Source organism: Rhodovulum adriaticum (genome assembly GCF_004345735.1).
GTDB lineage: Bacteria > Pseudomonadota > Alphaproteobacteria > Rhodobacterales > Rhodobacteraceae > Rhodovulum > Rhodovulum adriaticum.
This window is the reverse complement of the sequence record NZ_SLXL01000001.1, coordinates 311,219-721,196: the sequence shown is the minus strand read 5'-3', so window position 1 is coordinate 721,196 and position 409,978 is coordinate 311,219. Positions and strand designations below refer to the sequence as shown.

Annotated in this window: 402 protein-coding genes, 4 tRNA genes, 1 other RNA gene, 4 pseudogenes and 1 riboswitch (1 of these 412 only partly in view); of the genes and pseudogenes, 192 read left to right on the top strand and 219 right to left on the bottom strand. The window is 66.4% G+C overall.

Annotated features, from left to right (window positions below; all coding sequences use genetic code 11):
• Positions 1–48 precede the first annotated feature (48 nt).
• Both EV656_RS03400 and EV656_RS03395 read right to left on the bottom strand, forming a co-directional pair.
• On the bottom strand, positions 49–1,278 hold the full coding sequence (locus tag EV656_RS03400) for a DUF6538 domain-containing protein (RefSeq protein ID WP_132599431.1): 1,230 nt from the start codon (positions 1,276–1,278) through the stop codon (positions 49–51).
• A 61-nt stretch (positions 1,279–1,339) separates the two neighbouring features.
• Positions 1,340–1,426 (bottom strand) — tRNA-Leu (locus EV656_RS03395).
• A gap of 149 nt (positions 1,427–1,575) precedes the next feature.
• Here EV656_RS03395 and EV656_RS03390 point away from each other — a divergent pair.
• A complete protein-coding gene (locus EV656_RS03390; protein ID WP_132599429.1) occupies positions 1,576–2,562 on the top strand; it encodes a complex I NDUFA9 subunit family protein in 987 nt (328 codons plus the stop codon).
• Here the strand turns inward: EV656_RS03390 and EV656_RS03385 are convergent.
• The gene (locus tag EV656_RS03385) at positions 2,559–3,362 is read right to left on the bottom strand and encodes an undecaprenyl-diphosphate phosphatase (RefSeq protein WP_132599427.1); all 804 of its coding nucleotides are present in this window, start codon (positions 3,360–3,362) and stop codon (positions 2,559–2,561) included. The two genes, EV656_RS03390 and EV656_RS03385, sit on opposite strands and share 4 nt — an antisense overlap.
• Positions 3,363–3,586: 224 nt before the next feature.
• Here EV656_RS03385 and EV656_RS03380 point away from each other — a divergent pair, with 224 nt between their 5' ends.
• The 6 genes from EV656_RS03380 to EV656_RS03355 all read left to right on the top strand — a co-directional run bounded on the left by EV656_RS03380 (position 3,587) and on the right by EV656_RS03355 (position 13,249).
• Positions 3,587–5,020, top strand: coding sequence for an NAD(P)-dependent oxidoreductase (locus EV656_RS03380; RefSeq protein WP_132599425.1), 1,434 nt, complete (start codon positions 3,587–3,589; stop codon positions 5,018–5,020).
• Positions 5,021–5,095: 75 nt separating this feature from the next.
• Complete coding sequence (gltB, locus tag EV656_RS03375; RefSeq protein WP_132599423.1) at positions 5,096–9,634, top strand: glutamate synthase large subunit; 4,539 nt, start codon at positions 5,096–5,098, stop codon at positions 9,632–9,634.
• A 105-nt stretch (positions 9,635–9,739) separates the two neighbouring features.
• A complete protein-coding gene (gene mtgA / locus EV656_RS03370; RefSeq protein ID WP_132599421.1) occupies positions 9,740–10,513 on the top strand; it encodes a monofunctional biosynthetic peptidoglycan transglycosylase in 774 nt (257 codons plus the stop codon).
• A 55-nt stretch (positions 10,514–10,568) separates the two neighbouring features.
• Positions 10,569–11,234, top strand: a complete 666-nt coding sequence (gene fzlA / locus EV656_RS03365; protein ID WP_132599419.1) for an FtsZ-binding protein FzlA — start codon at positions 10,569–10,571, stop codon at positions 11,232–11,234.
• A gap of 29 nt (positions 11,235–11,263) precedes the next feature.
• The gene (queG, locus tag EV656_RS03360) at positions 11,264–12,271 is read left to right on the top strand and encodes a tRNA epoxyqueuosine(34) reductase QueG (RefSeq protein ID WP_132599417.1); all 1,008 of its coding nucleotides are present in this window, start codon (positions 11,264–11,266) and stop codon (positions 12,269–12,271) included.
• Positions 12,272–12,325: 54 nt separating this feature from the next.
• Complete coding sequence (locus EV656_RS03355; RefSeq protein ID WP_132599416.1) at positions 12,326–13,249, top strand: DMT family transporter; 924 nt, start codon at positions 12,326–12,328, stop codon at positions 13,247–13,249.
• A 3-nt stretch (positions 13,250–13,252) separates the two neighbouring features.
• On the opposite strand, the gene EV656_RS03350 is transcribed toward EV656_RS03355, so the two are convergent.
• Positions 13,253–14,119 (bottom strand): branched-chain amino acid aminotransferase, encoded by an 867-nt coding sequence (locus EV656_RS03350; RefSeq protein WP_132599414.1) that lies wholly within the window; start codon positions 14,117–14,119, stop codon positions 13,253–13,255.
• Positions 14,120–14,302: 183 nt separating this feature from the next.
• On the opposite strand from EV656_RS03350, the gene EV656_RS03345 reads away from it, so the two are divergent.
• From EV656_RS03345 to dxs (EV656_RS03320), 6 genes are read left to right on the top strand one after another with little or no spacing between them, the layout of a single operon-like run.
• Complete coding sequence (locus EV656_RS03345) at positions 14,303–14,815, top strand: MarR family winged helix-turn-helix transcriptional regulator (protein ID WP_132599412.1); 513 nt, start codon at positions 14,303–14,305, stop codon at positions 14,813–14,815.
• Entirely contained in the window at positions 14,812–15,516 is a 705-nt protein-coding gene (locus EV656_RS03340; RefSeq protein WP_132599410.1) for a response regulator, read from the top strand. The genes EV656_RS03345 and EV656_RS03340 overlap by 4 nt, the downstream gene beginning before the upstream one ends.
• 37 nt (positions 15,517–15,553) lie before the next feature.
• Positions 15,554–16,489 carry a histone deacetylase family protein gene (locus EV656_RS03335; RefSeq protein WP_132599408.1) on the top strand — a complete coding sequence of 312 codons (936 nt, stop codon included), beginning with the start codon at positions 15,554–15,556 and terminating at the stop codon, positions 16,487–16,489.
• On the top strand, positions 16,486–16,728 hold the full coding sequence (locus EV656_RS03330; protein WP_132599406.1) for an exodeoxyribonuclease VII small subunit: 243 nt from the start codon (positions 16,486–16,488) through the stop codon (positions 16,726–16,728). The genes EV656_RS03335 and EV656_RS03330 overlap by 4 nt, the downstream gene beginning before the upstream one ends.
• A gap of 3 nt (positions 16,729–16,731) precedes the next feature.
• A complete protein-coding gene (locus tag EV656_RS03325) occupies positions 16,732–17,601 on the top strand; it encodes a polyprenyl synthetase family protein (RefSeq protein ID WP_132599404.1) in 870 nt (289 codons plus the stop codon).
• Positions 17,602–17,632: 31 nt separating this feature from the next.
• On the top strand, positions 17,633–19,561 hold the full coding sequence (gene dxs, locus EV656_RS03320; RefSeq protein WP_132599402.1) for a 1-deoxy-D-xylulose-5-phosphate synthase: 1,929 nt from the start codon (positions 17,633–17,635) through the stop codon (positions 19,559–19,561).
• On the opposite strand, the gene EV656_RS03315 is transcribed toward dxs (EV656_RS03320), so the two are convergent.
• Both EV656_RS03315 and EV656_RS03310 read right to left on the bottom strand, forming a co-directional pair.
• The gene (locus EV656_RS03315) at positions 19,558–20,151 is read right to left on the bottom strand and encodes an exopolysaccharide biosynthesis protein (protein WP_132599400.1); all 594 of its coding nucleotides are present in this window, start codon (positions 20,149–20,151) and stop codon (positions 19,558–19,560) included. The two genes, dxs (EV656_RS03320) and EV656_RS03315, sit on opposite strands and share 4 nt — an antisense overlap.
• Positions 20,144–21,001: an SDR family oxidoreductase gene (locus EV656_RS03310; protein ID WP_132599398.1), complete on the bottom strand. Its 858-nt coding sequence runs from the start codon at positions 20,999–21,001 to the stop codon at positions 20,144–20,146. The genes EV656_RS03315 and EV656_RS03310 overlap by 8 nt, the downstream gene beginning before the upstream one ends.
• Positions 21,002–21,116: 115 nt before the next feature.
• Here EV656_RS03310 and EV656_RS03305 point away from each other — a divergent pair, with 115 nt between their 5' ends.
• The 5 genes from EV656_RS03305 (at position 21,117) to EV656_RS03285 (ending at position 24,793) form a co-directional block, all read left to right on the top strand.
• Positions 21,117–22,595, top strand: coding sequence for an AMP nucleosidase (locus tag EV656_RS03305; RefSeq protein WP_132599504.1), 1,479 nt, complete (start codon positions 21,117–21,119; stop codon positions 22,593–22,595).
• A gap of 151 nt (positions 22,596–22,746) precedes the next feature.
• A complete protein-coding gene (locus tag EV656_RS03300) occupies positions 22,747–23,034 on the top strand; it encodes an HU family DNA-binding protein (RefSeq protein WP_132599396.1) in 288 nt (95 codons plus the stop codon).
• A 66-nt stretch (positions 23,035–23,100) separates the two neighbouring features.
• The gene (locus EV656_RS03295) at positions 23,101–23,985 is read left to right on the top strand and encodes a DMT family transporter (protein ID WP_132599394.1); all 885 of its coding nucleotides are present in this window, start codon (positions 23,101–23,103) and stop codon (positions 23,983–23,985) included.
• Between the two features lie 59 nt (positions 23,986–24,044).
• Positions 24,045–24,335, top strand: a complete 291-nt coding sequence (locus EV656_RS03290; protein ID WP_132599392.1) for a hypothetical protein — start codon at positions 24,045–24,047, stop codon at positions 24,333–24,335.
• A gap of 32 nt (positions 24,336–24,367) precedes the next feature.
• Entirely contained in the window at positions 24,368–24,793 is a 426-nt protein-coding gene (locus tag EV656_RS03285; protein WP_200276572.1) for a hypothetical protein, read from the top strand.
• Here EV656_RS03285 and aroC read toward each other — a convergent pair.
• Positions 24,790–25,890, bottom strand: a complete 1,101-nt coding sequence (gene aroC, locus EV656_RS03280) for a chorismate synthase (RefSeq protein ID WP_132599388.1) — start codon at positions 25,888–25,890, stop codon at positions 24,790–24,792. The two genes, EV656_RS03285 and aroC, sit on opposite strands and share 4 nt — an antisense overlap.
• A 90-nt stretch (positions 25,891–25,980) precedes the next feature.
• A riboswitch (TPP riboswitch) is annotated at positions 25,981–26,088 on the top strand.
• Between the two features lie 39 nt (positions 26,089–26,127).
• Here aroC and thiB point away from each other — a divergent pair.
• Genes thiB through EV656_RS03265 form a run of 3 tightly spaced genes read left to right on the top strand, consistent with a single transcriptional unit; the run spans position 26,128 to position 29,343 of the window.
• Positions 26,128–27,117 (top strand): thiamine ABC transporter substrate binding subunit, encoded by a 990-nt coding sequence (gene thiB / locus EV656_RS03275; protein WP_132599386.1) that lies wholly within the window; start codon positions 26,128–26,130, stop codon positions 27,115–27,117.
• The gene (locus tag EV656_RS03270; protein WP_132599384.1) at positions 27,093–28,664 is read left to right on the top strand and encodes a thiamine/thiamine pyrophosphate ABC transporter permease ThiP; all 1,572 of its coding nucleotides are present in this window, start codon (positions 27,093–27,095) and stop codon (positions 28,662–28,664) included. Before thiB ends, EV656_RS03270 begins: the two co-directional genes overlap by 25 nt.
• Positions 28,651–29,343, top strand: a complete 693-nt coding sequence (locus EV656_RS03265) for a thiamine ABC transporter ATP-binding protein (protein ID WP_132599382.1) — start codon at positions 28,651–28,653, stop codon at positions 29,341–29,343. The genes EV656_RS03270 and EV656_RS03265 overlap by 14 nt, the downstream gene beginning before the upstream one ends.
• Positions 29,344–29,461: 118 nt before the next feature.
• On the opposite strand, the gene EV656_RS03260 is transcribed toward EV656_RS03265, so the two are convergent.
• From EV656_RS03260 to dapF, 6 genes are all read right to left on the bottom strand, one after another.
• The gene (locus tag EV656_RS03260; protein WP_132599380.1) at positions 29,462–30,250 is read right to left on the bottom strand and encodes a cytochrome c1; all 789 of its coding nucleotides are present in this window, start codon (positions 30,248–30,250) and stop codon (positions 29,462–29,464) included.
• Between the two features lie 17 nt (positions 30,251–30,267).
• Positions 30,268–31,605, bottom strand: a complete 1,338-nt coding sequence (locus EV656_RS03255; RefSeq protein ID WP_132599378.1) for a cytochrome b — start codon at positions 31,603–31,605, stop codon at positions 30,268–30,270.
• Between the two features lie 11 nt (positions 31,606–31,616).
• Positions 31,617–32,174, bottom strand: a complete 558-nt coding sequence (petA, locus tag EV656_RS03250; protein ID WP_132599376.1) for a ubiquinol-cytochrome c reductase iron-sulfur subunit — start codon at positions 32,172–32,174, stop codon at positions 31,617–31,619.
• 314 nt (positions 32,175–32,488) lie between these two features.
• Entirely contained in the window at positions 32,489–32,779 is a 291-nt protein-coding gene (locus EV656_RS03245; RefSeq protein WP_132599375.1) for a hypothetical protein, read from the bottom strand.
• Between the two features lie 77 nt (positions 32,780–32,856).
• Positions 32,857–34,125 (bottom strand): tRNA (N(6)-L-threonylcarbamoyladenosine(37)-C(2))-methylthiotransferase MtaB, encoded by a 1,269-nt coding sequence (gene mtaB, locus EV656_RS03240; RefSeq protein WP_132599373.1) that lies wholly within the window; start codon positions 34,123–34,125, stop codon positions 32,857–32,859.
• Positions 34,125–34,961: a diaminopimelate epimerase gene (gene dapF / locus EV656_RS03235; RefSeq protein WP_132599371.1), complete on the bottom strand. Its 837-nt coding sequence runs from the start codon at positions 34,959–34,961 to the stop codon at positions 34,125–34,127. The genes mtaB and dapF overlap by 1 nt, the downstream gene beginning before the upstream one ends.
• 110 nt (positions 34,962–35,071) lie before the next feature.
• Between dapF and EV656_RS03230 the strand changes: the two genes are divergently transcribed.
• A tRNA-Lys gene (locus EV656_RS03230) sits at positions 35,072–35,147 on the top strand.
• Positions 35,148–35,440: 293 nt separating this feature from the next.
• Here the strand turns inward: EV656_RS03230 and leuB are convergent.
• The 5 genes from leuB to leuC form a co-directional block, all read right to left on the bottom strand.
• On the bottom strand, positions 35,441–36,544 hold the full coding sequence (gene leuB, locus EV656_RS03225) for a 3-isopropylmalate dehydrogenase (RefSeq protein WP_132599369.1): 1,104 nt from the start codon (positions 36,542–36,544) through the stop codon (positions 35,441–35,443).
• A 57-nt stretch (positions 36,545–36,601) separates the two neighbouring features.
• Entirely contained in the window at positions 36,602–37,669 is a 1,068-nt protein-coding gene (locus tag EV656_RS03220) for an endonuclease/exonuclease/phosphatase family protein (RefSeq protein WP_207899542.1), read from the bottom strand.
• 17 nt (positions 37,670–37,686) lie between these two features.
• A complete protein-coding gene (locus EV656_RS03215; protein ID WP_132599365.1) occupies positions 37,687–38,523 on the bottom strand; it encodes a hypothetical protein in 837 nt (278 codons plus the stop codon).
• A gap of 275 nt (positions 38,524–38,798) precedes the next feature.
• Positions 38,799–39,404: a 3-isopropylmalate dehydratase small subunit gene (leuD, locus tag EV656_RS03210; RefSeq protein ID WP_132599363.1), complete on the bottom strand. Its 606-nt coding sequence runs from the start codon at positions 39,402–39,404 to the stop codon at positions 38,799–38,801.
• A gap of 12 nt (positions 39,405–39,416) precedes the next feature.
• Positions 39,417–40,835, bottom strand: a complete 1,419-nt coding sequence (leuC, locus tag EV656_RS03205; RefSeq protein ID WP_132599361.1) for a 3-isopropylmalate dehydratase large subunit — start codon at positions 40,833–40,835, stop codon at positions 39,417–39,419.
• 234 nt (positions 40,836–41,069) lie between these two features.
• Between leuC and EV656_RS03195 the strand changes: the two genes are divergently transcribed.
• The 7 genes from EV656_RS03195 (at position 41,070) to EV656_RS03165 (ending at position 48,090) form a co-directional block, all read left to right on the top strand.
• On the top strand, positions 41,070–42,386 hold the full coding sequence (locus tag EV656_RS03195) for a mechanosensitive ion channel family protein (RefSeq protein ID WP_132599359.1): 1,317 nt from the start codon (positions 41,070–41,072) through the stop codon (positions 42,384–42,386).
• A 174-nt stretch (positions 42,387–42,560) separates the two neighbouring features.
• A complete protein-coding gene (gene rsfS / locus EV656_RS03190) occupies positions 42,561–42,926 on the top strand; it encodes a ribosome silencing factor (RefSeq protein ID WP_132599357.1) in 366 nt (121 codons plus the stop codon).
• Positions 42,926–43,396 carry a 23S rRNA (pseudouridine(1915)-N(3))-methyltransferase RlmH gene (rlmH, locus tag EV656_RS03185; RefSeq protein WP_132599355.1) on the top strand — a complete coding sequence of 157 codons (471 nt, stop codon included), beginning with the start codon at positions 42,926–42,928 and terminating at the stop codon, positions 43,394–43,396. The genes rsfS and rlmH overlap by 1 nt, the downstream gene beginning before the upstream one ends.
• Before the next feature lie 148 nt (positions 43,397–43,544).
• Positions 43,545–45,065 (top strand): 2,3-bisphosphoglycerate-independent phosphoglycerate mutase, encoded by a 1,521-nt coding sequence (gene gpmI / locus EV656_RS03180; protein ID WP_132599353.1) that lies wholly within the window; start codon positions 43,545–43,547, stop codon positions 45,063–45,065.
• Positions 45,062–46,216, top strand: a complete 1,155-nt coding sequence (locus EV656_RS03175; protein WP_242469029.1) for a murein hydrolase activator EnvC family protein — start codon at positions 45,062–45,064, stop codon at positions 46,214–46,216. Before gpmI ends, EV656_RS03175 begins: the two co-directional genes overlap by 4 nt.
• A 7-nt stretch (positions 46,217–46,223) precedes the next feature.
• Positions 46,224–47,567, top strand: coding sequence for a S41 family peptidase (locus tag EV656_RS03170; RefSeq protein ID WP_132599351.1), 1,344 nt, complete (start codon positions 46,224–46,226; stop codon positions 47,565–47,567).
• 37 nt (positions 47,568–47,604) lie between these two features.
• Positions 47,605–48,090 carry an RNA pyrophosphohydrolase gene (locus EV656_RS03165; RefSeq protein ID WP_132599349.1) on the top strand — a complete coding sequence of 162 codons (486 nt, stop codon included), beginning with the start codon at positions 47,605–47,607 and terminating at the stop codon, positions 48,088–48,090.
• A 110-nt stretch (positions 48,091–48,200) separates the two neighbouring features.
• Here the strand turns inward: EV656_RS03165 and EV656_RS03160 are convergent.
• Positions 48,201–48,277 (bottom strand) — tRNA-Met (locus tag EV656_RS03160).
• A 166-nt stretch (positions 48,278–48,443) separates the two neighbouring features.
• Here EV656_RS03160 and EV656_RS03155 point away from each other — a divergent pair.
• Complete coding sequence (locus tag EV656_RS03155; protein ID WP_132599347.1) at positions 48,444–48,647, top strand: YgaP family membrane protein; 204 nt, start codon at positions 48,444–48,446, stop codon at positions 48,645–48,647.
• Between the two features lie 77 nt (positions 48,648–48,724).
• On the opposite strand, the gene EV656_RS03150 is transcribed toward EV656_RS03155, so the two are convergent.
• From EV656_RS03150 to bchF, 14 genes are all read right to left on the bottom strand, one after another.
• Positions 48,725–49,165, bottom strand: a complete 441-nt coding sequence (locus EV656_RS03150) for a c-type cytochrome (RefSeq protein WP_132599345.1) — start codon at positions 49,163–49,165, stop codon at positions 48,725–48,727.
• Positions 49,166–49,265: 100 nt separating this feature from the next.
• Complete coding sequence (puhE, locus tag EV656_RS03145) at positions 49,266–50,096, bottom strand: putative photosynthetic complex assembly protein PuhE (protein ID WP_242469030.1); 831 nt, start codon at positions 50,094–50,096, stop codon at positions 49,266–49,268.
• Entirely contained in the window at positions 50,093–51,214 is a 1,122-nt protein-coding gene (acsF, locus tag EV656_RS03140; RefSeq protein ID WP_200276574.1) for a magnesium-protoporphyrin IX monomethyl ester (oxidative) cyclase, read from the bottom strand. The genes puhE and acsF overlap by 4 nt, the downstream gene beginning before the upstream one ends.
• Positions 51,211–51,507, bottom strand: a complete 297-nt coding sequence (locus EV656_RS03135; protein WP_132599341.1) for a hypothetical protein — start codon at positions 51,505–51,507, stop codon at positions 51,211–51,213. The genes acsF and EV656_RS03135 overlap by 4 nt, the downstream gene beginning before the upstream one ends.
• A 33-nt stretch (positions 51,508–51,540) precedes the next feature.
• Positions 51,541–52,020, bottom strand: a complete 480-nt coding sequence (puhC, locus tag EV656_RS03130; protein WP_132599339.1) for a photosynthetic complex assembly protein PuhC — start codon at positions 52,018–52,020, stop codon at positions 51,541–51,543.
• Positions 52,021–52,023: 3 nt separating this feature from the next.
• Positions 52,024–52,656 (bottom strand): photosynthetic complex putative assembly protein PuhB, encoded by a 633-nt coding sequence (gene puhB, locus EV656_RS03125; protein WP_132599337.1) that lies wholly within the window; start codon positions 52,654–52,656, stop codon positions 52,024–52,026.
• Between the two features lie 21 nt (positions 52,657–52,677).
• Complete coding sequence (puhA, locus tag EV656_RS03120; protein ID WP_132599335.1) at positions 52,678–53,460, bottom strand: photosynthetic reaction center subunit H; 783 nt, start codon at positions 53,458–53,460, stop codon at positions 52,678–52,680.
• An 18-nt stretch (positions 53,461–53,478) separates the two neighbouring features.
• Positions 53,479–54,918, bottom strand: coding sequence for a PucC family protein (locus EV656_RS03115; protein ID WP_132599333.1), 1,440 nt, complete (start codon positions 54,916–54,918; stop codon positions 53,479–53,481).
• Positions 54,915–55,601, bottom strand: a complete 687-nt coding sequence (bchM, locus tag EV656_RS03110; protein ID WP_132599331.1) for a magnesium protoporphyrin IX methyltransferase — start codon at positions 55,599–55,601, stop codon at positions 54,915–54,917. The genes EV656_RS03115 and bchM overlap by 4 nt, the downstream gene beginning before the upstream one ends.
• Entirely contained in the window at positions 55,601–56,497 is an 897-nt protein-coding gene (bchL, locus tag EV656_RS03105; protein ID WP_132599329.1) for a ferredoxin:protochlorophyllide reductase (ATP-dependent) iron-sulfur ATP-binding protein, read from the bottom strand. Before bchL ends, bchM begins: the two co-directional genes overlap by 1 nt.
• Positions 56,498–56,517: 20 nt before the next feature.
• Positions 56,518–60,096 carry a magnesium chelatase subunit H gene (locus EV656_RS03100; RefSeq protein WP_132599327.1) on the bottom strand — a complete coding sequence of 1,193 codons (3,579 nt, stop codon included), beginning with the start codon at positions 60,094–60,096 and terminating at the stop codon, positions 56,518–56,520.
• On the bottom strand, positions 60,086–61,636 hold the full coding sequence (gene bchB, locus EV656_RS03095) for a ferredoxin:protochlorophyllide reductase (ATP-dependent) subunit B (RefSeq protein ID WP_132599325.1): 1,551 nt from the start codon (positions 61,634–61,636) through the stop codon (positions 60,086–60,088). Before bchB ends, EV656_RS03100 begins: the two co-directional genes overlap by 11 nt.
• Positions 61,633–62,922: a ferredoxin:protochlorophyllide reductase (ATP-dependent) subunit N gene (locus EV656_RS03090; protein WP_132599323.1), complete on the bottom strand. Its 1,290-nt coding sequence runs from the start codon at positions 62,920–62,922 to the stop codon at positions 61,633–61,635. Before EV656_RS03090 ends, bchB begins: the two co-directional genes overlap by 4 nt.
• Positions 62,919–63,413, bottom strand: a complete 495-nt coding sequence (gene bchF / locus EV656_RS03085; protein ID WP_132599321.1) for a 2-vinyl bacteriochlorophyllide hydratase — start codon at positions 63,411–63,413, stop codon at positions 62,919–62,921. The genes EV656_RS03090 and bchF overlap by 4 nt, the downstream gene beginning before the upstream one ends.
• A 290-nt stretch (positions 63,414–63,703) precedes the next feature.
• Here bchF and EV656_RS03080 point away from each other — a divergent pair, with 290 nt between their 5' ends.
• The 6 genes from EV656_RS03080 to idi are packed head-to-tail and all read left to right on the top strand — an operon-like array spanning position 63,704 to position 69,952.
• Positions 63,704–64,525 carry a cobalamin B12-binding domain-containing protein gene (locus EV656_RS03080; RefSeq protein ID WP_165918926.1) on the top strand — a complete coding sequence of 274 codons (822 nt, stop codon included), beginning with the start codon at positions 63,704–63,706 and terminating at the stop codon, positions 64,523–64,525.
• A gap of 30 nt (positions 64,526–64,555) precedes the next feature.
• Positions 64,556–65,980 carry a transcriptional regulator PpsR gene (ppsR, locus tag EV656_RS03075; protein WP_132599317.1) on the top strand — a complete coding sequence of 475 codons (1,425 nt, stop codon included), beginning with the start codon at positions 64,556–64,558 and terminating at the stop codon, positions 65,978–65,980.
• A gap of 54 nt (positions 65,981–66,034) precedes the next feature.
• The gene (gene chlG / locus EV656_RS03070; protein ID WP_132599315.1) at positions 66,035–66,940 is read left to right on the top strand and encodes a chlorophyll synthase ChlG; all 906 of its coding nucleotides are present in this window, start codon (positions 66,035–66,037) and stop codon (positions 66,938–66,940) included.
• A gap of 1 nt (position 66,941) precedes the next feature.
• Positions 66,942–68,231 carry a BCD family MFS transporter gene (locus EV656_RS03065; protein ID WP_132599314.1) on the top strand — a complete coding sequence of 430 codons (1,290 nt, stop codon included), beginning with the start codon at positions 66,942–66,944 and terminating at the stop codon, positions 68,229–68,231.
• Positions 68,232–68,236: 5 nt separating this feature from the next.
• Entirely contained in the window at positions 68,237–69,418 is a 1,182-nt protein-coding gene (locus EV656_RS03060) for a geranylgeranyl diphosphate reductase (RefSeq protein ID WP_132599496.1), read from the top strand.
• A 3-nt stretch (positions 69,419–69,421) separates the two neighbouring features.
• Positions 69,422–69,952, top strand: a complete 531-nt coding sequence (gene idi / locus EV656_RS03055; protein WP_132599312.1) for an isopentenyl-diphosphate Delta-isomerase — start codon at positions 69,422–69,424, stop codon at positions 69,950–69,952.
• 70 nt (positions 69,953–70,022) lie between these two features.
• On the opposite strand, the gene dxs (EV656_RS03050) is transcribed toward idi, so the two are convergent.
• The 14 genes from dxs (EV656_RS03050) to EV656_RS02990 form a co-directional block, all read right to left on the bottom strand.
• Positions 70,023–71,939 carry a 1-deoxy-D-xylulose-5-phosphate synthase gene (gene dxs, locus EV656_RS03050; RefSeq protein ID WP_132599310.1) on the bottom strand — a complete coding sequence of 639 codons (1,917 nt, stop codon included), beginning with the start codon at positions 71,937–71,939 and terminating at the stop codon, positions 70,023–70,025.
• A gap of 182 nt (positions 71,940–72,121) precedes the next feature.
• Positions 72,122–73,216, bottom strand: a complete 1,095-nt coding sequence (gene pufC / locus EV656_RS03045) for a photosynthetic reaction center cytochrome PufC (protein WP_132599308.1) — start codon at positions 73,214–73,216, stop codon at positions 72,122–72,124.
• A gap of 5 nt (positions 73,217–73,221) precedes the next feature.
• Positions 73,222–74,190 (bottom strand): photosynthetic reaction center subunit M, encoded by a 969-nt coding sequence (gene pufM / locus EV656_RS03040; RefSeq protein WP_132599305.1) that lies wholly within the window; start codon positions 74,188–74,190, stop codon positions 73,222–73,224.
• Positions 74,191–74,192: 2 nt separating this feature from the next.
• On the bottom strand, positions 74,193–75,053 hold the full coding sequence (pufL, locus tag EV656_RS03035; protein ID WP_132599303.1) for a photosynthetic reaction center subunit L: 861 nt from the start codon (positions 75,051–75,053) through the stop codon (positions 74,193–74,195).
• A gap of 143 nt (positions 75,054–75,196) precedes the next feature.
• Positions 75,197–75,358 carry a light-harvesting antenna LH1, alpha subunit gene (gene pufA / locus EV656_RS03030; protein ID WP_132599301.1) on the bottom strand — a complete coding sequence of 54 codons (162 nt, stop codon included), beginning with the start codon at positions 75,356–75,358 and terminating at the stop codon, positions 75,197–75,199.
• Between the two features lie 14 nt (positions 75,359–75,372).
• Entirely contained in the window at positions 75,373–75,519 is a 147-nt protein-coding gene (gene pufB / locus EV656_RS03025; RefSeq protein WP_081532750.1) for a light-harvesting antenna LH1, beta subunit, read from the bottom strand.
• A 126-nt stretch (positions 75,520–75,645) separates the two neighbouring features.
• A complete protein-coding gene (pufQ, locus tag EV656_RS03020) occupies positions 75,646–75,867 on the bottom strand; it encodes a cytochrome PufQ (protein ID WP_132599299.1) in 222 nt (73 codons plus the stop codon).
• Positions 75,864–77,345 (bottom strand): chlorophyllide a reductase subunit Z, encoded by a 1,482-nt coding sequence (bchZ, locus tag EV656_RS03015; protein WP_132599297.1) that lies wholly within the window; start codon positions 77,343–77,345, stop codon positions 75,864–75,866. Before bchZ ends, pufQ begins: the two co-directional genes overlap by 4 nt.
• Entirely contained in the window at positions 77,345–78,928 is a 1,584-nt protein-coding gene (gene bchY, locus EV656_RS03010) for a chlorophyllide a reductase subunit Y (protein WP_132599295.1), read from the bottom strand. Before bchY ends, bchZ begins: the two co-directional genes overlap by 1 nt.
• Positions 78,925–79,053 (bottom strand): hypothetical protein, encoded by a 129-nt coding sequence (locus tag EV656_RS16870; RefSeq protein ID WP_274610543.1) that lies wholly within the window; start codon positions 79,051–79,053, stop codon positions 78,925–78,927. Before EV656_RS16870 ends, bchY begins: the two co-directional genes overlap by 4 nt.
• Entirely contained in the window at positions 79,046–80,047 is a 1,002-nt protein-coding gene (locus EV656_RS03005) for a chlorophyllide a reductase iron protein subunit X (RefSeq protein ID WP_132599293.1), read from the bottom strand. The genes EV656_RS16870 and EV656_RS03005 overlap by 8 nt, the downstream gene beginning before the upstream one ends.
• Complete coding sequence (bchC, locus tag EV656_RS03000; RefSeq protein WP_132599291.1) at positions 80,037–80,984, bottom strand: chlorophyll synthesis pathway protein BchC; 948 nt, start codon at positions 80,982–80,984, stop codon at positions 80,037–80,039. The genes EV656_RS03005 and bchC overlap by 11 nt, the downstream gene beginning before the upstream one ends.
• 119 nt (positions 80,985–81,103) lie before the next feature.
• On the bottom strand, positions 81,104–82,246 hold the full coding sequence (locus EV656_RS02995) for a methyltransferase (RefSeq protein WP_132599289.1): 1,143 nt from the start codon (positions 82,244–82,246) through the stop codon (positions 81,104–81,106).
• On the bottom strand, positions 82,243–83,112 hold the full coding sequence (locus EV656_RS02990) for a polyprenyl synthetase family protein (protein WP_132599287.1): 870 nt from the start codon (positions 83,110–83,112) through the stop codon (positions 82,243–82,245). Before EV656_RS02990 ends, EV656_RS02995 begins: the two co-directional genes overlap by 4 nt.
• Positions 83,113–83,230: 118 nt before the next feature.
• Here EV656_RS02990 and crtD point away from each other — a divergent pair, with 118 nt between their 5' ends.
• The 7 genes from crtD (at position 83,231) to EV656_RS02955 (ending at position 91,267) form a co-directional block, all read left to right on the top strand.
• Positions 83,231–84,721, top strand: coding sequence for a 1-hydroxycarotenoid 3,4-desaturase CrtD (crtD, locus tag EV656_RS02985; RefSeq protein ID WP_132599285.1), 1,491 nt, complete (start codon positions 83,231–83,233; stop codon positions 84,719–84,721).
• 41 nt (positions 84,722–84,762) lie between these two features.
• A complete protein-coding gene (crtC, locus tag EV656_RS02980) occupies positions 84,763–85,638 on the top strand; it encodes a carotenoid 1,2-hydratase (RefSeq protein WP_279432456.1) in 876 nt (291 codons plus the stop codon).
• Between the two features lie 204 nt (positions 85,639–85,842).
• Positions 85,843–87,381, top strand: a complete 1,539-nt coding sequence (locus EV656_RS02975; RefSeq protein ID WP_132599283.1) for an ABC transporter substrate-binding protein — start codon at positions 85,843–85,845, stop codon at positions 87,379–87,381.
• Between the two features lie 56 nt (positions 87,382–87,437).
• Positions 87,438–88,424: an ABC transporter permease gene (locus EV656_RS02970; RefSeq protein ID WP_207287132.1), complete on the top strand. Its 987-nt coding sequence runs from the start codon at positions 87,438–87,440 to the stop codon at positions 88,422–88,424.
• A 1-nt stretch (position 88,425) separates the two neighbouring features.
• Entirely contained in the window at positions 88,426–89,334 is a 909-nt protein-coding gene (locus tag EV656_RS02965) for an ABC transporter permease (RefSeq protein WP_132599281.1), read from the top strand.
• Entirely contained in the window at positions 89,334–90,302 is a 969-nt protein-coding gene (locus EV656_RS02960) for an ABC transporter ATP-binding protein (protein WP_132599279.1), read from the top strand. The genes EV656_RS02965 and EV656_RS02960 overlap by 1 nt, the downstream gene beginning before the upstream one ends.
• Positions 90,299–91,267, top strand: a complete 969-nt coding sequence (locus EV656_RS02955; protein WP_132599277.1) for an ABC transporter ATP-binding protein — start codon at positions 90,299–90,301, stop codon at positions 91,265–91,267. The genes EV656_RS02960 and EV656_RS02955 overlap by 4 nt, the downstream gene beginning before the upstream one ends.
• 9 nt (positions 91,268–91,276) lie before the next feature.
• On the opposite strand, the gene bchO is transcribed toward EV656_RS02955, so the two are convergent.
• From bchO to EV656_RS02935, 4 genes are read right to left on the bottom strand one after another with little or no spacing between them, the layout of a single operon-like run.
• Positions 91,277–92,140: an alpha/beta fold hydrolase BchO gene (bchO, locus tag EV656_RS02950; protein ID WP_132599275.1), complete on the bottom strand. Its 864-nt coding sequence runs from the start codon at positions 92,138–92,140 to the stop codon at positions 91,277–91,279.
• Positions 92,141–92,151: 11 nt separating this feature from the next.
• Positions 92,152–93,852, bottom strand: a complete 1,701-nt coding sequence (locus EV656_RS02945; protein ID WP_132599273.1) for a magnesium chelatase subunit D — start codon at positions 93,850–93,852, stop codon at positions 92,152–92,154.
• Positions 93,849–94,853, bottom strand: a complete 1,005-nt coding sequence (gene bchI, locus EV656_RS02940; protein ID WP_132599271.1) for a magnesium chelatase ATPase subunit I — start codon at positions 94,851–94,853, stop codon at positions 93,849–93,851. The genes EV656_RS02945 and bchI overlap by 4 nt, the downstream gene beginning before the upstream one ends.
• Positions 94,850–95,626 (bottom strand): spheroidene monooxygenase, encoded by a 777-nt coding sequence (locus EV656_RS02935; RefSeq protein WP_132599269.1) that lies wholly within the window; start codon positions 95,624–95,626, stop codon positions 94,850–94,852. The genes bchI and EV656_RS02935 overlap by 4 nt, the downstream gene beginning before the upstream one ends.
• Positions 95,627–95,759: 133 nt before the next feature.
• On the opposite strand from EV656_RS02935, the gene EV656_RS02930 reads away from it, so the two are divergent.
• From EV656_RS02930 to tspO, 3 genes are read left to right on the top strand one after another with little or no spacing between them, the layout of a single operon-like run.
• Entirely contained in the window at positions 95,760–97,325 is a 1,566-nt protein-coding gene (locus EV656_RS02930; RefSeq protein ID WP_425057162.1) for a phytoene desaturase, read from the top strand.
• Between the two features lies 1 nt (position 97,326).
• Positions 97,327–98,385, top strand: a complete 1,059-nt coding sequence (gene crtB, locus EV656_RS02925; protein ID WP_132599265.1) for a 15-cis-phytoene synthase — start codon at positions 97,327–97,329, stop codon at positions 98,383–98,385.
• Positions 98,386–98,390: 5 nt separating this feature from the next.
• Positions 98,391–98,876, top strand: coding sequence for a tryptophan-rich sensory protein TspO (gene tspO, locus EV656_RS02920; protein ID WP_132599263.1), 486 nt, complete (start codon positions 98,391–98,393; stop codon positions 98,874–98,876).
• 20 nt (positions 98,877–98,896) lie between these two features.
• Here the strand turns inward: tspO and gyrB are convergent, their stop codons facing one another.
• From gyrB to mutM, 7 genes are all read right to left on the bottom strand, one after another.
• Positions 98,897–101,314, bottom strand: coding sequence for a DNA topoisomerase (ATP-hydrolyzing) subunit B (gene gyrB, locus EV656_RS02915; RefSeq protein WP_132599261.1), 2,418 nt, complete (start codon positions 101,312–101,314; stop codon positions 98,897–98,899).
• Between the two features lie 81 nt (positions 101,315–101,395).
• On the bottom strand, positions 101,396–102,514 hold the full coding sequence (recF, locus tag EV656_RS02910) for a DNA replication/repair protein RecF (RefSeq protein ID WP_132599259.1): 1,119 nt from the start codon (positions 102,512–102,514) through the stop codon (positions 101,396–101,398).
• A 76-nt stretch (positions 102,515–102,590) separates the two neighbouring features.
• Positions 102,591–103,709, bottom strand: a complete 1,119-nt coding sequence (dnaN, locus tag EV656_RS02905) for a DNA polymerase III subunit beta (RefSeq protein WP_132599257.1) — start codon at positions 103,707–103,709, stop codon at positions 102,591–102,593.
• Between the two features lie 116 nt (positions 103,710–103,825).
• Positions 103,826–105,193, bottom strand: coding sequence for a chromosomal replication initiator protein DnaA (dnaA, locus tag EV656_RS02900; RefSeq protein WP_242469103.1), 1,368 nt, complete (start codon positions 105,191–105,193; stop codon positions 103,826–103,828).
• Between the two features lie 552 nt (positions 105,194–105,745).
• A complete protein-coding gene (gene rpsT, locus EV656_RS02895; RefSeq protein ID WP_132599253.1) occupies positions 105,746–106,012 on the bottom strand; it encodes a 30S ribosomal protein S20 in 267 nt (88 codons plus the stop codon).
• A gap of 161 nt (positions 106,013–106,173) precedes the next feature.
• Positions 106,174–106,950, bottom strand: coding sequence for an enoyl-CoA hydratase (locus tag EV656_RS02890; protein ID WP_132599251.1), 777 nt, complete (start codon positions 106,948–106,950; stop codon positions 106,174–106,176).
• 62 nt (positions 106,951–107,012) lie between these two features.
• Entirely contained in the window at positions 107,013–107,864 is an 852-nt protein-coding gene (mutM, locus tag EV656_RS02885; protein WP_132599250.1) for a bifunctional DNA-formamidopyrimidine glycosylase/DNA-(apurinic or apyrimidinic site) lyase, read from the bottom strand.
• An 86-nt stretch (positions 107,865–107,950) separates the two neighbouring features.
• On the opposite strand from mutM, the gene ubiE reads away from it, so the two are divergent.
• Together ubiE and ubiB are read left to right on the top strand one after the other, a co-directional pair.
• On the top strand, positions 107,951–108,703 hold the full coding sequence (ubiE, locus tag EV656_RS02880) for a bifunctional demethylmenaquinone methyltransferase/2-methoxy-6-polyprenyl-1,4-benzoquinol methylase UbiE (protein WP_132599248.1): 753 nt from the start codon (positions 107,951–107,953) through the stop codon (positions 108,701–108,703).
• Positions 108,704–110,227 (top strand): 2-polyprenylphenol 6-hydroxylase, encoded by a 1,524-nt coding sequence (gene ubiB, locus EV656_RS02875; RefSeq protein ID WP_132599246.1) that lies wholly within the window; start codon positions 108,704–108,706, stop codon positions 110,225–110,227. It abuts the gene before it with no gap.
• 78 nt (positions 110,228–110,305) lie between these two features.
• Here the strand turns inward: ubiB and EV656_RS02870 are convergent, their stop codons facing one another.
• Positions 110,306–110,980, bottom strand: a complete 675-nt coding sequence (locus EV656_RS02870; protein ID WP_132599244.1) for a flagellar hook capping FlgD N-terminal domain-containing protein — start codon at positions 110,978–110,980, stop codon at positions 110,306–110,308.
• A gap of 13 nt (positions 110,981–110,993) precedes the next feature.
• Positions 110,994–111,419: a flagellar hook-length control protein FliK gene (gene fliK, locus EV656_RS16465; RefSeq protein WP_165918925.1), complete on the bottom strand. Its 426-nt coding sequence runs from the start codon at positions 111,417–111,419 to the stop codon at positions 110,994–110,996.
• Positions 111,420–112,421: 1,002 nt separating this feature from the next.
• Between fliK and EV656_RS02860 the strand changes: the two genes are divergently transcribed.
• The 5 genes from EV656_RS02860 (at position 112,422) to flbT (ending at position 115,339) form a co-directional block, all read left to right on the top strand.
• The gene (locus EV656_RS02860; protein WP_132599240.1) at positions 112,422–112,694 is read left to right on the top strand and encodes a rod-binding protein; all 273 of its coding nucleotides are present in this window, start codon (positions 112,422–112,424) and stop codon (positions 112,692–112,694) included.
• Entirely contained in the window at positions 112,681–113,016 is a 336-nt protein-coding gene (locus EV656_RS02855) for a hypothetical protein (protein WP_132599238.1), read from the top strand. Before EV656_RS02860 ends, EV656_RS02855 begins: the two co-directional genes overlap by 14 nt.
• Before the next feature lie 207 nt (positions 113,017–113,223).
• On the top strand, positions 113,224–114,489 hold the full coding sequence (locus tag EV656_RS02850) for a flagellin N-terminal helical domain-containing protein (RefSeq protein WP_132599236.1): 1,266 nt from the start codon (positions 113,224–113,226) through the stop codon (positions 114,487–114,489).
• A gap of 65 nt (positions 114,490–114,554) precedes the next feature.
• Positions 114,555–114,935, top strand: a complete 381-nt coding sequence (flaF, locus tag EV656_RS02845) for a flagellar biosynthesis regulator FlaF (RefSeq protein ID WP_132599234.1) — start codon at positions 114,555–114,557, stop codon at positions 114,933–114,935.
• On the top strand, positions 114,932–115,339 hold the full coding sequence (gene flbT / locus EV656_RS02840) for a flagellar biosynthesis repressor FlbT (protein WP_132599232.1): 408 nt from the start codon (positions 114,932–114,934) through the stop codon (positions 115,337–115,339). The genes flaF and flbT overlap by 4 nt, the downstream gene beginning before the upstream one ends.
• Positions 115,340–115,886: 547 nt before the next feature.
• On the opposite strand, the pseudogene EV656_RS02835 reads toward flbT, so the two are convergent.
• Positions 115,887–117,194 (bottom strand): annotated as a pseudogene (locus tag EV656_RS02835) (FliI/YscN family ATPase); the annotation flags it as partial.
• An 83-nt stretch (positions 117,195–117,277) separates the two neighbouring features.
• On the opposite strand from EV656_RS02835, the gene EV656_RS02830 reads away from it, so the two are divergent.
• The 9 genes from EV656_RS02830 to EV656_RS02790 are packed head-to-tail and all read left to right on the top strand — an operon-like array spanning position 117,278 to position 121,842.
• The gene (locus EV656_RS02830; protein WP_132599228.1) at positions 117,278–117,655 is read left to right on the top strand and encodes a FlgB family protein; all 378 of its coding nucleotides are present in this window, start codon (positions 117,278–117,280) and stop codon (positions 117,653–117,655) included.
• A 9-nt stretch (positions 117,656–117,664) separates the two neighbouring features.
• Positions 117,665–118,057 (top strand): flagellar basal body rod protein FlgC, encoded by a 393-nt coding sequence (gene flgC / locus EV656_RS02825; RefSeq protein WP_132599226.1) that lies wholly within the window; start codon positions 117,665–117,667, stop codon positions 118,055–118,057.
• 12 nt (positions 118,058–118,069) lie between these two features.
• Entirely contained in the window at positions 118,070–118,360 is a 291-nt protein-coding gene (gene fliE, locus EV656_RS02820; protein ID WP_132599224.1) for a flagellar hook-basal body complex protein FliE, read from the top strand.
• Between the two features lie 3 nt (positions 118,361–118,363).
• Positions 118,364–118,630 carry a flagellar biosynthetic protein FliQ gene (locus EV656_RS02815; protein ID WP_132599222.1) on the top strand — a complete coding sequence of 89 codons (267 nt, stop codon included), beginning with the start codon at positions 118,364–118,366 and terminating at the stop codon, positions 118,628–118,630.
• Between the two features lies 1 nt (position 118,631).
• Positions 118,632–119,351, top strand: a complete 720-nt coding sequence (locus EV656_RS02810) for a flagellar hook-basal body complex protein (RefSeq protein ID WP_132599220.1) — start codon at positions 118,632–118,634, stop codon at positions 119,349–119,351.
• Between the two features lie 19 nt (positions 119,352–119,370).
• Positions 119,371–120,156 carry a flagellar basal-body rod protein FlgG gene (gene flgG, locus EV656_RS02805; protein WP_132599218.1) on the top strand — a complete coding sequence of 262 codons (786 nt, stop codon included), beginning with the start codon at positions 119,371–119,373 and terminating at the stop codon, positions 120,154–120,156.
• The gene (gene flgA, locus EV656_RS02800) at positions 120,156–120,584 is read left to right on the top strand and encodes a flagellar basal body P-ring formation chaperone FlgA (RefSeq protein WP_132599216.1); all 429 of its coding nucleotides are present in this window, start codon (positions 120,156–120,158) and stop codon (positions 120,582–120,584) included. The genes flgG and flgA overlap by 1 nt, the downstream gene beginning before the upstream one ends.
• 11 nt (positions 120,585–120,595) lie before the next feature.
• Positions 120,596–121,333, top strand: a complete 738-nt coding sequence (flgH, locus tag EV656_RS02795; protein WP_132599214.1) for a flagellar basal body L-ring protein FlgH — start codon at positions 120,596–120,598, stop codon at positions 121,331–121,333.
• Between the two features lie 8 nt (positions 121,334–121,341).
• Positions 121,342–121,842 (top strand): flagellar basal body-associated FliL family protein, encoded by a 501-nt coding sequence (locus tag EV656_RS02790; RefSeq protein ID WP_132599212.1) that lies wholly within the window; start codon positions 121,342–121,344, stop codon positions 121,840–121,842.
• Here EV656_RS02790 and EV656_RS02785 read toward each other — a convergent pair.
• From EV656_RS02785 to EV656_RS02745, 9 genes are all read right to left on the bottom strand, one after another.
• Positions 121,814–122,182 (bottom strand): hypothetical protein, encoded by a 369-nt coding sequence (locus EV656_RS02785; protein ID WP_132599210.1) that lies wholly within the window; start codon positions 122,180–122,182, stop codon positions 121,814–121,816. The genes EV656_RS02790 and EV656_RS02785 overlap by 29 nt on opposite strands.
• The gene (locus EV656_RS02780) at positions 122,179–123,264 is read right to left on the bottom strand and encodes an EscU/YscU/HrcU family type III secretion system export apparatus switch protein (RefSeq protein ID WP_132599208.1); all 1,086 of its coding nucleotides are present in this window, start codon (positions 123,262–123,264) and stop codon (positions 122,179–122,181) included. Before EV656_RS02780 ends, EV656_RS02785 begins: the two co-directional genes overlap by 4 nt.
• Positions 123,261–124,031, bottom strand: coding sequence for a flagellar biosynthetic protein FliR (locus EV656_RS02775; protein WP_132599206.1), 771 nt, complete (start codon positions 124,029–124,031; stop codon positions 123,261–123,263). The genes EV656_RS02780 and EV656_RS02775 overlap by 4 nt, the downstream gene beginning before the upstream one ends.
• Positions 124,028–126,109 carry a flagellar biosynthesis protein FlhA gene (gene flhA, locus EV656_RS02770; protein WP_132599204.1) on the bottom strand — a complete coding sequence of 694 codons (2,082 nt, stop codon included), beginning with the start codon at positions 126,107–126,109 and terminating at the stop codon, positions 124,028–124,030. The genes EV656_RS02775 and flhA overlap by 4 nt, the downstream gene beginning before the upstream one ends.
• Before the next feature lie 105 nt (positions 126,110–126,214).
• Positions 126,215–128,395, bottom strand: a complete 2,181-nt coding sequence (locus EV656_RS02765; protein ID WP_132599202.1) for a hypothetical protein — start codon at positions 128,393–128,395, stop codon at positions 126,215–126,217.
• Positions 128,395–129,264: a flagellar motor stator protein MotA gene (motA, locus tag EV656_RS02760; protein ID WP_132599200.1), complete on the bottom strand. Its 870-nt coding sequence runs from the start codon at positions 129,262–129,264 to the stop codon at positions 128,395–128,397. The genes EV656_RS02765 and motA overlap by 1 nt, the downstream gene beginning before the upstream one ends.
• Before the next feature lie 64 nt (positions 129,265–129,328).
• Positions 129,329–129,898 carry a MotE family protein gene (locus tag EV656_RS02755; protein WP_132599198.1) on the bottom strand — a complete coding sequence of 190 codons (570 nt, stop codon included), beginning with the start codon at positions 129,896–129,898 and terminating at the stop codon, positions 129,329–129,331.
• Complete coding sequence (locus tag EV656_RS02750) at positions 129,895–130,254, bottom strand: hypothetical protein (RefSeq protein ID WP_132599196.1); 360 nt, start codon at positions 130,252–130,254, stop codon at positions 129,895–129,897. The genes EV656_RS02755 and EV656_RS02750 overlap by 4 nt, the downstream gene beginning before the upstream one ends.
• A gap of 10 nt (positions 130,255–130,264) precedes the next feature.
• The gene (locus EV656_RS02745; RefSeq protein ID WP_132599194.1) at positions 130,265–130,741 is read right to left on the bottom strand and encodes a flagellar basal body-associated FliL family protein; all 477 of its coding nucleotides are present in this window, start codon (positions 130,739–130,741) and stop codon (positions 130,265–130,267) included.
• Positions 130,742–130,862: 121 nt separating this feature from the next.
• Between EV656_RS02745 and fliF the strand changes: the two genes are divergently transcribed.
• The 4 genes from fliF to fliP are packed head-to-tail and all read left to right on the top strand — an operon-like array spanning position 130,863 to position 134,047.
• Entirely contained in the window at positions 130,863–132,437 is a 1,575-nt protein-coding gene (fliF, locus tag EV656_RS02740) for a flagellar basal-body MS-ring/collar protein FliF (RefSeq protein ID WP_132599192.1), read from the top strand.
• Positions 132,437–133,027 carry a FliH/SctL family protein gene (locus EV656_RS02735; RefSeq protein ID WP_132599190.1) on the top strand — a complete coding sequence of 197 codons (591 nt, stop codon included), beginning with the start codon at positions 132,437–132,439 and terminating at the stop codon, positions 133,025–133,027. The genes fliF and EV656_RS02735 overlap by 1 nt, the downstream gene beginning before the upstream one ends.
• Positions 133,020–133,310: a FliM/FliN family flagellar motor switch protein gene (locus EV656_RS02730; protein WP_132599188.1), complete on the top strand. Its 291-nt coding sequence runs from the start codon at positions 133,020–133,022 to the stop codon at positions 133,308–133,310. Before EV656_RS02735 ends, EV656_RS02730 begins: the two co-directional genes overlap by 8 nt.
• Positions 133,311–133,312: 2 nt before the next feature.
• Positions 133,313–134,047, top strand: a complete 735-nt coding sequence (fliP, locus tag EV656_RS02725) for a flagellar type III secretion system pore protein FliP (protein ID WP_132599186.1) — start codon at positions 133,313–133,315, stop codon at positions 134,045–134,047.
• Here fliP and EV656_RS02720 read toward each other — a convergent pair.
• The 8 genes from EV656_RS02720 to EV656_RS02685 all read right to left on the bottom strand — a co-directional run bounded on the left by EV656_RS02720 (position 134,044) and on the right by EV656_RS02685 (position 142,769).
• Complete coding sequence (locus EV656_RS02720; protein WP_132599184.1) at positions 134,044–135,558, bottom strand: malonate--CoA ligase; 1,515 nt, start codon at positions 135,556–135,558, stop codon at positions 134,044–134,046. The two genes, fliP and EV656_RS02720, sit on opposite strands and share 4 nt — an antisense overlap.
• Positions 135,559–135,610: 52 nt before the next feature.
• A complete protein-coding gene (locus tag EV656_RS02715) occupies positions 135,611–136,714 on the bottom strand; it encodes a flagellar basal body P-ring protein FlgI (protein WP_132599182.1) in 1,104 nt (367 codons plus the stop codon).
• Positions 136,711–137,709, bottom strand: coding sequence for a flagellin (locus EV656_RS02710; RefSeq protein WP_132599180.1), 999 nt, complete (start codon positions 137,707–137,709; stop codon positions 136,711–136,713). The genes EV656_RS02715 and EV656_RS02710 overlap by 4 nt, the downstream gene beginning before the upstream one ends.
• A gap of 3 nt (positions 137,710–137,712) precedes the next feature.
• The gene (gene flgK / locus EV656_RS02705; RefSeq protein WP_132599178.1) at positions 137,713–139,170 is read right to left on the bottom strand and encodes a flagellar hook-associated protein FlgK; all 1,458 of its coding nucleotides are present in this window, start codon (positions 139,168–139,170) and stop codon (positions 137,713–137,715) included.
• A gap of 20 nt (positions 139,171–139,190) precedes the next feature.
• On the bottom strand, positions 139,191–140,486 hold the full coding sequence (locus EV656_RS02700) for a flagellar hook protein FlgE (RefSeq protein WP_132599176.1): 1,296 nt from the start codon (positions 140,484–140,486) through the stop codon (positions 139,191–139,193).
• 85 nt (positions 140,487–140,571) lie between these two features.
• Positions 140,572–141,423 carry a flagellar motor protein MotB gene (locus tag EV656_RS02695; RefSeq protein WP_132599174.1) on the bottom strand — a complete coding sequence of 284 codons (852 nt, stop codon included), beginning with the start codon at positions 141,421–141,423 and terminating at the stop codon, positions 140,572–140,574.
• A gap of 291 nt (positions 141,424–141,714) precedes the next feature.
• On the bottom strand, positions 141,715–142,587 hold the full coding sequence (locus EV656_RS02690) for a hypothetical protein (protein WP_132599172.1): 873 nt from the start codon (positions 142,585–142,587) through the stop codon (positions 141,715–141,717).
• Positions 142,545–142,769 carry a DUF6471 domain-containing protein gene (locus EV656_RS02685; RefSeq protein ID WP_132599170.1) on the bottom strand — a complete coding sequence of 75 codons (225 nt, stop codon included), beginning with the start codon at positions 142,767–142,769 and terminating at the stop codon, positions 142,545–142,547. Before EV656_RS02685 ends, EV656_RS02690 begins: the two co-directional genes overlap by 43 nt.
• A gap of 102 nt (positions 142,770–142,871) precedes the next feature.
• Here EV656_RS02685 and EV656_RS02680 point away from each other — a divergent pair, with 102 nt between their 5' ends.
• Positions 142,872–143,834 carry an IS1595 family transposase gene (locus EV656_RS02680; RefSeq protein ID WP_132599168.1) on the top strand — a complete coding sequence of 321 codons (963 nt, stop codon included), beginning with the start codon at positions 142,872–142,874 and terminating at the stop codon, positions 143,832–143,834.
• A gap of 270 nt (positions 143,835–144,104) precedes the next feature.
• Here the strand turns inward: EV656_RS02680 and EV656_RS02675 are convergent, their stop codons facing one another.
• The 6 genes from EV656_RS02675 to EV656_RS02650 form a co-directional block, all read right to left on the bottom strand.
• Positions 144,105–144,443: a hypothetical protein gene (locus EV656_RS02675; protein ID WP_132599166.1), complete on the bottom strand. Its 339-nt coding sequence runs from the start codon at positions 144,441–144,443 to the stop codon at positions 144,105–144,107.
• A gap of 450 nt (positions 144,444–144,893) precedes the next feature.
• Positions 144,894–145,469 carry a GNAT family N-acetyltransferase gene (locus EV656_RS02670; protein ID WP_242468994.1) on the bottom strand — a complete coding sequence of 192 codons (576 nt, stop codon included), beginning with the start codon at positions 145,467–145,469 and terminating at the stop codon, positions 144,894–144,896.
• A 15-nt stretch (positions 145,470–145,484) separates the two neighbouring features.
• Positions 145,485–145,913, bottom strand: coding sequence for a DUF4345 domain-containing protein (locus EV656_RS02665; protein ID WP_132599164.1), 429 nt, complete (start codon positions 145,911–145,913; stop codon positions 145,485–145,487).
• 23 nt (positions 145,914–145,936) lie between these two features.
• Positions 145,937–146,764: an NAD(P)H-binding protein gene (locus EV656_RS02660; protein ID WP_132599162.1), complete on the bottom strand. Its 828-nt coding sequence runs from the start codon at positions 146,762–146,764 to the stop codon at positions 145,937–145,939.
• A 107-nt stretch (positions 146,765–146,871) separates the two neighbouring features.
• A complete protein-coding gene (locus tag EV656_RS02655) occupies positions 146,872–147,876 on the bottom strand; it encodes an AraC family transcriptional regulator (protein ID WP_132599160.1) in 1,005 nt (334 codons plus the stop codon).
• Positions 147,877–147,949: 73 nt separating this feature from the next.
• Positions 147,950–149,170 carry a polysaccharide biosynthesis/export family protein gene (locus tag EV656_RS02650; RefSeq protein WP_132599158.1) on the bottom strand — a complete coding sequence of 407 codons (1,221 nt, stop codon included), beginning with the start codon at positions 149,168–149,170 and terminating at the stop codon, positions 147,950–147,952.
• A gap of 177 nt (positions 149,171–149,347) precedes the next feature.
• Between EV656_RS02650 and EV656_RS02645 the strand changes: the two genes are divergently transcribed.
• From EV656_RS02645 to EV656_RS02630, 4 genes are all read left to right on the top strand, one after another.
• Positions 149,348–150,586 (top strand): oligosaccharide flippase family protein, encoded by a 1,239-nt coding sequence (locus tag EV656_RS02645; protein ID WP_132599156.1) that lies wholly within the window; start codon positions 149,348–149,350, stop codon positions 150,584–150,586.
• A 3-nt stretch (positions 150,587–150,589) separates the two neighbouring features.
• Positions 150,590–151,513 (top strand): glycosyltransferase family 2 protein, encoded by a 924-nt coding sequence (locus tag EV656_RS02640; RefSeq protein WP_132599154.1) that lies wholly within the window; start codon positions 150,590–150,592, stop codon positions 151,511–151,513.
• Between the two features lie 20 nt (positions 151,514–151,533).
• On the top strand, positions 151,534–152,520 hold the full coding sequence (locus EV656_RS02635) for a glycosyltransferase family 2 protein (protein WP_132599152.1): 987 nt from the start codon (positions 151,534–151,536) through the stop codon (positions 152,518–152,520).
• A 144-nt stretch (positions 152,521–152,664) separates the two neighbouring features.
• On the top strand, positions 152,665–153,702 hold the full coding sequence (locus EV656_RS02630; RefSeq protein ID WP_132599150.1) for a glycosyltransferase: 1,038 nt from the start codon (positions 152,665–152,667) through the stop codon (positions 153,700–153,702).
• Positions 153,703–153,897: 195 nt separating this feature from the next.
• Here EV656_RS02630 and EV656_RS02625 read toward each other — a convergent pair whose 3' ends face one another.
• From EV656_RS02625 to EV656_RS02615, 3 genes are all read right to left on the bottom strand, one after another.
• Positions 153,898–155,205: an O-antigen ligase domain-containing protein gene (locus EV656_RS02625; protein WP_425057159.1), complete on the bottom strand. Its 1,308-nt coding sequence runs from the start codon at positions 155,203–155,205 to the stop codon at positions 153,898–153,900.
• Positions 155,202–156,671 carry a GumC domain-containing protein gene (locus EV656_RS02620; RefSeq protein WP_132599148.1) on the bottom strand — a complete coding sequence of 490 codons (1,470 nt, stop codon included), beginning with the start codon at positions 156,669–156,671 and terminating at the stop codon, positions 155,202–155,204. Before EV656_RS02620 ends, EV656_RS02625 begins: the two co-directional genes overlap by 4 nt.
• A 115-nt stretch (positions 156,672–156,786) precedes the next feature.
• Positions 156,787–157,401, bottom strand: coding sequence for a response regulator transcription factor (locus EV656_RS02615; protein ID WP_132599146.1), 615 nt, complete (start codon positions 157,399–157,401; stop codon positions 156,787–156,789).
• Positions 157,402–157,692: 291 nt separating this feature from the next.
• Between EV656_RS02615 and EV656_RS02610 the strand changes: the two genes are divergently transcribed.
• Positions 157,693–159,081, top strand: a complete 1,389-nt coding sequence (locus EV656_RS02610) for a WecB/TagA/CpsF family glycosyltransferase (RefSeq protein ID WP_242468995.1) — start codon at positions 157,693–157,695, stop codon at positions 159,079–159,081.
• 32 nt (positions 159,082–159,113) lie between these two features.
• Positions 159,114–160,001 (top strand): UTP--glucose-1-phosphate uridylyltransferase, encoded by an 888-nt coding sequence (locus EV656_RS02605; protein WP_132599144.1) that lies wholly within the window; start codon positions 159,114–159,116, stop codon positions 159,999–160,001.
• A 37-nt stretch (positions 160,002–160,038) separates the two neighbouring features.
• Here EV656_RS02605 and EV656_RS02600 read toward each other — a convergent pair whose 3' ends face one another.
• The 3 genes from EV656_RS02600 to EV656_RS02590 form a co-directional block, all read right to left on the bottom strand.
• A complete protein-coding gene (locus tag EV656_RS02600) occupies positions 160,039–162,804 on the bottom strand; it encodes a PAS domain-containing hybrid sensor histidine kinase/response regulator (protein WP_132599142.1) in 2,766 nt (921 codons plus the stop codon).
• A 19-nt stretch (positions 162,805–162,823) separates the two neighbouring features.
• The gene (locus EV656_RS02595; protein WP_132599140.1) at positions 162,824–163,984 is read right to left on the bottom strand and encodes an FIST signal transduction protein; all 1,161 of its coding nucleotides are present in this window, start codon (positions 163,982–163,984) and stop codon (positions 162,824–162,826) included.
• Positions 163,985–164,080: 96 nt separating this feature from the next.
• On the bottom strand, positions 164,081–164,497 hold the full coding sequence (locus EV656_RS02590; protein WP_132599138.1) for a globin domain-containing protein: 417 nt from the start codon (positions 164,495–164,497) through the stop codon (positions 164,081–164,083).
• A 401-nt stretch (positions 164,498–164,898) separates the two neighbouring features.
• Between EV656_RS02590 and EV656_RS02585 the strand changes: the two genes are divergently transcribed.
• The 4 genes from EV656_RS02585 to EV656_RS02570 all read left to right on the top strand — a co-directional run bounded on the left by EV656_RS02585 (position 164,899) and on the right by EV656_RS02570 (position 167,662).
• Entirely contained in the window at positions 164,899–166,362 is a 1,464-nt protein-coding gene (locus EV656_RS02585) for a DUF6538 domain-containing protein (RefSeq protein ID WP_132599136.1), read from the top strand.
• Between the two features lie 52 nt (positions 166,363–166,414).
• Entirely contained in the window at positions 166,415–166,648 is a 234-nt protein-coding gene (locus EV656_RS02580; RefSeq protein WP_132599134.1) for a hypothetical protein, read from the top strand.
• A gap of 119 nt (positions 166,649–166,767) precedes the next feature.
• Positions 166,768–167,286, top strand: a complete 519-nt coding sequence (locus EV656_RS02575; RefSeq protein WP_132599132.1) for a hypothetical protein — start codon at positions 166,768–166,770, stop codon at positions 167,284–167,286.
• 184 nt (positions 167,287–167,470) lie between these two features.
• Positions 167,471–167,662: a hypothetical protein gene (locus EV656_RS02570; protein WP_132599130.1), complete on the top strand. Its 192-nt coding sequence runs from the start codon at positions 167,471–167,473 to the stop codon at positions 167,660–167,662.
• Between the two features lie 150 nt (positions 167,663–167,812).
• Here the strand turns inward: EV656_RS02570 and EV656_RS02565 are convergent, their stop codons facing one another.
• The 5 genes from EV656_RS02565 to EV656_RS02545 form a co-directional block, all read right to left on the bottom strand.
• The gene (locus EV656_RS02565; protein WP_132599128.1) at positions 167,813–169,318 is read right to left on the bottom strand and encodes a hypothetical protein; all 1,506 of its coding nucleotides are present in this window, start codon (positions 169,316–169,318) and stop codon (positions 167,813–167,815) included.
• Positions 169,318–171,237: a hypothetical protein gene (locus EV656_RS02560; protein ID WP_132599126.1), complete on the bottom strand. Its 1,920-nt coding sequence runs from the start codon at positions 171,235–171,237 to the stop codon at positions 169,318–169,320. Before EV656_RS02560 ends, EV656_RS02565 begins: the two co-directional genes overlap by 1 nt.
• Before the next feature lie 105 nt (positions 171,238–171,342).
• Positions 171,343–171,942, bottom strand: coding sequence for a hypothetical protein (locus tag EV656_RS02555; RefSeq protein WP_132599124.1), 600 nt, complete (start codon positions 171,940–171,942; stop codon positions 171,343–171,345).
• Positions 171,943–172,061: 119 nt separating this feature from the next.
• On the bottom strand, positions 172,062–174,140 hold the full coding sequence (locus tag EV656_RS02550) for a hypothetical protein (RefSeq protein ID WP_132599122.1): 2,079 nt from the start codon (positions 174,138–174,140) through the stop codon (positions 172,062–172,064).
• 209 nt (positions 174,141–174,349) lie between these two features.
• The gene (locus EV656_RS02545; protein ID WP_132599120.1) at positions 174,350–174,862 is read right to left on the bottom strand and encodes a hypothetical protein; all 513 of its coding nucleotides are present in this window, start codon (positions 174,860–174,862) and stop codon (positions 174,350–174,352) included.
• Between the two features lie 245 nt (positions 174,863–175,107).
• Here EV656_RS02545 and EV656_RS02540 point away from each other — a divergent pair.
• Positions 175,108–175,359: pseudogene (locus EV656_RS02540) on the top strand (integrase core domain-containing protein); the annotation flags it as partial.
• A 477-nt stretch (positions 175,360–175,836) separates the two neighbouring features.
• The gene (locus EV656_RS02535) at positions 175,837–176,235 is read left to right on the top strand and encodes a hypothetical protein (protein ID WP_132599116.1); all 399 of its coding nucleotides are present in this window, start codon (positions 175,837–175,839) and stop codon (positions 176,233–176,235) included.
• 144 nt (positions 176,236–176,379) lie between these two features.
• On the opposite strand, the gene EV656_RS16460 is transcribed toward EV656_RS02535, so the two are convergent.
• From EV656_RS16460 to EV656_RS02520, 4 genes are read right to left on the bottom strand one after another with little or no spacing between them, the layout of a single operon-like run.
• Complete coding sequence (locus EV656_RS16460) at positions 176,380–176,523, bottom strand: hypothetical protein (RefSeq protein WP_165918924.1); 144 nt, start codon at positions 176,521–176,523, stop codon at positions 176,380–176,382.
• 12 nt (positions 176,524–176,535) lie between these two features.
• Positions 176,536–179,676 (bottom strand): efflux RND transporter permease subunit, encoded by a 3,141-nt coding sequence (locus EV656_RS02530; RefSeq protein ID WP_132599114.1) that lies wholly within the window; start codon positions 179,674–179,676, stop codon positions 176,536–176,538.
• The gene (locus EV656_RS02525; protein WP_132599112.1) at positions 179,673–180,983 is read right to left on the bottom strand and encodes an efflux RND transporter periplasmic adaptor subunit; all 1,311 of its coding nucleotides are present in this window, start codon (positions 180,981–180,983) and stop codon (positions 179,673–179,675) included. Before EV656_RS02525 ends, EV656_RS02530 begins: the two co-directional genes overlap by 4 nt.
• Entirely contained in the window at positions 180,974–181,594 is a 621-nt protein-coding gene (locus tag EV656_RS02520; protein WP_132599110.1) for a TetR/AcrR family transcriptional regulator, read from the bottom strand. Before EV656_RS02520 ends, EV656_RS02525 begins: the two co-directional genes overlap by 10 nt.
• A gap of 180 nt (positions 181,595–181,774) precedes the next feature.
• Here EV656_RS02520 and EV656_RS02515 point away from each other — a divergent pair, with 180 nt between their 5' ends.
• On the top strand, positions 181,775–182,290 hold the full coding sequence (locus tag EV656_RS02515; protein WP_132599108.1) for a DUF2478 domain-containing protein: 516 nt from the start codon (positions 181,775–181,777) through the stop codon (positions 182,288–182,290).
• Between the two features lie 10 nt (positions 182,291–182,300).
• Here EV656_RS02515 and EV656_RS02510 read toward each other — a convergent pair whose 3' ends face one another.
• The 10 genes from EV656_RS02510 to EV656_RS02465 all read right to left on the bottom strand — a co-directional run bounded on the left by EV656_RS02510 (position 182,301) and on the right by EV656_RS02465 (position 195,194).
• Positions 182,301–183,575: a molybdopterin molybdotransferase MoeA gene (locus tag EV656_RS02510; protein WP_165918923.1), complete on the bottom strand. Its 1,275-nt coding sequence runs from the start codon at positions 183,573–183,575 to the stop codon at positions 182,301–182,303.
• A complete protein-coding gene (locus tag EV656_RS02505) occupies positions 183,572–184,189 on the bottom strand; it encodes a carbonic anhydrase (protein ID WP_132599104.1) in 618 nt (205 codons plus the stop codon). The genes EV656_RS02510 and EV656_RS02505 overlap by 4 nt, the downstream gene beginning before the upstream one ends.
• Entirely contained in the window at positions 184,179–184,760 is a 582-nt protein-coding gene (locus tag EV656_RS02500) for a hemerythrin domain-containing protein (RefSeq protein WP_132599102.1), read from the bottom strand. The genes EV656_RS02505 and EV656_RS02500 overlap by 11 nt, the downstream gene beginning before the upstream one ends.
• A gap of 12 nt (positions 184,761–184,772) precedes the next feature.
• On the bottom strand, positions 184,773–185,573 hold the full coding sequence (locus tag EV656_RS02495) for a peptidylprolyl isomerase (RefSeq protein ID WP_132599100.1): 801 nt from the start codon (positions 185,571–185,573) through the stop codon (positions 184,773–184,775).
• 5 nt (positions 185,574–185,578) lie between these two features.
• A complete protein-coding gene (gene narI / locus EV656_RS02490; protein ID WP_132599098.1) occupies positions 185,579–186,349 on the bottom strand; it encodes a respiratory nitrate reductase subunit gamma in 771 nt (256 codons plus the stop codon).
• Positions 186,350–186,361: 12 nt separating this feature from the next.
• On the bottom strand, positions 186,362–187,072 hold the full coding sequence (gene narJ, locus EV656_RS02485; RefSeq protein WP_132599096.1) for a nitrate reductase molybdenum cofactor assembly chaperone: 711 nt from the start codon (positions 187,070–187,072) through the stop codon (positions 186,362–186,364).
• Positions 187,072–188,595 (bottom strand): nitrate reductase subunit beta, encoded by a 1,524-nt coding sequence (gene narH / locus EV656_RS02480; protein WP_132599094.1) that lies wholly within the window; start codon positions 188,593–188,595, stop codon positions 187,072–187,074. The genes narJ and narH overlap by 1 nt, the downstream gene beginning before the upstream one ends.
• Complete coding sequence (locus EV656_RS02475; protein ID WP_132599092.1) at positions 188,592–192,320, bottom strand: nitrate reductase subunit alpha; 3,729 nt, start codon at positions 192,318–192,320, stop codon at positions 188,592–188,594. The genes narH and EV656_RS02475 overlap by 4 nt, the downstream gene beginning before the upstream one ends.
• Positions 192,321–192,336: 16 nt before the next feature.
• Positions 192,337–193,758: a NarK family nitrate/nitrite MFS transporter gene (locus EV656_RS02470; RefSeq protein ID WP_132599090.1), complete on the bottom strand. Its 1,422-nt coding sequence runs from the start codon at positions 193,756–193,758 to the stop codon at positions 192,337–192,339.
• 62 nt (positions 193,759–193,820) lie between these two features.
• The gene (locus EV656_RS02465) at positions 193,821–195,194 is read right to left on the bottom strand and encodes an MFS transporter (protein WP_132599088.1); all 1,374 of its coding nucleotides are present in this window, start codon (positions 195,192–195,194) and stop codon (positions 193,821–193,823) included.
• Positions 195,195–195,445: 251 nt separating this feature from the next.
• On the opposite strand from EV656_RS02465, the gene EV656_RS02460 reads away from it, so the two are divergent.
• Complete coding sequence (locus EV656_RS02460) at positions 195,446–196,144, top strand: cyclic nucleotide-binding domain-containing protein (protein WP_132599086.1); 699 nt, start codon at positions 195,446–195,448, stop codon at positions 196,142–196,144.
• Between the two features lie 17 nt (positions 196,145–196,161).
• Positions 196,162–196,473 carry a carboxymuconolactone decarboxylase family protein gene (locus tag EV656_RS02455; RefSeq protein WP_132599084.1) on the top strand — a complete coding sequence of 104 codons (312 nt, stop codon included), beginning with the start codon at positions 196,162–196,164 and terminating at the stop codon, positions 196,471–196,473.
• Between the two features lie 63 nt (positions 196,474–196,536).
• On the opposite strand, the gene mobA is transcribed toward EV656_RS02455, so the two are convergent.
• The 3 genes from mobA to EV656_RS02440 are packed head-to-tail and all read right to left on the bottom strand — an operon-like array spanning position 196,537 to position 198,359.
• Positions 196,537–197,202: a molybdenum cofactor guanylyltransferase MobA gene (gene mobA / locus EV656_RS02450; RefSeq protein ID WP_243695668.1), complete on the bottom strand. Its 666-nt coding sequence runs from the start codon at positions 197,200–197,202 to the stop codon at positions 196,537–196,539.
• Positions 197,203–197,247: 45 nt separating this feature from the next.
• Positions 197,248–197,949 carry an NnrU family protein gene (locus tag EV656_RS02445; protein WP_242468997.1) on the bottom strand — a complete coding sequence of 234 codons (702 nt, stop codon included), beginning with the start codon at positions 197,947–197,949 and terminating at the stop codon, positions 197,248–197,250.
• Positions 197,946–198,359, bottom strand: coding sequence for an Rrf2 family transcriptional regulator (locus tag EV656_RS02440; RefSeq protein WP_132599082.1), 414 nt, complete (start codon positions 198,357–198,359; stop codon positions 197,946–197,948). The genes EV656_RS02445 and EV656_RS02440 overlap by 4 nt, the downstream gene beginning before the upstream one ends.
• 78 nt (positions 198,360–198,437) lie before the next feature.
• Between EV656_RS02440 and EV656_RS02435 the strand changes: the two genes are divergently transcribed.
• From EV656_RS02435 to EV656_RS02425, 3 genes and pseudogenes are all read left to right on the top strand, one after another.
• Entirely contained in the window at positions 198,438–199,649 is a 1,212-nt protein-coding gene (locus EV656_RS02435) for an NnrS family protein (protein WP_132599079.1), read from the top strand.
• Between the two features lie 204 nt (positions 199,650–199,853).
• Positions 199,854–199,943 (top strand): annotated as a pseudogene (locus EV656_RS02430) (ATP-binding protein); the annotation flags it as partial.
• Positions 199,944–200,142: 199 nt separating this feature from the next.
• Entirely contained in the window at positions 200,143–200,445 is a 303-nt protein-coding gene (locus EV656_RS02425) for a YnfA family protein (protein ID WP_132599077.1), read from the top strand.
• Between the two features lie 139 nt (positions 200,446–200,584).
• Here EV656_RS02425 and EV656_RS02415 read toward each other — a convergent pair whose 3' ends face one another.
• The 5 genes and pseudogenes from EV656_RS02415 to EV656_RS02395 all read right to left on the bottom strand — a co-directional run bounded on the left by EV656_RS02415 (position 200,585) and on the right by EV656_RS02395 (position 204,078).
• Positions 200,585–201,346 carry a class I SAM-dependent methyltransferase gene (locus EV656_RS02415; RefSeq protein ID WP_132599075.1) on the bottom strand — a complete coding sequence of 254 codons (762 nt, stop codon included), beginning with the start codon at positions 201,344–201,346 and terminating at the stop codon, positions 200,585–200,587.
• Positions 201,343–202,367: pseudogene (locus tag EV656_RS16750) on the bottom strand (cysteine desulfurase family protein). The gene EV656_RS02415 and the pseudogene EV656_RS16750 overlap by 4 nt, the downstream one beginning before the upstream one ends.
• A gap of 36 nt (positions 202,368–202,403) precedes the next feature.
• Positions 202,404–202,829, bottom strand: coding sequence for a rhodanese-like domain-containing protein (locus tag EV656_RS02405; RefSeq protein WP_132599073.1), 426 nt, complete (start codon positions 202,827–202,829; stop codon positions 202,404–202,406).
• Between the two features lie 44 nt (positions 202,830–202,873).
• Positions 202,874–203,227, bottom strand: a complete 354-nt coding sequence (locus EV656_RS02400) for a DsrE/DsrF/TusD sulfur relay family protein (protein ID WP_132599071.1) — start codon at positions 203,225–203,227, stop codon at positions 202,874–202,876.
• The gene (locus EV656_RS02395) at positions 203,224–204,078 is read right to left on the bottom strand and encodes a sterol desaturase family protein (RefSeq protein WP_132599069.1); all 855 of its coding nucleotides are present in this window, start codon (positions 204,076–204,078) and stop codon (positions 203,224–203,226) included. The genes EV656_RS02400 and EV656_RS02395 overlap by 4 nt, the downstream gene beginning before the upstream one ends.
• Positions 204,079–204,166: 88 nt before the next feature.
• Here EV656_RS02395 and EV656_RS02390 point away from each other — a divergent pair, with 88 nt between their 5' ends.
• The 7 genes from EV656_RS02390 to EV656_RS02375 all read left to right on the top strand — a co-directional run bounded on the left by EV656_RS02390 (position 204,167) and on the right by EV656_RS02375 (position 208,068).
• The gene (locus EV656_RS02390) at positions 204,167–204,832 is read left to right on the top strand and encodes an ArsR/SmtB family transcription factor (protein WP_132599067.1); all 666 of its coding nucleotides are present in this window, start codon (positions 204,167–204,169) and stop codon (positions 204,830–204,832) included.
• A 409-nt stretch (positions 204,833–205,241) separates the two neighbouring features.
• Positions 205,242–205,415, top strand: a complete 174-nt coding sequence (locus tag EV656_RS16455) for a hypothetical protein (RefSeq protein ID WP_200276531.1) — start codon at positions 205,242–205,244, stop codon at positions 205,413–205,415.
• Positions 205,416–205,723: 308 nt separating this feature from the next.
• Complete coding sequence (locus EV656_RS16865) at positions 205,724–205,849, top strand: hypothetical protein (RefSeq protein ID WP_274610535.1); 126 nt, start codon at positions 205,724–205,726, stop codon at positions 205,847–205,849.
• Between the two features lie 362 nt (positions 205,850–206,211).
• Entirely contained in the window at positions 206,212–206,568 is a 357-nt protein-coding gene (locus EV656_RS02385) for a helix-turn-helix domain-containing protein (RefSeq protein WP_132599065.1), read from the top strand.
• Complete coding sequence (locus tag EV656_RS02380; protein ID WP_132599063.1) at positions 206,565–207,104, top strand: ImmA/IrrE family metallo-endopeptidase; 540 nt, start codon at positions 206,565–206,567, stop codon at positions 207,102–207,104. The genes EV656_RS02385 and EV656_RS02380 overlap by 4 nt, the downstream gene beginning before the upstream one ends.
• Before the next feature lie 367 nt (positions 207,105–207,471).
• Positions 207,472–207,603, top strand: a complete 132-nt coding sequence (locus EV656_RS16860) for a hypothetical protein (RefSeq protein WP_279432452.1) — start codon at positions 207,472–207,474, stop codon at positions 207,601–207,603.
• Between the two features lie 60 nt (positions 207,604–207,663).
• Positions 207,664–208,068 carry a hypothetical protein gene (locus EV656_RS02375; RefSeq protein ID WP_132599061.1) on the top strand — a complete coding sequence of 135 codons (405 nt, stop codon included), beginning with the start codon at positions 207,664–207,666 and terminating at the stop codon, positions 208,066–208,068.
• Between the two features lie 586 nt (positions 208,069–208,654).
• Here the strand turns inward: EV656_RS02375 and EV656_RS16450 are convergent.
• The 5 genes from EV656_RS16450 to EV656_RS02355 all read right to left on the bottom strand — a co-directional run bounded on the left by EV656_RS16450 (position 208,655) and on the right by EV656_RS02355 (position 212,685).
• Positions 208,655–208,795 (bottom strand): hypothetical protein, encoded by a 141-nt coding sequence (locus tag EV656_RS16450; protein WP_165918921.1) that lies wholly within the window; start codon positions 208,793–208,795, stop codon positions 208,655–208,657.
• Positions 208,796–209,155: 360 nt separating this feature from the next.
• Positions 209,156–209,231 (bottom strand) — tRNA-Thr (locus EV656_RS02370).
• 56 nt (positions 209,232–209,287) lie between these two features.
• Positions 209,288–210,685 (bottom strand): heme biosynthesis protein HemY, encoded by a 1,398-nt coding sequence (locus EV656_RS02365; protein ID WP_132599059.1) that lies wholly within the window; start codon positions 210,683–210,685, stop codon positions 209,288–209,290.
• A 13-nt stretch (positions 210,686–210,698) separates the two neighbouring features.
• On the bottom strand, positions 210,699–211,880 hold the full coding sequence (locus EV656_RS02360; RefSeq protein ID WP_132599057.1) for a COG4223 family protein: 1,182 nt from the start codon (positions 211,878–211,880) through the stop codon (positions 210,699–210,701).
• An 82-nt stretch (positions 211,881–211,962) separates the two neighbouring features.
• Positions 211,963–212,685 (bottom strand): uroporphyrinogen-III synthase, encoded by a 723-nt coding sequence (locus EV656_RS02355; RefSeq protein WP_132599055.1) that lies wholly within the window; start codon positions 212,683–212,685, stop codon positions 211,963–211,965.
• Positions 212,686–212,760: 75 nt separating this feature from the next.
• On the opposite strand from EV656_RS02355, the gene tsaD reads away from it, so the two are divergent.
• Genes tsaD through EV656_RS02335 form a run of 4 tightly spaced genes read left to right on the top strand, consistent with a single transcriptional unit; the run spans position 212,761 to position 215,498 of the window.
• Positions 212,761–213,846, top strand: a complete 1,086-nt coding sequence (tsaD, locus tag EV656_RS02350; protein WP_132599053.1) for a tRNA (adenosine(37)-N6)-threonylcarbamoyltransferase complex transferase subunit TsaD — start codon at positions 212,761–212,763, stop codon at positions 213,844–213,846.
• A complete protein-coding gene (locus EV656_RS02345) occupies positions 213,843–214,808 on the top strand; it encodes an NAD(P)H-dependent glycerol-3-phosphate dehydrogenase (RefSeq protein ID WP_132599051.1) in 966 nt (321 codons plus the stop codon). The genes tsaD and EV656_RS02345 overlap by 4 nt, the downstream gene beginning before the upstream one ends.
• A gap of 1 nt (position 214,809) precedes the next feature.
• The gene (locus EV656_RS02340; RefSeq protein WP_132599049.1) at positions 214,810–215,085 is read left to right on the top strand and encodes a YciI family protein; all 276 of its coding nucleotides are present in this window, start codon (positions 214,810–214,812) and stop codon (positions 215,083–215,085) included.
• Positions 215,085–215,498, top strand: coding sequence for an EVE domain-containing protein (locus EV656_RS02335; RefSeq protein ID WP_132599047.1), 414 nt, complete (start codon positions 215,085–215,087; stop codon positions 215,496–215,498). Before EV656_RS02340 ends, EV656_RS02335 begins: the two co-directional genes overlap by 1 nt.
• Positions 215,499–215,504: 6 nt before the next feature.
• Here EV656_RS02335 and EV656_RS02330 read toward each other — a convergent pair whose 3' ends face one another.
• On the bottom strand, positions 215,505–217,763 hold the full coding sequence (locus EV656_RS02330; RefSeq protein WP_132599045.1) for an NADP-dependent malic enzyme: 2,259 nt from the start codon (positions 217,761–217,763) through the stop codon (positions 215,505–215,507).
• A 166-nt stretch (positions 217,764–217,929) separates the two neighbouring features.
• Here EV656_RS02330 and mutS point away from each other — a divergent pair, with 166 nt between their 5' ends.
• Positions 217,930–220,566: a DNA mismatch repair protein MutS gene (mutS, locus tag EV656_RS02325; RefSeq protein ID WP_132599481.1), complete on the top strand. Its 2,637-nt coding sequence runs from the start codon at positions 217,930–217,932 to the stop codon at positions 220,564–220,566.
• Here mutS and EV656_RS02320 read toward each other — a convergent pair.
• Positions 220,563–221,123 carry a nucleotide exchange factor GrpE gene (locus EV656_RS02320; RefSeq protein ID WP_132599043.1) on the bottom strand — a complete coding sequence of 187 codons (561 nt, stop codon included), beginning with the start codon at positions 221,121–221,123 and terminating at the stop codon, positions 220,563–220,565. The two genes, mutS and EV656_RS02320, sit on opposite strands and share 4 nt — an antisense overlap.
• Before the next feature lie 3 nt (positions 221,124–221,126).
• Positions 221,127–222,167 (bottom strand): heat-inducible transcriptional repressor HrcA, encoded by a 1,041-nt coding sequence (gene hrcA, locus EV656_RS02315; RefSeq protein ID WP_207287052.1) that lies wholly within the window; start codon positions 222,165–222,167, stop codon positions 221,127–221,129.
• Between the two features lie 152 nt (positions 222,168–222,319).
• On the opposite strand from hrcA, the gene rph reads away from it, so the two are divergent.
• The 3 genes from rph to hemW are packed head-to-tail and all read left to right on the top strand — an operon-like array spanning position 222,320 to position 224,802.
• A complete protein-coding gene (rph, locus tag EV656_RS02310) occupies positions 222,320–223,036 on the top strand; it encodes a ribonuclease PH (RefSeq protein WP_132599039.1) in 717 nt (238 codons plus the stop codon).
• A gap of 4 nt (positions 223,037–223,040) precedes the next feature.
• Entirely contained in the window at positions 223,041–223,649 is a 609-nt protein-coding gene (gene rdgB, locus EV656_RS02305; protein ID WP_132599037.1) for an RdgB/HAM1 family non-canonical purine NTP pyrophosphatase, read from the top strand.
• Entirely contained in the window at positions 223,639–224,802 is a 1,164-nt protein-coding gene (hemW, locus tag EV656_RS02300) for a radical SAM family heme chaperone HemW (protein ID WP_132599035.1), read from the top strand. The genes rdgB and hemW overlap by 11 nt, the downstream gene beginning before the upstream one ends.
• 6 nt (positions 224,803–224,808) lie before the next feature.
• Here the strand turns inward: hemW and EV656_RS02295 are convergent, their stop codons facing one another.
• The 7 genes from EV656_RS02295 to EV656_RS02265 form a co-directional block, all read right to left on the bottom strand.
• Positions 224,809–225,723: a ParB/RepB/Spo0J family partition protein gene (locus tag EV656_RS02295; protein WP_132599033.1), complete on the bottom strand. Its 915-nt coding sequence runs from the start codon at positions 225,721–225,723 to the stop codon at positions 224,809–224,811.
• A gap of 12 nt (positions 225,724–225,735) precedes the next feature.
• On the bottom strand, positions 225,736–226,545 hold the full coding sequence (locus EV656_RS02290; RefSeq protein WP_132599031.1) for a ParA family protein: 810 nt from the start codon (positions 226,543–226,545) through the stop codon (positions 225,736–225,738).
• Entirely contained in the window at positions 226,538–227,146 is a 609-nt protein-coding gene (gene rsmG, locus EV656_RS02285) for a 16S rRNA (guanine(527)-N(7))-methyltransferase RsmG (RefSeq protein ID WP_132599029.1), read from the bottom strand. Before rsmG ends, EV656_RS02290 begins: the two co-directional genes overlap by 8 nt.
• Entirely contained in the window at positions 227,143–229,008 is a 1,866-nt protein-coding gene (gene mnmG, locus EV656_RS02280) for a tRNA uridine-5-carboxymethylaminomethyl(34) synthesis enzyme MnmG (RefSeq protein WP_132599027.1), read from the bottom strand. Before mnmG ends, rsmG begins: the two co-directional genes overlap by 4 nt.
• A gap of 12 nt (positions 229,009–229,020) precedes the next feature.
• Positions 229,021–230,310: a tRNA uridine-5-carboxymethylaminomethyl(34) synthesis GTPase MnmE gene (mnmE, locus tag EV656_RS02275; protein ID WP_132599025.1), complete on the bottom strand. Its 1,290-nt coding sequence runs from the start codon at positions 230,308–230,310 to the stop codon at positions 229,021–229,023.
• 24 nt (positions 230,311–230,334) lie between these two features.
• A complete protein-coding gene (gene rho, locus EV656_RS02270) occupies positions 230,335–231,606 on the bottom strand; it encodes a transcription termination factor Rho (RefSeq protein ID WP_132599023.1) in 1,272 nt (423 codons plus the stop codon).
• 120 nt (positions 231,607–231,726) lie between these two features.
• Positions 231,727–232,188: a CopD family protein gene (locus tag EV656_RS02265; protein ID WP_132599021.1), complete on the bottom strand. Its 462-nt coding sequence runs from the start codon at positions 232,186–232,188 to the stop codon at positions 231,727–231,729.
• Between the two features lie 425 nt (positions 232,189–232,613).
• Here EV656_RS02265 and EV656_RS02260 point away from each other — a divergent pair, with 425 nt between their 5' ends.
• Genes EV656_RS02260 through dnaQ form a run of 4 tightly spaced genes read left to right on the top strand, consistent with a single transcriptional unit; the run spans position 232,614 to position 235,369 of the window.
• Positions 232,614–233,213 (top strand): Maf family protein, encoded by a 600-nt coding sequence (locus tag EV656_RS02260; protein WP_132599019.1) that lies wholly within the window; start codon positions 232,614–232,616, stop codon positions 233,211–233,213.
• The gene (locus EV656_RS02255) at positions 233,210–234,043 is read left to right on the top strand and encodes a shikimate dehydrogenase (RefSeq protein WP_132599017.1); all 834 of its coding nucleotides are present in this window, start codon (positions 233,210–233,212) and stop codon (positions 234,041–234,043) included. The genes EV656_RS02260 and EV656_RS02255 overlap by 4 nt, the downstream gene beginning before the upstream one ends.
• Positions 234,040–234,639 (top strand): dephospho-CoA kinase, encoded by a 600-nt coding sequence (coaE, locus tag EV656_RS02250; protein ID WP_132599015.1) that lies wholly within the window; start codon positions 234,040–234,042, stop codon positions 234,637–234,639. The genes EV656_RS02255 and coaE overlap by 4 nt, the downstream gene beginning before the upstream one ends.
• Positions 234,632–235,369, top strand: a complete 738-nt coding sequence (gene dnaQ, locus EV656_RS02245; protein ID WP_132599013.1) for a DNA polymerase III subunit epsilon — start codon at positions 234,632–234,634, stop codon at positions 235,367–235,369. Before coaE ends, dnaQ begins: the two co-directional genes overlap by 8 nt.
• A 3-nt stretch (positions 235,370–235,372) precedes the next feature.
• Here dnaQ and secB read toward each other — a convergent pair whose 3' ends face one another.
• Both secB and EV656_RS02235 read right to left on the bottom strand, forming a co-directional pair.
• A complete protein-coding gene (gene secB, locus EV656_RS02240; protein ID WP_132599011.1) occupies positions 235,373–235,879 on the bottom strand; it encodes a protein-export chaperone SecB in 507 nt (168 codons plus the stop codon).
• A 57-nt stretch (positions 235,880–235,936) separates the two neighbouring features.
• Positions 235,937–236,425 (bottom strand): FxsA family protein, encoded by a 489-nt coding sequence (locus tag EV656_RS02235; RefSeq protein WP_132599009.1) that lies wholly within the window; start codon positions 236,423–236,425, stop codon positions 235,937–235,939.
• Between the two features lie 107 nt (positions 236,426–236,532).
• Here EV656_RS02235 and EV656_RS02230 point away from each other — a divergent pair, with 107 nt between their 5' ends.
• The 3 genes from EV656_RS02230 to EV656_RS02220 all read left to right on the top strand — a co-directional run bounded on the left by EV656_RS02230 (position 236,533) and on the right by EV656_RS02220 (position 238,823).
• Entirely contained in the window at positions 236,533–237,201 is a 669-nt protein-coding gene (locus tag EV656_RS02230; RefSeq protein WP_132599007.1) for a Tim44/TimA family putative adaptor protein, read from the top strand.
• On the top strand, positions 237,198–238,235 hold the full coding sequence (gene mltA, locus EV656_RS02225) for a murein transglycosylase A (protein WP_132599005.1): 1,038 nt from the start codon (positions 237,198–237,200) through the stop codon (positions 238,233–238,235). Before EV656_RS02230 ends, mltA begins: the two co-directional genes overlap by 4 nt.
• Before the next feature lie 123 nt (positions 238,236–238,358).
• Positions 238,359–238,823, top strand: coding sequence for a Smr/MutS family protein (locus EV656_RS02220; RefSeq protein WP_341799017.1), 465 nt, complete (start codon positions 238,359–238,361; stop codon positions 238,821–238,823).
• Here the strand turns inward: EV656_RS02220 and EV656_RS02215 are convergent.
• The 12 genes from EV656_RS02215 to regB all read right to left on the bottom strand — a co-directional run bounded on the left by EV656_RS02215 (position 238,820) and on the right by regB (position 254,463).
• Positions 238,820–239,923, bottom strand: coding sequence for an alpha/beta hydrolase (locus EV656_RS02215; protein ID WP_132599001.1), 1,104 nt, complete (start codon positions 239,921–239,923; stop codon positions 238,820–238,822). The two genes, EV656_RS02220 and EV656_RS02215, sit on opposite strands and share 4 nt — an antisense overlap.
• Before the next feature lie 27 nt (positions 239,924–239,950).
• A complete protein-coding gene (gene hslU, locus EV656_RS02210; RefSeq protein WP_132598999.1) occupies positions 239,951–241,261 on the bottom strand; it encodes an ATP-dependent protease ATPase subunit HslU in 1,311 nt (436 codons plus the stop codon).
• A complete protein-coding gene (locus EV656_RS02205; RefSeq protein ID WP_132598997.1) occupies positions 241,258–241,848 on the bottom strand; it encodes an NYN domain-containing protein in 591 nt (196 codons plus the stop codon). Before EV656_RS02205 ends, hslU begins: the two co-directional genes overlap by 4 nt.
• Complete coding sequence (gene hslV, locus EV656_RS02200) at positions 241,845–242,405, bottom strand: ATP-dependent protease subunit HslV (RefSeq protein WP_132598995.1); 561 nt, start codon at positions 242,403–242,405, stop codon at positions 241,845–241,847. The genes EV656_RS02205 and hslV overlap by 4 nt, the downstream gene beginning before the upstream one ends.
• A gap of 116 nt (positions 242,406–242,521) precedes the next feature.
• Positions 242,522–242,842, bottom strand: a complete 321-nt coding sequence (trxA, locus tag EV656_RS02195; RefSeq protein WP_132598993.1) for a thioredoxin — start codon at positions 242,840–242,842, stop codon at positions 242,522–242,524.
• A 60-nt stretch (positions 242,843–242,902) separates the two neighbouring features.
• The gene (gene addA, locus EV656_RS02190; RefSeq protein ID WP_132598991.1) at positions 242,903–246,280 is read right to left on the bottom strand and encodes a double-strand break repair helicase AddA; all 3,378 of its coding nucleotides are present in this window, start codon (positions 246,278–246,280) and stop codon (positions 242,903–242,905) included.
• Positions 246,277–249,216, bottom strand: coding sequence for a double-strand break repair protein AddB (gene addB / locus EV656_RS02185; RefSeq protein WP_132598989.1), 2,940 nt, complete (start codon positions 249,214–249,216; stop codon positions 246,277–246,279). Before addB ends, addA begins: the two co-directional genes overlap by 4 nt.
• Positions 249,209–249,901, bottom strand: coding sequence for a nucleotidyltransferase family protein (locus tag EV656_RS02180; RefSeq protein WP_132598987.1), 693 nt, complete (start codon positions 249,899–249,901; stop codon positions 249,209–249,211). The genes addB and EV656_RS02180 overlap by 8 nt, the downstream gene beginning before the upstream one ends.
• A complete protein-coding gene (locus tag EV656_RS02175; protein WP_132598985.1) occupies positions 249,883–250,896 on the bottom strand; it encodes an aminoglycoside phosphotransferase family protein in 1,014 nt (337 codons plus the stop codon). Before EV656_RS02175 ends, EV656_RS02180 begins: the two co-directional genes overlap by 19 nt.
• Positions 250,889–251,389: a tRNA (adenosine(37)-N6)-threonylcarbamoyltransferase complex ATPase subunit type 1 TsaE gene (gene tsaE / locus EV656_RS02170; RefSeq protein ID WP_132598983.1), complete on the bottom strand. Its 501-nt coding sequence runs from the start codon at positions 251,387–251,389 to the stop codon at positions 250,889–250,891. Before tsaE ends, EV656_RS02175 begins: the two co-directional genes overlap by 8 nt.
• 42 nt (positions 251,390–251,431) lie before the next feature.
• On the bottom strand, positions 251,432–252,952 hold the full coding sequence (locus EV656_RS02165) for a PAS-domain containing protein (protein WP_165918920.1): 1,521 nt from the start codon (positions 252,950–252,952) through the stop codon (positions 251,432–251,434).
• 116 nt (positions 252,953–253,068) lie between these two features.
• Positions 253,069–254,463, bottom strand: a complete 1,395-nt coding sequence (regB, locus tag EV656_RS02160; RefSeq protein WP_132598979.1) for a sensor histidine kinase RegB — start codon at positions 254,461–254,463, stop codon at positions 253,069–253,071.
• 83 nt (positions 254,464–254,546) lie between these two features.
• Here regB and EV656_RS02155 point away from each other — a divergent pair, with 83 nt between their 5' ends.
• The 3 genes from EV656_RS02155 (at position 254,547) to EV656_RS02145 (ending at position 256,119) form a co-directional block, all read left to right on the top strand.
• Positions 254,547–255,170, top strand: a complete 624-nt coding sequence (locus tag EV656_RS02155; protein ID WP_132598977.1) for an SCO family protein — start codon at positions 254,547–254,549, stop codon at positions 255,168–255,170.
• A gap of 68 nt (positions 255,171–255,238) precedes the next feature.
• Complete coding sequence (locus EV656_RS02150) at positions 255,239–255,793, top strand: ActR/PrrA/RegA family redox response regulator transcription factor (RefSeq protein WP_132598975.1); 555 nt, start codon at positions 255,239–255,241, stop codon at positions 255,791–255,793.
• The gene (locus EV656_RS02145; RefSeq protein ID WP_132598973.1) at positions 255,790–256,119 is read left to right on the top strand and encodes a hypothetical protein; all 330 of its coding nucleotides are present in this window, start codon (positions 255,790–255,792) and stop codon (positions 256,117–256,119) included. Before EV656_RS02150 ends, EV656_RS02145 begins: the two co-directional genes overlap by 4 nt.
• A gap of 6 nt (positions 256,120–256,125) precedes the next feature.
• Here the strand turns inward: EV656_RS02145 and EV656_RS02140 are convergent, their stop codons facing one another.
• Positions 256,126–256,611 carry a GNAT family N-acetyltransferase gene (locus EV656_RS02140; RefSeq protein ID WP_132598971.1) on the bottom strand — a complete coding sequence of 162 codons (486 nt, stop codon included), beginning with the start codon at positions 256,609–256,611 and terminating at the stop codon, positions 256,126–256,128.
• Positions 256,608–257,198 (bottom strand): HD domain-containing protein, encoded by a 591-nt coding sequence (locus EV656_RS02135; protein WP_132598969.1) that lies wholly within the window; start codon positions 257,196–257,198, stop codon positions 256,608–256,610. Before EV656_RS02135 ends, EV656_RS02140 begins: the two co-directional genes overlap by 4 nt.
• 108 nt (positions 257,199–257,306) lie before the next feature.
• Between EV656_RS02135 and ahcY the strand changes: the two genes are divergently transcribed.
• Positions 257,307–258,701, top strand: a complete 1,395-nt coding sequence (gene ahcY / locus EV656_RS02130) for an adenosylhomocysteinase (protein WP_132598967.1) — start codon at positions 257,307–257,309, stop codon at positions 258,699–258,701.
• 142 nt (positions 258,702–258,843) lie between these two features.
• On the opposite strand, the gene trpB is transcribed toward ahcY, so the two are convergent.
• Entirely contained in the window at positions 258,844–260,049 is a 1,206-nt protein-coding gene (trpB, locus tag EV656_RS02125; RefSeq protein WP_132598965.1) for a tryptophan synthase subunit beta, read from the bottom strand.
• 168 nt (positions 260,050–260,217) lie between these two features.
• Here trpB and EV656_RS02120 point away from each other — a divergent pair, with 168 nt between their 5' ends.
• Entirely contained in the window at positions 260,218–260,559 is a 342-nt protein-coding gene (locus tag EV656_RS02120) for a DUF2853 family protein (RefSeq protein WP_132598963.1), read from the top strand.
• A 196-nt stretch (positions 260,560–260,755) separates the two neighbouring features.
• On the opposite strand, the gene EV656_RS02115 is transcribed toward EV656_RS02120, so the two are convergent.
• Positions 260,756–261,976: an argininosuccinate synthase gene (locus EV656_RS02115; protein WP_132598961.1), complete on the bottom strand. Its 1,221-nt coding sequence runs from the start codon at positions 261,974–261,976 to the stop codon at positions 260,756–260,758.
• Positions 261,977–262,085: 109 nt separating this feature from the next.
• Here EV656_RS02115 and ilvA point away from each other — a divergent pair, with 109 nt between their 5' ends.
• Complete coding sequence (ilvA, locus tag EV656_RS02110; protein ID WP_132598959.1) at positions 262,086–263,333, top strand: threonine ammonia-lyase IlvA; 1,248 nt, start codon at positions 262,086–262,088, stop codon at positions 263,331–263,333.
• Here ilvA and EV656_RS02105 read toward each other — a convergent pair.
• Entirely contained in the window at positions 263,330–263,659 is a 330-nt protein-coding gene (locus EV656_RS02105) for an Hpt domain-containing protein (RefSeq protein ID WP_165918919.1), read from the bottom strand. The two genes, ilvA and EV656_RS02105, sit on opposite strands and share 4 nt — an antisense overlap.
• Before the next feature lie 160 nt (positions 263,660–263,819).
• Between EV656_RS02105 and EV656_RS02100 the strand changes: the two genes are divergently transcribed.
• On the top strand, positions 263,820–265,076 hold the full coding sequence (locus EV656_RS02100) for a PP2C family protein-serine/threonine phosphatase (protein WP_243695667.1): 1,257 nt from the start codon (positions 263,820–263,822) through the stop codon (positions 265,074–265,076).
• On the opposite strand, the gene EV656_RS02095 is transcribed toward EV656_RS02100, so the two are convergent.
• Positions 265,073–265,516, bottom strand: a complete 444-nt coding sequence (locus tag EV656_RS02095) for an NUDIX hydrolase (RefSeq protein ID WP_132598955.1) — start codon at positions 265,514–265,516, stop codon at positions 265,073–265,075. The two genes, EV656_RS02100 and EV656_RS02095, sit on opposite strands and share 4 nt — an antisense overlap.
• A gap of 75 nt (positions 265,517–265,591) precedes the next feature.
• Here EV656_RS02095 and hslO point away from each other — a divergent pair, with 75 nt between their 5' ends.
• The 8 genes from hslO to EV656_RS02055 are packed head-to-tail and all read left to right on the top strand — an operon-like array spanning position 265,592 to position 273,413.
• Positions 265,592–266,590 (top strand): Hsp33 family molecular chaperone HslO, encoded by a 999-nt coding sequence (gene hslO, locus EV656_RS02090; protein ID WP_132598953.1) that lies wholly within the window; start codon positions 265,592–265,594, stop codon positions 266,588–266,590.
• Entirely contained in the window at positions 266,580–267,176 is a 597-nt protein-coding gene (locus EV656_RS02085) for a CoA pyrophosphatase (protein WP_132598951.1), read from the top strand. The genes hslO and EV656_RS02085 overlap by 11 nt, the downstream gene beginning before the upstream one ends.
• Positions 267,176–268,339 carry a CCA tRNA nucleotidyltransferase gene (locus EV656_RS02080; protein ID WP_132598949.1) on the top strand — a complete coding sequence of 388 codons (1,164 nt, stop codon included), beginning with the start codon at positions 267,176–267,178 and terminating at the stop codon, positions 268,337–268,339. The genes EV656_RS02085 and EV656_RS02080 overlap by 1 nt, the downstream gene beginning before the upstream one ends.
• Positions 268,336–268,923, top strand: coding sequence for a LysE family translocator (locus EV656_RS02075; RefSeq protein WP_132598947.1), 588 nt, complete (start codon positions 268,336–268,338; stop codon positions 268,921–268,923). Before EV656_RS02080 ends, EV656_RS02075 begins: the two co-directional genes overlap by 4 nt.
• A gap of 48 nt (positions 268,924–268,971) precedes the next feature.
• The gene (locus tag EV656_RS02070; protein ID WP_132598945.1) at positions 268,972–270,822 is read left to right on the top strand and encodes an ABC transporter ATP-binding protein; all 1,851 of its coding nucleotides are present in this window, start codon (positions 268,972–268,974) and stop codon (positions 270,820–270,822) included.
• Positions 270,819–272,042: a class I SAM-dependent RNA methyltransferase gene (locus tag EV656_RS02065; protein ID WP_132598943.1), complete on the top strand. Its 1,224-nt coding sequence runs from the start codon at positions 270,819–270,821 to the stop codon at positions 272,040–272,042. Before EV656_RS02070 ends, EV656_RS02065 begins: the two co-directional genes overlap by 4 nt.
• A 30-nt stretch (positions 272,043–272,072) precedes the next feature.
• Positions 272,073–272,912, top strand: a complete 840-nt coding sequence (locus EV656_RS02060) for an ion transporter (protein ID WP_132598941.1) — start codon at positions 272,073–272,075, stop codon at positions 272,910–272,912.
• Positions 272,913–272,918: 6 nt separating this feature from the next.
• The gene (locus EV656_RS02055; RefSeq protein ID WP_132598939.1) at positions 272,919–273,413 is read left to right on the top strand and encodes a L,D-transpeptidase family protein; all 495 of its coding nucleotides are present in this window, start codon (positions 272,919–272,921) and stop codon (positions 273,411–273,413) included.
• Positions 273,414–273,416: 3 nt separating this feature from the next.
• On the opposite strand, the gene dalA is transcribed toward EV656_RS02055, so the two are convergent.
• Positions 273,417–273,962, bottom strand: a complete 546-nt coding sequence (gene dalA / locus EV656_RS02050) for a divisome-associated lipoprotein DalA (RefSeq protein WP_481883007.1) — start codon at positions 273,960–273,962, stop codon at positions 273,417–273,419.
• Between the two features lie 167 nt (positions 273,963–274,129).
• Between dalA and EV656_RS02045 the strand changes: the two genes are divergently transcribed.
• Positions 274,130–274,726 (top strand): L,D-transpeptidase, encoded by a 597-nt coding sequence (locus tag EV656_RS02045; protein WP_132598937.1) that lies wholly within the window; start codon positions 274,130–274,132, stop codon positions 274,724–274,726.
• A gap of 133 nt (positions 274,727–274,859) precedes the next feature.
• Positions 274,860–275,039 carry a hypothetical protein gene (locus EV656_RS02040; RefSeq protein ID WP_132598935.1) on the top strand — a complete coding sequence of 60 codons (180 nt, stop codon included), beginning with the start codon at positions 274,860–274,862 and terminating at the stop codon, positions 275,037–275,039.
• 89 nt (positions 275,040–275,128) lie between these two features.
• Here the strand turns inward: EV656_RS02040 and hemH are convergent, their stop codons facing one another.
• Together hemH and EV656_RS02030 are read right to left on the bottom strand one after the other, a co-directional pair.
• Positions 275,129–276,220, bottom strand: a complete 1,092-nt coding sequence (gene hemH / locus EV656_RS02035) for a ferrochelatase (protein ID WP_132598933.1) — start codon at positions 276,218–276,220, stop codon at positions 275,129–275,131.
• 73 nt (positions 276,221–276,293) lie between these two features.
• The gene (locus EV656_RS02030; RefSeq protein ID WP_132598931.1) at positions 276,294–277,136 is read right to left on the bottom strand and encodes a methyltransferase domain-containing protein; all 843 of its coding nucleotides are present in this window, start codon (positions 277,134–277,136) and stop codon (positions 276,294–276,296) included.
• A 50-nt stretch (positions 277,137–277,186) separates the two neighbouring features.
• On the opposite strand from EV656_RS02030, the gene EV656_RS02025 reads away from it, so the two are divergent.
• The 5 genes from EV656_RS02025 (at position 277,187) to EV656_RS02005 (ending at position 280,006) form a co-directional block, all read left to right on the top strand.
• Positions 277,187–277,903: a double zinc ribbon domain-containing protein gene (locus EV656_RS02025; RefSeq protein WP_132598929.1), complete on the top strand. Its 717-nt coding sequence runs from the start codon at positions 277,187–277,189 to the stop codon at positions 277,901–277,903.
• Between the two features lie 37 nt (positions 277,904–277,940).
• A complete protein-coding gene (grxC, locus tag EV656_RS02020; protein ID WP_132598927.1) occupies positions 277,941–278,198 on the top strand; it encodes a glutaredoxin 3 in 258 nt (85 codons plus the stop codon).
• 5 nt (positions 278,199–278,203) lie between these two features.
• A complete protein-coding gene (locus EV656_RS02015; RefSeq protein WP_132598925.1) occupies positions 278,204–279,037 on the top strand; it encodes a carbon-nitrogen hydrolase family protein in 834 nt (277 codons plus the stop codon).
• Positions 279,034–279,477 carry a MarR family winged helix-turn-helix transcriptional regulator gene (locus EV656_RS02010; RefSeq protein ID WP_132598923.1) on the top strand — a complete coding sequence of 148 codons (444 nt, stop codon included), beginning with the start codon at positions 279,034–279,036 and terminating at the stop codon, positions 279,475–279,477. Before EV656_RS02015 ends, EV656_RS02010 begins: the two co-directional genes overlap by 4 nt.
• Before the next feature lie 64 nt (positions 279,478–279,541).
• A complete protein-coding gene (locus EV656_RS02005; RefSeq protein WP_132598922.1) occupies positions 279,542–280,006 on the top strand; it encodes an SRPBCC family protein in 465 nt (154 codons plus the stop codon).
• Between the two features lie 3 nt (positions 280,007–280,009).
• Here the strand turns inward: EV656_RS02005 and EV656_RS02000 are convergent, their stop codons facing one another.
• A complete protein-coding gene (locus EV656_RS02000; RefSeq protein WP_132598920.1) occupies positions 280,010–280,843 on the bottom strand; it encodes a prephenate dehydratase in 834 nt (277 codons plus the stop codon).
• Positions 280,844–280,958: 115 nt separating this feature from the next.
• Between EV656_RS02000 and EV656_RS01995 the strand changes: the two genes are divergently transcribed.
• From EV656_RS01995 to EV656_RS01975, 5 genes are all read left to right on the top strand, one after another.
• Positions 280,959–281,474, top strand: coding sequence for a c-type cytochrome (locus EV656_RS01995; protein WP_132598918.1), 516 nt, complete (start codon positions 280,959–280,961; stop codon positions 281,472–281,474).
• Between the two features lie 104 nt (positions 281,475–281,578).
• On the top strand, positions 281,579–283,492 hold the full coding sequence (locus EV656_RS01990; RefSeq protein WP_132598916.1) for an extracellular solute-binding protein: 1,914 nt from the start codon (positions 281,579–281,581) through the stop codon (positions 283,490–283,492).
• A 15-nt stretch (positions 283,493–283,507) separates the two neighbouring features.
• A complete protein-coding gene (locus EV656_RS01985; protein WP_132598914.1) occupies positions 283,508–284,593 on the top strand; it encodes a microcin C ABC transporter permease YejB in 1,086 nt (361 codons plus the stop codon).
• Between the two features lie 3 nt (positions 284,594–284,596).
• Complete coding sequence (locus EV656_RS01980; protein WP_132598912.1) at positions 284,597–285,706, top strand: ABC transporter permease; 1,110 nt, start codon at positions 284,597–284,599, stop codon at positions 285,704–285,706.
• Positions 285,703–287,331: an ABC transporter ATP-binding protein gene (locus EV656_RS01975; protein ID WP_132598910.1), complete on the top strand. Its 1,629-nt coding sequence runs from the start codon at positions 285,703–285,705 to the stop codon at positions 287,329–287,331. The genes EV656_RS01980 and EV656_RS01975 overlap by 4 nt, the downstream gene beginning before the upstream one ends.
• Before the next feature lie 99 nt (positions 287,332–287,430).
• On the opposite strand, the gene hemN is transcribed toward EV656_RS01975, so the two are convergent.
• Positions 287,431–288,786: an oxygen-independent coproporphyrinogen III oxidase gene (gene hemN, locus EV656_RS01970; RefSeq protein WP_132598908.1), complete on the bottom strand. Its 1,356-nt coding sequence runs from the start codon at positions 288,784–288,786 to the stop codon at positions 287,431–287,433.
• Between the two features lie 62 nt (positions 288,787–288,848).
• Between hemN and fnrL the strand changes: the two genes are divergently transcribed.
• Positions 288,849–289,595 (top strand): transcriptional regulator FnrL, encoded by a 747-nt coding sequence (fnrL, locus tag EV656_RS01965; RefSeq protein ID WP_132598906.1) that lies wholly within the window; start codon positions 288,849–288,851, stop codon positions 289,593–289,595.
• A gap of 24 nt (positions 289,596–289,619) precedes the next feature.
• Here fnrL and EV656_RS01960 read toward each other — a convergent pair whose 3' ends face one another.
• On the bottom strand, positions 289,620–290,459 hold the full coding sequence (locus tag EV656_RS01960; RefSeq protein WP_132598904.1) for a universal stress protein: 840 nt from the start codon (positions 290,457–290,459) through the stop codon (positions 289,620–289,622).
• A 213-nt stretch (positions 290,460–290,672) separates the two neighbouring features.
• Between EV656_RS01960 and ccoN the strand changes: the two genes are divergently transcribed.
• From ccoN to ccoS, 8 genes are all read left to right on the top strand, one after another.
• Positions 290,673–292,271 carry a cytochrome-c oxidase, cbb3-type subunit I gene (gene ccoN, locus EV656_RS01955; RefSeq protein ID WP_132598902.1) on the top strand — a complete coding sequence of 533 codons (1,599 nt, stop codon included), beginning with the start codon at positions 290,673–290,675 and terminating at the stop codon, positions 292,269–292,271.
• A gap of 12 nt (positions 292,272–292,283) precedes the next feature.
• On the top strand, positions 292,284–293,012 hold the full coding sequence (gene ccoO / locus EV656_RS01950; RefSeq protein ID WP_132598900.1) for a cytochrome-c oxidase, cbb3-type subunit II: 729 nt from the start codon (positions 292,284–292,286) through the stop codon (positions 293,010–293,012).
• Positions 293,013–293,018: 6 nt separating this feature from the next.
• The gene (locus EV656_RS01945) at positions 293,019–293,240 is read left to right on the top strand and encodes a cbb3-type cytochrome c oxidase subunit 3 (protein ID WP_425057158.1); all 222 of its coding nucleotides are present in this window, start codon (positions 293,019–293,021) and stop codon (positions 293,238–293,240) included.
• Complete coding sequence (ccoP, locus tag EV656_RS01940) at positions 293,237–294,121, top strand: cytochrome-c oxidase, cbb3-type subunit III (RefSeq protein WP_132598896.1); 885 nt, start codon at positions 293,237–293,239, stop codon at positions 294,119–294,121. The genes EV656_RS01945 and ccoP overlap by 4 nt, the downstream gene beginning before the upstream one ends.
• Before the next feature lie 344 nt (positions 294,122–294,465).
• Positions 294,466–295,899 (top strand): cytochrome c oxidase accessory protein CcoG, encoded by a 1,434-nt coding sequence (ccoG, locus tag EV656_RS01935; RefSeq protein WP_132598894.1) that lies wholly within the window; start codon positions 294,466–294,468, stop codon positions 295,897–295,899.
• Positions 295,896–296,360, top strand: a complete 465-nt coding sequence (locus EV656_RS01930; protein ID WP_132598892.1) for a FixH family protein — start codon at positions 295,896–295,898, stop codon at positions 296,358–296,360. The genes ccoG and EV656_RS01930 overlap by 4 nt, the downstream gene beginning before the upstream one ends.
• Positions 296,361–296,364: 4 nt before the next feature.
• Positions 296,365–298,557: a heavy metal translocating P-type ATPase gene (locus EV656_RS01925; RefSeq protein WP_132598890.1), complete on the top strand. Its 2,193-nt coding sequence runs from the start codon at positions 296,365–296,367 to the stop codon at positions 298,555–298,557.
• Between the two features lie 4 nt (positions 298,558–298,561).
• Positions 298,562–298,720, top strand: a complete 159-nt coding sequence (ccoS, locus tag EV656_RS01920; RefSeq protein ID WP_132598888.1) for a cbb3-type cytochrome oxidase assembly protein CcoS — start codon at positions 298,562–298,564, stop codon at positions 298,718–298,720.
• Positions 298,721–298,789: 69 nt separating this feature from the next.
• Here ccoS and secA read toward each other — a convergent pair whose 3' ends face one another.
• Complete coding sequence (gene secA, locus EV656_RS01915) at positions 298,790–301,510, bottom strand: preprotein translocase subunit SecA (RefSeq protein WP_132598886.1); 2,721 nt, start codon at positions 301,508–301,510, stop codon at positions 298,790–298,792.
• Between the two features lie 187 nt (positions 301,511–301,697).
• On the opposite strand from secA, the gene EV656_RS01910 reads away from it, so the two are divergent.
• Genes EV656_RS01910 through EV656_RS01900 form a run of 3 tightly spaced genes read left to right on the top strand, consistent with a single transcriptional unit; the run spans position 301,698 to position 304,366 of the window.
• A complete protein-coding gene (locus EV656_RS01910) occupies positions 301,698–302,540 on the top strand; it encodes a peptidylprolyl isomerase (protein WP_132598884.1) in 843 nt (280 codons plus the stop codon).
• Between the two features lie 42 nt (positions 302,541–302,582).
• On the top strand, positions 302,583–303,971 hold the full coding sequence (gene argJ, locus EV656_RS01905; protein ID WP_132598882.1) for a bifunctional glutamate N-acetyltransferase/amino-acid acetyltransferase ArgJ: 1,389 nt from the start codon (positions 302,583–302,585) through the stop codon (positions 303,969–303,971).
• Entirely contained in the window at positions 303,968–304,366 is a 399-nt protein-coding gene (locus EV656_RS01900; protein ID WP_132598880.1) for a (deoxy)nucleoside triphosphate pyrophosphohydrolase, read from the top strand. Before argJ ends, EV656_RS01900 begins: the two co-directional genes overlap by 4 nt.
• A gap of 78 nt (positions 304,367–304,444) precedes the next feature.
• Here EV656_RS01900 and infB read toward each other — a convergent pair whose 3' ends face one another.
• The 6 genes from infB to pip form a co-directional block, all read right to left on the bottom strand.
• The gene (infB, locus tag EV656_RS01895) at positions 304,445–306,952 is read right to left on the bottom strand and encodes a translation initiation factor IF-2 (RefSeq protein WP_132598878.1); all 2,508 of its coding nucleotides are present in this window, start codon (positions 306,950–306,952) and stop codon (positions 304,445–304,447) included.
• A gap of 8 nt (positions 306,953–306,960) precedes the next feature.
• Positions 306,961–307,581, bottom strand: coding sequence for an RNA-binding protein (locus tag EV656_RS01890; RefSeq protein WP_132598876.1), 621 nt, complete (start codon positions 307,579–307,581; stop codon positions 306,961–306,963).
• Positions 307,582–307,603: 22 nt separating this feature from the next.
• The gene (gene nusA, locus EV656_RS01885) at positions 307,604–309,232 is read right to left on the bottom strand and encodes a transcription termination factor NusA (RefSeq protein WP_132598874.1); all 1,629 of its coding nucleotides are present in this window, start codon (positions 309,230–309,232) and stop codon (positions 307,604–307,606) included.
• A 3-nt stretch (positions 309,233–309,235) separates the two neighbouring features.
• The gene (gene rimP / locus EV656_RS01880) at positions 309,236–309,829 is read right to left on the bottom strand and encodes a ribosome maturation factor RimP (RefSeq protein WP_132598872.1); all 594 of its coding nucleotides are present in this window, start codon (positions 309,827–309,829) and stop codon (positions 309,236–309,238) included.
• A gap of 158 nt (positions 309,830–309,987) precedes the next feature.
• Entirely contained in the window at positions 309,988–310,614 is a 627-nt protein-coding gene (locus EV656_RS01875; protein WP_165918918.1) for a class I SAM-dependent methyltransferase, read from the bottom strand.
• 1 nt (position 310,615) lies between these two features.
• Positions 310,616–311,605 carry a prolyl aminopeptidase gene (pip, locus tag EV656_RS01870; RefSeq protein WP_132598868.1) on the bottom strand — a complete coding sequence of 330 codons (990 nt, stop codon included), beginning with the start codon at positions 311,603–311,605 and terminating at the stop codon, positions 310,616–310,618.
• A 71-nt stretch (positions 311,606–311,676) separates the two neighbouring features.
• Here pip and ubiG point away from each other — a divergent pair, with 71 nt between their 5' ends.
• From ubiG to recR, 8 genes are all read left to right on the top strand, one after another.
• A complete protein-coding gene (ubiG, locus tag EV656_RS01865; protein ID WP_132598866.1) occupies positions 311,677–312,423 on the top strand; it encodes a bifunctional 2-polyprenyl-6-hydroxyphenol methylase/3-demethylubiquinol 3-O-methyltransferase UbiG in 747 nt (248 codons plus the stop codon).
• A gap of 115 nt (positions 312,424–312,538) precedes the next feature.
• Positions 312,539–314,047 (top strand): bifunctional 2',3'-cyclic-nucleotide 2'-phosphodiesterase/3'-nucleotidase, encoded by a 1,509-nt coding sequence (locus EV656_RS01860; RefSeq protein WP_165918917.1) that lies wholly within the window; start codon positions 312,539–312,541, stop codon positions 314,045–314,047.
• Positions 314,048–314,064: 17 nt separating this feature from the next.
• Positions 314,065–314,388, top strand: coding sequence for a hypothetical protein (locus EV656_RS01855; RefSeq protein ID WP_369075513.1), 324 nt, complete (start codon positions 314,065–314,067; stop codon positions 314,386–314,388).
• 43 nt (positions 314,389–314,431) lie between these two features.
• An RNA gene (gene ffs, locus EV656_RS01850) (signal recognition particle sRNA small type) lies at positions 314,432–314,528 on the top strand.
• A gap of 64 nt (positions 314,529–314,592) precedes the next feature.
• A complete protein-coding gene (locus EV656_RS01845; RefSeq protein WP_165918916.1) occupies positions 314,593–315,507 on the top strand; it encodes an MBL fold metallo-hydrolase in 915 nt (304 codons plus the stop codon).
• A 67-nt stretch (positions 315,508–315,574) separates the two neighbouring features.
• Positions 315,575–317,323 (top strand): DNA polymerase III subunit gamma/tau, encoded by a 1,749-nt coding sequence (locus EV656_RS01840; protein ID WP_132598858.1) that lies wholly within the window; start codon positions 315,575–315,577, stop codon positions 317,321–317,323.
• A gap of 16 nt (positions 317,324–317,339) precedes the next feature.
• Positions 317,340–317,684, top strand: a complete 345-nt coding sequence (locus EV656_RS01835) for a YbaB/EbfC family nucleoid-associated protein (RefSeq protein WP_132598856.1) — start codon at positions 317,340–317,342, stop codon at positions 317,682–317,684.
• Between the two features lie 110 nt (positions 317,685–317,794).
• Positions 317,795–318,397 (top strand): recombination mediator RecR, encoded by a 603-nt coding sequence (gene recR, locus EV656_RS01830; RefSeq protein ID WP_132598854.1) that lies wholly within the window; start codon positions 317,795–317,797, stop codon positions 318,395–318,397.
• 122 nt (positions 318,398–318,519) lie between these two features.
• Here the strand turns inward: recR and EV656_RS01825 are convergent, their stop codons facing one another.
• Positions 318,520–319,272 (bottom strand): DUF1013 domain-containing protein, encoded by a 753-nt coding sequence (locus tag EV656_RS01825; RefSeq protein WP_132598852.1) that lies wholly within the window; start codon positions 319,270–319,272, stop codon positions 318,520–318,522.
• Between the two features lie 130 nt (positions 319,273–319,402).
• On the opposite strand from EV656_RS01825, the gene EV656_RS01820 reads away from it, so the two are divergent.
• Together EV656_RS01820 and EV656_RS01815 are read left to right on the top strand one after the other, a co-directional pair.
• Positions 319,403–320,032 carry a ribonuclease T2 family protein gene (locus tag EV656_RS01820; protein ID WP_132598850.1) on the top strand — a complete coding sequence of 210 codons (630 nt, stop codon included), beginning with the start codon at positions 319,403–319,405 and terminating at the stop codon, positions 320,030–320,032.
• Between the two features lie 116 nt (positions 320,033–320,148).
• Positions 320,149–320,598: a Dps family protein gene (locus EV656_RS01815; protein ID WP_132598848.1), complete on the top strand. Its 450-nt coding sequence runs from the start codon at positions 320,149–320,151 to the stop codon at positions 320,596–320,598.
• Between the two features lie 21 nt (positions 320,599–320,619).
• On the opposite strand, the gene EV656_RS01810 is transcribed toward EV656_RS01815, so the two are convergent.
• From EV656_RS01810 to EV656_RS01800, 3 genes are all read right to left on the bottom strand, one after another.
• Entirely contained in the window at positions 320,620–321,360 is a 741-nt protein-coding gene (locus EV656_RS01810) for a metallophosphoesterase (protein ID WP_132598846.1), read from the bottom strand.
• Between the two features lie 78 nt (positions 321,361–321,438).
• Entirely contained in the window at positions 321,439–323,034 is a 1,596-nt protein-coding gene (gene serA / locus EV656_RS01805) for a phosphoglycerate dehydrogenase (protein WP_132598844.1), read from the bottom strand.
• A gap of 95 nt (positions 323,035–323,129) precedes the next feature.
• Positions 323,130–324,275, bottom strand: coding sequence for a phosphoserine transaminase (locus tag EV656_RS01800; RefSeq protein ID WP_132598842.1), 1,146 nt, complete (start codon positions 324,273–324,275; stop codon positions 323,130–323,132).
• A 158-nt stretch (positions 324,276–324,433) separates the two neighbouring features.
• On the opposite strand from EV656_RS01800, the gene serB reads away from it, so the two are divergent.
• Positions 324,434–325,309: a phosphoserine phosphatase SerB gene (gene serB, locus EV656_RS01795; RefSeq protein ID WP_132598840.1), complete on the top strand. Its 876-nt coding sequence runs from the start codon at positions 324,434–324,436 to the stop codon at positions 325,307–325,309.
• A 4-nt stretch (positions 325,310–325,313) separates the two neighbouring features.
• On the opposite strand, the gene EV656_RS01790 is transcribed toward serB, so the two are convergent.
• On the bottom strand, positions 325,314–326,312 hold the full coding sequence (locus tag EV656_RS01790) for an asparaginase (RefSeq protein WP_132598838.1): 999 nt from the start codon (positions 326,310–326,312) through the stop codon (positions 325,314–325,316).
• 179 nt (positions 326,313–326,491) lie between these two features.
• Between EV656_RS01790 and EV656_RS01785 the strand changes: the two genes are divergently transcribed.
• The gene (locus tag EV656_RS01785) at positions 326,492–327,022 is read left to right on the top strand and encodes an invasion associated locus B family protein (RefSeq protein ID WP_132598836.1); all 531 of its coding nucleotides are present in this window, start codon (positions 326,492–326,494) and stop codon (positions 327,020–327,022) included.
• Between the two features lie 97 nt (positions 327,023–327,119).
• Positions 327,120–328,349 carry a dual-specificity RNA methyltransferase RlmN gene (rlmN, locus tag EV656_RS01780; RefSeq protein ID WP_132598834.1) on the top strand — a complete coding sequence of 410 codons (1,230 nt, stop codon included), beginning with the start codon at positions 327,120–327,122 and terminating at the stop codon, positions 328,347–328,349.
• 110 nt (positions 328,350–328,459) lie between these two features.
• Here the strand turns inward: rlmN and EV656_RS01775 are convergent, their stop codons facing one another.
• The 4 genes from EV656_RS01775 to sfsA all read right to left on the bottom strand — a co-directional run bounded on the left by EV656_RS01775 (position 328,460) and on the right by sfsA (position 332,798).
• On the bottom strand, positions 328,460–329,497 hold the full coding sequence (locus EV656_RS01775; protein WP_132598832.1) for a TRAP transporter substrate-binding protein: 1,038 nt from the start codon (positions 329,495–329,497) through the stop codon (positions 328,460–328,462).
• Positions 329,498–329,574: 77 nt separating this feature from the next.
• Entirely contained in the window at positions 329,575–331,131 is a 1,557-nt protein-coding gene (locus tag EV656_RS01770) for an alpha/beta hydrolase family protein (RefSeq protein ID WP_132598830.1), read from the bottom strand.
• A gap of 75 nt (positions 331,132–331,206) precedes the next feature.
• Positions 331,207–332,019: a type I methionyl aminopeptidase gene (gene map, locus EV656_RS01765; protein WP_132598828.1), complete on the bottom strand. Its 813-nt coding sequence runs from the start codon at positions 332,017–332,019 to the stop codon at positions 331,207–331,209.
• Between the two features lie 62 nt (positions 332,020–332,081).
• Complete coding sequence (gene sfsA, locus EV656_RS01760) at positions 332,082–332,798, bottom strand: DNA/RNA nuclease SfsA (protein ID WP_132598826.1); 717 nt, start codon at positions 332,796–332,798, stop codon at positions 332,082–332,084.
• Positions 332,799–332,843: 45 nt separating this feature from the next.
• Here sfsA and EV656_RS01755 point away from each other — a divergent pair, with 45 nt between their 5' ends.
• Genes EV656_RS01755 through EV656_RS01740 form a run of 4 tightly spaced genes read left to right on the top strand, consistent with a single transcriptional unit; the run spans position 332,844 to position 335,812 of the window.
• Positions 332,844–333,575, top strand: coding sequence for a competence/damage-inducible protein A (locus tag EV656_RS01755; protein ID WP_132598824.1), 732 nt, complete (start codon positions 332,844–332,846; stop codon positions 333,573–333,575).
• A complete protein-coding gene (locus EV656_RS01750) occupies positions 333,572–334,297 on the top strand; it encodes a GNAT family N-acetyltransferase (RefSeq protein ID WP_132598822.1) in 726 nt (241 codons plus the stop codon). Before EV656_RS01755 ends, EV656_RS01750 begins: the two co-directional genes overlap by 4 nt.
• 4 nt (positions 334,298–334,301) lie before the next feature.
• A complete protein-coding gene (locus EV656_RS01745; RefSeq protein ID WP_243695666.1) occupies positions 334,302–334,877 on the top strand; it encodes a peroxidase-related enzyme in 576 nt (191 codons plus the stop codon).
• On the top strand, positions 334,874–335,812 hold the full coding sequence (locus tag EV656_RS01740) for an OmpA family protein (RefSeq protein WP_242469008.1): 939 nt from the start codon (positions 334,874–334,876) through the stop codon (positions 335,810–335,812). The genes EV656_RS01745 and EV656_RS01740 overlap by 4 nt, the downstream gene beginning before the upstream one ends.
• A 7-nt stretch (positions 335,813–335,819) precedes the next feature.
• Here the strand turns inward: EV656_RS01740 and EV656_RS01735 are convergent, their stop codons facing one another.
• The 8 genes from EV656_RS01735 to def (EV656_RS01700) form a co-directional block, all read right to left on the bottom strand.
• Positions 335,820–336,722, bottom strand: coding sequence for a LysR family transcriptional regulator (locus EV656_RS01735; protein WP_132598819.1), 903 nt, complete (start codon positions 336,720–336,722; stop codon positions 335,820–335,822).
• A gap of 135 nt (positions 336,723–336,857) precedes the next feature.
• Positions 336,858–338,873: an NADPH-dependent 2,4-dienoyl-CoA reductase gene (locus EV656_RS01730; protein ID WP_132598817.1), complete on the bottom strand. Its 2,016-nt coding sequence runs from the start codon at positions 338,871–338,873 to the stop codon at positions 336,858–336,860.
• Between the two features lie 63 nt (positions 338,874–338,936).
• Complete coding sequence (locus tag EV656_RS01725; RefSeq protein ID WP_207287057.1) at positions 338,937–339,347, bottom strand: hypothetical protein; 411 nt, start codon at positions 339,345–339,347, stop codon at positions 338,937–338,939.
• Positions 339,344–340,117, bottom strand: a complete 774-nt coding sequence (locus tag EV656_RS01720; RefSeq protein ID WP_132598815.1) for a DUF6478 family protein — start codon at positions 340,115–340,117, stop codon at positions 339,344–339,346. Before EV656_RS01720 ends, EV656_RS01725 begins: the two co-directional genes overlap by 4 nt.
• A 68-nt stretch (positions 340,118–340,185) precedes the next feature.
• The gene (locus tag EV656_RS01715; protein WP_132598813.1) at positions 340,186–340,899 is read right to left on the bottom strand and encodes a hypothetical protein; all 714 of its coding nucleotides are present in this window, start codon (positions 340,897–340,899) and stop codon (positions 340,186–340,188) included.
• Entirely contained in the window at positions 340,896–341,795 is a 900-nt protein-coding gene (gene fmt / locus EV656_RS01710) for a methionyl-tRNA formyltransferase (RefSeq protein ID WP_132598811.1), read from the bottom strand. The genes EV656_RS01715 and fmt overlap by 4 nt, the downstream gene beginning before the upstream one ends.
• Position 341,796: 1 nt before the next feature.
• Positions 341,797–342,300, bottom strand: a complete 504-nt coding sequence (gene def / locus EV656_RS01705; RefSeq protein WP_132598809.1) for a peptide deformylase — start codon at positions 342,298–342,300, stop codon at positions 341,797–341,799.
• Positions 342,297–342,824 carry a peptide deformylase gene (gene def, locus EV656_RS01700; RefSeq protein WP_132598807.1) on the bottom strand — a complete coding sequence of 176 codons (528 nt, stop codon included), beginning with the start codon at positions 342,822–342,824 and terminating at the stop codon, positions 342,297–342,299. Before def (EV656_RS01700) ends, def (EV656_RS01705) begins: the two co-directional genes overlap by 4 nt.
• A 102-nt stretch (positions 342,825–342,926) precedes the next feature.
• Between def (EV656_RS01700) and EV656_RS01695 the strand changes: the two genes are divergently transcribed.
• The 3 genes from EV656_RS01695 (at position 342,927) to EV656_RS01685 (ending at position 346,398) form a co-directional block, all read left to right on the top strand.
• A complete protein-coding gene (locus tag EV656_RS01695; RefSeq protein WP_132598805.1) occupies positions 342,927–344,099 on the top strand; it encodes a MalY/PatB family protein in 1,173 nt (390 codons plus the stop codon).
• Between the two features lie 83 nt (positions 344,100–344,182).
• Positions 344,183–345,154, top strand: coding sequence for a glutathione S-transferase family protein (locus EV656_RS01690; RefSeq protein ID WP_132598803.1), 972 nt, complete (start codon positions 344,183–344,185; stop codon positions 345,152–345,154).
• A 65-nt stretch (positions 345,155–345,219) separates the two neighbouring features.
• On the top strand, positions 345,220–346,398 hold the full coding sequence (locus tag EV656_RS01685; protein ID WP_132598801.1) for a lytic murein transglycosylase: 1,179 nt from the start codon (positions 345,220–345,222) through the stop codon (positions 346,396–346,398).
• Positions 346,399–346,459: 61 nt separating this feature from the next.
• Here the strand turns inward: EV656_RS01685 and EV656_RS01680 are convergent, their stop codons facing one another.
• The 3 genes from EV656_RS01680 to EV656_RS01670 all read right to left on the bottom strand — a co-directional run bounded on the left by EV656_RS01680 (position 346,460) and on the right by EV656_RS01670 (position 350,876).
• A complete protein-coding gene (locus tag EV656_RS01680; RefSeq protein WP_165918915.1) occupies positions 346,460–346,930 on the bottom strand; it encodes a YbjN domain-containing protein in 471 nt (156 codons plus the stop codon).
• A 70-nt stretch (positions 346,931–347,000) separates the two neighbouring features.
• A complete protein-coding gene (gene smc / locus EV656_RS01675) occupies positions 347,001–350,459 on the bottom strand; it encodes a chromosome segregation protein SMC (protein ID WP_132598797.1) in 3,459 nt (1,152 codons plus the stop codon).
• Between the two features lie 114 nt (positions 350,460–350,573).
• The gene (locus EV656_RS01670) at positions 350,574–350,876 is read right to left on the bottom strand and encodes a hypothetical protein (protein WP_200276548.1); all 303 of its coding nucleotides are present in this window, start codon (positions 350,874–350,876) and stop codon (positions 350,574–350,576) included.
• A gap of 134 nt (positions 350,877–351,010) precedes the next feature.
• Here EV656_RS01670 and EV656_RS01665 point away from each other — a divergent pair, with 134 nt between their 5' ends.
• Both EV656_RS01665 and EV656_RS01660 read left to right on the top strand, forming a co-directional pair.
• Positions 351,011–352,228, top strand: coding sequence for a TsoY family (seleno)protein (locus tag EV656_RS01665; protein WP_132598795.1), 1,218 nt, complete (start codon positions 351,011–351,013; stop codon positions 352,226–352,228).
• A 420-nt stretch (positions 352,229–352,648) separates the two neighbouring features.
• The gene (locus EV656_RS01660) at positions 352,649–353,200 is read left to right on the top strand and encodes a lysozyme inhibitor LprI family protein (protein ID WP_132598793.1); all 552 of its coding nucleotides are present in this window, start codon (positions 352,649–352,651) and stop codon (positions 353,198–353,200) included.
• 163 nt (positions 353,201–353,363) lie between these two features.
• On the opposite strand, the gene EV656_RS01655 is transcribed toward EV656_RS01660, so the two are convergent.
• Entirely contained in the window at positions 353,364–355,019 is a 1,656-nt protein-coding gene (locus EV656_RS01655; protein WP_132598791.1) for a thiamine pyrophosphate-binding protein, read from the bottom strand.
• 118 nt (positions 355,020–355,137) lie between these two features.
• Between EV656_RS01655 and EV656_RS01650 the strand changes: the two genes are divergently transcribed.
• A complete protein-coding gene (locus tag EV656_RS01650; RefSeq protein WP_132598789.1) occupies positions 355,138–355,683 on the top strand; it encodes an NADPH-dependent FMN reductase in 546 nt (181 codons plus the stop codon).
• Positions 355,684–355,719: 36 nt separating this feature from the next.
• Entirely contained in the window at positions 355,720–356,523 is an 804-nt protein-coding gene (locus EV656_RS01645; protein ID WP_132598787.1) for an HTD2 family dehydratase, read from the top strand.
• A gap of 52 nt (positions 356,524–356,575) precedes the next feature.
• Here EV656_RS01645 and rnhA read toward each other — a convergent pair whose 3' ends face one another.
• From rnhA to EV656_RS01615, 6 genes are all read right to left on the bottom strand, one after another.
• Positions 356,576–357,028, bottom strand: coding sequence for a ribonuclease HI (gene rnhA, locus EV656_RS01640; RefSeq protein ID WP_132598785.1), 453 nt, complete (start codon positions 357,026–357,028; stop codon positions 356,576–356,578).
• 52 nt (positions 357,029–357,080) lie between these two features.
• The gene (locus EV656_RS01635; protein WP_243695665.1) at positions 357,081–357,680 is read right to left on the bottom strand and encodes a class I SAM-dependent methyltransferase; all 600 of its coding nucleotides are present in this window, start codon (positions 357,678–357,680) and stop codon (positions 357,081–357,083) included.
• A complete protein-coding gene (locus EV656_RS01630) occupies positions 357,677–358,126 on the bottom strand; it encodes a DUF3429 domain-containing protein (protein ID WP_132598783.1) in 450 nt (149 codons plus the stop codon). Before EV656_RS01630 ends, EV656_RS01635 begins: the two co-directional genes overlap by 4 nt.
• Positions 358,123–358,737, bottom strand: coding sequence for a LysE family translocator (locus EV656_RS01625; protein ID WP_132598781.1), 615 nt, complete (start codon positions 358,735–358,737; stop codon positions 358,123–358,125). Before EV656_RS01625 ends, EV656_RS01630 begins: the two co-directional genes overlap by 4 nt.
• Positions 358,737–359,687, bottom strand: a complete 951-nt coding sequence (gene ispH, locus EV656_RS01620; RefSeq protein ID WP_132598779.1) for a 4-hydroxy-3-methylbut-2-enyl diphosphate reductase — start codon at positions 359,685–359,687, stop codon at positions 358,737–358,739. Before ispH ends, EV656_RS01625 begins: the two co-directional genes overlap by 1 nt.
• A gap of 232 nt (positions 359,688–359,919) precedes the next feature.
• Positions 359,920–360,246, bottom strand: a complete 327-nt coding sequence (locus tag EV656_RS01615) for a DUF1491 family protein (RefSeq protein ID WP_132598777.1) — start codon at positions 360,244–360,246, stop codon at positions 359,920–359,922.
• Between the two features lie 72 nt (positions 360,247–360,318).
• Here EV656_RS01615 and EV656_RS01610 point away from each other — a divergent pair, with 72 nt between their 5' ends.
• Positions 360,319–360,585 (top strand): hypothetical protein, encoded by a 267-nt coding sequence (locus EV656_RS01610; protein ID WP_132598775.1) that lies wholly within the window; start codon positions 360,319–360,321, stop codon positions 360,583–360,585.
• Here the strand turns inward: EV656_RS01610 and era are convergent.
• The 4 genes from era to acpS all read right to left on the bottom strand — a co-directional run bounded on the left by era (position 360,546) and on the right by acpS (position 363,588).
• Entirely contained in the window at positions 360,546–361,454 is a 909-nt protein-coding gene (era, locus tag EV656_RS01605; protein ID WP_132598773.1) for a GTPase Era, read from the bottom strand. The two genes, EV656_RS01610 and era, sit on opposite strands and share 40 nt — an antisense overlap.
• 187 nt (positions 361,455–361,641) lie before the next feature.
• Positions 361,642–362,331 carry a ribonuclease III gene (gene rnc / locus EV656_RS01600; RefSeq protein ID WP_132598771.1) on the bottom strand — a complete coding sequence of 230 codons (690 nt, stop codon included), beginning with the start codon at positions 362,329–362,331 and terminating at the stop codon, positions 361,642–361,644.
• A 4-nt stretch (positions 362,332–362,335) separates the two neighbouring features.
• The gene (lepB, locus tag EV656_RS01595; protein ID WP_132598769.1) at positions 362,336–363,127 is read right to left on the bottom strand and encodes a signal peptidase I; all 792 of its coding nucleotides are present in this window, start codon (positions 363,125–363,127) and stop codon (positions 362,336–362,338) included.
• A gap of 59 nt (positions 363,128–363,186) precedes the next feature.
• A complete protein-coding gene (gene acpS, locus EV656_RS01590; RefSeq protein ID WP_132598767.1) occupies positions 363,187–363,588 on the bottom strand; it encodes a holo-ACP synthase in 402 nt (133 codons plus the stop codon).
• Between the two features lie 184 nt (positions 363,589–363,772).
• Here acpS and EV656_RS01585 point away from each other — a divergent pair, with 184 nt between their 5' ends.
• Positions 363,773–364,243 carry a tetratricopeptide repeat protein gene (locus EV656_RS01585; RefSeq protein ID WP_132598765.1) on the top strand — a complete coding sequence of 157 codons (471 nt, stop codon included), beginning with the start codon at positions 363,773–363,775 and terminating at the stop codon, positions 364,241–364,243.
• On the opposite strand, the gene EV656_RS01580 is transcribed toward EV656_RS01585, so the two are convergent.
• Genes EV656_RS01580 through folK form a run of 5 tightly spaced genes read right to left on the bottom strand, consistent with a single transcriptional unit; the run spans position 364,240 to position 368,859 of the window.
• Positions 364,240–364,980, bottom strand: a complete 741-nt coding sequence (locus tag EV656_RS01580; protein ID WP_132598763.1) for a pyridoxine 5'-phosphate synthase — start codon at positions 364,978–364,980, stop codon at positions 364,240–364,242. The genes EV656_RS01585 and EV656_RS01580 overlap by 4 nt on opposite strands.
• A gap of 22 nt (positions 364,981–365,002) precedes the next feature.
• Entirely contained in the window at positions 365,003–365,647 is a 645-nt protein-coding gene (locus EV656_RS01575; RefSeq protein WP_132598761.1) for a DUF2062 domain-containing protein, read from the bottom strand.
• Between the two features lie 28 nt (positions 365,648–365,675).
• On the bottom strand, positions 365,676–367,796 hold the full coding sequence (locus EV656_RS01570; protein ID WP_132598759.1) for a RelA/SpoT family protein: 2,121 nt from the start codon (positions 367,794–367,796) through the stop codon (positions 365,676–365,678).
• A 25-nt stretch (positions 367,797–367,821) separates the two neighbouring features.
• Positions 367,822–368,181, bottom strand: a complete 360-nt coding sequence (gene rpoZ / locus EV656_RS01565) for a DNA-directed RNA polymerase subunit omega (protein ID WP_132598757.1) — start codon at positions 368,179–368,181, stop codon at positions 367,822–367,824.
• A 39-nt stretch (positions 368,182–368,220) separates the two neighbouring features.
• Entirely contained in the window at positions 368,221–368,859 is a 639-nt protein-coding gene (gene folK, locus EV656_RS01560) for a 2-amino-4-hydroxy-6-hydroxymethyldihydropteridine diphosphokinase (RefSeq protein WP_322790429.1), read from the bottom strand.
• Between the two features lie 131 nt (positions 368,860–368,990).
• Here folK and EV656_RS01555 point away from each other — a divergent pair, with 131 nt between their 5' ends.
• Together EV656_RS01555 and EV656_RS01550 are read left to right on the top strand one after the other, a co-directional pair.
• Positions 368,991–369,563, top strand: a complete 573-nt coding sequence (locus EV656_RS01555; RefSeq protein WP_132598755.1) for a LabA-like NYN domain-containing protein — start codon at positions 368,991–368,993, stop codon at positions 369,561–369,563.
• 48 nt (positions 369,564–369,611) lie between these two features.
• Entirely contained in the window at positions 369,612–370,055 is a 444-nt protein-coding gene (locus EV656_RS01550; RefSeq protein ID WP_132598753.1) for a YqaA family protein, read from the top strand.
• A gap of 7 nt (positions 370,056–370,062) precedes the next feature.
• On the opposite strand, the gene EV656_RS01545 is transcribed toward EV656_RS01550, so the two are convergent.
• Genes EV656_RS01545 through EV656_RS01525 form a run of 5 tightly spaced genes read right to left on the bottom strand, consistent with a single transcriptional unit; the run spans position 370,063 to position 374,237 of the window.
• Positions 370,063–370,407 carry a hypothetical protein gene (locus EV656_RS01545; protein WP_132598751.1) on the bottom strand — a complete coding sequence of 115 codons (345 nt, stop codon included), beginning with the start codon at positions 370,405–370,407 and terminating at the stop codon, positions 370,063–370,065.
• Between the two features lie 21 nt (positions 370,408–370,428).
• The gene (locus tag EV656_RS01540; RefSeq protein WP_132598749.1) at positions 370,429–371,349 is read right to left on the bottom strand and encodes a hypothetical protein; all 921 of its coding nucleotides are present in this window, start codon (positions 371,347–371,349) and stop codon (positions 370,429–370,431) included.
• Positions 371,346–372,650 carry a TRAP transporter large permease gene (locus tag EV656_RS01535; protein WP_132598747.1) on the bottom strand — a complete coding sequence of 435 codons (1,305 nt, stop codon included), beginning with the start codon at positions 372,648–372,650 and terminating at the stop codon, positions 371,346–371,348. Before EV656_RS01535 ends, EV656_RS01540 begins: the two co-directional genes overlap by 4 nt.
• Positions 372,650–373,201: a TRAP transporter small permease gene (locus EV656_RS01530; protein WP_132598745.1), complete on the bottom strand. Its 552-nt coding sequence runs from the start codon at positions 373,199–373,201 to the stop codon at positions 372,650–372,652. Before EV656_RS01530 ends, EV656_RS01535 begins: the two co-directional genes overlap by 1 nt.
• Positions 373,202–373,253: 52 nt before the next feature.
• Positions 373,254–374,237, bottom strand: a complete 984-nt coding sequence (locus EV656_RS01525; RefSeq protein WP_242469007.1) for a TRAP transporter substrate-binding protein — start codon at positions 374,235–374,237, stop codon at positions 373,254–373,256.
• A 148-nt stretch (positions 374,238–374,385) separates the two neighbouring features.
• Between EV656_RS01525 and EV656_RS01520 the strand changes: the two genes are divergently transcribed.
• Positions 374,386–378,030 (top strand): hydantoinase B/oxoprolinase family protein, encoded by a 3,645-nt coding sequence (locus tag EV656_RS01520; protein WP_132598743.1) that lies wholly within the window; start codon positions 374,386–374,388, stop codon positions 378,028–378,030.
• On the opposite strand, the gene EV656_RS01515 is transcribed toward EV656_RS01520, so the two are convergent.
• Positions 378,027–379,091: an AbrB family transcriptional regulator gene (locus EV656_RS01515; RefSeq protein ID WP_132598741.1), complete on the bottom strand. Its 1,065-nt coding sequence runs from the start codon at positions 379,089–379,091 to the stop codon at positions 378,027–378,029. The two genes, EV656_RS01520 and EV656_RS01515, sit on opposite strands and share 4 nt — an antisense overlap.
• A gap of 172 nt (positions 379,092–379,263) precedes the next feature.
• Between EV656_RS01515 and EV656_RS01510 the strand changes: the two genes are divergently transcribed.
• The 3 genes from EV656_RS01510 to recO all read left to right on the top strand — a co-directional run bounded on the left by EV656_RS01510 (position 379,264) and on the right by recO (position 382,354).
• A complete protein-coding gene (locus EV656_RS01510) occupies positions 379,264–380,391 on the top strand; it encodes a capsular polysaccharide export protein, LipB/KpsS family (RefSeq protein ID WP_132598739.1) in 1,128 nt (375 codons plus the stop codon).
• Positions 380,392–380,466: 75 nt separating this feature from the next.
• Entirely contained in the window at positions 380,467–381,489 is a 1,023-nt protein-coding gene (locus EV656_RS01505) for an aspartate-semialdehyde dehydrogenase (RefSeq protein ID WP_132598737.1), read from the top strand.
• Between the two features lie 139 nt (positions 381,490–381,628).
• A complete protein-coding gene (recO, locus tag EV656_RS01500; protein WP_132599466.1) occupies positions 381,629–382,354 on the top strand; it encodes a DNA repair protein RecO in 726 nt (241 codons plus the stop codon).
• A 50-nt stretch (positions 382,355–382,404) separates the two neighbouring features.
• Here recO and EV656_RS01495 read toward each other — a convergent pair whose 3' ends face one another.
• Entirely contained in the window at positions 382,405–384,090 is a 1,686-nt protein-coding gene (locus tag EV656_RS01495) for an acyl-CoA dehydrogenase family protein (RefSeq protein ID WP_132598735.1), read from the bottom strand.
• A gap of 170 nt (positions 384,091–384,260) precedes the next feature.
• On the opposite strand from EV656_RS01495, the gene EV656_RS01490 reads away from it, so the two are divergent.
• Positions 384,261–385,022 (top strand): sulfite exporter TauE/SafE family protein, encoded by a 762-nt coding sequence (locus tag EV656_RS01490; protein WP_132598733.1) that lies wholly within the window; start codon positions 384,261–384,263, stop codon positions 385,020–385,022.
• An 18-nt stretch (positions 385,023–385,040) separates the two neighbouring features.
• On the opposite strand, the gene EV656_RS01485 is transcribed toward EV656_RS01490, so the two are convergent.
• The 4 genes from EV656_RS01485 to EV656_RS01470 all read right to left on the bottom strand — a co-directional run bounded on the left by EV656_RS01485 (position 385,041) and on the right by EV656_RS01470 (position 388,273).
• Positions 385,041–386,090, bottom strand: a complete 1,050-nt coding sequence (locus EV656_RS01485) for a permease (protein WP_200276545.1) — start codon at positions 386,088–386,090, stop codon at positions 385,041–385,043.
• Between the two features lie 41 nt (positions 386,091–386,131).
• The gene (locus tag EV656_RS01480) at positions 386,132–386,449 is read right to left on the bottom strand and encodes an ArsR/SmtB family transcription factor (RefSeq protein ID WP_132598729.1); all 318 of its coding nucleotides are present in this window, start codon (positions 386,447–386,449) and stop codon (positions 386,132–386,134) included.
• Between the two features lie 122 nt (positions 386,450–386,571).
• Complete coding sequence (locus EV656_RS01475; RefSeq protein ID WP_132598727.1) at positions 386,572–387,897, bottom strand: ammonium transporter; 1,326 nt, start codon at positions 387,895–387,897, stop codon at positions 386,572–386,574.
• 37 nt (positions 387,898–387,934) lie between these two features.
• Positions 387,935–388,273, bottom strand: coding sequence for a P-II family nitrogen regulator (locus tag EV656_RS01470; protein ID WP_132598725.1), 339 nt, complete (start codon positions 388,271–388,273; stop codon positions 387,935–387,937).
• A 266-nt stretch (positions 388,274–388,539) separates the two neighbouring features.
• On the opposite strand from EV656_RS01470, the gene EV656_RS01465 reads away from it, so the two are divergent.
• Entirely contained in the window at positions 388,540–390,726 is a 2,187-nt protein-coding gene (locus EV656_RS01465; protein ID WP_132598723.1) for a transglycosylase domain-containing protein, read from the top strand.
• Positions 390,727–390,741: 15 nt separating this feature from the next.
• Here EV656_RS01465 and EV656_RS01460 read toward each other — a convergent pair whose 3' ends face one another.
• Together EV656_RS01460 and EV656_RS01455 are read right to left on the bottom strand one after the other, a co-directional pair.
• Positions 390,742–391,350 (bottom strand): MlaC/ttg2D family ABC transporter substrate-binding protein, encoded by a 609-nt coding sequence (locus tag EV656_RS01460; protein WP_132598721.1) that lies wholly within the window; start codon positions 391,348–391,350, stop codon positions 390,742–390,744.
• On the bottom strand, positions 391,340–392,122 hold the full coding sequence (locus EV656_RS01455; protein WP_242469006.1) for an MlaA family lipoprotein: 783 nt from the start codon (positions 392,120–392,122) through the stop codon (positions 391,340–391,342). The genes EV656_RS01460 and EV656_RS01455 overlap by 11 nt, the downstream gene beginning before the upstream one ends.
• Before the next feature lie 220 nt (positions 392,123–392,342).
• Between EV656_RS01455 and EV656_RS01450 the strand changes: the two genes are divergently transcribed.
• From EV656_RS01450 to EV656_RS01435, 4 genes are read left to right on the top strand one after another with little or no spacing between them, the layout of a single operon-like run.
• Positions 392,343–392,807 carry a RidA family protein gene (locus EV656_RS01450; protein WP_132598717.1) on the top strand — a complete coding sequence of 155 codons (465 nt, stop codon included), beginning with the start codon at positions 392,343–392,345 and terminating at the stop codon, positions 392,805–392,807.
• Positions 392,804–393,571 (top strand): glycerophosphodiester phosphodiesterase family protein, encoded by a 768-nt coding sequence (locus EV656_RS01445; RefSeq protein WP_132598715.1) that lies wholly within the window; start codon positions 392,804–392,806, stop codon positions 393,569–393,571. Before EV656_RS01450 ends, EV656_RS01445 begins: the two co-directional genes overlap by 4 nt.
• A 31-nt stretch (positions 393,572–393,602) precedes the next feature.
• Entirely contained in the window at positions 393,603–394,805 is a 1,203-nt protein-coding gene (locus EV656_RS01440) for a GNAT family N-acetyltransferase (RefSeq protein ID WP_132598713.1), read from the top strand.
• Positions 394,802–395,095 carry a 4a-hydroxytetrahydrobiopterin dehydratase gene (locus EV656_RS01435; RefSeq protein WP_132598711.1) on the top strand — a complete coding sequence of 98 codons (294 nt, stop codon included), beginning with the start codon at positions 394,802–394,804 and terminating at the stop codon, positions 395,093–395,095. The genes EV656_RS01440 and EV656_RS01435 overlap by 4 nt, the downstream gene beginning before the upstream one ends.
• A gap of 3 nt (positions 395,096–395,098) precedes the next feature.
• Here the strand turns inward: EV656_RS01435 and EV656_RS01430 are convergent, their stop codons facing one another.
• A complete protein-coding gene (locus EV656_RS01430) occupies positions 395,099–395,587 on the bottom strand; it encodes a peroxiredoxin (RefSeq protein WP_132598709.1) in 489 nt (162 codons plus the stop codon).
• An 82-nt stretch (positions 395,588–395,669) separates the two neighbouring features.
• Here EV656_RS01430 and EV656_RS01425 point away from each other — a divergent pair, with 82 nt between their 5' ends.
• The 3 genes from EV656_RS01425 to EV656_RS01415 are packed head-to-tail and all read left to right on the top strand — an operon-like array spanning position 395,670 to position 398,401.
• On the top strand, positions 395,670–396,881 hold the full coding sequence (locus EV656_RS01425) for an NAD(P)/FAD-dependent oxidoreductase (protein ID WP_132598707.1): 1,212 nt from the start codon (positions 395,670–395,672) through the stop codon (positions 396,879–396,881).
• Positions 396,878–397,438: a 16S rRNA (guanine(966)-N(2))-methyltransferase RsmD gene (gene rsmD / locus EV656_RS01420; protein WP_132598705.1), complete on the top strand. Its 561-nt coding sequence runs from the start codon at positions 396,878–396,880 to the stop codon at positions 397,436–397,438. The genes EV656_RS01425 and rsmD overlap by 4 nt, the downstream gene beginning before the upstream one ends.
• Before the next feature lie 21 nt (positions 397,439–397,459).
• Positions 397,460–398,401 (top strand): DUF6635 family protein, encoded by a 942-nt coding sequence (locus EV656_RS01415; protein WP_207287053.1) that lies wholly within the window; start codon positions 397,460–397,462, stop codon positions 398,399–398,401.
• Between the two features lie 4 nt (positions 398,402–398,405).
• Here the strand turns inward: EV656_RS01415 and EV656_RS01410 are convergent, their stop codons facing one another.
• The gene (locus EV656_RS01410) at positions 398,406–399,224 is read right to left on the bottom strand and encodes an LOG family protein (protein ID WP_132598703.1); all 819 of its coding nucleotides are present in this window, start codon (positions 399,222–399,224) and stop codon (positions 398,406–398,408) included.
• A gap of 90 nt (positions 399,225–399,314) precedes the next feature.
• On the opposite strand from EV656_RS01410, the gene dapD reads away from it, so the two are divergent.
• Positions 399,315–400,142, top strand: coding sequence for a 2,3,4,5-tetrahydropyridine-2,6-dicarboxylate N-succinyltransferase (gene dapD / locus EV656_RS01405; protein WP_132598701.1), 828 nt, complete (start codon positions 399,315–399,317; stop codon positions 400,140–400,142).
• Between the two features lie 10 nt (positions 400,143–400,152).
• Here dapD and EV656_RS01400 read toward each other — a convergent pair whose 3' ends face one another.
• Positions 400,153–401,730: a choice-of-anchor L domain-containing protein gene (locus EV656_RS01400; RefSeq protein ID WP_132598699.1), complete on the bottom strand. Its 1,578-nt coding sequence runs from the start codon at positions 401,728–401,730 to the stop codon at positions 400,153–400,155.
• A 220-nt stretch (positions 401,731–401,950) separates the two neighbouring features.
• Between EV656_RS01400 and EV656_RS01395 the strand changes: the two genes are divergently transcribed.
• Positions 401,951–402,283 carry a hypothetical protein gene (locus EV656_RS01395; protein WP_132598697.1) on the top strand — a complete coding sequence of 111 codons (333 nt, stop codon included), beginning with the start codon at positions 401,951–401,953 and terminating at the stop codon, positions 402,281–402,283.
• Here the strand turns inward: EV656_RS01395 and EV656_RS01390 are convergent.
• Complete coding sequence (locus EV656_RS01390) at positions 402,280–403,362, bottom strand: Hint domain-containing protein (protein ID WP_132598695.1); 1,083 nt, start codon at positions 403,360–403,362, stop codon at positions 402,280–402,282. The two genes, EV656_RS01395 and EV656_RS01390, sit on opposite strands and share 4 nt — an antisense overlap.
• Positions 403,363–403,710: 348 nt before the next feature.
• Between EV656_RS01390 and dapE the strand changes: the two genes are divergently transcribed.
• From dapE to EV656_RS01375, 3 genes are all read left to right on the top strand, one after another.
• Positions 403,711–404,859 carry a succinyl-diaminopimelate desuccinylase gene (gene dapE / locus EV656_RS01385; RefSeq protein ID WP_132598693.1) on the top strand — a complete coding sequence of 383 codons (1,149 nt, stop codon included), beginning with the start codon at positions 403,711–403,713 and terminating at the stop codon, positions 404,857–404,859.
• Between the two features lie 117 nt (positions 404,860–404,976).
• Positions 404,977–407,238, top strand: a complete 2,262-nt coding sequence (rnr, locus tag EV656_RS01380) for a ribonuclease R (RefSeq protein ID WP_132598691.1) — start codon at positions 404,977–404,979, stop codon at positions 407,236–407,238.
• 96 nt (positions 407,239–407,334) lie between these two features.
• Positions 407,335–408,648 carry a lytic murein transglycosylase gene (locus EV656_RS01375; RefSeq protein WP_132598689.1) on the top strand — a complete coding sequence of 438 codons (1,314 nt, stop codon included), beginning with the start codon at positions 407,335–407,337 and terminating at the stop codon, positions 408,646–408,648.
• A 160-nt stretch (positions 408,649–408,808) separates the two neighbouring features.
• Here the strand turns inward: EV656_RS01375 and pncB are convergent, their stop codons facing one another.
• Positions 408,809–409,978: the 3' portion of a nicotinate phosphoribosyltransferase gene (gene pncB / locus EV656_RS01370; protein ID WP_132598687.1), read on the bottom strand. The gene runs 123 nt beyond the window's last position; the window shows 1,170 of its 1,293 coding nt (coding positions 124–1,293); the start codon falls outside the window, past its right edge — the gene reads right to left on this strand; it ends in the stop codon at positions 408,809–408,811.

Below are 409,978 nucleotides of genomic sequence, written 5' to 3'. Positions count from 1 at the left end.
CATCAGCTGGTCCAGAAGGTCTTTGTCGATGCTCATACGTGGGTCTCCTCATCTCAGAGCTACCACGCCAGGGCACAGAATTCTGCACAGTCTCGGTTCGGACGCCACCTTCCCCATCCACTTCGACAATACGCTCAACGGATAACCCCGTCCGTATCCGTGTCCAACGCCCTCAGTCTGCCAGCCACCGATCTGGTCCACGATATCTGCAGGACATTCAACTGCCCTGAGCCTGTCGCGCATCGAATGGCGGAAACCGTGCATGGTGGCTTTGCCACTGACGTATGGCTTCACCCATTTGTTCAGTGCCGCACTCGCTGAGTTAGCGTTGGTCTGGCCGTTCTTGTTGTATCGCGGGAAAGCGAACTCGCTATCCTTGGCGCTGTCGTGGATGCGCTGAGCTGCCCAGAGCGCTTCACCCACAAGAGGAACCACGCGGCTGCTGCCTGCGGTCTTCAAGCGACGCCAAGGACGCTCCCGAACGACTACATGAGGTATTGGATCGTCAAGCTTGAGGTCCTCCACAGACAGACCAGCGGCCTCAGCGAGACGCATCCCTGTGTCGGAAACCAAGGCAACCAGCCAGCGCAGATCATCGTCAAGTTTGCGACACTCACTCTGCAGGGTGCGAATGGCTTTGAGCGTCAGCGGCTCCCGATCTTCAACGCCTGCGTTGCGGTCGTAGTAGACCTTGCCGAATGGATTGGTGATGTCGAGGCCTACTTCGGCGGCGACAAAGTTGAAAACCGAACGCACTGTTCCGATAACCCGCGTCATACTACTACCTGCCAGACCGCGTTCAATAAGGCTGTCGCGGAAGGCGTTCGCGTCAGCCTTGCTGTAGGCAGTGATGTCCTTGTCTCCGCAAACGTCGATCACGTAGCCGCAGGAGCGTTCAGCTGCTCGATGAAAGGTAACGGGACGACCTTGGCCCTTGAGCCTCAGGTAGATACCCACGGCCTCCGAGAGCTTCACTGTATCGGCTGCTGCAGCAGAGGAGATCGCCATGTTGTGAGCGGCGTTGGTATTCTGCGCCAAACGCAGCATGTGCTTTCCCGGTAGATCGCAATCGTTGATCCTGAGGAAATACCAGTGTTCATCGAGTTGTTGCGCCGCTCTGAGTGCGCGAGAGGTAGCGACAGATGCTGCCCTCGTGCGAAGCGAGAATGAGATTTTTGGTGATGTGTAGTGATGCTGCAGGTCCTTGGGGACACGTCTCACGAAGTAGTAGATGCCGTCTTTGACAAATGAATGAGGTGCAGTTTTGTTCTCCGCCATGTTCTACGCTCGCTCTATCCTGAGATAAAGCTGAGGCAAAACAACGGTTTGGAGCTGATAATGGTGCCCAGGAGAGGACTCGAACCTCCACGTCCATACGGACACTAGCACCTGAAGCTAGCGCGTCTACCAATTCCGCCACCTGGGCCGGTGTGCGTGAGGCGGTGACTTAAAGGGGGCCGCAGGGAGTGTCAACGGCCATTTTACACGAAAATGACATGACCTGCGGCGCGGCTTGCTCACCGGGGCCGCAACCCTATATCCATGGCAAGATTTCAGGTTGGAGGAGACCCTGTCATGTCGCGGCTTGTCACCATTTTCGGGGGGTCCGGTTTCGTGGGCCGCTACATCGCGCGCCGCATGGCCCAAGAGGGCTGGCGCGTCCGTGTCGCCGTGCGCCGCCCGAACGAGGCGCTGTTCGTGCGCACCTACGGTGCGGTGGGCCAGGTGGAGCCGGTCCTGTGCAACATCCGCGACCGCGACTCGGTCGCGGCGGCGATGAAGGGCGCCGATGCGGTGGTCAACTGCGTGGGCATCCTGAACGAGGTCGGGCGCAACACCTTTGGCCTGGTCCAGCATCACGGCGCCGAGCATATCGCCCAAGAGGCCGCCAGCGCCGGGGTGGCGCGGATGGTGCATGTGTCGGCCATCGGGGCCGATGCGCACGGCCCCAGCCTTTATTCACAATCCAAGGGGCTGGGCGAAAAGGCGGTGCTGGAACACTTCCCCGACGCGGTGATCCTGCGCCCGTCCATCGTGTTCGGCCCCGAGGACCAGTTCTTCAACCGCTTTGCCAGCATGGCGCGCTTTCTGCCGGTTCTGCCGATCACCGGCGCGGGCAGCCGCTTTCAGCCGGTTTATGTCGATGACGTCGCGCAGGCCGCGGTTATGGGCGTGACCGGCAAGGCCGCGCCGGGCATCTACGAACTGGGCGGCCCCGAGGCCAAGAGCTTTGCTGACCTGATGGAGGACATGCTGGAAATCGTCCGCCGTCCCGGCACCTGGGTCATCGGCTTGCCGCTGCCTCTGTCGGCGGCGATGGGCACGGCCTTTGATCTGTTGCAATCGCTGTCGCTGGGGCTGTTCACCAACAGCATCCTGACCCGCGACCAGGTGCGCAGCCTCAGCCAGGATAACGTGGTCGGCGCGGGCATGCCCGGCCTGCCCGAACTGGGAATCGCGCCCACGGCGATGGATGCGGTGCTGCCGGAATACCTGTGGCGCTATCGCCCGGCCGGGCAGTTTTACGAGGTGCGCGAATCCGCCAAGCGGCTGCGCCCCTAGACGTAGGCGACATACAGCAGCACCAGCCCCAGGATGACGCGGTAGAGCACGTAGGGGGTAAAGCTGATGCTGCGCGCCAGCCGCATCATCACCGCCAGCGCCGCAAGCGCCGAGGCAAAGGCAAACGCGGCGGCGATCGCGCCGTCGCGGAGCATGGCCATATCGGCGTCCAGCACCACCTCTCCGCCGACAACCAGTCCGGCGATCAGGATCGTGGGGATGGACATCAGCATCGACAGCCGCGCCGCGCCCACCCGGTCATAGCCCAACGCCCGCGCCCCGGTGATCGTGATCCCCGACCGCGAGGTGCCGGGGATCAGCGCCACCGCCTGCCACAGCCCCATGATGATCGCATGCTTCAGCGTCCATTGCGGCGCCTTGCGGACCCGCGGCGCGCGCATGTCCACGACCCACAGCAGCAGGCCGAACAGCAGCATCGTCCAACCGATCACCGCGATGCTGCGCAAGGCCTCGTCCAGGCCGGTCAGCTTGATGACCAGACCCAGGATCATCACCGGGATCGTGGCCACGATCAGGCACAGCGCCAGAAAGGCGCCGGTCGTGTCGATCTGGCCCCGCGCCAGCCGCCCCAACCCGCCCAGCGCCAGGGCTACGTCCTTGCGGAAATACAGCACAACTGCGCCCAGCGTGCCCACATGCACGGCAACGTCGATCACCAGCCCCTGGTCGGCCATCCCGGTCAGGCCGGGCAACAGGATCAGGTGGCCAGAGGACGAGATGGGCAGAAACTCGGTCACGCCCTGAATGACGGCAAGCAGCAGCAGGTGATAAAGTGGCATGTAGGCCTCATGTATGGGTCAGCGCCAGCATAGTGGCCTGATTCGGAATGAGAAGCGCGCACATGGGTAAGTTAAGCTTACCCTTTTCCGCATAAAATCCGCCAAACTTTCGTCGGGATTGGGAAAATAATCGCATTATGGTCAGCATTGCTTACTTTTCTTTTCCGCCACCCACCCGTATAGAAAGCGTTCGATAGCCGAAGTCTGTGCCGGAGGAGAGCACGATGTCGAAGCAAAAAATGCTCCAGTTCGTCTCCGTGGCGAAGGAAATGCCTGAAAAGCGCGAGGCCGAAGCGCGCGCGCATGATTTCAACGAAATCTATGCCGAGTACGCCGACACGAAGGCCGCCGAGCAGGCCGCCCGGTGCAGCCAGTGCGGCGTGCCCTATTGCCAGGCGCATTGCCCGCTGCACAACAACATTCCCGACTGGCTGCGCCTGACCGCCGAGGGGCGGCTGCAAGAAGCCTACGAGATGAGCCAATACACCAATACCTTCCCGGAAATCTGCGGCCGCATCTGCCCGCAGGACCGCCTGTGCGAAGGCAATTGCGTGATCGAACAATCGGGCCACGGCACCGTCACCATCGGCTCGGTCGAAAAGTACATCACCGACACCGCATGGGACGAAGGTTGGGTTCAGCCGATCAAACCTGCCGAAGAGCGCCCCGAAAGCGTGGGCATCATTGGTGCAGGCCCCGGCGGGCTGGCTGCGGCCGACCGGCTGCGCCGTGCCGGCATCCAGGTGACCGTCTACGACCGCCACGACCGCGCGGGTGGGCTGCTGACCTACGGCATTCCCGGCTTCAAGCTGGAAAAGGACGTGGTCATGCGCCGCGTCGCCCAGCTGGAGGAAGGCGGCGTCGAATTCGTGCTGAACTGCAACGTGGGCAGCGACATCAGCTTTGACGCGATCCGCGGCAAGCATGACGCGGTGCTGATCGCTACCGGCGTCTACAAGGCGCGCGACCTGACCGGCCCCGGCGCTGGGGCGGCGGGCATCGTGGCCGCGCTGGATTACCTGACCGCGTCGAACCGCGTCAGCTTTGGCGACGATGTGCCGGAATACGATTCGGGCGAGTTGAACGCGAACGGCAAGCGCGTGGTGGTCATCGGCGGCGGCGACACCGCCATGGACTGCGTGCGCACCGCGATCCGCCAGGGCGCGGAGTCGGTCAAGCTGCTGTACCGCCGCGACCGGGCCAACATGCCGGGGTCCCAGCGCGAGGTGCAGAACGCCGAGGAAGAGGGCGTGGAATTCGTCTGGCTGTCCGCGCCGCAGGGCTTTGCCGGCGACCCGGTCGAGGCGGTGATGGTGCAGAAGATGCGCCTTGGCCCGCCGGACGCCACCGGCCGCCAGACCCCCGAGGTGATCGAGGGCGCCGATTACGCCGAACCCGCCGACCTGGTCATCAAGGCCCTGGGCTTCGAACCCGAGGATCTGCCGACGCTGTGGGGCGAAGAGGCACTGGAAGTGACCCGCTGGGGCACCATCAAGGCCGAGTTCGGCACCCACGCCACCGCCCTGCCCGGCGTCTATGCCGTGGGCGACATCGTGCGCGGCGCCTCGCTGGTGGTCTGGGCGATCCGCGACGGGCGCGAGGCCGCCGACAGCATTCTCACCTACCTTGCCCAGCCCGCGAGCGTCGCGGCCGAGTAACCGGAACCTGCCGACAGGACCATGATCCGGGCGCGCCCGCCGCGCGCCCCGACCCGCTAGCGAAAGGGTATGACCATGACGAAATTCGATACCGCCTGGGTGGCCCAGGAAGAAGCCAAGCGCGCCTACATGGCCGAAAACGGGATGTACCACCCCGAGGATGAACATTCGTCCTGCGGGGTCGGCCTGGTCGTTGCCATCGACGGCAAACCCTCGCGTCAGGTCGTGGAAAGCGGCATCAACGCGCTGAAGGCCATCTGGCACCGCGGCGCGGTCGATGCCGACGGCAAGACCGGCGACGGCGCGGGCATCCATGTCCAGATCCCGGTGCCCTTCTTCTATGACCAGATCCGCCAGACCGGGCACGAACCGGACACGGACAAGCTGATCGCCGTGGGCCAGGTGTTCCTGCCGCGCACCGATTTCGGCGCGCAAGAGGTCTGCCGCACCATCGTGGAAACCGAGGTGCTGCGGATGGGCTATTACATCTATGGCTGGCGCCACGTTCCGGTGGATACCTCGTGCCTGGGCGAAAAGGCCAACGCGACGCGCCCCGAGATCGAACAGATCCTGATTTCCAACGCCAAGGGCGTGGACGAGGAAACCTTTGAACGCGAGCTTTACGTCATCCGCCGCCGCATCGAAAAGGCCGCCGCCGCCGCCCAGGTGCCCACGCTGTACCTGTGTTCGCTGTCCTGCCGGTCCGTCATCTACAAGGGCATGATGCTGGCCGAGCAGGTGGCAGAATTCTATCCCGACCTGCAGGACGAACGGTTCAAGTCGTCCTTTGCCATCTATCACCAGCGCTATTCCACCAACACCTTCCCGCAATGGTGGCTGGCGCAGCCCTTCCGCATGCTGGCCCATAACGGCGAGATCAACACGCTGAAGGGCAACCTGAACTGGCTGAAAAGCCATGAAATCCGCATGGCAAGCTCTGCCTTTGGCGAGCTGGCCGAGGATATCAAGCCGATCGTGGCGCAGGGGTCGTCGGACTCGGCCGCGCTGGATTCGGTGTTCGAGGTTCTGGTACGCGCGGGCCGCAGCGCGCCCATGGCGAAAACCATGCTGGTCCCCGAGGCCTGGTCGAAACAGGCGCTGGAAATGCCTCAGGGCTGGCGCGACATGTACGCCTATGTGAACTCGGTTATGGAACCCTGGGACGGCCCCGCCGCCCTGGCGATGACCGATGGCCGCTGGGTCTGCGGCGGGCTGGACCGCAACGGCCTGCGCCCGATGCGCTATGTCGTGACCGGCGACGGGCTGCTGATCGCGGGGTCCGAAATCGGCATGGTCCCCACGGACGAGGCCACCGCGCGCGAAAAGGGCGCGCTTGGGCCGGGCCAGATGATCGCCGTCGATACCAAAGAGGGCAAGCTTTACCACGATGCCGAGTTGAAGGACATGCTGGCCGCCAGCCAGCCCTTCGATCAATGGCTGGCAAAGGTGGACGAACTGGACGACGCCCTGGCCGGGGTCGACGAAAAGCCGCTGTTCAAGGGTGGCGAACTGCGCAAGCGGCAGATCGCGGCCGGCTACTCGGTCGAAGAGGTCGAACAGATCCTGATGCCCATGGCCGATGACGGCAAAGAGGCCATCGCGTCTATGGGCGACGACACGCCTTCGGCGGTGCTGTCGAACAAGTACCGCCCGCTCAGCCACTTCTTCCGGCAGAACTTCAGCCAGGTCACCAACCCGCCCATCGACAGCTTGCGCGAATACCGGGTGATGAGCCTGAAAACCCGCTTTGGCAACCTGCGTAACGTGCTGGACGAGGACGGCAGCCAGACCCGCATCATCGCGCTGGAAAGCCCGTTCCTGGGCAACGCCCAGTTCGACAAGCTGGTCAGCGAATTCGTCGTGCCGATGGCGGAAATCGACTGCACCTTCCCGGCGAATGCCGGACCCGACGCCCTGCGCGCGGGCCTGGAACGTATCCGCGCCGAGGCAGAGGATGCCGTGCGTTCCGGCGCCGGGCACCTGGTTCTGACCGATCAGCACCAGTCCGAAAAATGCGTGCCGATGCCGATGATCCTGGCGACGTCCGCCGTGCACAGCTGGCTGACGCGCAAGGGGCTGCGGACCTTTACCTCGCTGAACGTGCGGTCGGCCGAATGCGTGGACCCGCATTACTTTGCCGTGCTGGTCGGCTGCGGCGCGACGACCGTCAACGCCTACCTGGCCGAGGATACCCTGGCCGACCGCATCGAACGCGGGCTGCTGGACTGCTCCCTGACCGAGGCGGTGGCCCGTTTCCGCAAGGCGATCGACCTGGGCCTGCTGAAGATCATGTCCAAGATGGGTATCTCGGTGATCTCGTCCTATCGCGGCGGCCTGAACTTTGAGGCGGTGGGCCTGTCCCGCGCGATGTGCGCCGAATACTTCCCCGGCATGCATTCCCGCATTTCCGGCATCGGGATCAACGGCATCCAGCACAAGCTGGAAGAGGTCCACAAGATGGGCTGGCGCGGCGGTCAGGATGTCCTGCCCATCGGCGGCTTTTACAAGGCGCGGCGCACGGGTGAATCCCACGCCTGGGAGGCCAAGACCATGGCCCTGCTGCAACGCGCCTGCGACACTGCCAGTTTCGAGGTGTGGAAACAGTTTTCCGCCGCGATGCAGTCCAACCCGCCGATCCACCTGCGCGACCTGCTGGCGATGCAGCCCATCGGCAAGCCGGTCCCGATTGAAGAGGTCGAAAGCGTTACCTCGATCCGCAAGCGGTTCGTGACGCCGGGCATGTCGCTGGGTGCGCTCAGCCCCGAATCGCACAAGGCGCTGACGGTGGCGATGAACCGCATCGGCGCGAAATCCGACAGCGGCGAGGGCGGCGAGGATCCGGCGCATTTCCACCCTGAACCCAATGGCGACAACCCGTCCGCCAAGATCAAGCAGGTGGCCTCGGGCCGGTTCGGCGTGACCGCCGAATACCTGACCCATTGTGAGGAACTGGAAATCAAGGTCGCCCAGGGCGCCAAGCCCGGCGAGGGCGGCCAGTTGCCGGGGATGAAGGTCACCGACCTGATCGCGCGGCTGCGCCATTCCACCAAGGGCGTGACGCTGATCAGCCCGCCGCCGCACCACGACATCTACTCGATCGAGGATCTGGCGCAGCTGATCTACGACCTGAAACAGATCAACCCGCGCGCCAAGGTGACGGTGAAACTGGTGGCCTCTTCGGGGGTCGGCACCATCGCCGCGGGCGTGGCCAAGGCCAAGGCCGACGTGATCCTGATTTCCGGCCATAACGGCGGCACCGGCGCCAGCCCGGCCACATCGATCAAATATGCGGGCCTGCCCTGGGAAATGGGCCTGACCGAGGCGCATCAGGTTCTGTCGATGAACAACCTGCGCGAACGCGTGACCCTGCGCACCGATGGCGGCCTGCGCACCGGGCGCGACATCGTCATGGCCGCGATGATGGGGGCCGAGGAATACGGCATCGGCACCGCCGCCCTGATCGCCATGGGTTGCATCATGGTGCGTCAGTGCCAGTCCAACACCTGCCCGGTGGGCGTGTGTACCCAAGACGAAAAGCTGCGGGCCAAGTTCACGGGCAACGCCGACAAGGTGGTGAACCTGATCACCTTCTACGCGCAGGAGGTCCGCGAAATCCTGGCCCGGATCGGCGCGCGCTCGCTGGATGAAATCATCGGCCGCACCGACCTGCTGACGCAGATCAGCCGCGGGTCCGCCCACCTGGACGACCTGGACCTGAACCCGCTGCTGGTGCGGGTGGATGCCAGCGAAATCCCGCAGGTGGACCGCACCCGCCCCCGGACCGAGGTGCCCGATACGCTGGACGCGGAAATCCTGCGCGATGCGGGCCCGTTCTTCGAGGATGGCGAAAAGATGCAGCTGTCCTATGCGGTGCGTAACACCCACCGCACCATCGGCACGCGGGTTTCCAGCCACATCGTGGACCGCTTCGGCATGCGCAACAAGCTGCAGCCCGACCACCTGACGGTAAAGCTGACCGGCAGCGCGGGCCAGTCGCTGGGCGCCTTTGCGGCCCCGGGGCTGAAGATCGTGGTCGCGGGCGACGCCAACGACTATGTCGGCAAGGGCCTGTCGGGGGGCACCATCGTGGTGCGCCCGCCGCTGTCCTCGACGCTGGTGGCCGCCGACAACACGATCATCGGCAACACGGTCCTTTACGGCGCGACCGACGGGTACCTGTTTGCCATGGGCCGGGCGGGTGAACGCTTCGCCGTGCGCAACTCGGGCGCCAAGGTGGTGGTCGAGGGCTGCGGCTCCAACGGTTGCGAATACATGACAGGCGGCGTTGCGGTGATCCTGGGCACCATCGGGGCGAATTTCGGCGCCGGCATGACCGGTGGCATGGCCTACCTTTATGACCCCGAGGGGCAGGCCGCAGACCGGATGAACATGGAAACCCTGGTCACCTGCAAGGTCACCGTCCAGCACTGGGAGGCCGAACTGAAAGGCCTGATCGAGGCCCATGTCGCGGAAACCGGCAGCCGCAAGGCCCGCGATATCCTGACCCACTGGGATCTGGAAAAGGGCAACTTCGTCCAGGTCTGCCCCAAGGAGATGCTGGACAAACTGTCCCATCCCCTGGGGATCGAGGAACGCGCGGTTCCGGCGGAATAATCCCGCCGACCGCCACAACACCGAACCGGGGGCCGCGTCATTGCGCGGCCCCTGCCGTTTCCGCCCCCGATAGCCAAGCGGCCCACGCCGCGCTAAACCGCGCCCATGGCGAAACGCAAGACCCCCACCCCGCGCAAGACGCGCAAACCGGCCGTGAAAAAGCCCGCCGCCCAATCCCGGCGCGGCCGCCCGCCGTCGCTGCGCGAATGGCTGGGGCGCAAGTGGCGCCGGTTCCGCCGGCGGGTGCTGCTGGGGCTGGGGGCGCTGGTGCTGTTCGCGTTGCTGGCCCCCACGGTGCTGAACCCGCCGATCACCTATACGATCTGGTCCGAACGGCACCGCCTGGGCAGCGTAGATCGCGAGTGGGTCCCGATCGAGAACGTGGCCCCCGTGATGCGCCGTGCCGTCGTGGCCGCCGAGGATGCCAATTTCTGTTTGCACTGGGGCTTTGACATGGCGGCCATCCGCGCCGCCATCGCCGCCGAGGGGCGCTTTGGCGCGTCAACCATCACCCAGCAGACGGTCAAGAACGTCTACCTGTGGCAGGGGCGCAGCTGGCCCCGCAAGGCGCTGGAGGCAGTGCTGACCCCGCTGGTGGAAATCGCCTGGACCAAGCGGCGCATCCTGGAAATCTACCTGAATGTGGCCGAGTTCGATGAGGGCGTGTTCGGCATCGATGCGGCGGCCTATCACTACTTCCGCACCACCCCGGCCAAGCTGACCGCCGCGCAGGCCGCCGCGCTGGCCGTTGTCCTGCCCGACCCCAAGGATCGCGATGCCGCCCGCCTGACCCCGGCGCTGGAACGCCGCGCGCGGCTGGTGCGCGACGGGGCGGCCACGATCCGGGCCGATGGCCGCGCCGCCTGTTTCGACGGTTGAAAAACGCCCCCTTGCACGGCAAGACGGGGGCCTGACCAATCCCCGGGAAATGTCGATGAACCGTCTCTACCATGTTCCGCTGTCGCCCTTTTGCCGCAAGGTCCGGCTGGTGCTGGCCGAAAAGAAGATCGAGGTCGAGCTGGTCGAGGAACGCTATTGGGAACGCGACAGCGATTTCCTGCGCCGCAACCCCGCGGGCAAGGTGCCGGTCCTGCGCATGGACGGGCGCACCATGGCCGAAAGCCACGCCATCTGCGAATATATCGAGGAAACCAATCCCGAACCCCGCCTGATGCCCGCCACCCCTGCCGAACGCTACGAGGTGCGCCGGCTGATCGGCTGGTTCGACGACAAGTTCCATACCGAGGTGACCGCGAACCTGCTGTATGAGCGGGTCAACAAGAAGATCACCGGCCAGGGCTATCCCGACAGCCGCAACGTCAAGGCCGGGCTGCGCGCCAGCAAGTATCACCTGGACTACATGGGCTGGCTGCTGGATCAGCGGCGCTGGCTGGCGGGCGACGCGATGACCCTGGCCGATTTCGCCGCCGCGGCGCACCTGTCCAGCCTGGACTACATCGCCGATGTGGACTGGACGCGGAATGCCAACGTCAAGGACTGGTACGCCAAGATAAAATCGCGCCCGGCCTTTCGGAACATCCTGGCCGACCAGGTGCCCGGCTTTCCGCCGCCGCCCCATTACGCGAATCTGGATTTTTGACCGCCGCGCTGAAAGATCGCCTTGGCCAGATGGCCCGCGCCGAGGGGTTGGCCCGAATGGGTGTCTGCCGCCCCGATGCGATCCCACAGGCCCCTGCCCGGCTGGCCAGTTTCGTGGGCCAGGGGCGGCACGGGCAGATGGACTGGATGGAACGGCGGATGGAATGGCGCGGCAACCCCGCGGCCCTGTGGCCCGCGGCGCGCAGCATCCTCACCTTTGCCGAACCCTATACCCAGGACCACGACCCGCTGGCAGTGCTGGACCGGCCCGATTGCGGGGCGGTTTCCGTCTATGCGCAGCACCGCGATTACCACGATGTGCTGAAGAAACGGCTGAAGCGTGTGGGCCGCTGGTTCCTGGACCAGGCGCCGGGGCATGAGATCAAGGTTTTCGTGGACACCGCCCCGGTGATGGAAAAGCCCCTGGCGCAGGCTGGCGGGCTGGGCTGGCAGGGCAAGCATACCAACCTGCTGGGCCGCGATCTGGGCAACTGGTTCTTTCTGGGGCTGATCTTTACCACCGTTGATCTGCCCCCCGACCCGCCCGAGGGTGAACATTGCGGCAGTTGCACCGCCTGCCTGGATGCCTGCCCGACCGGGGCCTTTCCCGCGCCCTTTCAACTGGATGCGCGGCGCTGCATTTCCTACCTGACGATCGAGCATAAGGGCCCCGTGGACCCGGACCTGCGCGCCGCCCTGGGCAACCGCATCTATGGCTGCGACGATTGCCTGGGCGCCTGCCCGTGGAACAAATACGCCGTCGCCGCGACCGAGGCCAAATATGCCGCCCGCCCCGACCTGATCGCGCCCCCACTGGCCGAACTGGCCGCGCTGGACGATGCAGGATTCCGCGCGCGGTTCTCTGGCTCGCCGATCAAGCGGATCGGGCGCGACCGTTTCGTGCGCAATGTCTGCTATGCCATCGGCAATTCCGGCGACGCCGCGTTGCTGCCCGCCGTGCAGGCGCTGGTGGACGATCCCGATGCAACGGTGGCCGATGCCGCCCGCTGGGCGGTAGACCGATTGCGCCGCGCCTGACGCCCCTTTCCGTGCCGCCCCGCCCGGCGTATCAGGGGTGGGAAAGGCCATCCCATGAATCCCGCCCGCGCCATCGCCTTCAAGCTTGCCGCCGTCACGCTGTTCGTGGCGATGTCGGCACTGATCAAGACCACCGCCGATACCGTGCCGCCCGGGCAGGCGGTGTTCTTTCGGTCGTTTTTCGCCATGCCGGTGATCCTGGTCTGGCTGGTCTGGCAGGGCGACGTGACCGCCGGGCTGCGCACCGCCGACCCGATGGGCCATGTGTGGCGCGGCGTGGTGGGCACAACGGCGATGGGGCTGATGTTTGCCGCCCTGGGCCTGCTGCCCCTGCCCGAGGTGACGGCGATCAGCTATGCAACGCCCCTGCTGGTGGTGGTGTTCGCCGCGATGTTCCTGGGCGAACAGGTGCGCCTGTTCCGCCTGGCGGCGGTGGCACTGGGGCTGGCGGGGGTTCTGATCGTGCTCAGCCCCCGCTTGGGTGCCCTGGGCGGCGGCGAGGTTGAGGCGCGCGAGGCATTGGGCCCCGTGGTCATGCTGGCGGGCGCCAGTTGCGCGGCGCTGGCGCAGGTTTTCGTGCGCAAGCTGGTGCAGCGCGAACGGACAGAGGCAATCGTGTTCTGGTTTTCCGTCACCGCGTCGTTGCTGTCGCTGGCGACCCTGCCCTTTGGCTGGACCTGGCCCGATGGCCCCACGGCGATCCTGCTGGTTCTGACCGGGATCGTGGGCGGGCTGGCGCAGATCTGCCTGACCTCGGCCTATCGCCATGCCGAGGCGGCGGTCGTCGCGCCCTTCGACTATGCCTCTATGCTGCTGGCGCTGGCGGTGGGCTATCTCTTCTTCGACGAAGTGCCGACGCCGGTGATGCTGTCCGGCGCCGGGCTGGTGATCGCGGCCGGTGCGTTGATAATCTGGCGCGAACGGCAGTTGGGCCTGGAACGGGGCCGCGCCCGGCAGGGCACGACACCGCAGGGCTGAGGGTTATTCCCGCACCAGCTTTTCGTAGGCTTCGGCCATCTCGCGGGTCAGGGCGCCCACCTCGAAACTATAGGTCCCGATCTGGCCAACGGGCGTCACTTCGGCTGCGGTGCCGGTCAGCCAGCACTGTTCGAACCCTTCCAGTTCGCCCGGCTCGATATGGCGTTCATGCACGGTCACGCCGCGGTCCTGCAACATGCCGATAACCGTCTGCCGCGTGATCCCGTTGAGGAAGCAATCCGGCAGCGGCGTGTGCACCTCGCCATCCTTGACGAAGAAGATGTTGGCCCCCGTCGCCTCGGCCACGTAGCCGCGATAGTCGAACATCATCGCATCCGAACATCCCTTGGCCTCGGCCGCGTGTTTCGACATCGTGCAGATCATGTACAGACCCGCCGCCTTGGCGTGGCTGGGGACGGTTTCGGGGCTGGGGCGTTTCCACTTGGAAATGTCCAGCTTGGCGCCCTTCATCTTGGCGTCGCCGTAATAGGCGCCCCATTCCCACACCGCGATGGCCAGGCGCACCGGGTTGCGGGCCGAGGCCACGCCCATATCCTGGCCCGCGCCGCGCCAGGCCACGGGGCGCACATAGGCATCCGACAGGTTGTTGGCCTTCATCACTTCGTATTTCGCGGCTTCGATCTGCTCGACCGTATAGGGGATCTCAAAGTCGATCATGTTGGCCGATCGCTTCAGCCGCTCGGAATGCTCGACCGACTTGAAGATCTTGCCGTTATAGGCCCGCTCGCCCTCGAACACGGACGAGGCATAGTGCATCGCGTGGGTCAGGATATGCACGTTGGCCTCGCGCCAGGGCACCAATTCCCCGTCCATCCAGATGAAGCCGTCGCGGTCGTCGTAGCCTGCCATGCCGGTGGTCCTTTCTTCTGCGCCCAAATGGGTCAAATTTCTGAATGTTGCGCATTTTAGGTCCGATGTGGACATAATGTTGCGCCAAATTCATGGATCGCTAACAGTTGAGTCTTGGAAAGTCAACAACGCTGACATAAGATTCCCGGAATTGAGCAAGACAGTGATTTGGGGGGAAATTTGATGGCCGAGGGGACGCGACCGACACCGAAGACAGGGCGCAGCCTTCTGTACCTCACCGACGAACAATTGCGTCGCGGGATCGAGGCGATGTTCTTTGCCTATCGCGGCTTCACCGCCGACCCGGACCGCATCCTGGAGGAGCACGGCTATGGCCGCGCCCATCACCGCACGTTGCATTTCATTCATCGCGCGCCGGGCACCACCGTAAACAACCTGCTGTCGATCCTCGGCGTCACGAAACAATCGCTGAACAGGGTATTGCGCACCCTCATCACCGACGGCCTGGTCGAAAGCCGGGTCGGCACCCAGGACAAGCGCGAACGCCACCTTTATCTGACCGAAACCGGGTCAGAGCTGGAACGGCAACTGTCCGACGCACAGCGCGAGCGCATGCGCGCCGCCTACCGCGCCGCCGGGCCAGAGGCGGTGGCCGGCTTCCGCCAGGTGCTGGAGGCGATGATGGACCCCGACATTCGTCGGCACTTCAACCGCCTGTCGGACGGCGGCGCATGACCGCCAGCGCCGAAATTCACCTGCTGATCGTGGATGACGACGCCCGCATCCGCGAGCTGTTGCGCAAATTCCTGGTGCGCCACGGTTTTCTGGTCAGCGCGGCGCGGGATGCCGCCCACGCGCGGCGCCTGCTGGCCGGGCTGGACTTTGACATGATCGTTCTGGACGTGATGATGCCGGGTGAGGACGGGATTTCCCTGACACGCGCCCTGCGCCCCACGATTGCCACGCCGATCCTGCTGCTGACCGCGCGCGGCGAAACCTCTGACCGCATCGCGGGGCTGGAGGCCGGGGCCGACGACTACCTGCCGAAACCCTTCGAGCCGAAGGAATTGCTGCTGCGGATCAACGCGATCCTGCGGCGGATGCCACCCGAACAACAGGCCGCCGACCTGCCCAAGGTGCTGCACCTGGGCCCCCTGCGCTATGACGTGGGCCGGGGCGAGTTGTGGGCCGGCGAGGACCGCGTGCGCCTGACCGCAACCGAGGCGCAATTGATGCGCATCTTTGCCGCCCACCCCGGCGAGGTCATCACCCGCACCCGCCTGGTCGAGGAGTTGGGCCGCGATGACGGGCAGGCCCAGGAACGCGCGGTGGACGTGCAGATCACCCGCCTGCGCCGCAAGCTGGAGGCCGACCCAAAACAGCCACGCTATCTGCAAACCGTGCGTGGGGCGGGCTACATGCTGGCCCCGGATTAACCTTGCCGCACGGGCATATGGCCCCTAGCGTTTGCCCATGACCACCGCGCTGCTGACCCACCCAGACTGCCTGGCCCATCGCACGCCGCCCGGCCATCCCGAACGCCCCGAACGGCTGCAAGCCGTCACCGAGGCGCTGACCGCCGAACGCTTTGCCCTGTTGCTGCGCGAAGAGGCGCCGTTGGCCGATGCGGCGGCTGTGCTGCGCGCCCATCCGCAGATCTACATGGACATCCTGCGCGCCGAGATCCCCGCCGAGGGCACCGTTGCGCTGGACGCCGATACGCATGTTTCACCCGGGTCGCTGGACGCAGCGTTTCGCGCGCTTGGGGGCGCCTTGCGCGCCGTCGATATGGTGCTGGGGGGCCAGGCACAGAACGCCTTTGCCGCCGTGCGTCCGCCGGGCCATCACGCGGAACACAACCGGGCGATGGGGTTCTGCCTGTTCTCCACGGTCGCCATCGCCGCGAAATACGCGTTGGACCATCACGGCCTGTCCCGCGTCGCGGTGATGGATTTCGACGTGCACCACGGCAACGGCACGCAGGATGTGCTGTGGGAGGAGCCGCGCGCGCTGTTCGTGTCCAGCCACCAGATGCCGCTATGGCCCTTTACCGGCGCGCCGGAGGAAAAAGGCGCCCATGACAACGTTCTGAACGTGCCCCTGCCGCCCCATTCCGATGGCGCGCGCGTCCGGGCAGAGTTCGAATCCAAGGTGCTGCCCCGACTGGATGCCTTTGCGCCGGACCTGCTGCTGGTGTCCGCCGGGTTCGATGCGCATACCGCAGATCCGCTGGCGCAACTGCACCTGAGAGAGGCCGATTTCGTATGGATCACAGAGCGGCTGTGCGACATCGCCGACGCCCATTGCGGCGGGCGCATGGTCTCGACACTGGAGGGTGGATATGATCTGGATGCGCTGGCCGCGAGTGCCGCGGCGCATGTGGGTGTTCTGATGGAGCGTGGCGCATGACCGACAAGCCGGTTGCCGAGATGAGTTTCGAAGAGGCCATGGCCGCGCTGGAGGCCGCCGTAAACGCGCTGGAACGGGGCGACGTGCCGCTGGAAGAGTCGATCAGCCTGTCCCAACACGCAGCCGATCTGAAAAAGCACTGCGAGAAAAAGCTGAAGGACGCCGAGGAAAAGGTCGCCGCGATCACGCTGGACGGCGACGGCACCCCCACGGGCACCAAGCCGGTCGAGGGGCTCTGACCCATGTTTCAGGACCAGCTGAAGGACGCCGCCGCGCGGATCGAAACCCGCCTTGCCGACGCCCTGGCCGATGCCGCCGACCAACCCGTGACCCACGCGATGCGCTACGCAGTGTCCGGGGGCAAGCGGCTGCGCGGGTTCCTGGTGATCGAAAGCGCGGCGCTGTACGGCATTGCGCCCGAGCAATCCGTTCATGCCGCCGCCGCGATCGAGGCGCTGCACGCCTACAGCCTGGTGCATGACGACATGCCCTGCATGGACGATGACGACCTGCGCCGGGGCCAGCCCACCGTGCACATCAAATGGGACGACGCAACCGCCGTGCTGGCGGGCGACGCCTTGCAGACGCTGGCCTTTGACCTGCTGGCCGATCCGTCCTGCCACCCCGACCCGGCGGTGCGGGTGGATCTGGTGGCCTCGCTGGCGCGGGCGTCGGGTATCGACGGCATGGTGCTGGGCCAGGCGCAGGATATCGCCGCCGAAACCGCAGGCCGCCCCCTGACCCTGGACGAGATCACCGAGTTGCAGGCGAACAAGACCGGCGCGCTGATCCGCTGGTCGGCAGAGGCCGGCGCGCGCCTGGCACAAGAGGATATCGCGCCCCTGTCCGCCTATGCCACCGCGTTGGGCCTGGCCTTTCAGATCGCCGACGACATCCTGGATGTCGAGGGCGACGCCGCCAAGACCGGCAAGCGGGTGCAAAAGGATGCCGATGCGGGCAAGGCGACCTTTGTTTCACTGCTGGGGCTGGATGGCGCCAAGGCCCGCGCCAAGGCGCTGGTCACAGAGGCCGAGGACGCGCTGGCCCCCTATGGCGCGCGGGCCGATGCCTTGCGGGAAGCGGCCCGTTTCGTTATTGCCCGAGAGGTCTGAGACGCGCGAAACGCCCAAGGAGGGCAATACCTTGACCGAACGTCCCGCCACCCCTCTGCTCGACCGCGTGTCGAGTCCGGCCGACCTGAAGGGCCTGTCCGATGCCGAGTTGACGCAACTGGCCGAAGAGGTCCGGCAGGATATGGTGACCTCGGTCTCGCAGACCGGCGGGCATCTGGGCGCGGGTCTGGGCGTGGTGGAACTGACCGTCGCGCTGCATGCGGTGTTCGACACCCCGCGCGACCGGCTGATCTGGGACGTCAGCCACCAGTGCTATCCGCACAAGATCCTGACCGGGCGACGCGAGCAGATGCTGACCATCCGTCAAAAGGACGGGCTGTCGGGCTTTTGCAAGCGCAAGGAAAGCGAATACGACGCCTTCGGGGCGGGGCACAGCTCAACCTCGATCTCGGCGGCCCTGGGCTATGCGGTCTCGCGCGAATTGGGCAGCGCACCCGAGGCGGGCGTCGGCGACGCCATCGCGGTGATCGGCGACGGGGCGCTGACCGGCGGCATGGCGTTCGAGGCGCTAAACCACGCCGGGCACCTGGGCACGCGGATGATCGTCATCCTGAACGACAACGAAATGTCCATCGCGCCGCCGGTCGGCGCCATGTCGCGCTATCTGAACCGCCTGTATGCGGGCGCGCCGTTCCAGGAATTCAAATCGCTGGCCAAGGGCGCAGTGCGCCACCTGCCCTCCCCCTTTCAGGAGGGGGCGCGGCGCGCCAAGGATCTGATCAAGCACGTCACCGTCGGCGGCACCCTGTTCGAGGAACTGGGCTTTTCCTATGTCGGCCCGATCGACGGGCACGACATGGACCAGTTGCTGGCGGTGCTGCGCACGGTGAAAACCCGCGCCACCGGGCCCATGCTGATCCACACGATCACGCAAAAGGGCAAGGGCTATGCCCCCGCAGAGGCGGCCGCCGACCGTTGCCACGGCGTGTCGAAATTCGACATCGTGACCGGCGAGCAGAAGAAAAGCCCGGCCAACGCGCCGTCCTATACCAAGGTCTTCGCAAACGCCCTGACCGCCGAGGCCAAGGCCGACCGCAAGGTGGTGGCCATCACCGCCGCGATGCCGGACGGCACCGGACTGAACCTGTTTGCCGAACGCTTCCCCGAACGCACCTTTGACGTGGGTATCGCCGAACAGCACGGCGTGACCTTTTCCGCCGGGCTGGCGGCGGGCGGGCAGAAACCGTTCTGCGCGATTTATTCCACCTTCCTGCAACGCGGCTACGACCAGATCGTGCATGACGTGGCGATCCAGCGCCTGCCGGTGCGGTTCGCCATCGACCGGGCCGGGCTGGTGGGGGCGGACGGCGCGACCCATGCGGGCGCCTTCGACGTGGCCTTCCTGGCGAACCTGCCCGGTTTCGTGGTCATGGCCGCCGCCGATGAGGCGGAACTGGTCCACATGGTCGCCACCGCCGTCGCCCATGACGAGGGGCCGATTTCCTTCCGCTTCCCGCGGGGCGAGGGCGTGGGCGTCGAGCTGCCCGAAAAGGGCGTGCCGCTGGAAATCGGCAAGGGCCGCATGATCCAGGAGGGCAGCCGCGTCGCGCTGCTGAACTTCGGCGCGCGCCTGAAAGAGGTGAAAGAGGCCGCCCAGATGCTGGCCGCCAAGGGCATCACCCCCACCATCGCCGATGCCCGCTTTGCCAAGCCGCTGGACGAAGAGTTGATCCTGCGCCTGGCCCGCGAGCATGAGGCCCTGATCACCGTAGAGGAGGGCGCGATCGGCGGCTTTGCCAGCCATGTGTCGCACCTGCTGGCCGAAAAGGGCGCGTTCGACAACGGGCTGAAATTCCGTTCGATGGTGCTGCCCGATACCTTTATCGACCAGGCCAGCCCGGCGGACATGTATACGGTCGCCGGCCTGAACGCGCCGGACATCGAGGCCAAAGTTCTGAGCGTGCTGGGCGAGGCAGGCGCGGCGGCGCAGCGGGCCTAGAAAAACACCCCCGCCAGCGCCACGCCGACCCCGACAAAGGCGTAGCCCGCAATGATATAGGCCCCGTCCAGGGTCATCAGCCCGATGGCGAACAGCGTGATCGCGGTGGCCGCCACCGTGGCCAGCATTGGCACGAATTCCATCAGCGGCATGACCAGGGTCACACCCAGGCAGGTCAACAGCGCAACATGGCTGAGCGGGCGGCGCGCCAGGTGAACCAGGCGCGGGCGCACATGCCGGTCGATCCAGCCCGCGGGGCGGCGCAGCCACTTGACCGCGCGGCACATCCGGTCGGCCGCGATGCTGCGGCGCGCCAACCGCCGGGGCAGCCACAGGCTGGAACGGCCCACCAGCATCTGCGCGGAAACCAGCGCCATGATCAGCGCCCCCATCGTCGGCATGCCCGGGATCGACGAAACCGGCGACACCAGGATCAGCGCGGGCAGCAGCAACAGCGGCGCAAAGGACCGTTCGCCAAGCCCGGCGACGATTTCGGCCACGCTGACGCGCTCGCCCTGAATGCTGGCGACCAGCCGGTCCAGCACCGCGTTGACCGTCAGCGATTCGGGCGCTGCCGGCCGGTCATCCATCGCCCCGGCCCTCGGCCGCCAGTGTCGCGGCCAGGCCCGCGCGGTAATCGGGATGGCGCAGACGCACGCCCAACTCTCGCTTGATGCGGTCGTTGGCCACGCGCTTGGACTCGGAATAAAAGCTGCGGGCCATCGGGCCCAGATCTGCCGTATCGAAATCGACCTCGGGCGGCAGGGGCAGGCCCAGCAATTCGGCGGCAAAGGCCGTCACGTCCTGCGGCGGCGCGGGGTAGTCATCGCCCAGGTTGTAGACCGCGCCGGGATTGGGTGCCGCGATCGAGGCCGCCAGAACCTGCGCGATGTCATCCACATGGATGCGGGAAAACACCTGCCCCGGTTTGATCACACGCTGCGCGCTGCCATCGCGGATACGGTCAAACGGCGCCCGGCCCGGCCCGTAGATCCCCGCCAGGCGAAAGATGTGCAGCGGCAGACCCAGATCGGCCCAGGCTCGTTCGGCCGCCACACGGGCATGGCCGCGCGCGGTGCCCGGGGTGCAGGGGGTATCCTCTGACACCCAGCCACCGGCATGATCGCCGTAAACCCCGGTCGTGGACAGGTAGCCGACCCAACGCAGGTTGGGCGCGGCGCGCAGCGCCGGGCCAAGCGCGGCCACCACCGGATCGCCCTCCGGGCCGGGGGGAACGGAACTCAGGACATGGGTGGCCTGCTCCAGCGCGGGCGACAGGTCGCCGCCGGGCCAGATCATGGGTTCCACACCCTCGGCTTGCAGGGGGGCGGCGTTCTCGGCGCTGCGGGTGGTGCCGATCACGCGCCAGTCCGACCCCAACAGCCGAACCAGTGCGCGCGCGGAATACCCATGGCCGATCGAAAGAAGAACATGTGTCATGCCCCCTAGATCGCCCTCACGGTCCAGTTGTGCAAGATGCGCCGTGCGGTCTTGAACCGATTGGCCGATAGCGCACATTAGAAAGGCGCGTCAGCGAAGGGAGCCTTGCATGCAGATCGCGGACCAGCACCGCCCCATCCAGACACCGGACCTGCCCGAGCCGTTGGCCTTTACCGACCCGGCCGCGGCGGTGGAGCACCTGGAAGAGCTTTACCGCACCTCCGTCCAGTTCCTGCGCACCCGCTTTTCCGACATCCTGCGCGGTGGCCCGGTCGGCGCCCGGTTCCGCGCCTTTTACCCAGAGGTCCGCTTTGCCACCGCGACCCACGCGCAGGTGGACAGCCGACTCAGCTTTGGCCATGTCGCCGAACCGGGTATCTATGCTGCCACGGTGACGCGGCCCGACCTGTTTGCAAATTACCTGCGCCAACAGATCGGCCTGCTGGTGGAAAACCACGGACAGCCGGTGCAGATCGGCCCGTCCCAGACGCCGATCCCGCTGCATTTCGCGGTGGCCGGGGCCGGCGGGCTGAACGTGCCGCAAGAGGGCGCGCTGGACATCCCCCTGCGCGACCTGTTCGACGTGCCCGACCTGGGCGCCACAAACGATGACATCATGAACGGCACGCTCAGCTTGCCAGAGGGCGCGCCGCGGCCGCTGGCCCCCTTTACCGCGCAGCGGGTGGATTATTCCCTGGCCCGGCTGGCGCACTACACCGCGACCGACCCCGCGCATTTCCAGAACCATGTGCTGTTCACCAACTACCAGTTCTACGTCGAAGAATTCGAGGGCTATGCCCGCGCCGCCCTGGCCGACCCGAACAGCGGCTATACCATGCTGGTCGGCCCCGGCGATGTCGAGATCACAGATCCCAAGGCCCCCCTGACCGCACCGGCCAAGCTGCCGCAGATGCCCAGCTATCACCTGAAACGCGCGGACGGGCAGGGCATCAGCCTGGTCAATATCGGCGTCGGCCCGTCGAACGCGAAAACCGCAACGGACCATATCGCGGTGCTGCGCCCCCATGCCTGGCTGATGGTCGGCCACTGCGCGGGGCTGCGCAATTCCCAGCGGCTGGGCGATTTCGTGCTGGCCCACGCCTATCTGCGCGAGGATCACGTGCTGGACGACGACCTGCCCGTCTGGGTGCCGATCCCGGCCCTGGCGGAAATCCAGGTCGCCCTGGCCGAGGCCGTGGCCGAAACCACCCAACTGGAGGGGTTCGAACTGAAGCGCATCATGCGCACGGGCACGGTGGCCACCATCGACAACCGCAACTGGGAACTGCGCGACCAATCCGGCCCGGTGCAACGCCTGAGCCAGTCACGCGCCATCGCGCTGGACATGGAAAGCGCGACCATCGCGGCCAACGGCTTTCGCTTTCGCGTGCCCTATGGCACCCTGTTGTGCGTGTCTGACAAGCCCCTGCATGGCGAGTTGAAGTTGCCGGGCATGGCCAGCGACTTCTACAAGACGCAGGTCGCACGCCATCTGGCCATCGGCATCCGCGCGATGGAGCGGCTGCGCGACATGCCGCTGGAACGGATTCACAGCCGGAAACTGCGCAGTTTCGAGGAAACCGCGTTCCTGTGACGGCCCGCCATCGGCGGAAATTGCGGGAATCTGGCCACAAAAACTTAGGAAAACGCGCGTTTTTGCCCACAAATCGTTGTGTGTGCCCCCAAGATAACGTTTACTCCGTCCGATAAAGCCCCAGAACTGGGCGCGAACGAGGAGAGGACATATGGCAAAACCGATGACCAAGACGCAACTGGTCGCCGCCCTGGCCGAGGAAATGGGCGCCGACAAGAAGGCCGCAGGCGCGGCGCTGGATGCGATCACCGCCATCATCACCCGCGAAGTGTCGGCCGGCGGCGCTGTCACCCTGCCGGGCGTGGGCAAGATTTACTGCCGCGAACGCCCCGAGCGTATGGTGCGCAACCCCGCCACCGGCGAGCAGTTCAAGAAAGAGGCCGACAAGGTGGTCAAGATGACCATCGCCAAGGCGCTGAAGGACAGCGTCAACGGCTAAGCCTTCCGTCAGGATCGGCATTCTTTTAGGGTCGCCGTGGGGCGGCCCTTTTCTTTGAGAGGTCACATGGATTTTCGCGCGCTGGCGATGGGGCTGGCCTTTGCCTTCATCTGGGCCTCGGCCTTTACCTCGGCGCGGATCATCGTGGCCGATGCCCCGCCGCTGACCGCGCTGGCCCTGCGGTTCCTGATTTCCGGCCTGCTGGGCGTGGGCATCGCATTGGCTCTGGGGCAAAGCTGGCGGCTGACCCGCGCACAATGGCGCGCGACGGCGATCTTCGGGATCAGCCAGAACGGGCTGTATCTGGGCCTGAACTTCGTCGCCATGCAGACGCTGGAGGCCTCTATGGCCTCGATCATCGCGTCCACCATGCCGCTGTTGGTGGCCCTGTTCGGCTGGATCGTGCTGGGCGAACGGGTGCGCCCGCTGGGCGTGCTGGGGCTGGTGGTGGGTTTTGCCGGGGTCGCGCTGATCATGGGCACCCGCATCACCGGCGGCGTGGACCTGTACGGGCTGGTGCTGTGCATCGTCGCGGTCTTTGCGCTGACGGCGGCAACGCTGTCGGTGCGCGGGGCATCCTCTGGCGGGAATGTGCTGATGATCGTGGGGTTGCAGATGCTGCTGGGGGCCGCGGCCCTGGGGCTGGCCGCGCTGGTCGCGGGCGAGGCGTGGGAGGTGACGTGGAGCGCCAAGCTGATCGCCGCCTTTGCCTATACCACCCTTTTCCCCGGCCTGATCGCCACGCTGATCTGGTTCCTGCTGGTGCGCCGGATCGGCGCGGTGCGCGCGGCAACCTTCCACTTCCTCAGCCCGTTCTTCGGGGTCGGCATCGCCGCGCTGCTGCTGGGCGAACGGCTGGGACCATGGGACGTGGCGGGCGTCGCCATCATCATGGCCGGCATCCTGGCGGTGCAGTTGTCGAAACAGGCGCGGGATGTCACAGCGCGGTGATGCGCCGTTGAGGGATTCACAACTGCCGCCACATAAAGTAACGTCTAGACAACCACGTAATGGCGGTGAACCTGATGGCGGACATCGAAAACGCAATTGAGGACGTTGTGCGTAAGCGTTTCGCGGGCGTGAACATCGTGCGCGTCGATGTCGAAGAGGGCGAAGATCACGACGGTGATCGTGTCTTCTTTGTGAACGTTGTCTTTGATGCGGATATCAAGGACTTGGACGCCTCGCGCCTGTCCAGTATTACTCGGCACCTTCGCACAAGGCTGTTCGATATGGGAGAGGATCGCTTTCCCTATACGCGCTTCGTTTCCAAGGCTGACTTCGAAGGGGCCGCAGCCTGAACCCGGTCGACCTGATTTCCACCGCGCGCAGATTGGCACGTGGGACCGGCAAGCCGAGACAGGCCGATCTGAAACGCGCGGTCAGTACCGCATATTATGCCATCTTCCATGCCATGTGCCGAAATGCGGCCGACATGCTGATCGGCACGACCAAGGCGGCACGCTCGCAACCGGCATGGCTGCAGACCTACCGTGCGATCGAACACAGGCAGGCCAAGAACCAGTGCACGAACGGGAAGATAAAGCGTTTTCCAAAGGATGTAGAAGATTTCGCAGCGCTTTTCATCGAGGCACAGGATGCGCGGCATCGAGCTGACTACGATCCTTGTTCGAAATTCACACGTAGCGAGGTGTTAATTCTGATCGCGCGTGTGGAAGAGGCAATTGCCGCTTTCAAAAGGGTGCCGAAGTCCGACCGCCGCGCCTTTGCGGCCTTCGTGGTGTTGAAGCTTCGTTAGCCGATCTGCCCCCTGTTTTCCCCCACCTGCCCGCGATGCAGCAGCCAATGGTCCAGGATCACGCAGGCGGCCATCGCCTCGGCCACGGGCACGGCGCGGATGCCGACGCAGGGATCGTGGCGGCCCTTGGTGACGATTTCCGTATCCTCGCCCGATTTGGTGATCGTGCGGCGTGGCGTCAGAATGGACGAGGTCGGCTTTACCGCGAAGCGGACCACAACGTCCTGCCCGGTAGAAATGCCGCCCAGGATACCGCCCGCGTGGTTGGAGGAATAGACCGGCCCATCCGGGCCCATGGTGATTTCGTCAGCATTTTCGCTGCCGGTCAGGGTGGCTGCGGCCATCCCCTCGCCGATCTCCACCCCCTTTACGGCATTGATGCTCATCATCGCGGCGGCCAGGTCGGTGTCCAGCTTGCCGTAGATCGGGGCGCCCAGCCCGGCGGGCACGCCGCGCGCGGCCACCTCGACCACGGCGCCGACGGAATCGCCCGATTTGCGCAGACCGTCCAGATACGTAGCCCAATCCGACGCCGCCTGCGCATCGGGCACCCAGAACGGGTTACGCGCAATCTCATCCCAATCGAAACGCGCCCGGTCGATGCGATGCGGGCCGATCTGCACCATGTAGCCGGTGATCTGAATTCCCGGCGCCAGCAGTCCCAGGGCCGCGCGCGCCACGCCCCCTGCGGCCACCCGGGCCGCCGTTTCACGGGCCGAGGATCGCCCGCCCCCGCGATAGTCGCGGATGCCGTATTTCTGCCAGTAGGTGATGTCGGCATGGCCGGGGCGGAACTTTTCCGCGATCTCGCTGTAATCCTTGGACCGCTGGTCGGTGTTGCGGATCATCAACTGAATCGGCGTGCCGGTGGTCTGCCCCTGGAACACGCCAGACAGGATTTCCACCGCATCGGGTTCCTGCCGCTGGGTGGTGAACCGGCTCTGCCCCGGTTTGCGGCGGTCCAGCCATTCCTGCAACTGCCCCGCGTCCACGGGCACCCCCGGCGGGCAACCGTCCACCGTGGCGCCCAGGGCGGGCCCGTGGCTTTCGCCCCATGTGGTGACGCGGAACAGGTGACCGAAGGTGTTCAGGCTCATGGGGTGCACTCCTTTGGCCTTGGCATAGCGGGCGGGCGGATGCCCCTCAAGCGCTTTCCCTTGCCCGTGCCGGGGCGCGGGGCTAGGGTGTCTGTCACCTCGGGGTGCCCTGAACAGGGCTGAGATGCGGGCCAGGCCCGCGAACCCGTCGAACCTGACCCGGTTAGAACCGGCGGAGGGAAGGTCGCAGGACATCCCCGCACCCTTGCCCGTCCGCCCCTGCAAAGGAGGAGGACCATGAAACTTCCCATCATCGCCGCAGCCGCCCTGTGTGCCGCGCCCGCGCTGGCCGACACGCCCGTCCTGACGGTCTATACCTATGACAGCTTTGTCGCCGACTGGGGCCCCGGCCCGCAGATCGAGGCCGCGTTCGAGGAAACCTGCAACTGCGATCTGAAATTCGTGGGCGCTGGCGATGGCGCCGCGCTGCTGTCGCGCCTGCAGCTGGAGGGTTCGCGCAGCGAGGCCGACATCGTCCTGGGCCTGGACACGAACCTGACGGCGGCGGCCCGTGAAACCGGGCTGTTCGCCGATCACGGGATCAGCGCCGATTTCGACCTGCCCGTCGCCTGGGACGACCCCACCTTTCTGCCCTATGACTGGGGCTATTTCGCCTTTGTCTATGACAAGACGCGGCTGGAAACCCCGCCCGCCAGCTTCACCGACCTGATCGCCGCGCCCGACGACCTGAAGGTGGTGATCCAGGATCCGCGATCCTCCACCCCCGGCCTGGGCCTGATGCTGTGGGTCAAGGCCGCCTATGGCGCAGACGCGGCCGACATCTGGGCGGGGCTGGCCCCCCATGTGCTGACCGTCACCAAGGGCTGGTCGGAATCCTATGGCCTGTTCCTGGATGGCGAGGCCGACATGGTCCTGTCCTATACCACCTCGCCCGCCTATCACCTGATCGCGGAAGAGGACGACACCAAGGCCGCCGCCGCGTTCGCCGAGGGGCATTACATGCAGATCGAGGTGGCCGGGCGGCTGGCCGCCAGCGATCAGCCAGAACTGGCGGACGCCTTCCTGCGCTTCATGCTGAGCGACGCGTTTCAGGCGGTGATCCCCACCACCAACTGGATGTATCCGGCGGTGACGCCTGCGGGCGGGTTGCCCGGCGGGTTCGACACGCTGATTACCCCCGACCGCGCGCTGATCTACAGCGCGCAGGAGGCCGCGCAAATCCGCGACGCGGCACTGGCCGAATGGCGCGACGGGCTCAGCCGCTAGGGGCGGCCCTACCGCTGGGGCTGGCCGCCGGGGCGCTGGTGCTGGCGCTCAGCCTGGGCACGCTGGGCGCGGTTGCTTGGCGGGCCGAGGGCGGCACCGGCCTGTCCCCGGCCGACTGGGCGGCGATCCGGTTTTCGCTGCTCCAGGCGGTGCTGTCCGCGGGGCTGAGCTGCCTGCTGGCCATCCCCGTGGCCCGCGCGCTGGCCCGGCGCCGGTTTCCGGGGCGGGGCCTGTTGATTACGCTGCTGGGCGCCCCTTTGATCCTGCCGGTGATCGTGGGCGTGCTGGGCCTGCTGGCGGTGTTCGGACGCAACGGGATGCTGTCGGCCGTGCTGGACCCGTTCGGGCTGGGGCCGGTGAACATCTACGGGCTGCACGGCGTCGTGCTGGCGCACGTCTTCTTCAACCTGCCCATGGCGACCCGGCTGATCCTGCAAGGCTGGCTGGCAATCCCCTCGGAACGGTTCCGGCTGGCCGCTGCCCTGGGCTTTGGCCCCGGCGATGTGGCCCGGCGGCTGGAACGCCCGATGCTGCGCGAGGTGCTGCCGGGCGCCTTTCTGGTAACCTTCCTGATCTGCATCACCAGCTTTGCCGTTGTTCTGACGCTGGGCGGCGGGCCGCGCGCGACGACCGTGGAACTGGCGATCTACCACGCCTTTCGGTTCGAATTCGACCTGGGCCGCGCGGCGCTGCTGTCGCTGGTCCAGTTCGGGCTGTGCGCGGCGGCGGCGCTGCTGGCCCTGGGCGCGGCGCTGCCGACGGGGTTTTCCGGCGGGCTGGACAGGCCCCTGGCCCGCTGGGATGCCGATAGCAGCGTCTTGCGGCTGCAGGACGCCGCCGTCCTGTCGCTGGCCGCCGGGTTCCTGATGGTGCCACTGATGCTTGTCGTGGTTCGCGGCCTGCCCGGCCTGGCCGATCTGCCGCCCGCGGTCTGGCAGGCGGCCGGGCGCTCGGTGGCGGTTGCGCTGGCCTCTGCCGTGCTGTGCGTGGGGCTGGCGCTGCCGATCGCGCTGGCCGCAACACGGCTGGGCGGGGCGCGCGGCGCGGCGCTGCAGGGGACGGGCATGCTGGCGATCGCCGCCTCACCGCTGGTGATGGGCACGGGGCTGTTCATCCTGCTGTTTCCCGTCGCCAATCCGGTGGCCCTGGCCCTGCCCGTCACCGCGCTGGTCAACGCCGCGATGAGCCTGCCATTTGCCCTGCGCGCCCTGACCCCCGCCGTGGCAGAGGCCGCCCGCAGCCATGGCCGCCTGGCCGACAGCCTGGGCCTGCGCGGGCTGGCCCGGCTGCGGCTGGTCACCCTGCCCCGGCTGCGCCGTCCCCTGGGGTTCGTGCTGGGGCTGGCGGCGGCGCTGTCGATGGGCGACCTGGGGGTGATCGCGCTGTTCGCCGACCCCGATCAGGCCACGCTGCCCTTGCAGCTCTATGCCCTGATGGGCGCCTACCGGATGGAGCAGGCCGCCGGCGCCGCGCTGCTGCTGCTGGTGCTCAGCCTCGGGCTGTTCTGGATCTTCGATCGCGGGGGGCGGGTGAATGCTGCGCTTTGACAAGGTGACCATCCGGCAGGGCGACTTTTCCCTGAGCGCCGATTTCACCGTCCCCGCCGGGCGGATCGTGGCCCTGCTGGGGCCATCGGGTGCGGGGAAATCCACGCTGATCGACACGGTGGCCGGGTTCCTGGCGCCCGACAGCGGCCGCATCCTGTGGCAGGGCACCGATATCACCCCCCTGCCCCCGGCCGCGCGCCCGGTTTCGGTGCTGTTCCAGGACAACAACCTGTTCCCGCACCTCAGCGTTGCCCAGAATGTCGGGCTGGGCCTGCGGCCCGACCTGCGCCTGTCTGCCGACCAGCACGCGGCCGTTTCCGCCGCGCTGCACCGCGTCGGCCTGCAAGACCTGGAGCGCCGCAAACCCGCCGCCCTGTCGGGTGGACAACGCAGCCGCGTCGCGCTGGCGCGGATGCTGTTGCGCGCCCGCCCGGTGATGCTGCTGGATGAACCCTTTGCCGCGCTCGGCCCCGCGCTGAAGGCCGATATGCTGCGCCTGGTGGCGGAACTGGCCGACGAAACCGGGGCAACCGTACTGATGGTCACCCACGACCCCGGCGATGCGCGCGCCATCGCGCAGGACACCGCGTTGGTGGATGGGGGCCGGGTGGCGCCCCCGCGCGACACCGGCACGCTGTTGGCCGACCCGCCCCCGGCGCTGCGGGCCTATCTGGGCTGACCGGCCCCTTCTTCTTGGCAAAAATACCCCCGCCGGAGGCACGATCTTTCATCGAAAGATCGTCAAATGAAAAACGCGCCCCGAGGGGCGCGTTTCACTGTCCGATCAGGCGAACCTGTCAGATCTCTTTCTTGGGCTTGTAGGGGGCCCAAAGACGCTTGTTGGTGAAGTACAGCAGCACCGTCAGGGCCAGCAGGATACCGATCGAGATGAACCCGGCCTGCTTGCGCTGCATCAGCTTGGGCTCTGCCGACCACATCAGGAAGGCGGCCACGTCCTGCGCGACCTGCTCGGCCGTGGCTTCGGTGCCGTCCGCGTAATCCACGTCGTCGCCGTAGATCGCCGGGGCCATGGCGCTCCAGTTATCCGGGAAGACCTCGTTGTAGTAGTAGAAGGTCCCCGCCTCTTCCTTGGTCTCGTCGCTGAAGCTCAGCAGGTAGGTGGCGATGTACTCGGGGCCACCGATACCCTTGAACAGCTGGTTCAGGCCCAGGCCGTTCGGCCCATGGAAGCCCGAACGCGCCTTGGCCATCACGGTCAGGTCGGGCGCGCCCGGATAGGTCCCGGCCGGGAAATAATCCACTGGCTTGGCGGGACGCCAGTCGTCGATCTCTTCGTCGAACACTTCCCAGCTGGCGGCGTACTCGCGCATCGCCTGTTCCGACAGGGCAGGCCCGCCGGGTTCAGACAGCGCGCGGAACGGCAGCAGTTCCAGGCCGTGGCAGGCCGAGCAGATCTCGGTAAAGACCTGCAGACCGCGTTGCAGCTGCGCCTGGTCGTAGGTGCCGAACGGCCCTTCGAACGGGAAGTCGAAATCGGTGACATGCCCGCCACCGCCGGCGGCCTGGGCACTGCCCGCCCCCAGGGTAAGGGCGGTCAGCGCGGTGATCGTGAGTTTCTTGAACATTCTTCCGATCCCTTTTCTCACTCGGCCGGGGTGGCGTTGCCCGAGGCAGCACCTTCGCCGTAGTGCGCGTTGAAGTCTTCCTCGATGGTTTCCGGTTGCGGCAGCGGCTTCTCGATCACGCCCAGAACCGGCAGCACGACCAGGAAGTAGGCGAACCAGACCGCAGACCCGATCAGCGCGATGGTCGGGTAGATGCCTTCGGCCGGCATGGCCCCCGCCCACATCAGGACGAAGAAGTCGATGAAGAAGACCCAGAACGCGATCTTGAACATCGGGCGATAGCGTCCCGAACGCACGTTCGAGGTGTCCAGCCAGGGCAGCAGCGCCATCACGATGATCGAGCCGAACATCGCGATCACGCCGAAGAACTTGGCATCGATCACGCCGAAGGACATCCAGTCGAGGATCTGCACCAGCCACACATCGCCGTCAAAGGCCCGCAGGATCGCGTAGAACGGCAGGAAGTACCATTCGGGCACGATATGCGTCGGCGTCACCATCGGGTCGGCCGGGATGTAGTTGTCCGGGTGGCCCAGGTAGTTCGGCATGAAGCCCACGACCGCGAAGAAGACGATCATGATAATGCCCAGGGCGAACAGGTCCTTGATGACGAAGTAGGGCCAGAACGGCAGGGTGTCTTTCTCGGCCTCTTCCTTGGACGTGCGGCGCACCTCGACCCCGGTGGGGTTGTTGTTGCCGGTCGTGTGGAAGGCCCAGACATGGACGATGGACAGGCCCAGGATCACGAAGGGCAGCAGGTAGTGCAGCGAGAAGAAGCGCGTCAGCGTCGGGTTGCCGACGGCCGGGCCGCCCTGCAGCCAGGTCAGCAGCGCGTCACCCACAAACGGGATCGCACCAAACAGGCCGGTGATCACGGTGGCGCCCCAGAACGACATCTGGCCCCACGGCAGCACGTACCCCATGAAGGCTGTTGCCATCATCGCCAGGTAGATCAGGATACCGATGATCCAGGTCACCTCGCGCGGGGACTTGTACGAGCCGTAGTAGATGCCACGGAAGATGTGCAGATACACCGCGATGAAGAACAGCGAGGCGCCGTTCGAGTGCAGGTAGCGCAGGAAGTGGCCGCCGTTCACGTCGCGCATGATGTGCTCGACCGACTCGAAGGCCAGGCTGACATGCGGCACGTAGTGCATCGCCAGCACGATGCCGGTGACGATCTGCAGCACCAGCGCAAAGAACAGGACAATGCCCCAGATCCACATCCAGTTCAGGTTCTTGGGCGTGGGGATCATCAGCGTGTCGTAGATCAGGCCGACGATCGGCAGGCGCCGATCCAGCCATTTTTCCGGGCCGGATTTCGGCTCGTAGTGATCATGAGGAATACCGGACATCGGGCTCTCCCTTAACCGAGTTTGATCGTCGTCTCGTCAACGAAGGACGCGACCGGGATGTAGAGGTTCTCGGGCGCCGGGCCCTTGTGAATGCGGCCCGCCGAGTCGTAGTGCGAGCCGTGGCAGGGGCAGAACCAGCCGCCGAAATCGCCCGACTGGTTGCCGATCGGAACACAGCCCAGGTGGGTGCAGACGCCGATCATGACCAGCCACTTGCCCTCGTCGTCGAGGGTGCGGTTTTCATCGGTGGCCGGCCCCGGCTTGTTCGGGTTGCGCGAGTCGGTGTCACGCAGCTTGTCAACGTCGAAGCTGCGGGCCAGGTCGATATCTTCCTGGGTGCGCAGACGGATGAACACCGGCTTGCCCAGGTATTTGACGGTGATCTGCTGACCTTCGACGACAGACCCAACGTCCACCTGGATCGAGCTGAGCGCCCGAACATCGGCAGAGGGGTTCATCTGATCCACCAGCGGCCAGACCGCCGCCCCGGTGGCGACAACACCGGCGCCCGCCGTGGCGTAGTAAAGGAAGTCGCGGCGGGAGCCGTCGGTATCTTCTGCGTGCGACACGAGAATTCTCCTTTCCGTGGCCGGGTCGCCGGCCGATTCTTCAAAAACGGGTCGGAATCGCACGCGCGTGCGACCCGACCGTTTGCGACACTTACCTAGCCCCCACGGTGACTTGCGTCCAGCGGACATAGCCGCGCAGCGCGGTCCGCAAAGGCCGATCGGCACATCGTCTACGGTCGTATACTCCGGGGTATCCGGGCCAGCCAGACTAAATAAGTTCTAAGCTGAGCTTCTGAGACGTTCTGGCGCAGAAGTCGCCCCAACGACCGCCGAAGTTTCACGCGCTTTTGAAAATATTGCTTCCCTGTGCGGCGTCATACCCGGCGCAGGCGCAGGCGACCCAGGGCGGTGGCGTCGATTTCAACCCCCGGCCCATGCGTCCCGATGCGAATCGTGCGCCGCATCCGGGCTGTTCCGTTCATCTGATCGGGTTCCCGGCGCAGGCGAATGCCCTCGTCGGCTTCATCCATCGCGTCCTCTGCCCTTTGATCCCGGCGGGCCGGTTCGCGGACCTGCGTGGCGACATAGGCAACCAGCGCCACAGCGCCATAGCGCAGGGCGACACGGGCCACGACAGGGGCCAGCGGGGCAAGGGGCAGGGGCATGTGAAACCTCCGTCACTATCGCGGTCAGATTAGCCCGGCACGGGCAGAGCTGTCCATTCACTTGTCCGGCAGGTACCTCAGACGGCGCAGAGCCGCCCGTCGGCCTGCCCGGTGATGGTCGCGGTCACGATCTGCCCCTCGGGCCGATCGCTGGCAAAGGTGACCTCGGTGAATTGCGCGGTGCGGCCCATGCGCGGGCTTTCCATCAGAATGTCGTGGGTCTTGCCCTGCTGTTCACCCAGATGCTGCGCCACGCGGTCATCGCCGACGGCACGCAGGCGGGCCGCCCGGTCGCGGATCGCGGCGCCATCCACCTGGGGCATCCGGGCGGCCGGCGTACCCGGCCGGGGCGAATAGGGAAAGACGTGCAGCCAGGTCAGCCCGCAGTCCTGAACCAGGCGCAGGGTGTTTTCGAACATCGCCTCGGTCTCGGTCGGAAAGCCCACGATGATATCGGCCCCAAAGGTCATGTCCGGGCGCAGGCGCCGGGCCTCTTGGCAGAACCGGATCGCGTCGGCGCGGGCATGGCGCCGCTTCATCCGTTTCAGGATCAGGTCGTCGCCCGATTGCAGCGACAGGTGCAGATGGGGCATCAGGCGGGGTTCCTCGGCGATGGCCGCCATCAGGGCCGGGTCCGCCTCGATGGAGTCGATCGAGGAAATCCGCAGGCGCGGCAGTTCTGGCACCAGCTTCAGGATACGGCGGACCAGATCGCCCAGCCGTGGTTCGCCGGGCAGGTCGGCGCCCCAACTGGTCAGGTCGACGCCGGTCAGCACCACCTCATTATACCCGCGCGCGACCAGGCGACCGATCTGGTCGGCCACCACCCCCGCAGGCACCGACCGCGAATTGCCCCGACCAAAGGGGATGATGCAAAAGGTGCAGCGGTGATCGCAGCCATTCTGCACCTGAACAAAGGCTCGTGACCGCGTGCCGAACCCGTCGATCAGGTGCCCGGCGGTATCGCGCACCGACATGATGTCGTCCACGCGCACCTTTTCGGTGTCGCCGATGAAATCGGGGCCTGTGGCGATGCCTTGCCATGTCTCGGGGCGCATCTTTTCGGCGTTGCCGATCACCAGATCGACCTCTGCCATCTCGGCAAACCGCTGGGGTTCGGTCTGCGCCGCGCAGCCCGTGACCACGATCCGCGCATCCGGGTTTTCGCGCCGCAGACGGCGGATGTCCTGGCGGGCCTTGCGCACGGCCTCTGCCGTGACGGCGCAGGTGTTGACGATCACGGCGTTTTCCAGCCCCGCCTCTTGGGCCAGTTCCTGCATCGCCGCGGTTTCATAGGCGTTCAGGCGGCATCCAAAGGTGGCAAAGCGCGGCGCCAGCCCGGCCATCACGCGCCCCCCAGGAAATCGGGCGTGAACACCCCGTCGAACACATGCGCCGTGGGTCCGGTCATCCAGACCCCATCCGCGCGCCAGTCGATATGGATCGTGCCGCCGTCCAGATCGATCCGCACCGCCCGCCCGGTCAGCCCGCGCCGCGCCGCGGCCACCGCCGTCGCGCAAGAGGACGAGCCGGAGGCCAGCGTGATGCCCGTACCCCGTTCCCACACCCGCATGCGCAGATGGTCGGGGCCGACCAGATGGGCAACCTGAACGTTCGTGCGCTCGGGGAACAGGGGGTGGTGTTCGTGTTCCGGGCCAAAGGTGGACAGGTCCACCGCCCCGGCATCGCGCACGAAAAAGGTGCAGTGCGGGTTGCCCATGCCGGTGGCCACCGGATCGCCCGGGATCGGCAGGTACAGCGTGTCCACATCGCGCGCCAGCGGCACCGACGCCCAGTCCAGCAGCGGCGCCCCCATGTTGACCGAGGTCAGCCCGCCGCCCGCATCGACCGCCGCCAGCCGCCCCCGTTCGGTCAGCAGGGTCACGGCATCGGCACCTGTTTCGTCCATCACCAGGCGCGCGACACAGCGGGTCGCGTTCCCGCAGGTGGCGGACAGCGACCCATCGGCATTGTAAAAGGTCAGCCGCGCGTCGGCCCCTTCGGCGGCCTCGATCAGCGCCAACTGGTCGAATCCCGCGCCCCGGTGCCGGTCGGCGATGGCCACAACCTGCCCCGCCGTCAGGGTTACGCCCCCCTGCCGGTTGTCGATCACGACGAAATCGTTGCCCAGCCCGTGCATCTTGAGGAAGGGCAGCCCGTTCTTATGTGCCATCTGCGCCATGGAGGGGGCATATAAAGGGGCCGCGAGGACGAATCCAGCGCGGCAGCGAAAAAACCCCGTTTTTGCCCTTGACCCCCCCGGCCGGTTTTTCTACCTAGCAGGCCTCAAGTGGGCCGTTAGCTCAGTTGGTAGAGCAACTGACTTTTAATCAGTGGGTCGCAGGTTCGAATCCTGCACGGCTCACCACTGGAATCCAGACGATGACGCAAATCGCGAACCGACGCGCAGAGCGCGACGGGCGGTTTGCGCGGGGTTGTCTTTTCCCATGATTGCGGGCCGGTTGCGACGGCAAGCGCCTTTTCGAAACTCCAGATGCCCGTCGTGTCGTGGTCACCGCCCTCCCGCGGACGGGGCGCTACACCTGATGTTCAGACCGGGGCCGCATTTGCCCCGGCCCCGATCAGGTTATCGCATGCCCACGGCCAACGCCTTGCCATGCGGGCAAGGGTGGGCAGCTGGTCGCGATCCGGCGCCTCGGATCAGAGGCTGGCGTCCAGCGCCGCCAGGATCGCGTCGCCCATCTGCGCGGTGGTGGCCGGGGTGCCGCCCTCGGCCTGCATCAGGTCGGCGGTGCGCACACCATCGGCCAGCACCTTTTCCACGGCCTGTTCCAGGCGCGTGGCCTCTTCCCCCTGATCGAAGGAATAGCGCAGCGCCATCGCAAAGCTCAGGACACAGGCGCAGGGGTTGGCCTTGCCCTGCCCGGCGATATCGGGGGCCGAGCCGTGCACCGGCTCATACAGCGCCTTGGGTCGGCCGTTTTCCATCGGTGCGCCCAGGCTGGCAGAGGGCAGCATACCCAGGCTGCCGGTCAGCATCGCGGCCACGTCGGACAAGAGGTCGCCGAACAGGTTGTCGGTCACGATCACGTCGAACTGCTTGGGCCAGCGGCACAGCTGCATGCCGCCCGCATCCGCGTACATGTGGCTCAGCTCGACATCCGGGTAATCGGCGTCGTGAACGCGCTGCACGACCTCGCGCCACAGGATGCCCGATTCCATAACGTTGGCCTTCTCCATCGAGCAGACCTTGTTGCCGCGCTTGCGCGCCAGCTCAAAGGCCGAGCGCGCGACGCGGTCGATTTCAGCCTCGGTATAGCGTTGGGTGTTGATGCCGACGCGCTGGCCGCCCTCTTCGATGATGCCGCGCGGTTCGCCGAAATAGATGCCGCTGGTCAGTTCGCGCACGATCATGATGTCCAGCCCAGACACCACGTCGCGTTTCAGCGAACTGAAATCGGCCAGCGCATCGAAACACTGGGCCGGGCGCAGGTTGGCGTACAGGTCCATTTCCTTGCGCAGGCGCAGCAGGCCGCGTTCCGGTTTGACGCTGAAATCCAGGTCGTCGTATTTCGGCCCGCCCACGGCGCCCAGCAGAACCGCGTCCACCTCTTGCGCCTTGGCCATGGTGGCGTCGGACAGCGGCACGCCATGCACGTCATAGGCGGCCCCTCCCACCAGATCCTCGGTCACGTCAAAGGCCAGCCCGCGCTTGTCGCCGAACCAGTCGATGATGCGGGTCACCTCGGCCATCACTTCGGGGCCGATGCCGTCGCCGGGCAGGATCAGAAGGGTGTTGGTCATGGGGGCGGTCCTTGTTCACATAGGTCGGATGGGGCGTAGCCCCTCGCCCCGCAGGGGTCAAGGCAGGGCGATGTCCACCCAGACCAGCCGGTGCCGGGACGCCACCGCGACGGTTTCGGCCAGCGGGCCGCCGTCGGGCCACAGCACGCCCGCCCCCACCACCGCCAGATCGGCAGAGGGCAGAACGTAATCCACCCGCAAATTGCCGGGGCCATCGTCATCCCAATCGGCGATGTCCAGCGCGGGATCGCCCCGGTGGGCGGCGTTGGCGCCCCCCTGCCACGCCGCCGCCCGCCCACCTGCGGATCGCGGGGCCGGATCGGTCAGCCGCGGATCGGCCAGCAGCGCGCGCATCGCCGCGCCGTGGCCGTCGCCGTCCACCGGGTCCAGATTGGCATCGCCCAGCAGGACGAAGCGGTCACGGGGTGGCGGCGGGCCGGGCAACGCGCCCTCCAGATAGCGCAGCCACAGGCGCAGCTCGTCCCGGTTGCGCAGCCCGTTACGATCCTCTGGCCCATCAAACACTGGCGGCGTCGCGTGGTAGGCCAGCAGGTGCAGCACCGTGGCGCCCACCTGCACCGGCACATCCCAATGCCCGGTGGTGGACAGCCGTTGCACCGCCTGCGCCGCGGCAGTGGGAAAGGGGCGCCCCGCCCGCATCGGCAGCACAGCCCCCGGCATATCCGCCCAGATCAGGCCGGACAGGTCGCGCACCGCATCTGCCCGGATCGGAAAGCGGGACAGGATCGCCATACCCTCTTGCCCGGTGAAATAGCCAAAGCCCTGCGCATCCCCCGGCCCGCCCAGACGCCCGTCGCCATCCAGATCCAGCCCGGTCCGCACCCCCCGGTTCGGCGCCAGTGCAAACCGGTGGGGATAGGCCAGGCCGGCACGGCCCAGCCGGTCCGCCAGGGCGGCCAGCGCGCGCCCCTCGGCGTCGTAATCGACGCCTTGCAGAACCAGGATGTCGGGGCGCGCGGCGGCGATCACCTGCACCACGGCGGCGACCTGTTCGTCCTTTCCACCCAGGATGGCGCCCAGCAACAGGCCCGGCCCGCGGCGCGACAATTCGGTGTTATAGCTGGCAACGCGCAGCGTGTCGGCCCCCGCCACCGCCCCGGCCAACGCCAGGACGGCCGCGATCAGACCGGCACGAAAGAGGCCGCGTCGGCGGGCCGCGTGCGGCCCCGTTGCCGCCGGATCATCTCGGAAATGCGGCCCAGCGCGATGCCGCGCATGAAAAGACTGGCAGGAAGCAGCGCCCATGCGGAAACCGTCCAGATCAGGGTGTGCGGATTGTCCAGCAGAACCGGGTCGAACAGGCTGCTGCCCGCGCGCATCACCAGCGGGATCACAAAGGGCAGGATGAACCCCATCGCGATATTGATCCGCCCGTCGCGGTGCAGACGTTCCACCACGTCGCCGGCGGCGGTCGGGTCAAAGGTCGGCAGGTTCACCCAGACATTGAACGCACCGTTGCGCGACGGCCAGGTCTTCAGCCGCGAGGCCAGCACGAACACGCCCAGCGAGATCAGCGAGATCAGGTAGGCAATGCCCGCCGCGTTGCGCACAAGGATGACGTGCGCCGGGTTGGTTTCGGCCGGCAACAACTGGATGAACAGGCGCACCGGGCTGTATTCGAAATCGGTGGCCTGGGCGATCACCGCGCCCACGGCCTCGACGAACAGGGTCAGCGCGTTGGGGGCGAACTGGCCCTTGCAGATCAGGGTCAGCGCCAGAACCGTGAAAAACAGCGCCGCAAAGCGGATGCGGTTGAACGGCGGCGCGTCGCGAAACTCGACCAGGCCGGGATAGGTAGAGACATATTCAAAGAAGGTCAGGGCACCGGCGAACAGGCACAGCAGGGCGACGATCTGGGTCACATCCCCCGTCGCCCCCGGCAGCAACAGCGAGGGCATCGCGATCACCAGGACGACAAATGCCGTGCGCGCCGCAGCGCCGATTACGCGCGAGATCACTGCCTGTGCTCCTCGACTGCTCGTGCGCGATACGTTGCCGCGCCGCCTGCTTTCGGCATTCCGTAGATTTTGACGGATCGCCATAACTTTGCCCCATTTTTGCCAACATTCGCCATGCCTGGCAAGGCACTGTTATGGTTAACGATTTCTTTCGGGCATTTTCATGGAAGAACTGTCGCCACTTTGCATCAATTCCCCAATTAAAAAGGGCCGCCCTCTCGGGCGACCCAACATCTTGGCATTCAGGGCAATCACGCCACAACGGCGCCGCCGGATCAGACCCAGGGGCGTTCCTGCGCCATCTGGGATTCGAACCCGTCGATCGAGGGCGCCTTGGCCAGCGTCAGGCCAATATCGTCCAGCCCCTCCAGCAGACAGTGCTTGCGGAACGGATCGACGTCAAAGGCGATTTCTTCGCCATCCGACGTGGTGATGACCTGATTTTCCAGATCCACCGTCATCCGCGCGTTCGCGCCCTTTTCGGCATCCTTCATCAGGATATCCACCTGCTCTTGCGGCAGCGGGATCGGCAGGATGCCGTTCTTGAAGCAGTTGTTGAAGAAGATGTCGGCAAAGCTGGGCGCAATCACGCAGCGGATGCCGAAATCCTTGATCGCCCAAGGGGCATGTTCCCGCGACGAGCCGCAGCCGAAATTGTCGCCCGCAATCAGGATTTCAGCCTGGCGATATGCGGGCTTGTTCAGCACGAAATCGGGGTTTTCATTGCCCTGATCGTCATAGCGCATCTCATCGAACAGGTTCACGCCCAGCCCCTCGCGCTTGATCGTCTTGAGGAACTGCTTGGGGATGATCATGTCGGTGTCGATATTGACCAGCGGCAGCGGTGCGGCGATGCCGGTGAGTTTTTCGAACTTTTCCATCGGTTCCGCTCCTTACACCGTTTCCGCCATCATCTCGCGCACATCCGTCAGGTGCCCTGTGACCCCCGCCGCCGCGGCCATGACCGGGCTCATCAGGTGGGTGCGCCCGCCGCGGCCCATGCGGCCCTCAAAGTTGCGGTTGGATGTGGCCGCGCACCGCTCGCCCGGGGCCAGCTGGTCAGGGTTCATGCCCAGGCACATCGAACAACCCGCAAGGCGCCATTCGAAACCGGCCTCGATAAAGATCTTGTCCAGCCCCTCTTCCTCGGCCTGGGCGCGGACAAGGCCCGAGCCCGGCACGACCATGCCCCGCACGCCATCGGCCAGCTTGCGGCCCTTCAGGATTTCGGCGGCGGCGCGCAGATCCTCGATCCGGCCATTGGTGCAGGATCCGATGAACACCGCGTCGATCTTGATGTCGGTCAACGGCGTGCCCGGTTCCAGCCCCATGTAATCCAGCGAGCGCGCTGCGGCCTCGACCTTGCCGCCCTGGAAATCCTGCGGCGCGGGCACGGTGCCGGTGATCGGCAGCACGTCCTCGGGCGAGGTGCCCCAGGTGACCACGGGGGCGATATCCTCGGCCCGGATGGTCACGACCTTGTCCCAATGGGCGTCGTCGTCGGAATACAGCGTCTTCCACCAGGCCAGGGCGGCCTCCCACTGGGCGCCCTTGGGCGCATGGGGCCGGCCCTTGACGTAGTCAAAGGTGGTTTCGTCCGGCGCGATGATGCCGGCGCGCGCGCCGCCCTCGATCGCCATGTTGCAGACGGTCATCCGCCCTTCCATCGACAGCGAGCGGATCGCCTCGCCGCAATATTCGATCACATAGCCGGTGCCGCCCGCGGTGCCGGTCTTGCCGATGATCGACAGCGTGATGTCCTTGGCGGTGACGCCCGGCGGCAGTTGGCCGGTGATCTCCACCTTCATGTTCTTCGATTTCTTCTGGATCAGGGTCTGGGTGGCCAGCACATGTTCCACCTCGGACGTGCCGATGCCGTGGGCCAGCGCACCAAAGGCGCCGTGGGTGGCCGTATGGCTGTCACCGCAAACCACGGTCATGCCCGGCAGGGTCCAGCCCTGTTCGGGGCCGACGATATGCACGATCCCCTGGCGGATGTCGGAAACCGGGTAATAGTTGATCCCGAAATCGCGGGCGTTCTGGTCCAGCGCCTGAACCTGGATGCGCGATTCCTCGGTCATGTTGGCGATGTTTTCGCGCCCGGCGGTGGTGGGCACGTTGTGATCGGGCACGGCGATCGTCTTGCCGGGCGCACGCACGCTGCGCCCTGTCATCCGCAACCCCTCAAAGGCTTGCGGGCTGGTCACCTCGTGCACGAGGTGACGGTCGATATACAGCAGGCTGGTGCCATCCTCGGATTCATCAACGAGGTGGGCATCCCAGATCTTGTCGTAAAGCGTCTTGCCGGTCATGGAACTCTCCGCGGCTTTTTCGAATGGAAATGGCTGAACGGGATTGGTCCCGCCTCATAGGCGGGCCAGCACCGTGCGCCTTGCACCGTGAAAGCGCCAGGGCAGGCGCGCGCGGTCGTCCATGTCGAAGATGCGAGTCATGCGCTGCGAGATACGCGCTTGCGGCCCTGCGATCAAGGGCGGCGCGCTTGTCTGAACGGGGGGTGCGTGCCACTCTGCCCAGAGAGAGAGCCGATGGAAACCGACCCGACCCCCGTTCTGGAACAACTGATCGCACTGGCAGAGCCGTTGCGCGACCTGCTTGCGCGGCTGACGCGGCCGGGCTGGGGGCAGTATCAGTTGGGGTTCATCCTGGGGCTGGCCCTGCTGGTGCAAGTGCTGGCGCGGATCCTGCACACGCCCCTGCACGACTGGCTGCGCGCGCGGCAGGGCTGGCCGATGTGGCGCCTGCGCACCGGGCTGGTGCTGCTGAAACGGCTGCGGCTGATCTTGTTCGTTGCGCTGTCCTGGGTGCTGGTCTGGGCCATCCGTGAACTGACCTGGGATTCGCGCGCCTATTTCCTTTCCATCGCCGCAACGCTGGCCACCGCCTGGCTGGGCGTGGGGCTGGCCGCGCGGCTGGTGGTGACACCGGCGCTGCGCCGGCTGGTGACATGGGCGCTGTGGGCCTTTGTCACGCTGTATATCCTGGGCCTCTCGGACGAGGCCGCCGCCGTGCTGGACAATATCGGCCTGACCCTGGGCCAGGGGCGTATCTCGGCCCTGCTGCTGCTGAAGGCGGCGGTCGTGACCGGCATCCTGTTCACGCTGGCCCGGCTGGTCGCGCGCAACTCGGCCCGACGCATCCGCGCGGACGAGACCATCTCGCCCTCCATGCGGGTGCTGATCGTCAAGGTCATGCAGATCGCACTCTATGCCGCGGCGATCTTTATCGGGCTGAAAACGGTCGGCGTGGACCTGACCGGCCTTGCCGTACTGTCCGGCGCCATCGGCGTGGGCCTGGGCTTCGGCCTGCAAAAGGTGGTGTCGAACCTAGTTTCCGGCGTCATCATCCTGCTGGACAAGTCGATCAAGCCCGGCGACGTGATTTCCCTGGGCGACACCTTCGGCTGGATCAATTCGTTGGGCGCGCGCTACGTGTCCGTGGTCACCCGCGACGGCAAGGAATTCCTGATCCCGAACGAGGATCTGATTACCAGCCAGGTGGTCAACTGGTCCCACTCCAACGAATTCGTCCGCCTGGACATCCATTTCGGCACCTCTTACGGCGACGATCCGCACAAGGTCCGCAAGATCGCCGTCGCGGCCGCCCAAAGCGTCGGGCGCGTGCTGGCCGACCGCCCGCCGGTCTGCCATATCGTGGGCTTCGGCGACAGTTCCGTGGACTATATCCTGCGCTTCTGGATCACCGACCCGACCGAGGGGCTGACCAATGTGCGCGGCGCGGTCTTTCTGGCGCTGTGGGATGCGTTCAGGGAAAACGGCATCTCCATCCCCTTCCCCCAACGCGAGGTGCGGCTGCTGGACCATGCCCCCGGCGGCGCAGAATGATCCACCGGCGGAACGACGCCGCAGGCCCGCGCCCCACATTGAGATTTCATCCCCCCGATGTTACATTACCGTCCGTGCCCGGCGCCGGGGCCCTGACGGCGTGCAAAGTAGGAGGACTATGTCCTGTCTCACCATGTTGAGGCGGCCCATGAGGCGGCCGCATCGAACGCAGCCATGACCGGGCTGTTTCCCGATATGTCCAGCGAGGATCTGCTCGCCCATATCCGCGCCTCTCTCGAAGACGACAAGGCCGAAGACATCACCACGATCGACCTGCGCGGCAAATCCAGCATGGCCGATTACATGGTGATCTGCTCGGGGCGCTCGACCCGGCAGGTGGCCTCGATCTCGGACAAGCTGAAGGATCGCCTAAAACAGGAACTGGGCCGCACGACCAAGGTCGAGGGCAAGGACCAGGGCGACTGGGTGCTGATCGACGCGGGCGACATCATCGTTCACGTCTTCCGCCCCGAGGTGCGCGAGTTCTACCAGCTCGAAAAGATGTGGATGGCCCCGGGCAGCGTTACCGCCCAGGCCTGATGCGCGTCCATGTCTGCGCCGTGGGCCGGCTGCGCGCCGGGCCAGAGGCCGAGTTGATCGCCGATTACACCCGCCGGTTCGACCGCACTGGGCGCCCCCTCGGGCTGGGCCCGTTGACCCTCAACGAGGTCGAGGATCGCAAGGGCGGCGGCAAACCCGCCGAGGCCCAGCTGCTGACCCGCGCCCTGCCCCAGGGCGCAACGCTCTGCGCGCTGGACGAACGGGGCAAGACGCTCTCCTCACCCGAATTCGCGGCCCTGCTGGCCCGCTGGCGCGACGACGGGCGGTCCGACGCGGCCTTCGTGATCGGCGGCGCCGACGGGCTGGACCCCGCGCTGACCGCCCGGGCGGATGTCAAGCTTTCGCTGGGGCGCATGGTCTGGCCGCACATGCTGGCCCGCGTGATGCTGACCGAACAGCTTTACCGCGCCGCCGCGATCCTGGCCGGCACCCCCTATCACCGCGCCTGATCTTCTTCTTGGTCCAAATACCCCCACGCGCCCCCGGCACGGGCGCGCCACAAAAGGCGTGGCCCGGAACGGGCCGCAATCGGGTTGCCGCGGTTGCCCTGCCGCGCCCGCGGACCTAGAAGGGGACAACCGTGGAAAGGGCCCCCTGATGAGCACACCCAAACCCGTCATCCTGTGCATCCTAGATGGCTGGGGCATCGGCCCCACCCCCGAGGGCAACGCGCCGTTTCAGGCCGACACCCCGAATTTCGACCGGCTGATGGCCACCTGCCCCCATGCGCAACTGACCACGCACGGCCCCGATGCGGGCCTGCCCTCGGGGCAGATGGGCAATTCCGAGGTCGGGCACACCAATATCGGCGCGGGCCGCGTGGTAGCGATGGACCTGGGCCAGATCGACCTGGCGATCGAGGATGGCAGCTTCTTCGAAAACGCCGCGCTGAACGACTTCATCGCCCGGCTGAAGGAAACCGGCGGCACCGCGCACCTGATGGGGCTGGTGTCCGATGGCGGGGTGCACGGGCACATCACCCATATCCTGGCCGCCACCCGCCATATCGCGGGTGCGGGCGTGCCGGTGGCGATCCACGCCATCACCGACGGGCGCGACGTGGCGCCGAAATCGGCTGGCCGGTTCATCGCGGACCTGGATGCCGCCCTGCCCGAGGGCGCCCATGTCGCCAGCGTGATCGGCCGCTATTACGCGATGGACCGCGACAACCGTTGGGAACGGGTGCAGCTGGCCTATCACGCAATGGCCAACGGCCTGGGCGAAGAGGTGAACACCCCCCTGGACGCCGTGACCGCCGCCTATGAGCGGGGCGAAACGGACGAATTCATCGAACCCAGCGTGATCGGCGACGCGCCCGGCATGCGCGATGGCGATGGCCTGTTCTGCCTGAATTTCCGCGCCGACCGCGCCCGCGAAATCCTGCGCGCCTTTGCCCAGCCGGATTTCAACGATTTCGAAACCGGCAAGCGCCCGCAATTCGCGGCCATCCTGGGCATGGTGGAATATTCCGACGCCCATAACGCCTGGCTGACCACCGTTTTCCCCAAGCGGGAAATCGTGAACACGTTGGGCGAATGGATCGCCAAACAGGGTCTGCGCCAGTTCCGCCTGGCCGAAACCGAGAAATACCCCCATGTGACCTTCTTCCTCAACGGCGGCAAGGAAGTGCCGGAAGAGGGCGAGGACCGGTTCATGCCGCCCTCGCCCAAGGTCGCGACCTATGACCTGCAACCGGAAATGAGCGCAGCCCAGGTCACCGACAAGCTGATCGAGGCGATCGAGGCCGCCTATGACCTGATCGTGGTCAATTACGCCAACCCCGACATGGTGGGCCACAGTGGCATCCTGCCCGCCGCGATCAAGGCGTGCGAGGCCGTGGATGCGGGTCTGGGCCGTGCGCTGGACGCGCTGGAAAAGGCGGGCGGTGCGATGATCGTGACCGCCGATCACGGCAACTGCGAAACCATGATCGACCCGGAAACCGGCGGGCCGCATACCGCGCATACCCTGAACCCGGTGCCGGTGATCCTGGTCGGCGGACCAGAGGGCGCGCACCTGCGCGACGGGCGGTTGTCGGATCTGGCGCCCACCGTGCTGGCACTGATGAACCTGCCCCAGCCGCCCGAGATGACGGGCCAAAGCCTGATCGGGGCATGAGGTCGGCGCGCGCCGCGATCCTGGCGCTGGCGCTGGCGGGGCTGCCCCCCGCCGCGCCCGCCCAGACCGATCCCGCCAAAATCGCGCGCGCCGCCGCCCAGGCCCTGCGCGACGCGGGCCGCGCGCTGGATGCCGCCCAGGGCGCCAATGACCGCGTCGCAGCCCTGACCGATACTATCCGCGCCTATGAACAGGGGTTGGCCGCCCTGCGCGCCGGGCTGCGCCGCGCCGCGATCCGCGAACGCGCCATCACGCTGGAACTGGACGCGCAGCGCGCCGAACTGGGCCGCCTGCTGGGCGTGATGATGGGCATGGAACGCGCGCCCGAGGCGCTGTTGCTGCACCCGGCCGGGCCGCTGGGCACCGCGCGGGCCGGGATGCTGCTGGGCGAGGTGACCCCCGCCCTGCAGGCCGAGGCCGAGGCCCTGCGCGCCCGGTTGCAAGAGGTGGCCCTGATGCGCAGCCTGCAGGAAAGCGCCGCCGATACCCTGGCCGAGGGGCTGGCCGGCGCCCAGCAGGCGCGCACCGCGCTGTCCAAGGCCATGTCGGAACGGCGCACCCTGCCCCGCCGCTTTGCCGAGGATCCCGACCGCCTGCGCGCCCTGCTACAGGGCAGCGACACGCTGGACAGCTTTGCCACGGGGCTGGCGTCTGCGGGCGGTACCACCGCACCCGACGGCAGCGCACCCCCGGATTTCGCCGCGCGCAAGGGCCGCCTGCCCCTGCCCGTACAGGCCACCGTTCTGCGCCGCGCGGGCGAGGCCGACGCCGCAGGCGTGACGCGCCCCGGGCTGGTGCTGGCGACCCGCCCGCTGGCGCTTGTCACCACGCCTGTTCCGGCGACCATCCGGTACCGTGGGCCGTTGCTGGACTACGGAAATGTGATGATCCTGGAGCCCGCAGAGGGCTATCTGCTGGTGCTGGCCGGGCTTGCGCAGGTTTACGGTGATGTGGGCGAGGTTCTGCCCCCCGGCCACCCGGTCGGGTTGATGGGCGGGGCCGATCCCAACCGGCAGGCGGTTCTGGACCCGGTGGCGGCGACAGGTGGCGACAGGCGGACGGAAACGCTTTATATGGAACTCAGACAGGGCGGTCGCCCGGTGAACCCGTCCGATTGGTTCACCGTGACACGCGCCGCGACAAGGGATTGAGGTTGAGATGAAAAGATTCGTGATGGCCGCTCTGGGCGGCACGCTGGCCGGGGCCGTGGCGGCGACCCAGGTGGCCGCGCCGCTGATGGCACAAGAGGCCGAAAGCTCTCAGTCGGTCTATCAGCAGCTGGACCTGTTCGGCGACATCTTCGAACGCATCCGCGGCCAGTATGTCGAGGAGGTCGACTCGGCCGAACTGATCGAGGCCGCGATCAACGGCATGCTGACCTCGCTGGACCCGCATTCCAGCTATCTGCCGCCGCGCGATTTCGACGACATGCAGGTGCAGACGCGCGGCGAATTCGGCGGGCTTGGCATCGAGGTCACGCAGGAAGAGGGCTTCGTCAAGGTGGTCTCTCCCATCGACGGCACCCCGGCGGACGAGGCCGGAATCGCCGCGGGCGATTTCATCACCCATGTCGACGGCGAAAGCGTGCTTGGCCTGACCCTGGACGAGGCCGTGGACCTGATGCGCGGCCCCGTGGGCAGCGAGATCGTCATCACCGTTGTGCGCGAGGGCGAGGACGAGCCCTTTGACGTGACCATCATCCGCGACACGATCAAGTTGACCGCCGTGCGTTCGCGGATCGAGGGCAACACGGTTGTCCTGCGCATCACCACGTTCAACGATCAGACCTACCCCAACCTGCAGGAGGAATGGGAAAAGGCGGTCGAGGAACTGGGCGGCCTGGACATGGTCGAGGGCGTGGTGCTGGACCTGCGCAACAACCCTGGCGGGCTGCTGACCCAGGCGATCAAGGTGTCCGATGCGTTCCTGGACGCGGGCGAGATCGTGTCCACCCGCGGGCGCAACCCCGCCGACAGCGACCGCTACAACGCCCAACCGGGCGAGCTGATCGACGGCAAGCCGATGGTCGTCATCATCAATGGCGGCTCGGCCTCGGCCTCGGAAATCGTGGCCGGCGCGCTGAAGGATCACCGCCGCGCGGTGGTGATCGGCACCAAGAGCTTTGGCAAGGGGTCGGTGCAGTCGGTCGTGCCGCTGCGTGGCGACGGCGCGATGCGCCTGACCACCGCGCGCTATTACACCCCCTCGGGCCGCTCGATCCAGGCGCTTGGCGTGGCGCCCGACATCGTGGTGCCCCAGCCGCCCCGCCGCCCCGCCGCCGCGGAAGAAGAGGAAAACAGCGCGGCCGCCCGCTTCCGCCGGTCCGAGGCCGACCTGCGCGGCGCGCTTGGCAATGACAGCATGACCGACGACGAACGCCGCCAACTGGAAGAAGAGCTGGAACGCGCCGAGGCCGCCGCCAAGCTGCGCGAAGAGGATTACCAGCTGGCCTATGCCGTCGACATCCTCAAGGGCCTGTCGGCCCTGCGGACCGAGCAATAGGAAAGGGGGGCCGGCCCCGCGCCGGCCCCGCACGCGCATGACCCCCGAAGACATCGCCAAGCTGCCCTACCGCCCCTGCGTGGGCGTGATGCTGATGAACGAGGCCGGACGCGTATTCGTCGGCCGACGCAACGACACCCCCCAGCCCGCCTGGCAGATGCCCCAGGGCGGCATCGACAAGGGCGAAGAGCCCCGCACCGCCGCCCTGCGCGAGTTGTGGGAGGAAACCGGCGTCACCGCCGATCTGGTCGAGGTGATCGGACAGACCGACGACTGGGTCCACTACGACCTGCCGCCGGAATTGCTGGGCAAGGTCTGGAAGGGCAAGTATCGCGGGCAGAAACAGCTGTGGTTCCTGATGCGCTATCTGGGCCGGGACGACCAGATCGACATCGCCACCGAACACCCCGAGTTTTCCGAATGGACCTGGCTAAACCCCGGCCACCTGGTCGAAAGCATCGTGCCGTTCAAGCGCGATGTTTACGAACGGGTCGTCGCGCAGTTCAGCGATCACCTGGGCTGATCCCCTACACCGCAACTTACCGGCAATCCCCTGCGCCCTGCGCAGGGGCGGCGCGGGGATTTGGGCAACCGTGGCCGGGCCAAGGCGTGCAGGATGTAAGGTGGGGGAAATGGTAGCGGAGGAGGGACTTGAACCCCCGACACGCGGATTATGATTCCGCTGCTCTAACCTACTGAGCTACTCCGCCTGAAGCGAGTGGCGGGATATGCCAAGCGCCGGGGGGCGTCAAGGGGAAAAGCGGCACGGCGGGCAATCGCGGCACTTTACATTCATGTCCTTGAATGTAACATCGGCCCCAGAGGTTTCGCCCGTGGTCCACGGGGGAAACATGCCATTCATCAATGGAGTATCCGATGACCCTTGACCGCGCCGTCCTGATGTTTGCCGGGTTCATGATCCTACTGACGCTGGCGCTTGGCACCTGGGTGTCAGGCTGGTGGTATCTCTTCACCGCCTTCATCGGGGTGAACATGATGCAGAGCGCCGTGACCGGCTTTTGCCCCGCTGCGATCATCTTCAAAAGGCTGGGGATCAAGTCGGGCACTGCCTTCGACTGAGCCCGCATCCGACCGAGCAAAGAAAAAGGGCCGGTGGCGCGCTGCCACCGGCCCTTTTGGCATGGAATGCCGCAGTCTTATTCTTCGTGCACGCCCAGGCTGGCAAGGTAGGCGTAAATATCGACCGCCTCGTCTTCCTTACGAACCTTGTGGGTCATCGCGCCGCGGGCCTTGGAGTCGCCCAGGTACTCCCGCAGGTAGCCGGTCGGGTCCTGAACGTATTTCACGAACTCTTCCTCGACCCAGACCAGACCATTCTCACCGGCCTGCGACATGGAGTCCGAATAGCGGAAACCCTCGATCTGCCCGGCGTGGCGGCCCGGCACCTTGTACAGGTTCGGCCCCACCTTGGCGTTGCGGCCCGCCAGCGTTTCGCCGCTGTCATCGACGACGACGTGGCAGGTGATGCACTGGCGGAACGCCTTTTCACCGGCGGCTGCGTCGCCGGACACGTCAACGGCAAGCGCGGGGCCAGCGGACATGGCAGCGGCGGCAGCCAGAGCCAATTTCACTTTCATCAGTCTCTCCCTGACTAGATTGAACCGGGCATACCATGGCGTGCAGTGCCCGGAACGTCAAATGATTAAAAGGTGCAACAAGCTTGGGGGGAAAGGCTGCTCAGAACTCGCCCAAACGCTTGCGCGGGGTGGCGGTGCCGGGCTTGGCCGCGCGATCCTCTTTCGGGGCGGGCAGCATCCAGCGCCACAAACGCTCGTCCGGCAGGGGCAGCACCATCAGCCAGTGTTCCAGCAGGGCCAGCGCCGTCAGCGCGGCCAGCAGGGCAAAGCCCACCGTTTGGTGGGCCGCCTCTGCCGCGAACAGCCGTTCCATCCAGCAGGCCGCGGCAAAGGTCAGCGCCGAGATCGAAAAGGGGAACAGCCAGTTCATCTTGGCGATGCGGAAATGGCTGGGCAGGTGCACCAGCGGCGTCGGCAGAAACTCGACATTGATCTTGGGCACGCCCAAAAACAGGTTCAGCTTGGCCGAGATGCGCGCAAAGAACAGCACGATAAAGGTCCACAGCCCAACGGGATTAGGCGCGTGCTGGCTGGTCATCAGCATCACCAGCAGAATGCCGACCAGCAGGATTTCGTGATAGGCGATCGTGCCATAGGCCCGCATGAAGCGTTCCCAGCCCTTCGCCTGGCCATGGCAATGGCTGGTGTTGGGGCCGGTGATGACCCCGGTCAGAAAGGCCAGCTCGACCCAGCCCCAGATCAGGATCGCCGCGAAAAAGGACAAATAGGTCGCGCCCACGGTTTCAAAATGGCGCCCGATCTCGAACAGCCAGATCCCGCCCCCCATCAGGGGCAGGGCCATGATCGTCGCCTGCAGATGGCCGATGCGGCCCCGACGTTCGGCCCGGCGCACGACATACAGGATGGCGCCGGTGGAAAACCACCAGATGAACAGCGCCGCCAGCGCCGCGAACCAGGCCGACGCGATCAATACGCAGGCTCCAGCCGGGTAGAGGCCGGCACCTGGTGGCGCTTGGCCGGGATCGTATAGAGCGCGGCAAAGGCCAGGGCGGCCTTGGCGGCGCCCGTCCATTCGGTCAGCTTGCCGCCGATCCCGCCCTTGCGTTTGCCCGCATCGACCTGGGCGCTTGCCCGTTGCAGCATGTTCAGCCCCTTGCTCCAGCGTGGGTGGTCGATGTCCAGCGTGATCGGAAAGATCTGTTTCGACAGATCCGACGTCTTGCGGAACACCTCTTGCCCATACCAATCGGTATCAACTCCCAACGCGTCGTGGAAGGCCGGGCGTTGGTGGTCGCGCACGTGCATCGTGGCAAACACCGCCGTGAGGAAGAACTTGATCCACCACACATTGACGCCAGCGGTCAGCCTGGGGTCGGTCTTCATCAGCAGGGCAAAGGCCTCTCCGTGGCGGAACTCGTCGTTGCACCACTCCTCGAACCACTTGAAAATCGGGTGAAACCGCTTGTCGGGGTTGGCCTCCAGGTGGCGATAGATCGTGATGTAGCGGGCATAGCCGATCTTTTCGCTCAGATAGGTGGCGTAGTAGATGAACTTGGGCCGGAAATAGGTGTATTTCTTGGCCTGCGTCAGAAAGCCCAGGTTGACCGCAATGCCCGCCTCGCGCAGCGCATCGTTGATGAAGCCCGCATGCCGGGCCTCGTCCCGCGCCATCAGCTGGAACAGTTCGGTCACATCCTTGTTGTGGCCGCGCCGTTTCATTTCCTTGTACAGGACACAGCCCGAAAACTCTGCCGTGCAAGAGCTGATGAGGAAGTCGATGAATTCCTTTTTCAGCTCAGGCTCCATCGCGTCCCAATCGACGTGATCCCAGGTGTCATCCTTCTTGAAATGACCCTTGTTGGGATCGGTGCGCATCTCGGCGATCAGGTGGTCCCAGTCGGCGCGGACCGGGGTCACGTCGATCGCGTCCAGTTCCTCGAAATCGGTGGTGTAGAAGCGCGGGGTCAGCAGCGTGTCCTGCATCGCCACAGCGGTTGCGGATTCGCTGTCCAGAACGGCCTGTTGTTCCTGGATGGCCAGCCCCTCTTCGACGGTGGTGGCATCGGCGGTGTGGGCATTCATGTTCATAGCGTCGCCTCCCCCGAGAAGGAGAATTCGCACAGTTCCATGAATTCCAGATCGCCGGTCAGCCGGGTCCACAACCGCCCCAGGCCGCTGGCCCGCGTGATCGTTGCAACCCGGTCCTCGGTCACGACCTCGCCATAGGGGGCCATGATCTCGGGGCCGTGGACCAGCACTTCGTCGCCCGGATGGACGACGGCCCCGTTGTTGAACCGCACATGCGCGTGCAGGCTTTCGAACTTGTGAGAGACTTCAACCGTGCAGGGTGCCGTCTCCTTTTCCCTGGTGAAAATTCCCATCTTTCGGTTCCCGTTTTTTTATGAGGAGAGAGGTCATTGCGCCTCCTCCTTGTCCAGCAGCAGCGCGAATGCTGCGGTGTTGTCGGCCCCAAAACCGACAAGCTCTGCCCGCCAACCGGTCAGGTCGTCGAACAGAGAAAGCCGCCCGCTTTCGTAGCGGACCAGTCGCACGGGCGCGTCCATCGGCGCATCGATCTTGCCGCGCTCGCGTTGCAGCACCCGCCAGATGCCGGCGACGAATCCTCCTTCGTCGGCGGCGTATTCGTGGATCACGTTGCCCTCGGTGTCATAGACCGTGGCCGCGCCCGTCATGCTGCCCACCAGCACGATTTCCCGTTCCTGGGCGATCGGCGCGTCCAGATCCGGCATCGCGGCCTTGGGTTTGTCGGTGACAACGGCATAGGTCACGATCAAAAGGCTGAACAGGGCGACGCCGAACATGCCTTTCAGCAGGATCGACGGAACCTTTTCGTCCTCGGTCTGAGGGCGTTTCTTCGAGTTCTTGTCAGACATGGCTTACTCCGCCGCCAACGGGTCGTCGTCGGTGACGCGGGTCAGTTTCGGTTCGGCAACCCGCGTTTCGGCCGCCTCGGTGATGATCTTGGCGACTTTCGCCGCGTCAGGGATGCAGCGCAGCGCGGGTTCCGTGCGGCTGATCCGCCAGGGGCGGACATGTGGCCAGCACAGGATGTACGAAATCTTGTGGTTTCCGATCATCTCGAACGCGATGCTGCCGATCCCCGACTTGCGCAGATGCAGGTTCGCATTGCCGATCCGCGTATAGGGCAGGCTGAGATTGATCGTGACCGCCGCGCCGATCCGCATGGCGACGCGCCGGGTTGTAACGGTGTAGACGGACGCCTTTGCGTTGGCGAGGGCCATGGCGATCAGCAACAGACACACCACGGCCCCCATGACCAGGAAAAACGTCGCCCCGGCCGCCGCCTGTGCCAAGGGCATATCCCCGGCGGCAGCCAAAGTGCGCCACACGAACAGCGCGACGAAATACAATGCGACCCAGTCCAGCCACAGGCTTTCACGGGCCAGGGCCCACCAGTTCGGCGACCCCTGCCAGAGGATTTCCTCACCCTCTGGCAGTTGTGCGGGCAGCCCCTTGATCGGCTCGATCTCGAAATCGTCGTGCGACATGTGCGCGCGTCCTTGGGCAGATCAGAGTTGCGGTTCCAGCCGCTCCTCGACATCGGCGTACAGCTTGCCGCCGGCGTAGTAGGCGCAGACCTTCTCTTCTTCGAGCTTGGTGATCTGCTTGGTCGACTTGATCGTCGGCACGTTGGCGAAGTGCTTGCCGTAGATCGAGTGGACATGGACCACCGGCTTCAGCCAGCCCAGGCGGGCGACCTGCATCGGCAGCAGGCGACGGCCGCTGCCGTATTCGCCGTTCAGCTCGATCTCAAGGTAGCGAACGACCTGCTCTGGCTCGTCCACCCACATGTCGACGACCTTGCCGACCACCGCGCCGTCGCCGGCAACGACATCCATGCCGCGCGGGTCACGGCCGGCCGACACCTTGAAGGTGCTCAGCGCCGCCATCGGCTGGATCTTGGGATGGCCCTTGCCGTCCAGTTCCGGTTCGTCCTTGCGGGCGCACCAGGCCGCCGGGCCAACGCCATCCAGCATCGGGTCGCCGGTGGGTTCCAGCGGGTAGCCGTTGTTCGGCGTGGTCTTTTTCAGCGCCAGATCGGCATTGCGCGGGTCGGTCTGCATGTCGGGGACGGTCTTGTCGCCCTGGCCATGCGGCAGCTTGTAGGTCTTGGGTTCCGGCAGCCAGAACATGCCCTGGTTGGGGGCAGGATTGCCCGCTTCGTCTTCGAGGGGGAAGCCCTCGTGCATGTTCGCGCGCTGGAGATAGAAGATCAGGCCAGCGAAGAACAGCCAGAACGACCAGATCGCCAGAGCGGCCAGATCGAAGTTTCCAAAGAATGCATTGACCATGGGTTTCGGTCCTCCGGGTCAGGTTGGGAAGTCGGCCAGCCCGATCTTGGCCGAGGAATCCCTGTTGGGATGGTTGATGTCCGACGACCGCACAAGCGGCCCCAAGACAATGAGTGTCACGAACAGAAGCACGATCTCAATGTGGTAGACCGCCGCGTATCCGGTGGTGGCCGTTTCCAGCCCCTTGCCGAACGTGCCCGACAGCGCGAGGTGATTCACCACGTCCCGGACCGTGCCGCCGATGGCGACGGACAGGCCCGCCGCCGTTGCCTGTGCCGCGCCCCAGGCGCCCAGCGCCAGGCCACGGCCCGCCTTGCCCTGCACCGGCAGGGACATCGCCGCGGTCAGCGTCGCCACGGCAAACAACCCGCCGCCGAACCCGATCAGCCCGGCGCCAAGGTAAAAGATCGGCGCGAACTGGAACGGCCCGGCCAGGATCACCAGCGCAAAGGCGCCGATCCCCGACATGATGCCGATCGCGCCCATGCGATACAGGTTCATGCCATGGCCCAGCCAGCGCGCCGCCATGGCGAAACCGCCCAGCGAACCCGCCGCCCAGGTCGCGGTCAACAGGGTGGTCGCCGCCACCGACAGGCCCAGCACCTCGCCGCCATAGGGTTCCAGCAGCACGTCCTGCATGTTGAAGGCCAGCGTGCCCAGCGCCACCACGGCCAGCAGCCGCCCCGCGCGTCCCCCGCTGGCAAAGTCGTGCCACGCATCGCCAAAGCTGGGCGGGCGCGTGGACCGCTCTTCCTTGCTCATGGGGTTCATCGGTTCCTGCTTCCACAGCGCGACGAGGTTCAGCACCAGCGTCATCGCCGCGGCGCCCTGCACCACGCGGATCAGGGTCATCTGGCTGAAATCGCGCAGCAAAAACCCGATCACGACGGCCGAAACGCCCATCCCCAGCAGGAACATGACATACAACAGCGCCACGACTCGCGGTCGGTTGTCGTCCGACGCCCGGTCCGAGGCCAGCGCCAGCCCCACCGTCTGGGTCATGTGGATGCCCAGCCCCGTCATCAGGAAGGCCGCGGCGGCCAGCGCCTCGCCCGCCCATGTCGGGCCCAGGGTCTGGTCGCCCGACAGCACGATCAGCGCAAACGGCATCACCGCCAGCCCGCCCATCTGCCAGAGCGACCCGAACCACATGTAGGGGATACGCTTCCACCCGATGGCGGATCGGTAATTGTCGGACTTGAACCCCATCAGCGCCCGGAACGGCGCGGTCAGAACCGGCAGCGCGATCATCACCGCGACCATCGTGGCGGGAATGCCCATTTCCACGATCATCACGCGGTTCAGCGTGCCCAGCAGCATGACCGTCGCCATGCCCACCGAAACCTGGAACAGCGAAAGACGCAGCAACTGGTGCAACGGAAACTCTTCCGTCGCGGCGTCTGCGAACGGCATGTAGCGCATGCCGAGCTGGGCCAGTTTGCGGGGGCCTAGGATCATGGCTCCAGCTCCATCGCCTGGCTGATGTAGAACCCCTTGGCCACACGGCCAAGCGGCCGAAACGCCCCGTTCACACCCGCCTTTTTCAGCGCCTTGGCAATCTTCTTTTCCGAATGCGGAATGATCCGCGGTGAGCGGTCAGAGCGCGGGAACAGCTTGCCGGTCACATGCATGACCGTCAACAAGGTGGTCTTGGGTGCGACGGTAAAGACAACCTTGCCACGGGTTCGCGCCGACAGCTTTGCCAGCGCGGCGGCGATGTCGGTGGACTTGTAGTGGATCAGGCTGTCCATCGCCATGATGTAGTCGAACTTGCCCAGATCGTCGGCCAGCATGTCCCCGGCAACGAATGTGATCTGGCGGTGATAACGGTCCGGGATCCGGGCCTTGGCCACGTCCAGCAGGCTGGCGGAAATGTCCACCGCGACCACCTCGGCGCCCTTTTGCACCAGTTCCAGGGTCATCGGCCCGGCCCCGCAGCCCGCATCCAGCACGCGCTTGCCGGTCAGATCCTCGGGCAGGCGCGACAGCATCTGCGCGCGCATCTGATCGCGCCCTTCGCGCACGGTCTGGCGGATCCGCGACACCGGCGCATCCGAGGTCAGATGCTCCCACGTCTTGGCGGCGGTGCGACCGAAATAGTGTTCCAGCCGTTCACGGGTCTTGGCGTAGCTGCTGCTCATCAATCGAATCCAAGCAGTTCAAAGATTTCACGGTCGGGCAGCGGTTCGGGCGCCAGCGGCTCGGTCCCGTTCCACAGGGTTTCCGCGACGCGGATATACTCGGCGCGGCACTGAACGATATCCTCGTCGTCGGGCATCTCGAACAGCGTCTTTTTCATCAGGCGCGACCGGCGGATTGCATCGACCAGCGGCATATGCGCGATCCGCTTGAACCCCACCCGATCGCAGAACTTGTCCACCTGGTCGGTGCCATCGGAACGGTTGCAGATGCAGCCGGCCAGCCGGACGTTGTAGTTTTTCGATTTCGCCTGCACCGCGGCGATGATCCGGTTCATCGCATAGATGCTGTCGAAATCGTTGGCGGTCACGATCACCGCGCGGTCGGCATGTTGCAGGGGCGCGGCAAAGCCGCCGCAGACCACGTCGCCCAGCACGTCGAAGATTACCACATCGGTATCTTCCAACATGTGGTGCTGTTTCAACAGCTTGACCGTCTGGCCCACGACATAGCCGCCGCAGCCGGTGCCCGCGGGGGGGCCGCCGGCCTCGACGCATTGCACACCGTTGAAACCCTCGGTCACGAAATCCTCGGGGCGCAGTTCCTCGGGGTGGAAATCCACCTCTTTCAGAACGTCGATCACCGTGGGTTGCAGGTGGCCCGTTAGGGTAAAGGTCGAGTCATGCTTGGGGTCGCAGCCGATCTGCAGCACCCGTTTACCCAGCATCGAAAAGGCCGCGGACAGGTTCGACGAGGTCGTCGATTTGCCGATGCCGCCCTTGCCGTAGACCGAAAAGACCTTGGCCCCCTCGATCTTCATGTCGGGGTCCTGATGGACCTGGACAGAGCCTTCGCCGTCCTCGCCCTTCAGCACCGGAATTTCATCTCTGGGGCTCATGGTTCCCTCCGTTTGCGGCTCTATTCGGCCGCGATTCCTTCCAGCCGGTCTTCCAGCTCGTCGGCCGCGGCCTGCAGCGCAGCCAGGGTTTCGGCGTCGGGTTGCCAGTAGTTGCGGTCATGCGCCTCTAGCAGGCGGTTGGCCATCTTCGCACTTGCGGCGGGGTTCAGGTTGGCCAGCCGTTTGCGCATCTCTTCGTCCAGGACGAAGGTCTCCGACAGCCGTTGGTACACCCAGGGCTCCACTTGGCCCGTCGTTGCGGACCATCCCAGGGTGTTGGTGACCTGCGCCTCGATCTGGCGCACGCCTTCGTGCCCGTGTTTCAGCATGCCCTCGAACCATTTCGGGTTTAGGCTGCGCGACCGGGTTTCAAGATCGACCTGTTCCTTCAGCGTCCGCACCTTGCCCTCGCCACGGGTCTGGTCGCCGATGAAGACGGCGGCCTCGCTCCCCTTGGCGCGCTTCACGGCGCGGGAAATACCGCCGAGCGTGTCGAAATAGTGGTCAACCGTGGTGACGCCCAGTTCCACGCTTTCGAGGTTCTGATAGGCGACATCCACATCCTTCAGCGTTTGCTGCAGCAGCGCGGCGTTGGCCTTGGACTTGCCGTCGCGGCCATAGGCGAAACTCTTGCGGGCCTCGTAGGCGTCGGCCAACTCGTCCTCGTCGCCCCAGGCACCGCTGTCCACCAGCGCGTTGACGTTGGACCCATAGGCGCCTTCGGCGTTGGAGAAGACGCGCAGCGCGGCGGTTTCAATGTCCACCCCCATCTTCTCGGCATGGGCCAGGGAATGGGCGCGGATATAGTTCATCTCCAGCGGCTCGTCGGCGGTCGCGGCCTTCCACGCGGCCTCGGCCAGCATGCGGGTCTGCAGGGGCAGCAGGTCGCGGAAGATGCCCGACAGCGTCATCACCACGTCGATGCGCGGGCGGCCCAGTTCCGCTAGCGGGACCAGATCGGCGCCGGACAGGCGGCCATAGCTGTCGAACCGCGGGCGCGCACCCATCAGCGCCATTGCCTGCGCGATCGGGCCGCCGTCGGATTTGATGTTGTCCGACCCCCACAGAACCATCGCGACAGAACGCGGCAGGTCAGCAGCGGCCTCCAGCAGTTTCTGCGCCTGTTTCGCGCCCTCTTGCATGGCGAATTGCGTGGGCATGCGGAACGGGTCAAAGGCGTGGATGTTGCGCCCGGTGGGCAGCACCTCGGCCGAGCGGATCAGGTCACCGCCGGGCACGGGCTGGATGTAGCGCCCGCCCAATGCGCGCATGATCGCGGGCAGTTCGGTATCCTGCTGCAACCAGTGATCGACCCGTTCGCGGGTCTCGTCATCCACATCGCACATCACCCGCAGGTGTTCGGCGCGCTCTTCCTCGGTCACCGGGCGGCCGACAACGTGCAGCCCGTCGGGGATCAGCGCGTCCTCGGTTTCCAGCAGCTTCAGCCACAGCTCTTCGGGCGGGGTGCCGCCCATGTCCACGGCCTCGGCCTGCATCTTGATCAGTTCTTCCAGATCGGCCTGTTCGGGGCTGCCCGGCAGGGTCTGGCGCCAGCGAGTCAGGCTGTCCTTCAGCTCCTGCAAGCCCTTGTACAGGCCAGAGGCCGCCAGCGGCGGCGTCAGGTGCGTGATCGTCACGGCGTTGGACCGCCGCTTGGCCAGCGTCGCCTCGGACGGGTTGTTCGAGGCGTAGAGATAGACGTTGGGCATGTCGCCGATCAGCCGATCCGGCCAGTCGCGGAAACCCATGCCCGCCTGCTTGCCCGGCATGAATTCCAGCGCGCCGTGCATCCCGAAATGCAACAGGACATCGGCACGGAAGTTGTTCTTGAGCCACAGGTAGAAGGCACTGAAGGCATGGGTCGGCGCGAACCCCTTTTCGAACAGCAACCGCATCGGGTCGCCCTCATAGCCAAAGGTCGGCTGCACACCCACGAAGACGTTGCCAAACTCGTGGCCCAGAACGAAAACGCCGCGGCCGTCGGACCGGATCTTGCCCGGGGCGGGGCCCCAGACCTCTTCGATCTCTTGCAGCCAGGGGGTGCCGCGCACGATGTCATCGGCGGACACATGGGCGCAGACATTGGCCTCTTGGCCGTATTGCTTGGCGTTGCCCTCAAGGATCGCGGTGCGCAACTCGTCCACCGACCCGGGCAGTTCGCCCACGTCGTAGCCCTCGTCCTTCATCCGGCGCAGGGTGTTCAGCAGGCTTTCGAATACCGACAGATAGGCGGCGGTGCCCACCGCGCCCGCGTTCGGCGGGAAACCGAACAGGATCACGCCCACCTTGCGTTCCGCCACCTTCGACCGGCGCAGTTTCGCCAGCCGTTCGACCCGCGCGGCCAGCGTGGCCACGCGTTCGGAACAGGGGGCCATCTCCTTGGATTCGCCGCCCTTCTGGCTGCAATCATGGGGGCAGCCCTTGCAGCCCTCGGCGCCATGGCGGCCCCCGAAAACGGTGGGCGAAATCGCGCCGTCCAGTTCCGGCAGGGCGATCAGCATGGTGGTTTCCACCGGCCCCAGCCCGCCCGAGGATTCGCTCCATTGGCCCAGGGTCTGGAATTCCAGCGGGTGCGCGGCAACGTAGGGAATATCCAGGTCGCTCAGCACCTCGACGGCGGCCTCGCTGTCGTTATAGGCCGGCCCGCCGATCAGGCTGAAGCCGGTCAGCGACAGCATCGTGTCGATATGAACACCGTCCTCGCCCTTGAAATAGGTGTCGATCGCCGGGCGCGCGTCCAGCCCCCCGGCAAAGGCCGGGATCACGCGGATATTGCGTTCCTCCAGGGCACGGATGACCGCGTCGTAATGCGCGGTGTCAGAGGCCAGGATATAGGAGCGCATCATCACGATACCCACGGTCGCCACCGGCTGGGCGGGGCGCGGCAGGGCGTCCACCTCGGTGGTGATGCCGTGGGGGATGTCGGGGTGATACAGGCCCACCTCGGGGTATTCGACAGGCGCCTCGGACGCGCCGCCGCGCCAGGATTCCTCGTGCGCGTAGCGCGAGATCAGAAAGCGCACCATCTGCTCGACATTGTCGTCCGAGCCACCCAGCCAGTATTGCATGGTCATGAACCACGCACGCAGATCCTGCGCCTTGCCGGGCACGTATTTCAGCATCTTGGGCAGGCGGCGCAGCATCGCCATCTGCTTTTCGCCGCCGTTGCGCGGCTGGGCGTTTTCGCCCTCTTTCGCCCCACCGCGCAGCTTTTTCAGCAGCTTCATCGGGCCCGAGGCGGGCTTGGTCATGTCCAGGTCGCCCATCTTGGTCAGCTGGACGATCTGCTTGTCTGCAATGATGCCGATCATCGCGTCGCAGTCATCGCGGCGCGCCTGCAACTCGGGTAGGATAGCGGTGATGTGTTCCTCGATGAACAGCAGGTTGACCAGGATGATGTCACCGTGGCGCACATCGTCCTTGGCCATGGCCAAGGCCTCGGGGTTTTCCGCCCAGGTGGCCGCGGCATGGACCGAGACCTGCAATCCGGGGAAATCGTCGGCCAGCCGTTCGGTCACGCGCTCTGCCGGGCCGGCAGAGTGGGAATCCAGCGTGACGATGACGACACGGTAGCCGGGGACATCACGGTTATCGCGCATAGTGGGCCTTTGCCTCGTACAGAGTTTCGACGCTGATCTCGTGCACGCCCTTTTCGAGCGCGAATTTCTCGGTGTTGCGCTTGGCCTTGCCGCGGACAAAGAAGGGGATCTTCTTCAGCTCTTTTTCGGCACAGGACAGCCACACGATATCGCCCTCGGCCGGGGCCTGTGCAGCGGCCGGCTGATCGGTTTGCGGTTCCGGCGCGGGGGCATCCACGGCGCGCAGCTTGGCCGCGCCGCCATGGTGCGAGGCGCCGGCCTCGTCGTGGAACTCGAAATCCTCGCGGAACATGTGCAGCAGGTGTTCCTCCAGCCCCATGACCAGCGGGTGCACCAGCGTATCAAAGATGACGTTCGCGCCCTCCCAGCCCATGACGGGCGAGTAGCGGGCGGGAAAGTCCTGCACATGGACGGGCGCCGAAATCACCGCGCAGGGGATGCCCAGACGCTTGCCGATATGGCGCTCCATCTGGGTGCCCAGGATCATTTCCGGCGCCAGATCCTCGATGGTCTTTTCAACCTCGAGGTAGTCGTCGGTAATCAGCGCCTCGACGCCGTATTCCTTGGCCAGGGCGCGGATATCGCGGGCGAATTCGCGGTTGTAGCAGCCCAGGCCGACAACCTCGAAGCCCATCTCGTCGCGGGCCATGCGGGCCATGCATTTCACATGGGTCGCATCCCCGAACAGGAACACGCGCTTGCCGGTCAGGTAGGTGGAATCGACCGATTGCGAATACCACGGCATCCGCAGGCGCGAATCATCGGCCTTGGGTTCCACCCCTGCGATCTGCGCCACCTCATTGATGAAATCGCGGGTCGCGCCGACGCCGATGGGCACCGTTTTCGTATAGGGCTGGCCCAGGTTGCGTTCCATCCAGCGGGCCGCGGCCTCGGCATGTTCGGGATACATCAGCACGTTGAAATGGGCCTGCCCCATCTGTGTGATGTCTGCGGGCGTGGCGCCCATGGGGGCGACCACGTTCACGCTGATCCCCATCTCTTCCAGCAGGGCGGTCACCTCGACGATGTCGTCGCGGTGGCGGAAACCCAGGCCGGTAGGGCCGATCAGGTTGGCCGATACATGCGCGGTGCGGTCCATCGGCCTGGCCAGACGCTTGACGATCTGAAAGAACGTCTCGTCCGTGCCGAAGTTTTCCTTGCGCTGATAGCTGGGCAGTTCCAGCGGGATGATCGGAATGCCCAGGTCCACCGTCGCGGCCATCCCCTCGGGGTCGTCCTGGATCAGTTCGGCCGTGCAAGAGGATCCGACGATCATCGCCTGCGGCTGGAACCGTTCATGCGCGTCGTGCAGCGCGGTCTTGAACAGGTTGGCCGTGTCGGCCCCCAGATCGCGCGCCTGAAAGGTGGTGTAACTGACCGGCGGGCGGTGGTTGCGCCGTTCGATCATGGTGAACAGCAGGTCCGCATAGGTATCGCCCTGCGGCGCATGCAGGACGTAATGCAGCCCCTTCATGCCCGTGGCAACGCGCATCGCGCCCACATGCGGCGGGCCCTCGTAGGTCCAGACGGTCAGCTTCATGCCGCGCCCTCCAGATCGGACAGGATTTCACGGCGGCGCAGGGGCCGGGCGAACAGCCCCGCCAGATCGCCCGCCTGTTCGTACAGGTGCACCGGGGTAAAGACCAACTCGATCGCCCATTTGGTGGACAGGCCGTCGGCCTCCAGCGGGTTGGCCAGACCCAGCCCGCAGACGGTCAGGTCGGGCCGCGCGGCATGACAGCGGTCCAGTTGCAGATCCACGTCCTGCCCTTCTGCGATCACCGGCCCCTCTTCCAGCAGGTCTAGGTCGGGACCGACGATCTGCTTGTTGATGAAGGGCGCGCCGACCTCGACCGCTTTCATCCCGCATTCGCGGGTCAGAAAGCGCGCCAGCGGAATTTCCAGCTGGCTGTCGGGGAAGAAGAAGATCGACTTGCCATCAAGCGTTTCCCTGGCCGCGGCAATGGCCTTGCGCGCGCGGGCGCGGGGCGCATCGGTGACCTTGGCAAAGGTTTCGGGCGAAACGCCGAATTCCTGCGCGATGGTCCACAGCCAGGCGGTCGTGCCCTCCTCGCCAAAGGGGAAGGGGGCGGACAGGATTTTCGCCCCGCGCCGTTCCAGCAGCGCGGCGGTTTCGTTCAGGAAGGGTTGCGTCAGGGCAACCACGGTGTTCGCCCCCACGCCCGGCGTTTCCGCGGCGCGGTGCGCGGGCAGGCAGCGGATCGGTTCGATCCCCATGGCAGACAGCAGGGAAACGGCCTGATCCTCGACCACGTCGGGCAGGGCCCCGGCCAGCAGCAGTTGCCGTTCGTCCGTGTCAGGCAGGGTCGGAACCATCGTTGCCAGGCAGGCATCCTCACCCTCGGTAAAGGTGGTTTCGATCCCGCTGCCGGAATAGTTCATCACCCGCACATGGGGCGCGTGCCGTTCGGTCAGCCGTTCGGCGGCGCGGTGCAGGTCCAGCTTGATCACCTCGGACGGACAAGAGCCGACCAGGAACAGCTGCTTGATATCGGGGCGCCGCGCCAGCAGGCGGTCAACCTCGCGGTCCAGCTCGGCATTCGCGTCGGCCAGGCCGGCCAGATCCTTTTCCTCAAGGATCGCGGTGCCAAAGCGCGGCTCGGCAAAGATCATAACGCCGGCGGCCGATTGCAGCAGATGCGCACAGGTGCGCGACCCTACGACAAGGAAGAAGGCATCCTGCATCTTGCGATGCAGCCAGATGATGCCGGTCAGCCCGCAAAAGACCTCGCGCTGGCCGCGCTCTTTCACGATGGGGGCATTTCGGCAACCAGCGGCAGGTGGCTGGGGAGTGTAGTCGGTCATGCAACGGCCTCGGCTTGGCCCTGCAGGCGGGCCATGCGCAATTTCCACAGGAATTGCGCGGCATTGATCACGTAGGCGCAATAGGCGGCCAGGGCGATCACCATCTGCCCGGTCGGCCCGATATTGCCCGTCAGCAGCGCCCACAGGTATAGCGTGTGCAGGAAGATCACCAGCATCGAGAACACGTCTTCCCAGAAGAAGGCGGGCGCGAACAGGTACTTGCCGAACACGACCTTTTCCCAGATCGCGCCGGTGATCATGATGGTATAAAGGACCAGCGTCTTAATAACGATGGAGATCGTCGCCGCCGTGTATCCAACATCTGTCAGCAGGTAACGAACGACCAGCCCCAGCGAGACAAGGAACACCAGGAACTGCAGCGGCGCCAATACGCCCTGAACGATGGTCCAGACGGTTTCGTCGCGGCGCCGGCGCTCTTCCGGCGTGTACAGTTGAAACGCCTTTTTGGCGCCTCCCGACTCAGCTGGCATCCTCCGACTCCCTGGCAAGCGGTGGCTGCGTCACGTTAGCCCTCTGCCGCCGAAAGTGTCAATTGTAATTTACACTCTTTAAGTTTACACTCGATACGGAAAGAGGGGTCCGCCTATGCGCGGGTCGTCCATAAAAGTCACGGAATACAACGTGCTTAGGGCGACCTGACTCGATTCCTCTGGGCAAGAGGGCAACGAAGTGTCAATCGGCTTTGACAATGCAGCGCGGGCAAAATGGGGGGGCGGGCGAATCCGCCGCGCCGGTCCGTTCGCGCGGGCGGAGGGCGGCCATGGCTGACACCCAGCGACGTGTCTCTCCGGCGGCGGACGATGCCGTCCATCACGGCGAGGTGGAATCGCTGGCCACTCAGGTGCTTTCTGCGCTTGCTCATCGCGCCGCTCCCGGCCTTCAGGGCGTCGATGGGGCGGTGCTGACCGATTTTTGCGCCGACCTGCTGCGCGGGGGCACCGCGATCCGCACCGACTCGCTGTCGGCGCTGCGCGGCAACGGGGTCGGGCCAGAGGTGATCCTGGACTGTTATATACCCGCCGCCGCGCGCGAACTGGGCGATCGCTGGACCCGCGACGAACTGGGATTTGCCGATGTCACCATCGCCACGGCGCGGTTGCAGGCAATGCTGCGCGAGATGGGCGAACCCTCGGACGTCGAAATCACCGCCGGACCGGATGCGCCCAACGTGATGCTGATCGTCCCGGTCGAGGAATATCATACCCTTGGCGGCATGATGGCCGCGAACCAGATGCGGCGGCTGGGGCTGTCGGTCTGCCTGTGTCTGGGCCAGGGGGACGACGAGCTTCAGCAAAAGGCTGCGTCGCGGCAGTTCGACATGATCGCCTTTTCCGTTTCCTGCATGCACAAGCTGGACGCCGTGCGCCGCCTGGTGGCCCTGCTGCGCCGGGCGACACAAGGCCGGGTGCCGCTGGTCGTTGGCGGCCACGTGGTTGAGGGGCCGGGCGCCGCGCGCCAGATCTGCGCGCAGACCGGCGCCGATCACGCGACCGCTGACCCGAAAGAGGCGCTGCGGATGTGCGGATTGCAGGCCCCCGCGCTGGCAGGCGCGGGCAAGACGGCGCGACATGATGAACGATAGGGGGCGGCCCGCAGGGCCGGGGCACAGGCGGTGACGTCACGGGGCACGAAATACTGGAACAGCGGCGCGATCCCCCTTGTCGCGCCCGAAATGCTGGGCGAAATCATCGCCACCGCCGCCGACCTGTCGCTGGTCATCTCGCTGGAGGGCAAGGTTTTGTCGGTGCTGGTCAACCCCACGCACCGCGCCTTTGGCCAGCTGGACCACTGGGAAGGTCTGAACATCCGCGACATCCTGACCGAGGACAGCCGCCCCAAGCTGGAGGCCCGGCTGCGCCAGATGTCCGAGGGCGAGGCCCCCGCCAAGGCGGTAGAACTGAACCACGCCGAGGGCGAAGGCTGGGATTTCCCGGTGCGCTACTCCTTCCACCGGATCGGGCCGGACGAAAACGTGCTGCTGATGCTGGGCCGCGACCTGCGCCCCATCGCGGAAATGCAGATGCAACTGATCGAGGCGCAGCTTGCCCTTGAACGCGACTACGAAAGCCAGCGCGAATACGACACCCGCTACCGCGTCCTGACAGAGGCGACCCGCGATGCCTTCCTCTTCGTCGGTGCTAAATCGGGCCGGGTGGTGGATGCCAACCCGGTGGCCTGCGAATTGCTGGGCGTGGCGCGCAACGACCTGATCGGCGCCTCTGTCGCGCATGAGTTCGAGGGCCGCCGCCGAGTCGAGTTCATGGAAATGCTGACCCAGGCCGCCACCGCGGACGAAACCCGCCCGACGGAACTGGAAACCCGCCGCACCCGGCAGGCCGTGCGCCTTTACGCCACCGCCTTTCGGGCTGCGGGCGAACGGCTGGTCCTGTGCCGCCTGGACCCGGTCGCCGATGGCGCGCAGGCCGGCGACGAAATGAACGAAAGCCTGCAGGCGATGTATCACCATGGCGTGGATGCCATCGTGTTCACCGACCGCGACGGCGTGATCCTGTCGGCGAATGACAGTTTCCTGGGCCTGACCGACGCGCCGCAACTGGCCGCGGTCAAGGGCCGCTCGCTGGGCGATTACCTGGTGCGTGGCAGCGTCGATCTGCGGGTGCTGGTGGAAAACGCCACCCGCACCGGCCAGATGCGCATGTTCGCCACGAAACTGTCGGGCGAATACGGCGCGCAGGTCTCGGTCGAGATTTCGGCCACCTACCTGGCCGACCAGTCCACGCCTGCCATCGTCTTCGTCATCCGCGACGCCAGCCGGATGGAGGTGGTGCGCAAGCCCGGCGTTGCCGTGTCCGACGACGCGATGCGGTCGGTCATGGAACTGGTCGGGTCCGCCACGCTGAAGGATATCGTCGCCGAGACCACCGATGTCGTGGAAAAGATGTGCATCGAAACCGCGGTGGAACTGACCCGCAACAACCGCGTCGCCGCCGCCGAGATGCTGGGCCTGTCCCGACAAAGCCTTTACGTCAAACTGCGCAAATACGGCCTGCTGGCCCGCGACGGGGCCGATACGTGACCCCGCCCCCCGTAAGAACGGCCCCGACCGGGGCCCGGAGATCGTGCGAAAGACATGACTGACATCCCCCAAGCCCAGACCCGACGCTTTCCCGAACCGGCCGCAATGCTGTCGGTGCTGCATCCCGTGACATGGTTCCCGCCCATGTGGGCCTATCTGTGCGGCACGGTTTCGTCCGGCGTGTCGCCGCTGGAAAAGCCGGGGCTGGTGATCCTTGGCATCGTGCTGGCCGGCCCCGTCGTCTGCGGGATGAGCCAGGCCGCGAACGACTGGTGCGACCGCCACGTGGACGCGATCAACGAACCCGATCGCCCGATCCCCTCGGGGCGCATCCCCGGACGCTGGGGCCTGTATCAGGCGCTGTTCATGTCCGTTCTGGCGCTGGTGATCGGCTGGCAGCTTGGCCCCTGGGGCTTTGTCGCCACGATCCTGGGCGTGGCTGCCGCCTGGGCCTATTCCGCCGAACCCGTCCGGCTGAAGAAATCCGGCTGGTGGGGGCCGGGGCTGGTGGGCCTGTCGTATGAATCCCTGCCCTGGTTCACCGGCGCGGCCGTTTTGTCGGCGGGCGCACCCTCGATCTATGTCGTCGTTATCGCGCTGCTGTATGGCATCGGCGCGCACGGGATCATGACGCTGAACGACTTCAAGGCGCTGGAGGGCGACAAGGCCACCGGCGTCAATTCCCTGCCCGTGACCATGGGCCCCGAAAAGGCCGCCTGGGTCGCCTCTATCGTCATGGCGGTGCCGCAGGTGGTGGTGATCGCGCTGCTGTGGCTGTGGGATCGCCCCTTCCACGCGGCGGGCGTGACTGCTGTCCTGCTGGTGCAGTTCTGGGCCATGTCGGTGATGATGAAGGATCCCAAGGGCAAGGCGCCCTGGTACAACGGCGTCGGCGTCGTCCTTTACGTGTCGGGCATGATGATCTCGGCCTTTGCGATCCGTTCGCTGGGGGCCGCGTGACATGACGCTAAGCTGGGTTCAGATCGTCCGCCTTGGCCTGGTGCAGATGTGCCTGGGCGCCATCGTGGTGCTGACGACCTCGACGCTGAACCGGCTGATGGTGGTGGAATATGCCCTGCCCGCCGTGCTGCCCGGCCTGTTGGTGGCGTTTCACTACGGCATCCAGATCACCCGCCCGTCCTGGGGGTTCATGTCGGACACCAAGGGCCAGCGCACCCGGTTCATCATCGGCGGCATGGTGATTCTGGCCCTGGGCGGCTTTGGCGCGGCCTCGGGCGTGCTGCTGTTTTCCACCAGCTTCTGGGCGGGGCTTTCGCTGTCGATCCTGGCCTACGGGTTCATCGGGCTGGGGGTTGCGGCATCCGGCACATCGCTGCTGGCGCTGCTGGCCACGGCCACGGCACCGGAACGGCGCGGGGCAGCGGCCACGATCACCTGGCTGATGATGATCGCGGGCATCGCCATTACCGCGGGCACGGTGGGCGCCTTCCTGGATCCCTATAGCCCGGCCCTGTTGATGAAGATCGTGGCCATCGTCACCGGCGGCGCCGTCATCCTGACCACGCTGACCGTCTGGGGGATCGAGCGCCGCGTGATCGCCGAACGCGAACCCGACGAGATGCCCTTTATGGAGGGGCTGCGCGAGGTCTGGGCCGAACGCCGCGCGCGCATCTTTACCCTGTTCGTGTTTCTGTCCATGTCCGCCTATTTCATGCAGGAACTGATCCTTGAGCCCTATTCCGGCCTCGTCTTCGGCTACACGCCGGGGCAGTCCACATCCCTGTCGGGGGCGCAGAACGGCGGCGTGTTCCTGGGCATGGTGCTGGTGGGTATCAGCACCTCGATCCTGCGCTTCGGCTCGTTGCGGAACTGGGTGATCGCCGGGTGCCTGGGTTCTGCCGCGGCCCTGGGGCTGGTGGCCACGCTGGGCAATCTGGAGGCCGGGCTGCCGCTGATGCCTGCCGTTGTCCTGATGGGCTTTTTCAACGGGATGTTCGCCGTGGCCGCCATCGGCACCATGATGGCCCTGGCCGGCGAAGGGCGCGACGCGCGCGAGGGCACGCGCATGGGCCTGTGGGGCGCGGCGCAGGCGATTGCCGCCGGGTTCGGCGGCCTGCTGGGCGCGGCTGCCGTCGACAGTTTGCGCCAGATCATGGAAGACGCCCCCGCATTCGGGTTGGTGTTCACGACTGAAGCGGTCCTTTTCGTGCTGTCTGCCGTGATGGCGCTGAGGATCATCGACTCTAACAAACCCTCAACGGAAAACGCGGGCCTTGTGCCAGGGGAGTGATGCAAATGATCTATGATGTCGTTGTTGTCGGAGGCGGCCCCGCCGGGGCCACGGCGGCCGAGGACCTGGCCCGCTCGGGTAAGAAAGTCGCGCTGCTGGACCGCGAGGGCCGGATCAAACCCTGTGGCGGCGCCATCCCGCCCCGCCTGATGCGCGATTTCGACATCGGTGATGACCAACTGGTCGCCAAGATCGACACCGCGCGCATGATCTCGCCCTCTGGCCGCTACGTGGACATTCCGATCGAAAACGGCTTTGTCGGCATGGTCGACCGCAAGGATTTCGACCCCTTCCTGCGCGACCGCGCCGAAAAGGCCGGGGCAGAGCGGCACACCGGCACCTTCGTCCGGGTGGAGCGGGAGGACGAAAAGACCTTCCTCGTTTACCGCGACAAGCAGTCCAAGGAAGAGGTGCGGCTGCAAACCAGGTTCATCATCGGGGCTGACGGCGCCCGGTCCGACGTGGCCCGCGCCGAGGTGCCCGGCGGCGACAAGATCCCCTATGTCATCGCCTATCACGAGATCATCGACGCGCCGATGGCCGTGGGCAACTATCAGCCCAACCGCTGCGACGTGATCTATGACGGGCGCATCAGCCCCGATTTCTACGGCTGGGTCTTCCCGCACGGCAAGACCTGTTCCGTGGGCATGGGCACCGGCGTGGACGGGTTCGACCTGAAACAGGCGACCGCCGACCTGCGGACCATGGCCGGGCTGGACCAGGCCGAAACCATCCGCAAAGAGGGCGCGCCGATCCCGCTGAAGCCGATGAAGAAATGGGACAACGACCGCGACGTGGTCGTGGTGGGCGATGCCGCGGGCACCGTCGCGCCGTCCTCGGGTGAGGGGATCTATTACGCCATGTATGGCGGGCGCGTGGGCGCGATGGCGGTGTCGGCCGCGCTGGCCTCTGGCCGGGCGTCGGACCTGAAACTGGCGCGTCAGCAGTTCATGAAGGATCACAAGATGACCTTCAACGCGCTGCAAAGCATGCAGGACGCCTATTACCACTCCGACGAACGGCGCGAGCGGTTCGTGTCGCTCTGCCATGACGTGGACGTGCAGACGCTGACCTTCGAGAGCTACATGAACAAGAAGCTCACGAAGAAGCGCCCGCTGGCCCATATCAAGATCGGCATCAAGAACGTCGCCCACCTGACCGGCCTTGTCCGCCCGGAGTTCACCTGATCCATGGGTGACATGATCCCGGCCTGGGTGAACGGCGAACTGACCCCCGTTGAGAAGCTGGAGGCCCATCAAAAGGGCCTGCGGCACAAGGCGATTTCTGTCTTTGTGATGGATGGCGACAAGGTGCTGATCCAGCGCCGCGCGCTTGGCAAGTATCACACGCCCGGGTTCTGGGCGAATACCTGCTGCACCCATCCCGCATTTGACGAATCGTCCAAGGATTGTGCCGCCCGGCGCCTGAAAGAGGAGCTGGGGATTACCGGCCTGCCGCTGGAGTATCGCGAAACCGTGGAATACCGCGCCGATGTGGGCAATGGCCTGATCGAGCACGAGGTGGTGGACATCTTCGTCGCCCCCGCCACGGCCGACCTGAAATGGGACCTGAACCCGGACGAGGTGATGGACGTGCGGTGGGTGTCCCTGCCCGATCTGGCGCGAGAGGTGCAGGCCAAGCCCGATTCCTACACTCCGTGGTTGCAGATCTATCTGGACCAGCACGCCGCCAGCATCTTTGGCGACCTGTCCCCGGCCTGAGCGGATCGGCGCACACATGAAAAAGGGCCCGGTGCGGCGGCACCGGGCCCTTTCCTTTTGTCCTTTGCCCTCAGGCCGGTTTGGCGAAATGCCCCGGCGCCACGCCCAGGGCCGTCAGGGCCGTGTCTGCGATATCGCGGGCGGTCAGCTTGGCCTCTGCGTACATCTCGGCGGGGCTGGCCTGTTCTATGAACGTGTCGGGCAGGGTCATCGTGCGGATCGCGCAACCCCGATCCAGCCGCCCGGTCCGGGCCAGCCAGTGCAGCACCAGCGCGCCGAACCCGCCCTCGGCGCCATGTTCCACCGTGACCACGGCGGCATGGTTGTCCACCAACTGCCCGATCAGGTCGGTATCCATCGGCTTGGCAAAGCGTGCGTCGGCAACGGTGACAGAAATGCCCCGTGCCTCCAGCTCTTCGGCGGCCTTCAGCGCATCGCCCAGAGCGGGCCCCAGGGTCAGCAGCGCCAGTTGGCTGCCCTCACGGATCACGCGGCCCTTGCCGATTTCCAGCAGGCGCCCGCGTTCGGGCAGTTCGGCGCCCACGCCCTCGCCCCGCGGATAGCGAAAGGCGATGGGCCCCTCGTCAAAGGCGGCGGCGGTGGCGACCATGTCCTTCAGTTCCGCCTCGTCGCCGGCGGCCATCACCACCATGCCCGGCAGGTTCGACAGAAACGCCACGTCAAAGGCGCCCGCATGGGTGGACCCGTCCGCACCCACCAGCCCGGCCCGGTCGATGGCAAAGCGCACGGGCAGCCCCTGCAACGCAACATCATGCACGATCTGGTCGTACCCGCGCTGCAGGAAGGTGGAATAAATCGCGCAGAACGGCCGCAGCCCGGCCGCCGCCATGCCACCGGCAAAGGTCACCGCGTGCTGTTCGGCGATGCCCACGTCGAACACACGGCGCGGGAAACGGTCCTGCATCATGTCCAGCCCGGTGCCCGAGGGCATGGCCGCGGTGATCGCAACGATGCGTGAATCGCGCGCCGCCTCTTCGACCAGCGTCTTGCCAAAGACCGAGGTGTAAGAGGGCGCGTTGCCCTTGCTCTTTTTTTGGGCCCCGGAACTGACATCGAATTTCGACACGCCGTGATACTTGTCCGCGGCGGTTTCGGCGGGTTTGTAGCCCTTGCCCTTGACCGTGCAGACATGGATCAGCACCGGGCCAGAGGCCCGCGCGCGTGCCGCGCGCAGCACGGTCAGCAACTGCCCCATGTCGTGGCCGTCGATCGGACCGATATAGTCGAAGCCCAACTCCTCGAACAGCGTGCCGCCGCCGGGGAAGCCGGTGACCAGTTGCCGGGCGCGGCGCGCGCCCTCGCGGATGGGGCCGGGCAGCGCGGATTCAAAATCCTCGGCCATGTCCTTCAGCTTGCCAAGGGGGGTGCCGGCGTACAGGCCGGACAGGTATTTCGACATCGCGCCCACAGGCGGGGCGATGGACATTTCGTTGTCGTTCAGGATCACGAACATCCGCTTGCCCAAGTGGCCCGCGTGGTTCAGCGCCTCATAGGCCATGCCCGCACTGATCGACCCGTCGCCGATCACCGCGATGGCGTCGCCCGTCGGCTGGCCCATGTCGCGGCCCATCGCGAACCCAAGTGCCGCCGAGATCGAGGTAGAGCTGTGCCCGGCGCCGAACGCGTCATGTTCGCTTTCGGTTCGCTTGCAGAATCCGGCCAACCCGCCCCCCTGACGCAGGGTGTGCATCCGGTCGCGGCGCCCGGTCAGGATCTTGTGCGGATAGCATTGGTGGCTGACATCCCACACCAGCTTGTCAAATGGGGTGTTAAAGACAGCATGCAACGCGACGGTCAGTTCGACCACGCCCAGGGACGACCCCAGGTGCCCGCCGGTCTGCGAAACGCTGGAAATCACCTCGTGCCGAACATCCTTGGCCAGTTGCGTCAACTCGCCCTGGCTCAAACCCTTCAGGTCGGCCGGACCGGCGACCCGATCCAGTGTCGGGGTCAGCGGCTTGTCCATCTTGTTGTCTCCCGCGCGCGTTTCACAAAAAAGCGCCGTGTGGAAACGTCTCCACACGGCGCCAGTGTCCTGTGTCTGACAGGAAGGGAACCGGGGTGTGGAGGCCCCGAACACCGGGCCCCCGAAGGAACCCGATTCGTGCGACCGGGCGGCCTGTTCGCACCGCCCGGCCCATGTTCAAATCACTCGGCCATGGTGGCCAGTTCGGGCCACTCGGCAACCATGTTGCGGCCGTTCAGCGGGCTGATGACCTCCATGTGGCAGGTCATGCAGTTCATCTTGGCCGACTCTTCGCCCAGGATCTCCGAGCGGGGCTCGAAGAAGGTCTGGTTGACGTCGATCGCCATCTGCTGGGCCAGCGTCGTGATGGACCACTGCGGCGTCACCTGGGTGGCGTCGTAGAAGGCGCGGGTGTTGTGGCAGTAGACACAGCCCACATCCAGCGCGTTCGACTGGTGGTTCATCAGGCTGAAGGTCCGCTCGGCGTCCTGCCAGGTGGGATCACCCGGCTGCTGGTCGACGCGGCTCTCCAGGTCGTGGACCTTGATCGACTCGCCATCCAGCAGGAACTTCTCGACCGCATCCACGGGCAGAGAGGTGTATTCGCTCTGCGTATATTTGTGGATGAAGTCGGTCGCCGTATGCGCGCCTTCGTAGGTCAGCAGACGGTTCTGGATCGCGGCCCAGCCCTCGGCGGCAGAGTTCACCGCACCCGCTTTCAGCCACGAGCCCGGAGGCGTCGGCTGGCCGCGGTGGCAGGTGTAGCAGTTCACGCCGACACCTTCGGAGGCCAGGTTGTGCGTATCCCACGAGTCGTTGAGATACTGGGTCGTCTCGATGCAGTTCTCGGTGATGGCCAGCTGGGTCGGGTCGGCATCCTCGCTGACAACCAGCGTGATGTCGGTCCCGGTCCAGGCGCTCATCGCCTTGGTGAGCTGATCGAAGTTCGCCTGGTCCATGTCGCCGAAGGCGATGACCTCCCCGTAAGCCTCGGCTGCGGTGGGCGTACCCTCCGGAACCTCGACGCGATCGAAGGCGACATAGGTCTCTTCGTACTCGTCGTACTGCGGGTTTTCTTCCACGAACTTGGAGACGGCCATGCCGATACCACGCGGGCCGGTCTGGATGTCTTCGGTCCGGTAGGGATTGTCGAAGGCCACGATCATCGCCGCAACCGCCGCCCCGGTCACCACCGTGCCGGTCAGAACCGCCGGCCCGATGATGTCAGTGGGGTTCTCCTCACTCCATTGGAAGAACCATTTGGGAAGTTTCAGCATGGTTCTCAGCCTCCTTGCACGGTGTAGGCTTCAAAGCCGTAGGGTTGGTCATAGGAGGGCGCGAAGTGGTGTTCCTGTGCCCAGATGAACCAGTTGTCGACAACCGTGCCGGTCAGGAGGATGCCGATCCCGCCCGTGATCGGGGTGAGGACAGCGAACCACCAGGCCCAGCGGTGAATCCCTTCGATCGTCGCGTTGAAACCCATGGTCCAGCGCCAGAACAGGGCCGAGCGTTCGGCCGCGGTGCCGCGGTCGTAGATCTGCTCCAGTTCACGGTCGCCGCCGAAGCGGGTCACGGCCAGGATCGTACCGCCATGCATGGCGAACAGCAGGGCCGAGCCATACAGGAAGGCGATCGAGAGCGCGTGGAAGGGGTTGTAGTAGAGGTTGCCGTAGCGGATCGAGAAGGCCGTGGTCCAGTCGAGGTGCGGGAAGATGCCGTAGGGCACCATTTCCGACCAGCTGCCCATCAGGATCGGGCGGAAGAAGCCCAGCACCATGAACAGCCAGATCGCGGCCAGGAACGCCCAGGCAATGTGCTTGCCCATCTTGTGTTCCACGGCCAGTTGGTAGGTCCGCACCCACCAGGCCCACACCGACACCAGCAGGAAGAAGCTGGCGATCATGTACCAGCCACCGTCATGCAGCGGCGGGATCTGCAGGCCGTATTCCGGGCTCGGCGGTTCCAGCGCCAGCCAGAAGCCCTGGCGCAGGAACTGGACGATCGACCAGTCCACCTGGCTCAGCATGTTGAGCCCGATGATGACGAAGGCGGTCAGACCGGCGAAGATGGAGATCACACCGCTGTAGCCCAGGTAGATCGGGCCGAGCTGCGCGTTGCCGAACCAGCCGAGGATCGAGAAGTGGCCGACACCGCCGACGCGCTCCTCCATCATGTTGTTCTCGTTGTCCATCCCCCAATCGCCGGGGCCCTGGACCTGAACCTGAGTGAAGATGTTCTGATACTCAGCCATGATTACATTCCCCCTTGGCCGGCGCCAGCCGGGGCGATATCCGGCCAGATCGGCATGTTGCTCCACCAGGTCCACCACTCGGGCCAACCTTCAGTCCAGAGCGGACCGGAGATGATGATACAAACGGCCGAGAAGAACACCGCGTTCATGGCAAGCAGCCAACCGATACGGTGAATGCCGAGCGTACCGATCGAGTAGCCGATCAGGTCGCGGAAGTAGGCGTCTTCGTGATCCGGCGTCTTGGCCTCTTCGCCCTCTTCGGGATTACAGGCCGACAGGATCAGGCCACCGTGCAGCGCAAGCGCCAGACAGGTGGTGAAGAACAGCGTCACACCCAGCATGTGGAACGGGTTGTAGTGGAAGTGCAGGTACGCGTAGCCCGTGTTCGACACCCAATCAAGGTGGCTAAAGATGCCGTACGGGAAGGCGTGACCCCAAGCGCCCATCAGCAGCGGGCGGAACACTTCAAGGCACAGGTAGGCAAAGATCGCGACGCTGAAGGCGATCGGCACGTGGTAGCCAATGCCCAGCTTGCGGCTGATCTCGACCTCCCGAAGGGCCCAACTGACGAATGCGCCGATGGCGCAGACGGTGATGAATTGCCAAAGCCCGCCCTCTTCGAGCGGCGCAATGCCGAGACCGTAGCTGAGATCGGGGGGGGCGATGTGAATCACCCAGGGGTTGAACGTCCCCTGCATGGAGGCCCCGTAAAGGATCAGAATGGTCCCGAGGGTGGCGAAGAAGATCGTCGTAACTCCGAAGAAGCCTACATAGAAAGGCCCCACCCAAAAGTCGAACAGATCGCCACCGATGAGCGTCCCTCCACGGACGCGATACTTTCTCTCAAAACTGAGCAGTGCCATCGTCTGTCTCCGCAAATGGCGGCCGTGTCCGTGTGGGCCTCAGCCGTCCTTGTTCTTCGCGATAGCTGCGGGCGAAAGATCGGGGCTTCCGCCCGCAGCGATGGTGTCACTTCCAGGTGCTATACCCCAGAAGGCCGAGCGCCTTAGGCGCCAGCGGCCTCGGCGGCCACGGTCAGCCAGTTGAAGTAGGGGTTGCTGAGCACGAACAGGTGAATCATCACCGCCAGCAGGAAGAGGAACACGCCTTGCGCAACCAGCACGCGGCGCGGATCGAAGATCATCCAGATCTTGTAGAATTTTGCCATTGTTCAGACCCTCCTCAGAGCCACGGACGCCAGATGTAAACTGCCAGGTGAGCCAGGACGGCGACGGCCGAGAACAGCCAAAGCCCGCTCATGTAGACAGCATGCACTTCCTGCGCCTGCTCATCGGTAAGACCCGAGAACGACAGATCAGATTCAGCCATTAACTTTCCTCCGGATCGTCAGACTGATGCCGCGCACCCCGGCGGCCGGGTTCCAGCAAAGCACCATGCCTTGCCAGGATTCGCCCAACCGGGGGGATGGGCGAATATGGTGACCTGCCTGATTGCTCAGGCAGCGAAGATCATCGGGGTGATGATTCGCGCTTGGCTCCATGCGCGCGAAATCGGCCCCTTGGTATTCAGGTTCCCCTGCCGGACCAGCGTCAGCAGCCACGTGATCGTGGCCACCGGCAGGGCGGCAAGGAAGATGATCGCGAAATAGACCGTGAACTCCGCCTTCGGCGGACGATGCGCACGCGCGATATTCAGATCGGACGTTTGGTCGGTCATTTGCTCTCTCCTTTCGAAAGACTAACGAAACTTTCCGGCGAAAGCGCCGCGACAGTTTCGACCACCACCCGTTCTGCGCCCTGTTCGAGTGCGGCTTTTTCGGCAGCATCGCGCAGGGACTTGGCGGCGGAAATGCGAGTCAGCACCGGATGCTCGGCCACGATGCGGTCGAGGAGCGCCTGGGCGTCTTCATCCCACGGGAAATCGCGGCGCAGCCGGGTGGGCGTTGCCGAGGCCGAATCCATTTCGGACCCCAGCGGAAGGATATGGAAGAGCGCGTCGAACAGCGCGTTGCACACTTCCTGAACGACGTAAGTCGCGCCAGCATAGCCCATAAAGGGCGTTCCGGTGGCCCGGCGAATCGCGGCACCCGGGAACCCGGCCGGGATGAAGGCCGGTTTCGGGCCGTGCCCGGCGGACAGTTCGGCGAGGTACATCTTTTCGTTGATGGAGCCAAAAACGACCAGCGGCCGCTTCTGTCCCATCATCCGGCGTACCTCGGCATTGTCGGTCTTAGCGCCGGCCTTGCGGGCCACCGCAAAGGCGCAGGGCAGCCCCATATCCGTTTCCAGGAAATGCCGCAGACCGCGCGCATATGTCTCGTTCGCAACGACCGCAAACGACGCCGTGGCAAAGAAATCTTGCGTCACCGACCGCCACAGATCCCAGACCGGCTTGATCGTCGAGTGCTTTTCACGCGCGATGAAGGGTTCGGGGTCCAGATCCAGCAGCTCGCCCAGTTTGCGCAGGAACTTGGTCGTCGAATCGATGCCGATCGGCGCCTGCAGGTAGGGCTTGCCCAAAACCTCGGCCAGGCCGCGGCCAAACTCGCGATACATCACGACGTTGACGTCGGCGTTCACCAGGTTGCGCATCTCGGCCAGGTGGGCGCCCAAGGGCATCACCATGTTGACCTCGGCGCCGATTCCCTCGACCAGGCGGCGAATCTCGGCCAGGTCGGACGGCATGTTGAACACGCCGTACATCGGGCCCAGGATGTTCACCCGCGGCTTGGCGCCCTCTTCACGCTTTTTCTCGGGGGGCATCCGGCCCTTGGTCATGCCGAATTCCGAGAACAGCCACGTCATCGCGCGGTCGGCGGCTTCCCACTGATCCTCGTCGATGGTGCGCGGTAGAAAGCGCTGGATGTTGGTGCCCTGCGGCGTGACGCCGCCGCCGATCATCTCGGCGATAGAGCCGGTGACCACCACCGCGGGCAGGGCCGGATCGAGGGTCTGCCAGGCGCGGTTCATCGCACCCTCGGTCCCCTCGCGGCCCAGCTCTTCCTCGCCCAGGCCGGTGACGACGATGGGCAATTCGTGCGGCGGCAGCGCGTCGGTATAGTGAAGGACGGAGGTGACCGGCAGGTTTTCGCAGCCGACCGGGCCGTCAATCACCACCTGCAGGCCCTTGGTGGCACAGAACGCATAGACTGCGCCCCAGTAGCCCCCTGCCCTGTCGTGATCCAGCACCAGCATCAGATCATCTCCTGCGCCTTCTCGGCGCGACGCTTCTTCTCAAGTTTTTTCGCTTGGAGAGCCCGGAATTCCGGGTGGAGATTCGGATCCCCCTCCCAAACCCCGGCGGTGTCTCCTTCGCCCACACCTTCGAAGAATTCTTTCATCGATTCCATGCGGCCCTTGTTCGCAATCGCCGCATTCACGACCTGTGCCAGGCTGCCCGCACCGGCCGGTCCCATCAGCGGACGGGCCGAAATCAGGTTGGTGAAGTAGAGGCCGGGCACGCCCAATTGCTTAGCTGCCTGAACGACCGGCGTGGTGCCGATGGCCAGGTCGGGGCGGATTGCCTCCATCGCGGCCTTATCATCCTCCAGCGAGGCGCGGAACTGCACCTTGACGCCCTTGGATTCCAGCCAGTCGCGGTCGGCCTCGGACTGTTTTGTCCGGGCGCAGGCCGTTCCGACATAGGGCACATTCGCACCCGATTCGATCAGCAGGCGCGCGACCAGCAATTCGGACCCTTCATAGCCCGACAGGGTCACCGTCCCCTCGATCGGGGCACCGGCCAGCGCGCCCTTGATGGCGGGCAGGAAGGTGTTCTGCGCCTGCGCGACCTTGTCCGCCGGCAGGCCGAAGGCATCGCCGATATTCGCCAGCCAGGCGGCCGTGCCATCGTGCCCCACCGGGGCAGAGCCCACGATCGGGCGCCCGGCCGCGTCGAATTCACGCATCGCCGAGGTATAGAACGGATGGATCGCCGCCACCGCGCCACAGTCCAGCGCGGCGTAAAGCTCGCGCCACTCGCGCGCGGGGACCACCGGGCCGCAGGCCAGGCCCAGCGGGTCCAGCATCTGCCCGATCACGATGGGATCGGCCGGGAACATCTCGCCCAGCAGGGTCACGGTCGGGCGATCCGAAACGCCGCCCTCGGGGGCGGCGACGGGTCCGGCCTCGGCCTCGCGGCGGGCATAGTTCAGCATGGCACCGGCCAGCACGTCCTTGGCCTCGGCATGGGTGGGCACGCCGAAACCGGGCACGTCGATGCCCACGATCCGCACGCCGTTGATTTCCTCGGGCAGCAGCCGCAGCGGCACGCCCGACGCGGTGGGCACGCACAGGTTCGTCACAACGATGGCGTCGTAACGGTCCGGATCGGCCAGTTCGTGCACCGCGTCGCGGATATCCTCGAACAGCTTGCCAGTGACCAGCGTTTCGGAACTGAAGGGCACATAGCCCACCGACCGCCGCGCACCATAGAAATGCGACACGAAAGTCAGCCCGTATACGCAGCAGGCCGACCCCGACAAAACGGTGGCCACGCGGCGCATCCGCAGGCCCACGCGCAACGACCCAAAGGCCGGGCACATGCTTTGCGGTTTGTCGTGCGGGCCTTGCGGGTAATCCTTGCGGTACTGGTCCAGAACGTCAGAGGCGCCCGCCATGCGCGCGGCGGCCTCCATCTCTTCTGCACCGGCATGGCAGCCCATGCCGTCGCCCAACGCCGGATCGGCGCCGCCGCAAGAGGTGGTCTCGGGCGCCGGTGCGGCGTCCGCGATCACCTCTGCGGTGTGGGCATCGTCATACTTGACCTCTTCGGTCATTTTTCCTCCACCTCGCGCGGGGCGTCCGCCTCCTGACCGCGAGTGTTCTGGTCCTCGTCGAAATCGGCATGCGCGAGACGCTCCAACGCCTCGTCCCAGCGGGAGAGTTCGTCGAGGTCAAACATCGTCGTACACCACTTCGAGGGATTTCTTCGGCTTGGCGTTCTTGCCGCGCATGTCGGCATCGGTCGCCGGGGTCAGCTCGAAATCGGCGCCCACATCCTCGGGCGCGAACAGGCCCAACAGGCCGTCGTTGGTCAGCGGCTTGGGCCGGATCGGCGGCGCCTCTGCCACGGCATCGGCCAGCCCGGCGAACAGCTCGCCCCAGGGGCCCTCTTTCGTGCCGACGATCTGGTAATTGGCCGATTTGCGGCGCAATTCCTCGTCCTGCGGGATCGCGGCCAGGATCGGGATATCCACCGCCTTGGCAAAATTCTGCGCCTCGCCGGTGCCGTCGTCCTTGTTGATGACCAGGCCCGCGACGCCGACATTGCCGCCCAGCTTGCGGAAGTATTCCACCGCAGAGCAGACATTGTTGGCCACATACAGCGATTGCAGGTCGTTCGATCCGACCAGGATCACCTTTTGCGCCATGTCGCGCGCGATCGGCAGACCGAAGCCGCCGCAAACCACGTCACCCAGGAAGTCGAGCAGCACATAGTCGAAATCCCAGTCGTGGAAGCCCAGCTTTTCCAGAAGTTCGAAACCGTGGATGATGCCGCGCCCGCCGCAGCCGCGCCCGACCTCGGGGCCGCCCAGCTCCATCGCGAAGACGCCGTTGCGCTTGAAGCAGACGTCGCCGATCTGCACCTCTTCGCCCGCCAGCTTCTTGGCGGTCGAGGTTTCGATGATCGTCGGGCAGGCCTTGCCGCCGAACAACAGGCTGGTGGTGTCCGATTTCGGGTCGCAGCCGATCAGCAGCACGCGCTTGCCCTGTTCGGCCATCATGTTGGACAGGTTGGCCAGGGTAAAGGATTTGCCGATGCCGCCCTTGCCGTAGATCGCGATGATCTGCGTTTTCTTGGTGGGTTCGGTCACGGGCACCTCGTCCAGGGGCTCGTTCGCCTCGTCGCGCAGGCGCTGGTCGATGTCTTTGATGTTCGGGGCATCAAGCGTCATTTACGGTTCCCCAATTCAGGATCATTTTCAGACAAGCAGGATCGTTGAAGGCGGTTTCATAGGCTTCTGCGGCCTCTTCCGCCGGAACGCTGTGGGTAATCAGACCCCCCAGCGAGAGCGCGCCGGATTCCACCAGCGTTCGCGTCGCGATCAGATCCTCACGCTCCCATTCCGCGGCAATGCGCAGCCGGGCCTCTTTCATGAAGGCCGGGGGGAAGGCAAAGGACAGCGGGTCGGTATAGAACCCCGCCAGCACCACCTCGCCGCCCTTGGCGATACGGGTGATGAGATCGTTCAATAGGCCGCCGTTGCCGGAGGCGTCATAGACGGTGCGGTAATCGTGCCGCGGGTCGTTGTCGGGGTGGATCACCTCGTACCCCTCGGCGCCGGTGGCGCGGTCGGGGTTGATTTCCCAGACGGTCGGGGCGGGCGCACCGGCGGCGATGGTCAGTCGCGCCAACAGGCGGCCCAGCACGCCGTGGCCCACGATCAGTTCGGGCATCTTCTTGTCCACACCCGCCAGCGCGTGACGCGCGGTCGCGGCCAGGGCCAGCAGCGCGCCCTCGGCCCCCAGGCCGGGGTCGATGGGCGTGACGCGGTCGGCATCGGTCACCAGCCGCCGGGTCGATCCGCCGAACAGACCGAACGCCCCCTCATAGCAGTTCGCACCGGGAACAAAGACGCGCTGCCCCACCTTGTAGGCGGTTTCCGACCCGGCCTCGACGATTTCGCCGGCGGCCTCATAGCCCGGAACCAGCGGATAACCCATCCCCGGAAAGGGGGGCATGTTGCCGGTGTAAAACAGTTTTTCCGTGCCGGTGGAGATGCCGGAATGGGAAATCTCGACCACCAGGTCGCGCGGACCCGGCTCCGTCAGACCCAAACGGCCAAGCCCGATTTCCCTGGGCCCCCGAAGGATGACGGCGGTGGTCTCCATTCTGCGTCTCCCGATTGCCTTCGTCCCGATCAGAGTCGGGACTCACGTGTCTTCACGTTGATGTCAGTTTATTCTGACAGGCCAAAGTGTCAACTTTTTTAGACAGCTTGACAGGTCAATTATGTCGCCCCGGGCTTACACCCCGTGACAACAGAGGTGACATAGGGGCGCCGGGTCGGCGGGGTCTGGATGTTCTCGAACCCGGCCTCGGCCATCAACTCGGCGATCCGGGCCTGGCTGCGCGCCGTGCCGGTCTGCATCGCCATGCAATAGAACGCGAAATACGCATCGCCCGAGCGTTCGGGCCGCGCCCCGCCGCCCATCGGTTCGGACACGATGAACCGCCCGCCCGGCGGCAGGGTGGCGTAGATCTTGGCCATCAGCGCACGCACGGTGTCGTCTGCGTGATCGTAACACACCCGGATCAGCGAAATCGCATCGGCGCCCTGCGGCAGCGGATCGTCGCGGAAGCTGCCGCCGGTGACGGTGGTGCGCCCGGCCATGCCCGCGTCGCGGAACCGCGCCTGGGCCGCGGGCACCACGGCGGGCAGGTCGAACAGGGTCATTTGCAGGTCCGGATAGGCCGCGCCGACAGCGGCCAGGAACGCACCCGTGCCCCCGCCCACATCCAGCAGATGGGTAATCCCGTCAAACGATACGGTGCGCAGCGTTTCCTCGGCCACCAGCGTCTGGCTGTCGGCCATCAGCTTGGAATAGCGCTCGGCCACCTGCGGGTTTTCCGCCGCACCCGCGCCGAACACATAGGGCCAGAAATGCGCCAGTTCGGTATCCTTTTCCCCGCGCAGCAGGGCCACCGGGTCCGCAAGGTCGCGATAGAACACGTCGTGATGCTGGATCATGCCGATCACGCCGGGCGCCCCGATCAACGCCGCCCCCAGGGCCGAGAGCTGATAGCCATCGCCCACACGCTCAAACAAGTCCAGGGCCGCGGCGGCCTGGCACAGGGCCTCCATCCGGTCGGGGGCGATGCCACGGGCCTTGCCCAAGTCCTGAGCGGTCTGGGGCGCGTCGCGCAGCGCCTCCAGCAGATCCAGTTCGACGACGGCCGCCAGCACCTGGCTGTAGACAAAGCCCGACACAAGGTCGAACAGGCGCTGTCCCTCGCGCCGGGAATGGCCGCGGGTCAGCGGGAAACGGCTGGCCCAGCTTTGAAACCCGCGCGAGGCGATCTTGCGGTTGCGCCAGCGCCGCCAGGAAAACCCGCGCGGCGCGACGGCGGTATCGGACACGGCGTCGGTCATTCCGCGGCTTCGATCGCTTTGGCGGGCACCAGCCGTTCGGCGGTCTTGCGCACCATCTGCACCAGCCCGTCCCGCCCCGGACAGGCCGGGATGGAATCGATGGCCCCCGACATGATTTCATTCAGACGGTCGATAGCCCCCTGAACGCCCAGTTCGGCCACGGCACTGGGGCGCGCGTTGGCCTCGTCCTGGCCGGCGGGCTTGCCCATGTCCTCTTCACTCAGCAGCGCGTCCTTCAGGTCGTCGGCCACCTGAAACGCCTCGCCGATGCGGTCGCCCAGCTCTTCCCATGGGGCGGCCGCTTGCCCCGCCGCCACAGCGCCCATCTGGGTCGCCGCGATGAACAGCGCGCCGGTCTTGGCCTTGTGATAGGCGGACAGGTCGATCTGCTCTTCGCTTTCCCAGCCCTGCCCGGCACAGATGCCGTAGGGCATGCCGGTGCGAATGCCCAGGATGCGGATCAGTTCCAGCGCGCGTTTCGGGTCCGCGTCGCCGACCCGTGCCAGCACCTCAAACCCGGCGGTGATCAGGCTGTCGCCGGTCAGCAGGGCCAGCGGCTCGCCATAGGCCTTGTGCAGGGCGGGCTTGCCCCGGCGGATATCGGCATCGTCGAAACAGGGCATGTCGTCATGCACCAGGCTGGCGCAATGGATAAGCTCGATGGAAATCGCGGCCGCGTCCGACAGCGCCGGCTTGTCATCGCCACAGGCCAACGCAACATGCAGGCACAGCGTCGGGCGGATGCGTGCGCCGCCGGGCGTGACGGCGTAGTCCAGCGCCGAGGCCAGCTTGGGCGGGGCGACGCCCCCCTGCCCCTCTGCGATCGCGTTGCCGATGGCCGCTTCGATACGCGCCGAGATGTCCATGGAGGGCCCTCATGTGCTGTTTCGTCCCGTCCGAAGTGTCAGGTTTGCGAGACAATTTGAGTTGTAAACCAGAATGGACACACTATCCTGCGGAGTCAATATTTCTTGAGGAGTCGTGATGGCCGCATCCCCTGCAAAAGTTGTGGTTATCGGGGCCGGGATGGGGGGGCTTTCCAGCGCCATCCGGCTGGCCCATGCCGGGATGGATGTGCAGGTCATCGACCGCGCCCCCGTGCCCGGCGGCAAGATGCGCACCATGGCCACCGAGGCCGGGCCGGTCGATGCAGGCCCCACGGTGATGACCCTGCGCCCGGTGTTCGAGGAACTGTTCGACAGCGTCGGCGCGTCCCTGTCGGACTATGTGACGCTGCACCGCGAAACCGTGCTGGCGCGGCACTGGTGGCACGATGGCGGCACGCTGGACCTGTTTGCCAGCCGCGAGGAAAGCGCCGCCGCCGTGGGCGAATTTGCAGGCGCCAAGGCGGAACGCGAATTCCGCGCCTTCTGCCGCCGGGCGGAACGGTTGTTCACCGCCTTTGACGGACCGATGATGCGGGCCGCCGCGCCCAGCCAGGCCGAACTGACGAAACATGTCGCCACCCATCCCTGGCTGATTCTGGACATGGCGCCGCACCGGAAACTGTGGGGCAGCCTGACCCGGCAATTCAGCGACCGCCGCCTGGCGCAACTGTTCGGGCGCTATGCAACCTATGTTGGCGGCTCTCCCTTCCGCTCGCCCGCGCTGCTGGGGCTGATCTGGCATGCCGAGGAACAGGGCGTCTGGCGGGTTGAGGGCGGCATGCACCAACTGGCGCAGGGCCTGATGCGGCTGGCCACCGATCAGGGCGTCAGCTTTACCTTCAATGCGCGGGCCACGCGGATCGAGGTGCAGAACGGCGCCGCGGCCGCTGTGCACCTGGCGGATGGCACCCGCCTGCCCGCCGATATCGTGGTGTTCAACGGCGATCCGGCGGCCCTGGGCGCGGGCCTGTTGGGCGAGGCGGCGCAAGACACCGTGCCGCGCGCGAAAACCCATCCGCGCAGCCTGTCGGCCTATGTCTGGTCCTATGCCGCCGTGCCGCATGGCCCCGAGATGGTGCATCACAACGTCTTTTTCTGCGACAACCCGCACACGGAATTCGATCCGATCGCCCAGGGGCGTATGCCAGACGACGGCACGCTCTATATCTGCGCCCAGGACCGCGGCACCGGCCGTACGCCGCAGGGCAAGGAACGGTTCGAGATCATCATGAACGGCCCGCCCGTTGCAGACGGCGCCGAGGCGACAGACGAGGAGAAAGAGACGTGTCGGACACGCACCTTCGAGACGCTGGCCAGCTTCGGCCTGACCTTCGATCCCCGGCCGGGGACGGACTGGCTGACAACGCCGCGCCACTTCGCCAAGCTGTTTCCGGCGTCCGAAGGCTCCCTCTACGGGCGGAGCCCGCACGGCCTGACAGCCTCTCTGAAGAGGCCCACGGCGCGGACCTCGCTGCCGGGGCTGTACCTGGCGGGGGGCGGGGCGCATCCGGGGGCGGGCATCCCCATGGCGACCCTCTCCGGCAGGCACGCGGCCGCGGCGATCTTGATGGACCGAACTTCAACCTAGAGGTTCCGCCGGACGGCTATGCTTGGTGGTATGTCGACGGCATCAGCGATGACGGCGAAAAGTCGATCTCGATCATCTCTTTCATCGGGTCGGTGTTTTCGCCCTGGTACCGCTGGTCCGGCCGCAAGAACCCCGAGGCGCATTGCTGCATCAACGTCGCCACCTACGGCAAGGGCGGGCGCTGGACGATGACCGACCGCGGGCAGGCGGCCCTGCGCCAGACCCCCAACACGTTTGAGGTGGGGCCGTCGAAACTGACCTGGGACGGCGGCAAGCTGTATATCGACGTGGACGAACTGGCCTGGCCGCACATGCACCGCCTGAAGGGGCGCATCACCGTCACGCCCTCTGCGATCACCGATGTCGAACTGCCGCTGAAGGCCGATGGTAGCCATGTCTGGCGGCCCTTCGCGCCGTCCTCTGACATCGAGGTGGACCTGAACCAGCCCGGCTGGCAATGGACCGGGCACGCCTATTTCGACTCGAATTTCGGCATCCACGCGCTGGAGGACGATTTCAGCTATTGGACCTGGGGCCGCTTCCCGACCCGCGACAACGGGGCCTACTGTTTCTACGACGCCGCCGTGCGGGATGGCAGCGAACTGGCCGTGGGCCTGCATTTCGGCGCCGATGGCACGGCACAGGTGATCGACGCCCCCCCGCGCACCCGCTTTGCCCGGTCGAAATGGCTGGTCCGGCGCGAAACCCGCGCCGATCCCGGTTATCGGCCGAAACAGGTGGCCGACATGCTGGACGCGCCGTTCTACTGCCGATCCACCGTGCGGACCCAGGTGTTCGGCGAGGAAACCGTCGGCGTGCACGAGGCGCTGGACCTGGACCGCTTTGCCAGCCCGCTGATCAAGCCGATGCTGGCCGTCAAGGTGCCCCGCCGCAAGGGGTGGCGGTTCGACGACTGATCCGCGCCCGCAGAACGCGAAAGACCGCCGCCGGGGCATCCTTGCGGCAGCTTCCGTTGCGTCATCATTGTTACAAACCGCCTATGCGGGGGTTTGCATTCCCCGCGGAATTGGAACAGCATGTCGCACATGAGCGCGTATCCCGCAGGGACGGCCGCCGCTGCCTCGGCGGCCCTAAAGCGCGCCCAATTCCAGGAGAATCACATGAAAACAATCAGGACTCTGGCAACCGCAGCCGCGCTGGTGCTGGGTGCAGCCGGTCTGGGCGGTGCCCAGACGCTGAACTTTGCCTATGACGCCGACCCGGTGTCGCTGGACCCGCATGAACAGCTGTCGGGCGGCACGCTGCAAATGGCGCACATGGTCTTTGACCCGCTGATCCGCTGGAACAAGGATCTGGGCTTCGATCCCCGCCTGGCGTCCAGCTGGGAACGTGTGGACGACACCACCATGCGCTTCAACCTGCGCGAGGGCGTGACCTTCCACAGCGGCGACACGATGACCGCCGAGGATGTCGTCTGGACCATCGAGCGCCTGAAAGGATCGCCCGACTTCAAGGGCATCTTTGCAAGCTGGGTCTCGGCCACCGCCATCGACGACACCACCGTCGAGATCAAGACCGACGGTCCCAGCCCGCTGGTGCTGCACACCGCGACCTATGTCTTCCCGATGGACAAGGACTTCTACGAGGAAGGCGGCGTCGAGATCGTCAAGCATGGCGACAGCTTTGCCAGCCAGAACGCATCCGGCACCGGGCCGTTCACGGTGGAATCGCGCGAACAGGGCGTGAAGACCGTGTTCCAGCGCAACCCGAACTATTGGGACACCGCCAGCCCGGGCAATGTGCAGACCGCCATCCTGACCCCGATCAAAGAGGCCCCGACCCGCGTGGCCGCCCTGCTGGCCGGCGATGTCGACTTTATCGCGCCGGTGCCGCCGACCGATCTGGACCGCATCCGCGACAATGACGGCACCAAGCTGGTGACGATGACCGGCACCCGGATCATCACCCTGCAACTGAATCAGAAGCGCAACGAAGCCTTTGCCGATCCCAAGGTGCGCCAGGCCATCGCCTATGCCATCAACAACGAAGGCATCGTCGCCAAGATCATGAAGGGCTTTGGCACCGTCGCGGCGCAGCAGTCGCCCGAGGGCTATGTCGGCTACAACCCCGACCTGACCCCGCGCTTCGATGTCGCCAAGGCGCAGGCCCTGATGGCAGAGGCGGGCTATGCCGACGGCTTCTCGGCCACGATGATGTGCCCCAACAACCGCTACGTGAACGACTACAAGATCTGCGAAGCGGCGGCGGCGATGTTGGCCAAGATCAAGATCGACATCGATCTGACCACGATGCCCAAGGCGCAGTACTGGCCCAAGTTCGACGAGCGCGCTGCCGACATCATGATGATCGGCTGGCATTCGGACACCGAGGATTCGGCCAACTTCAACGAGTTCCTGACCATGACCCCGGATGCCGATACCGGCCGCGGTCAGTACAACTCGGGCAACTACTCGAACCCGAAGGTGGACGAGCTGACGCTGGCCTCGCTGACGGAAACCGACCCCGAGACGCGGGCCGCGATGCTGCAGGAGGTGGAACAGATCCTGTATGACGACGCCGCCTTCATCCCGCTGCACTGGCAGGATCTGGCCTGGGGTGCGCGCGAGGGTGTCATGATCGAGGATGTCCTCAACGTCATGAACTTCCCCTACCTCGGCGACCTTGTCATCGAGGAATGATGTGATAACAGGCGGACCGCGAAATTCGTGGTCCGCCTGACACAAGGGCACGCCCCATGCATATTCTAGCCTTTCTGATCCGCCGCGCCGTACAGGCACTGGTCGTGATGTTCGTCATCTCGATCATCGGCTTTTCCATCCAGGACAACCTGGGCGACCCCCTGCGCGAGCTGGTCGGCCAATCCGTGTCCGAGGCCGAGCGCGAGGCGCTGCGCGACGAGTTGGGGCTGAACGACCCCTTCCTGGTCCAGTACGCCCGCTTCCTGGGCAACGCCGTACAGGGCGACCTGGGCACCTCCTACTTCTTCAAACGCCCGGCGATCGACGTGATCCTGGACAAGTTCCCGGCCACCTTCGAACTGGTACTGGGGGCGGTGTTCATCTTTGTCTCTGTCTCGATCCCGGCGGGCATCTACTGCGCGATCCACCGCGATTCATGGCTGACACGGATCATCATGACCGGGTCCATCGTGGGCATTTCGATCCCGGTCTTCCTGACCGCCATCTTCATGGTGTGGCTGTTCGGGGTGGAACTGGGCTGGCTGCCCGCCTTTGGGCGCGGCGACACGGTCACGTTACCCTGGGGCTGGGATACCGGGTTTCTGACCTGGGACGGGATCAGCCACCTGATCCTGCCCTCGATCACGCTGTCGTCGATCATGCTGCCGCTGTTCATCCGCCTGATCCGCGCCGAGATGCTAGAGGCGATGGGAACCGATTACGTCCGTTTCGCCCGCGCCAAGGGGCTGAGCACCTGGCGCGTGCGCTATGTCCATGCCTTCCGCAACACGCTGTTGCCGGTGGTTACCGTGGGCGGGCTGATGATCGGCACGCTGATCGCCTACACGATCCTGACCGAAACCGTGTTCCAGTGGCCCGGCATGGGCTTTCTGTTTCTTGAGGCGGTGAACCGCGTCGATACCCCCCTGATCATCGCCTACATCATCGTGGTCGGCCTGATCTTCGTGGTGGTGAACACGCTGGTCGATTTCATCTACACGCTCATCAATCCGATGGTGAAACTGCCGGGGGCCAAGGGCTGACATGATCTCCTTTTCCGCCTTCTTGAAACGGTTCCTGTCCGACCCCGTGGCCATCGGGGCAGGGATCGTCCTGCTGGTGCTGGTGCTGATGGCGGTTCTTGCGCCGCTGATCGCCCCGCAAAACCCCTATGACCCGCTGCAACTGGACATCATGGACAGCGAAATGCCGCCCGCGTGGAAACCCGGCGGCGACGAACGGTTCCTGCTGGGCACCGACGCGCAGGGGCGCGGCGTGCTGTCCACCATCATGTACGGCACCGGGATTTCCCTGCTGATCGGCGTGGGCGCGGTGATCGTGCAGGCCGTGCTGGGCATCACCCTGGGCCTGATCGCCGGGTACAAGGGCGGCTGGATCGACAGCTTTCTGATGCGGCTGGCCGATATCCAGCTGTCGCTGTCCACGCTGATGATGGCGATCATCGCGCTGGCGCTGTTCAGCGCAGCCTTTGACGCCAACACCTATGCGGATTACGCGATCATCATGCTGATCCTGGTGATCGGCATTGCCGAATGGCCAAAATTCGCGCGCACGGTGCGATCGTCCGTCCTGGGTGAAAAGAAGAAGGAATATGTCGATGCCGCCCGCGTCATCGGCCTGCCCGCCCGGCGCATCATGTGGGGCCATATCCTGCCCAACACGCTGACGCCGGTGCTGGTGATTTCCACCATCCAGGTGGCCGAGGCGATCATGATCGAGGCCTCGCTGTCCTTCCTCGGCCTCGGCATGCCGACCGACCGGCCCTCGCTGGGGTCGCTGATCCGCTCGGGGTTCGAGTTCATCTTTTCGGGCTCGTGGTGGATCACGCTGTTCCCCGCGCTGGTGCTGATCGCGCTGGTGCTGTCGCTGAACCTGCTGGGCGACTGGCTGCGTGATGTGCTGAACCCGAAACTGCGCCGGGGAGAGGACTGATGGCGATGCTGGAAGTGCAAGACCTGCATGTCGCCTTTCCGCGCGGCAAGCGGGACGAGGTCGAGGCCCTGCGCGGCGTGAACCTGCATCTGGAAAAGGGCGAACGCCTGGGCGTCGTGGGCGAATCCGGGGCGGGCAAATCGATGCTGGCCTTTGCGATCCTGAACCTGATCGCCGATCCCGGCCGCGTCAGCGGGGGCCGCGTGATGTTCCACGGCGAAAACCTGCTGGACCTGTCCGAACGCGGCATTCGCGGCATCCGGGGCAACCGGATTTCGATGATCTTCCAGGATCCGATGGTCACGCTGAACCCGGTGCTGACCATCGGCACGCAGATGATCGAAACGCTGAAGGCGCATCGCAAGATTTCGGATGCCGAGGCGCGCAAGCTGTGCATCGAACGGCTGAAGCAGGTCGCCATTCCGTCCGCTGAATCGCGGATGGATGCCTACCCGCATGAACTGTCCGGCGGGCTGCGTCAGCGGGTGGTGATCGCCATCGCCCTGCTGACCGATCCCGAACTGATCATCGCGGACGAACCCACCACCGCGCTGGACGTGACGATCCAGGCGGAAATCATGGCGCTGATCCTGAAACTGTGCCGCGAAAACGACGTGGCGCTGATCCTGATCACCCATGATCTGGGCGTAGTGGCCGAGGTGACCGAGCGGATCATGATCATGTATGCGGGCCTCTGCGTCGAAGAGGGCCGCACACAGGACATCATCAACGCGCCCCGCCACCCCTATACCGCCGGCCTGCTGAAGGCCCTGCCGCAAAAGGCCGGGCGCGGTCAGCGGCTGTACCAGATCCCCGGCTCCATGCCGCCGATCACGGCCCTGCCGCCCGGCTGCGCCTACAACCCGCGCTGCGAATTCGCGGCGGACCGCTGCCGCGCCACGATCCCGCCGCTTGCCGGCGGCGTTGCCTGTTTCCACCCGCTGCAAGAGGAAGAGGCCGCCTCATGACCCAGCCGATTGTCGAGACGCGCGGGCTGGAAATGCGGTTCGCGCTGCCCACCCATTTCCTGAGCCGCGAAAAGCCGGTGCTGCATGCGCTGAACGGCGTGGATGTGTCGATCCAGCCCGGCGAAAGCTTTTGCGTGGTCGGCGAATCCGGCTGCGGCAAGACCACGCTGGGCCGCGCCATCATGGGGCTGCTGGCCCCCAGTGCCGGGGAGATCCTGTTCCGTGACCAGCGCATCGACACCATGGACGAACGCATGCGCAAGCCGATCCGGGCAGAGATGCAGATGGTGTTCCAGAACCCCTATGCCTCGCTCAACCCGCGGCGCAACGTGTTCGACACCCTGGCCGAACCGATCCGCCACCTGCTGCCCGACACCCCCGCCGCCGAGGTCCGCGAACAGGTGGAATCGGTGCTGGCCGCCACGGGGTGCGATCCCAGCTGGCAACGCCGTCTGCCGCATGAATTTTCCGGCGGGCAACGCCAGCGGATCGCCATTGCACGGGCGCTGGTCACCAACCCGGCCTTCATCGTGGCGGACGAACCGATTTCCGCGCTGGACGTGTCGATCCAGGCGCAGATCCTGAACCTGCTGACCGACCTGCAGGCGGATCGCGGCCTGACCTACCTGTTCATCACCCACGACCTGAGCGTGGTGGAGCATTTCGGCAGCCGCGTGGCGGTGATGTATCTGGGGCAGGTGATGGAATTGGCGGAAACCCAGGCCATTTTCGCCCAGCCCAAGCATCCTTATACCCGCCTGCTGCTGGAGGCGATCCCCAAGCTGGAAGGCGGTTCCTTCGACAAGCCGCGCACGCCGGGCGAATTGCCGGACCCGGTCAACCTGCCGGTCGGCTGCCCCTTTGCGCCGCGGTGCCCGCTGGCCGATGCCCGCTGCCGGGCCGAACGCCCCAAGCTGCGCACGCTGGCCAATGGCACGCAGGCCGCCTGTCACCATACGGAATAGGGGGCGGCGCTACAGCCGCGCGTCCAGGAACGCCAGGATGCGCGCGCTGACGGCCTCGGGCGCCTCTTCATGGGCCAGGTGGCCCAGATCGGGGAAATGTTCCACATGGGCGTCGGGCATGCGTTCGGCGGCGCGCACGGATGTCGCGGGCGGCACCGCCCGGTCCATATCTCCCACCAGCAGCAGCGTTGGCGTGTCGATCCGGGGCAGGTCCGCCTGCAGCCCGTCCAGATCCCATTGCGAGATCATCGCCAGCGTCGCGTCCGTATGATGGCGATCGGCAACCAGCGTGCGATACAGCGCCAGCCCCTCGGGCGACAGGCGGCTGCCAGTGCCGCCGATGATCGATTCAACGCCCGTTGCATTGCCCAGCCAGCGCGAGATTTCAGAGGCCGAGAACGGATTGATCGCCATCATCCGCGCCATCATCGGGAACAGCAACCCGGCCATCCCCTTGAAGTTTTCCAGCGCCGCGTTGATCCCCACCAGCGCGTGCGGCGGCTGTGTCAGATCGCGCAGCAGGCGCATCCCCAGGGCCGCCCCGGCCGAATGCCCGACAACGGCCGCCGGTTGCAGCCCCTCGCCCGCCATCAAGGCGGCGATGTCCTGGCTCATCCGGTCCAGGCCACAGCGTTGGCGCGCGCCCAGTTGGGTGAACCCCTGCCCCGGCAGGTCCAGCGCCACCACGCGATAGCGCCGGGCCAGGATCGGGAAGACGTCGCGCCAGCTATGGGTGGCTGCGCCGGTGCCGTGCAGCAGCAGGACAACCAGCCCCGATCCCGCGTCCTGGATGTGCCAGCGATGCGGGCGGTGGCGCACGAAACGGGAATGCGCGCGGTTGGGCCAGTCCTGTCCGTCCCGTGCCCAATCCATGCGCCACCCCTTTACACGTCCAGCGCCGCCGACACCGCCGAGGACAGGCGATCCGCGTCCGCCCGTGGCAGCGGGATATACGGCCCGCCCAGCGTATCTGCCAGGGCGCGCAGGGACCGTTCAGGCCGCTGCCCCATGTCGATCACCATCGAGGGGAAATCGTTCAGGCGGATCGCGGTCGCCATCTTGGTGGCATCTTCGGCTGCAAGCGCACGGTTGGGCGTGCCGTCCAGCGCGATATTCGCCCGCCCGTCGGTCAGCAGCGCCACGGTCGGGGTCATGCCCCGGCCCTTGGCCTGAATGGCGACCTCCAGCGCGGTTTTCAGCCCCGCGGCCAGCGGCGTGCCGCCCCCGCCGGGCAGGGCGGCCAGCCGCCGCTTGGTCTGCACCAGCGACCGGGTCGGCGGCAGCAGCAGTTCGGCCTCTTCCCCACGGAAGGCCACCAGGGCCACATGGTCGCGCCGGGCGTAAGCCTCTGCCAGCAGCAGTTCGACCGCGCCCTTGGCCTCGGCCAAGCGCGTCATCGCGGCGGACCCCGACGCATCGACGACAAAGATCAGCAGGCGGTCGGATTTCTCCTCGAACCGGCGGATGCGGAAATCGTCGGTGCGGATATGCAGGCGGCGCTCGATCCGGGCCTCTTGCCGGCGGATGGTCTGCCAAGGCGCGGCGGCACGAAGGGTGGCGATCACGTCCAGCCTGTTGCCCGTATCCAGCCGCCCCCGACGCGAGGGGATCGGCCGCCCGCGGCGGTTGCCCTTCAGCTTGGCCCCGGCCCCGGCCCCGCCCATCGCGCCCCGGCCGCTTTTCCTGGCGGCCAGTTGCGCCAGCAGATCGGCGGGCAGGGCGGCCTGCGCGGCCTCTAGCAGGATGTCCTGCAGGGGCAGGTCGTCCAGCGACTGCCCCTCGCCCGGATCGTCCTGGTCCTGTTCGGGCTCTTCGGGTTCGGGCTGCGGGGGTTCCGGCGGCTGGTCCTGTTCCTGCTCTTCCTGGGGGAATTGCGTGGCGCGGGGGCCAAGGACCAGTTCCACCGCAGTGGTCAGATCATCGACATCGACCTCTGTTCCGCCGCCGATGGCGGCCAGCGCCCGGGCGGTGCGCAGTGCCAGCATCGGTGCGCGCAAGCTGTCGATGCCCAGCCGAACGGCCAGCAGGGTCAGATCCTCCAGCACCTTGGGCGCGGCGGTGATCTGCGGCAGGCGGGCGCGGGCCTGGGCCAGCGCCTCCTCGTCCAGTTCGATCAGGTCGGTTTCGCCATAGGGCAGCGCGTCCAGATCGACATGCAGCGCCAGCCGGTCGGTCAGCGCGGGCGGCAGGGTTTCGTCCGGTTCGGCGCCCTCGTCCATGGCGATCAGGCAGTGCCCGGTGCCCTGGTCCAGCGCCCCGGCCAGCCGCGCGGCCAGGCCGGGCTGACTGCGTTCGGCCATGGGCAGCACAAGGACCGCAGGGTCGGCCAGGATGCCCTTGCGTTCGACCACACGGCCAGAGGCCAGCGTCGCGGTCAGGTCGATGCCCCCGAACAGCTGTTCGTCGCCGATGGACGGGTGCAACCGTTTCTGCGGCAGCGGCAGGCCGGGCAGCGCGGCAACCACGCGGTCGCGAACCGGGCCGGACCGGGCGCGCAGCCACAGGCCACCCAGCCCGGCGGGATCGACGGCCAGCGCGTTCAGCCCGACCTCGACCCGTGTCCAGACGGACCCAGTGGTGCTCACCCCAGCACCTCCTCCACGACGCGGCCGACGCGGGTGGTCGAACCGGCCTCGTCCAGCGGATCGCGGCGCAGGCGGTGGCGCAGCGCCGAGGGCGCGATCTTGCGCACATGCTCGCGCGTGACCTTTTCGGCCCCTTCAAAGGCCGCAACGGCGCGCGAGGTCTTGAGCAGCGTCAGTTCCCCCCGCAGACCGTCGGACCCAAGCGCCAGACACAGTTCGGCGCAATCGCGCAGCACGTCGTCGTCGGTTTCGATCTGGGTCAGGTGTTCCCGCGCGGCCAGGATCCCGTCGCGCAGTTCCGCGTCCGCCTGGCGCCACTTTTCCATGAACCCGTCATAGTCCATTTCATAGGCATCGCGGCGGCGGATCACCTCGATCCGCGTGTCGATATCCTTGGGCGAGGCCACCTCGACCGACAGGCCAAAGCGGTCCAGCAGCTGCGGCCGCAGCTCGCCCTCTTCGGGGTTGCCGGACCCGACCAGCACGAAGCGCGCCGGGTGCCGGATGGAAAGCCCTTCCCGCTCCACCACGTTTTCACCCGACTGGGCAACGTCCAGCAGAAGGTCGACGATGTGGTCCTCCAGCAGGTTGACCTCGTCGATATACAGGTAACCGCGGTTGGCGCGCGCCAGCAGGCCCGGCTCGAACGCCTTTTCGCCACTGGTCAGCGCCTTTTCGATGTCCAGCGCGCCCACGACCCGATCCTCGGTCACGCCCAGCGGCAGGTCCACCACCGGGGTGGGCCGCTCGACGATGTCGTGCTGGCCGACATGCGCCCAGTCGGGGCAGCGGTCCAGCGAGGGCGAATTCACCGGGCACCCCGCCACCACCTGAATCGGTGGCAGCAGGGCAGCCAGGGCACGTACCGCGGTCGATTTGCCCGTCCCGCGATCCCCGAACACCAGCACGCCGCCGATGCCCGGGTCGATCGCGGTCAGGATCATCGCCTGTTTCATCTCCTCCTGGCCGACAATGGCGGAGAAGGGAAAGGGTTGTGTCATGCAGGCTCTTCCGTTTTCTTCCGCGCCTTTTTCTTCTTCGGCGCTGCCTTGGGTTCGTCGAAGGTCCGACCCGTCGCGAGCAGACTCATCGGGCTTCCACCTTCCCAACTACCCTCTTCTTTCAGGATGTTGAAGCGGGCATACATCTCTTCCTTGAACCAGTCGCCTTCGCGGACATGCTTGACCGCATGGCCGTGCGGGCAATCGCCATAGGCAAAGCCGCCCATTTCCTTCTTGTTGTTCCACAGCGAGAAGGTCACCTGCTGCACCCACGGCACCTCGGCCATGCCGATATGGAAGGCGCAGTTGGGATGCTTGGCAACGCGCTCTTGCACCTCGGGCACCTCGGCCCAGAATTTCAGCGCGACAGGCAGCTTGACGGTCGCGCGGGTCAGAACGGCGATGTTACCGGTATCGTCGGCCTTTTCGGTGACCTTCAGCGGCTCGACCCCCGACCACATGCCCCGCGACGAGGTCGGCGTCAGGAAGATGGTGTAGGTTTCGCAGGAATGGTCGCGCAGGGTCTTGTGCGTGATGCTGGACTTCAGCCCGTTTTCCGCGGCTTCCATGTCTTTCCAGACGCAGAGGATCGCATTCACGTTCACGTTCGGGCGCGGGTTGAAACCAGCATCGGACCCAGTCCCGAGCATCTTGAAGAACTCCAGCCCCGCGATCTGTTTCAGCGCGAATCTGCCGCGCGCCATCTGGCTGAAGGCTTCCAATCGAGAGGCCCAGTTGTCATAACGAAAAAAGCTGATGGTGGTGACTTGCATTGCCGACTCTCCATTCGCAACTGTCAATCATGTGTGACACTTTGGGGTGCGACCGCAAGTATCCTGCCGCCCCCGGCACGCATCCGGTAGAAGCATTGTAAACTAAACTAGACAGGTTTAACCTAGCGACATGATGACACGAGTCGATCCCGCCCTGGCGGATGAAGCAGTTCGAGCCGAGGGCCCGCAAGCTGTTGTGATCGGGGCGGGACTTGGCGGTCTTGCCGCCGCCATGCGCCTTGGCGCCAAGGGGTACCGCGTGACTGTCGTGGACAAGCTGGACGTGCCCGGCGGGCGCGGCTCGGCGATCTGGCAGGACGGCCACCGATTCGACCTTGGCCCGACCATCGTGACGGTGCCGCAGATCTTTCGCGAGTTGTGGAAAACCTGCGGGCGCGACTTCGACCAGGACGTGAATCTGGTCCCGATGGACCCGTTCTATGAAATCGTCTTCCCCGACGGCGAGCGGTTCAAGGCCCAGCAGAACACTGACGGCATGCGCGCCGAGGTGGCCCGCCTGTCCCCCGGCGATCTGGCCGGGTACGACAAGTTCCTTGAGGACAGCGAAAAACGCTATTGGTTCGGGTTCGAGCAATTGGGCCGCAAGCCCATGCACAAGTGGGAAGACCTGATCAAGGTGCTGCACATCTTTGGCATGCTGCGCGCCGACAAGTCGGTCTATGCCCATGCCGCGTCCCGCGTGCAGGACGAACGCCTGCGCATGGCGCTGTCCTTCCACCCACTGTTCATCGGGGGCGATCCGTTCAACGTCACCTCGATGTATATCCTCGTGTCCTACCTCGAAAAGGAATTCGGGGTGCATTACGCGATGGGCGGCGTCGCCGCGATCGCCAAGGCCATGGCCGAGGTCATCGAATGGCAGGGCGGCACCTTGCTGATGAACACCGAGGTTGACGAGATCACCGTCGAAAAGGGCAAGCGCAGCTACAAGACGACCGGCGTGCGCCTGGCCTCTGGCGAGGAGATCAAGGCCGACGTGGTGGTTTCCAACGCCGATGCAGGGTTCACCTATAACACCTTGCTGCGCAACGTCCGCCGCTGGCGCTGGAGCGACAAGAAGCTGGAAAAGTCGCGCTGGTCGATGGGCCTGTTCGTCTGGTATTTCGGCACCAAGGGCACCCGCGACATGTGGAAGGATGTGGGCCACCACACCGTGCTGAACGGGCCGCGTTATCAGGGGCTGGTCAAGGACATCTTCTTCCACCAGGACAAGCTGGCCGACGACATGAGCCTGTATATCCACCGGCCCACCGTCACCGACCCGTCCGCCGCACCCGAGGGCGACGATACCTTCTATGCGCTGTCGCCGGTGCCCAACCTGCATACCGACGATCCGGTGGACTGGGCCGCCAATGGCGAACGCTACCGCCAGATGGTGCAGGACTTCATGGAAGAAAAGCTGCTGCCGGGGCTGGGCGACAAGGTCTCGACCAGCATGTTCTACACGCCCGAGGATTTCCGCGACCGCTACCTGTCTCCCTATGGCGCGGGTTTCTCGCTGGAGCCGCGGATCTTCCAAAGTGCGAACTTCCGCCCGCACAACATCAGCGAAGAGGTCGACGGCCTGTACATGGTCGGCGCGGGCACCCATCCGGGCGCCGGTCTGCCCAGCGTCATCACCTCTGCCGAGGTGATCGGCAAGGTCGTGCCCGACGCCACCCCTGCCAAGGCGGGGTAACATGATCGACCCGGCGGATTTGGAGCATTGCAAAGCCTCGATCCGCACCGGGTCGTATTCGTTCCACGCGGCCTCGCGCCTGTTGCCGGGCCGCGTGCGCGATCCGGCGCTTGCGCTTTATGCGTTCTGTCGGCTGACCGATGATGCGGTCGACCTGACCCATGAAAAAACCGAAGCCGTCCTGATGCTGGGCGAACGGCTGGACGCGATCTATCGCGGCCAGCCGCGCAACACGCCCACCGACCGCGCCTTTGCCGCCGTGGTCGAGGATTTCGAGATGCCGCGCACCCTGCCCGAGGCCCTGCTGGAGGGGATGGCCTGGGACGCGATGGAAAAACGCTATCACACGCTGTCGGATGTCTATGCCTATTCGGCGCGGGTGGCCGCGGCGGTCGGTGTGATGATGACGGTGCTGATGCGGGTGCGCTGCCCGCACGCGCTGGCGCGCGCCTGCGACTTGGGCGTCGCGATGCAACTGACCAACATCGCCCGCGACGTGGGCGAGGACGCGCGCGCCCGCCGCATCTATCTGCCGCTGGACTGGCTGGCCCAGGCCGGGATCGACATCGAGGCGTTTTTCGACAATCCGCGCCCGACCCGCGAAATCCGCAAGTTGACCCGGCGGCTGATCGCCGATGCCAACCGGCTGTATTTCCGGTCCGAACCGGGGGTGGCCGCGCTGCCCTTTGCCTGTCGGCCGGGTATCTTTGCCGCGCGGAACATCTACGGCGGCATCGGGCGCGAGGTGGCGCGGCGCCATTACGACAGCATCAACACCCGCGCCTACACCACCAAGGGGCAAAAGATCGGCTGGCTGATCCAGTCCACGCTGGAAACGCTGGTGGTCAGCGTTATGCCGCGCTCTGCCGTGCTGTATGGCAAGCCGCTGCCCGAATGCGCCTACCTGGTCGAGGCCGCGGCCGAACGCCTGCCCTCGGACAATCCGTGGGGCGAGGGCCGCGCGGGCGAGCTGATCGCCGTGCTGGCCCAGCTGGAGGCCAAGCGCCGGCAGGCGCAACCAGTTGCCGCATTGGTCGAGGAACGTAAACGCGCTATCTGAGGGCCATGATGATTGATTGGCCCCTTTTTGCGCTTTTCACCGCGACCGCGTTTGCGGCCGGTTCCACAGGCGCGTTCTTTTCGCCCGGCACGTGGTACGACAACCTGTCGAAACCGGTCTGGACACCGCCTAACTGGCTGTTTCCGCTGGCCTGGTTCGTCCTGTACCTGTCGATGGCCTATGCGGCGACGCGGGTGGCCATCTCGGGCCATCCCGAAGTGATCTATGCGCTGGCCATCTGGGGCCTGCAAATCGTGTTCAACACATTATGGTCGCCGGTGTTTTTCGGCCTGCACCGGCTGGGCCCGGCGCTGGTCGTGCTGTTCGGCATGTGGGCCTCGGTGCTGGCAATGACCGTGTCGTTCTGGCGAATCGACCTGACCGCCGGCCTGCTGGTGGCGCCCTATGTGGTCTGGACCAGCTACGCCTTTGCGCTGAACTTCTCGATCTGGCGGCGCAACCCGTATGCGGCGGAAATGGCCGGGGCGTAACGTAACGCCCCGCCCGATCCTCAGAAATCCAGGTTTTCCACGCTCAGCGCGTTCTGCTGGATGAACTCGCGCCGCGGTTCCACGACATCGCCCATCAGCTTGGTAAAGATGTCGTCGGCCTCGGCCAAATCCTCGATCCGCACTTGCAACAGGGTCCGCGCGGCCGGGTCCAGCGTGGTTTCCCACAGCTGATCGGGGTTCATCTCGCCCAGCCCCTTGTAGCGTTGCAGGGTCAGGCCCTTTTCGCCCTCTGTCAGGATCGCCTCCAGCAGGTCAGAGGGCGCATAGATCGCCTGTTCCCGCTCCTTGCGGATCAGTTGCGCCGGTTGCGCATAGGTTTCTTGCAGGCCCTCTGTCAGCGCGCCCAGGCGCCGCGCCTCGGGCGAGCGCAGAACCAGGCCATCCAGCGTACGCAACTCTTCGACACCGCGCACAACGCGGGAAAAGCGCATGCCGCGATCCTGGGTCGGGCGGCCACGCCAGCCGCGTTCGTATTCCAGCGACACCAGGTCCAGCCGTGCCGCCACCGCATCGGCCGTGCCCTGCAGATCGGCATCCACCTGCCCGGGCCGGAACGCACCTGCAATCGCGGCCTGTTCCAGAACATGGGCCGGGTAATGCGTCGGGAACGCGCCCAGAATACGGCGCACCTGCCGGGCCTCTTCGACCACGCGGGCCAGATCCTGGCCGACGATCTCCTCGCCCGTGCCCAGCCGCAGCACCGCGCCGTCGATCCCCATCTGGATCAGGTAATCCTCTAGCGCGGGTTGGTCCTTCAGATAGACTTCGGACTTGCCGCGCGCGACCTTATAGAGCGGCGGCTGCGCGATATAGAGGTACCCCCCTTCGATCAATTCGGGCATCTGCCGGAAGAAGAAGGTCAACAGCAGCGTGCGGATATGGGCACCGTCCACATCCGCGTCGGTCATGATGATGATCTTGTGATACCGCAGCTTGGAGATGTCGAATTCATCCCGCCCGATGCCGGTGCCCAGGGCGGTAATCAGGGTGCCGATCTCTTGGGATGACAACATCCGGTCGAACCGCGCCCGTTCCACGTTCAGGATCTTGCCGCGCAGGGGCAGCACCGCCTGATTACCCCGCTCGCGCCCCTGCTTGGCGCTGCCACCGGCGCTGTCACCCTCCACCAGGAACAGTTCCGACAGGGCCGGATCCTTTTGCTGGCAGTCGGCCAGCTTGCCGGGCAGGCTGGCCACGTCCATCGCCGTCTTGCGCCGGGTCAGCTCGCGGGCCTTGCGCGCCGCCTCGCGCGCCAGGGCCGCCTCGATGATCTTTCCGACGATCTGCCGGGCCTCTTGCGGGTGTTCCTCGAACCACTCGGCCAGCTTTTCGTTCACCAGGCTTTCGACCGCGGGCCGCACCTCTGAACTGACCAGCTTGTCCTTGGTCTGGCTGGAAAATTTCGGGTCCGGCACCTTGACCGACAGCACGCAGGTCAGCCCCTCGCGCGCGTCGTCGCCGGTAAAGTTCACCTTTTCCCGCTTGGCGATCCCGCTGGACTGGGCATAGCCGTTGATCGTGCGGGTCAGCGCGCCGCGAAAGCCCGCCATATGCGTGCCGCCATCCCGCTGGGGAATGTTGTTGGTAAAGGGCAGCACGGTTTCGTGGTAGCTGTCGTTCCACCACATCGCGACCTCGACCCCGATGCCGTCGCGTTCCCCGGTCATGAAAATCGGTTCTTCCATGACAGAGGTCTTGTGCCGGTCCAGGTAGCGCACGAATTCGCGCACGCCGCCCTCATAGACCATGTCGGCCTCCAGCGGCTCGGCGGGGCGCTCATCGCGCAGCCTGATCCGCACGCCGGAATTCAGAAAGGCCAGTTCGCGCAGCCGGTTTTCCAGAACCTTGAAGGAATACTCCAGGTTCGAAAACGTCTCCAGCGAGGCCAGGAACCGCGCCTCGGTCCCGGTGCGGTCGCCCGCATCGCCCACGACCTTTAGGTGTTCGACGGTTTCGCCACGCTCGAACCGCGCATAGTGTTCCTTGCCGTCGCGCCAGATGCGCAACTCTAGCCAGTCGGACAGGGCGTTGACCACCGACACACCCACGCCGTGCAGACCGCCCGACACCTTGTAGGAATTTTGGTCGAATTTACCCCCGGCATGCAGCTGGGTCATGATGACCTCGGCCGCGGAAACGCCCTCTTCCTCGTGGATACCCACCGGGATGCCGCGGCCGTTATCGCTGACCGACACGCTGGAATCGCCGTGGATCGTGACGGTCACGGCATCGGCATGACCTGCCAGCGCCTCGTCGATGCCGTTATCGACGACCTCATAGACCATGTGATGCAGGCCCGAGCCATCGTCGGTGTCGCCGATATACATGCCGGGGCGCTTGCGCACCGCCTCCAGGCCCTTGAGAACCTTGATGGAATCGGCGCCGTATTCTTCAGCTTGCCGCGGGGTGTCCGCCATGCGTGGGATCCTTCGTATTTTTGTGATTTTATACGATTTTGTGGGGGGGATGTCACGTCCGACCCACAAGATTTGGTGGCCTCAGGGGCCGATCGGCGCCACCGGGCGCAGGGCCGATCCGCCCGCCTCTTCGACAACCTCGACATGCTGCGCGCGACCGCCCAGATCGGCGAACAGTTCCGGCCCGGTCCCTGTCATCCAGGCCTGCGCGCCCAGGGCGCAAATCTCGTCATACAGCGCCGCACGGCGGCCCGCATCCAGATGGGCGGCGACCTCATCCAGCAGCAGCAGGGGCGGCGCGCCGAAATCCTGTGCCAGCGCCCGGCCATTGGCCAGGATCAGCGAAATCAACAGCGCCTTCTGCTCGCCGGTGGAACACAGCCGCGCCGCCACGCCCTTGGCCGCGAACTCTGCCTCCAGGTCCACCCGATGCGGCCCGGCCAGGGTGCGGCCCGCCGCCATGTCGCGCCCGCGCCCCTCGGCAAAGGCCGCCGCCAGATCATCCGCCCCGCCGGGATCGGCCCCCTCGGGCCCGCTCAGCGTCAGCGCCGCATGGGGAAAGGCGGTCTCGGCCCCCGCCTGTGCCGCGGCCAGCCGGTCCAGCGCCGCGCGCCGGTTCGCCCCGATCGCGGCGCCGGCCTTTGCCATCTGCCCCTCCAGCGCGGCAAACCAGTGAACATCGCGCACCTGATCCTTCAGCAGGCGGTTCCGCTCGCGCATGGCTTTGTCATAGGCCAGAACCGCATCGCCATGGCCCGGCTCGAAACTCAGGGTGATCCGGTCCAGAAAACGCCGCCGCCCCTCGGCCCCCTCGATCCACAGCCGGTCCATCGCGGGCACCAGCCACAGAACCCGCGCGATCCGCCCCAACGCGACCTGCGCGGCCGGTTTGCCGTCGATGCGCACCTGCCGGGTGCCGCCGGGCTCGGCCCAGGTCTCCACCTCGTGCACCTGATGCAGGGACCGCAGCACGCCGGTCACCTTCCAGCCCAGCCCGCCAGGGGCGCGCGCCATTTCATCCGCCGCCGCGCGCCGCAGCCCGCGGCCTGGCGAAAACAGCGATGCTGCCTCCAACAGGTTGGTCTTGCCCGCACCGTTCGGCCCGAAAATCGCGACCGGCCGGGCGTCCAGCACCAGCCGCGCCCGCGGGTGCGACCGGAATTGCGACAAGGACAGCTCTGTCAGGGCCAGTTCTGCCACGCCCTGCCCTTCTTCTTGGAAAAAATACCCGCGCCGCAGGCACCCGGCGCAGCCGGGTTCCGGGGCGGTACGTGCCTCACACGCGCATCGGCATCACGACATAGACCGCCGAGGCGTCGTCGCCCTCGCGCATCAGGGTCGGATCGCCGGCCGAGTTGAACAGGAACACCGCGTTTTCCCGATCCACCTGGCCCGCGATTTCCAGCAGGTATTTCGCGTTGAACCCGATCTCCAGCCGGTCGTCGCCATAGGCCACGGCCAGTTCTTCCTCGGCCGCGCCGCTGTCGGGGGCGTTGACGGACAGGACCAGCCGGTCCTCGTCCAGCGCCAGTTTCACCGCGCGCGAGCGTTCGGAACTGACGGTGGCGACCCGGTCCACGGCCTTGGCGAATTCGGCGGCGTCCACCTCCAGGCGGCGGGTGTTGCCCATCGGGATGACGCGCGTGTAATCGGGAAAGGTGCCGTCAATCACCTTGGAAGTCAGGGTGATTTCCGGCGTGGCGAACCGCACCTTGGTTTCCGACACCGACACCGCGATCTGCGCCTCGTCATCGTCCAGCAGCTTGCGCAACTCGCCCACGGTCTTGCGCGGGACGATCACGCCGGGCATCGTTTCGGCGCCTTGCGGCAGGGCCGCGTCGATCCGGGCCAGCCTATGACCGTCGGTCGCCACGCAGCGCAGAACCTGACCCTCTTCGCCGGTGGCCACATGCATGTAGACGCCGTTCAGGTAATAGCGCGTCTCTTCGGTCGAGATGGCGAATTTCGACTTGTCGAACAGTCGCCGCAGCACCGGCGCAGAGGCCGAGAAATTCGCCGTGTATTCCGACGACGCCATGACCGGAAAGTCCTCTTTCGGCAGGGTCGCCAGCGTGAAATGCGACCGCCCGGCCTGCACCGTCAGCCGCCCCGCCGCGCTGTCGTCGGTCAGTTGCACCAGCGCCCCGTCGGGCAGCTTGCGCACGATTTCATGCAGGGTGACAGCGGGAACGGTGGTGGCACCGGCGCGTTCCACCTGCGCGGGCACCTTGTCGACCACCTCGATATCCAGGTCGGTGGCACGGAAACTGACCGTGTCGCCCTCGGCCTCGATCAGGACGTTGGCAAGGATCGGGATGGTGTTACGCCGTTCCACGACCGATTGCGCCTGCGCGACCGCCCGCAAAAGGGTGCCGCGTTCGATGCTGATCTTCATGCCCTCGCTCCTTTGGCAGACGGGAGGCGAACCGTAACGGCTTGGCCCCCCGGCTCAAGCGTTTTCTGGACTGTCCGGGAGTTTGAATCTGGCGTCAAGGCCATAGCCGCGGGCGTTCAGGACTCCAGCATGCGGCGCAACAGGTCCAGATCCTCGGCGATCTGGGGGTCGCTGCCGCGCAGCGCCTCGATCCGCTTGACCGCGTGGATCACCGTAGTGTGGTCGCGGCCGCCGAATTGGCGCCCGATTTCGGGCAGCGAGCGCGAGGTCAGCTGCTTGGACAAATACATCGCAATCTGGCGGGGCCGTGCGATGGTCCGGTGGCGCTTTGGGCCGATCATGTCGGACAGGCGCATGTTGTAATGGGCGCTGACCTTGCGCTGGATTTCCTCGATCGTCACGTTGCGTTCGCTGGCGCGCAGGATGTCGGCCAGGCAGTCCTGGGCCAGGTCCAGCGTGATTTCCCGCCCCACCAGCGAGGCAAAGGCGAAGAGCCGCGTCAGCGCCCCCTCCAGCACGCGCACGTTGGTCGCGATGCGATGGGCCAGGAATTCCAGCACGCCGTCGGCCATCACCAGGCCGGGGTATTGCAGGCGGTAAATGTCCACCTTTTGTTGCAGGATGCCCAGGCGCAGCTCGTAATCGGTGGGGTGCAGATCGACGATCAGACCGCATTGCAGGCGGCTCTTGATGCGCTCTTCCATGTTCTCGATCTCGCCCGGGGCGCGATCGGCGGAAATGACGATCTGCTTGTTCTGGTCCACCAACGCGTTGAAGGTGTGAAAGAACTCTTCCTGCGTGCTGTCCTTGCCGGCGATGAACTGCACGTCATCGACCATCAGAACATCGACGGAACGGAACAGCGCCTTGAACCCCATCATGTCGCGTTCGCGCAGCGCCTGCACGAAGCGGTACATGAACTGTTCCGCCGACAGGTAGACCACCTTCTTCTCGGGGGCGCGGTTGCGCAATTCCCAGGCGATGGCGTGCATCAGGTGCGTCTTGCCCAGGCCCACGCCACCGTACAGGAACAGCGGGTTAAAGGTGACCGTCCCGGCCTCGCCCACCCGGCGGGCGGCGGCATGGGCCAGTTCGTTCGGCTTGCCGGTCACAAAAGTCTCGAAGGTAAAGCGCGCATCCAGCGGCGCACCGGGCAGGTCGTCCGCCGGGGTTGCGGCAGGCGCGGCGGGGCCGCGGGGCGCGTCGGTGGCGGCAGCCTGCGGCGCGGGCCGCTCTGGCGTGGCAGAGGCGACGGTGAATTCCAGCCGGTCCACGCCGATGCCGTTGCGCGTCATGTGATCCAGGATCTGGTCGCTGAAGTTGCGGCTGACCCAGTCCCCGACAAAGCCGGTGGGCACCTGGAATCGCGCCACACCGTTTTCAAGCGCGGTAAAGCGCATCGGCGCGATCCATGTCACGAAGTTATTCTTGCCGATGCTCTTTTGTAGTTCTTCGCAAATCCGCCCCCAGCCTTCTTCGGTCATCCTGTTCGCCCGCATATTTTCTGTTCTTGATGTCGCGAAGACCTGCCACGCCGGCCCCTGCCGTCGTGTTAAGCCTCCGCGCGACAGCCCGAAACGGGACCGGATCCGCCAGGCGGCAATAGCCAAACCCAAGGCGCACGCGCAATGGCACGCCTTGGCCGTGGCAAACTACCGAACTATCCGCACAGCAGCGTGCGGGCCTGGACTGGAAGACGTAGAAACGCCCTTTCGGCACGACATCGGTCTGCTGCACAAGGCGGTCAACCCCCGGCATCCCAACCTGAAATGCAGCATTTGATCCGGCTGCATTCGGCTGATCTACCTGACCGTCACGCGCACATGCCGCGCCTCGTCCCCCCAAGTCGAACTGAATCGCCCACCGAAGTTAGACGCGGGTCAGGGACCGCGCAACAGAACTTCAGCCTTGACCGAAGCATTTCAAAATCGAATCCGGCGGGGTTGTTGCGCCGCTGCAAAAACCGCATATCGCAGGCATGAAAAAGGGCGCGGCCAAGCTGCCGCGCCCCTTTGGAAAGCCGTCTATGACTGGGCTCAGGCGCCCATCGCCTTTACCCGCGCGGACAGGCGGGACAACTTGCGGGCGACGGTGTTCTTGTGCAGCACGCCCTTGGTGACGCCGCGCATCATCTCGGGCTGGGCGGCGCGCAGGGCGGTCTGGGCAGCGGCCTGATCGCCAGAGGCGATCGCCTCTTCGACCTTGCGCAGGTAGGTGCGGATGCGCGAGCGGCGCGCCTTGTTCACGGCAAAACGGCGCTCGTTCTGGCGGGCGCGCTTCTTGGCTTGGGGCGAATTTGCCATTCTTGTGGTTCCCTTCTCCGGGTCTGGTCGTCAAAATCTCTCGCGCGAACCGAGGCCCCGGCCGGGTTTCCACTACCGGCTGATTCCGGCCAAAGCGGGCCTCACGCGCATGTAAGCCCCGGCCTATAGGCCAGTTCGGCCCGAAAGGAAAGGGCTAACCGTCACTTGTCGCGGAACTGCGGCTCGCGCTTTTCGACAAAGGCCTGCATGCCCTCGGACTGGTCCTCGGTGGCGAACATCATGTGGAACATGCGCCGTTCGTACAGCAGGCCCTCACGCAGGGTGGTTTCATAGCTGCGGTTGACGCATTCCTTGACGGCCATCGCGGTCAGCGCCGATTTCTCGGCGATCTTCTCGGCCACGGCCATCGTCTCTTCCATCAGCTTCTTGGCGGGCACGACGCGGGACACCAGCCCCGAGCGTTCGGCCTCTTCGGCGCCCATGAAACGGCCGGTCAGGTGCATGTCCATCGCCTTGGACTTGCCGACGATTCGGGTCAGCCGCTGGGTGCCGCCGATCCCGGCCACAACGCCCAGGTTGATTTCTGGCTGGCCGAACTTGGCGGTATCCGCCGCGATGATGAAATCGCACATCATCGCCAGTTCGCAGCCGCCGCCCAGGGCATAGCCGGCCACCGCCGCGACGATCGGCTTGCGGCAGGCCAGAAACCGTTCGGTATCCTTGGTGAACAGGTCGCCCGCATAGACATCGACAAAGCTCTTCTCGCTCATCTCGCGGATGTCCGCGCCCGCGGCGAACGCTTTGTCCGAGCCGGTCAGAACGACGCAACGCACCTTGTCGTTGGCATCGGCGGCGGACACGGCGTCGGCCAATTCGGCCATCAATTCGGCGTTCAGGGCGTTCAACGCGTCGGGCCGGTTCAGCCGGATCAGCGCGATGTGGTCCTCGATCTCGACGATCAGCGTCTTGTAAGCCATGGGTGGCGGCCTCCGTTGCATGTCGGAGCAGAGTCCTTAGCAGCCCTGCCCCCGCTTTCAAGCTATCTTTGGCATTGCGGACAATAGAAGGAGGATCGCCCAGATTGCACGATTCGCGTCACCGTGCCGCAGCAGCCCGGCGTGCGGCAGGGCTGCCCCTCGCGGCCGTAGACGCGGAAATCGTGCTGGAAATAGCCCAGTTCGCCATCCGACTGGCGGTAATCGCGCAAGCTGGATCCGCCTGCGGCGATGGCCTCTTGCAGCACGGTGCGGATCACCGGGACCAATTCCGCGATCCGTGCGGCGGATATCCGGCCCGCCTTGCGTTTGGGTGAAATACCGGCCCTGTGCAGCGCCTCGCAGACATAGATGTTGCCCAGCCCGGCAACCACGCGCTGGTCCAGCAGCGCCGCCTTGATCGGGGTCATCCGCCCGCGCAGCCGCTCGACCAGATAGTCCTGATGAAACGCGTTGCCCAACGGCTCGGGGCCCAGCCCGGCCAACAGCCAGTGGCCCTCAACCCGATCCGTTTCGATCAGGTCCATCGCGCCGAACCTGCGCGCATCATTGAAGGTGACGCGCGCGCCGCCCTCCATGTCGAAAACCACGTGATCGTGTTTTGCAGGCGCCGGGTGGTCGTGGTGAAACCGCCCCATGACCGCACCCGACACCAGCATTCGCCCCGACATGCCCAGATGCACGATCAGCGTTTCACCGCTGGACAGATCGGCCAGCAGGTATTTCGACCGCCGCCCCAGCCGGGTGATCCGCGCCCCCGTCAATCGCTGGGCCATCCGCGGCGGAAACGGCCAGCGCAGATCGGGGCGGTTCACGCGGGCGGCGGCGATCACGCGCCCCTCCATCGCGGGGATCAGGCCGCGACGCACTGTCTCTACTTCCGGCAATTCGGGCATTCGGCCCTTTCCCCTTTTCGCCAACGCATTGTAACCCCCGACAAGCGCCTTATAAGAAGGACGCGTCCAACCCACGGCAAGGCCCCATGACAGAGCAAGCCCAGAATACCACCCATTTCGGCTTCCAGACCGTCGCCGAAGAGGAAAAGGCGGGGATGGTCCACGGGGTGTTTACCCGTGTCGCCTCGCGTTATGACCTGATGAACGACCTGATGTCCGCCGGCATCCACCGCGTCTGGAAGGACGCGATGATGGACTGGCTGGCCCCGCAACCGCACCAGCGCCTTTTGGATGTCGCGGGCGGCACGGGCGATATCTCGTTCCGGTTCCTGGGCCGCGCGCCGGGCGCAACGGCGGTGGTCTGCGACATGACCGAATCCATGCTGGTCGAGGGCCGCAAGCGCGCCGAGGCCGAAAGCATGGGCCAAAGCCTGGACTGGGTGGTGGGCGACGGCATGGCCCTGCCCTTCGAGGATAACAGCTTCGACGTGGTCACCAACGCCTTCGGCACCCGCAACATCACCCGGATCGAGGATTCGCTGCGCGAGGGCTATCGCGTGCTGAAACCCGGCGGGCGGATGATGACGCTGGAATTCAGCCAGATGCCCAACCCGATGCTGCAATGGGCCTATGACCGCTATTCCTTCAACGTGATCCCGGTGATGGGCCAGATCGTGGCGAACGACCGCGACAGCTATCAGTATCTGGTGGAATCGATCCGCAAGTTCCCCGATCAGGACACCCTGGCGCAGATGTTCCGCGACGCGGGCTTCGGCCAGGTGAAATACCGCAACCTGTCCATGGGGATCGCGGCGCTGCATTCGGGGTGGAAGCTCTAAGTGCGCGGACCTCACAACATCTGGCGTCTGATCGAGACGCTCGCCACGCTGGAACGCACCGGCGCCAACCGCTTCGTTCTGGAAACGATGGAGGCCCCGGCCTCTGTCCGCGCGGCCGCCCGCATCATCGGCTGGCCGTTCAAATGGCTGGGCAAGGACGGCGATCCGAACCTGCCGCCGGCGACCCGCGCGATCACCGCGCTTGGCCCGGCCTACATCAAGTTCGGTCAGATCCTGTCCACCCGACCCGATGTCGTCGGCCCGGAAATGGCCACCCATCTGCGCGTGCTGCAGGACAAGCTGCCCCCCTTCCCGGTCGAGGTCGCCAAGCAGACCGTCGCGCAGGAACTGGGCCAGCCCGCGGATGAGCTGTTTTCCGAGTTTTCCGAACCGATCGCCGCCGCGTCCATCGCGCAGGTGCACCGTGCCCGCATCGCCCGCACCGGCGAAGAGGTCGCCGTCAAGGTGCTGCGCCCCGGGGTGGAACGCAATTTCCGCCGCGATATCGACGCCTTCTACCTGGCGGCCTCGACCATCGAGTTGCTGGCCCCGTTTTCCCGCCGCCTGCGCCCGACGGACGTGATCGCGCATTTCGACGGCGTGGTAGAGGGCGAGCTGGACCTGCGGATCGAGGCCTCGGCCGCTGCCGAATTCTCTGCCAATACCGAGGATGACGCCGGTTTCGTCGTGCCGCGCGTGGTCTGGCCGCTGTCGGGCAAGCGCGTGATGACCCTGGGCTGGTGCGAAGGCGTGCCCCTGGGCGACAACGCCGCGCTGGATGCCGCGGGCCACGACCGGAACGCCCTGGGCGAACGGGTGCTGTCGATGTTCCTGCGCCATGCGCTGCGCGACGGTTTCTTCCACGCCGACATGCACCAGGGCAACATGAAGGTGGCCGCCAACGGCGATCTGCTGATCTTCGATTTCGGGATCATGGGGCGGATCGACGAATATACCCGGCGCGTCTATGCCGAAATCCTGTACGGCTTCATCCGCCGCGACTATCGCCGCGTGGCCGAGGTGCATTTCGAGGCGGGCTATGTCCCCCCAGACCAGGAGATCGACGAATTCGCGCAGGCGTTGCGCTCGGTCGGGGAACCCATCTTCGGCATGGATGCCACGCAGATTTCCATGGCCAAGCTGCTGGCCTATCTCTTCGAGGTTACGGAACGGTTCGGCATGGCGACCCGGACCGAACTGATCCTGCTGCAACGGACCATGGTGGTGGTCGAGGGCGTGGCGCGCTCGCTCAACCCCTCGATCAACATCTGGGAGGTCGCCCGCCCGGTGGTCGAGGAATACATCAAGCAGAACATCGGCCCCAAGGCGCTGGCCCGCGACGTGGCGCGCACCGCGCGGGTGCTGGCCCGGTTCGGCCCGCGCCTGCCGGAACTGGCCGAACAGGCCCTGATCGCCCAGTCCAACCCCAAGCCGGAACCGGAACGCCCCATGCGCCCGGTTCAGTGGATGGGGATCGGCGCCGGGTTCACCCTGCTGGGCGTGGTGCTGGCCAGCCTGTTCTAGTTTGGCACGGGCGGGCGCGGGATCGCGCCTGCCCGACCCTGTCACGCGACGGCGCGCCCTTTGCGGCCGCGCTTGGCCTTACCCCCCCGCCTGCCGCAGGGCCGTCACGCTGTCTGCGGCAACCTCGGCCCCGCCGGCCAGGCGCAGGCGAATGCCATCGCCATCGGCCAGTACCTCTGTGACCGTGCCATAGGTGGCGGCGGTCCCCTCGCCGATGCGGGCGCCCTCGGCGTAGCTTTCGACCACGAACCGATACACCCCCTGCGCCAAGGGCATCCCCGTATCACCGACCCCGGCCCAATCCAGCGGCTCGCCGCCGGTGCCGATGTCCAGCCGCTGCACCTCGGCCCCATCGGCATCGCGCACGACCAGAACCGCGCTATCGGCACCTTCGGCAATCTGGGGGACCACGGTGATCGGGCTGCCCGCGAACAGCGCGGGCGCGGCAGCCTGCACCTCGTGCCCGACCCAGCCGGCATAGGCCGACAGGCCCGTCGCCCCCAGTGCGGCGGTCATGTCCTCCAGCAACTGGTTGGTGCGCACCTGCTGTTCCACCCCGGAAAAGGTGGCGATCTGCACCGCGTAATCGGCCGATTCGATCGGGTTCAGCGGATCCTGGTTCTGCATCTGCGCGGTCAGCATCTTCAGGAAGGTTTCGAAATCGGTGGCAATCGCGCCACCGCCGGTGGCGGTGGTGCTGGCCGTCTGCGCGGTACCGCCCGTCCGGGCGGATAGGGGGGTGGTGCTGTCCATCGGGTGTCCTTTCCTAGACCCTCAGATCGAGTGATTGGCCCGGTCGGGACGGCGCCGCGGGCGGCGCCGTGCAATCCCCGTCGGGGGCGTGCGGGCAGGGCGCGTTTTCGGGCAGGGCCGGCGCGGGGTCAGCGGCCTGCCGCCCGGTCCCACCGCCCGCAAAATCCAGTGAAACGCCCTCATACCCCGCCGCGCGCAGGGCGCCTGCCAGCATCTCGCCGTGGCGCCGCATCAGTTCCAGCGTTTCGGGCCGGTCCGCGGACAGAACCACCGTCATTGCCTGCTCGGCCGCTGTGAGGGTCAGGCGCACGCGCCCCAGCTCTGCCGGTTCCAGCGCCAGTTCGATGCGGCCATCGCGGGGCGGGGTCTGCATCGCCTCTGCGACCTGGCGCGCGGCGGCCTCGCCATGGGGGTGTGGCGGGGCTGCAGGGCTGCGCATCGCCGGGCCCTCCGCCAAAGGGGCGGGTGGCGTTCCGGCCACGGGCGCAAGCGGCGCATCGCCCCCATCCGGGGGCGTCGGTGTCAACGACTCTGCCAAGCTGTCCACCCCGGCCGGGGTCGCCGGGGCACCCGCCTGCGTAGCGCCTGGCACAGGCTGATCGGTCCGCGCCATCGCGGTGGGCGGCGGCGACAGGGCAGGCCCCGGCGCGATTGCCGCCTGTGGCGTCGGCGATCGACTGACGCGGGCGGTTTCCTGCATGACCGGATCGGCGGAACCAGCCACCTTGCCCCCATGTGTCGATACGGGGGCCGCCGTTATCATGCTATCCGGCCCGCCCGGCGCCCCGCCCCGCGGCACGGCGCCCCCCTGTTGCCCCGTCACCGCATCGCCGCGCACGGCACCGGCGCCCCCGGCAACCATCTGCCTTGGCGGCGCTGTAGGGGCGACAGGGACGGGTGCACCGGACGCGGCACCGCCACCGCCGCGCTGGCCCGATGCCGCATCCTGCCCACCCCCGGCGACCTCAACAGCACGCCCCCCATCCGCCAACGGGGGGCCATTCCTCGCACCCCCCGCAACCGTCCTGACCCCGGCTGTCGGCGCACCGGCCACAGGCGCATGCGGGCGGGCGGGCAACCCGCCCCGTGCCATGGCACCCCCATCCACGGGCACCACTACGGGCCAGGGCGGGGCGGCGTCCGTAGACCCGGCCGCCGCAACCTGATCGGTGGCGGTCGCATCCTCCCGCGCGGGGGGGCGATCACCCGATGCCCGGGGCGCCGCCCCTGTCGCGACCCGGAACACGGGCGGCGGACCCGACGCATCCTGGGGCGGCACCGGGCGGCGCGATCCCTGGCACGGGGGCGCAACAGGCATGGCTATGGGGTCGCTCATCGATTCGCCTTTCCTCTCGGGTCGGAACTCTGGGACAGGCGGGGTTACGGATCCTTTACCGGACCCGCGCCATACCGGGAAAACCGCCCAACCAGAGGAGCCGCCATGATCACCCCGCCAACTGCCCCATCCCCGCGACCGCCCGACGCCGCCCTGCGCGCCGCGGCGCGTCAGATGGAAACGTTGTTCCTGGCTGAAATGCTGGACGCCGCGGGCCTGGATGCCGCGCCCGGCGCGTTCGGCGGCGGCGCGGGCGAGGCTCAGTTCGCCTCTTTCCTGCGGCAGGAACACGCCGCCGCGATGACCCGGCAAGGCGGCATCGGCCTGGCAGAGGCCCTGTTCGAAGCGATGAAGGCCCGGATCGATGAGCCCCGCTGACGCCCTGCTGGACCTGCTGGAGCGGGAACGCCGGGCCCTGACCCGCGCGGATTTCGATGCGTTGGCCCGTCTGGCCGACGAAAAGACGCGCATAACCGCGGAACTGCCGCGCGCGCCCCGCCCCGATCCCGAATGCCGCGCGCGCCTGCGCGCAGCCGCCGACCGCAATGCCCGCCTGTTGCAGGGGCTGCGCAATGGCCTGGCCGCCGCCGCGCTGCACCTGGCCGATCTGCGCGCGGGGCATCCCCTGCGCACCTATGGCAGCGACGGCCAGCGCCTGGCGCTGAGCGGGGCACCCGGGGCACCGATCCGCCGGGCCTGAGGAAATTGCTTCAAATGCGGCGTTTCGGGCGGGGGTCGCTTCACCACCTCTTAACCGGCCTGGGCAAGGGTGGTCCCGCGTCCGGCCCACCGGGCGGCGCGGAAACGGAACACCCGATTCCCGCAGGGGTCAGAAGACCGCCGCAAAGCCCCCGCCGGGGGGCGCACTCAACGGCGCAAAGCGCCCTTCACAGGAAGGACGGACCCTATGTCCAGCATTCTCACGAACTCCAGCGCCACGGTCGCGCTGCAAACGTTGAAAAGCATCAACAGCAACCTGTCCAAGACCCAGGACGAGATTTCGACCGGCAAGTCGATTTCGTCGGCCAAGGACAACGCCGCCGTCTTTGCCATTGCCAAGGTGATGGAGTCCGATGTTACCGGCTTTACCGCGATCTCTGAATCGCTGGCGTTGGGGCAGTCGACGATGGGCGTCGCCATGAACGCCGCGGAACAGACCGGCGAACTGCTGCAAGAGATCAAGGGCAAGATCATCTCGGCCAACGAATCGAACGTCGACCGTGACAAGCTGCAAAGCGAGATCGCCTCGCTGCGCGAACAGATTGGCGGGATCGTCGGCGCGGCGCAGTTCAACGGGCTGAACCTGCTCAGCAACACCTCCAAGACCGCCGGATCGGGCAGCGTCGATATCCTGGCCTCGCTGGACCGGGCGTCGGACGGGACGGTGTCGACCAAGAACATCACGGTCGGCAAGCAGGATCTGGGCCAGGGCGCGGCTGCCGATGCCGGGTCCGAGGCCGATACCAACGCGGGTACCGATTTCAGTTCGACCAACCACGCCGATGGGGACACGGCAGCCATTGCCACCTTCACCGCCAGTTCCGGGTCCGGCGCGACCGGCAGCGTAGAGGCCGGGCGATCCTTCGTCATCGCCAGCGGATCCACCTATAACGCGGGCAGCAGCGATATCGTCTATGTCGCGCGCGATGGCGACACGATAAAGGATGTCGCCCAGCAAATGGCGAACCGGCTGAGCTTCACCGCCGAGGCGGCAGGCAACACCGACTTTACCTTCGCGGTGAACAGCAATGGCCAGATCACCGCCGAGAACAACAGCGGTGCCGCCGTCGCCGATGACGGGTCAGCCATTTCCGAGGCCGATGCCGGCGAAACCGGCGGCACGATCGGCGGCGGGCTGGAACTGCTGTCGCAGGTCGACGTATCCACCAAAGAGGGCGCAGAGGCCGCGCTGAGCGCGATCGAGGGGCTGATGCAGACCTCTGTCGGGGCACAGGCCTCCTTTGGCACCAGTGCCCGCCGGATTGAGATCCAGAGCGATTTCATCTCGACCCAGATCGACACGTTCAAGGCCGGTATCGGCTCGCTTGTTGATGCCAACATGGAAGAAACCGCCGCGCGGCTGCAATCGCTGCAGGTACAGCAACAGCTGGGCGTTCAGGCGCTGTCGATCGCGAATTCCGCGCCGCAGACGATCCTGTCGCTCTTCCGCTAAGGGAACGGGCCGGGGCACCACCCTCGGCCCGCCACACCTGCCCGCCCTCAGGAACGGAGCCGTAGATGAACGCCCTGCACATGGCCCAGACCGCCTATTCCGCCCCGAACCAGGCCCATATGCGCAGCCCGCGGGCCACCGAATACGCGGCCTTCACCCGGATCACCGCCAGGCTGAAAGAGGCCGCCGCCACAGACCCGGTCGACTTTCCCGCGCTGGCCGCCGCGCTCGACCAGAACCGAAAACTCTGGCGCGTGTTGGCAATGGATGTCGCGGACCCCGCGAACGGGTTGCCCGACACCTTGCGCGCCCGCCTGTTCTATCTTTTCGAATTCACCGACCAGCACACCGCCAAAGTGCTGGCCCGCACCGCCGATGCTGCGCCCCTGATCGAGGTGAACACCGCGATCATGCGGGGCCTCTCCGGGGCGGAGATCCCGCGATGAGCGGCCTTGTCCTGAAACTGGGCCCCGGCGAACGGGTGCTGGTCAACGGCGCCGTGGTGGAAAACGGTGACCGGCGGGCGCGCCTGTCGATCCTGACACCCAACGCCAATATCCTGCGGCTGCGCGACGCGATCCACCCCGAGGAGGTGACGACCCCGGTCCGCCGGGTCTGCTATATCGCGCAACTGGTTCTTTCCGGCGACGCGCCACCGGATCGGGCCCGGCCGCAATTGCTGCGCGGTATCGAACAGCTTAGCCAGGCGCTGACGGATCCCGACAGCCACCTGCGCCTTGCCACGGCCAGCCGGGCGGTACTGGACGGCCAGTACTACCAGGCGCTGAAGGCCCTGCGCGCCCTGTTGCCACGGGAAGAGCGGCTGTTGGCCGGAGCGGGCGGCGCATAGCGCCCGCCCCTTGGTGCGCCGGCGGGCTGCCTGCGGAAGGCGGGCGCATGCAGCCGTGGGGCTAGATCGGCGCCGCGCGTTGCGCAGGCATTAGGCCCCGGGAATACTGGCCCGTGCGACCGGGGCACGAACCCGCCGGGGCACGCCCGTAACGCCAGCCTGCCGCGCCAGCGCGCCGCATCGCCGACCTGACGCGGGCGGCGGGGCCCCGCGCCGGGCGGTGATCCCCTCCGGGACTGCCCCTTAATATCCCGCCGCACGATGGGCCGGACGCGCACCAAACGCGCGGTGGCGGAACACGGTCACCGGCTCAGACGGCGGATCCGGCCTGCACCGGCGGGGGACCACCCGCAGCCGCTGTCAGATCGGCCGCCGGTGCGCCCCCCGGCGACAGCCCCGCTTGGCCGGGCGCTGATGCTGTCCCGCGCCAAGGAATCGCCGGATCCGCCTGCACGCCCTGACCCGCCCCATCCATTGCGGCCGGGGCCTGGCCGCCTAGGGCAGGTTTTGCATCCGGATCGGGCACCCCATCTGCGGCCCCACCGTCCAGAACCTCGCGCAACCGGGCAAAGCTGCCCGCGACGCCCCCCGGCGCGGTTTCACCCAGAAAGCTATCCAGCGCCGGCCAGGCCCGGATGGCATCGTCGATCCGGGAATCGCTGCCCTCGGCATAAAGGCCCGCCTGGATCATCAACTCGGCCTGGTCATAGGCACCCAGCAATTGCCGCGCGCGCGTAATCAACAGGTTTTCCGCCCCGCTGGCCGCACGCGGCAGGCTGCGCGAGACCGAGCGCAGCAGATCCACCGCCGGGAACCGCCCCCGTTCCGCGATCCGCCGGTCCAGCACCACGTGCCCATCCAGCACACCGCGCAGGATATCGGCAACGGGTTCCTCCATGTCGGAGCCGGCCACCAGCACCGAGAATACCGCCGTGATGTCCCCCGCAGCGCCCGCCCCCGGCCCGGCCCGTTCGGCCAGCGCCATGATCGCCTGCGCGGTAGAGGGCGGATAACCCCGCAGCGCGGCGGGTTCGCCTGCGGCCAGGGCCAGTTCGCGGTGCGCCTCTGCAAAGCGGGTCACTGAATCGGCCAGGAACAGGACATGCTGCCCGGCGTCGCGGAAATGTTCGGCCACCGCCATCGCCGCCCAGGCCGCGCGGCGGCGCACCAGCGGCGACTGGTCCGAGGTCGCAGCGACCACCACCGCCCGCGCCATCCCCGCGGGCCCCAGCACATCAGCCACGAATTCGCCCAGCTCGCGCCCCCGCTCGCCGATCAGGGCGATCACGGCGACATCGGCCTCCAGCCCGCGGGCAAGCTGACCCAGCAGCGTGGACTTGCCAACGCCCGACCCAGCGAAGAGGCCCATCCGCTGACCCCGCACGATGGGCAGCAGCGTGTCAAAGGCCGCCAGCCCCGTGGCCAATCGTGGCCCCAACCCGCGCCGCCGGGCCGCGGGCGGCGGGGCCGCACGCAGCGGACGGGGCACCGTGCCGGGCATCAGCGGGCGGCCGTCCAGCGGCTGGCCAAACGGGTCGACCACCCGGCCAAGCCAGGACGCATCGGGGGCGATTTCCCCCGGTCCCAGCAGGGCCACGCGATCGCCCACCGACAGCCCCTCTGGCGTGCCGTCGGGCAGCACGCTGACCGTCCCCTCGGCCAGGGCCAGAACCTCACCGATACGGCGGGTACCGGGGCCGTGCCGAATCTCTACCAGATCGCCCAACCCCGCATAGCCCGACAGCCCGGCCACGCGCAGCGTTCCGCCGCCCGCAGCCACCACATGGCCGATGGGGCGCACCGGCCTCAGCGCCGCAAGGCGCGCGCGTAGCGGGGTGAAAGGGTCATGGGTCATCCAAGGCTCCGCTCCGGGTCATGCCTTACGGTTTCTAAAGGAATCGCTCTTAAGCAGAGGTTGAAACCGAGGGAGAAGCCCCGATGACCGAGATCCTGCATATGGCGCACGCGCTGTCCCGGCATGCCGGGGCGCGCCAGACCGTCATCGCCCGCAATGTCGCCAATGCCGACACGCCGGGCTATCGCGCGCAGGATCTGGCCCCCTTCGCCGACAGCTACAACGCCCCAGATACGCTGGCCCTGCGCACCACGCGGTCGGGCCATATCGGCGGCGCGGGCAGCGCCCTCGCCCTGCGCATCCAGGCCGTCGATGGCCCCGCCGATCCCAACGGCAACACCGTTTCCCTGCCCGAGGAGATGCTGCGCGCCGCCGACACAATGCGCGCCCATGACCTGTCCCTTGCCGTCTACCGCACTGCCCTGGGGGTGCTGCGCACCAGCCTGGGCCGCCCGAGATAAGAGGATGCAATGACCGATCTTGCCGACAGCCTGACCCTTTCGGCCAGCGGCCTGCGCGCCCAGGCCGCGCGCCTGCGCCATGTGTCCGAAAACATCGCCAACGCGGATACGCCCGGCTATCACCGCAAGCTGACCCGGTTCGAACCCGCCACCGGGCTGGACGGCCCATCGGGCGCGCCACGCACCGGCCCGGCCCTGCTGGACCCCACCGCGCCGGAACAGGTCTATGACCCCGCGCACCCGCTGGCCGACGAAACCGGCCATTACCAGGGGTCCAACGTCAACCTGATGATCGAGATCGCCGACGCGCGCGAGGCACAGCGCAGCTACGAGGCGAACCTGAAAATGTTCGACCAGGCGCGGCAGATGTCCCGCGGCCTGCTGGACCTGTTGCGCCGATAAGGAGTTGACCGGATGAGCATCGACACCGCCCTTGCCCTGCAGGGGTATGCCGGGGCGCGCCCCGCGACCCGCCCCGAACCGCAGCCCACCGGGGCCGAGGCCGGATTTGCCCGGCTGGCCGGCGGGCTGGACGCCACGATCCGCCAGGGCGAAACCACGGCGATGGCCGCCATGACCGGGGGCGCCGACCCCCATGCGCTGGTACAGGCATTGGCGCAGACCGAACTGGCGGTCGAAACGGCCGTGACCATCCGCGACAAGGTGGTCGAGGCCTACCAGGAAATCCTGCGCATGCCGGTGTGATCGATGGATGAGCTGATCTTTCACGATACCCTGCGGCAGGGGCTGTGGATCGCGATGGTGATTTCCCTGCCGATGCTGACCGCCGCGCTGGTCACCGGCGTTGCCATCGGCCTGTTGCAGGCGTTGACCTCGGTCCAGGAAATGACACTGACCTTCGTGCCCAAGCTGGCCGCGATGCTGGCGGTGTTCTGGATGTCCATGACCTTCATGAGTGGCACGCTGACCGCCTTTTTCACCGGCCGGATCGTGCCGCTGATCGCGGGGGCCTGAGATGGAGGTCGCCGCCTACGCCGCCCTTGCCCGCCAGACCGGCCTGATGCGCGAAATGGACACCATCGCCCAGAACATCGCCAACGCCGCCACCACCGGCTATCGGGCCGAGGGGCTGGTTTTTGCCGAACATGTCGCGCGGCTGGGCAACGGCGGCGGCGGCCTGTCGATGGGCCACGCCATCGTGCGTAACGTGGACCTGTCCCAGGCGCCGCTGGCCCGCACCGGCGGCCAGTTCGATTTCGCGATCCAGGGGACGGGCTTCTTTTTGCTGGACACGCCGGACGGTCCCCGCCTGACGCGGGCGGGCAGCTTTACCCCCAACGCGGTGGGCGAACTGGTCAGCCCCGACGGGCACCGCCTGCTGGACGCGGGCGGCGCGCCGGTCTTCGTTCCGCCCGACGCGCATGTCGTGGCGCTGGCCACCGATGGCACATTGTCGGCGGACGGCCGGCCGCTGACCCGTATCGGCCTGTATGCCCCCGCCGACCCCGCGCAGATGACGCGGGCGGGCAGCGCGCTGTTCGATCCCGGCGGCGCCCCCCTGCCGGTGGAGGGCGGGCAACTGGTGCAGGGCGTTCTGGAACAGTCCAACGTCGACCCGATGACCCAGATCGCCCGCATGATCGAGGTCCAGCGCGCCTATTCCGCCGGGCAGGATCTGGTCGAAAAGGAAGACGACCGCATCCGCCAGGCCATTCGCACCCTTGGCCCCAAATGACCCGTGAAAGGAACCCCCCATGCGCGCCCTGAGTATCGCCGCCACCGGCATGTCCGCCCAGCAGATGCGGGTCGAGGTGATTTCCAACAACCTCGCCAACATGAGTACCACCGGCTACAACGCCCGCCGCGCGGAATTTGCCGACCTGCATTACCAGCAGGTCGCCCGTGCCGGCACGATCAACGCGGCGGATGGGTCCGTCCTGCCCACCGGCGTACAGCTTGGCCTGGGCGTGCGGCCCGCCGCGGTGGGCGTAACCCTGGCCCAAGGGTCGCTGGCCCAGACCGGCGCGGATCTGGACCTGGCGATTGAGGGGCGCGGCTATCTAGAGGTCACTCTGCCCTCAGGCCAGCCGGCCTATACCCGCGACGGCGCGCTGAAACGCACCGGCGACGGGCTGATCGTGACATCGGACGGGTTCACCGTGGCCCCCGGCATCACCATCCCCGACGATGCCAGCAGCATTTCCATCAACGCCGAGGGCGAGGTCTACGCCTATTTCACCGACGCGGTGCAGCCCGAATTCCTGGGCCAGTTCTCGCTGACGCTGTTTTCCAACGAAAAGGGGTTGCAGGCGATGGGCGCCAACCTGTTCACGGAAACCGAGGCCTCGGGCGCGCCGATCGCGGGCACCCCCGGCGCGGACGGGTTCGGCACGCTGCGGCAGGGCTATCTGGAAAACAGCTCGGTCGATGCGGTGCGCGAACTGACTGAGCTGATCGAGGCCCAGCGGGGATACGAACTGAACGCCAAGGTCATCACCGCGGCCGACCAGATGCTGGCCGCCACGACACAGGTGCGGTGATGCGCGCCCTGGCCGTGACCCTGATAATGGCCAGCGCCGCGCCCGCACTGGCCGACATGCTGGTCGCCACACGGGCGATCCGGGCCGCCACCGTGCTGGCGCCGGGCGACGTGGCGCTGGCCGCAGGACAGGTGCCCGGCGCGCTGGACGACCCCGCCCAGGCCATCGGGCAAGAGGCACGGGTAACCCTTTACCCCGGCCGCCCGATCATGGCCGGAAACCTGGGCCCACCCGCCCTGATCGAACGCAACCAGATCGTCACCCTGACCTATGTCACCGCCGGGCTGCGCATCCGGGCAGAGGGCCGCGCGCTGGATCGTGCCGGGGCTGGCGACCGGCTGCGGGTGATGAACCTGGCCTCGCGCAGTACCGTCACAGGCACCGCCACCGCCGCGGGCCATGTCGCCGTCGGCCCCGCCACTCCCTGAGGAATCCCGCCATGCCCCATGCCTTGCCCGCCGCGATCCTGTTGGCCGTCACCCTGGCGCCCGCCGCCTGCACCCGGTTGGGCGAGGTCGGCCGCGCCCCCGATTTCAACCCGGTGGAGGGCAGCAATGCCTACTACGCCATGCTGTCCCCGGACGCGTTGCCGCAACGCACGGACCGGCGCCGGGGCGATGCGGCCTCTTTGTGGGCGGCGGGGCGACAATCGCTGTTGGGCGACCGGCGCGCGGGGCGGCGGGGCGATATCCTGACCGTGGTGATCGAAATCGACGACAAGGCCGAGATGTCCAACGCCAGCGAACGCAGCCGCGACAACGGCCAGTCCATGGGCGTGCCGCATTTCTTCGGCGTGCCGCAACGGGCCGCGCGCGGCCTGCCAGAGGGTGCGGGAACCGACCCCGCGGTGCAAACGAATTCACAGACCCGCCATGGCGGCGAGGGCTCCGTCAGCCGCAACGAAACCCTGGAACTGCGCATCGCCGCAACCATCACCGACGTTCTGGCCAACGGCGTCCTGCGCATCGAGGGCAGCCAGGAGGTGCGCGTGAATTTCGAAATGCGCGAACTGCTGGTCACTGGCTATGTCCGCCCCGAGGATATCTCGCGCCAGAACGAGATCACCTATGACAAGATCGCGGCGGCGCGGATTTCCTATGGCGGCCGCGGGCAGATCACCGATGTCCAACAGCCCCGCTGGGGGCAGCAGATCACCGATCTGGTCCTGCCGTTCTGAGGTGCACGATGGCCAAGTTCCTTCCTCTTCTCCTGGCGTTGCTTGGGCTGCTGGCGGGCACCGGCGCCGGTCTGGCCCTGAAACCCGCGCCCCCCGCCGATGCATCCCAAGGCACCGCCGTACCCGCGGGCGACCACGCTGGCGATGCGGGCCACAACGCGCAGGCGGGCCACGCGAACGGCGGCAGCGCCGATTACGTCAAGCTGAGCAATCAGTTCGTCGTGCCCGTGGTGCATGACGGGCGGATGTCCGCCCTGGTCGTGATGTCCCTGTCGCTAGAGGTCGATACCGGCGGCAAACAGCCGGTCTTCGCCCGCGAACCCAAGCTGCGCGATGCCTTTCTGCGGGTGATGTTCGATCACGCCAATACCGGCGGCTTCGACGGGGCCTTTACCGAAACCGGGCGCATGATCCTGCTGCGCGCCGCCCTGCTGGAGGTCGCCCGAAATATCCTGGGCCCCATGGTGCATGACGTGCTGATTACCGATCTGGTCCGCCAGGATGCCTGAACCCATCCCTTTCGCATAACCGCGCCACCGCCGCGTCGCGGCCGACCGCGCCGCGCGCCTCGGCCAGCGCCGCATCGCGCGCGGCACGGGCGCGGTCTTGCGCCGCGATCAGCGCGGCCCGCCGCGCGGCACACCAGCGGGCGCGCGCCGCCCCCGTCACGGCCAGCGCCGCGATGTCCCCCGGCGCGGCCGCCGCCATCTCTGGCGCATCCAGGGCTGCAAGCTCCTGCTCTACCCGGCGCAGGCGGGCGTTCGCCTCTGCCAGGCGGAGCAGCTTGGCCGCGCGCAGCGCGCCGCTGATCCGGGCCAGCCCCACCAGGCGGGGATCGGGCCGCGTCACCGCCACCCCCCGGCGCGGCGGCGCATCTCTTCGGCAAAGCGGATCGCGGCGGCGACGGCGGCGTAATGCTCGGGCAGGATCGGCTGGCCGATTTCCACATTCGCGTGCAGGGCCCGCGCGGCAGGCGGATCGCGACGCATGGGCACCCCGGCCTCGGCCGCGATCTCGCGGATGCGGGCGGCGATTTCGTCCACCCCCTTGGCCACGCAGATGGGCGGCAGCGCCGCGCCGCGATCCCAGGCCAGCGCCACCGCGACATGGGTCGGGTTCACGATGACGACATCGGCCTTGGGCACATCCGCCAACATCCGGTTCGTTGCAATGTCGGTCGCCCGCTGCCGGCGCTGCTGTTTCATGTGGGGGTCACCCTCGGATTGCTTGATTTCGTCTTTCAATTCTTGATGCGACATGCGGTGGCGGCGCCCGTGTTCCGCCCGCTGCCACAGCAGGTCGATCACGCCCAGCACCGCAGCCGTGACCACCACGATCGACAGAAACCCCAGCCCCATTCGCAGCGCCGCGGCATTGGCCGGACCCGGATCCAGGCCGGGCAAGGCCAGGATTTGATCCAGATGCCCGGCCAGGTAGACCCCCAGCAGCCCCGCATACAGCGTCAGCTTGGCCGTGCTTTTCGCAAAATCGAACAGCCCCGATCGCCCGAATTTCTGCGCGGCGTTCGCCACCGGGTTCAGCCGCGACAGCTTTGGCCGCAGGCGGGCGGGGGCCACCACCAGGCTGCGCTGCGCCACGACCGAGGCCAGCACAGCCATGCCGGGCAGCAGCAGGAAGGGCGCCGCGCCCAGGGCCACCTGCAGCATCAGGCCGCCCGCCAGGGCCGGGCCGGACAGCATCAGCGGCGCCAACGCCTCGGCCCGGCCCAGCAGGCCGGCCCCCAGCGTGCCAAGCGCGGCCAGCCCCGTGCCCCCCAACGCCAGCGCCGCCAGCAACAGCCCGGCATAGCTTGCCGCCGTGTTCAGGTCGGCGGATTTCGCGATCTCACCCTTGCGCCGCGCGTCGTCCAGCTTCTTCTGGGTCGGTTCATGCGGCTTGTCGGCGGCATCTTCTTGCGATGCGCCGCTCATCCCCCGCTCCCGAACGGGTCCGCAAGGCGGGCCAGCAAATCCCACTGCCAGACGGCCAAAATAGGCGGCAGCGCCAGCATCAGCAGGCCCAGCCCCCCCGCCGTGATCGCGGGCGCCCCGACGAAGGCCACCATCAGCTGCGGCATCGCCCTGTTGATGACACCGAGGGCAAGGTTGTACAGCAGCGCCGCCGCCACGAAGGGCATCGCCAATGTCGCGGCCAACGCAAAAGCCCCGGCGATTTCACCAACCCCCCAATCGGCCAGCGGGCCGGCTGCCGGGGGCTGACCCGGCGGCAGCACCCGGTAGGACAGGATCATCGCCTCTGCCGCGCGCAGGTGCAGGCCCGCCATGGTGGCCAGCGCCAGCCCGGCCATCACCATCAGGCGCCCGATCGCAGGCTGGGGGTCCATCGCCGCCCCGCCCAGAATCTGCGACAGCGAGGTCGCCTGCGCCGCGATGTCCCCGGCGATTTGCAGCGCGAGGATCGACAGTCGCAGCACCAGCCCCAGTGCAAGACCCGTGATGACCTCATACCCCAGGGCCGCCGGGCCAACGCGCCCAACCCCCTGCAGCATCGGGGCGACGGCTGGGCCCACCACAGCGGAAAAGGCCAGCGCCAGCGCCAGGCGAATGCGCATCGGAACGACCCGTTCGCCAAATGCCGGCAGCAGCGCCAGCACCGCCCCCACCCGCAAGAAGACGAACAGCCAGGCCAGCAACGGCCCCTGCCACGGCGTCAACAGGTCGGCGGCGGTCACATTCATGGCGGCACCGTTCCGACCAAGGCGGGCCGGACATGGGCGCCGATCTCCTCAAACGACAGGACAGGGATATTGACACCCTTGGCCGACAGCAATGTATGCAGAAAGCGTCGGCGCCGCGCAGGCACGGCCAGAACCGGGGCATGCCCGGTCTGCGCCGCCTGGGCCAGCCGGTCGGATACCGCGCCCGCCAGCCGGTTGAAACTGTCTGGCGGCAGCGCGATTTCCGGTGCCTCTGCCCCATTGCCGCCAGTTTGGGCCGCAGCAAAGCGTTGTTCCCATTCGGGCGACAACTGCAGCAAGGGCAGCGTATTGTCCTCGCGCCTGTGGTCGGCCACCAATTGCAGGCCCAGGCGCTGGCGGACATGTTCGCAAATCTGTTCGGGCGTCGGCAGATGCGGGCGGGCCTCGGCCATGGCCTCCAGGATCGCGGGCAGGTTGCGGATCGACACGCGTTCGGCCAGCAACAGACGCAACACCGCCAGCAGCAGTTCCGGCGGCACCTTGTCGGGAACGTGGTCATCGATCATCCGGCGGTTCGCGGCGGCCCGGTCCGCATCGGACAGGCTGCCCAGCTCGTCCAGCAGGCGCCGCATTGCCTTGCTGGTCATCAGGCGCGACAGATTGCGCGCGATCACCTCCAGCAGATGGGTGGCCAGAACCTCGGACGGGTCGACGACGGTCATGCCGTCCAGGGCCAGTGCCTCTCTCTGGGCGGGATCGACCCAGCGGGCGGGGGCGCCGTAGACCGGTTCCTGCACATCCGCGCCGGGGGGCAGAACGGTGTCGCCTGCACCCGCCAGAACCAGCAGGCGGTCAGGCTCCAGCCGGTCGCGCGCGGCCTCTACCCCCTGGATGCGGATGACATAGCACCCGTCCGGCAATGCGGCGTTATCGGTCAGCCGTATCTCGGGCAGGATCAGGCCGAAACGCTCGGCCACATGGCGGCGCATCGCGGCGATCCGGGCCTCGATCCCGGTGGCGGGGTCCAGCACCATCCGTACCAGACCGGGGGCAAACTCTAGGTGAATGTCGTCCAGGTCCAGCAGATCGCCCAGCCTTGGGGCCTGATCCGGGGGCGGATCGGCGGCTGGCAGCGCTGGATCCTGTGCTGCCGCCACACCGCGCCGATGCAGGGCGATGGCCGTGCCCGCCAGGGCCAGCGCACCCCCCATGAAGGGCAGAAAGGGCAACCCCGGCACCAGCGCGAACAAGGCCAGCAGCACCCCCACCGTGCCCAGCGCGGCAGGATGTCGGCCCAACTGGCTGAACAGGGCGAAATCCGCCGTTCCGGTCGCCCCGCCCCGCGACAGCAGCAACGCCGCCGCGATCGAGATGATGACCGCGGGGATCTGGCTGACCAGCCCGTCGCCCACGGTCAGAATCGCATAGGTTTCCAGCGCGCCGCCCATTGGCATGCCATGGACAAACACGCCCATGCCCAGCCCCATCACCAGGTTCAGCAGCGTGATCAGCAGACCCGCCACCGCGTCCCCCTTGACGAATTTCGACGCCCCGTCGAGCGAGCCGAAGAACGTGGTCTCGGCCTGTTCGCGCTCGCGCCGGGTGCGGGCCTCGGCGTGGTCGATGGCGCCGGCGGCCATGTCGCTGTCGATTGCCAGCTGCTTGCCGGGCATCCCGTCCAGGGCAAAGCGCGCGCCAACCTCGGCCATGCGGCCAGCGCCCTTGGTGATGACCATGAAATTCACGATCATCAACACGCCAAAGACGACCAGCCCCAGAAACACGCTGCCGCCCATCACGAACATGGCGAAACCCTCGATCACCTCGCCCGCGGCGCCGGTGCCGGTATGGCCCTGCCCGATGATCAGCTTGGTCGACGACACGTTCAGCGACAGCCGCAGCATCAGCGCCGCCAGCAAAACCGTCGGGAAGGCCGAGAAATCCAGCGGCCGCTCGACGAACAGGGTGACGGTGAACACCAGGATCGCCAGGGCAAAGGACAGCGCCAGACCGATATCCAGCACCCAGGCGGGCATCGGCAAGATCATCATCGCGATCACGGCCATCAAGGCCAGGGCCAGCAGGATCGTGGGGCGGAACAGCGCGGGCAACGACATGGCGCGTTACCCGCTGCGGGCGCGCGCGGATCGGCCCGTGCAATGGCGGGCGGCGCGATGTCGATCAGGGCTCATACATGGCTCCTTCGGTGGCGTCGCGTCAGGCTAGGGCGAGTCGGTTTCCGAAATCTGAACGGCATCCGGCTGGGCGTGCCCAATCTCGCGCAGCAGCGCGCGGATCTGCGCGCTTTGCGCCAACAGGGCCCGGGTTCCCGCCAGGCTGGGCATGGAGACCGGCGCATCGGCACGGGTTTCGGCCAGGCGGCGTTGTACCGGTGTGCCATGGGCGCGGATCGTGTCCCAATCGCGCGCGCGCCAGGCGAAATCGGCCGCCGCCGCCGGCCGGTCGCCCTGCAAGGCGGCCCGGGCCGCCCCGACAAGGTCGCCCCGCAGCGCGCGGGACCGGGCGCGCAGCGTTGCCGCCTCAGGATCCGTGAGGCCAGCAAGGTATTGCAAGGCCTGGCCGGGTGCGGCCCGGGTCAGCGCCAGTTCGGCCAGCAGCATGCGCATGGTCGGGCTGTCTGTCGGCGGCAGGTCGCGGACCAGCCTTTCGGCAGCGTCGGGTAGCTCCAGGGCGACCAAGCGGCGGCCCAGCGCGACGCGGGCCGCGACCCCAGCTCGGGCCAGAACCGGCCCGGCAGCCTGCCCCAGTACCGCGTGCAGAACCTCGGCATCGCTGCCCTTACCGGCCAGATCGGCAATCAGAACATCCGCCAGGCCGACTGCATTCTCTGGCGGCCCCTCGGACCAAAGCGCGAAGGCACGCGCGAAATCCCCCCGCGCACCGTGAGCCGCGATCGCCGCGGCCTGCAGACGGCCGCCCATCGGCGTCCCGCGCAATTCGAAGGCCAGCGATTCGGCGGCCAGCACATCCTCGGGGCGTGGGGCGTGACCGGCGGCGCGCATCTGGTCCAGTCGCAACGCCAGCGATTCTGCCGCGACCGGCGCGCCGCTTTCGGCCAGGTCCGACAGGCGTCGCGCCGCCGATGCGTGATCGCCCCGCACCAGCGCCAGCTTCGCCTCCATCATCTCCAATCCGGGATCTGCGCCGCCCGGGCCTGGACGCAACGCGGCATCGCGGATCGCAAGCGCCGTTGCCGTATCGCCCGCGCCGATGAAACGGTCGGCCAGGCCCGGCCCGAGGTGTCGGCGCAAATGCGCCGGCAGAGCCGAAAACGTGCGCCGCACCGCTGCGGTGTCGACCGGTTCATCCGGCAGCGCAGGGCGCGCCAGGACAGCCCACATCGCGCTTGCCCCCGGGCAGGCCAGTTGCCCCGCAAAGGGCGCGGGATCCAACGCCTGACCGCGGTCCAGGATGGCAGCGATCTGCGGCCAAATCGTCGCCTCGGGCCCCTGCAGACCGAAGAACCTGACCAGATGTGCCGCCTCTGCCCCAAAACCGAGGGCAAGGTAGGTCCGGGCCAGGGCGGCGACCGCGTCGGGTTGTGCCCGGTCACGGCTATCGTAAAGCGCGGATCGCCGCCGCCCGATCTGGACGGCGAGCGGTGTATCCTCATACCACCCGGCAAGGTCCAGAACGGCATCGGGCCAGCACGGCGGGTCCTGCGGCCCGTGCTGGCCAGAGGTCTGCCCGACGGGCAAAGCACGGTCGATACTGGTATCGGTGCGCAGATGCCGCGCGGCGGTGCCTGCGCCGGACGCCACGGCGCGCTCCGATGGCGGGGGTCCGGTCCTGTCCGGCGCGTCCCCCCCGGCCGGCGCGGGGGCCAGCAACCCCTGCGACATCGCGCGGCCAAGCTGGCGAAACAGATCGGGCCGCGGGTCGCCGCCGCCGGGGTGGGGCGGACGCGGAACAAGAAGCGGGGCGGCACGCGGGTCCGGCGCGACCCCACCCAGCGTGATCGGCAGACGCGGCACGGGCGGCGGGGGGACACGATCCAGCACGGTTTCGAACGGCGAGTTCGCCGCGGGCGGTCCGTCGCGGATATCCACGATCAGCATATCGGGCGGCATGGAAAAGGCCCGGGCATGGGCGCCCGCCCGCACCGCCAGGTCCACTCGGCGTGGCCCGTCGCGTTCCAGCGACAACAGCCGGTCACGGGGGATGCGCGTGAACGTGCCGGACAGATCGATGCCGCGCCGGGCGCCGGGCAGTTCCAGCCGGTAGCCCCCCGCCACCCGACCCAGCCGCCAATCGCCCGCCGCCACCGGGCGAAAGACCAGGCGCGAGAAATCGGCATGTTCCCCCGAGCGCACGGTCACCGTCTGCCCCCAGCCAATCGCCGGAAGGGCCAGCAAGAAGAGGATGACCACCGCCTGCCGCATCAGGCCGCGTCCTTGCGGGTGGCCTTCAACGCGGAATCCAGGTCGTTGAAGCTGGGGCGGTGGTGACCCGGGGCGTTCTGGCGGCCCACCTCAATACAGATGGCGGGGCTGTGGTTGTAAAGGTTGGCGACCAACACCTCGCGGATCAGGTGATAGAAATGCGCGTCCTCCTCGGCCACGGCGCGCAGGCGCGCGGAAAACGGCCCCACCAGCCCATAGGCCAGGAACACGCCCAGAAAGGTGCCGACCAGGGCGCCGCCGATCAGCTTGCCCAGAATTTCCGGCGGCTGATCGATCGAGCCCATGGTCTTGATCACCCCCAGCACGGCGGCCACGATCCCCAGCGCGGGCAGGCCGTCGGCCAGGCTTTGCAGGGCGTGGCTGGGATGCATGGCATGGTGCAAATGGGCATCCAGCCGTTTTTCCAGAACCTCCTCCACCTGCATGGGATCGTCGTAATTCATGCCCGCCGCCCGCAGCGTGTCGCAGATCAGGGCCACGGCCTCTGCGTCGGCGGCGATCCGGGGATAGCGGCCCAGGATGGGCGACTCGGCCGGGGATTCGATATGCGGTTCCAGCTCAACCGGGTTGCGCCGGGCGATGCGGATCAGTTCGAACAGCAGGCACAGCAGGTCGCTATAGTCCTGCGATCGCCATTTCGCCCCCTTGAAGACACGTGGCAGGCTAGCCGCGGTCTGCTTGATCGCGGGCAGGTCGTTGCCGATCGCAAAGGCCCCCAACGCCGCACCGCCGATGATGGCCATCTCATAGGGCAGCGAATGCAGGATGATGCCCAGCTTGCCCCCCGCAGCGATGTAGCCGCCGAAGACCATCACGAAAATCAGGACGATCCCGACCAATCCGATCATGGCTGTTGCTCTCCGTGTCTGCGCTTGCCCGGATTCTGTGGCCAAGGGCGTTAAGAATGGCTGATCAATCCCGGGGCGCGCGGGCATTGCGCCCGGCCAGGACCGCGCTGATGGAATAGGCCACGGGCGGGTCCAGACCGGCCATGATCGCCGCCGCCGCCTCTGGCCGCATGCGGCCCAGGAACCCGGCCGCGAAATCCGGTGCCATCTGCGCGAACAGCGCCGCGGCCTGTTCCGGTTTCATGCTTTCGTAGACGGCGGTCAGGCGGGCCAGGTCGGATTCAGCCGATTCCTCGGCCAGGGCCAGGGTCGCGCGCAGGGACTCCTCTGCCTCGGCGAGGGCTGCCATCTGGCGGTCGATCTCCTCGCCTGCGATGGCCAGCGTGGCGGCGCGGTGGTCCAGCGCAGCCTCGCGCGCATCCAGTTTTGCCGTCCGGTCCTGCAAGGCCGCCAGAACCGGCGCGATATCGGGCGGGGCGGAACAGGTCAGGGCGGCAGGGGTCGCGGAAACGGGCGCATCATCGCCTAGGCCGCGCAACCCCTCTGCCAGGGCCTGCGCGGGGCCATCCCCCAGGCGCAGCAGGCCCGACAGCAGGAACAGCGCCGCGATGACCGGCAGGACGCGCCCCGTCATGCCACCCGGTCCCCGCCATGGCGTTGGAACTGCACCGTCGCATCGGCGGATTCCGGCGTATCGCCGCCCGCTGCGGGCCGCTCGTGCAGGGCTGCGACCAGCAATTCCAGCCGCTGCGCCGCCTCCTCGGCCCGCGCGGTCAGGCGCGCCAGGCTGTCGGTCGACCCTTCGGCCGAGTTCTGTGCACCGGCCAGCGCTTGCGTCATCTCGTCAACCTGAACCGACAGCGCCGCAACGGCCCCGCCCATCCCATCCTCTAGGTCGTTGAACCGGCGCAGGCGCCCGGCCAGCACGAAACAGTAGAATGCCGCGCCCAGGGCGCCCGCCACCAGCAGGATATCCGCGATCAGACCCATCCCCGCCTCCTCAGTTGAATACGAATTCCGTGACCAGCAGGTCGTGCACCCGCCCCGGTCCGCTGACCATCTGGACGCGCCGCAGCATTTGGGCGCGCAGCTTGACCAGGCTGCCCGGGTCATCCAGTTCCGCCAGATCGATCGCCCGCAGGTAACTGTTCAGCACATCCAGCACCCGCGGCTTGATATGGGCGACCTCTGCCGCATGCGCGGCATCCAGTTCCAACTGCGCGGAAAAGCGCAGATGCCGACTGTCCGCCCCGGCGCCCAGGGACACGACCAAGGGGTCCAGCGGCAGAAAGGCGGTGTTCTGAAAATCCGCCGCCGGATCGCCCGCATTGCCCCCGCGACCGCCGGGAATCAGCCCGGAATAGGCGGCAAAGAACCCAGCCACCCCAAGGAGGACCGCCAGAACAGCGCCCAGAATCAGAGGCTTGCGTGATTTCTGCGGCGGGTTATCCGCGTTCTCTGTCTCGGTTTCGGCCATGCCCGGCTCCTTTCGGATCAAGCCCTTGCATAGCCGTGCAGCGACTAACCGAATCTTAAGCCCGCGCCGTGCAGTTTGACCCAGCATCGGGGCAGAAGCCCCCAGGACGGGAGAACGCGACGTGCAGCAGATCGTGGCAGTCTGGGCCAACTTGACCAATCGGCAGCGGATACTGGCGGGCGTCGCGACCCTTGCGGTTTTCCTGGCCGTTCTGGGCCTGTCGCGGATGGCGGGCGCACCGCGGCTGTCGCTGCTTTATTCCGGGCTGGACCCTGCCGCCGCGGGCGAGGTGGTGCGCGCCCTGGATCAGGCCGGCGTCGCCCATGAGGTGCGCGGCAGCGCGATCTATGCGGACGCCGCCCAGCGCGATGCCCTGCGCATGACCCTGGCCGCAGAGGGGCTGCCGGCCAACGGCGCGGCGGGCTATGAACTGCTGGACGGGCTGTCGGGGTTCAGCACCACCGCGCAGATGTTCGACGCCGCCTATTGGCGCGCGAAAGAGGGCGAACTGGCGCGCACGATTCTGGCCAATCCCGCCTTTCGCACGGCGCGTGTGCATATCGCCACGCCCTCGGCACGGCCCTTTGCGCGGGACGTGACCGCCTCGGCTGCGGTGACGGTGCGGGCGGCTGGCGGGGGGATCGCCCCGCAACAGGCGCGCGCGCTGCGCTATCTGGTGGCCTCCAGCGTTGCAGGGCTGACCCCGGACAAGGTGTCGGTCATCGATGGCGACAAGGGCACCGTCATCGGCGACGATACCGCGCCGAACACCGCCAGCGACGCCCGTGCCGCAGCGCTGAAGGCCCGGTTGGAACGGCTGCTGACCGCCCGGCTAGGCCCCGGCCGCGCGGTGGTCGAGGTCAGCCTGGAAACAGAAATCGAAACACAATCGATCCGCGAACGCCGGATCGACCCCCAGGGCCGCGTCGCCATCAGTGCCGAAACACGGGAACATACCCGGTCAGCCAGCGATGCGGGGGGCGGCGCGGTGACGGTGGCCAGCAACCTGCCGGATGGCGCGGCAGAGGCCGGGCGCAACAGCCAACAGCGCGAAACCGAAACGCAGGAGCGCATCAATTACGAGGTTTCCGAGACAGAGCGCGAGATCCTGCGCGCGCCCGGCGCCATCCGCCGGTTGAGCGTGGCGGTGCTGGTCGGCGGCGTCACCGCCACCGGCCCGGACGGCAAGCCGACATGGTCCCCCCTGCCCGAGGCCGACCTGATCGACCTGCGAGAGCTGATCGCCTCTGCCGCCGGGTATGACCAGGCGCGGGGCGATGTCATCACCCTGAAATCCATGCCGCTGGAACCCCTTGTCCCGGCGGGCACCGGCCCGCGATCGGGCTGGTTCGACGGCCTGCAACTGGACCCGATGCGCCTGATCCAACTGGCCGTACTGGCGCTGGTTGCGCTGGTGTTGGGCCTGTTCGTGGTTCGGCCGGTCCTGCGCAGCCCCGGCGGTGCGCCCCCCGGCCTGCCCGCCCCAGACCGCGCCCCAAGAACGCTGGCGACGATCCCCGACGCCGAGAGCCCGGACACCGAGATTCAGCTTACCGCGCCGCCGGATGCGCCCGCCGCCCTGCCCCGCCCGTCCGCGGATCCACTCGACCGGCTGCGCAGCACCATTGACCGGCGGCGAGAGGACAGCGTGGCGATCCTGCGCGCCTGGATCGAAGACACGGCGGAACAGACCTGATGCGCGCGCTGCCCCTCGAAGATTTCGCCGCCCCCCAAAGCGCCGCAGACACCGCCACCGAAGAGGCGCGGCTACAGGCCTATGAACAGGGGTACCGGGCGGGCTGGGACGACGCCGCCGGGGCCGCATCCCAGGCACAGGATCGCCTGGACGCACAGTTCATCGCCACGCTCGAAGAGATGGCATTTGGTTATCACGAGGCGCGCGCCCATCTCATGGCCGGGCTTGCGCCCCTGCTGCGCGCGATGGTGGACCGGGTGTTGCCCACCCTGGCCGATCGGGGGTTTGCCCGAACGGTCGCCGACACCGCGCTGAAACTGGCCGATGACCTGGTCGACCAGCCGCTGGAGCTGCACGTCGGCCCCGAAACCGCAGATGCCCTCGGCCGGCTGCTGGGCGACCCACCGCCCCTGCCGCTGCGCGTGGCAACGGACCCGACGCTGGGGCCGGGGCAGGCGTTGCTGTCCGCGCCCAGCCAGGCCCGCGAGATCGACATCGACGCGATGACCGAGGGGCTGCGCTGCGCACTGGACGATTTCCTGACGGCTGAAACTGCACCCGAAACACAAGAGGCACGGCACCATGGCTGATCCGCTTTCCCCCTCCTCTGCCGGCGGGCTTGGCCTGTCCTTCCTCGACCAGGTGCCGGTGGAAATCACCGTGTCGGTGGGCCGGGCGCGGCCGCTGCTGCGCGACCTGCTGGCCATGGAACACGGCGCCGTCCTGCCGTTGGATCGCAAGGTGGACGACCCGGTAGAGCTGTTCATCGGCGAGCGGCTGATTGCCCGGGGCACCCTGCAAGAGCCGCCTGACGCCCCCGGTCAGATCGCCGTGCGCCTGACCCAGATTGTCGACACCCCCAAGGGGGCCTAGACATGCGCGCGCGGATCCTGACGGCCCTGCTGATGCTGAGCGTTCTGGCCCTGCCCGCCGGGGCGCAAGAACTGTCGATCTCGCTGGGCGAGGACGGGTCGCTGGCGGGCCGGGGTGTGCTGCTGATCCTGTTGGTCACAGTGCTGAGCCTGGCACCGGGGCTGGCGATAATGGTGACCTGTTTTCCCTTCATCGTCACCGTGCTGGCCATCCTGCGCCAGGCCATCGGACTGCAGCAATCGCCGCCCAACATGCTGCTGGTCAGCCTGGCGCTGTTCCTGACCTATTTCGTGATGGAGCCGACCTTTACCACCGCATGGCAGCAGGGCATCCAGCCAATGGTGGAGGAAAGCCTGCCCGTGGATCAGGCCATCCCCCGGGTCGTGGAGCCGTTTCGCGGCTTTATGACCGCCCGCGTCGATGGTGACACCTACGCCGCGCTGGCCGCGCTGCGCCCCGGCGCCGCGCCCGCGCCGGGCACGACGGCGCCGCTGTCGATCCTGACACCCGCCTTTTTGCTGACGGAAATCGCGCGCGCCTTCCAGATCGGCTTCCTGATCTACCTGCCTTTCCTGATTATCGACCTGGTCACCGCCGCCGTGCTGATGTCCATGGGCATGATGATGGTCCCCCCGGTCATGGTGGCGCTGCCGTTCAAGCTGGCCTTTTTCGTGGTCGCCGACGGCTGGACCCTGCTGTCAGAGGCGCTGGTGCGCGGCTATTTTCCCACCGGCTAGGCCTGGAACAGGTCTGCCAGTTCGCGCCGCAACTCGGCCTTTTGCACCTTGCCCATCGTGTTGCGCGGCAGCGCCTCGCGCAGCAGGATCTGCTTGGGGCGCTTGAACGCGGCCAGCCCTGGCGCGATGGCCTGCGACAGCGCGTTTGGATCGGGGGCGGCCCCCGGCTGCGGCACCAAGACGGCGACCACGGCCTCGCCGAAATCGGGATGTGGCACGCCGATCACGGCGCTTTCCAGAACACCGGGCTGCGCATCCAGCGCCTGTTCCACCTCCTTCGGGTAGACGTTCAGCCCGCCGGTAATCACCAAATCCTTGGCCCGCCCGATCAGGGTAACATAGCCATCCGCCCCCTGCCGCCCCAGATCGCCAGTGATGAAGAACCCATCGGCGCGCATCTCCTGCGCGGTCTTGTCGGGCATCTGCCAATAGCCACGGAACACGTTGGTGCCGCGCACCTCGATCACGCCTATGTCGTCCTTGGGCAGCACCCGGCCGGTTTCGGGATCGGTGATGCGCACCTCTACCCCCGGCAAGGGCAGGCCGACCGTGCCGGGCCGCCTGTCGCCCTTCAGCGGGTTGGAGGTACTCATGTTGGTTTCGGTCATGCCGTACCGCTCCAGTATACGGTGGCCGGTGCGCGCCTCGAACGCGCGGTGGGTTTCCGCCAGCAGCGGCGCGCTGCCGGACACGAACAGCCGCATCCCGGATGTGCAGTCGGCCGTGAAACGCGGATCATCCAGCAGCCGGGTGTAAAAGGTCGGCACCCCCATCATCGCCGTTGCCCGCGGCAGCCAGTCGATGACCTGTCCAGTCTCGAAACTCGGCAAGAAGATCATCGGCGCCCCGGCCAGCAGCGCGATGTGGGTCGCTACGAACAGGCCATGGGTGTGGTAGATCGGCAGGGCATGCAACAGCACGTCCGCGTCGGTGAAGCCCCATAGATCCATCAGCACCCGCGCATTGGACAGCAGATTGTCATGGGTCAGCATCGCCCCCTTGGACCTGCCCGTCGTCCCCGAGGTATAGAGCAGCGCGGCCAGATCGTCTGGGCCCCGATCCACCACCGGCCGGTCGCCGGGATCCGCCGGAACGGTCGCGGCGAAACTGCCCTGCCCGGCTGCATCCAGCGTCATCAGCCGCGCCCCGCAAGCGTCGGCCACCGGGGCAAGCGCCGCCTCGGCCCCTGGATCGCACAGCAGCAGCGCGGCGCCGGAATTTTCCAGAAAATAGCGCAGTTCGGACGGGGTGTAGGCGGTATTGAGCGGCAGGAACACGATCCCCTCGCGCAGGCAGGCGGCATAGACGCCCAGCATCGCGACGGATTTGGGCAGTTGCACCGCCAGCCGGTCCCCCGGCCGCAACCCAGCCGCCGCCAGCGCCGCGCCATAGCCCGCCGCCTGGGCCTGAAACGCGGCGTGATCGACCTGCCCGCCATCGGGCATCAGCAGAAAGGGTGCCGTCGATCCGGCGTGGCGGGCGAAAAGCGCATCAAACAGGGCGTTCGGCATGGAATCCTCCGCAGGTTGATTCAGTGACGGTAGCGCGCCCGGGAACAACTGGCTAGCGCACGATGAATTCCGCGTGCAGCGCGCCAGCGGCCTTGATGCTCTTGAGGATGTCGATCATGTCCCGGGGCGAGACACCCAGCGCGTTCAGGCCCGCCACGACCTCGGACAGCGAGGTGCCGCCGGCCAGTTCCGCCAGGCCGGTGCCGGTCTCCTCTTCCAGGCGGGCATCGGTGCGGGGGACGACAACGGTTTCACCGGGCGAAAACGGGTTGGGCTGCACCGCCAGGGGCCGTTCGTCGATCCGCAGGGTCAGGTTGCCCTGTGACACCGCCACCCGCGAGATCCGCACATCCGCGCCCATCACGATGGTCCCGGCACGCTGGTCCACCACCACCCGCGCCTTGCGCTGCGGTTCCACGGTGATGTTTTCCACCCGGCTGAGCGCATGGGCGGGCGAGCGGGCGCCGGTTGCCGCAATATCCAAAACGACGGTGCCGGCATCCTCCATCCGGGCGACGGATCTCCCGAAGGCACGGTTAACCGCGCGCTCGATCCGCTCGGCCGTGGTGAAATCGGGGCTGCGCAGGGCCAGGCGCAGCTGTTGCATCGCGGCGAAGTCGAACGCGATCTCGCGTTCTACCCAGGCCCCGGCAGGGATCGCCCCGGCGGTCGGCACGCCTTGGACGACACGGGCCCCGTCCCCTTCGGCCGAGGCGCCGCCTGCGATCACAGCGCCCTGCGCCACCGCGTATATCTGCCCGTCCGCGGCGTTCAGCGGCGTCATCACCAGCGTTCCGCCCAGCAAACTCTTGGCGTCCCCGATGGCCGACACCGTCACGTCGATCCGCGACCCGGTGCGGGCAAAGGGCGGCAGGCTGGCGGTCACCAGCACCGCCGCGACATTGCGGGGGCGGAACTGTTCGCCGCTGACATTGACGCCCAGCCGTTCCAGGATGTTGGCCATGATCTCTTCGGTAAAGGGGGAATTGCGCAGGCCGTCGCCCGTGCCATTCAGCCCGACGACCAGGCCATAACCCACCAGGTCGTTGCCGCGAACCCCGTCGAACTCCACCAGGTCCTTGATCCGGATGTCGCCCGCCGCGGCGGCGCCGGCCAGCAGCAGGGTCAGGCACAGGGCCAGCGGGCGCACGATCATGACAGATACTCCGCCAGGCTGAGGCGCGAGAGCCGTGCGGTGATCGTGTAAAGGGTTTCCAGCCGGGCCTGGCTGTCCTGCAGCGCGGTGGCGGTTTCATAAGGGTCGGCGCCGGTGATATCGGACCGGGCCAGGTCCAGCGTGCCGCGTTCTGCGGCATTCGCAGTCATCGCCTGTTCCATCCGGGTCTGGATCTGGCCCAGGTCCGCCTGCAAATCCGACAGCGCCGTGGTGGCGCCCATCAGCCGCACCCCGGCCATCGCGGCCACGCTGTCACGATCGGGCAGGTCGGCATCCGCACACAGCGCCGCCAGCGCCAGCCCGCCCAGCATTTGCCGCAGGGCGGGATCGGTGGCGTTGATTGCAATCTCGGGTGTTTCGGGGCCGGTCGCGGTCACCGGACCGGGCGGGTCGGTCGTGCCGCGATAGGCCTGCGTTTCGAAACCGCCGCCGGGCGCATCGAACCAGGCGAACACCCGGTCGCGGATCGACGCGGCATCGGTCAGGCCGTCAACTTCTTGCCGCAGGGCGGCCAGCATCGTGTCGGCACCGGTCAGGGCGGGGCCATCGCTGCGCGCCCCGGCGAACAGCGCCCGGCCCGCCGCCTGGGCGTTCAGCGCCGCAACCGCCTGATCCAGCAAGCCAGTCGCCTGTTGCGCGAGCGTGCCCGTTCCGACCGCACGCGTCGCATCCCCCGCCATCAGCAGGTCCGGCGCGATGTCCTGAACCGCCGTACCCAGACTACCCAGCGCCGTTTGCATCGCCTCGGCGACAAGTGCGGTTTCCTGTCCGGCCTGGGCACGGGCCTGCAGCAGGCTGACGCGCTGGTCGATCGCGGCAAGGGGGCGGAAATCGCCCTGCACATGGGCCCGCAGATCCTGTCGCGTGCCGGTGGCCAGCTCCGCCGACAGGCGGGACAGGTCCGCCTTCAGTTTGGTCTGGGTCTGGCGCAGCAGCAGGCCGCGCGACAGGTCGCCGATAGATGAAACGCCCATCCCCTACACCTCCAGCAGCGTGTCATACATTGCGTTAACCACCTGGATCACCCGCGCATTGGCGGCATGAAGTTTCTCGAACTGCAGAAGGTTCTGAAGCTCTGTATCGGTGTCGACGCCGCCTTGCAGTTCTGCCAGTCGCAAGGCCCCGCTTCGGGCGGCAGCGGTTGCGGCGGTCTGTTCGGCGCGGGCGGCCTGGGCGGACAGGGTGCTGACCGTTTCGGCGGCAAGGGCTGCAATGGACAGGCTGCGCCCCGCATGGGGCCCCGTGGTCACCTGCTGCGCGGTGGACAGGGTTTCGGCCAGCGCGGCAAGCAGCGTTCCGTCCCCCTCTGGCCCGGGATCGGCCGCGGCCAGCCCGTCCCGCAGGGCCGAAAGCGCACCGTCGGATTCCGGGTCCGCGGCAGCATTGATCGCCAGGCGGCCCGCCAGCCCGGCGGGGGTGTCGGCCCCCACCCCGGCGCCCGCATCGGTGAACAGGCCCGGGGCGCCATCGGCAAGGCTGGGGTCTAGGGCGGGCGCAGCGAAGCGTTGCACCAGGCTGTGGGCCAGGGCATCCAGATCCGCCTGGACCTGGGGCGCAAGCGTGTCGCGTTGGTCGAACAGCGCCTCTAGCTGCCCGCCGGCCAATGGCGCATGGGCCCCGGTCGCGGACAGGGTGCGGCCATCGCATATGGGCAAGGCCAAGGCACCCGCCGCCGCGGTCATGCCCGCATCGATCACACGCGCGGCAGAGAAATCCAACTGTGCGGGTCGCCCGTCCAGCAGGGCAAAGCCGTTTTGGGTATAAAGGGCCACGGTCCCGTCCTGGCGCTGGTATTCCTGCAAGGGAACGGCGGCAGCCAACCCGTCGATCAGCGCCTGACGGCGGTCGGTCAGCGTGTTGGTATCCTGCCCCCGGGCGCGGGCGGCCAGAATGTCGGTGTTCACCTGCGCGATATCGGTCAGCGCGGTGTTGATCCCCTCGATCCGGGTTACGATGGCGGTGTCAGCCTCCAGCCGCAGCGCCTGGATGCGGTCAGAGGCTGCGGCGAACCCGGCCACAAGATCCTGCGCGGCGCCCAGCACCGTTGTCAGCCGGGCGTCGGAGTCGGGTCGGCTGGCAGCCGCGATCAACGCTGCCTCCAGCGTTGCGATCTGCGCGGTCAGCCCATTGCCGTCGTCTGGGGTGCCGAGCGCGCCCTGCAACGCGTCGAGCGCCGCGGACCGCGTTTCGGCCTGGCCGCTGTCGGCCTGGGCCAGGCGCCGCTGCGCGATGGCCAAGGGGTCGGTTTCGCGGGTCACGGTCGCCGCGCGCACCCCTGCACCGGACCCGTTCAGCAGGGTTGCCGCGGGGTTCAGAACCCGGCGGCCATAGCCCTCTGTCCCGGCATTGGCGACATTGGTGGCGCTTACCTGGGCGCCCCGTGTGGCCAGGCGCAGGCCGGACAGGGCCGTGTGCAAAGAGGCGGTCAGACTCATCGGTCAGGCTCCGCGCCAGGTCAGCGCTTGATGTTCGTGGTTTCCTGCAGCATCGCATCGACGGTCTGGATGACCTTGGCGTTCGACGAATAGGCCCGCTGGGTTTCGATCAACTGGGTCAGTTCCGCCGCCACATCTGTCGCCGACTCCTCGCGCGCATAGCTTTGCACGCTGCCGGTCGGGCCGGTGCCCGCATCCCACAGGAACATCGCGCCGCTGTCGGGGGACAGGCGATAGGCCTGGTTGTCCAGCGCGATCAGGCCGTTCGGGTTGGGCACATCGGCGATCGGCACCTGATAGATCGTCCGGGTAAAGCCGGTGTCGTAGATCGCCTGCACCATCCCCTTGGAATCGACCTCGACCGAGACAAGGTTCCCCACCGGAGAGCCATTCTTGCGCACCGCGGTCGGCGCGAACATGTCGGACAGTTGGGTCATTCCCGCGGGATCGCCGGGTTGGCCGATCGCCAGGGTAATCGGGCCGCCCTCTGCCTGGATGGTCATGGTCCCCATCTCGGGGTCATAGGCCCCGCCCAGGGTCGTAGCCACCGCCGCCAGCGTGCCGCCTGCGGTCGCGCTGGCATCGAAACTCAGCGTATAGTCCCCGACAACAGCACCATCCTGCGCGGAATCGGCGATTTGCATGGTCCATTCGTTGCTGGGCCCATCCCCGCCGGGCGTCGGGGTAAAGGTGATGTCCAGCTGCTGGGCCATGCCGACATTGTCGAAATATTCCACCGTCAGAACCTGCGCGGTTCCCTCGGCCCCGGCAGCGGTTTCGCTGGCGGGCAGGTTTATGCCCATCTCGATCTCGGTCGTGGGGTTGCTGGCGAACTGGTTCAGGTTGACCGATACCGGTTCCAGCGCCCCGGCGGTGTCGCGCGGGTTGTCGGGGATCGTGCCGTCGGGCTGGCTGGGCCAACCCATCAGCACCAGCCCCGCCGCGTCGCGCAGGATGCCGTTGGCATCGGGCCGGAACGACCCGGTAGAGGTCAGCATCAACGGCAATTCGCTGCCCTGTTCGACCGCCGTGATATCCGTCACCGGAAAGAAGCCGCGCCCGTCCAGGGCCAGGTCGGTCGCGTTGTCGGTGCTGATCAGCGTGCCCGGCGCATCCACCAGCCGCATGGTAGAGGTGCGCACACCCCCGGCCGAATAGCTGCCCGATCCGTCCAGCACCATTGAATGGAAATCCGTCGTCACCCGCCGATAGCCATAGGTCGACGCGTTGGCGATATTGTCCGAGATCGTCGCGAGGCGAGAGGCATTGGCGTTCAGACCGGCCACGCCGGCATTGAGCGAGGAAGAAATGGTCATCGGGTCACCTTTCTGGGCATCGGCCTGTGTCCCCCTCAGCGATAGCGGCCCCGGCTTAACGGGCCGCTAATGCATAAAATGCGCCCTATTCCGGGATGTCGGACCGCAAAAGGACCAGTTCCAGCCGGTTGTTGCGCGTGGCAATGGGCGGGGTCACGGCAGGTTTGCGGTCGGCGTGGCCGGTGACGCGGACCAGGCGGGCGGGGGCCAGCCCGGCCTCTTCGATCAGGTGGCGCATGGCATGGGCACGGCGGGTGGACAGCGTCCAGTTGGGGTTGTCGACCAGAACCACGGGCCGGGCGCGAACGTGGCCTGCAACCGAAACGGCGTTCGGCACCACGGCAAAGACATCGGCGATGGCGGTGGCGATCTGGCGCAGGATGGGGCGTGGCACGGCACTGCCCGGCTGGAACAGGGGCGCGTCGTCCAGGTCGAACACCTCGACAATCAGGCCCTCGTCGGTCAGGCGGGTGACGATGTGGCGCTGCATCTGTTCGCTGAGCATCGCCTCGCCGCTGCGCGCGGTCAGCCGGTCGGCCAGGTCGCGCAGGGCGCGGGCCTCTTTGCCCTCTACCACCTCAGGTTCGGCCCCGGCCAGGTCGGTGCCCGGGTCGGAATTCCGCAACGCCTGGTCGCCCTGTGCGCCGCCACTGCCGACACGGGCCAGCATTTCGGTCGTGAAAACGCTGTCGCCGCCGAAATTGCCATCGCCGCCACCGGACACGCGGTTCACCGGTACGGTGGGGCTGAAGTAATCGGCGATCCCCTTGCGCTGTTTCTCGGTCGTGGCGTTCAACAGCCACATCAGCAGGAAAAAGGCCATCATCGCGGTGACGAAATCGGCATAGGCCACCTTCCAGGCGCCGCCGTGATGGCCGCTGGCGACGACCACCTTCCTGCGCTTGACGATGATCGGCGCATTGCGGCCCTGTGTCATGTCTTCCCCTCGATCACCCGCCCGCAACACAGGTTAGGGGGGACCGCTGAACGGCGCCTTAACGTTTAGAATACGCGCGATTTCCGGGGGCAATGTGTTTAGAAGACGGACGTTCGCGCGGTCAGCTTCGTGCGCCCTGCCAGACTGGGCATTCACCCTAGGGCTTCACCCTCGCCGCATCTGCGAATGTCATTCGATGAAGGGGGAATGGCTGCCCTTCTTAGATATTTACGGGCTTATGTAGCAAGCGCACCAAGCCGCTCGAAGGGCTGAGCGGTGATTGAGGCGCTCCTAATCGCTGGAATTTCCGCTCTCACAGGCGTGGAAGTGCGGCCCGACACCAGCAAGGCGGCCACCGTATGCAAATCTGAATCTGGTTTCGTGCCATTCATCGAAGACATCTCGGTACACCACACGTCCTTGAATATATGCCGCACACGCGGCGCCGCGCCTGATTTCGAGCAATGCGCCTTCAACATCGCCCCGAAGCCTCTGGCTGGTGGTTACCTCCGCCCCAGGACTAAGCGTTGTTCTAAATCCATGATGACTTGTGGGCATGGGGCGTTCGTCGGGCAATGGGTAACTGGCAAAGAAGGCCTCACTAATCACGCCGAGATCAAATGCGGGAGAAAGCCCGCTATTATGAATTCCAACCGAGAGCAAGATGCAGTCGTCGGAGAGTTTTTCAAAACCTGTGCTGGTTGTTCCAACGTAGGCGCGGACTTGTTTTTTCCCAATTTCACGTGTGACGGCAACAGCCGCTTGAGCCGCCTCATTGGCTTGTCGAGTGAGGCGCAACGTCCACACCAAAAGGCCAGTGCCAACCCCAACAAAACCGACGCTCAGCGCCGAGACCCAAAGCAGCCACCACGTAGCCTGTTCTATAGACTGGGTGGCGCGGTTCATGCCCTCTTGGGCTACAAGGTCGCGCTCCTGCAGCTTGCGGTCTATGGTTTCGCCGCGCTTGCGGGTTTCGGCGGCTTCCTCGCTTTCGATGATTTGAACGGGGAGAGAAAACGGCTCGGCCTGATCACTTTGTTCGGCGGTGCCAGCCTCAGCTCTTTGAGCTTCACCATGCTCATTGCTGGTATGTTGGCCAGTCGCGGCTGATGCCGTGAGACCTAATCCAATCGCAATTGAAGAGAGCCAATGGCGGTAAGGCATTGAAGCAAATAGGCCGCCGAGAACTTGCCGCGTGACAGCTTGTTCCTGACATTGGCCTCCTTCTCGCTGATTCCAATATCAGCCAGCTTCTCAACGAGCTGGGCGTATGTCACCCCCTGGCGCTTCAGTTCAGACTTTAGGAGGTTCGCCGCCTTGGCCTCCCAATCCGTTTTTTCAGCCACGCATCACCCATCTGTCTAAATGTATCGTATTTGATACTTATGCCCTTGTAAGGGATACGTCAACGCACTATATATGATGCATAAGCATCGGATATAGTGACAATGGCCCAACACTTCCTTCTCTCTGCTGCGTCCCGCACTCTCAGCCTGCGCCAAATCTACAAGGCGGGCGAGGATGCCGCCTATCAGACCTTCTGCAAGATGCGCTGGCCCGAGACGGACGGTCAGGCCGTGTTCCCCCGCTGCGGCTGCTGTGAGACCTATGACATCGCTACCCGCCGCAAGTTCAAGTGCAAGGCCTGCCATCACCAGTTCTCGGTGACGAGCGGCACGATCTTCGCCAGCCGCAAGATGGACTTCGTGGACCTGCTGGCCGCGATCTGCATCCTCGTGAACGCCTCCAAGGGCGTGTCCATGGTGCAGCTGTCCCGCGATCTGGATTGCCAATACAAGACCGCCTTCGTCCTGGCCCATAAGCTGCGCGAGGCCATGGCCCAAGAGGTTCACACGGGCGAGGTTCTGGACGGTCATGTTGAAATCGACGGAGCCTATTTCGGGGGGCACATTCGCCCCGCCAACGAGAAAGCCGAACGGGTGGATCGCCGCCGCAAGGAACACCAGACCGGCAAGCGCCGCGTTGTCGTCGTCTTGCGCGAGCGTAAGGGCCGGGCGCTGCCCTTCGTGACCATGGCCGAGGCCGAGGGCGTCGATCTGGCGAAAGAGCATGTCAGCCGCACCGCCACCATGTCGGCCGATGAGGCGTCCCATTGGGACTTGCTGCATGCGGGCTGGCCGGTGGACCGTGTAAACCATTCGATCTGCTACAGCGACCACGGCAAGCACACCAACATGGCCGAAAGCTATTTCTCCCGCCTGCGCCGCATGGTGGTCGGTCAGCACCACCACGTCAGCCCGCGCTACCTGCACCAGTATGCAAACCACGCCGCGTGGCTTGAGGACAAGCGCCGGGTCAGCAACGGCGGGCTGGCAATAACGCTGGCGGCGAATGCGATGGGTGCGCCGGTCAGCCGGACGTGGGCAGGGTACTGGCAGCGAGCGGCGTAACTAGATGCTGTTGGGGTATAACGGGAACACCGCTAGACTCGCTAAGTGATTCATGTTATCGCAAAAAATTGAGGCGGTCAGGTGTGGAAGACCTGCCGCCTCTATTCTCAACCAGCCGGGTCGGGCTGGGCTATGTGATCACCTCTTTCGTATGACAGAGGGGAGTCACTCAGTCAAGCCACGATCCGGCCTCATCATAGGAGGCCGCCTTGGCCCAACTTACCGCTGCGCTCGTGCGCGAACAGGGGGTGACTTTTGCAGTCGCTCTAGTCAAGAATCACGTTCTGAACTCTCCGACGACAGCCGATCAGATGATACAATCCGTAGCGCATGCTTTGGGTTGCCCTCTGGTCGTGCTGATGGGGGAGAGCAATCAAAAACTGCGAGGCAACCGTCAGGACGTTGTGAAATTCGTGTCTCGGGTTCACCCATCCCGCCTGCCGTGGAAAAAGTGGACCATTTAACTATGGTCTGATCAAGCAAGGCCAGCGCGTCCAGTAAGGCTTTGCGGCACTGGGCGCGTTCTTGAGGGTTCATGGTGACCTGAACTTGGTCGTCGCGGCCTACCCACAGCGCCAAGTCACCATCAATTTCGAGTTTAAGGTCCATGTGCACTTCTCTGATGCCAAACCGATAAGGTAGCAATAACAAAAAGTTCGGCAAAAATTCGGCGCTACGGGGCCAGCCACAACCGCCCTTCATGCTTTACCGTGCCCGCCTTCTTCATGCGGTTCAGGGCGATATAGGTCCGCTTGTAAGCGGCCTTGTAAGGCAAGTCGCCGCTAACCCTCTTGGTAATCTCCAGGCCTGTCAAAGGCCCGTTGCGTAGAGCCTCAAGTATAGCCCGCTGCAGCTCACCACGCTTGTAGGATTTGGGTACTTTCTGAGGCGTGGGAAGCGTTTCAGGGTCAACGCCAAGCCCCCTGAGCAATGCGTCTGCATGTTCGACCCCCGGCAAGCCCTCTCGTATAAGGCGGCACCGTAAGAAGTGCAGGCCGGACACGAGGCTTTCGTCTTTCCAGGGCCTGTAATAATATCGCGTCATGTGCGCAGGATAGCCTAACAGGCTGATTTTGTGCGCGTTCGTGATGGTGCGCTTGATACATAAGCCCGGGTATTTAGCTTGTATCCGATATGGGTCGGTTCAAAACCCAGCCGGTCATAGAAGCGGTGGGCATCTGGCCGGGCCTTGTCCGTGGTGAGCTGAACCAACGAACACCCATGCGCCCGGCATTCGCTGATCGCCCACGCAAGCATCGCCTCGCCAAGCTTGCCGCCCCGACGATCGCGCGCGATCCGCACTGCCTCGATCTGTCCACGCTTGGTGCCATTGCGAGAGAGACCGGGAATAAAAGTGAGTTGCAGGGTTCCGACGATCCGCTGCGCATCCTCGACCACACAAAGAAACTGGTTCGGGTCGGCGTCGATCTCGGCAAATGCGGCCCGGTAGCACGCGTCAGCGGCTGGCAAAGCGTTTTCCCGCGACGCACCAAGCACGTCATCGGCCAGTAGCGCGACAATCGCCTCCAGGTCGGCTGCGGTTGCCCGGCGGAAATGCGGTTCACTCATGCGTTTACTGGCCTCTCTCTTCATTGCCGACGGCGTCCATGGGTGTTTTGGGTCGGGCACGATCATGCCACCGCGGCTGGTTCAACGCACCAGCTGCGCCGCCGACATGCCGTGCGCCAGCTGCCAAAGGCGCCGGCGAAAGGCCACAAGACAGAGCGCAGCGATAAGCAGTTCAACGACAAGGGCGCCGATGACGCTGGCGGACGGCATCCCGTCCACCGCAAGCCCAACCAGCCGCCCGACCGGGAAAGAGATAAAGACCGTCAGAGCCGCCGCCATGCCAATCGGCAGGATCGCATGCCGCCAGACCCCGAACAGCATCAAAAGGCCGAACCCCACAAGACCGGCACCGGGTGCCCGCAATTCGCTGAGCAGATCAGCGTTTGCGCCGAGCGTGATGCCGTAGCCCGCGTAAAAGGTGTGCGGCATCAACAGGATGCAAGCGCCGATGGTCAACGCCGTGAGGCCGGAAAGACCGAGCGCAATCTTTTCAAGCAGGGTGGGTCTCATGTCATGCTCCATTCATCGGGGGGTCAGGCGGCGGTTGTCCAGGCGCCGGTTCGGGCGGCAGCCTGCGCAAAGTCGCCAAAGGCGCGGGGGCCGCGGCCCAGTGCGCGCATCACGCCGTCCGTGGTGTGGGCGTTTCGCCCGTCCAGCGTTTCGCGCGCGATGGCGGTGAAAACGTCGGCGACAAAGGCACCGCCCACCTGCGCGATGTTTGCGTGGAACTCCTCAAAGCTGATCGGAATATGCCGGATCTCGCGCCCGGTGGCCTGCGAAAGCTCTGCCGCCATGTCTGCAAAGGACATCAGCCGCGGGCCCGTCACCTCGTAGAGTGCGCCTTTGTGGCCCCCTTCGGTCAGCGCCGCGACGACGACATCGGCAATGTCATCAATGTCAATGATGGGTTCGGCGATATCACCGCCGGGCATCGGAAGGACACCCGCCAGAACCGGATCGCGCAGATAACCTTCGGAAAAGTTCTGCGCGAACCAGGCGGCCCGAACGATGGTAAAGTCGACGCCTGCATTGCGGACCACCTCCTCGCCCAGCCGCGCATGGTGTTCGCCGCGACCAGAGAGCAGCACAAGGTGCTCGACGTCGACATCGCGGGCCGTCTCGCAGAGCGACTCGAGCTTTTCCACCGCGCCGGGAAAGGCGAGATCAGGGAAGTAGGTGGCATAGGCCGCCCGCGCCCCGCGCAGGGCCGGGGCCCAGGTCTCTGGCGCCTCCCAGTCGAAGGGGGTTGCCGAGCTGCGCGAGCCGCGGCGCACGGGCAGGCCCCGTGCCTCAAGGTGGGTGGCGACGCGGCGGCCGGTCTTGCCGGTTGCGCCGATGATGAGGATCGGTTGGTCTTTCATGGGGGCCTCCCTGGCGTGGATATCGGTCACCAAGGGATAGCGGCACGGGTGCCGTGCGGTATTGACCGACGACGCCAGCCTTTTGACCGCCGTCGCCAACGCAGCCGTCAGTGGCGAGAGATCGCCCTGCGATAGGTCGCGGGGGTCGTGCCGACCCAGCGCTTGAACGCGCGGGTAAAGGCGCTTTGCTCGGAGAAACCGGTAAGGAAGGCGATTTCGGCCAGGGAATGGGTCTGGTCCCGCAACAGCCCCTCGGCAAGGTCGCGGCGGGTTTCCTCGGTCAGGCCCTGAAAGGTCATTCCGTGCTCGGACAGGCGCCTGTGGAAGGACCGCGCACTGAGTCCGAGGCCGCTTGCGATCTCGGTCATCTTGGGTGCCCCCTCGCTAAGGGCCTGGGCGATCGCGGCTTTCGCCTGCATGACAAGGTCGGGTTCCCGGGTGATCTCTGACAGTTTCGCGTCGAGATGGGTGGTCAGGTAGTGCGAAATCCCCTCGTCCCCGAGGATATTGGGCCGGGCCAGCATCTCGTCTGCATAGAGGATCGCGTCGAGATCCGCGCCAAAGCGCACCGGGCAGCCGAACCACTCCTCATGCGCGGCGACCCGGCGCGGGGCAGGATGCCGGATCAACACCTCCACTGGCGTAAGCGGCACCGGGCAGACCTGCCGTGCGATGGACACGGCGCTGGCAAGGGTCGCCTCGTTCGACAGGCGCATCCCCAGCCGCCGTTCGCCCGCCCGATGCAGGATGAAAAGCGTGCCCCCGGTCGCCGGTCGCAGCTCGTATTCCGCGACGCTGGACCAAAGGCGCGCATAGCGTTCCACCCGCGCATGGGACGCCTCCAGCGTCGTTGCCGCCTTGAACGCCAGCCCAAGCGCGCCGTATTCGTCAAGCCGCATGGACGCGCCCGTGCGCACCGGCAGGTCGGTCGCGTCGATCTGATCGGCGATCCTCTCAAGCATGTCGTAGTAGCGCGCGGCCGGAACCATCTGCCCGGGGTCCAAGGGGGCGTCGGGGGCGATCCCGACGCTGGCCAGCATCGCCGCCGCATCAACCCCACTGCCCGCAGCGGCGACAACCTTGCGCGCAAAGAGCGATGTCACATATCCCATGCCCCGCAGTGTAAGCTGCGCCTGGTGAACCGCCAAGCGCGCAGGGGATCGGGGCGCGGGGCGGACTGAACGCTCAACGCAGCAACAGTCCCGCCCCGACAAGGCCCATAACGCGCCCGACATCGCCGATATTCGTCACCGCGCTGTCATAGCAGGCCAACGCATCCCCGGGCAGCAGATAGGGATCGAAATCGTCACGGTCGGCGCGCTGGCGCATTTCCTCGATCCGACGCTCGATCACGACTGATACGTCCGTGATCGGGTTACGCGAGAAAAGCGCCGCAGACCTGTCCGCACTGGTGGCCCGCGCGCCGCCAATACAATTGGCGTTAGCCACCCCCTGCATCAGCCTTGTGCCATAGGGCACCTGCCTTGCCTCGCGTCCAATGGCCGACGGCGCGTTGCCGGTGGCGGGCTGGGTCAGGTTCGACAGAAACAGCGTGATACCCGGCGGGCTGATCGGGCTGGGCACCATCAGGTGGTCCTGAAAACAGCCGCGGCTGGGCACCAGAATCTCGTCGCCGGTGGCCAGCATGACATCCTCAAAACCGCGGCCCTGAATCACCGGGCGCAGGTCCAGCAGATAGCTGCGCCCCTCGCGCCGCAATTCGACTGCCGAAAGGTCGGCATCGGGCCGCACGCCCCCGGCCTGGCGCAGGGCCACGGTCAGGTTGCGCCCCTCGGTCGAGGCCCCGCGCGCGGCCTGGCGGCGGCCATCGACCTGATCGCCCGGAACGCCGCCGATATCGACCGGACGCGGTTCGAACACCGCGCCGGTCACCGCGACGCGCACCGGCGCGTAATCCGTGATGAGGAGGGAAACCCTTGGCCCGTCGTTGAAAAAACCGCCATTGCGCAGCGCATCGCGGATGTCGCGCGCGACATCGTCGGGGGTGCGGCCCTGGGCCGGGATCGGTGCGACGAAGGGCAGTTTCAGGTGCCCGTCGCGGGACACCACATAGCTGCCGGTGAATTCCTCATCGCCTTCCACCTGCAATTCGACCAGATCGCCGCGCGACAGAACCTCTTGCAGCAATTCGGGCGGAACGACCCCGCCCGCCTTGGCCCCCATCGCGCCAAGCGGCGGGCGGCACGATTCTGCGTTCATCCGGGCCGAGTGCAGGGTGGCCGGTCCATCCGGCGGCGTGCCCGGTGCGCGATACTGCGCCTGATAGGCCCCCGTCGTATCGGGATCCTCGATATTGGCAGGGGCGCCGGACGGGCCACAGGCACCAAGCGCCATCAGGGCGATAGCGGAGGCGACAAAGAGGACCGGGCGAGTCGTGGACAGCATGAGCGCCTTGTTTCCGCCAATCACGGAAAACACAATAATCCCGACGACCGGCGGCGTCTATCCGAAGGGATAGGGGCCTGCCCCTCGTGGTGGCGCACCTGTCCGTCGGCGGGCAGGCGGGACCGGGGCGTTGCGCGTATCTGCTTGGCGCAAGCGCAATCGCCCGGAGTGCCCCCAATGCCCAGACCGCTGGCCAATCTCGGCCCCTTCGCTCGAAACCTGTTCGCCTACGGCGCGTCCGAGGCGGCGTCCAAGGCGTCGCGGCTGCTGGTGGTCATCGCGGTGGCCCGCGTGCTGGATCCGGCGTCCATCGGTCTGGCGGCGGCGGCGCTGGCAGCCTCTGACATCCTGAAGGCGCTGACCGAAAACGGTGCGGTGCAACGCATCATCGCGGCCCGCCGCGAGGATCTGGAGGCCACCTGCGCCACGGCACAGCGCATCTTTTGGGCGTGGTGCCTGGGGTTGTTCGCGTTGCAGATGGGGGTGGGGGCTGCGCTGTATGCCACGGGCGGCTCGGTGATGCTGTTCGCGCTGATCGCGATCCTGGCCTGCGAATACCTGTTCATGCCCGCAGGGCTGGTTCAGGTCGTGCTGGCCATGCGCGAGGGCAAGCTGCGCCAGACCGCCACCATCGCAGGTGCCCAGGTCGTGGGCGCCAACCTGATGTCGGTGCTGCTGGTTCTGATCTGGCCGGGCGCCGTGGCGCTGGTGTTGCCGCGGCTGTTGTCGGCGCCGATCTGGCTGATCGCCGTGCGCCGCCTGCGCCCCTGGCGCCGCGACCGGGCCGCTGGCTTCGCGCCGCTGCGCCCCTTCATCGGCTATGGCTGGGCGGTTCTGGGGGTAGAGATCGTCAAGGCCGCACGGTTCCAGGCGGACAAGCTGGTCGTCGGCGCGCTGATGGGGGCCGAGGTTCTGGGCCTTTACTTCATGGCGTTCAATGCCGGGCTGGGGCTGGCCAGTTCCTTTGCCATGGCGTTTTCGCAGGTGCTGTTCCCGCATCTGTGCGCCAGCGCGGACCGGGGCGCCGCGCTGCGCGGGGCCCTGATCCTGTCGGTCGGGATCATCACGCCGGTGGTGGTGCTACAGGCGCTGGCCGCGCCCCTGTATGTACCGATCCTGTTCGGCCCCGGCTGGGATGGCATCGCCGAGGTCGTATCCATCCTGTGCCTGGCCGCAATCCCCGGCGTGATCTGGTCGGCGGCGGCCAACTGGCTGCGCGCCGAGGGCCGCCCGCAGGTGGAATTCGCCGCCACCCTTGCGATGACCGCCGCGCTGATCGCCAACACCGTCCTGATGGCCCCGCACGGGCTGGTGGCGCTGGCCACGGGCTATCTGGCGGTCGCCACGGTGACGCAACTGGGGGCGGCCGCGCGGCCCCTGGCCAGCGCCCTTTTCCCCGCCCTGAAGGAGGTCTGAGAGATGCCGAAATTCTCTGTCATCATCCCCTGCTACAACGCCGCCGCGACGCTGCCCGACACGCTGGCCAGCCTGCGCGCGCAGACCTGCCCCGAATGGGAGGCCATTTGCATCGACGACGGATCGACGGACAACACCCGCGCGATCCTGCGCGCCGCAGCCCAGGCCGATCCGCGCATCCGCTGGTGCCCCAACCCCGGCAAAGGGCCCAGCGCCGCACGCAATCACGGCGCCCTGCACATGGCGGCCGGTGCGGTCGTTGCCTTTCTCGATGCCGATGACCTGTGGGTGCCGGAACGGTTGGCGCGGCTGAACCACGCCTTTGCCGACCGCAGCCTTGCCGCCAGCTATGCGCGGATCGCGTTCTTCCGCGACCGGCCCCGGGACGCCACGGTCTTCTCCACGGTGCCGGCGGGCGATCTCAGCGTGCCCCGGCTGTTGGGGGAAAACCCGGTCTGCACCATGTCGAACATCGCCGTCCGGCGCCCGGTCTTTGCCGCAACAGGGGGATTCGAAGAAACGCTTGTCCATAACGAAGACCTGGAATGGCTGATCCGCCTTGTGGGCTGTGGTCATCGCGTGGCTGCCATAAACGCGGTGCTGGTCCATTACCGCACCAGCGCCGCAGGGCTGTCGGCCGATCTGGGCGCCATGGCGCAGGGCCGGCAGGCCGCGCTGGCCACCGCCGGGCGCCTAGGGTTCACGCCCCGCCGCCGGGACGAGGCGATCCACCTGCGCTATCTCGCGCGCCGCGCGCTGCGGCTGCAGGCCGGGCGGCTGGTGGCGCTGCGGCTGACGCTGGCCGGGCTGCGCGCCAGCCCCGCCGGTTTCCTGTCCGACCCGCGCCGGGGCGGGCTGACCGCGCTGGCCGCACTTGCCACCCCGATCCTGCCGCGCCGCCTGTCCGGCGCGCTGTTCGCCCGTTGACCCCTTACAGGAGACAAACGATGCCCAAAGCCTCGATCGTCGTACCCGCCTATAACGTCGCCGAAACGCTGCCCGAAACGCTGAGCTCGCTGCTGGCCCAGACCGCACAGGATTTCGAGATCGTCGTAGTCGATGACGGGTCCACCGATGCCACCGCCGAGATCGTCCAGCGCCTGTCCGACCCGCGCATTCGCCTGATATCGCAGGAAAATCGCGGGCTGGCGGGGGCACGCAACACCGGCATCGCGGCCGCGCGCGGCGCCTATATCGGCCTGTGCGACGGCGACGATCTGTGGCGCCCGGGCAAGCTGGCCGCCCATATCGCGCATCTGGATGCCCGACCCGAGGTCGGGATCAGCTATTCCGGGTCCGAATTCATCGACGCGGCCAGCCGCCCCCTGGGCGTATTCCAGCGCCCTCGGCTGCGCGGCGTCGATGCCGCCCATCTGTTCAGGCGCAACCCCATCGGTAACGGCTCTGCCCCCGTGCTGCGCCGGGCGATGCTGGACCGGGTGGCCTATCGCCCCGCCGGGGAAACGCAGCGCGACTGGTGGTTCGACGAAACCTTTCGCCAGTCCGAGGATATCGAGATGTGGCTGCGCCTGGCCCTGACCACCGATTGGGAGGTCGAGGGCATCCCCGGTGCGCTGACGCTTTACCGGGTGAATGGCGGGGGGCTGTCGGCCAATACCGGCCGCCAGCTGGCGGCGTGGGAACGCATGGTGGAAAAGCTGGCCCCGCTGAACCCGGCGTTTTTCGCGGCACATGCCCCGGCCGCGCGCGCCTATCAGTTGCGCTATCTGGCCCGCCGCGCGGTCAGCGACGGGGACGGCCCGCGCGCCCGCGATCTGGTGCTGCGCGCGCTGGCCTGCTCCCGCCGTCCGCTGGCCGAGGAACCGGCCAAGACCCTGACCACCTGCGCAGCCGCCGCCGCGCTGACCCTTCCGGGCGCGGCACGCCTGGGCCGGATCGCCACGCAGAGGCGCCTTTCCTATCCCAAGGGATAGGGCGCTGCCCCTCCTGGCCGTGCGCCTGTCCGTCGGCGGGCAGGCGATCGGGACGGGGACCGGCTAATCCTTTCAGGGCCGCGCCCCCCGTAAATACCCGGACCGCCGGCCCATCGAACACCCACCCGTCAAGGAGCCCTAGACATGACCCTGCCGACCATCCTTCACCTTGTCGACGACGCCTCTGCCGGGGGCGTGATGCGGATGCTGTCCCATATCGAAACCGCACCGGACTTTGCCCGGTTTGCCCGCCACCGGGTCGAGGTCGTATCGCGCAGCCGGATCGGCGCGCGGCGCGAGGGCGCCGACATGATCGTGTCCCACCTGTCGGTGAACTGGCGCAACCTGCCGGCGCTGATGACCCTGCGCGCCCGCCATCCGGGCCTGCCGCTGGTCCATGTGGAACACAGCTATACAGAGGGCTTCACCGCCCTGAACGTGCCGCGCAAGGGGCGGTTCTTTACCCTGTTGCGCACGGCCTATTCCCTGTTCGACAGCGTGGTGGCGGTCAGCGCGGGACAGGCCGACTGGATGACGCGGCGCGGGCTGGTGTCTGCCGATGCACTGACGGTGATTTCGCCGGCGGTCGGGCTGGGGGCTTTCACCGCGCTGCGCCCGGTCTATCACCCGCCGCAGGTGATCGGCGCGATCGGTCGGTTCGACCGGCAAAAGGGGTTCGACATCCTGATCGCGGCCTTCCGCAAGGTGGAAAACCCGGCCCTGCGCCTGCGCCTGATCGGCGACGGCCCCGAGCGCGCCGCGCTGCAGGATCTGGCCGCGGGCGATCCCCGGATCACCTTTGCCGGGTTCGCGCCCGATCCCGCCGCAGCCATGGCCGGGGTTGAGGCGGTCGCCATGCCCTCACGCTGGGAGGCCTACGGCCTGGTCTCGCTGGAGGCCCGCGCGGCAGGCCGCCCGCTGCTGACCGCGCGGGTGGATGGCCTTGCCGATCACGCGGCTGCCGGTGCCACGGCGGTTTCCGGGCAGGGCGTCGATGCCTGGGCCGAGGCGCTGCGAAACCTGACCGATGCCGACGCCCCGGTGCGCATCGCGGTCGCGGAGGCGCGCGCCGATGCGGCCCGGGCCGAGGCCCGGTTCGCCGAAAGCTGGTCGGCGCTGGTGACAGCGCTTGTTTCTGGCGGGGACGCGGCGCAGCAGCGGGATCTGGCACAGGCCGCCTGAGCCCAACAAGAAAAGCACCGGAAAAGGCGCGCCTGCGGGCGCGCCTTTTTGTATTGGGCGTGGGGCTGGTCTGCCGGGCAACGGGGGGGGTTGGGGCGTGTGGCGGTGCGGCCGGGCCGGGCAGCTCAACGCACGACCGGCATGGCGGGACAGGGTTTGACCGTTGATGTGGCGGCGGGCCGGAAACGCGGCCTGTCAGGCCGTGACGCCCTGGGGGACCGGCGCCCGGCGCTCATCGGCCAGTTCGCGTGCATGCAGGCCCAGAATGATCAGGCCGGGCCACATCATGTAGGCCTCGATCTCGATATTCTCGCCCATCGACAACAGGACCAGCGTCATCACGATCCCCAGCGGCAGCCGCCCGCGCGGGCCGCGCGCAGCATCGATCAGGGCCAGTCCCGTCTGCCAGACCAGCGGCACCAGCAGCGCCAGAAACCCGATCAGCCCCTTGACGAACAACAGCCCCCACCAGGTGTGGTGGCTGCCGATGGGCATGTATTCCACCAGATGCGGCCCCGGCGCGACACGGCCATGGCCGAACCAGAAGGCCTCGTTTTCCCAGCGTTCGCCGGCGATCCGCTGCAAGGTGGCGCGCACCCGCGTACTGTCGGCCCGCGCGCCCTTGAAGGCGGCAACGCCGTCGGACACCAGCCGGATCAGCGCAGGGCCAAGGGCCGCCAGCGCCGCCGTCAGCGCCGCGACCACCTGCCAGGCCCAGCCGCGCAGGATCAGCGGCATCATGCGCGGCCCGATCGTGCAGGCCACCAGCCCCACCAGCCCCATGCGCGATTTCGACATCAGGATCATCAGCGTGCCCGCCGCGATCCCCGCCGCGCGCCAGCGGTTGTCCTTTTCCTCTAGCGCGAACAGCACCATCACCACGCCCAGCAGCGCGGCAAAGGGCGACCAGGGCGCGTAGAACTGCCAGCGCGGCGTCCAGGACGACGGATCGAAGGTAAAGAAATAGACGCTGAAATATTCCGGCCCCGGCCCGCCCACGGCCTTCAGCGGCGAGGTAAAGATGCGTTCGGGCAGGCCCAGATAGGGGGCGGCCGCCAGGATCGGTATCAGCGCCAGCGTCCACAGGCCGACGATGCACTGGCCACGGATCAGAACCTCGCGCCGGATCGGCAGCACGGCGCCCGCCAGCGGGAACAGCGCCATCAGCGCCCAGCCCTTGGCCCAGCCGATCGATGACTTGATCGTCTGTTTCAGGCCCATATCCCAGTTCACATGCCCGGCCCAGAGTGCGACCAGCATCAGCGCCATGCCTGCAAACCATCCCCAGACGACCGGCGGCACCGGGCCGGTCGCCCGCAGATCGGCCCGGATCGCGGGCCCCAGATACAGCGACAGCGCCGCCAGCCCGCCCAACAGCCAGGCCAGGACCGGCCCGACCACGTAAAGCGCGCCCAGGAAATAGAACGGCCACGTCCAGGCAAGGGTGCGCAGCACCAGCGCCTCGGCCGGGTTCTGCGCACGCAGGGGGGCGGGGCGGATCACCCCTGATCCCCGGTGTGCAGCAGCCGGTCGATCAGCGGGCGGCGCAGCCAGCCCATCGCCAGCCCGATCAGCACCATAAAGGTGGCCGCCACGCCCGCGGCAATCGCCAGCTTCTTGCGCGGCGAAGACGGCGCATCGGGCAGCGAGGGGTTTTCCAGCACCTGCACCAGCGGATAGGAGGCATAAAGATCCACCTTGGAGGTCTGGCTGCGCGCCATGGCCGAGGCAAAGACCGCCTCTGCCACGGCGAAATCGCGTTCCAGATCCTCCAGCCGGGCAGCCGGGCCGATCAGGTCCAGCACCCGCGCATCCGCCCTGGCCAGCCGAGCGCGGGCGCTGTCCACCTCGGCGGCCAGCCCGGCGCGTGCGCTTTCCTCGCGCACCAGCTGGGCCAGCAGTTCAACCCGCCCGCCGGCGGGCGACAGGTCAAGCATCTGAACCTGAACCAGGTTCAGACCTGTAATCGCGGCGGCGCGCTGCTGCGCCTTTCGCTTCGTGGCTTGATGATCGCTATGTGCGGCACGCAGGGCGGGATGGTTCGGGCCGTATTTGCCCTCGGCCTCGGCCAGCGCGCCGGCATGGGCGGCCATTTCGGCGATGATGGCGTTGAATTCGGCATCCGCGTGCAGTTTCAGCGTCGCCGCAGCCCCTGCCGCGTCGATGCCCAGTGTCGCGCGCAGCACCTCGACCGCGCGCGATTTCTCGACCAACGCCTGTTCCAGCGCCGCCAGGTCGGCGCGCAGCCCGTCGGCCTCGCCCACCAACGTTTGATACTGCGCGGCGTTGATCAGGCCGGTTTCGCGTTGCAGCCGGGCGATTTCCTCGCGCGTGGCCGCGACCGAGGCGCGGTAATCCTCCAGGGCGCTGCGCCCGCCATCCTCGCGCACGGCCTGTTCGTCGTTTCGCAGGGCGTCAATCTCGGTAAAGAAGGCCGCCAGCAAAGCATCAGCCCGTGCTTGCGCATCGGCAGGCGAATTGCCGGTCATCTGGACATGGATCAGCCCGGTCTGATCGACCAGTTCGATGCGGGGCTTGCCGAAATCGGTCTTGGGCATGTCCATGCTGCCGGCTGCGGCCCCCAGGATGCGGTCGGCGGCAAGCAGGCGCTTGTAGGTCTCTGTCGGGCTGACCGAGGGGCTGGAAAACGGCGAATTGGCGTAGGACGACGCCTGCCCGATCCGGTCCAGATTGACCGACGCGCTGGCCCCCGATCCGGGCAGGATCAGCGACAGCCCCGAGGTGTAGCGCAGCGGCGCAGTTTCCAGGTAACTGAGGATCGGCGCCCAGATCGCGGCACCGGCCAGCAGAAAGACCCCCGCATAGCGGGGCAGCCGCCCCGGATCGCTAATTCGCCCGCCGCGCAGCAACCGCAGTGCCTTGATATCACGCAAGCGGGTCCGCAGGACGCGGGGAAACCGGACCCCACGCAGCGGGGCAGGCGGGGCAATGTCGGCATTCAGGGTCATGGCATCTCTCATTGGGGAGAGAGCTAGACGTTCGCGCACGATCCCGTCAGACCCGCCGGCGGATAGCCTGTGGGGCAAGCGGCTGGCGGGCTAGCCGTTCGGATAGGTCAGGCGCCTAGAAAAGCCCTGCATCCTTGGCGATCATGGCCGCCTGGGTCCGGTTGGATGCGCCGATCTTTCGATACAGCGTTTTGACGTGCAGCTTGATGGTCGGTTCCTGCAGGTCCAGGTCGCGGGCGATTTCCTTGTTGGATTTGCCCTCGGTCAGCCCCTCCAACACCTGCAACTCTCGCTTCGACAGCTTGTCCGCCAAGGCGTTTCTGGGGGCGTCCTCTGCGGCGGTCATGAAATCAAGCGGCGCGTATTGTTCACCCATCGCCATGAACCGCACCGCGTTGACCAGCGACTTTGCGGCCAGCGTCTTGGGCAGGAACCCCGCGGCACCCGCGGCCAGCGCCTTTTCGGCGATCTCACGCGTGGCCACGCCAGACATCAAGGCGACGCGCTGCCCTCCGCCATGGACAAGCGCCCGGTCCAGACCCGACAAGCCGTTCATTCCAGGCATGTTGAAATCCAGCAGCACCAGGTCAAAGGCCGTCTCGCCGTCGATCAGCGACAGGGCCGCGTCCAGATCGCCGACGCTGGCCGTTTCGATATCGGGCTCGGCATCGAGGAACGCCACAAGCGTATCGCGCAACAGATCGTGGTCATCGGCAATCAGGATCTTCATCTTTGCCTGTTCAACCTTTCACACGCTCACCGTGTGCCAACGATAATACGAACCCGCCGCAGTCGCCACGCGAAATCGCATGCCCGCATCAATGCCGCCGCTGCCGTCGTCCGCCAGCGGTGTGAAAGGGGCATCCGATCAGGCAGCACGGGCTGTCCAAACGGATGGGGCCGGTCACGCCTTGCTAGGTCGCTGCGCCATCCGCGCTGGCGAACTCTCCGGGCGCTCCGTTGAGCGTGGGGCGCAAGACCGGCACGCTGCAAGGCATCGAAACCCGTGAGGATGCCCCCGATGAACGCCATGATCGACAGTCCCAGCCCGGTCGCGAACCGTCCCACTGCCGTTGCAGCGTATCAGGGTGCGTCGTTTTTCGGTTTGCCCCTGCTTGACGCCACCCCGCAGGCGGCGGTCGATCTACTGCTGGACGACACCCGCCGCCGGGTGGCCTTCCTCAATGCGCATTGTGCGAATGTCATGGTCCGCGACACGACCTATGCCGATGCGCTGCACGGTGCCGATCTGGTTCTGCCCGACGGGATCGGGGTGGAGATCGGCGTGCGTATGGCCGGGCAGCGGCTGGCGGGCAACCTGAATGGCACAGACCTGACACCGCGCCTGCTGGCAGAGGCCGCGCGGCGGGGGCAAAGCGTGTTCCTGTTCGGGGCCGCGCCCGGTGTGGCCCAGGCCGCCGCCAACCGGCTGGCCCGGGATATTCCGGGCCTGCGGATCGCGGGCACGCGGGACGGGTTTGACGGCGCCACAGACGAGGCCGCCGCCATTGCCGCGATCAACGCCTCGGGGGCCGATATCCTGCTGGTGGCAATGGGTGTGCCCCGTCAGGATGTCTGGCTTGCCCGCAACGCCGACCGCCTGGCCCCGGGCCTGTGCCTGGGCGTGGGGGCGCTGTTCGACTTTCTTTCGGGCCGCGTCGCCCGCGCACCGCTGCCCTTGCGCCGTGCGCGGCTGGAATGGGCCTGGCGGCTGGCGATGGAACCGCGGCGTATGGCCGGGCGCTATCTGGTGGGCAACGTGACCTTCATGGGGCGGGCTGTCGCGCATGCGGTGCGGGTTCGCAGCCAGCAGGGCGACATCCTGCGCCGCCTGCTGGATCTTGCCGTGGCCGGGGGCGCTGTTGCGGTGCTGGCGCCGCTGCTGGCGCTGGTGGCGCTGGCGATCCGGCTGGACAGCCGCGGGCCGGTTCTGTTCCGCCAGACCCGCGTGGGCAAGGATGGCGTGCCGTTCCAGGTGCTGAAATTCCGGTCCATGCATATCGATGCCGAGGCCCGGCGCGCCGCGCTGCTGGCGCAATCCGACCGTCAGGGCGTCTGCTTCAAGGCGCGCAACGATCCGCGCGTCACCCGCATCGGCCGGTTGCTGCGCCGCTATTCCATCGACGAGCTGCCGCAGATATTCAACATTCTGCGGGGCGAAATGTCCGTTGTCGGCCCGCGCCCAGCCCTGCCGCAAGAGGTGGCCGCCTATCCCCCGCGCGCCCATGGCCGGCTGGCCGTGCGTCCGGGCCTGACGGGGATCTGGCAGGTGTCCGGCCGTGCCGACATCGGCTTTGACAAGATGATCGACATGGACCTGGCCTATGCCCGCTCGCGCAGCGTGGTGCTGGATATCCTGCTGATCGCGCTGACCTTCCGCGCCGTCCTGACCGGGCGCGGCGCCTACTGATCCCTCAATTCCATACAGAAAGGACTGACCCCATGACCCGTATCCGCAAGGCCGTCTTCCCCGTTGCCGGGATGGGCACCCGTTTCCTGCCCGCCACCAAATCGGTGCCCAAGGAAATGCTGCCCCTGATCGATCGCCCCCTGATCCAGTATGCCGTGGACGAGGCCCGCGCCGCCGGGATCGAAGAGTTCATCTTCATCACTGCCACCGGCAAGGGCGCGCTGGAGGATTACTTCAGCACCGCCGCCGCGCTGGAACGCCGTTTGCAGGATGCGGGCAAGCACGACGCCCTGGCCGCGCTTGGTCCCTCGCGCATGCCAGAGGGGCGGCTGACCTTTCTGCGGCAGGATCATCCCAAGGGGCTGGGCCACGCCGTCAGCCTGGCACGGCACCTGATCGGCGACGAACCCTTTGCCGTGCTGCTGCCCGATGACGTGATCCGCGCGGGGCGTCCCTGTCTGTCGCAGATGGCCCAGGCCCATGCGGGCACAGGGGGGCACATGGTCGCCACGATGGAGGTGCCCCGCCACCGGACCGGGGCCTATGGCGTTCTGGATGTTGCGCGGCTGTCGGGCAGGTTGGCCCATGCGCGCGGGCTGGTGGAAAAGCCGCATCCCGATCACGCGCCCTCGGCGCTGGCGGTCATCGGGCGGTATATCCTGTCGCCCAGCATCTTTGACCGGCTGGCCGAGATCCCGACCGGGGCAGGCGGGGAATTGCAGCTGACCGATGCGATTGCCGCCGATCTGCCCTACCGCGCGGTAAGCGGTTACCGGTTCGAGGGCGAACGTTACGACTGTGGCTCGGTCCCCGGATATCTGGAGGCCACGGCCGCCTTTGCGCTGGATCGCCCGGACCTGGCAGACGGGTTCGCCGATTTCGTCGCCGGGCGCCTTGCACCGCAGGCGCGTGCGGCCTGACAGGATCGCGCTGCCCTGGCCAAAGCGGGCCGGGGCATCAGTCGCGAGAGCGCAGGGCGGACAATGCCCCGCAAAGCTTGTCCAGATCCACCGGCTTCGCAAAAACGCCCCGCACCCGGCCGGGGCCGACCCGGGGATCCGACAGACGGCGGGCCAGGGCGGTGACCAGAAAGACCGGCACCTCGGGGGCGAGTTTCGACAACCGTTCGACAACATCGCCCCCCGTCATGCCCGGCATGTCGTAGTCGGTGATGACGGCGGACCAGTCCTGGGGGCCCTCTGCCACCGCTTCGACCCCGTCCTGCGGCATGTCGCAGACGGCAACCTCTGCCCCGAAGGTTTCCAGATAGCTTTGCAGCACGTCGGCCACCTCGGGCTCGTCGTCGATGACCAGAATGGTCATGCCGCTCAGGTCGTGGCAGGCGCCCGGCGCAGGGGCTGCGTCCGCCATCCGCGCCTCTGGCTGGCAGGGCCAGTAGATCGTCACCGTGGTCCCCGTCCCCGGTGTCGAGGCGATATCCAGGCCGCCGCCAATGGCACCCAGCTGCATCCCCACGATGGCCAGACCCAGCCCCGTACCTTCGCGCCCCTTGGTGGTGAAATAGGGTTCCATGGCATGTAGCAGAACATCCTCGGTCATACCCTTGCCGGTATCGCCCACCCGGATGCGCGCATAGCGGTCTGTTTCGGGCAACAGGCCCGACAGCAGCAGCATCGGTTCCTCTGGCTGGAACGCGTCCACCTGCACGCGGATGTGCCCGGCCTCGCGGCCAATCGCATCGCGGGCGTTGAACACCAGATTGACCACGGCCTGGTGCAACTCGCTGGAGTCGCCGCGCATCAGCAGCGGCTGGGGCGTTATATCGACCTCCAGCCCGACCTGCGACGGCAGGGTCGGCGCGACCAGCGCTTCGAGATCCGACAGAACGCTGCGCAACTCGAACGTGCCGCGTGCGGGGGCTGGTGCGCCAAGATCCAGCAGGCGGTTGACCAGCCGCGCGGCCCGCGTTCCGGCAGACGCAATACGTTCGGCATGGCTGCGCACCGCGTCATGCCGGGTGGGGTCCATGGTGATAAGCGTGGCCGACCCGTTGATGGCCGACAGCAGGTTGTTGAAATCATGCGCGATGCCAGAGGCCAGCTGGGCCACCGCCTCTTGCCGCTGGGCGCGGATCAGGGCGAGTTTCAGATCCTCTTCGCGCGCTTCGGTTTCCAGCCGTTCGGTCACATCGCGGATCACGATCACAAAGCCATTGCCGTCCAGGCGCGATGCGGTGATCTCGTGGGTACAGGTCTTGCCATTCTGGTCGCGGTGCAGCGTCAGTTCAGCCTCACCGGCGACCCTGACCTCGGGCACATCCACATAGCGGCCCATCCATTTGCGGCCGAGCGCATCCGGCGGCTTGGCAAATCCCAGCAGCGCCGCCGCCGCCCCGTTGAGGTAGAACAACCGCCCGTCATGGTCCGTGATCGCGATGCCGTCCCGGGCGGCCTCGATCGCCGCAAGACGTTGTTCCAGCAGCATCTGGGCGCTTTTCAGAGGGGTGACATCAGTAGCCGACACCACAATCGCCCCGTCGCCCAGGCGCGCCGCCCGCATCAGCAGGCTGCGCCCGTCGGGCAGGTCGACCTCACGCCCCGAGGGCAGCGCGGCCAGGGCGTCCAGATCGGGGGTTTCCAACAGCCGCGTAACACGGCCCGGCATCGTGCGCGCCGCACGCAGATAAGCGTTCCAATTCTCGGCAAAACCCGTATCGGGGCACCAGTCCGGGCCAGCCGCGGGGAACAGGTCCGATGTGGCCGCATTGGCGAACACCACGCGCCCGGCCGGGTCGAGCACCAGGAACGCATTGTCGGTCGCGGCCAGGGATTGTTCCATGCGGGCGCGAGTGCGGTAGCGGTCCTCTTCGGCGGCGATGCGTTCGGATACGTCGTTCTGGGTGGCGACCAGGTGGCTGACCGTGCCCGCCGTGTCGCGCACCGGAAACAGCGTCAATTCGTTCCAGAATATCTGTCCCGATTTCCTGCGGTTGCGCAGCAGGAACCGGCCCGACCCGTTTTCCGCAACCGTGCGGCGCAGACGCGTGCGCTCTGGCGCGTCGGGCGGCTCGGCGTTCAGGATGCGGCAATTGGTGCCCAGCAACTCTTCAGCCAGATAGCCTGTCAGGCGTTCGAAGGCCGGGTTTACATAGACCAGCGGCTTGTCCGGGGCTTGCGCGTCGGAAATCGCCACGCCCGACGACGAACCCTGGATCGTCGCCGCAAGCAGGGCGTTTTCGGCGGCCAGCGTCTTGGCCTGCAGGGCGCGCACGGCCAGGCCCGCCAGACGCTCGGCCAAATTCAATGCCTCCTTGGCAAAGCGGTGAGGCGCCGCCCGCAGGCACAGCAACACGAAACAGTCCCCACCGGCACCGCGGAACGGGGCCACCAGCATCCCGGCATAGCCATCCAGGCAAATATCGCCGCCCCAATCCCCGACCAGCGCCAGATCGGCCAGGTTGCGTGCCCGGGCGGTCAGGTCCAGGGGCGGATGCAATTCTGCGCCCACCCATGCCGCGCGATCCGCGGCAACCACGCGCGCCGATCCCGCACCGGCAGCGTCAAGCAGCATCGCGTGATCGGCCTTCGCCCGGTCCCGCAGCGACGCGAAAATCGAATCGAGCCTGTCCTGCGGCGTGGCCGCCATCGAAAAGGCCTCGATGCACGCCAGCAGATCCTTCGTCTCGCGTAATGCCTGCGCTTCCCGCTCTTGCAGGAGTTGCAGTTCGAGCAACGCTTCGCGCAGGCGCTCGTCCTCGGCCATCGCGGACCCCTTCGGCTTCCTAGCCGAAGATTATGCAGGAGATCATCAGATTGCCATGGCGATTGCCCATCCCCAGGATGGGACCCTGTTCGCCGAAGGTGAACACCGCCAGGAAGGGCGCGCCCTGCAATTCCGCGTTTACACTCGCGACCACGTCCTCCAGATGATCGCGCACGCCCAGCATGCAGCCGCCACAATAGACCATCAGCGCCCCGGCCACATCTTCTGTCGCGATCCCGCCGGCCCGCCGGGCCAGGGCCGCGACCCGGCCCGCGCGCGCCGTCAGCCCCTCGACCGAGCCGCACATCTGGGTCAGAACCTCGCCCTCTTCGACATTGGCGAACAGATCGATGGCCCCCGACCCATGCGCCGCAGCCGGGTGGGCCAGCAGGTATTGCGGCACGCCGCCCGTGTCGCTGATTTCGCGCCCCAGCGGCCAGAACGTGCTTTGCGCCAGGATCGGCTGGGTATCCGTTTCGGACGGGACAGGATCGGGCAGGCCCGCGCCGCCGGTCCAGTCGCGGTACACATCCAGGGCCGGCCGGTCGTCGATCTCCAGAATACGCCGCCCCTCGGCGCGGGTGACCCGGCCGGCATGGGCGGTGGGCGCATAACCGTTCTGATAGGCGAAAGAGACGCGCGCGGTCGGAAACATCACCGCCACCAGAACGCCCTCTGTCAGTTTCCGGTTCGTGTCGAAAAGGAACCAGTCGCCCTGGACGGTATCGTCCGCCGCGCTGCCGCCGATGATCGGCACATCTGTCCCGATAACGGCCTCGATCCCGGCCAAAACGGCCTCTTCCTGCCCCGGTGTCGCGGCCATCCAGATCAGTTCGGGTTTCTCGCCCGCCCGGTCCGCCTGTTCCAGCGCGGCGATCGTGGCCTGCCGCGCGGCCTGCGTCGGGTCGCCGGAAAAGGGCCGCAGCGCCGTACCATAGCTGCCGCCGGGGTCGCGGATCACGAAGGCCGACAGGGCCGGTGCCGCGCCATCCTGTGTCACCGTCCCAAGGCAAGAGGTCGCGCCCAGAACAGCGGTACCGTCCATCAACGCCGCCTGCAGCGGGCCGACATCGCACCCACAGGCGCAATGCAGCGACACGAAATCCGGCCTGCCCGGTTCCGACAGGATCGCCTCTGCCAGGGCATTGGCCGTGGCGGCAGACTGCACCGTGATCTTCAAGGCTGACCCCCGTTGTTTGTTCGAGGCACCCTAGCGCATTCGGCGCCGTCGCGATGCGGTGCATTGGTATCGCGCCCTATCCGAAAGGATAGGACGTCAGGCCCCATAGGCCGAGGCGATCATGTGGTTCGACAGGGTTCCGTAAATGGCGGTCCAGGCGGCCTCATCCTCGGGGGTGAAGGCTGGCCCCATCAATTGCTTGAGGGTCGCGATCAACGCCGCCCCGACAGAGGCATATTGCTGCGCGGTCACGCCATAGGCGACATGACGACGGGCCAGATCTTTGGCCGCGGGGAACAGCGTGTCCAGGTCGTCAAGGTGGTCGACGATAAAGGTCATCGTGTCCACAAGCTTGCGCGCTTGCAGGTTGATGTCCGTCTTGAACAGGGATCTGGTCCCCGGATCAATGCGAAAGAGATGTGCATAAAAGGCGCGGCCAGCCTCGTCCGGCATCGCGGCCGCCATCGCCCATCCGCGGCGCACGCGATCTGCATCCGTGACACTGTCTTCCATGCGCATGGCCCTCGATGCTCTTCCACCGGGCAATAAAGACGCGTCCCTTGCCCAGCACAAGGGTTTTGACTGAACCGTAGCCCCCCGATGCACGCTGCACGTCTTGCGCTTTCGGATCTCCTCTTGGATCATCCCGCGCTCCGTTCAACCTGTGGCACTGCGGAAGCCGGTTCATCGGTGGGGTCGCGGAAATCCGGCCCTGAAACGCAAAAGCCCCAAGAAACCAGGGTTTCTCGGGACTTTTCTGCTGAGGGTGGTGCCGGTGAAGGGCAGAGGTAGAGAGAGGAATTTTTTCCGTCTCTGCCAGAAAGACCAATCTTTTCTGCAGGATCCGCCGCAACGGTCGCGGCAGGCGAGAAGACGAACACCTCGGATGTGTGGGGCAGTTTGTGGAGCAGAAAATGGGCAATGCGAACTCGGCTTGTGTGGATGGAATCGAGCGCCGGGGGCGCGTCTACTACATGCGGATCCGGGTGCCGAAACGTTATGCCGAGGTCGAACCTCGACGCGAGATCAACAGGTCGCTCAAGACATGTGACCAGACAGAGGCGCGGGCCCGGTTCGCTGTCGCAATCAAAGCCTTGAAGGCCGACTGGGAGGCCAGGCTTGCTCGCGAGGAAGACGGATCGACGACCAACGCCTTTTCTGGCGCCATCTCGCTACTGGAAGCTTGGGACATGCGATACGTCCCGATGCAAGAACTGGTGCACGGATCGATCACCGATCTTGTGACACGGATTGAGAAAGTCGTGAATTCCGGCGTCCAATCCGCACTTGTTCCTGCGGCTCTCGGTGTCCTCGATTATCCGAAAATCAAGGTCTCTGAAATGCCAGCGATCGTCGAGGAACTGAAGGCAGCGGACATTGCATCAAAGAATGCCAATCAACTTCGGGAATGGCGAAACAAATACATCAATGCCGCAAAGGTTTTTTCCGAGGTTTGCATGGACAAGCCCGTGTGTGACATAACCGAAGCCGATGCAATGAGGTTCTGCAAATACTGGAAAGCACGGCGTGACGGTGGAGAGGTAACCACCAATCACGTCAATAAGCGAATTCGCTTCATGGGGCAGATTGTCGATGCTTACTATTGGAAGTTCGATATTCCGAAAAGTCATCGAAAAAATCCATTTATCGGCCAAGCAATCGAGAAGATTGCATTCGACGATCGAACGAATGATGGGAAGAAGCTTGCGCTACCCGTGGTGTGGGTATCGCGTCTGGTCAGGGGCGAAATGCTCGAGGGCCTGAATGACGAGGCGCGCGATATAACAATTATTGCCGCCGACAGTGGAACGAGGCAGTCTGAGATATATAATTTGCCGGAATCGGATATTCATCTCGACCATCCGATCCCCCACATTCTCTTGCAGACCGTGCGGGACGGCGAACAGAAACGGCAAATCAAGAATACGGCGTCTTTTCGCCCCGTGGTGTTGCTCGGAGCTTCTCTCGAAGCGATGCGCAGACACCCCAGAGGTTTCCCTCGATATCGTGGCAAGGGCAGCTATTCGGGCGCTGTGAACAAGTACTTCCGTGAGAATAACTATTTTCCAAACCCGCCAGAGGGATTGCTCCTTCCCGGCGGTCTAGAGGCGAAATTCTCGATTGGCAGCACCCGGCACACTTTCGAGGATCGCATGCGCTTTGCGAAGCTAACCAACGAGGAGCGCGCCTATCTCATGGGGCATTCGATTGGGAAGGTCCGCGGGCGTCCCGTGTACGGCTCAACCCCTGATTTACGTTTGCGGGCACTTTACCAAGAGATGGTATCTTTCCCCACTGACACTTGGGAGCCCCGCCCAATCGAGGCGCTTCGGAAAGAGATTGATCGTCTTGCCAAGGAATCGGGATTCCGAGTTTAGGGGGCCAAGGACCGTTGACACTCTACATTCAGGGTATATTTTGGAGCATAAAATGTCTGGTGACAGGAAAAAACCATTTAGTTTTTCCGGCACCTTTATTTTGCTCTTTGGAGACGGGATGGACATAGCGATTGGGAGCCCCGAGGATCGCGCCGCCGCTTGGTTCCGCGAAAACGAAGCTGCGCTCTCCATTGAGGCGGATTATATCCGGAGCAGAGGTGTGCCCGGATCGCATCTGACCCTGAACCACCCCAAACCAATGCATGAATTTGACGTCTTTCCGTAAGTGCCTGTGCTTTTTCGCATCCCCGCGCCAGAACAGGGTCTCGACGAGGCCCCGAACTCACCTTAACCACGAAACCATTTGGTCTTATATTTTCCGAGAGTTGAATAGACGAAGCTTCCATGCGGATCGCTTTTCTTCTTACCGCCTGCCTCATGCTCGGCGCCTGTCTCGATGTCCGCGTGGCCCTCGATTTCTCCGGCCGGGACGCGCTCGCGCAGACCGTCGAGATGCGGATGGAGCGCAGCCTGTATGACTTGATCGAGGCCGATCAGAACGCCATGTGCGCCGATGGCGTCGAGACCATCGGGGTCGATGAATACCGGTGCGAGGTCGTCGAGGAGACGGCCTATGCCGATCTGCGCGACGGGGTTCTCCCCGGGGGCGCGGAGAGCCTTTTCTCCCCCGGCGGCAAGACCCGCCTTGATTGGCTGCGCCGCAACCGTGTGCGGGTGAGTATCGATCCCAACGAACTCTTCGCAAGCGAGACCGCGAACTCGCCACCCAAGGACATGGAGAGTATGGAAGGGATCATCCAGGCCGCGCTGGCCGGGCATTCCTTCGTGCTTGAAGTCTCGGGACGGCGGATCGTCGAAAGCACCGGGGACATCTCCGAGACGGCACGCGGGCGTGGATCGTGATCTCTGTCATCCGGCTGCTGGACGAGGAGCCCGATTTCGGGCCGACCTTCGTCACCATCCTCGAGACCGGGCGATAACGCCCGCCCGGTTCCCGGTTTCCAGATCGCGGTATCCTGATATAAATGACGGACTTGGACCGCCTCATCGTCCGGTCCCATCTGATGCATCTTCACAGGAGGTGATCATGGCGCGCCCCGTGGATCATGCCCGCATCACCGCAGCCCTTGAAGGCAAGCTCGACACAACACAGCTGACGGAGGACGAGGAAGCCGCATGGCTCGACGCTTTCACCGAGACGATGGGGCAGCCTTCGGTGAGCGAGAAATCCTTCTACGCCCGGCGTCGCGCCCTCGGTCGGGCTGGCGGCCCCGATTGATGATACCGGGATCCTATCGCGCGGCAGCCGGAAGCGCACCGCGCGTGTCTCAAGGTCCCGGTAGCGGCCCGCTGAATAGCGCGGGCAGTCGAGCGCGTGGCCGAACCTTCAGCACGTCGAGGCTCGTGTGAGCGCCTCGCGCCCCGCCTGTCACCCAAGGGGCGGCGCCGTTTCAAATAACGAGGTTTCAGTCTTCGCGAGCAATGCAAGGCGCCGCTTCCGACTCGCCTCTCGGCTATGTTCGACTGCATGCCGCATGACCGCCTCGAGCTGATATTTTTCGACGATCCGGCTTCCGGCTTTCTGATGGCAAGCTGCCCGGGCACTATCGACGCCTGCCTCGCCATTGTGAATGGCTTCGTCCGTGTGGAGCATCGAGCGGGTCGTCGTGAAGCTGTTGCCCGTCAGCGCCTTGAAAATCCGGGGTGCATAGCTCTTGGCAGCCGGTTTGCCGTTCGCGAGAATGAAAAGAGGGCGCTGCATTTCCTGGACCTGCCGACGCAATTCCGGAAGAAGAAGGATGGAGCGGTCGCCGAGGATGACGGCATCGATGAAACGACCGGTCTCGGGTTCGAGGGGCATGACGAACCGCTCGGGAGTATGCCGGGCGGTCTTCTGAATATACGTATCAATGATCCACTGGTTCCCGTGCCAAAATAGCGTTTCACCGAATACGAGGTAGGCGGACGCGTTCCGAAGCGGAGCGATCGGATAAAGGCCAAGGATACAGCTCGCGTTGCGCATCCGGTGGCGTTTGTTGGCGTTTTCAAGCGTGTTGGCGGTATGAAGTAGCTGTTCTGCGAGGTCGAGGACGGAATCGGTCGTGTGACCCGTTTCCAGGATTCTGAAATGCTTGAGAGCGAGCTGAAACCGTTCACGGCCATGAAGATCCCAGTAGATCCGGGAGAGATGCGTCACGGTATCCCCGGGCGCGCCGATCAACCGGCTGAAGCGGTGCAGTTCTTCGAAGCTGGCGCGCAATGTTGCCCAGCGCAAACCGTCGCGCCGTTTTTCAATCCGTGTCCGAAGGTCCACGAGGTACTGTTCCGTCACCTCGGGGCTGAGATCAGGCTCGAGCCCCGCCTTCCGCGCGCTCCAGGCAAGCTGGCAGAGCTTTTCGCGCATGCGCTTGACGATGGAGGGCGCGATGGCGACCCCATTCCGGGGCATGCCGGTGGCGGCCCGGCGAAGAGCGGTTTGCCAATCCTGCGGGAGTTCCCACGGCTGTACGGACACGCGGCGCGGAACAGGCGCCGGGCGTGCGGGCGGCGCAATCGGATCCCAGGGTTCGTATCGCACCGGGCTGTGCATTGCCCCCGGGGCATCTGCGGGTTTGCCCTTGGCAGACGAGAGCGCGGTCGAGCGTATGCTGGCCTTCACGAATTTCCGAGCTTCGGCGATCTGGCCCTCGAAACCGGGCAGACAGGTTGCGAGGGCATGCCCGAGATCGAGGAGCCGCCTGTCCGCGGCGTCGGGACCGGCATTGAGCGCCCAGGTCGCGAAATCCGAAGATCCCGGCGCCGCGATGCCGTGTGTCGCGATGAAGTCGAAGAACTCGTCCGCAGCAAGAATGGCGGGTGTTGCCAGATCGCCCAGACCCGGAAGGCCGAGGAAATGCTGCCAGTGCGGCTTCTGGAAAACGTCTTTCAGGGACATCAGGCCGCGACCTCCTGGTGGGCTTCAATGAGCTCCTTGCGGCGTGCATTGCGTTTCTTCTGCATTTCACGGAGCAGTTTCTGCGGATGGAGGAAGGCATAATAGCGCCGTACGGTATCCGGTCTGTCGCCAAGCGTCATTGCAATGGTCTCGATGCACGAGGGGTCCTCGTTGATCATCAGAGAGGCTTCGCCATGCCGGAAATTGTGCGACTTCATCGGCAGACCGATTTCGGAGGAACAGGCCATCAGCCACCTATTGAATGTCTTTTCGTTGAGATGGTGATCTCCGGGATTCAGTCCCGGAAAAAGCGCCTCCGACGCTGACGCACCGGGAAAGAGAGGCCGGATTTCATCGCGAAAGAACATGAGAATATCGAAGGCAAAGGAGCCTTCCTCACCTTGGGCGAAGGGGATCGGGGGGATCGATTGGTTGCGCATAGTGAGAGAATCGCCGTTCTTGATCAGTTCGTTCGGCACCTTCACCACGAAGCGGGGCGCGTCCGCGCCGGAATGATCGAAGAACGTGGGAACAGGACCGCCCGAGCAGAGTGCCAACATGTTGCACATGCGGAACGGGACGCCTTCCCGACCGATCGCGGCGTAGGCCGCGCAGACACCAAACCTCCGGGCACGACGCAGCAGCTTTTTCGCCCGGGCACGCTTCCTGCGTGGAAGAGCCTTCATGGCATCCGGGCGGGACAACCTGACGAGATCGAACCCCTCGGCCGCGGCCGCCGCCAGTGTTTTTTTGGCGATTTCCCAGTAACGAACGTGCTGCAACTCGAAGAGGCAGGTCTTTTCCTCGTCCTCGATCAGGTTCCGACACCATGTCTCGGTCGTCGCGGACATGAACTGGGACAGCATGCGCCCTTCGATCAGCAAGGCATGATCATTGCGCAGCTCCATGACCTTCTGGGCTTCGGCGCGATACCCGTTACGACTGAGCGTGATCCGCAGCTTGTCGACGTAGCTGTAGAGGGACCGCTTCGAGAGGGCCGTTCGCGCCTCGGCCCGGGTGTCCTCGATCCAGCTGGCGATGACCCGTTCAACGGTCGCCGGATCGAACAACCCGGCGAGTCCATCGGGCGGGCAGGATGCGTGAGCTTCGAGAGCTGTTGCCGTCCGGATGTAGCGATTGAGCGCGGATCGAAAGATCCCCCGCGAGCCTTCCGCATGCTGGGTCTTGAATGTCTCTCGCGCCTCGGCGGTCTTGATATTGTCCGGAATGGTCGTGGTCGCGGTCTCGATCCAGCGGGCTGCTTCCACCGCGTACGGTCCCTCGAGCGGGACCGGCTGGCGGGTCGCGGTCTCGATGACCCCGAGCGGGGCGGGGGGCAGAAGATTGTGCAACGATGTCAGGTCGCGGAGCCGGTTCAGGCATGTCGCTCCCCTCTTGATCTGCTTGCGCGCATCGTAATTCGCTGCCGCGTCAACGAGATCCTGGACAAGAGACGTCGTGAGGGTGGTTGGCAGGATATCACGGCGCCGCGCGGCGAGCGCGAGCGAACGCAGGCCGGCCAACTCGTGCTTCGTGAGCAGGCCCTCGGCTCTGAGGCGCCCGGCGCGGTCACTTAAGACCTCCCATTCATCGTCCCGATCTCGAACGGCCCGGCGTGCCGCAAGGTCCCCCGTGACGTGCTCGATCATCCGTCTTCCGTTGCTCCGGTACTGCGTGTAGGTCTTGGGGGTCCAGCCTCTTGCGCCGATCAGGCGTGCCAGCTGCACATCCTCGGGGCTGACTTTCGGTGCGATTGCCAGGTAGGTTTCAACCGTTCCGGCCATCTCGGCCCGATGGGCTTTCGTGATCCCGTTGAGTGTCAGCATCTTGTCGAGATCGGCGGCATATCGGCGGACCGTGTTGTCAGGGTCGGCCGCACCGGCCCGCAGGATGTCTTCGAATGTCGGATGCGCTGTCATTGCAGAAACTCCATTTGTCAGCGTTATCGGGAATATTGGCCGTTATCGGGTGAGGCGTAATGAATTCCCTGTCCTTTTCCCGAGCCGAAAGGGACAGGGATTCCGTTACAGCGGGGGCTTGACCGCGGGGGGCATGGCGCCACTGGCAATGGCCGCGAGAACGGCCCCGGGCTCGGGTGCCACTGTGCAGGCCCGGTCCTGGGCAGTGCCGTCGCAGGCCGCCAGCGGAGTCTTGTCGCGGGCTTGCGCGAGCGGTGCCTGGCGCGGAACCGGCCGGATGCCCGCGAGCGCGCGTCCCTCGCGCGCGGCCTCGATCACTTCGGGAAGCCATCGGCGCAGGCGCGGTGTCCGCCCCGGCGAGATCGCTCCTAGTTGGACGCCTGGCGGGTAATCGAAGCTGCCGCTCCGGATCCGGTTCCGGAGCGTCGACACGGCCCGGCCGGTGCGACCGGCGACCCAGTGGATGTCCTGCAACTGGAGGCGCAGCAGGTCTTCGCCCTGCGCTGTAACCGGTTCGAGCCCAAGGATCTGCCGCCAGAGCGCGCGTTCGGGAAAAAGCCCCTCGAGTGGGCGGACGCCGAAGCGTTTCGCGATCCCGGCAACCTCGTTCTTGCCGACCCGAAAATAGAATCCCATCTCTTCGCGCGTCAGGAAACCGCGATGCTCCGGCACCACCCTGGGCAGCTGGTCTGGATGAAGTGTCATGGACCGTCTCCTCTTTTCGAGGAGTTCGGTCCGATGAAGATCAGACGGAAATCGTAGGGCGAAAAAATTTTCGAGGCCGCGGGGTCACCGGGACGCGCGCACCGTGATCCGGGCGCGCATCAACCGGTGACGCCGAGCCTTGGCGGAAGCAGGCCGCTGTCGCGCAGGCAGGGGATCTCGTGTAGCGCATCAAGGCGCGCGGCATTTGCCGCGAGGGTTTCCGCGAGGTCGGCGCGGCCATGCGGCGGATGGAGAACCGTCGAGCGGAAAGCGCGCGCCTGTGCCGTGACCCAGTACGCGGTAAGGATCCCGGGGCTGTCGCCTTCGGCCAGCGTGAAGAAATAGGGGACGGGATTGTCGCGTGACGCGACGCCAGCCGCGACAACGGCCACCTGCAGCCCGTGCCATTGCTCGTGCCGAGAGAGTTGCGCGATGATGCGAAGCTTGCGGAGCGCACTGGAATAGCGCGATGCCTGCCCCGAATGGTGTTGCCAATCGACGGAACCGGGGTCGCGCGCGAGGAGCCGATGCAATGCCTTGCCGTCCTCAGGCGCAACGCCGGTCACCTCTGCGAGGGCCTTGACCGCAATACGGTGTGCCCGCGCCGTGCTCTCCGAGACCCCCTGCAGCGCGATGATCCGGTCGAGTTCGGCCATGGCAACCTTCGAAAGGCCCGCAGCGGATCTCCGGCGATCCGGAAGCGACAGGGGCATGGTCGGCAAGAGCGGGGCGAGGGAGTCACGTTCCTTGAGCGTATCGAGCAGCCGGCATGCCATGTTGAGTTTCGCGGCTTGCGATCGCGTGGCGCTGTCGCGCACCGAAGCCAACCAGTCTGGCCGAAGATCGCACGGCCGGAGGCCTGCTTTTTGCGCGGCAGATCTAATGGTGTAGAGCGGGTGCAGCGCGCTCGCGGACACGCCATCGTGGCGTGCCCGCCTGAAGAACACGCCCCAGGCGGCCTCGACCGGGTCCGTGGGCTCGGTGGGGGCCTTAGCGGGTTTAGGCTTTTTACCAACCCCAGGCAGTGCGCGCTTGCGCTCCAGACCGAGGGGCGTTGCCGGCAGGAGAGACGGCGGGAGCCCGGGCAGATCCCGCACCTCATCGATCAGGAAGCACGCGGTCCTGAAAGCATTTCGATTTGGGCCATGCAGGTCTGCCTCCTGTTCTGCGCACCAGCCGGGCGTCAGGTCGGATGGTCCGAGGCCAGCCTTTTCCGCGCGGGTCGAAAGCACCGAGAGCACGGACGCTCGCTGCATCGAAACCCCACAGGCGCGCAGCCGCGATCTGAAATCATGCCAGCCCACTGCAGCCGGCCCGCGCCGTTGAACGGCAATCGGCGGGAACTCCGCCTCGGGTCGGAAATAGCGTGTCAGCCGCGTGATGTAGGACCGGTAGGTTCCCTCCGAAGGAGCCGAGAACCCGAATTCTGCTGGCGTGATCGCGATCAGGCGATCGCGCGCCGCGTCGGACATAAGGTGTTCGCCGGAGGGGTTGTCGCCTTCGCAGAATACCTTTGCGCGTAGCGCGATGTGCCAGATGAATGGCAACGCCGCGCGGATCTGCGCAGGCGCAGCTTCGTAGGCATCCTCCAATTTCGGGGGCAAAGGCGCTTGTGTCGCGTGATGCTCCCAGTCCGGGAAATCTCCGATCGGGTTGGACGGCAGGAGACCGAAGCCGAGGAAGGCATCCTGTCCGAAGAGGCTGTCGAAGATCAGTGCCCCGCGCCGAAAGGACTGCCGTTCTGAGCCCGACAGGTCGCGGTCGCAGGCATGCGCGAGCGCGGTCGTGACATCCCGGGGAAGGGTTCCCGCAGGCAGGCGGGCCCGGAAGTTGTAGACCGCGCTCGCTAGCCTCTTCCCGTGAAGAAAGCTCGCGAGGCGATACACGCCCGTCCAGGGATCCGGGTCGACCGGCCGCCCGAATCCCAGCGTAAGACTGTCGAAAACAAGACGGCGCCAGGAGCGGTAGCGACGGAGGTCGTTTTCGAACAGGGAACGCGCATGAACAGGGACGCGGTCAAACGGATAACGCACCGCAATTTCCGTCGAGAGACGACCGAGGCCCCGCAGAGGAATACCCTCTAGCTTTGCCAGGAGCCCGAGGGCGGTTTGATGCGCAAACCCGTCACCCAGGAGATCGAGTGGTGCAGGCAGCGGATCCGCGCCGAGCGCGTGATAGATTTTCTCCAGTGTCATCATCTCGGAATGCCTCCTCGTCGAGATGCGGGACGCGAACATCGCCCCAAGGGCTAAGGATCGCGGCCACGCGCTTGTTTCGGACATGATCTGGGATCGGACCAGCACCGCCGGAAACCGGCAGGTTGCGGGCGTGGTGTGGCATCCGGGCGCATGAGCTTCATACCAAAGAGCGCCCCGGGCCCGGCTCGACGCCGGGCCCGTGCGTAAACTCACCAACGGCGATGTTCGAGCTTGGACAAGGTGCGAGCTGCCGCCTTGTCGCCTGCTCGGCGATTCCGGTCCGCTATCGAGTTGCGCAGCACCTCGACACATTGCTCCGCTTCAAGAAGCGCTTGCAGTCTGAAGACCGCATGCGCCACCCGCGCCAGCGCCTGGTGGCAGGCCTCCAGGCGCATCCCCCGATCGGTGCGGACGGCCCGGAGGACGCCGTCATAGAGGGGTTCCTCGCCGATAGCGCCGGCCTGCACGGTGATATAGCGCCAGTCGGTTTCCGCTTCGACCTCTTCGTCCAGCCGTTCGAGCAGTACGGCAAGGTCGGCGCGCGCACGCTCCGAAAACAGCTGACCGTTGGCGCATGCCCTTGTGCAATCCCGCAAGAGCAGACGATCGCGATGGGACAGCAGGCCCATGGCGCTTTGCAGAACCGGTGCGGCATCTTTGGCGGCGCCAAGAGCTTCAGCGGCGAGGAGTTCCGGGGTGGGTGTGAAATCATCCGGGGACATTGAATGTAGGTCCTTCTCAGGTTGCGGCACGCCCATCGCGCCGCGTCAAGGTTCCGGAAGCTCCTTCTTTCTGTCTGTCTTTCCTCCTTTCTGTTTGCGGTCGCCGCACCCGGCGGGCGACCGCAAACAGAAAGGGGAGAACCATCTATGTTGTTCAGAAAAAAGGTTTTTCGCCTTCGGCCCGATTTCGATGTCAGATTGCGGGGCACGACAGCCTCACGTCTCGGAGCGTCGCGCCATAGAAAGACGGCACGGAGCTGACATCGAACGCCATCCTCAAATTGCCGGAGGAGCGCCGGATCGAATAGCACTACATCGCGCCGGGGAAACCGATGCAGAACGGCTTTGTCGGGAGCTTTATTGGCCGCTTCAGGGGCGAATGCCTCAACGAACACCTGTTTGCCAACCTGCGCAATGCCCGCAGCCTGATCGCGACGTGGCGCGACGACAACAACCATCACCGCCCCCATACGGGCCGCGACGAGCTCACCCCGTGAGTGTATCATGAACGGTCGAAAGAGGACCAAACCCTGAACAGAGCTGACATGTAAGCGCCGGCTCCAAGGGGAGCAGGTCATGCGCGATGTCCTTTTCGGAATTCATCTGCCCCTCGTTTTCTCTCGTGTGTATCCTGATCTGTCCGACCGACCGGGTCCCATGGTTTTGCTCGGGTTAGAGGCTCTGGGCGCGAAGGACGAGAGGAGCTCCACAACTAAGACGGGCTCATCCTGATCGCGTTCTCATCATTTTTTTAAGAAATTTCTTTCAGCGGAAAGAAAAGAGCCAAAATTCTCTTCAGGTCGGGTGACCTGATGATGATGACCCCCGGCACGGACCAGAAAAACGCAGCATCAAGGAGGTGCGATCATTCCTGCTGGAGCTCTTTGCCGTCGGCCAGCCGAGAACAGCCTTCAATGCGGCGGCTAATCCTGATCGGTCGCCGTTTTCGCTCACAACAATTGCAAGGTATGACGATGAACGACCAGATTTGCCCAACCGATCGAAATGGCTCTCCGCCGCAGGATACGCGCGTCGAGGACCTGTCCCTGGTCCAAGTGGAGATGCAAGCGCGGCATCCGGATCTCGACCTGGGATTCTGCGCTCAGTGCCACTATGGGCCGCCGAATTTCGCATTTCTCGTGGTCTACGGTGTTGACCACGATACGGCGAGACGGCGGGCAATCCGGGCAGAAGCCACAGGCTTGTTGGAGCGGCTGGGACACCGCGTGGAGCTTGAGCGTGGTTGTGATGTCTATTGCCTTGATCCCCGGGCACCCGAGGGCGCGCACGAACGGATGGAAATGTTGAGGAGGATCCGATCGGGCCTAGCCGAGGCGGATCGTGTTTCTCGTGTACAAAGTCCTAAGGGCTAGAACGGCCCGTTCCGGCCATTCACCACCGCCTCGCTCCGCCGCGGCGCGGCGCGGCCCGTCATTCCAGCCATTCGCTGCGCCTGCGAAATCACGCAGCTGGCGCACCGCACATCGTTAGGTATTGCGAATACCTGACACAAACCATCAGATGTCGTAGGCCAGCCCTTTCGAGACGTTCACCGCCGACGCTGCATGGCCCGTGGCGTCGACCTGAACGGCGCGGATCAGCGAGCCGTAGACCTCTTCCGACGCGCCGTGCATTTCGGCACTGGCATCCGAACCGCGCATGATGACAGAAATTTAGCTTATCCGGTCGCCCATTACGGTGCTTGGAACGCCCTTCTTCACGGCGGGTGCAATTCCGGGCTTCGACGTCAGATCTGCGAGTATCGCATAGAGCGCCGGCAGCACGATAAGGACGAGCAGCGTGGCCCCGAGCAGCCCGAAGACCACCGAGATTACGAGGGGTTTCAGCGTCTGCGCCTGCGTGCTGGACTCCAACAGAAGCGGCGCCATCCCCATCACTGTGGTCGAGACCGAGATCAGGATCGGGCGGAACCGATCCCGGCTTGCCTGTCCGGCGGCGCGCGCCAGGTCCATGCCCTCGGCCGCGCGGGCGTTGATCACCTGAAGCAGCAGGATCGCGTTGTTGACCACGATCCCGGCCAGCGAGGCCGCGCCCAGTATCGAGGGCATCGACAGGTTGTAGCCCATCGCGACATGGCCCCAGATCACCCCGATGAAGGCCAGCGGGATGGTCAGCATCACGATGACCGGCTCGACATAGCTGCGGAACTGCAGCGACAGGATCAGGTAGACCCCCACCAGCCCGATGACGAAGCCGCGAATGATGGAACCGACCGTTTCGGCGGAATTGGCGCTTTGCCCACCGATCTCGACGCCAAGGCCGGGCAGATCCGCGACAAGGCCCGGCAGGACCCCCTCGCGCAGCGCCTTCACGATGGCGTCGGCATTGGCGATGCGGGTGTCGACATCGGCCTGAACGGTCAGCGTGCGCCGCCCGTCGACATGGGTGATGCGCGCCCAGCCGCGGGCCTCGGTGAGATCGGCGGCCATGGTCAGCGGCACGGCCGAGCCGTCGGGCAGCGTCACGGTGAAATCGGTCAGGTCGTCCCGGGCGTTGCGGTCCGCCGGGGCCTGTTCCAGTTCGATCTCGTGGGCGATGTCGCCCTGCTGCACATCGGCGATGATCGTGCCGAGGAAGGCCGCGCGCACCTGCCCCGCGACATCGGCCGCGGTCAGCCCCAGCGCCGCCGCCCCCTCCTTCAGCCGCAGGCGCAGTTCGGGCAGGCCGGGGCGAAGGTCGTGGGTGGCGTTGTAGACCCCGCGATAGGCCGCGACCTCGGCCAGAAGCGTGTCGCCCGCGGTTCGCAGGCCGTCGAGGTCGTCGTGGAACAGCCGGATCTCGATGGCGATGCCCTGCGGCCCGATCCCGGGCTCGGTCAGGACGATCTCGGTCACACCGGGCACGTCGCCGATCTCGGCCTGCCAGCGGGCGGTGATCTCGTCGAGCGTCGTCGCCCGGATCTCGGCGCCCAGCAGGTCGGCGCTGACGGTGGCCACATGGGGCCCACCCTCGCCAGCCGTGGCGTTGAGGTTGAACCGCGTTTGGACCGAACGGACCAGCGCCGCGCCGCCCGGCTGGTCGGGCGCAAGGGCCGCATCGGTGCGCATCAGCGCCGCGATCACGTGATCGGCGACCGCCTCGGTGCGCATGAGCGGCGTGCCCTGCGGCATCAGGATGCGCGCCTGCAACACGTCGCCGTCGATGGCCGGGATCGCCTCGCGCTGCAGGAGGCCCCCGCGCACGGCCCCCACGCTGACGATCATCAGCGCCAGCACGAGCCCCGCGACCGGATAGCGCCAGGCGATGGCAAAATCGGCGGCGCGGCCGACACCCCTTTCCCGCATCGCCTCGAACCCCCTGTCGAAGCCGCGGCGCAGGCGCGAGGGCGGGCGTTCGGCCGCCTTCAGCCCGTGGCTTAGGTGGTGGGGCAGCACCCAGAACGCCTCGATCAGGCTGGCGGCAAGGGCGGCGATCAGCACCAGCGGCAGGACTTCGAGCACGGCGCCCAGTTCCCCCGCGAGGAACGACAGCGGTCCGAACACCGCGACCGTCGTGGCAAATGACGACAGCACGCCCGGCAGAACCGCAAGGGTGCCCGCGACCGCTGCCTCCAGCCGCGACCGGCCGTCGGTGGCATGGCTAACGATGCTGTCCACGATCACGATGGAATCGTCCATCACGATCCCGATGGCCATCAACAGCGCGACCAGCGTGATCATGTTCAGCGACAGCCCCATGAGCGCCATCGCCACGAAGGCCCCGAGGAAGGCCACCGGCAGCCCGAATGCCGCCCAGATCGCAAACCGCGGCCGGAAGAACAGGCTCATCATCGCCAGCACGAGGACAAGGCCCATCGCGCCGTTCCTGACCAGCATCTGCAACCGGTCGCGCACGATCGAGGTCATGTCCTGCACGATCTCAAGCCGCAGGCTGTCCGGCAGGGCGGCACTCTCGGCCTCGACCACGGCGGCGACGGCGTCGAGTACGCGCAGCGCGTCGGCCTCAAGCGACTTGTGCACCTCGAGGAACGCGGCGCGCTGCCCGTCGAGGCGGGCGCGTTCCTCCTCGGGGCTGTAGGTCTCGACAATCTCGGCGATGTCGCCGAGGCGCAGCATTCCGCCCTCGGGGGTCGCCAGCACGGTCAACTCGGCCAGCTCGGCGATGGTGCGGCGTTCGTCGACAAAGCGCAGGCGCAGATCGCGGCCGGGGGATTCGAGGCTGCCAATCGGCAGATCGACGCTTTGCGCCCCCACGATGCCGGCCAGCCCGGCGGCGGTCAGCCCGTGCCGGGCGAGGACCGCGCGCGGCACCGTGATGCGGAATTGCCGCTCGCCAAAGCCCGACAGGGCCACCCGCGCCACGCCCGGCAGAGCGGCCAGCCGGTCGCGCAACTCCTCGGCATAGCGGTCCAGCGCCACGGCCGGCAGGTCGCCCGCCACCGCGACCGAGGTCACCGCATCGGTGCGGTGCAATTCGCGCACGATGGGCGGATCGGCGCGGGCGGGCAGGTCGTCGATGGCCGTCACCTCGGTCCGGATGTCGTTGACGAAGCGCAGGGCATCGCCGCCCGGCGCCATCGTCGCCACCGCCCGGGCGCGGTTGTCCGCGGCGGTGCAGGTCAGCTCCTCCAGCCCCTCGACGGGGTCGAGCGCATCCCACAGGCGGCGGCAGATCGCATCCTCGACCTCCTCGGCCGAGGCGCCGCGATAGACGACGGTGATCTCGGATTCGACGGGCCGGAAATCGGGAAAGGTCTCGCGTTTGAGCGTCGGCGCCGCGATCGCGCCGGCCGCCAGCAGCAGGATCAACAAAAGGTTGCCCGCGGTCGGATGCCCGGCGAACCAGCGGATCATTGCCCGGCCTCCACCGCGATCAACCGCATGCCCGGGATCGCGGGAACGAGATCGTCCAGCACCACCTCGTCCCCGGGCGCAAGCCCGTCCGAAACGATCGCCTGACCATCCTGGCGAAAGGCGACCGTCACTGCGCGCAGCGCCAGCCGGCCTTCGGCATCGCGCAGGTGGACTATGCCCCCGGCCTGCACCGCAGGGTCGGGAATGGCGATCTGCGGCGCGCCCTCGGGGCCGGTCAGCACGACCTCGACATACATGTTGGGCACCAGTGCCAGCCGGTCCGGCGGGTTGGCCCCGGCATAGGGGTCGGCGACCTCGACCGTGACCGGAACCGTCCGGGTCCGCGGGTCGAGCGCGTTGCCCACCCGGACCAGCCGCGCCGCCCAGGTCTGGCCGGACGCGCCCACCAGCCGGACCTCGGCGGCGATGTCAGCCCGAAGGTCGGCGCGTTCCAGCAGCGCCAGCCCCTCGGCCCCGTCCGCCCGCGCGCGCCCCATCAGCCGCGGGAAGCTGTCCAGCGGAATCCGCGCCGTCACCTCTGCCGCGGCGATCCCGTCGCCCCGCACCAGCGGCTGGCCCACGGCGACGAACTGGTCCTGTTCGACCGCGACCTCGGCGACGCGCAGATCGAAGGGAACGGTGATTTCCGTCTTTTCCAGATCGCGCCGGGCGCGCGCCAGAACCGCATCGGCGCGGGCGATCTGCGCGGTCAGCCGGGCGCGGCGGCTGGGGATCAGATCCAGCGCGTTGGTCAGTTCCTGCACGCCGCGTTCGATCTGCAGCATGGCCCGTTCCTGCGCGTCCGCCTGTGCTTCGGGCGCGGTGCCCTGGTCGACCAGCGCGCGCACGCGCCGGAACTCCGCCTCGGCCAGGCGCAGGCGGCGGCGCTCGATCTCGAGCAACCGGCCCGTGTTTGTCGCCTCAGCCTCGAGCTGCGCCAGATCGGCCCGCAGCACCGCGCGGTCGGCCTCGGCTTGGGCAAGCGCCAGCTCGTAGGCCGTCGGATCGAGGCGCAGCACGACCTGCCCGGCGCGGATCAGGGTGCCGGTCTCAAGCTCGGGGCTGCGCCAGACGACGCTGCCGGCCACCTCGGCGACCGCGGCCCATGTGCGGGACGGGGTGACGGCGCCATAGCCGCGCGCCATAGGCCGGACTGGTCGTTCGGCCACCATCATCGTCCGAACCGCCGCGCTGCGTTCCGCCATGGCGTTGCGCGCGGGCGGTTCGGCGCGCGAGACCAGACCCGCCGTCAGGACCACACCCAAGGCGACGGGGACGAGAAAGCCGATGAAGGGTTTCAGTCGCATGAGACCTCTTGGGGTTGACTGGGCGCCATCAGGCGCAGTTGAAGGCACACCAGGCGATCACCCTCGGTCACCAGATCAAAGCCACGGCCTGACAGCGACCAGCGTAGCACGAGACCCTGCAATATCCCCAGCAACAGGGCCGCGATGTCGTCCGGTTGCAGATCGCCCCGCAGGTTCCCGGCGGCCTTGGCCTGACGCGCGAGGGCGACCATCCGATCCATCAAGCCAGCCATTAGACGAAGAACAATCGGCCTGACCGAATCCTCTGCGACGTGACGGCCGGGTGCCATGACCAACGCTGGAATGGCTGGCGTCTGTTCGATCAGCCCCAGTTGGGCAAGGCACAACATGCGCAGCCTGTCGCGAGGCCCACCGCCGATCTCGGAAGCCTTCGCCCAGGCCCGCTGCGCGCGGTGCTCGACCTCCTCCATCACGCTGCGCCAGATGTCATCCTTGGTCGGGAAATGGCGAAACAGCGCGCCATGGCTGACGCCGACCTTGGCCGCGATGCGCGAGGTCGACAGGCGTTCGGGCGACACCGATGCAAGCAGGTCGAGCACCGCCTCGACGATGTCGGCCCGACGCAGATCGGCGCTTTTTCGGGCTGTCATGATCTCCTCAATAAGCTAGTGAGCACTTGCTTATTATTTTATATCATGGGTAACAAGCTATAAATTTTGTGGCAAAAGTAACTCATAATTGATATATATCAATCACCTGTCTCCTATCGCCACGGTAGACTCGTCACCGTTGACCGAGGGGAAGGGGGCCCCTCTGAAAGGAAGTGACACATGCGTCTTGCTGCTTTGCGTTCCGAAAAAAGCGGAGAGATCGACAGGCTTCTTTCCGATACGGCAGGCTGGCTGCTGCGGACCGGGCGTGCGCCGGTCGGGATCGTTCGTGAATTCAACGGTCGGGCTGCCAGCCATGCCTGCGACATGGACCTTCGGGTATTGCCCGCTGGTCCGCGGATCGCCATTACGCAGCAACTCGGGGTGGGGTCGCGCGGCTGTCGGCTCGATCCAGAGGCGATAGAGCATGCGGTTGTGGAGGTCGAAAAGCGCCTCTACGGCCCAGCCGATATCTTTCTTCTGAACAAGTTCGGGCAGCACGAGGCCGAGGGCCATGGCTTCCGGGACACGATCGCGCGCGCGCTCGACAGAGGTCTTCCGGTTCTCATGGGCATCGGGCGCTTCAATATCGAGGCATTCGACGCATTCGCGGGCGGGATGGCTGAATACCTGTCACCGAAGCCGGAGGCCATCCGCGCGTGGTGCCGTGAGGCAATGGAAGCGGCGGCTGCCTGATCCCGGGCCTTCAGAACGTCAGCACCTCAAGATAATCGCCTGCCGCCACATGGGACAGCGCAGGCGGTATGACGGCAAGACCATCCGCACCAGCGAGCAGCGCGACGCGGGCGGAATAGGACGGGGCCAGCCATGCGATACGGCGCGTGCCGCCCTCTGCTGGCGCAACCAGTCGAACCGGGCGAAACTCCAGTCGCCCGGGCTTGCGATCCAGGGCTTCGGCCACGGGCATCACCAGTCGGTCGCGGGTTGCGGGGCGGCCAATGCCTGCAAGCCGTTCAAGGATCGGCGCAGCCAGAACTTTCAAGGTGACGAAGGCAGAGACCGGATTCCCCGGCAGCCCTGCAAAAACAGCCGCCCCCAAATAGCCCAGCGTTACCGGCTTGCCCGGCTTCATGGCAATGCGCATGGCATGGATCTCGCCGCCAGCTTCACGGACAAGCCTCGGCATGTGGTCCTCGTCGCCGACGGAGACGCCGCCTGTCGTGATCACCATGTCTGCCGTTTCGGTGGCCAGCCTCAGCGCTGCCGCCAATGCGCCGGCGTCGTCGGGAACGGCGCCAAGATCGGTCAGCGCGACCCAGCGCCGGTCCAGCGCGGCCCGCAACATGTACCGGTTGGCATTCCATATCTGGCCTGGTGCAAGCGGCTCGCCTGGCTCGCGCAATTCGGAGCCGGTAGAAAAGATCGCGACACGGACCTGTCGACGAACTGTCACCTCGCCCATCCCGGCGACGGCCAGGGCTGCGGCCTCGCGCGGGCCGATCTCTATGCCCGCCGGCAGGATTTCGGCGCCTGCCTGCAAATCCTCGCCGCGGCGCCGGATGTTCTCATCCCTCCGCGGGCGGGCATGCAGCACGACCCTGCCTTCCTGGCGGTCAGCCTGTTCCTGCATGAGGACCGCATCCGCCCCGTCTGGCACCGGCGCGCCAGTCAGGATGCGCAGCACGCTGCCTTTCGGCCAGCACTCGGCGGGCGGATCGCCTGCCGCCACGCGCCCGGCAACGGGCAGGACCCAGGGGCCATTACCGGCCATGTCGGACAGCCGCAGCGCATAGCCGTCCATCCCGGCATTATCGAATTGGGGCAGCGGCGTCGTTGTACGCACGGCAGTGGCGGTGATGCGCCCGGTGGCTCGGGCCAGCGGCAGGCGCTCCATTTCCTCGACCGCAGAGGCCAGCGCCAACCCGCGCGCAAGCGCCTGCTCCAGTGAAAGAAGCCGCCCGGCGGACCCGGCCTCGTCACAGGAACAGTCGGGCGAATACTGGGGCTTACTCAAGGTCATGCCCATTTGGCCTCGGCAACCGTTTCAAGCGACAATGTACAATCGAGGTTCCGCAGAAGCCCATCTTTCAACCCGTAGATCAGGCCATGCACCTTGACGGGTTCCCCGCGTTCCCACGCCTTTCTCAGGATCGGCGTCTCGGCCACGCGCCGCACGCCCTCGACAACATTCAGTTCCGCCAACCGGTCACGGCGGGCCTCTATCTGTGGGATCGCGGATAATTCCTCAGCGCGACGCCGGGCCAGCCTGCGGATCGGTTCCAGCCAGTGATCGGCAAGGCCATGCGGCACATCTTCGGTCGCGGCCCTGATCCCGCCGCAGCCGTAATGGCCGCAGACGATGATCTCGCGGATCTTCAGCGCCTCGACGGCGAATTCCAGCGCGCTCAGCAGGTTGAGGTCCGAGGAATGCACGACGTTGGCGATGTTGCGCTGCACGAAGACCTCGCCGGAATCGAGCCCGGCGATCACGTTCGCCGGCACCCGGCTGTCGGCGCAGCCGATCCAGAAGAATTCGGGCCTCTGCCGCGTGGCGAGCCGCGCGAAATAGCCCGGTTCGGTGCGGTGGCGTTCGGCCGACCAGGCCACGTTCCGGCGCAGAAGGTCACTGAGCATTCCGGTCCTCCCGCGGCCCGGTCTCCAGCGCGAGGTCCAGCCCGCGGCGGGCGGCCATACGGCTGCGTAGATCGGCAAGGTCCGCCTGGGTCAGCCGCGCGCGGGCCAGCGACAAAAGAACGGCGTTTTCCAGGATCATGTGGCGTCGATAGGCGGATGTGAAACCATGCAGGGGGGTGCGGTCGCCCGGCATATCGCCGGCTAAGACCCCGCGCAGGATGTCCCGGACCTCGGCAGCCAGAGCCTTGATCGAGTCATGCTCGGCATCGAGACGTGCAAGCAGACGGTCCATCCGGTCCTCGGGGGCGGCGCGGCGTCTGAGCAGCGGGAACAGGTCTTCGTCCTCGTCAAGCGTATGCATGGGCATTTCGATTTCGATATGCATCAGAAGTGCAGCCACATCGTCGTTGTCGCGATCGATCGATGCCGCCAGCCGCTCCAGGTCCGCCAGGATGAGCCGCTGGCGATAGTGGTCCGCCGCCAACGCATCCAACGGATTGCCATAGCGCCGCAGATCGACCGGCCGCGTGCCGTCGTCGCGGGGCGGTGGCTGGTCGATCTGGGGGCACATGGCCGTTCTCCTTCAGTGGATGGGTTGCATCGGGTCCAGCCCTGTTACCGTCGCACCCGCCAGAAGTGCGGCGGTGAAGGCCTGCGCCGCCTGCGCCCAGGCCGCCTTTTCCAGGGCTGCGGCGATCTCGTCCCGCACTGCGTCGAAGGGGCGGATCGCCCCCTTGGCGCAGGCATCCATGCGGATCACATGCAGACCAAAGCGCGTTTCTACCGGATCAGGGCAAATCGTGCCTTCGGCCATGTCCGCAAGCGCAGCCTCGAATTCCGGCACGGTCTCGCCAGGACCGATCTGGCCAAGTTGACCTCCCGCCCCGCGAGAGGGGCAGTCGCTTTGCTCAGCGGCGATTCGGCCAAAGGCGTCGGGGTTCGCCGCCAGACGCGAAAGCGCGCGGGCCGCCCCCTCGCGGGCAAGCGCGCGGGCCGCGGTATCGTCCGGCCTGGCGGCATAAAGGATATGCGACACCTGCCACAGGTCGGGTGCACGGAACCGATCGGGCGCGGCGTCATAGGTGGCGCGCATCGCGTCCTCGCTTACCGGGGCGGGTACGATCCGTTCCTCCATCAGGGCGCGGATCAGGGCCTCATCCTCGGTTTCGCGGCGACCGGGAGCGAGTTCTTGCGGCTCGGCCGTCATGCCGACGCGCCGCGCCTCCTGAAGCATCGCCTCGCGGATGATCAGAGCGCGGGCCGCGCGGCGCCAGGCTAGCCCCGGTTTGCCCGCCGGAGCCGTGTGGTTCTGGGCCTCCGCCGCGATTGCGGCGGAGGCAATGGTCACACCGTTGATGGTGACTTCGGGGAACAGCGAGGTCATGCGTCCTACTCCGCCGGCCGAGTCTGCGTGCCCGCGGCCGACACCGGACGGGCTTGTGCCATCAGTTGCGCGGACTTGCCGTTCCGGACGGGCAGCGGGGCGCGGCGGCGCGAGCGCACGATCTGGTAGCCCGGCCGGTAGAGATAGCGCAGCGGCACCGAGAGCATGTGCACGAGCCGGGTGAACGGGAACAGGACGAAGATCGTCAGCCCCATGAAGAGGTGCAGCTTGAACAGGATGTTCACGTCCGCAATGTAGCTGGCCGCCGCACCGTCGAAGGTCCAGATGCCCTGTGCCCAGGCCATGAACTTGGTCATCTCGTGCCCGTCGAGATGTTGCAGCGAGACGAAGACCGTCATCAGGCCGAGACCGAGCTGCGCGATCAGGAGCCCCAGAATGCCGATATCGGCGACGCTCGAGGTCGTGCGGATGCGCGGATCGGTCCAGCGGCGGTGGAACAGGATGATCCCGCCCGCCAGCGCCATCACGCCGGCGATGCCGCCCACCACCACGGCCAGCGTCTGTTTCGCGCCGTGGCTGATGCCGATGGCGTCGAACACCCAGATCGGCGTCAGAAGCCCGATCAGGTGGCCGAAGAAGATCACGATCACGCCCACATGGAACAGCACCGAGCCGAGGATCAGCTGCCTGCGCCGCAACAGTTGCGAGGACGAGGATTTCCAGGTGAACGGGTCGCGTTCATAGCGCGCGATGGACCCGAAGATCAGCACCGACAGCGCGATATAGGGGTAAATCCCGAAGAGAAAGTTATGCATGACGTGCCTCCGTCACTCTGCGGCCGCCGGCACGGCCGGGGCGGGGTTGGTGGGGTTGTCCATCCGCGCGAGCATGTCGCGCACTTGCGGGCAGCCGGCATTGGGATCGGGGCCGAAGGTGACCTGGGTCTCGGCCCAGACGGCGTCGAGCGCCTCCAGGTCGTCGGGGTCGTCTTCGGGCTGGGCGAGTAGGGTTTCTACCGTTGCAGCATCGGCCGTCTCGCCTGCGAGATGCAGAAGCGCGCGGAACACCCCCGCATAGGGGCTGTCCCGTTTCTCCAGCCGCTGCGCGAGCACCTCGAAGATGTGCGCCGCGTCGGCCAGGGTCTCGCGCGCCTCGGCCTCGGGCCGGTGGGCCAGGAATTCAAGCAGCACCGGCAGGTGATCGGGCAGTTCCTCGGTCGCGGGCTCGAAGCCCGCGGCACGGTAGGTTTCCACCAGGTCCACCATCGCGCTGCCCCGCGCCCGGCTTTCGCCGTGGACATGCTCGAAGAGGTTGAGCGACAGCGACCGCGACCGGTCGAAGAGCCCGACGAAACCTTCCTGCAGGTCGAGCAGGTCGTCATTGCCGAGCGCATCGAGCAGCGGCAACAGGTCGTGGCGCAGCCCCGATGTCAGCCGCCGGTCGGTCAGCAGGGCGCGCGCGATCTCGTAGCGCGCGGCCTGCAGGTCGGCGCCGGGATAGCTCAGCAGCGCCGAGAGGGCCTTGAGGGTCAGGTACATCAGAACGCCTCCGAGGGAAGGGTGAATTTCTTTTTCTTGCCGCCGAAGAGCGAGCCCTCGGACATGCCGGTGGAACAGCCGTTGCCATCGGTGAAGCCGCAGCCGCCGCGCAGGTCCATCGCCTCTTCTGCGAGTTCCCGGTGCGTCGTCGGGATCACGAAGCGGTCCTCGTAATTGGCAAGCGCCATGATCCGGTACATGTCCTCGATCACCCGGCCCGAGAGGCCGACGCGCGCGGCGATGCCCTCGTCGGTGACGCCGTCCACGGTCTTGGCGCGCATGTAAGCGCGCATCGCCAGCATCCGTTCCAGCGCTGAGACGACCGGCGCCTCGTCACCCGCCGTCAGCATGTTGGCGAGATACCTGACCGGGATGCGCAGGCTGCGCACGTCGGGCATTTCGCCGTCATGGCCGATCTTGCCCGCCTCGGCGGCGTTCTGGATCGGCGACAGCGGCGGGATGTACCACACCATCGGCAGCGTTCGGTATTCGGGATGGAGCGGGAAGGCGACCTTCCATTCCATCGCCATCTTCCAGACCGGCGAGTTCTTTGCCGCCTCGATCCATTCCTCGGGCACGCCATCGGCCAGCGCCATCTCGCGCACCACCGGGTCGTTGGGGTCGAGGAAGACGTCGAGCTGCGCGTCGTAAAGGTCGGTTACCTTTTCGGAACTCGCCGCCGCCTCGATCGCGTCGGCGTCATAGAGCATCACGCCCAGATAGCGGATCCGCCCCACGCAGGTCTCGGAACAGACCGTCGGCATGCCGGACTCGATCCGCGGATAGCAGAAGGTGCATTTCTCGGACTTGCCGGTGTCCCAGTTGTAGTAGACCTTCTTGTAGGGGCAGCCCGAGATGCACATCCGCCAGCCCCGGCACTTTTCCTGGTCGATCAGGACGACGCCGTCCTCCTCGCGCTTGTAGATCGCGCCCGAGGGGCAGGAGGCCGCGCAGGTCGGGTTCAGGCAGTGTTCGCAGAGCCGGGGGAGATACATCATGAAGGTGTTCTCGTATTCCCCGTAGATCTCCTTCTGGACGCCCTCGAAATTGTAGTCCTTCGACCGTTTCGAGAATTCGCCGCCGAGGATCTCCTCCCAGTTCGGCGCCCATTCGATCTTCTCGATCCGCTCGCCGGTGATCTTGGAATAGGGCCGCGCGGTCGGGAAGGCCTCCATCTCGGGGGCCGATTTCAGGTGGTCGTGGTCGAAGTCGAAGGGTTCGTAATAGTCGTCGATCTCGGGCAGGTCGGGGTTGCCGAAGATGTTGGACAGGATGCGCCACTTGGCGCCCTGTTTCGGCTGGATGTGGCCGCGCCGGTTGCGCTCCCATCCGCCGTTCCAGCGTTTCTGGTTCTCCCAGTCCTTCGGATAGCCGATGCCGGGCTTGGTTTCGACGTTGTTGAACCACGCGTATTCGACGCCTTCGCGGCTCGTCCACACGTTCTTGCAGGTGACAGAGCAGGTGTGGCACCCGATGCACTTGTCGAGGTTCAGCACCATGCCGATTTGCGCACGCACTCTCATTCCGCGGCCTCCTGGGTTGCCGGACGGTCGAGCCAGTCGACCTTGTTCATCTTGCGGACGATGACGAATTCGTCCCGGTTCGAGCCGACGGTGCCGTAGTAGTTGAAGCCGTAGGCCAACTGGGCATAGCCGCCGATCATGTGGGTGGGCTTGGGTACCGCGCGGGTGACCGAGTTGTGGATGCCGCCGCGGATGCCGGTCTTTTCCGATCCGGGCGTGTTCACGATCTTCTCCTGCGCGTGATACATCAGCGTCATCCCCTCCTTCACCCGCTGCGAGACGACGGCCCGCGCGGTCAGCGCGCCGTTGACATTGAAGGCCTCGATCCAGTCGTTGTCCTCGATCCCGGCCTTCTTCGCGTCGACCTCGGAAATCCAGACCACCGGCCCGCCGCGGTTCAGCGTGAGCATGTGCAGGTTGTCGGTATAGGTTGAATGGATGCCCCATTTCTGGTGCGGCGTGATGAAGTTCAGCACAACGTGGGGCCGGTCGGTTTCGGGGTTCACCTCCGCCGTGATGGTCTTCAGGTCCACCGGCGGGCGGTACTGGCACAGCGCCTCGCCGAAGGCCCGCATCCACAGGTGATCCTGATAAAGCTGCTGGCGGCCGGTGACGGTGCGCCAGGGGATCAGTTCGTGGACGTTGGTATAGCCGGCGTTGTAGCAGACCTCCTCGCTTTCGATGCCCGACCAGGTGGGCGAGCTGATGATCTTGCGCGGCTGGGCGGCGATGTCGCGGAAGCGGATCTTGTTGTGCTCCTGCCCCTCGGCCAGGTGCGCGTGGTGCCGGCCCGTGGGTTTTTCCAGCGCCTGCCACGCCTTGACCGCGACCTCGCCGTTGGTTTCCGGGGCCAGCATCAGGATGACTTCGGTCGCGTCGATGTCGGTCACGATCTTCGGCCGCCCCTTGGCCGGGCCGTCGGCCCAGGCGCCGTTCAGCTTGGCCAGTTCGTGGATCTCGGCCTCGGTGTTCCAGCCGATGCCCTTGCCGCCGTTGCCGAGCGTGTCGAGCAGCGGCCCGACCGAGACGAAGCGGTCATAGAGTGCGGGGTAGTCCCGTTCGACCGCGACATAGTTCGGCGCGGTCTTGCCCGGGATCAGGTCGCATTCGCCCTTCTTCCAGTCCCGCACATGGGGCTGGGCCAGTTCTCCGGGCGTGTCGTGCAGGATCGGCGCCTGCACGATATCGGTTTCCACGCCGAGGATTTCCGGGGCGACCTCCGAGAACTTCCGGGCGATCGCCTTGAAGATCTCCCAGTCCGATTTCGACTCGTAGGCCGGGTCCACCGCCGCCTGCAGCGGGTGGATGAACGGGTGCATGTCCGAGGTGTTGAGGTCGTTCTTTTCGTACCAGCTGGCGGTCGGTAGGACCACGTCCGAATAGACCGCCGTGGTGCTCATCCGGAAGTCGATGCAGACCAGCAGGTCTAGTTTGCCCTCGGGGGCGGTGTCATGCCAGACGGCCTCCTTCGGCTTTTCGCGGCCCTCGGCGCCCAGATCCTTGCCCATCACGCCGTTGTCGGTGCCGAGCAGGTGCTTGATGAAGTATTCATGCCCCTTGCCCGAGGATCCCAGGAGGTTCGACCGCCAGACAAACAGGTTCCGAATCCAGTTCTCGGGCGCGTCCGGATCCTCGCAGGACATCTGCAGCGCACCGGATTTCAGCCCCTCGGCCACGTAGTCCTTTGGATCCTGTCCGGCGGCCTTGGCGGCCTTCGCCACCTCCAGCGGGTTGGTCTTCAGCTGCGGGGCGGACGGCAGCCAACCCATGCGTTCGGCGCGGATGTTGTAGTCGATCAGCGCGGCGTCCCAGTCGCCCTCGGGGGCGGTGGGGCTGAGGATTTCGCGCACGTTCAGCGTTTCATAGCGCCACTGGTCGGTATGCGCGTAGAAGGCCGAGGTGCCGTTCATCTGCCGCGGCGGGCGGTTCCAGTCGAGCGCGAAGGCCAAGGGCAGCCAGCCGGTCTGTGGGCGCAGCTTTTCCTGGCCCACGTAATGGCTCCAGCCGCCGCCGGACTGGCCGACGCAGCCGCACATCACCAGCAGGTTGATGATGCCGCGGTAGTTCATGTCCATGTGATACCAGTGGTTCAGACCGGCCCCGAGGATGACCATGGACTTGCCCTGGGTCTTTTCCGCGTTCATCGCGAATTCGCGGGCGACCGTGATGATCTTGTCGGCCGGGACCCCGGTGATCTTTTCTGCCCAGGCCGGGGTGTAGGGCAGGTCCTCGTCATAGGACCTGGCGATCCACTCGCCGCCCAGCCCCCGGTCGAGGCCATAATTGGCGCAGAACAGGTCGAAGACCGTGACGACCAGTGCCTCACCATCGGCCAGCTTCACCCGCCGGGCGGGGATGTTGCGGGTCAGCACGTCGGGATGGCCGCATTTCACGAAATGCTGGTGCGCGGCGCCGCCGAAATAGGGGAAGTCCACGCCCACGACCTCGTCATGGTGTTCCTCGAGGATCTGGCTGAGGCGCAAGGACACCTCGCGGTCGCCGGCACGCTCTTCGAGGTTCCACTTGCCCTCCTCGCCCCAGCGGAAGCCGGCCGACCCGTTCGGCACCACGATGTCGCCGGTCCGGTCGTCGAAGCCGACGGTCTTCCAGTCGGGGTTGTTGGTCTGGCCGAGATGGCCGTCGAAATCATCGGCGCGCAGCATCCGGCCCGGAACGAACCGGCCGTCCTTTTCCTCCAGCCGCACCAGCATCGGCATGTCGGTGTACTTGCGCGCGTAATCCTCGAAATAGGGCGCCTGGCGGTCGAGGTGGAACTCGCGCAGGATCACGTGGCCCATCGCCATCGCCAGCGCGCTGTCGGTGCCCTGCTTGGGGTTCAGCCAGATGTCGCCGAATTTCGACGCCTCGGAATAGTCGGGGCAGATCACCGCCGACTTGGTGCCGCGATAGCGCGCCTCGGTGTAGAAATGCGCGTCCGGCGTCCGGGTCTGCGGCACGTTCGAGCCCCAGATCAGCAGGAAGCCCGCGTTGTACCAGTCGGCACTTTCCGGCACGTCCGTCTGTTCGCCCCAGGTCTGCGGGCTGGAGGGCGGCAGGTCGCAATACCAGTCGTAGAACGACAGGCAGGTGCCGCCCAGCAAGCTGAGGTAACGCGACCCGGCCGCGTAGGAGACCATCGACATCGCCGGGATCGGCGAGAAGCCGAACACCCGGTCAGGCCCCCAGGTCTTCGCGGTCCAGGCGTTGGCGGCCGCCACGATCTCGGTCGCCTCGTCCCAGCTGGCGCGGACGAACCCGCCCTTGCCGCGGATGCGGGTATATTCTGCGCGCAGGGCAGGGTCCTTCTGGATCGCGGCCCAGGCCTGGATCGGCGATTTCGTCTGGCGCAGCTCGCGCCACATCCGCATCAGCCGACCGCGGACCAGCGGGTGCTTCACACGGTTGGCCGAGTAGAGATACCAGCTGTAGGAGGCGCCGCGCTGGCAGCCGCGGGGTTCGTGGTTGGGCAGGTCGGCGCGGGTGCGGGGATAATCGGTCTGCTGGGTTTCCCAGGTCACGATGCCCGATTTCACGTAGATCTTCCACGAACACGACCCGGTGCAATTCACCCCGTGGGTCGAGCGCACGATCTTGTCGTGGCGCCAGCGGTTTCTATACGTGTCCTCCCAGTTGCGATCTTCCTTGGTGACCTGACCCCAGCCGTCGGAGAATTTCTCCAGCTCCTTGGGCTTGAGGAAATTCAGTCTGTCGAGAAGGTGACTCATGGCTTTCTCCTTTGGCTCAGGCGGCGGCGCCGTCGGGGGCGCGTCCGTGTTCTATGGCATGCAGGATTCCGCCCGGCCGCGTGTAGACCAGGAAGGTCAGGCCGAGACAGATCACGTAGAAGATCAGGAAGGCCCAGAGGGCGGCGGCGGGACCGCCCGTCATGGCGATCGAGGTGCCGTAGCCCTTGGGGATGAAGAACGCGCCATAGGCCGCGATCGCGCTGGTGAAGGCGATGATCGAGGACGCCTCGCGCTCGGACTTGCGGCGCTGAACCTCGGGCTGGTCGCCGGGGTTCAGCCGGGCGACCTCGCGGCGCATGATCACCGGGATCATCTGGAAGGTCGAGGCGTTGCCCACGCCTGTGAGGAAAAACAGCGCCATGAAGCAGGCAAAGAACCCCCAGAAGCTGCCGCCCGAACCGCCCAGCGGCAGGAATTGCAGCACGCCCCAGACCGCCACGATCATGCCCGCGAAGGTCCAGAAGGTGACGCGGCCGCCACCGAAGCGGTCGGAAATCCAGCCGGTGCCCGCGCGGCTCAGCGCACCGACCAGCGGGCCGAGGAACGCCAGGTGCAGCATGTCCAGATCGGGGAACTGGGTCTTCATCAGCAGGGGAAATCCGGCCGAATAGCCGATGAAGCTGCCGAATGTGCCGGTATAGAGGATGCACATGATCCAGTTTTGGCGCCGCTTCAGGATCACCAGCTGGTCGGACAGCGATGCCTTGGCATCCGCGATGTCATCCATCCCGAACCATGCCGCCAGCGTCGCGATCAGCAGGAACGGCACCCAGACAAAGCCCGCGTTCTGAAGCCAAAGCTTGCCGCCATCCGACAGCGTCTGCGCCTCGCCGCCCAACGCACCGAACACGCCCGCGGTGATGACGACCGGCACCAGGAACTGCATGACCGACACGCCAAGGTTGCCGAGACCCGCGTTCAACGCCAGCGCGTTACCCTTTGACCGTTTCGGGAAGAAATAGGCGATATTGGCCATCGAAGACGCGAAGTTGCCCCCGCCTAACCCGCACAGCAGCGCGAGGATCAGGAACACGGTGTAGGGCGTGTCCGGGTTCTGCACCGCAAAACCGATGCCGACAGCCGGGATCAGCAGCGACGCGGTCGATAGTGTCGTCCACAGCCGCCCGCCGAAGATCGGGATCATGAAGCTGTAGAAGATGCGCAGCGTCGCGCCCGACAGGCCGGGCAGCGCGGCAAGCCAGAACAGTTGGCCGGTGGTGAACTGGAACCCGATGGCGGGCAGCTTTGCCACCACGACCGACCACACCATCCAGACCGAGAAGGCCAGCAAAAGCGCGGGGATCGAGATCCAGAGATTGCGGTTGGCGATACGGCGGCCCGTGCTGTCCCAGAACTGGGTATCCTCGGGGCGCCAGTCGGTCAGCAGGTGACCGGGAGAGTTGGCGGTGGATGACATTGTCTTTTCCTCAATTCGATCCGCGGGAGAGGCGGGCCGTCGGTGGCCCGCCCCTGGGCCCATCATTCGGCCGGTGTGGGTTTCGCGCCGCGCGGCAGGTCGGACCCGGATTGTTTGTTTTCAGGGATGACCGGCGCTTCGGGCAGGTCGGAAAGCCGCTCTTTCTCTTCGGCAATCTTCGGATGGCGGCGATGCTCCATCCGTCGGATCGCGACATGCATCCAGATCGTCGAGATGGCGACGAGCACGAAGAGCAACATGAAGGGCGTGGTCCAGACACCGGTGGTATCCAGCAGGAAGCCGAAGGCGATGGGCAGGAAGAAGCCGCCAAGTCCGCCGATCATGCCGACCAGACCGCCGACCGAGCCCACGTGGTGGGGATAGTAGACCGGGATGTGCTTGTAGACCGCGGCCTTGCCGAGGCTCATCACGAAGCCCAGGATCACCGTCATCGCCACGAAGAAGCCAACCGACAGGCCGAAGCTGAACTCGATCGGCCCGGTCATGCCCTGCACGACATAGCTCGTGTTCGGATAGCTCAGGACGAACAGCACCACCAGCGACACGATGAAGGTGAGATACATCACGAAACGTGCGCCCCATTTGTCGGACATCCACCCGCCAAGGATGCGGAAGACCGAGCCCGGCAGCGAGTAGAGCCCCGCGAAGACACCTGCGGTGGTCAGTTCCAGCCCATAGGCGCCCGTGTAATAGCGTGGCAGGAAGGAGGCGAGCGCGACAAAGCCGCCGAAGACGAAGAAGTAGTAGGTGGCGAAGCGCCAGACCTGGATATCTTTCAGGGGTTCGAGTTGCTGGCCGGTGGAAACCGGGCCTTCACCCGTGCGCTTGCGATCCACCTGCACCGGGTCGGTCTTGGACAGCAGGAAGAACAGCACCGCCGTGATCGCGAGCACGACCGCATAGACCCGCGCCGTGCCTTCCCAGCCGAGCGCCACCACAAGGAAGGGCGCGCCGAAATTGGTCACCGCCGCGCCCACGTTGCCCGCCCCGAAAATCCCGAGGGCCGTGCCCTGGTTCTTGGCCTCGAACCAGCGCGAGGTATAGGCCACGCCGATGATGAACGAGCCGCCCGCAAGCCCGAGGCCAAGGGCGGCCAGCAGGAAGACCTCGTAGGTCTGGGCCCAGGTCAGCAGCCAGACGCAGACCGCGGTGATCAGCATCTGCAGCGGGAACATGATCCGGCCGCCGAACTGTTCAGTCCAGACGCCCAGGAAGATGCGGCTGATCGAGCCGGTCAGAACGGGCGTGGCGACCAGCAGGCCGAACTGGGTATCGCTGAGGCCGAGTTCGCCCTTGATCTTGACGCCTATGATCGAAAAAATCGTCCACACCGCGAAACACACGGTGAAAGCGAAGGTGCTGAGGCCCAGCGCGCGATACTGATCGCCCCGCGTGACCCCCGTCAATGTGTGCATGGAACGTCCCTCCTTCTGCGCAGCGCCCCTCGGGACGCGACGGATTGGGGGCAGCGTTCAGGTCAAGGCGTTCACGGGGACTTGATCTGGATCAAAAATTCGGCGCCTGCAGGCGAAACAAGCGGTCACGGGAAAACTGTTGCATCGGCCCGGGAAATCGCGCAAGCGCATCCCATCGCATACCAAATTCAACTCTTGACATCGAGGCGGGTGAGGCTTGACTTTTATCAAGTAAAGTCGATGGGGGACTCATGCGTGACTCTGAAATTCGAGAGATTCGAAGTCTCGCGATCTTCGCCAAGATGGCCGATGAAGCTTTCGACCGTCTCTGCCGCGGGGCCTATGTCCAGACCTTCCCGCCCCAGATCGAACTGATCACCGAAGGCGAGCCCAGCGATTTTCTGCATGTGCTCTCCGAAGGCCGTGTCGAGATGTTCGCCCGCTGGAACGGGCGTGAGACAACGATGGCCCTGCTGCGGCCGGTGACCAGTTTCATTCTGGCGGCCACGGTACGTGACCGGCCCTATCTGATGTCTGCCCGAACGCTGGAAAAATCGCGTATCATCCTGCTGCCCTCCGAAGACGTGCGCGCGATCTTCGAAGAGGACGCCGCCTTTGCCCGGGCGGTCGTGACCGAATTGGCGACCGATTACCGCAACGTGGTCAAGAATACCAAGAACCTCAAGCTGCGCAGTTCGATCGAGCGGCTGGCGAATTACCTGGTCCGGCGACAGGATCGGGCCGAGGGTGCGCGAACCTTCCAGTTGCCGGTCGAAAAGCGCAAGATCGCCTCCCTTCTGGGCATGACGCCTGAAAATTTCTCGCGCGCGCTCAGGACACTCGGAGAGTACGGGGTCGAGATCGACGGGTTGACGGTCACGATCAGGGACCGTGAAGATCTGGTTCATTTTGCCAAGCCGACCCCGCTCATCGACGACCCCTCAACCTGACCAAACAGGAGACACCCATGACCGATAGAATCCAAGGAGAGGCCGGCAAGCTGGCCGAGGCCCATCCCGATATCTGGAAGGCCTACAGCGCACTTGGCGCCGCGACGGCCGCCGCGGGGCCCTTGACCGACCGGGAACGGCGCCTGGTCAAGCTGGCGCTGTCGATCGGCGCAGGATCGGAAGGGGCTGTCCATTCCCATACCCGCCGCGGTCTGGCCGAAGGCATCGAGCGCGACGCGCTGCTTCATGTCGCGATGCTGGCCATCGGCCCGCTGGGTCTGCCTCAGGCAGTTGCGGCAAAGACATGGATCGAGGATATCGACGGCTGAACGGGCCACGCCCGGAAGACCGGAACGCCTGGGCGAGACCGCCCGTCTCTTGCACGAGCCCGCTCAGGTCGTCTGGCGTTGCTGCCGGTTCACAAGAGGCAAAAGCCGCTCGGCGCGTGCCAGATCCTGCGGCGTGTTCACGTTCAGGAATGGATCATATGACAGGCGGTCGAATTCCGCGATCGCAGGATCAAGGCCTTTTGCCCACTGCCGCACTTTTCTTTTTCCATCGATCAATGCCTTGCGTGCGTCGGCACGCAAGCTGGCGGGCCAAAGCCCGAATGCTGGGTGCAGGCGGGATACGCCCGCTTCATCGGGACATGATGCCAGAACGGGGCCCGAAGTGTCGGTCTTGCTGGCCCAAAGCCGTGCGACAAGGTTGCCCGGGAAAAAGGGCGTATCGACGGCAACCGTCACGACATGACTTGCGCCCTGGCCCGCGGCCCATTCCATGGCGGACAGGATGCCCGCCAGCGGCCCAGGATACCCGGGAAAAGGATCTGACAGGAATTGAAGGCCCAACCCGGCAAGGGGGGCTGATCCGCCGTTCCTGTTTAGTGCAACCGCGCTGCATTGAGGCACAAGTCGCATCAAGACGTGGTCGATCATTCGATCCGCTCCAAGCGGCAACAGCGCCTTGTCGCGTCCGCCCATGCGGCTCGATCGCCCGCCCGCCAGAACCACGCCCGGACAACTCGGGGTTTCTGTTCGAAATTTCAAGACTTCCACTCCCCGTCTCCTTCCCGCCAAGATAGACCGGGCCGCCAGAAATGGTCAAAACGGCGCCGGCAGCGGCGAGACGCCGATCACCGGCGCGTGGCCCCAGAACAGCGCGGCCCAGAGCGCAAGGGCGATCAGGACGCGGGCGCGGTCGGGTCCGCGGCGGGGCCGCCAGCGGCCCGCGGCCAGGGCGGCAAAGGGCAGGTTCGAGCTGCGCGCAGCGAGGCGCTGCCATGCCGCCCGGCCCATCAGCCTTTGGTTGCGACGGTCGATGACGCGCGTGCCCAGCACCGCGAAACCCGCGAACCCGCCGAAGAGCAGCAGATGGGCAAGATCCGGGTTGGCCAGCGCATGCGCCGCCGACCACAATGCCAGCGCCCAGAGCAGCGGGTGGCGCGTCAGCCCGGCAATTCCCGGCCGGTCCGGGTCGAACCGATCGTTCCGCGCGCCGCCAAAGCTGAGCGGGTTCGGCACCCCCACCCCGAACACGATCAGCAGACAGACCACCGGCATGGCAAGGTTCGGCACCCAGGCCTGCCACGCCGCCCAGGGCAGCACCGGCACCCAGGGCGCACGCCCGGCCGCCAAGATCATCCAGCTCAGCATCGCGACCGACAGCGCAATGTAGCCGGCCAGATAGCCGCGCCGCCCCAGCGCCGCCTCCAGCCGCCGCTTGACCGGGGGCTGCACCGGCACCGCGTGCGAGGCCAGGAAGGCGACAAAGGCCAGTATCAATTCCCCCCATCCGCCCATCATGCAGTCCTTGGTTTCCAGGCGCAGTCGGCCAGCGTGGATCGGTCGAGTTCGGCCAGGAATGCGATTTCCGCCCGCGCCAGGCGGCCTTTCAGACGGCAGTCGGGCAACAGGGTGCAGCCCCCGCCGGTCGTGGCGAAACACTCCACCAACGCCTGATCGGCCTCCAGCAGGCGCACGACCTCGCCCAGGGTGATCTTTTCCGGTGGCCGGGCCAGGCTCAGCCCGCCGCCACCGCCGCGGCGCGTGCGCACCAACCCCGCCGAGGCCAGCCGCGCGACGACCTTGGCCAGGTGATGACGCGAGATACCGAATTCCCGCGCCAGCTCGGCGGTGGCAAAGGCCCGGTCGGGGGCGCCCGCCAGCCGCATCAGCGCGCGCAGGCCGAAATCGGTGAACTGGGTCAGTCGCATGGCGCCTCACGAATTGGAGTTTTCAATACGTATTACATCGGCTAATCGGTATTTGAAATACCAAAAGGGAGTCGCCCCATGGCCACAAGTTCCGTTCTGCGCCGCACCTGGACCGGGCCCGCATTCCTCAGCCAGGGCTTCCGGCCATTCTTCCTGCTGGGAAGTCTCTGGGCGGCGGGCGCCATGGCCGCATGGATCGCGATGCTGGCCGGGGGGCTTGCCCTGCCCACGACACTGGACCCGGTCAGTTGGCATGCGCATGCCTTCCTTTTCGGCTATCTCGGCGCCGTCACCGCGGGGTTCCTGCTGACGGCCGTGCCGAACTGGACGGGCCGGCTGCCGTTGCGGGGCTGGCCGCTGCTGGGGCTGGTCCTGCTGTGGGGCGCGGGGCGGCTGGCGGTGTCCACCTCGGCGCTCTGGCCTGCCGGGATCGCGGCGCTGGTCGATCTTGCCTTTCCGGTCGCGCTGGCCGCGTTGACCCTGCGCGAGATCGTTTCAGGCCGCAACTGGCGCAACCTTCCGGTCTGGGGGCTGGTGGTTCTGATGACGCTGGGCCAGGCGCTGTTCCACCTGGAGGCCGCGCGCGGCGGCTATGCGGCGGGCGGGCCGGGGCTGCGGGTGGCGCTGGCGGCGGCGATCATGATGATCGCGCTGATCGGCGGCCGCGTGGTGCCCGGCTTTACCCGCAACTGGCTGGCAAAACGAGACAGCATACAGTTACCAAGGCCGTTCGGCACCCTTGACCGGGCGGCGTTGGCGGTTACGGGCATCGCCCTTCTGGCCTGGACCGCAGCGCCCGACCACGCCCTTTCGGCGCTCCTGTGTCTTGCGGCAGGTGTGGTGAACCTGATCCGCCAGGGCCGCTGGGCCGGGCACCGGACCTTGGCCGAGCCATTGGTCTGGGTGCTGCACCTTTCGTATGTGTTCATCCCCGCCGGATTCCTGGCGGTGGCGCTGGCGACATTGATCCCCGGCCTGACCGGGGCGACCGCCGCACAGCATGTCTGGATGGCGGGCGCCGTGGGCATGATGACGCTAGCGATCATGACCCGCGCCAGCCTGGGCCATTCCGGCCGCCCGTTGACCGCCGGGCCCAAGGTCACCTTGCTTTATCTCGCGCTTCTGGTCGCCATCGTTGCAAGGGTCTTCGAGGACATGGTTTTCGCGGCCTGGCTGCTTCACCTTGCCGGCGCCGCCTGGATCGTGGCCTTCCTCGGCTTCGCGACGATCTATTGGCCGATCCTTGCGCGTCCCAGAAGTGCAGGCCGTAAAAAGGTCAGGCCGGCTTGACGAACAGACAGGGCAAGCTCGCCAAATCCGCAGTGCAACCGAAATTCCAGACTGCAACCGGTTTGTCACCGCTGGCGCGATCCTCGGCTTCGATTACCCACTGGACATTTTCGCCTGTGTTGGCGCGCACCGCTCAGTGACGAAGGTACGCCACCGAAGGTGTGCTTGGGCGATCTGCAACCCCAAGAGGCTTGGTCGAAGGACACCCACCGCAGCCACATCCTCGAAACCGGCAACGACAGTTATCGCTTCAAGGCCAGCACCGAGGCCGCCCGAAAGAAGAAGGAGGAATGACCGGCATTGACCCACACATGACCCAAAGACCATAAAGGTCAGGCGGGTCAGTTCTCGATGAAAAACCCGGGTCAGTTCTCAGCGGAAATCAACAAGGCAAAGAAGGACTGATCCACCTCGACCGAGCCGATGATGTCGCCGCCCGTGTCGATGTGCTCGCGCATCCGGTTGCGCAGGTTGACGAGGTAGTCGTAGGTATCTGATCGCGGCGTTCGCGGAGATCGCAGGGTGCTTCGCCTTCTGGGCATGGGCGCGACTGGACAAGTCGGCGCTCTGGCTGATCCCGGGGCTCGCCAGCCTCGCGCTGTTCGCCTGGGTCCTGACGCGCGCCGACAGCGCGCTGGCGGGACGCGCTTACGCCGCCTATGGCGGTGTCTATATCGCAAGCTCGATGCTCTGGATGTGGCTGGTCGAAGGGCACCGTCCCGACCGGTGGGACGCCGCCGGTCTCGCGCTCTGCCTGATCGGCAGCGCGGTGATCCTGCTGCCGCAGCGCGGCTGAGGGTCAGCCGAGGCTGGCGGCGATCCGCGACACGACGGCGAGAGCATCGGCCGTTCCGTTCGCCTCGCCCTTTTCGAAGCTGCCCTCGATCATGCCCATCTGGTTCGTCACGTGGGTGGCGTGGGTCCTTCACCGACACTCATGACTGCTTTGTTCCGGTTCGTGGATCAAAGGGCCTGGTCGCGCTCAGGACCAGAAAGGCCGCGCCCCGCGTTGTCCAGCGCCCGAGCCACGGATCGACCGGCGCCATGAGTTTCGCGGCCCACCCGAACGGCGGGTAGAAGACGGCCCCGATGACCTTGGCGTCGGCAAGCCCCGCCCCGGTTGCCAGCGCAAGCAGAGCGGCCCGGCTGCGGAAGTGCGCCATGCGCCAGAGATTGGAGCCGAGCCAGCTCTTCACGCGGCGCTGCGCCGCCCAGAGGTTCCAGCGACCGAGCTCGCCGAGGATCAGCCGTCCGCCGGGTTTCAGGACGCGGACCATTTCCCGGATCGTCGGGCGCGGATCGTCGACAAAGCAGAGCGTGGCGACAGACACGACGCAATCGAAGTGCCCCGCGTGGAATGGAAGGCCGCCAGCGTCCCCTTCGACCAGATCGACATCGACGCCGGCGGCTTTCGCCCGTCGGCGCGCGGCGGCGATCATGTCTGTCGAGGCATCGAGGCCGGTAACACGCGCGCCGTCCTGTGCGAGCCGGGTGGCCAGCACGCCGTCGCCGCAACCGACATCGAGGATGCGCAGGCCGCGCACCGGGCCGATGCGGTCCAGCAGGAGATGCTCCTCGAGCGCGTCGGTGATCCGGCCGAGCGTGCTGCGGCGCCAGTCCGCATAGGCGTCAGGAAAACCCTCGAGCGCAGGGTCGTAAGCGCTCCGATCCGCGCCGGGCCGATCCGCTTCTGTCAACTCAGCACCCGGCGCAGGCGCGTCACCACGTGGTCGATCTCGTCCGCGGTCGTGGTGCGACCGAGGCTGAACCGGATCGCGCCCATGCCGACCTCCGTCGCAACTCCCATCGCCTCCAGGACCGGAGACAACTCGACCCGTCCCGAATGGCAGGCAGAGCCGGTCGAGGCCGCAACCTCGGGCATGGCCGCGAGGATCTCCGCGCCCACCCGCCCGACGAAGGCGACGTTGAGCGTGTTGGGCAGGCGGCGCTCGGGATGGCCGTTGAGAACGACTTGATCGCCGAACGCATCCTTGAGTGCGGCCCAGAAGCGATCCCGCAGGGCCTGGACGTGCTCCATCGGCCCCAAGTCCGCGGAGAGACTGGCGGCCACCCCGAGCGCGGCTGTGAGCATCGCGCTTTCGGTGCCCGCGCGCCGGCCGCTCTCATGCCCGGCGCCATGGATGAACGGCTCCAGCCGGAGGCCGTCACGGAAGAAGAGCGCGCCGACGCCCTTGGGGGCATGGAACTTGTGCCCCGCCATCGTCAGCAGATCGACACCAAGCTCGTCCACCCGGGTCGGGATCTTGCCGACCGACTGCGCGGCATCGGTGTGGAAGCGAACGCCGTGCTCGCGCACCGCAGGTCATCGGGATCGACCATCCCCGTGCCATCGACCGGCAACCAGGTCACCCGCGCGCCGAGGCGCTCGAGGAACCGAAGCGGCGCCACGATGGCCGGATGCTCGGCGCGCGACGTGATGAAATGCGGCCGGTCCTTGCCGGTGGCGAAGAACACGCCCTTCAGCGCGTGGTTGTTCGCTTCGCTGCCGCCGCTCGTGAACACGATCTCCTGCGGCGTGCAGCCGACAAGATCCGCGATCTGGGTCCTGGCGTCCTCGACCATTCGGCGGGCGGGCACCCCGGCCCAGTGGCTGCTGGAAGGATTGCCATGCCCCGTTTCCAGAGCATGGCATATGATCGCCGCGACCTCGGGGACGACTAGAGTGCTGGCGTTGAAATCCAGATAGATGTCGCGCATGGCCCTGCTTCCCTTTCGTCGTCGCCTTGCCCGGGGTCAGGGCTGGTAGGCCGCGTCCTGCTGCCAGCCGGTGAAGCCGGTCTGCATGACGACGACGTTCGACCGCCCCGCGACCCGCAGCGCGAAGGCCGCCTGCGCCGACAGGCTGCCGGTGTTGCAGAACAGGATGGTCATCCGGTCCTCGGGGATCTCGTCGATCCGGTCGAGCACCTCGCGCCACTCGATGTTGACGGCGCCGGGGATCGTGCCTTCCTCGAACTGGCCCGCATCGCGGGTGTCGACGAAGAGTGCGGTCTCGAAGACGGTCTGGTCGATCTGCTGGGGCAGGATGATGCCGGACTCGTAGTCCGAAAACATCATGTATTCCTGCATGGCCTCGACGGCCGTGTCCTGCGCCAGGGCGGGCGCTGCGTGCACGCCAAATGCGACGGTGGTCGCTAAAAGTAGGTGTTTCAGGGTCATCCGGGGGTTCCTCCGCTTCGGATTTATGGTTTCTTGGCCGGCCATCAGAACACCAGCACCTTGTCGGCGGCGAGCGTCGCCTGGGCGAGCTCGTCCATGGTGGAGCGCGTCGGCCCCTCCATCATGTCGGCCTCGGCGAGGCCGCGCGCATCCATGCAGGTGCCGCACATCAGGACGCGGCCCTTGGCGGACAGGACCCGGCGGAGCATGCGCTCGAGGTTGTAGTAGCCATCGGGCGTCTTCTGCCCCGCCTTGGCGCAGAGCACCGCGTCGGCCATCAGGAAGACGGTGATGTCCGCGTCAGGGTCGTTCTTGGCCAGCGCGTGGGCCATGCGCAGGCCGTTGAAGCTGCGCTCGGTGCCGTAGGGCGGATCGTTCAGCAGGATCAGGTGTTTCACTCGCCGCGCTCCTTGTTCGTGAGCCTCGGGTCCAGCGCACCACCGCTGGCCGGGCCGCGAACCGGCTGGACCAGCATCCGGTCGAGCCACAGGTCGCGGCGCGTGCGGAACTGCTCGATGCCGATCTTCATCCCCTCATGTCCCCTGGCGGGCTGGGCGATGTAGGTGCCGAGCAGCCGGTCCCACCATGGCAGGTTGAAGCCGTAGTTCGAGTTGGTCTCCCGCGGGTCGGTGGAATGGTGGACGCGGTGCATGTCCGGCGTCACGACGATGAGGCGCAGGACGCGGTCCACCCGGCGCGGCAGGTCGATATTGGCGTGGTTGAAGAGCGCGGTGGCGTTCAGGATCACCTCGAACAGCAGCACCGCGACCGCGGGCGGGCCGAGCGCCGCGACCACCGCCAGCTTGATCCCCATCGAGATGAGGATTTCCACCGGGTGAAACCGCAGGCCCGTGGTGGCGTCGAAGTCGAGATCGGCGTGGTGCATCCGGTGCAGCCGCCAGAGCCCGGGCACCGCATGGAACATGACGTGCTGCAGGTAGATCGCCAGGTCGAGCAGCAGCATCGAGACGACGATGGCCAGCCAGACCGGCACGTCGATGGTGTTGAAGAGGCCCCAGCCACGCTCCTCGGCCATGACCGCAAGCCCGACCGCGAGGATCGGGAAGGTCAGCCGCAGGATGGCGGTGTCGAGCACCACGAGCGCGAGGTTGTTCGTCCAGCGGATGACGCGCGGGATCTCTCGCCTGCGGCGCGGCGCCGCCACCTCCCACAGCGCCATGGCCACCAGGATGCCGAGAAAGGCGGCAAGGCGGATGGTCGGTTCGGCGGCGAGGATGGTCTCGGACATCGGGCGCTAACCTTCGGGCTTGTGGGGCGCGATGGAGTCGCTATCATTCAAGTCATCGCTTGAATGATCTACAGTCTGGAGACATCCAGTGTCAATCAGCCCGAAGCTGGCTCTGCTCGAGGAATACGCGCTCGTCGCACGCGCCCTGTCGGCTCCGGCCCGGCTGTCGCTCCTCGAACAACTCGCGCAAGGAGAGCGTGGCGTGGAGGCGCTGGCGGAGAAGACCGGCCTGACCATCGCCAATTGCTCGCAGCATCTCCAGCAGCTGCGCCGTGCAGGCCTCGTCACCAGCCGCCGCGACGGCAAGGCGGTGATCTACCGGCTGACCGACGCGAAGACGTTGGAGCTGATGGACCTTCTGCGCATCGTCGCGGAGCGCAACCTCGCGCAGGTCGAGCGCATTTTGCGGGGGCTCTCGGGCGGCGAGGATGCCCCCGAACCCGTCAGCCGCGCGGACCTCGCCGCACGGCTCGCGGAAGGCTCCGTCACCGTGCTCGATGTCCGACCCGCCGACGAATACGCCGCGGGCCACATTCCCGGCGCGCTGAACGCGAGCCTGGCGCAACTGGAGCAGATCCTCCCCACGCTCGCGCCGGACGCCGAGATCGTCGCCTATTGCCGCGGCCCCTACTGCGTCTACGCCCATCAGGCCGTCGCCACCCTGCGCCGCCATGGCCTCAACGCGCGGCGACTGGAGGGCGGTCTGCCGGAATGGCGCGAGGACGGGCGACAGGTGCTTGTCGATGCGGGCTGAGTGTCCCTGTACTTGGGCAAGTCCGCGCCGGGTCGCGCCCAACTGTATTCGAAGAAAGCCGGTCACGCCCTGTGCCCACCTCCTTCAGAAGCGTCCGTCGCGCAGCCGCTAAGCCCACTCGTCGCTGAAACAAGGCGAGGCGCCGCCGCCTTTGGCATGGTGTCCTGCCGTCAATCAAACGACGATCGGACATAGGCGCCATTTCGAGACTGGTCTGCTCAGGACTTCCAGCGGTCACGCGCCAGTCCAATAGATTCTCTAGATTTGCCGAGATCTGAATGTCCGCTCACACCATTCAGCATCAAGCAATGCGCACGCGCAGCGAACTTCCGCCATCCGCCCATTCATCTGAAAAGTCTTCGTGGTGGTGCGGCAGGCGTTGAAACTGGCACCGGGACCCAAACCGGACATGGCATCGCCGATCTTGAACCGCTCCGCGCGGCGGGCTGAGCCGCGAAACGGTCTGGTCCTGGAACCCCGGGATGGTGCGATCGTCGTCGAAGCTTCCGATGGCTGGAAGGCGACCGCCGAGGACTTCGAGGCGCTGGTTGGTTTCATCGACAAGCCGGTACGAAAAGACTGATCCGAAAAGCAGCCGGATGTGGAACCGGCCGGTGATTAACGCCTTGCATCATTGTGCATGAAATCATCCGCGGACACGGGTCCGCATGGTGCGATCGTTTCAGGACCGCAGATCGCCCCCCCCCCTGACCAATCGGCTGCGGATCAGTTGCCATTGAACGATGGAAATCGTCGGGTCCTTCTTCACACAAGAGTCGATCGGGCCTCACCACAGTTTCTGGTTGAGCAGGGGGAAGTCCGGTGCGTAGATTGAGGCGGGCGCGAGGCGCCGAAAAACCAAAAAATCCATTGTTATGATGAGTTCTCAGCATGGCCGCGCTTGATGACCTCCTTCAGTCCTACCGGGATGCTGCCGTCGAGGTCGATCTCGATGCATCCATGGAAGGCGACGTGGATATCTATCGCGGGGTCGGGGGGACGCAAGAGAATCCTTGAAGAGCCCCGTGACCTGCGCATCAATCAACCCTTGGGCGGAGTGCTGACCTTCGCTGCACACCCGAACGCATCCAGGCCGCATTGCTGAAGCGGACACTCCGCCAAGCCTACTCCGCCAGGATCGAGGCCGCCGACACTGAGGGCGGAGCCCTACCCGGCCCAGTTTGATGGTCCCCGTGCATGGGGTGGGGCCATTAGCCATGCAGTTCTAGTCAAGGCCAACCGCGCCGGCGGCCGGAAACAGCTGGAACTGCACCGATGATCTCCGCGTTAACCTACGCGGCGCTACAAATTAACCAGAAAGGTTGACAGGACCACCCGGACACCACATATTGGGTGCTGAACCACCTAGGAGACCAACCATGACCACAGAAATCGGGAAGGAGCTGCGGAAACTGCGAATTGATGAGGATGAGCGACTGCTGGATATGGCAGCGAGGCTGGACAAATCGTCGGCGTTTATCTCAGCCGTGGAGCGGGGCACCAAGACCCCGCCCGAGGGCTTCGTTGAGCTCGTGATCAAGGCATACAAGCTGGCCGAGGATGCCGCAGCATCGCTCCGCCGGGCTGCCGACAGGTCGCGCAAGAGCTTCACATTGGAGGCTGACACCCTCCTTGCGAGGGACACCGCCGGTCTGATGGCGCGCCGGATGAACTCGCTGTCCGAGGAGGAGCTCAACAACATCTTCCAAATCCTCAGCAAGAAGGACGCGAAATGACTGACGGAAGCGACTTTATTGTGCCGCCCCGGCGCTGGGCCGAGATTGGCGGCATCGCAGACAACCTGCGCCGCCAGCTCGGCCAGGCAGACAACCCCCGGGTGCCGGTGATCGAGATCATTGAGAGGGTGCTGGACCAGCGGCTTGGGCTCGTCCATTTCCAAGTGGGCAGCCACGAGGAGATGGGCCAGGCCGAGGGCTACACCTGCCCCAAGGGCGATTTCATCATGCTCCGCGAGGATGTCCATGAAGGTGTCTGGGCGGGCGAAGGCCGCGCCCGGTTCACCACCGCCCATGAGCTGGGCCACTGGGCGATGCACACCAACATCCCGCTCGCCCGGGCGAAGCGCGGGGATGGCACCCCGGCTTACCGGCTTGCGGAGCCGCAGGCCAACCAGTTTGCCGCCGAGTTCCTGATGCCCGAGTGCTTCATTGACGCTTGGGACGAGGAGGATGACCTGATCGAGCGGTTTGGCGTCTCGTGGGAGGCGGCGCGCAACCGGCTGCGCTACCTCCACAAGAACGGGAGGTTCTAACGAAAGAAGGCTCAGGTTGGCGCCCGAGCCTCCCAACGGATTTCTTCATCGTGCATCAGGGGCTTGACGATGCAGAGCCTCCCGAAAGCGCAAATCAGTCTCCCTAGACAGAGCTGCATTTAGCGCATTTTGGGTCAAAAGGCAAGATACGCCCCGAAGTGGAGAGTGCTATGACCAAGCGTCACACACCCCCTCCGCCCGGCTACCGGTATGTCTTCCGCCCTTGGCGGACGTGCCCGCAGACCGGCAGGCGGCTCTACGCGAAAGCGTTTGGGCTGCGGGCGTGGCCTATTCTGATCCCGGAGTAGCCACCCCACCCAAATGAACGGGAGGCGCGGTGAGCGCGCCTCCCACCCTCAATGCAAAAGTGAAAGTTCTGAACATGAAATCCAAGACGTTCAAAGTCGGCCGCAGTGCCAAGACGGGCCGCTTCACCACGGTCAAGAAGGCCACGCAACGCAAGTCCACCCATGTGGTGGAGACCATCAAGAAGAAGTGACGGTCATCGTCGTGCCCTGCGGCAGCGCTCGCGGGGCACGACATTTCACGGGAGAGCAACATGGTAGAATACACCGACCTTCCGCTCGAGGCGGCTGAGCTGATCCAGCGCCAGTATGACATTGACCGCGCCGACGCCGGACCCAAGGCCCCGGTCTCGGGCTTCCGCTACAGGGGCGTCCAGATTGAGAGCCGCTGGGCTGTGATGGATGAGCTGGACACGATGCGCCGGATCATCGACGCGATGCCCGAGCTGATGGCGCGCCGCCTCGAAACCATCTGGTGCGATTCAAACGCCGGGGCCTGCTACACGGTCACTGTGCGCGTTGACCTTTGGGTACCGAACCTTCGGTCAGCCATTAGCGAAGCTGTGATGGAGGCGGGTGGCGGCCATAACGGCATCATGATCGAGGCGGACGGCGCCAATGGTTGTCACTTCGACCCAGATTGGGGTGAATTCGAATGACCCCCCCTTTTTCTCCAGAGAGAGCTTGCCATGAGAGAGCCTAACCCGCCTCCTCTCGCCGTCGCCGTCGCCGTCGCCGTGGTTGGGGTGGAGGTGTAGGCAAAGCTGAACCGATTGACGTTCTCAGTCACGCTCAGCCCGAACTCTGGATATGCTAGGACGTAGATCATCGAGACAGGACGAGACGTTCGGCATCTTAGAACCTCGACCGCTTTGTTCCGCACTACGGACCCCGGAGCCCTGGACGATCCTGCGCGGTGCCCTGAAGGTCCGCTTCGGGTAAGCTGCGGTGCAGCGACAGGCGAGTTCGCCAATGGCCGCTTCGGGCCTAAGCGCCGGGGGATATGGCGGACAAGCGTCGTCTTTCCGGTTCCTGGCGGCCCACCCACGGCGATTATGCCCGCAGCCGCGAGAAGGGCTGCACTTGCGTGTTGACTCTCGGATTGCCCGATTTTCGATGTATGCTGCGCGCACGACGGAATTCTTTCTCATCTAGATATGGCAACGGAAGTACCCTGCCGTCTGCTTCCCAAAGGCGACGATCCCTAAGTATAGCGGCAGGCTTAATCCTCTTCCCGGCGTCAATCTATGCAGCCTTTCTCGCCATCTCTAGGATACGCTCATATTCGCTCTGCGACGTCTCGCGCTTTCGGATCTCTTCTTCGATACGAAGGACAATCGGCACGTAGGCCACGCCATCAGACCTCTCCGAAACGATACGGATCATGATCTGGTGTACTTTTTGCAGTCTCTCGAGAGTCATCCCGGGCTCCGTTCAACCTCTAGCACCGAGGAAGTCGGTTCATCGATGGGGACACGGAAATCGTAACCCTCGAACTTTTGCCGCAGGGCCCGGGGAGGCCGCTGCCGAGATCGTCTCGATCAGAAATGCGGGCGAGTTCTGCCGCCGGGTGTGCTGGAAGAATCCATCAGGATGAATTTGCGCGGCTCAAGAGCGGCCATGGGCTACGCCTCGGCGCGAGCCTTTCGAGAGCGGTGTGTGGGGCAGTTTGTGGGGCAAAATCCTGCCCTCAAAAAGCAAAAGCCCCAAGAAACCAAGGTTTCTCGGGACTTTTCTGCTTGACAGTGGTGCCGGTGAAGGGACTCGAACCCCCGACCCCATCATTACGAATGACGTGCTCTACCAGCTGAGCTACACCGGCGCCGTGGCGGGGTCTTTAGCACCCAAACCGGGGGGTGTGTAGACCCTTTTTCACCCTCACTCGTTTTGCGCGGCGCCGGTTCCGCCGACCAGCAGCGGCAGCATGCCGGACCCGCCCGGCAGGGCCAGCGGGGCCGCCGGGGCCGTCTTCCAGGTGATCGAGTCGAAGGCGCCGCAATTCTTGCAGACCGCCTGCCAGGAATCGTGGATCGTGCCGCAATTCTCGCAGATCCACTGCGGTTCGCCGGGCGCGCTGAGGGCCGAAGCCAGATAGCCGCGCACCACGCTGTCGTCGGCGCCCTGCCCCCGTTCGATCGCGGCCATCAGCGTCAGCACGCGCACGGTGGCGCCGGTCTCGGGCAGATCGCCCAGGGCCTTGCGGGCCTCGACGAAATCCTCGGCGGCGATGTTCAGCTCTGCCAGCAGCATGCGGGTTTCGCGGTCATCGGCGCGCAGCGCGGTCAGCTCGGCAAAGCGGGTCAGCCGGTCCTGCGGGGTTTCGTCCGGCACGATTTCCGCATAGGCGGCGGCCAGGTCGGGATGGGGCTGGGCCTCCCACGCGCGCTTGATCAGGCGGCTGGCCAGGTTGGGCTTGCCCTGTTCCACATAGGCGCGCGCGGCCATCACCGCGGCGGGCACCAGATCCGGCGACAGGCGGTTGGCCTCCAGCGCCAGTTCGTGGGACTTGGCCATCTTGCCGTCCACGGCGCAATCGCGGGCCTCACACAGGGCCAGCACAGCATCGCGCCGCTTGTGCACGTCGCGGGGGAGAGAGCCGTGGCGCAGCTTGGCGTTCAGCGTTTCGCGCGCACCTTTCCAGTCCTCGGCTTGGGCCTGCAGCTTCAGCAGGGTGTCCTGGGTTTCACCGTGACGCGGCTTGATGGCAAAGGCCTTCTCGGCCAGCTTCATCGCGGTGTCGGTGTCGCCCTCGGCCAGCTTCTGCTTCATCAGGCCACACACGCCCACGAACCGGGTCTGGTCGATCGTGACCATCTTCTTGTAGGTTTCGGTCGCCTTCTTGTTGTCGCCCAGCATCTCGGCGGCCTGGGCGGCCAGAATGTTGGTCAGTTCCGGTCGGCGCAGGTAGCGTTCCGCCTTGGTCGCGTTCGCCATCGCCAGCCGCGCCTCGCCAGAGGCCAGCGCGATCATCCCATCGGCCAGCGCCTGGAACCCGCGCCGTTCGCGCGAGCGCGAGAAATAGCGCGAAATCGCGGTTTCATCCCCGTTGATGAAGCGCAGCACCGCCACCAGCAGCCCGGCAACCTTCAGCACCAGCCACACCGCCGCGACCAGCAGCAGCGCGACGATGACCGCCTGCAACGGTCCCAGCACGAATTCCACGTCGCCCACGGCGACACGCAGGCCGGGGCCGTTTTCCATCAGCAGGTTCGCGCCATAGGTCAGCGCGGCCACGAGGACGACGAAAAGGAGAATCTTGAGAAGAGACCAAAGCATGTTCCGGGCGTCCTCAGTTGCTGTTCAGGGTCTGCTCCAGCGCCGCGGCGGCGGCAACCGCTTCGGCCCGGGCGGTTGCATCCGCGACCCAGCCGGCCATTTCGGCGCGGGCGGCATCGGGCAGAGCGTTCAGTTCGTCCAGGGCAGCGGCCAGATCGCCCGCACGCAGGGCAGCCTCGGCGCGCGACAGCACGGCATCGGCATCGTCCCCCTCGCGCGGGCTGAGCGAGCGCATGCCCAACTGGCTGCGCAAGAAGGCCGTCATCCGGTTCGCGACATCACCATCGGCCTGTTCTTCCAGGGCGGCGTCCAGGGCGGCGCGGGCAGCGGGCGGATAGTCGGATTGCAGTTGCGCCAGGGTGGGCACGCCCTGCGCGGCGATATCGGCCAGCGCGGCAGGCACCTCGGCATCGCCCAGCTGATCCAGCGCGGGGGCAAAGGGCGCCCCGCTGGCCAGCGCGGCATCGATCCGCATCATGGCGGCGCGCGCCTCGACCGCGGCGGCGCGGTCCATGGCGGCGGCAATCTCTGCCTCGGATTCATCGGCAACGGCGGCCACGGAATCGGCCAGGCGGGTGTTTTCCTCGCGCTGCGAGGCCAGTTCGGCGCGCATCGCCTCGATCTCTTCCTGATAGGCGGTCAGGGCGGCGGCGGCCTCGTCCCCGCCGCCGGTGATTTGCACCTCTTCCAGCGCGCTTTCCAGCCCGGCGACCTGTTCGGCCAGCGCGTCGATCCGCGCCTCGAACCCAGACAGGTCGGGCATTTCCACCGCGCTGGCGCCGGTGGGCAGTTCGGCAACCCGGCCCTCAAGCGCGCTCAGGCGGTCGGCCAGCGTGGCCAGTTCCTGCCCAGCGGCCGGATCGGCGGTGCCGGGGAAGGGCCAGCCCTCGGGCTTGATATAGTTTGCGGCGCCGTAGCCCACGCCGGCGGCCAGCACGCCGCCGATCAGCGGCATCAGCAGCCCGCCCTTGCGCCGGGGCGCGGGGTGGCTGGCCTTGTCCTGTTCGGGCTGGGCCTTTGGCGTTTCGTCGGTGGCCTCTTCGGCGGTTTCCTCGACGATCTCGGCATCCTCGACCGGGGTTTCTTCGGTCACGTCGCCGGGCGTGTCATCCTGCGCGCGGGGCTCCTCCGCGGTGTCGCCCTGGGGCAGATCGGTAGAGCTCTCGGTGATCTTTTCGTCTTCGGTATTCGCCACGGGAACCCGCCTTTCGATTCGCTACGCAAATTGTCACACCCTTGCGCGACCGCGCGCACCATACTGAGTCGGCCTCACAGCCTCAAGGCGCGTGCGCTGCGGCAATCAGCGTGTCCAGCCCGTCCAGCATGGCCGGTCCGTCCGGATAACTGGCCTGAACGAAGGCCGCAGGCTCTGGCCCATCCCAGGCCGCGGTGACGGCGGCGCTCATGCTGACGATGGCCAGCTTGCCGGGGCAGCCCTGCAACTGCTTGGCCACCAGCGCGGCCGAGCGGGGCGAAAACAGCGGCAGATAGGTCAGCGGCGCATCCGCAACGGCCTGTTTCACCGCCGGGTCGAAATCCAGCGGGCGCTGGTCATAGACCACACGCTCATCCGCGTCGAACCCACGCTCGCGCAGCGCTGCGGCGATGTTGCCCCGGGCATGTTCGCCGCGCAGGTGCAACAGCCGCCCGCCGGGCGGGTCGGCGGCAACCACCTTGACCAGTTCTTCGGCCGTGCCGTGGGCAGAGCGGGCGGAAAACCCTTCGGCCCGCGCGGCGCTGGCGGTGCGGTCGCCCACGCAATAGGCATGCGGGCTGCGATCCTGCGTGACACGGGCCAGCCCCGCCACCCCGTTTTCAGAGGTGAACATCACACCGCCCACACCCGCCAGCGAAATCGGTTCCTCATACAGGACGATTTCCATCACCGGGGCGGTGGCGATCGCGAAATCGGGACCAAAGCGGTCGGTGAATTGCCGGACGAAACGATCCGATTGCGCGCGCGGGCGCGTCATCAAAAGCAGGGGCAGACGGTCGGCCATGGGGTGCCTCGCGGGATTGTGCAGGGAACAGGCTTGGTGTTACCTGCCAGCCGGACCCGACGCAACGGCAGAGCCATGGGCGACACCCTCACCATCCTAGGGCTGGAAAGCAGCTGCGACGACACCGGCGCCGCCGTGGTGCGGGCGCGCGGCGATGTGCCGGAAATCCTGTCCTCTGTCGTGCAGGGGCAAACCGCGCTGCACGCCGCCTTTGGCGGGGTGGTGCCGGAAATCGCCGCCCGCGCCCATGCCGAGCGGCTGGACATCTGCGTGGAACAGGCGTTGGGCCAGGCCGGGGTGACGCTGGCCGGGATCGACGCAATCGCCGTGACCGCCGGGCCGGGGCTGATCGGCGGCGTCCTGTCGGGCGTGATGTGCGCCAAGGGGCTGGCCGCGGCCACGGGCAAGCCGTTGATCGGGGTGAACCACCTGGCCGGGCACGCGCTGACGCCACGACTGACCGACGGGCTGGAATTTCCCTACCTGATGCTGCTGGCCTCGGGCGGGCATTGCCAGTTTCTGGCAGTACGCGGGGTGGACGATTTTACCCGGCTGGGCGGCACCATCGACGACGCCCCCGGAGAGGCGTTCGACAAGACCGCGAAATTGCTGGCCCTGCCCCAGCCCGGCGGCCCCGCGGTCGAGGCCGAGGCCGGAAAGGGCGACGCGAAACGGTTTACCTTCCCCCGCCCGCTGATGGACCGGCCCGGCTGCGACATGTCCTTTTCGGGGTTGAAAACCGCCCTGCTGCGCGCCCGCGACAGCATCATCGCCGAAAAGGGCGGCATCCCGGTGCAGGACCGCACCGATCTGTGCGCAGGCTTTCAGGCCGCCGTGCGCGACGTTCTGGCGGGCAAGGCCCGGCGCGCCATCGCCGCCGCCCCCGAGGGGCTGAGCGCGCTGGCCGTCGCCGGGGGGGTCGCTGCCAACCGCAGCATCCGCGCCGCGCTGCAAGAGGTCGCGGCAGAGGCCGGCCTGCCCTTTGTCGCGCCGCCGCTGCGGCTGTGCACCGACAACGCCGCGATGATCGCCTGGGCGGGGCTGGAACGGTTCCGGCTGGGCCATCGCGACGACATGACCCTGGCCGCACGCCCGCGCTGGCCACTGGATCGCACCAGCCCGGCCTTGCTGGGCACCGGCAAGAAAGGAGCCAAGGCATGAGCAGGATTGCAATCGCCGGGGCGGGCGCCTTTGGCACGGCGCTGGCCGTGACCCTGGCCCAGGCCGGTCGGCCCGTCACCCTGTGGGCGCGCAACTGCGATGCGGCCCGGGACATGGTCAAAACCCGCGAAAACCTCCGCCTGCCCGGCGTTCCCCTGCCCGAAAACGTGACAGTGACCGCCGATCTGGATGCGCTGCGCATCTGCGACCCGGTCCTGCTGTCCGTGCCGATGCAGGCGCTGGCCGGGTTCCTGCGTGACGCTGCCGCCACCCTGGATGGCCGCGCGCTGGTCGCCTGTTGCAAGGGGGTGGATATGACCACCGGGCGCGGCCCGACGGCCATCATCGCCGGGGCCTGCCCGACTGCCGTTCCCGCCGTGCTGACCGGCCCCAGCTTTGCCGCCGATATCGCACGCGGCCTGCCCACCGCGCTGACGCTGGCCTGTGTCGATCCCGACCATGGCACCGCGTTGCAGGAACGGCTGTCCACGCCCACCCTGCGGCTGTATCGCAGCGGCGATCCGGTAGGTGCCGAACTGGGCGGCGCGTTGAAGAACATCATGGCCATCGCCGCCGGCATCGTGATCGGCGCGGGCCTGGGTGACAGTGCGCGCGCCGCGCTGATGACCCGCGGTTTCGCGGAAATGCAGCGCTTTGCCCGCGCGCAGGGGGCAGAGGCCGAAACACTGGCGGGGCTGTCGGGTTTTGGCGATCTGGTGCTGACCTGCACCAGCACCCAGTCGCGCAACTTCCGCTATGGCGCGGCATTGGGGCAAGGCGCGTATTTCGACCCCCAGATCACGGTCGAGGGGGCGGCAACCGCCCGCGCCGTCGCCGCCATCGCACAGGCCCGCGGCATCGACATGCCCGTGACCCAAAGCGTGGCGCAGGTGATTGACGGCCAGCGCAGCATTGCCGAGGCTGTAACAACCCTGCTGTCCCGCCCATTGAAAGAGGAATGACATGCCCCTTTACGCCCTGATCTGCCGGGACAAGCCCGGCCACCTGGACACCCGCACCGCCAACCGACAGGCGCATCTGGACTATGTCGCCGAAACCGGCGTGGTCACACTGGCCGGGCCGTTTCTGGACGACGCGGGCGCGATGTGCGGATCGCTGGTGGTGATCGACGTGGCCGACAAGGCCGCCGCCGAAGGATGGGCCGCGAACGACCCCTATGCCAAGGCCGGGCTGTTCGAGGATGTCACCATTCAGGCGTGGAAACGGGTGGTCGGCTGATGGCCTACTGGCTGTTCAAATCCGAACCCAACACCTGGGGCTGGGACGACCAGGCGGCCAAGGGCGCGGCAGGCGAGGAATGGGACGGCGTGCGCAACTATCAGGCGCGCAACAACATGCGCGCGATGAAGCTGGGCGATCGCGGCTTTTTCTACCATTCGCTCAAGGAAAAGGCGATCGTCGGCATCGTCGAGGTGATCGCCGAGGCGCACCCGGACAGCACCACCGACGATCCCCGCTGGGAATGCGTCGACATCAAGGCCGTTGAACCGATGCCAAACCCCGTGACGCTGGACATGTGCAAGGCCGAGCCGCGGCTGGCCGACATGGTGCTGGTCAACAACTCGCGCCTGTCGGTTCAGCCGGTCACGGACGAGGAATGGCGCATCGTCTGCGAAATGGGCGGGCTGTAGCGGCCCTTATCCCACCTCGCAGGCGGCCAGCAGCGCCATGTTCAGGATGTCGTTCACGGTGGACACCGTGCCGCAGATCTGGATCGGCTTATCCACGCCCGCCAGGATCGGACCGATCACCGTGGCGCCTGCCATTTCCTGCATCAGCTTGACCGAGATCGAGGCCGAGTGCCGCGCCGGCACGACCAGGATATTCGCCGGGCCCGTCAGGCGGCAGAACGGATATTTCGCCATCGCCGTGGGGTTCAGCGCAACGTCCACGGTCATTTCGCCGTCGTATTCGAAATCCGCCCCGCGCTTGTCCAGCACCGCCGAGGCCTGGTGCATCTTGATGGCGCGTTCGCTGACCGGATAACCGAAGGTCGAGAACGACAGGAAGGCCACGCGCGGTTCGATCCCCAGGCTGCGGGCGACCGCTGCGGCGCGTTCGGCGATGTTGGCCAGGTCCTCTTCCTCGGGCCATTCGTGGACCAGCGTGTCGGCGATGAACACGATCCGCCCCTTGTGCAGCAGCGCGGTCACGCCGACCGCCCCGTCCTGTGCCTTGGCGTCAAAGACGTGGTTGATCAGTTCCAGAACATGGGCCGATTTGCGCGTGGCCCCGGTGACCAGCGCGTCGCCATGCCCATGGGCCAGCATCAACGCGGAAAAGACATGCCGGTCCCGCTGTGCCAGGCGGTTGATGTCATGGGCATCGAACCCCTTGCGCTGCAAGCGTTGGTAAAGGAAGGAACGGTACGCCTCCAGGTGCCGGGTCTTGGCGGCGTTGACCACCTCCAGCTCGCGGAAGGCATCGCCAAGGCCAGCCTGTTCCAGCTTTTCCTTAACGTCCTGTTCGCGGCCCACGACCATCGCCTTGCCATAGCCCGCCCGCTGATAGCTGACGGCGGCACGCAGCACGCGTTCGTCGTCGCCCTCGGCAAAGATCATGCGCGCCTGCGCGGCCTTGGCGCGTGCGGCGATCCCCGACAGCACCGATGCGGTGGGGTCCATCCGGGCCTTCAGCGTGTGCTGATACCCCTCCATGTCCACGATGGGGCGGCGCGCGGCGCCGGTTTCCATGCCCGCACGCGCCACCGCAGGCGGGATGGTGTAGATCAGCCGCGGGTCGAACGGTGTGGGGATGATGTAATCGCGGCCAAAGGCCAGCTTTTTGCCGTAGGCCATCGCGACCTCATCCGGCACATCCTCGCGGGCCAGTTCGGCCAGGGCCTCGGCGCAGGCGATTTTCATCTCGTCGTTGATGGCGCGGGCGTGGATGTCCAGCGCCCCGCGGAAGAGGTAGGGAAAGCCCAGAACGTTGTTCACCTGGTTGGGATAGTCGCTGCGCCCCGTCGCCACGATTGCGTCCGCACGCACGGCGTGGGCCTCTTCGGGCGTAATCTCGGGGTCGGGGTTCGCCATGGCGAAGATCACCGGATTGTCGCCCATGCTGGCCACCATTTCCGGGGTGACCGCGCCCTTGACCGACACGCCCAGGAACACATCGGCGCCCTTCATCGCGTCCTCCAGCGTACGGGCATCGGTCTGGGCGGCGTGGGCCGATTTCCACTGGTTCATCCCCTCGGTGCGGCCCTGGTAGATCACGCCCTTGGAATCGCAGGCGATGCAGTTGTCGTGCTTGGCGCCCATCGCCTTGATCAGCTCCAGACAGGCGATCCCGGCGGCCCCCGCGCCGTTCAGCACGATCTTGCAATCCTCGATCTTCTTGCCGGAAATATGCAGCGCGTTGATCAGACCCGCCGCGCAGATCACCGCCGTCCCGTGCTGGTCGTCGTGAAAGACGGGAATGTCCATCTCTTCCTTGAGCCGCTGCTCGATGATGAAACATTCCGGGGCCTTGATGTCCTCAAGGTTCACACCGCCAAAGGTCGGCCCCATCAGGCGCACCGCCTTGATGATCTCTTCGGGGTCTTCGGTGTCCAGCTCGATATCGACGGCGTTCACGTCCGCGAAGCGTTTGAACAGGACCGACTTGCCCTCCATCACCGGCTTGGAGGCCAGCGCGCCCAGGTTGCCCAGCCCCAGGATCGCGGTGCCGTTGGACACCACCGCCACCATGTTGCCCTTGGTGGTATAGTCATAGGCGGCCTCGGGCGTATCGGCGATGGCCTCGACCGGAACGGCGACACCGGGCGAATAGGCCAGGCTCAGGTCGCGCTGCGTGGTCATCGGCTTGGTCGCGACGATCTCGTATTTCCCCGGAACCGGGTCGATGTGATAGCTCAGCGCCTCTTCGGGGGTGATCTTCGAATTGTCGGCCATGTCGCGGGTGTTCTCCTGATGCTTGTTCGCGTCATAACCGGCGGGGGCGCAAGCCTCAACAGAATTGGGAATTGTCGCTTTTCGCCAACCGGCGCGGTTTGTAAGGTCGCCGGACCAAAAAACAGGGGGGCAAGGCGTGAGCGGGACCAGCGGATCCGTCACACCGATGATGGCGCAATACCTGGAGATCAAGCAGGCGCATCCCGGCGCGCTGCTGTTCTACCGGATGGGCGATTTCTACGAGATGTTCTTTGACGACGCGGTGGCGGCGGCCACCGCGCTGGACATCGCCCTGACCAAACGCGGCAAGCATCAGGGCGAGGATATCCCGATGTGCGGCGTGCCGGTGCACGCGGCCGAAAGCTATCTGCTGACCCTGATCCGCAAGGGGTTCCGCGTGGCCGTCTGCGAACAGCTGGAAGATCCCGCCGAGGCGAAAAAGCGCGGGTCCAAGACGGTGGTCAAACGCGGCGTGGTGCGGCTGGTCACCCCCGGCACGCTGACCGAGGATTCCCTGCTGGAGGCCCGGCGCCACAATTTCCTGGCCGCATTTTGCGTGGTGCGCGATCAGGGCGCGCTGGCCTGGGTGGACATTTCCACCGGCGCGTTCCGCGTGATGCCCTGCCCGCCTGTGCGGTTCGGCCCCGAACTGGCCCGCCTAAGCCCGCGTGAGGTGCTGCTGTCCGAGGCGCAGGAAACCGATTGGGCCGAAACCGTCACGGACACGGGCGCTGCGCTGACGCCCCTGTCACGCGCCAGTTTCGACAGCACCTCGGCAGAGGCGCGCCTGACGGGCCTGTTCGGGGTGGACACGCTGGAGGGGTTTGCAACCTTCACCCGGGCCGAGATGTCGGCGATGGGCGCCATCGTCGATTACCTGGAGATCACGCAAAAGGGCAAACTGCCCCTGCTGCGCGCACCCGTGCGGGAATCCACCGGCGCCACGGTCCAGATCGACGCGGCCACCCGGCGCAACCTGGAACTGACGGCCAGCCTGTCGGGCGCGCGCGCGGGCAGCCTGCTGGCCGCGATCGACCGCACCGTGACCGCGCCGGGCGCGCGTCTGCTGGAACGGCGGATTTCCAGCCCCTCGCGCGATCTGGCCACGATCCGGGAACGGCTGGCCGCGGTGCGTGCGCTGGTGGACGATGGCGCGCTGTGTGATGCGTTGCGCGGTGCGTTGCGCAAATGCCCCGACATGGACCGGGCCCTGTCGCGTCTGTCGCTGGACCGGGGCGGCCCGCGCGATCTGGCGGCGATCCGCGGCGGGCTGACCCAGGCCGGGGCGCTGGCCGATCTGCTGGCCCGCGACGACCTGCCTGACGGGATCGCCACGGCCCGCGCCGCGCTGACCGGCCATGACGACATGCTGGACCTGCTGGATCAGGCGCTGGTGGCCGAACCGCCACTGATGCTGCGCGACGGGGGCGTGATCGCGCCGGGGTTCGATGCCGATCTGGACGAGGCCCGCACCCTGCGCGACGAGGGGCGCTGCGTGATCGCTGGAATGCAGGCAGAGTTTTCGGCGCAGACCGGGATTTCCTCGCTGAAGATCAAGCACAACAACGTGCTGGGCTATTTCATCGAGGTCACCGCCACCCACGCGGACAAGATGCTGTCGCCGCCGCTGTCGGAAACCTTCATCCACCGGCAGACCACGGCAAACGCCCTGCGCTTCACCACGGTGGAACTGTCCGATCTGGAAACTCGCATCCTGAACGCGGGCAACCGCGCGCTGGAAATCGAAAAGCACCTGTTCGAACGCCTGCGCGCGGCCGTTCTGGACCGCGCTGGCCCCATCGGGCAGGCCGCCGCCGCGCTGGCGGAAATCGACCTGTCCGCCGCGCTGGCCGATCTGGCGCGCGAGGCCGACTGGTGCGAACCGCAGGTGGATGACAGCCGCGCCTTTGCCATCCAGGGCGGCCGCCACCCGGTGGTCGAGGCCAGCTTGCGCGCGCAGGGCACCGGACCCTTTGTCGCCAATGATTGCGACCTGTCCAGCGGGGCGGAGAGTGCCGCGATCTGGCTGCTGACCGGGCCGAACATGGCCGGGAAATCCACCTTCCTGCGGCAGAACGCGTTGATCGCCCTGCTGGCCCAGGCGGGCAGTTTCGTGCCCGCAGCCCGCGCCCAGATCGGACTGGTGTCGCAACTGTTCAGCCGGGTGGGCGCGTCTGACGATCTGGCGCGGGGGCGGTCCACCTTTATGGTGGAAATGGTGGAAACCGCCGCGATCCTGAACCAGGCCGATGACCGCGCGCTGGTGATCCTGGATGAAATCGGGCGCGGCACGGCGACCTATGACGGGCTGTCGATCGCCTGGGCCACGCTGGAACATCTGCACGACGTGAACCGCTGCCGGGCGCTGTTCGCCACCCATTACCATGAGATGACGGCACTGGCCCATAAACTGGCAGGCGTGGAAAACGCCACCGTCGCGGTCAAGGAATGGCAGGGCGAGGTGATCTTCCTGCACGAGGTGCGCAAGGGCGCGGCCGACCGATCCTACGGAGTGCAGGTGGCGCGGCTGGCCGGGCTGCCCGCATCCGTCGTGGAACGGGCGCGGGTCGTGCTGGAAGCCCTGGAAAAGGGCGAGCGCGAGGGCGGGCGCCCGCAAAAGACCCTGATCGACGATCTGCCGCTGTTTTCCGCCGCGACAGAGGCGGCGCCGGCCCCTGCCCCCACACCGGCTGGCCCCTCACCGGCCGAAGAAAAGCTCGCCGGGATTCACCCCGACGAGCTGTCACCGAAACAGGCGCTGGACCTGCTGTACGAACTGAAGGCGCTGAGCCGCGCGGATTAGGACGCGGGCGTGGACGACACGCCCACCTGCGCGGGCCGCAACAGCCGGTCATGCAGCATGAAGCCCACGGCCATCACCTGGATGATATCGCCCGCCTTGGTGTCGGGCACCGGGGCCTCGAACATCGCCTGGTGGTGCTGCGGGTCGAACGGGTCGCCGACCTCGGGCGCGATGCGTTCGATCCCGTGCTTGGAAAACACGTTCAGCAATTCGCGCAGGGTCAGTTCCACCCCTTCCAGAAACGCCTTGTTCGCCTCGCGCTGTTCGTCGGTCACGATTTCCAGCGCGCGCGCAAGGTTGTCGTAGACGGGCAGGATGTCCCGGGCCAGCTTGGACCCGCCGTAGTTCTCGGCCTCGCGCCGGTCGCGTTCGCTGCGCTTGCGGGCGTTTTCGGCATCGGCCAGCGCCCGCATGAAGCGGTCGCGCAGTTCGTCCCGCTCGGCACGCAGGGCGTCGACATCCTCGGGCGGGGTTTCAGGCTGCGCCGCGGCCGGATCCTCGGCAAGCGCCTCTTCGGGGGTCTCGATCTCGATCTCTTTCTTGTCAGCTTCCGCCATGGTTTATCCCTTGCCCCGGTCAGAAATGAGTTTGCCAACCACCTGCGCCGTGTAATCCACGATCGGCACGATCCGCCCGTAATTCAGCCGCGTCGGGCCGATCACGCCTACGGCGCCGATGATCTTACGGTCCGCGTTCATATAAGGAGAGACGACCAGAGAGGAACCCGAAAGTGAAAAAAGCTTGTTCTCCGACCCGATGAAAATGCGCACGCCCTCGCCTTCCTCGGCGCGTTCCAGGAAATCGACGATATCGCGCTTGCGTTCCAGGTCGTCGAACAGGGTTCGGATGCGGTCCAGTTCCTCGGCCTCGGCGCTGTCCTCCAGCAGATTCGCCCGTCCCCGCACGATCAGCCGGGCGGGCGCCTCGCCCTCGTTTTCCCAGGCGGCGATGCCCGCCTGCACCATCGTTCGGGCCAGCTCGTCCAGTTCCTGGCGGCGGCGGGTGATCTCGTGGCTCATCACCTCGCGCAGTTCGCTGAGGGTGCGGCCCTCTGCCAGGGCATTCAGGAAATTCGCCGCCTCCCGCATGGATGACGGCGTCTGACCCGGCGCGGGCCGGAACACGCGGTTTTCAAGGTGCCCATCGGCAAAGACCAGAACCGCCAGCGCCCGGTCGTGGCTGAGGCTGACAAAATCGATATGCTTGATCGGGGCCTCGTGCTTGGGCGCCAGGACCAGGCTGGCGCCGTGGGTTACGCCCGACAGGGCCGCGCCGATCCGGTCCAGCATCGACCCGACATCGCCGGCATTGCTGCCCAGGGTCGCGTCGATCTTTTCCCGATCCTCGATTTCCAGTTCCTGCACTTCCAGCAGGCCATCGACGAACATCCGCAGTCCCAGCTGCGTCGGCACCCGCCCGGCGGAAACATGCGGACTGTCCAGCAGGCCCAGAAACTCCAGATCCTGCATCACGTTGCGGATCGTCGCGGCGCTGACCTTTTCGGACATCGACCGCGTCAGCGTGCGCGACCCCACCGGATCGCCAGAGGCAAGATAGCCCTCCACCACCCGGCGAAAGACCTCTCGGCTCCGGTCGTTCATCTCTTCGAGGATCTTCGAACTCTCGTTCACGTCGCTCGCTCTCCACCACGGGGCGCGGGGCAGTTAAAGGCCAGGATTTCCGCAGGTCAATCGGGGTTGCATCGGCGCGCCCGTCATGTGAGCAAAGCGCCAAGCCGCAGAAAGGAAATCCCATGCGCCCCTCTGGACGTGATGTAAGCGAAATGCGCAAGGTTTCAATTGAAACCGGCGTGACCAAACATGCCGAAGGATCGTGCATGATCCGCATCGGCGATACCCATGTTCTGTGCACCGCCTCGCTGGAACCGCGCGTGCCGCCGTTCCTGAAAAACTCGGGCCTGGGATGGGTCACCGCCGAATACGGCATGCTGCCGCGCGCCACCACAACCCGCATGCGGCGCGAGGCAACCGCCGGCAAGCAGGGCGGCCGCACCGTGGAAATTCAGCGCCTGATCGGGCGCAGCCTGCGCGCGGGCGTGGATCGCGTGGCCCTGGGCGAACGTCAGATCACTGTCGATTGCGACGTGATTCAGGCCGATGGTGGCACGCGCTGTGCGTCCATCACCGGCGGCTGGGTCGCGCTGCGTCTGGCGGTGAACAAACTGATGAAGGCGGGCGAGATCACCTCTGACCCGCTGATTGACCCGGTGGCGGCGGTGTCCTGCGGGATCTATGCCGGGCAACCCGTACTGGACCTTGATTACCCCGAGGACAGCGAGGCCGGCGTTGACGGCAATTTCGTGATGACAGGATCGGGCCGCCTGATCGAGGTGCAGATGTCCGCCGAGGGCGGCACCTATACCCGCGACCAGATGAACGCCCTGATGGACCTGGCCGAAAAGGGCGTGGGCGAACTGGTTGCCGCGCAACAGGCCGCGGTCGGGGGCTGACGCGATGCGGCGGTTTTCCGGCGACCGGCTGCTGGTGGCGACCCATAACAAGGGCAAACTGGAAGAGATCGCGCATCTGTTGCAGCCCTTCGGCGTGTCGGTCGTCGGCGCGGGTGACATGAACCTGCCCGAACCGGACGAGACCGAGACCACCTTCGTCGGCAACGCCCGGATCAAGGCCCACGCCGCCGCCACCGCCACCGGCCTGCCCGCGCTGGCCGATGACAGCGGGCTGGAGGTCGAGGCCCTGGGCGGCGCACCGGGCGTCTATACCGCCGACTGGGCCGAAACCGGCAATGGCCGCGACTTTCCCATGGCGATGGAACGCGTCTGGCGCGAGCTGGAGGCTGCGAGCGCCCCCGAACCGCGCCGCGCCGCGTTTTGCTGCACCTTTGTCATGGCCTGGCCCGACGGCCAGGACGAGGTGTTCGAAGGCCGCATGCCCGGCCGCATCGTCTGGCCCATGCGTGGCGATCAGGGGCACGGGTTCGACCCGATCTTTCAGCCCGAGGGATATGATGTGACCTTTGGCGAGATGGACCGATGGGAAAAGAACAAGATCAGCCACCGCGCCCGCGCCTTTGCCAAGCTGGTGGAGATCTTTGACCGCTGAGGATTGGCGCGCGGGCGGCTTTGGCCTGTACCTGCATTGGCCGTTTTGCCTGGCTAAATGCCCCTATTGCGATTTCAACAGCCATGTCGCGGCGGACATCGACATGGACGCATGGCAGGCCGCCTACCTGTCCGAAATCCGCCGGGTCGGCGCTGAAACCGGCCCACGCATTCTGAACAGCGTGTTTTTCGGCGGCGGCACGCCCAGCCTGATGTCGCCCGACCTGGTCGATGCCATCCTGACAGAGGTCCGCGCCACATGGCCCTGCGCCAATGACCTGGAGGTCACGCTAGAGGCCAACCCAACCTCGGTCGAGGCGGGACGGTTCGCCGGATACGCACAGGCCGGGGTCAACCGCGTTTCCCTGGGGGTGCAGGCGCTGAACGATGACGATCTGCGCCGGTTGGGGCGGATGCACACGGCGGCCGAGGCGCGCGCCGCCTATGACATCGCCCGCGCGCAGTTTCAGCGGGTCAGTTTCGACCTGATCTACGCCCGGCAGGATCAATCGATGGATGCCTGGCGCGCGGAATTGGGCCAGGCGCTGGCCATGGCCGTGGATCACCTGTCGCTGTATCAATTGACGATCGAACCGGGCACCGCCTTTGGCGACCGGCTGGCGCGCGGGGGTCTGCGCGGCCTGCCTAACGACGATCTGGGCGCCGATCTGTACGCCGCGACGCAAGAGATTTGCGAATCCGCCGGCCTGCCCCCCTACGAGGTGTCGAACCACGCGCGCCCCGGCGCGGAATCCCGGCACAATCTGGTCTATTGGCGGTCCGGCGATTACGCGGGCATCGGCCCCGGCGCCCATGGGCGGTTGACCCTGAACGGCACCCGATGGGCCACCGACACGCCACTGGCACCGGCCCAATGGCTGACCCGCGTCACACAAACGGGGAGTGGAGAGTCCACCCGCAACGCCCTGAGTGCCGCCGACCACGGGGTCGAATACCTGCTGATGGGCCTGCGTCTGGCAGAGGGTGTATCGCTCTCTCGCTATCGCGGGATTACTGGCGATCCTATAGAACCAAATAAAATCAATGGCTTGCAGGGTTTAGGGTTGCTTGAAACCGACGGCGATACCCTGCGCGCAACCGCAAGGGGCCGCAGCCTGCTGAACGCCATTCTGCGAGAGTTGCTGCCCGATTGAACCCGGTCAATCGAAACTGCCGGACGGTGTATTTCCCAGCACCCCGCACAGGCGGTCCAGGGCGTCCAGATCCTTGTAGGCGATGACCACCCGGCCCGATCCGTCCGTGCTGTGCTCAATCGACACGCCCATACCCAGGCTTGCGGACAGATCCTGTTCCAACGCGCGGGTATCGGCATCCTTTTGCGGGGTCTTGCGGCGCGGCGCAGGTTTTTCGGCGTCCGTCCCGGCCTTGGCCAGCTTCTCGGTTTCGCGCACGGACAGCCCGCCCTGGATCACCCTGCGGGCCAGCGCGGCGGGATCCTCGGTGCTGACCAATGCGCGGGCGTGGCCCATGCTCAGCTGTCCATCCCGCAGATAGGCCTGCACCTCGTCCGGCAATTGCAACAGCCGCAACAGGTTCGCCACATGGCTGCGGCTCTTGCCCAAGGCCTCTGCCAGTTTTTCCTGAGTATGGCCGAATCGATCCATCAACTGGCGATAGCCCATCGCCTCTTCCACCGGGTTCAGATCGGCCCGCTGGATATTTTCAATGATGGCGATTTCCAGCACCTCGGTATCGTCGAGGCTGCGCACAAGGATGGGCACCTCGTGCCGTTGGGCCATCTGCGCGGCACGCCAGCGACGTTCGCCCGCGACGATTTCATACCGGCCCTGGTTTCGCGGGCTGGGGCGGACAATCAGCGGTTGGATCACACCCTTGGCCCGGATCGAATCGGCCAGTTCCTTCAGCGCCTCTTCGGAAAACTGGCGGCGGGGCTGGTCGGGGTTGGGTTCCAGTTGGTCCAGTGCAACCACCTGATCCGCGCGCGCAGGCGCGGTGACGGTGCCAGCGGTATCCTCGGGCGTCAGGTTCACATCTGCCATCAGCGCGGACAGACCCCGCCCCAGACCGCGTTTTTCCGGTTTCTTGCTTGCCATGTTCTGCCCTTCTTACGCCGTCGCAGGAACCTTGGATTGCAGCATCTCGCGCGCCAGGGCGCGATAGGCCTGTGACCCCTTGGACGCGGGATCGTATTCCAGGACCGGCATCGCGAAAGAGGGCGCCTCGGACAGGCGCACGTTGCGGGGAATCACGGTCTGGAACACCAGATCGCCCAGATAGGCCCGCGCATCGTTTTCGACCTGTTGCGACAGGTTGTTGCGGCGATCCGCCATGGTCAGGACCACGCCCTCGATCCGCAGGCCCGGATTGGCGCTCTGCCGCAATTCGCGCACCGTCAGCATCAGCTGCGACAGCCCCTCCAGCGCGAAAAACTCGCTTTGCAGGGGGACCAGCACGGAATGCGCGGCGACCATGGCGTTGACCGTCAGCAGCCCCAGGGCCGGGGGGCAATCGATCAGGACATAATCCAGCTTGTAATCGTCGATCGCCGGTTGCCGCAGCGCATCGTGCAACAGGAAACTGCGCTTTTCGGTCGAGACCATTTCGATATCTGCGGAACTCAGATCCGTTGTCGCGGGCGCGATCAGCAGGCCGTCGATCGAGGTGGGGCGAATCACTTCTTGCAGCGGCGCATCCTCCAGCAACAGGTCATAGGTCGTGTGGGTGCGCTGCTCTGCCTCGATCCCCAACCCGGTCGAGGCATTGCCCTGCGGGTCGATATCGACGATCAGCACGCGCCGGCCCTCTTCGACCAGGGCGGCAGCAAGGTTGATCGCGGTGGTGGTTTTCCCCACGCCCCCCTTTTGGTTGGCGATGGCGACAATCTTTGGCCCGGCGGGGCGAGTGGGATCAGACACGGGCTATGCCTCCGATTTGCAGGATGACGGCCTGGGGATCTGTCGTGCTGGGGATTTTCTGGACCGTGAACCGCCAGGTTGCAAGCGCTGCCTCCAGTTCCTGATCATGGCGCGCGCCCTTGGGGAACAGGGCAACGCCATCAGGCGCCAGATGGCGGGTTGCAAAGGACAACAGGTCGGTCAACGGCGCCAGCGCGCGCGCCGACAACACATCCGCGCCCTGCGGTGGCGCGGCCTCGATTCGCTGGCTCAGGACATTGGTGTTTTCCAATCCCAGTTCGCGCGCCGCCGTGCGCAGGAACGTTGCCTTGCGCAGATCGCTCTCGATCAGGGTCACGCGCATCTGCGGGGCTGCGTCTGCGGCCAGGATCGCAATCACCAGACCGGGAAAACCGCCGCCGCTGCCCAGATCCACCCAATGTGCTGCATTTTTCGGGGCCAGGTCGAACAGTTGGGCCGAATCGGCGATATGCCGGGTTTCCAGATCCTTCAGCGTGCTGCGCGACACCAGGTTGATCGCCGGGTTCCATTTGCGCAGCAGCGCCGCGTAGGCGGACAGCCTTTCGGATGTTTCACGTGGAACATCGCGCGTGACGGTCATGCGGTCCGCCGCTCCATCTGGCGCAGGCGCGCCAGGATCAGGGTCAGGGCCGCCGGTGTCATCCCATCAATGCGCCCCGCCTGGGCCAGCGTTTCGGGGCGGGCGGCGGTCAGCTTGGCCTTTAGCTCGTTCGACAGCCCCTCGATCCGGTCATAGGGGAAGTCCGCGGGCAGAACCTGCGCCTCATCCCGGCGCATGGCGGCGACATCCTGTTCCTGCCGCTTGATGTAGTTCGCATAAAGCGCGTCCCGTTCGATCTGGGCGCGCGCCTCTGGATCGACCTGGGCAAGCTCTGGGTCCAGCGCCAGCAGATCGGCAAAGCCCACATCGGGAAAGGCCAGCACATCCATTCCGGTTCGGCGGTTGCCGTCGGCGCTGACGCGAATCCCCGCCCCTGCGATCTGGCGCGGGGTTAGTGACAGCGCCTCCAGCCGCGCGCGGCCCGCGGCGATTCGCGACATCTTGTCCTCGAACACGGTCCGCCGGGTTTCGCCCACGCAGCCCAGTTCGATTCCCTTGGGCGTCAGCCGCTGGTCCGCGTTGTCCGCCCGCAGCGACAGGCGGAATTCTGCGCGCGAGGTGAACATGCGATAGGGTTCCGAAACGCCCCGCGTCACCAGATCGTCGATCATCACGCCGATATAGCTGTCGGTCCGGCCAAAGGTCACGGGCCCCTGCCCCGCCGCGTGCCGGGCCGCGTTCAGCCCGGCCACCAGACCCTGGGCCGCGGCCTCTTCATAACCTGTGGTGCCGTTGATCTGCCCGGCCAGCCACAGGCCCGGGACATCGCGCAGTTCCAGCGTGGCCGACAGCGCGCGCGGATCGATATAGTCGTATTCGATGGCATAGCCCGGTTGCAGGATTTTCACCTGTTCCAACCCGACGATGGACTGCACATAGGCCTGTTGCACCTCTTCGGGCAGAGAGGTCGAAATACCGTTGGGATAGACAGTCGGATCGTCCAGCCCCTCGGGTTCCAGGAAAATCTGGTGGGACTCCTTGTCGGCGAACCGCACGATCTTGTCCTCGATCGAGGGGCAATAGCGCGGGCCGACGCCCTCTATATGGCCGCCATACATGGCAGAGCGATCCAGGTTTTCGCGGATGATCGCATGGGTGCGGGGGTTGGTGTGGGTGATCCCGCAGGCCACCTGTCGAACGAACACCCCCTTGGACAGGAACGAAAACAGCACCGGATCATCGTCGCCGGGCTGATCCTCCAGCCGATCCCAGTCGATGGTCCGCCCGTCCAGGCGCGGCGGCGTGCCGGTTTTCAGGCGCCCCAGCGGCAGGGCGAAGTCGCGGATGCGATCCGCCAGGCGAATCGATGGACGGTCACCCATGCGCCCGCCCGCGATCTGGCGATCACCGATATGAATGACCCCGTTCAAGAAGGTGCCGGTCGTCAGGATCACGGCGCAGGCGGCAATTTGCGTACCGTCGGCCAGAGCCACCCCGGCAATGCGCCCGCCCTCGTCGATCAGATCGGCAACCTCGCCCTCGATGACCTGTAGGTTCGGCGCATCGGCCATGAAATCCTGCATCGCTTGGGCGTAAAGTTTGCGATCGGCCTGGGCGCGCGGGCCTTGCACGGCTGGTCCCTTGCGCCGGTTCAGCAGGCGGAACTGGATGCCCGCACGATCCGCCGCCTGCCCCATCACGCCATCCAGTGCGTCGATTTCGCGGACCAGATGGCCCTTGCCCAGCCCGCCAATCGCCGGATTACAGGACATCACGCCGATATCGCCGTGCCGCAGGGTTACCAGCGCGGTGCGCGCCCCCATGCGTGCGGCGGCGTGGGCGGCCTCAGCCCCAGCATGGCCGCCCCCCACGACAACGACATCAAAGGTGCGATGTTCCACGTGAAACAATCCTCATTTGCCCAGGCAGAAGCTTGCGAATATCTCGTCCAGCACATGCTCGACATCGACGCGGCCCACTAGGGAATCCAGCCCCCGGATCGCCCGGCGCAGATCCTCGGCCGCCAGTTCCGCGGCCTCCATCCCCAGCGATAGCTGATTCTGCGCGTCCCCGATAGCCGCCCGCGCGCCGATCATAGCTTGTCGATGGCGTTGCCGCGTCGCTGTCTCTGCCCGTGCGGCCCGTGTTTCCAGAACCGAGGTAATGCGCGCCACCAGTTCCGCAACCCCCTGCCCCGTCTTGCCCGACACCGCCAGACCGGACGCGCCGCCCAGATCGGCCTTGCCATGCACCACGATGTCATCCGGGCCGGGCCGCAACCCCTGGGTTTCACCACGCTCATCCAGCAGGAACACCCGCAAATCCGCCGCCTGCGCCCGTTCGATGGCGCGCGTAATGCCGATGGTTTCCACCGCATCCACGCTGTCGCGCAGCCCGGCGGTGTCCAGAATCGTGACCGGCAGGCCATGCAGGTCCATCCGCACCTCGATCACATCCCGCGTGGTGCCCGCGTGTTCCGAGGTAATCGCCGCCTCTCGTCCCGCCAAATGGTTGAGCAGCGTAGATTTCCCCGCGTTGGGCGGCCCGACAATGGCAACCTCGAACCCCTCGCGGATGCGTTCGGCCACGGCGACGCCATCGATTTCCCCGGACAGTTCCCCGGATACCCCATCCAACAGGGTGCCGACCTCGGGCGTTACGTCCACGGGCACCTCTTCGTCGGCGAAATCTATTGTGGCCTCCAGCAACGCCGCGGCGCGGATCAGGCGCGTGCGCCAGCTTTCCGCCCGCACGCCCAGGGCGCCGGACAGAACGCGCAGCGCCTGTCGCCGCTGTGCTTCTGTCTCTGCCTCCAGCAGATCGCCCAAACCCTCGACCTGAGCCAGGTCCAGAACGCCGTTTTCCAGCGCGCGGCGGGTGAATTCGCCCGGTTCGGCCAGGCGCAGGCCCGGCATCCGGCCCAGTACGTCCAGAACTGCGGCGACGGTGGCCGGGCTGCCGTGACAATGCAGTTCCACCACCTCTTCGCCGGTGAAACTGGCGCCTTTTTCAAAACGCAGAACCAGCGCCTCGTCCAGCAACACACCGTCAGGATCGGTCAGGCGGCGCAGCCCCGCAGCGCGCGGCGTGGGCAAACCGCCGGCCAGCGCCTGCCCGGCCTCAGCCGCGCGCGACCCGGACAGGCGGATAACGGCGACGCCAGCCTTCCCGCGCGCCGTGGCAAGGGCAAAGATCGTGTCCACCGCTCATCCTCGGGCGCGGGCGCCTCAGGTGTTCATGGAATCGAAGAACTCGGAATTCGTCTTGGTCTGTTTCAGCTTGGAAATCAGGAACTCGATCGCGTCGGTCGTCCCCATCGGGTTCAGGATGCGACGCAGAACAAAGGTCTTTTGCAGATCGCCCTTGTCGACCAGCAGATCCTCTTTCCGGGTGCCGGATTTCAGGATGTCCATCGCCGGGAATACACGCTTGTCCGCGACCTTGCGGTCCAGCACGATTTCGCTGTTCCCGGTACCCTTGAATTCCTCGAAAATCACCTCGTCCATCCGGCTGCCGGTGTCGATCAGGGCGGTGGCGATGATGGTCAGCGAACCGCCCTCTTCGATGTTCCGCGCGGCGCCAAAGAACCGTTTGGGCCGTTGCAGGGCGTTGGCGTCCACACCGCCGGTCAGCACCTTGCCCGAGGACGGAACCACCGTGTTATAGGCCCGGCCCAGACGGGTGATCGAGTCCAGCAGGATCACAACGTCGCGCTTGTGTTCGACCAGGCGCTTGGCCTTTTCGATGACCATTTCCGACACCGCAACGTGCCGCGTCGCCGGTTCGTCGAAGGTCGAGGAAATCACCTCCCCCTTCACCGAGCGCTGCATGTCGGTCACCTCTTCGGGGCGCTCGTCGATCAGCAGGACGATCAGATAGCATTCCGGGTGGTTGGTCTCGATCGAATGGGCGATGTTTTGCAGCAGCACGGTCTTACCCGTGCGCGGCGGCGCCACGATCAGGGCGCGCTGGCCCTTGCCGATCGGGGCGACCAGGTCGATGATCCGGGCCGAACGGTCCTTGATCGTCGGATCCTCGATTTCCATCTTCAGCCGCTCATCGGGGTAAAGCGGCGTCAGGTTATCGAAGTTGATCTTGTGCCGCGCCTTTTCCGGTTCCTGGAAATTGATCGCGGTGACCTTGGTGATCGCGAAGTAACGCTCATTCTCGCGCGGGGCATGCATCACGCCCTCGACCGTGTCGCCGGTGCGCAGGGAATGCTGGCGGATCATGTCGGGCGAGACGTAGATATCGTCGGGGCCCGGCAGATAGTTGGCCTCGGGCGAGCGCAGGAACCCGAACCCGTCTTGCAAGACCTCAAGCACGCCGTCGCCGGCAACCTCCCAGCCATCTTCGGCGCGCTCTTTCAGGATGGCGAACATCATGTCGCCCTTACGCATGGTCGAGGCGTTCTCGATCTCCAACTCCTCAGCCATGGCGAGGAGGTCCTTGGGGCTTTTCGCCTTGAGATCGGCGAGGTTCAGGCTGTCTTGTATCATGGGATGCTTTGCGAACGGGGGCGCAGGAATGGCGCGGCCTGGCATGAACAGGGAAATCGCGGGCCGGACGGCCCGCGTTGACCCCGCTGAATAATCGCGGGGCCGAGTCGTGTCAATCGCTCAGAACTTGAAGATCACGGAAAACACGATGACCAGCATCAGCAGCGTCGGCAGCTCGTTCATCATGCGATAGGCCTTGCCGCTGCGCGTGTTGGTTCCGGCGATGAATTCCTTGCGGCGCAGGCCCAGCCACATATGGAACCAGGTCATCGCGATGATCGCCGCGCCCTTGGTATAGGGCCAGATGGTGAACCAATCGACGATGCCGGGCGTAAAGACCAGCATCAGCCCAAAGATCCAGACCGCGATCAGCGACGGGTTCATGATGTAGCGGTACAGCTTCATCTCCATCACCTGAAAGATCTCGTCGGTCTTGTCCCCGACCTCTACCCGCTCGACGTGATAGACGAAGATGCGCGGCAGATAGAACAGCCCGGCCATCCAGGTCAGAACCGCGATGATGTGCAGGGATTTCGTCCAGGGATAGGCCGCGGCCAGGAAATCTAGGATCGGATCGAACATCGGGGGCCTCGCTCTTGGGCAATGTCCTGCTCTTCTATGAAAAAATAAAAAGAAAAGAAAAGAGATGATGTTTTGGTAGGGCCTGTGGATAGTGGGGATTATCGGGTTATCCAGCGTTCTGCACACGGGCTGGGCGCCTGTGGATCAATCTGGTGAAAACTTCGTCAAGATCGCCCGCTACCTAAATTATCATAATATAATCAATATTTTACAAGGATTTTTGTTCTTAACACTCTGTGGGTAAAACTGAACGACTCGGTCTGGGGGCGAGTCGTTCACAGCGATGCGGTTCACTTGTCCCTTGGGGTGGAATCCGGGGCTTGGCTTGACTTTTTGTCGCGTGCCCGGCACCCCGGCAGTAAAGGTCGGGTTTGTTCCATTTCATCCCCGGTTTGTCATCGTCCTGTCCACAGGGTTGTCCCGACATGAGTCAACGTATCGTCCTGGCCTCGGGCTCGCCGATCCGGCGGCATCTGCTGCAACAGGCGCATCTGGATTTCGACGTGATACCTGCCCGCGTGGATGAGGACGCGATCCGAAACGGCATGCAGGCGGAAAACGCCACACCCGAAGAGATTGCCGAGGCGCTGGCCGCCTTCAAGGCGCAGCGCGTTGCCGAAAAAGACCCGCAGGCCCTGGTGATCGGGTGCGATCAGGTGTTGGCCCATCGGGGCGCAATCCTGGCCAAACCCGAAACGGTGGAAGAGGCCCGCGCGCAACTGCGCCGCCTGCGCGGCGGTAAACACGAACTGCTGTCCGCGGTGGTGATCTACGACGATCTGCAACCGCTCTGGCGGCATGTCGGGCGGGTAACGCTGACGATGCGGCCGTTTTCAGATACATTCCTGGATCATTACCTGGAACGAAACTGGGACAGCGTGCGCCAGGCCGTCGGTGCCTACAAGCTGGAGGAAGAAGGCGTTCGCCTGTTTTCCGCGATCGAGGGCGACTATTTCGACGTGCTGGGCCTGCCCTTGTTGCCGCTGCTGACCTTTCTGACAACACGCGGAGTGCTGGAGGCATGACAGACAGGATACCGCTGGCCGGCGTGATCGGATCGCCGGTCGCCCATTCCAAATCCCCTGCCCTGCATGGTCATTGGCTGAAACGCTATGGCATCGCGGGATATTACATCCCCATGGATGTATCGCGTGACGACCTGCGCGATGCGCTGGCCACCCTGCCCCGGATGGGTTTCGTGGGGCTGAATGTGACGATTCCGCACAAAGAGGCGGTGCTGGGCCTGGCCGATCTGGTATCGGATCGCGCCGCGCTGATCGGGGCCGCGAATACGCTGATCTTTCGCGCCGACGGCAAGGTGCATGCCGATAATACCGATGGCGTCGGGTTCACCGACAACCTGCGCCAGGGCGCGCCGGGCTGGGATCCGGCGGCCGGACCTGCGGCTGTTCTGGGTGCGGGTGGTGCGGCGCGCGCGGTGGTGTCCGCGCTGGCCGAACAGGGCGTGCGCGAAATCCGCCTGTCCAACCGCACCCGCGCCCGGGCCGAGGCGCTGCGCGCCGAGTTCGGCCCCAAGATTGTCGTCTATGACTGGGTTCAGGCCGGCAACATGATCGAGGGCGCGGCGACCGTGGTAAATACAACCTCGCTGGGGATGGTTGGAAAACCGGAATTCCGCGTGCCGCTGGACGGGCTGTCCCCGGACGCGGTGGTGACCGATATCGTCTACGCGCCGTTGGAAACCGCCCTGTTGAAAGAGGCCCGCGCGCGGGGCTGTGTCACCGTGGACGGTCTGGGCATGTTGCTGCACCAGGCCGCGCCCGGGTTCGAACGCTGGTTCGGTCTGCGGCCAGAGGTGGATGCAGCCGCCCGCGCGGTGGTTCTGGGGGAATGACCGCGCGGCCCTTTCTGCTGGGGCTGACCGGGTCCATCGGCATGGGTAAGTCCACCACCGCCGGGTTTTTCCGTGACCTGGGCGTGCCGGTCTGGGATGCGGACGCGGCTGTGCACCGGATGTACGCCCCCGACGGTGCGGCGGTGCCCGAAATCGCCGCGCTATGCCCCGATGCCGTACAGGATGGGGCCGTTGATCGCGCCGCGCTGAAAGAGTGGATCGCCCGCGATCCCGACGCCCTGGCGCGGATCGAGGCTGTGGTGCATCCCCTGGTCGCCCGCGACCGGGCCGATTTCATCGCCGCCCATCCCGATACCCCGCTGATCGTGCTGGATATTCCCCTGCTCTTTGAAACCGGCGCGCAGGATGAGATGGATGCGGTTCTGGTTGTCACCGCCCCGGCACAGGATCAGCGCGCCCGCGTCCTGGCCCGCCCCGGCATGACAGCGGCCCAGTTCGACGCGATACTGGCCAAGCAGATGCCGGATGCGGAAAAGCGCGCGCGCGCCGATTTCGTGATTGAAACCCGGTCCCTTGAACAGACCCGCGCCGCGGTGCAAGCCTTGGTCGACAAGCTGAGGGCAGAAAATGCGTGAAATCGTTCTGGATACGGAAACCACAGGATTTGAGCCGTCCGAGGGCCACCGTATCGTGGAAATCGGCGCGCTGGAGCTGTGGAACCACCTGCCCACCGGCAAGACCTATCACGTCTATATCAACCCCGAACGCGACATGCCCGAAGAGGCGTTCGGCGTGCATGGCATCGGCCCCGACCTGCTGCCCGCCCCGCGTCCGCCGAAACCCGGTGAGGTCACGCTGAAGGACAAGCCGGTCTTTCGCGCCGTGGCGCAATCGTTTCTGGATTTTGTCACCGATGCGCGGCTGGTGATCCACAACGCCAGTTTCGACATGAAATTTCTGAACGCGGAACTGTCCTGGGTGGGGTTGCCGCAACTGCCGATGCAACAGGCGACCGACACGCTGGCCATGGCCCGGCAGAAATTCCCCGGTTCGCCCGCGACGCTGGATGCGCTGTGCCGCCGGTTCGGGGTGGACAACTCTGCCCGGGACAAGCACGGGGCGTTGCTGGACTCGGAAATCTTGGCCGAGGTCTATCTGGAACTGATCGGCGGTCGACAGCCCGATTTCGCGCTGGCAACCGGCGGGCATGGCGGCGGCACATCAGCCGCCGGGGGCGAACCCGAGTGGCGCCCGCGTCCACGGCCCAACCCCCTGCCCCCGCGCATCACACAGGACGAGGCCGCCGCCCACGCCGCCTTTGTTCAGGGCATGGGCGACAGCGCGCTGTGGAGCGAGTTCGACTGAGCGCTAGACGTTGCCCGAGGGCTGTTGCTGCTGCTGTTGTTGTTGGGCGCGGCGCAGGATTTCCTGGCGGTACAGGGCGACGAAATCCACCGGCTCCAGGTTGACGGGCGGGAAGCCGCCGTCGCGGGTCATGTCCGACACGATGCGGCGTACATAGGGGAACAGCATGCGCGGGCATTCGATCAGCAAGAAGGGGTGCAGCTGATCTTCGGGCACGTTCTCGACGTGGAAGATGCCGGCGTAATCCACTTCCAGCAGAAAGATGGGGGTGCCGTCGGCCTTGTTCTTGGACGACACCTTGTACTTGTTCACGATCTCGTACTGATCGTCGGTCGGGCGCTTGCGCACGTCCATTCCGATTTCGACGGCCAGTTCCGGGGTCACGTCGCCCTGCAGGTTCTTCTGCGCGGCGATGTTTTCAAAGGAAAGGTCGCGAATGAACTGGGTGACGATGCGCAGCTTTACCTGCGATTGCTGTTCAGCGGCGCCCTTGGGTTCGGTCTCGCTCATGGCATGCTCCTGCCGGGGTTGCGTCGGGCGTTGCTTTAGCATCTTGGCCGACAGCCCTCAATGCTGTGTCCAGCCCGAGGGCCCGTCATTGCGCGGCCGGGTGCGGTCCAGTTCCTCAAAGTCGCCCTCGATGATGTCGGGGCCATGCGGATCGGGGCGGCGCGGCCCGGCGCCCGTGCTGGTAAAGGTTGCCGTCTGCACCACCATCCGGCGCGACAGCCAGCGATAGGCCGCGGCGCGCACAGCCGGGATCAACAGGGCAAACCCGATGGCATCGGTGAAAAAGCCCGGCGTCAGCAACAGCGCGCCGGAAAACAGGATCATCGCGCCATGGGCCAACGGTTCCGCCGGATCGCGCAGTTCCTGAAAGGATCGGCGCAACTGGTCCATGGCCCGTGCGCCCTGCTGGCGCAGCATCATCGTGCCCAGGGCCGCGGTCAGCACCACAATGGCCAGCGTCGACCACAGGCCGATCACCCCGCCAACCTGGATGAACAGTGCGATTTCAATCAGCGGTGTCGCCAGAAGCAACAGGAAAAGCCACATGGGAAACCTCTTTCGCCGGGCAGGGCCGGTAGACTTGACCCCGGCCCTGCCTTACATATGTGCGGTGACGATCCGATACAAACCCAATGGCGCGGCGCGAGGTTCCAATGAGTTCTGCCATCATCCAGCTTCTGGTTCTTGCCGGGATCGCGGTGTTCCTGATCCTGCGCCTGCGTTCTGTCCTGGGCACGCGCGAGGGTTTTGAAAAGCCGCCCGTTTCGATGCCCGATCCCGCCGCCCGCCGGAACAGCGACCGGCACGGGTTCGAGGTCATCGAAGGCGGGGTGGATACCGACATCACCGATCACGTCCCCGATGGCAGCGAGGCCGCCAAGGCCCTGGCCGCGATGAAGCTGGCCGAGCCGGGCTTTGCCGTGGGTGAGTTTCTGCACGGCGCGCGCGGTGCGTATGAGATGATCCTGATGGCCTTTGAAAAGGGCACACTGGACGAGGTGAACCCCTTCCTCGCGCCCGATATCCGCGACAGCTTTGCCGAGGTTGTGAAGCTGCGCGAGGATCAGGGCCTGACGGTCGACGCCAGTTTCGTCGGCGTGCGCGAGGTTGTGCTGAAGGATGCCACCTACGACCGGGAAACCGGCGAGGCAGAGCTGACCGTGAAATTCGTGGGCGAGCTGATCTCGGTCGTGCGCAACAAGGCCGGCGACGTGATCGAGGGCAACCCCGACCAGATCCGCCGCCAGCGCGATGTCTGGACCTTTGCCCGCCGTATGGGCGTGGACGATCCGAACTGGCAACTGGTCGCCACCGGCGAATGAGCCGCAGGCTGGTTGCCGCGCTCTGTCTTGGGCTCGCGATGGGCGGGGCAGGGGCACATGCCGACCAGCCGGTGCGATTGCTGTCCTTCGAGGATCTGAAGGGGTGGGCCGCCGACGATCACGGGGCGGCCCTTTCGGTTTTTCGCGAAACCTGCCCGGACCTTGATGCGCCCGAATGGAAATCGGTCTGTGCGCTGGCCAGCCAGCAGGATAACAGCAGCGCGCGCCAGTTCTTTGAATTGCTGTTCCGCCCGGTCCTGGTCGGCAGCGGAACACCGGCGCTGTTCACTGGTTATTATGAGCCCGAGTTGCAGGGCGCGCGCCGTCCCGATGCCCGCTTTCGCTATCCGATTTACCGCAAGCCGCCAGAATTGCGCCCCGGCACCCGCTGGCACACTCGCCGCGAGATCGAGGAACAGGGCCTGCTAAAGGGCAGGGGCCTGGAAATCGCCTGGCTGGAAGATCCGGTGGAGCTGTTCTTTCTACAGGTGCAGGGGTCGGGCCGTATCCGCCTGCGCGATGGCAGCGCGCTGCGCGTCGGCTATGGCGGCAAGAACGGGCATGATTACCGTTCCGTCGGGCAGGAACTGGTGCGCCGGGGAATTTACCGGCCGCATCAGGTGTCGGCGCAGGTGATCCGGTCCTGGGTGCGGCGGAACCCGCAGGCCGGGCAGGACTTGTTGTGGCACAATCCGTCCTACGTGTTTTTCCGCGAAATCGGCAACGTGCCCGCCGATAAGGGACCGTTGGGGGCGATGAACCGGTCCATCACGGCGATGCGCACGGTGGCGGTCGACCCGGCCTTTACCCCCCTTGGCGCCCCCGTCTGGATCGAAAAGGGCGGCGGCACGCCCCTGCACCGGCTGATGGTGGCGCAGGATACCGGATCGGCGATCAAGGGGCCGCAGCGGGCGGACATCTTTTATGGCACGGGAGAGGCCGCCGGGCGGGTTGCGGGCGCCGTACGCGACCGCGGGCGAATGGTTGTGCTGCTGCCGATCGACCGCGCGCTGGCCCTGACCGGGGCGGGCTGATCCATGGCCCGGCGGCGCAAAACCCTGTCCCCCGAAGAGCGGGCCTTGTGGGACCATGTCGCCCGGCAGGTGCAGCCATTGCACCCGCGCCGCCCCAAGGCCAAACCCCAGAAAACCGCCCCCATGCCCGACGACCCGCCGGCAGATCTGCCGGCGCCGCCGCCGCTTGCGCCCTTTACCATTGGGGCGCGCGCGCAGGATACCCAGCCCAGGACCGCGCCCTCAGATCCGCCCGTGCGTATGGACCGGCGGGCCTATACCCGGCTGAAAGGCGGCAAGCTGAAGCCCGAGGCCCGCATCGACCTGCACGGCATGACCCTGGCGCAGGCGCACCCGGCGCTGACCCGGTTCATCCTGTCCAGCCAGGGCCAGGGGCGGCGGCTGGTGCTGGTCATTACCGGCAAGGGCAGGTCGGGGGACGATGACGGCCCGATCCCCGAACGACGCGGCGTGCTGCGCAGGCAAGTGCCCCATTGGCTGACCCAGGCGCCCCTGTCCGCTGCGGTGCTGCAAACGGCGCCCGCCCACCGACGCCACGGGGGCGAGGGCGCGTTGTATGTCTATCTGCGCAAGCCGCGCCAGGGTTAGGGCTGTGCGGACAGGGCGGTCAGCGGCGACAGGATGACCGCGGTTGCGTTCTGAACGGTCAGCACCGTGCCGGGCAGCAGGCCGGGATTGACCTGCGCGCCCTCGTTCAGGGCGCGTTCTAGGCTGGGGATGTTGGACAGCACGCGGATCAGTTCCGGCGAGGTGCCGGGCGTGAAATGCCCCAAACCGCGCGAAAATTCGGTCACGTCCAGGATCGTGATGTCCAGGTCGGCCACGTCGTCGATATCGCCGACATTGCCCAACCGCCGCTGATCCCCCGACAGCCGCGCCGACAGTTGCAGCGCCCGGTCCCGCTTTGACGTGAATACGATCACGTCGCGCGGCATCCGGGCGATATCGCGAACCTGGCTGCGGAACACCTGAATATCGATGTCGGGGGAAAACAGCACCAGCCCGTCGATATCCCGCGCGACACGGCCGGGCCGTTCCAGCGACATGGTGCGCAGGGTTTCCATCGTCAGCAGCGATCCCATGGAATGCGCGACGATCAACACCTCTTCGGGACCGGCGGCAATAACGCTGTCCAGATAGCTGGCAAAACCGGACCGGGCGAACAGGGTGCTGTCGCGGTCATGGGCATAGCCAAGGGGATTGGCCGAACTGGGCCAAGAATAATGCAGCGGCACGCTTTCGATGCCGAAATCGTGGGTCAGCTGCGCGGTGCGATACAGCCCTTCGGCAAAATTCGTGTTGAATCCGTGTACGAACACCACCACGCCCCGCTTGCCGGGGGGGCGTTGCCGCAACTCGCGCGACAGCGCGGCGGTAAAGGCGCGCGGCGCGTCGTACAGATCGGCCGAAACGGTTACGAATTCCTCGCGCAGGTCGGGGTTGGCCCGTGGATAGCGCACGGTGCCGGGCTGCCGATCCGGCGGAATCGCGACCGTATAGGCGCCAAAGGTCAGGTCGGGGTTCCGCTCGTTCGAGAAATCGACGCTTTCGGTCGGGGTGCGGGTGGTCGCCATGAAGACCGTGTGCAGGTCGGCCTCTGGCGCGGCCGCGGGCACGACGACGATACCGCCCCGCGGGGCACAGGCGGCCAGCGCCACCACGATCAGAACCAAGAACACGCGGCGCACGGCACGCCCCCGATGGGAACCCCAGGATCAGAGGATATAGCGCGTCATGTCGGCCGAACGCGTCAGTTCCCCCAGATTCTTTTCGACGAAATCCGCGTTCACTTCAACTGCCTCGCCGCCCCGATCCGGCGCGGTAAAGCTGAGTTCCTCGAAAACCCGCTCCATCACCGTGTAAAGACGCCGCGCGCCAATGTTTTCGACGCTTTCGTTGACCTGCGCGGCGATGCGGGCCAGGGCGGCGATCCCGTCCTCGGTAAAGGTGACGTTGACCGTTTCGGTGCCCATCAGCGCGGTATATTGCCGGGTCAGGGCGTTGTCGGTTTCGGCCAGGATGCGGACGAAATCGGCCTCTGTCAGGCCACGCAGTTCCACCCGGATCGGCAGGCGGCCCTGCAATTCGGGCAGCAGGTTGGACGGCTTGGCGATGTGAAAGGCGCCGCTTGCGATGAACAGGATATGGTCGGTTTTCACCGGGCCGTATTTCGTGGATACGGTCGTGCCCTCGATCAGGGGCAGCAGGTCGCGCTGCACGCCCTCGCGGCTGACCTCGCCGCCGCGGGCATCGCTGCGGGCGCAAACCTTGTCGATCTCGTCCAGAAAGACGATGCCGTTTTCCTGAACCGAGTCCAGCGCCGTGCGCGTCACCGCCTCGTCGTCCAGCAGCTTGTCGGCCTCTTCCTCGATCAGAACGTCATAGCTGTCGGCGACGGTCAGCTTCTTCTTGATCGTCCGGCCGCCGAACGCCTTGCCGAACAGATCGCCCAGATTCATCATCCCGCCCTGCTGGCCCGGCGGCATGCCCGGGATTTCCATCATCGGCATGGGGTTGGACGTATCGGTCAGCTCCAGCTCGATCACCTTGTCGTCCAGCTCGCCCTTCTTCAGCTTGGTCCGGAACATCTCGCGCGTCTGTTCGCGCGCATCCGTTCCGGCGATGGCCTCGATCACGCGATCCTCGGCGGCCTGGTGCGCGGCGGCCTTGACCTCTTCGCGCATGTAATCGCGGGTCTGGTTTATCGCGGCCTCGACCAGGTCGCGGATGATCTGTTCCACGTCACGGCCGACATAGCCGACCTCGGTGAACTTGGTCGCCTCGACCTTGATAAAGGGGGCGCGGGCCAGTTTCGCCAGCCGGCGGGAAATCTCGGTTTTGCCGACGCCGGTGGGGCCGATCATCAGGATGTTCTTGGGGTATACCTCTTCGCGCAGGTCGTCGGGCAATTGCTTGCGCCGCCAGCGGTTGCGCAGGGCCACGGCCACGGCGCGCTTGGCATCCGCCTGCCCGATGATGAAACGGTCCAGCTCGGATACGATTTCGCGGGGGGTGAGGTCGGTCATTTTGCTCTGGGCCTCTTGGTCAGATCGAGTACGCTCGCGTTTCGGTCGCCGCCTTCAAGAAATGTTACCTCTGTGTAGAAGTCCCCAAGGTCAACAAATACGCCATTCTCTTCTGTCCACTCCCGCATTTGACGTGCACAGTTGTCACGCCAAGCCACCACCTCTACGCTCCAACCGATTTTGTGAAGTCTCTGCGCATCTGCAAAGAAACCAACTCCTTCGTCGGCACCTTTGCCATCGCCCGTCAGAAGAACAAGCGTTTCGGGTGGATAATCGTACCCAAGCCGAAGCATACGTGTCTGAAGTGCTTGGTCGACTGCCTGTTCTTTTCCGGATTGTGCGCCTCGCTCATACGTTTCGGGTTTCCGCCCTGTAATTGCTTCTATATGCCCCCAAACAGGATCGGACCGAGGCGGAACAGAGCCCACGCAGAACACTTGCTCAACGGGACGACCGTCTGCAGCAAGATCAATCAGATTTGGGAAATAGATCCTGAACTGCGCTTCCCGCCACTCGCGCCTCTTACAGTAGTCACGGCCTGACCAGAGTATGTTTGAGTTGTCCCAAATAATATGGACTTTTGTCATTTCGAAATCGTCTCCACCGTCAGGTTGCCGTTCGTGTAGACGCAGATATCGGCCGCGATCGCCATCGCCTTTCGTGCGATCTCTTCGGCCGACAGCTCGGTCTTCTCCATCAGCCCGCGCGCCGCGGCCAGGGCGAAATTGCCGCCCGACCCGATGGCGGCCACGTCATGTTCCGGGGCGAGCACGTCGCCCGCGCCGGTGATCACATACAGCTCCGCGCCGTCGCTGACGATCAGCATCGCCTCCAGCTTTTGCAGGTACTTGTCGGTGCGCCAGTCCTTGGCCAGGTCCACGGCGGCGCGCTGCAACTGGCCGGGCATGGCCTCCAGCTTGGCCTCCAGCCGCTCCAGCAGGGTAAAGGCATCCGCGGTGGACCCGGCGAACCCCGCCACCACGTCATAGCCGCCGGGCGACAGGCGCCGCACCTTGCGCGCGGTGCCCTTGATGACGGTGTTGCCCAGGCTGACCTGTCCGTCACCTGCGATGACCACCTGATCGCCGCGTTTCACGCCGATGATCGTGGTGCCGTGCCAGCCGGGAAAGTCGTTTTCCGCCATGTGGGTCCCCCTGATATCCGTCCGGGCCGATATATGCAGCGAATGCTGCCCCACAAGGCGCGCAACAAAAAGGGGCGCCGATGGCGCCCCTTTGTCTCAGTCTTGTGACAGGCGGATCAGATCGATTCCTCGATCCAGCTTTGCAGCGCGGCCTTGGGCGCGGCGCCGATCTTGCTGGAAACCACCTGACCGTCCTTGAACATGAACAGCGCCGGGATGCCGCGCACGCCCATCTGGGCGGGGCTGGAGGGGTTCTCGTCCACGTTGACCTTGACGATCTTGACCTTGCCCGCCAGTTCGTCCGACAGCTCTTCCAGTGCCGGGCCGATCTGCTTGCAGGGGCCGCACCACTCGGCCCAGAAATCGACGACGACGGGGATGTCGGAATTGCGCACCTCGGCGTCGAAGGTGTCGTCGCTCACGGCTTGGGTTGCCATCTGGTCTCTCCTTGGGAACCTGAATTCGATGCCGGAAGGTAAGTAGCGTGCCCCGCCCCGTCAAGGCAGGGCTGCCCGGGCCAGCGCCTCGGCCCCCAGGGTGCACGGGATCGTCATCAGCCGCCCGGTCCGTGTCCATAGGATCGCGGTTTCGATCTCTCGGCCCCTATAAACCTGCGCCAGCGCGGCGGCATAGGCCCCCATCTGCCGCAACAGGCCCTCGGGGCAATCGGCGGGGGTGTCGGGGACCAGGGCGTTGGTCTTGAAGTCCACCGCCAGCACCCGGTCCGCATCCACGATCAGCCGGTCCACCGTGCCGCGCAAGGTGCGCCCGGCGATGGGGGCGTGCAGGTCCACCTCGGCCAGGGTGCCAGGGGCAAAGACATGGGTCAGCGCGGGATCGTCCAGCAGGGCGGTCGCCTCTGCCAGCAGGGGGGCGTGCTGGGCCTCTGGTGCGGGCGGGTCGCAGGCGGCCAGCAGGGCGCGGGCCAGCGCGGGACGGTCTGCCGGGTCGGTGCCGGGCAGGTGTTCCAGCAGCAGGTGCAGCCAGGTGCCCCGCGCCATCGCGGCCTCGGCGGCCAGCCCGTCGGACTCACCCGCCAGCACCTTGGCGCCGCCCAGATCGGACGGGCTCAGCAGCGCGGGTGGCCGGGCAGGTGTGGGGGCCGGGGCGCGCGCCCAGCCGGGCAGGGGGGCCGGTCGCTGCGGGGCGGTGGTGTCCGTGGCCTGCGCGGGGCCATCCCAATCGCCCTGTTCCAGCCGCAGCCCGCGGCCAAAGGCGAAATCGTGCCCGCCCGCACCGCAGCGGCCCATCCCGGCCTGCACCTGGCTGTACCAGTCGTCGTCCTCTTTCGACAGTTCGCCCGCGGCCGCCACGATCAGCCATTGTTCCGCCCGCGTCATGGCAACGTATAACAGCCGCGCGCGTTCCTGGCGTTCACGCGCGACGCGGGTCTGGTGCGCAGCCTCCAGCGCGGGCGGGCGGGCGTCCGAGGGCGTCTTCCACGCCATGCCCAGGCCGGGCAGGTCATACAATTCGTCCCGGATGCGGATGTCGCGCTTGGCGGTGTCGGGCAGGATGACGATGGGCGCCTCCAGCCCCTTGGCGCCATGCACCGTCATCACCCGCAGCCGGTCACCGCCGGAATCCAGCTGGCGTTTTATTTCGACCTCTTCGCGGGCGATCCAGGCCAGGAACCCGGTCAGCGAGGGCACCTCTAGCCGTTCATAGGCCAGCGCCTGGGACAGCAGCGCGTCGATCCCGTCTTCGGCCTCTTCGCCCAGGCGCGCCACCAGCCGCCGCCGCCCGTCATGGCGGGTCAGGATACGATCCAGCATTTCGTAGGGCCGCAGGAAATCCGCCTCTCCCCGCAGATCGTCCAGGATTGCCACCGTATCGGCGCAGGCCCATTCGGCGTTGCGCAGGGCCTGGGCCAGGTGGCGTTCGGACCGTTTCGCCGCCAGCCGGTACAGCGTGCCCTCATCCCAGCCGAACAAGGGCGAGCGCAGCGCGCAGGCCAGCGACAGGTCATCCTCTGGCAGGGCCAGCCAGGACAGCAGCGCGGTCAGGTCGCGCACCGCCAGTTCGCCGCCGATCTTCAGCCGGTCGGCGCCGGCGACCTCCAGCCCCTCGGATTTGCAGGCGCGGATGATCTCGTGAAACAGGGCAGATCGGCGCTGCACCAGGATCAGGATGTCGCCTTCGCTTACCCTGCGGCGGATCAGTTGGCCGTCGCGATCCTTGCGCGCCAGGGTTTCGCCCCGGTCGATCATCGCGCGGATTTCCCCGGCCACCCGGCGGGCCAGTTGCACGCTGTGATGGGTATCGGCGCGGCTGTCCACCGGGTCGGCCCAATGGCCGGGATCGGGATCGGGCGTCTTTTCGATCAGCGGCCACAGATCCACCCGCCCCGGCAGATCCGCGTGAAAGGCGCGGTGCGTCATCTGCGGGTCCAGCCCGTCGCGCGCCCCGGGGGGAAAGGTTTCGTCGACCAGCGACAGGATCGCCGGGGCCGAGCGGAAGGAATATTCCAGGCTCAGTGCGTTCAAGTCCCGGCCGATGGCGCCCAGCCGGTCGGCGAACAGATCCTTCATCCGGTCGAACCCGCCCGGATCGGCCCCCTGAAACGAATAGATCGACTGTTTCTTGTCGCCCACGACAAAGATCGTGCGTTCAACATCCGCGCGCGCGCCCTGACCGGCGGTGAATTCCTGCGCCAGCAACTCGATCACCGCCCATTGCGGGGGGCTGGTATCCTGCGCCTCGTCCACCAGGATATGGTCCAGCCCGCCGTCCAGCCGGAACAGTACCCATTGCGCGACGCCCGGATCGGTCAGCAGGTCGCGGGCGCGCAGGATCAGGTCGTCGAAATCCAGCCAGCCAAGGGCCTGTTTGCGCGCCGCATAACGCGGCAAGAAGGCCGCGGCGAACCTGTGCAGCGCCAGCGTGCGTTCTGCCGCGGCCAGTGCCAGCCGCTGCGTGCGGGCGGTTTCGACGCGCTGCATCAGATCCTCCAGCGCGGGCAGATCGGGGCCAAGGGCTGTGCGCGTGTCCTTGGTGGGGAAGCTGCCGATCTTGGCCTGCCCGGCCTTGGCGCCAGAGGCGAACAGCAACGGCCCCTCCAGCGCCGCCAGTGTGGCCATGTCGGGGGCGGTGAAATCCAGCGGGGCCAGTTTCGCCGCGGCCTTGTGGTCATTGGTCGATCCGGCCTGTAAGGCCGGGATCACCCGCGCCATCAGGGGCGCCACATCGGCGGTGAACACGCCGCGCAGGATCGCGGCTGCGTCCATGCCGCGTGGCAGGCCCAGGCTGGACCAGATCGCATCGGCATCCGGGGGCAGGGGGATCGCGTCGCGGTGGCGCACGATTTCCCCGGTCAGCGCGTCCAGATCCGCCCCGGTATAAAGCGCCGCCAGCCCGGCCAGTGCGTCGCGATCCGGGCCGTCGGCGATGTCCTGAACGATATCGGCGCGCAGGCGTTTGGCGGCGCGGTCGTCCATTTCCGTGAACTGCGGCGACACCCCCGATTCCAGCGGAAAGCGCCGCAGCAGCCCCGCGCAGAAAGAGTGGATCGTCTGGATCTTCAGCCCGCCCGGCGTTTCGATCGCACGGGCAAACAGGCGCCGCGCCTCGCGCAGGGTGTCGGGGGCGATGGCGCCGTCCAACCCCAGCTTGTGCAACTCGTCCCGCAGCGCCGCATCGTCCAGCATGGCCCATCCGCCCAGCCGCTGGAACAGGCGGTTCTGCATCTCGCTGGCGGCGGCCTTGGTATAGGTCAGGCACAGGATGCGCTGGGGCGCCACCCCGTCCAGCAACAGCCGGGCCACCCGGTCGGTCAGCACCCGCGTCTTGCCGGACCCCGCATTCGCCCCCAGCCAGGTCGAATTGCCGGGATCGGCGGCCTGCACCTGCCGTTCGCTGGCCGGATCGCGTTTCATTCCCCGACCTCCTGCGGTTCGGGCGCGTCGGTTTCATCCCACTCGCCATGGCGCGACAGCAGGTCGTAATCGGTCACGTCCTCGCGCCGCTGCACGCGGGCGCGGGCGGTATAGCCCTGCTCGCGATCCCCATAACGGGCGACCAGGCGCACCAGATCGTCCCAGGTCTGGGTGGTCAGGTCGTTTTCCAGCGGGTTCATGACCGTTTTCGGCGGATTGCCCAGCCCGATATAGGCGACATGATCCACCGGCGCGGCGGCGATGTCCTGAAACCCGCCGCGTTCGGCGATGCAGGCCTCCAGCAGCAATTGCTTGTCGAACAGTTCCATCGTTTTCAGGGTCGGGGGCGTGCCGGTCTTGTAGTCATAGACCACCAGGCCGCCATCGCCGCGCTGATCGATCCGGTCGGCCTGCGCCGACAGGGTAAAGCCGTCGGGCAGCGTGACCCGCCCGTCGCGCTCGCGCGCCAGGCACCGGGCCTGCGCCTGCCGCGCGATTTCCCCGGCGATGAAATCTGGCGCGGCGCGGGCCATGCGGGCGCGCCACAACACCCGCGCGGCGGGCCAGGGGGCGTGGTCCTGCAACACCGCATCGGTCAGCGCCATCAGCCGGGCCTGGGCCTGCGCGGGGTCGGGCTCGATCGGTTGGTCCAGGAACGCCTCTAGCACCTTGTGCAGGATGGTGCCGCGCAGGGGGGCGTCGGCCTCTTGCTCTAGTGGGTCCAGCGGGCGCAGGCGCAGGATGTAGCGCGCATAGACCGCGTAGGGATCGCGGATCAGCCGTTCCACCCCGGTGACCGACAGCCCGCCGGGCCGGTCGGCAACCGGCGGGCACGGGGCGGGGCGGGGCGCGCGGGGCACCGCACGGTCGGGCCGGTCCAGCGCGGCGGCCATGTCCAGCCACCGCTGCCCGCGGTCGCGCATCGCCTGCAATGCGTCCGGGCCGCCGGGGCCGGGCAGGCCCGCCATCAGGTTGGTCAGCCGGTTCAGCCAGCGGGCGGGAACGGTCTGCGCCTCGGCATCGCGGATCGCGCGGGTCAGCACCACGCGGGGCGCGGCGATGGCCTGCTGAAAATCATGGGCGGCCAGCCCGATCTGACGTTCCGGCAGCAGCAGACCGGCCTGCGCCCGCATCTGCCGGTTCAGCCAGGGGTCGGGGGCGGGCATGGCGGGCCAACTGCCCTCGTTCAAGCCGGCCAGGATCACCAGATCGGCGCCCTGAACGCGGGCCTCCAGCGTGCCCCAGATCATGACGTCGGGATGGGGGGCGATGGCGTCGCGCACCTCGCCATCCTGCAACACGCTGTGCAGCAGATCGGCATAGTCGGCGGGCGACATCTCACCCCCTGCCGCAGCCTCGGCCATCAGGGCATCGCAGGCGGCGCGGGCCTGTTCCCCGGCGGTGCCGGTCCACAGCGCGCCGGTGTCCGCGCCGCCCGGCCCGGCGGCGAGCCGTTCGGTCAGCGACAGGTGCCGCGCGACATGGGCGGTCAGCGGCACGGTGCCAGCGCGGTCCAGCCCGTCCAGCGTGTCGGCCAGCCAGTCGGCCCAGTCCGCGCGCCCGTCCTGCGGCCCGCCCCCGGCCCAGTCGCGCAACGCCGCCCCATCGGGAAAGGCCGGGCCATGGCGGCGCAGGTGCAGTTCCAGTTCACGTGTCCACAACAGGTGCGGCCCGCGCGCCCCGCCGCCCGAGGCCGCCAGCGGATGTTTCAGCAGCGCCAGCAGCGCGCCCACGGTCAGCGGCTGTCCGAACAGCGCCGCCACCTGCCGCAGGAGCCGGCCCGGCGGGGACAGCGGCAGCGGCAGCCCGGCGCTGTCATCGGGGCGGATGCCCCAACGGTCCAGCGCGGCGGTGACCTGCCGGGTCAGCATCCGGTCGGGGGTAATCAGCGCGGCGCGCGTGCCGGTTTCAACCGCCTCGCGCAGGATCAGGGCGATGGCGCTGGCCTCAGCCCGGGGTGAGGGCGCCTCGACCAATGTCAGGTCTTGCGTGGCGGGGGCCAGGGGCGGCAGGGCGGGCCCCTCTTGCAGCCACTGATCGGTGACGGGCGCCGGCCGCAGCGCAAGCGAGACCAGCCGGTTCCGTTCGCGGCTGGGGGGCGCGGGCGCGGCGGGCCAGGGGCGCACCGCATCGGGGCCGCTGTCCAGCATGTCCATGATCCGGCGAAAGCGGTATTGCGGGTGATCCTCGGCGGCCAGCGCATCGTTAAGCCCGGCCCAGACCGGCGCGGGCATGTCGAAATCGAAACCGGGCAGCACCACCGCGCCCTGCGGCAGGCGCGCCACCGCCGCCATGAACAGCGCCGTCGCCCCCCGCGACCCGGTCGATCCGGCCACGATCACCGGGTGGTCGGGCGGGTCGCTGCGCCACTGCGCGGCCAGACGCTGAACCGCGATCCGTTGGCGTGCGCCTGCGCCGGGGTTCTGGTCCATCTCGGGGCCCAGATATTCCTCTACCAGCGTGACGAAGGCCCGCGCCCGCGCCCAGTGGGCCGACAGGTTGCCCACGTCCAGATCGTGCAGGGTTTGCGGGGCCACGCCCTCGGCCTGCATCTCATCCATCAGGGCGGCCAGGCTGTCGGCCAGGTCGAACAGGGCGCTGCGCGGGGCCAGGTCGGGCGCGCGGTCCAGCAGCGCAGCGACCAGTTGCGCCAGTTCCAGCCGGCGGCGCAGGGGCGGCACGGGCGGGGGCAGATCGGCCAGCACGGGGTGCCGGGCCAGGTCGGTAATCAGCCGGATGCGCGGCCACAGGCGCGGCGACCCCTCGGCCAGCAGTTCGTGCAGGCGCCGGCGCATCCGCTGGGTGTTTACCCACAGCTCGACCCGGGCCATGGCCTCGGGCGGCGCATCCTCCATATGCGCGGCCAGCCCGTCCAGCAGGGCGCGGGGGAAATCCACGCCGGGGGGCAGGCCGAACAGTTTGGGCGCGTCAGTCATCGCGGGCCTCTGCCAGCATGGCCTCTGCCTGGGTGATGCCGCCGGGGTGGCCCACATCGCACCAGCCGCCCCGGTGCAGCACACCGTATAGCCGCCCCTGGGCCAGCATGCTGTCCCACAGCCGGTTCAGGGAAAAGGCACTGTCGCGGATATCGGCCAGCAGGTCGGGTTTCAGGATCTGTGCCCCGGAATAGACCGCGCCGGGGCCGCGCGTCAGCCGCCCTGCCGCATCGGGGATGAAATCGCCTGTCCCCCCATGCCCACGCGCCCGGTCCCGCGGCACCAACAGCAACAGCCCGTCCATCCGCGCGCCATCCCATTCCGCGCGCAACTGATCCAGCGGGTTCGGCCCGGTCCAGACCGCATCGCTGTTCAGGCTAAACACCGGCCCTGCCCCCAGCAGGGGCAAGGCATGGCGCAGCCCGCCGCCGGTATCCAGGATGTCCGGCGCTTCGTGCGAAATCGCGATGCCGGGCCGCCCGGACAGGTGGGTGTGGATCTGATCGGCCAGGTAATGGGTGTTGACCACCACACGGCCCACGCCTGCCGCGTCGCACAGGTCCAGCGCGTGATCGATCAGCGGCCGCCCGGCCACCGGGATCAGCGGTTTCGGGCGGCTGCGGGTCAAATCCCCCATCCGCGTGCCGAACCCGGCGGCAAACAGCATCAGGGCCTGGGGCTGCATCGGCGGGCGATCCGGTGGCAAAGGGCAGGGGTGGGTTCGGGCAAGTGGCGCAGCACCAGGCTGCGCAGACCGGCCAGCGCGGGGTGGGACAGATCGTGCATCAAGTGCCCCCAGACGCGCGGCATCAGCGGCAGATAGCTGGGCTTGCCGTCCCGCAGGCACAGCCGGGCAAAGACGCCCAGGATACGCAGGTTGCGCTGCGCGCCCAGCAGGGCATAGGCACGGCGGAACGCGCCCGCATCGGCGCCGCTGGCCGCGATGTAGCGGTCCAGCATGTGCGCCTGCAGGGGCGGGGGCACGTCGCGGCGGGCATCCTCCAGCAGCGAGACCAGATCATAGGCGGGGTGGCCCACCATCGCGTCCTGAAAATCCAGCAGCCCCACGCGGGCCGTGCCGGTCCGGCTGGGCAGCCAGATCAGGTTTTCCGCGTGATAGTCGCGCAGCACCAGCACAGAGGGGGGCGCGTGGCGGGCCAGTTGCGCCCGGATCGCCGCGGCGAAGGCCTGTTTCGCACCGGCCGGGGCGGGACGGCCCAGGGCGGGCAGATACCAGTCGAACGGCAGGCAGGCCAGATCGGCCATCAGGTCCGCGTCATAGGCGGGCAGGATGCCGGGCGGCGGCGCGCGGTGCAGATCGGCCAGCAGATCCACGGCGGCGGCATACAGCGTCGGTTCCAGCGCGGGGTGGCGCGGGATCACACGGGCGAACAGGGCGTCGCCCAGATCCTCCAGCAGCAGGAACCCGTTTTCCGCATCCTCTGCCAGGATCGCGGGGGCCGACAGGCCCAGCCCCGACAGGTGGCGCGCGATGGCGGTAAAGGGGCGCACGTCCTCCCCACGCTGTGGGGGGGCGTCCATCAGAACCGCACCCGCCCCATCCGGCCCGCCGGTCAGCCGTTCATATCGGCGGTTGGAGGCATCGCCTGCCAAAGGCGCGCGCTGTGCCGCGCCCCAGCCTGCGCCGGACAGAAAGGCATCTGCGTTCCGCTCAGCCATCCTGCGCCCCTTGCGACAGGACCGGGGCCAGGCGCGCGGCCCAGGCCGGATCGGCAAAGGTGAACCGCGCCTCGCGCGTCTGTTCGGCCTCACCGGGGGTCAGCGTGATTGTCAGCGCCCCGTGCGGGGCCAGGCTGCCCAGCCGGTCGGGCCATTCGATCAGGCACAGGGCGGTGGAAAACGCCTCATCCAGGCCCAGTTCCAGCACTTCGTCGGGGTGGGTCAGGCGGTAAAGGTCGGCGTGCCAGACCTCCAGATCGCCCGCTGCATAGGTCTGTACCAGCGTGAAGGTGGGCGAGGGCACGTCCTCTGGCGCGGCGCCCGCGGTTTCCTGCGCGGCCTGGATCAGGGCGCGGGCCAGGGCGGTCTTGCCCGCGCCGATCGGCCCCGCCAGCAACACGGTATCGCCCGGCCCCAGCACCCCGGCCAGGCCGCAGGCCAGCGACCGGGTCGCATCCTCGGTAGGCAGGGTCAGGGACAGGGTGCGCGGCATGGGGGCAGTTTTATCGCCCCCGCGCGCCCCCGCAAGGGCCGATCACCCCGAGGCGAAGGAAACCTCTGGTGCGGGATGGGCGCTGCGCGCCAGGCGGCGAAAGCCGACCAGAACCGCCCCACCCGCGATGGGTGCGATGCGGCACGCCAGGCGGTGCCCGTCGCAATGCACCAGTTCCCCGATCCAGCGCGTGCGCTGCCGGATGTGGCGGGCAAGGTCGGGGGGATGGGCGGCATCCTCCAGCGTCAGGCACTGGGCCTGCCATTGCGCGGTGGCCCCGGCGATGTCGCCGGGGCCCATCAACAGCGTGGGGTCATCCCCCCACAGCGCCGCATAGGCGGAATTGGACAGGGTCAGCATGCCACCATTGGAAAAGACCGCGATGGCCTCTTCCAATGTGTCCAGAACGGCCTGCCCGGTTTCCAGCTCGCCGCGGAAACGGCGGGTCAGCGACATCTCGGCGCTGATATCCTCGAACAGGAAGGCCACGGCGCCGTCGGGGTGAGGCCGCCCCGTCACCCGATAGACCGCGCCCGAGGGCAGCGTCCAGGTATCGGCATAGATCCCGTTTTCGGCATCGCGCTCCAGCCGTTCGATTGCCTGCCGCCAGGCGCGATAATCCTTGGGTTCGGGCATCATCCTGTCTTCGCGCAGGCGGTCCAGGACGTTGCGCAGGGTCGGGCGCGCGATCAGGAATTCGGGGTCCAGGTTGAACAGTTCCGACATGGCGGGGTTGAACAGGACCAGTTCGCGCGTGCGGTTGAACACCGCCAGGCCGATGGGCAGTTCGGCGAATGTCTTGGTCAGCGTCTGCATAAAGCTTTGCAGGGTGGTTTCCGCGCGCACGGCCGCATCGGCGGGCACGGCGAAATGGATTGCGTCGCCCTCTACCCCGGCGGTGGAGCAATCGAACCAGCGATCCTGCCCGTCGGGGCCGCGCAGCACACGATGCGGCGTGGCCGCCCCCTCGGGAAACAGCGCGGGCAGGGGCCATGTCAGGGGGCCGTTCGTGCCCTCGCGGATCAGGTCGATATAGGCCCGGTTGGCCCAGCCGATCGCGCCGTCCGGCCCGCAGCGCCAGGCCGGGATCGGCAGGGCGTCGATCACCGCGCGGTTGCTGGTCAGTTCGTGCATCATCGCGCTGTCGGCGTGGGCCGCGCCATCGCTGCCGCCCAGGTGCAGGGTGATCCGGGCAACGCCATGCATCCACGTCGCGGCAAGCTGCGCGGTTCCGCCCGCCTCTGTCAGGGCGATGCTGCCGGTCTGGGCCAGCCGCGACAGGCGGTCCTGAAACCCCGGAAAGCGCGGTTCCAGCCGGGCGCATAACCGCTGCCAATCGGACAGGCCGCCGCCCGCCCCGTCCAGAAAGGCGCGGCCGGGCGCGGTGACGTCCAGCAGGGTTTCGTTGTCGAAGAGGAAGACCAGGTTGTCATCCTGCGGTGCCTCCTGCGTGGGGGGCGGCGGGCGCGTGCCCGGCAGGAAGGGCAGCAGGAACAGCGCCGCCACAACCGACCCCAACGATGTCGCCGCCAGCACCAGTGCGAAACTCCAGTCGAATGCCATGCCGTCCCCGTACCCAGATCGTGGGGTCATCTGGGCGGAGAAATGGTTAACCCCAGGTTAACCCAGGGTTATATCGCGTGAGGCAAACTCGCCCTCTGGCAGAGTTGCGGGGGCGGTTAGGCCTCGAACAGGCGGTTTTCGCCCAGGGCGCCCTGCTCCTCTGGGGCCAGGGCGATCCGGTCCATCGGCCAGGCGACCTCGACCACGGCGCCGCGCCGTTCGCTGCGGCCGCTCTCGCTCAGCAGCGGGTCCGTGCCGTTGGCAAAGCTCAGCTGCGCGCCAGAGCGTTCCAGCAGGGTCTTGGCGATGAACAGGCCCAGGCCCATGCCCTCGTATTCCGGGCGTTCCTTTTGCGGGGGCGCGCCGGGGCGGCGCTTGCGCACGAAGGGGTCGCCGATCCGGCCCAGCAGATGCGGCGGATAGCCGGGGCCGTCATCCATGATGCGCACGGTGATTTCGTCGGGGGACCATTGCGCCACGACCCAGACGCGGGCCTCGGCGAAATCGACGGCGTTCTGCACCAGGTTGCGCAGCCCGTGGATGATCTCGGGGCGGCGGCGGATCACCGGCATCCGCTCGGCGCCGCCGTGGATGGGTTCGGCGGTAAAGATCACCTCTTTGCCGCGGTCGCGGTGGGGGTCCGCGGCCTCATTCACCACGGCCTCCAGCGGGGCGGTGTGCATGTGCAGGTCGTCCTTGCCCGCCCGGCCCATCGACCGCAGGATGTCGCGGCAGCGGTCGGCCTGATCGCGGATCAGGGCAACGTCGTCGCGCAGGTCGGGCTTGTCCTCGACCTCCTCCATCAGTTCCGAACTGACCAGCTTGATCGTGGCCAGAGGCGTGCCCAGCTCATGCGCATAGGCCGCGACCACGCCGCCCAGGTCGGTCAGCTTTTGCTCGCGCGACAGGGCCATCTGCGTGGCCAGCAGCGCATCGGACATCTTGTTCATTTCCGAGGTCACCCGGCTGGCATAAAGGCTGAGGAAGGAAATCCCGATCACGATGGCCACCCAGAACCCGAACTGGAACAGGTCCGGCAGTTCCAGAACCTGCCCGTCGGCGGTGACCAGCGGCAGGTGATAGAACGCGATGATCGTGACAAAGACATAGGCCACATGCGCCAGGAACAGGGTCGAACGCGACCCAAGCGCGGTGGCAGAGATCGTCACCGGCGTCAGGATCAGCAGGGTGAACGGGTTGTTCAGCCCCCCGGTCAGTCCCAGCAGGATCGCCAACTGCGTCACGTCGAACAGCAGCGTCAGCATCGTTTCGGTTTCCGACAGGCGCCGGTTTTCCGGATAGATCGCCGCGGCGACGATATTGGCCAGCACCGCTGCGGCGACCACCAGCAGGCACAGCCCCAGTTCCAGCCGGAAGCCAAAATAAAGCTCTGCCACGGCGATGGCGCCCAGCTGGCCGAGGACCGCCGCCCAGCGAAGCGTCGTCAGCGTGCGCAGACGTATCCAGTGGCTGCGCTCTTTCGGCGGCAGAAGGCCGGCAGTTTTGGGCATGTGGGCACCTTTTGCAGGGTTTTCCCTTGTTAATCCGGGCCATTCGGTCGATCAATGCGCAAAGCCCGGCCAGGAGCGATGCCATGAAACGCAGCCTTTTTGCCGTTCTCGCCCTGTTGGCCCTACTGGCCGGGGGCGTCGCCCTCTACCTGATCCGGTCGCCCGCCCCGGCCCCCGACCGTTTCGCGCAATGCCGCACGGATCAAACGGCGTTGGGCGGATCGCAGATCGGCGGCCCCTTTACCCTGGTCAGCGAAACCGGGGAAACGGTGACCGATGCGGACATCGTGACCGGGCCGACACTGATCTATTTCGGCTATACGTTCTGCCCCGATGTCTGCCCGCTGGACAACACGCGCAACGCGCAGGCCGTCTATCTGCTGGATGAGCGGGGCTATGACGTGACGCCGGTCTTCATCTCTATCGATCCGGGGCGGGACACGCCGGAATTGCTGGCCCAGTTCACGGAATACATGCATCCGCGCATGATCGGCCTGACCGGCACACCCGAGCAGGTGGCCGCCGCCAGCCGGGCCTATCGCACGTTTTACAGCGTGCAAGACCCCGAAGAGGAATTCTACCTCATCGACCATTCCACGCTGAGCTATCTGGTTTTTCCGGAAATCGGGTTTGTCGAACACTTCAAGCGCGACGTCACGCCCGCGGACATGGCGGACAGGATCGCATGTTTCGTCGATTCGCTATGAGGTAAATTGACCGTCCGCGCGTAACACCCTAATACTGCAACAACATGACCGTAAGCCGGAGGAAGCCCATGGCCGACAGCACCGAGACCGAGATCGGGGACGATCCCTCTCTGCTGATCGTGGACGATGACGAGCCGTTCCTGCGCCGCCTGTCGCGCGCCATGGAAAAACGCGGGTTCGAGGTCGAGACCGCCGAAACCGTCGCAGCCGGCAAGGCCATCGCCACCGGACGCCCGCCCGCCTATGCGGTGGTCGACCTGAGACTGGAGGATGGCAGCGGCCTGGACGTGGTCGAGGTGCTGCGCGAAAAGCGGCCCGATGCCAAGATCGTGGTGCTGACCGGCTATGGCGCCATCGCCACCGCCGTCGCCGCGGTCAAGGTGGGGGCGACCGACTATCTGTCCAAGCCCGCCGATGCCAACGACGTGACCGCCGCGCTGCTGTCCGATGGCGAAAGCCTGCCGCCGCCGCCGGAAAACCCGATGTCGGCCGACCGCGTGCGCTGGGAACACATCCAGCGGGTCTATGAACAGTGCGACCGCAACGTGTCGGAAACGGCCCGGCGCCTGAACATGCACCGTCGGACCCTGCAGCGCATCCTGGCCAAGCGCAGCCCGCGTTGAGGCGGGGCGCCGCCGCGCTGGCCCTTGCGGGGCTGGCCGCCTGCGCTCCGGCGCCGCCCGACAAGGGCGGCGTTTCCTTTCGTCCCGATGCGGGCGGGTTGTCCGTGCCTGAAACCGGGCAGCGCGTCGATTTCGGGCGCGCGCCCGCCGGGGTGATCGCGCCACTGGCCCGTGAGATGGGGCCGCCCGATGGCCTGCCGCTTGCCAATTGTCCCGAGGGGATCGCGCAGCGCCTGCGCTGGGGCGGGTTGGAACTGACCTTTACCGACGTGCAATTCGTGGGCTGGCGGCAGGACGGGGCATCTGCCGGACAGGTTTGCACCTGAGCGCGGTCAAAGATCGATCCGCTTGAACCATTTTCCCGTCACCTTTCCCGACGCCAGACGCGCATCATGCGCGACTTGCCAGTCGGTAAAGCCCAGGCTTTCATAAAACCGCAGCCCGCCGATATTTTCCGCCCGGATCGCCGCATTCAGCGCGCGATAGCCGCGCGCCCGGCAGGCCGCCTGCGTCGCCTGAAACAGCGCCGTGCCGATCCCGCAGCCGGTCATCCCGATCCGGGTAAAGGTCGCGATATCGGCCATGTCGGCGGGCAGGCCCGGGTGCGGCTCGGCCCATTGAACGCCCACAAGGCGCCCCGTCCCGTCCTGGGCCACGTGCCAGCAGGATCGGTCGGGCGTGGCGACGATCCGTTTTGCCAGCCCGGCCTCTTTCAGCGGTGTTTCCATGGCCGTGGTCCCGCCCGCCGCGATGATCGCGTTCAGCAGCGCCGCGATCTGCGGCGCATCCGCTGCCTGCGCGGGGCGAACGGCGATCATAGCTGCGCCAGCAGTTCAGCATGCCGCGCGGTATAGGCGGCGCGCACCTCGACCGGCGGGCGCAGGCGGATGGTCAGACCCTCGGTCACCTCGGGCTTTGGCTTGCCGAAAAAGCGGTTGGCCTCGGTGATCTCGAACCCGGCGATCTGGGTGGCCTCCAGCCAGGCGGAGACCTTGTCGGCACGCTTGATCTTTTGCTTGACGGTCACGGGCACCTTGGCGGGCAGTCCGAACCGGATATGGATCGCCGTCGCCAGCCGATCGTCCAACTGCCCATAGCCCGGCCCGACCGCCGCCTTGACCGGGGAAATCATGTCGCCGATCACGTATTCCGGCGCGTCGTGCAGCAGCGCGGCCAGCCGCCATTTCGCGAGGGCCTGCGGCACCAGGCGGCCATAGATTTCCTCGACCAGCAGGCAATGTTCAGCCACGGAATAGGCGTAATCCCCGCGCGTCTGCCCGTTCCAGCGCGCGACGAAGGCCAGCCCGTGGGCGATATCCTCGATCTCTATATCCACCGGCGTCGGGTCCAGCAGGTCCAGCCTGCGGCCGGACAGCATGCGTTGCCAGGCGCGGGGTTGTTTCATCGGTCTCTCCCTTGCGGCGCCCGGATGCCACGGGCGGCGCGCATTGTCGAGCCGCGCGCGCGGTGCTATGTGCAGCCCCAAGTGAAAGAGTATCAGGAGAGCGGCGCAATGGCGCAGGACTACATCGTCAAAGATATTTCTCTGGCCGCGTTCGGCCGCAAAGAGCTGGACATCGCCGAGACCGAGATGCCGGGCCTGATGGCCTGTCGCGCGGAATTCGGCGAGGACAAGCCGCTGAAAGGCGCGCGCATCGCGGGCAGCCTGCACATGACGATCCAGACCGCCGTTCTGATCGAGACGCTGACCGCGCTGGGCGCGGATGTGCGCTGGGCGTCGTGCAACATCTTCTCCACCCAGGACCACGCCGCCGCCGCGATCGCCGAGGCGGGCGTTCCGGTCTTTGCCGTCAAGGGCGAAACGCTGGAGGAATACTGGGACTACGCCGACCGCATCTTCCAGTTCCCCGAGGGCGGCGCGAACATGATCCTGGACGATGGCGGCGACGCAACGCTGTACATCCTGCTGGGCGCCCGCGTGGAAAATGGCGAGGAAGATCTGATCGCCGTGCCCACCAGCGAAGAGGAAGAGGCCCTGTTCGCCCAGATCCGCAAGCGCATGGCCGAATCCCCCGGCTGGTTCACGAAACAGCGCGACATGATCCAAGGCGTGTCCGAGGAAACCACCACCGGCGTTCATCGCCTGTATGAACTGATGAACAAGGGCCTGCTGCCCTTCCCGGCGATCAACGTCAACGACAGCGTGACCAAGTCGAAATTCGACAACAAGTACGGCTGCAAGGAATCGCTGGTCGACGGTATCCGCCGCGCCACGGACACGATGATGGCTGGCAAGGTCGCCGTGGTCTGCGGCTATGGCGATGTGGGCAAGGGCAGCGCCGCGTCGCTGGCCGGTGCGGGCGCCCGGGTCAAGGTGACCGAGGCCGACCCGATCTGCGCCCTGCAGGCCGCGATGGACGGGTTCGAGGTGGTGCTGCTGGAGGATGTGATCGGGGATGCCGACATCTTCATCACCACCACCGGCAACAAGGACGTGATCCGCATCGAGCATATGCGCGCGATGAAGGACATGGCGATCGTTGGCAATATTGGCCATTTCGACAACGAAATTCAGGTTGCCGCGCTGAAGAACCACAAATGGACCAACATCAAGGACCAGGTGGACATGATCGAGATGCCCAGCGGCAGCCGGATCATCCTGCTGTCCGAAGGCCGCCTGCTGAACCTCGGCAACGCCACCGGCCACCCGTCCTTCGTGATGTCGGCGTCGTTCACCAACCAGGTGCTGGCCCAGATCGAGCTGTTCACCAAGGGTGACCAGTACGAAAACAAGGTCTACATCCTGCCCAAGCATCTGGATGAAAAGGTCGCGCGCCTGCACTTGGACAAGATCGGCGTGAAACTGACCAAGCTGTCCCCCGAGCAGGCCGCCTATATCGGCGTGACCCCCGAGGGGCCGTTCAAGCCGGAACATTACCGCTACTAAAACGCGGCTATGAAAACAGGAACCGCCGTCCGGGGCATCCCGGGCGGCGGTTTTCTTTTGGATCATTGGCGTGGGGTCAGGATCGGAACGCTGCCCGGATGTCCCGCCCGGCGTTTACGCCGGGCAGCGCCCGAGTAACGGGTTACAGCCCCTCGCCCAGGCCGAAGGTGTCGACCACGTAGTCGATATCCTTGTCGCCCCGGCCGGACAGGTTGATCAGGATCGACTTGCCCGGATGGTTTGCCGCCTCGCGCATGGCAAAGCCGACGGCGTGGGCGCTTTCCAGCGCGGGAATGATCCCCTCGTGCCGCGACAGGGCGTAGAACGCCTTTAGCGCCTCCTTGTCATCGGCGGAGGTATAGGTAACGCGCCCGGTCTTGTGCAGATGGGCGTGCTCCGGTCCCACACCGGGGTAATCCAGTCCCGAGGCGACGGTATGCACCGGGGCGGGTTCGCCTGCCTCATCCGTCAGGACCAGCGTGCGGAAACCGTGGATATCCCCGTCATGGCCATAGGTGATTGTCGCCGCGTGATCGCCCAGGTTGGAGGACGTGCCATGCGGTTCCACGCCGTACAGCGCCACGTCATCGTCGATGAAGCCGGAAAACAGCCCCATCGCGTTCGACCCGCCGCCGACGCAGGCGGCAACCATGTCGGGCAGTTCGCCGGTCATTTCCATGAACTGTTCGCGCGCCTCGACGCCCACGACATGCTGAAAATTGCGCACCATCATCGGAAAGGGATGCGGCCCCACGACGGACCCGATGGCGAACAGGGCCGTGTCGGCCTGTTCCAGGTAGCTGCCGAAACAGGAATCCACCGCCTCTTTCAGCGACCGCCCGCCAAAGGACACCGGTACCACCTGCGCGCCCAGCAGTTTCATCCGCGTGACGTTGGGCGCCTCTTTGGCGATGTCGATCTCGCCCATGTGGATTTCGCATTCCATGCCGAAATAGGCCGCCGCCGTGGCCAGCGCCACGCCGTGCTGGCCAGCGCCGGTTTCGGCCATCAGCTTGGTCTTGCCCATGAATTTTGCCAGCAGACCCTCTGCCATGCAGTGGTTCAGCTTGTGCGCGCCGGTGTGGTTCAGATCCTCGCGCTTGGCATAGATCTGCGCGCCGCCGCAGATTTCGGACAGGTTCCTGAAGTGCGACACCGGGGTCGGGCGGCCCTGAAAATGCCTGCGGATATAGCGCAGTTCCCTGATGAAATCGGCCGATTTGGAAATGGTCTGATAGGCCTCGCGGATTTCCTTGAAATGCGGTTCCAGCGGGGGCGGCAGCATCGCGCCCCCGTAGTCGCCGAAATACCCGTTCGCGTCGGGGGTGCTTTTCAGATACGCGCTCATGCTTTTGCCCTTTCTCCTGATCCTTCGCGGCGAATTTGACGCCCATCCGTTCCGCGGCTCAACGCGCGAAAGCGACACAGGAGGCGGGGTTTTCCCTTTGTCCGGGTCTGTTTTGCCCCTAGGCTTGACCCGACAGGAACGGGTGTCTTGCGTGAAAGGGAGCGAACGATGGGAAAACGTGACGAACTGATCCAGAAATACGCCAACGACCTCAGCCAGAAATGCGGTGTGGAACCGGATATGGACCTGCTGACCAAGGTCACCATCGGCTGCGGTCCTGCGATCTATGACGCGGATGCGGAAACCGTGGCCTCCAGCCAGCCGGGGGAACTGGAAACGGTCAAAACCAACTTTCTGATGAAGAAGCTGGGGCTGCCGGACGGGCCGGACCTGATGGAGGCCATCGACAAGGTCATCGAAACCTATGGCCGGTCCGAGCGGAACAAGTATCGCGCCGTGGTCTACTATCTGCTGACCAAGCATTTCGGCAAGGAAAGCGTCTACGGCTGATCTGAACCGCGCGGCATTTGAAACGAATGCCGTCTATTGCGGTTTTGCGCGGGGTATCGGCCTGCGCTAATCTACAAGGGCCCGCCAGGATGGCCGGCCCTTACAGTTTTGCTTTCACGTGTGGTGCGCAGGGTGCACGTGGGTGGATGGGGGGTTCCGGTTCGGCGGGGCCCCCCATCTTTATTTGGCGCCCGCGTCAGCCGCCCAGCCGACGGTTGCGCATCGCGATCAGCCGCAGCCGCAGCGCGTTCAACTGGATGAAGCCCTGGGCATCCTTCTGGTCATAGGCGCCGGCGTCATCCTCGAACGTCACGTGCTCCTCAGAGTAAAGCGAGTGATCGGACCAGCGGCCCACGGTGCGCACGGACCCTTTGTACAGCTTCAGCCGGACGGTGCCGGTGACGTGCTCTTGCGATTTGTCGATCAGGGCTTGCAGCATTTCGCGTTCGGGGCTGAACCAGAAGCCGTTATAAATCAGCTCTGCGTATTGCGGCATGATCTGGTCTTTCAGGTGCGCCGCACCCCGGTCCAGCGTGATCTGTTCGATGCCGCGGTGTGCCTCCAGCAGGATGGTGCCACCGGGGGTTTCGTAGATGCCGCGCGATTTCATGCCGACGAAGCGGCCCTCGACCAGGTCCAGACGGCCGATGCCGTGCTTGCCGCCCAGCTCGTTCAGCTTGGTCAGGATCGTGGCGGGCGACATCGCCTGGCCGTTGATCGCGACCGCGTCGCCCTTTTCGAACGTCACCTCGATGAATTCGGGGTCGTTCGGGGCATCCTCGGGGTGAACGGTGCGCTGATAGACGTAATCGGGGGCTTCGACCGCCGGATCCTCCAGCACCTTGCCCTCGGACGAGGTGTGCAGCAGGTTCGCATCCACGCTGAACGGGGCCTCGCCACGCTTGTCCTTGGCGATCGGGATCTGGTTCTTTTCGGCGAAATCGATCAGCTTGGTCCGGCTGGTCAGATCCCATTCCCGCCAAGGCGCGATCACCTTGATTTCGGGGTTCAGCGCATAGGCCGCCAGTTCGAACCGCACCTGGTCGTTGCCCTTGCCGGTGGCACCGTGGGCGATGGCGTCGGCGCCGGTTTCTGCCGCGATCTCGATCAACCGCTTGGAAATCAGCGGGCGGGCAATCGAGGTGCCCAGCAGATACAGCCCCTCATAGACCGCGTTGGCCCGGAACATCGGAAAGACGAAGTCGCGCACGAATTCCTCGCGCAGGTCCTCGATATAGATTTCCTTGACGCCCAGCATCTCGGCCTTCTTGCGGGCGGGCTCCAGCTCCTCCCCTTGGCCCAGGTCGGCGGTAAAGCTGACGACCTCGCAGCCATACTCGGTCTGCAACCATTTCAGGATGATCGAGGTATCGAGGCCGCCGGAATAGGCCAGGACGACTTTCTTGGGCGCGGACATTTGGTCCCCTTTCGTCTTTCGGGTAACGGGCGGCGGATAGCCGGTTTTGCCCCCCGGGGCAAGGGAGGGCCGCTTGCACTGGCGCGCAGGACAGTCCAAAGCTGATCGGATGAGCGATTTTGTCGAAAAGGCCCGCGCCGCCGAGGTGGCGATGCGCCGGTTGTTCCCGCCCACGCCGCTGCAACGCAACGTGCACCTGTCCGAACGCTACGGCGCCGATATCTGGCTGAAGCGCGAGGATCTGACGCCGGTGCGATCCTACAAGCTGCGCGGTGCCTTCAACGCCATGCGCAAGGTGATCGCCGCCCAGCCCGACCAAAAGGTGTTCGTCGCTGCCAGCGCGGGCAACCATGCCCAAGGCGTGGCCTTTGCCTGTCGGCATTTCGATGTGCGCGGCGTGATCTTCATGCCGGTCACGACGCCGCAGCAAAAGATCGACAAGACCCGCACCTTTGGCGGCGAGAATATCGAGATCCGCCTGACGGGGGACTATTTCGACGATACGCTGGCCTCTGCCCAGGCCTATTGCGCGCAGGTGGGTGCGCATTTCCTGGCCCCCTTTGACGATGCGGACGTGATCGAGGGGCAGGCCTCGGTCGCGGTGGAAATCCTGTCGGTGCTGTATCACACACCCGACCTGGTGATCCTGCCCGTGGGCGGCGGCGGGCTGGCCGCGGGGGTGGTGTCCTATATGCGCCAGGCCGCGCCGGAAATCGCGTTCAAGTTCGTCGAACCGGCCGGTGGGGCATCGCTGAAAGCGGCGGTTCAGGCGGGCGCGCCGGTCACGCTGCCCGGCGTGGACACCTTTGTCGATGGCGCGGCGGTGGCCCGGGTCGGCGCACGCACCTTTGACCGGCTGCGCGGGATTGCGTCTGCCGACGTGATGCTGGCGCCAGAGGACCGGATTTGCACAACAATGCTGGAAATGCTGAATGTCGAGGGCATCGTGCTGGAACCCGCCGGCGCGCTGGCGGTGGATGTGTTGCCCGAAATGGCCGAGGATATACGCGGCAAGTCGGTGATCTGCGTCACCTCGGGCGGCAATTTCGATTTCGAACGCCTGCCCGAGGTCAAGGAGCGCGCGCAGCGCTATTCGGGGGTGAAGAAGTACTTCATCCTGCGCCTGCCCCAACGTCCGGGCGCGTTGCGCGAATTTCTGGACCTGCTGGGGCCAGAGGACGATGTCGCGCGCTTTGAATACCTGAAGAAGTCGGCGCGGAACTTTGGCACGGTGCTGATCGGGATCGAAACCCGCCAGGCGCAGAATTTTCCGGCCCTTCTGGCGCGGATGGACAGCCACGGTCTGGCCTATCGCGACATTACCGAGGACACGACCCTGGCCGATTTCCTGATCTAGGCCCCCTCGGGGGCGATGCCCCGTTCGCCCAGCAGTACCTGGCGGGACTGGTCGTAACAGGCCCGCAGCGGGGCCAGGTCGATCTGTTGCCCCGTGCGCGCGGCATGTTCCAGCCGCTGGCACAGGGTGGAAAATTCGCGCAGGCCCAGGTTCAGCGCCGCGCCGCGTGCGAAATGCAGCTCATCTGCCATGGCTGCCTGCTCCACCCGGCCCGCAAGGCGGGCCATGGCGTCGTCCATCTCTTCCAGAAACAGTTCCAGCACCTCGGAAAAGGCTGTCTCCCCAACCTCGGTGCGCAAATCCGTGACACGCGCCCAGTCGATCATGGCGCCCTCCATCAAACCGATTACCTTTTACCCGGACAGGGTGTGCCCCAAGGGGTTAAGCAATCCTTTCCGGTCCCGGCCGATCTGCATCGAAATTGCGGTTTCACCTAACGTTAACGATTCGCGCCGTAGCCCGGTTGCGAAGCTGAGCGAGGGCGCCGTGCAACCGCAGACATCCCCAGACCCCGCCGATGGCGCGCCGCCGCTGATCCGGGCGGTGCTGCTGGTTGACGACAGCCGCCTGCAACGGCGCATTCTGCGCGCTTCGCTGGAACGCTGGGGCTATCGGGTGCTGGAATGCGGCACCGGCGAAGAGGCGCTGGATATCTGCCGCACCCAGCCGGTGGACCTGATCATCAGCGACTGGATCATGCCGGGGATGAGCGGGCTGGATTTCTGCCGCGCCTTTCGCGCGCTGGAACGGGAAAGCTACGGCTATTTCATCCTGCTGACCTCGAAATCGGAAACCGGCGAGATGGTGAACGGGCTGGATAACGGTGCCGACGAATTCCTGACCAAGCCGGTGAACGCCAGCGAATTACGGGCGCGGATCGCGTCTGGCGAACGTATCCTGCGGATGGAACGGGAATTGCGCGACAAGAACCGGCTGGTCAGCCACACCCTGTCGGAATTGCAATCCCTTTATGATGCGATCGACCGTGACCTGGCTGCGGCCGAAAAGCTGCAACAATCGCTGGTCAGCGAACGCAGCCGACGATTCGGGCGCGCGTGGGTCTCGCTGCTGATGCAGCCGGCGGGCCGGGTGGGCGGCGATCTGGTGGGCTATTTCCCGGCGGGTCCGGGGCGGCTGGGTCTGTTCGCGGTGGATGTCTCGGGCCACGGCATCAGCGCGGCGATGGTCACGGCGCGGCTGGCGGGCTTGCTATCCTCGCCCTCGGTCGATCAGAATCTGGCGCTGGCGCCCGCGCCCGATGGCGGCGTGGCCGTCCGCCCGCCCGAGGCCGTGGTCGCCGATCTGAACGGCCTGCTGCTGGACGAGATCGAGACCGAGCATTACTTTACCCTGCTGCTGGCGGTGGTCGATCTGGACAGCGGGGCGGTGCGCTATTGCCAGGCGGGGCATCCGCACCCGGTGGTCCAGCGCGCCAGCGGCGGGATAGAGGTTTCGGGCCGGGGCGGGCTGCCCGTCGGCCTGCTGCCGGGGGCAGAGTTTGAGGGCGATACGCTGCATCTGGCCCCCGGTGACCGGGTATTGATCGCATCCGACGGGCTGAGCGAATGCGCTGGCCCGAACGGCGCGCAACTGGGCGATGCCGGGGTGATCCGCATCCTGGGGGCACAGTCCGGGCGATCCGGGCCGGAAGCGCTGGACGCCATCCTGGCCGGGGCGCGCGATCATGCAGGCAGCGCGGGGCTGGCTGACGACATATCCGCCGTGCTGCTGGAGTTTTCCTAGCCCCAGCCCAGCCAGCGCGCCACGAAATGCCGATCGCCGGAATTGCCCAGCCGATGGGCGGCCTCTTCGCCCGGCATCCACAGAGCGGTGTGCCCCGGTTCCAGCGGCGGGCCGTAGGGGCGCACCGGGCGGGCCAGATAGATCACGCACAGCTTTTCCGCCCACAGATCGTATTCCGGCATGTAGGTGAACCGCCGGAACGCCCCCAGCCGCCGGGGCGCGGCGATGTGCCAGCCGGTTTCCTCGTACACCTCGCGGTGCAGGGCCTGCAGGGGGGATTCGCCGGGGTCGATCCCGCCGCCGGGCAGCTGGAATTCCGGTACGGGTTCGGCCTGATGGGTGACCAGCAGATCGGTACCGCGGGCCAGCACCGCATAGGCCCCGGGCCGCAACCGATAGCGTTGGTCCGCCCGGACCGGCTCGCCAAATCGCCTGATCATCCCGTCCCCTTTGTGCTTGGTTGCCGGCCCCTATATAACGCGGGTATGCCAAGCCTTTCGGCACAAGGAAACCCCATGTCACTCGGATCGCAGATCGCCTGGGACGATACCGTCCTGCCCTTTCAGCTGGACCGCAGCGATATTCGCGGCCGCGTCGCCCGTCTGGACGGCGTGCTGGAACAGGTGCTGTCCCAACACGATTACCCGCCAGAGATCGAGGCCCTGGTGGCCGAGGCCGCCCTGCTGACCGCGATGATCGGCCAGACGATCAAGCTGCGCTGGAAACTCAGCCTGCAGGTGCGCGGCGACGGCCCGGTGCGCCTGATCGCCACCGATTACTACGCGCCCGAGGCCGAGGGCGCCCCGGCCCGCATCCGCGCCTATGCCAGTTTCGACGCCGACCGCCTGCAACCGGGCGCCGACCCGTTCGGCCAGATCGGCAAGGGCTATTTCGCCGTGCTGATCGACCAGGGGCGGGACATGGTGCCCTATCAGGGGATCACGCCGATTGCGGGCGGGTCGCTGTCGGCCTGTGCCGAAACCTATTTCGCCCAGTCCGAACAGTTGCCCACGCGGTTCGCGCTGGCCTTTGGCCGGTCGCGGCTGGCGGGGCAGGGGGAACGCTGGCGCGCCGGTGGTGTGATGTTGCAGATGATGCCAGAGGCATCCCCGCACGCAGCGGGCGAGGGCGGCACCGGCGATGCCGGGCTGTTGCAAGCCGATGACATCCTTGACGGTGACGAGGCCGAAAGCTGGACCCGCGCCAACACCCTGTTGGACACGGTCGAAGAGATGGAGCTGATCGGCCCCAGCGTAGAGGCCACCCAACTGCTGGTGCGCCTGTTCCACGAAGAGCGGCCGCGCGTTTTTGACCCCCAGCGGGTGCAGTTCGGCTGCACCTGTTCCGAGGACCGCGTGCGGCAAAGCCTGTCGATCTATTCGGCCAAGGATATCGCCCACATGACCACGGAAGAGGGCATCGTGACCGCCGATTGCCAGTTCTGCGGGGCGCATTACGAACTGGACCCGGCGACGCTGGGCTTCGAGGCCGGGAAAGACGGGGATGACGACTGATCCGATCGCCCCCCTGCGCGCCGCGCTGGCCCGTTCGGGGGGCGAGACCTCGGATTACGATCTGAACCCCGGGTTCCGATTGCCCCAGGGCCGCGTGCTGCGCGATGCTGCGGTATTGGTGCCGGTCTGGCCCACGGCTCGCGGCACGCGGCTGATCCTGACGAAACGGTCGTCGCGGCTGAAACACCATCCCGGCCAGATCGCCTTTCCGGGGGGCAAGGTCGATCCGGGCGATGACGGGCCGGTGGGCGCCGCCCTGCGCGAGGCCGAAGAGGAAATCGGCCTGCCCCGCGACAGCGTCGAGGTTCTGGGCACCCTGCCAGCCCACGAAACCGTCACCGGGTTCACCGTGACGCCCGTTCTGGGCCATGTGCGCGGCGCCTTTACCCCCGTGCCAGAGGCCGGAGAGGTCGAAGAGGTGTTCGACCTGCCCTTTGCCCATGTGATGACGCAGGCGCATTTCGCCGTGCAGTCGCGGATCTGGCGCGGGCAGACACGACGCTATTTCACGGTGCCCTACGGCCCCTATTACATCTGGGGGGCGACCGCGCGCATCCTGCGCGCGCTGGCCGACCGGGTGGCGTGATGCGGATTTCGGGCGAGTGGTTCTTTGCCGATCACACCCAGGCGGTTTGCGCGATGCTGACCGATGCCGGGCATCAGGCGCTGTTCGTGGGCGGTTGCGTGCGCAACGCCCTGCTGGGCGCGCCGGTCAACGATATCGACATCGCCACCGATGCCCGCCCCGAACGGGTGATGGATCTGGCCGCGGCTGCAGGGCTGAAGCCCGTTCCCACCGGGTTCGATCACGGCACGATCACCGTGGTGGCCGGTGGCCTGCCGCATGAGGTGACAACCTTTCGCCGCGATGTGGAAACCTTTGGCCGGCACGCGGTCGTGGCCTTTGCCGACACGGCCCAAGAGGACGCCCACCGCCGCGATTTCACCATGAACGCGCTTTATGCCACGCCCGATGGCACGGTGATCGATCCGCTGGGCGGACTGCCCGATCTGATCGCACGGCGGGTGCGGTTCATCGACGATGCCGACGCGCGGATCCGCGAGGATTACCTGCGCATCCTGCGCTTTTTCCGGTTTCATGCCTGGTACGGCGATCCGGCGGGCGGGCTGGACGCGGATGGGCTGGCGGCCTGTGCGTCGAACGCGGACGGTCTGAAAAACCTGTCGCGCGAACGGGTGGGGGCAGAGTTGAAGAAGCTGCTATCCGCCCCCGATCCGGGCCAAAGCGTCGCCGCGATGGAGGCCAGCGGCCTGCTGGCCCGTGCCCTGCCCGGCGCGGCGGCAAAGGCGCTGCCGGTGCTGGTGCACCTGGAAACCGGCTGGGGCATCGCGCCCGACCCGATCCGGCGCCTGGCTGCCCTGGGCGGGCAGGACCACGCCGACCGCCTGCGGCTGAGCAAGGCAGAGGCCCGCAAGCTGGACCATTTGCGCGCCGCGATCGGCAGCGCCGACAGCCCGGCCGTGCTGGGCTATCGGCTGGGGGTAGATCAGGCGCTGGACGCGGTGCTGCTGCGGGCCGCGCTGCTGGAAACGCCGCTCCTGGCCGATGCGCGCGACGCCATCGCGCGCGGCGCGGCGGCGGAATTCCCGGTGCGCCCGCGCGACCTGATGCCTGCCCTGTCCGGCCCCGCCCTGGGCGCCCGCTTGAAAGAGCTGGAGGCGCGCTGGATCGCATCTGGCTTTGCCCTGACGCGGGACGATCTGCTGGGCGACGGGGGCGGGGCGTGAGCGGGCTGGACCCGCTATACCTGTTCGTCTTTGCCGGGCTGTTTTCGCCGGGGCCGAACGTGGTCCTGCTGACGGCCTCGGGCGCGCGGTTCGGGTTCCGTCGGACCCTGCCCCATGTGGCGGGCGTGGTGATCGGGGTTGGCGTGACCTCTGGCCTGACGGCGTTGGGGATCGGCGCGCTGTTGCTGGCGCAGCCGGGGCTGGCGATGGGGCTGCGCGTGTTGGCGGCGGGCTGGATCCTGTGGATGGCGTGGAAGCTGCTGACCGCCGCGCGTGCGCCGCGGGGGGCTGCGGTGGACCGGCCCTTTACCCTGGTGCAGGCGGTCCTGTTCCAATGGGTCAACCCCAAGGTCTGGGCCATCGCCCTGGCCGCGGCCAGCGGCTACGCCGCCGGGCTGGCCCCGTGGCAAGAGGCGCTGCGCCTGGGCAGCACCTTTTCGGGTATCAACCTGTTCGTCTGCCTGTTCTGGTCCTTTGCCGGGTCGCTGCTGACCTACCTGCTGACCAGTGAACGGGCATGGCGGCTGTTCATGGGGGGTATGTCGCTGGCGCTGGCCGCGTCGGCGGGAATGGTTTTCCTGTAGGCCCATCGCCGCTATATCGTGAACCACCCAGCCAGAAGGCCCGCCCCCTTGTCCCGTTTCTTTGACTTCTTTGAATCGCTTGTCGATCCCTACGCGCCCTACGCCCAGAACGACACGCCGCCCCGCCGGTTGCTGCCGTTCCTGTGGGGCTATGCCCGGCCGTTCAGCCGTGTCTTTGTCCTGTCGCTGGTGGCGGGTGTGCTGGTCGCCGGGGTCGAGGTTTGGCTGATCCATGCCCTGGGGCAGGTGGTGGATGTGCTGTCTACGGGCACGCCCGAACAGGTCTGGGACAGTCACGGCTGGGCGCTGATCGGGCTGGCGGTGTTCCTGCTGGTGCTGCGCCCGCTGTTGCAGGGGTTGGATGTGGCCCTGCTAAACAACGCGATCATGCCCAATTTCGGCACGCTGATCCGCTGGCGCTCGCACGCCCATGTGCTGCGCCAGTCCGTCGGCTGGTTCGAGGAGGACTTCGCCGGCCGCATTGCCAACCGCATCATGCAGACGCCCCCCGCCGCGGGCGAGGCGGTGTTCCAGGTCTTTGACGCGCTGACCTTTGCCACGGCCTATGTCACCGGCGCGCTGATCCTGCTGGGGCAGGCCGATCCCCGGCTGGCGATCCCGCTGGTGATCTGGCTGGTGATGTATGCCGCGCTGGTGCGCTGGACGATCAAGCGGATCGGCCCGGCCTCCAAGGCCGCGTCCGAGGCGCGCAGCATGGTCACCGGCCGCGTTGTGGATGCCTATACCAACATGCAGTCGGTCAAACTGTTCGCCCATCACGACCGCGAACTGGCCTATGCGAAAGAGGCGATCGACCGCACGCGCGAAACCTTTGCCGCCGAGATGCGCATTTTCACCCGGATGGATGTGGGCCTGACACTGCTGAACGGGTTTCTGATCGTCGGCGTCGTGGGTTGGGCCATCGCCCTGTGGATGCAGGGGGCCGCCAGCGTGGGGATCGTGGCGGCGGCAACGGCGCTGACCCTGCGGCTGAACGCGATGACCAGCTGGATCATGTGGGCGCTGTCCAGCTTCTTCCGCTCGCTTGGGGTGGTGGCCGAGGGGATGGAAACCATCGCCCAGCCTATCGCCCTGACCGACGCGGCGGATGCGCGACCGCTGACCCTGGCCCAGGGCGGGATCCGGCTGGATGGGCTGACCCACCATTACGGGCGCGGATCGGGCGGGCTGCAATCGCTGGACCTGACCATCGCACCGGGCGAAAAGGTCGGTCTGGTGGGCCGGTCGGGCGCGGGGAAATCGACGTTGGTCAAGCTCTTGTTGCGGTTCTACGACGCCGAGGGCGGGCGCATCCTGATCGACGGGCAGGACATCGCCCATGTCACCCAGGAATCCCTGCGCCGCCATATCGGCATGGTCGGGCAAGAGGCCAGCCTGATGCACCGCTCTGTCCGCGACAACATCCTGTATGGCCGCCCTGAGGCCAGCGAGGACGAGATGATCGCCGCCGCCAAACGGGCCGAGGCGCATGATTTCATTCTGGACCTTGAGGATCCGCAGGGCCGGCGCGGCTATGATGCCCATGTGGGCGAGCGGGGGGTGAAACTGTCCGGCGGGCAGCGGCAGCGGGTGTCGCTGGCGCGCGTGATCCTGAAGGACGCGCCGATCCTGGTTCTGGACGAGGCAACCAGCGCGCTGGATTCCGAGGTCGAGGCCGCGATTCAGGAAACCCTGTATGGCGTGATGGAGGGCAAGACGGTGATCGCCATCGCGCACCGGCTGTCCACCATCGCCCATATGGACCGGATTGTGGTGCTGGATGACGGGCAGATCGCGGAACAGGGCACCCATGCGGAACTGCTGGCGCAAAACGGCCTGTACGCCCGGTTCTGGGCGCATCAATCCGGCGGCTTCATCGGGACGGAGGCGGCAGAGTGACCCTGACCGTCGAGCGGCTGAGCCTGCGCGGCGAGGGCATCACCGCGGATGGCGTGACCGTTCCCCTGGCCCTGCCGGGCGAAGAGGTGACGGGCGAGATCGTCGAGGGCCGGATTACCGCCCCCCGCATCGTGACCCCGGTCCCCGACCGCGTGCGCGCGCCCTGTCCGCATTTCGCCCGTTGCGGGGGCTGTGCGCTGCAACATGCCAGCGACGATTTCGTGGCCGATTGGAAGGTGCAGGTCGTCGCCCGCGCGCTGGCGGGGCAGGGGCTGGAGGCACCGATGCGCCCGATCCTGACCTCGCCCCCGGCCAGTCGGCGCCGCGCGGTGCTGGCCGGGCGGCGCACGAAAAAGGGGGCGTTGGTGGGGTTCCATGCCCGCGCCTCGGACGTGATCGTGCCGATCCCCGACTGCCGCCTGCTGCATCCCGACCTGATGGCCGCCCTGCCCGCCTGCGAAGAGGTCACGGTCCTGGGCGGGTCGCGCAAGGGTGAACTAGGCCTGACGCTGACCCGGTCGGTGGATGGCGTGGACCTGACTGTGACCCAGGCCAAGCCCGCCGATGGCCCTATGCTGGCCGACCTGGCGGTGCTGGCCGCGCGGCACGATCTGGCCCGTCTGACCTGGAATGGCGACACGCTTGCCACCCGCCGCCCGCCGCGCCAGACGATGGGGCGCGCCCATGTGGTGCCCCCGCCCGGCGCGTTCCTGCAGGCGACAGAGGCGGGGCAGGCGGCCCTGACCGATGCGGTGCGCGCGGCCCTGGGCGATGTGCCCCGTGTGGCCGACCTGTTCGCGGGTTGCGGCACCTTTGCCCTGCCGCTGGCCGAAACCGCGCAGGTCCACGCGGTAGAGGGGTCGGCCGCCATGCTGGCCGCGCTGGATGCCGGATGGCGGCAGGCGCAGGGGCTGAAGCGCGTAACGACAGAGGCGCGCGATCTGTTCCGCCGCCCGCTTATGCCCGATGAGCTGAAAACCTTTGACGCCGTCGTGATCGACCCGCCCCGCGCGGGGGCCGAGGCGCAGGTGGCACAAATCGCGGCCTCATCCCTGCCGGTGGTGGCCATGGTGTCCTGCAACCCGGTCAGTTTCGCCCGCGACGCGCGGGTTCTGACCCAGGCCGGGTTCCGGCTGGATTGGGTGCAGGTGGTCGATCAGTTCCGCTGGTCAGGTCATGTCGAGCTTGCAGCGCGGCTGTCGCGCGGCCATATCGCCTGAGACCCGCAACCAACCCGACGGACAAAAGCGATGAGAGAGAGACTGGCCCGCATCCTGGACCGGCCCCTGACCCGGAATGCCATCATGGGCGTGATCCTGGTGAATGCGGTTCTGCTGGGGATGGAAACATCCGACACGCTGATGGCGCGGGCCGGTGGCCTGATCGTGGCGCTGGACATGGTGTGCCTGGCGATCTTCGTGGCGGAAATCGCGGCCAAGCTGGTGGCGCACCGGATGGCCTTCTTCCGGTCGGGGTGGAACATCTTTGATTTTCTGATCGTCGGCGTCTCGCTGGTGCCGGGGGCGCAGACCCTCAGCGTGCTGCGGGCGCTGCGCATCCTGCGTCTTCTGCGGGTGATTTCCGTTGCACCCCGCCTGCGCCGGGTGGTGGAGGGTTTCATCACCGCGCTGCCGGGGATGGGGTCGGTGTTCATGCTGATGGGCCTGATCTTTTATATCGGGGCGGTGATGGCGACCAAGCTGTTCGGCGATACGTTCCCCGACTGGTTCGGTACGCTGGGCGACAGCGCCTATTCGCTGTTCCAAATCATGACGCTGGAAAGCTGGTCGATGGGCATCGTGCGCCCGGTGATGGAGGTTTACCCCTATGCTTGGGTGTTCTTCGTGCCCTTCATCATGGTCACGACTTTTGCGGTGGTGAACCTGCTGGTCGGTCTGATCGTCAATTCCATGCAGGACGCCCACCACGAAGAGGACAACCAGCGCACCGATGCCTACCGCGACGAGGTTCTGGCCCGGCTGGAGGCCATCGAGGCCCGGCTGATTGCCGCCGAGGGGGCGCAGGGCGCAGGTGCCAGCGCCGCGAAAACCGGCTATGATGGCGGCAACGAACGGGCAGGAAACGGGTAACATCCCATGATGACACGCCGGGTGATGCTGGGGGCTGCCGCATGTGCGGCGCTGGCCGGCTGCGGATCGAAATTCAAAAGCTATGACGGCCCCGAGGTCACGCGCGTCGTCGTGATGAAGTCGCAGCGGCGCATGTACCTGTTGCATCACGACAAGGTGCTGAAGGATTACCGCGTTGACCTGGGCTTTGCCCCCGAGGGGCACAAGCGGCAAGAGGGGGACGGGCGCACCCCCGAGGGGCGTTATGTGATCGACCGGCGGAACCCGAACAGCGAGTTTCACCTGTCACTGGGTATTTCCTATCCGAACACTAAAGACGTAGAGGTGGCCCGCGCAGCCGGGCAAAGCCCGGGCGGCGACATCTTTATCCATGGGCGGGCGGGCAAGCATCGCGGCAAGGGGCGTGACTGGACCGCGGGCTGTATCTCGGTCAAGGACCGCGAGATCGAGGACGTCTATGCGATGGTGCGCAAGGGCACCGTCATCGACATCCTGCCCTGAGCGTCAGCCGGTGGGCGCCTCGGCCAGGGATGCCTTGCGGCCGGTCAGCAGGGTCCACCAGATCTTGCCGTTGGGTTCCTGGAAGAAGGAAAAGCCCAGATGCGTGGCCTGCGGGTCCAGGATCACGTCACGGGTATCGGGCTGTTCCATCCAGGCGGCGAGGGTATCAAGCTCTGTCTCGTAGGTTTCCGAGATGTTTTCACCCCGCAGGGTGCCGCCGAACCCGGCGCGCTGCACCCGTTCCAGCGGCGACGACCCGTCCGAACCGAAATGCCAGGGGCGGTTCTGGACCGACATGTCGCGCGAATGGGTGGCGGCGGCGGCGTTCAGGCGCGAGTCCAGTTGCAGATCGGCCATGCCGCGGGCCTGGCGCAGGGCGTTGACTGCGTCCAGCATCCGGAACTGGATCTTGGAACTGTCGGCGCGCGAAATGCGGTAGACCTGCGGCAGGGGTTTGCCGTCGGGGCCCATTCGAACCTCTGTCGTGGTGGTGCAGGCCGACAAAGCCGCCACAAGGCCGAGACCGATCCAGAACGAACGCGTTTTCACCGGAATTTCCTTTCGCTACCCGGTGTTTTCCTAGCCCGTCTGCCGACGCACTTCAAACCCCCGGCGCGGGTTTCGGGCGCGGGTTACGCCGCTTTGATTTGCGACTGTCGCGCGCAAGCCATACAGTTAAGGAAAGTGACGGAACTTTCCGCGTGACGGAGTGAATGATGAGCAGACCTGACAAGACGATGCTGTCGCGGCGCGGTTTCGTGGCGTGTGGCGCGGCGTTGAGCGGTGCGCTGGCCGCGCCCAGCGTGCTGGCCCAGTCGATCGAGATCGAGCCGGACATTACCAATACGGTGCGGCGCAACATCTCCAGTTTCCGCGCGCTGGACTGGCGGCCCTATTTCGCCAACCTGCGCAACGGGGCGATCCTGGTCGATACGACCTCGCGCGCGCTGCATTTCTGGTCCGAGGATTCCAGTGTCTACAAGCTGTACCCGACCTCGGTTCCGCTTTCCGAGGATCTGACGCGCCGCGGGCGGACAAGCGTGATCCGCAAGGTCGAGGGCCCGGACTGGGCACCGACCCCGGCGATGAAGATCCGCAATCCCGAATGGCCCGACTACGTGCCGCCGGGCCCCAACAACCCGCTGGGCACCCATGCGCTGTACCTGAGCTGGACCTATTACCGTATCCACGGCACCCACGACACGCGCAAGATCGGGCGCCGGTCGTCGAACGGCTGCATCGGGCTGTACAACGAACATATCGCAGAACTGTTCGGGCTGGCGAAAGTTGGTACGCAAGTGTTGCTAATTTGACGATATCGCGGCAGATGCGGCATCTGGTCCAATCGTCCGATTGCAATGCGGCGGAAATCTGCCCTACACATCCCATGCAGATATGTCATTCAGGAAGCGTGGCCATCCACCCGCTTTGACACAGGAGAGTGCAATGAAAAAGATCGCCCTTGCCGCCGCCGTTTCGGTCGCCGCCACCACCGCCTTTGCCGGCGGCTACTCCGAGCCCGTGATCGAGCCGGAAATCATCGTCGAAGACACCTCGTCCTCGGCCGCTGGCATCCTGGTCCCGATCGTGGCCCTGGTGCTGGTCGCCGCCGTGCTGAACGACTGATCGTTCCCACGCGGACAAAATAGAAAGGCGGTGGCCTCGGCCACCGCCTTTTCATTTGTGCGGGGTGTCTTGTGCGACGGGCGCGGCCGCTATTCCAGCCAGCCGCGCAGGTTGGCGCGAATCACGTCGGACAATGCGGCGACATGCTGGTCGTCGTCGTTCAGGCAGGGGATATAGGTGAATTCCTCGCCGCCCGCCTCTTCAAAGCTTTCCCGGATCTCTTCGTTGATCTCTTCCAGGGTCTCGATGCAGTCGGCGGAAAAGGCCGGGGCGATCACGGCAATACGCTTCTTGCCGCGTTCGGCAAGGCGCGCCACCTCTTCGACAGTGTAGGGCTGCAGCCATTCCTCGGGGCCAAAGCGCGACTGAAAGGTCGTGGTGATCTGCGTGTCGTCCCAGCCCAGCTTTTCCTTCAGCAGGCGGGTCGTCTTGACACACTGGCAATGATACGGGTCGCCCTCGGTCAGATAACGCTGCGGCACCCCGTGATAGGAACAGACCAGCATATCGGGCTTGTTTTCCAGCGCGTCATAGCCCCGCTTGACCGATGCGGCCAGCGCCTCGACATAGTTGGGATGGTCGAAATAGGCGGGCACGGTGCGAACCTCGGGCTGCCATTTCTCCTCCATCAGCGCGCGGAAGAAATGGTCGTTGGCCGTGGCCGAGGTGGCGCCGGAATATTGCGGATACAGCGGGAAGAACAGGATCTTGCGGCAGCCCTGATCGACCAGCGCGCGCACCTTGGCCTTGGTCGAGGGGTTACCATAGCGCATGCAGTAATCGACCACGACATTATCGCCATAGGCGGCCTGCATCGTCTCGCGGATCTTGCGCGTCTGGTCCTTGGTGATGGTCATCAGCGGGCTTTCGCCGGCCTCGTGGTTCCAGATCGACTTGTACGCCTCGCCCGAGGAAAACGGCCGCTTGGTCAGGATGATCAGTTGCAAAAGGGGCTGCCAGATCCAGGGCGAATAGTCGATCACCCGCTTGTCGGACAGAAATTCGCCCAGATAGCGGCGCATGGACCAGTAATCGTAATTATCCGGCGTGCCGAGGTTGGCCAACAGGATGCCAACCTTTTCGCGCGGAATCTTCGGGTGATCGGCAGGCGCATGGGCCGGGCACTCGGCGGTGTCCGCTGCGGATTCGCTCAGGGCCGCACCTTGCTTGGAATCGAACATAATCTCGGGTCCGGGCTGGTCTTTGGGGTCCAATTTAGAATTCCTCAAGGACATATACGCATTTACTCGGGGGTCAATCTGATCCCCGACTTTTCCTGTCGGGCAATGTGACCTCGGCGGTGCCCAGAGCGTCGGCCAATCTGGTCGTGGCGCTGCCGGGGCGCAGAGGTTTTTGCTGTTTATCGTCTGGGGCCCACCCTGTGAGGTAGATCATTTCAGCCGTTGCGGGAATGCGGCCATCCGGCCCGGCATGGGCCTGTGCATAGCGGCGCGCGGCCTCGGCGAACAGGTTGCGGGGCGCGGCGCGACGATGGCGGGCGGCCAGCGCGTTGGCTTCGCCCATCGCGCGCAGATCGCGCATCAGGTGAAAAGGCGTTTCATAACTGACGGTTTGCACCACGCTGTCGGCCACGGGCAGGGCAAAGCCCGCCCTTTGCAGCAGCGCGCCCAGATCGCGGATTTCCCCCATCGGCAGCACGCGCGGGGACAGGCCGCCGGTCAGGGCGACCTCGGCCTCGGCCAGGGCGGCGCGCAATTCGTGCAGGCTGCGGCCGCCGAACAGAATGCCCAGAAACAACCCATCCGGGCGCAGCGCGCGGCGGCACTGCACCAGTTGGCCCACCGGATCGTTGGCCCAATGCAGGGCCAGCGCATGGATCACAAGATCGTGTGCGCCCGGTTCCAGGTCCAGGATGTCGGCATCGGGCACGATCCGCGCGCCGGGCAGGGCCGGCGCCCAGACCTGGGCAAAGGGGGTGACGACCGCAGGGGCGGTAAAGCTTCTGTTAACCTCTTCCAGCCTTTCCTGAACCTCGTCCGCCACTGTGTGGTGCAGGAATAGTGCGGGCGCGCGGCGGGTACGGGCGCGCGCGCGGGCGAGGGCAGGGCGGTCGGTCAGGTCGGGCGGTCGGGTCATGGGCGGTCCGGCTGGTTGGCGAAGGGCAGACATAGGGGGATTGCCAGGTGATGCAAAGCGCGCTGCGGCTAATCTATCCACCCCGCTGCGTCTCCTGCGGGGACACCGTGGCCCAGGATTTCGCCCTGTGTCTGCCCTGCTGGGGGCAGACGCCCTTTGCCGCCGGGCTGGTCTGCGATGCCTGCGGCACGCCCCTGCCGGGGCAGGACAGCGGCCAGCCGGAATATTGCGATGCCTGCCTGACCCGCCCGCGCGCCTGGACGCGGGGACGTGCGGCGCTGGTCTATGCGGACAACGCGCGCAAGCTGGTCCTGGCCCTGAAACATGGCGACCGGACCGACCTGGCCCGCCCCGCCGCCGTTTGGCTGCTGCGCGCCGCGCGGCCGGTGCTGATGCCGGGGATGCTGGTGGTGCCGGTGCCGCTGCACCGCTGGCGGCTGGTGCGGCGGCGCTATAACCAGGCGGCGCTGCTGTCGGCGGGGCTGGCGCGGGCGGCGGGGCTGGATCACTGCCCCGATCTGCTGATCCGGCCGCACGCGACACCCATTCTGGACGGGCTGGGGGCCGAGGCCCGCTTTGCCGCGCTGGACGGTGCCATCGCGGTGCATCCGCGCCGCCGGGACCGGCTGGCCGGGCGCGGGGTGTTGCTGGTCGATGACGTGATGACATCCGGCGCAACGCTGGAGGCCGCGGCCCGCGCCTGCCTGGCCGCCGGCGCGGTCGAGGTGCGAATCGCCGTGCTGGCCCGCGTTGCGCAGAACCTGTGAATCCCCCATATTCCCCGAAACCCAAGGGGAACCCGTAATGCAGACCGTGGAAATCTACACTTCGCCCTATTGCAGCTTTTGCCACGCGGCCAAGCGGCTGTTGGACCAGAAGGGCGTCAGCTATGCCGAAATCGACGTGGCGATGGAACCCAAGCGCCGCGAGGAAATGATGACGCGCGCCAATGGCGGCTATACCGTGCCGCAAATCTTTGTCGGGCAGACCCATGTGGGCGGCTGCGACGACCTGTATGCGCTGGAACGGGCGGGCAAGCTGGACCCGCTGCTGGCGGGCTAGGCGGGATGCGCGCGGCGCTGGTTCAGATGACCTCGGGCGACGACCCGGCGGACAACCTGCGTCAGGCGCGCGGCTATCTGCGCGAGGCGACAGCCGGGGGCGCGGATTTCGTGCTGACGCCCGAGGTGACGAACTGTCTGTCGGCCAGCTGCGCCGTGCAAGAGCGTGCCTTGCAGCGGCAGGACGCGGACCCGACCCTTGCCGCCCTGCGGGCAGAGGCGGCCGAGCTGGGCATCTGGCTGTTGATCGGATCGCTGGCGCTGAAAACCGATGATCCGGACGGGCGCTTTGCCAACCGATCCTTTCTGATCGCGCCCGATGGCGGCATCGCGGCGTGGTACGACAAGATCCACATGTTCGACGTGCAGATCAGCGAAACCGAAACCTACCGCGAATCCGACGGCTACCGCCCCGGCGACCGGGCGGTGCTGGCGCAGACGCCCTTTGGTGCCGTGGGGCTGAGCGTGTGCTATGACCTGCGCTTTGCCCATCTTTACCGCGGGCTGGCGCAGGCGGGGGCGGAAATCCTGACGGTGCCCGCGGCCTTTTCCCCGGTTACGGGGGCGGCGCATTGGGAACCGCTGTTGCGCGCCCGCGCGATCGAGACCGGCTGTTACGTTCTGGCGCCCGCCCAATGCGGGCTGCACCCCGCATCCGAGGGGCGCGCGCGGCGCACCCATGGGCACGCGCTGGCGGTGTCGCCCTGGGGCGAGGTTCTGGCCGATGCGGGCGCGGCGCCGGGCATCGTCTATGTCGATCTGAACCGGCAAGAGGTCGCCCGCGCCCGTGCCCGCGTGCCGTCCATCACCCACGACCGCCCCTTTGCGCCGCCCGCATGACGGATCGTAACGACAGCCTGGCCATCTCGCTGTTTTCAGAGATTTTCATGGCCGACCAACTGGCCCGAAACCGGATTTCCCGGGCCCTGCCCCGTGGGATGGAGCTGAGCCATTTTTCCGTCCTGAACCACCTGGCGCGGTTGAACGAGGAACGCACGCCCGCGCAATTGGCCGCCGCCTTTCACGTCACGCGGGGCGCGATGACGAACACGCTGAACCGGCTGGATTGGGCGGGTCATGTCCATATCCGCCCCGACTGGGACGACGCCCGGCGCAAGCTGGTGTCGATCAGCCCGGCGGGACGGTCGGCGTGCGACGCGGCGATCCAGGCCATCGCGCCGGTCCTGGCCGAGGCAGTCGCCGATATAGGCGAGGACCGCCTGCGCGCCGCCCTGCCTGTGTTGCGCCTGCTGCGGCAAAAACTGGAAGGCGGGCGTTAGGCTTGCGCGGGGGCGGCGGACGGGCGACAAGAGATCACCCGGCTGAAACAGGAAAGGGATCAGCATGAAATTCGTCGCGCGCGAGGATATCGCGGCCCCGATCGAAGAGGTTTATGCCGTCCTCACCGATTTCGAGGCGATGGAACGCGCCGCCATGCGCCGCGGCGCCGAGGTGCAGCGCACCGACACGCTGACCCAGCCCGGCCCCGGCATGGCCTGGGAGGCCCGGTTCAAGTTTCGCGGCAAGGAACGTGCGGTTCAGACCGAACTGGCGCAGATGACCCCGCCCGAGGTGATCGGCCTGAAATCCACCGTCGGGGGGCTGCATGGCCTGACCGCTGTCGATCTGGTGCCGCTGTCGCCCAAGCAGACCCGCCTGTCCGTTGCGATAGAGTTGAAACCCGACTCGATGCCCGCGCGGGTATTCCTGCAAAGTCTGCGCCTGGCCAAGGGCAAGCTGAGCCAGAGATTCGACAAGGCGCTGCGGAAATTCGGCCGCGATCTGGAGTCGGGGCGGTTCAGCAAATAGGGCCTAGTTGCGTTTCCGGTCCGCCGGATAGACGCCCAGGATATTCAGGTAAGAGGTGAAATAGGCAAGCTCCTCCAGTGCGCGGCGCACGGGGGCATCCTCGGGGTGGCCTTCGATATCAGCGTAGAACCGGGTGGCGGTGAACGATCCGTCGACCATGTAGCTTTCCAGCTTGGTCATGTTCACGCCGTTGGTGGCGAACCCGCCCATCGCCTTGTACAGCGCGGCGGGGATGTTGCGCACCTCGAACACGAATGTCGTCATCATCCCCCTGTCGCCGCGCCGGGAATGGTCCGGTTCGCGCGCCATCAGCAGAAAGCGCGTGGTGTTCTTGTCGTGGTCCTCGATATGGCGGGCCAGGATGTCCAGCCCGTAGATTTCCGCGGCCAGATCGCCCGCCAATGCGCCCAGCGTGGGATCGCCCGCCTGCGCGACATGCTGCGCCGATCCGGCGGTATCGGCGGCGGTCACCCGGTGGATGCCGTGGGTCTGCAGGAAATCGCGGCACTGGCCCAACAGGACCGTATGGCTCATCGCGCGTTCGATCCGGTCCAGCGGCGTGCCGGGCAGACCCAGCAGGTTGATATGCACCCGCACGAAGGCCTCATCCACGATGTGTAGCCCCGAAAGCGGCAGCAATTGGTGAATGTCGGCCACCCGCCCGTAGGTCGAGTTTTCGACCGGCAGCATCGCCAGGTCCGCCGCGCCGCTGCGCACCGCCTCGATCACGTCTTCAAAGGTGCGGCAGGGCAGGGCCTCCATCTCCGGGCGGGCGTCCTGGCAGGCCTGGTGCGAATAGGCGCCTGGCTCTCCCTGAAAGGCGATGCGACGGGTCATGGCACGGCTTTCCTGCTGGGTCGGGTGGATATGACGTGGGGTGATATACCTTGCGCCAGCAGAGGGGAAGCGCGTAAGCATTCAAAAGGGAGAATATCACGATCGGGATTCTGACATGGCCAATACGCCGAGCTTTACCAAGCTCGCGGCAACCGCGAGTGCCGCGCTTGTCGCGCTTGTCTTCATCAACATGGCCGGCAAGGCGCTGTATACGAAACCCGAGCTGGAAAGCCCGGCCTATGTGATCCTGGAGGAGACCGACGACACCGAGACCGCCGCAGCCGAACCCGAGGTGGAACTGACGTTCGAGGAATTGCTGGCCCAGGCCGATGTGGACGCCGGGGCGCGCGTGTTCAAGGAATGCCGCGCCTGCCACAAGGTCGAGGAGGGCGTGCACGCGGTTGGCCCGTCGCTGTATGGCGTCGTGGGGCGCGCGGTCGCGTCGTTTGACGATTTCAACTATTCCGGTGCGCTGGATGGCACGGCTGAGGTCTGGACGCCGCAGGCGATCAGCGAATTCATCACCAACCCGCGCGAATATGCGCCGGGCACGGCGATGACCTATAACGGCCTGCGCGATGCAGAGGATCGCGCCAATGTCATCGCCTATCTGCAAAGCGTGGACGGCTGAGCGGGCCGGCTCACGCAATCTCAACTTGAACAGGGCAAGGCGCGGCCCTTAGCTTGATCCGGGGCCGCGGCAGACGGCCCGGTTCATGAAAAGGGAGAGCGCCGATGACCCCCCACCGACCGCCCCGATCCGTCGTGCATGCCCGTGTGTGCGATCTGGCGCCCCTGCGCCCGTGGCTGACAGCCTGGGCGCTGTGCGTCGCGCTGGTGCTGGGGGCCAGCCAGGCCGTGGCAGAGGACGGGGTGATCGTGTCGCACGGCATCTCGACCTTTGGCGATCTGAAATACCCCGCCGATTTCGCGCATCTGGACTACGTCAATCCCGATGCGCCCAAGGGGGGCGAGATATCGGTCTGGGCGTTCGGCTCGTTCGACTCGATGCACCCTTACACCACCAAGGGCCGCGCGGGCGTGCTGTCCACGGTCTTCTTCGAATCCCTGCTGACGGGCACCGCCGACGAGGTCGGCGCCGCCTATGGCCTGCTGGCAGAGCGGATTGAGTATCCCGAGGATCGCAGTTGGGTGATCTTCGACATCCACCCCGAGGCGCGGTTTTCCGATGGCAGCCCGGTCACGGCCCAGGACGTGGTGTTTTCCTTTGACCTGTTCCGCGACAAGGGCCTGCCCAGTTTCCGGGTGCAGCTGTCGCGCCAGGTTACCAGCGCCGAGGTGTTGGGCGAGCGGCGGGTGAAATTCACCTTTGCCCAGGGCATTCCGACCCGCGACCTGCCGCAACTGGTGGGCGGCTTACCGGTCTTTTCCAAGGCGTTCTACGAAAGCCAGGGCCGCGATTTCGAGGAAAGCAGCCTGGAGCCGTTGCTGGGGTCCGGACCCTATGTTCTGGGTGAAATGGAGGTGGGCCAGACGCTGGTCTATACCCGCGACCCCGATTACTGGGGCGCCGATCTGCCGATCAATGTCGGGCGCAACAATTTCGACAGAATCCGGGTGGAATACTACGCCGACTACAACGCCGCATTCGAGGGGTTCAAGGGCGGCACCTATACCTTCCGCAACGAGGCATCCTCGAAAAGCTGGGCGACGGGATACGACTTCCCGGCGGTGCAGAACAGCTGGGTGCTGCGGCAGGAACTGCCCGACGGGGCGCTGGCCACCGGGCAAAGCTTTGTGTTCAACCTGCGCCGCCCGCAATTCCAGGATCCCCGCGTGCGCGAGGCGATCAGCCTGCTGTTCAATTTCGAATGGTCCAACGAAAAGCTGTTCTACGGAATTTACGCGCGCGTCAATTCGTTCTGGGAAAACAGTCATCTGGCCGCCGAGGGCCTGCCCGGCGAGGATGAGATCGCCCTGCTGGAGCCGCTGGTTGCAGAGGGGCTGTTGCCCGAAACCATCCTGACCGAACCTGCGGTGATGGCCCCCGAATCCGGGGCGCGTCAGCTGGACCGGCGCAACCTGCGCCGCGCCTCTGCCCTGCTGGACGAGGCGGGCTGGACAGTGGGTGCGGACGGCATGCGCCGCAAGGACGGCCAGACCCTGCGGGTGGAGTTTCTGAACGACAGTCAGACCTTCAACCGGGTGATCGAACCCTATGTGGAAAACCTGCGCCGCGCGGGCATCGACGCAAGCCACAGCTTTGTGGATAACGCGCAGGCGACCAATCGGGAACGGAACTACGATTTCGACATCATTACGGCGCAATTCCCCATGAACTATGTGCCCGGATCGGGCCTGCGGCAGTATTTCGGGTCGGAAACCGCCGATACGTCGGTGTTCAACAAGATGGGGTTGCAGGATCCTGCGGTGGACCGTCTGACCGACACCGTGCTGGCCGCTGAAAGCGACGCGGAACTGACCACCGCCGTGCGGGCGCTGGACCGGGTGCTGCGCAGCCTGCGCTTTTGGGTGCCGCAATGGTTCAAGGACACGCACACGGTGGCCTATTACGACATGTACGCCCACCCCGAGACCTTGCCGCCCTACGATCTGGGGCCGCTGGATTTCTGGTGGTATGACGCCGACAAGGCAGACCGGCTACGCGCCGCCGGCGCAATCAGATAAGAGGCACAGCACCCCATGGGCGCCTATATCCTGCGGCGATTGTTGCTGATCGTTCCGACGCTGATCGGGATCATGGTCATCAACTTTACCCTGACCCAGTTCGTCCCCGGCGGGCCGATCGAACAGATCATCGCCCAGATGGAGGGGCAGGGCGACGTGTTCCAGGGCATCGCCGGGGGCGGTGACGTGGGCGAATCCTTTGCCGCCGGCGGGGACGACAAATACCTGGGCGCGCGCGGCCTGCCGCCCGAGTTCATCGAAGAGCTGGAACGCGAATTTGGCTTTGACAAGCCGCCGCTGGAACGGTTCCTGACGATGCTGTGGAACTATCTGCGGTTCGATTTCGGGGAAAGCTACTTCCGGTCGGTCAGCGTGATCGACCTGGTGCTGGAAAAGATGCCGGTGTCGATCTCGCTGGGGCTGTGGTCCACGCTGATCGCCTATCTGGTGTCGATCCCGCTGGGCATCCGTAAGGCGGTCAGGGACGGCACGCCGTTCGACACATGGACCAGCGGCGCGATCATCATCGGCTATGCGATCCCCGGCTTTCTGTTCGCGGTGCTGTTGCTGGTGGTCTTTGCCGGCGGGTCGTATTTCCAGTGGTTCCCGCTGCGCGGCCTGACCTCGGACAATTTCGAGGAACTCAGCCTGATCGGCAAGATCGGGGATTATTTCTGGCACATCACCCTGCCGGTGCTTGCCACCACGATTTCCAGTTTCGCCACGCTGACCCTGCTGACGAAAAACTCCTTCCTGGATGAGATCAAGAAGCAATACGTCATCACCGCCAAGGCCAAGGGCCTGGCCGAAACCCGCGTTCTGTATGGTCATGTCTTTCGCAACGCGATGCTGATCGTGATCGCGGGTTTTCCCGCCATGTTCATCGGCGTGTTCTTCGGCGCCTCTATCATCATCGAGACGATCTTTTCGCTGGATGGTCTTGGCCGCATGGGGTTCGAGGCGGCGGTCGCGCGCGATTACCCGGTGATCTTTGCCACGCTTTACGTGTTCGGGCTGATCGGTCTGCTGGTGGGGTTGCTGTCCGACCTGACCTATGTGCTGGTCGATCCCCGGATCGACTTCGAAAGCCGGGAGACGTAAGCGATGCTGACCCTCTCGCCCCTGAACCAGCGCCGTTGGCGCAACTTCAAGCGCAACCGCCGCGCCTATTGGTCGCTGATCGTCTTTTCCATCCTGTTCGGCCTGACGCTGTTTGCCGAGGTGCTGGCCAACGACAAGCCGATCTATGTGCAGTATCGCGGCGAAAGCTTTTTCCCGATCTATCAGTTCTATCCGGAAACCGCCTTTGGCGGCGATCTGCGGACAGAGGCCGTCTATCGCGACATAGAGGTGCAATGCCTGATCGTGACCGGCGGGCTGATCGATTGCTGGGATTACCCCGAGGAATTGATAGAGGACGCGCAGGACGGCGAGATAAACGGCGAGGCGATCGAGAAGGGCCGCATCCTATGGCCGCCGATCCCCTACAGCTATTCCACGGTGAACGACATTGACGGCACCGCGCCCTCTCCTCCCGATGCGGATCACTGGCTGGGCACCGACGATACCGCGCGCGACGTGCTGGCGCGCGTGATCTACGGGTTCCGCCTGTCGATCCTGTTCACGCTGATGGTCACGGGGATTGCGTCCGTCATCGGGATCACGGCGGGGGCAGTGCAGGGGTTTTTCGGCGGGCTGACCGACCTGATCTTTCAGCGGTTCATCGAAATCTGGACCTCTACCCCGCAGCTTTACATCATCATCATCCTGTTCGCGATCCTGGGGCGCAGTTTTTGGCTGTTGGTGTTCCTGACGGCGCTGTTCGGCTGGCCCGCGCTGGTGGGCGTGGTGCGGGCCGAATTCCTGCGGGCGCGCAATTTCGAATATGTCCGCGCGGCCCGTGCCCTGGGCGTGTCGAACGTGACGATCATGTTCCGCCACATGCTGCCCAACGCGATGGTGGCCACGCTGACGCTGCTGCCCTTTATCATCACCGGCACGATCGGCACGCTGGCCAGCCTGGATTTCCTGGGCTTCGGCCTGCCATCCTCTGCCCCCTCGCTGGGCGAGCTGACGTTGCAGGCGAAACAGAACCTGCAAGCGCCCTGGCTGGCCTTTACCGCGTTCTTCACCTTCGCGATCATGCTGTCGCTCTTGGTGTTCATCTTTGAGGGCGTGCGCGACGCCTTTGACCCGAGGAAAACCTTTCAATGAATGCGGTTCTGAAGGTCGAAAACCTGTCCGTCAGCTTTCGCCAGGACGGGCGCGATATTCCAGCGGTGCGCGATGTCAGCTTTACCGTGGGGCGCGGTGAAACCGTGGCGCTGGTGGGTGAATCCGGGTCGGGCAAGTCGGTGACGGCGCTATCCACCGTGTCGCTGCTGCCGGGCAGTGCGACGGTGACCGGGTCCATCACCTATGAGGGCGAGGAAATGATCGGCGCCCCCGAACCGCGGCTGCGCGATATCCGGGGCGACGACATCAGCTTTATCTTTCAAGAGCCGATGACCTCGCTTAACCCGCTGCACACACTGGAAAAGCAGATCGGCGAAAGCCTGGCATTGCACCAGGGGCTGACCGGGGCGGCCGCGCGCGCCCGCATGCTGGAACTGCTGACCAAGGTCGGCATCCGCGACCCCGAAAGCCGCCTGAACGCCTATCCCCACCAACTGTCTGGCGGGCAGCGGCAGCGGGTGATGATCGCCATGGCGCTGGCCAACGGGCCGGACCTGCTGATTGCGGACGAACCGACCACCGCGCTGGACGTCACGATCGAGGCGCAGATTCTGGACCTGCTGGCCGATCTCAAGCGCGAAGAGAACATGAGCCTGCTGTTCATCACCCATGACCTGGGCGTGGTGCGCCGCATCGCCGACCGGGTTTGCGTGATGAAGGATGGCGCGTTGGTCGAGCAGGGGCCGACGGCGGACATCTTTGCCAATCCGCAGCATCCCTATACCCAAAAGCTGCTGGCCGCGGCAGCCACCGGCGCACCCGACCCGGTGGACGCGGAGGCCCCGGAAATCGTGCGCACCGACAACCTGCGCGTCTGGTTCCCGATCCAGCGCGGGTTCCTGCGGCGCACGGTGGGCCACGTCAAGGCGGTGAACGATGCGGATATATCCGTGCGGGCCGGCGAAACCCTGGGCATCGTGGGGGAATCGGGGTCGGGCAAGACGACGCTGGCCCTGGCGATCATGCGGTTGATTTCATCGGACGGGCAGATCGCGTTTCAGGGGCGCGATATCCACGGGCTGAAATCCCGCGCGCTGCGGCCCCTGCGGCGCGACATGCAGATCGTGTTCCAGGATCCGTTCGGCAGCCTCAGCCCGCGCATGACCATCGAACAGATCGTGGCCGAGGGGCTGGGCGTGCACGGGGTCCAGCCGGGCCATTCGAAACGCGAAGAGGTCGCGCAGATGTTGGCAGAGGTCGGGCTGGACCCGGCCATGATGCACCGCTACCCGCATGAATTTTCCGGCGGCCAGCGTCAGCGCATCGCCATTGCCCGCGCGATGATCTTGCGGCCGCGCCTGCTGGTGCTGGATGAACCCACCTCGGCGCTGGATATGACGGTGCAGGTGCAGATCGTGGACCTGCTGCGCGATCTGCAGCGCAAATACGACCTTGCCTACCTGTTCATCAGTCACGACCTGCGCGTTGTCCGCGCCCTGTCGCACAAGGTGATCGTGATGAAACAGGGCGATATCGTCGAGGCCGGAGAGACCAGCGCCGTGTTCCATGCGCCGCAGACCGATTATACCCGCACCCTGATGCGCGCGGCCTTTGGCGATCTGGGCCCCGGCGGGGCGGACGGTGCCGCGCTGGCGGGGCACTGACCCCTGACAAGACAAGCGCCCGCCCGGTTTCCCGGTGCGGGCGCGCCAAGGGGGTCTGTGGCCCCTTGAATGCGGCCGGGCGTGGCCCGGCCGGAAGGCTTAGATCGCCGAGCTGTGCCCCGCCTTGGACAGGTCGTAGGCATCGAAGCCCCGGGCGATCATCCGGGTCAGCGGCTTGCCGTGTTCCGGTACGATCAGCCCTTCGTTCGTCAGATCGACGAAACCGGCGAACTGGTCGGCCACCTCCTGGAACATCGCGTTCAGCTCAGCCTTGGTGATGTCGAACTGTTCGACGATCCCGGCGGTGGTGATGCGGAACTCGCACATCAACTGCTCGATCAGGCGCGAGCGCAGGTTGTCGTCCTCGGTAAAGACATGGCCGCGGCCGGTGGCAAAGCGCCCGTCGCGGACGCGCGCGGTATAATCCGAGGTGCCGGACAGGTTCTGCGCAAAGCCCTGCGGGAACTTGGAGATCGACGAGGCCCCCAGCCCGATCAGCGCGGCCGCGGTGTCGTCGGTGTACCCCTGGAAGTTCCGGCGCAGCTCGCCCGCGTCCAGCGCCTTGGTCAGGCCGTCGGTTTCCCGCGCGAAGTGGTCGATGCCGATTTCGCGGTAGCCGTCCCACAGGAACAGTTCCTTGGCGGTTTCGAACAGCTTCAGCCGGGCCTCGGGCGTCGGCAGGGCCTCGGCCGGGATCATCGACTGGCGGCGCGACATCCACGGAACGTGGGCATAGCCATACAGCGCCACCCGGTCGGGCGACAGCGACAGCAGCTTTTGCACCGATTCGGCGATGCGTTCGTTCGACTGGTGCGGCAGGCCATACAGGATGTCGGCGTTCAGGCTGGGAATGCCACGGTCGCGGATCATGTCCACCGCGTCGCGGGTGATGTCATAGCTCTGGATGCGGCCGATCACCGACTGGATCTGCGGGTCGAAATCCTGAATGCCGATAGAGGCCCGGTTCATCCCCGCCGCCGCCAGCACGTCCAGCCGCGCGGCGTCGATCTCGTTCGGGTCGATCTCGACCGAGAATTCGCCCGATTCGTGCATCGGCGCGATGGCAAAGACGGCCTCGGTCAGCTCTTTCATCATGTCGGCCGACAACAGCGTCGGCGTGCCCCCGCCCCAGTGCAGGCGCGACAGGGTCACGCCCTGCGGCAGGCGCCGGCCCAGCATCGCGATCTCGTCCTTGAGGGTGTCGAGATAGGCGCGAACGGGGGCGTCCGACCGCGTGCCCTGCGTCCGGCAGGCGCAGAACCAGCACAGCCGACGGCAGAAAGGCACATGAAGGTACAGGGAAATCTGCGAACCGGGCTCGATCTGGTCGATCCAGCCGGCGAAGTCTCCGTCGTCTACGGATGCATTGAAATGCGGTGCCGTGGGGTAGCTGGTGTAGCGGGGCACCTTGGCATCGAACAGACCAAGACGTGTGAGTTGCGATTCTGTGCTCATTGGACTAGCTTTAGGTTTACCCAAGGGCCTGCTCCTTGATCGAAGTCAAAACTGGAAACGGAATGGCCGTTACCGACCCTCCCCTTGCGCATGTAGATTGCTCGGATTGTCCGATCCGGCACCGTGCGGTCTGCGCCCGCTGTGAAAGTGACGAGCTGGATCAGCTTGAAAACATGAAATATTACCGCACCTTTGATGCGGGTCAGACGGTTATCTGGTCGGGCGACCGGATGGATTTCGTCGCCTCGGTGGTAGAGGGAATCGCCACCCTCAGCCAGACGATGGAGGATGGGCGCACCCAGATGGTGGGTTTGCTGCTGCCGTCCGATTTCGTCGGGCGTCCGGGCCGCGAGGCCGCCGCCTATGACGTGGTCGCCACGACCCCGCTGACGATGTGCTGTTTCCGCCGCAAACCGTTCGAAGAGCTGATGGGCAGAACGCCCCATATCGGCCAGCGCCTGCTGGAAATGACGCTGGACGAACTGGACGCGGCGCGGGAATGGATGCTGCTCTTGGGGCGCAAGACCGCGCGCGAAAAGATCGCAAGCCTGCTGGCCATCATCGCCCGGCGCGATGCGACGCTGAAACTGGGGCCGACGCGGGGCAAGATCGTCTTTGACCTGCCCCTGACGCGCGAGGCCATGGCCGATTACCTGGGCCTGACGCTGGAAACCGTCAGCCGCCAGATGTCCGCGCTGAAACGCGACGGCGTCATCGTGCTGGAAGGCAAGCGTCATGTGACGATCCCCGATTTCGACCGCCTGCTTGGCGAGACGGGCGATGACAACGATGGGGGCATGCCGGCGTAACGCGCGGCACACCCCCGGTTTTCCCTAATGCGCCATGAAGACCGGGAACTCGGTCTTTTCCAGGGTGCTGCGCGTGGCGCCGCCCAGGATCGCCTCGCGAAAGCGCGAATGACCATAGGCGCCCATGATCATCATGTCGGCATCGATGTCCTGGGCGTGGCGCATCAGCACGTCCGACACCCGCGGCATGGTCTTGGCCAGCACCGAGATTTCCGATTTTACCCCGTGGCGCGACAGCATCTGCGACAGCGCGCCGCCCGGATCGGAACGGTCGGGGCTGTGCTTCGGCGGATCGACCACGGCAATGTTGACCAGTTCGGCGGCCTGCATCAGGGGCATCGCCTGCTTGACCGCGGCCATGGCCTCGGCGCTTTGGTTCCAGGCGATCACGATTTTCTGGCCGATATTGGCGGTGTCGGCGTTTTCCGGCACGATCAGCAGGGGGGCGTGACCGTCGAACAGAACCGCCTCGACCGCCGCTTCGTCCTCGATGCCGCGACCCTCGCCATAGGGGCGGGGCATCACGACCAGGTCGGAAAACCGCGCCCGCTGCGCCACAAGGTGCGACAGCCCGGCAATCTGCGCCACGGCGGCCTCGGACGCCCAGGCGATGCCCTCGGGGGCCAGCCGCGCCTTGACGGCGGTTTCGATCGCGGCTGCGTCCTCTTGGGCCTTGTGCAGCGTTTCCTGCTGAATGAAGGCGTTGGTGCCTGCGTAGTAGTACCCTGTCTGGGTGCGATCCACGCCCAGGCACAGCACATCCAGATGCGCCTCTTCGCGCATGGCCAGCGTGATTGCCGGCTCCAGCGCCGAGGCGGAAATATCCGTATCGGTGATGATGGTCAAAATCGTCTTGTAAGCCACCGGGGTGTCTCCTTCCCGTCGGTCGTCGCGCTTGGGGGACTTTAGGCGCGCGGGGGCGGGCCGGGCTTTGACAAGGATCAATCTTGAATTGGAATGGGTCAAAGAAGACTTGACTTTGAACCATGCAAAGTTTTGCATACAACGGGATACGTCACGGTATCGTGAGGGAGTCGGTCGTGTGGGAATGACCGATGCGAGACGAAGGGAAATCCGATGTGGGATTACGTGAAGGTCGCCGTCTACGGCGCGATCGCGGCATGTGCTGCGTTTGCTGCCTATATGGCGCGCGACATGGCCTATCAGGTGCACATGATTATCGTGCTGGTGGTGGCCGGGGGCATGGTGCTGTACACGCTGCGCGGCCTGGGCCGCGCCAAGCCGGCACCTGAAACGGGATATATGGACGATGTCGTCCGCGCGGGCGTCATCGCGACGGCGTTCTGGGGGGTTGTGGGGTTTGCCGCAGGCACCTTCATCGCCAGTCAGCTGGCCTTTCCGGGCCTCAATTTCGAATGGGCGCAGGGTGTTCTGAACTTTGGCCGGTTGCGGCCGCTGCATACCTCGGCGGTGATCTTTGCCTTTGGCGGCAACGCGCTGATTGCGACATCCTTCTACGTGGTGCAGCGCACCAGCGCGGCGCGGCTGTGGGGCGGCAACGCCGCGTGGTTCGTGTTCTGGGGCTATCAGCTGTTCATCGTGCTGGCCGCGACCGGCTATCTGCTGGGCGTGACCCAGTCCAAGGAATACGCCGAGCCGGAATGGTACGTCGACATCTGGCTGACGATCATCTGGGTCACCTACCTGGCGATCTTCCTGGGTACGATCTTCAAGCGCAAGGAACCCCACATCTACGTGGCCAACTGGTTCTACCTGTCCTTCATCGTGACCGTCGCGATGCTGCACCTGGTGAACAACCTGTCGCTGCCTGTTTCGATCTACGGGTCCAAGTCGGTGCAGCTGTTCTCGGGTGTGCAGGACGCCATGACGCAGTGGTGGTACGGCCATAACGCGGTGGGCTTCTTCCTGACGGCCGGGTTCCTGGGGATGATGTACTACTTCGTGCCCAAGCAGGCCGAGCGCCCGGTCTACAGCTACAAGCTGTCGATCATCCACTTCTGGGCGCTGATCTTCATGTATATCTGGGCCGGTCCGCACCACCTGCACTATACCGCGCTGCCCGACTGGGCCGGCACGCTGGGCATGGTGTTCTCGATCATGCTGTGGATGCCGTCCTGGGGCGGCATGATCAACGGCCTGATGACGCTGTCGGGCGCCTGGGACAAGCTGCGCACCGACCCGATCATCCGCATGATGGTGGTCTCGGTCGGCTTTTACGGCATGTCCACCTTCGAGGGGCCGATGATGTCGATCCGGGCGGTGAACAGCCTGAGCCACTACACCGACTGGACCATCGGGCACGTGCATTCCGGCGCGTTGGGCTGGAACGGCATGATCACCTTCGGCGCGCTCTACTTCCTGGCGCCGCGGCTGTGGAACAAGGAACGGCTGTATTCCACCGCGATGGTGTCCTGGCACTTCTGGCTGGCGACGATCGGCATCGTTCTGTACGCGGCGTCGATGTGGGTGTCGGGCATCATGGAGGGCCTGATGTGGCGCGAGGTCGATGCCCAGGGCTTCCTGGTCAACAGCTTCGCCGACACGGTGGACGCCAAGTTCCCGATGTACGTGGTCCGTGCCCTGGGCGGTGGCCTGTACGTCACCGGCGGGCTGATCATGTGCTACAATCTGTGGAAAACCGCGACATCGGCACCGGCCAAATCGGCCACGCCCGTTGCGGCCCCGGCTGAATAAGGAGGGGCGACAATGGCAATTCTCGACAAACACAAGATCCTTGAGAAGAACGCGTCGCTGCTGCTGGTGTTCAGCTTTCTGGTTGTGACCATCGGCGGGTTGGTGGAAATCGCACCGCTCTTCTACCTCGAAAACACGATTGAAGAGGTAGAGGGCGTGCGCCCCTACTCGCCCATGGAACTGGCCGGGCGCGACATCTACGTCCGCGAAGGGTGCTATGTCTGCCACAGCCAGATGATCCGCCCCATGCGCGACGAGGTGGAACGCTATGGCCATTACAGCCTGGCGGCGGAATCGATGTACGACCATCCGTTCCAGTGGGGATCCAAGCGGACCGGGCCGGACCTGGCCCGCGTCGGCGGGCGCTATTCGGATGACTGGCACGTCCAGCACCTGCGCGACCCGCAGTCTGTGGTGCCGGAATCGGTGATGCCGAAATACGCCTTCCTGGAAAACCGGATGCTTGACGGCAAATACATCGAGGACAAGCTGCGCACGCATCTGGCCGTCGGTGTGCCCTATACCGACGAGATGCTGGAAAACGCGACCGCGGATTTCAACGCCCAGATCGACCCCTATGCCGATGGCGTGGACGGTCTGCTGGAACGGTATCCCGGCGCGCAGGTCCGCAATTTCGACGGCAATCCGGGTATCTCGGAAATGGATGCGCTGGTGGCCTACCTGCAAATGCTGGGCACGCTGGTCGATTTCTCGACCTTCGAGCCGCATGCAAGCCGCTGAGGTGGGATGATGGAAACCTATTCCGCCATGCGGGAATTCGCGGATAGCTGGGCGCTGCTGGCGCTGACGCTGTTCTTTCTCGGGGTGATTGCCTGGGTGTTCCGCCCGGGCAGCACCCGCGAGTACCGCGATACCGCAGACATCCCTTTCCGCCATGATGACGAACCCGCCCCGCGCGATCAAAGCGACGACGAGGGTGCGGCGTGCCACAAGGAGGCGCGGACATGAGCAACACCGATCACGACAAGCCCAAAGAGGGCGAAGTTCCGACCACCGGCCACAGCTGGGACGGTATCCAGGAACTGGACAACCCGATGCCGCGCTGGTGGCTGTGGACCTTTTACGCCTGTATCGCCTTCGCGGTGGTCTATGCGATCCTTTACCCCTCGGTTCCGCTGATAAAGGGCGCGACGCCCGGTCTGCTGGGTTATTCCACCCGCGCAGAGGTGGCAAAGGACATCCAGCGGTTCGAAGAGGCGAATGCGGATCTTGTGGCCAAGCTGGTTTCGGTCGAGTTGGACCGCGAGGTGATCCGCGAGGATCCGGCGCTGGACAACTTTGCCCGCAACTGGGGCGAATCCGTCTTTAACGCCTATTGCGTGCAGTGCCACGGGCGCGAGGGCGGCGGCGTTCAGGCCAACGGCTATCCCACCCTGTCGGATGACGACTGGTTGTGGGGCGGCGCGCTGGAGGAAATCTATTACACCGCGACTCATGGCATCCGGAACGAGGATGACCCCGATGCGCGCTGGTCGCAGATGCCCGCCTTTGGCGACGATTACCTGCCCGAAGAGGAAATCACCGCGGTCGTTCAGTACGTTCGCAAGATTTCCGGGCAGGAACACGATGCCGCATTGGCAAGCGCCGGCGAAGAGGTTTTCCTCTACAACTGTGCTGCCTGCCACATGGAGGACGGAACCGGAGACCGTTACCAGGGCGCGCCCAACCTGACGGACGCGATCTGGCTTTACGGCGGCGACGTGGAAACGCTGACTGAAACCGTGACTTACGCGCGCTTCGGCATCATGCCGAGCCATCAGGAACGGTTGACCGATGCGGAACGTCGCGCGGTGGCTGTCTACGTGCACCAGTTGGGGGGTGGCGAGTGATTATCGACTTCCGGGGGTCGCAAGGCCCTCGGTCGATGGCACCGGCCCCCATCCTGTTCGCGCGTTTCCACGGGGGCCGGTGTTATCATCGCCCGGCCCCCGCCCACATCCAGCGCGCCCCCTGAGAGAGCCCTGTGCGTTCGCGCCCAGTTCCGAAACCGACCCCCGGTCCGGATTGCGCAGCCCACACTGCGCCCGCGCCGCGGAAATGTCCCATGACGGCCGATCGTGAACGCCCCGCCGCTTTCCATCGTGGGCCGCAGGGTCTAGCTATGAGTTGAAGCAGGGACCGTGCCGTTCCGCGACAGCGGCCGGGCGGCCCCGCAGCCGAACGGAGTGAGCGTGTGAGCTCGACAGACCAGGACCCCGACCGCCTTTATTCCGCCCGCGAGCCGATCTTCCCCCGGCGCGTGTCCGGCACGTTCCGCAGCCTGAAATGGTGGATCATGGGGATTACCCTGGGCATCTACTACCTGCTGCCCTGGGTGCGTTGGGATCGCGGCCCGAACCTGCCCGACCAGGCGGTGTTGATCGACCTGGCGAACCGGCGCTTCTTCTTCTTCTGGATCGAGATCTGGCCGCACGAATTCTATTTCGTCGCGGGCCTTTTGATCATGGCGGGGCTGGGCCTGTTCCTGTTCACCTCGGCGCTTGGCCGTGTGTGGTGCGGCTATACCTGCCCGCAGACCGTCTGGACCGACCTGTTCATCCTGACCGAACGCTGGATCGAGGGCGATCGGAACAAGCGGGTCCGCCTGTGGAAATCGGGATGGGACGCCCACAAGATCCGCCTGCGCGTGACCAAGATGATCCTGTGGCTGCTTATCGCGGTAGCGACTGGCGGGGCCTGGGTGTTCTATTTCGCCGATGCGCCGACGCTGCTGGGCAACCTGCTGACGCTGCAGGCGCACCCGGTGGCCTACACCACGATCCTGGTGCTGACCGCGACGACCTTTGTGCTGGGCGGGTTCATGCGCGAACAGGTCTGCATTTACATGTGCCCCTGGCCGCGCATCCAGGCCGCGATGATGGATGAGGACACGCTGACCATCGGCTATCGCGAATGGCGGGGCGAACCGCGCGGCAAGCACCGCAAGGCCGAAGGCGCGGAAAACCTGGGTGACTGCATCGACTGCAACGCCTGCGTGAACGTCTGTCCCATGGGGATCGATATCCGCGATGGCCAGCAACTGGCCTGCATCACCTGCGGGCTGTGCATCGACGCCTGCGACGACGTGATGGAAAAGATCGGCAAGCCGCGCGGCCTGGTCGATTACATGGCCCTGTCGGACGAGAGCCGCGAGCGCGCAGGCCAGGCGCCGAAACCCGTGTGGAAGCACATCTTCCGCCTGCGCACGGTGCTGTATACGACGCTGTGGTCGGCGGTGGGCGTTGCGCTGGTGGTGGCGCTGTTCGTGCGGTCCGAAATCGACATGACCGTTTCGCCGGTACGCAACCCGATCTTTGTCACCCTGTCGGACGGGTCGATCCGCAACACCTATGACGTGCGGGTGCGCAACATGCATGGCGAACCGCGCTGGTTCCACATCACCGTCACGCCCAACGATGTCTTCAGCGTCGAGGTCGAAGGCGCCGCAAACGGCATGGTCGAGGTCGCCCCGGATGCCACCGCGCTGAAGCGGGTCTATGTCATCGCCGCGCCGGGCACGGATGCCGCGCGCGCCGCGCAGACCGATCTGCGGATCTGGCTGCACGACATCGAGGCGGACGAACGCGCCTACAAGGACACGGTCTTCAACGGGACGGAAATACGATGAGCACGAAACAAATCACCGGGCGTCAGGTCCTGATCTTTACGGTTGCCGCCTTCGGCGTGGTGATCGCGGTGAACCTGACCCTGGCCTTTCAGGCGGTGCGCACCTTTCCGGGGCTGGAGGTCAAGAACAGCTATGTCGCCAGCCAGCATTTCGACGCGCAGCGCGCCGCGCAAGAGGCCCTGGGATGGACCGCCGTGGCCGATTACAACGAGGATGCGCAGATGTTCGTGCTGCGCGTGACCGACGCAGAGGGGCTGCCCGTGCAGGTGCCGGGGATCGACCTGACGATCGGGCGCAAAACCTCTAACCGCGACGACAAGCGGCCCGAGCTGATCTATTACAGCGGGGCCTATTCCGCTGAAATGGCGCTGGACCCCGGATACTGGACCATCCGCCTGAACGCCGTGGCCGAGGACGGGACCGAGTTTCGCCAACGGCTGGAGCTGTTCGTAAGGGGCTAGGGATATGGACGGCGCGCTTTCCTCTCGTCCCTCTGCCTGCCCGGCCTGTTCGGCTGCCCCTTCGGCCGAACAACTGGCCGCTGCCCAGGCCCCTAAGGACGCGCGCCTGTTCCTGTCGCTGCCCACGATCCATTGCGCCGCCTGCATCGCCGCGGTGGAACGCGCCCTGAACGCCACCCCCTGCGTGCACGAGGCGCGGGTAAACCTGACGCTGAAGCGCGTGGCCGTGGAGGCCGATCCCGAGGTTACCGCCGAGGACCTGATCGCCGTTCTGGCCGGCATCGGCTACGAGGCGCACGAACTGGACCCCAGCGTGATCGCGGCCACCGCCACGGACCGCGCGGGCCGGGACATCCTGATGCGCATCGCGGTGTCGGGCTTTGCCATGGCCAACGTGATGATCCTGTCGGTGGCGGTCTGGTCCGGTGCGTCGGATGCCACGCGCGACATGTTCCACTGGATTTCCGCCATGATCGCGCTGCCCGCCATCGGGTTTGCCGCGCAGCCGTTTTTCCGCAGTGCGCTGGCGGTGCTGAAACACGGGCGGCTGAACATGGATGTGCCGATTTCGCTGGCGATCCTGCTGGCCGCCAGCATGTCCCTTTATGAAACCGCGCAAAGCGGCCAGCACGCCTATTTCGACGCGGCGCTGTCGCTGACGTTTTTCCTGCTGGCGGGGCGTTACCTGGATCATCGCACCCGTGCTATTGCCAGGTCGGCCGCCGAGGAACTGGCCGCGCTGGAGGTGCCCCGCGCCCTGCGCCGCCGGGCGGACGGAACCGAGGAAACCGTGCCCATCGCCCAGATCGCCGTGGGCAATACCGTGCTGGTCAAGCCCGGCGCGCGCGTGCCCGTCGATGGCGTGGTGGCAGAGGGGCAGTCGGAAATCGACCGATCCCTGCTGACCGGGGAAACCCTGCCCGCCTTTGCCGGGCCGGGCATGGCGCTGAGCGCGGGTGAGGTGAACCTGACCGGCCCGCTGGCGGTAACTGTGACCGCGGCGGGCGAGGACAGTTCCCTGCACCGCATGGCCGATCTGGTGGCCGTCGCCGAAAGCGCGCGCAACCGCTACACGTCGCTGGCCGACCGCGCGGCACGGGTCTATGCGCCGGGTGTGCATCTGCTGGCGCTGGCCGCGTTTATCGCCTGGCTGTGGATTTCCGGCGGCGATGTGCGGTTGGCGCTGAATATCGCGGTGGCGGTGCTGATCATCACCTGCCCCTGTGCACTGGGGCTGGCCGTTCCGGCGGTGACGACCGCCGCGTCGGGCCGGTTGTTCAAGCGCGGCATGCTGATCAAGGACGGCACCGCGCTGGAGCGGCTGGCCGAGGTCGATACAGTCGTGTTCGACAAGACCGGCACGCTGACCATGGGCACGCCCGAGCTGACCAACCTGGCCGATCACCCGCGCCGCACGCTGGAAATCGCCGCGGCGCTGGCGGGCGCCTCGAACCACCCGCTGGCCCGTGCGCTGGCCGCCGCCGCACAGGGGGCGGGCATCCGCCCCGCCAGCGTGACCGAGTTGCAAGAGGTGCCCGGCCATGGCGTGCAGGCGCGTCTGGCGGGCGAAACGGTGCAATTCGGCCGCGCGGCCTGGGTCGGCGCCGAAACCGGCACACAGACCGCCGCCTGGCTGCGCATCGGGCAGGGGGCGCCGGTGGCCTTTACCTTCAGCGACAGCCCGCGCCCCGGCGCCGAAGAGGCCGTCGCGCGCCTGCATGCCCAAGGGCTGGCGATCAAGCTGGTCTCGGGCGATGCGCCCAGCCCGGTGGCCGATCTGGCCGCGCGGCTGGGCATCGACGACTGGACCGCCGAGGCCCTGCCCGAGGACAAGGCGGCACAGGTCGCGGCCCTGGCCGATCAGGGGCATCGCGTGTTGATGGTGGGGGACGGGCTGAACGACACCGCCGCGCTGGCGGCCGCGCATGTGTCGATTTCGCCGGCCAGCGCGCTGGATGCGGCGCGGGTGGCCTCTGACATCGTGCTGTTGGGCAATGACATGGCGCCGTTGGGCGAGGTCGTGGATACCGCCCGCCGCGCCACCCGCCGGATACACGAGAATTTCTCGATCTCGGCGCTTTATAACCTGATCGCGGTGCCGATCGCGCTGGTCGGGCTGGCCACGCCGCTGGCCGCCGCGCTGGCGATGTCGGCGTCCTCTATCACCGTGTCGCTGAACGCGCTGAGGCTGAGGTAGGCGGATGGAGATCCTGGCCTATCTGATCCCGATTTCGCTGTTCCTGGGCGGGCTGGGGCTGGGCGCGTTTTTCTGGGCGCTGCGCACCCGGCAATTCGACGACCCCGAGGGCGACAAGCACCGCATCCTCAGCGAGGAGTGGGACGACCACCCCAGGCCATAGGTTTGCCGTTCAGGGGCGTTTCGGCTGCTGCGCCGGGGCCGCGTGGGCGCCCGGCGCAACGGGTCCGTTTCAGGACAGCCGCCCGTGGCAGTGCTTGAACTTCTTGCCCGATCCGCAGGGACAGAGGTCGTTACGGCCCGGGTTGCCCCAGGTTTCCGGCCGGGTTTCGTCGAACCCCGCGACCGCCTCGGGGTTGGGGGCGGGGGTGCCGTCGGGGCTGGGGTGCTGGGCTACGCCCTCGGTGGCGGCCCGTTCCAGCGCGCGGCGCTGCTCTTCCATCTGGCGCATCATCTGGGCCTGCTCTTCCTCGGTCAGGGGGCGGATGCGGGCCAGTTTCTGGGTCACGTCCTCGCGCAGGCCGTTCAGCATGTTTTCGAACAGGGCGAAGGATTCCGATTTGTATTCGTTCAGCGGGTCACGCTGCGCATAACCGCGGAACCCCACGACCGAGCGCAGATGTTCCAGCCGCAGCAGATGTTCGCGCCACTTGGTATCGATCGCCTGCAGCAGCAGCTGCTTTTCGATCATGCGCATGTTTTCCGGGCCGAACTGCGCGGCCTTGGCGGCCATGGATTCGTCGGCGGCCCTGGCGATACGTTCGACGATGTCGGCATCGTCGACGCCTTCTTCCTCGGCCCAGTCGCCGATGGGCAGGTCCAGGTTCATCTTGTCCAGCACCGCCTGGCGCAGGCCGTCGGTATCCCACTGATCGGCATAGGATTTCGGCGGAATGTAGGTTTCGACCAGATCTTCGATGACCTCTTGGCGCATGTCCTGAATGATTTCGGACAGGTCGCTGGCCTCCATGATGTCGCGACGCTGGGCAAAGATTACCTTGCGCTGCTCGTTCATCACGTCGTCAAACTTCAGCAACTGCTTGCGCATGTCGAAGTTGCGGCCCTCGACCTTGGCCTGGGCCTTGGCCAGCGACTTGTTCACCCAGGGGTGCATGATCGCCTCGTCCTCTTCTAGGCCGAGGGAGGACAGCACCTTGTCCAGCCGTTCCGACCCGAAGATGCGCATCAGGTCGTCCTGCAGCGACAGGAAGAAGGCCGAGCGGCCCGGGTCGCCCTGCCGCCCAGAGCGGCCGCGCAACTGGTTGTCGATGCGGCGGGATTCGTGGCGTTCGGTGCCCAGCACGAACAGGCCCCCGGCGCCCAGCACCTTCATCTTTTCGTCGGCGTGCTCGGCCTCGATCTTCTGGCGCAGCTCGTCGGGGTTGGCCTCCGGGTCGGCGGCCAGCGCCTCCATCACCTTCATCTCGGCATTGCCGCCCAACTGGATGTCGGTGCCGCGCCCGGCCATGTTGGTGGCGATGGTCACGGCGCCCAGGCGCCCGGCCTCGGCCACGATCTTGGCCTCTTGTTCGTGGTGGCGCGCGTTCAGCACGTTATGCGGCACCTTCGCCTGTTTCAGCAGGTCCGACAGCATCTCGGACTTTTCGATCGAGGTGGTGCCGACCAGGACCGGCTGGCCGATGGCGTGGGCCTTCTTGATGGTCTCGACGATGGCCTTGTACTTCTCGCCAGCGGTCCGGTAGACGGCGTCGTGTTCATCCACCCGCGCGATGGGGCGGTTGGTCGGGATTTCCACCACGCCCAGGCCATAGATGTCGTGGAATTCCTCGGCCTCGGTGGCGGCGGTGCCGGTCATGCCGGCCAGCTTTTCATACAGGCGGAAATAGTTCTGGAAGGTGACAGAGGCCTCGGTCACGTTCTCGGGCTGGATCGCGACGCCCTCTTTCGCCTCGATCGCCTGGTGCAGACCGTCCGACAGGCGGCGGCCCGGCATCATGCGGCCGGTGAATTCGTCCACCAGCACGACCTCGCTGTTGCGCACGATGTAGTCCTTGTCGCGCTGGAACAGCTTGTGGGCGCGCAGCGCCTGTGTGGCGTGGTGCACGATGGTGGTGCTTTCGGGATCGTAGAGCGACTGTTCCTCGGGCAGGATGCCCATTTCGTGCAGGCGCTTTTCGACGAATTCGTTGCCATCCTCGGTAAAGGTGACGTTGCGCAGCTTTTCGTCGAGGTTGAAATGTTCCTCGGTCAGTTGCGGGGCCAGAGCGTCCAGCGTCTTGTACAGTTCCGAGCGGTCCTCGGCGGGGCCGGAAATGATCAGCGGCGTGCGCGCCTCGTCGATGAGGATCGAGTCGACCTCGTCCACGATGGCGTAGTGGTGGCCGCGCTGGAACATGTCCGACAGTTCGGATTTCATGTTGTCGCGCAGATAGTCAAATCCCAGCTCGTTATTCGTGGCGTAGGTGATGTCGGCGGCATAGGCGGCGCGCTTTTCCTCGCCGGGCTGGAACGGGTAGACCACCCCGGTTGTCAGCCCCAGGGCGGCGTAAACCTTGCCCATCCAGTCAGAGTCGCGCTTGGCCAGGTAATCGTTCACGGTGACGATATGCACGCCCTTGCCCGTCAGCGCATTCAGATAGGCGGGGAAGGTGGCAACCAGCGTCTTGCCCTCGCCGGTCTTCATCTCGGCGATGTTGCCGCGGTGCAGGAAGATGCCGCCGATCAGCTGCACATCAAAGGCCCGCAGCCCCAGGGCACGGCGCGCGCCCTCGCGGCAGTTGGCAAAGGCCTCGGGCAGGATGTCATCCAGCGGCTCGCCCCCGGCGACGCGGCGCTTGAATTCCTCGGTCTTTTCCTTCAGGCCCTCATCGCTCAGTCGTTCGAACTCGGGCTCCAGCTCGTTGATGCGGGCGACCAGCGGGCGGACCTTCTTGATCTGGCGGTCGTTCTTGGTGCCAAAAACTTTCCGGCTGACTGTTCCGATGCCCAGCATGTTCTCTCCGCGGCGGTTCGTGTGTCTGACAGGATCTTGTTCGAAGGACGCCTTGCCCGCCCCCGATTGCACCAATAGAACTGGCCCTGAGACTGGCGACCGGCCCGTGAGGACCAGATGCGATGTAAGGGGCCGCCAGAATAGTGTCAACGCCGCCCGTGCGCGCGCCCCGAAAGGAGTTGCCCCAATGCCCAAAGCCATGAAACCCTTGCTGGCGCTTGCCATGAGCGCCGCGCTTGCCCTGCCCGCCGCGGCCGAGGAGATCGGCGCCGATACCGTGGTTGCCCGCGTCGGCGGTGACACGATCACCCTGGGACACATGATCGTCATGCGCGCCCAGTTGCCCGCCGAATACCAGCAACTGCCCGATGACGTCCTGTACGAGGCGGTGCTTGACCAGTTGATCCGCCAAAGCGCCGTCGCCCAAAGCGTGGGCGAGGATTTGTCGCTGGGCGCGAAACTGGCGCTGGAGAATGAACAGCGCAGCTTTGTCGCCGGCGAGGCCCTGGGCCGCATCGCCGAGGCCGCCGTCACCGACGAGGCCCTGCAAACCGCCTATGAGGCCGCCTTTGCCGGGGAAGAGCCCGAGCGCGAATTCAACGCTGCCCACATCCTGGTCGAGACCGAGGAAGAGGCGCTGGCGATCAAGACTGCCTTGGACAAGGGCGCCGATTTCACCGAGATGGCCAAGGAACAATCGGTCGGTCCCTCGGGACCGAACGGGGGCGATCTGGGCTGGTTCACCGCCGGTATGATGGTCAAGCCCTTCGAAGACGCCGTGATGAGCCTGGAGCCGGGCGAGGTATCCGCCCCCGTGCAGACGCAATTCGGCTGGCACATCGTCAAGCTGAACGATAGCCGCCTGAAAGAGGCCCCCACCCTGGAAGAGGTGCGGCCCGAACTGGTCCAGCAGATCCAGCGCGACGCGATGGAAGCCGCGATGGAAGAGCTGACCGACGCCGCAGAGGTCGAGCGCGCAGAGCTGGACCTTGACCCCGCCATCATCAAGGATCGGGGCCTGCTGGAATAACCGACAGGCCGAACGCGGCCGCCACAGGGCCAGGAGGGACAGATGGCCAAAGACAAGAAAAACAAGAAGAAAGACAAGAAGGCCGACAAGAAGAAGGCCAAGCTGAAACCCCTGAAGCAGCAGATCAAGCGGCTGGAACGTGAACTGGCCGCCGCCACCGCGCCCGCAACGGCGCCCCAGCCCGAGGGGCCGGTCATCTCGCCCCTGGCGCCTGCGGGCGGCTTTCCCGCCCTGCCGGTGATTGACGGCGTGCGCTTTGCCGCCGTGCAGGCCGGGGTGCGCTACAAGGGGCGGGTCGATGTCATGCTGGCCACGCTGGCGCCGGGCAGCACGGTGGCGGGCGCCTTTACCCGGTCGGCCACCCGCGCCGCGCCGGTGCTGGATTGCGAGGCCAAGATCGGCCTGAAACCCGACCCCAAGGCCGGGGCCGCGATCCTGGTCAACGCGGGCAACGCCAATGCCTTTACCGGCGATCACGGGGCCAAGGCGGTACAGGCCATCTGTGCCGCCACCGCCAAGGCCGCCGGGGTGCCCGAGGCGCGCGTTTTCACCAGTTCGACCGGGGTGATTGGCGAACCGCTGCCCCATGATCGTATCACCGCCGTTCTGGACGACCTGACCGCGGCGCAGGATGCGGGTGCGATCTATCAGGCTGCGCGCGCGATCATGACCACCGACACCTTTGCCAAGGGCGCGGGAACCGTGGTCGAGATCGAGGGCAAGCCGGTGCGCATCGCGGGCATCGCCAAGGGGTCGGGCATGATCGCGCCCGACATGGCGACGATGCTGGTCTACATCTTTACCGACGCGAAAATCGCGCAGGCGCCGTTGCAGCGGATGCTGTCCCGGCTGACGGATGAAACGTTTAACTGCATCACCGTGGATGGGGATACCTCGACCTCGGACACGCTGTTGTTGGCGGCGACGGGCCGGGCCGATGCCCCTGCGATCGACGATCTGCGCAGCAAGGCCGCCAAGACGTTCCAGGATGCGCTGCACGGCGTGATGCTGGACCTGGCCCATCAGGTGGTGCGTGACGGCGAGGGCGCGACGAAATTCGTGCAGGTCGACGTGACCGGCGCGGCCAGCCCGGCCGACGCGCGCAAGGTGGCCATGGCCATCGCCAATTCGCCGCTGGTCAAGACAGCTGTGGCGGGCGAGGATCCGAACTGGGGCCGGATCGTGATGGCGGTTGGCAAATCCGGGGCCAAGGCCGATCGCGACCTTCTGACGATCCGCCTTGGCGATATGCTGGTGGCGGAAAAAGGCTGGGTCGCAGAAACCTATGCCGAGGAGGCAGGCGCGGCCTATATGCGCCGGGACGAGCTGACCATCGGCGTGGACCTGGGGTTGGGCGAGGGCGAATCGACCGTCTGGACCTGCGACCTGACCAACCGTTACATCGAGATCAACGCCGATTACCGCTCATGAAACTGGTTCTGGTCGCCGCAGTGGCGTTGATCGACGTGGACGGGCGGGTGCTGCTGGCGCAGCGTCCCCAGGGTAAGGCGATGGCCGGGCTGTGGGAATTCCCCGGTGGCAAGGTAGAGCCGGGGGAAACCCCCGAACATGCCCTGATGCGCGAGCTGAAGGAAGAGTTGGGCATCGACACCTGGTCCAGTTGCCTGGCGCCCCTGACATTCGCCAGCCATGGCTATGACGATTTCCACCTGCTGATGCCGCTATACGCCTGTCGGAAATGGCAGGGCACGCCCCACGGGCACGAAGGGCAGGCGCTGAAATGGGTGCGGCCCAACCAGTTGCGCGACTACCCCATGCCAGAGGCGGACCTGCCGTTGATCCCGGTTTTGCAGGATTGGCTGTAGCGGCCTTCCCTGCCGGCCTGCATGACATGAAAAAGGCGCCCCGCGGGGCGCCTTTTCCGTATCCGTATGCGGCCCGGATCAGTCGAGCGTGCGCTCGACCTCTTGCCGTTCGAAGATCTCGATCACGTCGCCGGGGCGGATGTCGTCGTATTTCTCGAACGCCATGCCGCATTCCTGGCCCGACTGGACCTCTGCCACCTCGTCCTTGAAGCGTTTCAGCGTCTTCAGCGTGCCCTCGTGGATCACCACGTCGTCGCGCAGCAGGCGCACGCCGGCGCTGCGGCGGGCAATGCCCTCGGTCACCAGGCAGCCAGCCACCTTGCCGACGCCGGACACCTTGAAGACCTCCTTGATCTCGGCATAACCGATGAAGGTTTCGCGGATCTCGGCATCCAGTAGACCGCTGGCGGCGGCCTTCACGTCGTCCACCAGGTCGTAGATCACGCTGTAATAGCGGATTTCCACGCCTTTCTGGTTGGCGGCGTTACGCGCGGGCGCGTTGGCCCGGACGTTGAAGCCGATGACCGGCGCGCCAGAGGCCTCTGCCAGGCCGATATCGGTTTCGGTGATCGCACCGACGCCGGTATGCAGCACGCGCACGCGGACCTCTTCGTTGCCGATCTTTTCCATCGCCTGAACGATCGCTTCGGCGGAACCCTGCACGTCGGCCTTGACCAGGATCGGCAGTTCCTTGACGTTCTCGTCTTCCTTGGCCTGCGCCAACAGCTGGTCCAGCGTGGTCGCGGCACCGGCGGCGGCGCGCTTGTCCTTGGCGGCCTGTTCGCGGTACTCGGCGATCTCGCGGGCCTGGGCCTCGGTCTCGACCACGTTCAGAACGTCGCCTGCCTCGGGCGTGCCGTTCAGGCCCAGAACCTCGACCGGGACGGACGGGCCGGCCTCGTCGACGCGCTCGCCCTTGTCGTTGATCAGCGCGCGCACCTTGCCCCACTGTTCGCCGACGACGAAGATGTCGCCGCGCTTCAGCGTGCCCTTCTGAACCAGAACGGTGGCCACGGGGCCGCGGCCGACATCCAGCTGCGCCTCGATCACTGCGCCTTCGGCGGCGCGGTCGGGGTTGGCCTTCAGTTCCAGGATTTCCGATTGCAGGGCAATCGATTCCAGCAGTTCGTCCAGGCCCTGGCCGTTCATGGCCGAAACCTCGACATCCTGCACATCGCCCGACAGCTTTTCGACGATCACCTCGTGATGCAGCAGGTCGGTGCGCACCTTGTCGGGGTTGGCCTCGGGCTTGTCGATCTTGTTGATCGCCACGATCATCGGCACGCCGGCGGCCTTGGCGTGGTTGATGGCCTCGATCGTCTGCGGCATCACGGCGTCGTCGGCGGCAACCACCAGAACGACGATGTCTGTGACCTGCGCACCGCGCGCCCGCATAGAGGTAAAGGCCGCGTGGCCGGGCGTATCCAGGAAGGTCAGCGTCGTGCCGCTGTCGGTCTGCACCTGATAGGCGCCGATATGCTGGGTGATGCCCCCGGCCTCGCCCGCCACGACCTTGGCGTTGCGGATCGCGTCCAGCAGCGAGGTTTTGCCGTGGTCGACATGGCCCATGATCGTGATGACCGGCGGGCGCGCCTTCAGATCGTCGGGCTTGTCCTCGACGGTGGCGATCACGTCCTCCACGTCGGCATCGCTGACGCGCTGCACGCGGTGGCCGAATTCCTCGATGATCAGTTCGGCGGTGTCGGCGTCGATGGATTGGTTCTGCGTGACCATCATGCCGTTCTGCATCAGCGCCTTGACCACGTCGGCCACGCGTTCGGCCATGCGGTTGGCCAGCTCGGACACCACGATGGTTTCCGGCAGCTGCACGTCACGCACCACCTTTTCGCGGGCTTCGCCGCCGCCCATGGCCTTTTGGCGCATGCGCTCTTGCTTGCGCTTCATCGCGGCCAGCGAGCGTTGGCGCCCGCCTTCGCCACCGGCCAGCGCCTGGTTCACCGTCAGCTTGCCCGAACGGCGGCTGTCGCCCTTGCCCTTGTTGCTACGGTTCGGGCGATCGTCGGTGCGTTCGCGTTCGGTCTTGCGGGGGGCGGGCTTGGCGCCGGGCTTGGCGGCCTCGACATCGGCCGGGGTCGCGGCGGGCGCGGCCTTGGCGGCCGGTGCGGCGGCGGGCTTGGCCTTGGCCTTGGCGGCTTCGGCCTCGCGCTTCTTGCGGGCCTCTTCCTCTTCGGCCTTGCGGCGGGCCGCTTCTTCGATCTCGCGCTGCTCGCGCTCTTTCGCCTCAGCCTCTTCGCGGCGGCGTTGGCGCTCTTGCTCGCGGCGCTTCTCTTCTTCTTCACGCGCCTTGGCCTCATCGGCCTCGCGGGCCTTTGCGGCCTGCAACGCCTTCAGCCGGCGCTCCATCTCGGCGTCGGAAATACCGGCCGGGCGTTTCGACGGATCGCCACCGGCCGCCTTGCCACCGGCGCCGCCCTTGGCAGCACCGGCCTTGGGCACGACGACGCGCTTGCGCTTGGTCTCAACCACCACATTCTTGGTCCGGCCATGGGAGAAGCTCTGCTTCACCTGACCGGGACGGGAGCCGCCGCGCAAACCGAGTGTCTTCTTGCCGTCACTATCGCTCATAAGCTCTTTCAGCCCTTTCCGGGGGCAGATCCCCCGACTTCTCTGCGCACGCCTGATAACTTGGCGGCATCCTCTACTACACGTTCAGTGAGTCCGCCAGACGCAAGCGCGCCATGTATCACACTTTCCCGACCGAATGCCAAACCCAATTCCCGGGCGGCCAGACAGTCGATCGCCGCGTCCTGTCCCGGCGGCGGGCGCAGCTTTGCCTTGCCCCGGTCGGATCCGTCGTTGGCCTGCAACAGCGCGACTGCCTGCCCGGCTTCCAGCCAGGCGCGCACCTTTTCATAGCCCGCGACGGCCTGCCCGGCCTTGCGTGCCAGCGACAGGCCCTCGACAACGCGGCGCAACAGGCCGCTTTCGACCTGGTCCAGCAGGTCGTCGGGCACGGTCACCGCCTGTTTCGCAGCACGCGCGAAAAGGCGGCGTTTGGTCGCCAGGTCCAGCGCCGCCCGATCCGCCGAAACCCAGATGCCGCGCCCGGGCAATTTGCCCCAGAGGTCGGGCACGATCTGCCCCTCCGGCCCTACGACGAAGCGGATCAACCCCGCCTTGGGCTGCACCGCGCCGGTGGCGATGCAGCGCCGTTCGGGCGTATCGGTCACCTTGCGGGCACCTCCGCGGGCCATGGGCAACGCGCGGGGCCCGCGATCAGGCCCCGGCCTCCGTTTCGGTGTCGTCCGTTTCGTCGCCCTCGACCTCTTCGGCCTCGGGTTCCAGTTCGGCCGGGTCGACCCAGCCCAGCTGCACACGGGCGGTCATCACCAGGTTCTGGGCCTCTTCCAGCGAGACATCGAACTTTTCAAGCAGGCCCTCGTCCTTGACCCGATCGCCGTTGACGGTGGTCCAGCCGCCGGCCAGTTCCCAGTCGGCGCAGGTGGCGAAGTCTTCCAGCGTCTTGATGCCGTCTTCGGCCAGCGCCTCGATCATCTGGGGCGTCAGCCCCTCGAAGTCAACCAGGCTGTCCTCGACGCCCAGTTCGCGGGCATGGTCCAGTGCCTTGCGGTTCTGTTCGTCCAGATAGTCGCGGGCGCGTGCCTGCAATTCGGACGCGGTATCCTCGTCCACGCCGTCGATCACCAGCAATTCATCGACATCGACATAGGCCACCTCTTCCAGCGAGGTGAAGCCCTCGGAGACCAGCAGCTGGGCAAAGAACTCGTCCAGGTCCAGCGTGTCCATGAACAGCTGGGTGCGTTCCTCGAACTCGGCCTGGCGGCGGGCGCTTTCCTCGGCCTCGGTCATGATGTCGATGTCCAGGCCGGTCAGCTGGCTGGCCAGGCGCACGTTCTGACCGCGCCGGCCGATGGCCAGCGACAGTTGTTCGTCGGGCACCACGACCTCGATCTTGCCGGCCTCTTCGTCGATGACGACCTTGCTGACCTCTGCCGGTTGCAGCGCGTTCACCAGGAAGGTGGCCTGATCCTCGTTCCAGGGGATGATGTCGATCTTTTCGCCCTGCAACTCGTTCACGACGGCCTGCACGCGGCTGCCGCGCATACCCACGCAGGCGCCGACCGGGTCGATGGAGTTGTCATAGGAAATGACCGCGATCTTGGCGCGCGAACCGGGGTCGCGGGCGACGGCCTTGATCTCGATGATGCCGTCGTAGATTTCCGGCACTTCCATCTTGAACAGCTCGGCCATGAACTGCGGATCGGTGCGCGACAGGAAGACCTGCGGGCCGCGCACCTCGCGCCGGACATCCTTGATGTAGCAGCGGATGCGGTCGTTGGGGCGATAGCTTTCGCGGCCGATCTTTTCGTTGCGGCGCAGGATGCCCTCGCCCCGGCCGATATCGACGATGACGTTGCCGTATTCCTCGCGCTTGACGATGCCGTTGATGATCGTGCCGGCGCGGTCCTTGAATTCCTCGTACTGGCGGTCGCGCTCGGCCTCGCGGACCTTTTGCAGGATCACCTGCTTAGCCGATTGCGCGTCGATCCGGCCCATGTCCACGGCGGGCACCTCGTCGCGGATCTCGTCCCCGATCTGGGGATCGGCCATGTATTGCTTGGCCTGATCGACGGTCACTTCCGCGTGGTAGTTTTCCAGTTCGTCATCGGCGACCACGGTGCGCACGCGGGTAAAGGTGGCCCGCCCCGTCTTGCGGTCGATGGACACGCGGATGTCCATGTCGGACCCGTAGCGCGACTTGGCAGCACGGCCGAGGGATTCCTCCATCGCCTGCACGACCAGGTCGGGGTCGATCATCTTTTCGCGGGCCACCGCCTCGGCGGTCTGCAGCAGTTCCAGTTGGTTGGCAGAGGTAATCGCCATGTCTCAGTCCTCCTCGCGCGCGGACCCGTCGTCCGTCTCGATCTCGTCGTAGTCGTCCTCGTCCACGATCCCGGCGTCCTTGCGGGCCTTCAGCATCTCGCGGATCAGCTCGTCGGTCAGCACCAGCTTGGCGTCCGACAGCCAGTCGTAATCCAGCCCGATCGTGACCTGTTCGCCCTTGTCGTCGGTGATCTCGATCAGGATGTCGTTGTCCTCTACCCCGGCCAGTTCCCCCTTGAAGCGGCGGCGCCCGTCGATCAGTTCGGTCGTTTCCAGCTTGGCCTCATACCCTTCCCAGGCGGCAAAGTCCTTGAGCCGGGTCAAAGGCCGGTCGATGCCGGGGCTGGACACCTCCAGCGTATAGGCGTCCTCGATCGGGTCTTCGACATCCAGGACGGCCGATACCGCGGTGGAAATCCGGGCGCACTCGTCCACCTCAATGCCTCCGTCGGGGCGTTCGGCCATGATCTGCAACGTCTTGGTTTTGCCGCCCATCAGGCGGATGCGCACCAGTTCGAAGCCCATCCCCTCGATCACGGGGTGCAGGATCTCTGCCAGGCGCCGGTCGATGGCGGTCTTGGCGATAAGGTCGGTCATGGGTTTGCGTCCGGGCATAAAAAAACGGGCCAACGGCCCGCACATATCCATCCGGTGGAGGTTCGGGGGTGGAAGCCGAGCCGCCGCTGTTGAGTGGGATATAGGCCGAAAGGGGGTGGGGCGCAAGGGGATTGTCCGCCGCGCCCGGGCAGGCGCCCCTATCCCACCTTGCGCGCGATCAGGAACAGCGCGCTCTTGCCGCCCTTGGGCAGCCACTCTTCCACGATCTCGAACCCGGCGGCGGTGATGTCGGATTTCAGCTGATCCTCTGTCAGCAGGTGGAACAGCGGCAGCAGCCGCAGCGCGCCGCCGGTTTTCACAATGGCCCGGAACAGCCACGGTGCGCGCGCCGCGCAGGCGGTCGAGGACACGAAGATGCCCCCCGGCCGCAGCATGTCGTGCACATGGGCCAGCGCGGCGTGCCGGTCGGTCAGCAGGTGCAGCACGTTATGGGCCATCACCATGTCGTAACAGCCCGGCGCGCGGGCCATTTCCTCCAGGTTGGCGACCTGAAAGGTGACGTTCCCGATGCCCTCTGCCGTGGCCTTTTCCTGCGCGATGTCGATCATCGACGGCGCGCAGTCGATGGCGGTGACATGTGCCGCATGGGGGGCATGGTTCAGCGCCGTCGTCCCGGTGCCGCAGCCGAATTCGAACACCTCGGCGCCGGGTTTCATGTAGGCGCGGGTCATTTCCAGCTTGCGGGTATAGGCGTCCGGGTCGCGCACGGGCATGCGGGCGTATCGTTGGGCGATCCGATCCCAGAAGCGGACATTAACGCTCATGTCACAAACCCAGCCCGGCGGCCTGCCGCGCGACGCCGCGCATCGTGCGCACCAGTTCGGCGGTGATCCCCGGTTCGGACAGGGCATGGCCTGCCATCGGCACCATGCGCAGGTTGGCGCGGCCCCATTTTTCCGCCAGCGCCCAAGCCGATTCGGGGGGGCACACCATGTCATAGCGGCCCTGCACGATGGTCGCGGGGATATGCGCGATCAGCGAGATGTCGTCCAGGATCTGGCCGTCCCGCTGTAGAAAACCGCGATTCATGAAAAAGTGATTCTCCAGCCGGGCAAAGGCGCGGGCGTAATCGGCGGGCGCCTCACCCGCCAGGCCCTGATGCTCGATCGAGGCCAGGGCGTTTTCCCAGGATGCCCAGGCGCGCGCATAGCGGGTTTCCAGCATAACATCGCCGGAAAACAGCCGCTTGTGATAGGCGGCGATCATGTCGCTGCGTTCGTCCACCGGCACCAGATCGACGAACCGGCCCCACAGGTCGGGCCAGAACCGCCCCGCGCCGCCGCCGTAGAACCAGTCCAGTTCCGCCTGCGTCATCAAGAAGACGCCCCGCAGCACCAGATAGGCCACGCGGTCGGGATGGGCCTGCGCATAGATCAACGCCAGCGTCGCCCCCCAGCTGCCGCCAAAGGCCACCCAGCGGTCGATGCCCAGTGTTTCGCGGATCATCTCTATATCGCGGACCAGGTGCCAGGTGGTGTTGGACTGCACGCTGGCATGGGGGCGCGACCGGCCGCAGCCGCGCTGATCGAACAGGATCACGCGGAACTGGTCGGGGTCGAAATAGCGGCGCATGGCCGGGCTGCACCCGCCGCCCGGGCCGCCATGCAGCACCACAACCGGGATGCCCCGCGGGTTGCCGCACTGTTCGACATAGATCTTGTGACCGTCGCCCACGTCCAGCATCCGCTGGTCAAACGGGTTGACCGGCGGGTAAAGAACCTGCGATGCGCGCTTTTGGCCTGCGGATTTGTCCATGAGCCGCCTATATAACGCCGGAGTGCCACACCCCAAGGGTGTGCGACCAAAAGACAGGAACGGAGCGTGTGATGCAAGCAGCCGAAACCACCGTCGATCCCGCCGAAGTGTCCAAGTTCGAGGCGATGGCCGCCGAATGGTGGGACCCCAACGGGAAATTCAAGCCGCTGCACATGCTGAACCCCTGCCGGCTGGACTATATCACGCGCCAGATCGCTGCGGAATTCGGGCGCGACCTGTCCGCGGAAAAGCCGTTCCAGGGCCTGCGCCTGCTGGATATCGGCTGCGGCGGCGGGCTGCTGTCCGAACCGATGGCCCGGCTGGGCGCGACCGTGGTCGGCGCCGATGCCGCCGAACGCAACATTCCCGTCGCCCGCATCCATGCCGAACAATCGGGGCTGGACATCGACTATCGCTTTACCACCGCCGAGGCGCTGGCAGAGGCGGGCGAGCAGTTCGACGTGGTCCTGAACATGGAGGTGGTGGAACACGTGGCCGACCCGCTGGCCTATCTGACCGCCTGCCGCCAGTTGCTGAAACCCGGCGGGCTGCACCTGTGTTCCACGATCAACCGCAATCCCAAGGCGTTTGTCATGGCGATCTTCGGGGCGGAATACGTGATGCGATGGCTGCCCAAGGGCACCCATGAATACGAAAAATTCCTGACCCCCGACGAACTGTGCAGCCTGATGGAACAGGCCGGCCTGCGGGTGCTGGATCGGACCGGCTTCGTCTTTAACCCGCTGTCCTGGTCGTGGTCGCTGTCCAGCCGCGATCTCAGCGTCAACTATGTCACCGCGGCGACCAAGCCGACCTGAACAGATGCGCGAGATGCCGTTCCCCGTCCCTTGGGCGGGGGCGGCCCGATGACCCATGACCGCGACGCCCCCTAATGATCAAAGGCCCGGTGCGGGCCGGGCCCGTCTGCGGGTGATGCAGATCACGGATCTGCATGCCAACATCCTGCCCTATGACTATTTCGCCGACCGCCCGGCGCAGGATATCGGCCTGGCCCGCACGGCCGGGCTGGCCGCGCAATTGCGGGCAGAGGCGGCGAACGCGCTGCTGTTGGACAACGGTGATTTCCTGCAGGGCAATCCACTGGCCGATTATTTCGGGCAGGTCCGCGGTCTGCGCCCGGGCGAGGTTCACCCGGTGATCGCGGCGATGAACGCCGCCGGGGTCGAGGTCGCGACCCTGGGCAACCACGATTTCGATTACGGGCTGGATTTCTTGCATGCGGCGCTGGCCGGGGCGGGGTTTCCCGTTGTCTCGGCCAATGTGCTGACCGCGCGCGGTGCCACGCCTGCGGATGACCGCATGCTGGTCGCGCCCTGGGTGATCCTGGACCGCCACCTGATCGACGAGGCCGGACATTCGCTGCCGATCCGGGTCGGGGTCATCGGCTTTGCGCCGCCGCAGATCACCCGGTGGAGCCATCCGCACCTGGACGGGCGCATCAGCGCGCGGGACATCATGCAGGCCGCCCGCGCCCAGGTGCCCGCGCTGCGCGCGGCGGGGGCCGATCTGGTCATCGCGCTGTGCCATTCCGGGCTGGCCGAACCCGACCATGTCGAGGGGCAGGAAAACGCCGGCATCCCCCTGGCGGGGGTCGAGGGGATTGATGTCGTGCTGGCCGGTCACCAGCACCTGACCCTGCCCGGACCTGCCTATCGCGGGGTGCCCGGTGTCGATGCCGATGCCGGGACGATCCGGGGCAAGCCCGCCGTGATGGCCGGTTTCTGGGGCGGGCATCTGGGCGTGATCGACCTGGCGCTGGGCCATGATCGGGGCCGCTGGCGCATCCTGGACCATGACAGCCGACTGTACCCGATCGCGGCGCGCCAGCCGGACGGGACGGTTGCGCCCCTTGTCCGCGACATGCCCGCCGTGACCCGCGCCGCCGCCCCTGCCCATGCAGAGACACTGGATTACGTGCGCCGCCCGGTGGGGCGCTGTACGGGCGCGCTGCACAGCTATTTCGCGCTGGCCGGTGCGGACCCCTGCGTCGCGCTGCTGGCCCAGGCGCAGCGCGCCCATGTCCGGCAGGCGCTGAAGGGCACCGAACATGACGGCCTGCCGATCCTGTCGGCGGTGTCGCCGTTCAAGGCCGGGGGCCGCGGCGGCCCGGAGTATTACAGCGACGTGCCCGCGGGCGATCTGGCGATCCGGCATGTGGCGGATCTGTACCCCTATCCAAATACCGTGCAGGCGGTGCGCCTGACCGGCGCCCAGGTCCGGGCCTGGCTGGAACGCGCGGCCAGCCTGTTCAACCGGATCGTGCCCGGCCAGCCCGACCAGATGCTGATGGAACGCGATGCCCCGGCCTATCAATTCGATGTGCTGGACGGTCTGCGCTATCGGATCGATCTGGGCCAACCGGCGCGGTTCGATGCCCTTGGCGGGCCGGGAAATCCGCAGGGGCGCGCATCGTCGATCTGACATGGCAGGGCCAGCCGGTGGCGGACGACAGGCCCTTTGTCATCGCCACGAACAGCTATCGCGCGGGTGGGGGCGGGCAGTATCCCGGCACCGGGCCGGACAGCGTGATCCATGCCGGGACAGAGGCCAGCCGCGATATCCTGCTGCGCCATATCGCGGATCAGGGCACTGTGCATCCCGGCGCCGTTTCGCCCTGGCAGTTCGCGCCGATGCCCGGGACCAGCGTGCTGTTCGACACCGGGCCGGGCGCGCTGCACCACCTGCCCGGCGTCACGGGCCTGGCGATCGAACCTGCGGGCAAGGCGCCGGGCGGGTTCCTTCGTTTTCGCATTCACCTGTAGGGTCCGCTTGCGAATCCGGCGCGTGACGCTTATGTAACGCGGCGAGAGGTTGGCGCGGGCGAGCGCCTCGCCAACCCGGTCAGGTCCGGAAGGAAGCAGCCGTAACGAGTCCCGTTCGGGTCGCTGTCCAACCTCTCACCTTCCCACGGCACTGTGCAGATCGCACTCTGCGCCCTATGTTCGGGTGCAATGGGAGGATTCATCATGCGCCTGTTCCCCGCCTTCGCGGCCCTTCTGCTGACGGCCCTGCCGGTCCTTGCCGATCCCGTGCTGCGCCACCGGCAGGTGGCCCCCAATGTGCACGCGCTGATCGGCCCGACGGTTCAGCGCGACCCCGAAAACCTGGGCAACAACGCCAATTTCGGCCTGATCGTGACGCCCGAGGGCGCCGTGCTGATCGATGCCGGCGCCACCCTGAAGGGCGCAGAGATGATCCACGACATGGTGCGCGCGATCACCGAACAGCCGGTGGTCTATGTCATCAATACCGGCGGGCAGGATCACCGCTGGCTGGGCAACGAATACTGGCAGGCGCAGGGCGCCACCGTGATCGCGTCCGGCGATGCGGTCGCGGACCAGCGGGCGCGCGGCTCCATGCAGATGACGGCGCTGTCGCAACTGGTGGGGGCGGCGTCCTCTGGCACGATGCCGGCCTTTGCCGACATCACGTTCGAGGACCGGCATAGCCTGACCCTGGGCGATACCGAAATCCGCATCATCCACCCCGGCCCGGCCCATACGCCGGGCGACAGCTTCGTCTGGCTGCCGGACAGCCGCACGGTTTTTACCGGCGATATCGTCTATGTGGACCGGGTGCTGGGCGTGATGGAATTTTCCAACTCTGCCGCTTGGCTGGCGGCGTTCGACGCGGTGGCCGCGCTGGATCCGGTCCATGTCGTGCCCGGCCACGGCCCGGTAACCGATTTGGCCACCGCCACCCGCGACACGCGCGATTACCTGTCCAACCTGCGCGACCGAATGCGCGCCCATATCGACGCGGGCGGCGATATCATCGGGTCGGTCGATGTGGACCAATCGGCCTTTGCCGACTTGGACAATTTCGACCAGTTGGCCGGGCGCAACGCGCAAGAGGTCTATTCCCAGATGGAATGGGAATAGCACGCCCGCTGGACGCCGCCCCGGCCGCCCCCTAGGCTGTGCCCCGCCCGCGAATCCGAGAGGACCCATGGAGCAGACCCAAGGCGCCTACCAGGTGCTTGCCCGCAAGTACCGCCCCGCCAGTTTTGCCGACCTGATCGGTCAGGACGCGATGGTGCGCACGCTGAAGAATGCCTTTGCCGCGGATCGCATCGCGCAGGCGTTCATCATGACGGGCATCCGCGGCACCGGTAAGACCACCACCGCGCGGATCATCGCCAAGGGGATGAATTGCATCGGCCCCGACGGCACCGGCGGGCCGACCACCGATCCCTGCGGCGTGTGCGAACATTGCATGGCAATCGCCGAGGGCCGCCATGTCGACGTGATGGAAATGGACGCCGCCAGCCGCACCGGCGTCGGCGACATCCGCGAGATCATCGATAGCGTGGCCTATCGCGCGGCCAGCGCGCGCTACAAGATCTACATCATCGATGAGGTTCACATGCTGTCCACCAGCGCGTTCAACGCGCTGCTCAAGACACTGGAAGAACCCCCCGCCCATGTGAAGTTCATCTTTGCCACCACGGAAATCCGCAAGGTGCCGGTGACGGTCCTGAGCCGCTGCCAGCGGTTCGACCTGCGCCGGATCGAGCCCGAGGTGATGATCGCCCATCTGCAAAAGATCGCCGGGCTGGAAAACGCGCCCATCACCGAAGAGGCGTTGGGCCTGATCACCCGCGCCGCCGAAGGGTCCGTGCGCGACGCGATGAGCCTGCTGGACCAGGCGATTTCCCATGGCGCGGGCGAAACCACCGCCGACCAGGTGCGCGCGATGCTGGGGCTGGCCGATCGCGGCCGGGTGCTGGACCTGTTCGATCAGATCATGGCGGGCGACGCGGCCGGTGCGCTGGCGGAACTGTCCGGGCAATATGCCGACGGGGCCGACCCGATGGCGGTGCTGCGCGACCTGGCCGAGATCACCCATTGGCTGAGCGTCATCAAGATCACGCCAGAGGCCGCCGACGATCCCACCGTTTCCCCCGACGAACGCGCCCGTGGCCGCGCCATGGCGGACCGCCTGCCGATGCGCGTGCTGACGCGGATGTGGCAGATGTTGCTGAAGGCGCTGGAAGAGGTGGCAATGGCCCCCAACGCCATGATGGCCGCCGAAATGGCGGTGATCCGGCTGACGCATGTGTCCACCCTGCCCAGCCCCGAAGAACTGGTAAAAAGGCTGCAAGAGGCCCCGCCGCCCGCACCCGCGCCCCAGGGCGGCCCCGCGCCGGGCGGGCCTGCACCGGGCGGCGGTCCCACGGGCTATGCGCCGCCGCGCGCGCCCTCGGGTGGGGGGGGCGGCGGGCCAGTTGCCGCGCTGGCCCAGGCGCCAGAGGCCACGTTGGCGCATTACGCCAGCTTCGACCATGTGGTCGAGCTGATCCGCGCCAACCGCGACGCCAAGCTGCTGGTCGATGTGGAAACCGGGCTGCGGCTGGTCAGCTACAGCCCCGGCCGGATCGAGTTCGAGCCGACCGACGACGCGCCCCGCGACCTGGCCGCGCGGCTGGCGCAGCGGTTGCAGGCCTGGACCGGCGCGCGTTGGGGGGTGTCCGTCGTCGGCACGGGCGGGGCGCCCACCATCGCCGAGGAACGCGACGCCGAATTCCTGGCCCTGCAGGCCCAGGCAAAGGAACACCCCCTCACACAGGCCGTTTTTGCCGCCTTTCCAGACGCGGCGATCATCGACATAAGAACCCCCGACGACCTTGCCGCGCAGGCCGCCGAAGAGGCCCTGCCCGAGGTCGAGGACGAATGGGACCCGTTCGAGGACAACTGAACCAAGGAGTGACGACATGCTGAAGGGATTGGGCGGTCTTGGCGACATGGCCAAGATGATGAAGGCGGCGCAGGAAATGCAGGGCAAGATGGCCCAGTTGCAGGTCGACCTGGCCAACATCACCGTCGAGGGCGAAAGCGGTGCCGGCCTGGTCAAGGCCACCGCGACGGCCAAGGGCACGCTGACGGGCCTGGATATCGACCCCTCCATCTTCAACTCGGACGATAAAGAGGTCGTCGAGGATCTGATCCTGGCCGCCATCAAGGACGCCCAGGAAAAGGCGTTGGAGCGGACCAAGGAAGAGACCCGTAAACTGACCGAGGAAATGGGCCTGCCTGCGGGCATGGACCTGCCGGTCTGAGGATCGGGCCGGGGGCCGGGATTGCCCCCGCGCGCTGCCGCGATATGCTTTGCAGTGCCGGGCGCGGTCCCGGCGCTGCATGAACGCGCGCGGCGCAAGGATCGGACAGGATGGCCCCCAACGCACATTCGGACATCGAAACGCTGATCGAGATGATGGCCCGGCTGCCCGGGCTGGGGCCGCGATCCGCGCGGCGCGTGGTGCTGCACCTTATCAAAAAGCGCGCGGTTCTGCTGCTGCCGCTGGCCCAGGCGATGCAGCGGGTGGCCGAAACCGCCCGCGAATGCAGCCGCTGCGGCAATATCGGCACCACCGAGATTTGCGAGATCTGCACCGATCCCGAACGCGCCACAGGCACGATCTGCGTGGTCGAGGATGTGGCCGACCTGTGGGCCATCGAACGCGGCGGGGCGTTCCTGGGGCGCTATCACGTTCTTGGCGGCACCCTGTCGGCGCTGGATGCCGTGGGCCCCGACGATCTGCGCATCCCCGATTTGGCCCGCCGCGTGCGGGACGAGGGGATTTCAGAGGTCATCCTGGCCCTGAACGCCACCGTGGACGGGCAGACCACCGCCCATTACATCGCCGACGAACTGGCCGATACGTGCGTGGCGCTGACATCGCTGGCGCAGGGCGTGCCGATCGGCGGTGAACTGGACTATCTGGACGACGGGACGATCAGCGCGGCGTTGAAGGCCCGCAAGGGGTTCTGAACGGGGCGGCGGGCTTTGCCCCGGCAGTCGCCCGTAGGGTGGGGGCCAACCCACCATTTGCCGAAGCATAGAAAAAACCCGGCCGCAGGGGCCGGGTTCCTGTCGCGGACCTGTCGCTCTACTCAGCGCTGGTCGTCTTCGTCCTCATCCTCGTCCGAATCGGGCAGGTTGAAGAAGCTGTCCGCATCGGGCAGCTCGTCGTCCTTCTTGTCGTCGTCATCGCCGGTCAGCGTAAAGGTTTCCAGCCCGGCAATGGCCGAGGGCATCTTCGGCTCGGCCTCCATCTCCAGCGACTGTTCGGTCGAAACCAGCTTGCGCCGCTCGTCGTCGGACATCAATTCGCCCGCGGCGGCCCTGGCCTTGGCGGCCTTTTGCACGGCGGCGTCCAGTTCCGACTGTTTGCACAGACCCAGGGCCACCGGGTCGATCGGCTGGATGTTGGAGATGTTCCAGTGGGTCCGTTCGCGGATGGACTGGATCGTCGGCTTGGTCGTGCCCACCAGTTTGGAAATCTGCCCATCGCTCAGTTCCGGATGGAACTTGACCAGCCACAGGATAGAGGCCGGGCGGTCCTGCCGTTTCGACAGCGGGGTGTAGCGCGGGCCGCGGCGCTTTTCCTCGCCCACGGCGGCGGGGTTGAACTTCAGCCGCAGCGAATACAGCGGGTCGGCCTCGCCCTTCTCGATCTCTTTGGGGTCAAGCTGGTTGTTGGCCACCGGGTCGAAGCCCTTGACGCCCGCGGCCACGTCGCCATCGGCAATGCCCTGCACCTCCAGTTCGTGCAGGCCGCAGAAATCGCCGATCTGCTTGAAGGTCAGCATGGTATTGTCGATCAGCCAGACGGCGGTGGCCTTGGCCATAAGCGGCTTGTTCATTGGCCTCACTCCTCTCGAACGCGAACAGGTCTCCCCTGCCGGCAATTCGGCTGCGCCCTGTGGCGCCGATCCTCGTTGTAGGGGAGGTTTCAGGGTATATAGTGCCCCCGCAAACCGGATAAAAGAGAAAATGCGCTGGCTGATCCTGCTGATCCTGACCGCCACCCTCGCCCGTGCCGAGGGCGAACCGGCGGGGGAATTCGATTACTACGTCCTGTCGCTGAGCTGGTCGCCCACATGGTGCGCGCAAGAGGGTGCCGCGCGCGGCAGCCCGCAATGCGATGCGGATGCGGATTTCGGCTGGGTGCTGCACGGGCTGTGGCCGCAATACGAACGCGGCTGGCCCAGCCATTGCCGGACGGTGCATGAAGACCCCTCGCGCGTGGTGACCGGGGCGATGGCCGATATCATGGGCTCGTCCGGGCTGGCCTGGTACCAGTGGAAGCGGCATGGCCGCTGCTCTGGCTTGTCCGCGCCCGCCTATTTCGAGGCCGCCCGCCAAGCCTTTGACGCGGTGAACCGCCCGGCCGTGTTCCGCAAGCTGAAGGATCCCGTGCGCCTGCCCGCCGCCATCGTCGAAGAGGCGTTCCTGCGCGCCAACCCGGACTGGCGGCCCGACATGCTGACGATCACCTGCAAGGCCGGCCGCATCCAAGAGGCCCGCCTGTGCCTGACCCGCGAGCTGCGCCCGCGCAAATGCGGCGCGGACGTGGTGCGCGACTGCGCCATGCGCGATGCGCTGATGGATCCGATCCCCTGATGCGGGGCGTTTTGCCACGGTGCGCGCCCCTTTCGATGCGCCGGGCCGGGCATAGCTAGGAAACAGCCCCGTTCCCCGGGGCGTTTCCCTTTTGCACCGCGATAAAGGAACATCCGATGGATAACGATACCCGCAAGGCCGTTGCCGGCGCGCTGGCCCGCGTGCTGGGCGATACCTTCGTGCTGTACACCAAGGCGCATAACTTCCACTGGAACGTGGAAGGGCCGAAGTTCTTTGCCCTGCATGAAATGTTCGAGGCCCAGTATACTGAACTGGCCGATGCCATGGACGCCATCGCCGAGCGTATCCGCGCGCTGGACGAATACGCGCCGGGCACCACCGCGGCCCTGACCGCGCTGGCCAGCGTCAAGGAAACCGATGAACAGCTGTCCGCCGAGGACATGATCGCCGCGACGGTTGCCGATTACGAAACCGTCTGCGCCACCGTCACCGAGGCGCTGAAAGCCGCGCAGGATGCGGGCGACGAGGCCAGCGCCGGCATGCTGGGCGAGCGTCTGGAAGTGCACCAGAAAGCGATCTGGATGATGAAAAGCCTGCTGAAGTAACGCAGGCGCCCCCGCGTGCCGTCAGCCCTGGGGCGTCAGCGGCACGCGGCCCTCTTCGGTCAGGTGAAAGACCGCGTTCCCCTCGATCACCACGGCGGAGACCGGCCCGCCATAGCCCGCGCCGGTATCCAGGTTCACGCGGTTGCCGTAATGGGTGACCTGCTGGACCGGGGTGTGCCCATGCACGATCAGCGCGCCGTGATCGCGCGGGTCGTCCAGGAATTCGCGGCGAATCCAGATCAGGTCGTCCTCTGCCTGATCGTCCAGCGGCACGCCGGGGCGCACGCCCGCGTGGCAAAAGAAGACATCCCCCCGCCGGTAGCAGGGCAACAGCCCCTCTAGCAGATCGACATGGGATTGCGGCACCGCGGCCACCGCCGCGGCATGCAGCGCGGCGCGGTCGGGATGCATGCCCGTTTCCACCCCGTAAGAGGCCAGCGTTTCGCGCCCGCCGACATTGGGCGACAGCCAGTCCAGATCGGGCCGGGCCGGTTCGGGCTGGGCGCCGGGGCGCAGGAAATACTGCATGAATCGGTCATGGTTGCCCCGCAGCAGCACCCATGGCGCGCCCTCGGCCAGGCCGCCGATCAGGAAATCCAGCACGCCCCGGCAATTGGGGCCACGATCCACCAGATCGCCCAGGTGCACCACCGGGGCCTGCATGTCGCCGGTGCGCGTGCGGTCGGCCGCGATCAGCGCATGGGCGGCGCGCAGCTTGTTCAGGTGGCCGTGCACGTCGCCGATGGCATAGCTGCGCTGCATGGATATTCCCTCGCTGAAATGAAAAAGGGTCTGCCGCATGTGTCGCGGCAGACCCCGATCTTGTCAAACGCGCCGGGCTCAGCCCACCTCGAATTCCAGCGGGCGCACCTGCTGGAACAGACCGGTGGCCTTCAGTTCCTCGACCACATGCTCGGGGATCGGCTGATCCAGGTACAGCAGCGCGATCGCGCTGTCGCCGATGGCCGTGCGGCCCAGAGTAAAGTTGGCGATGTTCACGCCATGCCCGCCCATGGTGGCCCCAAGTGCGCCGATGATGCCCGGCACGTCCTTGTTGGTGGTATACAGCATGTGCTCGCCGATCTCGGCATCGATGTTGATGCCCTTGATCTGGATGAAGCGCGGCTTGCCGTCAGAGAAGACCGTACCCGCGATGGAGCGTTCGCGTTCCGGCGTCACGACGGTGATCTTGATATAGCCGTCAAAGGTGCCCGACTTGTCCTGGGTGGTCACGGAACTGGCGATGCCGCGTTCCTTGGCCACGAAGGGGGCAGAGACCATGTTGATGTCGGGGTTGGCCTCTTTCAGCAGGCCGGCGATGGCCGATGCGCTCAGCGCCTCGGTGTTCATCTCGGCGGCGACGCCGTCATACAGGATGTTGATGGCCTTGATCGGCTCATCGGTCAGTTGCCCGATGAACGACCCGATATGCCCGGCCAGCTTGATCCAGGGGCCCATCACCTTGGCCTCTTCGGCGGTGATGGAGGGCATGTTGATCGCGTTGGTCACGGCCCCGGTCAGCAGGTAATCCGACATCTGTTCGGCCACCTGCAGGGCGACGTTTTCCTGTGCCTCGGTGGTCGAGGCGCCCAGATGCGGGGTGCAGACCACGTTAGGCAGGTTGAACAGCGGGTTTTCCTTGGCCGGTTCCTCGGCGAACACGTCAAAGGCGGCGCCGGCGACGTGACCCTCTTTCAGTAGCTCGGCCAGCGCGGCCTCGTCCACCAGACCGCCGCGGGCGCAGTTGACGATGCGCACGCCCTTCTTGGTCTTTTTCAGGTTCTCGGACGACAGGATGTTGGCCGTCTTTTCCGTCATCGGCACGTGCAGGGTGATGAAATCGGCGCGCGGCAGCAGTTCGTCCAGTTCCACCTTGTGCACGCCCAGCTTGTCGGCGCGCTCTTCGGACAGGAACGGGTCATAGGCCAGCACCTTCATCTTCAGGCCCAGGGCGCGGTCCGCCACGATAGAGCCGATATTGCCGCAGCCGATCAGGCCCAGCGTCTTGCCGGTCACTTCCACGCCCATGAAGCGGGATTTTTCCCACTTGCCCGCGTGGGTCGAGGCGTTGGCCTCGGGGATTTGCCGGGCCACGGCCATCAGCATGGAAATCGCGTGTTCGGCCGTGGTGATCGAGTTGCCGAAGGGCGTGTTCATCACGATCACGCCCTTTTTCGAGGCGGCGGGGATATCGACATTGTCGACCCCGATCCCGGCGCGGCCCACGACCTTCAGGTTGGTGGCGGATTCCAGGATCTTTTCGGTCACCTTGGTAGCCGAGCGGATGGCAAGGCCGTCATACTGGCCGATCACCTCGGCCAGGCGATCCTTGTCCTTGCCCAGGTCGGGTTCGAAATCCACATCGATGCCGCGGTCGCGGAAGATCTGGACGGCGGTGGGGGACAGCTTGTCGGAAACGAGAACTTTGGGGGCCATGAGTCTGGTCCTTTGTTGAAATCGGGAAGGGCGGGGTGGGTTTGCACCCACCCTGCGCAGCATCTGTTGGGGGGGTGAAAACCCACCCCTCGCGATCAGCCTTGCGCGGCGATCTCGGCCTCAAAGGCCCATTCCAGCCAGGGCAGCAGCGCGTCGATATCGGCGGTTTCCACCGTGGCGCCGCACCAGATACGCAGGCCCGCGGGCGCGTCGCGATAGGCGCCGATGTCCAGGGCCACGCCCTCACCCTCCAGCCGCTTGGCGACGGCCTTGGCAAAGGCGGCGCCGTCGGCGATGCGGTCGTCGGTGAATTTCAGGCAAACGCTGGTGTTGGACCGGGTGGCCGGGTCAACGGCCAGGTTATCGATCCAGTCGCGCGCCGCGCAAAAATCGAAAATCGCCTTGGCATTCGCATCCGCACGCGCGATCAGCGCGGGCAGCCCGCCGATGGATTTCGCCCAATCCAGCGCGATCAGGTAATCCTCAACCGCCAGCATCGAGGGGGTGTTGATCGTGGCCCCCTCAAAAATGCCGTCGATCAGCTTGCCGCCCTTGGTCATGCGAAAGATCTTGGGCAGCGGCCAGGCGGGGGTGTAGTTTTCCAGCCGTTCCACCGCGCGGGGCGACAGGATCAGCATGCCGTGCGCGGCCTCGCCGCCCATCACTTTCTGCCAGCTGAACGTGGTCACATCCAGCTTGTCCCAGGGCAGGTCCATCGCAAAGGCGGCGCTGGTCGCGTCGCAGATCGTCAGGCCGTCGCGGTCCGCCGGGATCGCGTCGCCGTTCGGGACGCGCACGCCGCTGGTGGTGCCGTTCCAGGTAAAGACTACGTCCTTGTCGAAATCGACCTGGACGAAATCCACGATCTCGCCATAGGGGGCCTCGCGCACGGTGGCGTCCAGCTTCAGCTGTTTCACCACGTCCGACACCCAGCCCGCGCCAAAGCTTTCCCAGGCCAGCATTTCCACGCCGCGCGCGCCCAGCATCGACCACATCGCCATTTCGACGGCGCCGGTGTCAGAGGCGGGAACGATCCCGATCTTGTAGTCGGCGGGGATGCCCAGGATTTCGCGCGTGGTTTCGATCGCGGCCTTCAGCTTGGCCTTGCCCACCGCGGCGCGGTGCGAGCGGCCCAGGGCGGCGTCGTTCAACTTGTCGAGGGAAAAGGTCGGAATCTTGGCACAGGGGCCAGAGGAAAAACGCGGATTTGCCGGTCGCGTTGCCGGAGTCTCGGTGACCATTGCTGGTATCCTTCCAGATATGCGCCCCTCGTTGGGGAGGGGTGTCCCACCGACGCGCTTACGCCTGTTGCCCCTCTGGCGCAAGGGGAAAAACTGCGCTACTGCGCCGCCTGAGCGCCCAATTGCGACATGCCCCGTAGCTGATCGGAAACCGCCCCATGCATATCGTCACCCTGCTGACAAACCCCGCAACGCCGACGCTGACCCCCGCCACGGTCGAGGCCCTGCGCGACGCCTGGGGCGGGGGCATGGCGCGCTGGCTGTCGCCCGGCGCGGCGACGGAATTCACGGTGGAAACCCTGCCCGGCAACATCTGGGATGTCTGGGCCGAGATGCAGGGAATGGGCATCGATCTGGTCGCCCAACCCGCCGAGGGACGGCGCAAGAAGATGCTGATCGCGGATATGGACTCCACCATGATCGGCCAGGAATGCATCGACGAACTGGCCGACGAGGCCGGCGTTGGCCCCCGCGTCGCCGACATTACCGCCCGCGCCATGAATGGCGAACTGGATTTCGAGGGCGCCTTGCGCGAACGCGTGGGCCTGCTGGCCGGGCTGGATGCGGCCGTGATCGACAAGGTGCTGTCGGAGCGCATCACCTACACCCCCGGCGGCGCCGCGCTGATCGCCACGATGAAGGCCAACGGTGCCCATTGCGTGCTGGTTTCCGGCGGGTTCACCAATTTCGCGGCCAAGGTCGCCGCCGATCTGGGGTTCGACGAACACCAGGCCAACACCCTGCTGGTCGCAGACGGCCGCCTGACCGGCAAGGTGTCCGAACCGATCCTGGGCCGCGAGGCCAAGGTCGAGGCGCTGAACCGTATCACCGCCCGGCTGGGCATCACGCCTGCGCAGGTCATGGCCGTGGGCGACGGGGCCAACGATCTGGGGATGCTGGGGCTGGCGGGCGCGGGCGTGGCGCTGCACGCCAAACCGGCGGTCGCGGCGCAATGCGATATCCGCATCAACCACGGCGACCTGACGGCGCTGTTGTATCTTCAGGGCTACGCGCGCGACGCGTTCGCCGGCTGACGGCTTAGAACAGGCCCGGCACGGCGCGCACCTCGCCCGTGGTGATCCCGCGCCAGTTGGTGACGGGTGCGGCCATGCGGCGGCGCACCGCCGGATCATCCGCCTGCAAAACCCCCAACCGGACCAGCAGGGCGGCAATCGCCGCCTCTGACGCGCGGGCCGCGCCGTCCTCGATCTTCAGCGCGACGCCCAAGCCCTGTTCGGGCAGGATCGCGGTGAACACGCCCTCTGCCCCGGTCTTGATCGCCGCCTTGCCCTCGGCGGCCTGCATCAGTTCGGTACAGGCGCGGCCCTGGCCCGCCACCAGGTCGGGATGGGCCATCATCGCCTGCACCAGCCGCCCCGCCGCCCGGCCGCGCGCGTCCCCCGTATCGGGGCGCGCGACGGCAAAGCGGGCCATGGCGCGCGCCAGACCCTGCATCGTGGTGGCGAAATTCGGGGCGGAACAGCCGTCGATGCCAAAGGTGGGGCTGGCCGCGCCGGTCACGTCCTCGAACGCGGCACGAACGGCGACCTGCACGGGGTGGTCGATCTCGTTATATTCCGGCCCCGCGCCCAGATCCCGCGTCAGGGTCAGGAAACCCGCATGCTTGCCCGAACAGTTGTTGTGCAACTGGCAGGGTGCCTCCTCCGCGCGCACCATCCGCTGCCGTTCGTCCCGGTCGCGGGTGGGCTGCGCCCCGCAGCGCAGGTGCGATTCGTCCAGCCCCAGCGTGGCCAGCCAATCGCCCACCTTGCCCACATGCAGCGGCGCCCCCTGATGCGAGGCGCAGGCCAGCGCAAGCTGTTCGACGCCCAGCCCGGCCCGGTCCGCCGCGCCGCTCTCGATCAGGGGCAGGGCCTGGATCATCTTGACCGAGGAGCGCGGCAGGATCACCGCGTCGGGATCGCCCCAGGCCGCGACGACAGCCCCGCTGGCATCGCAGACCACCGCGTGCCCGCGATGGCGCGACTCGACCAGGCCGCCGCGCTGGACCTCGACCATGACGACCGCTGTGCTCATCTCCGGTCCTTTCCTCACCGTTGCGCGATTTTCCGCCAAGGGGGGCTTTCAAATTTCTGCGCGACTACGTTAGGTTGGCGCATATTGCTTGCACAAGGCCGCGCCCGGGTAAAGCAAGAGGCCGTAACGGCGGGCAGAGGCACGGACAGCAGGAGGCTGTGGCAGAAATGACTTTCGGCATGCGAACGGCCCTTTTGGGTGGGGCCCTGGCGCTGATGGCGATCTCCGCCCAGGCGCAAGAGGAATCGACGAACAACGTCGCCGTCGAAACGGATTGGAGCGTTTTCGTCGAGGACGACCCGACCGAATGCTGGGGCGTGTCGCCGCCCAAGGAAACGGTGAACACCCGCGACGGGCGCGTGGTCTCGGTCCGGCGGGGCGATATTCGCCTGTTCGTCACCTTCCGCCCCGGCGCGGATGTCGCGGGCGAGGTGTCGTTTACCGGCGGTTACCCCTTCGCCGAGGATTCGACCGTCAAGCTGGAAATCGGCGACGACAGTTTCGAACTGTTCACCCACAGCACCGCGCGCGAATGGGCTTGGCCCGCCACGCCCGAGGATGACGCCCGCATCATCGCCGCGATGAAGGCCGGCGCCGAGGCGGTGCTGACCGCCCGTTCCTCGCGCGGGACCAACACCAAGGATACCTTCTCGCTTTACGGCTTCACCGCCGCCTTCGAAGAGGCCCGCCGCCGCTGCAGCGGTAACTGAGCGCGCACCGCCCGCCCCTTGTTCCGGGGGCGGGCCGCTTTATTTCCCCCCTCGAATCCTGTAAAATCCGCGCCTTGATCCCAAGGAGACGCGCCCGATGACCGTGACGCCCCCCATCGCGCCGGAGGCGATGCCGATCCCCCGCAAGCCGGTAGAGGCCGACCGCCAGAACCTGGTCGGGCTGACCCGCCCGCAACTGCGCGCCGCCCTGGTCGCGGCGGGCACGCCCGAAAAACAGGCAAAGATGCGCGAGGTGCAGCTTTGGCAGTGGATCTACCAAAAGGGCGTGCGCGATTTCGACGCGATGACCAACCTGGCCAAGGAGTATCGCGCGCGGCTGAAAGAGCATTTCGTGATCGAGGTGCCCGAGATCGTCACCCGCACGGTTTCGGCCGACGGCACCCGTAAATACCTGGTCCGCATCGCCGGCGGCCACGAGGTCGAGGTCGTCTATATCCCCGAAGAGGACCGCGGAACCCTGTGCATTTCCTCGCAGGTGGGCTGCACGCTGACCTGCACCTTCTGCCATACCGGCACGCAGCGGCTGGTGCGCAACCTGACGGCGGGTGAAATCGTCGGCCAGATCATGCTGGCCCGCGACGACCTGGGCGAATGGCCCGAACCGGGCCGCCACCCCAAGGATGAAACCCGGCTGATTTCCAACCTCGTGCTGATGGGCATGGGCGAACCGCTCTATAACTTCGACTCCGTGCGCGACGCGATGCAGATCGCCATGGATGGCGAGGGCATTTCGCTGTCCCGCCGCCGCATCACCCTGTCCACCTGCGGCGTGGTGCCGGAAATCGCGCGCACCGGGGCGGAAATCGGCTGCATGCTGGCGATCTCTCTGCATGCCACCACGGATGACCTGCGCAACAAGCTGGTCCCGATCAACCGCAAATACCCCATCGCACAGTTGTTCGACGCCCTGCGCGCCTATCCCAAACTGTCGAATTCCGAACGGATCACCTTTGAATACGTGATGCTCAAGGGCATCAACGACAGCGACGCCGACGCCCGCCGCCTGGTCAAGCTGATCGAGGGCATCCCGGCCAAGATTAACCTGATCCCGTTCAACGAATGGCCCGGCGCGCCCTACGAACGCTCTGACTGGGACCGCATCGAATCCTTCGCCAACATCGTCTACAAGGCCGGCTATGCCAGCCCGATCCGCACCCCGCGCGGAGAGGACATCATGGCCGCCTGCGGCCAGCTGAAATCGGCGACCGAACGCTCGCGCAAGAACCGCTTTCAGATCGCGGCAGAGGCCGGGCTGCCCGAGCCCGAACGCATCGTCCGCCGTCCCAACGCGCCCGACGTGCACTAGGCGCCTGCCTGCCCCCTTCTTCTTGGGTCAAATACCCAAAAAACGCGGCCCCCGGATGGGGGCCGCAACGCAGAATCTTGCGCGCGTCAGCGCGCGCAATCCGGGAACCGCTATTGGCTGGCCGACCGCGTGACCTGCACCGCGGCGCGCACGTCCTCGACCAGGGCCGCGCCGTCCAGCCCGCGCGCGGTGACCTCGTCGATCCACTCGGCGATCACCTCGTCGCCCAAGGCCTTGATGCGGGCGGTTTCTTCCTCGCTCAGCGTGGCGATGGCGTTGCCCGCCGCCGCCATCTGGTCGCGGCCATCCTTGTCGCCGGTATCATGCGCCCGCCCCGCCCAGGCCGAGGCATAGAAGCCCGAATTGGCGTCGATCACCGCGCGCAGGTCCGGCGGCAGGCTTTCGTACTTGGCCTTGTTCATCGCCCAGATGAAAAACAGGTTGTAGAGCGACCGGTCACCGGCCACGTCCGTATGGCTGTCGGTCAGCTCGTCCAGCTTCAGCGAAGGCGACATTTCCCAGGTGATGACGCCGCCGTCCAGCACGCCCTTGGCCAGCGCCTCGGGGAAGGCGGGCACGGCCATGCCGACGGGGGTTGCCCCCAGCTTCTTCAGCAGCAGGGTCGCGGGGCGCGAGGGGCCGCGCAGTTTCAGCCCCGCTATATCCTCGACCGTGGCCACGGGCGCGCCGGTCTTGTGGATGATGCCGGGGCCGTGCATGTGGGCGGCGATCAGCTTCACGTCGGCGAAATCGTCCATCAGGTATTTCTGGGTATAGATCCAGGCGGCCTTGCTGGCCTCTTCGGCGTTTTTCGTCACGATGAACGGCAGTTCCAGCGCCTCCGCCTCGGGGAAGCGGCCGGGCTGATAGCCGGGGATCACCCAGCCGCCATCGATCGCGCCGTCGCGGATCAGGTCGTACTGGCTGGGCGCCTTGCCGCCCAGTTGCATGAAGGGATACAGTTCAACCTTGATGCGCCCGCCGGAATCCTTCTCGATCTTGTCGGCCCAGGGCTGCATGAAATAGGTCGGGTTCGCCGACAGCGGCGAGACGAAATGCTGAAACCGCAGCGTGACCTCCTGCGCCATCGCGGCAGAGCCGAGGGCGAGGGCCGCAATCGCGGTCAGGGCAAGACGGGACAGGCGCATGGGCGTTCCTTTCGGGTGGCGTGTTCCGGTTGACCGGGGCTTGTACCCTATCGGGGGGTGGGCGTTCAACAACCGCCTCAGGCCTGGAACAGCGGGAAGGTGACCCCCAACGCCCAGGCCAGGAACAGGCCCAGCCCGATCCCCGCGCCCGCGGGCCGTGCTGTGGCCCGCCCGACCCAGCCGCCCATCATCCCGAACAGCAGAAAGAAGACCAGCACCACCGGCAGGATGATCAGCAGGAAGAACAGCCGTTCGAAATCCAGCGCGGTGGCCAGCCCCAGCGACACCAGAAACGCCCCCCGCGCGGTTGCGCTGCGCCACAGGGGCGCGCGCCCGCCCTCTACCATCAGCGCGTCGGACAGCATGTAGGGCACCGTGCCCAGGGCCATCGCCGCGATGATCAGGCCCCGCACCGGCACGGGGTAAAAGGACATGACGTAACGGTCCACCGCCAGGCCGAACACGCAGATCCCGTAAAACGCCACCAGCCCGGCCAGGATCAGGATGCGGCGCAGTTCCGCGCGCCCGGGCCATTTGACCTCGCCCCACGAGGCCAGCAGGGCCAGCGCAACCACGCCATACAGGGCAAAGTGCAGCGCCAGGTAATCGGCCACCAGCACCGGCAGGAACCGCGTGTCAAAGGGGGCCAGCGCCAGCGGCACCAGCACCGCAGGCAACAGCGCCACCACCAGGAACCGCTTGCGCGACAGGGGTTCGGGGCGCGGGTCGTGGGTGCGTTCACGCAGCCGGGCCAGCGGCCAGCCCAGGGCGACGATCCCGGTCAGCATCAGGGCGATCCAGCCGCCCATATTTGCGACCGGCCCCTCGGTCTGCGGCCTGCCAAAGGTCGCGTCCAGCCAGGCGCGCGCCTCGCGCAGCATGGTCGGGGCATAGATCACGCCGATATGTTCCACGTTGGGCGCCAGAACGGCACGCCGCCCGGTCCCGTCGGCGGGGTCGCCCACCGTCGCGCCGAACTGCGCATCCGGGTCGGCCATCTGCAACGATTCCAGCGCGTCGGGGACCAGCCGCCCCTCCCACTCGCCGTTAACGATCAGCAGGTTGCGCGGCTGGGTCGGGGTCACGTCGTCGCTGGACATCGCCACGGCGACAGTGGCGGCCAGCCTGTCGTCCACTTTCGCCTGCCGGATCGCGATGTAGCTGCCCATGGAATGGGCCAGGATCGCGGCGCGCCCGTCCGCCCAGGGCTGGGCCAGGGCGGTATCGGTCACCCGTTTCGTTTCATCCATCAGCAGCAGCGCCGTGCCGTCGGGGCTGGCCACGTCGCCGGACATCGGCACCGGGTTGCGGCCGTGCCCCTCATAATCGAAGGCGACGACCGAATAGCCCGCGCGCGCCAGTGTCAGTGAACTGGCCTGCATCAACTGCCGCGATCCGGCGAACCCGTGCGAAACGATGACCACCGGCGCGGGCGGTGCGTCCTTCAGGCGATAGACGGTGGCGGGCGTGGTGCCGGTGCCGGGCAGCGGTTCGATCACGATGCCGCGGCGTTCGCCCTCCAGATGCCACAGCGATACGACGATGGCGGCCAGCGCCAAGATTGCCACGGCCCAGCGGGCCGGGGTCAGCCGCCAGCCCAGGGGATGGGGGTGGTCGCTGTCATGTTTGCTCATGCGCTGCGCCTTTCCTTCGCGTGTCCGGGTCGTGCCGTTGCCAAGCTAGGGCGCCCCTGCGAAAGGTCAGGCGCCTTAACCCCATGTCGGGTGAAACTTGTCCGCGGGCGACAGGGTGAAAATCTCGCATCCTTCCGCAGTCACGCCGATGGAATGTTCGAACTGGGCCGACAGCGACTTGTCCCGCGTGACCGCCGTCCAGTCATCGGACAGCACCTTGGTATCGGGGCGGCCCAGGTTAATCATCGGCTCGATGGTAAAGAACATACCCTCTTCCAGCACCGGGCCGGTGCCCGCGCGGCCGTAATGCAGCACGTTGGGCGGCGCGTGGAACACCCGGCCCAGCCCGTGGCCGCAGAAATCGCGCACCACGCTCATCCGCTGCGCCTCGACATAGGTCTGAATCGCGGCGCCGATATCGCCGAAGGTGTTGCCGGGCTTGACCGCCTCGATCCCCAGCATCAGCGCGTCATGGGTGACCTGGATCAGGCGTTCGGCCTTGCGCGACAGCTTGCCGGCGACATACATCCGCGAGGTGTCCCCGAACCAGCCGTCCACGATCACGGTCACGTCGATGTTCAGGATATCGCCATCCTTCAGCTTCTTGTCGCCGGGGATGCCGTGGCAGACGACGTGGTTCACGGAAATGCAGCTGGCATGCTGATACCCGCGATAGCCGATGGTGGCGGATTTGGCGCCCTTTGCCTCGACCATCTCGGTAATCAGGCGGTCGATTTCGCCGGTCGTCTGGCCGGGGAACACCGCCGGGGCGATTTCGTCCAGGATTTCCGCGGCCACCCGTCCGGCCGCATGCATGCCCGTGAAATCCTCGCGCGAATAGATGCGGATATTGTCCTTGGTGCGGCGGCCGCCGGATTTCTCGTCCACGTCTGTCTCCTTGGCTTTGGCCAACAGATAAGGCCGGATGACGCCGAAGGCCAGAGGGCGCCCTAGCCGTGCGGCGCAAGGTCCAAGGGCAGGGGGTGGGTCAGCGTCACGCCGTGCGGGTCGATCGCGGTGCCGTAGCACAGCATCTGAACCCCCGCCGCGCGCGCCGCATCGCAGGCCGCGGCATAGGTAGGGTCGATATCGGCGGCCAGCCGGAACCGCGCGCAATCGGTGCGCTGCACCAGATACAGCAGCACCGCCCGGTGCCCGGCCTGCGCCATGCGCGCCAGTTCGGCCATGTGTTTCGCCCCCCGCGCGGTGACGCTGTCGGGGAATTCCGCCCAATTGCCATCGCGGCGCAGGTGGACGTTCTTTACCTCGACATAGGCGTCGGGCAAGTCCGGCCCGGTCAGCAGGAAATCGACCCGGCTGTTTTCCCCATACTTCACCTCGGGCCGCACGGTGTCATAGGCGGCCAGTTCTGCCACGCGGCCCGCCTGCAAGGCCTCGCCCACCACGCGGTTGGGCAGGCTTGCGTCGATCCCGGCCCAGTGGCCGCCCGGCAGTTCGGCCAGCCGCCAGCCATAGCGCAGCTTTTTCCTGGGGTCGTCGTTGGGTTCCAGCCAGACGCGCAGGCCCGGATCCTTCAGCCCCAGCATGGCGCCGGGGTTGGGGCAGTGGGCGGTGACCTCTTCGCCGGTTTCCAGCGTGACATCGGCCAGGAACCGATTGTAGCGGCGGATCAGCCGCCCGGGCACGAGAGGGGTTTGAAAGCGCATGAGCGCCACCTATACCGAGGGCATGGCCCGGACAAGGAGGTGTGCATGACCAACCCAACAGCCGCGATGCTGGTGATCGGCGACGAGATCCTGACCGGCCGCACCCGCGACGCCAACATGCATTTCCTGGCCGGAGAGTTGACCAAGCACGGCATCCGCCTGTCAGAGGTGCGGATCGTGCCCGATATCCACGACCGGATCGTTGCGGCGCTGAACGCCCTGCGCGCGGATTACGACACGGTGTTCACCTCGGGCGGGATCGGGCCCACCCATGACGACATCACCGCCGATGCGGTGGCTGCGGCCTTTGGCGTGGGGATCGACGTGCGCGCGGATGCCCGCGCCATCCTGCAGGACTATTGCGACCGGATGGGGCGCGAGTTGAACGAATCGCGCCTGCGCATGGCCCGCATTCCCGACGGCGCCACCCTGATCGACAATCCGGTGTCCGCCGCACCCGGATTCACCATCGGCAATGTGCATGTGATGGCCGGGGTGCCCTCGATCTTTCAGGCGATGGTGGCCGGGGTTCTGCCCACGCTGACCGGGGGCGATCCGCTGTTGTCGCAAAACCTGACCGTGCTGCGGGCAGAGGGGGATATCGCCGACAGCCTGCGCACGCTCGCCGCCACCTTTCCCGACCTGTCGATGGGATCGTACCCCTTCGTGCGGGATGGCGCCTATGGCACCAACGTTGTGATCCGCGGCACCGACGGCGCCCGGATCGATGCGGCGATGGCAGACCTGGCCGCCCTGTTCCCCGAGGCCGTGGCGTGAGCCTGCCCGACCTGTTCGCGGGGCAAGAGGCCACATGGCCCCCTGCCGCGACGCATCGGGTCGGGCCGTGGTGCATCCGCGACGGGCAGGGCGGGGGCAAGCGCGTCTCTGCCGCCACCGCCACCGCGCCGGTAACGGACGCCGATATCGCCCAGGCCGAAACCGCAATGGCTGCGCTGGATCAGGACGCGCTGTTCATGGTCCGTCCGGGCGACGAGGCGTTGGACGGCCTGCTGGCGTTGCGCGGCTACCGCATCGTGGATCCGGTGATGATCCTGGCCGCCCCCGTCGCCCCGCTGGCCGCCATGCCGCCGCCGCCGGTGACGGCCTTTACCGTGGCCGCACCGCTGGCGATCCTGCACGAGGTCTGGGCCGAAAACGGCATCGGCCCCGCCCGTCTGGCGGTGATGGACCGGGTCAAGGGACCGAAAACCGCCCTGCTGGCCCGCCAGAACGACCGCGCCGCCGGGGCGGGCTTTGCCGCGATCCACGGGACGCGCTGTTTCGTGCATGCGCTGTCGGTCTCGCCCGCCCACCGGCGGCAAGGGGCGGCGGTGAACATGATGCGGGCTGCGGCGGGCTGGGCGCAGGATCACGGTGCGGAAACGCTGGTCGTGCTGGTGACAGAGGACAACGCCGCTGCGCGCGCGCTCTATGCTTCCTTGGGGTTTGCGAATGTGGGAAGCTACCACTACCGAACCAACGCGCCGCAAGGGAGATGACCCCGTGACCCAGGACACCGACCTGCCGACCGCGCTGAACCTGCCGCCGGTCGATCCGCTGCCGCCAGAGACACAGAAATATTTCGACATCTGCACTGAAAAGCTGGGCCTCGTGCCGAACGTTCTGCGGGCCTATGCGTTCGATATCTCAAAGCTGAACGCCTTTGCGGCGATGTATAACGACCTGATGCTGGGCGACAGCGGCCTGAGCAAGCTGGAGCGCGAGATGATCGCCGTGGTCGTGTCCTCGATCAACCGCTGCTGGTATTGTCAGGTGGCCCACGGCGCGGCGGTGCGCGAATTGTCGAGCGATCCGAAACTGGGCGAGGCGATGGTGATGAACTATCGCGCAGCACACCTGGAGCCGCGGCAAAGGGCAATGCTGGATTTCGCCGAAAAGCTGACCGAGGCCAGCCACCGGATCGAGGAAGCCGACCGCCAGACCCTGCGCGCGCATGGGTTCAGCGACCGCGACATCTGGGACATCGCCGCCATCGTGGGGTTCTTCAACATGTCCAACCGCATCGCCTCGGCCAGCGGGATGGAACCGAACGAGGCCTATCACGGCGCCCACAGATGACGGCCACGCGCGTCGCCCTTGCCCTTGCCCTTGCCCTGCTGCCGCCCGCCATGGCCGGTGCACAGGGACTGGCGATGCCCGAAGAGGCGACGCTGGTCCTTGATGAGAATGCCGGCCTGTCCAGCACGCGTATCCCGGTGGCCGGGTTCGACGGGGAAACCGTGCCCGCCATCCGGGCCGAGGGCATGCTGATCCGGCAGGTCTGGCAGGCGCCGCTACAGGGCCGCACGACCCTGCAGATGCTGGCCCCCCTGCGTGATCAGCTGCGCGCGGCGGGCTATCAGGTGATCCATGAATGCGCGGCGCGGGAGTGCGGCGGCTTTGATTTCCGCTTTGCCACCGACACCCTGCCGGAACCGGAAATGCACGTCGATCTGGGTGATTTCCGGTTCCTGTCGGCGCGGCGTCTGGCCGACGGGCAACCGGAATACGCCACGCTGATGGTCAGCCGTTCGGCCACCCGGATGTTTGTGCAACTGACCCGGTTGGCGCCGCAGAAAACCGGCCCGGCGGTAGAGGCGCCCCAGGCTGGGCCGGCGCCCGGGCCCGATGTGGATACTGCCCTGATCGCGGCGCTGGAACGGGACGGGCGCGCGGTGTTGGGGGATCTGGTCTTTGCCACCGGGGCGGCCCAGCTGGACACCGGCCCGTTCGAATCGCTGAACGTGCTGGCTGCCTACCTGCGGGCCGATCCCGCCCGCGCGATCGTTCTGGTGGGGCATACCGATGCCGAAGGGGGCCTGGACAGCAATATCGCCCTGTCGCGGCAACGCGCGGCGGCGGTGCGTAATTACCTGGTCGAGGCCCTGGGCGTGCCCGCCGCGCAGGTCATGGCAGAGGGGGTGGGGTTCCTGGCGCCGCTGGCCAGCAATCTGACGAAAAGCGGCCGCCAGGCCAATCGCCGGGTCGAGGCGGTGCTGCTGGGCGCGCGTTAGGCGCGGTTCAGAACAGCATGTCGGTGCCGGCGAACTTGGCCACCAGAAAGTCGATGAAGGACCGCACCTTGGGCTGGGTAAACCGACCCGGCGGATAAACCGCATAGATTCCCAGCTTTTCCGTCGGCAGGTCGGGGATTGCCTCTTCGACCAGGCCCTTGTCCATCGCGTCGCGGAACAGAAAGCTGGGCAGATAGGCGATCCCCAGCCCCGAGATGGCCGCGTTCAGCAGCGATTGCCCGTCATTCACCGTCAGCCAGCCCGCGGTGCGGATCTGCCGTTTTTCGCCCGAGGGCGCGGTAATCTTCCAGACATTGCCGCTGGCCTGGTTGGAATAGTGCAGCAATTTATGCTCGTTCAGGTCGTCGATCTTTTGCGGGCGGCCGAATTTCTCGAAATAGGACGGCGCGCCGATCATGCGCCGCGTGGTATCGGCCAGCTTGCGTGCGCGCAGGGTGCTATCTTCCAGCTCGCCCACGCGGATGGCCATGTCGAACCCTTCGGAAATCAGTTCAACGTAGCGGTTGTTCAGCACCATGTTCACGGTGACATCCGGGAATTCCTGCAGGAAATCGCCCAGCAGCGGCGACAGATGATTCACCCCGAAATCGGTGGCGACCGAAATGCGCAACAGGCCCGAGGGCGCCGATTGCATCGAGGTCACCAGCGCGTCGGCCTCTCCGGCGTCGTTCAGCACGCGGCGGGCGCGGTCATAGTAGACCAGCCCGATTTCCGTGGGGCTGACGCGGCGCGTCGTGCGGTTCAGCAGCCGCGCGCCCAGGCGGGCCTCCAGCGACGAGACATGCTTGGACACCGCGGATTTGGAGATTCCCATCTTCTTGGCCGCGTCGGTAAAGCCGCCCTGGTCAACGACCGTGGCGAAGGCTTCCATTTCCGTCAATCGATCCATCTCGACACCTGCAACTCGTACCCCCGTTCAATCACCCATTGTTGCGGTAGATTCAGGCAGGATTGCGGAAGCGGCCCGACAATAGTGGGGTAAAGGCAGGATCGTACTCAGGCGAGAAACACGTTGCGCAGGGGTTTACAGGCCCGCCGCCAGCCGTGCGCCCTGCTCGATCGCGCGTTTCGCGTCCAGTTCGGCGGCCACGTCCGCGCCGCCAATCACATGGGGGGTGATGCCGCGCGCGATCAGCGCGTCGGCCAGGTCGCGGCGGGACAACTGCCCGGCGCACAGCGCCACCGTATCGGCAGGGATCAGGCGGCAATCCTCGCCGATGCGGACCTCTATCCCCTCTGGCGTGATGCGATCGTAGGACACGCCGCCGATCATCTGCACGCCCTTCATCCGCAGCGCGGCGCGGTGAATCCAGCCGGTGGTCTTGCCCAGACGCCGCCCCGGCTTTTCGGCCTTGCGCTGCATCAGCGTTACCGTGCGCAGGGGCGGTGCGGGATGCGGCCCGTCCGGGGCCAGACCGCCGCGATGGGCGGCCGGGTCGGCCACGCCCCATTCGGTGCGCCAGTCCTCGGGGTGCAGGGTGGGGCTGTCGCCGGTCACCAGGTATTCCGCCAGATCGAATCCGATGCCGCCCGCCCCCACGATGGCCACGCGGGGGCCGACCTCTGCCACGCCGGACAGGATTTCGTCATAGCGTTTCACATGCGGCAGATCCTGGCCCGGAATGCCGGGATCGCGGGGGGTGACGCCGGTGGCGACGATCACCGCGTCATATCCGGCCAGCATGTCCGCATCGGCGGTACAGTTCAGGCGGACATCCACCCCGCGCCGGGCCAGCATGGTCCGGTACCAGTCGATCAGGCCGGTGAATTCCTCTTTGCCGGGCACCTGGCAGGCCAGGTTCAGTTGCCCGCCGATCCGGTCGGATCGTTCGAACAGGCTTACCCCGTGGCCCCGTTCGGCGGCGACCAGCGCGGCCGACAGGCCCGCGGGGCCGGCCCCTACCACCGCGACGCGCCGCGGCGTGGCGGCCGGTTCATAGCGCAGTTCGGTTTCGAAACTGGCACGGGGGTTCACCAGGCAGGTGGCGATCTTGCCGGAAAAGGTATGATCCAGGCAGGCCTGGTTGCAGGCGATGCAGGGGGCGATTTCATCGGCCCGGCCCGCGGCGGCCTTGGCCACGAAATCCGGATCGGCCAGGAAGGGGCGCGCCATCGACACCATGTCGGCGCAGCCCTCTGCCAGCACCCGTTCGGCCACGTCGGGCGTGTTGATCCGGTTCGAGGTGATGACCGGGATGCCCACCTTGCCCATCAGCTTGCGCGTCACCCAGGCAAAACCCGCGCGCGGAACAGAGGTGGCGATGGTGGGCACGCGCGCCTCGTGCCAGCCGATGCCGGTGTTCAGGATCGTCGCCCCGGCCTGTTCCACGCGCTGCGCCAGGTTCACCACCTCGTCGAAACTGGATCCATCGGGCACCAGGTCGATCATCGACAGGCGGTAGATCAGGATGAAATCGTCGCCCACGGCGGCGCGCACGCGTTTCACCACCTCTAGCGGCAGGCGCATGCGGTTTTCATATGAGCCACCCCAGCGGTCGGTGCGGCGGTTGGTATGGGCAACCAGGAACTGGTTCAGGAAATAGCCCTCGGACCCCATCACCTCGACCCCGTCATAGCCAGCCTCGCGGGCGCGTGCGGCGGCGGTGGCGATGTCGGTGATCTGTTTCTCTATCCCGGCCTCGTCCAACTCGTGCGGGGGGAAGGGGGAAATCGGCGACTTGATCGGGCTGGGCGCCACGCAATCGGGACCATAGGCATAGCGGCCCGCATGCAGGATCTGCATCGCGATCCGGCCGCCTGCGTCGTGCACGGCATCCGTCACCCGGCGATGGTTGGCGATGTCGTCGGGCGTGAACAGGCCCGCCGCACCGGGGAAAACCCCGCCCTCGGCATTGGGCGCCATGCCGCCGGTCACGATCAGCCCGGCCCCGCCCTGCGCGCGCGCGGCATAAAAGGCGGCGACACGGTCCCAGTCGCCGCGCTCCTCCAGCCCGGTATGCATAGACCCCATCAGGACGCGGTTTTTCAGCGTCGTAAATCCCAGGTCCAACGGTTCCAGAAGATGCGGATACTCGGTCATTCGGGTCGCCTCCTGCGGGGCAGAGTGCGACGCCCCCCGCGCCCTGTCACGCGGAACGCGGCGTCATCCCTGGCTGTTGGGGCCCGTTGCCATGGTTTCCACGCAGTGGCGGCGGAACGCCTTTTTCAGCATGTCCAGTTCCGCGCGCAGCAGGTCGATCTCGGCGCGCAGATCCTGGTCCAGCGGCATGCCGGTGACGATGGCAAAGCTGTCCAGCGTCGCCCCGCTGTCGGCATCGCGCACCAGGAATGTCTGTACCCCATCCGACAACAGTTCGGACGGGATCGGCGCGGCCAGGGTATAGCGGCCGGGCGTTTCGGCCTCGGGGACCAGGACCACGCCGTCCAGCGGCTTGTCCAGATGGGTGATTTCGATCCGGGGCGGTTCCGATCCGGTGGGGATGTCCACCACGCATTCCCAGACACCGGCACGCAGGCGGGTATGGGTCAGGGTCAGGGCGGTCACGTCCTTCATAGCTCTGCCCTCGGGCGGCGGGTCAGGGTGACATCGCGCAGGATGATCTGGTTCATCTCCGGTCCCTCGAAGATCAGGTCAAGCCAGGCCTTTTCGACCCGCTTTTCGTTCAGTTCGGTATAGGCTAGGTCGAAATCCACCGCGATCTCGGCTGCGCCCAGCGGCAACTCTCGTACCACCTGTTCGATGTTCGGCCCGTGCTTGACGTTCAGCCGGGCGAAGATTTCCAGCGGGTATTCGGTTTCCACGATGGTTTCCAGCCGCATCAGGTGGTTGCGCCGCAGACCCTCGCAGGCGGCGGCGGGCAGGTCGACGACCATCGACAAAAAACTGCCGTCAAAGCGGAACACGTCCAGCCGCACGCCATAGGGGGCGATGTCCGCGGCGCGGGTGTTGCGGATCTGGCGAAAGGTCAGTTCCGAACGCTGGCAATCGTGGTGAATGCTGGCCTCGGCGCCGAATTCGCTGCGCGTGGGCAGCGCGGCCGCAGCGGCGGGAAAGACAGGGCCGCGGAACAGCTCGGGGCGGTAGGCCCAATCGGTGCCCAGCGGTTTGCGAATGGCGCTGTGGCCGATCCGCGGCAGCGTCAGCCGCTCCTCACTGACATGGATCACCTGATCCAGACGCCGACGCAACTGCCAGGCCCGGTTGCGCACCGGGCGCAGGTCGTCCAGCTCGGCGACGGCCACCCGTTCGCCTGCGCGTGTCCAGGCGGACAGGCTGCGCCGGAACAGGAACCGATCCAGAAATCCAAGTGTCTTGGCAACCATGGGCACGTAAACCTTTACCACATGCACCGGACCTTAGCCCAGTTGCGCGCGGCCTGCACCGCCAAATCTCAGCCGCCCAGCAATGCCGCGAACGGTCCCTTGCGCGGGGGCGGCGCGGTGCCGGGGGCGGGCAGGCGGGCGGTCTGCCGCCGGATGCGGGTGGCGAAATCCCGCAGCAGGGCGCGCGAGGCCGCGTCGCTGATCGGCCGGTCGGCAAAGCCGGTGACCGATGCGGTCACGATCCGCCCCTGCACGTCAAAGATGGCCCGCCAGGTATCGGGGCGCAGACCCTTGCCCAGGCCGGGGCCGCGATCGGTGACATGCAGAAAGAACAGCCCGTCGCGGCTGTCCATCCCGTCGATCTGCACCGTGTCCGCCCGCCCGTTCCGCGCCAGCGCCGCGCGCCCGGCCTCGGACCCGAAATAGCGTTCCAGCACCACAGCGCGATCCGCCGCGCTGCCGCCCGGACCAGGGTTGCCCGCGACAGAGGCAGTCAACAGCGCGTCGGGGCTGGGGTTGGGGGCGTTGTCGGCCCCGGTCAGTGCCGCGCAACTGGCCAGCAGCACGAAAGAGCCATCCGTCCCCTGGCGCAGCGCGGACTTGTCCACGCAAAAGCCATAGGGCGCGGCAATGGCCACGCTGCCATCGGCAACCACGATTTCGGGCGGGGCCTTGCGGCTGTAGAACTGGCCGTCCGGTCCCACCTGCGGGGCGGTGTCCAAACAGCCGGGCAGGGCCAGCACCGCGGCCAGCGCCGCGATATGGGCGGGGGTCCGGGTCACGACAGCCGGTCGGGCAGGTCCAGCCCGCGCAGGATGTCGTCGGCGGCCATCGCACGCTTGCCCTGGCGTTGGGCCTGCAACACCTGAACCGCGCCGCCGCCGCAGGCCACGGTCAGCCCGTCCAGCACCTGGCCCGGTGTGCCCGTGCCGGGCACCGCGCGGGCCTGCAACAGCTTTAGCCGCTCGCCGGCCACATCGCACCACGCGCCCGGAAAGGGCGACAGGCCGTTGATGTGGCGCGCGACCGCTTCGGCGGGGCGGGTCCAGTCGACCCGGGCCTCGGCCTTGTCGATCTTGGCGGCGTAGGTCACGCCATCCTCGGGCTGTGTCTCGGGTGTCAGATCGGGCAACTGGTCCAGCGCCTGCACGATCAGCCGCGCGCCCATGGCCGACAGGCAGTCGTGCAATTCGCCGGTGGTTTCCTCGGCACCGATTTGCGTGGCCTCGCGCAGCAGGACGGGGCCGGTGTCCAGCCCGGCCTCCATCTGCATGATGCAGATGCCGGTTTCCGCGTCGCCCGCCATGATCGCCCGGTGGATCGGCGCCGCGCCCCGCCAGCGCGGCAACAGCGAGGCGTGGATGTTCAGGCAGCCATGGGTGGGCGCATCCAGCACCGGCTGCGGCAGGATCAGGCCATAGGCGACCACGACCGCCACATCGGCGTTCAGCGCGGCAAAGGCGGCCTGCTCCTCGGCCCCTTTCAGGGACAGGGGATGGCGGACAGGCAGGCCCAAGGTCGCGGCCCGCGCATGCACCGGGGTCGGGCGGTCCTTCTTGCCGCGGCCCGCGGGGCGGGGCGGCTGGCAATAGACGCAGGCGATGTCGTGCCCGGCGTCCACCAGCGCGTCCAGAACGGGCACGGAAAAATCGGGCGTGCCCATAAAGACCACACGCATCTCAGCGCCTCCGCTTCTCGAACTTTTTTAGCAGCCGCTCGCGTTTCAGGCGCGACAGGTTGTCGAAATACATCTTGCCGTTCAGATGGTCGATCTGGTGCTGCACCGAGGTCGCCCAGAGCAGGACGAAGTCCCGCTCTTCGACCTCTCCGGCCGCGTTCAGGAACCGCACCGTGACCGCGCGGGGGCGTTTCACCGATGCCCAGACGCCGGGCAGGCAGGGGCTGGCCTCTGTATGGCTGCGCAGCTTGTCCGAGGCGTGCAGGATTTCCGGGTTGGCCATGCGCACCGCCTGGCCGCGTTCCTCGGAACAATCCACCACGGCCAGCCGTTGCAGCACGCCGATCTGGTTGGCTGCCAGCCCGACACCCTGGCCCGGCATGGCCTCCATCGTGTCGATCATGTCGTCCCAGATGGCGCGGATTTCATCCGTGATGGCCGTGACCGGCTGGGCCTCGGCCTTCAGCCGCGGGTCGGGCCATTGCAGGATCGGGCGGGCGGTCATCCGGCGGCCCGGGACCGCTCGCGCTTGAGTTTCTTCATCTTGCGGGTGATGAGCTGGCGCTTGAGCGGCTTGAGATAGTCGATGAACAGCTTGCCGTTCAGGTGGTCGATCTCGTGCTGGACGCAGGTCGCCCACAGCCCGGAAAAGCGATCCTCTTTCGGATCGCCCGAGGGGTCGGTCCATTGCACCACCACCTCGGCCGGGCGGGTCACCTCGGCAAAGGTTTCGGGGATCGACAGGCACCCCTCTTCGTGGATGTTCAGATCGTCCGATTGCCAGACGACCTGCGGGTTGAACATGGTGATCGGGCTGGGCGGGGATCCCTCGTCCTTGGCGCAGTCCAGCACGATCAGCCGTTGCAGGATGCCGATCTGCGGCGCGGCCAGCCCGATGCCCGGCGCGCGATACATGGTTTCCAGCATGTCTTCGGCCAGCCGCTGCATCTCGTCGCCGATCTCGGCAACGGGGTCGGCGGCCGTGTTCAGGCGCGGGTCGGGGTGGATCAGGATCGGTCGTGTGCTCATGGACCAGTGATTTAGGTGAAAGCGGGGGCCTGCGCAATGCGGCGAAGTCTTGCGCCCGCCGCCCCAGCCGTTAGCGTAGCCTGGACCAGCACGGAGACCCCCATGAATTTCGACGAGATCATCGAGCGCCGCGGCACCCACTCCATGAAATGGGACATGATGGAGCCGATCTACGGCGTGCCCACCGAGGACGGGATTCCGATGTGGGTGGCCGACATGGATTTCCGCCCGCCCGATTGCGTCACGCAGGCGGTGCGCGCGATGGCCGATCACGGGATCTATGGCTATTTCGGGGATGACACCGACTACAAGGCGGCGATCGGCTGGTGGATGCAGACCCGCCATGGCTGGGATGTCGATCCCGACTGGATCTTTACCACCCATGGCCTGGTCAACGGCACGGGGCTGTGCGTCGATGCCTTTACCGAACCGGGGGACGGGGTGGTGCTGTTCACGCCGGTCTATCATGCCTTTGCGCGGGTGATCCGCGCGGCGGGGCGGCGCGTGGTGGAATGCCCGCTGGTGAATGCGAATGGCCGCTATGAAATGGACTTCGCGGCCTATGACGCGCTGATGACCGGCGAGGAACGCATGGTCATCCTGTGCTCGCCCCACAATCCCGGCGGGCGGGTCTGGACGCGTAACGAATTGCAGGGCGTGGCCGATTTCGCCCGCCGGCATGACCTTGTTCTGGTCTCGGACGAGATTCACCACGACCTGGTCTTTCCGGGGCAGGACCATATCGTGATGGACACGGTCGATGACGGGGTGCGCGACCGGCTGGTGATGATGACCGCTACGACCAAAAGCTTCAACATCGCGGGCACGCATCTGGGCAATGTCATCATTCCCGACCCGGATCTGCGCGCGCGCTTTGCGGGCCGGATGGGGGCGTTGGGCATTTCGCCCAATTCCTTTGGCATGGCGATGGCCACGGCGGCCTATTCGGCCGAGGGCGCGGCGTGGATCGACGCGCTGGTGGCCTATCTGGACGGCAACCGCCAGCTGTTTGACGCGGGGGTGAACGCCATCCCCGGCCTGTCGTCGATGCCGCTGCAATCCACCTACCTGGCCTGGGTCGATTTCGCGGGCACCGGCATGGACCGGGCAGAGTTCACCGCAAGGGTCGAGGAAAACGCCCGCATCGCCGTGAACCACGGCCCCACATTCGGCACGGGCGGTGAGGGTTTCCTGCGGTTCAACCTGGCAACGCCGCGTTCGCGGGTGCAAGAGGCCGTCGAGCGGCTGCAAAAGGCATTCGCCGACCTGCAATAGTGCATCCATGCAGGGGGTCTGCGCGCGCGCTGCGGATGGCAACGGCGCGCGGGCGGCTATCTCCTCCGTCAAAGGAGGATCCCATGGGACAACTGATAGAGGGTGTCTGGCACGACACCTGGTACGACACCGACAGCACCGGCGGCCGTTTCGTCCGCTCCACCGCGGGGTTTCGCGACTGGGTTACACCGGGCGGCGCGGGCGGGTTCGGCGCCGAAAGCGGGCGCTATCACCTGTATGTCTCGCTGGCCTGTCCGTGGGCGCATCGCACGCTGATCTTTCGCGCGCTCAAGGGGCTGACGCCGCATATCGGCGTGTCGGTCGTGCATCCCGACATGCTGTCCGATGGCTGGACCTTTGCCACCAACTTCCCCGGTGCGACCGGCGACGACCTGTATGGCCTGCCGTTCCTGCGCGACATCTACACCAAGGCCAAACCGGACGTGTCGGGGCGGGTCACGGTGCCGGTGCTGTGGGACAAGCAGCGTGAAACCATCGTGTCCAACGAATCGGCCGAGATCGTGCGCATGTTCAATTCGGCCTTTGACGGGCTCACCGGCAACCGCGACGATTACTGGCCCGCGCCCCTGCGCGACGACATCGAAAAGGTCAACGCCCGCATCTACGACACCGTGAACAACGGCGTCTACAAGGCCGGGTTCGCCACCAGCCAGACCGCCTATGACGAGGCGGCAGAGGCGCTGTTCGACACGCTGGACTGGCTGGAGGATCGCCTGTCCACCCGACGCTATCTGATGGGCGATCGCGTGACCGAGGCCGACTGGCGGCTGTTCACCACGCTTGTCCGGTTCGATGCGGTCTATCACGGGCATTTCAAGTGCAACCGCGCGCGGCTGGTCGATTACCCCAACCTCTGGGCCTATTCGCGCGAGCTGTATCAATGGCCCGGCGTCGCGCAGACGGTGGATTTCGCCCATATCGTGCGCCATTACCACTACAGCCACGACATGATTAACCCGCACCGGATCGTGCCGTTGGGGCCGCGCCCGGACTGGACCGTCGCGCATGGCCGGGCGCGTCTGGCCGCCGCCTAGGCGTTTGTGCTGTGGCAATCGCCTGCTAAGGTTCCGGAAAACGCCCTTTTCCGGAGCCTTTCCAAATGCGTCTTTTGCCCGCCCTCGCCGCCAGCCTTTGCCTTTACCTGCCTGCCCCCCTGGCCGCCCAGGTGCCCTGCGGGGGCAGCTTTGCCAGCTTTGTCCAAGGGCTGAAGGAAGAGGCCCTGCGCCGCGGCCATTCCCCCCGCGCGGTCGATCAGTTCTTTGCCGTTGCGCGCTATGACGGCGGGGTGATCCAGCGCGACCGGGCGCAGGGGTTCTTTCAGCGGGATTTCGTGGATTTTTCGCGTCGATTGATCAGCCAGTACCGGCTGGATCGCGGGCGGCAGAACGCGGTGAAATACGATGCCATCTTTGACGTGATCGAATGGCGCTATGGCGTGTCGCGCGGGGTGTTGCTGGCCTTTTGGGCGCTGGAAACGGATTTCGGCGCGGTGCAGGGGGATTTCAACACGCTGAACGCGCTGGTCACGCTGGCCCATGATTGCCGCCGTCCCGGCCTGTTCCGCCCGCAGGTCTTTGCCGCGCTGGAATTGTTCGAGCGGGGCGATTTCGATACCGCCACCACCGGCGCCTGGGCGGGTGAGATCGGGCAGGTTCAGATGCTGCCCGCCGACATTCTGGAAAACGGGGTGGATGGCGACGGCGACGGGCATGTGCGGCTGAAAACCTCTTCGCCCGACGCGCTGATGTCGGGGGGCAAGATGCTGCAATCGCTGGGCTGGCGCGCGGGCGAGCCGTGGTTGCAGGAAATCATCCTGCCCGGCGGGCTGAACTGGGCGGAAACCGGGCTGGATACCACCCGCCGCGTGTCGGATTGGGCGGCCCTGGGGGTGCGCGCGCGGTCGGGATCGCTGGGGCCGGGGAACCTGTCGGCCTCGATCCTGTTGCCGATGGGGCGGAACGGCCCGGCCTTTATCGCCTATCCGAATTTCCGGGTCTTCTTCGAATGGAACCAAAGCCTGGTCTACGTGACCACCGCCGCCTATCTGGCGACCCGGCTGGAGGGGGCGCCGGTCTATGACGTGCGCAACCCCGAGCCGGGGCTGAGCGGGGCCGAGATGAAGCTGTTGCAACAGAAACTGGCGGCGCGCGGGTATGACGTGGGCGGGATCGACGGCATCCTGGGCGCCCGGACCCGCGACGCGGTGCGCAAGGAACAGTTGCGCCTGGGCCTGCCCGCCGATGCCTGGCCGACGCGGGCGCTGTTGAACCGGCTGTAACCCGAACGCAAAAGGCCCCGCCGTTGCGGCGGGGCCTGTGTGGGCCTGGGTGTCCGGCCTGTTACCAGTCGATGAACTCTTCGAAGCTTTCGACCGACAGGCGCCAGATATCCAGCACGTCCTCGAAATTGCCGTTGCCCATACCGTCGAAATCCAGGTTCACGTCCATTTCCAGCGCGGGATCGCCATCGTCATCCACGGTGGCTTTGGAAAACAGCTTGTCGCGGTTCCACTCGTTCATGCGGCCCGCGCTGACCGCGTTGTTCATATTGTAGCCGGTGTAAAACTGGATCGAGGCGCAGTCGTTGTTATCGGAGCAGCCGTAAAAGAACACCGCGAAATTCGACCGCGACACGCGCGAGGAAATCTTGGGATCGCCCGTGCTGTCGGTTTCCAGTGTGGCGGCGTACCCGTAGGCCTGCATGGCGGACAGAACGCCCTGCGGGTTAGAGGCGCGCACATCCGCGGCCGCGGCGGTGGCAATCAGCGGCAGCGCGGCAAGCGCGAGCCCAAGGCGGGGGGTGAAAGGCATGGCACTGTCCTTTTTCATGCTTTGATAAGCGAATGAAACGGTGTGCCCCCCCGACCTGTCAAGCATTGGGTCAGGCGACCAGGGCTTCGGCCTTCTTCAGATCGACGCTGACCAGTTGGCTGACGCCTTGTTCGCCCATCGTCACGCCGAACAGCCTGTCCATGCGGCTCATCGTGACCGCGTGGTGGGTGATGATCAGGAAACGGGTGTCGGCGCGGCGGGTCATTTCGTCCAGCAGGTCGCAAAAGCGGGTGACATTGGCATCGTCCAGCGGCGCGTCGACCTCGTCCAGAACGCAGATGGGGGCGGGGTTGGCCAGGAACACGCCAAAGATCAGCGCCAGCGCGGTCAGCGTCTGTTCCCCGCCCGACAGCAGCGACAGGGTGGACAGCTTCTTGCCCGGCGGCTGGCACATGATTTCCAGGCCGGCCTCTAGCGGGTCGTCGGATTCCACCAGCACCAGCTTGGCCTCGCCCCCGCCGAACAGGTGGGTGAACAGCAGGGCGAAATTCGCGTTCACCTGTTCAAAGGCGGTCAGCAGGCGTTCGCGCCCCTCCTGGTTCAGGCTGGCAATGCCGCTGCGCAGGGTGCGGATCGCGCCCTCCAGATCCTGCTTTTCCTCGCGCAGCTGGTCATGTTCCAACTGCACCTCGCGGGCGTCCTCCTCGGCGCGCAGGTTGACCGCGCCCAGGGCGTCGCGCTGGCGTTTCAGACGGGTTACGTCATGCTCGATCGTTTCGGCGGGCGGGATCGTGTCGGGGTCGGCGTCCAGCGTGTCCAGCAGGGCGCCGGGCGTGACCTCCAGTTCCTCGGCGATGCGGTCGGTGGCCTGACGGACGGTGTCGCGGGCGGCCTCGGCGCGGGCCTGGGCGGCGGCGCGGGCCTCGCGCGCCTCGCCGGCACTGCGCTCGGCCTCGCGGGCGGTGGTCTCTGCGTTACGTAGCGCGGTTTCGGCGGCAGAAAGGGCATCGGCGGCAGTTGTGCGGCGGGTTTCAGCCTCGGCGATGGCCTGGTCCAGCTTGGCGCGGCGGGCGGCGATGGCCTCTGGTGCGCGTTCGGCCTGGCCCAGTTCGTCGACGGAGTCCGCCTTGCGCTGCGCCAGTTCGGCCAGACGGGTTTCCGCCGTTTGCAGCCTGTGGTGCCAGCCGCTGATCTCTGTCGTGATGTCCTGCAAGCGTTTGGTGCGGGCGGTGCCCTCGCGCTTCAGCTCGTCATGGGCGGCGCGGCGGGTCATCATGGTCATGCGCGCGGCCTCGACCGTGGTTTTCACGTCCTCCACATGGGCGCGCGCGGTGTCGATGTCGCCCAGTTCGGCCAGTGCGGCCTCTGCCTCGTGCAGGCGGGCGCGGGCGGCTTCGGCCTCGTCCTCGTGGCGCTGTACGGACAGGCGGGCGGTTTCCAGCTTGCTGGCGGCGATGTCGCGGTCGCCCTCGGCCCGGGAAAGCGCCCGGCCGGCCTCTGCCAGGGCGCGGTCGGCCTCGCGCCGGGCCTCGCGCGCGGCGCGGTCGGCCTGGGTGGTGTCGGCCAGACGCTGGGCCAGGGTGTCATGCAACTGCGCGGCCTCTTCGGCGCGGGCGCTGGCCTCTGCCAGATCGCGACGCAGTTCTTGCAGGCGGTTGATCTGTTGCAGGCGCAGGGCGGCGGCGCTGGGGGCGTCCTCTGCCCCGGCGCGGAAGCCGTCCCACCGCCACAGGTCGCCATCGGCCGTGACCAGGCGCTGACCGGGGGCCAGCTCGGCGTGCAGCCGCGCCCCGGTGGCGCGGTCGGGGACCAGCCCGATCTGCGCGATCCGCCGGGCCAGCAGGTCGGGCACGCGGACATGATCGGCCAGCGGCGCGGCGCCATCTGGCAAGGGCTGGTCGCGGTCATAGCCCGGCAGCGCGGCCCAGCCCGCCCCGGTATCGCCCTCCAGGCGCGGCGCGCGCAGATCGTCGGCCAGCGCCGCGCCCAACGCCTTTTCATAGCCGGGATCGACCCGCAGCAGGTCCAGCACCTGCCCGCCCTCGGCGGTGTCGCGGTCCACCAGACGGGCCAGGGCTGCGACCTCGGCCTCCAGCGCGCTGGCCTCGCCCTGGGCTGCGGATTTGCGGGCGCGGGCCTCGGCCTCTTGGGCCTGGGCCTCGCCGCGGGCCTCGTCGGCGGCGGCCAGCGCGGCCTCTGCGGCCTCTGCCGCCTCGGTGGCGGCCTCTTGCTGCTCGGTGGCCGCGTCCAGACGGTCCGCGGCGTCGGCCAGGGCGGTTTCGGCCTCTTCCACCGTGGCGCGGGCGCGGGCGGCCTCGGCGGCGTTGCGCGCGGCGGTCTTGGCGGCATCCTCGTGCAGGCGTTGGGCGGATTGGTGGCGGGCCAGCAGGCGGGCCATGTCCTCGGTCAGTTGCGACAGGGCCTCTTCGCGGTCGGACAGCAGGGCGGCGGCCTCGTGCGCCTGTTCGGCGGCCTCGGCCAGGGCGTCGTCATGGCCCTGATGCGCCTTTTCCAACTGGTTGCGTTCCCAGTTCAGCCGTTCGATGGTTTCGCCCGCGTCGCGGTTCAGGCCGGTTTCACGCTCCATGTCGCGGGCCAGTTGCTCGATCCGGGCGGTCAGGCGCGCGATCGTGTCGGCGGCGCGGCTTTCCTCTTCGCTCAGGGTGTCGCGCTGCACGGTCAGCCGTTGCAGGATCGCGGCGGCGACGGCCTCTTCCTCGCGCAGGGGGGGCAGGGCCTCTTGCGCGGCGTCGCGGGTGGCGGCGGCCTCTCGCGCCTGGGCCTCGGCCCGGGCGGCGGTGCGGGTATGGTCGGTCAGGGCGGCCTCTGCGCTGGCGCGGGCCTGGTCGGCCTCTTGCCAGCGGCGATACAGCAACAGCCCCTCTGCCCGGCGCAGGGCGGTGCCGATCTCGCGGTAGCGGGCGGCCTGTTTCGCCTGCCGGGCCAGTTGTGCCAGTTGCCCGGCCAGTTGTTCGATCACGTCGTCCACGCGGGCCAGGTTCTGCTCGGCGGCGTTCAGCTTAAGCTCTGCCTCGTGGCGGCGTTGGTACAGGCCCGCGATCCCGGCGGCATCCTCCAGCACGCGGCGGCGGTTGCGCGGTTTGGCGTTGATCAGTTCGGAAATCTGCCCCTGCCGCACCAGCGCGGGCGACTGCGCCCCGGTGGAGGCATCGGCGAACAGCATCTGCACATCGCGGGCGCGCACATCCTTGCCGTTGACCTTGTAGGCGGACCCCGCATCGCGGGTGATGCGGCGCACGATGTCCAGCATGTCCGCCGTGTTGAACTCGGCCGGGGCCAGGCGTTCGGTATTGTCGATCTGCAGGCTGACCTCGGCGAAATTGCGGGCGGGGCGGGTGGCCGCGCCGGCAAAGATCACGTCCTCCATCCCGCCGCCGCGCATGGCGGTGGGACGGTTTTCGCCCATCACCCAGCGTAGCGCCTCCAGCAGGTTGGACTTGCCGCAGCCATTGGGGCCGACAACGCCGGTCAGCCCCTCGGCGATCACCAGGTCGGTGGGATCGACAAAGCTTTTGAAGCCGTTGAGCCTGAGGCGGGTAAAGCGCACGCGTGGATGTCCTGATTCCGGGTGTGCGCCCCAGTGTTCGGATGCGCAGCGCCCGAGTCAAGCTGCGACGCTATAAATGGCCGGTGGGGCGCAAGTTATCCACAAGATGTTGCGTCACGAAGGGGGATCAGGACAGGTCAACCGGGCAGTCACCAGCGCCGGGTCGCCGGTAAAGGTGCCCGGCCGGATCGCACAGCCGGTCGCCTGTTCGATCGCGCGATAGGCGCGGTGCATGATGCCGGGGCGGCGTTCCATATTGGTGCGGATCGCCTGGGCCGTATCCCCGTTCCGCCACACGCTGAAGCGTGAGCCGTCAACGGTGACCTCTACCGCCGGGCGCCCCGCGAATTGCAGCCCGGGCGAGGCGCAGCCGGTCACAAAGGCCAGCACACACAGAAAGAGGGACAGGCGGGTCATCGCCTCAACCCCACCGGAAAAGGGTTAAGGCGGGGTTAAGCCCGCGCAGCCAGCACGGTGCAATTTGGGATTTGCAATATTCCAGATACCGCTTTATACACATTCGAAACTGTGAATATGAAAGGGTGATTCCCATGCACGCTGACGTGTCGCGGCCCGCGGACCGCTACTCGCCGCTCTATTTCCTGGCCTCTCTGGGCGCGGGCGGCCTTTCCGTGTCGTTCTTCATGTACCTCTTCTTCTGGGTGAAACATCCCGACCAGCCCGTCCCGGTGTTCGAGGATATCGCCAAGGCGTTCCTTGAGGGCGGGCTGCTGACGCAGGCGATGATCGTGGTGGCCTATCTGGGCATCGCCGTCTTTGCCTTCCTGCACTACAAGCTGTTGATCTGGAACATTTCCCAGTACCGCCGCCTGAAAGGCACCGCGAAATGGGAAGAGCTGACCACCACCAATGCCGAAACCCAGTTGCTGGCCATGCCGCTGACGCTGGCGATGGCGGTGAACGTGGGCTTTGTGCTGGGCATGGTCCTGGTGCCGGGGTTGTGGTCGGTCGTGGAATACCTGTTCCCGATGGCGCTGATCGCGTTCGCGCTGGTGGGCTGGCTGGCCTTTCGCCAGCTGGGCGATTTCCTGGGCCGGGTGCTGACCCAGGGCGGCGTATTCGACGTGACCGCGCATAACTCTTTCGCGCAACTGCTGCCGGCCTTTGCGCTGTCGATGGTCGGCGTGGGCTTTGCCGCCCCCGCCGCGATGAGCACGACCCCCCTGATCGCGGGTGTCAGCCTGATCGGCTCAACCTTCTTTGGCATCGCGGCGGCGCTGTATGCCGTGTTCGCGGCGATCACCGGATTCAATTCCATGCTGCATTACGGCACGGCCAGGGAATCCGGCCCCACCATCATGGTGGTCGTCCCGATCATGACCGTTCTGGGCATCCTGTTCCTGCGCCAGGATTACGGGATGAACGTGACCTTTGGCGCCGAAACCGCAGCGGTGGAAAACCTGGCCTTCCTGTCGCGTCTGCTGACGGTGCAGGTGCTGTTCCTGATGCTGGGCTTTGTCGTGCTGAACCGGCAGGGATACTGGCGGCAATACATCTTTGGCGCCGAGGATTCGGCAGGCGCCTATGCGCTGGTCTGCCCGGGCGTGGCGCTGTCGGTGATGCTGCATTTCTGGCTGAACAAGGGCGTCGTGGCCGCCGGGCTGTTCGACAAGTTCTCGGTCGGCTACTGGGCCATCGCCGCGCTGGCCGTGGCGGTGCAGTTCCTGACGATCTGGTTCGTGCTGCACCTGAACCGCCGCCATTTCGGCAAGATCGGCCGAGGGGCACAGGCGGTGCCGGCAGAGTAAGGGCCGGTTGGCCTGCGCGATTGGGGCGGTCCAAATGGGCCGCCCTTTTCGTTTGCGGCTGGAGGTGCGGGGTGATGGGGGGAGGCTGGTATGCGGGATGGAGCGGCGTTCGCCGTCAGTGCGACATGGTGAAGATCGTATGGCGGTTATTGCAGGAAAGCGGACTTTTTTGTCTACGAAGCCGTGCGCCATTCCTCTGCCATAGCCTTCCCGCAAGCCGAGGTCACGGTATCCGACCCTATGGTGTGCGTCACCCTCGCTGCCGTTCAACTCCTTTGAGCACCATCTTCATGCGCGTGACAGCGATCAACCGAAGAAGCGCTTGACCTCACGGACTCGTCCGGCCATTCGTACTTAGCTAGCAGACCCCATTTGCGAATGTTGGGTCAATTTTAATTTCTGGCGATCTGTTGCAAGGAGATGCCTGTGCTGAAATGGTTATTGGCTTTTGGTTTTGTGGTTATGGGGACTAGTGCGCAAGCATTTGACGGATATGACTCGGACGCCGCCGCCGCTGAATACGATGAATCCTATCTTCAAGTTGAAGAGTGTTTCGCAGATGAGGTCAGCGATCAGGAAGCTTGTATCATAGAAGGCATTCAAGAGTGCGTGAAGGACTTGGAAGCACTTCTCGAAAGTAAAGGTTTCTCCATTCCTGGAGGAGCCGCAGTGTCTCCTGACGAGTATTGTAATTACATCGGCTTGGAACGCGCCGACAAGCATCTGAATGCTGTTTATCGACGCATGCTGGACCAAGGACCGGCGCTAGTTCACTACCAAGAAGAAGGGATCGCAAATCTGCGCACTGCTCAGCGGCTCTGGCTTCAGTTCGCGAATGAAATGTGTTCCGGAAGTATTATTGGTTGGCACGCGGGGGGGTCAGGTTGGGGAGCAACGGTTGCTGAATGCCGTACGCGTCTGTCAATCCAGCAAGCTGGGCTCTTGGAGCGATACTTCACCATAAATTACTAAGGCTGGCGTCTTCTGAATGGATTGCGATTAATTCCTCAATACTGAGGTTTATACATCGCGCTCGTAGCAAAGAACTGGCAGCGGCCGAATATGCACGCGGTATTGGCGCCAGTTCTCACCATCCTCAAAGGACTCGCCGCAAACCTCCAGCCTGCCTCCCAGCCTACCCCCCTCCCCCCATCGCCCGTGCTTCGCTCAGGGTCAGGCCCGTGGCCAGTGCCTCGCCGTCCAGCCGCAGCTCGATCACGAAGGGGCGTTCGGCGGCCAAGGCCTGCTCCATCGCCGCCGGGAAATCGGCCTGGTCGGCCACCACGATCCCGTCGCCCCCATAGGCCCGCGCCAGGGCGGGGTAATCGGGATTCGCAAGGTCGGTGCCGCTGACCCGGCCGGGATAGGTCTTTTCCTGGTGCATGCGGATCGTGCCGTAGCGCCCGTTATTGGCGACGATCACCACCACGTTCGCCCCGTGCTGCACCGCCGTCGACATCTCGTTCAACGTCATCTGGAAACAGCCGTCGCCCGCCAGGCAGATCACCGGGCGGCCGGGGTGTTCCAGGCTGGCCGACACCGCCGCCGGGAACCCGTATCCCATGGACCCGGATGTCGGCGCCAGCTGCGTGCCCGGCCCGCGATAGCGAAAATAGCGATGCAGAAAGGCGGCGTAATTCCCCGCCCCGTTGGTCAGGATCGCGTCTTCGGGCAGGTGGGCGGACAGCCAGGCGATCACCTGTTCCATCTTGACCGCGCCGGGGGTTTCGCGCGGGGTTGTCCAGGCCTCGTACTCGGCGCGGGCCTGGGTGCGCCACTCGCCCCATGGGCCGGGGCGGCCGGGCAGGCGGGCCAGGGCGGCCACCATCGCGGGGGCGGGCAGGGCGATGCCGGGATCAGGGCGCCAGACGCGGCCCAACTCATCCGCATCCGCATGCACATGCACGATGCGCGGCCCCGGCCCGGCCGGGTCCAGCAGGGTGTAGCCGTTGGTCGCCGTGTCGCCCAGCCGGGTGCCCAGGGCCAGCACCAGATCGGCCTGCGCCAGGCGCTGGCCCAGCTTGGGGTTCATGCCGACGCCCAGATCGCCCACGTAATGCCCGTGGCGATTGTCCATATATCCCTGACGGCGAAAACTGACCGCCACGGGCAGGTCGAACGCCTCGGCAAAACCGGCCAGTTCGGCGGCCGACCGCGCCGACCAGTGCGGCCCGCCCACCACGACCAGCGGGCGCTCGGCGCGGTCCAGCGCCTCCAGCACCGCATGGAGCTGTGCCTCGCTGGCCTCGGGGGGCAGGGCGGAAACGGGGGGCGCGTCGGGCGCGTCTGCCACGGCGCTCAGCATATCCTCGGGCAGGGCCAGAACCACCGGGCCGGGCCGCCCGGATGTGGCCACCGCAAAGGCCCGCGCGATATATTCCGGCAGGCGGTCGGTCTGGTCCACCTCGGCCACCCATTTCACCAGCGGGCCAAAGAAGCGGCGATAATCGACCTCTTGAAACGCCTCGCGATCCCGGTGGCCGCGCGCGATCTGCCCGACGAAGGCCACCATAGGCGTGGAATCCTGCCGCGCCACATGCAGGCCGCTGGCCGCGTTCGTGGCGCCGGGCCCGCGCGTGACGAACAGAACGCCCGGCTGGCCGGTCATCTTGCCATAGGCCTCGGCCATCATCGCGGCGCCGCCTTCGTGTCGGCAGACGATATTGGGGATGCCCGCGTCGTACAGCCCGTCCAGCGCGGCCAGGAAACTTTCCCCAGGGACCGAGAACACCCGTTTCACCCCGTGCAGCGCCAGTTGATCCGCCAGGATGCGCCCGCCATGCCGCGCCATGCTTACCTCCGTTCGTCAAGTTGCGTGCGCACCCTGCGCTACCCCTGTGCGCGGCGCAAGGTTGTGCATCCCACGCATGCGGCATAGCTGATAGCGAAATCGTAACGGAGATTGGAACATGGCCGAATACAAACTGTTGGGGATCTCGGGGTCCCTGCGCAAACAGTCCTACAACACCGTCCTGCTGCACGAGGCCGCGCGCCTGTTCGATCCGGCAGAGTTCACGCTCGCCGATCTGCGCCTGCCGCTCTACGATCAGGATCTGGAAGAGGCCGAGGGCATTCCGACCGCGGTGCAGCAGCTTTCCGACCAGATCGCGGCGGCCGATGCGGTCGTGATCGCGGGGCCGGAATACAACAAATCGGTTACCGGGGTTCTGAAAAACGCGCTGGACTGGGTCAGCCGGACGGGCAACCCATGGGCGGACAAACCGGTTGCGCTGGCCTCTGCCACGGCGGGGCGCGCGGGGGGCGAACGCATGCAATTCGCGCTGCGCCTGTGCATGATGCCCTTCCGCCCGCGCCTGTTGCAGGGGCCAGAGGTTCTGGTCGGCCAGGCCGCGGACCAGTTCGACGCACAGGGTCGGCTGACCAACCAGATCAACCATGATGCGCTGGCCGAACTGATGACCGCGCTGAAGGCAGAGATCGCGCGCGCTGCCTGATTGCATGCCCCCGCAGGGCGCCCTAGGCTAGCGCCCATGCACCCGGCCCAAGGCAAGACCCGCACGACACGCGATCTGATGGACCCCGCCCGCGCGGCGGCGCTGCATGCCACGCTGGCGCTGGCGGGCGCCCCGCCGGGGCCGGGTGATCCGCTGCCCCCCTTCTTTCACCAAGCCCATTTCTGGGACGCCCGCCCGCCGGCCGATCTGGGCCGCGACGGGCACCCGGCCATCGGCGATTTCATCCCCGACCTGGGCCTGCCCCGGCGCATGTGGGCCGGGGGGCGGCTGGCCTTTCACGCGCCCCTGCGCGCGGGCATCCCCGCCGACAGAACCACCACGATCCAGGCGGTAAGCCAGAAACAGGGCCGCACCGGGCCCTTGGCCTTCGTCACCCTGCGCCACGACATCGCGCAGAACGGTCAGCTTTGCGTGACCGAGCATCAGGACCTGGTCTACCGCCAGGATCCCGCCGCTGGCGCGCCCCGCCCGGCCCCGCCTCAGGCCCCGGCAGAGGGGGCAGAGGAAACCCCGCTCGCCTTTTCGCCCACGCTGCTGTTCCGCTACTCGGCGCTTACATTCAACGGCCACCGTATCCATTACGACCGCGACTATGCCCGCGGGGTAGAGGGCTATGCGGGCCTTGTCGTCCATGGCCCGCTGCTGGCGCAATTGATGATGCTGCACGCGGCCCGGCGCGGCCCGCTGACCGGGTTCACCTTCCGCGCCCATGCGCCGATGATGGATACCGAACCGGCCACGCTTTGCGCCGCAGGGCCCCGCCTTTGGATTCGCGGCCCCGACAACCGGCTCTGCATGATGGCAGAGGCGATCCACTGATCTTCTTCTTGGCAAAAATACCCATGGCCCTGCCTGGGCCACGGGCGCGGCGTCAGCCCTTGTAGGGTGCCATTCCAGCCCGCGCCAATTCGTCGGCACGCTCGTTTTCCGGGTGGCCCGCATGGCCCTTGACCCATTGCCAGGTCACGTCATGGGTGGCCTGCGCTGCGTCCAGCCGCTGCCACAGCTCGACATTCTTCACCGGCTTTTTCGCCGCCGTCTTCCAGCCATTCTTCTTCCAGCCGTGAATCCAGCCGGTCACGCCGTTTTTCACATAGGCGCTGTCGGTGACGATGGTGATGCGGGTGGGGCGGGTCAGGCTTTCCAGCGCGCTGATCGCGGCCATCAATTCCATCCGGTTGTTGGTGGTTGCGCCCTCGCCGCCCGACAATTCGCGTTCCTTGACGACCTGCTCACCCTCCATCGCGCGCAGCAAGACGCCCCAGCCGCCCGGGCCGGGATTGCCGCTGCATGCACCGTCGGTGTAGGCGAAAAGCTCTGCCATGGGTCTGCCCTTGTTATTGCCCGCGCGGGTGTAGGGGCGCGGGCGCGCAGGGTCAATCGCGGCGCGCGGTCAGGAACGCGCTTTCGCCCGGCGTCCCGTCAAAGCCCATGGTGCGCGCGATCTCCTGCCCCTCGATGGTGAAGCCGGCATCGGTCAGCAGCCCGCGCAATTCGTCCACGCCGACATAGGTGTAAAGCCGCCCCAGCTTGTCGCGGCCCTCGCCCTCGCCCAGCTTCATCGCGACGAACAGCCGCCCGCCGGGGCGCAGGGCGCGGTGCAGGGCCGCGAAATGGCCGGGCAGGGCAGCGCGGGGGGCGTGCAGCAGGCTGAAATGCGCCCAGACCCCGTCATGGGCGGCCACGTCGTTCAGCGCGGTGAAGGGGGCGACGCGAACCCTCAGCCCGTAACGGTCCGCCGCGACCTGCGCCATTTCCGGGCAGGCATCCATCGCGGCGACCTGGAACCCCGCGTCGCGCATCCGCGCTGCCGCCCAGCCCGGTCCGCAGCCCAGATCCAGTACCGCACCGCCCGCGGGCAGCAGGTCGATAAAGGCGGACAGGCGCCGGTCGGTTTCGTCGCCGTGGTGGATTTCGGAATAATCGGCGGCCTTCTGGCCGTAGATGGCCAGGGTCTGCGGGTCTACGCCGCTCACAGCAGGGCCGCCGACAGGCAGGCGGCGACGATGGCCGTCAGCGGCAGGCGCAGCGCCAGCCACCAACGCGGTGCCAGCCGCAAGGCCCAATAGATCGCGTCCAGAACCAGCAAGCCGCCATAGCCCCAGATCAGCGCCATGATCGACCCCTCGGGTCCGCCGCCGACCATGAAAAACGCCCACAACGCCGGCACCACGGACAGCGCATAGGCGGGCCAGATCGTCCAGCCCTGCGCGCGGGTGGCAAAGCCCCACAACACACCCGACATGAAGGCCAGGATGATCGTGCCATAGAAGTTCAGCACATAGATGCCGGTGAACCGCGGTCCCAGGCTGTCCTGGCTAAAGCTGTCCAGCGACGGGATCAGCACGGTCGCCGCCCCCCACAGGAACGGGATCAACCCGGCAAGGCCCAGGATCAGTGCGGCGCGGGGAATGGCGGTCATGCTCTCTCCAGTGCAAGGCGCAGGCCAAGGCCCGCAAAGACGGCGGCAAAGCCGCGGTTCAGCCACGCCATCGCCCGCGCGCTGGTCAGCAGCCGGTCGCGCGCGGCGGCGGCAAACAGGCCGTAGCCCAGGAAGATGACAAAGGTCAGCCCCATGAACACCGCCCCCAGCAGGGCCATCTCGGCGGTGGCCGTGCCCGGATTGCCGGACAGAAAGGGCGGCAGCAGCGCCAGAAAGAACAGCGACAGCTTGGGGTTCAGGATATTGATCAGCGCGCCGCGCGTGGCGATGCGGACGAAACCGTCATGGCCGGGCTTCGCGCCGATGGACAGCGCGCCACCCTGCCGGACCGCCTGCCAGGCCAGATACAGCAGATAGGCCACGCCCGCGAATTTCACGATCTGGAACAGCAGGGCCGAACTGTGCAGCAGCGCCGCCAGCCCCAGGATCGCCGCGCCCAGATGCGGCACGATCCCCAGCGTACAGCCAAGCGCCGCAGGCAACGCCGCGCGCCGCCCCTGGCCCAACGACAGCATCAGCGTGTAGATCACCCCCGTCCCCGGCGCCAGCACCACGATCAGCGCGGTGGCCAGGAACTGGGCCGACAGCATCAGGCCATCTCGCGCACGATGCGCGGAATGCGGAACTGGATCGTCTCGTCGGCGGTCACGACCTCTTCGACCGTCAGGTCATGGCGATCACGGAAGGCCTGCACGACCTCGTTCACCAATTGCTCGGGCGCAGAGGCCCCGGCGGTGATGCCAACGGCCGAGATCCCCTCCAGCGCGCGCCAGTCGATGTCGGTGGCCCGCTGGATCAGTTGGGAATAGGCACAGCCGCCCCGCGCGCCGACCTCGACCAGCCGTTTCGAGTTCGACGAATTCGGCGCCCCGATCACCAAGAGCGCCTGAACCTTGGGCGCGATCTGTTTCACCGCGTTCTGGCGGTTGGTGGTGGCGTAGCAGATATCTTCCTTGTGCGGGCCCTCGATGGCGGGGAAATGGGTTTCCAGCGCCTTGACCACCTCGGCGGTGTCGTCCAGCGACAGGGTGGTCTGGGTGATATAGGCCAGCTGCTCGGGGTCGCGGACCTGCAAATGCGCGACATCCTCGGGGGTTTCGACCAGCAGAACCTCACCCTCGGGCAATTGTCCCATGGTGCCGATCACCTCGGGGTGGCCCTTGTGGCCGATCATCACCATCTGCTTGCCGTTCTCGGCGTGGCGCGCGGCCTCCAGGTGCACCTTGGACACCAGCGGGCAGGTCGCATCGACATAGGTCAGGTTGCGCCGCTCGGCCTCTGCGGGCACCGATTTCGGCACGCCATGGGCGGAAAAGATCACAGGGCGGTCGTCGGGACACTCTTCCAGTTCCTCGACGAAAACCGCGCCCTTGTTGCGCAACGTGTCCACGACGAACTTGTTATGGACGATCTCGTGGCGGACATAGACCGGCGGCCCCCATTTCTGCAGGGCCATTTCGACGATCTTGATGGCGCGATCCACACCGGCGCAGAAACCGCGGGGCGCGGCAAGGTAAAGGGTCAGGGCGGGCTTGGTCATGGCGTTTCTCCTGTCCCCCCACAGGTAAACCCGTGCAGGGCGTGCGTCCAGCCCCCGCAGGCGCGCCCGGGCGCCGCGCCCCGTTGCGCAGATGTTTCGAACCGCCGTGCGGGGTGGTCAGGGCGCAGGGGGGCGCTGCCCCCCGTCCTGCGGACTCCCCCCGGGGTATTTGGACCAAGAAGAAGGGGCGCGTCTTCTTCTTGGAAAAAATACCCAAATTCGAAGGGTGCAGTCACGCAAGGCCGGGGTCGTCCAGCAGGTGGCGCCCCTGGCGGTCCTCGACCTCCACCACCCACAGGTCGGGGTCGAACCCGCGCTGGCGGGCAATGGCGGCGTCCACCTCGGGCTCGGCCCCCTCGGCCAGGACGATCCAGACACGATCGCCGGTGGCCAGATCAAAGCTGCGCTGGAACACCCGCGCCTGCCCGTCCAGCGTGTTCAGCTTGACCAGCACCGCGCCGCCGGTGTCATCGCCATGGGCCACGACGAAGGCCGGGATATCGGCCAGCCGCAGGCGGGCCAGGTAGGCGTGGACCCAGAACTCGGCGGTTAGTCGCATGGGGCCGCCCCCCGCTGGTGCCTGCTGTCCGGCGTGCTAAGGTAACGGCTGCAAACCGAAAGAGCCCTGCCGATGACCGACGAACCGACCCCAACGGCGGAAAAGCCCCGCCGCATCCTGCCACCCTTTTCCAAGCCGATCATCATCGCCGCCATCGTGCTGGATATCATCGTCTTTGCCGGGTTTTCCCGAAAGGGGATCTTCGTCGGGCTGATGCTGTTCTTCAACATCGGGGTGTGCGCGGTCGCCTATTTCGCGATCCTGCGCTACCTGGAGGGGCGGCTGTTCCGCGACAAGGATCAGTCGCCCTCGCGGAAATCCAGCCCCATTTCGGAATAACGCTCGGCCTCTTCCAGCCAGTTCGGGCGCACCTTGACCTGCAGGAACAGGTGCACCGGGCGGCCCAGGAAATCCGACAGCTCGGCCCGGGCGGCCTGGCTGACGGATTTGATCGTTTCGCCCTTGTGGCCCAGAATGATCCCCTTGTGCCCGTCGCGGGCGACATAGATCACCTGGTCGATCCGGGTCGATCCGTCCTTGCGGTCCTGCCATTGCTCGGTCTCGACGGTCAGCTGATAGGGCAGTTCCTGATGCAGACGCAGGGTCAGCTTTTCGCGCGTCATTTCGGCCGCGATCATCCGCATCGGCAGGTCGGCGATCTGGTCCTCGGGGTACAGCCACGGCCCCTCGGGCAGGGCGCCGGCCAGCCAGCCGCGCAGGTCGTCCACCCCGTGCCCCTTCTCGGCCGAGATCATGAAGGTCTGCTCGAACGGGTAGGCCTCGTTCAACTCAGCCGACAGGGCCAGCAGGGCCTCGGCCTTGACGCGGTCGATCTTGTTGATGGCCAGGGCCACGCGCTGGTTGTCGGTTACCCGTTCGCGCAGGGCGTCCAGGATGGCATCCACGCCCTGGGTGCGGCCGCGATGGGCCTCTACCAGCAGGACGATGACATCGGCATCGGCGGCCCCGCCCCAGGCGGCGGCGACCATGGCGCGATCCAGCCGGCGGCGCGGGCGGAACAGGCCCGGCGTGTCGACGAACACGATCTGGGCGTCGCCCTCCATCGCCACGCCGCGGATGCGGGCGCGGGTGGTCTGCACCTTGTGGGTGACGATGGACACCTTGGCCCCCACCATGCGGTTCAGCAGGGTGGACTTGCCCGCGTTGGGTTCCCCGATCAGGGCGACGAATCCGGCGCGTGTGGTCATTCGGACCGCTCCTTGTTGACGAACAGGGCTGGTAGCCGATTTCGGCCGGTCGCGCTAGCGCAAAGCCGCGGGGCCAGGGTAGGGTGGGTGAAACCCACCGCCCAGATCGTGCGCAAAGCACCCACCCTACGCCAAGCTTTCCGCGTGTCACCCGCCGCGCCGGTCGCGTTGGGCAATGGGGGCCGGGTTAGTCCCCCGCGCCCTCCAGCCGTTCCAGCAGGGCGCGCGCGGCGGCCTGTTCGGCCTGCCGCTTGGCCCCGGCCTGGGCCTGGGCCTCTTCGCCGTTTTCCAGCCGCGCGGCGATGGTAAAGCGCGGGGCGTGATCCGGCCCGTCGCGGGCGATTTCCACATAATGCGGCGGGTGCTGTCCGCGGGCCTGCGCCCATTCCTGCAGTGCGGTCTTGGCGTCGCGGGAATCGGGGTCGACCGTGCCGATCCGGTCGCGCCAGTGGCGCAGCACCAGTTTGCGGGCCACGGCGAAACCGGCATCCTGATAGACGGCGGCGATGACCGCCTCCATCGCGTCGGCCAGCAGCGCCTCTTTGCGGCGCCCCCCGGACATCATTTCGGACCGGCCCAGTTTCAGAACCTCGCCCACGCCCAGGTCGCGGGCCACCGCCGCGCAGGTTTCCCGGCGCACCAGCGCGTTGAAGCGGGGGGCAAGCTGCCCCTCGGTCGCGCCGCTGTCTGCGTCCAGCAGGGCCTCTGCCATGACCAGGCCCAGCACCCGGTCGCCCAGGAATTCCAGCCGCTGGTTATCCGGCCGGGTCGGGCTGGAGAGCGAGGCATGGGTCAACGCGCAGATCAGCAGTTCGGGGTGCTTGAACTCGTGCCCCAGGCGCCGCGCAAAGGCGGTAAGATCAGCCGACAGTTTCACGGGTCTACTCAACCGCCTTGAAGAATCGGTCGCCCCGCCACGTCCAGACGAAGAACAGCGACCGCCCCGCGGACGAGAACATGATCCGGTCCGCCCGGCCGATCAGGTTTTCCGCTGGCACAAAGCCCACGCCGCCGTTGGCCCGCGCATAACGGCTGTCCTGGCTGTTGTCGCGGTTGTCGCCCATCACGAAATAATGCCCCTCGGGCACAGTAAAGACGGGGGTGTTGTCGGAAAAGAACCCGTCGCGGATGTTCAGTACCGCGTGGCTGCGTCCGCCGGGCAGGGTTTCGATATGGCGCGACTTGGTGCAGGTGCCGCCCTCGCCCACGGGGGCGTTTTCGCACTGCGGATAGTAGCCCATCGGCCCCTGCTTGCGGTAGGTTTCCGCGAAGGCCCCGGCCGGTTCCATCTGCACGGCCGCGCCGTTGATATGCAGCACGCCGTCGCGCATCTGGACCGTGTCGCCGGGCAGGCCGACCAGCCGCTTGATGAAGTCGGAGTTGTTCACCGGGTGGCGGAACACGACGACATCGCCGCGTTCGGGATCGCTGGCCAGGATGCGCCCGTCAAAGGGGCACAGGCCGAACGGGCAGGAATAGCGCGAATAGCCATAGGCCATCTTGTTGACGAACAGGAAGTCGCCGATCAGCAGCGTATCCTTCATGCTGCCCGAGGGGATCCAGAACGGTTGAAAGAACACGGTGCGGAAGACGCCCGCGATGAGCAGCGCCCAGAAGACTGTTTTCACAGTCTCCCACAGCCCGCTTTCCTGTTTGTCGCCCTTGGATGCCATCTGCCCCGCCCTGTCTTGGAATTACGGTTGCCGTTTCATGCGGGGCGGGGGCGGGCCTGTCAAGGCGACGGCCGGGCCTCGATCACGACGAAGGCCTGTGCCCAGGGGTGATCGTCGGTCAGGGTGACGTGGATGATCGCCCGGTGCCCCGGCGGCGTCATCTGCGCCAGACGTTCGGCCGCCCAGCCGGTGACCTGCATGACGGGCTGGCCGGTGTCCAGGTTGGCCACGGCCATGTCCTTCCACGCGATGCCCATGCGCAGGCCGGTGCCTAGGGCCTTGGAACAGGCCTCTTTCGCGGCCCAGCGTTTGGCATAGGTGCCCGCGACATCGGCGCGGCGCTCGGCCTTGGCCTGTTCGACCTCTGTGAACACCCGGTTGCGGAACCGGTCGCCAAAGCGATCCAGCGTCGCGGCCACGCGGTCGATATTGGCCAGATCGGTGCCGATGCCCAGGATCATGCCGCCCCCCGCAGGCCGCGCCAGGCGGCGTTTCCCTGTTTCGCAAGGTTTCTGGCGGCGTTCATCGGCCTCTCCATCCCGGTCACGGGGTCGGCTTTACGCCGGAATGCAGCCACGGGCAAACCCCCTGCGCGGTTGCCGCCCCCCGCATGTCGGCGATAGGCTGCCTTGAACGGAGGTGCCTATGGCCCTGGAAGACATGCGCAGCACGGCGCTGGACCATCTTGCCAACGCGCCCGGCGCCATGAGCGATCCGCAAGGCACCGCGCGGGCGGTGAGCGCCGCGCTGCAGGCCGCGCCCCATGACCTGGACGTGCGGCTGGGCGCCTATCGGTTCTACTTCTACACCCATGATTACGCTGCTGCCGTGCCCCAGGCCGAGGCCATTCTGGCGATGGCGGCGCAGCGCCTGAATATTCCCGCCGATTGGCGCGCGGTGCGGCCCGACGATGCGGCCTTCAGCGCGGCGGAACTGGCGCCGGGGCTGTATCTGCAGGCCCTGATCGCGCTGGCCTTTTGCCACATGCGGCTGGGCAATTTCGAAACCGGCCAGCCCTATCTGGACAAGGTGTTCGAACTGGACCCGACCGACCGCTTTGCCGCGATGCGGCTGGTGCATGCCGCCCGCGCGACCGAGGACGACGACGAGGATTAACCCCGCGCCGCATCCATCAGGCGGCGCATTTCCTGCATGGCGGGGCCCAGCCCGCGAAAGATCGCCTCGCCAATCAGGAAATGGCCGATGTTCAGCTCCATGACCTGCGGAAAGGCCGCGATGGGCTGCACCGTGTCATAGGTCAGGCCGTGGCCGGCATGGACCTCCAGCCCCAGCGAATGGGCGTGGGCGGCCATGTCGCGCAGGCGTTCCAGTTCCTCGTCCCGCGCGGCAAAGCGGCCCTCGGCGTGGAAATCGCAATAGGCGCCGGTATGCAGTTCGACCACCGCCGCGCCGATACGGGCGCTGGCCTCGACCTGGGCCGGATCGGCCCCGATGAACAGCGAGACACGGCAACCGGCCTCGCGCAGCGGCGCGATGAAATCGGCCAGGCGGGATTCGTCCTGAGCGACATCCAGCCCGCCCTCGGTGGTGCGTTCCTCGCGCTTTTCGGGAACGATGCAGACGGCGTGGGGCTTGTGGCGCAGGGCGATGTCCTGCATCTCGGCGGTGGCCGCCATTTCCAGGTTCAGCGGCACGCTCAGCCCCGCCATCAGCCCGTCGATATCGGCGTCCGAGATGTGGCGCCGATCCTCGCGCAGGTGGGCGGTGATGCCGTCGGCGCCGAACTCCTCGGCCAGCTTGGCCGCGCGCAGCGGGTCCGGGTAAGCCGAGCCGCGCGCGTTGCGCACGGTGGCGACATGGTCGATATTCACGCCCAGGCGCAGTTTTTCCATGACCGTTCCCTTTCCGCCGGCCTCAGGGCCGGTCCTTTGGCTGTGCCGGCGACTTGCCCAGCCCGGCCAGCTTCTGCTTCAGCCGCACGCGGCGGCGGTTCTGATAGGCGGTAATCACCGGAAGGGTCAGGTAGTACCCGGCCAGCCCCGCGGCAATGCCCGGAACGATCCCGCCCACCAGATAGGGCAGGAACACCTCGTTATAGAATTGCGAAAGCTGCGCCCAGTTCGCCCGATCGTCGGTGAACAGGGCGATGGCGTTGTCCTTCAGGTCCGCTGCCGCGCCGGCGAACTTGTCCACCAGCGTCGTGTCGGTGGCCTCGTCGAACTCGGTTCCCAGGATGAAATGGCCGGTCTTCAACGCGACCACGCCGATCGGGACATAGGTCAGCGGATTGCCGAACAGCGTGGCCAGCAACGCCGCCACGATATTGCCGTGCATCAGCCGCGCCAGCAGCGCGGCCAGCACGAAATGCAGCCCGTAAAACGGGGTAAAGGTCACGAACAGCCCGGCAAAGATGCCGCGGGCGATCTTGTGCGGGGTGTCGGGCAGGCGCCGGACGCGGTGCGTGATGTAATACAGCGCCCGCCCCCATCCCCCGCGCGGGTACAGGCCGTCCAGAACGATCCGGCCAATGCTGCGTTTGTCGCGGCGCCTGAAGACCACGCTCGGTTCCTTCCTGTGCGCCGCCGACTCAGGGGGCGCGTTCGGGATCACGCTCCCGCTGGATCTCGGCGACGTCGCTCTCCGCTTCAAGGGCGGTCATGACGGTGTGAAGGTGCTCCACATCGCGCAGATCCACCTGGACCAGAAGACGGTAGAAATCCGGTTTCTTGTCGACGAATGTCATGTCCGAGATATTGGCCTTCTGCTCGCCGATCAACGTGCAGATGCGCCCCAGCACGCCCGCGTCGTTGCGCATCGTGACATAAAGGCCGACCGTGTGCACCGGAGGGTGCTTGCCCGAATGCCAGTGCAGATCGACCCACCGTTCGGGCTGCTCCTCGAACCGGGCCAGGACGGGGCAGTCGATGGCATGCACCACGACCCCGCGCCCGCGATAGGTGATGCCGACGATCCGTTCGCCGGGCACCGGCTGGCAGCAGGGCGCACGGTTGAAGGATTGTTCCGGCGACAGGCCCACCACCGCGCGGGTGGCATCGATTTCCTCGCCGCCGGGCTTGGCCAGGTCGGGATACAGGGTTTCGACCACGTCCTGTGCGCGCAGTTCGGCGCTGCCCAGGCGGGCCAGCAGTTCCCCGCCATCGGGCAGGCCAAAGCGTTTGGCCGCGGTTTTCAGCGCCTTGTCGGTGGCCTTCTTGCCCACATGTTCGAACGCGACGCGGGCCAGTTCGCGCCCCAGCTTGATAAAGCGTTCGCGGTCCTCTTCGCGCAGGGACTTGCGGATCGCGGCCTTGGCCCGGCCGGTTACGACGATGTCGATCCAGGTGGCCTGCGGGCGCTGGCCCTCGGCGGTGATGATCTCGACCGACTGGCCGTTCTTCAGCCGGGTCCACAGGGGCACGCGGATGCCGTCCACCTTGGCGCCGACGCATGAATCGCCGATCCGCGTGTGGATCGCATAGGCGAAATCCAGCGGCGTCGCCCCGCGGGGCAGTTTCACCACATCCCCCTTGGGGGTAAAGCAGAAGACCTGGTCGGAATACATCTCCAGCTTGACGTGTTCCAGAAACTCGTCGTGGTCCTCTGCATTCTCGAAGCGTTCGGTCAGGGATGCCAGCCATTTCGCCGGGTCCACGGCAAAGGGGTTCTCCGCCCGCACCCCGTCACGATAGGACCAGTGCGCGGCGACCCCGCTTTCGGCGACCTCGTGCATCTGGCGGGTGCGGATCTGCACCTCTACGCGCTTGCCGTCGCGGCCCGACACCGTGGTCTGGATGGAACGGTAACCGTTGGATTTCGGCTGGCTGATGTAATCCTTGAACCGGCCCGGCACGGCACGCCAGCGGCGGTGGATGGCACCCAGCACGCGATAGCAATCGCCCTCGGTCTCGGTAATGACGCGAAAGCCGTAGATGTCGGACAGGCGGGAAAAGCCCTGGCCCTTCTCCTCCATCTTGCGCCAGATCGAGTAGGGCTTCTTGGCGCGGCCGAACACGTCGGCCTGCACGCCCTCGCGGTCCAGTTCGGTGCAGATGTCCTGGGTGATCTTTTGCACCACATCGCCGGTTTCGCGCTGCAAGGTGATGAAGCGGCGGATGATCGAGTTGCGCGCCTCGGGGTTGAGGACGCGAAAGGCCAGATCCTCCAGTTCTTCGCGCATCCACTGCATGCCCATCCGGCCGGCCAGCGGCGCGTAGATGTCCATGGTTTCGTGGCTTTTGCGGACCTGCTTTTCCGGCGGCAGCGACTTGATCGTGCGCATGTTGTGCAGCCGGTCGGCCAGCTTGACCAGGATCACCCTCAGGTCCTTGGACATCGCCATGAACAGCTTGCGAAAGTTTTCCGCCTGCTTGGACTGGGCAGAGGACAGTTCCAGGTTGGTCAGCTTGGTGACGCCGTCCACCAGTTCGGCGATCTCGTGGCCGAACAGCCGCGCGATTTCATCGTAGGTGGATTTCGTGTCCTCGACGGTGTCGTGCAGCAGCGCGGTCACCAGCGTTGCATCGTCCAGCCGCTGTTCGGTCAGGATCGCGGCGACGGCGACCGGGTGGGTAAAGTATTCCTCGCCCGACCGGCGATACTGACCTGAATGCATCTCGCGCCCATAGGCATAGGCGCGGCGGATCAGGTCGGCATCGGTACGCGGGTTGTAGTTGCGGGCCAGCGAGATCAGGTCTTCGACGTCGATCATGCCGGTCGGTCGCCCTGGTTGCGCGTCACTTCGGGCCCTGGGCTTCCATCAGGGCGCGCAGCAGCTTTTCTTCGGACATGTCGTCATCGGCGGGCTTGTCCGCGGCCTCTCCGCCGCCCATCAGCAGCGCCATCGAGTCCTCTTCGGGCTCGTCCACCTCGATCTGGTGCTGGTGCGCCTCGATCATGCGCTCGCGCAGGTCGTCGGCGGATTGGGTTTCCTCGGCGATTTCGCGCAGGGCGACGACGGGGTTCTTGTCGTTGTCGCGGTCCACGGTCAGTTCGCCACCGGCGGCGATCTCGCGTGCCCGGTGGGACGCCAGCATCACCAGCTCGAACCGGTTGGGAACCTTGTCAACGCAATCTTCTACCGTCACGCGGGCCATAGGGCACTCCGTTCCTGGGGCTGGGTGGAAGGTCCATGTTTATTGGCTGTCAAAAGCCTTGACAAGGGCGGAAAGGTCGGCCCATGGCCCGAAAATCGGCAAAATCGGCGCCTTTTCGCTGTCGGGCAGCACCTGCAGCATCTGTTGCGCCGTCATACCCAGAATCGGATGCTGCCAATCCGGCGCAACCTCGGCCAGCGGCACCAGCACAAAGGCGCGGTCCTGTAGCCGGGGATGGGGCAGGATCAGCGCAGGCGGCGCATGCTGCGCCTGGGCCTCTGGCGGCAGGGTGCGCCAGGCGGTCTGCGTGTCCGCGTCGGGCAGGACGGTGCCGCCAAGGTCCAGCAGGTCCAGGTCCAGCGTCCGCGCCGCCCAGCGGACCGTGCGGGTGCGCCCGAACGCGGCCTCGACCTCGTGCAGCCGGGCCAGGACCGCCGCGGGCGGCAGGGTCGTTTCGATGGCGGCAACCGCATTCACGAAGTCCGGCCCCGCCCCCGCCGGCATGCAGGGGGTGCGGTAGAACCGGCTGACGGCGGTGATTCGCATCCCTTCGCCATCCAGCCCCGACAGCGCCGCCGCCAGCGTTTCGGCGGGCGATCCGGCCGGTGACGCGACGTTTGCGCCCAGTGCGATTAGCCCTTTTGTATAGGTTTTGTGAAGATTTCGCCGTTGCAGCACTCGGCAGGTCCATTATCTTTGCACATTCAACGGTCTTTGTGCCGTTCCGGGCTTTGTCAGTCCGAACACCACTCACACCCCTGCAAGGGCTTAGCAAGGCCATATTGAAGGCCAGATTACAAAGGACTCTCATGTTTTATAGAGACGATCGGTTGGCCCTGTTCATCGACGGCGCCAACCTCTACGCGGCGGCAAAGGCGCTTGGCTTTGACATCGATTACAAGTTGTTGCGTCAAGAGTTCATGCGCCGGGGCAAGCTGCTGCGCGCCTTTTACTATACCGCGCTGCTTGAGAACGAGGAATACTCGCCCATCCGGCCGCTGGTCGACTGGCTGCACTACAACGGCTTTACCATGGTCACCAAACCGGCCAAGGAATACACCGACAGCCAAGGCCGGCGTAAGGTCAAGGGCAACATGGATATCGAACTGACCGTCGATGCCATGGAACTGGCCTCGCGGGTCGATCACATCGTTCTGTTCTCGGGCGACGGCGACTACAAGCCGCTGGTCGAAAGCCTGCAACGCCAGGGTGTGCGGGTGTCGGTGGTGTCCACGATCCGCAGCCAGCCGCCGATGATCGCCGATGAATTGCGCCGCCAGGCCGACAACTTCATCGAGCTGGACGAACTGAAAGAGGTGATCGGCCGCCCGCCGCGCGAACCGCGCGCCGAGGATCGGACCGAATACGTCGAAAGCGACTGACCGACGACGGTTGAAAGCCAGGCGCGCCGCCGCATCTGAAAAGGCGTGATGACCGGCCAAGCCATCTTCGCACAGCTTGCCACGCTTTTCGCTGCCGCTTTCGGCGCGGCGACGGTGCTGCCGTTCCAGTCAGAGGTGGTCTTCGTCGGGCTGCAACTGGCTGGCGGCATCGTGCCGCTGTGGCTGGTCGCGGTGGCCAGCCTGGGCAACGTGCTGGGCGCGGTGGTCAACTACGTGATGGGCCGCTGGGTGGACCATTTCCGCGACCGGCGCTGGTTTCCCGTGCGCCCCGGCCAACTGGCCCGCGCCCAGGGCTGGTGGAACCGCTGGGGCGTTTGGACCCTGTTGCTGAGCTGGGCGCCCTTCGGCGACGCCTTTACCGTGATCGCGGGCATGATGCGCACACCGGCCTGGCTGTTCCTGGCGCTGGTCACCCTGGCCAAGACCGGGCGTTACGCGGTGCTGGCCTGGGTAACGGCGGCGGCCAGCTAGGCGCGGCTCAGTCGATGCACATTTCGAATTTGTCGCCCTTTTCGTCCAGCATCACATGGCAGCCGAACATCGGGCTTTGGCCGTAACACTGGCCGCGCCCGCTGTCGTTTACCACGCATTCGCCGATGCAATCGGTGGACCGGGTGCAGGCCTTGCCCGCATCCTCAAGCGTGCGGATGCACATCAGCCCGCTTAGCCCGCCATGGGCGAAGGTGCCGCCATCGGCCTCGCACGCGGCCTTTTGGGCGCGCAGTTCGGCCGCGCTGCGGCCCTGCGGGTCAAGGGGATCGGGGTTTTCCCCCAGGCAGGCGGACAGCGGCAGCAGGGCGAACAGCAGAACGGCACGTTTCATCGACAGCTCCCTCATCGGGTGTTACCGCAGCCGGAACAGCCGCGGCAGGATCAGGGGGCCAAGATACATCGGAATCTGATAGCAGCCCAAAAACAACAGGATGCGTTCCAATGTCTCGGGCGGCAGCGCGGCCAGGAACAGTGCCAGGTTGCGGTTGCCCGCCGCGATGGCCAGCGCCGCGGCATCCGGCGCGGGCAGGCGGGCGCGCCCGGCCCGGAACACGGCCAGCGCCGGAATCAGGTTCAGCGCAAAGGACAGCGCCACCAGCGCAGGCAGGGCCGGGTCGCCCCGCATCAGGGCCGGGCCGACCGCGCCCATCATGCCCACCACCAGCACCCCCATCACAACGGTCATCACCCCGTCGATCTGCGGGATCATGGGCGGCGCCACCAGCCGCGGCAGAAAGGTTCGGATCGCCAGCGCCAGCCCGACCACGCCCACAACGATCACCAGCAGCCGCAGCGCGCCTGCCACCACCGCGCCCGCGTCGGGAAAGACCGGCAGCGTGGCCAGCACCGGCACCGCCGTCAGCGGCAACAACGCGGTGGCGATCACCATCTGGCGCAGCGCGACGCTGGCATTGGCGCCGGTCAGCACCGCCAGCCCGGGCGTGCCACTGATCGGCGCGGCGGCCAGAACCAGCACCGCGCCGATCCCCGCCACCGTATCGGCCACCCCGGCGGCATGCAGCCCTGCGGCCACGACCAGCGGCAGCGCCAGTTGCAGCCCCAGCGTCAGACCCAGCACCCCCGACCAGTCCCGCCCGCGCGGCAACCCCGCCAACGGATCGGTGCGCAACGCCGCCAGGAACAGAGAGGCCACGATCAACGGCACGATCAGCGGCGTCATTGCGCGCGACAGGGGCGGGATCGCGATCCCGATGACCAGCCCGGCCAGCAGAATCCAGCGCCCGTTGCGGGCCAGCGCGGGCAGCAGGCTCATCGGTTCAGCATCGTGCCCGGCAGCCACAGCGCGATCTGCGGAAAGACCGACAGGATCGCCACCGCCAGCACCAGCAATCCGAAAAACGGCAGCGCATGGCGCGCGATGCGGAAGATGTCCTGCCCGGTGATCTTTTGCAGTACGAACAGGTTGAAACCGACGGGGGGCGTGATCTGGCTCATCTCCACCACCAGCACCAGGAAGATGCCGAACCAGATCGGGTCGATGCCCGCCTGCATCACCATCGGCAGGATGATGGACACGGTCAGAACCACGATGGAAATCCCGTCCAGGAACATCCCCATCACGATGAAGAATACCGTCAGCGCCGCCAGCAGCGCGTATTGCGACAGGCCCATTTCGGCGATCCAGGCGGCCAGTTGCCGGGGGATGCCCGTGTAGCCCATCGCCACCGTCAGGAACGCCGCCCCCGCCAGGATAAAGGCGATCATGCAGGTGGTGACGGTCGCCGCGCGCAGCGCCTGGGTAAAGGTGGCCCAACTCATCCCGCCGGTGATCGCGGCCAGGATCAGCGCGCCGGTAACGCCGATCACCGCAGCCTCTGTCGGGCTGGCGACACCGGCATAGATCGACCCGATCACCGCCACGATCAGCCCCACCACGGGCAGCAGGCGCAGGGCCGCGCGGATCGCGGTGCCCCGGTCGGTGGGCGGCTCTGCCTCGGGCATGCGGGCGCGGTTCAGGCGCGACCACAGCATGATATAGCCTGAAAACAGCGCGGCCAGCATCAGACCGGGCAGGACACCGGCCAGGAACAGCCGGGCGATGGATTGTTCCGTCGCCGCGCCGTAGACGATCAGGATGATCGAGGGCGGGATAAGAAAGCCGAAGGTGCCCGATCCCGCCAGCGTGCCGATCACCATGCGCGGATCATAGCCGCGCCGGGTCAGTTCCGGCACCGACATCCGCCCGATCGTGGCCGTGGTGGCCGCCGACGATCCCGATACGGCGGCGAACAGCGCGCAGCCCATCACGTTGACATGCAACAGCCGCCCCGGCAGCCGCGCGGTAAAGGGCGCAAGCCCCGCAAACATGTCCGCCGACAGGCGCGAGCGGACCAGGATTTCCCCCATCCAGATGAACATGGGCAGCGCGGTCAGATCCCAGACCGTCAGCCCGCCCCAGACCTTGGTGGCAAAGACCATCCCCACCGGCGCGGAAGAGGCCAGCACCATTGCCACCAGCCCGACCGCGATCAGGGCAAACCCCACCCACAGCCCGGCGGCGAGCGCCCCGAACAGCACCACGACCAGCAGGGGGGCAAGGGTGGCCAGTTCCATCACAATTCCTCTGCCTGGGCGGCCTCTGCGGCCTGGTGGGCCGGGGTGCCGCCGCGCGCCAGCACGACCGCAGCCTCAAACAATGCCAGGGCGAACAACGCCAGACCCAGCGTCATCGCCCCCTGCGGCAGCCACAGCGGCACCTTGACCATGCCGTAGCTGACCGAACCAAAGCTGAAGCTGTCCCAGGCCTGCACCCCGCTGGACCATGTGGCAAAACCGGCCAGCCCCGCCGCCAGGGCCGCCACCCCCGCCGACAGCCAGCGCGCAGGTTTGGGCGGCAAAAACCGGGTCAGCAGCGTCACGCGAATATGCCCGCCCGCCCGCAGCGTGCCGGCCAGGCCCAGAAAAACCGCGCCGACGAACAGAAACCCGCCGATTTCGGCAAGCGAGGGGATGGCGAAACCCGGCGGCTGGGCCCCCACGATCCGGGCCACGCGGTCGGCCATGCGGCCCGCGACCTGCGCCAGCACCAGCACCGCAATCGTGACGAAGCCCAGTGCCGACAGCGCCAGCGCCACCGCAAAGACCCGGTCCAGCAATCGGCCCATGGGATGCCCCCGTTGCAGGGGCGGGGCGCCGATAACGCCCCGCCCGCAATCCTTATTGCATCGTGTCGCTATAGGCCTCGACCACGGTGGCCCCTTCGGCGCCTGCGGCCTCCAGCCACTCGGCGGTCATGGTCTCGCCGATCTCTGCCAGTTCAGCGGCCAGCGTGGCCGAGGGTTCGGAAACGGTCATGCCGTTTTCCACCAGCGTCGCCATCTTGGACGCGGTTTCGGCGGCCGACATCTCCCAGCCGCGGGCCTCGGCAGTCGCTGCGGCCTCCATCAGCGCGGCGCGCTGATCCTCGGGCAGGGCGTCCAGGGCGCGGGTGTTCACCACGACCATGTTCTTGGGCAGCCAGGCCTGGGTGTCGGTGTAATGCGTGGTGAAATCCCACGCCTGCGAGGACACGCCGGTCGAGGGCGAGGTAATCATCGCCGCCACCCGACCCGTGGCAAAGGCGGTGGGAATATCGCCGGTTTCCACCTGCGTCGGCACCGCGCCCATCAGTTGGGCCAGCCGTTCCGTCGCGGTGTTGTAGGCCCGGAAGGCGGCGCCCTGCAGATCGGCGGTCGAGTTGATCGGCGCCTTGGTATAGATGCTTTGCCCCGGCCACGGCACGGCAAAGAGCAGCGTCAGACCCTGGGCGGCCAGCTTTTCCTCGACCAGCGGGCGCGAGGCAGCCCACAGCGCGCGGGCCTCGTCATAGCTGCTGGCCAGGAAGGGGATGGAATCCACGGCAAAGATCGGATCCTCATTCGCCAGCCGCGACATCAGGGTTTCGCCGATGGGGGCCAGGCCCCGGCGCACCGCATCCTTGATTTCCGGGTGCGCGAACAGCGAGCCTGCGGAATGCACGGTGATGTCCAGTTCGCCATCGGTGGCCGTGGCCACGTCCTGGGCGAACTGGGTGATGTTCTGGGTGTGGAACACGCTGTCGCCATAGGGGGTGGGCATGTCCCAGCTTGTCGCCTGCGCCGGCAGGGCGAACGCGGCGGCGACCAGCGCGCCGGCCAGCGGTTTCAGCATCGGAAATGTCATTGTTTTCGTTCCCTGTTGGTTTTCCGGGCAGCCTGTCATTATCTTTGCGGACCCGCCGCCCTTGGACCGCAGGGGCAGGTTGACCAGCCCCCCTGCTTTTGTCAACAAACTGTCAAACAAGGGAAAAGCCGGGGCAAAGGGGTGCTGAATGACTGTGCAGAACGATCAGGGGAACGCCCCCGGCCGCTGGGATTTCTGGATTGACCGGGGCGGCACCTTTACCGACGTGATCGGCCGCGACCCCGGTGGGCGCATCGCGGCGATGAAGCTTTTGTCCGAGAATCCCGGCGTTTACGACGACGCCGCGATCGAGGGCATCCGGCGATTCCTGGCGGTGAAAACGGGCGGCACAATCCCTGCGGATCGGGTGGGCACCGTGCGCATGGGCACGACCGTTGCCACCAACGCCCTGCTGGAACGCAAGGGCGACCGGACGCTGCTGCTGATTACCCGCGGCTTCCGCGATGCACTGCGCATCGGCTATCAGGACCGGCCCGACATCTTTGCCAAGGACATCGTGCTGCCCGAACAGCTGTATGATCGGGTGGTCGAGGTGGATGAACGCGTGCGCGCCGATGGCACGGTGGAACGCCCGCTGGACCCCGCCACCGTGGCCGAGGCCCTGACCAAGGCGCGCGCAGACGGCATCGACGCGGTGGCCATCGTCCTGATGCACGCCTGGACCGCGCCCGCGCATGAACAGATGCTGGCCCAGGCCGCCCGCGCGGCGGGGTTCGGGCAGGTGTCGGTCAGCCACGAGGCCTCTCCGCTGATCAAGCTGGTGGGGCGCGGGGATACCACGGTGGTGGATGCCTACCTGACGCCGATCCTGTCGCGCTATGTCGAACGGGTGGCGGGCGCGCTGGGCGCCACGCCGCCCGATGAACCGGGGCCGACGCTGCAATTCATGATGTCGTCGGGGGGGCTGACCGCCGCCGATAGGTTCAAGGGGCGCGACGCGATCCTGTCCGGCCCTGCGGGTGGCGTCGTGGGCATGGCGCGCACGGGGCAGATCGCCGGGCATGACCATGTGATCGGGTTCGACATGGGCGGCACCTCAACAGATGTCGCGCATTTCGACGGCAGCTTCGAGCGCGCGTTCGAAACCCAGGTGGCGGGCGTGCGGATGCGCGCGCCGATGCTGCGGGTCCATACGGTGGCCGCCGGGGGCGGGTCTATCCTGCATGCCGATCCGGGGCGGTTCCGCGTGGGGCCGGACAGCGCCGGGGCCGATCCCGGCCCGGCCTGCTACCGGCGCGGCGGGCCGCTGACGGTGACCGATGCCAACGTGATGCTGGGCAAGCTGAACCCCGATTACTTCCCGCCGATCTTTGGCCCAGACCAGGATCAGCCGCTGGACCGCGAGGCCGTGGCCGCCCGCTTTGCCAAGATCGCCGAGCAAGAGGGCAAAAGCGCCGAAGAGGTGGCAGAGGGGTTCCTGCGCATCGCCGTCGAAAACATGGCGAACGCGATCAAGAAGATCAGCGTTCAGCGCGGGCATGATGTGACGAAATACCTGCTGAACGCCTTTGGCGGGGCAGGGGGGCAGCATGCCTGCCTGGTGGCCGATGCCTTGGGGATGACGCGGGTGCTGATCCATCCGCTGTCAGGGCTGCTTTCGGCCTATGGCATCGGCCTGGCCCGCGTGACAGAGGCCCGCCAGCAGGGGCTGGAGGTGCGGTTCGACGACGACGCGCTGCCCGGCATCGACACGGCGCTGTCGCGCCTGGAACACGACGTGACGCAGGCGCTGGCCGCCCAGGGCGTGCCGGCCCAGGGCACCACCCTGACCCCGCGCCTGTTCCTGCGCTATGCGGGCACCGACACCGCCCTGCCCGTGCTGTGGTCGGGCGATGCCCAAGCCGCGCGCGCGGAATTCGAGGCCGCGCACCTGGCCGAGTTCGGCTTTACCGACCCCGACGCCCCCCTGATTGTCGAGGCCGCCGAGATCGAGGGCATGGCCGCCGAGTCCGCCGCAGGCACCGAGGATACCGCCGACACCGACGAGGGCGAGGCGCAGGCAGAGGCCCATGTGCCGGTCTTTTCCGGCGGGCAGTGGCAGGATGCCGCCGTGGTGCGGCGCGAACACCTGACGCCGGGCCGCGCCATAACCGGCCCCGCCCTGGTGATTGAGCCGAACCAGACCGTGGTCGTCGAACCCGGCTGGCGCGCGCGTGTCACGGCGCATGACCACATCCTGATGACCCGCGTTCAGGCCGCCGCCCGCGATCACGCCCTGGGGACAGAGGCCGACCCGGTGCTGCTGGAGGTGTTCAACAACCTCTTCATGAACATCGCCGAACAGATGGGCGTGGCCCTGCAAAAGACCGCCCGGTCGGTGAACATCAAGGAACGGCTGGATTTTTCCTGCGCGGTGTTCGACGCGACCGGCGCGCTGGTCGCCAACGCGCCGCATATGCCGGTGCATCTGGGGTCGATGGACCGCTCCGTCGAAACGGTGATCCGGCTGAACGGGGATCGGGTGAAACCCGGCGACGTCTATGCCCTGAACGCGCCCTATAACGGCGGCACGCACCTGCCCGACATCACCGTGGTCACGCCGGTTTTCGACGAGGCCGGAGAGGACATCCTGTTCTGGGTGGCCTCGCGCGGGCACCATGCGGATGTGGGCGGCGTCGCGCCCGGCTCGATGACGCCCTTGGCCACGAAAGTGGACGAAGAGGGCGTGCTGATCGACAATTTCCTGCTGGTCGAGGATGGCCGCTTTCGCGAGGGGGCGCTGCGCGATCTGCTGACCGATCACCCCTGGCCCTGCCGCAACCCCGATCAGAACATTGCGGACCTGAAGGCGCAGGTGGCGGCGAACGCGCGTGGTGTGGCAGAGTTGCGCCGGATGATCGAGGGCTTCGGCATCGAGGTGGTGCAGGCCTATATGGGCCACGTGCAGGACAATGCTGCGGCCGAGGTCGCCCGCGTGATCGGGCGGCTGTCGGATGGGGAATACGAATACCCCACCGATACCGGCCAGGTGATCCGGGTAAGAGTCACGGTGGATGACGACCGGCAGGGGGTGACGGTCGATTTCACCGGCACCTCGCCGTCGCAGGCCAACAACTTCAACGCGCCGGAACCTGTGACGCGGGCCGCCGTCCTGTATGTCTTCCGTGTCATGGTGGAATCGCCCATCCCGATGAATGCCGGGTGCCTGCGCCCGGTGAAGATCGTGATTCCCAAGGGCTGCATGCTGGCCCCCGAATACCCCGCCGCCGTGGTCGCCGGGAACGTGGAAACCAGCCAGCACGTGACCAACGCGCTGTTCGGCGCGTTGGGCGCCATCGCCAACAGCCAGGGCACGATGAACAACCTGACCTTTGGCAACGCCCGGCACCAGTATTACGAAACCCTGTGTTCCGGCAGCCCGGCGGGGCGGATGAATGACGGGCGCGGCTTTGACGGCACGGACGGGGTGCATGTGCACATGACCAACTCGCGCCTGACCGACCCGGAAATCCTGGAACTGCGCTACCCCGTGATGCTGGAGGAATTCCGCATCGATGCAGGGTCCGGCGGGCAGGGCAAATGGTCCGCAGGCGACGGCACCACGCGGCGCATCCGGTTTCTTGAGGAGATGGGCCTGGCGATCCTGTCCTCGCACCGCCGCCGCGCGCCGCAGGGTCTGATGGGGGGCGGTTCCGGCCGGGTCGGCCGGACAGAGGTGCACCGCGCCGATGGCAGGGTCGAGGAACTGGCCGCCTGCGACCAGACCCATATGGGCGCGGGCGACGCGGTGGTGGTGGTTACGCCCACCGCCGGGGGCTATGGCGCGGGCTAATCGCCCCGCCGCCCCACCAGCCGCGCGGTCAGGCCGATGATGCGGCCCGCATTGGGGATGATGACAAAGATCCGCACCAGGTGAAAGGCGGTGACCAGCGCCAGCCCCTCTTGCAGGATCTTGGCGGTCAGCGCCATTTCCGTGACGCTGCCCGGTGCGGTGGCCAGCACCATCACCGGGCCGGGCTGGCCGCTCAGCCCCGCCAGGCCCAGCCCCATCCCGGCGCACAGAACCGTCAGCAACAGCGACGACACCACCGCCGCCGGAACGAAACCGCGGGCCCGGCGCAACAGGTCGCGGTCGAACACCGCGCCCAGCCAGACCCCCAGGAACACCTGCGCCAGCACCAGCACCGGATAGGGAAAGGCGGTGATCGGCAGGCTGAGCGCCGCGGCCAGCGCGGCCCCGCCAAGCGCCCCCACGAAGAAGGGGTTGGCGATGCGCAGCCGCCGGGCGACCAGGGCCCCGCCGATCCCCGCCAGCGCCAGCAGGGCGGCGCCGTGCAGGTTCCATTCCGTCCGGGCCAGCACGGCGACGGGATCGCGGACGGTGCCGTCCAGCGCGACGATGGTGGGCGGGATCACGATTACCAGCGCGGTGATCCGCAGGGTCTGGGCAAACACCACAGGCCCCGGCGCCACCCCGTGGGTCTGGGCCAATACCGCGCTTTCCACCGGCCCCATCGGGATAGAGGACAGCACCGCGGTAATCACATCCACCCGCGCCAGCCGCATCAGCGCGGCGGCCACCACGAACCCGATCACCACGGTCAGCGCGGCCGAGGCCAGCATCGCCCCCAGCATGCTGCCCATCGCGGCCACCGCCTCCGGGGTAAAGGACAGGCCCACCGACGCGGCCACCAGAACCTGTCCGATCTGGCGCGTCTGCACCGGGATCGCGACGGGCCGGTCCGCCAGCCGGACCCCGGCGGCAAACACCATCGCCCCCAGCATCCAGGGCAGCGGAAACCCGATCCGATGCGCCACCAGCCCGCTGACCAGCGCACCGCCATAGATCAGGGCTGCATGGGCCAGGTGTCCGAAAGGCGGGGTCAGGGGCATGAAACAGGCTTTGGCATGAGGACAGGCACCCAGTTTCGATGCCCGCGCGAGCGGTTGCAAGGGGCGGTGGCGTTCCGGCTGTTCCCGCTTTCCCCGTCCGCCCCGCTTGCGCTATGCCGGGGCGGACCGAAGCGGAGATGACGATGCCCCCCACAGCACCGGACATACCGGCATGATCGCCTGGCTGGCCGGATGGACCCGGCGCAAGGACGCGGTGTTCCGCGCCGTCGCGCAGGCGGCGGGCGGGGGGGTGCGGCTGCCCTTTATCGGGCTGTCCTTTCGCGGCTTTCCCGAAACCGCCGCCCGCGCCGATGCCGCGCTGGCCGTGGCCAAGCGTCAGCCAAGGGGGCGGCTGGGGCGCGCACTGAAACGCGCGCTGATCGCGGCGCAATACAACTGGTCGCGGCGCTATTTCACCCGTCACCCCGACCGGCTGGCGGTTTGCTGGAACGGGCTGACCGGATCGCGCCGGGCCTTCATGCAGGGGGCGCGGGACGCGGGTGCCGGGCGCCTTTATGCCGAGCTGGCACCGTTTCCGGGTCGGATCACGCTGGACCCGCAGGGGGTGAACGCGCAAAATAGCCTGCCGCGCGATCCCGGTTTCTATCGCGCCTGGGCGGCCGAGGCCCCCGACCGGCAGGGCGAGGGCTGGCGCGCCCTGGGCCAGAACCTGACCGCGCGCGCCTCGCGCCGGGGGGATGTCGGCCAAGGCGGCGGGTCGCTGACCGGCGCGGGCGAGTTCCTGTTCTGCCCGTTGCAGGTGCCCAATGACAGCCAGATCACCCTGTTTTCCGGCTGGGTCGGCAGCGTGCAGGGCATGATCGCGGCGCTGGCCTGCCATGCGCACGCCCTGCCCGCCGGCTGGCATATCCGGGTCAAGGAACACCCCTCGGCCCGGACCTCGTTGGCCGATGCGCTGGCGCGCGCCGTGGCCGACAGCGGCGGGCGGATCGTGGTGGACAACGCCACCGACAGTTTCGCCCAGCTTGCCGCCTCGCGGGGCGTGCTGACGATCAACTCGTCCATGGGGTTGCAGGCGTTCTTTCACGACAAGCCGGTGGTGGTGCTGGGGCAGGCGTTCTTTGCCCTGCCTGGGCTGGTGACGTCGGCGCAATCCGAACAGGCGCTGGCGCAGGTGCTGACCGATCCGGGCGCGCTGTCCTTCGATTCCGGGCTGCGCGCGGCCTTCATGACGTATCTGGACCGGGTCTATTACCCCCGCGTGCGCGAACACCCGGATGGCAGCGTGACCATAGACGCCGACCGCCTGGCGGCCACACTGGCCGCCGCGCGCCGCTGACGCCCCTTTCGCCCCGCGCGCCTTTGCTGTATGGCTGCGCGCTGACATTCATCCGACGTCAAAGGAGCCAACCCGATGGGTTACAAGGTCGCCGTCGTCGGCGCCACGGGCAATGTGGGCCGCGAAATGCTGAACATCCTGGCCGAGCGCCAGTTCCCGGTGGACGAGATCGCCGCGCTGGCCTCGCGCCGGTCGCTGGGCACCGAATGCAGCTTTGGCGACCAGACAGTGAAAACCCAGGATCTGGACACCTTCGATTTCACCGGCTGGGATATTGCGCTGTTCGCCATCGGGTCCGGCCCGACCAAGGAATACGCCCCCAAGGCGGCAGCGGCGGGCTGCGTGGTGATCGACAACTCGTCGCTCTACCGCTACGACCCGGACGTTCCGCTGATCGTGCCCGAGGTGAACCCCGGCGCGATCCACGGCTATGCCAAGAAGAACATCATCGCGAACCCCAACTGCTCGACCGCGCAGATGGTGGTGGCGCTGAAGCCCCTGCACGACCGCGCCACGATCAAGCGGGTGGTGGTGTCCACGTACCAATCGGTTTCCGGCTCGGGCAAGGACGCGATGGACGAGCTGTGGCTGCAGACCAAGGGCATGTATGTGCCGGGCCAGGAGGTGGAGCCGTCTGTCTACCCCAAGCAGATCGCGTTCAACGTGATCCCGCATATCGACGTGTTCCTTGACGACGGGTCCACCAAGGAAGAGTGGAAGATGGTCGCCGAGACGAAAAAGATCATCGACCCCAAGATCAAGCTGACCGCGACCTGCGTGCGCGTGCCGGTTTTCGTCGGCCATTCCGAGGCGATCAATATCGAGTTCGAGGATTTCCTGGACGAGGACGAGGCCCGCGACATCCTGCGAGAGGCCCCCGGCATCATGGTCGTGGATAAGCGCGAGGATGGCGGCTATGTCACGCCGGCCGAATGCGTGGGCGATTTCGCCACCTTCATCAGCCGCATCCGCCAGGATTCCACCATCGACAACGGCCTTAACATCTGGTGCGTCAGCGATAACCTGCGCAAGGGCGCGGCCCTGAACGCGGTGCAGATCGCCGAACTGCTGGGCCGTGAGGTGCTGAAGAAGGGCTAAGCCGCGCACCCGGCCTGCTGCCCCGGAAAACCCGTGCCGGGTTTTTCGTTTCGCCCCGGCTGACGCCGGGCCGACCCGCCGGGGGCTGCGCCCCCGGACCCCCGGGTATTTGGGCCAAGAAGAAGTAGGGGGCGCGATGATCGAGTGGCAGGATGAAGGGGCGGTTCTGGCCACGCGGGCCCATGGCGAAAGCTCTGCCATCGTCGAGGTGTTTACCGCCCGCCATGGCCGGCATCTGGGCGTGGTGCGGGGCGGCGCTGGGCGGCGGATGGCGCCGGTGTTGCAGCCGGGCACGCAGCTGGCCGTGACCTGGCGCGCGCGGCTGGAGGAGCATCTGGGCAGCTACACGGTCGAGCCGCTGCGCGGGCGCGCGGGCGGTTTGATGGGAGACCGGGCCGCGCTGGCCGGGTTGAACGCGGTGACGGCGCTGTTGTCCTTTGCCCTGCCAGAGCGCGAGGCGCACCCCGCGCTTTATGCCCGGTCCATGACGATGCTGGATTTGCTGGCGCATGCAGAGGCCTGGCCGCTGGCCTATCTGCGGTGGGAACTGGCGTTGTTGGAGGAAATGGGCTTTGGGCTGGATCTGTCGGTCTGCGCGGTGACGGGCAGTCGGGACGATCTGGTGTATGTCTCGCCGAAATCGGGCCGGGCGGTCAGTGCGGCGGGCGCCGGGGATTGGGCGGACCGGCTGTTGCCCTTGCCGCCCTGCCTGTTGGGGCAGGGGCCGGTGCGGGGCGAAGAGATTGCCGAGGGCCTGCGCACCACGGGCCATTTCCTGGAAAAGTGGCTGGCGCCCGCGTTGGGGGATCGCCCCTTGCCCGCTGCGCGCGGGCGGCTGGTGGCGGTGTTGGCGCGGGTGTTGTAAGGGAAAACGCCCCGGCGCAGTGGCCGGGGCGTCAGCGTTATGTCCGGCGATCAGCCGAGGATGCGCCGTGCGATCACTTGCGCCTGGATCTCTGCGGCACCCTCAAAGATGTTCAGGATGCGGGCGTCGCACAGGATGCGGCTGATGCTGTATTCCAGCGCAAAGCCGTTGCCGCCGTGGATCTGCAACCCGTTATCGGCGCAGGCCCAGGCCACGCGCGCGCCCAGCAGTTTGGCCATCCCGGCCTCCAGGTCGCAACGGCGGTCGTTGTCCTTTTCCCAGGCCGAGAAATAGGTCAGTTGGCGCGCCACCATGATTTCCACGGCCATCATCGCCAGCTTGTCGGCGACCCGCGGGAAGGCGATCAGCGGTTTGCCGAACTGCTTGCGGTCCTGGGCGTATTGCATGCCCACGTCCAGCGCCGATTGCGCCACGCCGATGGCGCGGGCCGCGGTCTGGATGCGGGCCGATTCAAAGGTCTGCATCAGCTGCTTGAAGCCCTGCCCCTCGACCCCGCCAAGCAGGTTCTCGCCCTTGACCTTGAACTTGTCGAAGCCGAGTTCGTATTCCTTCATGCCGCGATAGCCCAGCACCTCGATCTCGCCGCCGGTCATGCCCTCGGTCGGGAAGGGGTTTTCGTCGGTGCCCGGCGTCTTTTCGGCCAGGAACATCGACAGGCCCTTGTAGTCGGTCGTGTCGGGATCGGTGCGTGCCAGCAGCGTCATCACATGGGTACGCGCGGCGTGGGTGATCCAGGTCTTGTTGCCGGTCACCTCGTAATCGTCGCCCACCTTGACCGCGCGGGTGCGAAGGGCGCCCAGGTCCGACCCGGTGTTGGGTTCGGTAAAGACGGCGGTGGGCAGGATTTCGGCGCTGGCCAGTTTCGGCAGCCAGTTATGCTTCTGTTCCTCTGTGCCGCCGCACAGGATCAGCTCGGCCGCGATTTCGGAACGGGTGCCCAGCGACCCCACGCCGATATAGCCGCGCGACAGTTCCTCGGACACCACGCACATCGACGCCTTGGACAGGCCGAACCCGCCATATTCCTCGGGGATGGTCAGGCCAAAGACGCCCAGTTCGGCCATCTCCTCGATGATTTCCATCGGGATCAGTTCGTCCTTGAGGTGCCATTCGTGCGCATTGGGTTCCACGCGGTCCACGGCAAAGCGGCGGAACTGTTCGCGGATCATCTCCAGCTCATCTTCCAGGCCGGTGGCGCCGACGGTGACGTTGGCGGCCTGCTCTTGCATCAGCGTGACCAGCCGGGCGCGCGCAGCGGGGGTGTTGCCGCCGCCGATCAGGGTGCTGACCGCGTCGGTGTAGAACGCGTGGACCGCATCGCCATCGAGGCCGATATCGCGCAGGCGGACGATTTCGCCCTGGCTCATCGGGATGCCGCCGGCGATCTGAGCCAGGTATTCGCCAAAGGCGATCTGGTGCAGTAGTTGTTCGACCTCGCCGAACTTGCCCTCGGCCTGTAGCCGTTCGGCCCAGGCCTGCATCTGGGTCAGCGCCTGCGCATAGGTCGCCAGCCAGGCCAGCCCGTGGGCGGCGGTCTGGTGGGCCTCGACCAGCTTGCCGGACACCCGGTCGCCCTCCACCACCTGGGCGCGCAGGGTGGTGCGGGCGGCCTGCAGAACCGTATCGACCGGGGCGATGGCTGCCTTGGTCAGCGTCAGCAGGTCGGGGAGGAGGGCGCTGTCGGTGCCGGGCATGTCCTGACCGTCATGGGGCATGGGATATCTCCTTCGTTCGGGCTTGGGCTGGCATAGGGCCTTTGCAGGTGCAGCGCAACAAAAATTCAAACGGGCAAGGTGTATTGAAGCATAATGTCGTTCGCGATTTTGCGCTGCGGCGTCGTTCGATCCACGATATAGCCGGGGGCGAAGGAAGGAAAACGCCTGCGATGATCTTCGGGATCGAACCCATGCTGTTTGCGGCCGCCGTGGCCGTGGCCCTGTTCGCAGGTTTTGTGAAGGGGGCGGTGGGCTTTGCCCTGCCGATGATCCTGATTTCCGGGCTGTCCACCTTTCTGACCGCCGAGCTGGCGCTGGCGGGGCTGATCCTGGCAACGCTGCTGCTGAACGTGGCGCAGGCGTTCCGGCAGGGGGTGGCGGCGGCCTGGGGATCGGTGAAACGGTATTGGCGGCTGATCGCCTGCGTGATGCTGGCCATCGTGGTCAGCGCGCCGCTAGTTACGGTGCTGCCCGACCGGGTGATGTACCTGCTGCTGGGGGTGCCGATCGCGGCCTTCACGCTTAGCCAGTTGCTGGGACGGCAGTTGATCCTGCCCGCCCGCAGCCGCGCCCGGGCCGAGGTGGCAACCGGCCTGGTCGGCGGGTTCTTCGGCGGGATTTCGGGGGTCTGGGGGCCACCGGTGATCGCCTATCTGCTCAGCTTCAACACCGAAAAGATCGAGATGGTCCGCGTGCAGGGCGTGGTGTTCCTGATCGGGGCGGTGATGCTGGTGGGGGCGCATCTGGGGTCCGGCGTGCTGAACGCGCAGACCCTGCCGTTTTCCGCCGCGCTGGTGCTGCCCGCGGCGTTGGGCATGGCGGCCGGGGTGCGGGTACAGGACCGCGTGCATCCCGACCGGTTCCGCAAGCTGACGCTGGTGATTCTGACCATCGCCGCGCTGAACCTGGTGCGGCGCGGGCTGATGGGATAGCCCGCGCCTGCGCCTGTATCAGACCAGCGTCCACAGCTGGAACAGCAGCCCGACGGTGAACGCGCCCGACAGCGACAGCGCCAGGTACAGCAGGAACACCGGCGGCCGCACCAGCGCCCAGACCGCAATCGCCGCGGGCAGCGAGGTGACGCCACCGGCCACCAGAAAGGCCATGCCGGCGCCGGGCGACATGCCCTGACCGATCAGCCCGCCCACCAGCGGCAACGCCGCGTAGCCGTTCAGATAGGCCGGAACGCCAACCAGGGTGCCCAGGGCGATCGGGGCCAGCCCGTTGCCACCCAGCAGGCCGGTCACGCTTTCGGCCGGGATATAGGCCAGCATCAGGCTTTCGATCACGAAGGCCAGGCTCAGCCATTTGGCCAGGAACAGGGTGACGCTGAGCGCCTCGCGCCGGAACTTCACGCGCCGTTCCGCCACCGCCCAGAAGCGCCAGACAACCGGTTGCGGATCGCGCACCTTGCGCCCGCCGCAGCCGCCATTGCCGATGCCGGGGCGCAGCGGATCGGTCAGGTTCCCGGCCCGCCCCAGCAGGTGCACGGTCCAGCCGCCGAACAGGCCCAGCCCGATGGCGGCCAGCGTCTTGGCCGCGGCGAATTCCAGGCCCAGAACCCCCGTGGTCAGCGCGAACATGGACGGGTCCATGATCGGCGAGGCCAGCCAGAACGCCATCACCGCCGACAGCGGAACGCCCATCGCCAGCAGCGCGGCGATCAGGGGAATCACCCCGCAAGAGCAAAAGGGCGACAGCCCACCCGCCAGCGCCGCCAGCAGGATCATCACCGCCGGCGCCCCGGTAAAGGCGCGCGCGATCAGGTTGTCGGCGCCGGTGGCCACCGCATAGGCGGCCAGCGCGATTGACAGCAGCAGGTAGGGCGCGGTGTGGGCCAGTTGCCCCAGGGCAAAGCGCAGGCTGTCCAGCGCCTGCCCTGCATCGACGACCAGCAGCGCGGCCAGGATCGCCAGCACCGCCAGCCACACCCGCTGATCGCGCCACAGCCCCCGCAGGATCGCCGCCGGGCGCGCGGGGGAAAGGGTCGTGTCGGTCATTTCCATATCTCCGGAATAGTCGTTGTTTCGGGGTAAAAAACTCAGGCCGCGTCGTCGCGCGGGGTGCAGGTGATGCCGGTGCAGCATTCCTCGGTCAGGAAGGCCAGCAGCCCATGCATCGCCGGGTAATCGACACTGTTGAACACCTCGCGCCCCTGTTTCGTCTGCAGGACCAGCCCGGCCTCGACCAGGGTGGACAGGTGATGGGCCAGGGTCGAGGGCGCCAGGCCCAGGTGCTGGCCGATATCGCCCACGCGCAGCCCGTCCGGGCCGGCCTTTACCAACAGGCGAAAGATCGACAGGCGGGCATCGTGGCCAAGGGCGGCCAGGGCGCGGGCATTGGGGCTGATGAGTGTCATGCGGCCAACATAACTAGAAATCCGGTTATGTCGATTCTTTTCTCGCAGGCGGAAAAGAAATGGCCCGGGCGCGAACGCCCGGGCCGGTCTTGGTCACGGTAGTTGGGAAAGGGAAACCGGGATCAGCCTTTGACGAATTCCGGGTAGGCTTCCATGCCCAGTTCGGTCACGTCCAGGCCGTTGACCTCTTCTTCTTCGCCGACCCGCAGGCCGATCACGGCCTTGATGATCAGGAAGCAGACCAGGCTGACGACGAAGACGAAGGCGCCGATCGCGGCAAAGCCGATGATCTGGGTGATGTAGCTGGCACCGTCGTTCGACCAGGCAACGATGAACGTGCCCCAGAAACCGGCGACCAGGTGCACCGGGATGGCACCGACCACGTCGTCGATCTTCAGCTTGTCCAGCAGCGGCACGGTGTAGACCACGATCGCCCCACCGATGGCACCGATGATGGTCGCCTCGGTCAGCGAGGGCATCAGCGGTTCGGCGGTGATGGACACCAGGCCGGCCAGGGCGCCGTTCAGCACCATGGTCAGGTCGACCTTGCCATAGGTCAGCTGCGTCAGGATCAGGGCAGCGATCGCACCACCGGCCGCGGCCGTGTTGGTGTTGGCAAAGATGCGGCTGACATCGGTCACGTCACCCACGGTGCCCATGGCCAGCTGCGAACCGCCGTTGAAGCCGAACCAGCCCAGCCACAGGATGAACGTACCCAGGGTGGCGAGCGCCAGGTTCGAACCCGGGATCGGGTGAACCGAGCCGTCCTTGCCGAACTTGCCCTTACGCGCACCCAGCACGATGGCACCGGCCAGCGCGGCGAAACCACCCGCGGCGTGCACCAGCGTCGAGCCGGCGAAGTCGGAGAAGCCCATCTCGGACAGCCAGCCGCCGCCCCACTGCCAGGAGGCCTCGATCGGGTAGATGAAGCCGGTCAGGATGACGACGAACAGCAGGAAGGGCCACAGCTTGATGCGCTCGGCCAGGGTGCCCGACACGATCGAGGCAGTGGTGGCGCAGAACATCAGCTGGAAGAAGAAGTCCGACCCGACAGACGCATAGTCGAGCGAGGCGTCCGCGGCGCCCAGGCCCACGGGTTCCAGCGAGGTGACCGAGAAGATCGGGCCCATGACGCCGCCGATCCACCAGTCGCCGGGGTACATCAGGTTGAAGCCGACCAGATAGTACATGACACCGGCAATCGAGAAGAGGCCGATATTCTTGGTCAGCTGCATGCTGACGTTCTTGGAGCGGACAAGGCCGGCCTCCAGCATGGCAAAGCCGGCGGCCATCCACATGACCAGGAAGCCGCCGATCAGGAACAGCAGCGTCGTCATGATATAGGGGCCGATCTCGTCGAAGCCCGGCGCGGCCGCCTCCTGGGCCAGGCCCAGCGCGGGAACCAGCGTCGCCGCCGCCGCGAGAGGAAGAAGTTTCGTCAGTTTCATCTGTCTTCTAGTCCTTTGCTTGAGGATCGTCGCGGGGTCAGATCGCGTCTTCGTCGGTCTCGCCCGTACGCACGCGCACGGCCTGGTTCACGTCGAGCACGAAGATCTTGCCGTCGCCGATCTTGTCGGTCTTGGCGGTCTTGGCGATCGTCTCGACGACTTGGTCGGCCATGGCAGCGGCCACGACGATTTCCAGCTTGACCTTGGGAACGAAATTCACGGCGTATTCCGCGCCGCGGTAGATTTCCGTGTGGCCGGACTGCGAGCCGAAGCCCTTGATCTCGGTCACCATCATGCCGCGCACGCCGATGGCGGTCAGGGCTTCCCGGACCTCCTCCAGCTTGAACGGCTTGATTGCAGCAATGATGAGTTTCACGTCTCAACCCTCTTCCGGTTTTGGCAGGTGCCCCTGCGGGATGTCACAGCGGCAGCCAAGCGGGTCGCGGCGGGCGGACTCAAGGAAACGCAGGCAGGAGGGGTGCCGGTTTGCCGGGCGAAATGCACAATTTTTGCACAATAGAATAACTCTGACTAAATTTTGTGCGAAGTTGGAAAAGGGAATCGCGGCGCCCGCGGAACTCCACAATTCCGCCGGGCCGGGCTATGGTGCGCGCAAGACCAGCAAAGGCAGCAGGCACAGACATGAGCAGCAAGGGCCGGAAAAGACCCCCCCTGGTGGCGGAGCGGCGCTATCCCAAAAAGGCCAAGGCCACGCCGCGGCGCAAACCCGCCCCCACGCGCAAGCGCAAGCCCGCGCGGCGCCGCCCCACCCGTGGTGGTAACCCGGTCCTGCGGCTTTTCCGGTCGCTGTTCGGCTGGCTTTTCGGCCTGTTGTGGCGGCTTTTTTCGCGGTTGGCCCTGGTCGGCGCGCTGATCGTGGCGCTGGCGGTGGGCTATATCTACACAACGCTGCCGCCGATGACGGCGCTGCTGGACGGGCGCACGCGCGGATCGGTCACTCTGCTGGACCGGGACGGGCAGGTCTTTGCCTGGCGCGGCGAACAGTTCGGGGGACAGATCACCGCCAATACCGTGGCCCCGATGCTGAAACACGCCGTCATCGCCACCGAGGACAAGCGGTTCTATCGCCATCTGGGCATCAGCCCGCGCGGTATTGCCGGGGCCATCCGCATCAACCTGTCAGAGGGGCGCGGGCCGTTGTCGGGCCATGGCGGATCCACCATCACCCAGCAGACGGCGAAACTGTTGTGTCTGGGCGTGGCCTATGACCCCGACCTGTGGGACAGCGAGGCCGATTACGAGGCCGACTGCCGCCGCACGACCCTGTGGCGCAAGGCCAAGGAGGCCGTGTTCGCCCTGGCGATGGAGGCGAAATATTCCAAGGATGAGATCCTGACGATCTATCTGAACCGCGCCTATCTGGGCGCGGGCGCCCGCGGGTTCGAGGCCGCCGCACAGCGCTATTTCGGCAAATCCGCCAACCGCGTGTCCACCGCCGAGGCGGCGATGCTGGCCGGGCTGCTGAAGGCGCCCACGACCTATGCGCCGACCAACAACCTGCAACGCTCGCGCGACCGGGCGAACCTGATTATCGGCCTGATGGAGGATCAGGGCTATCTGACCGCAGCGCAGGCCGCACAGGCGCGCGCCAACCCCGCGCAACTGTCAGAGGCCGCCGAATCACGCTCGGGCGGGTATTTCGCCGACTGGCTGATGAGCAGGGGGCCGGACTTCCTGACGCGTGACACGACAGAGGATGTCATCATCCGCACGACCTTTGATCCCGCGATCCAGGCCGCGGCCGAGGAGGCGGTGCGCTATATCTTTCAGGAAAAGGTGCGCGAGGGGTCCAAGGCCGAAACCGCGGTGGTCGTGATGTCCGCCGACGGCGCGGTGCGCGCGATGGTGGGCGGGCGCAAGACGGCGATCGGGGGCTTCAACCGGGCGACCATGGCGCGGCGGCAGACCGGGTCGGCGTTCAAGCCCTTTGTCTATGCCGCAGCGCTGGACCTGGGCTATTCGCCCAATGCCACCGTTGTGGATGAGCCGATCACCATCGACGTGCCCGGCTCTGGCCCCTATTCGCCCGAAAACTACGACCGCAAGTTCCACGGCCGCGTGACCCTGACAGAGGCGCTGCGCCATTCCTACAACATCCCCGCGGTGAAGGTGTCCGAATCGGTGGGGCGGGAAAACGTGCGCCGCATCGCCGCCGATTTCGGGCTGGACAGCGATCTGGCACTGGGGCCTGCGCTGGCGTTGGGCGCCTCGGAATCCACGCTGATAGAGATGACCGGCGCCTATGCCGGTATCCTGAACGGCGGGTCCAGCGTGACGCCCTATGGTCTGCTGGAGTTGCGGCTGAAAGGGGACGACACCGCCCTGATGGGCCAAGAGGGCGGCATGGGCGAACGGGTGATTTCCCGCGATGCCGCGCAGTCGCTGGTCTACATGATGCACCAGGTGGTGGAGGCCGGGACCGGCCGGCGCGCGCAATTGCCCGGATGGCAGGTTGCGGGCAAGACCGGCACCACCTCTGCGGCGCGGGATGCGTGGTTCCTGGGCTTTACCGCCGATTACGTGGCCGGGGTCTGGATGGGCTATGACGACAACACGCCGCTCACTGGCGTGACCGGCAGCGGTCTGCCGGCCGAGATCTGGCACGAAACCATGGCGCGGGTGCATGACGGCCTGCCGCCGCGCCCCCTGCCGCTGCTGGTTCCGCAGGATCGGCCGGACATGCCCCAGCCGCAGGATGCCCCCCGGCGCGACACCCGCCCGGGCGCGCGCGGCGGGCCCAGCGGCGATGCCGTGGCCGAACGTATCCTGGACGAGATTCTGGGGATATTTGGTGCGGGGCGGAACTGACGTCCGCCGCCCCGCCTAGCCCATCTTGCGCAGATCGGCGGTCAGTGCGTCGATATTGCCCCGGCGCTGATCCAGCATCGCGCCGATTTCCGTGCGTTCCGAGGCCAGCATGTTCACGCCTTCGACGAAGATATTGAAGAACAGGTTGCGACCAGAGCGGTCGGACACCAGAAAGATGACCTCCAGCGGTTCGCGCCCGCGCAGATAGGCCACCGTCCGCACCTCGAAGAAGTTCTTGTAGGGGCGGGCCTGCTGCACCTTGATTTCGCCCCCGATGAATTCGCGAAAGCGGCGCCCGTACTTGCGCGAGATGTAGCCGCTGAACGCATCGGTAAAGGCGGCGATCTGGCCCCCGCTGGCCGTGCGCGCCGCCGCCCCCAGGGCAGAACGCGCGATGATCGGAACGTCGCCGTAGCGGGCAAAGATCCGCTCGAACTCGCGCAGCATCTGCGCCTCGCTCCGGCCGGAATTGATGACCTGATTGATGTCGGACACCACCTGGTCGATCAGGGCTGCGGCCTGTTGTGTCGTCAGGGCATGGGTGGGGCCGGTCAGGGCCAGGCTGGCACCGGCGGCCAGGCTGGCGGCCAGGAAGCTGCGGCGAGAGGCGCTGCTATTGCTCATAAGGGTCCTCGTAGGGGTCCGTGTAAGGGTCTGCATAAGGATCGGCATAGGGGTCCGCATACGGATCCTCATATGGGTCTTCATAGGGGCTGGCGTAAGGGTCGTCGTAGTCGGGCACCGCGCCGCGCCGCAGATCGTGACGCCGCTTTTGCAGGTAACTGAGCCGGGCGATGGCATAGCTGTCGGCGCTGCCGTACAGCAAATCGTCCACCAGACCGGCATAGGTGAACCGGTCGTTGAAGCGCGAGAACAGCCGCGCGCCGCGGGCAATCCGCGCCTCGTCCCCGTCCAGCACCGATTCGAGCGGGTTGATCACGATATCGACCGCCATCCCGAACGCATCACGCTCGGTCGAGGGGCCAAGCAGGGGCAGTTCCAGATAGGCGCCCTCCTCAAAACCCCAGACATGCAGCGTTTCGCCGAAATCGGTGTCGATCTCGGGGGCGCCCATCGGGGTGGCCGGGTCGAACAGCCCGCCAACCCCAAGCGTCGTGTTCACGAAGAACCGGGTGCCGTTTTCCATCGCGTCGCCGATGCGGAATTGCAGCAAGTTGTTCAATACCTTGCCCGGCAGCGACAGGTTCGAGGCAAAGTTGCCCACCCCCTCGCGCAGGGGGGCGGGCAGGCCGGTTCCGTAGCCCTGGGACAGGGGTTTCAGCACCGCCTCGTCCACGCGCTTGTTGAAATCGTGGATGGCGCGGTTCGTGGGTTCGTAGGGATCGTTGAATTCCGTCGTGCCGTCATGGGGCGCACAGGCGGTCAGCGCCGCCAAACAGGCCGCAGCGCAAAGACGAAACGAAAGGTGTCGCAGACCGAAGGTCCCCACTGGAAAATCCATGCTCTTCAGAAACGCTTGGCCAAGGGAAGCACGCCATGCCCGCGATCACAAGGGCCGGCCCCCTGACCTGGTTGCGGCGGCGGGGCATTTTGCGGTTTCGCGCGCGTCGCGGCGGGGGTAGCCTCGCGCTGACCCGAAACGGATGGAGTGCGACATGCAAGGAACTTATGAGGCCCGCCTGGCCGAACTGGGCGTGACCCTGCCCGATGCCCCGGCGCCCGCGGCGAACTATGTGCCCTATGTGGTTTCGGGCGACCTGGTCTTTGTGTCGGGCCAGATTTCGATGGCCGACGGCGCCTTCATCACCGGCAAGCTGGGCGCGGACATGGATGTCGCGGCGGGTGCCGCCGCCGCGCGGACCTGCGCCATCGGCCTGCTGGCCCAGGTCAAGGCGGCCTGCGGCGGCGATCTGGACCGGCTGGTGCGGGTGGTGAAACTGACCGGCTTCGTCAACTCGACCGCCGATTTCGGCGATCAGCCCAAGGTGGTCAACGGCTGTTCCGACTTCCTGGTTGAGGCCTTGGGCGAGGCCGGTCGGCATTCGCGCTCTGCCGTTAGTGCGGCATCGCTGCCCTTCGGCGTCGCGGTAGAGATCGAGGGGATCTTCGAAATCCGATGAGCGGTCTGCCCCCGTCCTTTCTGCGCGCGCCCATCGCGCACCGGGCGCTGCATGACCGCGCGGCGGGTCGGCCCGAAAACTCGCTAGAGGCGATTCGCGCTGCGGTGGCGGCGGGCTATGGGATCGAACTGGATATCCAGCCCTCTGCCGATGGCGTGCCGATGGTCGTGCATGACTACGACCTGAAGCGGCTGACCGGCGAAACCGGCCCGGTGCGGGGGCGTTCGGCGCGCGAATTGCAGGGGTTGCGGCTGCTGGGGGGCGAAACCGGCATCCCCACGCTGGCCGATGTGCTGGCCGATGTCGCGGGCCGCGTCCCCCTGCTGGTGGAGATCAAGGACCAGGACGGCGCGATGGGCCGTGACGTGGGGCCGCTGGAACGCGCGGTGGCGCGGGTGCTGGCGGGCTATGACGGCGATGTGGCGGTCATGTCGTTCAACCCGCACGCCATCGCCGAACTGGCAGAGGCCGCGCCGGACATTCCGCGCGGCTTGACCACCTGCGCTTATGAGGCGTTCCGCTGGCCCGGCCTGCACGGTCCGGTGCGCGACGTGCTGCGGAGTATTCCCGATTACGACCGGGTGGGGGCGTGTTTCGTTTCGCATCGCTGGTCGGACTTGGCCCGGCCCCGCGTGCGCGACCTGCGCGATGCGGGCGCCGCGATCCTATGCTGGACGGTCAAAAATGCCGGCGACGAACGCATCGCCCGCGCCGTGGCCCATAACATCACGTTCGAGGGGTATGCCGCCGCCCATCCCGCTTGACCCGCGCCCCGCGCGGCCCAAGTCGTGAAACATGCAGGATGCGGGCAAGATCGCCGACCCGGTCGAGATCGAGGTGCTGTCGTCGCTGTCGCAGATCGCGGCGGCGGATTGGGATGCCTGCGCCTGCCCCGAGGTCGCCCAGGGTGGGCCGCCCGACGATCCTTTTACCACCCACCGTTTCCTGAAGGCGCTGGAGGATAGCGGCTCTGTCGGGGTCGGCACGGGATGGGAACCCCATTACCTGACCGCCCGGCAGGGGGGTGTTCTGATCGGCGTTGCGCCGCTTTACGCCAAATCCCACAGCCAGGGCGAATACATCTTCGATCACGGCTGGGCGGATGCCTATGAACGCGCAGGCGGGCGGTATTACCCCAAGCTACAGATCGCTGTGCCCTTTACCCCCGTCACTGGGCGGCGTCTGCTGGTCCGTCCGGGCCATGAAACCGCCGGGCAGGCCGCACTGGTGCAGGGGGCGGTGCAACTGGCCGCCGAAAACGGCCTGTCCTCGCTGCATGTTACGTTCTGCACCGGGGAAGAGGCCCGCGCAGGCGCGCGGATGGGTCTGCTGCCCCGCGCCAGCCAGCAATTTCACTGGGAAAACCGCGGCTACGCGGATTTCGACGGCTTTCTGGCCGATCTGTCCTCGCGCAAGCGCAAGAACATCCGCAAGGAAAGCACGACCGCCCAGGCCTTTGGCGGCACGATCCGGCAAGTAACGGGCGCCGCGATCACGCCCGCCCATTGGGACGCGATGTGGCAGTTTTATCAGGATACCGGGCGGCGCAAATGGGGCGTGTCCTACCTGACGCGGGCGTTTTTCGACATCGCGGCCGAGGTGCTGGCCGATGACATCCTGATGGTGATGGCCGAACGCGACGGTGTGCCGGTGGCAGGCGCGCTGAACGTGATCGGGCGGCGCAGGCTGTATGGCCGCTACTGGGGCTGCCTTGAGGATCACCCCTGCCTGCATTTTGAATGCTGCTATTATCAGGCCATCGACTACGCCATCGAACATGGATTGGAGACAGTAGAGGCCGGCGCCCAAGGCACGCACAAGCTGGCGCGCGGTTATCTGCCGGTGCAGACCTATTCGCTGCACTGGCTGGCCGATCCCGGCCTGCGTGCGGCGGTGGACCGTTTCCTGCACGCCGAACGCGATGCGGTGGACCAGGAAATAGAAGTGCTGACCGATTACGGCCCGTTTCGCAAAACCCAGGTGGAGGACTACGAATGACCGACAAGCTGACCGCGGCCGAACGCGCAACCCATCTGACTCCCCTGCTGGACAAGGGCTGGGCGCCGGTAGAGCGCGCGGATGCCATCGCGCGAACGTATGTGTTCGACGATTTCGTGCACGCCTTCGGCTTTATGACCCGTGTCGCGCTGGAGGCCGAGAAGATGGACCACCACCCCGAATGGCGAAACGTCTACGCCACCGTAGAGGTGACGCTGACCACCCATGATGCCGGCGGGCTGACGATGAAGGACATCGCCCTTGCCCGCCGGATGGAGGCCCTGGTCTGAACCTTACAGCGCGTCCAGCAGCGCCTCACCGGCCGAGATGGTGCATTCGCCGGGGCTGCCCTCGACGTTCAGCACCTTGACCGTGCCGTCGTCCACCAGCATCGCGTAGCGCTGCGAACGGTCGATCAGGCCCACCGGCGGCGCGGTGAAATCCAACCCCAACGCCTTGGTAAAGGTGCTTTCGGGATCGGCCAGCATGGTGATGCCCGCGGTGGTGGCGCCGGTCGCCTCGCCCCAGGCGCCCATCACGAAGGGGTCGTTGACGGAGACGCAGATCACCTCGTCCACACCCTTGGCGCGCAGGTCGTCATGCGCGCGGATGAAACTGGGCACATGCGCCGAATGGCAGGTGGGCGTATAGGCGCCGGGCACGGCAAAGATCACCACCTTGCGGCCCTTGATCCGTTCGCAAAGGTTCACCTGTTCCGGTCCCTCGGCCCCCATGTGAACAAGCGTTGCGTCGGGCAGCGTGTCGCCGGTCGAAATGGTCATGGTCTTCTCTCCCTGTTGATTGCCATTCTTTCCCCGCCTCAGATAGGGTGCGCGCAACTTCGAACCAATGGGGAAGCGGCAGATGTCCCATATCGTCATCATCGGGGCCGGGCAGGCCGGGGCGGCGCTGGCCGCGAAATTGCGCGCCCTGGAATTCACCGGGGCCATCACCATGATCGGCGAGGAACCCGTTGCCCCCTATCAGCGCCCGCCCCTGTCCAAGAAATACCTGCTGGGCGAGATGCCGCTGGACCGGCTGTATCTGCGCCCCCCGGAATTCTACGCCGAAAACGGGATCGACCTGCGCCTGTCGGAAACGGCGGTGTCCATCGACCGGGCCGATCGCCAGGTGATCGCGGGCGGGCAGGCGATTGCCTATGACCAACTGGCCCTGACCACCGGCGCGGTGCCGCGCCGCCTGCCCGGCGCCATCGGCGGGGAACTGGCGGGCGTGCACGTCGTGCGCACGCTGGCCGATGTGGATGGCATGGCCCCGGAATTCGCACCGGGCCGCCGGGTACTGGTGCTGGGCGGCGGCTATGTCGGGCTGGAGGCCGCGGCGGTTGCCGCGCAGCGGGGGATGCAGGTCACGCTGTTGCAGCATTCCGAACGGGTGCTGCGCCGGATCGCCTGTCCCGAGACCTCGGCCTATTTCGCCGACCTGCACCGCGCCCACGGGGTGGACCTGCGCGAAAACACCCAGATCGCCGCGCTGCGCGGCGCGGACCGGGTGGAACAGGCAGAGCTGACCGACGGCACCACGATGCCGGTGGACATGGTGATCGTGGGCATCGGCGTAACGCCCGCCACGGCCCTGGCCCAGGCCGCGGGTCTGACTGTTGACGATGGCATTGCCGTGGACGCGATGGGCCGTACCTCGGACCCGGTGATCTGGGCGGCGGGCGATTGCACCAGTTTCCCGTTCCGGGGTGCGCGCGTCCGGCTGGAAAGCGTGCAGAATGCCATCGACCAGGCCGAGGCGGTTGCCGCGAACATGCTGGGTGCCGACACCCCCTATGATCCCACCCCGTGGTTCTGGTCGGATCAGTATGACGTGAAACTGCAAATCGCGGGGCTGAACACCGGCTATGACCGCGTCGTGGTCCGCCCGGGCGAACGCGCGGGCAGCCTCAGCCACTGGTATTACGCGGGCGATATGCTGCTGGCCGTGGACGCGATGAACGACCCGCGCGCCTATATGGTCGCCAAGCGGATGATCGAGGCCGGACGCTCGCCCGATCCTGCGCGGGTGGCCGACCCGGCCACGGACCTCAAGGCATTGATGAGCGCGTGAGGATCATCGCGGGCAAACACCGGGGGCTGACCCTGGCCGCCGTCGGCAAGGGGGACAAGGGCGCGCATCTGCGCCCCACCACCGACCGGGTGCGCGAAAGCCTGTTCAACCTGATCCTGAACGGCGGCTATGGCGACCCGGTGACCGGCGCGCGGGTGCTGGACCTGTTCGCGGGCACTGGCGCGCTGGGGCTGGAGGCGCTGTCGCGCGGCGCGGCGCATGTGACCTTTGCCGAAAGCGGCGGCAAGGGCGCGGCGCTGATCCGCGAGAATGTCGCGAAATGCCGGGCCGAGGATACGACCCGCCTGATCCGCCGCGACGCGACGAAGCTGGGGCCGAACCCGGACGCGCCCTTTGATCTGGTGTTTCTGGACCCGCCCTATGGCAAGGGGCTGGGCGAACGTGCGCTGGCCGCCGCGCTGGCAGGGGGCTGGATCGCGCCCGACGCCCTGATCGTATGGGAGGAGGGCAGCCCCGTCACCCCGCCCGAGGGGCTGCGCCCGTTGGATGCCCGCCGCTATGGCGACACCCATGTCGCGATCCTTGCGCGTGACTAGCCTGCGCCCCATCTGATCGCCATGGCCCCCATCGCCCCAGAAACCGATGCCGCGCTGATCGCCGCCGCCCGCGCCTATTTCGCCGAACGCCGGGCGCGGGTGCCCGGTTTCGTGCGGGCGCAATTCGGGCTGCGCGGCACGTTGCGCCTGCATCGTCACGCCCTGGGCTGGGACATCCTGCGCGCGCCGGTGAACGTGATGCTGTCGCCGGTGCTGATCCTGGCCCGGCTGTCGGGGTGGGCCGCGGGCCAGCTGGGCGCCCGGCGGGTGGCGGGCTGGTTGCTGTCGCGGCGGGTGCTGCTGCCGACAGCGGTGGCCAAGGCGACCGAACGGGCCATAATGGTGGATCTGCTGGAGCTGCCCTGGGACGGACCCGGCGCGCCGGGCACCGGCGATGCGCTGGCCCGTGCGATGCTGGCCCAGCCCCGGCTGGCCGTGCTGGTGGCGGATCGGGCCGGGGCCGGGGCGGCCAGTGCTCGCGCGCTGGCCGATTACGGCGGCACCCGGTCGGCGGTGGCCGAGATGACCACCGCCCTGGGCACGATCGGGGCGGGTGCGCTGGCGTTTCAGTCGCTGACGCCGGGAATGGTGTCCTTTGCCCCCGGGCTGGCGGCGGTGGTGGCGCATCAGGCGGCGGTTGCGGCGTTTCCCTTGGGCGGGTTGATGGGGTCCGCCTGGTACGGGATGTTCCCGGTGGCGGTGTCGCCCTGGCTGACCGGGGCGCTGACCGCCGGGCTGTTGGCGTTCGGCGCGCTGATGGCGGCCTTTGCGGGCGTGGTGGCCGACCCGGTGCAGACAGCCCTGGGCATTCACCGCCGCCGCCTGAACCGGCTGATCGACACGATGGAGGATGCCTTTACCGGCGACGGTCGGCGCAGTTTCGCCGCGCGCGAGCATTACCTTGCCCGCCTGCTGGACCTGTCGGATGCGGGGATGGCGGCGATCCGGATGCTGACGCCCTGACCGCTCAGCCGGGCGGCGCCCAGGTCTCGATCGCCTCGACGGCCTCGGCGGCGGTTTCGACATAGCGGAACAGGTCCAGGTCCGCGCGCGATATGGTGCCCGCCTCTGCCAGCGCGTCCCAGTTTATCAGCCGGTCCCAGAAATTCCGCCCGAACAGCAGAAAGGGAACCGGGTCCATCCGCCGGGTCTGGATCAGGGTCAGCGCCTCGAACATCTCGTCCAGGGTGCCGAAACCGCCGGGAAAGATCGCAATCGCCGCCGCGCGCATCAAAAAGTGCATCTTGCGGATGCCGAAATAGTGGAAGTTGAAGCACAGGTCGGGCGTGACGTAATCGTTGGGCCGCTGTTCATGGGGCAGCACGATGTTCAGCCCGATGGACACGCCGCCCGCATCTGCCGCGCCGCGATTGCCTGCCTCCATCACGCCCGGCCCGCCGCCGGTGACGATGACATGGGACAGCCCGTTGCCCTGCTGTCCCTTCAGCGTCATCAACCGGGCGAATTCGCGCGCCTCGTCGTAATAGCGCGACAGGTCCGCCAGGGTTTCGGTCCTGGCCTTGTGGCGTTCGCTGGGCTGGGGGATGCGCGCCCCGCCGAACAGGACCACCGTGCTTTCGATGCCGTATTCGCGCATGCCAAGGTCGGGCTTCATCAGCTCCAGCTGCAGGCGCACGCCGCGCATTTCGTCCCGGCACAGGAAATCGGGATCGGCATAGGCCAGCCGATAGGCCGGGGCGCGGGTCTGCGGGGTGTCGGGAATGCTGCGCGCGACCTCGACATCCTGCCGTGCGTCGGGAAACCCGCGCTTGCCGTCGTCCGCCATGGGCCTGCCTCCCGCGATTGCGCCAGTGCGTTCTTGCGTCTATAGCCTTCGGGCCAAGCACACCAGATACCTTGCCCCGGAGGAAACCCCATGTCGAACGCCCAGCTGGAAACCGCCATCGAAGCCGCCTGGGAGGCGCGCGACACGATCACCCCGACCACCGGGGGCGAAACCCGCGAGGCGATCGAGGCCACGCTGAACGCGCTGGACGCCGGCACCCTGCGGGTCGCGGAAAAGCTGGAAAACGGCGATTGGCACGTCAACCAGTGGGCGAAAAAGGCGGTTTTGCTGGGCTTTCGCCTGAAGGATATGGAACAGCAGGACGGCGGCCCACAGGGCGGCCACTGGTGGGACAAGGTCGACAGCAAGTTCAAGGGCTGGGGCGATGCGGAATGGCGCGAGGCCGGGTTCCGCGCGGTGCCCAACTGCGTGGTGCGCCGCTCTGCCTATATCGCGCCGGGCGTGGTGCTGATGCCGTCCTTCGTCAACCTGGGCGCCTATGTGGATGAGGGCACGATGGTCGACACCTGGGCGACGGTGGGATCGTGCGCGCAGATCGGCAAGGGCGTGCACCTGTCGGGCGGCGTCGGCATCGGCGGCGTGCTGGAACCGATGCAGGCCGGCCCCACCATCATCGAGGATAACTGCTTCATCGGGGCCCGGTCCGAGGTGGTCGAGGGCTGCATCGTGCGCGAAGGCTCGGTCCTGGGGATGGGCGTGTTCATCGGCAAATCGACCAAGATCGTGGACCGCGAAACCGGCGAAGTCATGTATGGCGAGGTGCCGCCCTATTCGGTCGTCGTGTCCGGGTCGATGCCGTCCAAGGGCGGCGTGAACCTGTATTGCGCGGTGATCGTCAAACGGGTGGACGCGCAAACCCGGTCGAAAACCGGCATCAACGAATTGCTGCGGGACTGAGGCGCGGCCCTCAGATCCCCATTACCGAGCGGACCTCGTGCGCCCTGACATCGGGGCGCGCGGGCGGTCCATAACCGTCGCCCGTCACCGCGTCGATTTCCGGGAAGAGGGTCAGCAGTTCGTCGCGGATGTCCTGCTCCAGCGCGGCCATGGTCTGCGGGCCGGGGTGATAGCTTTCGGTAGGCAGGCCATTCGACCACAGGATTTCGTGACGGTCGAACAGCAGGTGGAAATATTCCACCTCTGCGCCCGAGCGATCCAGGTGCACGCCGTCATGGCCGATCAGGTGCTTGGCCCGAACCAGCGCCTCGGGCGTGTTCAGGTCCAGGTCCAGTTGCCAGCGCGGGTTGCGGATCATGACGCGGTGCTGTTGCGACACGCACAGCGCGTCATGTTGCCCAAAGGTGTTGGCCGCGATATGCACCGGGGCCATCGCGCCCGTCCCGGCAATCCGGCGCCGCCCGATCCAGCGGATCGGCTGCATGCCGTGATCCAGGGTGATGACGCGGTCGCCGACCTGCAACGTTTCGACCGGCACCTCGCCCTCGGCGGTCAGGATGCGGGTGCCGCGGGTAAAACAGGGCACCGTGGTGACGGTGACAAAGGCCACGTCGCTGTTCCCGGCGTCGTCCTCTACCGTGTAGGTAAAGACGTTCTCGCCCTCTTCGTCGTCGCCGGTGATGGTCAGCGTGCCGTCGGCGTTGACCAGGATCACCTCGCCGGTGCTCAGGGTGACCTCGCTGCCGGCGACCACGTCCTGGCCGTTGATCTGGGTGATGGTCAGCGTGCCGCCGGCCTGGGAATCGTCGTTGGACAGAACGTCCAGCACGACATCCTTGCCGATCAGTGTCTCGACCTCATCGTCCTGGGCGACCAGCGCGCACTGGACCGAGTCCCCCGCGATCAGCAGGTTGGAATCGTAGATCCGGTCGCCCGCGTCGGCGATGCCGATCTTGATGGTGTTTTCCTGCCCCGCGGTCACCGGCGCCTTCAGCGTCAGGGTGATGGTCAGGCCGTCCATTTCCGTGTTGTAGGGGTCGGTGTCCTGGGGGTTGTCGACGTACAGGTTGCTGTTCGAGTCAGGATTCACGTTGTTGATCGTGATGTCGCCGGTGCCCACCGTCAGTTCGGCCTGAACGCCGTTGACCCAGATCGCGCAGGCGTCGTTGAACTGGGTGCCGACATATTCCAGATATTCCTCGGAGGAGAAGACGATCTGCATCGTCAGCTCGTTCCCCTCGGGAACGAAAGTCGCCTCCAGCACGGCGGCATCGTAGGTCTGGAACCCCGAAACCGCGGTCAGATCGCTGTCGCCATCGGTATACATCTTGCTGGACGTATCCGAATCCTGGTTGGCCGTGCCGTAGCTGTTGGTGAAATCCTCTGCCTCGCCGGTGGACAGGATCACGCCGCTATCGGACGGCACCACCCCGGGCGCCGTCGTCTGCCCGTCCGAATAGATGCCCGACGCCAGGTCCGCCCCGGTATAGGTCGCCCCGGTCACCGTGACGCCAGAGCCGAAGATCGCCTCGGCCATGTCCAGCGCCGTGGCATTCGTGTCGATGTTCAGTTCCGAAGCGGCTACCATTACTCAAAATCCTTGTGCGGCTATATGTTCCGGCATGTCCCGGAAAACCGTGAACGGTATTGGCCATCCCTATCGTGATTCGCTAAACGGAAATTACCTATCCAAACGGGTAGGAATGCGGCGATTTGGGGGATTGTTGCGCAGGCTTGGACACGAAACGGCCGCAATCACCAGAATTCGCAGGGATTGAGGTCCCGAGCAAAACAAAAGGAGCAGCGCCATGGCCGGCCCATCCCGAAAGGCCCATTCGGTTTATACCTTGTTGGTCGAGGTCGGGCGCAAACCCGATGACGGGTTGCCCGACGGTGCCACCGGCGCGGGGCTGATCTGTTACGCCAGCGGCGTGGACGAGGCCGAGGCGGTGCGCGAAACCGTGGCCGTGCTGAAACAGGCGGGGTTGGCGCCGCTGGATGTCACCGGGCACGGCACCGCCGCCGAACGCCGCGACGCCGGGCACGAGATCGGCGACGACGAACTGGCCCTGATGGACCGGGCGCTGGCGGAAAACGCGGTGATCGTCGCGCAGATGGAGCCGTTCTTCGACGCGGACTAACGGGCCAGCAGCGCGGTGTGCAGCGAGGCCATCTCGTAATCGACCAGCCGCCTGCGGGCGGGCGCGGGATGCAGCGGCAGGGTTTCGGGGGGCTGCATGCCCAGACAGGTCGTGGCCAGCAGGTCCGGCACGTCGCGCAACTGCCCGATGAACAGGCTTTCGACCGGGCAGCCGGCGGCCTCCAGAATCTCGTGCCGCTCCAGCAGGACCTGATGCACGCGCAAGACGCCCGGGCCGGAACGGCGCAGGGCATGGGGGCCGGGGCACAGGCCCTGCGCATCGACCAGCACTTCCTCGACCCCGAACAGGTATTCAACCTCTGCGCCGCCGATCATCACGCCCTGGTCTGGGGTGACCAAGATATCGCGGCGCAGGCCCAGATAGGGCGCCAACAGTTGCACCGCGACCGCCCCGCCCGCGGCGGGCAGGTCGCGCGTGACGCTGCGCCAGACCGGCACCGGGCCGTGGTCGCGGGTCTGAACCAGATCGCCGGGGCACAGCGCCTCGACCGCGACGGGGCCGCCGGGGGTCAGCAAGGGGGTGCCGGTGGCCAGTGTCGGACGCAGGCCCACGGGTTGCACCGTGTCGGCCACGGCCAGGCAATCCACGCCGGGATGCAGGCAGATGCCCGCGGCCCCGGTGCATAACCGTTCGACATCCGCGCGCAGCAGGGGCAGGGGATCGGGCAGGGCCTTTTGCACCAGGACGCCGTGGGTGCATTCCTCTAGCGACAACAGGCCGGTCCCGCGCGCCAAGTCCCAGGTCAGGGTCAAACGGATGCGCCCGGACAGATGCCCGCCGCCGCGGTCCAGCGTGACCTGATAACGCCGCGCGCCCCAGCGATGCGCCAGCACCACATGGCTGCCCGCGGTGATCTGGATTGACAGGTGACGCGGCCGCGCGCCTGGCACATGCAGCAACAGCAGCGTGCCCTCGTGCAGATGGGCGCGGCCCAGTTCGGCCTCCAGCGACAGGCTGCCCCGGTGCAGCAGGCTGTCCCCCTCTGCCGGTGCGGCGGGGAACGGGGACCAGGTGCCCGCGTCCGGGCGCGTGGGATCGGTGACGATGGACCAGGTCATGCCCACCCCCGGGCGCCGCGGGGCGCCGCCGTTTCCGATCTGTCGCGCGTCTTGCGCATGCCGCCCCTGCTGCTGCCCCGTTTCGCGCGCCGATCATTGCCCAAAAGCGGGAGGAGTTTAAAGGCCGCTCAGGATGCCGGACCGACCGGGCCGCTGGAAAGGTCGCGCCTGTCACCCGCCCGCCGGCCGCCGCGTTGCGCGGCCGAAAGGGGGGGCGCGGCCGGTTGCCCGGCCCGGTTTGCGGCAATGCACCGCCGCCGGTCCCCGTGGCGAAGGGGGCAGCCCGCCGTTGCAGCCTTTGGGCGCGCGGGCTATCGCTGGGGGCAGACCTGACAAAGGAACCGCGCCATGACCCAGCCCACCGATCCCGTCGCCCTGACCGCAGAGCTGGTCCGCTGCCCGTCCGTCACCCCGACAGAGGGCGGCGCGCTGCGCCTGCTTGAAACCCGGCTGGCCGCTGCGGGCTTTACCTGCCAGCGGGTGGATCGCGGCGGCGTGGCCAACCTGTTCGCCCGCTGGGGGGCGCATGGCCATCCCGATACGTTCGGCTTTAACGGGCATACGGATGTGGTGCCCGCAGGCGACACCGCCGCCTGGACGCACGATCCCTTTGGTGCGGCGCAACAGGGCGGCTGGTTGTGGGGGCGCGGGGCGGTGGACATGAAATCCGGCGTGGCGGCCTTCGTCGCGGCGGCGATCGACTTCGTTTCCGAAACGCCCCCGGACGGGGCCATCGTGCTGACCATCACCGGCGACGAAGAGGGCGACGCGATCGACGGCACCACCGCGCTGCTGGACTGGATGGCCGATCAGGGCGAACGCATGTCGGTCTGTCTGGTGGGCGAACCCACCAGCCGCGACACCCTGGGCGACATGATGAAGATCGGGCGGCGCGGCTCCATCACGGCCTATTTCACCGCCCACGGGGTGCAGGGCCACGCCGCCTATCCCCATGCTGCGCAGAACCCGATCCCGGCGCTGGCACGGCTGGTGGAACGGCTGTCGGCCTATCCCCTGGATGAGGGCACGCGCCATTTCGACCCCTCTACCCTGGCGGTGACGACCTTCGATACCGGCAACCCCGCGAACAACGTGATCCCCGGCATCTGCCGGGCGACGGTCAATATCCGTTTTAACGAGGTGCACACCGCCGACAGCCTGACCGAGTGGTTGCGGGCCGAGGCCGACAAGGTAACGGACGAAACCGGCATCCGGTTCGACATGGACACGCGGGTTTCCGGCGAAAGCTTTCTGACCCCGCCCGGCGCGCTGTCGGACATGGTCGCCCGCGCGGTCGAGGCAGAGACAGGCCGGCACCCGGCGATGTCCACCTCGGGCGGGACATCGGATGCGCGCTTCGTCAAGGATCATTGTCCGGTGGTCGAATTCGGGCTGGTGGGCCGCACCATGCACCAGGTGGACGAGCGGGTGGAGATTGCCCAGATCGACACGCTGAAACGGATCTACGCCCGGATTCTGGCCGACTATTTCGGCTGAGGAAACGGGCCGGCGGTGTTGCGGCGCGACACGCCATGGCCGCCAGATGTCGCCCCTGGCTGCCATCCGCATCGCTTTCCGGCTGACGAAACCGGCCGCGCGTGATACCCCGTGCCCATGGCCCGTATCCCCTCCAAATCCGAACTGCTCGACTGGATCGCCGACAATCCCGGCAAGACCGCCAAGCGCGACATCGCCAAGGCGTTCGGCATCAAGGGTGCCGAGCGGATCGACCTGAAACGCCTGCTGAAAGAGCTGGAGGCCGAGGGCCACCTGGAAAAACGGCGCAAGACCTATCGCGACCCCGACAAGCTGCCCCCGGTCACGGTGTTGCAGGTGCTGGCCCCCAACGATCAGGGCGATCTGTTCGCCAAGCCGCTGGAATGGCATGGCGAGGGCGCCGCGCCGCGGGTGCTGTTCATGGCCCGTGCCTCGGACCCCGCCCTGGGCGAGGGCGACCGCATCCTGGCCAAGCTGCAAGAGGTCCGCGCCGAGGATCACGCCTACGAGGCCCGACTGATCCGCAAGATCGGCGCCAACCCCAAGCGCATCCTGGGCATCTTCCGCAAGGGAACCGAGGGCGGGCGGATCGTGCCCATCGACAAGGGCGCGGACAAGGAATGGACCGTTGGCCGCGACGCCACCCACGGCGCCAAGGATGGCGAGTTGGTCGAGGCCGAACAGGCCGGGCCGCGCGGCCGTATGGGCCTGCCCAAGGCGCGCATCGTGGAACGGCTGGGCGACCCCACCGCACCCAAGGCCGTAAGCCTGATCGCGATCCACCAGCATGGCATCCCCGACGAATTCCCCGACGCCGTGATCGCCGAGGCCGACCGCGCCAAACCTGCGGGCCTGGGCGAGCGCGAGGATTTGCGCCACCTGCCGCTGGTCACCATCGACCCGGCAGATGCCCGCGACCGCGACGACGCGGTGCTGGCGATCCCCGATGACGACCCGAAAAACGAGGGCGGGTTTTTGCTGTGGGTGGCGATTGCCGACGTGGCCCATTACGTGCGCCCCGGCAGCGCGCTGGACCGCGAGGCGCGCAAGCGCGGCAATTCCAGCTACTTCCCCGACCGGGTGGTGCCGATGCTGCCCGACCGTCTGTCGGGCGATCTGTGTTCGCTGCATGAGGATGTGCCGCGTGCCTGCCTGGCCGTGCGGATGAAGATTGACGCCCATGGCCGCAAGCTGTCCCACCGCTTTACCCGCGGGCTGATGCAATCCTCTGCCGCCTTTACCTATCAAGAGGTGCAAGCGGCGCAGGACGGCGCCCCGAACGACCACACCGCGCCCCTGCTGGAACAGGTGATTCACCCGCTGTTCGCCGCCTATGCCGCGCTGACCCGCGCGCGCGAGGCACGCCAGCCGCTGGATCTGGACCTGCCCGAACGGCGCATCGTGCTGACCGAGGACGGGCATGTGGAATCGGTAAAATTCCGCGACCGGCTGGACGCCCATCGGCTGATCGAGGAATTCATGGTGCTGGCCAACGTGGCTGCGGCCGAGGAACTGACCCGCCTGCGCCGCCCGCTGCTGTTCCGCGCGCACGAAGAACCCAGCCCCGAAAAACTGGATGCCCTGCGCGAGGTGGCCGCCGCCTCTGGCTTTACCCTGGCCAAGGGGCAGGTGTTGCAGACCCGGCACCTGAACGACCTGCTGGACCAGGCGATGGGCAGCGAGTTTTCGGAACTCATCAACCTGTCCACCCTGCGATCCATGACGCAGGCCTATTACACGCCCGAACATATCGGCCATTTCGGGCTGGCGCTGCGCCACTACGCCCATTTCACCTCGCCCATTCGCCGCTATGCCGACCTGATCGTGCACCGCGCGCTGATTACCGCCCATGGCTGGGGCAAGGACGGGTTGTCGCCCACCGATATAGACGAGCTGGAAGCGACCGCCGAACATATCAGCGACACCGAGCGGCGGTCGATGGCGGCTGAACGCGACACAACCGACCGTTACCTTGCCGCCTATCTGTCGGAAAGGGTGGGCAATGAATTCGAGGGCCGGATTTCCGGCATCGCCCGGTTCGGCGTTTTCGTCACGCTGGATGAAACCGGCGCCGACGGGCTGATCCCGATCCGCGAACTGGGCAACGAGTATTTCCATTTCGACCGCGAGGCGCAGACCCTGATGGGGGCCGATTCGGGGCTGGAAATCGGCATCGGCCAACGCGTCACCGTACGCCTGGCCGAGGCGGTGCCGGTCACCGGCGGGCTGACGCTGGAACTGCTGGCGCTGGACGACAAGGCCCTGCCCAAGGGGGGGCGGCGGTCGGGCGGCAAGCCGCCGAAACGCAAGCTGGCCCGCGCCAAGGGCAAGGCCAGGGCGACCAAGGCGAAACGCAAGGTCACGCGCACCCGCCGCTAGGCGGAAACCGGCGAATGCGCACAGGCGTGAACAGGACACGCTTTGCCGGCGTTTCCATGGGCGCTACACTCGACCCAAACGAAAAGGTCCGAGCAGATGCCCGTTACACGACTTCTCGCTGCGGCGCTTGCCGCCACGATGGCGCTTACCCCGCTGGCCGGTGCGGCGGGGCTGGACAGCACGGTGCGGCCGGTGGCCCGCCCCATGCCGATCGACGCCAGCCCGCGCCCCGAACCCCGCCCCGCCGTCACCCGAGAGGCCAGCTTGGAACCCGTGCAGATCTCGACCGCGAACCGGGGCTTTCAGCGCTGGATTCAGGACTTCCGCGCCCGTGCCCTGGCCCAGGGCATCTCGGTCCGGGTGTTCGACCGGGCCTTTTCGGACGTGCGCTACAATGCCGACGTGATTTCGCGCGACCGCAACCAGTCGGAATTCACCAAGACGATCTGGGATTACCTCGACAGCGCGGCCTCGGCCACGCGGATCAGGAACGGGCGCGCCGCCCTGCGCGAACACGCCCGCCTGCTGGACCGGATCGAGGCGCGCTACGGCGTCGACAAGGAGGTGGTCGTTGCCGTCTGGGGCCTGGAAAGCGCCTACGGCACCTATCGTGGTAACACCCCGATCATCGAGGCGCTGGCCACGCTGGCCTATGACGGGCGGCGCGGGCGGTTTTTCGAACAGCAGCTGATCGCGGCGCTGAAGATCCTGCAATCGGGGGATACGGATGCGCGCCACATGACGGGGTCATGGGCGGGCGCGATGGGGCATACGCAGTTCATCCCAACCTCTTACCTGGCCTATGCGGTGGATTTCACCGGCGACGGGCGGCGCGATATCTGGTCGGACGATCCTGCCGACGCGCTGGCCTCCACCGCCGCCTACCTGGCGCGGTTCGGCTGGACCAAGGGCCAGCCCTGGGGGGTAGAGGTGCGCCTGCCGCGCGATTTCGACGTGCAGCTGGCCGACCGCGACGTCAGGCGCAGCCCTGCGCAATGGGCTGCGATGGGCGTGCGCGACATGAACGGGCGCGCGGTGCCCGATTACGGGCGCGCCTCGATCCTGCTGCCGGCAGGGGCACGGGGCGCGGCCTTCATGATCTTCGACAATTTCGCGGTGATCGAACGCTACAACACCGCCGACGCCTATGTGATCGGTGTTGGCCACCTGTCCGACCGGTTGAAGGGCGGCCCGGCGATCCAGGCCGACTGGCCCCGCGGCGACCGCGCCCTGCGCTTTGCCGAGCGCAAGGAATTGCAGGAACGGCTGACCCGCGCGGGCTTTGACACGCGGGGCATCGACGGCAAGATCGGCCCCAACACCATCGCCGCCGTGCGCGCCTACCAGCGCTCCGTGGGGCTGATCCCCGACGGCTATGCCAGCCTGGACCTGCTGAAACGGCTGCGTTAGGGGCGAAGTTGGTCGCCGCGCCCGTTCTGTGGCGTTCCGCAGGCGGCAAGGGACCGACATGGGTATTTGACCCAAGAAGAAGACAAGGGCGCGCCTTGCCCCTTCTTCTTGGTAAAAATACCCATGGCCTGACGGGCAAGCCGGGCACGCGGCCGCTGGATCAGACCACCACCTCTCGCGCGACCTGCTCGCCGACCCCGAACACCCGCTTGTAGCGGGCGATCTCGTCCTCGGGGCCCATCGCCTTCATCGGGTTGTCGGACAGTTTCACCGTGGGGCGGCCATTGGCGCTGACCGCCTTGCAGACCAGTGAGAACGGGGCCAGCCCGTCATCGGGGACCAGTCCGCGGAAATCGTTGGTCAACAGCGTCCCCCAGCCAAAGCTGATCTTGGCCCGCCCCTGGAAGCGGTCATACAGGTCGTGGATCAGGTCCACGTCCAGCCCGTCAGAGAAGATGATGAGTTTCTGCCGCGGGTCTTCGCCCCGTTCTTGCCACCAGCGGATGGCGGTTTCCGCGCCTTCGGCCGGGTCGCCCGAATCGATGCGGATGCCGGTCCAGCCGGCCAGCCAGTCGGGCGCGTTGCGCAGGAACCCCTCGGTTCCGTAGGTGTCGGGCAGGATGATGCGCAGGTTGCCCGAGTGTTCCTCGTGCCAGTCGGCCAGTACCTTGTAGGGGGCCTGGCGCAGGTCGTCGTCGGTTTCGGCCAGCGCGGCATAGACCATGGGCAATTCGTGGGCGTTGGTTCCGATCGCCTCGATGTCGTGGCGCATGGCGATCAGGCAGTTGGAGGTGCCGATGAACTTGTTGCCCAGCCCCTCCATCATCGCCTGCACGCACCAGTCCTGCCACAGGAAGGAATGCCGCCGCCGCGTGCCGAAATCGGCGACCTTCAACTGGTCCAGCGGTTTCAGGCGTTCCACCTTTTCCCACAGCTTGGTCATGGCGCGGGCGTACAGCACTTGCAGTTCGAACTTGCCCAGCCGTTCCAGAACGGCGCGGCTTCGCAACTCCATCATCACGGCCAGCGCCGGGATTTCCCACAGCATCACCTCGGGCCAGCGGCCCTCGAACGTCAGTTCATATTGGCCGTCGCGCTGTTCCAGATAGTAGGGCGGCAGGCGCAGGTTCTCGAACCACTCCATGAAATCGGGGCGGAACATCTGGCGCTTGCCGTAAAAGGTGTTGCCGCGCAGCCAGGTGCTTTCGCCGCGGGCCAGGCTCAGGCTGCGGATATGGTCCAGCTGTTCGCGCAGCTCGCCCTCGTCGATCAGGTCGGCCAGGCGAATGTCGGTCGAGCGGTTGATGATCGAAAAGCTGACATGGGTGTC

Coding starts and splice junctions, on each gene's coding strand:
- EV656_RS03400 (WP_132599431.1), bottom strand. CDS start 1,278: ATGGCGGAGAACAAAACTGCACCTCATTCATTTGTCAAAGACGGCATC.
- EV656_RS03390 (WP_132599429.1), top strand. CDS start 1,576: ATGTCGCGGCTTGTCACCATTTTCGGGGGGTCCGGTTTCGTGGGCCGC.
- EV656_RS03385 (WP_132599427.1), bottom strand. CDS start 3,362: ATGCCACTTTATCACCTGCTGCTGCTTGCCGTCATTCAGGGCGTGACC.
- EV656_RS03380 (WP_132599425.1), top strand. CDS start 3,587: ATGTCGAAGCAAAAAATGCTCCAGTTCGTCTCCGTGGCGAAGGAAATG.
- gltB (WP_132599423.1), top strand. CDS start 5,096: ATGACGAAATTCGATACCGCCTGGGTGGCCCAGGAAGAAGCCAAGCGC.
- mtgA (WP_132599421.1), top strand. CDS start 9,740: ATGGCGAAACGCAAGACCCCCACCCCGCGCAAGACGCGCAAACCGGCC.
- fzlA (WP_132599419.1), top strand. CDS start 10,569: ATGAACCGTCTCTACCATGTTCCGCTGTCGCCCTTTTGCCGCAAGGTC.
- queG (WP_132599417.1), top strand. CDS start 11,264: ATGGCCCGCGCCGAGGGGTTGGCCCGAATGGGTGTCTGCCGCCCCGAT.
- EV656_RS03355 (WP_132599416.1), top strand. CDS start 12,326: ATGAATCCCGCCCGCGCCATCGCCTTCAAGCTTGCCGCCGTCACGCTG.
- EV656_RS03350 (WP_132599414.1), bottom strand. CDS start 14,119: ATGGCAGGCTACGACGACCGCGACGGCTTCATCTGGATGGACGGGGAA.
- EV656_RS03345 (WP_132599412.1), top strand. CDS start 14,303: ATGGCCGAGGGGACGCGACCGACACCGAAGACAGGGCGCAGCCTTCTG.
- EV656_RS03340 (WP_132599410.1), top strand. CDS start 14,812: ATGACCGCCAGCGCCGAAATTCACCTGCTGATCGTGGATGACGACGCC.
- EV656_RS03335 (WP_132599408.1), top strand. CDS start 15,554: ATGACCACCGCGCTGCTGACCCACCCAGACTGCCTGGCCCATCGCACG.
- EV656_RS03330 (WP_132599406.1), top strand. CDS start 16,486: ATGACCGACAAGCCGGTTGCCGAGATGAGTTTCGAAGAGGCCATGGCC.
- EV656_RS03325 (WP_132599404.1), top strand. CDS start 16,732: ATGTTTCAGGACCAGCTGAAGGACGCCGCCGCGCGGATCGAAACCCGC.
- EV656_RS03315 (WP_132599400.1), bottom strand. CDS start 20,151: ATGGATGACCGGCCGGCAGCGCCCGAATCGCTGACGGTCAACGCGGTG.
- EV656_RS03310 (WP_132599398.1), bottom strand. CDS start 21,001: ATGACACATGTTCTTCTTTCGATCGGCCATGGGTATTCCGCGCGCGCA.
- EV656_RS03300 (WP_132599396.1), top strand. CDS start 22,747: ATGGCAAAACCGATGACCAAGACGCAACTGGTCGCCGCCCTGGCCGAG.
- EV656_RS03295 (WP_132599394.1), top strand. CDS start 23,101: ATGGATTTTCGCGCGCTGGCGATGGGGCTGGCCTTTGCCTTCATCTGG.
- EV656_RS03290 (WP_132599392.1), top strand. CDS start 24,045: ATGGCGGTGAACCTGATGGCGGACATCGAAAACGCAATTGAGGACGTT.
- aroC (WP_132599388.1), bottom strand. CDS start 25,890: ATGAGCCTGAACACCTTCGGTCACCTGTTCCGCGTCACCACATGGGGC.
- thiB (WP_132599386.1), top strand. CDS start 26,128: ATGAAACTTCCCATCATCGCCGCAGCCGCCCTGTGTGCCGCGCCCGCG.
- EV656_RS03270 (WP_132599384.1), top strand. CDS start 27,093: ATGGCGCGACGGGCTCAGCCGCTAGGGGCGGCCCTACCGCTGGGGCTG.
- EV656_RS03265 (WP_132599382.1), top strand. CDS start 28,651: ATGCTGCGCTTTGACAAGGTGACCATCCGGCAGGGCGACTTTTCCCTG.
- EV656_RS03260 (WP_132599380.1), bottom strand. CDS start 30,250: ATGTTCAAGAAACTCACGATCACCGCGCTGACCGCCCTTACCCTGGGG.
- EV656_RS03255 (WP_132599378.1), bottom strand. CDS start 31,605: ATGTCCGGTATTCCTCATGATCACTACGAGCCGAAATCCGGCCCGGAA.
- EV656_RS03245 (WP_132599375.1), bottom strand. CDS start 32,779: ATGCCCCTGCCCCTTGCCCCGCTGGCCCCTGTCGTGGCCCGTGTCGCC.
- mtaB (WP_132599373.1), bottom strand. CDS start 34,125: ATGGCCGGGCTGGCGCCGCGCTTTGCCACCTTTGGATGCCGCCTGAAC.
- dapF (WP_132599371.1), bottom strand. CDS start 34,961: ATGGCGCAGATGGCACATAAGAACGGGCTGCCCTTCCTCAAGATGCAC.
- leuB (WP_132599369.1), bottom strand. CDS start 36,544: ATGACCAACACCCTTCTGATCCTGCCCGGCGACGGCATCGGCCCCGAA.
- leuD (WP_132599363.1), bottom strand. CDS start 39,404: ATGGAAAAGTTCGAAAAACTCACCGGCATCGCCGCACCGCTGCCGCTG.
- leuC (WP_132599361.1), bottom strand. CDS start 40,835: ATGACCGGCAAGACGCTTTACGACAAGATCTGGGATGCCCACCTCGTT.
- EV656_RS03195 (WP_132599359.1), top strand. CDS start 41,070: ATGGAAACCGACCCGACCCCCGTTCTGGAACAACTGATCGCACTGGCA.
- rsfS (WP_132599357.1), top strand. CDS start 42,561: ATGACCGGGCTGTTTCCCGATATGTCCAGCGAGGATCTGCTCGCCCAT.
- rlmH (WP_132599355.1), top strand. CDS start 42,926: ATGCGCGTCCATGTCTGCGCCGTGGGCCGGCTGCGCGCCGGGCCAGAG.
- gpmI (WP_132599353.1), top strand. CDS start 43,545: ATGAGCACACCCAAACCCGTCATCCTGTGCATCCTAGATGGCTGGGGC.
- EV656_RS03175 (WP_242469029.1), top strand. CDS start 45,062: ATGAGGTCGGCGCGCGCCGCGATCCTGGCGCTGGCGCTGGCGGGGCTG.
- EV656_RS03170 (WP_132599351.1), top strand. CDS start 46,224: ATGAAAAGATTCGTGATGGCCGCTCTGGGCGGCACGCTGGCCGGGGCC.
- EV656_RS03165 (WP_132599349.1), top strand. CDS start 47,605: ATGACCCCCGAAGACATCGCCAAGCTGCCCTACCGCCCCTGCGTGGGC.
- EV656_RS03155 (WP_132599347.1), top strand. CDS start 48,444: ATGACCCTTGACCGCGCCGTCCTGATGTTTGCCGGGTTCATGATCCTA.
- EV656_RS03150 (WP_132599345.1), bottom strand. CDS start 49,165: ATGAAAGTGAAATTGGCTCTGGCTGCCGCCGCTGCCATGTCCGCTGGC.
- acsF (WP_200276574.1), bottom strand. CDS start 51,214: ATGAACATGAATGCCCACACCGCCGATGCCACCACCGTCGAAGAGGGG.
- EV656_RS03135 (WP_132599341.1), bottom strand. CDS start 51,507: ATGGGAATTTTCACCAGGGAAAAGGAGACGGCACCCTGCACGGTTGAA.
- puhC (WP_132599339.1), bottom strand. CDS start 52,020: ATGTCTGACAAGAACTCGAAGAAACGCCCTCAGACCGAGGACGAAAAG.
- puhB (WP_132599337.1), bottom strand. CDS start 52,656: ATGTCGCACGACGATTTCGAGATCGAGCCGATCAAGGGGCTGCCCGCA.
- puhA (WP_132599335.1), bottom strand. CDS start 53,460: ATGGTCAATGCATTCTTTGGAAACTTCGATCTGGCCGCTCTGGCGATC.
- EV656_RS03115 (WP_132599333.1), bottom strand. CDS start 54,918: ATGATCCTAGGCCCCCGCAAACTGGCCCAGCTCGGCATGCGCTACATG.
- bchM (WP_132599331.1), bottom strand. CDS start 55,601: ATGAGCAGCAGCTACGCCAAGACCCGTGAACGGCTGGAACACTATTTC.
- bchL (WP_132599329.1), bottom strand. CDS start 56,497: ATGAGCCCCAGAGATGAAATTCCGGTGCTGAAGGGCGAGGACGGCGAA.
- EV656_RS03100 (WP_132599327.1), bottom strand. CDS start 60,096: ATGCGCGATAACCGTGATGTCCCCGGCTACCGTGTCGTCATCGTCACG.
- bchB (WP_132599325.1), bottom strand. CDS start 61,636: ATGAAGCTGACCGTCTGGACCTACGAGGGCCCGCCGCATGTGGGCGCG.
- EV656_RS03090 (WP_132599323.1), bottom strand. CDS start 62,922: ATGACCGACTACACTCCCCAGCCACCTGCCGCTGGTTGCCGAAATGCC.
- bchF (WP_132599321.1), bottom strand. CDS start 63,413: ATGCCAGCTGAGTCGGGAGGCGCCAAAAAGGCGTTTCAACTGTACACG.
- EV656_RS03080 (WP_165918926.1), top strand. CDS start 63,704: ATGGCTGACACCCAGCGACGTGTCTCTCCGGCGGCGGACGATGCCGTC.
- chlG (WP_132599315.1), top strand. CDS start 66,035: ATGACTGACATCCCCCAAGCCCAGACCCGACGCTTTCCCGAACCGGCC.
- EV656_RS03065 (WP_132599314.1), top strand. CDS start 66,942: ATGACGCTAAGCTGGGTTCAGATCGTCCGCCTTGGCCTGGTGCAGATG.
- EV656_RS03060 (WP_132599496.1), top strand. CDS start 68,237: ATGATCTATGATGTCGTTGTTGTCGGAGGCGGCCCCGCCGGGGCCACG.
- idi (WP_132599312.1), top strand. CDS start 69,422: ATGGGTGACATGATCCCGGCCTGGGTGAACGGCGAACTGACCCCCGTT.
- dxs (WP_132599310.1), bottom strand. CDS start 71,939: ATGGACAAGCCGCTGACCCCGACACTGGATCGGGTCGCCGGTCCGGCC.
- pufC (WP_132599308.1), bottom strand. CDS start 73,216: ATGCTGAAACTTCCCAAATGGTTCTTCCAATGGAGTGAGGAGAACCCC.
- pufM (WP_132599305.1), bottom strand. CDS start 74,190: ATGGCTGAGTATCAGAACATCTTCACTCAGGTTCAGGTCCAGGGCCCC.
- pufL (WP_132599303.1), bottom strand. CDS start 75,053: ATGGCACTGCTCAGTTTTGAGAGAAAGTATCGCGTCCGTGGAGGGACG.
- pufA (WP_132599301.1), bottom strand. CDS start 75,358: ATGGCAAAATTCTACAAGATCTGGATGATCTTCGATCCGCGCCGCGTG.
- pufB (WP_081532750.1), bottom strand. CDS start 75,519: ATGGCTGAATCTGATCTGTCGTTCTCGGGTCTTACCGATGAGCAGGCG.
- pufQ (WP_132599299.1), bottom strand. CDS start 75,867: ATGACCGACCAAACGTCCGATCTGAATATCGCGCGTGCGCATCGTCCG.
- bchZ (WP_132599297.1), bottom strand. CDS start 77,345: ATGCTGGTGCTGGATCACGACAGGGCAGGGGGCTACTGGGGCGCAGTC.
- bchY (WP_132599295.1), bottom strand. CDS start 78,928: ATGACCGAAGAGGTCAAGTATGACGATGCCCACACCGCAGAGGTGATC.
- EV656_RS16870 (WP_274610543.1), bottom strand. CDS start 79,053: ATGTTTGACCTCGACGAACTCTCCCGCTGGGACGAGGCGTTGGAGCGT.
- EV656_RS03005 (WP_132599293.1), bottom strand. CDS start 80,047: ATGACGCTTGATGCCCCGAACATCAAAGACATCGACCAGCGCCTGCGC.
- bchC (WP_132599291.1), bottom strand. CDS start 80,984: ATGGAGACCACCGCCGTCATCCTTCGGGGGCCCAGGGAAATCGGGCTT.
- EV656_RS02995 (WP_132599289.1), bottom strand. CDS start 82,246: ATGACCGACGCCGTGTCCGATACCGCCGTCGCGCCGCGCGGGTTTTCC.
- EV656_RS02990 (WP_132599287.1), bottom strand. CDS start 83,112: ATGGACATCTCGGCGCGTATCGAAGCGGCCATCGGCAACGCGATCGCA.
- crtD (WP_132599285.1), top strand. CDS start 83,231: ATGGCCGCATCCCCTGCAAAAGTTGTGGTTATCGGGGCCGGGATGGGG.
- EV656_RS02975 (WP_132599283.1), top strand. CDS start 85,843: ATGAAAACAATCAGGACTCTGGCAACCGCAGCCGCGCTGGTGCTGGGT.
- EV656_RS02970 (WP_207287132.1), top strand. CDS start 87,438: ATGCATATTCTAGCCTTTCTGATCCGCCGCGCCGTACAGGCACTGGTC.
- EV656_RS02965 (WP_132599281.1), top strand. CDS start 88,426: ATGATCTCCTTTTCCGCCTTCTTGAAACGGTTCCTGTCCGACCCCGTG.
- EV656_RS02960 (WP_132599279.1), top strand. CDS start 89,334: ATGGCGATGCTGGAAGTGCAAGACCTGCATGTCGCCTTTCCGCGCGGC.
- EV656_RS02955 (WP_132599277.1), top strand. CDS start 90,299: ATGACCCAGCCGATTGTCGAGACGCGCGGGCTGGAAATGCGGTTCGCG.
- bchO (WP_132599275.1), bottom strand. CDS start 92,140: ATGGATTGGGCACGGGACGGACAGGACTGGCCCAACCGCGCGCATTCC.
- bchI (WP_132599271.1), bottom strand. CDS start 94,853: ATGACACAACCCTTTCCCTTCTCCGCCATTGTCGGCCAGGAGGAGATG.
- EV656_RS02935 (WP_132599269.1), bottom strand. CDS start 95,626: ATGCAAGTCACCACCATCAGCTTTTTTCGTTATGACAACTGGGCCTCT.
- EV656_RS02930 (WP_425057162.1), top strand. CDS start 95,760: ATGACACGAGTCGATCCCGCCCTGGCGGATGAAGCAGTTCGAGCCGAG.
- crtB (WP_132599265.1), top strand. CDS start 97,327: ATGATCGACCCGGCGGATTTGGAGCATTGCAAAGCCTCGATCCGCACC.
- tspO (WP_132599263.1), top strand. CDS start 98,391: ATGATGATTGATTGGCCCCTTTTTGCGCTTTTCACCGCGACCGCGTTT.
- gyrB (WP_132599261.1), bottom strand. CDS start 101,314: ATGGCGGACACCCCGCGGCAAGCTGAAGAATACGGCGCCGATTCCATC.
- dnaN (WP_132599257.1), bottom strand. CDS start 103,709: ATGAAGATCAGCATCGAACGCGGCACCCTTTTGCGGGCGGTCGCGCAG.
- dnaA (WP_242469103.1), bottom strand. CDS start 105,193: ATGACCGAAGAAGGCTGGGGGCGGATTTGCGAAGAACTACAAAAGAGC.
- rpsT (WP_132599253.1), bottom strand. CDS start 106,012: ATGGCAAATTCGCCCCAAGCCAAGAAGCGCGCCCGCCAGAACGAGCGC.
- EV656_RS02890 (WP_132599251.1), bottom strand. CDS start 106,950: ATGGCTTACAAGACGCTGATCGTCGAGATCGAGGACCACATCGCGCTG.
- mutM (WP_132599250.1), bottom strand. CDS start 107,864: ATGCCCGAATTGCCGGAAGTAGAGACAGTGCGTCGCGGCCTGATCCCC.
- ubiE (WP_132599248.1), top strand. CDS start 107,951: ATGACAGAGCAAGCCCAGAATACCACCCATTTCGGCTTCCAGACCGTC.
- EV656_RS02870 (WP_132599244.1), bottom strand. CDS start 110,980: ATGGACAGCACCACCCCCCTATCCGCCCGGACGGGCGGTACCGCGCAG.
- fliK (WP_165918925.1), bottom strand. CDS start 111,419: ATGCGCAGCCCTGCAGCCCCGCCACACCCCCATGGCGAGGCCGCCGCG.
- EV656_RS02860 (WP_132599240.1), top strand. CDS start 112,422: ATGATCACCCCGCCAACTGCCCCATCCCCGCGACCGCCCGACGCCGCC.
- EV656_RS02855 (WP_132599238.1), top strand. CDS start 112,681: ATGAGCCCCGCTGACGCCCTGCTGGACCTGCTGGAGCGGGAACGCCGG.
- EV656_RS02850 (WP_132599236.1), top strand. CDS start 113,224: ATGTCCAGCATTCTCACGAACTCCAGCGCCACGGTCGCGCTGCAAACG.
- flaF (WP_132599234.1), top strand. CDS start 114,555: ATGAACGCCCTGCACATGGCCCAGACCGCCTATTCCGCCCCGAACCAG.
- flbT (WP_132599232.1), top strand. CDS start 114,932: ATGAGCGGCCTTGTCCTGAAACTGGGCCCCGGCGAACGGGTGCTGGTC.
- EV656_RS02830 (WP_132599228.1), top strand. CDS start 117,278: ATGACCGAGATCCTGCATATGGCGCACGCGCTGTCCCGGCATGCCGGG.
- flgC (WP_132599226.1), top strand. CDS start 117,665: ATGACCGATCTTGCCGACAGCCTGACCCTTTCGGCCAGCGGCCTGCGC.
- fliE (WP_132599224.1), top strand. CDS start 118,070: ATGAGCATCGACACCGCCCTTGCCCTGCAGGGGTATGCCGGGGCGCGC.
- EV656_RS02815 (WP_132599222.1), top strand. CDS start 118,364: ATGGATGAGCTGATCTTTCACGATACCCTGCGGCAGGGGCTGTGGATC.
- EV656_RS02810 (WP_132599220.1), top strand. CDS start 118,632: ATGGAGGTCGCCGCCTACGCCGCCCTTGCCCGCCAGACCGGCCTGATG.
- flgG (WP_132599218.1), top strand. CDS start 119,371: ATGCGCGCCCTGAGTATCGCCGCCACCGGCATGTCCGCCCAGCAGATG.
- flgA (WP_132599216.1), top strand. CDS start 120,156: ATGCGCGCCCTGGCCGTGACCCTGATAATGGCCAGCGCCGCGCCCGCA.
- flgH (WP_132599214.1), top strand. CDS start 120,596: ATGCCCCATGCCTTGCCCGCCGCGATCCTGTTGGCCGTCACCCTGGCG.
- EV656_RS02790 (WP_132599212.1), top strand. CDS start 121,342: ATGGCCAAGTTCCTTCCTCTTCTCCTGGCGTTGCTTGGGCTGCTGGCG.
- EV656_RS02780 (WP_132599208.1), bottom strand. CDS start 123,264: ATGAGCGGCGCATCGCAAGAAGATGCCGCCGACAAGCCGCATGAACCG.
- EV656_RS02775 (WP_132599206.1), bottom strand. CDS start 124,031: ATGAATGTGACCGCCGCCGACCTGTTGACGCCGTGGCAGGGGCCGTTG.
- flhA (WP_132599204.1), bottom strand. CDS start 126,109: ATGTCGTTGCCCGCGCTGTTCCGCCCCACGATCCTGCTGGCCCTGGCC.
- EV656_RS02765 (WP_132599202.1), bottom strand. CDS start 128,395: ATGCGGCAGGCGGTGGTCATCCTCTTCTTGCTGGCCCTTCCGGCGATT.
- motA (WP_132599200.1), bottom strand. CDS start 129,264: ATGATCGGATTGGTCGGGATCGTCCTGATTTTCGTGATGGTCTTCGGC.
- EV656_RS02755 (WP_132599198.1), bottom strand. CDS start 129,898: ATGACGGGGCGCGTCCTGCCGGTCATCGCGGCGCTGTTCCTGCTGTCG.
- EV656_RS02750 (WP_132599196.1), bottom strand. CDS start 130,254: ATGGGTCTGATCGCGGATATCCTGCTGGTGGCGGGCGCCCTGGGCGCG.
- EV656_RS02745 (WP_132599194.1), bottom strand. CDS start 130,741: ATGGCCGAAACCGAGACAGAGAACGCGGATAACCCGCCGCAGAAATCA.
- EV656_RS02735 (WP_132599190.1), top strand. CDS start 132,437: ATGCGCGCGCTGCCCCTCGAAGATTTCGCCGCCCCCCAAAGCGCCGCA.
- EV656_RS02730 (WP_132599188.1), top strand. CDS start 133,020: ATGGCTGATCCGCTTTCCCCCTCCTCTGCCGGCGGGCTTGGCCTGTCC.
- fliP (WP_132599186.1), top strand. CDS start 133,313: ATGCGCGCGCGGATCCTGACGGCCCTGCTGATGCTGAGCGTTCTGGCC.
- EV656_RS02720 (WP_132599184.1), bottom strand. CDS start 135,558: ATGCCGAACGCCCTGTTTGATGCGCTTTTCGCCCGCCACGCCGGATCG.
- EV656_RS02715 (WP_132599182.1), bottom strand. CDS start 136,714: ATGATCGTGCGCCCGCTGGCCCTGTGCCTGACCCTGCTGCTGGCCGGC.
- EV656_RS02710 (WP_132599180.1), bottom strand. CDS start 137,709: ATGGGCGTTTCATCTATCGGCGACCTGTCGCGCGGCCTGCTGCTGCGC.
- flgK (WP_132599178.1), bottom strand. CDS start 139,170: ATGAGTCTGACCGCCTCTTTGCACACGGCCCTGTCCGGCCTGCGCCTG.
- EV656_RS02700 (WP_132599176.1), bottom strand. CDS start 140,486: ATGACCATTTCTTCCTCGCTCAATGCCGGCGTGGCCGGTCTGAACGCC.
- EV656_RS02695 (WP_132599174.1), bottom strand. CDS start 141,423: ATGACACAGGGCCGCAATGCGCCGATCATCGTCAAGCGCAGGAAGGTG.
- EV656_RS02690 (WP_132599172.1), bottom strand. CDS start 142,587: ATGCCTTACCGCCATTGGCTCTCTTCAATTGCGATTGGATTAGGTCTC.
- EV656_RS02680 (WP_132599168.1), top strand. CDS start 142,872: ATGGCCCAACACTTCCTTCTCTCTGCTGCGTCCCGCACTCTCAGCCTG.
- EV656_RS02675 (WP_132599166.1), bottom strand. CDS start 144,443: ATGGACCTTAAACTCGAAATTGATGGTGACTTGGCGCTGTGGGTAGGC.
- EV656_RS02670 (WP_242468994.1), bottom strand. CDS start 145,469: ATGATCGTGCCCGACCCAAAACACCCATGGACGCCGTCGGCAATGAAG.
- EV656_RS02665 (WP_132599164.1), bottom strand. CDS start 145,913: ATGAGACCCACCCTGCTTGAAAAGATTGCGCTCGGTCTTTCCGGCCTC.
- EV656_RS02660 (WP_132599162.1), bottom strand. CDS start 146,764: ATGAAAGACCAACCGATCCTCATCATCGGCGCAACCGGCAAGACCGGC.
- EV656_RS02655 (WP_132599160.1), bottom strand. CDS start 147,876: ATGGGATATGTGACATCGCTCTTTGCGCGCAAGGTTGTCGCCGCTGCG.
- EV656_RS02650 (WP_132599158.1), bottom strand. CDS start 149,170: ATGCTGTCCACGACTCGCCCGGTCCTCTTTGTCGCCTCCGCTATCGCC.
- EV656_RS02645 (WP_132599156.1), top strand. CDS start 149,348: ATGCCCAGACCGCTGGCCAATCTCGGCCCCTTCGCTCGAAACCTGTTC.
- EV656_RS02640 (WP_132599154.1), top strand. CDS start 150,590: ATGCCGAAATTCTCTGTCATCATCCCCTGCTACAACGCCGCCGCGACG.
- EV656_RS02635 (WP_132599152.1), top strand. CDS start 151,534: ATGCCCAAAGCCTCGATCGTCGTACCCGCCTATAACGTCGCCGAAACG.
- EV656_RS02630 (WP_132599150.1), top strand. CDS start 152,665: ATGACCCTGCCGACCATCCTTCACCTTGTCGACGACGCCTCTGCCGGG.
- EV656_RS02620 (WP_132599148.1), bottom strand. CDS start 156,671: ATGACCCTGAATGCCGACATTGCCCCGCCTGCCCCGCTGCGTGGGGTC.
- EV656_RS02615 (WP_132599146.1), bottom strand. CDS start 157,401: ATGAAGATCCTGATTGCCGATGACCACGATCTGTTGCGCGATACGCTT.
- EV656_RS02610 (WP_242468995.1), top strand. CDS start 157,693: ATGAACGCCATGATCGACAGTCCCAGCCCGGTCGCGAACCGTCCCACT.
- EV656_RS02605 (WP_132599144.1), top strand. CDS start 159,114: ATGACCCGTATCCGCAAGGCCGTCTTCCCCGTTGCCGGGATGGGCACC.
- EV656_RS02600 (WP_132599142.1), bottom strand. CDS start 162,804: ATGGCCGAGGACGAGCGCCTGCGCGAAGCGTTGCTCGAACTGCAACTC.
- EV656_RS02590 (WP_132599138.1), bottom strand. CDS start 164,497: ATGGAAGACAGTGTCACGGATGCAGATCGCGTGCGCCGCGGATGGGCG.
- EV656_RS02585 (WP_132599136.1), top strand. CDS start 164,899: ATGGGCAATGCGAACTCGGCTTGTGTGGATGGAATCGAGCGCCGGGGG.
- EV656_RS02580 (WP_132599134.1), top strand. CDS start 166,415: ATGTCTGGTGACAGGAAAAAACCATTTAGTTTTTCCGGCACCTTTATT.
- EV656_RS02575 (WP_132599132.1), top strand. CDS start 166,768: ATGCGGATCGCTTTTCTTCTTACCGCCTGCCTCATGCTCGGCGCCTGT.
- EV656_RS02570 (WP_132599130.1), top strand. CDS start 167,471: ATGGCGCGCCCCGTGGATCATGCCCGCATCACCGCAGCCCTTGAAGGC.
- EV656_RS02565 (WP_132599128.1), bottom strand. CDS start 169,318: ATGTCCCTGAAAGACGTTTTCCAGAAGCCGCACTGGCAGCATTTCCTC.
- EV656_RS02560 (WP_132599126.1), bottom strand. CDS start 171,237: ATGACAGCGCATCCGACATTCGAAGACATCCTGCGGGCCGGTGCGGCC.
- EV656_RS02555 (WP_132599124.1), bottom strand. CDS start 171,942: ATGACACTTCATCCAGACCAGCTGCCCAGGGTGGTGCCGGAGCATCGC.
- EV656_RS02550 (WP_132599122.1), bottom strand. CDS start 174,140: ATGATGACACTGGAGAAAATCTATCACGCGCTCGGCGCGGATCCGCTG.
- EV656_RS02545 (WP_132599120.1), bottom strand. CDS start 174,862: ATGTCCCCGGATGATTTCACACCCACCCCGGAACTCCTCGCCGCTGAA.
- EV656_RS02535 (WP_132599116.1), top strand. CDS start 175,837: ATGAACGACCAGATTTGCCCAACCGATCGAAATGGCTCTCCGCCGCAG.
- EV656_RS16460 (WP_165918924.1), bottom strand. CDS start 176,523: ATGCGCGGTTCGGATGCCAGTGCCGAAATGCACGGCGCGTCGGAAGAG.
- EV656_RS02530 (WP_132599114.1), bottom strand. CDS start 179,676: ATGATCCGCTGGTTCGCCGGGCATCCGACCGCGGGCAACCTTTTGTTG.
- EV656_RS02525 (WP_132599112.1), bottom strand. CDS start 180,983: ATGCGACTGAAACCCTTCATCGGCTTTCTCGTCCCCGTCGCCTTGGGT.
- EV656_RS02520 (WP_132599110.1), bottom strand. CDS start 181,594: ATGACAGCCCGAAAAAGCGCCGATCTGCGTCGGGCCGACATCGTCGAG.
- EV656_RS02515 (WP_132599108.1), top strand. CDS start 181,775: ATGCGTCTTGCTGCTTTGCGTTCCGAAAAAAGCGGAGAGATCGACAGG.
- EV656_RS02510 (WP_165918923.1), bottom strand. CDS start 183,575: ATGACCTTGAGTAAGCCCCAGTATTCGCCCGACTGTTCCTGTGACGAG.
- EV656_RS02505 (WP_132599104.1), bottom strand. CDS start 184,189: ATGCTCAGTGACCTTCTGCGCCGGAACGTGGCCTGGTCGGCCGAACGC.
- EV656_RS02500 (WP_132599102.1), bottom strand. CDS start 184,760: ATGTGCCCCCAGATCGACCAGCCACCGCCCCGCGACGACGGCACGCGG.
- EV656_RS02495 (WP_132599100.1), bottom strand. CDS start 185,573: ATGACCTCGCTGTTCCCCGAAGTCACCATCAACGGTGTGACCATTGCC.
- narI (WP_132599098.1), bottom strand. CDS start 186,349: ATGCATAACTTTCTCTTCGGGATTTACCCCTATATCGCGCTGTCGGTG.
- narJ (WP_132599096.1), bottom strand. CDS start 187,072: ATGTACCTGACCCTCAAGGCCCTCTCGGCGCTGCTGAGCTATCCCGGC.
- narH (WP_132599094.1), bottom strand. CDS start 188,595: ATGAGAGTGCGTGCGCAAATCGGCATGGTGCTGAACCTCGACAAGTGC.
- EV656_RS02475 (WP_132599092.1), bottom strand. CDS start 192,320: ATGAGTCACCTTCTCGACAGACTGAATTTCCTCAAGCCCAAGGAGCTG.
- EV656_RS02470 (WP_132599090.1), bottom strand. CDS start 193,758: ATGTCATCCACCGCCAACTCTCCCGGTCACCTGCTGACCGACTGGCGC.
- EV656_RS02465 (WP_132599088.1), bottom strand. CDS start 195,194: ATGCACACATTGACGGGGGTCACGCGGGGCGATCAGTATCGCGCGCTG.
- EV656_RS02460 (WP_132599086.1), top strand. CDS start 195,446: ATGCGTGACTCTGAAATTCGAGAGATTCGAAGTCTCGCGATCTTCGCC.
- EV656_RS02455 (WP_132599084.1), top strand. CDS start 196,162: ATGACCGATAGAATCCAAGGAGAGGCCGGCAAGCTGGCCGAGGCCCAT.
- EV656_RS02445 (WP_242468997.1), bottom strand. CDS start 197,949: ATGATGGGCGGATGGGGGGAATTGATACTGGCCTTTGTCGCCTTCCTG.
- EV656_RS02440 (WP_132599082.1), bottom strand. CDS start 198,359: ATGCGACTGACCCAGTTCACCGATTTCGGCCTGCGCGCGCTGATGCGG.
- EV656_RS02435 (WP_132599079.1), top strand. CDS start 198,438: ATGGCCACAAGTTCCGTTCTGCGCCGCACCTGGACCGGGCCCGCATTC.
- EV656_RS02405 (WP_132599073.1), bottom strand. CDS start 202,829: ATGACCCTGAAACACCTACTTTTAGCGACCACCGTCGCATTTGGCGTG.
- EV656_RS02395 (WP_132599069.1), bottom strand. CDS start 204,078: ATGTCCGAGACCATCCTCGCCGCCGAACCGACCATCCGCCTTGCCGCC.
- EV656_RS16455 (WP_200276531.1), top strand. CDS start 205,242: ATGGCATCGCCGATCTTGAACCGCTCCGCGCGGCGGGCTGAGCCGCGA.
- EV656_RS16865 (WP_274610535.1), top strand. CDS start 205,724: ATGGCCGCGCTTGATGACCTCCTTCAGTCCTACCGGGATGCTGCCGTC.
- EV656_RS02385 (WP_132599065.1), top strand. CDS start 206,212: ATGACCACAGAAATCGGGAAGGAGCTGCGGAAACTGCGAATTGATGAG.
- EV656_RS02380 (WP_132599063.1), top strand. CDS start 206,565: ATGACTGACGGAAGCGACTTTATTGTGCCGCCCCGGCGCTGGGCCGAG.
- EV656_RS02375 (WP_132599061.1), top strand. CDS start 207,664: ATGGTAGAATACACCGACCTTCCGCTCGAGGCGGCTGAGCTGATCCAG.
- EV656_RS16450 (WP_165918921.1), bottom strand. CDS start 208,795: ATGATCCGTATCGTTTCGGAGAGGTCTGATGGCGTGGCCTACGTGCCG.
- EV656_RS02365 (WP_132599059.1), bottom strand. CDS start 210,685: ATGCTTTGGTCTCTTCTCAAGATTCTCCTTTTCGTCGTCCTCGTGGCC.
- EV656_RS02355 (WP_132599055.1), bottom strand. CDS start 212,685: ATGGCCGACCGTCTGCCCCTGCTTTTGATGACGCGCCCGCGCGCGCAA.
- tsaD (WP_132599053.1), top strand. CDS start 212,761: ATGGGCGACACCCTCACCATCCTAGGGCTGGAAAGCAGCTGCGACGAC.
- EV656_RS02345 (WP_132599051.1), top strand. CDS start 213,843: ATGAGCAGGATTGCAATCGCCGGGGCGGGCGCCTTTGGCACGGCGCTG.
- EV656_RS02340 (WP_132599049.1), top strand. CDS start 214,810: ATGCCCCTTTACGCCCTGATCTGCCGGGACAAGCCCGGCCACCTGGAC.
- EV656_RS02335 (WP_132599047.1), top strand. CDS start 215,085: ATGGCCTACTGGCTGTTCAAATCCGAACCCAACACCTGGGGCTGGGAC.
- EV656_RS02330 (WP_132599045.1), bottom strand. CDS start 217,763: ATGGCCGACAATTCGAAGATCACCCCCGAAGAGGCGCTGAGCTATCAC.
- mutS (WP_132599481.1), top strand. CDS start 217,930: ATGATGGCGCAATACCTGGAGATCAAGCAGGCGCATCCCGGCGCGCTG.
- EV656_RS02320 (WP_132599043.1), bottom strand. CDS start 221,123: ATGGCGGAAGCTGACAAGAAAGAGATCGAGATCGAGACCCCCGAAGAG.
- hrcA (WP_207287052.1), bottom strand. CDS start 222,167: ATGAACGACCGGAGCCGAGAGGTCTTTCGCCGGGTGGTGGAGGGCTAT.
- rph (WP_132599039.1), top strand. CDS start 222,320: ATGCGCCCCTCTGGACGTGATGTAAGCGAAATGCGCAAGGTTTCAATT.
- rdgB (WP_132599037.1), top strand. CDS start 223,041: ATGCGGCGGTTTTCCGGCGACCGGCTGCTGGTGGCGACCCATAACAAG.
- EV656_RS02295 (WP_132599033.1), bottom strand. CDS start 225,723: ATGGCAAGCAAGAAACCGGAAAAACGCGGTCTGGGGCGGGGTCTGTCC.
- rsmG (WP_132599029.1), bottom strand. CDS start 227,146: ATGACCGTCACGCGCGATGTTCCACGTGAAACATCCGAAAGGCTGTCC.
- rho (WP_132599023.1), bottom strand. CDS start 231,606: ATGATACAAGACAGCCTGAACCTCGCCGATCTCAAGGCGAAAAGCCCC.
- EV656_RS02265 (WP_132599021.1), bottom strand. CDS start 232,188: ATGTTCGATCCGATCCTAGATTTCCTGGCCGCGGCCTATCCCTGGACG.
- EV656_RS02260 (WP_132599019.1), top strand. CDS start 232,614: ATGAGTCAACGTATCGTCCTGGCCTCGGGCTCGCCGATCCGGCGGCAT.
- EV656_RS02255 (WP_132599017.1), top strand. CDS start 233,210: ATGACAGACAGGATACCGCTGGCCGGCGTGATCGGATCGCCGGTCGCC.
- coaE (WP_132599015.1), top strand. CDS start 234,040: ATGACCGCGCGGCCCTTTCTGCTGGGGCTGACCGGGTCCATCGGCATG.
- dnaQ (WP_132599013.1), top strand. CDS start 234,632: ATGCGTGAAATCGTTCTGGATACGGAAACCACAGGATTTGAGCCGTCC.
- secB (WP_132599011.1), bottom strand. CDS start 235,879: ATGAGCGAGACCGAACCCAAGGGCGCCGCTGAACAGCAATCGCAGGTA.
- EV656_RS02235 (WP_132599009.1), bottom strand. CDS start 236,425: ATGTGGCTTTTCCTGTTGCTTCTGGCGACACCGCTGATTGAAATCGCA.
- EV656_RS02230 (WP_132599007.1), top strand. CDS start 236,533: ATGAGTTCTGCCATCATCCAGCTTCTGGTTCTTGCCGGGATCGCGGTG.
- mltA (WP_132599005.1), top strand. CDS start 237,198: ATGAGCCGCAGGCTGGTTGCCGCGCTCTGTCTTGGGCTCGCGATGGGC.
- EV656_RS02220 (WP_341799017.1), top strand. CDS start 238,359: ATGCCCGACGACCCGCCGGCAGATCTGCCGGCGCCGCCGCCGCTTGCG.
- hslU (WP_132598999.1), bottom strand. CDS start 241,261: ATGACCGACCTCACCCCCCGCGAAATCGTATCCGAGCTGGACCGTTTC.
- EV656_RS02205 (WP_132598997.1), bottom strand. CDS start 241,848: ATGACAAAAGTCCATATTATTTGGGACAACTCAAACATACTCTGGTCA.
- hslV (WP_132598995.1), bottom strand. CDS start 242,405: ATGGCGGAAAACGACTTTCCCGGCTGGCACGGCACCACGATCATCGGC.
- trxA (WP_132598993.1), bottom strand. CDS start 242,842: ATGGCAACCCAAGCCGTGAGCGACGACACCTTCGACGCCGAGGTGCGC.
- addA (WP_132598991.1), bottom strand. CDS start 246,280: ATGAAACGCGATCCGGCCAGCGAACGGCAGGTGCAGGCCGCCGATCCC.
- addB (WP_132598989.1), bottom strand. CDS start 249,216: ATGACTGACGCGCCCAAACTGTTCGGCCTGCCCCCCGGCGTGGATTTC.
- EV656_RS02180 (WP_132598987.1), bottom strand. CDS start 249,901: ATGCAGCCCCAGGCCCTGATGCTGTTTGCCGCCGGGTTCGGCACGCGG.
- EV656_RS02175 (WP_132598985.1), bottom strand. CDS start 250,896: ATGGCTGAGCGGAACGCAGATGCCTTTCTGTCCGGCGCAGGCTGGGGC.
- tsaE (WP_132598983.1), bottom strand. CDS start 251,389: ATGCCGCGCACCCTGTCCCTGACCCTGCCTACCGAGGATGCGACCCGG.
- EV656_RS02165 (WP_165918920.1), bottom strand. CDS start 252,952: ATGGCATTCGACTGGAGTTTCGCACTGGTGCTGGCGGCGACATCGTTG.
- regB (WP_132598979.1), bottom strand. CDS start 254,463: ATGCCCAAAACTGCCGGCCTTCTGCCGCCGAAAGAGCGCAGCCACTGG.
- EV656_RS02155 (WP_132598977.1), top strand. CDS start 254,547: ATGAAACGCAGCCTTTTTGCCGTTCTCGCCCTGTTGGCCCTACTGGCC.
- EV656_RS02150 (WP_132598975.1), top strand. CDS start 255,239: ATGGCCGACAGCACCGAGACCGAGATCGGGGACGATCCCTCTCTGCTG.
- EV656_RS02140 (WP_132598971.1), bottom strand. CDS start 256,611: ATGATCGCCGTTCGCCCCGCGCAGGCAGCGGATGCGCCGCAGATCGCG.
- EV656_RS02135 (WP_132598969.1), bottom strand. CDS start 257,198: ATGAAACAACCCCGCGCCTGGCAACGCATGCTGTCCGGCCGCAGGCTG.
- ahcY (WP_132598967.1), top strand. CDS start 257,307: ATGGCGCAGGACTACATCGTCAAAGATATTTCTCTGGCCGCGTTCGGC.
- trpB (WP_132598965.1), bottom strand. CDS start 260,049: ATGAGCGCGTATCTGAAAAGCACCCCCGACGCGAACGGGTATTTCGGC.
- EV656_RS02120 (WP_132598963.1), top strand. CDS start 260,218: ATGGGAAAACGTGACGAACTGATCCAGAAATACGCCAACGACCTCAGC.
- EV656_RS02115 (WP_132598961.1), bottom strand. CDS start 261,976: ATGTCCGCGCCCAAGAAAGTCGTCCTGGCCTATTCCGGCGGCCTCGAT.
- ilvA (WP_132598959.1), top strand. CDS start 262,086: ATGAGCGATTTTGTCGAAAAGGCCCGCGCCGCCGAGGTGGCGATGCGC.
- EV656_RS02105 (WP_165918919.1), bottom strand. CDS start 263,659: ATGATCGACTGGGCGCGTGTCACGGATTTGCGCACCGAGGTTGGGGAG.
- EV656_RS02095 (WP_132598955.1), bottom strand. CDS start 265,516: ATGATCAGGCGATTTGGCGAGCCGGTCCGGGCGGACCAACGCTATCGG.
- hslO (WP_132598953.1), top strand. CDS start 265,592: ATGTCACTCGGATCGCAGATCGCCTGGGACGATACCGTCCTGCCCTTT.
- EV656_RS02085 (WP_132598951.1), top strand. CDS start 266,580: ATGACGACTGATCCGATCGCCCCCCTGCGCGCCGCGCTGGCCCGTTCG.
- EV656_RS02080 (WP_132598949.1), top strand. CDS start 267,176: ATGCGGATTTCGGGCGAGTGGTTCTTTGCCGATCACACCCAGGCGGTT.
- EV656_RS02060 (WP_132598941.1), top strand. CDS start 272,073: ATGAGAGAGAGACTGGCCCGCATCCTGGACCGGCCCCTGACCCGGAAT.
- EV656_RS02055 (WP_132598939.1), top strand. CDS start 272,919: ATGATGACACGCCGGGTGATGCTGGGGGCTGCCGCATGTGCGGCGCTG.
- EV656_RS02045 (WP_132598937.1), top strand. CDS start 274,130: ATGAGCAGACCTGACAAGACGATGCTGTCGCGGCGCGGTTTCGTGGCG.
- EV656_RS02040 (WP_132598935.1), top strand. CDS start 274,860: ATGAAAAAGATCGCCCTTGCCGCCGCCGTTTCGGTCGCCGCCACCACC.
- hemH (WP_132598933.1), bottom strand. CDS start 276,220: ATGTTCGATTCCAAGCAAGGTGCGGCCCTGAGCGAATCCGCAGCGGAC.
- EV656_RS02030 (WP_132598931.1), bottom strand. CDS start 277,136: ATGACCCGACCGCCCGACCTGACCGACCGCCCTGCCCTCGCCCGCGCG.
- EV656_RS02025 (WP_132598929.1), top strand. CDS start 277,187: ATGCAAAGCGCGCTGCGGCTAATCTATCCACCCCGCTGCGTCTCCTGC.
- grxC (WP_132598927.1), top strand. CDS start 277,941: ATGCAGACCGTGGAAATCTACACTTCGCCCTATTGCAGCTTTTGCCAC.
- EV656_RS02015 (WP_132598925.1), top strand. CDS start 278,204: ATGCGCGCGGCGCTGGTTCAGATGACCTCGGGCGACGACCCGGCGGAC.
- EV656_RS02010 (WP_132598923.1), top strand. CDS start 279,034: ATGACGGATCGTAACGACAGCCTGGCCATCTCGCTGTTTTCAGAGATT.
- EV656_RS02005 (WP_132598922.1), top strand. CDS start 279,542: ATGAAATTCGTCGCGCGCGAGGATATCGCGGCCCCGATCGAAGAGGTT.
- EV656_RS02000 (WP_132598920.1), bottom strand. CDS start 280,843: ATGACCCGTCGCATCGCCTTTCAGGGAGAGCCAGGCGCCTATTCGCAC.
- EV656_RS01995 (WP_132598918.1), top strand. CDS start 280,959: ATGGCCAATACGCCGAGCTTTACCAAGCTCGCGGCAACCGCGAGTGCC.
- EV656_RS01990 (WP_132598916.1), top strand. CDS start 281,579: ATGACCCCCCACCGACCGCCCCGATCCGTCGTGCATGCCCGTGTGTGC.
- EV656_RS01985 (WP_132598914.1), top strand. CDS start 283,508: ATGGGCGCCTATATCCTGCGGCGATTGTTGCTGATCGTTCCGACGCTG.
- EV656_RS01980 (WP_132598912.1), top strand. CDS start 284,597: ATGCTGACCCTCTCGCCCCTGAACCAGCGCCGTTGGCGCAACTTCAAG.
- EV656_RS01975 (WP_132598910.1), top strand. CDS start 285,703: ATGAATGCGGTTCTGAAGGTCGAAAACCTGTCCGTCAGCTTTCGCCAG.
- hemN (WP_132598908.1), bottom strand. CDS start 288,786: ATGAGCACAGAATCGCAACTCACACGTCTTGGTCTGTTCGATGCCAAG.
- fnrL (WP_132598906.1), top strand. CDS start 288,849: ATGGCCGTTACCGACCCTCCCCTTGCGCATGTAGATTGCTCGGATTGT.
- ccoN (WP_132598902.1), top strand. CDS start 290,673: ATGTGGGATTACGTGAAGGTCGCCGTCTACGGCGCGATCGCGGCATGT.
- ccoO (WP_132598900.1), top strand. CDS start 292,284: ATGGCAATTCTCGACAAACACAAGATCCTTGAGAAGAACGCGTCGCTG.
- EV656_RS01945 (WP_425057158.1), top strand. CDS start 293,019: ATGATGGAAACCTATTCCGCCATGCGGGAATTCGCGGATAGCTGGGCG.
- ccoP (WP_132598896.1), top strand. CDS start 293,237: ATGAGCAACACCGATCACGACAAGCCCAAAGAGGGCGAAGTTCCGACC.
- EV656_RS01930 (WP_132598892.1), top strand. CDS start 295,896: ATGAGCACGAAACAAATCACCGGGCGTCAGGTCCTGATCTTTACGGTT.
- EV656_RS01925 (WP_132598890.1), top strand. CDS start 296,365: ATGGACGGCGCGCTTTCCTCTCGTCCCTCTGCCTGCCCGGCCTGTTCG.
- ccoS (WP_132598888.1), top strand. CDS start 298,562: ATGGAGATCCTGGCCTATCTGATCCCGATTTCGCTGTTCCTGGGCGGG.
- secA (WP_132598886.1), bottom strand. CDS start 301,510: ATGCTGGGCATCGGAACAGTCAGCCGGAAAGTTTTTGGCACCAAGAAC.
- EV656_RS01910 (WP_132598884.1), top strand. CDS start 301,698: ATGCCCAAAGCCATGAAACCCTTGCTGGCGCTTGCCATGAGCGCCGCG.
- argJ (WP_132598882.1), top strand. CDS start 302,583: ATGGCCAAAGACAAGAAAAACAAGAAGAAAGACAAGAAGGCCGACAAG.
- EV656_RS01900 (WP_132598880.1), top strand. CDS start 303,968: ATGAAACTGGTTCTGGTCGCCGCAGTGGCGTTGATCGACGTGGACGGG.
- infB (WP_132598878.1), bottom strand. CDS start 306,952: ATGAGCGATAGTGACGGCAAGAAGACACTCGGTTTGCGCGGCGGCTCC.
- EV656_RS01890 (WP_132598876.1), bottom strand. CDS start 307,581: ATGGCCCGCGGAGGTGCCCGCAAGGTGACCGATACGCCCGAACGGCGC.
- nusA (WP_132598874.1), bottom strand. CDS start 309,232: ATGGCGATTACCTCTGCCAACCAACTGGAACTGCTGCAGACCGCCGAG.
- rimP (WP_132598872.1), bottom strand. CDS start 309,829: ATGACCGACCTTATCGCCAAGACCGCCATCGACCGGCGCCTGGCAGAG.
- EV656_RS01875 (WP_165918918.1), bottom strand. CDS start 310,614: ATGAGCGTTAATGTCCGCTTCTGGGATCGGATCGCCCAACGATACGCC.
- pip (WP_132598868.1), bottom strand. CDS start 311,605: ATGGACAAATCCGCAGGCCAAAAGCGCGCATCGCAGGTTCTTTACCCG.
- ubiG (WP_132598866.1), top strand. CDS start 311,677: ATGCAAGCAGCCGAAACCACCGTCGATCCCGCCGAAGTGTCCAAGTTC.
- EV656_RS01860 (WP_165918917.1), top strand. CDS start 312,539: ATGCAGATCACGGATCTGCATGCCAACATCCTGCCCTATGACTATTTC.
- EV656_RS01845 (WP_165918916.1), top strand. CDS start 314,593: ATGCGCCTGTTCCCCGCCTTCGCGGCCCTTCTGCTGACGGCCCTGCCG.
- EV656_RS01840 (WP_132598858.1), top strand. CDS start 315,575: ATGGAGCAGACCCAAGGCGCCTACCAGGTGCTTGCCCGCAAGTACCGC.
- EV656_RS01835 (WP_132598856.1), top strand. CDS start 317,340: ATGCTGAAGGGATTGGGCGGTCTTGGCGACATGGCCAAGATGATGAAG.
- recR (WP_132598854.1), top strand. CDS start 317,795: ATGGCCCCCAACGCACATTCGGACATCGAAACGCTGATCGAGATGATG.
- EV656_RS01825 (WP_132598852.1), bottom strand. CDS start 319,272: ATGAACAAGCCGCTTATGGCCAAGGCCACCGCCGTCTGGCTGATCGAC.
- EV656_RS01820 (WP_132598850.1), top strand. CDS start 319,403: ATGCGCTGGCTGATCCTGCTGATCCTGACCGCCACCCTCGCCCGTGCC.
- EV656_RS01815 (WP_132598848.1), top strand. CDS start 320,149: ATGGATAACGATACCCGCAAGGCCGTTGCCGGCGCGCTGGCCCGCGTG.
- EV656_RS01810 (WP_132598846.1), bottom strand. CDS start 321,360: ATGCAGCGCAGCTATGCCATCGGCGACGTGCACGGCCACCTGAACAAG.
- serA (WP_132598844.1), bottom strand. CDS start 323,034: ATGGCCCCCAAAGTTCTCGTTTCCGACAAGCTGTCCCCCACCGCCGTC.
- EV656_RS01800 (WP_132598842.1), bottom strand. CDS start 324,275: ATGGTCACCGAGACTCCGGCAACGCGACCGGCAAATCCGCGTTTTTCC.
- serB (WP_132598840.1), top strand. CDS start 324,434: ATGCATATCGTCACCCTGCTGACAAACCCCGCAACGCCGACGCTGACC.
- EV656_RS01790 (WP_132598838.1), bottom strand. CDS start 326,312: ATGAGCACAGCGGTCGTCATGGTCGAGGTCCAGCGCGGCGGCCTGGTC.
- EV656_RS01785 (WP_132598836.1), top strand. CDS start 326,492: ATGCGAACGGCCCTTTTGGGTGGGGCCCTGGCGCTGATGGCGATCTCC.
- rlmN (WP_132598834.1), top strand. CDS start 327,120: ATGACCGTGACGCCCCCCATCGCGCCGGAGGCGATGCCGATCCCCCGC.
- EV656_RS01775 (WP_132598832.1), bottom strand. CDS start 329,497: ATGCGCCTGTCCCGTCTTGCCCTGACCGCGATTGCGGCCCTCGCCCTC.
- EV656_RS01770 (WP_132598830.1), bottom strand. CDS start 331,131: ATGAGCAAACATGACAGCGACCACCCCCATCCCCTGGGCTGGCGGCTG.
- sfsA (WP_132598826.1), bottom strand. CDS start 332,798: ATGCGCTTTCAAACCCCTCTCGTGCCCGGGCGGCTGATCCGCCGCTAC.
- EV656_RS01755 (WP_132598824.1), top strand. CDS start 332,844: ATGACCAACCCAACAGCCGCGATGCTGGTGATCGGCGACGAGATCCTG.
- EV656_RS01740 (WP_242469008.1), top strand. CDS start 334,874: ATGACGGCCACGCGCGTCGCCCTTGCCCTTGCCCTTGCCCTGCTGCCG.
- EV656_RS01735 (WP_132598819.1), bottom strand. CDS start 336,722: ATGGATCGATTGACGGAAATGGAAGCCTTCGCCACGGTCGTTGACCAG.
- EV656_RS01730 (WP_132598817.1), bottom strand. CDS start 338,873: ATGACCGAGTATCCGCATCTTCTGGAACCGTTGGACCTGGGATTTACG.
- EV656_RS01725 (WP_207287057.1), bottom strand. CDS start 339,347: ATGAAGGACGTGACCGCCCTGACCCTGACCCATACCCGCCTGCGTGCC.
- EV656_RS01720 (WP_132598815.1), bottom strand. CDS start 340,117: ATGGTTGCCAAGACACTTGGATTTCTGGATCGGTTCCTGTTCCGGCGC.
- fmt (WP_132598811.1), bottom strand. CDS start 341,795: ATGCGTGTGGTCTTTATGGGCACGCCCGATTTTTCCGTGCCCGTTCTG.
- def (WP_132598809.1), bottom strand. CDS start 342,300: ATGACCGCCCGCCCGATCCTGCAATGGCCCGACCCGCGGCTGAAGGCC.
- def (WP_132598807.1), bottom strand. CDS start 342,824: ATGAGCACACGACCGATCCTGATCCACCCCGACCCGCGCCTGAACACG.
- EV656_RS01695 (WP_132598805.1), top strand. CDS start 342,927: ATGAATTTCGACGAGATCATCGAGCGCCGCGGCACCCACTCCATGAAA.
- EV656_RS01690 (WP_132598803.1), top strand. CDS start 344,183: ATGGGACAACTGATAGAGGGTGTCTGGCACGACACCTGGTACGACACC.
- EV656_RS01685 (WP_132598801.1), top strand. CDS start 345,220: ATGCGTCTTTTGCCCGCCCTCGCCGCCAGCCTTTGCCTTTACCTGCCT.
- EV656_RS01680 (WP_165918915.1), bottom strand. CDS start 346,930: ATGCCTTTCACCCCCCGCCTTGGGCTCGCGCTTGCCGCGCTGCCGCTG.
- EV656_RS01670 (WP_200276548.1), bottom strand. CDS start 350,876: ATGACCCGCCTGTCCCTCTTTCTGTGTGTGCTGGCCTTTGTGACCGGC.
- EV656_RS01665 (WP_132598795.1), top strand. CDS start 351,011: ATGCACGCTGACGTGTCGCGGCCCGCGGACCGCTACTCGCCGCTCTAT.
- EV656_RS01660 (WP_132598793.1), top strand. CDS start 352,649: ATGCCTGTGCTGAAATGGTTATTGGCTTTTGGTTTTGTGGTTATGGGG.
- EV656_RS01655 (WP_132598791.1), bottom strand. CDS start 355,019: ATGGCGCGGCATGGCGGGCGCATCCTGGCGGATCAACTGGCGCTGCAC.
- EV656_RS01650 (WP_132598789.1), top strand. CDS start 355,138: ATGGCCGAATACAAACTGTTGGGGATCTCGGGGTCCCTGCGCAAACAG.
- EV656_RS01645 (WP_132598787.1), top strand. CDS start 355,720: ATGCACCCGGCCCAAGGCAAGACCCGCACGACACGCGATCTGATGGAC.
- rnhA (WP_132598785.1), bottom strand. CDS start 357,028: ATGGCAGAGCTTTTCGCCTACACCGACGGTGCATGCAGCGGCAATCCC.
- EV656_RS01630 (WP_132598783.1), bottom strand. CDS start 358,126: ATGACCGCCATTCCCCGCGCCGCACTGATCCTGGGCCTTGCCGGGTTG.
- EV656_RS01625 (WP_132598781.1), bottom strand. CDS start 358,737: ATGCTGTCGGCCCAGTTCCTGGCCACCGCGCTGATCGTGGTGCTGGCG.
- ispH (WP_132598779.1), bottom strand. CDS start 359,687: ATGACCAAGCCCGCCCTGACCCTTTACCTTGCCGCGCCCCGCGGTTTC.
- EV656_RS01615 (WP_132598777.1), bottom strand. CDS start 360,246: ATGCGACTAACCGCCGAGTTCTGGGTCCACGCCTACCTGGCCCGCCTG.
- EV656_RS01610 (WP_132598775.1), top strand. CDS start 360,319: ATGACCGACGAACCGACCCCAACGGCGGAAAAGCCCCGCCGCATCCTG.
- era (WP_132598773.1), bottom strand. CDS start 361,454: ATGACCACACGCGCCGGATTCGTCGCCCTGATCGGGGAACCCAACGCG.
- lepB (WP_132598769.1), bottom strand. CDS start 363,127: ATGGCATCCAAGGGCGACAAACAGGAAAGCGGGCTGTGGGAGACTGTG.
- acpS (WP_132598767.1), bottom strand. CDS start 363,588: ATGATCCTGGGCATCGGCACCGATCTGGCCAATATCGACCGCGTGGCC.
- EV656_RS01585 (WP_132598765.1), top strand. CDS start 363,773: ATGGCCCTGGAAGACATGCGCAGCACGGCGCTGGACCATCTTGCCAAC.
- EV656_RS01580 (WP_132598763.1), bottom strand. CDS start 364,980: ATGGAAAAACTGCGCCTGGGCGTGAATATCGACCATGTCGCCACCGTG.
- EV656_RS01570 (WP_132598759.1), bottom strand. CDS start 367,796: ATGATCGACGTCGAAGACCTGATCTCGCTGGCCCGCAACTACAACCCG.
- rpoZ (WP_132598757.1), bottom strand. CDS start 368,181: ATGGCCCGCGTGACGGTAGAAGATTGCGTTGACAAGGTTCCCAACCGG.
- EV656_RS01555 (WP_132598755.1), top strand. CDS start 368,991: ATGTTTTATAGAGACGATCGGTTGGCCCTGTTCATCGACGGCGCCAAC.
- EV656_RS01550 (WP_132598753.1), top strand. CDS start 369,612: ATGACCGGCCAAGCCATCTTCGCACAGCTTGCCACGCTTTTCGCTGCC.
- EV656_RS01545 (WP_132598751.1), bottom strand. CDS start 370,407: ATGAAACGTGCCGTTCTGCTGTTCGCCCTGCTGCCGCTGTCCGCCTGC.
- EV656_RS01540 (WP_132598749.1), bottom strand. CDS start 371,349: ATGAGCCTGCTGCCCGCGCTGGCCCGCAACGGGCGCTGGATTCTGCTG.
- EV656_RS01535 (WP_132598747.1), bottom strand. CDS start 372,650: ATGGAACTGGCCACCCTTGCCCCCCTGCTGGTCGTGGTGCTGTTCGGG.
- EV656_RS01530 (WP_132598745.1), bottom strand. CDS start 373,201: ATGGGCCGATTGCTGGACCGGGTCTTTGCGGTGGCGCTGGCGCTGTCG.
- EV656_RS01525 (WP_242469007.1), bottom strand. CDS start 374,237: ATGACATTTCCGATGCTGAAACCGCTGGCCGGCGCGCTGGTCGCCGCC.
- EV656_RS01520 (WP_132598743.1), top strand. CDS start 374,386: ATGACTGTGCAGAACGATCAGGGGAACGCCCCCGGCCGCTGGGATTTC.
- EV656_RS01515 (WP_132598741.1), bottom strand. CDS start 379,091: ATGCCCCTGACCCCGCCTTTCGGACACCTGGCCCATGCAGCCCTGATC.
- EV656_RS01510 (WP_132598739.1), top strand. CDS start 379,264: ATGATCGCCTGGCTGGCCGGATGGACCCGGCGCAAGGACGCGGTGTTC.
- EV656_RS01505 (WP_132598737.1), top strand. CDS start 380,467: ATGGGTTACAAGGTCGCCGTCGTCGGCGCCACGGGCAATGTGGGCCGC.
- EV656_RS01495 (WP_132598735.1), bottom strand. CDS start 384,090: ATGCCCCATGACGGTCAGGACATGCCCGGCACCGACAGCGCCCTCCTC.
- EV656_RS01490 (WP_132598733.1), top strand. CDS start 384,261: ATGATCTTCGGGATCGAACCCATGCTGTTTGCGGCCGCCGTGGCCGTG.
- EV656_RS01485 (WP_200276545.1), bottom strand. CDS start 386,090: ATGACCGACACGACCCTTTCCCCCGCGCGCCCGGCGGCGATCCTGCGG.
- EV656_RS01480 (WP_132598729.1), bottom strand. CDS start 386,449: ATGACACTCATCAGCCCCAATGCCCGCGCCCTGGCCGCCCTTGGCCAC.
- EV656_RS01475 (WP_132598727.1), bottom strand. CDS start 387,897: ATGAAACTGACGAAACTTCTTCCTCTCGCGGCGGCGGCGACGCTGGTT.
- EV656_RS01465 (WP_132598723.1), top strand. CDS start 388,540: ATGAGCAGCAAGGGCCGGAAAAGACCCCCCCTGGTGGCGGAGCGGCGC.
- EV656_RS01460 (WP_132598721.1), bottom strand. CDS start 391,350: ATGAGCAATAGCAGCGCCTCTCGCCGCAGCTTCCTGGCCGCCAGCCTG.
- EV656_RS01450 (WP_132598717.1), top strand. CDS start 392,343: ATGCAAGGAACTTATGAGGCCCGCCTGGCCGAACTGGGCGTGACCCTG.
- EV656_RS01445 (WP_132598715.1), top strand. CDS start 392,804: ATGAGCGGTCTGCCCCCGTCCTTTCTGCGCGCGCCCATCGCGCACCGG.
- EV656_RS01440 (WP_132598713.1), top strand. CDS start 393,603: ATGCAGGATGCGGGCAAGATCGCCGACCCGGTCGAGATCGAGGTGCTG.
- EV656_RS01435 (WP_132598711.1), top strand. CDS start 394,802: ATGACCGACAAGCTGACCGCGGCCGAACGCGCAACCCATCTGACTCCC.
- EV656_RS01430 (WP_132598709.1), bottom strand. CDS start 395,587: ATGACCATTTCGACCGGCGACACGCTGCCCGACGCAACGCTTGTTCAC.
- EV656_RS01425 (WP_132598707.1), top strand. CDS start 395,670: ATGTCCCATATCGTCATCATCGGGGCCGGGCAGGCCGGGGCGGCGCTG.
- EV656_RS01415 (WP_207287053.1), top strand. CDS start 397,460: ATGGCCCCCATCGCCCCAGAAACCGATGCCGCGCTGATCGCCGCCGCC.
- EV656_RS01410 (WP_132598703.1), bottom strand. CDS start 399,224: ATGGCGGACGACGGCAAGCGCGGGTTTCCCGACGCACGGCAGGATGTC.
- dapD (WP_132598701.1), top strand. CDS start 399,315: ATGTCGAACGCCCAGCTGGAAACCGCCATCGAAGCCGCCTGGGAGGCG.
- EV656_RS01400 (WP_132598699.1), bottom strand. CDS start 401,730: ATGGTAGCCGCTTCGGAACTGAACATCGACACGAATGCCACGGCGCTG.
- EV656_RS01395 (WP_132598697.1), top strand. CDS start 401,951: ATGGCCGGCCCATCCCGAAAGGCCCATTCGGTTTATACCTTGTTGGTC.
- EV656_RS01390 (WP_132598695.1), bottom strand. CDS start 403,362: ATGACCTGGTCCATCGTCACCGATCCCACGCGCCCGGACGCGGGCACC.
- dapE (WP_132598693.1), top strand. CDS start 403,711: ATGACCCAGCCCACCGATCCCGTCGCCCTGACCGCAGAGCTGGTCCGC.
- rnr (WP_132598691.1), top strand. CDS start 404,977: ATGGCCCGTATCCCCTCCAAATCCGAACTGCTCGACTGGATCGCCGAC.
- EV656_RS01375 (WP_132598689.1), top strand. CDS start 407,335: ATGCCCGTTACACGACTTCTCGCTGCGGCGCTTGCCGCCACGATGGCG.